The 461,373-nt window shown below is 41.6% G+C and carries 399 protein-coding genes, 17 tRNA genes and 1 pseudogene (1 of these 417 only partly in view); 283 read left to right on the forward strand and 134 right to left on the reverse strand.

Annotation, left to right across the window (positions count from 1 at the left end; all coding sequences use genetic code 11):
- Nucleotides 1-702: 702 nt before the first annotated feature.
- Nucleotides 703-834, forward strand: a complete 132-nt coding sequence (locus HG263_RS22565; protein ID WP_281358252.1) for a hypothetical protein — start codon at nt 703-705, stop codon at nt 832-834.
- A 34-nt stretch (nt 835-868) separates the two neighbouring features.
- Entirely contained in the window at nt 869-1,432 is a 564-nt protein-coding gene (locus tag HG263_RS08400) for a hypothetical protein (RefSeq protein WP_171625650.1), read from the forward strand.
- 144 nt (nt 1,433-1,576) lie between these two features.
- Here the strand turns inward: HG263_RS08400 and HG263_RS08405 are convergent, their stop codons facing one another.
- The 9 genes from HG263_RS08405 to dinG form a co-directional block, all read right to left on the reverse strand.
- Entirely contained in the window at nt 1,577-2,680 is a 1,104-nt protein-coding gene (locus tag HG263_RS08405; protein WP_171625651.1) for an efflux RND transporter periplasmic adaptor subunit, read from the reverse strand.
- Between the two features lie 10 nt (nt 2,681-2,690).
- Nucleotides 2,691-5,810, reverse strand: coding sequence for an efflux RND transporter permease subunit (locus HG263_RS08410; protein ID WP_171625652.1), 3,120 nt, complete (start codon nt 5,808-5,810; stop codon nt 2,691-2,693).
- A 240-nt stretch (nt 5,811-6,050) separates the two neighbouring features.
- A complete protein-coding gene (locus HG263_RS08415; RefSeq protein WP_171625653.1) occupies nt 6,051-6,836 on the reverse strand; it encodes an NPP1 family protein in 786 nt (261 codons plus the stop codon).
- An 87-nt stretch (nt 6,837-6,923) separates the two neighbouring features.
- The gene (locus tag HG263_RS08420) at nt 6,924-7,085 is read right to left on the reverse strand and encodes a DUF2496 domain-containing protein (protein WP_171625654.1); all 162 of its coding nucleotides are present in this window, start codon (nt 7,083-7,085) and stop codon (nt 6,924-6,926) included.
- Complete coding sequence (locus tag HG263_RS08425) at nt 7,082-7,354, reverse strand: late competence development ComFB family protein (protein WP_171625655.1); 273 nt, start codon at nt 7,352-7,354, stop codon at nt 7,082-7,084. Before HG263_RS08425 ends, HG263_RS08420 begins: the two co-directional genes overlap by 4 nt.
- A gap of 33 nt (nt 7,355-7,387) precedes the next feature.
- On the reverse strand, nt 7,388-8,290 hold the full coding sequence (locus HG263_RS08430) for a histone deacetylase family protein (RefSeq protein ID WP_171626088.1): 903 nt from the start codon (nt 8,288-8,290) through the stop codon (nt 7,388-7,390).
- Complete coding sequence (locus HG263_RS08435) at nt 8,290-8,889, reverse strand: primosomal replication protein (protein WP_171625656.1); 600 nt, start codon at nt 8,887-8,889, stop codon at nt 8,290-8,292. The genes HG263_RS08430 and HG263_RS08435 overlap by 1 nt, the downstream gene beginning before the upstream one ends.
- Nucleotides 8,886-9,665, reverse strand: coding sequence for a TSUP family transporter (locus HG263_RS08440; protein ID WP_171625657.1), 780 nt, complete (start codon nt 9,663-9,665; stop codon nt 8,886-8,888). The genes HG263_RS08435 and HG263_RS08440 overlap by 4 nt, the downstream gene beginning before the upstream one ends.
- Nucleotides 9,666-11,738, reverse strand: a complete 2,073-nt coding sequence (gene dinG / locus HG263_RS08445; protein WP_171625658.1) for an ATP-dependent DNA helicase DinG — start codon at nt 11,736-11,738, stop codon at nt 9,666-9,668.
- 267 nt (nt 11,739-12,005) lie between these two features.
- On the opposite strand from dinG, the gene acuR reads away from it, so the two are divergent.
- The 7 genes from acuR (at nt 12,006) to HG263_RS08480 (ending at nt 22,388) form a co-directional block, all read left to right on the forward strand.
- Nucleotides 12,006-12,638 (forward strand): acrylate utilization transcriptional regulator AcuR, encoded by a 633-nt coding sequence (gene acuR / locus HG263_RS08450; RefSeq protein WP_171625659.1) that lies wholly within the window; start codon nt 12,006-12,008, stop codon nt 12,636-12,638.
- Nucleotides 12,639-12,682: 44 nt separating this feature from the next.
- Nucleotides 12,683-13,663 carry an acrylyl-CoA reductase (NADPH) gene (acuI, locus tag HG263_RS08455; protein WP_171625660.1) on the forward strand — a complete coding sequence of 327 codons (981 nt, stop codon included), beginning with the start codon at nt 12,683-12,685 and terminating at the stop codon, nt 13,661-13,663.
- 688 nt (nt 13,664-14,351) lie between these two features.
- The gene (locus tag HG263_RS08460) at nt 14,352-17,045 is read left to right on the forward strand and encodes a TonB-dependent receptor (RefSeq protein ID WP_171625661.1); all 2,694 of its coding nucleotides are present in this window, start codon (nt 14,352-14,354) and stop codon (nt 17,043-17,045) included.
- Between the two features lie 78 nt (nt 17,046-17,123).
- Nucleotides 17,124-17,903, forward strand: coding sequence for a family 16 glycosylhydrolase (locus HG263_RS08465; protein WP_171625662.1), 780 nt, complete (start codon nt 17,124-17,126; stop codon nt 17,901-17,903).
- A 46-nt stretch (nt 17,904-17,949) separates the two neighbouring features.
- A complete protein-coding gene (locus HG263_RS08470) occupies nt 17,950-20,472 on the forward strand; it encodes a glycoside hydrolase family 3 protein (RefSeq protein ID WP_343043970.1) in 2,523 nt (840 codons plus the stop codon).
- 63 nt (nt 20,473-20,535) lie between these two features.
- Nucleotides 20,536-21,591, forward strand: coding sequence for a sensor histidine kinase (locus HG263_RS08475; RefSeq protein ID WP_171625663.1), 1,056 nt, complete (start codon nt 20,536-20,538; stop codon nt 21,589-21,591).
- Nucleotides 21,588-22,388 (forward strand): LytR/AlgR family response regulator transcription factor, encoded by an 801-nt coding sequence (locus HG263_RS08480; protein WP_171625664.1) that lies wholly within the window; start codon nt 21,588-21,590, stop codon nt 22,386-22,388. Before HG263_RS08475 ends, HG263_RS08480 begins: the two co-directional genes overlap by 4 nt.
- Nucleotides 22,389-22,594: 206 nt before the next feature.
- Here HG263_RS08480 and HG263_RS08485 read toward each other — a convergent pair whose 3' ends face one another.
- The gene (locus HG263_RS08485; RefSeq protein WP_171625665.1) at nt 22,595-24,955 is read right to left on the reverse strand and encodes a DNA polymerase II; all 2,361 of its coding nucleotides are present in this window, start codon (nt 24,953-24,955) and stop codon (nt 22,595-22,597) included.
- Nucleotides 24,956-26,088: 1,133 nt separating this feature from the next.
- Between HG263_RS08485 and HG263_RS08490 the strand changes: the two genes are divergently transcribed.
- Complete coding sequence (locus HG263_RS08490; RefSeq protein WP_171625666.1) at nt 26,089-28,905, forward strand: TonB-dependent receptor; 2,817 nt, start codon at nt 26,089-26,091, stop codon at nt 28,903-28,905.
- 407 nt (nt 28,906-29,312) lie between these two features.
- A complete protein-coding gene (locus HG263_RS08495) occupies nt 29,313-32,153 on the forward strand; it encodes a TonB-dependent receptor domain-containing protein (protein ID WP_171625667.1) in 2,841 nt (946 codons plus the stop codon).
- A 65-nt stretch (nt 32,154-32,218) separates the two neighbouring features.
- Here HG263_RS08495 and HG263_RS08500 read toward each other — a convergent pair whose 3' ends face one another.
- Nucleotides 32,219-32,818, reverse strand: a complete 600-nt coding sequence (locus tag HG263_RS08500; protein ID WP_171625668.1) for an outer membrane beta-barrel protein — start codon at nt 32,816-32,818, stop codon at nt 32,219-32,221.
- A 530-nt stretch (nt 32,819-33,348) separates the two neighbouring features.
- Between HG263_RS08500 and HG263_RS08505 the strand changes: the two genes are divergently transcribed.
- Nucleotides 33,349-34,248 (forward strand): DMT family transporter, encoded by a 900-nt coding sequence (locus tag HG263_RS08505; protein WP_171625669.1) that lies wholly within the window; start codon nt 33,349-33,351, stop codon nt 34,246-34,248.
- A 3-nt stretch (nt 34,249-34,251) separates the two neighbouring features.
- On the forward strand, nt 34,252-34,965 hold the full coding sequence (locus HG263_RS08510) for an SIR2 family NAD-dependent protein deacylase (RefSeq protein WP_171625670.1): 714 nt from the start codon (nt 34,252-34,254) through the stop codon (nt 34,963-34,965).
- On the opposite strand, the gene HG263_RS08515 is transcribed toward HG263_RS08510, so the two are convergent.
- A complete protein-coding gene (locus tag HG263_RS08515; RefSeq protein ID WP_171625671.1) occupies nt 34,962-35,657 on the reverse strand; it encodes a hypothetical protein in 696 nt (231 codons plus the stop codon). The genes HG263_RS08510 and HG263_RS08515 overlap by 4 nt on opposite strands.
- Nucleotides 35,658-35,895: 238 nt before the next feature.
- Between HG263_RS08515 and HG263_RS08520 the strand changes: the two genes are divergently transcribed.
- The 5 genes from HG263_RS08520 to HG263_RS08540 all read left to right on the forward strand — a co-directional run bounded on the left by HG263_RS08520 (nt 35,896) and on the right by HG263_RS08540 (nt 42,726).
- Nucleotides 35,896-38,304, forward strand: a complete 2,409-nt coding sequence (locus HG263_RS08520) for a response regulator (protein WP_171625672.1) — start codon at nt 35,896-35,898, stop codon at nt 38,302-38,304.
- Nucleotides 38,297-39,550, forward strand: a complete 1,254-nt coding sequence (locus HG263_RS08525) for a hybrid sensor histidine kinase/response regulator (RefSeq protein WP_171625673.1) — start codon at nt 38,297-38,299, stop codon at nt 39,548-39,550. Before HG263_RS08520 ends, HG263_RS08525 begins: the two co-directional genes overlap by 8 nt.
- 71 nt (nt 39,551-39,621) lie before the next feature.
- The gene (locus HG263_RS08530; RefSeq protein WP_171625674.1) at nt 39,622-40,032 is read left to right on the forward strand and encodes a GNAT family N-acetyltransferase; all 411 of its coding nucleotides are present in this window, start codon (nt 39,622-39,624) and stop codon (nt 40,030-40,032) included.
- Between the two features lie 161 nt (nt 40,033-40,193).
- On the forward strand, nt 40,194-41,624 hold the full coding sequence (locus HG263_RS08535; RefSeq protein WP_171625675.1) for a RimK family ATP-grasp domain-containing protein: 1,431 nt from the start codon (nt 40,194-40,196) through the stop codon (nt 41,622-41,624).
- On the forward strand, nt 41,617-42,726 hold the full coding sequence (locus tag HG263_RS08540) for a GNAT family N-acetyltransferase/peptidase C39 family protein (RefSeq protein WP_171625676.1): 1,110 nt from the start codon (nt 41,617-41,619) through the stop codon (nt 42,724-42,726). Before HG263_RS08535 ends, HG263_RS08540 begins: the two co-directional genes overlap by 8 nt.
- 146 nt (nt 42,727-42,872) lie before the next feature.
- Here the strand turns inward: HG263_RS08540 and HG263_RS08545 are convergent, their stop codons facing one another.
- Nucleotides 42,873-43,304 (reverse strand): hypothetical protein, encoded by a 432-nt coding sequence (locus HG263_RS08545; protein ID WP_171625677.1) that lies wholly within the window; start codon nt 43,302-43,304, stop codon nt 42,873-42,875.
- An 87-nt stretch (nt 43,305-43,391) separates the two neighbouring features.
- Here HG263_RS08545 and HG263_RS08550 point away from each other — a divergent pair, with 87 nt between their 5' ends.
- Nucleotides 43,392-44,231, forward strand: a complete 840-nt coding sequence (locus tag HG263_RS08550) for an SDR family NAD(P)-dependent oxidoreductase (protein ID WP_171625678.1) — start codon at nt 43,392-43,394, stop codon at nt 44,229-44,231.
- Here the strand turns inward: HG263_RS08550 and HG263_RS08555 are convergent.
- Nucleotides 44,228-45,124: a LysR substrate-binding domain-containing protein gene (locus tag HG263_RS08555; RefSeq protein ID WP_171625679.1), complete on the reverse strand. Its 897-nt coding sequence runs from the start codon at nt 45,122-45,124 to the stop codon at nt 44,228-44,230. The two genes, HG263_RS08550 and HG263_RS08555, sit on opposite strands and share 4 nt — an antisense overlap.
- Nucleotides 45,125-45,220: 96 nt before the next feature.
- Between HG263_RS08555 and HG263_RS08560 the strand changes: the two genes are divergently transcribed.
- The 4 genes from HG263_RS08560 to HG263_RS08575 all read left to right on the forward strand — a co-directional run bounded on the left by HG263_RS08560 (nt 45,221) and on the right by HG263_RS08575 (nt 49,260).
- A complete protein-coding gene (locus HG263_RS08560; RefSeq protein ID WP_171625680.1) occupies nt 45,221-45,364 on the forward strand; it encodes a hypothetical protein in 144 nt (47 codons plus the stop codon).
- Between the two features lie 139 nt (nt 45,365-45,503).
- Nucleotides 45,504-47,024, forward strand: a complete 1,521-nt coding sequence (locus HG263_RS08565) for a cytochrome-c peroxidase (RefSeq protein ID WP_171625681.1) — start codon at nt 45,504-45,506, stop codon at nt 47,022-47,024.
- 9 nt (nt 47,025-47,033) lie between these two features.
- Nucleotides 47,034-48,554 carry an ATP-binding protein gene (locus HG263_RS08570; RefSeq protein WP_171625682.1) on the forward strand — a complete coding sequence of 507 codons (1,521 nt, stop codon included), beginning with the start codon at nt 47,034-47,036 and terminating at the stop codon, nt 48,552-48,554.
- Between the two features lie 13 nt (nt 48,555-48,567).
- On the forward strand, nt 48,568-49,260 hold the full coding sequence (locus HG263_RS08575; protein WP_171625683.1) for a response regulator: 693 nt from the start codon (nt 48,568-48,570) through the stop codon (nt 49,258-49,260).
- Between the two features lie 38 nt (nt 49,261-49,298).
- Here the strand turns inward: HG263_RS08575 and HG263_RS08580 are convergent, their stop codons facing one another.
- Nucleotides 49,299-50,162 (reverse strand): LysR family transcriptional regulator, encoded by an 864-nt coding sequence (locus tag HG263_RS08580; RefSeq protein ID WP_171625684.1) that lies wholly within the window; start codon nt 50,160-50,162, stop codon nt 49,299-49,301.
- A gap of 111 nt (nt 50,163-50,273) precedes the next feature.
- Between HG263_RS08580 and HG263_RS08585 the strand changes: the two genes are divergently transcribed.
- From HG263_RS08585 to HG263_RS08595, 3 genes are all read left to right on the forward strand, one after another.
- Nucleotides 50,274-50,936 (forward strand): glutathione S-transferase family protein, encoded by a 663-nt coding sequence (locus tag HG263_RS08585; RefSeq protein ID WP_171625685.1) that lies wholly within the window; start codon nt 50,274-50,276, stop codon nt 50,934-50,936.
- A 2-nt stretch (nt 50,937-50,938) separates the two neighbouring features.
- Nucleotides 50,939-51,634, forward strand: coding sequence for an aspartate/glutamate racemase family protein (locus HG263_RS08590; protein ID WP_171625686.1), 696 nt, complete (start codon nt 50,939-50,941; stop codon nt 51,632-51,634).
- A 126-nt stretch (nt 51,635-51,760) separates the two neighbouring features.
- Nucleotides 51,761-54,022, forward strand: a complete 2,262-nt coding sequence (locus HG263_RS08595; protein ID WP_171625687.1) for a TonB-dependent receptor domain-containing protein — start codon at nt 51,761-51,763, stop codon at nt 54,020-54,022.
- Between the two features lie 75 nt (nt 54,023-54,097).
- Here the strand turns inward: HG263_RS08595 and HG263_RS08600 are convergent, their stop codons facing one another.
- From HG263_RS08600 to HG263_RS08610, 3 genes are read right to left on the reverse strand one after another with little or no spacing between them, the layout of a single operon-like run.
- Nucleotides 54,098-54,289: a hypothetical protein gene (locus HG263_RS08600; protein WP_171625688.1), complete on the reverse strand. Its 192-nt coding sequence runs from the start codon at nt 54,287-54,289 to the stop codon at nt 54,098-54,100.
- Between the two features lie 9 nt (nt 54,290-54,298).
- Nucleotides 54,299-54,469 (reverse strand): DUF1328 family protein, encoded by a 171-nt coding sequence (locus HG263_RS08605; RefSeq protein ID WP_171625689.1) that lies wholly within the window; start codon nt 54,467-54,469, stop codon nt 54,299-54,301.
- A gap of 26 nt (nt 54,470-54,495) precedes the next feature.
- Nucleotides 54,496-54,942 (reverse strand): PA2169 family four-helix-bundle protein, encoded by a 447-nt coding sequence (locus tag HG263_RS08610; protein ID WP_171625690.1) that lies wholly within the window; start codon nt 54,940-54,942, stop codon nt 54,496-54,498.
- A 733-nt stretch (nt 54,943-55,675) separates the two neighbouring features.
- Between HG263_RS08610 and HG263_RS08615 the strand changes: the two genes are divergently transcribed.
- From HG263_RS08615 to HG263_RS08625, 3 genes are all read left to right on the forward strand, one after another.
- On the forward strand, nt 55,676-56,224 hold the full coding sequence (locus HG263_RS08615; RefSeq protein WP_171625691.1) for a BON domain-containing protein: 549 nt from the start codon (nt 55,676-55,678) through the stop codon (nt 56,222-56,224).
- A 495-nt stretch (nt 56,225-56,719) separates the two neighbouring features.
- Entirely contained in the window at nt 56,720-57,067 is a 348-nt protein-coding gene (locus HG263_RS08620; RefSeq protein WP_171625692.1) for a hypothetical protein, read from the forward strand.
- A gap of 1 nt (nt 57,068) precedes the next feature.
- Entirely contained in the window at nt 57,069-57,479 is a 411-nt protein-coding gene (locus HG263_RS08625; RefSeq protein WP_171625693.1) for a hypothetical protein, read from the forward strand.
- A gap of 294 nt (nt 57,480-57,773) precedes the next feature.
- Here HG263_RS08625 and HG263_RS08630 read toward each other — a convergent pair whose 3' ends face one another.
- The 6 genes from HG263_RS08630 to HG263_RS08655 all read right to left on the reverse strand — a co-directional run bounded on the left by HG263_RS08630 (nt 57,774) and on the right by HG263_RS08655 (nt 65,025).
- The gene (locus HG263_RS08630) at nt 57,774-59,738 is read right to left on the reverse strand and encodes an ATP-binding response regulator (RefSeq protein WP_171625694.1); all 1,965 of its coding nucleotides are present in this window, start codon (nt 59,736-59,738) and stop codon (nt 57,774-57,776) included.
- A 13-nt stretch (nt 59,739-59,751) separates the two neighbouring features.
- Nucleotides 59,752-60,198 carry a response regulator gene (locus HG263_RS08635; RefSeq protein ID WP_171625695.1) on the reverse strand — a complete coding sequence of 149 codons (447 nt, stop codon included), beginning with the start codon at nt 60,196-60,198 and terminating at the stop codon, nt 59,752-59,754.
- Nucleotides 60,170-61,651, reverse strand: a complete 1,482-nt coding sequence (locus tag HG263_RS08640) for a sensor histidine kinase (protein WP_171625696.1) — start codon at nt 61,649-61,651, stop codon at nt 60,170-60,172. Before HG263_RS08640 ends, HG263_RS08635 begins: the two co-directional genes overlap by 29 nt.
- Before the next feature lie 70 nt (nt 61,652-61,721).
- Nucleotides 61,722-61,919, reverse strand: a complete 198-nt coding sequence (locus HG263_RS08645) for a histidine kinase dimerization/phospho-acceptor domain-containing protein (RefSeq protein ID WP_171625697.1) — start codon at nt 61,917-61,919, stop codon at nt 61,722-61,724.
- 29 nt (nt 61,920-61,948) lie between these two features.
- Entirely contained in the window at nt 61,949-63,334 is a 1,386-nt protein-coding gene (locus HG263_RS08650) for a sigma 54-interacting transcriptional regulator (protein WP_171625698.1), read from the reverse strand.
- A gap of 53 nt (nt 63,335-63,387) precedes the next feature.
- Nucleotides 63,388-65,025, reverse strand: a complete 1,638-nt coding sequence (locus tag HG263_RS08655; RefSeq protein WP_171625699.1) for a diacylglycerol kinase family protein — start codon at nt 65,023-65,025, stop codon at nt 63,388-63,390.
- A gap of 406 nt (nt 65,026-65,431) precedes the next feature.
- Here HG263_RS08655 and HG263_RS08660 point away from each other — a divergent pair, with 406 nt between their 5' ends.
- Nucleotides 65,432-67,456: a methyl-accepting chemotaxis protein gene (locus HG263_RS08660; RefSeq protein WP_171625700.1), complete on the forward strand. Its 2,025-nt coding sequence runs from the start codon at nt 65,432-65,434 to the stop codon at nt 67,454-67,456.
- On the opposite strand, the gene HG263_RS08665 is transcribed toward HG263_RS08660, so the two are convergent.
- The 7 genes from HG263_RS08665 to olsF all read right to left on the reverse strand — a co-directional run bounded on the left by HG263_RS08665 (nt 67,446) and on the right by olsF (nt 75,999).
- Complete coding sequence (locus HG263_RS08665; RefSeq protein ID WP_171625701.1) at nt 67,446-68,648, reverse strand: iron-containing alcohol dehydrogenase; 1,203 nt, start codon at nt 68,646-68,648, stop codon at nt 67,446-67,448. The genes HG263_RS08660 and HG263_RS08665 overlap by 11 nt on opposite strands.
- A 125-nt stretch (nt 68,649-68,773) precedes the next feature.
- Complete coding sequence (locus tag HG263_RS08670) at nt 68,774-70,606, reverse strand: DEAD/DEAH box helicase (RefSeq protein ID WP_171625702.1); 1,833 nt, start codon at nt 70,604-70,606, stop codon at nt 68,774-68,776.
- 186 nt (nt 70,607-70,792) lie between these two features.
- Entirely contained in the window at nt 70,793-71,056 is a 264-nt protein-coding gene (locus HG263_RS08675) for a GrxA family glutaredoxin (RefSeq protein WP_171625703.1), read from the reverse strand.
- A 101-nt stretch (nt 71,057-71,157) separates the two neighbouring features.
- On the reverse strand, nt 71,158-71,436 hold the full coding sequence (locus HG263_RS08680) for a peptidylprolyl isomerase (RefSeq protein ID WP_171625704.1): 279 nt from the start codon (nt 71,434-71,436) through the stop codon (nt 71,158-71,160).
- Between the two features lie 86 nt (nt 71,437-71,522).
- Nucleotides 71,523-73,598: a TonB-dependent receptor plug domain-containing protein gene (locus HG263_RS08685; RefSeq protein ID WP_171625705.1), complete on the reverse strand. Its 2,076-nt coding sequence runs from the start codon at nt 73,596-73,598 to the stop codon at nt 71,523-71,525.
- Between the two features lie 110 nt (nt 73,599-73,708).
- Complete coding sequence (locus HG263_RS08690; RefSeq protein ID WP_171625706.1) at nt 73,709-74,191, reverse strand: TlpA family protein disulfide reductase; 483 nt, start codon at nt 74,189-74,191, stop codon at nt 73,709-73,711.
- A 101-nt stretch (nt 74,192-74,292) separates the two neighbouring features.
- Entirely contained in the window at nt 74,293-75,999 is a 1,707-nt protein-coding gene (gene olsF, locus HG263_RS08695; protein ID WP_171625707.1) for a bifunctional ornithine lipid synthase OlsF, read from the reverse strand.
- A gap of 175 nt (nt 76,000-76,174) precedes the next feature.
- On the opposite strand from olsF, the gene HG263_RS08700 reads away from it, so the two are divergent.
- The gene (locus tag HG263_RS08700; protein WP_171625708.1) at nt 76,175-77,095 is read left to right on the forward strand and encodes a 2-hydroxyacid dehydrogenase; all 921 of its coding nucleotides are present in this window, start codon (nt 76,175-76,177) and stop codon (nt 77,093-77,095) included.
- 331 nt (nt 77,096-77,426) lie between these two features.
- Here HG263_RS08700 and smrA read toward each other — a convergent pair whose 3' ends face one another.
- From smrA to HG263_RS08710, 3 genes are all read right to left on the reverse strand, one after another.
- Nucleotides 77,427-78,008 (reverse strand): DNA endonuclease SmrA, encoded by a 582-nt coding sequence (gene smrA, locus HG263_RS08705; RefSeq protein WP_171625709.1) that lies wholly within the window; start codon nt 78,006-78,008, stop codon nt 77,427-77,429.
- A gap of 66 nt (nt 78,009-78,074) precedes the next feature.
- On the reverse strand, nt 78,075-78,314 hold the full coding sequence (locus HG263_RS22350; RefSeq protein ID WP_246239927.1) for a hypothetical protein: 240 nt from the start codon (nt 78,312-78,314) through the stop codon (nt 78,075-78,077).
- Between the two features lie 100 nt (nt 78,315-78,414).
- A complete protein-coding gene (locus HG263_RS08710; protein WP_171625710.1) occupies nt 78,415-78,882 on the reverse strand; it encodes a hypothetical protein in 468 nt (155 codons plus the stop codon).
- A 93-nt stretch (nt 78,883-78,975) separates the two neighbouring features.
- Here HG263_RS08710 and HG263_RS08715 point away from each other — a divergent pair, with 93 nt between their 5' ends.
- Nucleotides 78,976-79,359 (forward strand): response regulator, encoded by a 384-nt coding sequence (locus HG263_RS08715; protein ID WP_171625711.1) that lies wholly within the window; start codon nt 78,976-78,978, stop codon nt 79,357-79,359.
- Nucleotides 79,360-79,422: 63 nt separating this feature from the next.
- Here the strand turns inward: HG263_RS08715 and rpsT are convergent, their stop codons facing one another.
- Nucleotides 79,423-79,683: a 30S ribosomal protein S20 gene (gene rpsT, locus HG263_RS08720; RefSeq protein WP_152085335.1), complete on the reverse strand. Its 261-nt coding sequence runs from the start codon at nt 79,681-79,683 to the stop codon at nt 79,423-79,425.
- A 381-nt stretch (nt 79,684-80,064) separates the two neighbouring features.
- On the opposite strand from rpsT, the gene murJ reads away from it, so the two are divergent.
- The 13 genes from murJ (at nt 80,065) to HG263_RS08785 (ending at nt 94,651) form a co-directional block, all read left to right on the forward strand.
- On the forward strand, nt 80,065-81,633 hold the full coding sequence (gene murJ, locus HG263_RS08725; RefSeq protein WP_343043971.1) for a murein biosynthesis integral membrane protein MurJ: 1,569 nt from the start codon (nt 80,065-80,067) through the stop codon (nt 81,631-81,633).
- 80 nt (nt 81,634-81,713) lie between these two features.
- Complete coding sequence (gene ribF / locus HG263_RS08730) at nt 81,714-82,640, forward strand: bifunctional riboflavin kinase/FAD synthetase (RefSeq protein WP_171625712.1); 927 nt, start codon at nt 81,714-81,716, stop codon at nt 82,638-82,640.
- A gap of 21 nt (nt 82,641-82,661) precedes the next feature.
- Complete coding sequence (gene ileS / locus HG263_RS08735) at nt 82,662-85,487, forward strand: isoleucine--tRNA ligase (RefSeq protein WP_171625713.1); 2,826 nt, start codon at nt 82,662-82,664, stop codon at nt 85,485-85,487.
- Between the two features lie 9 nt (nt 85,488-85,496).
- Complete coding sequence (lspA, locus tag HG263_RS08740) at nt 85,497-85,997, forward strand: signal peptidase II (protein WP_171625714.1); 501 nt, start codon at nt 85,497-85,499, stop codon at nt 85,995-85,997.
- Nucleotides 85,994-86,434, forward strand: a complete 441-nt coding sequence (fkpB, locus tag HG263_RS08745) for an FKBP-type peptidyl-prolyl cis-trans isomerase (RefSeq protein WP_171625715.1) — start codon at nt 85,994-85,996, stop codon at nt 86,432-86,434. The genes lspA and fkpB overlap by 4 nt, the downstream gene beginning before the upstream one ends.
- Nucleotides 86,434-87,363 (forward strand): 4-hydroxy-3-methylbut-2-enyl diphosphate reductase, encoded by a 930-nt coding sequence (gene ispH / locus HG263_RS08750; RefSeq protein WP_171625716.1) that lies wholly within the window; start codon nt 86,434-86,436, stop codon nt 87,361-87,363. Before fkpB ends, ispH begins: the two co-directional genes overlap by 1 nt.
- Before the next feature lie 18 nt (nt 87,364-87,381).
- Nucleotides 87,382-88,407, forward strand: coding sequence for a sensor histidine kinase (locus HG263_RS08755; RefSeq protein ID WP_171625717.1), 1,026 nt, complete (start codon nt 87,382-87,384; stop codon nt 88,405-88,407).
- Nucleotides 88,404-89,066: a LytR/AlgR family response regulator transcription factor gene (locus tag HG263_RS08760; protein WP_171625718.1), complete on the forward strand. Its 663-nt coding sequence runs from the start codon at nt 88,404-88,406 to the stop codon at nt 89,064-89,066. The genes HG263_RS08755 and HG263_RS08760 overlap by 4 nt, the downstream gene beginning before the upstream one ends.
- Nucleotides 89,067-89,169: 103 nt before the next feature.
- Nucleotides 89,170-89,727 carry a type IV pilus modification protein PilV gene (gene pilV / locus HG263_RS08765; protein WP_171625719.1) on the forward strand — a complete coding sequence of 186 codons (558 nt, stop codon included), beginning with the start codon at nt 89,170-89,172 and terminating at the stop codon, nt 89,725-89,727.
- A 3-nt stretch (nt 89,728-89,730) separates the two neighbouring features.
- Nucleotides 89,731-90,726 carry a PilW family protein gene (locus HG263_RS08770; RefSeq protein WP_171625720.1) on the forward strand — a complete coding sequence of 332 codons (996 nt, stop codon included), beginning with the start codon at nt 89,731-89,733 and terminating at the stop codon, nt 90,724-90,726.
- Nucleotides 90,714-91,184: a pilus assembly protein PilX gene (locus tag HG263_RS08775; RefSeq protein ID WP_171625721.1), complete on the forward strand. Its 471-nt coding sequence runs from the start codon at nt 90,714-90,716 to the stop codon at nt 91,182-91,184. The genes HG263_RS08770 and HG263_RS08775 overlap by 13 nt, the downstream gene beginning before the upstream one ends.
- Nucleotides 91,185-91,188: 4 nt before the next feature.
- Nucleotides 91,189-94,245 (forward strand): pilus assembly protein, encoded by a 3,057-nt coding sequence (locus HG263_RS08780; RefSeq protein ID WP_171625722.1) that lies wholly within the window; start codon nt 91,189-91,191, stop codon nt 94,243-94,245.
- Nucleotides 94,232-94,651: a type IV pilin protein gene (locus tag HG263_RS08785; protein ID WP_171625723.1), complete on the forward strand. Its 420-nt coding sequence runs from the start codon at nt 94,232-94,234 to the stop codon at nt 94,649-94,651. Before HG263_RS08780 ends, HG263_RS08785 begins: the two co-directional genes overlap by 14 nt.
- Before the next feature lie 4 nt (nt 94,652-94,655).
- On the opposite strand, the gene HG263_RS08790 is transcribed toward HG263_RS08785, so the two are convergent.
- Together HG263_RS08790 and HG263_RS08795 are read right to left on the reverse strand one after the other, a co-directional pair.
- Nucleotides 94,656-95,180 (reverse strand): GspH/FimT family protein, encoded by a 525-nt coding sequence (locus tag HG263_RS08790; RefSeq protein ID WP_171625724.1) that lies wholly within the window; start codon nt 95,178-95,180, stop codon nt 94,656-94,658.
- Between the two features lie 92 nt (nt 95,181-95,272).
- Nucleotides 95,273-95,824 carry a GspH/FimT family pseudopilin gene (locus HG263_RS08795; protein WP_171626091.1) on the reverse strand — a complete coding sequence of 184 codons (552 nt, stop codon included), beginning with the start codon at nt 95,822-95,824 and terminating at the stop codon, nt 95,273-95,275.
- Nucleotides 95,825-95,952: 128 nt separating this feature from the next.
- Between HG263_RS08795 and glnB the strand changes: the two genes are divergently transcribed.
- The gene (glnB, locus tag HG263_RS08800; protein ID WP_152085349.1) at nt 95,953-96,291 is read left to right on the forward strand and encodes a nitrogen regulatory protein P-II; all 339 of its coding nucleotides are present in this window, start codon (nt 95,953-95,955) and stop codon (nt 96,289-96,291) included.
- A gap of 114 nt (nt 96,292-96,405) precedes the next feature.
- Here glnB and HG263_RS08805 read toward each other — a convergent pair whose 3' ends face one another.
- On the reverse strand, nt 96,406-97,164 hold the full coding sequence (locus HG263_RS08805) for an outer membrane protein assembly factor BamD (RefSeq protein ID WP_171625725.1): 759 nt from the start codon (nt 97,162-97,164) through the stop codon (nt 96,406-96,408).
- A gap of 123 nt (nt 97,165-97,287) precedes the next feature.
- Between HG263_RS08805 and rluD the strand changes: the two genes are divergently transcribed.
- The 4 genes from rluD to HG263_RS08825 all read left to right on the forward strand — a co-directional run bounded on the left by rluD (nt 97,288) and on the right by HG263_RS08825 (nt 102,901).
- Nucleotides 97,288-98,265, forward strand: a complete 978-nt coding sequence (gene rluD / locus HG263_RS08810; protein ID WP_171625726.1) for a 23S rRNA pseudouridine(1911/1915/1917) synthase RluD — start codon at nt 97,288-97,290, stop codon at nt 98,263-98,265.
- 11 nt (nt 98,266-98,276) lie between these two features.
- Nucleotides 98,277-99,002 (forward strand): peptidoglycan editing factor PgeF, encoded by a 726-nt coding sequence (pgeF, locus tag HG263_RS08815; RefSeq protein ID WP_171625727.1) that lies wholly within the window; start codon nt 98,277-98,279, stop codon nt 99,000-99,002.
- 89 nt (nt 99,003-99,091) lie between these two features.
- The gene (gene clpB / locus HG263_RS08820; RefSeq protein WP_171625728.1) at nt 99,092-101,665 is read left to right on the forward strand and encodes an ATP-dependent chaperone ClpB; all 2,574 of its coding nucleotides are present in this window, start codon (nt 99,092-99,094) and stop codon (nt 101,663-101,665) included.
- A gap of 468 nt (nt 101,666-102,133) precedes the next feature.
- Nucleotides 102,134-102,901 (forward strand): response regulator, encoded by a 768-nt coding sequence (locus HG263_RS08825; protein ID WP_171625729.1) that lies wholly within the window; start codon nt 102,134-102,136, stop codon nt 102,899-102,901.
- 246 nt (nt 102,902-103,147) lie between these two features.
- Here the strand turns inward: HG263_RS08825 and HG263_RS08830 are convergent, their stop codons facing one another.
- The gene (locus tag HG263_RS08830) at nt 103,148-104,695 is read right to left on the reverse strand and encodes a methyl-accepting chemotaxis protein (protein WP_171625730.1); all 1,548 of its coding nucleotides are present in this window, start codon (nt 104,693-104,695) and stop codon (nt 103,148-103,150) included.
- Between the two features lie 178 nt (nt 104,696-104,873).
- Between HG263_RS08830 and HG263_RS08835 the strand changes: the two genes are divergently transcribed.
- The 5 genes from HG263_RS08835 (at nt 104,874) to HG263_RS08855 (ending at nt 110,217) form a co-directional block, all read left to right on the forward strand.
- The gene (locus tag HG263_RS08835; RefSeq protein WP_171625731.1) at nt 104,874-105,812 is read left to right on the forward strand and encodes an NADP-dependent oxidoreductase; all 939 of its coding nucleotides are present in this window, start codon (nt 104,874-104,876) and stop codon (nt 105,810-105,812) included.
- A 60-nt stretch (nt 105,813-105,872) separates the two neighbouring features.
- A complete protein-coding gene (gene gshA / locus HG263_RS08840; protein WP_171625732.1) occupies nt 105,873-107,450 on the forward strand; it encodes a glutamate--cysteine ligase in 1,578 nt (525 codons plus the stop codon).
- A 123-nt stretch (nt 107,451-107,573) separates the two neighbouring features.
- A complete protein-coding gene (locus HG263_RS08845; RefSeq protein ID WP_171625733.1) occupies nt 107,574-108,182 on the forward strand; it encodes a transglycosylase SLT domain-containing protein in 609 nt (202 codons plus the stop codon).
- A 131-nt stretch (nt 108,183-108,313) separates the two neighbouring features.
- The gene (locus tag HG263_RS08850) at nt 108,314-109,615 is read left to right on the forward strand and encodes an MFS transporter (RefSeq protein ID WP_171625734.1); all 1,302 of its coding nucleotides are present in this window, start codon (nt 108,314-108,316) and stop codon (nt 109,613-109,615) included.
- A gap of 62 nt (nt 109,616-109,677) precedes the next feature.
- On the forward strand, nt 109,678-110,217 hold the full coding sequence (locus tag HG263_RS08855; protein ID WP_171625735.1) for an SRPBCC family protein: 540 nt from the start codon (nt 109,678-109,680) through the stop codon (nt 110,215-110,217).
- A gap of 71 nt (nt 110,218-110,288) precedes the next feature.
- Here HG263_RS08855 and HG263_RS08860 read toward each other — a convergent pair whose 3' ends face one another.
- On the reverse strand, nt 110,289-110,678 hold the full coding sequence (locus tag HG263_RS08860) for a hypothetical protein (protein WP_171625736.1): 390 nt from the start codon (nt 110,676-110,678) through the stop codon (nt 110,289-110,291).
- 164 nt (nt 110,679-110,842) lie between these two features.
- Between HG263_RS08860 and HG263_RS08865 the strand changes: the two genes are divergently transcribed.
- Complete coding sequence (locus HG263_RS08865) at nt 110,843-111,595, forward strand: Nif3-like dinuclear metal center hexameric protein (protein ID WP_171625737.1); 753 nt, start codon at nt 110,843-110,845, stop codon at nt 111,593-111,595.
- Nucleotides 111,596-111,616: 21 nt separating this feature from the next.
- Here the strand turns inward: HG263_RS08865 and HG263_RS08870 are convergent, their stop codons facing one another.
- The 3 genes from HG263_RS08870 to HG263_RS08880 all read right to left on the reverse strand — a co-directional run bounded on the left by HG263_RS08870 (nt 111,617) and on the right by HG263_RS08880 (nt 116,447).
- Nucleotides 111,617-112,366: an ElyC/SanA/YdcF family protein gene (locus HG263_RS08870; RefSeq protein ID WP_171625738.1), complete on the reverse strand. Its 750-nt coding sequence runs from the start codon at nt 112,364-112,366 to the stop codon at nt 111,617-111,619.
- Nucleotides 112,367-112,426: 60 nt separating this feature from the next.
- Nucleotides 112,427-113,314 (reverse strand): LysR substrate-binding domain-containing protein, encoded by an 888-nt coding sequence (locus HG263_RS08875; protein WP_171625739.1) that lies wholly within the window; start codon nt 113,312-113,314, stop codon nt 112,427-112,429.
- Nucleotides 113,315-114,071: 757 nt separating this feature from the next.
- Nucleotides 114,072-116,447 carry an EAL domain-containing protein gene (locus HG263_RS08880; protein WP_171625740.1) on the reverse strand — a complete coding sequence of 792 codons (2,376 nt, stop codon included), beginning with the start codon at nt 116,445-116,447 and terminating at the stop codon, nt 114,072-114,074.
- A gap of 194 nt (nt 116,448-116,641) precedes the next feature.
- Here HG263_RS08880 and pyrC point away from each other — a divergent pair, with 194 nt between their 5' ends.
- The 4 genes from pyrC to radD all read left to right on the forward strand — a co-directional run bounded on the left by pyrC (nt 116,642) and on the right by radD (nt 120,596).
- Nucleotides 116,642-117,685, forward strand: a complete 1,044-nt coding sequence (gene pyrC, locus HG263_RS08885) for a dihydroorotase (RefSeq protein WP_171625741.1) — start codon at nt 116,642-116,644, stop codon at nt 117,683-117,685.
- Between the two features lie 330 nt (nt 117,686-118,015).
- Nucleotides 118,016-118,225 carry a cold-shock protein gene (locus tag HG263_RS08890; RefSeq protein ID WP_171625742.1) on the forward strand — a complete coding sequence of 70 codons (210 nt, stop codon included), beginning with the start codon at nt 118,016-118,018 and terminating at the stop codon, nt 118,223-118,225.
- A gap of 208 nt (nt 118,226-118,433) precedes the next feature.
- Nucleotides 118,434-118,739: an H-NS histone family protein gene (locus tag HG263_RS08895; RefSeq protein WP_171625743.1), complete on the forward strand. Its 306-nt coding sequence runs from the start codon at nt 118,434-118,436 to the stop codon at nt 118,737-118,739.
- A gap of 111 nt (nt 118,740-118,850) precedes the next feature.
- Nucleotides 118,851-120,596, forward strand: coding sequence for a DNA repair helicase RadD (radD, locus tag HG263_RS08900; protein WP_171626092.1), 1,746 nt, complete (start codon nt 118,851-118,853; stop codon nt 120,594-120,596).
- 55 nt (nt 120,597-120,651) lie between these two features.
- Here radD and HG263_RS08905 read toward each other — a convergent pair whose 3' ends face one another.
- The gene (locus tag HG263_RS08905) at nt 120,652-120,981 is read right to left on the reverse strand and encodes a ribonuclease E inhibitor RraB (RefSeq protein ID WP_171625744.1); all 330 of its coding nucleotides are present in this window, start codon (nt 120,979-120,981) and stop codon (nt 120,652-120,654) included.
- 187 nt (nt 120,982-121,168) lie between these two features.
- Here HG263_RS08905 and HG263_RS08910 point away from each other — a divergent pair, with 187 nt between their 5' ends.
- From HG263_RS08910 to HG263_RS08920, 3 genes are read left to right on the forward strand one after another with little or no spacing between them, the layout of a single operon-like run.
- The gene (locus tag HG263_RS08910; RefSeq protein WP_171625745.1) at nt 121,169-122,872 is read left to right on the forward strand and encodes an autotransporter assembly complex protein TamA; all 1,704 of its coding nucleotides are present in this window, start codon (nt 121,169-121,171) and stop codon (nt 122,870-122,872) included.
- Nucleotides 122,872-126,591, forward strand: coding sequence for a translocation/assembly module TamB domain-containing protein (locus HG263_RS08915; RefSeq protein ID WP_171625746.1), 3,720 nt, complete (start codon nt 122,872-122,874; stop codon nt 126,589-126,591). Before HG263_RS08910 ends, HG263_RS08915 begins: the two co-directional genes overlap by 1 nt.
- A 34-nt stretch (nt 126,592-126,625) precedes the next feature.
- Nucleotides 126,626-127,495: a peptidylprolyl isomerase gene (locus HG263_RS08920; RefSeq protein ID WP_171625747.1), complete on the forward strand. Its 870-nt coding sequence runs from the start codon at nt 126,626-126,628 to the stop codon at nt 127,493-127,495.
- On the opposite strand, the gene queF is transcribed toward HG263_RS08920, so the two are convergent.
- Nucleotides 127,482-128,327, reverse strand: coding sequence for an NADPH-dependent 7-cyano-7-deazaguanine reductase QueF (gene queF / locus HG263_RS08925; protein WP_171625748.1), 846 nt, complete (start codon nt 128,325-128,327; stop codon nt 127,482-127,484). The genes HG263_RS08920 and queF overlap by 14 nt on opposite strands.
- A 59-nt stretch (nt 128,328-128,386) precedes the next feature.
- On the opposite strand from queF, the gene syd reads away from it, so the two are divergent.
- Nucleotides 128,387-128,926 (forward strand): SecY-interacting protein, encoded by a 540-nt coding sequence (syd, locus tag HG263_RS08930; RefSeq protein WP_171626093.1) that lies wholly within the window; start codon nt 128,387-128,389, stop codon nt 128,924-128,926.
- A gap of 8 nt (nt 128,927-128,934) precedes the next feature.
- Here syd and HG263_RS08935 read toward each other — a convergent pair whose 3' ends face one another.
- From HG263_RS08935 to HG263_RS08945, 3 genes are read right to left on the reverse strand one after another with little or no spacing between them, the layout of a single operon-like run.
- A complete protein-coding gene (locus HG263_RS08935; protein ID WP_171625749.1) occupies nt 128,935-129,708 on the reverse strand; it encodes a Zn-ribbon-containing protein in 774 nt (257 codons plus the stop codon).
- A gap of 1 nt (nt 129,709) precedes the next feature.
- Nucleotides 129,710-129,973 (reverse strand): hypothetical protein, encoded by a 264-nt coding sequence (locus tag HG263_RS08940; RefSeq protein WP_171625750.1) that lies wholly within the window; start codon nt 129,971-129,973, stop codon nt 129,710-129,712.
- 48 nt (nt 129,974-130,021) lie between these two features.
- On the reverse strand, nt 130,022-130,249 hold the full coding sequence (locus HG263_RS08945; RefSeq protein WP_171625751.1) for a DUF2789 domain-containing protein: 228 nt from the start codon (nt 130,247-130,249) through the stop codon (nt 130,022-130,024).
- 102 nt (nt 130,250-130,351) lie between these two features.
- Here HG263_RS08945 and HG263_RS08950 point away from each other — a divergent pair, with 102 nt between their 5' ends.
- Nucleotides 130,352-130,984 carry an N-acetyltransferase gene (locus HG263_RS08950; protein WP_171625752.1) on the forward strand — a complete coding sequence of 211 codons (633 nt, stop codon included), beginning with the start codon at nt 130,352-130,354 and terminating at the stop codon, nt 130,982-130,984.
- Between the two features lie 661 nt (nt 130,985-131,645).
- Here the strand turns inward: HG263_RS08950 and HG263_RS22355 are convergent.
- Nucleotides 131,646-132,338, reverse strand: coding sequence for an NBR1-Ig-like domain-containing protein (locus HG263_RS22355; RefSeq protein ID WP_246239928.1), 693 nt, complete (start codon nt 132,336-132,338; stop codon nt 131,646-131,648).
- A 262-nt stretch (nt 132,339-132,600) separates the two neighbouring features.
- Here HG263_RS22355 and HG263_RS08960 point away from each other — a divergent pair, with 262 nt between their 5' ends.
- Nucleotides 132,601-133,464, forward strand: coding sequence for a CHAP domain-containing protein (locus tag HG263_RS08960; protein ID WP_171625753.1), 864 nt, complete (start codon nt 132,601-132,603; stop codon nt 133,462-133,464).
- Nucleotides 133,465-133,713: 249 nt separating this feature from the next.
- Here HG263_RS08960 and HG263_RS22360 read toward each other — a convergent pair.
- From HG263_RS22360 to HG263_RS08975, 4 genes and pseudogenes are all read right to left on the reverse strand, one after another.
- A pseudogene (locus HG263_RS22360) lies at nt 133,714-134,091 on the reverse strand (hypothetical protein).
- 78 nt (nt 134,092-134,169) lie between these two features.
- Nucleotides 134,170-134,592, reverse strand: a complete 423-nt coding sequence (locus HG263_RS22365; protein WP_246239929.1) for an LD-carboxypeptidase — start codon at nt 134,590-134,592, stop codon at nt 134,170-134,172.
- A 216-nt stretch (nt 134,593-134,808) separates the two neighbouring features.
- Nucleotides 134,809-135,111 carry a DUF3301 domain-containing protein gene (locus HG263_RS08970; protein ID WP_171625754.1) on the reverse strand — a complete coding sequence of 101 codons (303 nt, stop codon included), beginning with the start codon at nt 135,109-135,111 and terminating at the stop codon, nt 134,809-134,811.
- A complete protein-coding gene (locus HG263_RS08975; protein ID WP_171625755.1) occupies nt 135,112-136,140 on the reverse strand; it encodes a DUF3549 family protein in 1,029 nt (342 codons plus the stop codon).
- Nucleotides 136,141-136,265: 125 nt separating this feature from the next.
- Between HG263_RS08975 and HG263_RS08980 the strand changes: the two genes are divergently transcribed.
- Genes HG263_RS08980 through HG263_RS08990 form a run of 3 tightly spaced genes read left to right on the forward strand, consistent with a single transcriptional unit; the run spans nt 136,266 to nt 137,772 of the window.
- Nucleotides 136,266-136,601: a YqcC family protein gene (locus HG263_RS08980; RefSeq protein WP_439331987.1), complete on the forward strand. Its 336-nt coding sequence runs from the start codon at nt 136,266-136,268 to the stop codon at nt 136,599-136,601.
- A complete protein-coding gene (gene truC / locus HG263_RS08985) occupies nt 136,595-137,329 on the forward strand; it encodes a tRNA pseudouridine(65) synthase TruC (RefSeq protein ID WP_171625756.1) in 735 nt (244 codons plus the stop codon). The genes HG263_RS08980 and truC overlap by 7 nt, the downstream gene beginning before the upstream one ends.
- Nucleotides 137,329-137,772, forward strand: a complete 444-nt coding sequence (locus tag HG263_RS08990) for a flavodoxin (RefSeq protein ID WP_171625757.1) — start codon at nt 137,329-137,331, stop codon at nt 137,770-137,772. The genes truC and HG263_RS08990 overlap by 1 nt, the downstream gene beginning before the upstream one ends.
- Nucleotides 137,773-137,804: 32 nt before the next feature.
- Here the strand turns inward: HG263_RS08990 and HG263_RS08995 are convergent, their stop codons facing one another.
- Together HG263_RS08995 and gloB are read right to left on the reverse strand one after the other, a co-directional pair.
- Nucleotides 137,805-139,373, reverse strand: a complete 1,569-nt coding sequence (locus HG263_RS08995) for a lytic transglycosylase (RefSeq protein WP_171625758.1) — start codon at nt 139,371-139,373, stop codon at nt 137,805-137,807.
- Nucleotides 139,374-139,458: 85 nt separating this feature from the next.
- Entirely contained in the window at nt 139,459-140,226 is a 768-nt protein-coding gene (gloB, locus tag HG263_RS09000) for a hydroxyacylglutathione hydrolase (protein ID WP_171625759.1), read from the reverse strand.
- A 52-nt stretch (nt 140,227-140,278) separates the two neighbouring features.
- On the opposite strand from gloB, the gene HG263_RS09005 reads away from it, so the two are divergent.
- The gene (locus HG263_RS09005) at nt 140,279-141,034 is read left to right on the forward strand and encodes a class I SAM-dependent methyltransferase (RefSeq protein ID WP_171625760.1); all 756 of its coding nucleotides are present in this window, start codon (nt 140,279-140,281) and stop codon (nt 141,032-141,034) included.
- A gap of 4 nt (nt 141,035-141,038) precedes the next feature.
- Here HG263_RS09005 and rnhA read toward each other — a convergent pair whose 3' ends face one another.
- Complete coding sequence (gene rnhA, locus HG263_RS09010; RefSeq protein ID WP_171625761.1) at nt 141,039-141,503, reverse strand: ribonuclease HI; 465 nt, start codon at nt 141,501-141,503, stop codon at nt 141,039-141,041.
- Nucleotides 141,504-141,573: 70 nt separating this feature from the next.
- Here rnhA and dnaQ point away from each other — a divergent pair, with 70 nt between their 5' ends.
- The 11 genes from dnaQ to HG263_RS09065 all read left to right on the forward strand — a co-directional run bounded on the left by dnaQ (nt 141,574) and on the right by HG263_RS09065 (nt 146,321).
- Nucleotides 141,574-142,281, forward strand: a complete 708-nt coding sequence (dnaQ, locus tag HG263_RS09015) for a DNA polymerase III subunit epsilon (RefSeq protein ID WP_171625762.1) — start codon at nt 141,574-141,576, stop codon at nt 142,279-142,281.
- A gap of 14 nt (nt 142,282-142,295) precedes the next feature.
- On the forward strand, nt 142,296-143,642 hold the full coding sequence (locus HG263_RS09020; RefSeq protein ID WP_171625763.1) for a TIGR03503 family protein: 1,347 nt from the start codon (nt 142,296-142,298) through the stop codon (nt 143,640-143,642).
- Between the two features lie 98 nt (nt 143,643-143,740).
- Nucleotides 143,741-143,817, forward strand: a tRNA-Asp gene (locus tag HG263_RS09025).
- A gap of 27 nt (nt 143,818-143,844) precedes the next feature.
- Nucleotides 143,845-143,921, forward strand: a tRNA-Asp gene (locus HG263_RS09030).
- Nucleotides 143,922-143,958: 37 nt separating this feature from the next.
- Nucleotides 143,959-144,035 (forward strand) — tRNA-Asp (locus HG263_RS09035).
- 30 nt (nt 144,036-144,065) lie between these two features.
- Nucleotides 144,066-144,142: transfer RNA gene (locus HG263_RS09040), tRNA-Asp, on the forward strand.
- Nucleotides 144,143-144,170: 28 nt separating this feature from the next.
- A tRNA-Asp gene (locus HG263_RS09045) sits at nt 144,171-144,247 on the forward strand.
- A 30-nt stretch (nt 144,248-144,277) separates the two neighbouring features.
- A tRNA-Asp gene (locus HG263_RS09050) sits at nt 144,278-144,354 on the forward strand.
- A gap of 40 nt (nt 144,355-144,394) precedes the next feature.
- Nucleotides 144,395-144,471 (forward strand) — tRNA-Asp (locus tag HG263_RS09055).
- A gap of 184 nt (nt 144,472-144,655) precedes the next feature.
- Entirely contained in the window at nt 144,656-145,237 is a 582-nt protein-coding gene (locus HG263_RS09060) for an ABC transporter ATP-binding protein (RefSeq protein ID WP_171625764.1), read from the forward strand.
- 13 nt (nt 145,238-145,250) lie between these two features.
- Nucleotides 145,251-146,321 (forward strand): DUF6136 family protein, encoded by a 1,071-nt coding sequence (locus HG263_RS09065; protein WP_171625765.1) that lies wholly within the window; start codon nt 145,251-145,253, stop codon nt 146,319-146,321.
- A gap of 59 nt (nt 146,322-146,380) precedes the next feature.
- Here the strand turns inward: HG263_RS09065 and fadE are convergent, their stop codons facing one another.
- Nucleotides 146,381-148,840, reverse strand: a complete 2,460-nt coding sequence (fadE, locus tag HG263_RS09070) for an acyl-CoA dehydrogenase FadE (protein WP_171625766.1) — start codon at nt 148,838-148,840, stop codon at nt 146,381-146,383.
- A gap of 283 nt (nt 148,841-149,123) precedes the next feature.
- Between fadE and HG263_RS09075 the strand changes: the two genes are divergently transcribed.
- From HG263_RS09075 to HG263_RS09090, 4 genes are all read left to right on the forward strand, one after another.
- The gene (locus tag HG263_RS09075) at nt 149,124-149,432 is read left to right on the forward strand and encodes a DUF6419 family natural product biosynthesis protein (protein WP_171625767.1); all 309 of its coding nucleotides are present in this window, start codon (nt 149,124-149,126) and stop codon (nt 149,430-149,432) included.
- 84 nt (nt 149,433-149,516) lie between these two features.
- Nucleotides 149,517-150,650: a 4-phosphoerythronate dehydrogenase gene (locus HG263_RS09080; protein ID WP_171625768.1), complete on the forward strand. Its 1,134-nt coding sequence runs from the start codon at nt 149,517-149,519 to the stop codon at nt 150,648-150,650.
- 1 nt (nt 150,651) lies between these two features.
- Entirely contained in the window at nt 150,652-151,668 is a 1,017-nt protein-coding gene (locus tag HG263_RS09085; RefSeq protein WP_171625769.1) for an aspartate-semialdehyde dehydrogenase, read from the forward strand.
- 278 nt (nt 151,669-151,946) lie between these two features.
- The gene (locus tag HG263_RS09090; protein ID WP_171625770.1) at nt 151,947-156,968 is read left to right on the forward strand and encodes a FimV/HubP family polar landmark protein; all 5,022 of its coding nucleotides are present in this window, start codon (nt 151,947-151,949) and stop codon (nt 156,966-156,968) included.
- A gap of 205 nt (nt 156,969-157,173) precedes the next feature.
- Here the strand turns inward: HG263_RS09090 and HG263_RS09095 are convergent, their stop codons facing one another.
- Entirely contained in the window at nt 157,174-157,503 is a 330-nt protein-coding gene (locus HG263_RS09095; RefSeq protein ID WP_171625771.1) for an SUI1 family translation initiation factor, read from the reverse strand.
- 203 nt (nt 157,504-157,706) lie between these two features.
- Here HG263_RS09095 and HG263_RS09100 point away from each other — a divergent pair, with 203 nt between their 5' ends.
- The 4 genes from HG263_RS09100 (at nt 157,707) to HG263_RS09115 (ending at nt 161,730) form a co-directional block, all read left to right on the forward strand.
- The gene (locus HG263_RS09100) at nt 157,707-158,012 is read left to right on the forward strand and encodes an STAS domain-containing protein (RefSeq protein WP_171625772.1); all 306 of its coding nucleotides are present in this window, start codon (nt 157,707-157,709) and stop codon (nt 158,010-158,012) included.
- A gap of 27 nt (nt 158,013-158,039) precedes the next feature.
- On the forward strand, nt 158,040-159,686 hold the full coding sequence (locus HG263_RS09105; protein WP_171625773.1) for an ATP-binding SpoIIE family protein phosphatase: 1,647 nt from the start codon (nt 158,040-158,042) through the stop codon (nt 159,684-159,686).
- Between the two features lie 65 nt (nt 159,687-159,751).
- Nucleotides 159,752-160,417, forward strand: a complete 666-nt coding sequence (locus tag HG263_RS09110) for a GAF domain-containing protein (RefSeq protein ID WP_171625774.1) — start codon at nt 159,752-159,754, stop codon at nt 160,415-160,417.
- Between the two features lie 122 nt (nt 160,418-160,539).
- Nucleotides 160,540-161,730: an amino acid aminotransferase gene (locus HG263_RS09115; protein ID WP_171625775.1), complete on the forward strand. Its 1,191-nt coding sequence runs from the start codon at nt 160,540-160,542 to the stop codon at nt 161,728-161,730.
- Nucleotides 161,731-161,788: 58 nt separating this feature from the next.
- On the opposite strand, the gene HG263_RS09120 is transcribed toward HG263_RS09115, so the two are convergent.
- Nucleotides 161,789-162,094 (reverse strand): YebG family protein, encoded by a 306-nt coding sequence (locus tag HG263_RS09120; protein ID WP_171625776.1) that lies wholly within the window; start codon nt 162,092-162,094, stop codon nt 161,789-161,791.
- A 248-nt stretch (nt 162,095-162,342) separates the two neighbouring features.
- On the opposite strand from HG263_RS09120, the gene HG263_RS09125 reads away from it, so the two are divergent.
- Nucleotides 162,343-162,651 (forward strand): ComEA family DNA-binding protein, encoded by a 309-nt coding sequence (locus HG263_RS09125; protein WP_171625777.1) that lies wholly within the window; start codon nt 162,343-162,345, stop codon nt 162,649-162,651.
- 22 nt (nt 162,652-162,673) lie between these two features.
- Here the strand turns inward: HG263_RS09125 and HG263_RS09130 are convergent, their stop codons facing one another.
- From HG263_RS09130 to HG263_RS09140, 3 genes are all read right to left on the reverse strand, one after another.
- Nucleotides 162,674-162,976, reverse strand: coding sequence for a DUF6170 family protein (locus HG263_RS09130; protein ID WP_171625778.1), 303 nt, complete (start codon nt 162,974-162,976; stop codon nt 162,674-162,676).
- Nucleotides 162,973-163,488 carry a disulfide bond formation protein DsbB gene (gene dsbB / locus HG263_RS09135; RefSeq protein WP_171625779.1) on the reverse strand — a complete coding sequence of 172 codons (516 nt, stop codon included), beginning with the start codon at nt 163,486-163,488 and terminating at the stop codon, nt 162,973-162,975. The genes HG263_RS09130 and dsbB overlap by 4 nt, the downstream gene beginning before the upstream one ends.
- Nucleotides 163,489-163,701: 213 nt before the next feature.
- Nucleotides 163,702-164,577 (reverse strand): LysR substrate-binding domain-containing protein, encoded by an 876-nt coding sequence (locus HG263_RS09140; RefSeq protein WP_171625780.1) that lies wholly within the window; start codon nt 164,575-164,577, stop codon nt 163,702-163,704.
- 255 nt (nt 164,578-164,832) lie between these two features.
- Here HG263_RS09140 and HG263_RS22690 point away from each other — a divergent pair, with 255 nt between their 5' ends.
- The 4 genes from HG263_RS22690 (at nt 164,833) to HG263_RS09160 (ending at nt 168,515) form a co-directional block, all read left to right on the forward strand.
- Nucleotides 164,833-166,113 (forward strand): S41 family peptidase, encoded by a 1,281-nt coding sequence (locus HG263_RS22690; RefSeq protein WP_171625781.1) that lies wholly within the window; start codon nt 164,833-164,835, stop codon nt 166,111-166,113.
- A 192-nt stretch (nt 166,114-166,305) separates the two neighbouring features.
- Nucleotides 166,306-166,719, forward strand: coding sequence for a hypothetical protein (locus HG263_RS09150; RefSeq protein WP_171625782.1), 414 nt, complete (start codon nt 166,306-166,308; stop codon nt 166,717-166,719).
- Between the two features lie 231 nt (nt 166,720-166,950).
- Nucleotides 166,951-167,664, forward strand: a complete 714-nt coding sequence (fadR, locus tag HG263_RS09155) for a fatty acid metabolism transcriptional regulator FadR (RefSeq protein WP_171625783.1) — start codon at nt 166,951-166,953, stop codon at nt 167,662-167,664.
- A gap of 245 nt (nt 167,665-167,909) precedes the next feature.
- Nucleotides 167,910-168,515: a peroxiredoxin C gene (locus HG263_RS09160; protein WP_171625784.1), complete on the forward strand. Its 606-nt coding sequence runs from the start codon at nt 167,910-167,912 to the stop codon at nt 168,513-168,515.
- Nucleotides 168,516-168,704: 189 nt separating this feature from the next.
- Here the strand turns inward: HG263_RS09160 and HG263_RS09165 are convergent, their stop codons facing one another.
- The 3 genes from HG263_RS09165 to smrB form a co-directional block, all read right to left on the reverse strand.
- Nucleotides 168,705-168,968, reverse strand: coding sequence for a hypothetical protein (locus HG263_RS09165; protein ID WP_171625785.1), 264 nt, complete (start codon nt 168,966-168,968; stop codon nt 168,705-168,707).
- Nucleotides 168,969-169,141: 173 nt separating this feature from the next.
- Nucleotides 169,142-169,942, reverse strand: a complete 801-nt coding sequence (locus HG263_RS09170) for a response regulator (protein ID WP_171625786.1) — start codon at nt 169,940-169,942, stop codon at nt 169,142-169,144.
- 96 nt (nt 169,943-170,038) lie between these two features.
- A complete protein-coding gene (gene smrB / locus HG263_RS09175; protein WP_171625787.1) occupies nt 170,039-170,596 on the reverse strand; it encodes an endonuclease SmrB in 558 nt (185 codons plus the stop codon).
- An 87-nt stretch (nt 170,597-170,683) separates the two neighbouring features.
- On the opposite strand from smrB, the gene prmB reads away from it, so the two are divergent.
- Entirely contained in the window at nt 170,684-171,619 is a 936-nt protein-coding gene (prmB, locus tag HG263_RS09180) for a 50S ribosomal protein L3 N(5)-glutamine methyltransferase (protein ID WP_171625788.1), read from the forward strand.
- A 59-nt stretch (nt 171,620-171,678) separates the two neighbouring features.
- Complete coding sequence (gene aroC, locus HG263_RS09185) at nt 171,679-172,779, forward strand: chorismate synthase (protein ID WP_171625789.1); 1,101 nt, start codon at nt 171,679-171,681, stop codon at nt 172,777-172,779.
- A 311-nt stretch (nt 172,780-173,090) separates the two neighbouring features.
- On the opposite strand, the gene HG263_RS09190 is transcribed toward aroC, so the two are convergent.
- A complete protein-coding gene (locus tag HG263_RS09190) occupies nt 173,091-175,586 on the reverse strand; it encodes an RICIN domain-containing protein (RefSeq protein WP_171625790.1) in 2,496 nt (831 codons plus the stop codon).
- A 274-nt stretch (nt 175,587-175,860) separates the two neighbouring features.
- Between HG263_RS09190 and HG263_RS09195 the strand changes: the two genes are divergently transcribed.
- The 5 genes from HG263_RS09195 (at nt 175,861) to HG263_RS09215 (ending at nt 181,413) form a co-directional block, all read left to right on the forward strand.
- A complete protein-coding gene (locus HG263_RS09195) occupies nt 175,861-177,318 on the forward strand; it encodes a transporter substrate-binding domain-containing protein (RefSeq protein ID WP_171625791.1) in 1,458 nt (485 codons plus the stop codon).
- Nucleotides 177,319-177,321: 3 nt separating this feature from the next.
- Complete coding sequence (locus HG263_RS09200) at nt 177,322-179,187, forward strand: sensor histidine kinase (RefSeq protein ID WP_171625792.1); 1,866 nt, start codon at nt 177,322-177,324, stop codon at nt 179,185-179,187.
- Nucleotides 179,188-179,192: 5 nt separating this feature from the next.
- A complete protein-coding gene (locus tag HG263_RS09205) occupies nt 179,193-179,828 on the forward strand; it encodes a response regulator (protein ID WP_171625793.1) in 636 nt (211 codons plus the stop codon).
- Between the two features lie 282 nt (nt 179,829-180,110).
- Nucleotides 180,111-180,287, forward strand: a complete 177-nt coding sequence (locus tag HG263_RS09210; RefSeq protein WP_171625794.1) for a hypothetical protein — start codon at nt 180,111-180,113, stop codon at nt 180,285-180,287.
- Between the two features lie 253 nt (nt 180,288-180,540).
- A complete protein-coding gene (locus HG263_RS09215) occupies nt 180,541-181,413 on the forward strand; it encodes an MBL fold metallo-hydrolase (RefSeq protein WP_171625795.1) in 873 nt (290 codons plus the stop codon).
- A 110-nt stretch (nt 181,414-181,523) separates the two neighbouring features.
- Here the strand turns inward: HG263_RS09215 and HG263_RS09220 are convergent, their stop codons facing one another.
- The gene (locus HG263_RS09220) at nt 181,524-182,132 is read right to left on the reverse strand and encodes an EF-hand domain-containing protein (RefSeq protein ID WP_171625796.1); all 609 of its coding nucleotides are present in this window, start codon (nt 182,130-182,132) and stop codon (nt 181,524-181,526) included.
- Nucleotides 182,133-182,543: 411 nt separating this feature from the next.
- Here HG263_RS09220 and HG263_RS09225 point away from each other — a divergent pair, with 411 nt between their 5' ends.
- Both HG263_RS09225 and HG263_RS09230 read left to right on the forward strand, forming a co-directional pair.
- Nucleotides 182,544-182,960: a hypothetical protein gene (locus HG263_RS09225; protein ID WP_171625797.1), complete on the forward strand. Its 417-nt coding sequence runs from the start codon at nt 182,544-182,546 to the stop codon at nt 182,958-182,960.
- An 88-nt stretch (nt 182,961-183,048) separates the two neighbouring features.
- Nucleotides 183,049-184,062: a phytanoyl-CoA dioxygenase family protein gene (locus HG263_RS09230; RefSeq protein WP_171625798.1), complete on the forward strand. Its 1,014-nt coding sequence runs from the start codon at nt 183,049-183,051 to the stop codon at nt 184,060-184,062.
- A 45-nt stretch (nt 184,063-184,107) separates the two neighbouring features.
- Here HG263_RS09230 and folD read toward each other — a convergent pair whose 3' ends face one another.
- Nucleotides 184,108-184,962 carry a bifunctional methylenetetrahydrofolate dehydrogenase/methenyltetrahydrofolate cyclohydrolase FolD gene (folD, locus tag HG263_RS09235; RefSeq protein ID WP_171625799.1) on the reverse strand — a complete coding sequence of 285 codons (855 nt, stop codon included), beginning with the start codon at nt 184,960-184,962 and terminating at the stop codon, nt 184,108-184,110.
- Nucleotides 184,963-185,303: 341 nt separating this feature from the next.
- Between folD and HG263_RS09240 the strand changes: the two genes are divergently transcribed.
- The 11 genes from HG263_RS09240 (at nt 185,304) to ppiD (ending at nt 194,587) form a co-directional block, all read left to right on the forward strand.
- Nucleotides 185,304-185,380, forward strand: a tRNA-Pro gene (locus HG263_RS09240).
- 37 nt (nt 185,381-185,417) lie between these two features.
- Nucleotides 185,418-185,494: transfer RNA gene (locus tag HG263_RS09245), tRNA-Arg, on the forward strand.
- 24 nt (nt 185,495-185,518) lie between these two features.
- A tRNA-His gene (locus HG263_RS09250) sits at nt 185,519-185,594 on the forward strand.
- A gap of 14 nt (nt 185,595-185,608) precedes the next feature.
- A tRNA-Pro gene (locus HG263_RS09255) sits at nt 185,609-185,685 on the forward strand.
- A 22-nt stretch (nt 185,686-185,707) separates the two neighbouring features.
- Nucleotides 185,708-185,784 (forward strand) — tRNA-Pro (locus HG263_RS09260).
- A 277-nt stretch (nt 185,785-186,061) separates the two neighbouring features.
- Entirely contained in the window at nt 186,062-187,366 is a 1,305-nt protein-coding gene (gene tig, locus HG263_RS09265; protein ID WP_171625800.1) for a trigger factor, read from the forward strand.
- Between the two features lie 151 nt (nt 187,367-187,517).
- Nucleotides 187,518-188,135, forward strand: coding sequence for an ATP-dependent Clp endopeptidase proteolytic subunit ClpP (gene clpP, locus HG263_RS09270; protein WP_171625801.1), 618 nt, complete (start codon nt 187,518-187,520; stop codon nt 188,133-188,135).
- A 124-nt stretch (nt 188,136-188,259) separates the two neighbouring features.
- The gene (clpX, locus tag HG263_RS09275; RefSeq protein ID WP_171625802.1) at nt 188,260-189,543 is read left to right on the forward strand and encodes an ATP-dependent protease ATP-binding subunit ClpX; all 1,284 of its coding nucleotides are present in this window, start codon (nt 188,260-188,262) and stop codon (nt 189,541-189,543) included.
- A 122-nt stretch (nt 189,544-189,665) separates the two neighbouring features.
- On the forward strand, nt 189,666-192,035 hold the full coding sequence (lon, locus tag HG263_RS09280; RefSeq protein ID WP_171625803.1) for an endopeptidase La: 2,370 nt from the start codon (nt 189,666-189,668) through the stop codon (nt 192,033-192,035).
- A 201-nt stretch (nt 192,036-192,236) separates the two neighbouring features.
- Nucleotides 192,237-192,509, forward strand: a complete 273-nt coding sequence (gene hupB, locus HG263_RS09285) for a nucleoid-associated protein HU-beta (protein WP_125253533.1) — start codon at nt 192,237-192,239, stop codon at nt 192,507-192,509.
- A 167-nt stretch (nt 192,510-192,676) separates the two neighbouring features.
- Complete coding sequence (ppiD, locus tag HG263_RS09290) at nt 192,677-194,587, forward strand: peptidylprolyl isomerase (protein ID WP_171625804.1); 1,911 nt, start codon at nt 192,677-192,679, stop codon at nt 194,585-194,587.
- Nucleotides 194,588-194,667: 80 nt separating this feature from the next.
- Here ppiD and HG263_RS09295 read toward each other — a convergent pair whose 3' ends face one another.
- The 4 genes from HG263_RS09295 to barA all read right to left on the reverse strand — a co-directional run bounded on the left by HG263_RS09295 (nt 194,668) and on the right by barA (nt 201,382).
- Complete coding sequence (locus HG263_RS09295) at nt 194,668-195,177, reverse strand: YfiR family protein (RefSeq protein WP_171625805.1); 510 nt, start codon at nt 195,175-195,177, stop codon at nt 194,668-194,670.
- Nucleotides 195,170-197,134, reverse strand: a complete 1,965-nt coding sequence (locus HG263_RS09300) for a TonB-dependent receptor plug domain-containing protein (protein ID WP_171625806.1) — start codon at nt 197,132-197,134, stop codon at nt 195,170-195,172. The genes HG263_RS09295 and HG263_RS09300 overlap by 8 nt, the downstream gene beginning before the upstream one ends.
- Nucleotides 197,131-198,333 (reverse strand): sensor domain-containing diguanylate cyclase, encoded by a 1,203-nt coding sequence (locus tag HG263_RS09305; protein ID WP_171625807.1) that lies wholly within the window; start codon nt 198,331-198,333, stop codon nt 197,131-197,133. The genes HG263_RS09300 and HG263_RS09305 overlap by 4 nt, the downstream gene beginning before the upstream one ends.
- A 271-nt stretch (nt 198,334-198,604) precedes the next feature.
- Nucleotides 198,605-201,382 carry a two-component sensor histidine kinase BarA gene (gene barA, locus HG263_RS09310; protein WP_171625808.1) on the reverse strand — a complete coding sequence of 926 codons (2,778 nt, stop codon included), beginning with the start codon at nt 201,380-201,382 and terminating at the stop codon, nt 198,605-198,607.
- An 83-nt stretch (nt 201,383-201,465) separates the two neighbouring features.
- Between barA and rlmD the strand changes: the two genes are divergently transcribed.
- From rlmD to HG263_RS09340, 6 genes are all read left to right on the forward strand, one after another.
- Nucleotides 201,466-202,773, forward strand: coding sequence for a 23S rRNA (uracil(1939)-C(5))-methyltransferase RlmD (gene rlmD, locus HG263_RS09315; protein ID WP_171625809.1), 1,308 nt, complete (start codon nt 201,466-201,468; stop codon nt 202,771-202,773).
- Nucleotides 202,774-202,778: 5 nt separating this feature from the next.
- The gene (relA, locus tag HG263_RS09320; RefSeq protein ID WP_171625810.1) at nt 202,779-204,935 is read left to right on the forward strand and encodes a GTP diphosphokinase; all 2,157 of its coding nucleotides are present in this window, start codon (nt 202,779-202,781) and stop codon (nt 204,933-204,935) included.
- Nucleotides 204,936-204,953: 18 nt separating this feature from the next.
- On the forward strand, nt 204,954-205,748 hold the full coding sequence (mazG, locus tag HG263_RS09325; RefSeq protein ID WP_171625811.1) for a nucleoside triphosphate pyrophosphohydrolase: 795 nt from the start codon (nt 204,954-204,956) through the stop codon (nt 205,746-205,748).
- 118 nt (nt 205,749-205,866) lie between these two features.
- Complete coding sequence (gene pyrG / locus HG263_RS09330) at nt 205,867-207,501, forward strand: CTP synthase (protein ID WP_171625812.1); 1,635 nt, start codon at nt 205,867-205,869, stop codon at nt 207,499-207,501.
- Between the two features lie 142 nt (nt 207,502-207,643).
- Nucleotides 207,644-208,936, forward strand: a complete 1,293-nt coding sequence (gene eno / locus HG263_RS09335; protein ID WP_171625813.1) for a phosphopyruvate hydratase — start codon at nt 207,644-207,646, stop codon at nt 208,934-208,936.
- A gap of 491 nt (nt 208,937-209,427) precedes the next feature.
- Entirely contained in the window at nt 209,428-210,399 is a 972-nt protein-coding gene (locus HG263_RS09340; protein WP_171625814.1) for a prolyl hydroxylase family protein, read from the forward strand.
- An 8-nt stretch (nt 210,400-210,407) separates the two neighbouring features.
- On the opposite strand, the gene mutH is transcribed toward HG263_RS09340, so the two are convergent.
- Nucleotides 210,408-211,082, reverse strand: coding sequence for a DNA mismatch repair endonuclease MutH (mutH, locus tag HG263_RS09345; protein ID WP_171625815.1), 675 nt, complete (start codon nt 211,080-211,082; stop codon nt 210,408-210,410).
- A 161-nt stretch (nt 211,083-211,243) separates the two neighbouring features.
- On the opposite strand from mutH, the gene HG263_RS09350 reads away from it, so the two are divergent.
- From HG263_RS09350 to HG263_RS09435, 18 genes are all read left to right on the forward strand, one after another.
- Nucleotides 211,244-212,362 (forward strand): serine hydrolase domain-containing protein, encoded by a 1,119-nt coding sequence (locus HG263_RS09350; protein ID WP_343043972.1) that lies wholly within the window; start codon nt 211,244-211,246, stop codon nt 212,360-212,362.
- A 607-nt stretch (nt 212,363-212,969) separates the two neighbouring features.
- Nucleotides 212,970-213,497 (forward strand): RNA pyrophosphohydrolase, encoded by a 528-nt coding sequence (gene rppH, locus HG263_RS09355; protein ID WP_171625817.1) that lies wholly within the window; start codon nt 212,970-212,972, stop codon nt 213,495-213,497.
- 11 nt (nt 213,498-213,508) lie between these two features.
- A complete protein-coding gene (gene ptsP / locus HG263_RS09360; RefSeq protein ID WP_171625818.1) occupies nt 213,509-215,779 on the forward strand; it encodes a phosphoenolpyruvate--protein phosphotransferase in 2,271 nt (756 codons plus the stop codon).
- A gap of 75 nt (nt 215,780-215,854) precedes the next feature.
- On the forward strand, nt 215,855-216,664 hold the full coding sequence (locus HG263_RS09365) for a sulfite exporter TauE/SafE family protein (protein WP_171625819.1): 810 nt from the start codon (nt 215,855-215,857) through the stop codon (nt 216,662-216,664).
- Nucleotides 216,665-216,673: 9 nt separating this feature from the next.
- Nucleotides 216,674-217,480 carry a prolipoprotein diacylglyceryl transferase gene (lgt, locus tag HG263_RS09370; protein WP_171625820.1) on the forward strand — a complete coding sequence of 269 codons (807 nt, stop codon included), beginning with the start codon at nt 216,674-216,676 and terminating at the stop codon, nt 217,478-217,480.
- A gap of 10 nt (nt 217,481-217,490) precedes the next feature.
- The gene (locus tag HG263_RS09375; protein WP_171625821.1) at nt 217,491-218,324 is read left to right on the forward strand and encodes a thymidylate synthase; all 834 of its coding nucleotides are present in this window, start codon (nt 217,491-217,493) and stop codon (nt 218,322-218,324) included.
- Nucleotides 218,325-218,332: 8 nt separating this feature from the next.
- Nucleotides 218,333-219,211 carry a UTP--glucose-1-phosphate uridylyltransferase GalU gene (gene galU, locus HG263_RS09380; RefSeq protein WP_171625822.1) on the forward strand — a complete coding sequence of 293 codons (879 nt, stop codon included), beginning with the start codon at nt 218,333-218,335 and terminating at the stop codon, nt 219,209-219,211.
- Nucleotides 219,212-219,249: 38 nt separating this feature from the next.
- Nucleotides 219,250-219,861, forward strand: coding sequence for an SPOR domain-containing protein (locus HG263_RS09385; RefSeq protein ID WP_171625823.1), 612 nt, complete (start codon nt 219,250-219,252; stop codon nt 219,859-219,861).
- Between the two features lie 136 nt (nt 219,862-219,997).
- A complete protein-coding gene (locus HG263_RS09390) occupies nt 219,998-220,594 on the forward strand; it encodes a DUF4402 domain-containing protein (RefSeq protein WP_171625824.1) in 597 nt (198 codons plus the stop codon).
- 18 nt (nt 220,595-220,612) lie between these two features.
- Nucleotides 220,613-221,053, forward strand: coding sequence for a DUF4402 domain-containing protein (locus HG263_RS09395; protein WP_171625825.1), 441 nt, complete (start codon nt 220,613-220,615; stop codon nt 221,051-221,053).
- 6 nt (nt 221,054-221,059) lie between these two features.
- Nucleotides 221,060-221,863, forward strand: coding sequence for a fimbrial biogenesis chaperone (locus HG263_RS09400; protein ID WP_171625826.1), 804 nt, complete (start codon nt 221,060-221,062; stop codon nt 221,861-221,863).
- 15 nt (nt 221,864-221,878) lie between these two features.
- Nucleotides 221,879-224,824 (forward strand): carboxypeptidase regulatory-like domain-containing protein, encoded by a 2,946-nt coding sequence (locus HG263_RS22695; RefSeq protein WP_171625827.1) that lies wholly within the window; start codon nt 221,879-221,881, stop codon nt 224,822-224,824.
- Between the two features lie 17 nt (nt 224,825-224,841).
- On the forward strand, nt 224,842-225,558 hold the full coding sequence (locus tag HG263_RS09410; protein WP_171625828.1) for an SPOR domain-containing protein: 717 nt from the start codon (nt 224,842-224,844) through the stop codon (nt 225,556-225,558).
- 63 nt (nt 225,559-225,621) lie between these two features.
- On the forward strand, nt 225,622-226,218 hold the full coding sequence (locus tag HG263_RS09415) for a FlgO family outer membrane protein (protein WP_171625829.1): 597 nt from the start codon (nt 225,622-225,624) through the stop codon (nt 226,216-226,218).
- A gap of 13 nt (nt 226,219-226,231) precedes the next feature.
- Entirely contained in the window at nt 226,232-226,906 is a 675-nt protein-coding gene (locus tag HG263_RS09420) for a FlgO family outer membrane protein (RefSeq protein ID WP_171625830.1), read from the forward strand.
- Nucleotides 226,907-226,914: 8 nt separating this feature from the next.
- Complete coding sequence (locus HG263_RS09425) at nt 226,915-227,568, forward strand: FlgO family outer membrane protein (protein WP_171625831.1); 654 nt, start codon at nt 226,915-226,917, stop codon at nt 227,566-227,568.
- 72 nt (nt 227,569-227,640) lie between these two features.
- Nucleotides 227,641-227,715 (forward strand) — tRNA-Arg (locus tag HG263_RS09430).
- A gap of 124 nt (nt 227,716-227,839) precedes the next feature.
- Nucleotides 227,840-228,301 (forward strand): DUF1203 domain-containing protein, encoded by a 462-nt coding sequence (locus tag HG263_RS09435; RefSeq protein ID WP_171625832.1) that lies wholly within the window; start codon nt 227,840-227,842, stop codon nt 228,299-228,301.
- Between the two features lie 59 nt (nt 228,302-228,360).
- Here HG263_RS09435 and HG263_RS09440 read toward each other — a convergent pair whose 3' ends face one another.
- Nucleotides 228,361-229,554 (reverse strand): flagellar assembly protein T N-terminal domain-containing protein, encoded by a 1,194-nt coding sequence (locus HG263_RS09440; RefSeq protein ID WP_171625833.1) that lies wholly within the window; start codon nt 229,552-229,554, stop codon nt 228,361-228,363.
- A 110-nt stretch (nt 229,555-229,664) separates the two neighbouring features.
- On the opposite strand from HG263_RS09440, the gene HG263_RS09445 reads away from it, so the two are divergent.
- Complete coding sequence (locus HG263_RS09445; RefSeq protein ID WP_171625834.1) at nt 229,665-230,144, forward strand: LPP20 family lipoprotein; 480 nt, start codon at nt 229,665-229,667, stop codon at nt 230,142-230,144.
- Nucleotides 230,145-230,199: 55 nt separating this feature from the next.
- On the opposite strand, the gene flgN is transcribed toward HG263_RS09445, so the two are convergent.
- The 3 genes from flgN to flgA form a co-directional block, all read right to left on the reverse strand.
- A complete protein-coding gene (flgN, locus tag HG263_RS09450; RefSeq protein ID WP_171625835.1) occupies nt 230,200-230,628 on the reverse strand; it encodes a flagellar export chaperone FlgN in 429 nt (142 codons plus the stop codon).
- On the reverse strand, nt 230,621-230,944 hold the full coding sequence (flgM, locus tag HG263_RS09455; protein WP_171625836.1) for a flagellar biosynthesis anti-sigma factor FlgM: 324 nt from the start codon (nt 230,942-230,944) through the stop codon (nt 230,621-230,623). Before flgM ends, flgN begins: the two co-directional genes overlap by 8 nt.
- A 68-nt stretch (nt 230,945-231,012) precedes the next feature.
- A complete protein-coding gene (flgA, locus tag HG263_RS09460; RefSeq protein ID WP_171625837.1) occupies nt 231,013-231,720 on the reverse strand; it encodes a flagellar basal body P-ring formation chaperone FlgA in 708 nt (235 codons plus the stop codon).
- A 140-nt stretch (nt 231,721-231,860) separates the two neighbouring features.
- On the opposite strand from flgA, the gene HG263_RS09465 reads away from it, so the two are divergent.
- From HG263_RS09465 to HG263_RS09605, 29 genes are all read left to right on the forward strand, one after another.
- On the forward strand, nt 231,861-232,793 hold the full coding sequence (locus HG263_RS09465) for a chemotaxis protein CheV (RefSeq protein WP_171625838.1): 933 nt from the start codon (nt 231,861-231,863) through the stop codon (nt 232,791-232,793).
- 17 nt (nt 232,794-232,810) lie between these two features.
- A complete protein-coding gene (locus tag HG263_RS09470; RefSeq protein WP_171625839.1) occupies nt 232,811-233,644 on the forward strand; it encodes a CheR family methyltransferase in 834 nt (277 codons plus the stop codon).
- Nucleotides 233,645-233,726: 82 nt separating this feature from the next.
- On the forward strand, nt 233,727-234,134 hold the full coding sequence (gene flgB, locus HG263_RS09475) for a flagellar basal body rod protein FlgB (RefSeq protein WP_171625840.1): 408 nt from the start codon (nt 233,727-233,729) through the stop codon (nt 234,132-234,134).
- Nucleotides 234,135-234,139: 5 nt separating this feature from the next.
- Nucleotides 234,140-234,574, forward strand: a complete 435-nt coding sequence (gene flgC, locus HG263_RS09480) for a flagellar basal body rod protein FlgC (RefSeq protein ID WP_171625841.1) — start codon at nt 234,140-234,142, stop codon at nt 234,572-234,574.
- Nucleotides 234,575-234,588: 14 nt separating this feature from the next.
- The gene (locus HG263_RS09485) at nt 234,589-235,266 is read left to right on the forward strand and encodes a flagellar hook assembly protein FlgD (RefSeq protein ID WP_171625842.1); all 678 of its coding nucleotides are present in this window, start codon (nt 234,589-234,591) and stop codon (nt 235,264-235,266) included.
- A gap of 46 nt (nt 235,267-235,312) precedes the next feature.
- Nucleotides 235,313-236,635, forward strand: coding sequence for a flagellar hook protein FlgE (flgE, locus tag HG263_RS09490; protein ID WP_171625843.1), 1,323 nt, complete (start codon nt 235,313-235,315; stop codon nt 236,633-236,635).
- Between the two features lie 134 nt (nt 236,636-236,769).
- Nucleotides 236,770-237,534 carry a flagellar basal body rod protein FlgF gene (locus tag HG263_RS09495; protein ID WP_171625844.1) on the forward strand — a complete coding sequence of 255 codons (765 nt, stop codon included), beginning with the start codon at nt 236,770-236,772 and terminating at the stop codon, nt 237,532-237,534.
- Between the two features lie 18 nt (nt 237,535-237,552).
- The gene (gene flgG / locus HG263_RS09500; RefSeq protein ID WP_171625845.1) at nt 237,553-238,341 is read left to right on the forward strand and encodes a flagellar basal-body rod protein FlgG; all 789 of its coding nucleotides are present in this window, start codon (nt 237,553-237,555) and stop codon (nt 238,339-238,341) included.
- 15 nt (nt 238,342-238,356) lie between these two features.
- Nucleotides 238,357-239,040: a flagellar basal body L-ring protein FlgH gene (gene flgH, locus HG263_RS09505; RefSeq protein ID WP_171625846.1), complete on the forward strand. Its 684-nt coding sequence runs from the start codon at nt 238,357-238,359 to the stop codon at nt 239,038-239,040.
- Between the two features lie 12 nt (nt 239,041-239,052).
- Nucleotides 239,053-240,147 carry a flagellar basal body P-ring protein FlgI gene (locus HG263_RS09510; RefSeq protein ID WP_171625847.1) on the forward strand — a complete coding sequence of 365 codons (1,095 nt, stop codon included), beginning with the start codon at nt 239,053-239,055 and terminating at the stop codon, nt 240,145-240,147.
- A gap of 106 nt (nt 240,148-240,253) precedes the next feature.
- A complete protein-coding gene (flgJ, locus tag HG263_RS09515; RefSeq protein WP_171625848.1) occupies nt 240,254-241,210 on the forward strand; it encodes a flagellar assembly peptidoglycan hydrolase FlgJ in 957 nt (318 codons plus the stop codon).
- A 1-nt stretch (nt 241,211) separates the two neighbouring features.
- On the forward strand, nt 241,212-243,206 hold the full coding sequence (gene flgK / locus HG263_RS09520; RefSeq protein ID WP_171625849.1) for a flagellar hook-associated protein FlgK: 1,995 nt from the start codon (nt 241,212-241,214) through the stop codon (nt 243,204-243,206).
- Nucleotides 243,207-243,211: 5 nt separating this feature from the next.
- Entirely contained in the window at nt 243,212-244,426 is a 1,215-nt protein-coding gene (flgL, locus tag HG263_RS09525; RefSeq protein WP_171625850.1) for a flagellar hook-associated protein FlgL, read from the forward strand.
- A 320-nt stretch (nt 244,427-244,746) separates the two neighbouring features.
- Complete coding sequence (locus HG263_RS09530; RefSeq protein ID WP_171625851.1) at nt 244,747-245,718, forward strand: flagellin N-terminal helical domain-containing protein; 972 nt, start codon at nt 244,747-244,749, stop codon at nt 245,716-245,718.
- Between the two features lie 402 nt (nt 245,719-246,120).
- Nucleotides 246,121-247,095 carry a flagellin N-terminal helical domain-containing protein gene (locus HG263_RS09535; RefSeq protein WP_171625852.1) on the forward strand — a complete coding sequence of 325 codons (975 nt, stop codon included), beginning with the start codon at nt 246,121-246,123 and terminating at the stop codon, nt 247,093-247,095.
- A 163-nt stretch (nt 247,096-247,258) separates the two neighbouring features.
- A complete protein-coding gene (locus HG263_RS09540; protein ID WP_171625853.1) occupies nt 247,259-248,230 on the forward strand; it encodes a flagellin N-terminal helical domain-containing protein in 972 nt (323 codons plus the stop codon).
- 85 nt (nt 248,231-248,315) lie between these two features.
- Entirely contained in the window at nt 248,316-248,726 is a 411-nt protein-coding gene (locus HG263_RS09545; RefSeq protein ID WP_171625854.1) for a flagellar protein FlaG, read from the forward strand.
- Between the two features lie 25 nt (nt 248,727-248,751).
- Nucleotides 248,752-250,170, forward strand: a complete 1,419-nt coding sequence (gene fliD / locus HG263_RS09550; protein ID WP_171625855.1) for a flagellar filament capping protein FliD — start codon at nt 248,752-248,754, stop codon at nt 250,168-250,170.
- A 44-nt stretch (nt 250,171-250,214) separates the two neighbouring features.
- A complete protein-coding gene (gene fliS, locus HG263_RS09555) occupies nt 250,215-250,643 on the forward strand; it encodes a flagellar export chaperone FliS (protein WP_171625856.1) in 429 nt (142 codons plus the stop codon).
- Nucleotides 250,633-250,932: a hypothetical protein gene (locus tag HG263_RS09560; RefSeq protein ID WP_171625857.1), complete on the forward strand. Its 300-nt coding sequence runs from the start codon at nt 250,633-250,635 to the stop codon at nt 250,930-250,932. The genes fliS and HG263_RS09560 overlap by 11 nt, the downstream gene beginning before the upstream one ends.
- A gap of 7 nt (nt 250,933-250,939) precedes the next feature.
- Complete coding sequence (locus tag HG263_RS09565; protein ID WP_171625858.1) at nt 250,940-253,018, forward strand: motility associated factor glycosyltransferase family protein; 2,079 nt, start codon at nt 250,940-250,942, stop codon at nt 253,016-253,018.
- A 272-nt stretch (nt 253,019-253,290) separates the two neighbouring features.
- Nucleotides 253,291-254,610: an aminotransferase class III-fold pyridoxal phosphate-dependent enzyme gene (locus tag HG263_RS09570; RefSeq protein ID WP_171625859.1), complete on the forward strand. Its 1,320-nt coding sequence runs from the start codon at nt 253,291-253,293 to the stop codon at nt 254,608-254,610.
- A 1-nt stretch (nt 254,611) separates the two neighbouring features.
- Entirely contained in the window at nt 254,612-255,100 is a 489-nt protein-coding gene (locus HG263_RS09575; RefSeq protein WP_171625860.1) for a GNAT family N-acetyltransferase, read from the forward strand.
- Nucleotides 255,100-255,873, forward strand: coding sequence for a cytidylyltransferase domain-containing protein (locus tag HG263_RS09580; protein ID WP_246239930.1), 774 nt, complete (start codon nt 255,100-255,102; stop codon nt 255,871-255,873). The genes HG263_RS09575 and HG263_RS09580 overlap by 1 nt, the downstream gene beginning before the upstream one ends.
- A 1-nt stretch (nt 255,874) precedes the next feature.
- Entirely contained in the window at nt 255,875-256,912 is a 1,038-nt protein-coding gene (pseI, locus tag HG263_RS09585) for a pseudaminic acid synthase (RefSeq protein WP_171625861.1), read from the forward strand.
- Entirely contained in the window at nt 256,913-257,155 is a 243-nt protein-coding gene (locus HG263_RS09590; RefSeq protein WP_171625862.1) for an acyl carrier protein, read from the forward strand.
- Nucleotides 257,155-258,738 carry a UDP-2,4-diacetamido-2,4,6-trideoxy-beta-L-altropyranose hydrolase gene (gene pseG / locus HG263_RS09595; protein ID WP_171625863.1) on the forward strand — a complete coding sequence of 528 codons (1,584 nt, stop codon included), beginning with the start codon at nt 257,155-257,157 and terminating at the stop codon, nt 258,736-258,738. Before HG263_RS09590 ends, pseG begins: the two co-directional genes overlap by 1 nt.
- A gap of 1 nt (nt 258,739) precedes the next feature.
- Complete coding sequence (locus tag HG263_RS09600) at nt 258,740-260,251, forward strand: class I adenylate-forming enzyme family protein (protein ID WP_171625864.1); 1,512 nt, start codon at nt 258,740-258,742, stop codon at nt 260,249-260,251.
- A 167-nt stretch (nt 260,252-260,418) separates the two neighbouring features.
- Nucleotides 260,419-261,483, forward strand: a complete 1,065-nt coding sequence (locus tag HG263_RS09605; protein ID WP_171625865.1) for an FkbM family methyltransferase — start codon at nt 260,419-260,421, stop codon at nt 261,481-261,483.
- On the opposite strand, the gene HG263_RS09610 is transcribed toward HG263_RS09605, so the two are convergent.
- The 5 genes from HG263_RS09610 to pseB all read right to left on the reverse strand — a co-directional run bounded on the left by HG263_RS09610 (nt 261,480) and on the right by pseB (nt 266,860).
- Entirely contained in the window at nt 261,480-262,565 is a 1,086-nt protein-coding gene (locus HG263_RS09610; RefSeq protein WP_171625866.1) for an FkbM family methyltransferase, read from the reverse strand. The two genes, HG263_RS09605 and HG263_RS09610, sit on opposite strands and share 4 nt — an antisense overlap.
- Nucleotides 262,566-262,596: 31 nt before the next feature.
- On the reverse strand, nt 262,597-263,748 hold the full coding sequence (locus HG263_RS09615) for a Gfo/Idh/MocA family protein (RefSeq protein ID WP_171625867.1): 1,152 nt from the start codon (nt 263,746-263,748) through the stop codon (nt 262,597-262,599).
- Nucleotides 263,749-263,811: 63 nt separating this feature from the next.
- Complete coding sequence (locus tag HG263_RS09620; RefSeq protein WP_171625868.1) at nt 263,812-264,696, reverse strand: aldo/keto reductase; 885 nt, start codon at nt 264,694-264,696, stop codon at nt 263,812-263,814.
- Nucleotides 264,687-265,844, reverse strand: coding sequence for a UDP-4-amino-4,6-dideoxy-N-acetyl-beta-L-altrosamine transaminase (pseC, locus tag HG263_RS09625; RefSeq protein ID WP_171625869.1), 1,158 nt, complete (start codon nt 265,842-265,844; stop codon nt 264,687-264,689). Before pseC ends, HG263_RS09620 begins: the two co-directional genes overlap by 10 nt.
- 14 nt (nt 265,845-265,858) lie before the next feature.
- Complete coding sequence (gene pseB / locus HG263_RS09630) at nt 265,859-266,860, reverse strand: UDP-N-acetylglucosamine 4,6-dehydratase (inverting) (RefSeq protein ID WP_171625870.1); 1,002 nt, start codon at nt 266,858-266,860, stop codon at nt 265,859-265,861.
- A 221-nt stretch (nt 266,861-267,081) separates the two neighbouring features.
- On the opposite strand from pseB, the gene HG263_RS09635 reads away from it, so the two are divergent.
- The gene (locus tag HG263_RS09635) at nt 267,082-267,864 is read left to right on the forward strand and encodes a flagellin N-terminal helical domain-containing protein (protein WP_171625871.1); all 783 of its coding nucleotides are present in this window, start codon (nt 267,082-267,084) and stop codon (nt 267,862-267,864) included.
- Between the two features lie 146 nt (nt 267,865-268,010).
- Nucleotides 268,011-269,453 carry a sigma-54 interaction domain-containing protein gene (locus HG263_RS09640; RefSeq protein WP_171625872.1) on the forward strand — a complete coding sequence of 481 codons (1,443 nt, stop codon included), beginning with the start codon at nt 268,011-268,013 and terminating at the stop codon, nt 269,451-269,453.
- On the opposite strand, the gene HG263_RS09645 is transcribed toward HG263_RS09640, so the two are convergent.
- Nucleotides 269,440-270,054: a DNA-3-methyladenine glycosylase I gene (locus tag HG263_RS09645; protein ID WP_171625873.1), complete on the reverse strand. Its 615-nt coding sequence runs from the start codon at nt 270,052-270,054 to the stop codon at nt 269,440-269,442. The genes HG263_RS09640 and HG263_RS09645 overlap by 14 nt on opposite strands.
- A gap of 173 nt (nt 270,055-270,227) precedes the next feature.
- On the opposite strand from HG263_RS09645, the gene HG263_RS09650 reads away from it, so the two are divergent.
- The 29 genes from HG263_RS09650 (at nt 270,228) to HG263_RS09790 (ending at nt 298,552) form a co-directional block, all read left to right on the forward strand.
- On the forward strand, nt 270,228-271,331 hold the full coding sequence (locus HG263_RS09650; protein ID WP_171625874.1) for a sensor histidine kinase: 1,104 nt from the start codon (nt 270,228-270,230) through the stop codon (nt 271,329-271,331).
- Nucleotides 271,328-272,713, forward strand: a complete 1,386-nt coding sequence (locus HG263_RS09655) for a sigma-54-dependent transcriptional regulator (RefSeq protein ID WP_171625875.1) — start codon at nt 271,328-271,330, stop codon at nt 272,711-272,713. Before HG263_RS09650 ends, HG263_RS09655 begins: the two co-directional genes overlap by 4 nt.
- A 152-nt stretch (nt 272,714-272,865) precedes the next feature.
- Nucleotides 272,866-273,198, forward strand: coding sequence for a flagellar hook-basal body complex protein FliE (gene fliE / locus HG263_RS09660; RefSeq protein WP_171625876.1), 333 nt, complete (start codon nt 272,866-272,868; stop codon nt 273,196-273,198).
- Nucleotides 273,199-273,220: 22 nt separating this feature from the next.
- On the forward strand, nt 273,221-274,930 hold the full coding sequence (gene fliF, locus HG263_RS09665) for a flagellar basal-body MS-ring/collar protein FliF (protein WP_171625877.1): 1,710 nt from the start codon (nt 273,221-273,223) through the stop codon (nt 274,928-274,930).
- Entirely contained in the window at nt 274,923-275,963 is a 1,041-nt protein-coding gene (fliG, locus tag HG263_RS09670) for a flagellar motor switch protein FliG (protein ID WP_171625878.1), read from the forward strand. The genes fliF and fliG overlap by 8 nt, the downstream gene beginning before the upstream one ends.
- Nucleotides 275,964-275,966: 3 nt before the next feature.
- Nucleotides 275,967-276,785, forward strand: a complete 819-nt coding sequence (fliH, locus tag HG263_RS09675; protein ID WP_171625879.1) for a flagellar assembly protein FliH — start codon at nt 275,967-275,969, stop codon at nt 276,783-276,785.
- A 14-nt stretch (nt 276,786-276,799) separates the two neighbouring features.
- On the forward strand, nt 276,800-278,131 hold the full coding sequence (gene fliI, locus HG263_RS09680) for a flagellar protein export ATPase FliI (RefSeq protein ID WP_171625880.1): 1,332 nt from the start codon (nt 276,800-276,802) through the stop codon (nt 278,129-278,131).
- A complete protein-coding gene (gene fliJ / locus HG263_RS09685; RefSeq protein ID WP_171625881.1) occupies nt 278,131-278,571 on the forward strand; it encodes a flagellar export protein FliJ in 441 nt (146 codons plus the stop codon). Before fliI ends, fliJ begins: the two co-directional genes overlap by 1 nt.
- An 87-nt stretch (nt 278,572-278,658) precedes the next feature.
- Nucleotides 278,659-280,638 (forward strand): flagellar hook-length control protein FliK, encoded by a 1,980-nt coding sequence (locus HG263_RS09690; protein WP_171625882.1) that lies wholly within the window; start codon nt 278,659-278,661, stop codon nt 280,636-280,638.
- Nucleotides 280,639-280,694: 56 nt separating this feature from the next.
- Nucleotides 280,695-281,216, forward strand: coding sequence for a flagellar basal body-associated protein FliL (gene fliL / locus HG263_RS09695; protein WP_171625883.1), 522 nt, complete (start codon nt 280,695-280,697; stop codon nt 281,214-281,216).
- A gap of 8 nt (nt 281,217-281,224) precedes the next feature.
- Nucleotides 281,225-282,316: a flagellar motor switch protein FliM gene (gene fliM, locus HG263_RS09700; RefSeq protein WP_171625884.1), complete on the forward strand. Its 1,092-nt coding sequence runs from the start codon at nt 281,225-281,227 to the stop codon at nt 282,314-282,316.
- 28 nt (nt 282,317-282,344) lie between these two features.
- On the forward strand, nt 282,345-282,746 hold the full coding sequence (gene fliN, locus HG263_RS09705) for a flagellar motor switch protein FliN (RefSeq protein ID WP_171625885.1): 402 nt from the start codon (nt 282,345-282,347) through the stop codon (nt 282,744-282,746).
- 89 nt (nt 282,747-282,835) lie between these two features.
- Nucleotides 282,836-283,144, forward strand: coding sequence for a flagellar biosynthetic protein FliO (gene fliO / locus HG263_RS09710; protein WP_246239943.1), 309 nt, complete (start codon nt 282,836-282,838; stop codon nt 283,142-283,144).
- The gene (gene fliP, locus HG263_RS09715) at nt 283,137-283,877 is read left to right on the forward strand and encodes a flagellar type III secretion system pore protein FliP (protein WP_171625886.1); all 741 of its coding nucleotides are present in this window, start codon (nt 283,137-283,139) and stop codon (nt 283,875-283,877) included. The genes fliO and fliP overlap by 8 nt, the downstream gene beginning before the upstream one ends.
- Nucleotide 283,878: 1 nt before the next feature.
- The gene (gene fliQ / locus HG263_RS09720) at nt 283,879-284,148 is read left to right on the forward strand and encodes a flagellar biosynthesis protein FliQ (protein WP_152085504.1); all 270 of its coding nucleotides are present in this window, start codon (nt 283,879-283,881) and stop codon (nt 284,146-284,148) included.
- 3 nt (nt 284,149-284,151) lie between these two features.
- Nucleotides 284,152-284,931, forward strand: a complete 780-nt coding sequence (gene fliR, locus HG263_RS09725) for a flagellar biosynthetic protein FliR (protein WP_171625887.1) — start codon at nt 284,152-284,154, stop codon at nt 284,929-284,931.
- 3 nt (nt 284,932-284,934) lie between these two features.
- Nucleotides 284,935-286,065 (forward strand): flagellar biosynthesis protein FlhB, encoded by a 1,131-nt coding sequence (gene flhB / locus HG263_RS09730; protein WP_171625888.1) that lies wholly within the window; start codon nt 284,935-284,937, stop codon nt 286,063-286,065.
- A 64-nt stretch (nt 286,066-286,129) separates the two neighbouring features.
- Nucleotides 286,130-288,226 (forward strand): flagellar biosynthesis protein FlhA, encoded by a 2,097-nt coding sequence (gene flhA / locus HG263_RS09735; RefSeq protein WP_171625889.1) that lies wholly within the window; start codon nt 286,130-286,132, stop codon nt 288,224-288,226.
- Between the two features lie 21 nt (nt 288,227-288,247).
- The gene (flhF, locus tag HG263_RS09740; RefSeq protein WP_171625890.1) at nt 288,248-289,744 is read left to right on the forward strand and encodes a flagellar biosynthesis GTPase FlhF; all 1,497 of its coding nucleotides are present in this window, start codon (nt 288,248-288,250) and stop codon (nt 289,742-289,744) included.
- Nucleotides 289,737-290,597, forward strand: a complete 861-nt coding sequence (locus tag HG263_RS09745) for a MinD/ParA family ATP-binding protein (protein WP_171625891.1) — start codon at nt 289,737-289,739, stop codon at nt 290,595-290,597. Before flhF ends, HG263_RS09745 begins: the two co-directional genes overlap by 8 nt.
- Nucleotides 290,598-290,623: 26 nt before the next feature.
- Complete coding sequence (locus tag HG263_RS09750; protein ID WP_171626097.1) at nt 290,624-291,334, forward strand: RNA polymerase sigma factor FliA; 711 nt, start codon at nt 290,624-290,626, stop codon at nt 291,332-291,334.
- A gap of 38 nt (nt 291,335-291,372) precedes the next feature.
- Nucleotides 291,373-291,756, forward strand: coding sequence for a chemotaxis response regulator CheY (gene cheY / locus HG263_RS09755; RefSeq protein ID WP_171625892.1), 384 nt, complete (start codon nt 291,373-291,375; stop codon nt 291,754-291,756).
- Nucleotides 291,757-291,776: 20 nt separating this feature from the next.
- Nucleotides 291,777-292,559 (forward strand): protein phosphatase CheZ, encoded by a 783-nt coding sequence (locus HG263_RS09760; protein WP_171625893.1) that lies wholly within the window; start codon nt 291,777-291,779, stop codon nt 292,557-292,559.
- Nucleotides 292,560-292,572: 13 nt separating this feature from the next.
- Nucleotides 292,573-294,798 (forward strand): chemotaxis protein CheA, encoded by a 2,226-nt coding sequence (locus tag HG263_RS09765; RefSeq protein ID WP_171625894.1) that lies wholly within the window; start codon nt 292,573-292,575, stop codon nt 294,796-294,798.
- 81 nt (nt 294,799-294,879) lie between these two features.
- Nucleotides 294,880-295,989, forward strand: coding sequence for a protein-glutamate methylesterase/protein-glutamine glutaminase (locus HG263_RS09770; protein WP_171625895.1), 1,110 nt, complete (start codon nt 294,880-294,882; stop codon nt 295,987-295,989).
- 65 nt (nt 295,990-296,054) lie between these two features.
- Nucleotides 296,055-296,825, forward strand: a complete 771-nt coding sequence (locus HG263_RS09775; protein ID WP_171625896.1) for an AAA family ATPase — start codon at nt 296,055-296,057, stop codon at nt 296,823-296,825.
- An 8-nt stretch (nt 296,826-296,833) separates the two neighbouring features.
- Nucleotides 296,834-297,604 carry a chemotaxis protein CheW gene (locus tag HG263_RS09780; protein WP_171625897.1) on the forward strand — a complete coding sequence of 257 codons (771 nt, stop codon included), beginning with the start codon at nt 296,834-296,836 and terminating at the stop codon, nt 297,602-297,604.
- A 24-nt stretch (nt 297,605-297,628) separates the two neighbouring features.
- A complete protein-coding gene (locus tag HG263_RS09785; protein WP_171625898.1) occupies nt 297,629-298,126 on the forward strand; it encodes a chemotaxis protein CheW in 498 nt (165 codons plus the stop codon).
- Between the two features lie 3 nt (nt 298,127-298,129).
- On the forward strand, nt 298,130-298,552 hold the full coding sequence (locus HG263_RS09790) for a DUF2802 domain-containing protein (protein ID WP_439331988.1): 423 nt from the start codon (nt 298,130-298,132) through the stop codon (nt 298,550-298,552).
- Here HG263_RS09790 and HG263_RS09795 read toward each other — a convergent pair whose 3' ends face one another.
- Both HG263_RS09795 and HG263_RS09800 read right to left on the reverse strand, forming a co-directional pair.
- On the reverse strand, nt 298,553-298,849 hold the full coding sequence (locus HG263_RS09795; protein ID WP_171625900.1) for an EscU/YscU/HrcU family type III secretion system export apparatus switch protein: 297 nt from the start codon (nt 298,847-298,849) through the stop codon (nt 298,553-298,555).
- An 8-nt stretch (nt 298,850-298,857) separates the two neighbouring features.
- The gene (locus tag HG263_RS09800; protein ID WP_171625901.1) at nt 298,858-301,182 is read right to left on the reverse strand and encodes a hypothetical protein; all 2,325 of its coding nucleotides are present in this window, start codon (nt 301,180-301,182) and stop codon (nt 298,858-298,860) included.
- Nucleotides 301,183-301,270: 88 nt separating this feature from the next.
- Between HG263_RS09800 and ccmA the strand changes: the two genes are divergently transcribed.
- The 10 genes from ccmA to HG263_RS09850 are packed head-to-tail and all read left to right on the forward strand — an operon-like array spanning nt 301,271 to nt 308,994.
- A complete protein-coding gene (gene ccmA / locus HG263_RS09805; protein ID WP_439331989.1) occupies nt 301,271-301,906 on the forward strand; it encodes a cytochrome c biogenesis heme-transporting ATPase CcmA in 636 nt (211 codons plus the stop codon).
- Nucleotides 301,903-302,589 (forward strand): heme exporter protein CcmB, encoded by a 687-nt coding sequence (gene ccmB / locus HG263_RS09810; RefSeq protein ID WP_171625902.1) that lies wholly within the window; start codon nt 301,903-301,905, stop codon nt 302,587-302,589. The genes ccmA and ccmB overlap by 4 nt, the downstream gene beginning before the upstream one ends.
- 1 nt (nt 302,590) lies before the next feature.
- Entirely contained in the window at nt 302,591-303,331 is a 741-nt protein-coding gene (locus HG263_RS09815; RefSeq protein WP_171625903.1) for a heme ABC transporter permease, read from the forward strand.
- A complete protein-coding gene (gene ccmD / locus HG263_RS09820; protein WP_171626099.1) occupies nt 303,331-303,534 on the forward strand; it encodes a heme exporter protein CcmD in 204 nt (67 codons plus the stop codon). The genes HG263_RS09815 and ccmD overlap by 1 nt, the downstream gene beginning before the upstream one ends.
- Nucleotides 303,531-304,010, forward strand: coding sequence for a cytochrome c maturation protein CcmE (ccmE, locus tag HG263_RS09825; RefSeq protein ID WP_171625904.1), 480 nt, complete (start codon nt 303,531-303,533; stop codon nt 304,008-304,010). The genes ccmD and ccmE overlap by 4 nt, the downstream gene beginning before the upstream one ends.
- 1 nt (nt 304,011) lies before the next feature.
- A complete protein-coding gene (locus tag HG263_RS09830; RefSeq protein ID WP_171625905.1) occupies nt 304,012-305,976 on the forward strand; it encodes a heme lyase CcmF/NrfE family subunit in 1,965 nt (654 codons plus the stop codon).
- Nucleotides 305,973-306,545: a redoxin family protein gene (locus HG263_RS09835; RefSeq protein WP_171625906.1), complete on the forward strand. Its 573-nt coding sequence runs from the start codon at nt 305,973-305,975 to the stop codon at nt 306,543-306,545. The genes HG263_RS09830 and HG263_RS09835 overlap by 4 nt, the downstream gene beginning before the upstream one ends.
- On the forward strand, nt 306,542-306,997 hold the full coding sequence (locus HG263_RS09840) for a cytochrome c-type biogenesis protein (protein ID WP_171625907.1): 456 nt from the start codon (nt 306,542-306,544) through the stop codon (nt 306,995-306,997). Before HG263_RS09835 ends, HG263_RS09840 begins: the two co-directional genes overlap by 4 nt.
- A 2-nt stretch (nt 306,998-306,999) precedes the next feature.
- Nucleotides 307,000-308,262, forward strand: coding sequence for a c-type cytochrome biogenesis protein CcmI (ccmI, locus tag HG263_RS09845; RefSeq protein WP_216628408.1), 1,263 nt, complete (start codon nt 307,000-307,002; stop codon nt 308,260-308,262).
- Nucleotides 308,263-308,994: an MlaA family lipoprotein gene (locus HG263_RS09850; RefSeq protein WP_171625908.1), complete on the forward strand. Its 732-nt coding sequence runs from the start codon at nt 308,263-308,265 to the stop codon at nt 308,992-308,994.
- Nucleotides 308,995-309,068: 74 nt separating this feature from the next.
- Here the strand turns inward: HG263_RS09850 and HG263_RS09855 are convergent, their stop codons facing one another.
- Nucleotides 309,069-309,356 carry a hypothetical protein gene (locus HG263_RS09855; RefSeq protein ID WP_171625909.1) on the reverse strand — a complete coding sequence of 96 codons (288 nt, stop codon included), beginning with the start codon at nt 309,354-309,356 and terminating at the stop codon, nt 309,069-309,071.
- 274 nt (nt 309,357-309,630) lie between these two features.
- Entirely contained in the window at nt 309,631-311,202 is a 1,572-nt protein-coding gene (locus tag HG263_RS09860) for a cation:proton antiporter domain-containing protein (protein WP_171625910.1), read from the reverse strand.
- A 201-nt stretch (nt 311,203-311,403) separates the two neighbouring features.
- On the opposite strand from HG263_RS09860, the gene HG263_RS09865 reads away from it, so the two are divergent.
- Both HG263_RS09865 and HG263_RS09870 read left to right on the forward strand, forming a co-directional pair.
- Complete coding sequence (locus HG263_RS09865; RefSeq protein ID WP_171625911.1) at nt 311,404-312,147, forward strand: sporulation protein; 744 nt, start codon at nt 311,404-311,406, stop codon at nt 312,145-312,147.
- Between the two features lie 77 nt (nt 312,148-312,224).
- Entirely contained in the window at nt 312,225-312,677 is a 453-nt protein-coding gene (locus HG263_RS09870) for a GNAT family N-acetyltransferase (protein WP_171625912.1), read from the forward strand.
- A gap of 22 nt (nt 312,678-312,699) precedes the next feature.
- Here HG263_RS09870 and HG263_RS09875 read toward each other — a convergent pair whose 3' ends face one another.
- The 5 genes from HG263_RS09875 to HG263_RS09895 all read right to left on the reverse strand — a co-directional run bounded on the left by HG263_RS09875 (nt 312,700) and on the right by HG263_RS09895 (nt 318,179).
- Nucleotides 312,700-314,046: a sodium-dependent transporter gene (locus tag HG263_RS09875; protein ID WP_171625913.1), complete on the reverse strand. Its 1,347-nt coding sequence runs from the start codon at nt 314,044-314,046 to the stop codon at nt 312,700-312,702.
- A gap of 232 nt (nt 314,047-314,278) precedes the next feature.
- Entirely contained in the window at nt 314,279-315,568 is a 1,290-nt protein-coding gene (locus HG263_RS09880) for an ATP-binding protein (RefSeq protein WP_171625914.1), read from the reverse strand.
- Between the two features lie 10 nt (nt 315,569-315,578).
- Nucleotides 315,579-316,286 carry a response regulator gene (locus tag HG263_RS09885; protein WP_171625915.1) on the reverse strand — a complete coding sequence of 236 codons (708 nt, stop codon included), beginning with the start codon at nt 316,284-316,286 and terminating at the stop codon, nt 315,579-315,581.
- Between the two features lie 174 nt (nt 316,287-316,460).
- Nucleotides 316,461-317,303, reverse strand: a complete 843-nt coding sequence (locus HG263_RS09890) for a MipA/OmpV family protein (protein WP_171625916.1) — start codon at nt 317,301-317,303, stop codon at nt 316,461-316,463.
- Nucleotides 317,304-317,375: 72 nt separating this feature from the next.
- The gene (locus tag HG263_RS09895) at nt 317,376-318,179 is read right to left on the reverse strand and encodes a hypothetical protein (RefSeq protein ID WP_171625917.1); all 804 of its coding nucleotides are present in this window, start codon (nt 318,177-318,179) and stop codon (nt 317,376-317,378) included.
- A 97-nt stretch (nt 318,180-318,276) separates the two neighbouring features.
- On the opposite strand from HG263_RS09895, the gene HG263_RS09900 reads away from it, so the two are divergent.
- Complete coding sequence (locus HG263_RS09900) at nt 318,277-319,443, forward strand: serine hydrolase domain-containing protein (protein ID WP_171625918.1); 1,167 nt, start codon at nt 318,277-318,279, stop codon at nt 319,441-319,443.
- On the opposite strand, the gene yhbY is transcribed toward HG263_RS09900, so the two are convergent.
- Nucleotides 319,440-319,736 carry a ribosome assembly RNA-binding protein YhbY gene (yhbY, locus tag HG263_RS09905; RefSeq protein WP_171625919.1) on the reverse strand — a complete coding sequence of 99 codons (297 nt, stop codon included), beginning with the start codon at nt 319,734-319,736 and terminating at the stop codon, nt 319,440-319,442. The genes HG263_RS09900 and yhbY overlap by 4 nt on opposite strands.
- 83 nt (nt 319,737-319,819) lie before the next feature.
- On the opposite strand from yhbY, the gene rlmE reads away from it, so the two are divergent.
- The 9 genes from rlmE to HG263_RS09950 all read left to right on the forward strand — a co-directional run bounded on the left by rlmE (nt 319,820) and on the right by HG263_RS09950 (nt 329,634).
- Nucleotides 319,820-320,449: a 23S rRNA (uridine(2552)-2'-O)-methyltransferase RlmE gene (rlmE, locus tag HG263_RS09910; RefSeq protein ID WP_171625920.1), complete on the forward strand. Its 630-nt coding sequence runs from the start codon at nt 319,820-319,822 to the stop codon at nt 320,447-320,449.
- Nucleotides 320,450-320,517: 68 nt separating this feature from the next.
- Nucleotides 320,518-322,452: an ATP-dependent zinc metalloprotease FtsH gene (ftsH, locus tag HG263_RS09915; protein WP_171625921.1), complete on the forward strand. Its 1,935-nt coding sequence runs from the start codon at nt 320,518-320,520 to the stop codon at nt 322,450-322,452.
- A 151-nt stretch (nt 322,453-322,603) separates the two neighbouring features.
- Nucleotides 322,604-323,452: a dihydropteroate synthase gene (gene folP, locus HG263_RS09920; protein WP_171625922.1), complete on the forward strand. Its 849-nt coding sequence runs from the start codon at nt 322,604-322,606 to the stop codon at nt 323,450-323,452.
- Nucleotides 323,449-324,789, forward strand: coding sequence for a phosphoglucosamine mutase (gene glmM, locus HG263_RS09925; protein WP_171625923.1), 1,341 nt, complete (start codon nt 323,449-323,451; stop codon nt 324,787-324,789). The genes folP and glmM overlap by 4 nt, the downstream gene beginning before the upstream one ends.
- Nucleotides 324,790-324,867: 78 nt before the next feature.
- The gene (gene tpiA / locus HG263_RS09930; protein WP_171625924.1) at nt 324,868-325,617 is read left to right on the forward strand and encodes a triose-phosphate isomerase; all 750 of its coding nucleotides are present in this window, start codon (nt 324,868-324,870) and stop codon (nt 325,615-325,617) included.
- A gap of 1 nt (nt 325,618) precedes the next feature.
- Nucleotides 325,619-325,969 carry a preprotein translocase subunit SecG gene (gene secG / locus HG263_RS09935; RefSeq protein ID WP_171625925.1) on the forward strand — a complete coding sequence of 117 codons (351 nt, stop codon included), beginning with the start codon at nt 325,619-325,621 and terminating at the stop codon, nt 325,967-325,969.
- 63 nt (nt 325,970-326,032) lie between these two features.
- Nucleotides 326,033-326,117, forward strand: a tRNA-Leu gene (locus HG263_RS09940).
- Nucleotides 326,118-326,287: 170 nt separating this feature from the next.
- The gene (locus tag HG263_RS09945; protein ID WP_171625926.1) at nt 326,288-328,231 is read left to right on the forward strand and encodes a UvrD-helicase domain-containing protein; all 1,944 of its coding nucleotides are present in this window, start codon (nt 326,288-326,290) and stop codon (nt 328,229-328,231) included.
- Nucleotides 328,232-328,344: 113 nt separating this feature from the next.
- Nucleotides 328,345-329,634 (forward strand): Glu/Leu/Phe/Val family dehydrogenase, encoded by a 1,290-nt coding sequence (locus HG263_RS09950; protein WP_171625927.1) that lies wholly within the window; start codon nt 328,345-328,347, stop codon nt 329,632-329,634.
- 16 nt (nt 329,635-329,650) lie between these two features.
- Here the strand turns inward: HG263_RS09950 and HG263_RS09955 are convergent, their stop codons facing one another.
- Nucleotides 329,651-329,875, reverse strand: a complete 225-nt coding sequence (locus HG263_RS09955; protein ID WP_171625928.1) for a hypothetical protein — start codon at nt 329,873-329,875, stop codon at nt 329,651-329,653.
- Nucleotides 329,876-330,022: 147 nt separating this feature from the next.
- On the reverse strand, nt 330,023-330,682 hold the full coding sequence (gene queC, locus HG263_RS09960; protein ID WP_171625929.1) for a 7-cyano-7-deazaguanine synthase QueC: 660 nt from the start codon (nt 330,680-330,682) through the stop codon (nt 330,023-330,025).
- 122 nt (nt 330,683-330,804) lie between these two features.
- Between queC and queE the strand changes: the two genes are divergently transcribed.
- Nucleotides 330,805-331,470 (forward strand): 7-carboxy-7-deazaguanine synthase QueE, encoded by a 666-nt coding sequence (gene queE, locus HG263_RS09965; protein ID WP_171625930.1) that lies wholly within the window; start codon nt 330,805-330,807, stop codon nt 331,468-331,470.
- A 72-nt stretch (nt 331,471-331,542) separates the two neighbouring features.
- On the opposite strand, the gene HG263_RS09970 is transcribed toward queE, so the two are convergent.
- From HG263_RS09970 to HG263_RS09980, 3 genes are all read right to left on the reverse strand, one after another.
- On the reverse strand, nt 331,543-332,472 hold the full coding sequence (locus HG263_RS09970) for an alpha/beta hydrolase family protein (RefSeq protein WP_171625931.1): 930 nt from the start codon (nt 332,470-332,472) through the stop codon (nt 331,543-331,545).
- Nucleotides 332,473-332,670: 198 nt separating this feature from the next.
- Nucleotides 332,671-333,141: a thioredoxin-dependent thiol peroxidase gene (gene bcp, locus HG263_RS09975; RefSeq protein WP_171625932.1), complete on the reverse strand. Its 471-nt coding sequence runs from the start codon at nt 333,139-333,141 to the stop codon at nt 332,671-332,673.
- Nucleotides 333,142-333,149: 8 nt separating this feature from the next.
- Nucleotides 333,150-333,683 (reverse strand): glycine cleavage system transcriptional repressor, encoded by a 534-nt coding sequence (locus HG263_RS09980; RefSeq protein WP_171625933.1) that lies wholly within the window; start codon nt 333,681-333,683, stop codon nt 333,150-333,152.
- Nucleotides 333,684-334,028: 345 nt separating this feature from the next.
- Here HG263_RS09980 and bamC point away from each other — a divergent pair, with 345 nt between their 5' ends.
- Entirely contained in the window at nt 334,029-335,090 is a 1,062-nt protein-coding gene (bamC, locus tag HG263_RS09985; protein ID WP_171625934.1) for an NlpB/DapX family lipoprotein, read from the forward strand.
- A gap of 68 nt (nt 335,091-335,158) precedes the next feature.
- Nucleotides 335,159-336,532, forward strand: a complete 1,374-nt coding sequence (locus HG263_RS09990) for a YjiH family protein (protein ID WP_171625935.1) — start codon at nt 335,159-335,161, stop codon at nt 336,530-336,532.
- A gap of 38 nt (nt 336,533-336,570) precedes the next feature.
- Here the strand turns inward: HG263_RS09990 and HG263_RS09995 are convergent, their stop codons facing one another.
- Complete coding sequence (locus HG263_RS09995; RefSeq protein WP_171625936.1) at nt 336,571-336,750, reverse strand: DUF2897 family protein; 180 nt, start codon at nt 336,748-336,750, stop codon at nt 336,571-336,573.
- 241 nt (nt 336,751-336,991) lie between these two features.
- Between HG263_RS09995 and HG263_RS10000 the strand changes: the two genes are divergently transcribed.
- Nucleotides 336,992-338,326, forward strand: coding sequence for an ankyrin repeat domain-containing protein (locus HG263_RS10000; RefSeq protein WP_171625937.1), 1,335 nt, complete (start codon nt 336,992-336,994; stop codon nt 338,324-338,326).
- Nucleotides 338,327-338,347: 21 nt separating this feature from the next.
- Here the strand turns inward: HG263_RS10000 and HG263_RS10005 are convergent, their stop codons facing one another.
- The 5 genes from HG263_RS10005 to HG263_RS10025 are packed head-to-tail and all read right to left on the reverse strand — an operon-like array spanning nt 338,348 to nt 341,853.
- Nucleotides 338,348-338,788 (reverse strand): DUF2069 domain-containing protein, encoded by a 441-nt coding sequence (locus tag HG263_RS10005; RefSeq protein WP_171625938.1) that lies wholly within the window; start codon nt 338,786-338,788, stop codon nt 338,348-338,350.
- Nucleotides 338,785-339,336: an NAD(P)H:quinone oxidoreductase gene (gene wrbA, locus HG263_RS10010; RefSeq protein ID WP_171625939.1), complete on the reverse strand. Its 552-nt coding sequence runs from the start codon at nt 339,334-339,336 to the stop codon at nt 338,785-338,787. The genes HG263_RS10005 and wrbA overlap by 4 nt, the downstream gene beginning before the upstream one ends.
- Complete coding sequence (arsC, locus tag HG263_RS10015) at nt 339,336-339,683, reverse strand: arsenate reductase (glutaredoxin) (protein WP_171625940.1); 348 nt, start codon at nt 339,681-339,683, stop codon at nt 339,336-339,338. Before arsC ends, wrbA begins: the two co-directional genes overlap by 1 nt.
- A gap of 48 nt (nt 339,684-339,731) precedes the next feature.
- Nucleotides 339,732-341,186: a beta-barrel assembly-enhancing protease gene (bepA, locus tag HG263_RS10020; RefSeq protein WP_171625941.1), complete on the reverse strand. Its 1,455-nt coding sequence runs from the start codon at nt 341,184-341,186 to the stop codon at nt 339,732-339,734.
- A 1-nt stretch (nt 341,187) separates the two neighbouring features.
- Nucleotides 341,188-341,853 carry a hypothetical protein gene (locus HG263_RS10025; protein ID WP_171625942.1) on the reverse strand — a complete coding sequence of 222 codons (666 nt, stop codon included), beginning with the start codon at nt 341,851-341,853 and terminating at the stop codon, nt 341,188-341,190.
- Between the two features lie 144 nt (nt 341,854-341,997).
- On the opposite strand from HG263_RS10025, the gene HG263_RS10030 reads away from it, so the two are divergent.
- Both HG263_RS10030 and HG263_RS10035 read left to right on the forward strand, forming a co-directional pair.
- On the forward strand, nt 341,998-342,231 hold the full coding sequence (locus tag HG263_RS10030) for a hypothetical protein (RefSeq protein WP_171625943.1): 234 nt from the start codon (nt 341,998-342,000) through the stop codon (nt 342,229-342,231).
- Entirely contained in the window at nt 342,224-343,309 is a 1,086-nt protein-coding gene (locus HG263_RS10035) for an AI-2E family transporter (RefSeq protein WP_171625944.1), read from the forward strand. The genes HG263_RS10030 and HG263_RS10035 overlap by 8 nt, the downstream gene beginning before the upstream one ends.
- A gap of 8 nt (nt 343,310-343,317) precedes the next feature.
- On the opposite strand, the gene HG263_RS10040 is transcribed toward HG263_RS10035, so the two are convergent.
- Nucleotides 343,318-344,349, reverse strand: a complete 1,032-nt coding sequence (locus HG263_RS10040) for a LacI family DNA-binding transcriptional regulator (protein WP_171625945.1) — start codon at nt 344,347-344,349, stop codon at nt 343,318-343,320.
- 299 nt (nt 344,350-344,648) lie between these two features.
- On the opposite strand from HG263_RS10040, the gene pgi reads away from it, so the two are divergent.
- The 6 genes from pgi (at nt 344,649) to HG263_RS10070 (ending at nt 355,272) form a co-directional block, all read left to right on the forward strand.
- Nucleotides 344,649-346,286 carry a glucose-6-phosphate isomerase gene (pgi, locus tag HG263_RS10045; RefSeq protein WP_171625946.1) on the forward strand — a complete coding sequence of 546 codons (1,638 nt, stop codon included), beginning with the start codon at nt 344,649-344,651 and terminating at the stop codon, nt 346,284-346,286.
- Between the two features lie 351 nt (nt 346,287-346,637).
- Complete coding sequence (gene zwf, locus HG263_RS10050) at nt 346,638-348,110, forward strand: glucose-6-phosphate dehydrogenase (RefSeq protein WP_171625947.1); 1,473 nt, start codon at nt 346,638-346,640, stop codon at nt 348,108-348,110.
- Nucleotides 348,110-348,817, forward strand: coding sequence for a 6-phosphogluconolactonase (gene pgl, locus HG263_RS10055; RefSeq protein ID WP_171625948.1), 708 nt, complete (start codon nt 348,110-348,112; stop codon nt 348,815-348,817). Before zwf ends, pgl begins: the two co-directional genes overlap by 1 nt.
- A 648-nt stretch (nt 348,818-349,465) precedes the next feature.
- Nucleotides 349,466-352,048, forward strand: coding sequence for a TonB-dependent receptor (locus HG263_RS10060; protein WP_171625949.1), 2,583 nt, complete (start codon nt 349,466-349,468; stop codon nt 352,046-352,048).
- A 108-nt stretch (nt 352,049-352,156) separates the two neighbouring features.
- Nucleotides 352,157-353,710, forward strand: coding sequence for a tryptophan halogenase family protein (locus HG263_RS10065; RefSeq protein WP_171625950.1), 1,554 nt, complete (start codon nt 352,157-352,159; stop codon nt 353,708-353,710).
- Nucleotides 353,711-353,715: 5 nt separating this feature from the next.
- Nucleotides 353,716-355,272, forward strand: coding sequence for a tryptophan halogenase family protein (locus tag HG263_RS10070; RefSeq protein WP_171625951.1), 1,557 nt, complete (start codon nt 353,716-353,718; stop codon nt 355,270-355,272).
- Nucleotides 355,273-355,396: 124 nt separating this feature from the next.
- On the opposite strand, the gene HG263_RS10075 is transcribed toward HG263_RS10070, so the two are convergent.
- Genes HG263_RS10075 through HG263_RS10100 form a run of 6 tightly spaced genes read right to left on the reverse strand, consistent with a single transcriptional unit; the run spans nt 355,397 to nt 370,704 of the window.
- Nucleotides 355,397-356,035, reverse strand: a complete 639-nt coding sequence (locus tag HG263_RS10075) for an acyltransferase (protein ID WP_171625952.1) — start codon at nt 356,033-356,035, stop codon at nt 355,397-355,399.
- The gene (locus tag HG263_RS10080) at nt 356,019-357,344 is read right to left on the reverse strand and encodes an MFS transporter (protein WP_171625953.1); all 1,326 of its coding nucleotides are present in this window, start codon (nt 357,342-357,344) and stop codon (nt 356,019-356,021) included. The genes HG263_RS10075 and HG263_RS10080 overlap by 17 nt, the downstream gene beginning before the upstream one ends.
- A 3-nt stretch (nt 357,345-357,347) precedes the next feature.
- Entirely contained in the window at nt 357,348-358,946 is a 1,599-nt protein-coding gene (locus HG263_RS10085) for a carbohydrate-binding protein (RefSeq protein ID WP_171625954.1), read from the reverse strand.
- Entirely contained in the window at nt 358,946-363,655 is a 4,710-nt protein-coding gene (locus HG263_RS10090) for a non-ribosomal peptide synthetase (protein ID WP_171625955.1), read from the reverse strand. Before HG263_RS10090 ends, HG263_RS10085 begins: the two co-directional genes overlap by 1 nt.
- The gene (locus tag HG263_RS10095; protein ID WP_171625956.1) at nt 363,652-369,759 is read right to left on the reverse strand and encodes a type I polyketide synthase; all 6,108 of its coding nucleotides are present in this window, start codon (nt 369,757-369,759) and stop codon (nt 363,652-363,654) included. Before HG263_RS10095 ends, HG263_RS10090 begins: the two co-directional genes overlap by 4 nt.
- Before the next feature lie 30 nt (nt 369,760-369,789).
- Entirely contained in the window at nt 369,790-370,704 is a 915-nt protein-coding gene (locus HG263_RS10100) for a glycosyltransferase (protein WP_171625957.1), read from the reverse strand.
- A 685-nt stretch (nt 370,705-371,389) separates the two neighbouring features.
- Between HG263_RS10100 and HG263_RS10105 the strand changes: the two genes are divergently transcribed.
- From HG263_RS10105 to HG263_RS22175, 17 genes are all read left to right on the forward strand, one after another.
- The gene (locus HG263_RS10105) at nt 371,390-374,608 is read left to right on the forward strand and encodes a TonB-dependent receptor (protein WP_171625958.1); all 3,219 of its coding nucleotides are present in this window, start codon (nt 371,390-371,392) and stop codon (nt 374,606-374,608) included.
- A gap of 117 nt (nt 374,609-374,725) precedes the next feature.
- Complete coding sequence (locus tag HG263_RS10110; RefSeq protein ID WP_171625959.1) at nt 374,726-375,949, forward strand: amino acid deaminase; 1,224 nt, start codon at nt 374,726-374,728, stop codon at nt 375,947-375,949.
- Between the two features lie 13 nt (nt 375,950-375,962).
- Nucleotides 375,963-376,835: a MurR/RpiR family transcriptional regulator gene (locus HG263_RS10115; RefSeq protein ID WP_171625960.1), complete on the forward strand. Its 873-nt coding sequence runs from the start codon at nt 375,963-375,965 to the stop codon at nt 376,833-376,835.
- A 14-nt stretch (nt 376,836-376,849) separates the two neighbouring features.
- On the forward strand, nt 376,850-378,310 hold the full coding sequence (locus HG263_RS10120) for an N-acyl-D-amino-acid deacylase family protein (protein ID WP_171626101.1): 1,461 nt from the start codon (nt 376,850-376,852) through the stop codon (nt 378,308-378,310).
- A 20-nt stretch (nt 378,311-378,330) separates the two neighbouring features.
- Entirely contained in the window at nt 378,331-378,717 is a 387-nt protein-coding gene (locus HG263_RS10125; protein ID WP_171625961.1) for a RidA family protein, read from the forward strand.
- 31 nt (nt 378,718-378,748) lie between these two features.
- A complete protein-coding gene (locus tag HG263_RS10130; RefSeq protein WP_171625962.1) occupies nt 378,749-380,176 on the forward strand; it encodes a sodium:solute symporter family protein in 1,428 nt (475 codons plus the stop codon).
- Nucleotides 380,173-381,153 carry a sugar kinase gene (locus tag HG263_RS10135; protein ID WP_171625963.1) on the forward strand — a complete coding sequence of 327 codons (981 nt, stop codon included), beginning with the start codon at nt 380,173-380,175 and terminating at the stop codon, nt 381,151-381,153. The genes HG263_RS10130 and HG263_RS10135 overlap by 4 nt, the downstream gene beginning before the upstream one ends.
- Nucleotides 381,146-383,533: a beta-N-acetylhexosaminidase gene (locus HG263_RS10140; RefSeq protein WP_343043979.1), complete on the forward strand. Its 2,388-nt coding sequence runs from the start codon at nt 381,146-381,148 to the stop codon at nt 383,531-383,533. Before HG263_RS10135 ends, HG263_RS10140 begins: the two co-directional genes overlap by 8 nt.
- A gap of 8 nt (nt 383,534-383,541) precedes the next feature.
- Entirely contained in the window at nt 383,542-384,477 is a 936-nt protein-coding gene (locus HG263_RS10145; RefSeq protein ID WP_171625964.1) for an SMP-30/gluconolactonase/LRE family protein, read from the forward strand.
- A 172-nt stretch (nt 384,478-384,649) separates the two neighbouring features.
- Nucleotides 384,650-385,360, forward strand: a complete 711-nt coding sequence (locus HG263_RS10150; protein WP_171625965.1) for a SapC family protein — start codon at nt 384,650-384,652, stop codon at nt 385,358-385,360.
- 129 nt (nt 385,361-385,489) lie between these two features.
- Nucleotides 385,490-386,548 (forward strand): isoaspartyl peptidase/L-asparaginase family protein, encoded by a 1,059-nt coding sequence (locus tag HG263_RS10155; RefSeq protein ID WP_171625966.1) that lies wholly within the window; start codon nt 385,490-385,492, stop codon nt 386,546-386,548.
- A 70-nt stretch (nt 386,549-386,618) separates the two neighbouring features.
- Nucleotides 386,619-387,047 (forward strand): CBS domain-containing protein, encoded by a 429-nt coding sequence (locus tag HG263_RS10160; protein ID WP_171625967.1) that lies wholly within the window; start codon nt 386,619-386,621, stop codon nt 387,045-387,047.
- A gap of 102 nt (nt 387,048-387,149) precedes the next feature.
- Nucleotides 387,150-391,031 (forward strand): ATP-dependent RNA helicase HrpA, encoded by a 3,882-nt coding sequence (hrpA, locus tag HG263_RS10165; protein ID WP_171625968.1) that lies wholly within the window; start codon nt 387,150-387,152, stop codon nt 391,029-391,031.
- 89 nt (nt 391,032-391,120) lie between these two features.
- Nucleotides 391,121-391,504, forward strand: a complete 384-nt coding sequence (locus HG263_RS10170; RefSeq protein WP_171626103.1) for a response regulator — start codon at nt 391,121-391,123, stop codon at nt 391,502-391,504.
- A 9-nt stretch (nt 391,505-391,513) separates the two neighbouring features.
- A complete protein-coding gene (locus HG263_RS10175) occupies nt 391,514-391,804 on the forward strand; it encodes a PilZ domain-containing protein (RefSeq protein WP_171625969.1) in 291 nt (96 codons plus the stop codon).
- A gap of 852 nt (nt 391,805-392,656) precedes the next feature.
- Nucleotides 392,657-392,977, forward strand: coding sequence for a hypothetical protein (locus HG263_RS10180; protein WP_171625970.1), 321 nt, complete (start codon nt 392,657-392,659; stop codon nt 392,975-392,977).
- Nucleotides 392,978-393,661: 684 nt separating this feature from the next.
- Nucleotides 393,662-393,907 (forward strand): hypothetical protein, encoded by a 246-nt coding sequence (locus tag HG263_RS22175; protein WP_216628409.1) that lies wholly within the window; start codon nt 393,662-393,664, stop codon nt 393,905-393,907.
- A 131-nt stretch (nt 393,908-394,038) separates the two neighbouring features.
- Here HG263_RS22175 and HG263_RS10185 read toward each other — a convergent pair whose 3' ends face one another.
- The gene (locus HG263_RS10185) at nt 394,039-395,229 is read right to left on the reverse strand and encodes a class I SAM-dependent methyltransferase (RefSeq protein ID WP_171625971.1); all 1,191 of its coding nucleotides are present in this window, start codon (nt 395,227-395,229) and stop codon (nt 394,039-394,041) included.
- A gap of 181 nt (nt 395,230-395,410) precedes the next feature.
- On the opposite strand from HG263_RS10185, the gene HG263_RS10190 reads away from it, so the two are divergent.
- Nucleotides 395,411-396,037: an HD domain-containing protein gene (locus HG263_RS10190; RefSeq protein WP_171625972.1), complete on the forward strand. Its 627-nt coding sequence runs from the start codon at nt 395,411-395,413 to the stop codon at nt 396,035-396,037.
- An 11-nt stretch (nt 396,038-396,048) separates the two neighbouring features.
- Here HG263_RS10190 and HG263_RS10195 read toward each other — a convergent pair whose 3' ends face one another.
- Nucleotides 396,049-397,029 (reverse strand): ion channel, encoded by a 981-nt coding sequence (locus HG263_RS10195; RefSeq protein ID WP_171625973.1) that lies wholly within the window; start codon nt 397,027-397,029, stop codon nt 396,049-396,051.
- A 91-nt stretch (nt 397,030-397,120) separates the two neighbouring features.
- Between HG263_RS10195 and HG263_RS10200 the strand changes: the two genes are divergently transcribed.
- Nucleotides 397,121-397,798 carry a M48 family metallopeptidase gene (locus tag HG263_RS10200; protein WP_171625974.1) on the forward strand — a complete coding sequence of 226 codons (678 nt, stop codon included), beginning with the start codon at nt 397,121-397,123 and terminating at the stop codon, nt 397,796-397,798.
- A gap of 4 nt (nt 397,799-397,802) precedes the next feature.
- Here the strand turns inward: HG263_RS10200 and HG263_RS10205 are convergent.
- The 3 genes from HG263_RS10205 to HG263_RS10215 form a co-directional block, all read right to left on the reverse strand.
- Nucleotides 397,803-397,887: transfer RNA gene (locus tag HG263_RS10205), tRNA-Tyr, on the reverse strand.
- A gap of 19 nt (nt 397,888-397,906) precedes the next feature.
- A tRNA-Tyr gene (locus tag HG263_RS10210) sits at nt 397,907-397,991 on the reverse strand.
- 21 nt (nt 397,992-398,012) lie between these two features.
- Nucleotides 398,013-398,097 (reverse strand) — tRNA-Tyr (locus HG263_RS10215).
- A gap of 112 nt (nt 398,098-398,209) precedes the next feature.
- On the opposite strand from HG263_RS10215, the gene HG263_RS10220 reads away from it, so the two are divergent.
- Entirely contained in the window at nt 398,210-398,731 is a 522-nt protein-coding gene (locus HG263_RS10220) for a VC2046/SO_2500 family protein (protein WP_171625975.1), read from the forward strand.
- Nucleotides 398,732-398,733: 2 nt separating this feature from the next.
- Here the strand turns inward: HG263_RS10220 and HG263_RS10225 are convergent, their stop codons facing one another.
- The 3 genes from HG263_RS10225 to HG263_RS10235 all read right to left on the reverse strand — a co-directional run bounded on the left by HG263_RS10225 (nt 398,734) and on the right by HG263_RS10235 (nt 400,252).
- A complete protein-coding gene (locus HG263_RS10225; RefSeq protein WP_246239932.1) occupies nt 398,734-399,234 on the reverse strand; it encodes a YchJ family protein in 501 nt (166 codons plus the stop codon).
- On the reverse strand, nt 399,207-399,644 hold the full coding sequence (locus tag HG263_RS10230; RefSeq protein WP_171625976.1) for a SulA-like leucine-rich domain-containing protein: 438 nt from the start codon (nt 399,642-399,644) through the stop codon (nt 399,207-399,209). The genes HG263_RS10225 and HG263_RS10230 overlap by 28 nt, the downstream gene beginning before the upstream one ends.
- Before the next feature lie 158 nt (nt 399,645-399,802).
- Nucleotides 399,803-400,252: a tetratricopeptide repeat protein gene (locus HG263_RS10235; RefSeq protein ID WP_171625977.1), complete on the reverse strand. Its 450-nt coding sequence runs from the start codon at nt 400,250-400,252 to the stop codon at nt 399,803-399,805.
- A 119-nt stretch (nt 400,253-400,371) separates the two neighbouring features.
- Here HG263_RS10235 and HG263_RS10240 point away from each other — a divergent pair, with 119 nt between their 5' ends.
- Nucleotides 400,372-401,661, forward strand: coding sequence for an NCS2 family permease (locus HG263_RS10240; RefSeq protein ID WP_171625978.1), 1,290 nt, complete (start codon nt 400,372-400,374; stop codon nt 401,659-401,661).
- Between the two features lie 26 nt (nt 401,662-401,687).
- On the opposite strand, the gene HG263_RS10245 is transcribed toward HG263_RS10240, so the two are convergent.
- A complete protein-coding gene (locus HG263_RS10245; protein WP_171625979.1) occupies nt 401,688-402,449 on the reverse strand; it encodes a hypothetical protein in 762 nt (253 codons plus the stop codon).
- Nucleotides 402,450-402,735: 286 nt separating this feature from the next.
- Here HG263_RS10245 and cysB point away from each other — a divergent pair, with 286 nt between their 5' ends.
- The 4 genes from cysB (at nt 402,736) to HG263_RS10265 (ending at nt 409,698) form a co-directional block, all read left to right on the forward strand.
- Nucleotides 402,736-403,713 (forward strand): HTH-type transcriptional regulator CysB, encoded by a 978-nt coding sequence (gene cysB, locus HG263_RS10250; RefSeq protein ID WP_171625980.1) that lies wholly within the window; start codon nt 402,736-402,738, stop codon nt 403,711-403,713.
- A gap of 251 nt (nt 403,714-403,964) precedes the next feature.
- Entirely contained in the window at nt 403,965-405,437 is a 1,473-nt protein-coding gene (locus tag HG263_RS10255; protein WP_171625981.1) for an amidohydrolase family protein, read from the forward strand.
- 338 nt (nt 405,438-405,775) lie between these two features.
- Complete coding sequence (locus HG263_RS10260; protein WP_171625982.1) at nt 405,776-407,842, forward strand: ATP-dependent nuclease; 2,067 nt, start codon at nt 405,776-405,778, stop codon at nt 407,840-407,842.
- Nucleotides 407,842-409,698, forward strand: a complete 1,857-nt coding sequence (locus HG263_RS10265) for a UvrD-helicase domain-containing protein (protein WP_171625983.1) — start codon at nt 407,842-407,844, stop codon at nt 409,696-409,698. The genes HG263_RS10260 and HG263_RS10265 overlap by 1 nt, the downstream gene beginning before the upstream one ends.
- A 50-nt stretch (nt 409,699-409,748) precedes the next feature.
- Here HG263_RS10265 and HG263_RS10270 read toward each other — a convergent pair whose 3' ends face one another.
- From HG263_RS10270 to HG263_RS10300, 7 genes are all read right to left on the reverse strand, one after another.
- Entirely contained in the window at nt 409,749-409,952 is a 204-nt protein-coding gene (locus HG263_RS10270) for a hypothetical protein (protein WP_171625984.1), read from the reverse strand.
- A 395-nt stretch (nt 409,953-410,347) separates the two neighbouring features.
- The gene (locus HG263_RS10275; protein ID WP_171625985.1) at nt 410,348-410,704 is read right to left on the reverse strand and encodes a hypothetical protein; all 357 of its coding nucleotides are present in this window, start codon (nt 410,702-410,704) and stop codon (nt 410,348-410,350) included.
- Between the two features lie 423 nt (nt 410,705-411,127).
- Nucleotides 411,128-411,355 (reverse strand): hypothetical protein, encoded by a 228-nt coding sequence (locus tag HG263_RS10280; protein WP_171625986.1) that lies wholly within the window; start codon nt 411,353-411,355, stop codon nt 411,128-411,130.
- A 141-nt stretch (nt 411,356-411,496) separates the two neighbouring features.
- Nucleotides 411,497-412,894 carry a hypothetical protein gene (locus HG263_RS10285; RefSeq protein WP_171625987.1) on the reverse strand — a complete coding sequence of 466 codons (1,398 nt, stop codon included), beginning with the start codon at nt 412,892-412,894 and terminating at the stop codon, nt 411,497-411,499.
- Nucleotides 412,895-413,145: 251 nt separating this feature from the next.
- Nucleotides 413,146-414,234: a hypothetical protein gene (locus HG263_RS10290; protein ID WP_171625988.1), complete on the reverse strand. Its 1,089-nt coding sequence runs from the start codon at nt 414,232-414,234 to the stop codon at nt 413,146-413,148.
- Between the two features lie 10 nt (nt 414,235-414,244).
- Nucleotides 414,245-414,538 (reverse strand): hypothetical protein, encoded by a 294-nt coding sequence (locus tag HG263_RS10295; RefSeq protein ID WP_171625989.1) that lies wholly within the window; start codon nt 414,536-414,538, stop codon nt 414,245-414,247.
- 49 nt (nt 414,539-414,587) lie between these two features.
- Nucleotides 414,588-414,977, reverse strand: coding sequence for a hypothetical protein (locus HG263_RS10300; protein WP_171625990.1), 390 nt, complete (start codon nt 414,975-414,977; stop codon nt 414,588-414,590).
- A gap of 236 nt (nt 414,978-415,213) precedes the next feature.
- Between HG263_RS10300 and HG263_RS10305 the strand changes: the two genes are divergently transcribed.
- The 3 genes from HG263_RS10305 (at nt 415,214) to HG263_RS10315 (ending at nt 421,973) form a co-directional block, all read left to right on the forward strand.
- On the forward strand, nt 415,214-417,580 hold the full coding sequence (locus HG263_RS10305; RefSeq protein ID WP_171625991.1) for a hypothetical protein: 2,367 nt from the start codon (nt 415,214-415,216) through the stop codon (nt 417,578-417,580).
- Nucleotides 417,581-418,247: 667 nt separating this feature from the next.
- A complete protein-coding gene (locus HG263_RS10310) occupies nt 418,248-421,037 on the forward strand; it encodes a collagenase (RefSeq protein ID WP_171625992.1) in 2,790 nt (929 codons plus the stop codon).
- A 144-nt stretch (nt 421,038-421,181) separates the two neighbouring features.
- A complete protein-coding gene (locus HG263_RS10315; protein WP_171625993.1) occupies nt 421,182-421,973 on the forward strand; it encodes a substrate-binding periplasmic protein in 792 nt (263 codons plus the stop codon).
- A 31-nt stretch (nt 421,974-422,004) separates the two neighbouring features.
- Here the strand turns inward: HG263_RS10315 and gloA are convergent, their stop codons facing one another.
- From gloA to HG263_RS10335, 4 genes are all read right to left on the reverse strand, one after another.
- Nucleotides 422,005-422,445, reverse strand: a complete 441-nt coding sequence (gloA, locus tag HG263_RS10320) for a lactoylglutathione lyase (RefSeq protein WP_171625994.1) — start codon at nt 422,443-422,445, stop codon at nt 422,005-422,007.
- Nucleotides 422,446-422,519: 74 nt separating this feature from the next.
- The gene (locus HG263_RS10325; protein WP_171625995.1) at nt 422,520-424,481 is read right to left on the reverse strand and encodes a pre-peptidase C-terminal domain-containing protein; all 1,962 of its coding nucleotides are present in this window, start codon (nt 424,479-424,481) and stop codon (nt 422,520-422,522) included.
- Nucleotides 424,482-424,497: 16 nt separating this feature from the next.
- Nucleotides 424,498-425,172 carry an Lcl C-terminal domain-containing protein gene (locus HG263_RS10330; RefSeq protein WP_343043980.1) on the reverse strand — a complete coding sequence of 225 codons (675 nt, stop codon included), beginning with the start codon at nt 425,170-425,172 and terminating at the stop codon, nt 424,498-424,500.
- Nucleotides 425,169-426,671: an ethylbenzene dehydrogenase-related protein gene (locus HG263_RS10335; protein ID WP_343043981.1), complete on the reverse strand. Its 1,503-nt coding sequence runs from the start codon at nt 426,669-426,671 to the stop codon at nt 425,169-425,171. The genes HG263_RS10330 and HG263_RS10335 overlap by 4 nt, the downstream gene beginning before the upstream one ends.
- A gap of 180 nt (nt 426,672-426,851) precedes the next feature.
- On the opposite strand from HG263_RS10335, the gene HG263_RS10340 reads away from it, so the two are divergent.
- The 7 genes from HG263_RS10340 (at nt 426,852) to HG263_RS10370 (ending at nt 435,500) form a co-directional block, all read left to right on the forward strand.
- The gene (locus HG263_RS10340) at nt 426,852-428,039 is read left to right on the forward strand and encodes a GGDEF domain-containing protein (protein WP_171625996.1); all 1,188 of its coding nucleotides are present in this window, start codon (nt 426,852-426,854) and stop codon (nt 428,037-428,039) included.
- 79 nt (nt 428,040-428,118) lie between these two features.
- Nucleotides 428,119-429,177, forward strand: coding sequence for a DUF2066 domain-containing protein (locus HG263_RS10345; RefSeq protein WP_171625997.1), 1,059 nt, complete (start codon nt 428,119-428,121; stop codon nt 429,175-429,177).
- Entirely contained in the window at nt 429,177-429,884 is a 708-nt protein-coding gene (gene hda, locus HG263_RS10350) for a DnaA regulatory inactivator Hda (RefSeq protein ID WP_216628410.1), read from the forward strand. The genes HG263_RS10345 and hda overlap by 1 nt, the downstream gene beginning before the upstream one ends.
- Nucleotides 429,885-430,063: 179 nt before the next feature.
- Complete coding sequence (gene pheS / locus HG263_RS10355; RefSeq protein ID WP_171625999.1) at nt 430,064-431,044, forward strand: phenylalanine--tRNA ligase subunit alpha; 981 nt, start codon at nt 430,064-430,066, stop codon at nt 431,042-431,044.
- Between the two features lie 13 nt (nt 431,045-431,057).
- A complete protein-coding gene (pheT, locus tag HG263_RS10360; RefSeq protein WP_171626000.1) occupies nt 431,058-433,445 on the forward strand; it encodes a phenylalanine--tRNA ligase subunit beta in 2,388 nt (795 codons plus the stop codon).
- 2 nt (nt 433,446-433,447) lie between these two features.
- Nucleotides 433,448-433,747 carry an integration host factor subunit alpha gene (gene ihfA / locus HG263_RS10365; protein WP_010362644.1) on the forward strand — a complete coding sequence of 100 codons (300 nt, stop codon included), beginning with the start codon at nt 433,448-433,450 and terminating at the stop codon, nt 433,745-433,747.
- Between the two features lie 130 nt (nt 433,748-433,877).
- On the forward strand, nt 433,878-435,500 hold the full coding sequence (locus HG263_RS10370; RefSeq protein WP_171626001.1) for an EAL domain-containing protein: 1,623 nt from the start codon (nt 433,878-433,880) through the stop codon (nt 435,498-435,500).
- A 69-nt stretch (nt 435,501-435,569) separates the two neighbouring features.
- Here the strand turns inward: HG263_RS10370 and HG263_RS10375 are convergent, their stop codons facing one another.
- Entirely contained in the window at nt 435,570-437,189 is a 1,620-nt protein-coding gene (locus HG263_RS10375) for an alpha-glucosidase family protein (protein WP_171626002.1), read from the reverse strand.
- A gap of 647 nt (nt 437,190-437,836) precedes the next feature.
- Here HG263_RS10375 and HG263_RS10380 point away from each other — a divergent pair.
- The 8 genes from HG263_RS10380 to HG263_RS10415 all read left to right on the forward strand — a co-directional run bounded on the left by HG263_RS10380 (nt 437,837) and on the right by HG263_RS10415 (nt 453,108).
- On the forward strand, nt 437,837-440,662 hold the full coding sequence (locus HG263_RS10380) for a TonB-dependent receptor (RefSeq protein WP_171626003.1): 2,826 nt from the start codon (nt 437,837-437,839) through the stop codon (nt 440,660-440,662).
- A gap of 81 nt (nt 440,663-440,743) precedes the next feature.
- Nucleotides 440,744-442,237 (forward strand): tryptophan halogenase family protein, encoded by a 1,494-nt coding sequence (locus HG263_RS10385; protein ID WP_171626004.1) that lies wholly within the window; start codon nt 440,744-440,746, stop codon nt 442,235-442,237.
- Nucleotides 442,238-442,256: 19 nt separating this feature from the next.
- Entirely contained in the window at nt 442,257-444,098 is a 1,842-nt protein-coding gene (locus HG263_RS10390; RefSeq protein ID WP_171626005.1) for a glycoside hydrolase family 13 protein, read from the forward strand.
- A 109-nt stretch (nt 444,099-444,207) separates the two neighbouring features.
- Nucleotides 444,208-446,094 carry an alpha-amylase family glycosyl hydrolase gene (locus HG263_RS10395; RefSeq protein ID WP_171626006.1) on the forward strand — a complete coding sequence of 629 codons (1,887 nt, stop codon included), beginning with the start codon at nt 444,208-444,210 and terminating at the stop codon, nt 446,092-446,094.
- Between the two features lie 2 nt (nt 446,095-446,096).
- Nucleotides 446,097-447,587, forward strand: a complete 1,491-nt coding sequence (locus tag HG263_RS10400) for an MFS transporter (protein WP_171626007.1) — start codon at nt 446,097-446,099, stop codon at nt 447,585-447,587.
- Nucleotides 447,588-447,597: 10 nt separating this feature from the next.
- Nucleotides 447,598-450,033 (forward strand): glycoside hydrolase family 15 protein, encoded by a 2,436-nt coding sequence (locus HG263_RS10405; RefSeq protein WP_171626008.1) that lies wholly within the window; start codon nt 447,598-447,600, stop codon nt 450,031-450,033.
- A 383-nt stretch (nt 450,034-450,416) separates the two neighbouring features.
- Entirely contained in the window at nt 450,417-451,211 is a 795-nt protein-coding gene (locus tag HG263_RS10410) for a trypsin-like serine protease (RefSeq protein ID WP_171626009.1), read from the forward strand.
- Nucleotides 451,212-451,713: 502 nt separating this feature from the next.
- Nucleotides 451,714-453,108 carry a pre-peptidase C-terminal domain-containing protein gene (locus tag HG263_RS10415; RefSeq protein WP_171626010.1) on the forward strand — a complete coding sequence of 465 codons (1,395 nt, stop codon included), beginning with the start codon at nt 451,714-451,716 and terminating at the stop codon, nt 453,106-453,108.
- Between the two features lie 120 nt (nt 453,109-453,228).
- Here HG263_RS10415 and HG263_RS10420 read toward each other — a convergent pair whose 3' ends face one another.
- Nucleotides 453,229-454,248, reverse strand: coding sequence for a LacI family DNA-binding transcriptional regulator (locus tag HG263_RS10420; RefSeq protein WP_171626011.1), 1,020 nt, complete (start codon nt 454,246-454,248; stop codon nt 453,229-453,231).
- A 298-nt stretch (nt 454,249-454,546) separates the two neighbouring features.
- Between HG263_RS10420 and glk the strand changes: the two genes are divergently transcribed.
- From glk to HG263_RS10450, 6 genes are all read left to right on the forward strand, one after another.
- Complete coding sequence (gene glk / locus HG263_RS10425) at nt 454,547-455,545, forward strand: glucokinase (protein ID WP_171626012.1); 999 nt, start codon at nt 454,547-454,549, stop codon at nt 455,543-455,545.
- Between the two features lie 22 nt (nt 455,546-455,567).
- Entirely contained in the window at nt 455,568-456,584 is a 1,017-nt protein-coding gene (locus tag HG263_RS10430) for a LacI family DNA-binding transcriptional regulator (RefSeq protein ID WP_171626013.1), read from the forward strand.
- A 171-nt stretch (nt 456,585-456,755) separates the two neighbouring features.
- Nucleotides 456,756-456,995, forward strand: coding sequence for an HP1242/YdcH family protein (locus HG263_RS10435; protein ID WP_171626014.1), 240 nt, complete (start codon nt 456,756-456,758; stop codon nt 456,993-456,995).
- 309 nt (nt 456,996-457,304) lie between these two features.
- Nucleotides 457,305-457,700: a serine hydrolase domain-containing protein gene (locus HG263_RS22570; RefSeq protein ID WP_171626015.1), complete on the forward strand. Its 396-nt coding sequence runs from the start codon at nt 457,305-457,307 to the stop codon at nt 457,698-457,700.
- 5 nt (nt 457,701-457,705) lie between these two features.
- Complete coding sequence (locus tag HG263_RS22380) at nt 457,706-458,314, forward strand: serine hydrolase domain-containing protein (protein ID WP_343043983.1); 609 nt, start codon at nt 457,706-457,708, stop codon at nt 458,312-458,314.
- A 113-nt stretch (nt 458,315-458,427) separates the two neighbouring features.
- Nucleotides 458,428-460,035, forward strand: a complete 1,608-nt coding sequence (locus HG263_RS10450) for an EAL domain-containing protein (RefSeq protein WP_171626017.1) — start codon at nt 458,428-458,430, stop codon at nt 460,033-460,035.
- Nucleotides 460,036-460,099: 64 nt separating this feature from the next.
- On the opposite strand, the gene HG263_RS10455 is transcribed toward HG263_RS10450, so the two are convergent.
- Nucleotides 460,100-461,071: a LysR family transcriptional regulator gene (locus tag HG263_RS10455; RefSeq protein WP_171626018.1), complete on the reverse strand. Its 972-nt coding sequence runs from the start codon at nt 461,069-461,071 to the stop codon at nt 460,100-460,102.
- A gap of 123 nt (nt 461,072-461,194) precedes the next feature.
- Between HG263_RS10455 and HG263_RS10460 the strand changes: the two genes are divergently transcribed.
- On the forward strand, nt 461,195-461,373 hold the 5' portion of the coding sequence (locus tag HG263_RS10460) for an efflux RND transporter periplasmic adaptor subunit (protein ID WP_171626019.1). The gene runs 1,009 nt beyond the window's last position; 179 of the gene's 1,188 nt are visible here — the first part of the coding sequence; the start codon lies at nt 461,195-461,197; its stop codon lies off the right edge, out of view.

Raw genomic sequence — 461,373 nt, forward strand, 5'->3', positions numbered from 1 at the left:
CTAAACCTGCTCATTTCACCTTGCGCAAATGGAATGACTTCGCTTCGCTCACTGTCATTAAACATTTGCACCTTAGCTTCGCTCATGTCGCTAACCTTTTACACGATATTTCACCTTGCGTAAAGGAAACGTACTCACTGCGTTCGTAGTCGTTAACCCTTTAAACATAAAGCTTCCTTATTAGAGAAAGCCCGATTCGAAAGAGTCAGACTCTTTTGATATGGAAAAATTTTTAAATATATCAGACAAAATCTTCTTATTAATTTCTGGACCGCTTCATATATCATTTTGGTCTGGTGCAAATACCAAGAGCTAGTTTGTTTCTAGAATTAAATGCATATTCTGGTGTTTGTTTATTAAATGTTAAATTTCAACGTAAATGTGTCACTCAGTAAGCTGTTCAAGTGCTGCGCAGTAAGTAATTAATCATTTTACCAACATTTAAAGTCAATAATTATATTTCAGTAGTTGCAATGAAAGGGGGAATTAGCTTAGTCTAAATATTAATAAATTCATATTTGCTGTGACTTAATTTGTTAACAAATATATTTAAAGTTATACGGATATTTTACGTTTCATAAGTTAGGAACTAACCTTAACTATGTAACTGAATGGACGACACTGTGAATTGTTAGTTCTTGACTATTGCAAGTTACGTAAGTTTTTTTGAAGTTGTTAAAAATTGATAAGAGGGGTAAGTTAATGTATAAGGAAAAGAAAACTAAAAGAGAGCTTCCTCAGGAAATATTAGAATACATATTTGGAGGCAGTGGTGGTGGAGGTGCAAATGGGATTGAGCCACCAAGAAAGACTAATAATCCAACACCATCTTAGAGAATACGAAAAGGTAGTTTGAAAAGGATATTGAATGAATGAAGTTTTAATCCATATCGGATGGATATTAATCTTAATGAAAGTCGTTGCGCTGTTGTTATTTGTTTGGCTTGCTAACGACTCGCTTCGGTCGCTCATTTGTGGGCGGCCTAAGAATCTACCTAAGATTGAATTTGAACACTCATTTTTTATCTACATCTGTGTTGCTTTAGCATTCAGTGTGGCAGGTACCTTTATCGGTGATTTAATTTTGGATTTGGGTATGGGGGTTCAAGCAAAAAGACAAGTTTTTTATATTTATTTTAGCATCCACGAAGCGCTATTTATGGTGACAGTGCTGCAGTGGCATAATTTAAAGCGGTGTGAGTTTGCTCGCATAACAACGTACGGTTTTTACATCTCAGTTACCATAATGATGTTGTTTTTATTTAGGTATGTAGACCGAGTTATTTTTGATGCCGACATTCTTAGAGGTATCTATAGTCAAGTTGTAGCTTTATCGAATTTACTTATAACACTAATATTCATCTGCTACCCAGTCCAACGTCTTCATCAGCTTATAGTTGAAAAGTTTATACGTAAAAGAATAAACCAGTAAATATATTTCAGACAGTGCAAATTTATTTTAAACTGTGCTACTTCTGTCAGCCTTGGTACAAATGGTTGTCGTTAGTGATAGAAAAATGAGCGAGGCTCACAGTTGTGAGCCTGCTCATTGGGCTAGTAACTTGATTGGAATTGGTTACGATTGATTAATACCTTGCTGTACTTCAACTTCTTGCCCAGTTGATAACCGTTCAGCACCTCGTACCGCAATAGTATCGCCAATTGATAATGAACCTTCACTTATTGCTTGTATAACGACATATTTACCTTGGCCTTTCCCTACAGTGACAGGAACTTGCTCAGCCTTACTGTCTTTGTTTATACGAACGATATGAACACCCTGTTTTCGTAAAATAAGAGCATCACGATTAACGAGTAGCTCGGCTTTGTTATTGCTCAAAGGAACAACGACATCAACCAGCTGTCCAGCAGCCCAGCTTCTATTGCTTTGTTGTGGTAGTGTTGCTCTGACTTCAAACGATTGAGAGCGAGGATCTGTTGTTGGGATAACAGCTGTAACTGTAGTATCGGTTTTATCTAGGGAACCTAAATTGCCAGATGATATAGGAAGCACCATCCCCTTTTTTATATACTTTAGATATTTGACAGGCACATATAGTCTGGCTTCTAGGTTATTTATGTCAATTAGGCTTAGTAGTTCATCAGCTCTATTTATATCTTTTCCTGAGCGGCTATAGCGTTCGCTTACAACACCAGAAAAAGGGGCTCTAAGTGTTGAACGGTTGAGTTTATCTGCGATAACTTTAAGTTCTATTTCAGCCAAAGCAATATCTGACTGGGCTAAATCATGTTGCTGTTGTACTTTATCTACTTGGCTTGCCGCTGTGCTACTCGTTTTTGCTAATTGCTTGAGTCGCTTCAGTTCTTGCCTTTGAAATTGTAAATTTATCTTTGCTCTATTGAGCATTTCTTGCTGCCTTGCTTGCTCAAGCTCAAGTGGGAGTGTATCTATGCGTGCAAGCACTTCCCCTTTTTTTACTTCTTTACCTGGTTCAGCGACATAGATAAGTAACCCGCCGACACCTGCGGTTAGCTTTACATCTTGCTTGCCATAAAGGGTGCCATGTACAGCTAATTCACTTTTAAGGGGAGCGCTTGTTAGCGTCTCTACCGTAACTGGAGCTTTAGCATATGCCACAGTTGAAATAGCAACGTTTGAAGCAATTAGTAAAGCGCCAATATTTAACGAACAAGAATTGATGAATTTATTTAACAACATAATAATTATCTCACTGATTGGCGACTAAGCCTAACGAAGGCTTGCTATCTTTAGTTGATTTGGCATGTGGTGGTGTTTGCTTACCTAATTGCAGCAAACTAGGCATTAAGAGCAAGGTGAATATCGCGCTGATGGCCATACCTCCAACAATAACGGTGGCGAGTCCTCTGTATATCTCAGAACCCACTCCGGGCATAAGCATCAGAGGCAGCATTCCAAAAAGGCTAGTAAGGGTACTAAGGTACACTGGACGAGCACGCATGAGCACAGCTTGGCGTACTGCCGATGTTCTTGTCATGCCTTGTTGTTCACTATACCTAGTTTGATCTACGAGTAAAATTGCATTGTTTACAACTAGGCCGAGCAAGATAATGAAACCTATCATGGTAAGCAGATCTAGTGACTGGAACGTAAATAGATTTAGGATGAATAGCGCCAGTACACCGCCAGCTACAGCAAGCGGCATAACCAGAAGGACTAAAAAGCTATCTTTGGCTGATTTAAACAAAGCAGTCATTAATAAAAATAGAATGAACAATGCAAGTGCAAAGTTAACTGTCATCTCCTCAATAGCTGAATTCATTTTTTGCGCGTTTCCACCTAAAATGGCACTGGCATTTTGAGGCATGCTTTGGCGAACTTTAGGCATAACATGTTTTGCTAACAGCGCTTGAGCTTCTTGTAGACTCATATTCGCTGGCGGAGTAACAACGACTGAGACTGTACGTTTGCCATTGACGCGGCGAAGTTGCGTAGGCCCAACGGTTCGCTCAACTTCAGCAAGTTCTCCCAATGTTTGAATCCCAGAGTTTGGTGTGACTAATGGCAACGATTTTAGCTCTTCGGGTGTTTGCCAAGATTTAGCTCTCAAAATGACATTCATGCGCTCATTGCCATTGAAATACTCGTTGATAAATAGGCCACCTGTAAATGCCTGAACCGCCTGAGCTACGTCGTTTCTGGTTAAACCAGCTTGCGTGATGCGTCGATCATTTGGATGTAACCTTAATTCAGGCTCTGCCATATCCAAACTCGGTTGAGGTTGCGCAGTCGCTTCTGGCAAGGCGGCTTTTACTTCTTCAAGTGCCACTTTGGCCGCTGCTATTAGGTCATCCATATTAGGGCCTGTTAGGTCAATATTAATTGCTCGTCCATCACCTCCATTTGATACTTGGATCATAGACCCCCTAAAAAGAAACACCTGTGTATCAGGAAGATCTTGGAATATCTCTTCCCTAGCTACTTTCATTAATTCTTCTACACGCTGTGGATCGTCTGAGTATATAAAGCCCCCTGCATTTGCTCCGAAGACATAGAAGTTAAAATCTTTTATCTTTGGCGTTTTTTCACCCGTGTAATAAGGCATCAAACGCTCTTTAACACGCATGGCGATCTCTTCTTCCATATAACCAATATTTCCTCCCGGAGGAGAGTTCAAGCTATAGAAAAAGCCATCTGTCGGAGCCCTTGGCATGAAATCGGTCTGTGGTAGCAAGGTAAGTGTTACAAAAAGAGAGCCGCCTAGTAAAGAGGCTATCCACGTTATTTGCTTGGCACGACTATTAGTGAGTGACATTACAAATTCTGTTAATTTACTCCAATAAGCCTTATACGGGTCGTCTGATTTTTTAGGCTCTGGTAGGTATTGGTTTGCAATCGGAATAATGGTAAGTGCACAAACGAGTGATGCAATAACTGCGATGGAGAGTGTCAGAGCGAGATCGGAGAACAGTTGTCCTTCGATACCAGCCATAAACATGATAGGCAGAAAGATAGCCACGCTTGTTGCCGTGGAGGCAAACAGTGCGCCCGCAACCTGAGTGGCTCCTTTTAGTGCGGCTTTGTTGTTAGTCAGCCCTTCACTTTTCAGCCTAGCAATATTTTCTTGTACAATAATAGCTGCATCAAGTACCAATCCTACTGCAAAAGCAAGCCCTGCTAAGGACACCACATTGAGGCTACGCTCAAAGATATTTAAAGCTAAAAATGCCACCATGAGCGATACGGGGATAGTTGCTGCGATAACTAAGGTCGCGCGCATTCCTCTGAAAAATAGCCATAAAATACCGCAAGCCATAAGTACACCTAGTCCAAGGTTACTCTTGACCAACTGCAAGGCATTTCTAATGTGAACAGACGCATCATAGCTTAATTCTATTGCTAAGCCTGCTTCTTTTAAGATACCGTTATTTAGTTCGTAGATTGCTTCATTGAGTCCATCTAATACTGCAACGGTATTTGAGTCATTGCTGCGTGAGATCGTAATGTAATACGCCGGTTTACCATTGCGTAAAGTCATCGAGCGTCTATCAGTAACTGTATCTGCAACGGTAGCAATATCACCAAGGTAAATAGGCCGGTCTCCAGAGTAGCCGACACGCATTTGCGTTAAGCTATCTACGTCATATTTTCCTGTAAATCGGACGGTGTATTGACGGCGGCCCACATCCGCAAGTCCCCCTGACATATCGGTAGAGGTTGAAATGGTCCTACGTATTTGCCCAAGACTAATACCGAATGCTGCTGCTTTGTGCGGATCAAAAGTAACGCGCAACTCTCTTTGACGCTGACTATTTAAATTTACGCGAGACACACCTGGTATTTTCGCAAGCCGAGGCTCAATAAAATCTTCGATTTGTTTTTGATAGTTAGCCATATCGAGCTTTTCACTATCAAAGTTAAGCGGCACAACTAATAAGCTTGCTGCGGTTGGACCACCAGAACCTGGGCCACCACCACCTCCTGCGGTTACGATTGGATCTGTAGCGTCCAAAGGTAAGGGCGGAGCTTGATTTAAGCTGGTCAGCACATCTAGCATAGCCTGCTGCATGTCGGCATCAACAGCAAATGTAAGGGAAATAAAGCCATTCCCTTGGTTTATTTGTGTATTCACTTCTAATGCGCCAGGTGTATTCTTGACCGCATTTTCTAGTGGCTCAATGATCATGGATTCAATTTCTTCTGGTGCAGCTTGTCGCCATCCAGAAAATATCGTGATTTGGGGTTGCTCAATGTCAGGCGTTAATTGGATCGGGAGCTTAAAAATGCTAATTGAACCAAAGAGCATAATTAAGGTTAGGATCACTAATACACTCGCAGGGTTTTTTAGCGAACTTCGTGTTAGATTCATGTCAGTGTCCAATTCTTTCAATATTGCTTTAGTATTAAGCAAATCAAAATAATCTGCTAGCGCAGAAATGCATGTCCGTTTCCGGTATAACGACAAACCACCTTATTTTCGAGACAAAATGCTTGTTAGCAACAATTTGTAACTAATTAGGATATTTTGTAATACTCTTTGAAGCAGAATTTACAAATTGATCAGCAAAATTTGGAAGCTGGTGCAGCCGATGGCTACACCTTATAGTGATTATGGTTGAGTATCCGTAAATGAAAAAGTAGGGTAATCGGAGGGTTTAAAGCGGTTAATATTAGTCAAAAATCGACTATCTTTAACGGGTAAAGTAGCAGACCCATAATCATATTGATTTAGTCGATCTCGTAGTGCTTGGTTATTTAGGCCATCGCCGTGCATTTCATACCAACTAATAATGTTGGGCGTCACAAATCGGTTGTAACTATTTTCTGCTGCTTCGGCTGTTTTTGCAAAACGCAGTGCATGCGTTAGCAATCCATCCTTGTGATAAACGATTTTTAAATGTCCATTTTCAAAAGAAAGCTGTGACGCCTCCTTGGTATATAAATCACCATGCGCGCTATAACTACCATGAGTGACGATACCATCGTGTGTCCATACTGCCGCATATTCCCAGTCATGCCGATGGCCTCCACCAAAGTACGGAAAAACCTGATCTTTTTTAAAATACAAAGCATAAAAATGCGCACAATATTGGCCTTGAGATGTTTCTTTACATGCGTATCTATGTACTGTGTTAGAAGTATTTAGAAAAGCGTTGTCACGGCAATTACCACCTAGAGAACCTGATGTTTTAAGACCAGAATTTTGCTGACCGGTTCTACTAATGCCAGCACTGGGTAGGCAGCCATCACCATCAAAATCAAACACGGGCTCTGTGCCATTTATCACATAGCCTGCAGGTATTGCTTCATCAAGTGCGGCAAAATCATTTGCTTGGGTAGAAGCACTAAAAGCAGCGACTGCGCAGAAGAATATAAAGGTAGGTTTTGTCGTCATAATGATATTTACTCAATTCCAAATTTAAAAATTACAGTAAACATGTTTTATGACTAAAATGAAACAAAAAAGTTAAATTTTGGTTTTTTACTCTTTTTTAGAATCAACTAACTTTTGTTCTAAATCCTTTCGTACAATCTCTAATGCAGCCAGTGCATCCTCAGTAGGAACCTCGTTTTGCTCTAATAACAGAATGAGGTCAACAGCTAGTTTTACGTGAGTTGGAGCGTTATCAAGCGGGATGTTCACTTTTTAGTTGATCCTTTTTTAGCAACTTGTGCCATGGCTACTTCTATTGCTGTTTCAACACGTTGCTCCATGAGTTCTCTTTCGTGTCCAGGTAAGTAAAAAGCCATATCGACATCATTGCGAATATACCGTGATGGTAGTTGATTAAGTACGGTGCAACAGAAATCAGCCATCACCTCTTCATCATACTTTTTATCTAAATTATGTTCGATAATTTTTTCTAACACAATTTTCTCGTAGTAGTTGTGTACATCATCATGTAATTTCATGTCGCGTGTCCAAAAACTTGTGTGCTGTATACTCTATACAATAATAGCTGGCTTATTTAGCAGAGCAATAAAAAACTGTTCATGCACATCAACAAGTTGAGATAGATCACGCTGATATCCACCGCCCATAGCAGCCATTAAAGGCAATGCGTTTTGCTGGCAATAGTCTATCACTATTTTGTCTCGCATCTGCACACCACTTAGGCTTACATCAAACATACCAAGCTCATCTTTTGTGTAGATATCGGCACCTGCATTGTACAGGAGTAGGTCGGGCTGATGAATACGGCATACAAGATTAAGCGCTTGTGTCACGGTTTCAAGATAGCTTTGGTCCTGCGTTTTACTAGGTAATGCAAAGTCGAAGTCTGAGATGGCTTTGTTGCGCGGGAAGTTTTGCTCGCAGTGAATAGAGCAAGTTACCACATCTTTACGTTTATCAAGTATTGCGGCTGTGCCGTCACCTTGGTGCACATCACAATCAAAAATAACGATTGTTTCTACGCTTCCTTGTCTAATTAGCTCGCATGCTGCGATGGCGAGATCGTTAAATATACAAAAGCCAGTGCCAAAATCATGGTGTGCATGATGATATCCACCGCTTAAGTTTACAGCAACACCATGAGCAAGCGCATAAGTTGCTGCTTCAATGCTGGCACCAACAGAATAAAGGGTTCGATTTACTAATGTACGTGACCATGGAAAGCCAATTCTTTTGACTGCTTTGCTATCTAAAGTGCCATGTATAAAATTATCGACGTAATTTTTATCGTGACACAACATTATAGAATCCAAAGCGGCTTTGTGTGGGTGAACTACATGCTTAACTAAGTGTTTTTGTATAAGCCTAGTATGCAATTGCTTATATTTATCTATTGGAAATCGGTGGTGTGTTGGCAAGTCTAGTTGCGAGTACAGGGGATGATAGAAGAACATTAGCGGTTTTGTTGTTTTTCTACTGCTTGAATCTTTGCTTCTGTTGCCGATATGGCTTTTCGACATCGACCGAGGCGAGCATGTAAGGCCAAAATTTCTTGATTGATTTGACTGGCTTGTTCAGCGGAAGCTTTATCGAGTTGTTGTTTTCGTATATCTATCATTTCCATTAAGCGTCTTTCGAACTCATGATTTTGGGATAGTTCTTGATAAAGCTCGTGAGAGCTTTGCATGATCTTTTGCACCGCTTTTTGATAGATTTTATTTTTTTTCTTGTAATTGCTTTTATTCTCTTTGGCCCAGACAGGTGTCGACTTTAGTACTTTAATTACTGCTTCTACTTGTGTCGCAATACGTTGGATAGCAAAGCCGTAGGCATGGCGGTTTTCCATAGGAGGCAGATGCTTGAGTTGTGCTGATATCTCGTCAATATAGTCACTTAATATCAGGCTTTTAGTTGCAAACACTGTACGGTCAAAAAGGCTTGGTTGGGCTTGTATATATCGATTTTTATCGAACCATTTTGCATTGTCGAATAGTCTTGCCTGTTCGGCTAATTTTGCAACTTGTTGGTGTAAACGTTCAAGCGCCTGACTCATGCAAAATATGCCTCTGCAATTAGTTTTATCGCTAAAATGATCACAACAGTGTTAAATAAGGGTTTGATCAATTTGCTGCCAAACTTTATAGCTGAATGTGCCCCAATCCAAGCACCAAGCATTAAGAAAGCCCCCATAGTTAGGCCTAACAAAAAGTTGACATGCCCTAGTGCTACAAACGTTATCAGTGAAACAAAGTTAGACACAAAGTTCATTGAACGCGCAAGTCCGCAATTTAGCAGTAGACTCATTTTATATAGTAAGCTGTTTGATGCGGTCCAAAAAGTACCTGCGCCGGGGCCTGCCAAACCATCGAAAAACCCCAGAGATAACCCTTGAAACCATTGCTTTGTTTTCAAAGCTGGCTCGCTTTTTGGTAAGTCATGAGACTCTGTTGGACTAAGCTTGCCAAACAAGCTGTAGCAGGCAACACAGATGATAACGATAGGCAGTAGTTTATTTAAAAACTCAACGCTTAAATAATCAACTAATAAAGTGCCAAGTACAGCGCCAATTGCAGTCGCCAAAATCGAAGCTGCCCAAAATGATGGGTCGAAAAGTCGTTTTCTATAGTAGGTGATACTTGCAGTTAATGACCCAAAGCTGGCAGCCAATTTGTTGGTTGCCAATGTCACATGGGGGGGAAGTCCTGCGGTAAGCAGGGCGGGTACCGTCAGCATACCTCCACCGCCAGCGATAGCGTCAATAAAGCCTGCGGCAAGAGCAACTAAACAAAGTAACCCCCAAGTCATTGGGTCGAGCGCAAATTCAAACATTTAATAATCTATTTGTCGTTTAAAGGGCGGTAGAGTATCAAGCATGGCTTTGCCGTAGCGTTTGGTAACTAGGCGCCTGTCTAATATGATTATACGGCCGTGATCTGTTTCTTTACGAAGCAGTCTACCACAGCTTTGAACTAATTTCTTTGCTGCGTCAGGAACCGTGATTGATAAAAATGGATTCCCCCCTTTACTTTGTACAAATTCAGCCTGCGCTTCTTCAATTGGAGAGGTAGGTACAGCAAAAGGAATTTTGGTAATTATAAGGTTTTCAAGGTATTTACCCGGTAAGTCTAATCCTTCAGATAAACTTTGCGTACCGAATAAAATGCTACCCTTGTCATTGTCTATGCTGGCCTTATGTTGTTTGAGCAAGCTATCACGAGATTGCTCACCTTGTACAAGAATTTGCCAGTGCTTTTTTCTGAGCAACTTTACAACATGGTCCATTTGCCAGTAAGAAGCAAATAGCACCAAATTTGCTTTCGTTTTGTCTAAGTAAGAGGGTAATACTTTGGCAAGATGGTCGCTAAATGCTTTGTCAGTCGGGTCTACGTCAGCAGTGGGCAAATGTAAAGTGGCTTGTTTAGGGTAATCGAAAGGGGAGTTGGCTTTGATAAATCTAACTCCAGGCTCATGGGCCAGTCCGCTTTCTTTGGCAAAATGGTCGAACGTACCCAGTGCGCTTAATGTTGCCGAGCACAAGACTGCACCAGCGCATTCTGTCCAGAGCTTGTCTTTCAGATAGTAGCCTACTTCAATGGGGCAGTCGCATAGCAAATGATCATGATGATGCTTGTACTCTAATCGCTTTATCCAACGTGCATGAGGCGAGTGTTCTCCTTTGTTTGCATAGCTATGCCAGAGTTTATGAAGCTGCTCTAATCGATTAATGTATTGCCCACTCTCTGCGAGCAGTGGATCAGCTAAAAACGGTTTAACATCGCCATCACTGACATCAAGGGTAAGAGCATCATGCATTTTATTCAAACAGCGCAGCACATCTTGTGTGGCATCGGCAATATCTTTTGCTTTTGCAGTAAGTGATTCAGGCACCACACCATGCTCAAAGCGAAATGTATCATCTTGGTTGTAGTTAAAATCGGCAGCATCTAATATATCTCTGACGCTTTTAAGATCTTTACTGGCATCATTTGCGGCATCATTGAGTTTAAAGTTTTGGCCTATCGCTTTTTGTGACACGATAGTTGCAGCCATTTTCCCACTGAATTTAAGCAGTTTATCTAACCATTCTATCGTTCCCTTAATGGTCGCTGCAGCAGACGAAAAATCTCGGGTTATGTGTGGTAAATGGTGAGCTTCATCAATAACATAAAATGTATCACTAGGCTCTGGTAGAATTTTACCACCACCCAACTCTAAATCAGCCAACAACAAGGCATGGTTGATAACCAGTACGTCCATTTGCGCTATTTTTTGCCTTGCTAGGTGAAATGGACACAAATGGTGTGATTTCATTTGCCGCTGACACGCATGCTTATCACACGCTATTAGGTTCCATACTTTATCTGGAATGGTATCAGCCCAACTATCTCGATCTCCTTGCCAGCGTTTATTTTGGTATGCGCTATGAAGCTCTATTAAGCACTTTTGCTCCATGTCGGACAAAGGGGAAGACAGAGTCGGCATGATAGATAGTTGTATACTGTCTTCGTTAACTGCTGCATTGAGCTTATGTACACAAATATAACGCTGACGTCCTTTGACAAGATCAAATTTAAAGTCGAAGCCACAATGGCTTTTGAAAAACGGTAACTCTTTATTGATTAGCTGCTCTTGCAGTGCCACTGTTGCGGTTGAAATCACAAGCTTTTTCTTTTTTGCCAGAGCAATAGGTAACGCTCCTAAGCAATAGGCGAGAGATTTTCCGGTACCGGTGCCAGCCTCTATCACGCAAATTCTTTGTGTTTTGTGATATTCCCCAGCAAGGGTTTTGGCAATTTCGGCAACGAGGTAGTTTTGGCTGCTTCGGTGGCGATAACCTTCTAAGCTTTCAGCGATATTTTGGTGTGTCTGTCGTATTGTTTTTTTGAGCGCGTCTGAAAGCATGGGGATCGCCTAATAGAATATTATATGTATATAATTACAGTAACGGTGGCTATTTTAGATGGGTAATCAATTTGGCACAAGCAGTGTATGAGGGCTTTATTATTATCGCGCCAACAAACAAGTCCGCAAGGGAAGCGGGGGACTTTGTTACTGACTTAAAACCGAATCAGCCATTGTCAAGGCGTTGGCAGAAGGTTGAGTCGTTGGCACTGCTATTAGACGTTTGTCCTATTCTCTTTCAATAGACGATTGGTCTATTATCATGACATGACAACATATACTGCTAAACCTCGAAGAGGGAGACCGCCAAAAGCTGATGCTAAAAACCAAGATACCAAAGCAGAGCTAATTAGAAGTGGTCTTGAATATTTAACTGAAATAGGTTTTACCGCGTCAGGCTTAGATAAGATCCTGAAAAACGTTGGTGTACCTAAGGGTTCCTTTTATTATTACTTCTCCAGCAAGGAAGCCTTTGGCCATGCCGTATTGAATAGTTACGCCAACTACTTCGCAAAAAAGTTAGATAGCTGTTTACTGGATACCGCATTTTCGCCACTACAGCGTATTTGTAATTTTGTAGAAGATGCCAAACAAGGCATCGCAAAGCATCAGTTTAAACGGGGTTGCTTGGTTGGCAATCTAGGGCAAGAAGTCGACGCATTACCACAAAGTTTTCGGCCGGTGCTTATAGAGATCTTCGAAACCTGGCAAGTGCGTATTGCAAACTGTTTGCATGAAGCGCAATTGGTTGGTGAGTTATCGGTCGATGCTGACTGCGCCAGTATCGCGGAGTTTTTCTGGATTGGATGGGAAGGCGCAGTAAGCCGTGCACGGCTTGAGAAAAGTACGCGTCCGCTAGATAAGTATTTAGAACTTTTTACTCAGGGCTTACCTAAGTAAATTTTTTAACAGTAACTAGACGATCGGTCTATTTTGGAGGTGATATGTTTAAAGGGTTATTAGTTGAGAAGGATGGGCACAGTTATCAAGCAACAATCCAGAATTTAGATGATAGTGTGTTAATGGAAGGCGATACGGTTATAAGTGTGTCCTACAGCACGCTTAATTACAAAGACGCACTTGCCATTACTGGTAAATCACCGGTTGTTCGAAAGTTTCCTATGATACCTGGCATTGATTTGGCTGGAACCGTAATAAGCTGCAGCTCAGATAAATTTAAAGCAGGTGACGAGGTGGTGCTTAACGGCTTTGGTGTGGGCGAAGTGCACTGCGGTGGATTAGCACAGAAAGCAAAATTACATAGTGATTGGCTAATTCCATTACCAAAATCGTTATCAGTAAAGCAGTCTATGGCAATTGGCACCGCGGGCTATACTGCCATGTTATGCGTAATAGCATTGGAAAAGCATGGTGTCCTCCCAGACTCGGGAGAAATACTTGTTACCGGTGCTAATGGTGGCGTGGGGAGTTATGCTATCGCTTTGCTCGCGAAGCTAGGATATACCATTGTTGCTGCCACCGGCAGAGTTGAAGAATCTGACTATTTGAAATCGCTTGGTGCAAGCGAAATTATTGATCGAAAGTTACTGTCAGAACCAGGACGTCCTTTAGCCAAAGAGCGCTGGGCTGGAGTAATTGACTCCGTGGGTAGTCATACGTTGGTGAACGCCTGTGCTAGCACAAAATATGGCGGTATTGTTGCCGCTTGTGGTTTAGCGCAAGGTATGGACCTGCCGGGTACTGTAGCACCTTTTATATTGCGAGGTATCACATTAGCAGGAATAGATAGTGTTATGCGTCCACTAAAAGATCGCATTGAGGCCTGGGATAGATTGTCTGAATTATTAGACACTAAAACGCTAGAAGACGTGGCAACAGAGATACCTTTATCTCAGGTTTGCGATATCGCACAGCTTTTAATTGAAGGAAAAATACGAGGACGCATTGTCGTCAAAGTCAGTTAACTATGAGGTTAGCTTTCACAAAAGACGGCTATTGAAATTAGAAAGCATAAGCCTCTATGCTTTCGAGTCCACTTCTTACACCGATCGGCGATAGCCACTCTAAGGGGGGGCAGTGAGCTGCAAGTCTGCTTGTTTCCAGCTTGATGGGTGTAAAATACTTTAGTGTGGCGTGTGGATTACCAGCACAAACACTCTCAGCTGGGATGTTTATTGGTCACTTTTTACATTAGATGAAGATATTCCGGGTGAGTGGTCAAACGAAAAAAGTTCCAAAAAGCTTTGGTACCTTTCATTAGGTGGCTTATCTTCGAAGGCTGTAATTTTTTGCTCTACTTGCCGTGGTTTACATTCGATGAGTAAAAAATACCAATAATATATTGAATTTAAATAAAAACTTAACTACTAAAAACTTAACTACTTAATCTAATAATTTGCCCCGAAAAGAGATCCGCATTTTTAACCCACCCTCTGAGTATCGGTAGTCGATGTTATTCATCTATCAGGAACGTGAAGTATTGCAGTCGTCCGTGCTGTTTTGAGTATTGATGTTAGCTTGGCACATAATTTTGCACGGGTTGTAGTGTTTTCCTCTCGTGTTAGCGAAAACGATTATAGTTCCCGGGTTGATGGGTATATTTTGCTCAAAATTAATAAAAATCATAAAACAACAACCGGCGGAATTTGACAAATGCAAAAGTTGAACACCATAACCCTAAGTATTTTGCTTAGTTGCTCGGCTCCTGTTTTTGCACAGGCACAGCAAGCAGCGGATAATGATAAAAAAGCAAGCCAGGTAATAACTGAAAACGAAAATGGGTTGGAAGTAATATCGGTCACAGCGACAAAACGAAAAACCAAACTCATGGAAACGCCTGTCGCAATTTCGGCATTGAGTGACTCTCAGCTTAAACAGAATGGTGTGAATAATGTCAGAGATATTGCAAATCTGGTTCCCGGCTTGGATATCTCCACTGCGACAGATCAAGCCGCCCCCGTTATCTCTATGCGGGGCGTGCGCTCGACAAATATAACCGAACTCGGTGACCCGGCAGTTGGTGTCCATCTGGATGGCATTTATTCACCGCGTATGCAGGGGGCACTCGCGCTCATGTACGACGTTGAGCGAGTCGAAGCGTTGCGCGGGCCACAGGGTACCCTTTTTGGCCGAAACTCCACGGTCGGTAGTATCAACGTTATTTCAGCAAAGCCCGATTTCGGGGGAGCGTTTGGTCGCGTGAGTGGTGAAGTCGGTAAATATAACGCCAGAGTACTTGATGGTTTTATCAACATTCCTGTTAACGATGAATTTGCAGTACGTGTCGCTGCAAAAGGGTTAAAGCGAGATTCCTTTCTGGAAGGTTACTGGGATCCGAATCAGTATGACTCCCGCCGCCTGAATGGCGATGTACTGAATGCACCCGTTATATCAGAAGATTCTTACCAAGGTAACGGTTCGACCATAACACAAAGGGAAAACTGGTGGATTGACGACGCAGGAACCGATCCTCTGGCTCAGCGAGTGCGGGCTTTAACCCGTGCCGATGACGATGACTTCTACAATAATGCCAATGAGTATTCCTTCAGGATAAGCTCGCTGTGGGAACCTCTGGGTGGTAATTTTTCTAACCACACCGTTTTCCAGCACTATGCGAACGACAGTGGTAACAATATCGATTTGGTTAATTGTGAAAAGCTTAGCGGGCGACCAGCTGAATATGGTGGGGATTGCAGTACGTTTTTACCAAGCGACAACACCTATCAAGCAGTCGTCAATGTACCTGGTAAACTGAACCTAGATATTACCTACCTGCGTAATACGTTAAATTACACACTAGACAATGATATGAGTGTCGTCTGGTTGTTGGGATATGAAAATATGGATCGCTCCTCTGCACAGGACAGTGAAATTGGTCTGGATCCCTGGGACGGCGCCACGTATTTCCTTGATGGAACGGGTGCAAAGTCCTATTCCAGCGAGATCCAGTTGCAGTCGGATAATCATGGCGACCTGATTTGGATTGCTGGTTTAAATTATTTCCATGAAAAGACGACGACCCTAGGCTACTACGATAACCCGATGGATGATAAGGCATTTTGGGATCAACCTGACCGTTCTACTGATGCCTATGCACTGTTTGGTCAGGCAACATATAACATCACCAAAGATTTGCATTTAACACTCGGGTATCGTTTCAGTGATGAAACGAAAGAAGACCAAGGCGGACGCACTTACCGATGTTCAAATGCTGGGGGCTGTGCGCCAGGTTGGTTTAACCGAACCGTGTTAAATAAACTGCCGATTGACTACTTTGAAGATCCTGCAAGCTACGAATCCTATTTTGAAAACGACAATAAGGGGAGCTGGACGCACCATGATTTCAGGGTCGGTATTGATTACGATATCAACGCAGACACTATGATTTACAGTTATCTTGCTTCAGGCTTTAAAGCTGGAGGAATTGGCGATGTCTACGAGGTTGTTAACGACCGAACCGGCGAGACCACGCGATTTGAAACCCAATTCGACCCTGAAGAAGTGCTCACTTGGGAGGTTGGTGTAAAATCGAGTTTGCTGAATAACTCTTTAAATTTGCAAGTGGTATTCTTCTACACTGACTACACGGATATGCAATACGCTTCCGTTGGTTCGATAGGTAATATCGAAAGGTTGTCCCCGGTGAAAGATGATGATGGAGCGCCGTTGCTCGACGATAATGGTGAACCTGTACTCGATTTTCAAAACCAGCCCATCATTGCCTATTACACACAAAATGTACCCGGTTCGACAATTAAGGGGATAGAACTTGAGTTTGACTGGAAACCCTACCCCGACGGAAGAGTAACGGGTTATGTGACCTGGACCGATGCGAAAATCACAGAGGATTGGATAAGCAAATGGGATTACGATCCAGAATACTTGTTCGATATTTCCTACGAGGAATCGAAAGATCCGACTAACACATTACTTACAACAAACCTCAAGGGCAACAATCTGGCGATGACGCCTGAGTTGACGGCAAATTTAAGTTACACCCACACTTTCAACTTAGGTGAATACGGTTATGTCCACAGTTTGATGAACGTGAGCTGGAAAGATAAGTCTTATTCAACCATTTGGAATGTAGACAAACATCTTGATGACATGGAGTTTGCAGTATCCGACGACGCTACACGCTATATGGACGATACTCGAGATGCTTTCGCCGTGTTTGATGCGTCACTCAAGTATGAACCACAAAATAAAAAGTGGTTTGCTGAAATCTTTGTCAACAATGCAACAGATGAGATTGTTCAGTACTGGAACAACACTGGTAAAGGCTTCTCGAAAGGAAGCTTTGGCATGCCTCGTTATTACGGACTCAGGGCCGGTATAAACTTCTAAAACATCAATTAACTTAAGTAATTGCGGTCTTACTTTTTAAGACCGTAAGTGCTTACTTATTGTAATAAGGGCGAGCAAATGAAAAAGCTTACAACGTTTATTGCTATAGCTAGTTTATCTTTGGTTAACCACAATGTGAGTGCCGCTGGCTATTTCAAAGATGACTTTTCGTGGGGGAGCAACCCCGCTTTATGGAACATGCGTAGTGGTGATAATGGCACGCCGTTTGGCTGTAAATTTAATCCAGGAATGATTTCGCCAAGTTCACACGGCATTACCCTTTCTGTTAGTAATGGCAGCTGCGCTGAACTTCAAAGCAAAAATACCTATCGCTATGGCATCGTTCAAGGGGCGCTTAGAACAGGCAATACTCCAGGAACTGTGTCATCAATATTTACCTATACCTCTTGGTGGGATAAACCTGGAAGAGCGTGGCAAGAAATTGATATCGAGTTTCTTCCGTCATTAGGTAATGTTGTTCATACCAATGTAATTTATCAGCCCGCTGGTGGGCAGTATCAGAGCTGGGAGCAAGATATAGATCTGGGAGGCTATGGCCTAAATGTAAAAGAAAATTTACTCACTGTCGGTTTTGATTGGACACAGAGTCAAATTCGCTGGTTTGTTTATGATACTCAAGGGAACCAGCAAACTATCAGGGTTGTGCACAGAGATAACGGTGATGGTTTTCTCGCCAGTAACGAAATTCCCGTATGGGCATGGCCCATTGACGATACAAAAATCATGATTAATCACTGGCATGGTGATAATTCCGCAGACGCTCTGTATTTCCCAGGTCAGTATTACAATGACTCTGCATGGGCTTACTATGATTTTATCGAATATATTCCGCACTAAGACACGAGTCACTCCATTAAATAATTTGTTCATAAGGAGAACATTGGTGGGCAGTCGAAAATTAGCATTTATCCCCTTCCTTTTAGCCTGTACCGCGATGAGTCGTGGTGAGGTTGCATTCGCAAAGAACGTTGACTGGTCAGTTAATAATAAGCCTGAACTTCATAGTGACAGTTTGGACAAGGCTGTTGCGGGCCTTCTTTCAAAAATGACATTAGAGCAGAAAGTGGCGCAGATGATACAACCTGAAATTGGTTATCTTAGCGTTGAACAAATGCGTCGATACGGGTTTGGCTCTTACCTCAATGGCGGAAATACTGCGCCATATGGCTTAAAGCGAGCAGATCAAAAAACATGGCTTAAATATGCCGATGAAATGTATGAAGCTTCCGTTGATGGGTCCATAGATGGCAGCAAAATCCCGACTGTGTGGGGCACTGATGCGATGCATGGTCACAGCAATGTGTTTGGTGCGACGCTTTTCCCGCATAATATTGGTTTAGGGGCAACAAGAAACCCTGCATTAATAGCTGAAATAGGCCGAGCAACAGCAAAGGAAGTTGCTGCAACCGGCATTGAGTGGGTCTTTGCGCCAACCGTGGCGGTGGTGAGAGATGATCGCTGGGGCCGAACTTACGAAAGTTACTCAGAAGACCCCGAAATCGTCGCACGTTATGCCGGCAGAATGGTTGCAGGTATCCAAGGTACATACAATCAAGACTACCTAGAAGGCTACCATCGGCTCGCGACTGCCAAACACTTCATCGGTGATGGTGGGACTGAGAATGGCATAGACAGGGGCAACACGGTAATTGATGAGCGTACACTTAGGGATATTCACGGCGCAGGCTACTTTTCTGCTTTGCAAGCCGGGGTACAGTCCGTTATGGCGTCGTTTAATAGTTGGAATGGCGAAAGAGTGCACGGGCATAAATATTTACTGACCGATGTTTTAAAAGGCCAAATGGGGTTTGAGGGCTTTGTGGTGAGTGATTGGAATGCGCATAAATTTGTTGATGGATGTGATTTACAACAGTGCGCAGCCGCAATTAATGCGGGTGTCGATGTTTTAATGGTGCCAGAACATTTTGAGGCATTTTTTCACAATACGGTCAGGCAGGTACAAGAAGGGGTCATTCCGCTATCCAGAATTGATGATGCAGTCGGGCGGTTTCTTAAAGCAAAAATGCGCTGGGGGCTTTTTTCTCGCCCCAAACCCTCAATGCGAGTAGAGTCAAAGCACCCAGAATGGTTTAACGCAAAAGCACATCGAGAACTGGCTGAAAAAGCGGTTCGACAATCATTGGTCTTGCTTAAAAACAACGGGCACGTTTTGCCGATTTCTCCTAAAAGCCGAATACTGGTAGCGGGGAAAGGTGCAGACAATATCGCAATGCAAGCTGGAGGCTGGAGTGTATCCTGGCAGGGCAGCGAGAACACAAATGCAGATTTCCCCCATGCGACATCAATTTACCAAGGGTTGCGTCAACAGGTTGTGGCAGCAAACGGGGCGATTTCATTAAGTGTTGATGGTAGTTACGACATCAAACCCGATGTGGCAATTGTTGTCATCGGAGAGCAACCTTATGCTGAATGGTTTGGTGATATTAAAACGCTTGACTTTGGACAGATTGATAATGAAAGCTTAGCTATTTTAAAGCGCCTTAAAGCGGAGCATATTCCAACAGTAACTGTTTTTCTTAGTGGTAGGCCGCTGTGGGTGAATAAAGAGCTCAATGCTTCCGATGCATTTGTCGCTGCTTGGCTACCTGGCTCTGAAGGGCAAGGCGTTGCCGATGTTATTCTGGCCGATGCCAACGGCAGCGTACAGCATGACTTTAGCGGTAAGCTGAGTTTTTCGTGGCCAAGGTATGACAACCAGTTTACTGTTAACAGGAATGATAAGCAGTATGAGCCCCTATTTCCTTATGGCTATGGATTAACGTATAAAGATTCAATAACTCAGGGAGCTGTGAGTGAAATTGTCAGTAAACAAACAGAGCAAGTAGACACGGATAATATCCCCTTGTTTGTTCGCAACCTTTCACCCGATGTAAAATGGGGAATGTTGGATGGCTCAGCGCCGCTGGCATTAGTTGACGGCCCTTCTGGTATCAGCCCTGACGGCTATTCCCTGTCCATGCAGTCAGTGAATTTAGCGTATCAGGAAGATGCCAGAAAGTTTGTATGGCATTCCAGTGACAAATCGGCGAGTGCCATTTTGCATTTCGTCACTCCAAAAAGCGCTAAAGGTGTGCTGGCAAGTCGATTCCTTGAGTTGAAGATGCGCCCTGACGTTAAGAAGGATAACACTTTTAGGCTACAGGCACTGTGTAGCGGTGACATTTGCTCCAACTCGGTTAATTCCTCGACACTCGCAACACGACTGAAAAAGGGGGTCTGGAATGACGTCAGTATTGAGATTGGATGCCATAAGATCAATTCAGTGAGTAAAACGGGCTTAGATGCACTGCGCATTGTAACGAAAGGGTTGGCAAGTCTCGCCGTGGCAGACGTTGCGCTGGTAAAATCGCCTAAAGAGGGTTCCCAGTTGTTTTCCTGTCCCTGACGAAATTGAAAACGGACAGAGCAACGCTGTCCGTTATTATTTTTGAAAGTATTATAATTAGTTATGGTTAAGTTTATTGCACGTCCTAATTTATTTTGGTTTTGTCAGTATTGCGGATGGACAGTTTACGCAATACTGACAGAAGTTATGATAAAGATCCCCGGTGAGGAACCGTGGGAAATACACCTGCCTCATCTCATTTTAGATACCTTATCCGGGTTTGGAATAACCTTGATGCTTCGGGCTTTCTATTCAAAAACACAGCAGCTTAATTGGCTGACGGTGAGTGTGAACATTGTTGTTTTGGTCGTCGCATCCCTGCTTTGGACGCAGTTCAAATGGTTTTCGTTGCAGGGATTGTATGGCGCTTTGTGGACACCCATGTCATGGTTTGACTTTGGGACATGGACAAGCGCATCACTGACCATGCTCGCTACCTGGACTGCGGGTTACTACGGTTTTAAGAGCTACTTGAATAACGTAGAGCAACGGGAAAAAGCAGAAAAAGCGCTTAATCTTGCCAAAGAGGCACAGTTGAAAATGTTGAGATATCAGCTCAATCCCCATTTTATGTTCAACAGTATCAACGCCATTTGTACTTTGATCCTTAAAAATGAAAATACAAATGCCGTCAACATGCTGGAAAAGCTCTGTGATTTCCTGCGTTATAGTTTATATACCGAACCGTTGGCGAAAATTCCGGTATCAGAGGAAGTGGCAATACTAAAAACCTATTTAGATATTGAGAAAAGCCGATTTCAGTCGAATTTAGATGTAACGATTGTGACAGATGTAAAGTGTGACTCTACACTCATTCCTTCTTTACTCATTCAGCCTTTGGTCGAAAACGTACTGAAGCACGGCATGTTGCCCAACCAGACACTGAAAATGAACATAGAATTTAAATCCACCACAAATGGGATCACCATATCCGTCATCGACAATGGTAAGGGCTTTTTGGAACAGCATGGTTGTAAACGAGGCGTAGGACTGAATAATTGCCAAGACAGGTTGCAGTTAACTTATCAGGGCAGAGCCAATCTAAATATGGGCAATAAAAAAGAGGGGGGCGCCTGGGTAACGCTGTTTATTCCTGCCGAAGCGGGGGGAAGTCAATGAAGCGATTAAAGACATTACTAGTAGATGATGAAACCAGTGCACTGGAGGGGCTTAATATCCGGTTACGCAATGTCGGTGATATTGAAATTATTGGTGAAGCTACGAGTGTTGATGGCGCACTTAAAATTCTTGAGGAAAAAACACCAGACCTTATTTTTCTTGATATAGAAATGCCAGAAAAATCAGGCTTTGAGTTATTAAAGCATTTTCAGCCAGACAATTATCCTGCCATTATATTTGTCACTGCCTATCATCAATATGCCATAAAAGCCTTTGAGGTTAGGGCATTAGATTATTTGCTTAAGCCTATTCGTCAAGAAAGACTTGAAGAGGCAATTCAGCGGGTTAGAGAACATAGCGCACCGACTTCACCTAAAAACAGCGTTCTTGCTGTTGCGGGCGATCTTAAAAGTCTGGATGATTTGGAGTCAAAAGATAACTCAAGCTATTATGTCGAGGACGAAAAGCTTGTTATTGTTGATGGTCGGAGCTCTAGACAATTGGTAGCTTTTGACGAGATATATTGGATAGATGCAGCGGGTGATTATATGTGTATTCATACACAGGTAGAGACGTTTGTTATGAGGGCGAGAATGAAAAATCTGATTAACCATATTCTGCCACCGGAATTTATTCGAATACATAAATCCTCAATTGTGAATTTAAAACATATTCGAAGTCTCGAAGCGCTCAGAAATGCTGAATTCAATGCCTATCTAACAAACAATAATGTACTTAAGGTGAGTCGCACTTACAGCGCAAATCTGAAAGCGAAATTACCTACACGATATTATTGAACTGCCATCGTGGTTATTCGATCGTTGGTGATAGACTAAAAACGAAAACAACAGTTTTACCCAGGGCTCCAGAGATAGATACGCTGCGGGGTAGGGCCTCACTGCACTCGGGCGCTGCTTAAGGGGGTACCCGAAATTCTGTTTATGGTACATATGCGACCACTCGGTTTTATTGAGCCACTTTAATCGGATAAAACATATTAAGCTTAAAAAAGTCCTAATTGAGGTTCGCTCAGTTGCTTAAAATCGTAGCCCACGAAAGGTAAGATAGCTTCGGCAATCGGCTTGAGCTGCCTGTCTATATAGTGCTGATAGTCGATAGGGCTCTCCAAATACTCCTTTGGTTCAGGGCCATTAATGGTTATTAAATACTCGATCTGACCTCGATTTTGGTACTGCAGTGGTCGTCCTAAATTGGCATTTTTCTCATCGGCCATTCGCGCCGCTCGAACATGAGGAGGGATATTTTTTTCGTATTCGTGCAGCCGTCGACGCAATCGTTTTTCATAAGTGAGCATGTGATCAAATTCACCCATTTGAGTGCGTTCAACGATGCTTCTCACATAACTAGATGGATCTTGGTTATGAAATACCATCATATAAAGGTTTTTCTGAAATTCCTGAGCGAGAGGTGTCCAGTCTGATCGTGCACTCTCAAGGCCTTTAAAAATAATCTCATCAGCATTGCCTTTGCTTACTAGTCCTGCGTAGCGCTTTTTTGACCCAGTTTCTGAGCCGCGAATGGTTGGCATCAAAAACTTACGGTAATGTGTTTCATACTCCAGCTCCAAGAATGACTTGATCCCGAAACGTTGTTTTAGCTCTTGTTTCCACCAAGCATTTATTTTATCAATGAGCTTCTTGCCAATCTCATCGGCTTGTTGATCTGAATAGGCACGATTAAGCGCAACAAAAGTCGAGTCAGTATCACCGTAAATGACCACATAGCCTTGCTCTTCTATCAATCGTTTAGTTGTTTTCATGATTTCGTGGCCACGCATTGTAATACTGGAAGCCAAACGGGTATCAAAAAAGCGACACCCAGAAGAACCCAACACACCGTAGAATGAATTCATAATAATTTTTAAGGCTTGAGAAAAGGCTAGATCATTATTTTTCTTCGCTAGATCACGAGCTTGCCAAATATCTTGCACCATCTTAGGTAAAAAGTGCTTTTTCCTATGAAACTGCCCGCCACGGAACCCCTCGATAGCACTATCTTTTGTATTGCCTACTGTCAGTCGAAGTCCTTCTATAAGCCCAATCGGGTCTATAAGAAATGAACGAATGATCGCAGGGTAGAGGCTCTTGTAGTCAAGGACAATAACTGAATCATAAAGGCCTGGAAGTGAATCCATTACATAGCCCCCAGGAGAAGCTACCCAGTCTTCAGGGTGCATGTTGGGTGCTACATAACCCGAACGATGTAACTGTGGTAGGTATAGGTTAGTGAAGGCTGCGACTGAACCACCAACGCGGTCTAGTTCAAGACCGGTCAAGCAGGAACGCTCAATGGCAAAATCTAATAGCTGGGTTTTATCAAAGATTCGATTGACCAAAATACAGTCTTGCAAGTTGTACATAGCCAATGAAGGTTTGTCCGAGCGAAACATTTTATTGATCTCTTCCATTCGATCATTCTTGTTATGAATAATCTTACCTTCACCTAACAACTCTTGTGAGACGGACTCGAGCGACCAAGAACGGAAATGGTAGGTCGCTGTTTTGAGCATATCAATGCCATCGATCACAACACGTCCTGGGATTGAAATAAAGCCTTGCTGGTTATTACCTGAACGAAAAAATGCTTTAGTGTTATTACGGCCAATGGCCAGTGATACGTTATTACATAAAGCTCGCTTGTCTAACAAGCGAAAGTCGAAATCGATAATATTCCAGCCAATGATGACATCAGGGTCGAATACCTGAAACCATTGATTGAGAGCGAGCAAAAGGGACCTCTCATCTGCGACCCATTGAATCGGAGTCGATGCTGGCTCAGGTTGGCCGATCATAATTACTCGGCTATCCCTGTCGCAATCAAGCCCAATAGAATATAACTCCCCTTTTTCAGAGCACTCAATATCAAGTGATACCACGCATAAGTTTGGTTTGAAATGACCAGGGCGGCACTTGAACGCCGAAATATAGTAGTGATTGCGACGTGCGACTTGATGCCCTGTAAACGCGATACTGCCTTTAATGAATCGTTCCATCAAATATCGGTCAGCTAGGCGAATGTCACTTTCATAAGCAACGATGTTGTATTGTTCAAGTATATTGACAGCTTTATTGGCATTCCCAATAGTAGCGAAGTAACACGCTGCGACAGAGTAATCTTGAAGCGTCTTAAGAGGTAAAGGTTTTATTTCAAACTTAAGGCCTTGATGAATGAACAATACCTTAGCTCTTTCGACATTACTTGTTTCGATGAAAAAGGTCGGGCGTTCACCCTCAATATCCAGCTGTGCGGGCCCTTGAGGTGTGGATATCCAAAGTTCGATAACTGTTCTGTTACCTTTGTCTTTGGCTTGCCGAGTTAAAACAAAACCCTGATTTATGTTCAATCGACTTCCTGAATTATGTTTGATACGTCTCACTACTTTGGTGATGATATCAAAAATCTTTGAATGTCAGAGGAATTTTAATTTTTTGTATTGGCCTAATTAAGATTAATCGAAGGGCTCTATAGTCGAAAAAGAGTCGAAAAAGTGCGATAGAAGAGTTTTATGAAGGACACTTATCACGCGATTTATATCACCTCCCTCACATTGTTGCTTAGCATACAGGTGTGCGTCAGCGAGTCAAACATGACGATGACAAATGTTATCTCAAACCACTAAAATCATTATGATTAGCCTACATGGTGTGTTGGGCTCCAAACCACACCGTATGTACGACCCTCGCTTATCCTGCTTATTCACATTGTGCACTCATAAAATTATGCAAAAATTAACCGAAGTAGAGGCTTCGATTTTATCTACGGTTATGCCAATGATTTGGCTCTAAGAAGTGCTATTTAGGTGAGGTTTATGTTAACAAAAAGAGTGGGCGTGTGTTTAAGGGGGTGGCAAGTGTGCGTAGTGATTGAACTGAAATTGCTAAAAAACATCAACAAGATGTTATTGGGGGGCTTTTTGGTGGTATAGACTTGTTTTGTATAATAAAAGGGTACAAAGGGTGTGTTTACGCAGGTGAAACTGATTGCTTGTTGCTATATTTAAAATAGCTAAGGAGGGGGTAGAACACGATGTAAAAAATATTCCTCGGCACGTTAAAGTAGCAAAAGAAAAAGAGCGCAGAGACAAAAACTATCACTGTAAAAAAGGTGACGCAGCTAAGTGTTTTGTAACCAAAACGGGGCCTTGGGGCAACCCACCCCTTGAGAACCTTGGTTGTGTCACTATGTTGAGAAACAAATATATCCCATCCTTATGATGCTCCTTGATTACGAAAATGTTCTTTTTCAGTTAACCGAACAAAAAAAGTTTTCCTTTAAAGATCATTAAATTGTTTACCATTTGTGTATTTCCTGTTGTGCCTTTTATGGGTAATTGATGAAAATTAAATAATTTACGGTTGACGCTAACGTCAATGCTTGTTTAATATTCATGGTGAATGTTGCATCAGTGCAACTTCCCATAAGGGCAAAGCCCATAAAAAATTACAAGCTACTAACAAGTAGTCCAGGGAGATACAAATGTTAAATAGTAAAGTTTCAAAAGCGGTACGCTTAGCGATCGCATTTGGTGCTACATCTACAGCAGCTTTCTCTGCTAGCTCAGCAATCGCAGCAGAAGAAGCAGCAGAAGAGTTTGAAAAAATTCAAGTAACAGGTTCACGCATCAAACGTGCTGATATGGAAGGTGCAAACCCTGTACAACTAATCACTCGTGATGACTTAGTTGCTTCAGGTATCAGCAACGTAGGTGACATTCTTCAAGAAATCCCATCAGTAGCAGGTCAAGGTACAAACGCTGCTGTTAACAACGGTGGTTCTGGTGCGGTACGTGTTTCTTTACGTGGTCTAGGTGCAGAGCGTACTCTTGTACTTCTTAATGGTCGTCGTGTTGTTGCATCAGGTTCTGGTGCTAACGCTTCAGTAGACTTAAGTACAATTCCTACTGCAATTATCAAGCGCGTTGAAGTATTAAAAGACGGTGCATCAGCAATTTACGGTTCAGATGCGGTAGGTGGTGTAGTTAACATCATCACTCGTGATGACTTTGAAGGTTTTGAAGCAAACGCGATGTACGATGCATCAACGCACGGTGCTGATGGCGAAACTAAGAGCTATGACTTCACAGTTGGTTTCTCTGGTGACAAAGGTAATGTTGTAGTCAGTGCATACTACTCACAGTACGGTGAGCAAATGTCTGGCGATCGCGACTGGTCTGAGTTTGAATTAGACCTTGATCCTGATACAGGCGACTTCTCAAAAGGCGGTTCTTCAGCTCCACCTTGGGGTCGTTACAATGGCGTTAACGCAGATGTTGAAGGCGCTTGTAACTCATTTACTCACGGTGCAGGTAGTGGCCCTGGTCAATCAGACCCTACAGATTTCACAAATCCGACCGGCTACGATTGCTGGGATTGGGACAAAGACACGTATAACTATGCGCCAGCTAACTATCACTTAACGCCGTCTGAGCGTTACGGTGTGTTCGCTCAAGCGAGCTATGAGTTCTCTGATAGTCTTCGTTTCTTCTCTGAAATGAACTTTAACCGTCGTGCTTCTGACACTAAACTTGCGCCATTGCCGCTAGCACCACTAGCGTTCTTTGGTCAAAATATTCCGTATTCAAAAGACAACTACTATAACCAACAGTTTGGTCCTAAGAACGTAAACGGTGAGACTGCAGATATCGCTGACTGGCGTCGCCGCGTAGTTGAAACAGGTGGTCGTGACACGACTTTCCGTGTTGAAACAGTGCGTGCTGTATTTGGTTTTGAAGGCGAAATCAATGACACTTGGGGCTATGAAGTTTCATATATCTTTGGCCGCAACGACGGCGCGATTAACCGTGCTGGTGGCGTGAACTTTGAAAAAGTTGCCGACGCAGTAGGTCCATCTTTCTTAGATGCTGAGTCTGGTCAAGTATTGTGTGGTACACCTGACAACGTAATTGAAGGCTGTGTGTCTTTAAATACCTTCGGTATCCCTGGTACAGAGACTCAAATTTCTCAAGAGATGCTTGATTATATCTCATTCGAAGCGCACGACCTTGGTTACAATGAACAGCAAATCATGTCTGCAAGTGTATTCGGTGATGCATTTGAATTACCAGCAGGTACTGTTGGTGTGGCATTTGGTGTTGAACACCGTGAAGAGAAAGGTGGTGACTTACCTGATGCACTTATTGCTCTAGGTATCACATCAGGTTCATCTCGTCAGAAAACAGTTGGTTCATACTCTGTTGATGAAATCTACATGGAAACAAATGTTCCGCTTCTAAGTGGTGCACCAATGGCAGAAGTACTAGAACTTGACTTAGCAGTTCGTTACTCTGACTATGACACATTTGGTGACACAACGAACCACAAAGTGGGTATTCGTTGGTCTCCAATCGATGGCCTAATGTTCCGTGGTACGTCTTCAACTGCGTTCCGTGCACCATCAACGTCTGACCTATTCTTAGGTGCTTCAGATAACAGCCCAGAAGTATCTGACCCTTGTCAAACTAACCCAACTCAGTTCTGTATTGCTGACGGTGTTCCTGCAGGTGGTTTTGAGCCAATCGGTGACCAGTTATCTTCAACTCTAGGTGGTAATATCAACTTACAACCTGAAGAAGCAGATATCACGACTATCGGTATCGTTTACAGCCCTGAATTTGTTGAAGGTTTATCTTTCACAATCGATTACTGGGATATCGAACTTACTAACGCTATCACAACTGTTGGTGAGCAACTTATCCTAGATAAGTGTGCAAGCGAAGGTACATACTGTGACAAGATCACTCGTTACACTGAAGGTCCTCTTGCTGGTAACTCAAGTGATATCGATAACCGTAACGTAAACGTGGGTGGTATTGATTCATCTGGTATCGACTTCAACATGCGTTATGCAACAGACACTGAGTTTGGTGCACTAACGTTTAACCTTGATTCAACGCGTTATGATACATATGATATCACTCAAGCAGATGGTTCTGTTGTTGAAAACGCGGGTTGGTTCCGCCGTAACAGTGGTGACGGTAACTTCCCTGAGTGGAAAACAAACATTGATGTTCGTCTAGCTCAAGACAACTGGTCTGCAGGCTATGCAATCCGCTACATCGGTGAAGTTGAAGAACCGTTTGGTAACGAAGCAGGTCAACGTACGGTTGATTCACAAACTATCCATGATGTTCGTTTTAGTTATTTCTTCGATAACTTCACAACGACTATCGGTGTAGATAACGTATTTGATGAAGATCCTCCGTATGCAGCGACAGGCTTCAACGATAATACTGACCCACGTACTTATAACACGACTGGTCGTCATGTATATCTATCACTAGGTGTTGCATTCTAATTTGATGCTAACCGAAGTAAAAAACCGGCCTTTTTGGCCGGTTTTTTTATTTTGTAAAAATAAAAAATATTTTCGTGCTAAAGCACAACCCTCTCTCATTCAGGTCTAGGTACTTACTCTAAGCTATAATAAAGTAATAAAACCTTTAAAATTCAGCTTTCTATACTCTATTGAACACTCGTCCATTGTGCTCTTCTTCACTTTGTTACTGAGATGATTTTTTGTTACTTAATATACCAAATTTTATGTTGACTTCGTAAAACTGTGTTGACCTCTTGTAATGAGTGAGATTAGTATGTACCCGAAGTACCATTAAAGGTACTAGTGCCTTTAATGGGGATTTTGATATAAAAATCATAAAAAACAGTGGCTTAATTAATTTGATATTAGCCATCAGGGAGAAAAACATGTTAAATAGTAAAGTCTCAAAGGCTGTTCGCTTAGCGATTGCATTTGGTGCTACATCAACAGCTGCATTTTCTGCAAGCTCTGTCGTAGCGGCTGAAGAGTCAGCGGAAAGCTTCGAAAAAATTCAAGTTACAGGTTCACGTATCAAGCGCGCGGATATGGAAGGCGCAAACCCTGTACAGTTAATTACTCGTGATGACTTAGTTGCTTCAGGTATCAGCAACGTGGGTGATATCCTTCAAGAAATTCCATCAGTTGCAGGTGCAGCAACCAACGCTGCGATCAATAATGGTGGTTCGGGTGCAGTCCGTGTTTCTCTACGTGGTTTAGGTTCAGAGCGTACTCTTGTACTTCTTAATGGTCGTCGTGTTGTTGCATCAGGTTCTGGTGCTAACTCTTCAGTAGACTTAAGTACAATTCCTACTGCTATCATCAAGCGCGTTGAAGTATTAAAAGACGGTGCATCAGCAATTTACGGTTCAGATGCGGTAGGTGGTGTAGTTAACATCATCACTCGTGATGACTTTGAAGGTTTTGAAGCAAACGCGATGTACGATGCATCAACGCACGGTGCTGATGGCGAAACTAAGAGCTATGACTTCACAGTTGGCTTCTCTGGTGATAAAGGGAATGCTGTAGTTAGTGCTTACTACTCAGAATATGGCCCGCAAATGTCAAGTGATCGTGACTGGTCAAAGTATAAAAATAACCTAAGCCCTTCAACGGGTGAAATTAGCCGAGGTGGTTCTTCTGCAATCCCTTGGGGTTTCTATAATGGCATTAATAATCATGACAAAGATAATGAAGATCTATGTCAAGCATTTACACACGGTGCAGCGAACGGTCCAGGTCAGTCAGATCCAACTCAATTTAGCAATGAAACAGGTTATGATTGTTTTGATGCCGGTAAGGATTTATACAACTACGCTCCTGCAAACTTCCACCTAACACCATCAAAACGTTATGGTTTATTTGCACAAGCAAATTATGAGTTCTCTGATAATCTTCGTTTCTTCACTGAAATGAATTTTAACCGTCGCTCTTCTGACACGAAACTAGCACCATTGCCTTTAGGTCCACTTGCATTCTTTGGCTGGACCGATGCGACGTATTCAAAAGACAATTATTACAATCAGCAGTTTGGTCCTAAAAACGCAAATGGTGAAACAGTCGATATCGCAGACTGGCGTCGCCGCGTAGTTGAAACTGGCGGCCGTGATACGACTTACCGTGTTGAAACAGTGCGCGCAGTATTCGGGTTTGAAGGTGATATCAGCGACACTTGGGGCTACGAAGTTTCTTACATCTATGGCCGAAATGATGGTGCCATCAATCGTGCAGGTGGCGTAAACTTTGAGAAAGTAAATCAAGCAGTTGGCCCTTCTTTCTTAGATGCTGAGTCTGGTCAAGTGTTGTGTGGTACACCTGATAACGTGATTGAAGGCTGTGTGTCTTTAAACACATTTGGTATTCCTGGAACAGATTCAGAAATATCAAAAGAAATGCTAGATTTCATTTCGTTTGAAGCACATGATTTAGGCTATAATGAGCAACAAATCATCTCTGCAAGCGTATTCGGTGATGCATTTGAGCTACCTGCAGGTACTGTAGGTGTTGCTGTTGGTGTTGAACACCGTGAAGAAAAAGGTGCTGACTTACCAGATGCACTTATCGCACTAGGTATCACTTCAGGTAACCCACGTGAGAAAACAGTAGGTTCATACACTGTTGATGAAATCTACATGGAAACAAATGTTCCACTACTAAGTGGCGTACCATTTGCTGAAGTCTTAGAGTTAGACCTTGCCGTTCGTTACTCTGACTACGATACTTTTGGTGACACAACTAATCACAAAGTAGGTGTTCGTTGGTCTCCAGTTGATGGTTTGATGTTCCGTGGTACGTCTTCAACAGCATTCCGTGCACCTTCAACATCTGATCTATTCCTTGGCGCTTCAGCAAGCAACCCAGAAGTAGAAGACCCATGCGCAACAAATCCGACTCAATATTGTATTGCGGACGGTGTACCTGCAAATGGCTTCACACCAATTGGTGATCAATTATCTTCAACTTTAGGTGGTAATAAAGAATTACAACCAGAAGAAGCAGATATCTTTACTTTCGGTGTAGTTTACAGCCCTGAGTTTGTTGAAGGTCTATCATTCACTGTGGATTACTGGGATATTGAACTGACTAACGCAATTACAGAGATTGGTGAACAGCTTATTCTTAACAAGTGTGCAAGTGAAGGTAAGTACTGTGATAAAATCACGCGTTACACATCAGGCCCACTTTTAGGTAACTCAAGTGATATCGATAACCGTACTGTCAACGTGGGCGGCATCGACTCTTCTGGTATCGACTTTAACGTTCGCTATGCAACTGACACTAGCTTTGGTGCACTTACATTAAACCTAGATTCAACACGTTATGATACATACGATATCACTCAGGCCGACGGCTCTGTAGTAGAAAATGCAGGTTGGTACTATGAGAATGGTGGTGATGGTAACTTCCCTGAGTGGAAAACCAACATTGACATTCGCCTAGCACAAGATGATTGGTCAGCTGGCTATGCAATTCGTTACATTGGTGAGTCAGAAGAACCATTTGGTGATCCGGATGAGGGTGAACCAGCTTCACGTATGGTTGATTCACAAGTGATTCATGATGTTCGTTTCAGTTACTTCTTCGATAACTTCACAACAACGATCGGTGTAGATAACGTATTTGACGAAGATCCTCCGTACGCTGCAACTGGTTTCAATGATAATACAGACCCTCGTACTTATAACACGACAGGTCGTCATGTTTATCTATCTCTAGGCGTTGCATTCTAATTGATTGTTTTGTCTAATTAAAAAACCGGCTGTATAGCCGGTTTTTTTACTTTAACTCATTATTTTTAGAACCGATAGCTCATACCGATACTGAGTGAACGAGTATCTAAATCACCCATATCCATGTATTGAAGGCCAGCATTAAATGCAAGTCCATTGCTCCAATCGTATTGCCAACCAGCCTCTGCAAATAAGCCTAGGCCATATTCTTGTACCATTTTTATATTGTTATTAGCAATTTTATAATCGTAGTATTGTCCACCAAGTTTGCCATAAAAGTGACTGTTATCTGTGAGTTGGTATTGGCCTTTCGCAGCAACGACAAAATTCCCAAAGCTAACTTCATCAGCACCTATACCAAATAGCAGTTCATTATTTCTATCACATTTGAACTTTCGGTTATTAATCTTTTTGCAATCCCAATCAGTAATTTCGGCTCCACCATTGACTCCTAATTCTAATGCCCATGTATCATCAATGTTATAGTTGTAATATAGATATAGTGACATAACACCATCTCCATCCTGCTGAGAGTTTTTATAGCTAGCAGCGCTACTGTTTATTTGTGTCCCAACACGATGTATTTCACCGTTTTGAGCCGCATAACTAGCAAAGCTGTTTGTTGCGAATAAGATGGCAAACACAATGAGTGAGCGAGGTTTCATAGTGAATAGTTCCTGTTTAAGTATCATTGCCTGCAGTGTATGGTGTGGACTTGTGAGAGTCTGTTGCGGCTTTGTGAGTGGATGTACAAGAGTGTCTATCATTGTAAATATTTGTTTTATTAGGCATCTGTTGTTCATTGAAGATATGAATACTCCTAGTTCAAATATCTGATTTAACGTGAAGGTCAATCTACGGGGTAACATATTGCTGTTTGCGTCAATGGGGATGCTCTGTTTTAAAAAAACGGAAGGCTCAGCTAATACAGCGAATTAAGTTATCAAACTTGTACTTTTTAAATTGACTTATTTATTAGGTTTGATACAACTATTAGCAGACAAATTTTCAACGTATTGTATTTATGAATCAATTAACGCAAGTGCTCAATCATTTATCATGGCTGCTGAATATGACAGTCATGTTATGTCGTGTGCGCTGCGGTTAATTACTCTTTCTCTAACCGCGATGATAAGGCGGTTAGTTCTCATTATTTCTTCCCTGTTTTATCATCCTAGCAACAAGGATTTAGATTATGCCCGTTCAGGCATCATATTTGTTTGTGATCATCGTTTGGTCAACAACGCCTTTAGGTATTGTTTGGAGCAGCGAGAGTATGCCACCACTGTTGAGTGTTTTGTTGCGCATGTCGATTGCACTGGTATTGGCAGGATTGATTGTTTCTATTAGTAACACTCGGGTACCTTGGCATCGACGTTCTTGTACGCTCTATTTATATTCAGCGCTTGGTATACTAGGAGGGATGTCATTTAGTTATTTAGCTGCTCAAACGGTACCATCAGGTGTGATTTCGCTTATTTTTGGCTTAGCCCCCATATTATCAGGGCTTCTGGCACAAAAGCTGTTAGGCGAAGCGAAATTTACCCCCATAAAAATATGCGCTTTATTGTTAGCACTGTGTGGACTTTATTTAATTTGTTCTGCGCAAATCCAACAGCTAAATTTAGCCCCCCTTGGCTTAGGTTACGTACTTTTGGCGGTGTGCTGTTTTAGTCTCAGCGGCGTTATGATCAAGCGTGTAAAGGTGGCGATCCACCCGATGGCAACAACGTTTGGTGCACTGTTGTTTGTAACGCCAATGTTTGCTTTTTTATGGTGGGTGTTGGATGGTTCATTTGCAATCAATTCGTGGGCGGCAAAGTCAATATGGGCAACGGTGTATTTGGGCGTAGTTGGCTCTTTGTTAGGTTTTTTGGCTTACTTTCATGTTTTACAAAAGCTTTCTGCCAGTACAGTGGCACTCAGTACATTGATCACACCTGGTTTTGCTATTGCTCTTGGTACTTGGCTGAATAATGAAACGTTGACCAGCAGTCTACTTGTTGGTGCAGTTGTTATTATCTTCAGTTTAGCGTTGTTTCAATTTGGTGAGCACTTAAAATTACCACGAGTAAAACAGGCAATGAAAGAGTAGAGTATGAGTACTTTATACATCACAGGGGCTGGGGTCAGTGCGCAAAGCGGTATTCCTACTTTTAGAGGGGAAGATGGCTTTTGGACTATTGGAAGTCGCAACTACACGCCCCAGCAAATGGCCACAAGGGCAATGTACGAGCATAATCCAGGGGAGTTTTTATGCTGGTACTATAAGCGCTTTGTTACCTATCAGCACCATGGGCCCAATGAAGTCCATCATTGGCTTAGAGATAAAGCGCTTATTACACAAAATATTGATGGCTTGGATGGCAAAGCTGGTAACGAAGATTACCTTTGCATTCATGGTCGTATTGATAAAGTCACTTTGTTTCATCTGCAAGGTCAACCCGTTGAGATAAAATCTGCACCGTGGGACCTAGTAGATGAGAGTAATCTTAAAAAGTCTCTGCTAGAGCTATTTAGAATATCGAGTAGGGGCCCTGAGCTTGACTACTCGCTTAAACCCTATGTTTTACTCTTTGATGAGTTTTACACTCAATTGTATCAGATCGATAGGGCGCAAAGGATGTTCGAAGTGGCAACAAAGATGGTGTTTATTGGCACATCATTCAGCGTTAACATAACACAAATTGCATTAGAAATAGCCAAGAAAAATCAAATAGATGTTGAAGTTGTTGACCCTAATCCTGCACACATTTTATATGATAAGGTGCGCTATCATAAGATGTTAGCTTCAGACTTTATTAACCTTTAATGTAGCAAAGTCATTACATCCTCACTTGGGCATTCAAATGCAGCACCAAGCAAGATGATGCGGTGGCTGCTGCTGGTAAGTTCATCAAAGTGAGCATTATTCTTTAAGTGATTGCAGATAAGTCTTAATGTGTTTATTTCACTGGGCACTTGCTTTATTTGTGCTTCTAGCAGGGCCAGTGCTGCGGTGAGTTCATGCGCAGCCAAAGGTTCAAAGCAAGGGTTGAAGGCCAAGTAGCATTCCATAGGTAGTAACTGTTGATCATTTCTGGTGGCTAGTGCCGTAGCGAGTGATTCATTTCGCTCAAAAAGGAGTAAAGAGCGAATATAATTAAAAGGAGGGGGAGCAGCTTTAGTTTGGCTCAAAAGCGCATGTAAAATGGTGCTGCCCTGATCATTTTTTAGCGAAAACCCTTCACTGGCGCTCAGTGCCGGCGTAAAAAATGTCAACTTTTCAATATCATTAATGCCCCCAATGAGTGCTGTGGGGAGCGGTTTATGTTCTAAAAAAGAGGCAACCAAGTCTTGAAAAAATTGATAATGAGCTTGGTCTTGTATGGCTTGTTGGTATAGATATTTGAGCTGTGCAATATTTTCATTTATATCGCTTTGCTGGTAAAAATCAACAAGTGCTTGAGTGTCTCGTTGTTTAATCATTTCAATTAGCGTTTGTACCGACTCTTTTTCGCTCATAGCTCTACCAAAATTGCTTAGACCTTGTTACGTCCAGTGTAGAACAGTTTGTTTTAAAAAGGGAGTATTATCATAGAGCTAAGATATTTAGCTTAGTAACGTTTTATTTAAATGCTTATTACGAACTAAGGGCGCTGTGTTGCTCTATAAAAAGAAAAGGCGAGCTATTACGCGGATAATCATCAATAAGATATCTAGTTTTTAGATTCTTTCCTACACTTAAGACTTGGATCACAAAATGAGAAGTCCTATGTTTGATGATGATTCAATCTTATTTAGCGCGGAAGATGAACCTGAAGAACTGGTAGTAAAGCCCCCATGGAAAATTCTTATTGTAGATGATGATGAAGACATTCATCAGATATCTGAGTTGGTGCTGACGCAAATGCAATTTGACGAAAGGGGTGTCATGTTTTTGCATGCGTTTAGTGGCCAACAAGCAAGGCAAGTGATTACTGAGCACAAAGATATCGCGCTGATCTTATTAGATGTGGTGATGGAGACGGCTGAAGCAGGTTTAGATTTTGCAAAATACGTGCGAGAGGTTGAGCTAAATAGTAAGGTGCGGATTATCTTGCGCACCGGACAGCCTGGGATGGCACCAGAGTCGGAGATCACGCGAGATTATGATGTAAATGATTATAAAACCAAAACTGAGCTTACCAGTAGTAAATTAAAAGCAGCAGTATTAGTTGCACTACGCACTTATCAACATTTAGAGAAGGTGGAATGTGTTCAAAAAGGGCTAGATAAAATTATCAAATGCACAAACTCTTTGCTTAGCGAGTCTGAGTTAGTTGAATTTGAAATAAGAGCCCTACAGTCTTTAGCGGAGACATTGCCTCTTAGCCAGCAGTTTGAGCCCTGTCCAGTGGCTTCGTTTATTGGTGAACTAAATCTGGAATCTCGCCAATTTGAAGTCAGTTTACCCGAGGGAGGAGAGCTTGAGATCCCCAGTACAATACTAGAGTCCTTTGTGAGTAAATATGACGCGCGGTTTTTCCATAGTGCTGTCATGGATAATTTTGCCATTTTATATATCGGAGAAAGGCCAACTGGTATGCCTTTGTTTGCCATCGCGCAATATGTGAACCATATCGATGAGCAAGAAGAGCTATTGCTTTTAAATTTGGGACAAAATTTTGAAATTGCATGGCGAAACAGTCAACTACAAGCAAGGTTAAGCGAAAACAACATCCAGTTGGAGAACCAAGTCACAGAGCGCACCGCTGAGCTCAATACTGCAAGAGAGCGCGCTGAGCAGGCTAATTTAGCCAAAAGTATGTTTTTGTCTAATATGAGCCATGAAATTCGCACCCCTCTCAATGCGATTTTAGGGTTTGCTCAATTAATGGAGCGTGCCAAAGATCTCTCGCAAAGCCACAAGCAAACTATGAACAAAATAGTACGTGCTGGTAATCACTTACTCGATATTATTAACGATGTTCTCGATATTTCTAAAATTGAAGCTGGTTCAAGTAAGTTAAATTTAACTGACTTTGAGTTAAGTAGTTTGCTAGAGGACTTGGGTAGCATGTTTAAACTCAAATGTGAGCAAAAACAGCTATCTTGGCGTTTACATAATAGTGTTAGTGGTAGCATTGGTGTACATGGCGATCAGGGTAAAATAAGACAAGTATTAATCAACTTGTTGGGAAACGCAGTTAAATTTACCGATAGTGGTGAAGTTACACTAAGCCACTCCAAAATAGATGAAAATACCTATCATTTTGAAGTGCGTGATACCGGGCCCGGTATTTCGCAAGAGGAGTTGAATAGCTTGTTTAGCAGTTTTACTCAGGGGAGCGCAGGGTTGGAAAAAGGTGGCACCGGCTTGGGCTTGTGTATATCGAGTAAGCAGGTTGAAATGATGGGGGGCACGCTTGAAGTCGAATCAACTTTAGGTCAAGGGAGTTGTTTTTCTTTTAGTCTTGTATTACCTCAAGCTGAGCAAGATTTTGCACAAACTAAACAATCTGAGCACACACAACTTATTCTTCGCCAAGGTAAAACGATGCACGCTTTGTGTGTGGATGATGTTGCTTATAACCGAGAAATATTAGGACAAACATTAGCGTCATGCGGTATCAGTGTTGATTACGCCGAGGACGGGCAGCAGGCCATTGATAAAATAAAACACGAGAAATTCGATATTGTATTTTTAGACTTGCTTATGCCGGTAATGCGTGGCGATGAAGCGGTGCAAATCATTCGTGGTGAGCTGAAGCTTAACCAATTAAAATGCGTAGCTATTTCGGCTTTTAGTTTACATCATGAGGTGCAGCATTACTTAAGTATTGGTTTTGACCAATTTATAGGAAAACCTTATACCATAGGGCAAATCTTTGACTCATTAGTGTCTTTCTTCCCTGAACATTTTGAAAGCGAAGAGCTACAACAGGAAATGTCTACAAGTCATGAAGCCAGTGGTATTGATTTATCACTTTTTTCTTTACCCGTTGAGCTGCAAGAGCAGCTAAAGCTATCAGCACAAATCAATGGCACCTCTAAAATAAAGCAAATTTTGCAAAAAATAGAGCAAGAGCAGCCAAACAATAAGCAGCTTGCGCAATATTTGGCTACGTTTATAAGTAAGTTTGACATGGCTGGCTTTATAGCAGCACTAGATGAGGTGCAAGATGAATAATCTGGTATCACTCAATAATTGCAGGATTTTGATAGTTGATGATAAGGCTGAAAATTTAGAGTTACTCACCAGCTTTTTAGAGGCTGAAGGATACGAAGTTGCGTTTGCAACGTCGGGTAAAGAAGCGATAAATATTGCAACTATCTTTTTACCACACTTAATTTTACTCGATGTCATGATGCCAGGTATTGACGGTTTTGAAACGTGTCGGCGTTTAAAATCACTGGATAAGGTTAAAGATGTACCAGTTATATTTGTAACTGGAAAGGCGGAACTCAGCGACATTGTTGAGGCATTTAGTGTCGGGGCAGTGGACTATGTTACCAAGCCCATTCGCCAAGAAGAGCTGTTAGCACGAGTTTCGACTCATTTACAACTACAAGCGTTAATAAATTTGCGCGATGAACTTATTGGTACATTGCGCGATAAAACGCTTGAGCTTGAAAAGCTATCAAAATTGAAAGAGCAACAGTTAGAGACATCTCAGCAATTTAGCCATATTGGTGAGATGGTGGGAGAGTTAACCCATGAGCTTGGCACACCACTTAGCGTTATTAGCACTGCTATTAGTCACCTTGACGACAAACAAAAACAAATCAACCAACACATGCAGCAGCAAACATTAGCTAAAAGTGAATTACAGAGTTTTATAGATAATGCGGCGCAAAGCTACGATATTGTTTTGTCAAACCTCAATAATGCGATGAATTTAGTTAATAGCTTTAAGCATATTGTTGTGGGCGAGTTTAGTGGCGCAGTGACAGAGTGTAATTTGGCTGACTATTTGAATGATATTCAAAGAGTATTGCAACCCAAGTTAAAACGCTCACCTCATAATGTCAACATTACCTGCCCAGATCCTCTACAAATTACATCCGATGTAGGGGCGTTGTCACAGGTTCTTATTAATTTGATCAATAATGCGCTGATTCATGCTTTTGATGATAATCGCAGTGGCAATATTCATATTGATGTGGTTCAAAAGGAGGACAAAGTGGTTTTAAAAGTCTCTGATGATGGCAAAGGCATTGATGGAGATAAGTTAGAGAAGATATTTGATAAATATTACTCAACACGCTTAGGCTCTGGTGGTAGTGGGCTTGGTTTGTACATAGTGAAAAACTTAGTAGAAAATAGCCTACAAGGTAGTGTTAAGGTGTCGAGTCAACTAGGCAAAGGTAGCGAATTTTGTATTACCTTACCTAAACATATCAGTACGAGCTCTACAAACACACGTTCAACGTGAAAATTGATGAAATTTGCTCATTTAAGTATAAAGTAACGAATAACATCATCAAAAGTTAGAGACAGAACTACATGGCTTATCAAATTAGCAACAAGGCTCCCACAGTTAGGGAGTTTTCTCTTCTTAGGCAAAAAGTTGGTTGGGGTGACACCGACGAAATTTTGGCGCAAACAAGTCTTAATAACTCTTTATTTCACGTCACTATACGTTATCAAGATCTGCTTATTGCCATGGGCAGAGTAGTCGGTGATGGCGGTTTATTTTATTACATACAAGATGTAGTCGTTGCACCAGATTACCAAGGCGAAGGGCTTGGTCACGCAGTAATGTATGAAATCGAAAGGTTTATAGCTAAAAATGCTAAGTCTGGCGCAACGGTTGCTTTGTTATCGGCAAAAGGTAAAGAAGCGTTTTACGAGCAGTATGATTACGTTGTTCGGACCGGAGAACCTTTGGGTTTAGGGATGTGTAAATTCATTTAGTGCTTTTGTTTAAATCTCTCATCGTAGAGATAAAAATAACTTGCTAGTCAACTAGGTACTTTCGCTTTATAAATCGCTCAATGCTTCATAGCACAAAGCCGCTATATCGGTGCAAACGTGTTTTTATAGCGATTAATGACCTTTTATGATTAGGAATTTCCATGTTAAAAACTTTGATTGTGGTTGAGTCGGAGCAAACCGCAGCTGAGTTTGGTTTAGCCAACGTACTGAGTTTTGAGCAATACTTACAAGATTATCCAAAACGCGATGAGCCAAAAACCCGAATTATCAACTTGTGTGATACCGGCCAGTACCTGAGTAAAGGCTACTATTGTTCATTATTAGCTGAAGCTCGAAAGCATGTCGTATTGCCCACAGTGAAAACGATAAACGCATTACGGACCGAGCATATTGAGCTTAACTTAAGTAGCGCACAGCGTAAGGCTTTAGAGCAACAACCTCAATGGCTGTTCTTTGGCCAAACAGATGTGGCCGCGTTGAATTCATTGGCAAGCACCTTATACAAGCGTTTTGCAGCACCTTTACTGCGAGTACGTGCCGTTAGTGACAACCGCTTGTTGGTGGAACAAGGCTCGATTGCCCAGTTAGATGAAGTGCAAAATCCTCTGTTTCTCAACGTTGTGACCAAGCTTGGTGAGTCTTCTTGGCACTTTGGTTCAAAACAGCAACATGCTCGTTGGGAAATGGCGATTTTAGTTGACCCGCAAGAACCATCACCACCAAGTGATGAAGATGCAATTGCAAAGTTTGTGAAAGCCGCACGTAAAAATGGTATCCATGCGCAAGTAAAAACCATCAATACGCTTGAAGACATTAATCAATACGACGCGCTGTTCATACGCCAGACGACTGCTATCGACCATCCAACGTACCGATTGGCGAGCAAAGCAGAAGGAGCGGGGGTGGTTGTTATTGACGACGCTACTTCTATTCTTCGTTGTTGCAATAAAGTGTATTTGCATGATGCGTTTAGCTATTCAAAGGTGCCAACATTAAAAACGCATGTGCTCAGTGACGCTTCAGAGCAGACTTTAAGCTTTTTAGAGTCGTTATTTAGTTATCCCATGGTGTTAAAGATGCCAGAAGGGTCATTCTCTCGTGGTGTGTATAAGGTTGCCGACAGAAGTGAACTGTCGGTGCATTTAGATGAGTTATTGGCTGAGAGTGCACTGGTGCTGGTGCAAGAGTACCTGTATACGGATTTTGACTGGCGAATTGGTGTGCTCAACGGCAGGGCTATTTATGCGTGTCGTTACCATATGGCTAGAAATCACTGGCAAATTTATAACCATAACTCCAAGCGTTTCAATTCGGGTGGTTTTGAAACATTACCAACGTTTGAAGTTCCAAGAGCGGTGTTATCTGCTGCGCTAAAAGCCTGTAAAATCATTGGTAATGGCCTTTATGGCGTAGATATCAAAGAGCTCAATGGTAAAGCCTATGTGATTGAAGTTAATGATAATCCAAGTATTGATCATAAAGTTGAAGATGCATATTTGGGTAATGAGCTATACATGCTGATTATGGCTGAGTTTGTAAGGCGTCTCGAAGCCAGAGGCAAAGATGAGTAACAACACCGTTGTGTTGCGTTTGGCTCGGTCAGACGATTTAGCTCAGTTGTCAAAAATTGAGCAAACTTGCTTTAGTAACGACCGTTTAAGCAAACGCAGTTTAAAACATTGGTTAAGTGCAAAGCATGCTTTATTTTTAGTTGCAACTAGCTCTGACGCCATAGTGGGTTACGGATTAGTATGGTGCTTGAAAGGAACGCGGTTAGCCCGATTATACTCGTTAGCCGTATTGCCAGCATATCGAGGTCAGGGAATTGCCCAGGTTCTGTTAAGTGAGCTTGAACAACTTACCCAGAGCAAGGGGCGGGCTTACCTTCGTTTAGAAGTTTCGGCGCTCAATCATGCTGCAATTTCGCTGTACAAGAGTTTAGGTTATCAGGTGTTCGGTGCTTATAGCGATTATTACGGTGATGGCAGTGAAGCATTGCGGATGCAAAAGCGCGTAGCACGCTATGATGGTAAAGGCATTCGTTTGCAGGTGCCTTGGTATAAGCAAACCACTGAATTTACCTGTGGTCCAGCTGCTTTGTTGATGGCAATGTACAGCTTAGATACCAAAGTTGCGCTCAAACAAGTTGATGAACTAGCCATTTGGCGAGAAGCCACCACGATATTTATGACCAGTGGACATGGCGGGTGCCACCCTGTTGGGCTTGCTCTATCTGCCATTAAGCGCGGCTTTACAGCTCAGGTATTCTTAACACAACTTAGCGCACTATTTTTAGATGGCGTCAGAAGTGAAGAGAAAAAGCAGGTAATGTGTACGGTGCACGATGAGTTTATTACTCAAGCTCATAAATTGGGATGTGTATTGTATGAAAAACCACTAGAGTTAGATCAGTTGTATAAGTTACTCAAAGCTGGAGGGAGGGTTTTAATGCTTATTAGTACCTATCGTCTTGACGGCAAAAAGGCACCGCACTGGGTATGTGTAACGGCCATTGATGAGCATTGTGTTTATGTTCATGACCCAGACTTGGATGCGTCGCAACAGGCGATAGACTGTCAACATGTGCCCATTGGCCTTATGGAGTTTTCTAAAATGGCTACCTTTGGTAAAAATCGTTTGCGTGCGGCCATTGCGATTGAAAAGCTACCATAAGTGGCAAACGACACGTGTTTAGGATGATGAGATTCTGAAACAAGTTCAGAATGACGAAATAAGTTCAGAATGACGAGGCAAATTTGCTAGGAAGACGGCAGCGCTCAAATAGCACTTGTCGTCTTCCTGACGAAGGTCAGGATCTCTTAAGCGGCTCGTTTACTGTAGTGCCAGCCCAGAGCATAACCGCAGCCACATAAAAACCAGATAATACTGGCGATAATCGAAAATGCGTTAGTTTGCTGCCAAAAAATTATACTCAGGGGAATGGCTGACAATCCCCTGAATAAGCACATCACAGCTAATAGTGCTAAAGCAAGTCGTTGCAAAGGCAATGTCCGAATGAGGCCTGTCGCAGCTAATGCATATGCGCCACAAATCAAAAATAATAGACTCACCAAGAGTGTAGTTAAAGGCGCAAGCAAAGTACCTGCATTGGCAGAATCAATAACAAATTGTGGAGCAAGTTGTGCTCGGTAGCATTGCTCCCCTAGGGCGATACAGCTGGTATGGGCTACTGCAGTTATAATGGTCATCAGTACACAGAACAATAAAAAGCCTTTAACAACTTTTGGCATGCCTAACTATTCCTTTTAGTTGAGTATGATAAACAACTCCATTTATAGTGTTGCTTATCATACTAATCCCAACACAGAGCAAACACAATGGAGCATAAAATAAACCCTACAATTATCATAACAGGTGCATCTAAAGGCGTTGGGGCAGCCTCTGCACTTGCCTACGCAAAAGCTTATCCAAATGGTGTTAATTTAGTGCTGGTGGCTAGAAACTTGGACCCTCTTGAAAAAATGCAGGCGCAGCTAGCTTGTTACTCGCAATGCCACATTTTATTGGTCCAAGCAGATGTCGCGTCGTTAAGTGATTGTGAGCGAATCATCACTCAGGCAGTTGGGAAATTTGGCTTTATTAACGTGTTAGTCAATAATGCAGGGCTGCACTATCGAGGTGATTTTAGTAAATTATCAGCTCAGCATGTGGCCGCTATGGTGGATGTGAATATGAGAGCACCAATGGTACTAAGCGCTCTAGCAATAAAGCATATGCCCAGTACTGAGCACAATGCGATTGTGATGGTTGGCTCACTAGCAGGGTTAACCCCTCTGCAGGGGGCGGCGACTTATAGCGGGACTAAGTCTGGTTTGCGAGCCTTTACTTATGCGCTCCATGATGAACTTATAACGAGCAAAATAAATGTTGCGGTCGTGTCACCTGGGCCCATTGATACCGGTTTCATTATGGATGAAATCGATCAAGTTGAAGATATTGTGTATTCGCAGCCGATGAGCAGTGCAGAGCAAGTAGCAGATGCAATCGTGCAGCTTAGCCAATCAACGATGACTGAAACTGCCATGCCATGGGCCAGTGGTAAATTGGCAACCTTTAGTTACTTATTCCCGATCTTTCGTCGCGCAGTCAGAGGACTGCTCTATCGCATTGGCGCAAAGAACAAAGAAAAGTATCGTCGTATAAATAATCAACGCTAGCGATCTGGTTGCTGGTTTAGCTGTGACAGCAGCCATTTTTTAAACTCTGCAATCCTAGCTGCGCGTGGCGAGTTAGGATTGTGTAAGAAGCTATAACGTACGCCTGGTCCACAGCTGATATCAAATGGTTGTACCAATAAGCCTTGTTGTAAATAATGTTTAGCTTGAACTGCTGAGCCCAAGCAGATGCCGTGCCCGGTCAAAACGGCGCCAAGTGCAAAGTCCATGTTCGTGACCTCAAGCCATTGGCTGTTGTTATCACTGCGTTGAATACCAGCGGCATCGAACCAATTCTGCCAATAATCGTTATATGAATAGTAAACAAGTCGGCAGTGGGACATGTTTTCAATGTTTTCTAAGTTAGCTTGCTGTGCAAACTTGGGAGAGCACAGTGGCACAAGTTGATCTTCTAAAATCACCTCTTGCTCTAGATCAGGAAAAACAGAATAGCCATAACGAATAGCAACGTCTACATCGCCATGTTTTATGTCTTCTACATTTGGAGATACCAGCACTCGGATTGCGATATCGGGGTAGGCTTCTGAAAAGCGCCACATGTTTGGAATTAAAATCATTGAAGCAAACGACTGTGTGGTAGTAACCGTTAGCGTGCCAGAGAGTGGCTCGCAGATAACTTTACGCACACTTTGTGCAATATCATCAAAACTATGAGATAGCGACTGAGCTAATTGCTCTCCTTGGATAGTCGGTTTCATGCCTCTACCTTGGCGATAAAAAAGCTTACAGCCTAGGTGTGATTCTAACAATCTTATCTGTTGGCTGACTGCCGCTTGCGTTACGAATAGCTCTTGGGCTGCCAAACTGTAGCTTTGGTGGCGCGCAGCGGCTTCTACATAACGTAAAGCGGTAAAATGATTGAGTTCTTTATACATTAGCTGAACTTATAGTATGTGTTAGAAATTATCGTTCGGATTTTGCTCGGTTTTTATCAATAATGGCACAACTTAGTGTTGGATGGAAATATTATTATGAGCAATAAAATAAAAGATAAAACAAATAAAAGCAGTGTTTTAAGTGGTAATGGACAGCCACTTTTCTTTGCAAAAATAATGAAAACTCTTAATGTAATGGGAGGAAAATTGCAGCTTTCTGGCGCTGTGTTCATAAAATGATTATAAGTTTTAGTTTATTTTTAATTGGGGTGCCTAAAATCAAAATGTGCAGTTTTTTGAAATAAGAGATAGCTTTCACATTTGCTGCACTTTTGCTTGCCATTGTTAAATTTCAAAACACAATTGGTTTGGAGTGAATATGAACAACGCACCTCTCAAGCACGCTGCAATATTACTTGCAGTGCTTAGTACAATTCATGTATCAACATTGCATGCAAAACCAAGAACGCAGCCACCACCACGCCAGCCACCCGGTGTACAACCTGCTACTGCACTTGACCAAGAGCTAAGCGTGTTGATTTCACAGCATGGTTTAACTGGTCGCGTGGCAGGTGCTAGGCAACTACCAAAAATTTCAGATCCAATCGCTCGTCTAGGAATGCAGCTGTTTTTTACCAAAGCACTCGGAGGAGAAAAGTCAGTTGCCTGCGCAAGCTGTCATGACCCGCGTTTAGGTGGGGCGGATGCACTGTCTTTGCCGATAGGAACGAATGCAATAGAAGAAAATATCGTTGGCCCAAACCGCCGTGCTATCAATGATGAAATCAACATTCCTCGCAATTCGCCGACTATATTTAATACTGGCTTTGCAACTAACTCATTATTTTGGGATGGGCGTGTAGAGCGTGTCACAGTGACTGATGAGCAAGGTAATGAAACAAGTTTTATTAGTACGCCAGACTCGGGCTTTGGTGTGCCTGACGATAAAGCAGGTGGCACTTTGGTAAGTACTTTGGCACGTTTTCCTGTGACCTCAAAAGAAGAAATGCGCGGCGAGGCATTCCCTGATGTGACGACAAACGAAGCGCTTAGAACACACCTTGCACAGCGTATCGGCGATTACGGTGCAGAGCAAGGATCGCTTGCAACCAATGATTGGCTACAAGTGTTTCGTGAAGCGTTTGATTCACAAGCAGATGCCGAATCGCTTATCACCTTTGATAATATCGCCTTTGCATTGGGGCAATATCAGGCCTCTTTTGTCATGATCAACACAGATTGGCATCGCTATGTACGCGGTGACTTGAGGGCGCTTAGCGAGCAGCAAAAAAATGGCGCAAAGTTATTCTTTACGCAAATTGCTGATGGTGGAGCAGGTTGCGTTAATTGTCACAGCGGAGAGCGTTTCACCAATGATGGCTTTTTTAACTTAGCCTTTCCACAATACGGCATTGGTAAAGATGAAACGCATGCTGACATAGGGCGTGCTGCGATTGACCCTCAAGCGCGAAACCAATTTGCGTTTCGTGTTCCAAGCCTGTTAAACGTATCATTAACAGCACCGTACAGCCATGCTGGTGCCTATGAAAGCTTGGAGCAGGTAGTCAGTCATTATTCTAACCCTGAGCAAGCTGTCGAGCAGTTTTTTCAACGTGGTGGTGCATGTGACTTAAAGCAGTTTGCCACCAGCGCTCAGTGTGAGACACTTAACCTAAATGCACGTCAAAACAGTGAAGCCGCGCTGCAATTATTGCGTCAGTCGCCTTTTGTTGCAGCAAATTTAGATGCCGGGCAACAGCAAGATTTAGTTGCTTTTTTACATGCGCTTACTGACCGCTGTGCTAAAGATCAAAAATGTATTAGAAGGTGGGTACCTAATCGCAGAATGCCAGATCCTGACAATTTGCGCCTGCGTACACCACGCCCTGTAGGTGGATAGCCAAATATTATGAAAATGACCATTCGCGTCAAACTACTGCTCATTATTTTATTGGCCAATACCGCTTTGGTACTGGCCATTTACCTTGCAAATAAGCTGGCATTTGAAAAAAGCTTTTCTCAGTACATAGAAAATACCTCACGTGTTCAGCTGCAAGAAGTTATAGCGAAAGTAGCCCAAACCTACGAGCATCACCAATCACTTGATTGGGTGTATAAAGGCTCAGATGAATGGGAGAGTTTGGTCCGTTTGTATTATGGTATTAGCGATGATGGCGCACCGCGCAGGCGCGTAGCTTCCCGTCCGCCGCCTCCTCGTTATGAACAAAGGTCAGATGGTGAGCCTAGACATCGTCCTCCAAGGAGACGCGCTGAGGACGAAGCGCGCCCGCCAAGAGATAGAAGAGCGCCACCCAGAAGAGCTGAGAATCGCAGGCTTTTACTTAAAGATGCTCATAGTAAATTATTGATGGGAAACGCAAAAAATACTAAAAACACCTTTTGGTTTCCAGTTTACAAAACCGACCATTTGCCTGAACCAAAACAGCAACAAGTGATAGCCTACCTTGGTGTTGAAGGCAGTGGCCTGATCAGAAACGAATTTGATACGCTGTTTGCAAAACAGCAGCAACAGCAGTTTATACTAATCGCAGTGATTGCATTATTGGTGACGGTGATATTAGCTGTGCCATTTAGTAAATACTTAGTAAAACCAATTGTGCTGCTGCGAAAAAATGCCAAGGTGTTGGCACAAGGTAACTATGATGCGCAAGTGGATATTCATAGTAAAGATGAGTTGGGACTGCTTGCTCGTGATATGAATCGCCTGGCAGAAACCTTGGCTCAAAACCAAAGTGCGCGACAACAGTGGATTGCTGATATATCGCATGAACTACGCACACCAATTGCAGTGATCCGTGCTGAGATAGAAGGAATGATAGATGGTGTCATACCCACAGAGACTGAGCAGTTAATGTCGTTAAATGAAGAAATTCAACGTTTAACTCGTTTAGTAGATGATTTACACCAGCTATCGTTATCGGATAAAGGGGCACTAACTTACAATATGGCCCAGCATAATCTGTATGACATCCTGTCGCGTACCTTTGCTAAAAGCCGGCATCTTATCGATGCCAAACATCTGGCTTTTTCGCTACAGTGTAATGAGCTGCTTGAGATTGAGTGTGATGAACAACGTTTGGGGCAGCTGTTTGATAATTTGTTACAAAACACCTTACGTTACACAGATTCATCGAAACAACAGCCCGGTACACTAGATGTTAAGGTGTCACAACGGCAAGGTGTTACGACGATTTGCTGGCAAGATAGTGCACCTAGCGTGCCAACAAGCCTGCTCGAAAAGTTATTTGACAGGCTTTATCGTGTTGAAGGGGCACGAAGCAGAGCTGCTGGCGGTTCAGGGTTAGGCTTAGCAATATGTCAAAGTATTGTTCAGGCACACAACGGAGATATAAAAGCGCGCTTGAGTGAACTGGGCGGTGTCGCTATTATGATTGAACTGAGACATTAAATGGACAGCCTGTGTGTCAAACAAACATATTCTTATCGTAGAAGATGAGCCAAAACTTGCCGAGATTTTAAGTAAGTATTTGGCACAAGCCGAATATACCTCACATATCGTAATGAATGGCGCAGATGCGGAGCCTGCTTTTAAAAGCCAGCAACCAGCACTTATCCTACTCGATTTAATGCTACCAAACGTAGATGGTATAGAAATTTGTAGGCGGATCCGTGCTTACTCAAACGTACCCATCGTGATGATCACAGCCAAGGTCGAAGAAGTTGATAGATTGCTTGGTTTAGAAATTGGTGCCGATGATTATATTTGTAAACCTTATAGCCCTAAAGAAGTGGTTGCCCGAGTTAAAGCTATTTTAAGACGTGTTGCGCTGAATGAGCACGGACAGGTAACTGACGTTGAAAGCAAGCTAAAACTCGATGAAGAAACCTTATTTGCGTCCTTCTTAAGTGCTAGAGTGTCTTTAACCCATGTTGAATTTATGCTGTTAAAAGCCCTGTATGGTCACCCCGGCCGCATCTACAGTAGAGATGCACTGATGGACCATGTTTATGACGACAGTCACATCGTCAGTGATAGAACGATCGACAGTCACATTAAAAAAATTCGCAAGAAGTTACATGGTATTGCACCTGAACATGAGTTTATTCATTCAATTTATGGTGCTGGCTATAAGTTTGAAGCGCAAAGCTGCTAAACAAGGTATGCCGCTATTTAATAACGGCATTTTTATTATCAGCTAGCTATATCGACATGCAGTGTTTGCGCGACGTATTGCTGTGCTAGTGCTGAGCAAAAATTGTCCGATACTGGGTTTTGCTGACTGTTAGAGCGCACTAATACAACATCCGCAACGGGTAGGCTTGGCAAAGTTCTATCATCCAATATAGTTAAATCACCAATACTGAGCTTACCCATAGCACCTACTGCTATACCGCTTCTTACAATACCTCTGAGTGCACTTGCGCTGCCACTGCAGGCGACAATCTTGTAGGCTCGATTTTGTTTATGTAACCCTTCTATAGCGGCTTGATGAAAGCGGCAATCCCGCTGGAAAATGGCAATGGGGAGCAAGGAGGATTGGGCAATCGGCTTATCTGGATGATGAACCCAAACACCAGGAGTTGATTCGAGTAAATAGCCTTCTTCTGAGTCAGAAGAACGAGTGATGATGGCTAAATCTAGATGGCCACTATCAATCATTATTTTAACTCGATTACTGGGCGTACAGATTATTTGTAAATCAAGGTTTGGCCAATGCTGGTGGAGGAGTCGAACTAATATTGGTAACACGGATTCTGCGTAATCATCTGGGCAGCCTAAGCGCAATAACGTACTTGGCTTAGCGGCATTCATTTGCTGCAGAGTATCATCATGAAGCTGCACTAATTGCTTAGCGTAGCGCGCAAAAATTTGTCCATCCAATGATAAGTTAAGTGTTCTACCTTGCTTTATAAATAGGGATTTACCTAAATCTAGCTCTAGTTTTTTCATCTGCATGCTGATGGCAGATTGAGTACGACTCACTTGTTTTGCCGCGCGGGTAAAACTACCTGTTTCAACAAATGCTAAAAAGCTTCGCAATGCATCGATATCCATTTTTCGTCCAAACCTATCAGTAATGCTGATAGGTTATATCAAAATTATCCGTTAGTCATGGCTGATATTATCCGCTTTAATAAGTGCACTTACTTATCAAGGAACAATAAAATGCAGTTATATATAGGCAACAAAAACTATTCAACATGGTCATTAAGAGCTTGGTTAATACTTGAAAAAAATAGCATTCCTTTTGAGGAGATTAAGTTACCACTCGACACTGAGGTCTTTTACGAGCGCTTAAAAGGCATTACACCCAGCTTGAAAGTACCTACTTTGGTTGACCAGAATACAGCTGTGTGGGATTCACTGGCAATTTGTGAATACATCAACGATGCTTATCTATCTGGGAAGGCTTGGCCCGAACAGACTTTAGTAAAGGCTAAAGCGCGTGCGATAGCTTGTGAAATGCACTCAGGGTTTAACGCGTTACGCAATGAAATGCCAATGAATATCCGTGCTAAACGTCGTTTGAACATTTCTGAGGCATGCAAAAAAGACATTGCACGGATAGAGCAGATTTGGACAGAGCAAAAGGCGCAATTCGCTGATAATGGTGGATGGTTATTTGGTCAGTGGTCAATTGCAGATGCGATGTTCGCGCCTGTTGTATTAAGGTTTAAAACGTATGGGATCGAGTTAAACTCACAAGCCAATATATACATGGACAAAGTGTGCAGTTGTCCAGCACTTAAAAAGTGGATTGATGCTGCATTACTTGAGCATGATATTGTTGCGATTGATGAAGCTGGCGAAGAGATTGTAAAGGAGTAAATATGAAAACCATTGGGCTGCTCGGGGGGATGAGTTGGGAGTCAACACTTAGTTATTATCGCTTTATTAATGAAGCGGTTAAATCAAAACTAGGTGGGCTTAACTCAGCAAAAATTATACTTCATAGTGTCAATTTTGCAGATATTGAAGCTTTACAGCGCACTGGTGATTGGCACCAGTGTGGCCAAGTTTTGGGCGAAGCAGCGCAAGGGCTTGAACTTGCTGGTGCTCAGTTTATCGTGATTTGTACCAATACCATGCATAAGGTATTTGAGCAGATCTCGCAGCATACCTCACTGCCTGTTTTACATGTTGCCGATGTGGTTGCGAATGCGCTAAAGGCCCAAAATGTTGAGTGTACTGCGCTTCTAGGCACGCGATTTACTATGCAAGAGTCGTTTTATATTGAACGACTAAAAAGCCATGGATTGTCCGTCATAGTACCTAGTGAAATAGAGCAAGAAGCGGTTGATAGCATTATTTACCAAGAGCTTTGTCTGGGTAAGATAGTCCCAAGTTCAAAAGCTAAGTATGTAGAAATTATCAATGCCTTGGCGCAACGTGGAGCACAAGGTGTGATCCTCGGATGTACCGAAATAGGCCTACTGATTTCGCAGCAAGATAGTGTTTTGCCATTATTTGATACAACGTATTTGCACGCCCAAGCGGTTGTAAATTATGCCATAAAATCATCCTAACTGGCGCTGCGAAACATTGCGATCTAGGCAAATTACACTATACCTATAACTAGCTGATCTTATCTTTGGTTTACGTTCATAATGAAAGCTTTGTTTAGTTTTTGCTGTATGTTGTGCAGTTGTGTAGTGAGCTTTTTTGCCTATTCTCAATCATCAGACGAACTGTTCGACTTGACCTTAGATGATCTTTTGGGTTTATCGGTTACATCGGGGTCTGATCGGGAAGAAAAGCTGCGAGATACACCCGCATCCATTCAAGTTGTCACAGCTGCCCAAATTCGACAGCGTGGTTATACTAATATCAGTGAAGTGCTTGCCGATTTATCTGGGTTTGATATCAACATGGCATATAGTGCTGATCGGGTCACATTTTATCAGCGTGGTTATCGCACCCCCAGTGTTCAGCGTTCTTTGATCATGGTCAATGGCATTATTAATAACCATCTTTGGAGTCATGATTTTCCTGCTAACAGACAAATTCCGCTCACAGGTATTGAACGTATCGAGGTGCTATCGGGGCCTGCCGGTGCGGTATACGGCCCCAATGCTTTCTTAGGCATTGTGAATATTATTACTAAAAAGGGCAAAGATTTAGACAAAGATGGCAGCGATTTTACCATGCAAGCTCAGCTAGCTGACTTTAACGCGAAAGGTTTAGATGTGAGTGCTCAAGGTAAGCAGGACAGATGGAGTTACTGGTTAAGCGGCAAAGTATTTGAAAGCGATGGACCTAAATTAAAGGACTTTGCTAGTTGGGGGTTCGTTAATGAGAAATATTTGTCTGACGAAGGATTTTGGGGGCCCGTACTTCAATATGGTCAGCATGGTCAACCTTATGGTCAATATCTTTCAAGAGACAGGGAAAGTGGTGTGTTTGGTGAGGTGAGTTTAGATAACTTTACGTTAGGGCTAAACCATTGGATAACGCATAACGGTTATGGAGTGCAATATAGCTTTGACAGAGGCCAACCCAATGCGGCATGGAGTAGAAAAACCACCATGTATTATCTAGAGCATCAAGATACACTCCAAAATGGCATTGGCATTAAGAGCTTTTTGAGTTTTCGTAAAGAACGTAGGTATGGAGATTGGGCTGAAGCCAGCCCCGACCAACAAAGTGAGCGTGCAAGTCTATCGTACGTAACCATTTCAGATTGGAACTCTCGAAGCTCATCTTGGAAAGCTCGGCAAGATTATGAATACCAGTATTCAGATATATTACACTTTGCGCTTGGCCTGAAATACGAACGCAAAGAGCTAACAAAAGCCTATGAAATTTGTGGTTATTGGGCATCCGCATTTTGTTCATTAGAGAGTGATGACGAATTGGGTCCATATGGTTTGGGTAAAGGAGTGTATTACTCAACAGATAAAACTATGCCCGTATCGCTTGGTGGGTTAGGTGATATGCCAGACTCTAACCTAATCAACACAACAGACAGGGGCGCTTACTTTAGAGCAACATTAAAAGAAGCATCTTGGTCACTCAGTGGTGCCGTCAGGTGGGATAATAACTCGATATATGGCACTTTTGTCAAGCCGCGACTCGCAGCAACTTATGATTATGATAAAAACAATACCTTGAAAATAATCTACGCAACAGCGTTTCAAGAACCAGCTCCGATTCAGCTGTATGGAGGATGGAATGGTCGAAATGCTAATCCAAATTTGTTGCCAGAAGAAGTGCGCGATCTTTCTTTGATCTGGATGTATCAAAGTGGAGCGTGGTTTAGTGATTTATCTGTTTATTACAGCAAGTACAAGAATGTTATAAAGGAAGAAGCGGATAATGCCGGCAAAAGAGATGTGAAAGGAATAGAGTGGCGAGTGAAATATGAAATGGATAATCATTGGTTTGATGCCGCACAAATAAGCAGTTACTTTAACTACAGTTATACCGATGTTACTAGTTATATTTACTATGACCATCAACGTGGACGCTGGATCGGAAATGGCAGTGCGGCGTGTGAGCAAGACGACACCTTGTGTGATGATTATCGTGTGCCTCTGGGTGATATTGCACCGCATAAGTTAAATGTAGGTTTGAATGTGCCTGTGAGTCGACAGTGGAGCATTAATACCAGATTTAGCTATGTATCTTCTCGGCACTTGTATCTGAGAAACCCTTTAAGATCAGAAGGAACCAAACTTGGTGACTATTTAACAACAAATTTAAGCGTGGTTTGGCAAAGTGATAAGCTCAGTGCTCACTTTAAAATTAACAACCTGTTTGATAGTCAAATATATCACCCTGGGGTAGGTTCTGCCGATTCAGGTGATGCATTTACTGATGCTGATGGTAAACTTTTGCGTTCACAAGGCTTTTATAGTTCCGTATTACCGCAAGTCGGCCGTAATTGGGAGTTGGTGATCACTGCGAGTTTTTGAATATAATGGTGATATATTGACTGTTATAGAAGACCCAAAAGTACTAGAGGTACTTTTGGGTTTAGTTTGGCTTATCTAGCAGTTTTCGTTCTCAGCTTTTGCAGTTTCTTTCACTTTTTCACAGGCATCTTCAATTGCATTTTTTGTGTCTGTGACCATTTCATCGACTTTTTCACCAGCATCTTCTGCGGGGCCGTCTGAGCAACCAGCTAACGCTAATAGCGCAGCTGCAGCAAATAATTGAACGAGTGTTTTTGAATTATTCATGTTTCATCCTTAGCCTTTTGGCTTATTAATTAAAGATGTTATAAATGACAGTGCTAAAAATGCTACAAAGATAAAGAACAGTATTTTAGCAATGCCAGCTGCTGCGCCCGCGATCCCCCCAAAGCCAAATACGGCGGCGACAAGCGCGAGAACAAGAAAAATCATCGTCCAGCGTAACATGGTAACCTCCTTTGAAATTCTAGCTTTTAAGATGTCGCTTCTTGCAGACCTTTCATCTCATCGTGATTTGCCTGCATTGTGATCCGAATCTGTTTTAAAGTCTGTTTGCAATCTGCAGGTAGTGGACTATTCAGCGCCTTATCAATTTTTTCCAATACTTTATCTTCAACTTCTTCGAGTTGAGAAATGTATGTATGCTCTTTATCTATGCTGATTAGAGCGATTACTTTTGTGTAAGATTCGCGAAGTTCAACACTAAAGGCGCTATCACTCTCAATCTTACCTTCATCAGCAACAATGAACTTTTGCAACTCAGATTGCGCTTTTGCTTTGTCGAGCATGTTTTGCTCGAAAATGCGCTCAAGCATTAAATTATCGACTTTCTTTTTTGCTTCGGTGTAAAACTCAACACCGCCATTTAATACTTTGATTAGTTCTTTTACTGCACTGAGGTCAAAGCTTGAATCAGTCATACAAACTCTCCTTAAAAATAAACAACTGTATATGGATACGAATATGACTTTGCATGTTCTACGCCATTATTTTTGTTGTTTACTTTCATGACATTACAATTTTTGTGTCGGGTGGTTATGAAATTTTTACGCATTGCCAGTAATGCCTTCCCGTAATTCTTACATGGCTGTTTGAACATAAAGCTGATGTCTCACTATTTCAGGGGTCACCTGAAGATGTATGTTCTAAAATGCTCACAATGCATATTAATGCCCATCGTTAAAGTGAGATGGTTAGCATAGTCATGACGAGGGTTGCTTTAAAAGCAGTTGTTACTAATAGAGAAGAGGGGGTTATCTGAGATTGTACGCAAAAGGTGATAGTTTGCTCTGTTGACAGAAATTGATTGAATACATGTTTAAGCTTACATGGCACGATATCCAAAAATATGAGTCCATGACACTTTATTAAATAGATAAAAATCCAACAAGTGCATTTGCGTATGTCGTATGCATGAATTACCAGTAATACCTTCAGCTGTTATCAATATAGATTTGGGCATGCTGTGTCAGTCCTAATTTAGCAAAAGCGTTCTAAAACTTACAAAAATCGAGAATATTTTACCTGTAAAAAGTTCATACAAGTCGTTAAAAGTGCACACTAAGAAACGTAACATTTTGATTTTATTATGCTTGTTTTTTGGTATAAGTTCTGCATTATCAAATTCGACTTAATAATTTAAGGAGAATGATTATGAAACGCACTTTAATAACTTTTGCTATCACTTCGGCTTTGGTTGCTACATCAGTGAGCGCGAATGAAAACAAGTGGGAAAAAGAGGCAAGCGACGCCTGGATTGATGGTAAAGCAGAGGCAACCCTTCTATTCAATACGAACTTGAATTCCTTTGACATTAATACAGATGTTCAAGGCGGAGTCGTTGTTTTAACAGGTAAAGTTGAAAATGGTATCGACAAAAAATTAGCTGAAGAACTGGTTGAAGGCATTGATGGTGTGAAAGCTGTTGATAATCGCATTAGCATTGTTGAAAACCATAAACGCAGTGAAAAGGATGAATCAACATTTACAGACGCAAAGATTGCGACTGTAATCAAAACGAGACTGTTGTTTGATAGTGATCTAGATGGGACCGATATTAATGTAGATGTCGAGAACGGCAAAGTAACGCTCAGCGGTGAAGTTGAGTCAACTTCAGAAAAACAGTTAGCAATAGAAATTGCAAAAAATACTGATGATGTGCGAGGCGTTAGCGCACGCTTGAAGATAGTAAAAGGTTCTTAATCTCAAAAGTTAGCAAGCGCTCCATTGGGGCGCTTTCCTCACGAACACACTTTAATTCAAAATGTTTCTATAAACTATCAAGCATCATAATGCCCAGCAGGTGAAAAGACGCTATGGGCTTTTAAATAACACATGTTCATTTAGTGTAATGTATAAAAGCAAGCGGGTAGCGCTTGCTTTTCTCTTTTCATTTTAATATGTTACAAGGTGATCTTGAAGGTGTGAGTCTTTTTTGCAAAGTATTGACCAAATTACCCATCAATTGCAGACACATTTTACCTCTCCTCAACATTGTGTTGATTTTCGCCACGCTCTATTCTTGGCACTTTTTTGCTTTAAGGTATGTGAAAACAGTACTGTGTAAATTCTTCTCAATCAGGGAGGAAAAATTACAATTTCAGTTTTAATGTTTTTTAAGCTATTGATTTGCATGTCATTTATTTTGGCTTATTGATTGCAATAAATAAATGGAATTCATTGTAACAAGGAGAAATCATGACAGCTAAAAATACTGCAACCAGTAAATCGAATAGCAAAACTAACTCAGCAACCAATTCTGCGCACACGATGGATAGTGATGTTGCTCATCCTGTTTCAGATAAACTTGCTGACTCGTTACATCATACTGTAGATGGTTTGCATTCGACCGCAGCACAGGCTGAAGAGGCACTCAGGACCAAAAGTGGTGAATCTACAACGGCTATAAAAGCGCAATCAAGGTTGCTAAGACAAAAGTGGAATAATTCAAGCGTGAAACAATATGCGTCAGAAAACCCTGTGAAAGCGGCTGGGGTAGCATTTACAGCAGGTGCTTTGTTAACGTTATTTTTAAGGAAGAAATGAGATGAAAGAGTCACTTAGTTCTGCACACTCGGAACAAGGCTCAGTAAGTCTGAAAGCGCAATTTGACGCGCTTTCAGATCAAGGCCGTCAGTTAATAGCAAGTTATATCGACTTGTTTTCGAATTACTCCGACTTGCTCAAAGCAAAGCTAAAAGCGAATTTGAAGATACTTATGACTATTTTCTCACTCATTGTCGCTGCGGTTATGCTTTTAACTATGGTGTGGGCAAGTCTGCAAGTGGTATTTGCCTATGCCTTAGTGTCGACGGGATTTAGTTGGTATGCATCAGCTGGCGTGGTAATGACAGTGAATGTTGTACTGGTTTATTACCTAATTGCAACTGCAGTAAAGTTATTTGATAAAGCCAGTGGTGATTTGTTAGATGACTTCTTCAATATTGATAATGAATAGGATCACTATGACGCTCTTAGCAACTCACATTTACAAATTGACTAATGCTGAAGTGAATGAATGTAGGAACCATTACCACAAAGCGCTGTTACGTCATACTCTCATTAAGGCTTGCATATCTACTCAGTTAAAGGAAGCTCTGTGCTCACCGGTGATATTGGCTGGAGTATTCGCAGGAGGAATTGTTGCATGTCGGTCTAAACGATTTAAAACGCTTAGGCGATTGGCTCGGCTTAGACAGATAATATTGCAAATAGGGTGATAGTTTGTGTATCACCCTAAAGGCCAATGCTGTTATCCATATTCGTGTTCTAGCAAAGTTCTTAGATCGGGCAAAGATACAGGCTTGAGTAACACTTTATCAATATTTCCTGCTGATAATCGTTGAGGCTCTGGGTCTGAACCGCTCACAATCACTATTTTTTGGTTAGGATTTATCGCGCGAATTTTCTTTGCAGCATCAAAGCCTGAACCATCGGGCAGCGCCAGATCAAGTAGTACTAAATCGAAGTTTTCAACTTCATGGTACAGGGAAAGGCTACTACTTATGTCGTTTGTTTGACTGACATTCGCGCCAAGCGATGAAAGTAACAAAGTCATCAGCTCTCTGGCATCATCATCATCTTCTACTAGGAGAATTTGCTTTGTGTTAAATGACGGTGTTGACGAAGAGCGTGATGTTACTGCTTTACTTTTAATGGCTCCTAAATGGGAGGACAAGGTACTGTGTATTTGAGCGACATTGATTGGTTTGGTCAAACAATCATTAAAACCAAGCGCTTCTAGCGTCTCTTTATTGCCTTTTTGAGCTGCGGCAGTGAGCGCTACAATGGGGGTTTCAATGCTTTGTTTTCTGATTGCGAGAATTGCTTCTCGGCCATCCATTTGTGGCATATGCAAATCCATGAAGACTAAATCGATATTATTGGTGTGACTTAAAATATCGACCGCTTGCTTACCATTATCTGCCACAGTTACGGTTGCACCTGTATTGGAAATTAAGTCTGTAATTAAAGTTCTAATTTCAGGTACGTCCTCGACCACAAGTACGTGACCACTTAAACATGGAATAGGGGGAGGTACAGTTTCTGCTGTTGTTTGTTGTAAGTTTAATTGCACCATTGGCACTTGATGTGCGTCTACTTCTTTGCTTAGGGTATCGACATAAAATGAAAATAGGCTGCCTTGACCAAGCGTAGATTTGACTGTTAGCCCTCCACCGAGCAACTCTATGAGTGCTGAACTGATCGCCAGACCAAGACCTGCCCCTTCATTTGTTTTAGTGGTGGTGTCTTGAACTTGCTCAAATGGATTGAATATACGTTTGAGCTTTGTTTCGGGAATACCAATTCCTGTATCTTCGATTGAGAAATATAGCCGCGCTTGTTTGAATTCAAGTTTGATGCTAATAGCACCTGAATCAGTGAACTTAATGGCGTTATAAATAATATTAGTGAGCACTTGGCGAAGACGTGTTGTGTCATTAAATATTCTTTCAGGTATTGCTGATTTGGCCGAAATGGAAAAATTCAGATTTTTCTTTTTGGCAGCCATGCGAAATAAGCTTTGTAAGTCAGCAAGAAAATCATTAATTGCAAACCATTCCTTAGACAAAGATATGGTGTTAGCCTTTATTTTTGATAAATCTAATACGTCATTAAGAAGGCTAAGCAAGTGCTGGCTGTTGTTATTGATTATGGATAGCTCTGGTTTGATACTGTCTAGTTCATGGCGAGTGAGTAATAGGTCTGTGTAGCCCATAATGGAGGTTAGTGGAGTTCTAAGCTCGTGACTTAAATGTGCTAAAAATCTATCTTTGGCGCGATTGTCGGCTTCAACTCTAAGCCTTTCTAAGCGTTCGTTGGTTAGTTCTTTGCGAGCAAGGGCATAACGAATTGCGCGGATAAATCGTACGCTATTTATCTCTGACTTTACAAGAAAGTCTTCAGCTCCGAGTTCAAGCGCTCGATTATCTAATATGGGATCTGCTTGTCCTGTGAGCATAATAAAAGGTGTTGAGTTACCCATTTCTTTTGCGGCTTGTAAAACAGACAGGCCTGTGTGAGCACCAAGTTGATAATCTAATAGGCACAGATCAAATGTTGTGTGCTCAAGCTCGGAGGTAATTTCTTCATAATTACTTAGCCAAGTTACTTTAAAGTCAAAGTCGAGCATTTCATTGAGATAATCCGAAGCGAGTATGTAATCATCTTCATCATCTTCAATTAGTAATAGTTTTATCGTTTTATCATTACCCATTTAATGCTCCATTTTAGGGGAGTTCTACAATTTCAATCCAATATTTTCCTAAGTTTTTCATTAACTCCACTAAGCCTTCAAAGTTGACGGGCTTTGAAATATAGGATGCTGCACCAAGGTCATAACCACGAAGCTTGTCTTCTTCTTGCTTGGATGTTGTGAGAATCACCACGGGAATCTGTCGTAGGTTTACGTCAGCTTTCATTTCTTTGAGTGCTTGCCGGCCATCCATTCTTGGCATATTTAAATCTAGCAAGATGAGGCTAGGACGAGGGTACATGGTTACATCTTCAAATTTCCCCTCGTTCCGAAGGTACTCAAGAAGTTCAATGCCGTCATTAACAAAATTAATGGTATTGAGCACACGGCTTTCTTCTAGTGCATCTTGAGTGAGCATACGATCATCTTCATCATCGTCAGCCATTAAAATGTTAATGGCTCTTGGTTGTAAGTAGTTCATTGGTATTATCCTTTACACTGAATGTGTTTGCGTCAGTGGGAAGTAAAATGGTGAAGGTAGCACCACCATCAGGTTGACTAGTAGCATTAATTTGACCGCCATGCCGCTCAACGATACGTCTACACACGGCTAAACCAATACCAGTGCCGGCATACTCTTTACGCGTATGTAAGCGCTGAAATGGCGTAAATATTTTCTCAGCGTATTCTGTAGCGAAGCCAATGCCGTTGTCACTCACTGTTATTTTAAACCAATCTCCCTGATTGTTAAGAGTAATATGATCGGGAGCACTGGTGCTTTCACATGTCACTTCTATAATAAGGGCTCGTTGAGCATGGCGAAATTTAACTGCATTAGAGATTAAATTAGAAAACAGTTGGCTAAGTTGACTGGCGTCAGCAACAACGACAGGAAGTGGGTGGACAACAATGGTACTTTGACTTTCTTCTATGGCAATTTCTAAATCTTCCGTCACTTTTTGTATAAGAATATTTAGGTTGACCTCTTCAAAAGGTTTACCACGGGTTGTGACTCGTGACAATTCTAGTAGGTCAGAAATTAGCGTCGACATACGAACTGCGGCTGAATTCATTCGATTTAGATAGTCTCGGCCTTTGTCACCGAGCTGTTCGCCGCAGCTATTGGTTAACCTATCTGCAAACGCACGTATTTTCCTTAAAGGTTCTTGGAGGTCGTGAGATGCCACAAAGGCAAAATCCTCTAACTCTCTGTTACTGCGGTTTAGCTCCTCTGTATACACTTCCAATGCATGGGTGCGTTCTTTCACTTTTTGTTCCAGCGTTTGGTTATACGCTTCAAGTTGCTGTTTGGCGAGTTTTTGATTTTTTAGATGTTTAGCGAGTAAAACAAGAATGAATATGCACATAGGTATGCTTAAAACGGTAAACCAGACAACGTTATTTCTGGCTTGAGTTCTCGCTTTATCTAAGCGCTGTAGTAACTCTTCCCGGATGAGTGTTTCTTCTTCTATAATCACTCGATATAAATCACGCATGTTACCTTGTGATAGCTGTACATCTTGTAAAATTCTCTCGCTTTGTGATTCATCTGAAGATGTTGCCAGCTCGATACTTGCAGTTAACGAATGCAATTTTATTTGCGCAAGTTTGGCAAAATTTTCAATGCGCTTTTGCTGAGTACTGCTTTGTGATCTAACTTGTTGCAGCCTCTCTACAGTGCTCTTGAATTGTGTAATGTTGTTGTTATAACGGGCTAAAAAATCGTGTTCTTTTGATAGTAGGTAGCCTCGTTGGCCTGATTCAGCATTGAGCATGCTAATATTCATACTATCGATAGCGAGCATGACCTCACCTGCATTCGTTAGCGCTTTTTGAATACCAGCAATATCTTGAATGTTTTTCAATCCAATGACCGCGTTAGTGAGGACTGCACCGATGATTAGCACCGCATTGAGCCAAGTGAATCGAGGCATACTTAGTCTACTAATAAAGCCATTCATGATAGTCGATGTCCTTTGATGCTTGTGCTCGTCCAATACATAGTCATAACTTTGTCATTTTTTGGATAGTGTTACTGCATTCTTTTGTACTGAGAATGATTTGATCTGCTATTTTCTTTATTTCTTCAGGAGAAATAGATTTATCAACCATGATTTTAAGTAACTCTGCATTCATGGAAATGTGATTTAATGGCTTTCTTGCATCATGGGCGATTTCTTCAAGTTCTGATTTATATTGCATGGTGTTGTAAACCTCCAAATTAAATAACCTCAATGTGAATGCTGATAAGTGTTTAATCTGTTATAGAGTGTTTTTGTACTGATCCCAAGGAGCTTAGCTGCGTTGGTTTTATTACCATCTACTGAGTCAAGCGTTTTGTAGATCAGCTCTTTTTCTAATGCTTCGATGGTTGTGCCAACAGCTATATCAGGTTTGTTAATTAGTTGGTCTTGAGCTTGAACAACCTGACAATCGGCTTGAGTTGTTGCACTGCTGCGTCTTGAAAAAGGTGAGTCAAGCGTGTCAGGAAAGACCAAGCATTTATGTCGTAAATCGGCCATGATATATGCTCGGTGAATAGTATGCTTAAGCTCACGGATATTGCCAGGCCAGTCATGCTGTACAAGCCTATCCAAATCGGGCCTGCTCATAGTGATTTGAGTATCATGTTGCTGATTTAATTCATTGAGAAAATACTTGGCGAGTAATGGAATATCATCTTTTCTTTCTCTAAGGGGCGCAATCGTGATGGGGAACACAGCCAGACGAAAATAAATATCTTCTCGCAATACTTTATTTTGAGCAATTTCTTCTACAGAGCGGTTCGTCGCTGATACTACGCGACAGTTTACGGGGGTACTTTTTGTGCCGCCAACCTTTGTAACGGTTTGTGTCTCTAATACGCGCAATAAGTTTGGCTGCATATCAATGGGCATTTCTGTTAGTTCATCCAAAAACAGAGTGCCGTTTTTCGCTAATTCAAATACCCCTTGCTTTTGTGCGTTGGCACCGGTGAAAGCCCCCTTTTCATGACCAAACAATTCACTGCCAATTAAATCTTTGGGGATTGCTCCACAGTTTACCGACACGCGGTCCCCTGTGTTGTTACTTGCATTGTGAATTGCCTGAGCGACCATTTCTTTACCAACGCCACTTTCTCCTAACAGCATTACGTTAGCATCGGTTCTGGCAACTCGTTCGATCATTAGATACATCTCTTTCATAGCTTCAGATTCGCCAATCAGACAGCCAAAATGGCGTGTGTAGTCTTTGCTGTCTCTTTTACCTTCAACCTTTGTTTTGTGAGATGTGGTAAACAGTATTTTTTTTAAATCGTCAGCATCAATTGGCTTGGTTAAGTGGCCAACATTATCATTGCATAATTCAGCAATAGCATTTTTAACACTTGGGTGACCTGTGACCATGGTTACAGATGAAGGAATATTTGCGCTTTGAATATAGTCCAGCAGGTGTAATCCGCTGCCGTCGGGGAGCATAAAATCTAACAAAATGTGATCGAAAGTCTGTGTCGATAGCCATTGCTGTGCCTCTTTAATCGATGCTGCACAATATACGTCACAGTCCAAGTACTCAATTATTCGACATGCAAGTTCAGAGAATTCCAAGTCATCATCAACCAATAATACGCTTTTCACTAGTTCATATCCTTTAATGCTTATTCGAGCATTCTATCTAATATTTAGAGTTTTTACATGTTGTTTGAGTTAGCCCAGATAATCGATAAACTTGCAGGCTGTACGCTTATCGTTAAATCGCATGCAGATTCAATTTCGCCATCTATTGAGTACTGAAACATTGAATCGCAGCTAATTTGAACTGTTTTTGCTTGATAATGTTGTATTTTAAAATTTTTATTATCGGCCTGCTTGATACTGTTTGTTACAAGCTCCGCTAAACTGAGCATGCGTTCTGATGCATTATCGGTGTAGTCTAGTTGCGTTATATCAAGCAATCCATCTTGCCAGTCTGGTGCTCCACCACCTTGGGCAAGTAAGGTACTAAAAGGTGCTGCGTTGGCAACTGCCAAGCTACTGCATTGAACATCTTGTTTGGTCTGCCCGTCTAATGATAGTTTGATAACCATTTTGTGATTTTTTAGCAGTGCGTTAAAAAAGCCTTGGATATAAGCTAGTTGGCCCATGTTATTTTTTTGCTCTCGATTCGCATGATCAATCATGCGTTCTTCATATCCGATAGCAACAACAAGTAAAGCCGTTTGCTCATTACATGTCATGGTATCCATGTTGACAGTTTGGTGGTTTAAGATGGCCTTACTTGCCTCGGTTATTGGGCTGATTTTACTACTAAACCCCAAGAGAACATGTGCAAGGGCATTGGCTGTACCCATTGGTAATATACCAAGTGTGTGCGGTGTGTCTTTTATTGCAGATGCGACTTGAGTAACGGTTCCATCTCCACCACATGCCACAAATGTGCTCGTATCATCACAAGCGTTGACTAGTGAGGAGGTTAATTTGGTCATATCAGTGTCTTTTTCTGTAAAGTGAAAGTGTAATTGGTACTTTTTGGTCAGTTCACCAATGATTTCATTATCGTGCTGATACCATTTTCCTGAGCCTGAAACGGGGTTTATGATCAATTGCAGCTCTTGAGGTGCATGCTCAATGAGTTGTTTACTAACAGATATGAGACTCTTAAGTTGTTTTTTATTTAGCCTTGCTGTGCCGCGAATGTTTTGAACTTGTTGCATTACTTCTCGAACGGATAACTCAGGTTGAGAGACTAGTAAATATGCGCACAAGGTGAAAAACGAGCGGCCTCTACCCAGTGCGCAATGAATAACCACTTTGTTTTGGAGCCGGTGTTGAGATTTTATCCAATTAATCGCGTGCACCAACTGCGCCTGATTTGGTGAGTAATGATCCAGAATTGGAATATTTAGATAATATAACCCTTCTTGTTCGGCAGACCAGTTTAGACCGTCAAATTCTGCGGTTACATCAACGATGGCATTTACACCTTCAGCCTCTAGCATCTCAATATCTGTTGGAAATAATCTACAAGCTAAGAAGAGATTGGAAGAAATCTGCTGTATTGCTGGGACTTTGTCGTTGTGACGTGCAAAGGCGTTATATAGCTGAGCGCCAGCTAGATAGGGTAATAATAACAGTTTAATCCAAATAGGAATTGAACCAGTTTCAGACTTTCTGAATATTTTTGGGTAGTTGGTTACATAGGCAAGTAAAACGCAAAAGAAAGACATTGAGATCCATAAAGAAGGAATTAATAACCAACCTTCTCGACTAACCCAGACTAGTACGAACGACAAGAGCATAGCCGCGGCATAATATTTTATCATTTTCATTAAGTTAGAGCTCCTTGATTACTTAATATGAATAGCAAAATCTACGCCATACATCTTAATTTTAAGACTTTGATTTTAAAGTACTTATATTAAAGGCTGTGCTTGATGTGTCAAATTTACTTGAACAGTTGAACAAAATTGTAACTTTTACAGAGTAATAATTGTAAAAGGTACAAGCTAGCTCGGTATTCTTTTGTAATTTGGGGTACTGTAAGTTTTAAAATAGCACAAAAAGTTGTTGAGTTAGCTTGGTTGTGCCATGTTTAAAAAGGTTTTTTAAGTTTTTACTGTTTTAGAGGTTTGATATAACAAACAATTTTAAAGTTTTTATTCTAATTTCTGATCATGTATGAAATATTAACCTTTTGATTTGTATTAGGAGTGTGCGTTCTGCACGAATAGCCAAATGCTTAAACAACTTTCCATCAAGCAAAAGATAATATTGGGGTTTTCCAGTTTAGGGGCTCTGTTATTAATCTCAAGCGGACTAGCTTATACCGCCCTTAAGCAGATACATCATGCCAATATGGAGGTTAAAAGTGTTGCGTTGCCAATTTTGAAAACGGCGAATGCGCTACAGCTTCAACAAAGTACATTAAGTAAATTGGTTTCAAAAGCATTTAGCGAAAATGATCAAGCAAACCTCAAAAGTATCGCCTCGCGTTTTGCAAAAGGACAACATCACTATCAGCAGAAATTATCTGAGCTGCATGACGTAACCGTAAATAAGCCGCAGTTTTCTGCTTTGTTGAACAACATTGTGTCGGTGAGCAAAGAAATAGATCAACAAGCAAAGTTATTACTATCAGCAAAACAAGAAATTTTTGAAGCGCGTCTTTCCATCAAAAGCGATATGCAAAAGTTTGAGCAGTATCGTGCTGTTGCCAGCGATGCAATGTTAAACCTTGAACTGGTAGAAACTGACAATACACGCCAACGTGCAGAGGTTGCAGGAACTGGCATACGCATCGATGACATGATGTATACCTTGAGTGACAACGTGAAAGTGATAAACCAGCTAGAAGCGGCTAGCTGGCAATCCCAACAAGAGGATGTGCGTTTTTTACTCGGTAATGTTCAAGATAATTTTGAGTTTTTAAAACGCCAGTCTCAAGGATTAGATGTCAGTGAACTATTAAATGAGTTTAGTGAGCAGTTAACTAAAATGACTGTGTTGCTAGATGCGCCAGGCTCGCTATATCAAAGTGTCGAACAAAAGTTAACTGCTATTGCGCAAGCGGATATGGCATATAAACAAGCAGAACTCTCCACTGATAAAGTGCAAGATACACTACAGAAATTGCAAATGGTGTCAGATGAGCAGTTTAGATTTTATGAAAGTATTGCAGAGCAAAAAATACAACAAGCACAGCATACCGCGCTGATAATGGCACTGGTATTTATCGTTTTGGCTGTTTTTATTGCCATATCAACCAGTCGAGCGATGTTAGGTCCGTTGGCTGCGGTGAATAAAATGTTAGGTTATTTAGCGCAAGGAGACTTTTCTCGTGCGATGAAAAAACGCAGTGATGATGAATTTGGCATGCTGATCGATAACATTAATCGCGTAAAGGACAGTTTAAGAGTACTACTAGAGGATATAAACACCAAAGTACATGAGCTTGAGCAAATGTCCGAGTCAACGCAGCAGCGCAGTCAAACGTTGGCGCAGAACTCACAGCAACAATTAACGCGCATTGATAGTGCTGCGAATTTAGCATCTGAAATTGCTAACAGTGCGCAACAAGTCAGTGCAGAGTCAGCAACAACCCTGAACAGTATTCAACAAGCACAAGAGCAAAGTTTAAGTGTTAACCAAATCGCAAATGATAATAAACAACACATGTTGTCGCTCAATACTAAGATGGCTAACGCTGTAGATGTGATGGATAAATTAACCCTTCACAGCGAAAGTATTGAATCGATTTTAGACACCATCGTCTCTATCGCTGAGCAAACTAATTTATTGGCATTGAATGCGGCCATAGAAGCAGCTCGAGCAGGAGAGCAGGGGCGTGGCTTTGCGGTGGTCGCAGATGAAGTGAGAACCTTGGCTGCTCGAACTCAGTCTTCGACCAATGAAATTAGTACCATGATTGAGTCGCTGCAGCAGGACACGAAGCTTGCCAATAACGCCATTGTTGATGGTCAAAGTACAAGTCAAGCATGTGCTCAAAGAAGTGAGTCTTTATCTGAGGCAATTGCACAAATTGAGCAAGTGTTGATACAAGTTCATGGCTTGAGCGCACGTGCCAGTGATGTAGCGAGTGAGCAAGTATCTTATTGCAATAAAATAGAAGGTGTTATGGCCAATGCGCAGCAAACAGCCAAAGATAATGCCAATGAAATGCAGCATATGGCCCAAGCCAGTGAGTCTTTAAGCCGATTTGCTAATTCATTAACTGAGTTAGTGAGTCGCTTTAAGCTATAACGCTGACGGAATGTAGAATATTACGGCACTCATTGAAGTTCATGAAGTAGGGGACAGGATAATCTGGGTGGGCTTCTTTTAAAGCCTCCTTGGCTAGCGTATCAATATCTTCATGACGCAGTTCGCTAAAGTGAGTTTGGATATTCATGTTCTCAAGAAGCAGCTCAATATGTGCCAATAAGTCTTGTGCTTGGCGAGCGGTCGGATAGTCCAAAGAGGTGAGCCGACACTCTCTCGCTATCATAGCAAGCGTTTTGTTAACTCTTTGTCCATACCAGCGTAATACTGGCAATAATAAAACGGCGTTCGATAATCCATGGGCCGTACCATAATTGGCACTTAGTTGGTGTGAAATAGCATGTACATAACCAACCGAAGTTCGAGTAAATGCTTGTCCAGCATAAAATGATGCCAGCAACAACTGCTCTCTAGCATGCACATCATCGCCATTTTCATAGGCTTTGGGGAGATAAGTAAAAATAATATCACAGGCTTCGAGTGCACGCTGTCTGCTAAAGGCTAGGGTGTTGACGCTTAAGAGTGCTTCAATAGCGTGAGTTAAAGCATCTATGGCTGTGGTTGCGGTGAGATGGGGCGGTAGGCTGACAGTTAGCTCAGGTATTAGCACCGCGTGTTGTGGCACCAAAGAAAAGTCGGTTGCCGCATATTTTAATTGTGCTTGGGGGTCATTAACAACCGCCGCTACCGTGGTTTCTGCGCCAGTGCCAGCTGTGGTTGGAATCGCAATGTTAGGAGGAAGCCGCTTTAATACTTTAAAAAGGCCTTTAAAATCTGAGACTGCTTTGTTTGGCCTGACAACTTTTGCACCGATGAGTTTAGCACAATCTATAACCGAGCCACCGCCAATGGCGACGATCCCGCTACAGTTATTTTGCTGATAACAAATAAAGCCTTGTTCTACGTTACTAATACTTGGGTTGGGATGAACGAAATCAAATACAACAGAGTTAAAACCTAATTTTTGAATGAGTGCAAGTTGAGCATTGATTATGGGCAGCTTATGAAGCGTTTTATCTGTAACGATAAGTAGGTTGCTACTTTTATTTAGATGCAGTGCATTAATCGCGTCGGCAAGCGCATTGTGACCACGATGTAGCTGCGGATTGGGCACACCGACAAAAACAACAATACATTTCAAAATAAAGTGATAGCAACGGTAAAGTAGTGCCATGTTTATACTCAATTTTTCTTCTAGAACAAAAATGTAGCATAAAGTAATTTATTCATCTAATGTCGTTTGTAATTATTGGCAGATATAACAAAGCCGCTATAAAGCGGCTTTGTTGAGACTAGCTGTTAGGCTGTAAAGCTAACTGGGCGTCGTTCCTTACGCTCACCGTCGCGGCGAGGAGGACGTTTACCGTCGTTGCGTGGATCTTTGAAGCTACGCTTCTTATCACCACGAGGCTCTGAACTACCAGCTTGATCAGCTGGGTGCGAGCTCTTAGTTAGCTTCATAGGACGCTTACAGATAAATACGTTTTGGAAGTGTGATACTACATCCGCAGGCATATTTTGTGGTAGCTGTACCGTACTGTGCTCATTGAACAGACGGATGTCACCAATAAACTTGCTAGAAATATCAGCTTCGTTCGCAATAGCACCAACAATATTCTTAACTTGAACACCGTGATCACGACCCACTTCGATACGATAGGTATCCATAGGACCTTGAGAGCTGTTACGTGGACCTCTGTCTGCGCCACGGTCTGATGAACGTTCTGCACGTTCGCGACCTTTACGCTCACCACGAGCACGACCTTCACGAGAACCATCACGACGGTCATCTCGTTCACGACGCTCGCGTTGGAACTTGATTTCTTCGACCTTAAGTGGTGATTGTTGCTGAGCTAAACAAAGTAAAGCACCCGCTAAGTCTTCAGCACTTAACTCAAGCTTTGCAGCTAAATCTTTTGCTACATCATTAAAGAATGTGATGTCTTTGTGCTCAAGAGCAGTAGAAAGCTTAGTTTGCAGGCTTGCGATACGCTTTGCTTCAACCACTTTAGCAGAAGGAAGCTCAACTTCAGCGATTTCCGAATTAGTGTGACGCATGATATTGCGTAGCAAATAACGTTCGTTGTGTTTTACGAACAAGATTGCTTTACCGCTGCGACCTGCACGACCTGTACGGCCGATACGGTGAACGTATGCTTCGCTGTCTTGCGGAATATCGTAGTTGATTACTAAACTTAAACGGTCAACGTCTAGACCACGTGCAGCAACGTCTGTTGCGATTACGATGTCTAACAGACCATTTTTCAAACGCTCTACAGTGCGCTCACGTGCTTGCTGGTTCATATCACCATTTAGTGGAGCAGCTGAAAAGCCTTCATGCTCAAGTAACTCAGCAAGTTGCACAGTGTCGTTACGTGTACGAACGAACACAATGGCACCATCGTATTCTTCAGCTTCTAAGAAGCGTACAATAGCCTTATTCTTGTGAACACTAGCTCGCCAAAACACCTGTTCTACAGTAGAAACCGTAGAATTACGTGCAGAGATATGAACTTGCTGTGGATTATCTAAGTACTTTGCACAAATAGATTGGATCTGCTTTGGCATTGTTGCAGAGAATAAACAAGTTTGCTTATTCTTTGGGGTTTTTTCCATGATGCTTTCAACATCATCGATGAATCCCATGCGTAGCATTTCATCTGCTTCATCTAGCACAAGTGCACGTAAGTCAGATAAATCTATTGTTTTACGGTTGATATGGTCAATTAAGCGGCCCGGAGTAGCAACAATAATTTGTGCACCGCGGCGCAATGCGCTCAACTGAATGCCATAGCTCTGTCCACCATAAAGCGCTAGTACTTCAACGCCTTTAGTATACTTAGCATATTGTTCAAATGCTTCTGCCACCTGGATGGCAAGTTCTCGAGTTGGTGTTAACACCAAAATTTGTGGCTGCTTAGTAGCCGGGTCAATATTGTTCAATAGTGGTAAAGCAAATGCTGCTGTTTTACCTGTACCCGTCTGCGCTAGTCCCAGTACGTCCTTTCTTTCTAGCAATAACGGTATACATTGAGCTTGGATCTCAGATGGTGTCTTGTATCCTTGCTCTTCGACTGCTTTTAAAATTGCAGGAGAAAGATCTAAAGATTTAAACGTGACTGGTTCTGACATTAATGCGCCTCAACGAATTTAAAGAGGCGCGCATTGTATAGGAAAAGCGAATCAAATGCTTGTACTAATTAGAACTAATTTATATGTGGTTGAAGTTGTGTGTTTTTTAATCAAACCCAGAATGGGTAATTAACATCACATTTACCAAGTCAGTGCTAACTAACATATTTTGCACATTAATCGCTTTTAGCTATAAAGGCCTAAATTTTCTTTTGCATAGGCTTCAAATTCTGTAAATCCACCAATATGGTTTTCGTCGAGAAATATTTGTGGCACCGTTGGGCAAGGTTTGCCTGCGGACTTTTCCAAGTCGCCTTTGCTTATCCCTTCTTTGATAATATCAACGTAGCGGTAGTTAAAGTCATCACGTTGACTTGCTAAGCGCTCTGCAACTTCTTTTGCACGCACACAGTAGGGGCACCCCTCACGACCAAAAATGACTGTAAACATAAAAAATCCTCTTCTCACTAGTTGGTTAGTTAAAACCAGTGTAGAGGATTTTTTTCGAAGTAAAAGAGACAAAAAGCAATCAACGCAATCGGAATTTCCGATTATGTTCTGTAAACCGTTTTAATTAGGTGATAGCCAAATTTTGTTTTTACAGGGCCATGTACTTCAAATAAAGGTTTTTTAAAAACCACTTCATCAAATGCTTTGACCATGTCGCCTTTATTGAACTCACCTAAATCACCACCACGTTTTTTTGACGGGCAAATTGAGTATTGTTTAGCTAGCTTATTAAAGTCACCACCTTTGGCAAGTTTTGCTTTGATGTCTAAACACTCTTTTTCGGTTTTAACCAAAATATGGTATGCACATGCTTTTGGCATGGTTGCTCCTAAAAATAATCACTCAGGCAAGATCATGAAGGGCTTGGTTTTAAAAAACAAGCCCTGATAGGGGAGAAATTAACAGTTTAGAAAGTGACGCTAAAGCCGATTGAAGGGCGTATTTCAAAATCGTCTTCTTCCTCTTTTATATATAAGTCATCAACCGATTTAACTTTTTTATAGTCCAAATCAATGTAACTGATATTTTTCTGACCATAAGCATTCATTAATTCAAAAATTAATTTGCCATCAAGTCCAAGTAGCTGAGTTTTTCGCTCAAAACGAATATCCAATCTGTGGTACAAGTCATGACGCTTAGAAAACGGTTCACCATAAACTGGTAAATAGTGGTCTACATAGTCAGGGTTTTCTTTTACTCCAACAATCGGCGTGTAAGCTTGTCCACTGCGTGCGGTAAAGTTAAAACCGCCTTCCCACAGCTCGTTTATTTCATAATGGAATACGGCATTGAATACCAACGGTGTATCAGCATAGTAATCGCGTGTAACATGATTGCGCGTATCCGTGCGCTCGCTCTTGGCGTAGCTAAGTGCTATCCAGCCATACCAGTTATCGGTCTTGTTTTTACTGAGCAGCAAATCAACTCCGTAAGCCTTTCCTTCAACTTGATTGCTGTAGAGCAAGTTGGCATCATTAGCACCTGAGTCAATGGCGAGGGGGAGATCTGCCATGGTTTTATAGTAACCTTCAATTGACCATGACCATTCGTTTACAAGCTGTTGCTCGAATCCTAGTGTAAAGTGATCTGAGGTTTGTGACTTTAATTTTGGATTGCCTACTTGCGGGATGATGTAATCCACGTCTTGCATTCGGTTATATTGACCGTATTTGGCGGTGATCGTTTCGTTATCGCTTAAATAGTAGTTAATAGCGACACGTGGCGCTGTAAAGTGCTCGTCGGTGTAGTCATTATGCTGCAGTTGCACACCCAGCTCAGATTGTAACTTGTCAGTGACTTGCCATACATGAGTAACGCCGATGAAGCCTGAGTCGATCCCAACTTGTTGCTGGCCATTGATACGCTCGCCTTTTTTCAGATCGCAATCAGGGTCTAACTCGGTACACACATACTGAAAAGTATCGTATTTGTATGTGGTCTGGTTATCAAAATAGGCAAAGTCAGTAATGACCCTATGAGTTTGATTAATAAGATAATTTAGCTGTGCTTTGTAGCTGTGCCGTTGCTCATTTGCTTGTTCGAAATAGCCCGTAGTGAGCGTTGCTTGTTTACCATACTCGAGCCGCTCTGAGTGCTCCAATACACCTACACCGACTCTAAGATGATAGTTTTTGCTGTAGTGGTCCCACAGTAAATTTTGACTATTAAAGTCGCGAATAAACCGAGCATCACCTTGGAATTCAGGCGTTTTTTTGGCAAGTTCAGCACGCTCATTAAAACCTGCTGCTGCTGAATCTTCCGCGCCAGTAAAATTCAACGTGAGCGTATTGTTGTTGTTGATGTCCCACAACCACTTACCTTGGTAGTCGTGGTCATCGGGGGCATCATTGACGACAATGCCATTTTTTTCTCCATCATCGTCTTCTAACTCCTCACCTTCAGAGAAAAACAAGGGCAGAGTGCTTTTACGAGCAGAAAAATAAAATGCTGTATTTTCGGTAGCTTGACCTTCAAAAAAGATACCAGCGTTAAACATGGTGAAATCAACAGTGGTGGTGATAGGTTGATATTTTGGGTTACGCAGTGTGACATCAAACACTGCACCTGTAGCATCACTATAGGCTGCTCCGTAGCCTGCCGAATATAATTGAAAGTCTTGAATGATATGACGGTTAAAAATAGAACTGCCGAAGTCATGGAAAATATAACCCGCAGGCATATAGTCCACTTCGAAAATATTGTCACTGGGCGAAGAACCTCTTACCGCTGGGGCGCTCATTGAACCACCTGCAGCAACAACGCCGGGCAGAGCATATACGGCGCGCAGAGGATCGCCCATCGCTCCAGGCATTTCAACCAGCTTTTCTGTGTCTTCAGTAATAGAGCTGGTGATGCTGCTGCGTTTATAGTGAACTTCAATATGTTCGATATTGTTCGGTTTGTCTTCAGCATGTGTAGTCAGGACAATACACATCATTATAGGGGATAGTATAAAGATACGTTTTTGAGCGTGGGAGAGCATGGTTTATTTCCTGCAGTAAGTACATTGTTGACGGCAAGAAGTGTACTTTGCTTATGTGTTGAATTGTTTTAGATTTGGGTAATTAAATGTTTACTAAGTCTTACATCTGCTTACATTCTCAAACGTAAACCGAGTTCTGTTGAGTAACCCATGTCTCGCTGGATTATGTTTCCACTCTCGTCAATAACATAGTAGCTTGGGTAAGCGCTGACTCTATAGTTTGCTGCAATATTTTCGTTGCCAAGCAAGATAGGTAACGATAGCTTTAGGTCGGCAACAAACGCACTGATCTGTGCTTTGTTCTCAAAATCCAGTGCTATGGCTACTGCATTCATTTGCTCTTGCTCATAGAGTTTGTTTAGATTTGGCATGCTGTAGCGGCAAATGGTGCACCAGGGTGCAAAAAAGTATACCACGACTTTTTGCCCCCTGAATGTAGTTAAGCTAACACGTTCTGCTGAGTTCAGCTGTGGCAGAGAAAAATAGGGGGCCGGTTGATGTTCACTTGTCGGTAGCATGTATCTTTGCTGATAAGCGTTAAATAACAAGAACACAGTAACGGTGATGACAATTTGTAAAAGTGTTTTGACCATAAAAGCTTATTAACAATTAGAAAGCGTAGCCAAAGCTTACTATGAATTGGACGGTAGGGTAATGTGTGATGTGCTATTCCTACACACATCACACTATGGCTCTAGCCTAAGTAGCGTTTTGCTTTTTGCGGTTTTATTTTTGTTAAATCACAAAGCACCAAGCCATCAATACAATTATTAAAATCGGGATCAATACTGAAACAAAGGAAGTTAGCACCGTCATCGTCACAGACTTCGGTGTATTGCTTAAAGAGTGTGGGTACCTGAGCACCTAAATTTGCTAGCACATGTTTCAGCTCTGCGAAGTCTTCTTTGATATCATTACCATGGAAAAGGTTTTGATATTGCTCAACTTGTTGGCTGGTAAGTTTATACTCATTTTTAGGCTGAGCGTGATCTGGTAAACGCGAAAAGTAGTGTTGATAGTGATAAACCAACATCGCCTTCGCTTCGTCAGGTAAACTGTTGGATAAACTGACCGCGCCAAATAAATACCTATGCTCTGGATAGCGTTTTACAAAGGCGCCAATGCCATACCAAAGGTAATCTAAGCTTTTCCTTCCCCAATACTTTGGTTGCACAAAGCTTCTGCCCAACTCCAAGCCATGTTCAAAGTAAGGTGTCATTTTATCGCTATAATCAAATAAACTATCGGTGTACAAGCCTTGTTGACCATACTCTTCGATGACTTTCTTTGCGCTGGCCATACGATAAGCACCAACAAGTTCCAGTTGGCTTGGATCCCAAAGTACCAAGTGATGATAATGCATGTCGTATTTGTCAATATCTCGACGTTTGCCACTGCCTTCTCCAACAGCACGAAATGCAATTTCCCGTAGGCGGCCAAGCTCTCTGAAAATAACTGAACTACCTTGATAGTGATATAGGTATATCTGCATTCCATCTTGTGTTTGCCCTAGTAGTTCACATTCTTCGAGTGCCTTTTTAAGCTCTTTTTTACACTCAGGAACTGCTATTGGTGTTTGGGTTTTAAGAGGGAGTGTTTTTTTGCTATTGAGTCGATAAAGCTGCTTTCGTATCAAACCGACAACTTCTTTATCTTTTAAGTTTTCGATGATATATGACTCGGGAGGAATACAAGCTCCAATCTCGAACTCTAGAGACTTCTGGCGCTGCTTAAACATTTCTTTGACCAATAATAAACTCGCAAGCGGTTTATAAATCATAGAAGTACCATAAAAAAGCGGACTGTTTTTTGCCTTAATATAGATAGGCAAAATTGGGCAGTTGGCCTTTTTAGCCATGCGCAGAAAACCTGAATTCCATTTACAGTCTTTTATACCGGTAGGGCCAAGGCGTGAAACTTCGCCAGCTGGGAATATTAAAAGTACTCCTTCACTTTTCAGGTGTGCTTGGATGTTTGCTAATTCTTGCTTACGACTTGTACCTGATAAGTTATCGACGGGTAATAATAATGAGTGCATGGGGGTAAGCGACATCAACATGCGGTTTGCGACCACCTTCAGATCGGGACGGACCTTGGCAATAACACGAATTAAGGCGAGCGCATCTAATGAACCAATTGGGTGGTTTGCAACGATTACAACGCTTCCTTCACTGGGGATATGTTCAATCTGTTTTGGTTTGTAGCGCGCGTCAAAATCTAGTTCATCCAAAACCTGCTCAACAAACTCAATGCCTTGTAGATGTGGGTAAGTGTCAGCAAATGCAACAAATTCTTGCTCATGTAACAGGTAGCCAAGTCCTTTTTTAACTAGTCCTTTTACTTTTGGGGAGTGTTCTAACTGTGGCAAGTTAGCTTCGATCACTTTATCGACACTGATCATAAAACTGTCCTATTGGATATCATTAACATTAGATTAAAAATTTCTAGTGACACCCATGTTGCAAAATTCTGTCATTTGTATGACATTGAAATGTTGCATGTCGATTTTTCTGATCTGGGTTTTTAGTTGTGATTTAGTTAGCATTGGGTGTAATTATTATGAAATGGATAAACAGATGTCATTGCTTGTTTGCATAACCCAAAGAGACAACACAAAACTGCTAAATGAATTAAGCGCACAGCTACCTGAGGTAGATATTTTTGAGTGGCCTCATTGCCCCGACTTGGCACAAGTCGAGTTTGTACTTGCTTGGAATGCGCCTGATGAACTGTGGACTCAGCTACCCAATTTAAAGGTTGTGCAATCTTATGGCGCGGGCGTGGATGGTATTGCAATGCATTTGTTGCCCGAGCATGTTACTGTGACGCGTATTGTGGATGTACAGTTAACTAAGGATATGGCTCAGTATGTGCTGACTCATGTCTTAGCTCATAAGTTACGATTAAAGCAGTACTTCGTGCAACAACAACAAGGTGTATGGAAACCAAAGCGAGCACATCAGGGTAATCATGTCGGTATTATGGGGCTAGGTGAGCTTGGCCAGGCAGTTGCACGTAAATTAATTGATAATGGCTTTACAGTGAGCGGCTGGTCAGCATCAGAAAAATGTATTGATCATGTCAATACATACGCTGGGCAAGCGAAGTTAAATCTGTTTTTAGCCAACTTGGATTATCTCGTATGTTTGTTGCCGTTAACAGCACATACAAGAGGCATATTAAATAAAAGCATTTTCTCATTATTACCAAACCACTGTGTTTTGATCAATGTTGCCAGAGGTCGGCATCTTGTAGAAGAAGATCTAATATGGGCGCTGGATAACAATGAGTTGGCTGCTGCAAGTTTAGATGTATTTGCCCAAGAGCCTCTAGATAGTGAGCACCCTTTTTGGTTGCATCCTAGTATTACTATCACACCACACTGCGCGGCACTGACATCTATTACAACAGCTAGTGAGCAAATTGCAGAAAATTATTTATCTTTATTGAATAGTGAGGTTTTGGCAAATACCGTTGATAGAAGTAAAGGGTATTAAATATCCTCATCTTTGACTTGATGGGCCTGCGTTCGTATATCAAAGTAGCGATAGATTTATAATTGCGTATTTTAAGTTAACTTTGTACCTATCAAGTCACAAAAAGTTCACTTTTCATTCATTTTGCTGTATATAAAAACATCTTGTTTGTTCGTGGGATATTCAGTAGATTATTAAAAAATAATAAAAACATGAGGCTATAAAATGAAAGGTAAACAAAGCGGTGTGAAGTTTTCAATTGTCCTTTTTTCGGTCATTTTATTGGGAGTTTCAGCTTGGTTTACAAAGGCTCAAGCAAGTGAGTTACAAGAGCCCATAACAAATATAAGTGTTAACGTTTAGCGTGAAGCTCTCTATTCTCTAACTTTTTCTCATCACTCTTTTTAAGTAGCACATAGGTTGCGGCACTTCCGCCGTGGCAGTTTAGTGCGCTATGAAAAGCTAGGACTTGCGGCATTTCTTGTAGCCATTTATTGATATAGCTTTTTAAAATGGCGGGAAAAGGCTTACTTTTCAGTCCAATGCCGTGCCTAACCAATAGCACTCTAATGTTGCGTTGCTGGCAATCTAAAACAAATTCAAATAGCGCACTGCGAGCTTGATGGAATGTCTTACCATGTAAGTCCAGTGTGGCGTCGATTTGATATTTACCTAAACGCAGGTTTTTATACACACCTTCCTGAACACCGGACTTCTTGTATGCCAATAGATCGTGCGGGTCAACTAAATCGACATATTCGGTAGATAAAAAATTGGCATCAAAATCGATTTCCTGCTGTGCAGCACGACGTTTTTCTAACTGAGCTATGGTAGGAGAGCGCTTGATTTGCGCAAGTTCAATTTGATTGGTTTTTGCCAATGGGGTGACATCCCCCATTGATGCTAAGAATAATTCTTCATCTGTCATAGCCATACTACACCTGAAAAATACAACTGAGAGTATGGCTGAGATTCTAGCTTAGTCGAACAAGGATGACTACTAACTCAGTTCGATTTGTCCAAACGTATACACCTTAAACAAATAAAACGTATTAATTAGAATAAGGCTGAGGTTAGATACCACACTCGTATTGACTAGATCCAAACTGAACGATAGAAACAGCAAGCCACATGCGGCAATTGCAGCTGCACGTAAAAGCGTAATTTGGTTAATAAAAAAGGCACCTAAGCCTAGAGTAAGCAATACAATATTGATGAGCCAGTTGAACTCGTTGAGCATGGTCTGTTTGGTCTTCCATTGTTGATTAAAGGAGCGCCATTATGGTGATCATTTAACCATGCTTCAAGCGAGTATTTTTATATTTTTCAGATTAGTTTTTTTAATCCAAAGCAAGCTTTTTTAGTGCAGAAATAAAGCCTGCTTGTTCGAGTATTTGATATTTTTGACAGGTATTCGGATTTTTCTGATCAGCACATAAATACAAGGTATTACGGTCTAAAGCGGGCCGAGGGTGCAAGTTTGAATCAAATAAAATTGGGTCTATACCTGGCAAGCCATCCCAATAAACACTTTGCGAGACTAAACCAAGTTTCTCATAGGTGATTAACTTTGGTTTAGGAAAAATAAATGCGATCAATGCCAGTACACCCAATGCTACCCATTTGCCAATTGGCTTGTTTTCGCTAGATGATTGATTTAATACCTCGGCGTTTTGAGGGGCGGACTTTTCAATCGTTAAGTTACCTTGATGGGGCGTTCTTTTTATCCGAGCTTTGTGCTTTCCCTGAACCTGACCAAGTAATGCTTGTTTCTTATGCTTTTTTTGTTTATTTAAATTGTTTGACATGCTTAGATGTAGCCTTTTAGTTGCAGCACTCTATAATAGTTCTATCATCTAAATAATAGCGTATTTTTATGTCGCAGCCTATGGGAAAGGATTATGGATCAACAAATCTCAATACTAATCGTCGATGATGTCGGTACGGTACGTAGTTTTTTACACCAAACCTTAATGCACCTAGGTATTGAACGTGTGAAGGAAGCATCAACGGTTCGTCAGTGTATCAGTGCATGCGAAGAGCAGCATTTTGATATTGTGTTTTTAGACATTGAGTTACCAGATGGGGATGGTAAAGAGATAATCTCTCAATTAAATGAAATAAACCCGGATCTGAATGTCGTTATGGTTTCAGCTCATTCAACGGTTGAAAATGTTAAAGATGCGATTGAACTTGGAGCGAAGGGGTTTGTTGTAAAGCCATTTTCACCGAAGAAAATTGCAGCTATGTTGAAAAAGTTTTATCCAGAGCTAGAAATAAGTTAAGTCACTTTCAATATTCAGACATAAAAAAACCGACTTTCGTCGGTTTTTTCAATCAAAAACAAATTATAGCGCTTTGATTTTAGCAGCTAAACGGCTCTTATGACGAGCAGCTTTGTTTTTGTGGATAAGACCTTTAGTTGCGTAACGGTCTAAAATTGGTGTTGCAACAGCAAATGCTTGAGTTGCAGCTTCTTTGTCACCAGCTTCAATTGCAGCGATTACTTTTTTGAAGTAAGTACGCATCATTGAACGACGGCTTGCGTTGTGCTGGCGGCGTTTTTCGCTAGTAATAGCGCGTTTTTTTGCAGACTTGATGTTAGCCAAGGTTTGCTCCTAACAATCTTAAAATAAGCTTAATTTAAAGGCCGAGGAATATGCCCGTTTTAATCGCAAAAGTCAATACAATTTGACAACTGCGGCCTTTGTTTCTTTATCATCGGTGGCCTGTTCACACTAAAACAACAGCAAATCGCTTGCTTCAATCCAGTAATCTCAGGCATTAGAATCACATCAATGCCAAAGAAATTCCTCGGCTGTTGCGATTAATGGCGCGTATTGTAACAAACCTTGCAACGTTCACATAGTGTTAGGGCAAGAAATTTTATTTTGTGCACAGTTTGAGCTCAATTGAGTGGTTATTGCGGTACAATCTTGTGGCATAATTGGCACGTTTTTCACGATGTTTTTGCTGTGTAGGGGAAGAGGGTGGCCAAAGGGTTATTTAAATCGGGTATGATTGTCAGTGCGATGACGATGATTTCACGAGTCATGGGCTTGGTGCGTGATGCTGTTGTAGCAAATTTACTGGGTGCTGGGCTTGCTGCCGATGTATTTTTATTTGCCAATCGCATTCCTAATTTTTTGCGTCGTTTGTTTGCCGAAGGAGCGTTTGCGCAAGCCTTTGTGCCTGTTCTATCTGAAATTAAAGAAAAGCATGGCGATGATGACGTCAGAGTTTTTGTGGCGCAGGCAGCAGGTACTCTAGGGACGATTTTGTTGTTAGTCACATTTGTAGGCGTTGTTGGCTCTCCTATTATCGCAGCGTTGTTTGGGACGGGGTGGTTTATTGATTGGTGGCAAGGTGGTGAAGACGCAGAAAAATTTGTCTTGGCCAGTGGCTTGCTCAAGCTTACATTCCCTTATTTGTTCTTTGTAAGTCTAGTTGCATTAAGTGGTGCTGTATTGAACGTGTACAATCGTTTTGCAGTTGCAGCCTTTACACCGGTTCTTTTGAACGTATCAATAATTAGCTGTGCAATTTTATTGCACGATTCATTTTCTGTCAGTGCTTATGCTTTAGCTGTGGGGGTTTTTGTTGGGGGTATTGTACAACTCGCTTTTCAACTCCCATTTTTGTATCGCTTAAAAATGCTTAGAAGACCGCAATTTGCATGGCGATCTCCGCAGGTGACTAAAGTTCGTAAGCTTATGCTACCCGCTATGTTTGGCGTTTCAGTAAGCCAAATCAATCTGTTGCTAGATACAGTTATCGCCTCTTTATTGGTGACGGGCTCAATTTCTTGGCTCTATTACTCGGACCGATTAATTGAATTTCCACTGGGCTTATTCGGCATAGGGATTGCGACTGTTATTTTACCAGCACTTTCTAAATTACATTCAGGCGATAAGCTTGAAGACTTTCAGAACACGCTGGATTGGGGGGTGCGGTTTGTCCTGTTTTTAGGCTTTCCAGCGATGATGGGGCTTATCGCTATCAGTCCGTTAATTATTTCGGTATTGTTTGATCACGGCGCTTTCTCTGACTCGCAAGTGAATCATGCCCAAGCGGTGAGTTATGGCGTTGCGGCTTATAGTGTTGGCTTGGTTAGCTTTATGCTGATTAAAGTGTTGGCGCCAGGGTTTTACGCGCGCCAAGATACCAAAACACCGGTGCGTATTGGCATAATGACCATGGTACTCAATATGGTGTTTAATATTGCTTTGGCACCATTTATAGGTTACATCGGACTTGCTTTAGCAACTTCATTATCAGCCTCATGTAACGCCTATTTGTTGTATCGACAGCTAAACAAAGAAAGTGTGTATCGCATTTCTAGCTTCACTTTGATGTTTGCTGGCAAGAGTATTTTGGCAGCATTAATTATGTCTGTAAGTGTTTACTACGTAATATCTTTATACAGCTGGCAGACTTGGCCTTTAGTTGAGCAAATTATCTTACTCAGTGGCTTACTCGTGCAAGCGATGGCAGTGTACTTTAGTGTTATGTTTGCGCTTGGTGTAAGACTGTCGACTATCAAGGAGCTAAGGCAGTAGCATATCTGATGTTCGCATTTTTGGGGAACTTGGGTATAATCGCTCACTTTCAACCATTGCGGAAATAAGGCATTGATACTATGCAGCTGATCAGAGGTATTCACAATATTCGAGCGCATCATTTTGGTTGCGTGTTGACTATTGGTAACTTTGACGGTGTGCACCTTGGCCATGTTGAAGTTCTAAAAGGGCTCAAGCAAGATGCGCAACAGTATGGCTTGCCTAGTACGGTTATGCTTTTTGAGCCACAGCCGCAAGAGTTTTTCGCTAAGGCTAATGCGCCAGCTAGGTTAACTCGCTTAAGAGATAAGTTGGCTTTGCTGTCTAAGTTGGGCATTGAACGTGTAATCTGTGTGAGTTTTAATGCTAAATTTGCAGGCCAAGATGCTGAGACTTTCATTAAACACGTGCTTATAGATAAATTAGGTGTAAAAGCGCTAACGGTTGGTGATGACTTTCGTTTTGGTAAAGGCCGTCAGGGTGATTTTAACATGCTCAAGCGTGTTGGCGATGTTCACAATATGCACGTAAAAAGTACAGCAAGCTTTCGTCGAGATGATCATCGAGTGAGCAGCACGCTCATAAGACAAGCACTAGCACAAGGTGAGCTTGACAAAGCACACGAAATGCTAGGCCATACTTATGCTATTTCTGGCCGTGTAATTCATGGTTGGAAAAAGGGGCGAGAACTCGGTTTTCGCACCGCTAATATCGCGCTAAAACGCCAGGTGAATCCCGTAAAAGGGGTATTTGCTGTAACAGTGACGCTTGACGATAATCAATACCAAGGTGTTGCTAACGTAGGAAATAAACCTACGCTAAATGGTACAAAAGCTTTGCTTGAAGTACATTTATTTAATTTTAACCAAGATGTCTATGGACATTTTATGCAAGTGGAGCTGATAAAGAAGCTTCGCGACGAGCAAAAATTCGATACATTGGAACAACTTACAGCGCAAATCGCTCAAGATGTTGCTGCTGCAAAACAATGTTTTAATTTTAAGTAGCCGATACGGAAACTAGGATAAATGAGCGACTACAAACATACTTTAAATCTACCGGAAACTGAGTTTCCAATGCGCGGAAACTTGGCGCAACGCGAACCAAAAATGCTTAATGCTTGGTATGAAAAAGATTTATACGGTCGAATTCGTGACGCGAAAAAGGGTAAGAAGCCATTTATTTTGCACGATGGTCCTCCATACGCGAACGGTGATATTCACCTTGGTCACTCTGTAAACAAGATCCTAAAAGATATTATTATTAAGTCTAAAACCTTGTCTGACTTTGATGCGCCTTATGTGCCAGGGTGGGATTGCCATGGTTTGCCTATTGAACTGCAAGTTGAGAAAAAAGTAGGAAAACCTGGACACAAAGTATCTGCTGCTGAGTTTCGTGAAAAATGCCGTGCTTATGCTGCAAAGCAAGTAGAAGGTCAAAAAACAGACTTCAAACGCTTAGGTGTATTGGGTGATTGGGATAAGCCATACTTGACCATGAACTTTGATTTTGAAGCAAATGCAATCCGAGTGCTGGGGCGTATTATCGAAAATGGCCACCTTCACAAAGGTGCTAAGCCTGTGCATTGGTGTACAGATTGTGGTTCTGCACTTGCTGAGGCGGAAGTTGAGTATCAGGATAAACAATCTCCTGCAATTGATGTGCGCTTTGACTTTGTTGACCAAGAAGCAGTAGTGAAAGCTTTTGATTTGGCGTCAGGTCATGAAGGTAAAGGGTTAGTAAGTACGGTTATTTGGACAACAACGCCTTGGACATTACCTGCAAACCGCGCTGTTGCAGTACACGCACGTTTGGAATATGCACTTGTACAAGTAGAAGACGAAGGCAAAGAACAACGTATTATCCTAGGTTCTGAGCTTGTTAAAGATGCTATGGACCGCTTTGGTTTTAACCACTTCCATGTTCTTGGGTATGTGAAAGGTGAAGCGCTTGAAAACTTACGAGTGGCACACCCGTTCTTAGAAATGGATGTTCCTGTTATTTTGGGCGACCACGTAACTACTGACTCTGGTACTGGTATTGTGCATACTGCGCCAGGCCACGGTCCTGAAGATTTCTCTGCAGGTCTTGCATATGGCCTGGAAGTAGCTAATCCAGTAGGTGCAAATGGTGTATTTTTACCTGATACCCCTATTTTTGCAGGCCAACATGTATTTAAAGCGAATGCGAGCATAGTTGAGTTACTAGCAGAGAAAGGTGTGCTGATGCACCATCATGCGCTGCAGCACAGCTACCCGCATTGTTGGCGTCACAAAACGCCAATTATCTTCCGTGCAACACCACAGTGGTTTGTTAGCATGGATCAAGCTAACCTACGTAAAGACTCATTAGCTGAAATTGGCAAAACACAGTGGATCCCTGAGTGGGGCGAAAACCGTATAGCTAATATGGTTGAAGGCCGTCCAGATTGGTGTATCTCTCGTCAACGTACATGGGGGGTGCCGATTGCGCTATTTGTAGATAAAGACACTGGCGCGCTTCATCCAAATACCAAAGCGCTGATTGAGCAAGTAGCAAAGCTTGTTGAAGAAAAAGGTATTCAAGCATGGTATGACTTGGAGCCAGCAACGTTACTTGGTGACGATGCCGAGCAATTTGTAAAAGTACTCGACACGCTCGATGTGTGGTTTGACTCTGGTGTAACACACGCTTGCGTGGTTGATGCTCGCGAAGAGTTAACAGGTCCTGCAGACCTATACCTTGAAGGCTCTGATCAACACCGTGGTTGGTTTATGTCTTCAATGATGACATCTGTGGCAATTAATGGCCATGCACCTTATCGCCAAGTGTTAACTCATGGTTTTACTGTAGATGAAAACGGCCGCAAGATGTCAAAGTCTTTAGGTAACGTGATCTCACCGCAAAACGTGATGAACAAGCTCGGTGCTGACATCTTACGTTTATGGGTAGCTTCTACAGATTACACTGCGGAGATGACCGTTTCAGATGAAATCTTTAAACGTGCAGCAGACCGCTACCGTCGTATTCGTAACACCAGCCGCTACTTACTGGCTAACCTAAGTGGTTTTAACCCTGCGACTGATTTAGTAGCTGTAGAAGATATGGTTGAGCTAGATCGTTGGATTGTGGCTCGTGCTGCTGTGCTACAGGGCGAAATTATCAATGCGTATGACAACTATCAGATGCTAGTGGTAACACAAAAGCTAATGAACTTCTGTACGGGCGAGTTAGGCTCATTCTATCTTGATGTCATTAAAGACCGTCAGTATACCGCTAAGAGTGATAGCCACGCACGTCGTTCGTGTCAATCTGCGCTTTACCACATTGCTGAAGCTATGACTCGCTGGATGGCGCCAATCATGAGCTTTACAGCGCAAGAGATCTGGGAAGTATTACCGGGTGAACGCGGTGAGTTTGTATTTACTGATGTTTGGTATGAAGGCCTTACAGACGCCTCTGAAGGTGCGTTGAGTAACGAATACTGGCAAAAATTACTAGAAGTTCGTGATGAAGTGAACCGAGTACTTGAAAGTGCACGTAAGGAAGAGTTGATTGGTGCAACACTACAAGCTGAAGTAACTTTATATACTGGCGGTGATCTAGCCGAGTCTCTACAGAAAATCGGTGATGAACTGCGTTTTGTACTGCTTACTTCAAAAGCGGTTGTTGAAGTTGTCAATGCTAAACCTGAAGGCGCGATTTCGACTGAAATTGACGGCTTATACATTGCAATTAAAGCGACACAAGCGGCTAAATGTGAGCGCTGTTGGCACTATTGTGATGATGTAGGACAACATGAAGAACATGCCGACTTGTGTGGACGTTGTGTAAGCAATGTTGATGGTGAAGGCGAAGAGCGTCAGTTCGCATAGGAGCAATACGTGACTAACACAACTCAAAAAAGTGGTTTAGTCTGGTTATGGCTGAGTCTACTGCTGTTTGCAGTAGACTACGTAACCAAAGCGGTCGTAGTTGCAAACATGGAGCTCTATGAGTCAATTGAGATACTGCCATTTTTTAACTTTACCTACATGCATAACTACGGTGCGGCATTTAGTTTTTTAAGTGAAGCTGGTGGCTGGCAACGCTGGTTTTTAAGTCTGATAGCAGTTTCTATTAGCGCGCTTTTACTATATTGGTTAAAAAAACTGTCGGCAAGTAGCTGGGTGTTGTGTAGCGCTTACTCTATGGTGTTAGCAGGGGCACTTGGTAATCTGGTCGATAGGTTGCTCCATGGTTATGTCATCGATTTCTTGCACTTCTACTACCAAAATTGGCATTACCCCGCATTTAATGTGGCAGATATGGCCATCGTTGGTGGCGCAGGTTTGTTAATTTTTGATGCCTTTAAGGGCGATAAAGCGCAGGAGAAAAAAGCATGAGTGAGCAAGTGATTGGTCCACAATCTGAAGTCGTGTTTCACTTTTCAATTAAATTGGAAGATGGCTCTGCCGCAGACTCAACCAAAGTCCATAATAAACCTGCTAAGTTGTTTATGGGTGATGGCAGCCTGACAGAAAACTTTGAAAAGTGCTTGTTGGGGCTTAAAGCAGGCCAAAGCAAATCGTTTGATTTACAGCCTGAAGATGCGTTTGGTCAACCTAATCCAGACAACATCTATTATTTAGACCGCAGCAAGTTTGGTACTGATGCGCCTGCTAAAGTGGGCAATATTATTGCTTTTACACAGCCTGATGGTACAGAGCTTCCAGGGCTTATCCGTGAAGTAGCTGGTGATTCTGTGACCGTAGACTTTAATCACCCTTTAGCTGGTCAGCCGGTTACCTTTGAAGTTGAAATTCTAGAGGTTAAGAACTGATGGATATTTTGCTAGCAAACCCAAGAGGTTTTTGTGCTGGTGTTGACCGTGCTATTAGCATTGTTGAACGAGCCTTAGATATATTTGAAAAGCCTATTTATGTTCGCCATGAAGTTGTACATAACAAATATGTGGTAGATGGTTTGCGCAAACGCGGTGCGGTGTTTGTAGAAGAGCTGCATCAAGTGCCTGACGATAGCATTGTTATTTTCAGTGCTCATGGTGTATCTCAGCAAGTACGTCAAGAGGCTAAGCGCCGTGAACTGAAAGTATTTGATGCAACATGCCCGTTAGTGACTAAAGTACATATGGAAGTCACTCGTGCTAGCCGCAAAGGGACTGAGTGTGTATTAATTGGTCACCATGGTCATCCAGAAGTAGAAGGTACAATGGGGCAGTACGATAATCCCAATGGTGGAATCTACCTGGTTGAAACCCCTGAAGATGTTGCTAATTTACAGGTGAAGAACGCCGAAAACCTATTTTACTGTAGCCAAACTACATTATCGGTTGATGATACCGCTGATGTGATTGATGCGTTACGTGCTAAATTTCCGCATATTCATGGTCCTCGTAAAGATGATATTTGCTATGCAACACAAAATCGCCAAGATGCGGTACGAGACTTGGCTGATAAGGTCGATGTGTTATTGGTTGTTGGCGCAAAAAATAGCTCAAACTCAAATCGTTTGAGAGAGCTTGCAGATAAAATGGGAACTAAGGCCTACCTCATTGATGATGCACAAAGTGTTGATGCTCAATGGTTTAGTGATGTTAACTCGGTTGGTGTGACCGCAGGAGCATCTGCACCTGAGGTTCTTGTTCAACAAGTTATCAGTAAACTCAAAGAGTTAGGCGGCAAAACTGTGACTGAAAATCCAGGTGAAGAAGAAAATGTGGTCTTCGCTGTACCTGTAGAGCTTAGATAAGCCTATTGGCGGCTTAATATGTTTAAGTCGAGTGATTTAACATCTCAGCTGCTTCCTACCATCATTACGCCTAGAGGTGTACTGGCTATGCTTGTCACCTCTCAAATTCTTGCCTTTGTATTAGCTTTTGCGCCAATGAGCTTTGAAAATGTTTGGGTTCGCCTAGGTATGTTTAGCTTATTCATTCATATTGTGAGCGCAGTCGGCTTTAGTACACTTTATTTATTCAGAACATACTGGTGCCAATATGGTCAGTATCAGCAAATCATCTTAATCGTTGCTATCTTTGCAGTGATCACAGGTATGCTCAGCGTAATTATTATTTTTTTATTCCCCGAGCAAGAGCCACAGTTTGATTGGTCATTTTTATTCAAGAATATGACAATTTGCTTATTTGTGTCGTTATTGTTTATTCACACCATGACGATTTTTTTAGATAAACTCCAAACTGTCGAGACATTGTCAAAAGTGGAGCTTGAAGCGCTCAGCGCTCGAATTCGACCGCACTTTTTGTACAATAGCTTAAATACTGTTGCAGAGCTTACTCAACTAGACGCGGATGCAGCCGAGCAAGCGGTGATTACCTTAGCTCAGTTATGCAAAGCAACAATGAATGTACAGCAGCTCAATTCATTAGCCAATGAACTGCAGTTAGCGAGGCGATATCTAGAACTTGAACGGTGGCGATTTGCCGAGCGCTTGGAAGTTAATTGGCAGATACCAGAAGCTATTATTGATGTTCAACTGCCTGTTTTAACGATACAACCTTTACTTGAAAATGCGATAGTTCACGGTGTTGAAGGTCATTCAGGCGCGACGCAAATAAATATCCAATTGACGCAAAGTGACGCACTCATTGAACTTGAGATAAGCAACAGCTATATACCTTCTGAGACATGCGACCAGCAAGGGAATGGTTTGGCACTGGAAAATATCCGGGCTCGGTTAGCGCTACACTTTAGTGGCAAAGCAATTTTACATACTCAGATTACTGATAATCGCTTTATTGCCTGCTTGAAGCTAGTGCTCAGAGGTGCTGCATGAGATATATGGTTGTTGATGATGAGCCGCTTGCCCGTGTCCGGCTCAAAAGGTTACTCACCTTGTTACCAGAGTTTGACTGTATTGCAGATACGGGAAAACCAGATGAAGTGATGGCATTAATTGCGCAGCATCAGCCTCAATTGATATTTTTGGATATCAGTATGCCCGGAATAACTGGACTAGAATTGGCAAAGAAAATTAACTCTTTGCCTGTCGTACCCAAGATTGTTTTTGTGAGTGCGCATCCACAATATGCATTGGATGCTTTTGCTGTATTTGCCAGCGGTTACTTGGTAAAACCAGTAGAGCAAAGCGAATTACAACGGTTGTTACACCACTTATTTCCACCCCAAATTCAATATACTCTGGGCAATCAGACTCGCTGGGTTGAGGTGAGTGACGTACTTGTCGCACGAGCGGACGATAAATATACGCAACTCTATTTTCGAGCAGGACAGGCCATCATAGAGACCAGTCTTAAGCAACTATCAGAGCTTTATCCAGAGCACTTTTTGCAAGTGCATCGAAATACATTGGTGAAGCGCAGTGCGATGAAGGCATTGGTCAGCAATGAATTTGGCTACTTTGTATCCATTGAGGGATATCCTGAGCAAATAGCTGTGAGCCGCCGTGCAGCAAAGGCGATAAAATCCTCGTAATTGACCGTTTATCGGCAATATTTACCACTGATGGGTAAATGACCTTGTGTATTTCCTACTATTTTGTACGCTAAGTTTATATAGCTTTATCTGTAGGTAATACATGCCAATGAAAGTCACCAATAACCTAGGCTTCACACTCATTGAAGTATTGATAGCGTTTATGGTACTTAGTTTTGGATTGCTCGGTGCCGTGGCTTTACAAGCTAAGGCTAAGCAAGCGAGCTTTGATGCGATGCAGCGTGCTGCAGCAATTGCCCTTGCCAACGACATTATTCAACGACTTCGAGTAAATGACACGCAAGCAATCAGTGCTAACTACAAAGTAGTGTTTAATAGTAAAACCGCCTTAAACCCCGTTAGCCGTTGCTTTAGCGACCAGTGTAACGCCGCTGCGATTGCGGCAACGGATATTGAACACTGGCGTCAAGCTATACGTGCGCGGGAAAACACCGGAACACTGGACAATACAACGGTATGTATTACTCCTACCGTTGTAGGAGGCACCCGCAATCGAGGTTTTAATGTTGAAGTTGTGGTTGCGTGGCAAGGTAGACAAGCAATGAAAGCAAGTGAGGATAATCTAACGATAAACTGTGGTATCAAAAATGATAAGCGTCGTTTAGTGGTGCTCAATAGCTACATTCTTTTGAGGGCCTAATATATGTTTAATAAAGGCTTTTCTATCGTTGAGTTACTTATTGCGCTGTTTATAGGCGTGCTCATACTAGGTGGTGTAGGGGCGACTTATGTCAGTATGAAAGTCACCACCCGAGATACGATGGTTATTGGTGAAATGCAAGAAACAGGGCGGCTGGCCTTAGATATTTTGAAACGTGACATTGAGCAAGTGGGTTTTTGGGGGACTTTTTACGAGGAAGGGTTTAGCGAAACAAATGTAACGATGGCAGATGGTATTGCAAATCCAAGAGGAGATTGCTTTGGCGGCATTAATAATGGCAGTTTCCCAAGTATCGACCCTACTAATTTTCGCTCGGTTTTTGCTACGCTAGCCACCAGCAGCGATGTGCTTAACTGTATATCAAATGCTAAGAAGAACACCGATGTAGTGCAATTTAAGTTTTTAGAAGGCAAACAGCTGGCAAAGAGCAGCGATATGGCTAGCAATCGTTATTATTTTATTGCCGATCAAGAGCAAGCTATTTTTACGTCAGGGGTGCAAAAGACAGCCTTACCTACGATTAACTCGACACTTTGGCCCTACAGTCATCATGTTTACTACGTGACTGAACAAGAGGTCACCATTAGAGATCAGAAGCTTATGATCCCCGTGTTATCACGCAAACGTTTGACTGTTGATGGAGGAATGCGTGTTGAGGTGGTTATGGAAGGTGTAGAGGACATTCGTTTTGTGTTTGGTTTAGACACCGATGCGGATTATCGTGTAGATAGCTATCGCAGTACAGAAGATATGAAAGCATCTGATTGGGAGCGATTAAATGGCATTTTAACTGTGCAAATTTTTGTTTTGGTTCGCGCCTTAGAACCTGATCCAGACTTATCGTTAAAAAATCGTACTTACACCCTAGGCTCAGATCCTGACAAACGTGTGCATAACGTAACCGATAATTTTCGTCGCACGGTGTTTTCGACCACAGTGAGGCTAAACAACATGGGAACAATCGCATGGCGTCTATAAATAAGCAACAAGGTATCGTATTAATTAGTGCCATGATCATGATAGTGGCAGTCAGTGCTATTGCTGTGACTTTAATGAGTACCAGCAGTTTGGATTTAAAAATTACTAATGCAGCACAAGAGCGTGAGGAAGCCGATAGTTTACTGATGGGAGAAGTGCAAAGGGCAATTGCGACGCAAACTGCGTTAGGTGCCGAGAGCTTGTTCACTCGTAGTAAAGCACAGCTAGCTACAGGGAATAGCTTTAATGGCTTAAACGGCACAGTCAATACAGTGACGAGTATGAACAATGGGCCGCTTGAACTAAATTGTCCAAGGTCGTACTCATATACATCTGGGGTGATTTGTAATATGACTCAGCTGGAAACCAAAATTACTTATGGCAGTAAGTCACAACATACGATGACGGTTGTTACAGGAATAGGTCAAGAAATGATTAGCATAGAAGAAGGGCGTTAATACAATGAGAAAACTGCTAGTTTACTTTACGCTTCTCATAACTAATGCAGCCTTTGCTGATGATATAGAGCTTTACTTAAAACGTAACGTTAATGCACCTCAAACACCTAAAGTGATGATCATCTTTGACACATCAGGCAGCATGGCATTTTCTAGTATAACGGGTGACTCATGCGGTTATGATTATGGTCGCGATCGCTACATACTGTGTCCTGATAATCGCCTAGGAGTTGCGAAAAATGCTATCGCTAAGCTAATAAATGACAACGCTGATATCGATTTTGGTCTGATGCGTTTTAATGGTAGTAATGGCGGTTACATTTTAGCTGGCCTTGGTGCGAATCGCTCAACTATATTGAACCAAGTAAGCTCGCTTGAAGCCAACGGTGCAACACCATTAAGTGAAACGTTATGGGAGTCCTATTTATACTTAAGCGGGCGCACCCGTTATTATTCATGGTTTTGGCCATCTGCCGACCAAGATACCAGTGTAGAACGTTATGGTCATTATATTTCACCTTTTGAAGCTATCGCCAACGACCCAAATGTCTGTGGTAGTTCCGCCAATGTAATTATCATGACAGATGGCGAACCATCAAATGATAGTGACAGTGATCTGAGCATCATCAGCGAATATCTTGCAACCTTCTCAATACTGCCGACGACGTTGCACAGCAGTTATTTGCCCGCCCTTGCTGAAGTTATCCACCAGCGGGACGACCTTTATACTTTGCGTGGTGGTAGTGTTAAGGACCGAGGCCGAGTGTACACCATTGGCTTTGGTAGAGGAATGGACGCTGGCGGCATTGAAATACTAGAAAAAACGGCAGAGCTAGGTGGTGGTGTTTACACCCAAGCGAACACCGCAAGTGAACTGTCGGAGGCGTTAAAAAATCAGCTAGATAACATCCGCGAGTTAAATGATAGTTTTACCTCTCCATCGATTGCAACCAGTAGCTCAGATCAAACACAAAGTGGTAAAGCCCTTTATTACACCATGTTTTTAGCGTCTCCAAATGCTCGCTGGCAAGGGAACTTAAAAAAACTCGAGTTCTCAAACAACAACGTTGTTGATATGCATGGTGCTGCTGCCTTAGACGAAAATGGCTTAATTAAAGCAGGTGCGACGACATTTTGGTCTGAGTCAGGCTCTCAAGATGGCAACAGCGTTAAGCGCGGTGGCGTGAATGAGAGATTACAAAAGCAGAGTCAGCGCACGATTTATTCAGATTATGGCTCTGGTACGTTACGCGAGTTTTCTGCTGCTGAAGGTAAAAGACAGTATCGAAGATGGAAAGCTTTTGCAGATAAGCTCAAGATAGGGAACATTTCAGGGAGAAAGAAAACAAATGTTGAACAGTTAATAAACTGGGTCTACGGCCAAGATGTTGATGATGAAGATAAAGATGGTAATACAAGCGAACGAAGAGAAAGCATTTTTGGTGATCCGCTACATTCTAAGCCTGTGACCATGGATTATGGCAATGGTGACATCAGGGTCATTGTTGGTACCAACGCAGGCCTTTTACATATGTTTAAAGATGAAGGTAAGACGGTATCTGAAAGCTGGGCTTTTATTCCTGAAGACTTGTTTGACATATTGCATAGTACTCGAGTGAGTAAGGCTGATACTAAACTGTATGGTATGGATGGGCCTTTGACCGTTTACTTTCACGATATTAATCAAGACCAAAAAGTTAATGGTGAAGACAAAGTATGGCTATTTGCGGGGATGCGTCGTGGTGGTAATCGTTATTATGCGTTTGATATAACAACTCCAGATAGTCCGACTTTGTTGTGGGGGGGGCCAATTGTTGGTGGCACTGATGGCGATTTTAAAGAACTCGCACAAACGTGGTCAAAGCCACAGGTTACCTTTATTGAAAAGCAAGGTAATTCGCCCGTTTTGATCTTTGCTGCGGGTTATGACACCAACAAAGACAGTAATGGAAAGTCTTTAGATAGCGTGGGTAGAGGCATATTTATAGTTGATGCTAAAACTGGTTCTTTGGTGTGGTCATTGACGCCTAAAACAGGGTTTAAAGGTAAGCACAGCATCCCAGGAGATGTAGAGATACTCGACTCAAATTATGACGGTTACACCGATAGGCTCTATTTTGCTGATACAGGTGGTGATGTATGGCGAGTTGATATGCCTGGAGCTAACCCAAATGATGCAGACACGAAGTGGACCCATTTTAAATTAGCTGAGTTAGCTGATGTAGGCGCTACAGGTGATAGACGATTTTTTTACAAACCGGCCGTAGCAAATACTTATTTTAGTAAAGTAACGCGCACGACAGTATCAGGAACAACCTTTAAAACGCGCAAAGATACGCCTTATGAGGCGATATTATTGGGCTCAGGTAACCGGTCTCGGCCCACGCTAAATGGCGTGAGGGATTACTTATTTATGATCAGAGATGAAAATACGGTGACACAGTCTTTTCAATCGAATGTTCCTGAGCCGATAAAAATTAATAATTTAATGGACATTAGTAATGACCCTTTTGCTGCAAAACTAAGTGATCTTGAAGGTTTTACCGATGTTGAAGTGACTTTAGGCAGCTTCCATGGTTGGAAATATGCGCTTTCGGCTAATGAAAAGTCCCTTGCAGCACCAACAGTCGTTGGCGGCGTCGCTTACTTTACGTCTTTTACACCTCCTGCCACTGTGAGTCGCTGTGAAGCATCAGCAGGAAAGGGCGGGCTTTATGCATTTCATTTACATTATGGTACGCAAGTGTATGACAAGCTCAAATATGAAACCACGCCTGTAGTACCAGACACCCCTAAGAAGTATGTGAGCTGTGAAAACGGCAATGGTACTGATTGCGAAACGGTTGTTCGCATGGTTGGACCTGCCATTAAGAAAGGTGAAGGTTCGGGGCAAGGAAAAGGACCGGTGGTAGGAACTCCATGGAAGGCGGCTGGGATTGTAACAGAGGCACAACCTGTTGTTATTAATGGTAAAATCAACTTAATACGTGAACAAGTAGACTTTGGTTTGAAGACTAGGCAGATGTTCATTTACAAAAAAGAAGAGAATGATGAAAAGTAATCAGGTAAAGGAAAGAGGATTTACGCTTTTAGAGGCGCTAATCGTTTTAGTTATCTTAGGGATCGTTGCATCAGTTGCTTACCCCAGTTATAAACAATTTCTTGTGAAAGCTGCTCGTTCAGAGGCGATGGTAATGCTGCTTGATGCCGCAAATAAGCAAGAGCAGTATTTTGTAGACAACCGAGTTTTCACCAATAAACTATCAGACATTGGCGTGCCAGAAAAAACAGAAAACGGCTATTATTCAATGTCAGTGACGGTGGATGACACGAGCTTTGAAGTAGTTGCAACACCAATAGCAGGACCTGTACAAGGTGACAAAGAGTGTTCCGCTATGATGATCAATGAGCTAGGTCAAAAGCTTAGCAAAGGTAGTGCAACTAAGGAATATTGCTGGCAGCGCTAAATAGCTATAAGGGACACTTGTCAGTGTCCCTTATACGAGCCCTACCTGCGTTACTTACACTCATTTCTAAACCTGTTGATTCTTCACTTTGACTTGGTAAGCAATAAACGAAGGTACCATTGGTAAATCCTCTGATTGAAGCGTCATAGTTAAATATGATGGCAGGCCTTGGATAGGCTAAAGAATCTTGTTTTGGTATGGCTGGTAATTCATATAAACGTACATCGTCCTTGTCTAATACTCTAAGGTCACCTCTATCTATAAATACTGTGATCTCTTTATGCCATGCGTTGGCTACACAGCGATTATTATCAAGGTGGCAAATTGTGCTCTTACTCCCTGTTGAGGCTGCTTGTGTTTTTGCTAATGCCAATGCACGCTTAAGCTGCTTAAGCGCAAACTCTGGCCTGTGTTCAGAGATAATTTCACCGTAACTAGATAAAGCTAGGCTGAGTAAAGTACCCATCAAAGCTAGGGTTATTAGTGTCTCAAGCAAAGTGAGACCTAAGCTCTTTTTATTAATAGCCATATCCATCCTTGGATCTGTAACTTTAGATAAGTAGCTAAAAAGCTAGCTTATCAGTAAGTAAAATCAAGCTATCGCAAAATTAAAAAGTAAAGTTAATTACAACCTAGTGTGGTTGTGCCATTGAATAGAGCATTGCCAGATAGAGTAACGGTTAACATCTGGTTAGAAGTGCTGCCGGACTCAGGGCAGTAAATGAATTTACCAATATTGCTGGTAACTTGGCCACTGCCATCAAAACGTATAAAGGCGTTAGGAAAACTCAATGAGTCAACCCCTGGTATTGGGTCAATCACTCTTAATATAGACTCACTCGTACTGTCAAAACTACCATTATTATTATGATCTACGAATACCACTTTGGCTGAGCTTGACCAGTTGTTAAGGCAAGTTAAATTGCTGCCACGGTTGAGGTTTCCTTCATCAACAGGGCAAAGTATAACAATTTCATCACTTGAAGTCGCTTTGGCTCTAGCAAAGGTAATATTACGCTTTAATTCAAGCAAGTACGACTCAGCTCGGTTTTTATCTAGAAGAGCATTGTTACCAGACAAAGCAATACTGGCTAAGACAGCCAAGATGGTGAAAGTAATTAATAATTCAACCAGTGTAAAACCTTTGGCTTTCAATAAAGAGGAGTTATACATCTTACAGCATGCCCTACATTAGTTTTATTCATTATGGCGTGCTTTTTGATACTAAGGCAATGACTTTGTTTGCTAACATTTTGAGTATTGATTAAAATCGACGCACCATCATAGGAAAGTGCAGAGCCATGAAAAAAATAGAAGCGATAATTAAACCATTCAAACTAGATGATGTAAGAGAAGCTTTATCAGATGTCGGTATTACTGGTATGACTGTCTGCGAAGTAAAGGGATTTGGACGTCAAAAGGGTCACACAGAGTTATATCGTGGCGCTGAATATATGGTCGACTTCTTACCTAAAGTGAAGCTGGACATAGTGTTAGCTGATGAGGATGTAGATAGAGCCATTGACGTGATATTAAAAACTGCTCAAACAGGTAAAATTGGCGATGGTAAAATATTTGTCACTGAAGTTGAGCGCGTAGTTCGTATACGTACCGGTGAAGAAGACGAAGAAGCAATTTGATAACCTGAAATTTTTGATGTCCTCACAACACTGTGGGGATTTTTTATATCAGTTGTATATGTATAAACAGTGTTCCGATAAAGTTTAAGATGCTTTATCGGAACACTTAATTGATTAACGTTTGTTTAGCTGCATGGTCTGGCGAGCATTTTCTGCTAGTTCACTCAAGCCAAGTTTTTTATAGCTTTTTTCCATTATTTCCAAAGCAGCATTTAGGTAGCTACTTTGAGAATAATGTTCTACAACATATTTACCACGATTTGCTGCAGCAAGGTAGGCTTCACGTTCAAAGTAGTATTGGGCTACTTTCAACTCATAGCGAGCCATTTTATTTAACAACCACACCAACCGCTTTTTAGCCTCTGGTATGTATTCACTATCAGGGTAGCTACTGATCAAGGTCGATAAGTCTTGAAAAGCTACGCGAGTACGATTAGCGTCACGATCAGCTCTGTCAACACCAAAGTAATCTTGGAAGGCATTTTCATCAGCTTTGATATTGACTAAACCACGCATGTAGTACATGTAATCTAAGTTTTTGTGGTTTGGGTTTAAGCGGATAAAACGGTCAATATGCGCGAGTGCTTGTTCAGTGTTACCTGTTTGGTAGTGGGCAAATACCAAGTCCATTTGCACCTGTCGGGAAAACGGTCCAAATGGGTATCGCGAATTAATGGCGCTGAGTAATTCGATTGCTCTTGCATACAGGCCCGAATCTAGAGTTTCTTTGGCATCTTCATACAGAGCTTGAGCTGATTTGTTCGGTACGCGTTCTATTTCATCTTGTTCTGGCGCAGAAGAGCAGGCCGCTAAGCCTAAAAATGAGGCGCTAAGTATGATGGCAAAGGCGCGCTTCCTTAAGTTTTTTATCATTTTATTTTACTACCTTTGTTGTCTTCGGCTAGGCCAAGTGGGTAAAACCGAGTAAACTATGCATTTATGCGATTCTAACCCAGTCGAGCACAGCTTGCACTGGTAAATTAGGTAAAGTTACAGATGTCAGAGCAAATTTCTCTTCAAGCTGAAGTCCCCACAGAGTTAGGCGGTAAACGTCTAGACCAAATTTTGGCGCAATTGTTCCCAGATTTTTCTCGTTCGAGAATAAAAACTTGGATTCTAGACGATAAAGTCACGGTTGACGGGAGCGTATTAAATACTCCTCGTGAAAAATTACTGGGAGGGGAAGTGGTTGCGATAGAAACGCAAATTGAGGCGCCACGAGAGTATGAAGCCCAAGATATTGCCTTAGACATAGTGTACGAAGATGACGATATTTTGGTGATCAATAAGCCTATGGGGCTAGTAGTGCATCCAGGCGCTGGTAATCCAGATGGCACAGTGCTCAATGCCCTGTTATATCATCACCCAGATATCATTAATGTACCGCGTGCCGGTATCGTGCACCGCCTGGATAAAGATACAACGGGTCTTATGGTGGTCGCAAAAACGATTCAGGCACAAACACACTTAGTGAAAAACCTGCAAGCTCGAGAAAACTTTACCCGTGAATACGAAGCAATTTGTAATGGCACAATGACAGCTGGTGGTATGGTCGAGAAACCGATTGGTCGTCATGCAACTAAACGTACACATATGGCGATTCATGAAATGGGTAAACCAGCAATTACTCACTATAGAGTGGCTGAAAAGTTCCGTGCTCATACGCGATTACGTTTACGCTTGGAAACAGGGCGTACTCACCAAATTCGTGTGCATATGGCTTATTTGAACCATCCACTCATTGGTGATCAGTTGTATGGCGGTCGCCCCCGTCCGCCACGTAATGCAACTCCTGAATTATTCGCGCAGTTGCGTGATTTTAAACGCCAAGCTCTGCATGCAATTAAATTAAGTATTGCGCACCCAATTACTGGCGAGATGATGACATGGGAAGCGCCTGTACCTGAAGATATGCAGATTCTTACGCAAGCTCTACGTGAAGACACGAAAGCAAACCCAGATCTAGCGCTGTAGGCGTCAAGCTTATGCTGTTGCCAGATTGGCCTATACAAAATCGTGTCGGAGCGCTCTCTACGACCAGAGTAGGTGGCCAGTCTTGTGTACCCTTTGAGAGTTTTAATTTGGGCTATCATGTAAATGATAAGCCCAATGATGTTAATGCCAATCATAAGCAACTGCTAGAGTACTTACCGAATCCCGCTCATTGGCTCACTCAAGTGCATGGTGCAGATGTGCTGGTTGTTGATAAAAATACACCTGCTACATTTTGGCCAAAGGCAGATGCGCTATATACAAGGTTACGACAGCAGCCGTTAGCAATTATGACTGCTGATTGCTTGCCTATTTTAGTTTGTGATCAGCAAGGCCGCGAAGTTGCAGCCATCCACGGCGGCTGGAAACCACTTGTAAAGGGAATTATCGCTAATACGCTCGCTCTATTTCAAGCAAACCCAAAGCAGTTGTATGTTTGGTTTGGACCCGCGATAGGACCGCAGAAGTTTGTAGTGGGGAGCGACGTAAAGGCCCAGTTTTGTGAACTCAACCGAACCCACGAAGATGATTTTGTTGCACAAAGTGATGGTAAATTCATGGCTAATATTTACGCGATAGCGAAACGTCAGCTGGCCCAACTTGGTGTTACTGAGGTATTTGGTGGTGACTATTGTACTGTAACGCAAAATGAACTGTTTTTTTCATATCGTCGTGATGGTAAAACAGGGCGCATGGCAAGCTTGATCTGGCGCAATTAATCTTATATTCCTATCATTTATTACTTGAACAATCTGCTAGCAATACCCATTAATTAACTAGTTATAGTTTTTTGTAAAGGTAGATACCAATGCGTTTAGATAGATTTACCAGTAAATTTCAAGCTGCACTTTCAGATGCTCAATCATTAGCCTTAGGGCGAGACCATCAATTTATTGAGCCAGTGCATTTAATGTATTCCTTATTGCAGCAAAATGGCTCTAGTGTTCGCGCCTTGCTTGCACAAGCCAGTGTCAGTGCCGATGAACTTAATAGCAAGCTATCACAGGCGATAGAAAAGATTTTTAAAGTTGAAGGTATTGGCGGTGATGTGCAGCTTTCAACCAACTTGGTTTCGTTAATCAACCTCTGTGACAAATACGCACAAAAGCGCAAAGATCAGTATATCTCTAGCGAGCTATTTGTATTTGCTGCCTGTGAAGATAAAGGGCCATTAGGCGATATATTCAAATCGCTCAATATCACTCAACCTAAAATTGAGGCCGCTATTAAGGCCATCAGAGGTGGTCAAAAAGTTGATAGCCCTAATGCGGAAGATACACGCCAGTCACTGGAAAAGTTCACCATAGATTTAACTGAACGCGCAGAGCAGGGTAAATTAGACCCTGTTATCGGTCGCGATGATGAAATTCGTCGTACCATTCAAGTGTTACAACGCCGTACCAAAAATAACCCCGTATTAATAGGTGAACCAGGGGTAGGTAAAACAGCCATCGTTGAAGGTTTGGCACAACGTATTATCAATGGAGAAGTACCTGAAGGTTTAAAAAGTAAACGCGTTTTATCTTTAGACTTAGGCGCGTTAGTCGCAGGCGCTAAATATCGAGGTGAATTTGAGGAAAGGCTCAAGTCGGTACTTAACGAGTTGGCAAAAGAAGAAGGCCAAGTCATTTTATTTATCGACGAAATTCACACTATGGTTGGTGCCGGTAAAACAGATGGTGCAATGGACGCCGGCAATATGCTTAAACCAGCGTTAGCCCGAGGCGAGTTGCACTGTGTGGGTGCGACGACTTTGGATGAATACCGCCAGTATATTGAGAAAGATGCCGCGCTTGAGCGACGCTTTCAAAAAGTGTTTGTTAGTGAGCCAAGTGTAGAAGATACCATTGCTATTTTGCGAGGGCTCAAAGAGCGTTATGAATTGCACCACTCGGTTGATATTACCGATCCGGCAATAGTTGCGGCGGCTAACTTATCACATCGTTATATCAGTGACCGTCAATTACCAGACAAGGCAATTGATTTAATCGACGAAGCGGGCAGCTCGATTCGTTTGCAAATAGACTCCAAACCAGAACAACTAGATAAGCTTGAGCGTCGCATTATTCAGTTAAAGCTAGAAGATAACGCTTTAGCGAAAGAAAAAGACGAAGCAAGTCAAAAGCGTCGTAGCGAAATGCAGTCGCTGATCTCAGAGCTTGAAACTGAATATAAAGAGCTTGATGAAGTTTGGAACGCGGAAAAAGCATCTTTGCAGGGCACACAAGTCATCAAAGCGGAGCTTGAACAAGCCCGTTTGGACTTGGAAGTAGCCCGTCGTGCAAGTGACTTACAACGTATGTCTGAGCTGCAGTACGGTCGTATTCCAGAACTTGAGCGAAAATTAGATTTGGCATCTCAAGCTGAAATGCAAGAAATGAGCTTATTGAAGAATCAAGTTGGAGAGGATGAGATAGCAGAGATCCTGTCTCGCTGGACGGGGATCCCTGTCGCAAAAATGCTGCAGGGCGAACGCGAAAAGCTATTGCAAATGGAAGACGAATTACACAAAAAAGTGATTGGTCAAGATGAAGCGGTTAATGCAGTAGCAAACGCCATTAGGCGTTCTCGAGCAGGGTTGGCTGATCCAAATCGTCCTATCGGTTCTTTCCTATTTTTAGGCCCAACAGGCGTTGGTAAAACAGAGCTTACCAAAGCTCTTGCACACTTTATGTTTGATACTGAAGATGCGATGGTACGCATTGATATGTCTGAATTTATGGAAAAACACTCGGTTGCTCGACTTGTTGGTGCACCTCCTGGCTATGTAGGTTACGAAGAAGGAGGTTACCTGACTGAAGCCGTGCGACGTAGACCATACTCGGTCGTCTTGTTAGATGAAGTGGAAAAGGCGCATCCGGATGTATTTAACATTCTGCTACAAGTGTTGGATGATGGCCGTTTGACCGATGGTCAAGGACGCACCGTAGATTTTAAAAACACAGTAATTATTATGACCTCTAATTTGGGCTCTGATATCATTCAAGAGCAAGCAGGAAATAATGATTACGCTACATTAAAAGAACTGGTGATGGGCGTATTGGCGAGTCAATTTAGGCCTGAGTTTATCAATCGCATTGATGAAACGGTTGTATTCCACCCATTGATAAATGAACATATTAGGCAAATTGCCAGTATCCAACTAGAGAAGCTAGAGTCGCGCTTACTGGAAAAAGGCTATGAGTTTACTCTTACAGAAGGCGCATTAGATAAAATTGCTGCCAGCGGTTTTGATCCGGTATTTGGTGCAAGGCCACTAAAACGTGCTGTACAGCAATATATTGAAAACCCATTGGCACAGCGCTTACTCTCTGGTGAGTTTGTTAGTGGCGACCATATCACCGTTGATGTCAAAGACGATGAAATTGTCTTTGTTAAGTAGCACCGTCCTATGATTTAGTAAGCTTGGCAGATGTTTTGTTGAGCTTACTAAAATTTCTTTTATCTGCCGATAGTTAACCTTCTCTCTAGAAGAGGTAGTCCTTTTTTCTAAACTTTTTGTTTAAATCTCATCCTAATTGGGTATAATGGCGCCCGCAAAATATGGGTAAAAAATGCTCAAACAGCTTGTTTGACGCAATTTCCCTCTACTTACTTTGAAGGATCTTGGTTTAATTGCGCTGAACTACATAAGATAGGATAAAGCGTAAAAAACTGTAGGTCTAAACCTACCAAGTAATAGAATTTTTCTACGAAATATACATGCACCTACCGAGAGTTGGGACTTTTTATTGTGATTAGTGCAAGGTGTGCTAAACCTAATCTATGAGGGAGTCGCTTACTTTGTTGCTATATGTTTGCGTGTACCGGCGGTATATTTCGATTATTCATGTTGTTAACGGGGCATTAAATGCAAGATGTAAGTTTTTTAATTGTGGACGATTGTCAGTTAGTACGTAATTTAGTACGCAATACCATAGAAAACCGTCTGGGTTCAGAAAATGTTTATACTGCAGCTGATGGCAAAGAAGCCTTTGAACTGCTTAATGCTCGGAAAATAGACATCATCATTGCAGATTGGCAAATGCCAAACATGGATGGTGATGAGTTGCTACGTAGAGTGAGAAAGTCAGATAAGCTCAAAGCAACACCCTTTATTATGATGAGCTCTTTGGGTGACAAAGAGCACGTTTTAGCTGCGATTCAAAATGGTGTGTCGCAGTATGTGATGAAACCGTTCAGCGCCGAAAAGTTAGAAGACGCGATTCAAAAATCTTGGAATTCTGCAAATCGCCGTGGTGCAGTTCGATTATCTAGTTTGCCAGAGCACCGAGTGAGAATTCAAACGAATAATCGTAAAATAGCAGGTACGGTAAAAAATATAAGCCATACAGGTATGTTGGTAGAGCTGACTTATAGTCGAGAGCTACATCTATTTAATAACTACGGTATTGAATTGGATATTTTTGATTTAAACCATGAAGGCAATATGCTGATAGAGCCTATATATGGTATACCAGTACGTTTAATTGCACTAGATACGAGCGGTGGTACAAAGGTTTGTCAAATGGGTATACGTTTTAGCAGAGACATGCTGCATGAAACCGTCAAAAGTAAGTTGGATTATTTGCTCAAAACGTTGGGCGAAAACGACTCTGACCTTATTCAAGATAACTAATCTCAGTGCTGGATAAGCGAATTTGCTGAAGATGATTTTTTTTGCTCGCTCTATACGTTGCTGTGATTTTGTAACGCCAAGTATTAGTGCATAAAATAGCTTTTACTTTGAACAGAACATTTTCATTGGCTTGCAAGTAATGTCAGTGGATAGGGTATTCTTTATTTCAAAACGCCTATCTACCCCTGAGGCTAAAAAGCCAAAACCTGAAGCGGTGAGTTGGCCGCGTCAGGTTTTGTTGATTTTTTAAGCTTTAAATGTAAGCAGTAGCCCTGATATTTTATTTGCACTTTCAACCAATTTTGCTGCATCTTCAGCGACTTGGTAACTAAGTTGTAGGTTATCATTACCATGTTCTTTGATGTTACCGATGTTATCGTTTATTTCAACACTCACCACTTGTTGCTGTTCAGCAGCTGCTGAGATTTGTTGAGCCGATTGAGCAATGTCACTTATTTGGGTGAAAATGGTTTCAAGCGCTAGTTGGCTAACTTGGCTTGCTTGAGCGCAAGAGTCGGCTCTGTCTTTGGTGCTTTGCATCACCTTTGACCAACTAAAGAGCGTATCTTGAATTTCTTTTATTGATGCGTAAATGTGGCTAGTTGCATTTTGGGTTCTTGAAGAAAGTGCGCGAACTTCATCGGCAACAACTGCAAATCCGCGACCATGCTCACCCGCTCTTGCTGCTTCAATTGCGGCGTTCAAAGCAAGTAAGTTCGTTTGCTCAGCGATGCCTTCAATTTCGGTCATCACTTTACCAATTTTTTCAGCTTCACTGGCGAGTGAGGTCGCAGTCTGTGCTGCTTCATCAACTTGACTGGCTAAACTGTTGACCATGTCTACATTATCTGACATTGATAACTTGATATCTTGGCAATGCTGTTGTGTGACGTCGACTTTTTGTGCTGTCTCAGCGGTGTTATGAGAAATCTCGCCAATGGTACTGCTCATTTGAGACATCGCTGTGGCAATGGAGCTTAGACGTTGGCTTTGTGCCTGTATGCCTTGCTCCGTTCGGCTGGACTTTTCATCTAGGTCTGTGGCGATGCCTTTGAATGTAATCGTTGAATCTCTCATGCGACCAAGAACCGTGCGTAATTTAGCCTGCAACATGCCTTGATTGTACTTGGCAACGCTAAAAGTGCTATGCCCATCGTAGATGTAGCGAGAAACTGAATCAAACTGCGATTGTTGTGCTAGCAAAGCATTTGGTGTTGCAATCAGCTCTTCATAATTGATAATGACTAAGCAGCTAAACGCGATGAGTAAAAGTAGTGCAGCAGTCAACCCCGCAAGCCACCCTGTAGCGACGATACTCAATGCTACGATTGCAGCACTCATGCCGCGGCGTAAAGCATGCTGTTCGCTCCAATGCCATATAGATTTGCCTTGATTAATTGCATCGTATAACTTTTGAGCGCGTTGCTTAAGTTCATTATTTGGACGAACACGAACAGATTGATAACCTGTAAGTTGTCCATGTTCAAAAATGGGAGTTACAAAGGCATCAACCCAATAATAGCGGCCATCTTTACAACGATTTTTAACTACACCACGCCATGAGTGCCCGTCTTTTAATTTATCCCACAATTCTTTGAATGCGGCTTTAGGCATATCAGGATGACGAACGATATTATGGTTTTTACCGACTAATTCGTCGCGAGAAAAGCCGGAAACGCGACAGAAGGCATCGTTTGCATAGGTTGTTACGCCACGCAGATCAGTTGTTGAAACCAGTTGTTGACTGTCGTCAAACATTACTTCTTCATTTATTGTATGTTGCCCACGACGCATAGTTTTCTCCATAGGGGCACGAATGCATTAGCTGTAAGCATAGTATTCGTTACCTGTTGTTAAAATCATCGTATTCCATGATTCTACTGTAGGTTATTTTTACCTGTACTCGACAGAGTCTGATTTAATTGTGTTAGATTATAGCGAGTTATCAAACATCAAGACAGAGTGTATTTTAATGGCAAACGCAAAGTTAGTTTTTGGTATTGAGCAGTTTGGCGGCCCTGAAAACATTATCTCTAAATACCTTGTAGATAAAAAGCTTGAACAAAATCATGTACGTATAAAAGTGCTCGCTAGCAGTGTTAATCCCATCGACATAAAAACAAGAATGGGGTTGGGATTTGTTGCGGCGCAAAAACAACCTGATAGTTTTATGGGGTTAGGGTATGATCTCTATGGACAAATAGAGGCTGTTGGTGAGCAGGTCACAAGTTTTAGTGTTGGCCAGTATGTGATTGGTATGGTTGGATTTGCCCATCATCCTGGCTGTTATGCGCAACAAGTTGATGCGCATGTTGAGCAAATAATTGCATTAGATGAGAAAGAAAATCCTACAATAGCAGGTCTATGCTTAAGTGGCTTAACGGCATTACAAGCGCTTGCATGTTTGCCCGTTTTGTCTGATGTACCACTTTTTATTAATGCACCAACAGGTGGGGTCGGACATATCGCCGTTCAATTAGCTAAACTGCAAGGGAGGCATGTTGTTGCTCTAAGCACTAGAGCGCAGCATCCGTTATTAGCCATGATGGATGTAAAGACGATGAATTATGAACACTTCTATCAGCAATCTTATCGTGGACAATTACTTGATTTAGTTGGCGCAGAGACAGCGCTAAAGCTTATTGCTAACTTAGGTAAGGGAAGCTCTGTGGTTACAGTGCCAACAATTAGTAAAGATCAAGTGATTGAATTTGCAAAGCACAATGGCATTGATGCGCAAGGGATGGTGGTGAAGGCTAATACTGATGATCTCAATAAATTGTATCAAGCGTATAGAAGTGGCAAACTGAGCATACATATGGATAAACAATTTTCGCTTAATGAAGTGGCTCAAGCGCATGGGTATATGCAAGGTGCTCAGCATTGCGGAAAAATCATTATCGTAACTTGATATTGATTATTGCGCCCCCATAATGTTTTGCACTGCCTTTTGTTGGCCGAGGATATTTTTTTGATAACGACAGATTTACAGACAAGATTAGCGGCATTATCAATGCCCAATCATAAGTACGCCATCAAGGGTATAAAGCGTGGCATTGAGCGAGAAGCTTTACGAATCAACAAAAATGGTACGATTGCTCAAACTCCTCATCCTAAAGAGACAGGCCATCCATTAACGCACAGTAGCATCACAACTGATTTTTCTGAGTCACTACTTGAGTTTATTACACCGGTAAGCGACGACCCTGAGCAAACTTTGTCACAGCTTAGAGACTTGCAAAAGTTTACACTCTCCAAAATGGGTGATGAGTTATTGTGGCCAATGAGTATGCCTTGCTTTATTAACGATCAAGAAGATATTGCATTGGCACAGTTTGGTGACTCCAATATAGGTAAAATGAAAACGCTTTACCGACAAGGGCTTAAAAACCGTTACGGCAGTATGATGCAGGCCATCGCTGGAGTTCATTTTAATATTTCTTTCCCTGATTCTCTTTGGCAAAGCTTGAGTGAATTGGAAAATAATACTCAACCATTACAGCAGTTTATTTCCGACAAATACCTTGGACTTATTCGCAACTTTAAACGAGAGTTATGGCTTGTTAGTTATCTATTTGGCGCATCTCCGGCATTATGCTCTTCATTTTTGCAAGGTAAAGAAAGTCACTTACCATTTAATAAAATAGGTAAGGGGACTTTGTATCTGGAGCATGGCACAGCCCTTAGATTAGGGGATTTAGGGTATACCAATAGTGCTCAGTCTTCATTACGAGTTATGTATAACTCGTTAGATGAATATATTGCAGGTCTTCGACAAGCTATCCGTTGTCATTCTGATTTATATGGCGAATTGGAAGATTATAAGGAGACAGCGCCTAAGCAGTTAAATAAAAATATCTTGCAGATCGAAAATGAGTTTTATTCTCCAATTCGGCCGAAGCGCAATGCGCTCAGTGGTGAGCCACCGACTCATGCTCTAGAGCGAGGAGGTATTGAATATGTTGAGATTAGGGCTCTTGACGTTAACCCATTTGTTGATACTGGTATCAGCATCGAGCAGATTAATTTTCTAGATGTATTTTTAACTTACTGCTTATTAAAGCTTTCCCCACAGATGAGCTGGGAAGAACAAAAGGTAACACAAGAAAACTTAACCGCGGTGGTTAATCAAGGACGCGATCCTCAGGTGAAATTGCTAAAAGGGGATGAGCAGGTATTACTTAGCCAATGGGCTTCAAGTATTTTTTCTGACTTGGTTGATGTTGCTAAGTGGATGGATGAAGCAAATCAAACAACCAAATATACAGATACAATAAGCACCTTAAGTCAGTGGGTGAAATACCCTGAAAAAACGTTTTCAGGCCGTCTTGTTGAGCAACTTAAAGAGTCAAAGCAAGATAGTGGCTTTATTGCGATAGATCTAGCTGCTAAATACAAAGCAACGTATGAAAATATTGATTATCAACAGTACAGCGAGAAAGCTTTGCTAGATGCAGCACTTCAGTCACAGTATGCTGCAACAGCAATAAAAGAAAATGACGATAAAGACTTTGTTGTGTTTCTTGATGAGTACTTTGCTAAAGCGTAGACAAAAAAAAGCGCAGTCTAATAAACTGCGCAAATAAATTTCAGGGATGAAACAATGCTAAACTGCTGCATTCATAGATTAGGACCGGCACTATTTAAAAAAGTTCAATGGGTTTGAAAAAAAATGCAAAAATTTATAGTTTTATTACCCATATTGTTATATTTAACAGGCTGTGCCACAGCTCCTCCCACTCAACCACATGATATATGTGAGATTTTCAAAGAAAAAGAAGATTGGTATTACGATGCCCGTGACGCTCAAGATAAATGGGGCTCACCCAAACATGTGCTTATGGCAATGATGTACCAAGAAAGTTCTTTTAAACATGATGCCGCACCACCAATGGATTATTTTTTATGGGTGATCCCTATTGGACGAGCGAGTTCTGCTTACGGTTATTCTCAGGCTAAAACGCCTACTTGGAGTGATTATGTTCGTGAAACTGGCAACTCTGGCGCGGATAGGGATGACTTTGAAGATGCAATCGATTTTATGGCATGGTTTGTTTATAAAACGCACAAAATAAATGGTGTATCTAAGTGGGATGCGTATGCCCAATACTTGAATTATCACGAAGGTTGGGGAGGCTACAAGCGTGGTACCTATCGTAAGAAAAAATGGCTAATGGCCGTTGCCAACAAAGTGAAGCACAGAGCAAGCCGATATGGCGCGCAATTAAAGCGCTGTGAAGACGACCTAGATAAGAACTGGTTTGAACGTTTGTTTGGCTAATAACAACGATTTTTCAAAGAGATAAACAACAATCACGACGTACGGCCTGATTGATTTTATTTATTATGCGTAACAATACACTACAGTTATGCATAATATGAGTTCATCAAATAATGAAATCGAAGGCTGGTATGGCAAAACTTACCAAAGAAGAGATCTATCAAAGACTGAGTAATATCGAAGATGCCCGAGCATGTGAAGCAATAGGTGATGACGCTTGCAAACAGGTGCCTGGTAACTTCATTTTTATGCTTATTAGTCAGGTGTTTAGTAAATTTTCTGACGCACTTCTTAATCCTAAAGTAACGTTACCTTGGTTAATGCAAGGGCTTGGTGTGTCGAGTGCTTTTATTGCTTGGCTGGTTCCCATTCGCGAGTCAGGCTCTTTACTCCCTCAACTTGCTATTGCAAGTTATATTCGTACTTTGCCAGTCAGAAAGTGGGTCTGGGTGGTTGGAGCACTGATTCAGGCTTTATGCATTGCTGCTATGGTAATTATTGCACTGACATTGACTGGCAGTCAGGCTGGGTGGGCCTTAATCGGCGTATTAAGTGTGTTTAGCTTGGCAAGAGGGTTCAATTCTATCGCCGCAAAAGACGTTTTAGGGAAGGTTATCCCCAAATCGCAGCGAGGTAATATTAGTGGTTTAGCAGCGAGTATGTCAGGGCTGGCAACACTGTTGTTTGCGTTAATTTTGGTCATTATGCCTGAAAACATTCAATACCAAGCTGTACTGATAGCTCTGGTATTAGGTTTTACAATGTGGCTATTTGCAGCTGGGTTTTATAGTCAAATAATCGAATACAAAGGGGCGACCGATGGCGGCAAAAGTGGACTAAAACTGGCGCTGAGTAAACTTAAACTACTATATCAAGACAGGGCCTTTGGACACTTTGTGCTAACACGTGCGTTGTTATTATGTTCTGCATTGAGTGCGCCGTTTTATATCGTGTTGGCATCGCAGCAGGAGCTTAATTTACCGTTGCTAGCGATATTTATGGCGGTGTCTGGAGGCGCAAGTTTAATATCCGCACCAATTTGGGGGAGATTGAGCGACCTGTCGAGTAAGTATGTTTTGATGGTCAGTGCAGTGCTTGTGACGATAAATGGCTTGGTGGTATACCTTGTCGCACAACATGATAACGCATTACTGAAAAGTATCTGGTTCCTGCCTTGTATGTACTTTTTATTAAGCGTTGCACACCAAGGAGTTAGACTAGGGAGAAAAACCTACTTGGTTAATTTAGCTCAAGGTAATCAACGAACTGATTATGTCTCAGTGAGTAACACAGTGATAGGAATCTTGTTGTTGCTTTTAGGAAGTATTGGTTTTTTAGATAGTTGGTTATCTGTATCTGGACTGATTATGACATACAGTTTGTTAGGCTTGGTTGGTGCGGTTAGTGCTGCTTTTTTGGCTGAAGTAGAGTAAGGTTTAGCGGTTGTTTATAAAACAGCAACTTAATGATATAGATATTTTAAAGAGGCAGAAGGATGTTGAAAAAAGTTATTGCTGTATTGTTATTGGTGATTGCATCACCTTTTATTGTTGCACTATTAATTCCCGAAAGTTATCACGTTGAGCGACATATCGTCATAAAACGACCCGTAGAGCCAGTTTTTTCCTATATTAAGTATTTAAAGAATCAAAGTAATTATAGTAAGTGGGAACAAATGGACCCGAATATGGAGAAATCCTATAAAGGCGAAGATGGCACGGTTGGTTTTGTTTCGACTTGGCGCAGTGATGATCCTGATGTGGGTGCTGGTGAACAAGAGATCATTAAAATTGATGAAAATAAGCGTATCGACTTTGAGTTGCGCTTTATCGAGCCATTTCAGTCCACAGATCCTGCATATATGATAACTGAGGGAGTTTCAGGAGGAACCAAAGTGACTTGGGGATTTCGTGGGAATATGGATTACCCTATCAACTTAATGCTACTAGTGATGGATTTTGAACAAGTCTTAGGGAATGATTTGCAAGTGGGATTAGACAACCTAAAAGAAATTTTAGAGTCGCCTACAAACTAGGCGTATGTAAGCAGATATAAAAAAACCGCATCGTAGCGGTTTTTTTATATCTTGTAAAAGTGTGTGGTAGTTTAAACTACACCACGAGGCAAACGACAATCATGGTCTTTGCTTGCCAACTCTACAATCCAAAGCTCTTCAGCTGTGTAGCCTTCAGAATTCTCTTTAATGACTTTGAAAGACGCTTTTTTATCAGCTTTAACCGGCGCTGCCTTGCTTGTTTTTGCTTTTTTAGCAGGAGCCGCTTTTTTAGTTGCTGCCTTTTTTGGTGCTTCGCTAGGTGCCGCTGAACCAGAAGTAAGCTCTTCTGTTAATGCAGCTACTTCCGCAAGGCGCAGATTCTTACCGCCATCAATGCTGTACCAACCTGGTTTGGTGGTAATTTCAGGCTTCTTGCCATGGGCAGCTTCGTAAGCAGCTTCAAAAGCGCTTAGTACTTCAGTTTTATCTAGTTTACTCATCGTAGATCCTAGTCGTTTTATACGCGGATACGCGGGATTTAAGATTAAAGAGTATTTATACCCATATTTTCGCGATTTTTCAATTTTTTAAGGGTTTTGCTTCCAATTTGCCCCTATAAACGCCAAAATTTGCTCATTATCTAATAAAAAATACTGGTTACTTCATGAAACGTTCAGATTTTACACATTTATTAAATTCGTTATTAAAACCTGATGCTGTGAGAGATTTTGCTCCCAATGGATTACAAGTTGAAGGTGCTGAACAGGTAAAAAAAATAGTCACTGGTGTGACGGCCAGCCAAGCATTAATTAATTCAGCGATTGAGCTGCAAGCAGATACAATCTTGGTTCATCATGGCTACTTTTGGAAAGGAGAAGCTCAGGTTATCACCGGGATGAAAAAAAGAAGAATAGCGTCTTTATTAACGCATGATATAAACCTCTATGGTTACCATCTGCCGCTAGATATCCACCCTGAGCTTGGAAATAATGCACAGTTAGCTCAACTGCTAGATATGGAATTACAAGGAGGCCTAGAGGCAACACCAAATAGCGTTCCTGTTTATGGCAAGCTAAAAACCCCTATGACCGCAGAAGCATTTGCAGACAAAATTGCGACTACATTACATAGAAAACCATTGGTTAATAGTGTACGCCACAAACCAATAGAAACCATCGCGTGGTGTACAGGTGGGGGACAAGGCTATATCGATTTGGCTGCTAGTCAAGGTATTGATGCCTACTTAACTGGCGAAGCGTCGGAACAAACAATTCATAGTTCTAACGAGCAAGGAATTGACTTTTTCGCCGCAGGCCATCATGCGACAGAGCGCTATGGAATTAAGGCGCTTGGCGAATATCTAGCAGCGCAAAATGGCTTTGATGTAACCTTTATTGATATCGATAACCCGGTATAAAATAAATAGTGATTGAGGCGTTTATAGCGCCTCTGGGTCTACCCAGCGTCTAATTTGTATCCAAGTTTTACCTAGCAGTTCATAAACATGTGCTGTTACGGCTTGCAGCGCTGTTACTTGTGCGATGAATTGCTTGTGAGGAGGTTGGCTTGCAAAGGTGTAAAACTGTGTAGGTGCTTCGATGATTTCGACCCCCTGCGCAAGAAACAAATCTTTTGCTCGTTCCATATGACTCGCTGATGTGACCAGAGCAACTTCTCTATCAACGAGATACCGCGCAAGTTGTTTCGCTTCGTCCTTTGTATCTTGTGCATTTGGGTTTGTTAAAATGCGTGACGCGTTGATACCCAGCTCTATCGCTGTTAGCTTCATTAAATTTGCGCTGGTTTGCCCTGATACTATCAGTTGAGCGTCTTTGTAGTAATGAGCAAGACGCACACCCTCGGTCAATCGAGACAATGCACATCCACCAAGTTGCGCATTGGCATTTAATCGGCTGTTGGCATACACATCACAACCTAGCACAACAACTTTATCGACTTTATCGTGCTTGTTGGCGTTAAACGTACTCAAACTTGCTTCATTAGGAGAAATAATCATATCTGCAATATAAGGTGTGCTGATAAACCAGGTGCTAAGTGCAATAAACCAAGCAAAAGCATACGACTTTTTATTGGTTTTGCTAACATATAGAAGACAGATAGCAAGAGCGATAAGGGCTAGGGGAAGAGGCATTAGCATACTGCCTAGTACTTTTTTTACAATAAACATATAAAACCCAATCAGTTAGATTGGGCTCTAGTGTAGTTAAAACGACAGTAAAAGAACAGCTTAACGGTTATTGTTCTGCTTACATGTATTTAGGAAATGTCTATAAACTGGGTTGTCTTTCATTGTTTTTTTCATGGCCAAATACATAGGCCTATTTAAGCCAAGTGCACCTAAAGGAATAGACTTAATTAACCCTTGGCTTTCGTATGGTGTGACTAACCAGTCTGGTAGTGCAGCAACACCCATACCAGCACTAACAAGTTGAAAAATTAACAGGCCTTGGTCAACTGTTTTCAAGGTGCCGTCAAAGCGCGCATTTTGAATGAAATGCTTGAAAATATCTTGTCGCTCTTTAGGTATCGGATATGAAATGATGGTCTCGTCTTTAAGATCAAGTGCCGTAACATATGCTTTCTTAGCGAGTTCATGATCAGGTGCGACAATCAGCTTTAGCTTGAAGTCAAAAAGGTGTGCATATTCTAGTTTGTCTTGCTCTCGCATATCAGATGTTAATACGAGGTCTAGGTCATCATCTAGAAGCTCGGGGATAGCGTCGTAACTAAAGCCGCGTTCGTAATCAACTTTTATATCTGGCCAAAAGTTATTAAATTCTTTTATTGTAGGCAATAACCAGTGGAAGCATGCATGGCATTCTACACTTAGCTTTAAGTGTGAGATAGGCTGATTTAGACTTTCTTTTAGTCTACATTTAGTTGCTTCAACGCGAGGCAAAATATCGTTAGCAAGTTCCAGTAAAAGCATACCTTGTGGCGTGAAACGCACAGGTTGAGTCTTTCTCTCAAACAATTGGCAATCTAATTTATTCTCTAAGTCTTTAATTTGATGAGACAAAGCTGATTGCGTCAAAAACAACTCACGGGCCGTATTAACGAGTGAACCAGTGTCTTTAAGGGTTGCGATGGTTTTCAGGTGCTTTATGTCGATCATCTTTAATAAATCTCATTATTAGTGTGAGTTAAACTCAGATTGCTTTCCCTGAACCTCAGTCATTACCTAATAGTAACGTCTAGACGTCTATAAAACCAGCAATCGATGATTAGTTTTCAATAAAATCACTATAACACTATTTTTGACAGCGTTGTCATTGTTTATTTAAATTTTTTACAAAAAAAACAAATTAATTTTATTCATCTTACATGGTAGGTGCTTCAATGGTATCAATTACTCATCTTTTGTGGCTGCTTTGAGATGGGGATGTTTAAGAATGAATCCAATTGCTACAAGTTAGTAACCTTGTTACTTGTTATACCAATTCGCAATAATACTTAATCATTTTTAAGGGGCTAAATCTTACGTTAGCGGCGTAAAAACTAAATAGTGATACTTCTGCCTTGCAAATTAAAAAGGCTTTCTTGTCTCAAAATAGAGCACATAATAAAACGAATTCGTATTAGTAGACACACTGTGTACTTTGGGGTTTGCAATCGTGGTATTGGCTAAAGAGAAGCCAGAGCATTAGAACCTTTTTAAGAATGTGATGCTAGGTTTCAGCTATGTGTTACTTCAACCAGCAAGATACAGAGATCGGGATAGAAAGATATTTTAATAGAGGTATAGGCAAAGAAACGCTAGCTAAGCAAGCCAAAGCAAATGTAATAGCCCACGAGGTGGGCTTTTAATATAACTTGAACAGTAGGTAATGGATATAACAATACGGGTGTATTTCGTTTAGCCTGAATTTAGGTTAAATAGATAACATCATGTCCGTATTACTAATCAAAAACTGCATAGCTTGATCGGCTGGTAGTGGTTTTGAGACCATAAATCCTTGTCCAAATTGACAACCCTTACGTTTAAGTAATGCCCATTGTTTAGGGTTTTCTATTCCCTCCGCAACCACTTTTAAATTTAATGAACGAGCCAGAGATAATATTGTGTCAATTAAAGGATTTTCTTTATGAGTCAACTTATCGACAAAGCTCTTGTCCAGTTTTAAAACGTGAATAGGGAGTTGATGCAAGTAGCCAAGTGCGGAGTAACCAGTACCAAAGTCGTCGAGGTAAAGCTTTACACCGAGAGGTTCTAAGCCGCGAATAATTTGAGTCGCTAGTTTTAAGTTTTCAATTAAACCTGACTCAGTGATCTCTAAACACAGCGCGCCATTTGGCAGTTGGTAGTCAATATAAATCTGCTGCATGTAGGTGACAAAATCTAAACTCGCAAAATGCCTAGATGATACATTTACGGTGATCCGGGTCATAGGTTGCCCAGAACGCCGCCAAGCTTGAAGTTGTTTTGCGGCCAAGCGCAGTAAGTGTAAATCTAAATCAATAATCTGGCCTGTTTGTTCGGCAATAGGAATAAAGTCATTTGGTGGTACTAAACCATTTTTAGGGTGGTGCCACCTAACAAGTGCTTCAAAGCTCACAACATGTGGGTCATTCAAGGCAAAAATTGGTTGGAAATACAGCTCAAACTCATCATTTCGTATACCGTGCTGTAAATCGTTTTCAATATCAGCTTGGCGCTTTAACTTTTTGCGCATTGCATTATTGAAATAGCATACCTGCCCGCGACCACGAGATTTCGCTTCATACATGGCGGCATCAGCCTGTTGTAAGAGTGTTATGGCGTTGTCTGTGGCGCTGTCGGTAAATGCGACTCCAATACTGCTAGATGCTTGCAACCTATGGCCTTCAATTAATAAAGGCTTGGCAATTGCCTCGTTAATTCGCTCTAGAGCTAACGCAACTTGTTCTTTGTCTTTGACATTTTCAATGAAAATCGCAAATTCGTCACCACCAAGACGCGCAAAAGTATCGGTACGACGGATACAGTCTTTAATTATATCGACAATAGCAACTAGAAAGCGATCGCCAACGTCATGACCAAGTGCATCATTAATACTCTTAAATCTGTCAAAGTCTAAATACAGCAAACAATGCAAGTTGTCGTCGTCAACTCGCTCTAATGACAATATCGCGTGCTTTATTCTCTCTAGTAGCAAATAGCGGTTTGCAAGCCCCGTAAGTTCGTCATGCAAAGCTCGGTGTTCAAGTGCTTGGCGTGATAACTGGCGGTCAATGGCCATACTTACTTGGCGACTAATATAGGTCAAAATAGACAAGTGATGGTGATTGAAAGCTTTATCCAGTGTGTAGCTTTGAATCACGATCACTCCCTGGTATTGCTCGTTTACAGCAAAGGGAACTCCTAGCCAAGATTTTGGTGATTGGCCCACCATTTGAAAGTGGCCTAATTCAATATGATGTTCAAACTCTCTGCTGTTACACAGTAAAGGCCTACCAGATGTGAGTGTGAAATAAGAGGCTGTGTGTTTTATTTGAGATTTAGAAACACGCTGGTGTGCATTACATTTGACTTTGTTTTCAATTAGATAATCTATTTCAAGGATGTCGCTATAGCGGTCATATAACCCGATGAAAAAATTTTCGGCAGGTAATTGACTATTGATTATCTGGTACAACTCATCGTAAAACGCTTCCAAATCTAGCGAACGATAAGTGATATTGGCAATTTTCAGTAAACATTGCTCAAGCTGCTGAGCTTGATTCAATTGCTCTATTGTTGTGGTAAGGTTATTAAGCGTTTTGACCTGATTGATTTTTGCGCTTAACAAGTGAGCTACGGTCGAAAGTATTTGCAGGTGGCCTTCGGTAAAGTAATCTCTTTGAGGGTGTTCACAATCAATAACGCCCAGTAGCTTATTTTCATAAACCAATGGCACACAGATCTCGGACAAGGCTGGGCGACTGTCTGCAATATACATTGGCTCTACTGAGACATCACCAGATACAAACGCTTGTCTTGTTCGTGCCACATGCCCGGTGATACCTTGCTGGATAGGGATCTTCGTTTGCGCAACTTTATAGTCAGCACTTTGATGTGCGACCCCCATGCTGGCAACTTCTTCTAAAAACCTTCCTTTTTCGTCAGCAAGATAGATAACACAATCGACAAACCCTAAGCGACTCACTACCTGAGAAGTAACATAATCAAATAGTTCATCCAGTTGAGTGATCTGCAACAAAGACGAAGAGAACTGATTAATGATGCTAAGTTGCTCTGTTTTTGATTCTAATTTGTTATTTGAAAGCATTTACATCGGCCACCGGTACAATTAGGGTCAATTTAACTTACTTGCAAGATAAACGACACATTATTGCGAAAAAAAAAGCATTTTATACACAAATATGCACAAAGGACTAATTTTGTACTTTTGATTGGCTCAAATACTTTACTCTCTTTGCCTAACTGCCTATGATCGGGCAAATTCAGCCGTGGGAAAAAGCAATGACAAGTAAAGTAGAATTCTTAACTATCACTCGACCGGATGACTGGCACGTTCATTTACGAGATGGCGTACAACTTAAAGACACAGTCAGAGATATAAGCCGTTACATGGGGCGTGCGATCATAATGCCAAACCTTGTTCCCCCTGCAACTTGCACGGATACCGCACTTGCATATCGAGATCGTATTTTGGCTGCCAAGCCACAAGGGAATTTTGAACCTTTAATGGTGCTTTACCTAACTGACAAGACGACACCTGAAGAAATCAAAAAGGCAAAAGCGAGCGGTCATATTGTAGCTGCAAAGTTGTATCCAGCAGGGGCAACAACAAACTCTGATTCGGGTGTAACTGATATTGAAAATATATTTCCTGCTTTAGAGGCAATGCAAGAAGTAGGTATGTTGTTACTCGTACACGGTGAAGTAACGGATTCAGCTATTGATATATTCGATAGAGAGAAAGTGTTCATTGAAACTAAATTAGTTAAGATAGTTGAGTCATTTCCTGGGCTAAAAATTGTTCTAGAGCACATTACAACTAAAGATGCTGTGGAGTTTGTAAACAACGCGTCTGATAATGTTGCTGCAACAATTACTGCGCATCACTTGCTTTACAACCGAAATCATATGTTAGCTGGTGGTATACGACCACATTATTATTGCTTACCAATCCTTAAGCGCAATATTCATCAGCAGGCACTAATTGAGGCCGCGACAAGTGGTAGTAAGAAATTCTTTTTAGGTACAGACTCTGCACCTCATGCAAAAGATAAAAAAGAAGCCGCTTGTGGTTGTGCAGGGGCATATACTGCACATGCCCCACTAGAGCTTTATGCTGAAGCGTTTGAAGAGGCTAATGCGTTAGACAAACTTGAAGGTTTTGCTAGCCATTTTGGACCTGACTTTTACGGTTTACCTAGAAATGTCGATACCGTTACTTTAAAAAGACAGAGCTGGGACGTGCCGCAAAGCTATCCTTTGGGAGACAGTCATGTTGTGCCAATCAAAGCGGGCGCACAAATCGATTGGAGTGTTGTAGCGTAACGCTGATTGTTTTAAAAAATAAAATTAAAACGCGCAATTGCGCGTTTTTTTATGCTTTTAAAGCATTATTTTATTATGAAATTTGCCCAATATTTGTACCGTTTGTGATTTTATATGTTAGGCTTAAAGGGCTTTGAGTTTTTGCTGTTCTATGGATGTAAGAGTTGCGGTAAGGAAGCTTCATTGACTGGCGGTTAATATTATTGAACGCGTTAATGGGCACTAGGTGTTTTTTGCTGTATTTATTATTCCGAAAGGTTGCGGCGTAAGCTCAGGGAGGTAGCCATTTAGGCAAGTGTTAAATTGATCTGACTTACAGGAATAATAGGTATGTCTAATTCTAAAACAGGTAAAGTAAAGTTTTTTAATGAATCAAAAGGCTTTGGCTTTATTGAACAAGAGAATGGCCCTGATGTATTTGTACATTTTAGTGCTATTTCAGGTGAAGGTTTTCGTACATTGACTGATGGCCAAGCGGTATCGTTTGACATCAAGCAAGGCAAAAAAGGACCTGAAGCTGAAAACGTTGTGGCTATATAAAAGCTAATTTTACCTGAGGAGTGACCAATAGTTACTCCTATTTTACCCGCCAATACACTTACTCTTCAAAATTCACTTATATTATTTGCTTTATTATATTTATATGTAAAAATATAGTAATCGGAATATACAAAAGTAATTTAATTTATATCTGATTTAGATATACCTATTTTAGGTATTTAGTCCAAATAATATAAGAGTACTATCAATGCGTGAAATTAAGTCTTTTATCAAATCTGCGAGTTTTAATGAGTTAGAGAAAGCTGCTGAGTTAATCAATGAAGCAATTGAGTCTCAACGTGAACAGCAGCAAGTAAAAGAGGAAGTATTAGCACTGATCAAGGAAAAGGGTTTAACTCTTGACGACTTAGTATCTGGCGCTCCAGTTGATAAGCGTGCAAAAGTAAAGCCTAAATATAGAATTGAAAAAGATGGCCAAATATTTGAATGGACTGGCCGCGGTAAAACGCCAAAAGCATTTTCTGGCGTAAATTTAGACGATTACAAAATTTAATTGTTTAAATTATTAGCTTAATATTTCATAAAAGGCTCTGTTTAGGGCCTTTTGTCTCGCAGTGATATTTATTATGTGTATAATGTATTAACCGTATCTCATAAGTTAGAGGTGCATATCTATACACTCAGACCATATCAACAAGAAGCTGTTGATAATACCATCACACATTTTAAACGCTGTAATGATCCTGCCGTAATTGTATTACCTACTGGAGCTGGGAAAAGCTTAGTTATCGCTGAATTAGCTCGTCTTGCTCGCCATAAAATACTTGTACTCGCACATGTTAAAGAGTTGGTGGAGCAAAACGCTCAGAAATACACCAGCTTTGGCCTTACTGCAAGCATATTTTCAGCCGGTTTAGGACAAAAATCCTTATCAGAGCAAGTGACCTTTGCGAGTGTTCAATCTGTTGTTCGTAATTTAGAAAAGCTTAATGAGTTTTACTCTTTAGTTATAATAGATGAATGCCATAGAGTTAGTGGTGAACCTCAAAGCCAATATGAAAAGGTAATTAGTACAATAAAAGTTAATAACCCTAATTTAAAGGTATTGGGCTTAACTGCTACACCTTATAGGCTAGGAATGGGATGGATATATAATCATCACTATCATGGCTTTGTAAGAGGCACTAAAAGCAGCCCTTTTAAGAGGTGTATTTATGAACTCCCGCTTCGGTATATGATACAGAATAAGTATTTAACGCCACCTAAAGAAATAGATCCAGCCGTTGCCCATTACGACTTTTCAGAACTTCACACTGATCAGTTTGGCTCTTATTCGCAAAAAGATATGAATACCTTGTTAAAGTCTCAAACAAGAGCAACTTTAAGTATTGTTTCTCATATTATTGAACAAAGTAAAAACCGCCAAGGTATTATGATTTTTGCTGCAACAGTTGAACATGCAAAAGAAGTGTTGAACTATTTGCCCAAAGATGATTCACAATTGATTATTGGCGATACCGAAAATATACATAGAGATAATATTATTAATGATTTTAAAAATAAAAAGTTAAAATATTTGGTAAATGTATCAGTATTAACAACTGGTTTTGATGCGCCTCATGTTGATCTTATTGCTATTTTAAGGCCAACAGAATCAGTCAGTTTATATCAACAAATTGTGGGGCGGGGGTTACGTTTATCTGAACATAAAACGGACTGTTTGATATTAGATTATGCAGGTAACAATTTTAATTTATTTCATCCTGAGGTTGGCAGTAAGCAACCGAGTCCAGACACCGAACCTGTTCAGGTGTTGTGCCCAGGTTGTGGCTTTGCGAATATTTTTTGGGGCAAAACAAACGAACAGGGCCAAGTTATTGAACACTTTGGGCGACGTTGTAAAGGCCTTTTAGGGGAGGGAGCTGAACAACAACAGTGTGATTACCGATTTCGCTTTAAAGAATGCGAAGCGTGTGGCAGTGAAAACGATATCGCTGCAAGGAAATGCTGGCAGTGCCAGACAATTTTGGTGGACCCCGATGATAAATTGCGTGCTGCGTTAAACCTTAAAAATGCGATGGTCTTAAGGTGTTCTGGTCTGAGCGTTAGTATATTGAAAGAACAGCGTATTAAAGTAACTTATTTTGATGAAGATGGCGCATGTTGCGATGAAATATATGACTTCTCAAACAGCAAAAGTCGTTATGTATTCAATTCTTACTTCAGTAAAAGGGTTAAGCAAAAAAACGCTCTAATAAATTGGGCTAGTGCTGAACAAGTTGCTGAGCTGCAAGGAGAGTTGTCTGCACCTGACTTTGTTATCGCTAAGCAACATAAAAAGTATGGCTGGCAAGTCAGTGACAAGATATTTGATTATCAAGGGCATTATCGAATAGCAGATAAGTCTTAGGGCCCTGTATTGGGCCCTGAAAAATGGCGTAGGTTACTCTTGAGCTACTCTTGAGCTACTCTTGAGCCAATATTCCCCAGCCATCACCATAACCTTCGTGAGCATTTGCGATACTTTCTAAATATTGTTCCGTTTGTCCGAGTAATTGATGGTCGGGCACCATTTTTACAGATGTGATTACTTCCCAAACACCTGTATCTTTGCATTGTTGCAATTGCGTCAGTGGCGCAAGTTCATCTTCTGATATGGCTTTGATAAAAGACTCGGCCTGAGGTTTTTGCTCAAACAGAATGAAAAAGTCGACTAAATGAAATTGCGTTAGGTCAATACCTGCCTCTGCTATTTCTTGAAGAAGCTGACCATTATCGTCGTCAGGGAATTGCATAGTTAAATCCAAGTAAATCAATTAGCGTTATTGTCGGTTATTAAGCCTCAAATAAAAAGAGCTAAATAGAAAATTAGTTACTAATTGCATATGTAATGTTCATAGGGGGTTATGTTTGGATATGATAATATCAACCACTTGAGTTAACTGTAGGAATGAGTCGCAAGTGTTAAGGGTTGTTTTATTTATGCTGCTGACAAGTGCATTGGCTTTCACCGCTAATGTGAATGCGCAAACACCATGGTCGATGCAACATATAAGCGTATCTGGAATAGATGGTGAGACTAAAAGCAATGTAGAGGGATTTATTCAAGGGTACCTCACTCAGCCCTTCGATCAACAACAACAAGCAAATATTCGCTTATCGGTCGCACAAGCTCTGCAAGCAGTGGGCTATTACCATAGTCAAATAGTGATAACGGGTAAGCCAAACGATGAAACCTTGAACATTAACATTGAGCTCAAAGAGCCTCTAAATTGGAGTGAGATTAGCGTTGTAATAACCTCCGCAGCAAAGGATGATAAAGCGGTATCAGAGTTATTGACTAATTTGCCAATCAAAGTCAACAACGTAGTGCGACATGACGTTTATAACCAGTCTAAATCAGCAATTGAAAGTTTATTGCTGGAAAGAGGATACTTTGATTTTAAATGGGTTAAAAGCGAGTTGTTGATCAATAAGAAGGAGCGTCTTGCTAGCGTAAATTGGCAATTGGATTCGGGCCCTCGTTATCACTTTGGTGAACTTAGAGTCAGCAAAAATACCCAAGCAAGCCAGTATATTCAATCATTATCTACATTTGAATATAACTCTCAATTTAACAGTTCACGACTATCTGAGTATACCCTAGCATTGAATGCAACTCCTTACTTTAGCTCGGCTAAAGTCTACCCTTTACTCAAAGATAGAAAAGACGGTTTATTACCGATTAGAGTAGATGTTGTAGATAAGCCTGCAAATAGTTTTGAAGTGGGTGGTGGATATAGTACTGATTTAGGTGCAAAAGCGCGTCTAAAGTGGAGTAAGCCATGGGTCACTGTCGATGGACACTTTTTTGAAGGAAACATGTCACTGTCTGAGCGCAGGCAAGATGTCACAGGTAGCTATACCATTCCAGTTGCCGATCCGAATAACGATGTTTGGAGAGTACTAGGGGGATTGCAAGTAAATGATGATTTGCAGCAAGGGGTCGATAGCAGAATATGGAATGTGCAATTACAAAGACAATGGTTAACAGATGACAATTGGGTCCGCACAGCTTTTATTAAAAGAGAGCATGAAACAACAAACCAAGATGGGGAAGTGTTTAAATCTGAGATGCTCCTGCCTGGTATTAGTTATGCGAAAAAGCAAAATAAAGGAGGCGCGACGCCATATTGGGCAAATGAGCGCCTTATTTCATTGGAAGTTGCAAGTGACTCTTTAATCTCTTCAACATCACTTATCAAGGCTCGTTGGAATAATGCGTGGCTACGCCACTATGAGCACAGACATTTTGTTATTAGTCGAATCAATGTAGGTGCAATTGTGGTGGATGATATTCATTCAGTCCCTTTCAATATGCGATTTTTTGCGGGGGGCGATCAGAGTATTCGAGGGTTTTCTTACCGTTCAGTTGGCCCTAAAGAGGGAAATAAAGAGATTGGTGGTAAATATCTAGTAACGGGGTCTTTGGAGTACAATTATCAGTTTTTACCCAGTTGGCGTGCTGCACTATTTGTTGATGCGGGTACCGCAACCAATGACTTTTCTGAAAAATGGTCTGTGGGAGCGGGATTTGGCTTGCGATATTTAACTCCCGTAGGCCCCATTCGTTTAGACCATGCATGGGGAGTGAGTAAAGACAGTAAAAGCACCCGTTTAAGTATTGTGATAGGACCTGAAATTTGATGTTGTTGTTCGCACGTTTTAAAAAAGTACTGATAAGTATAGCGGCTGTTGTTGTGGTGCTTTTTTGCATATTAGCAACTGCACCCGGCCATCAACTGATTGTTTTTTTTGCAAATAAAAGTGTAGCGGGTCTTAATGTTGAACTGGGTAAGGGACGCCTATTGTCAGGCACGCCCATAGAGCTTGATTATCAAAGTGAGCAGTTATCATTTTCTGCACAAGAGTTAACGGTATCCTTACACTGGTTTAGTTGTGCCACAATATGCTTGGATATTGCTGCGCAAAAATTACATGCAAGAGTGAATACAACGGCAAACCCTGAGCCATCAGAAAAGGAGTTAGAACAGCAAGACTCAATGCTTCAAGCACCTGTTCATATAGGGTTAAATAGTTTTTTTGTTGAAGAAATTGACGCAACAATAAACGCTCAGCAGGTGCTGCTATCTCAATTACAAAGCTCGTTAAGTTGGCGTGAAGAGCACCTTACGATTGATAGCCTAGCGCTAAGCAAGGGCAAGCTGTCGCTGCCTGAACAACCGAAGCAACCCGCTGAATTAATCACATCGATACCCGCTGTTGAATTGAATGTGCCGACAATACCACTTGATATTGTTGCGAAGGACTTATTTGTTAAAAAATTTGAAGTGGTGCAAGGTGTTCAAACTACCGTGCTGGACAATATTTCTGTGCAAACCCAAGTGAACAGTGAAAAAGCCACGTGGCGAGTGTTAGCCTCCACGATGCTCAACAAGGCTATTACTCACACCGATATACAAGAGATTACGCTGAACTCTCAAGGTTCTATTGTGTGGTCGGATATATGGCAGGTTCAAACGAGCAATACACTAGAAGCAGCTCGCAATCAGCTTACACTCAATGCTGTGGGTCCACTGTCTCAGCTGCAAGTTATATTAACAACCACCGGTGGATATGAGAGTGGTTTTGAAGGCTCTTTTAATTTAACCCAAGACAACTGGCCTTTTCAGGCTAAATTAGAGGCTCAACAACTTAAGTTTGCGAACTGGTTTCATCCGCCATTTGAATTTTTAGCTGTCAATCAAGTAGAACTCAACGCAATAGGCACGTTGAACAACTATGCGATACAAATAGGTGTGGAGGGCACTACAGCCCCTGATGGACCATTTGCAATAAGTAGCAAACTACAGGGCTCCCTTGTTGGTGTCTCAATGACTAACACACAGCTTCAGTGGCAAGATACGCTAGCGAATCTCTCGGCGCAATTAGGTTGGGAAAGTGGCTTAAGTGGTAACCTTGATGCGCAAATTAATAAGATTCCTATGTCGTTACTGCCTGCCGATTATGAAAACGCTCAGCTAGGGGCAAAAATAGCCGCTGATTTAGCTCTTAACAACGACTTGTGGCACGCGAATGTGGGTCGTTTAGAGCTTAATGGGCAGTTATTTGGCAAGCCATTGAGTGCAATAGCAAAACTTAGTATTAACCAAGATTTACAGGGAAAGTTATCGCAACTGAGTTTGGATTATGGGGCTAGTAAAGTTGCGATGTCTGGCGAGTTAGGAAAGCAATTGAGTCTCAATGGGCAGATAAAAATAGAGCATACAGCCGATCTCTTGTTGCCAGCCGATATCACGATGCGTGGCGATATTACGATATCTGGTGCGCATCAAACACCAAAAGTAGCCTTAACAACTCATGTTAGCGATATAAAATACGAGAGCCTTTTGCTCAAAGATGCACTTTTAGACTTGACCTTAGACAGTGCCCTTAATTGGGAAACCAATGCGAGCTTAAGGGCCCAGAACATTCAGCACGCTAAGCTAAACGTTCAGGATGTAGACATCTCATTGCAAGGTGATTTATCAAAACATGCTTTGCAAATTACATCAGAAGGAGATGTTGAGGCAGACATCATTGCACAAGGCGCATGGGTAGGTCAGCAGTGGCGAGGGCAATTATCTGAGGCGCGCCTCGGTTATCTAAATAATAAGATAATGTTGATTGAGCCTGCAAAGATGGCTGCATCGCAAGCGAATGCCCAGCTTGATAAACAGTGCTGGAAGTTTCAGGGCAGTAGAGCATGTATATCCGCGAAACATGACTTTAGTACTAACCAAGGCTTGGCTGATATCGAGATCAGTCAATTATTGTTAAAAGACGTTAACCCCTGGCTTGGAGATGTCGCAACATTACAAGGTTTGGCAAAAGGTGCGTTATCGCTTGATTGGCTTTCAGGTCAGCTAAATCACGCTGACGGACAATTGCACCTGCAGCAAGTTAAAGTCGCAACGACTGAAGGCGAACAAACACATGTCCTGCCAATTGAAAATTTGAATACCAAACTGACTAGTACGAGGGAGCTTGCAAGCATAGATTGGCAAGTAAATTCTTCAATGTTGGGACGGCTCAAAGGGTTAATAGAAGTGCCTTTAACCGGGCAAAGCCAGCCTAAAGCTTCACTAGAGATTGTCCATATGTCTTTAGAGCCTTTGTCTGCGGTTTTAAGTAAGAGTTTAAAGCAAGCCATCGCGCTTTCAGGAGACATCATTGGTCAAGTGACCCTAGCTGGTGATTTACGCAGTCCTACAATAAATGGGCAAATTAATGTGCGTGACTTAGCCTTGACCAGTTCGATATCACCTGTAGCCATTGAATCGTCCTCACTGGATATTGAGCTTAATGATAGGCAGGCGATTGTACTTGGCAAGTTACAAGCTCAACAAGGTGGCACTTTGTCTTTAGGTGGCGAGCTTTCTTGGGATGGGATGCCGACTGCAAGTATAACGGCCAAAGGTGATGACTTTTTGATTTCTCCTCAGCCCAACGTGGAGGTGTCTATCTCTCCCGATCTAAAACTAGAATATCGCGAAAAAAGAGCGTCTTTAACGGGCAGCTTGCAAATACCTTTTGGCCGAATTGAAGTTGAAGAAATGCCAGTAGGTGTGGTGCAAGTATCAGAAGATCAGATAATTGTAGATGAAAAATATCGGCAGCAGAGCCGCTCACCCATCGCCTATGATATCGACCTAGATGTGACTGTTGGTGACGACTTCAGAGTCAAAGCTTTTGGTTTAGACAGCTATATTGCAGGTCAGTTAGATGTGACTAAGTTACCTGCAAGTCCTTTATTGGCAAGTGGGGAGCTATCATTACAAGAAGGGCGTTATCGGGCTTTTGGTCAAGACCTGTTAATTAAAACAGGGGTAATTGGCTTTAACGGTGCGCTGGATAGACCTTATTTAAATGTCAGAGCTATTCGCAACCCAGAAGTAACCGCTAACGATGTGGAAGCCGGAGTCGAGTTAGCGGGTAGTATTTCAGCGCCACGTTTTTCTATTTATTCGCAACCCGCTATGGACCAATCACAAGCGCTTGCCTATTTACTTAATGGTGAGCCATTAGGTGAAGGTGAAAATTCAAATAGTACTATATTAACCCAACTCCTATTATCACAAGGGTTGAATCGCAGTGAAGGGCTGGTCTCTAAGACGGGTGAAAAACTAGGCTTTAAAGATGTATCGCTTGGAGCTAGGGGAAGCGGCGAGTCAACAAAGGTTGAAGTATCTGGGTATTTAACGCCAAATGTTCAAGTGAGCTACCGAGTGGGCGTTTTTGATTCCTTAAGCGAAGTCGCGGTGCGTTACCGTGTCTTCTCTAAGCTTTATGTTGAAGCAACAAGTGGTTTGTACGATAGTATTGATTTACTGTACAAATTTGATTGGGACCCTGATAGCCAGTAGTCTGGAAAGTAAAAAATAATATTAAGGAAAACGGATGAAATCATGTCAGCTTTTGTTTGCTAGTATCATAACCGTATGCGCCAGCGGTGTATTGGCAAAGCCGCTTAAAGCGCCACACGAAGTGATAGCCCAAGCTCCAGAACAAGCTTGGCGAGTCGTTGATAGCAATAATGTGTTAAAAATACAATTACCAACAGGGGCAACCTATGTTGAGCTTAATCCACTGCTTGCACCTAGACATGTTAATAACATAAAACTGCTTGCGCGAGATAAGTTTTATGATGGTTTGAGCTTTTACCGCTTTGAGGAAGGGTTTGTTGCACAAGGTGGTGATCAAAGCGGGAAAAAACCAATAAAATACGGGAAAAGACAGCTAAAAGCCGAGCTAATGCTGCAAAGTGATTCGCCAGTGGAAATAACCACAGTCGATAACAATGACGGTTATGCACCGCGTACTGGGTTTGTCAATGGCTTTGCCGTAGGGCAAAGTGCTGATGGCAAACAAACTTGGCAAGTGCATTGTACGGGCGCAGTGGGCATGTCAAGAGACAACGAACTTGACTCTGGTGGTACTGACTTTTACATCACGCTTACGCCGCAACGATATCTAGATAAAAATACCACTGTATTTGGACGAGTGTTGTCAGGCATGGAACATATCCAAAGGCTGAAACGACAAGCAAATGGAACAGCTCCTTTTAATCCTATTGAGTCTGTAAGTGTGCTTTCGGATATTTCTAAACAAGATAAACAGCGCTTTAAAGTGCTAGATACTTCGCATCCATCTTTTATAGAGTTAGTGGCATCTCGAAAAAATAGGCCAGAGGCTTGGTTTGTGGCCAAGCCTAATTATGCAGATGTGTGCGCAATCCAAGTGCCAGTGAAAACATTTACTGTCGATTAGTACGGATTGAATAAGGCGTTTTATCTTGATGGCTTGAGCGATATGGGTTGATATCTAATCCGCCGCGTCTGGTATAGCGAGCATATACCTCTAACTTATCGAAGCCAAAGGTATTCATTAACTCGCAGTAGATGCGTTCCACACATTGTTCGTGGAACTCATTATGACTGCGAAATGAAATCAAGTAGCGAAGTAAAGATTCGTGGCATACTTGCAGCCCCGTATAGGATATAACGATACTCGCCCAGTCTGGTTGTGATGTGATCAGACAGTTTGACTTCAGTAAGTGGCTGTGTAGCGTTTCGCTGACTATCCCTTGGCCTGCGCTTTTCAAGATATTTGCTTGTGGGCTATATATGTTGACCTCAATATCTAACTCATCAATACATTGCCCTGGCATATCGGTAAATGGCAAGCATGCGAAGTCATCGGGCTTATACAGTGTAACGCTGACATGCGTATTAGCAGCTTCAGATAAATCTTTTTGCAGTATTTGCTGCACTGCTGCTGAGCTTTCAAATTGACTTTGATTAAAGCTATTGAGATACAACTTAAACGACTTAGACTCGATAATATGAGAGCTTTGGCATGGAAATACAAACGAAGCCACAGCGACCTGAGGCTTGCCTTTTAAATTCAACCATGAGAGCTCGTAGCCAGTCCAAATATCTTCACCCATAAAAGGTAGTGCTGATTCATCGACTGCTATTTGGTCTCGGTTAAGTTTGCGTGCAATTGGGTGTAACAAAGATGCATCATATTGTGATGCATATTGTGTGGTTTTTCCAAGTACTGAGGCTTTTAACTCGGGCGCATTTGTGTAATCTGTCATGTTTCACCATTTGTGGTTACAATGGCCTCATTATAACGGATCATATGACGGTTAGCAGTATGCCATTAGAGCAGATTTTATCTCAATTACATGATAATTACGCAAAGAATTACCAGCAAGCACATCAAACATTACCTTGTATGTATTACGACCCTCAGTGGCCAAGCCCGTGTGAAATTGGGACGCCTCTCGATGAAGAACAGATACAATGGCAAGCTGTTTCGCAGCCGAAAGAGAATAATCTGCAGGCCTTAGCGCAGGCACTTGAATGTCGCTTTCCTGATGCTCTAGATACTTACTACAGTGCTTTTTATGCTGGTAATATCATCGGACAGATCGAGGGGCACCAAATTGAGTTATTACAAGCGTGGAACCAAGACGATTATGTTCGATTACAGCAAAATATTACGGGCCATGTATTGATGAAACGAAAGTTAAAGCAGCAAGAGTCAGTTTTTATTGGCTTAACAGAGCAAGATGACTTGTTGCTAACGGTGATGTTAAGTACAGGTGAGGTATGTCTTGAATATGTGGGCAAGCCACCACACCATGTACTAGCACCTAATTTAGAAGTATTTTTACAACAAGTGGCTTGCTAACTCGAAGGCTATTGAAAATCCCAAGAGATATTGGATACCAATTCGCACTTATCACACCGAAAGTCAAAAATACCAAACCACGGTTCATCCAGTGCCCAATCGCCATTGCAGCTTGGGCACTTTCTTTGTTTTTCAGACTCCAAGTTCTCTCCACCGACGCGATATAAGTAGTAGAAAACTGGCTTTTGAGTTAAAAATCTTATGCGTTTAGACAAGTCCATACCACGACGAAATAGGTCGCTGCTAGTGCTCGATATTTCGTCAAGCGCCGAAAATTCACACCGTGTTGCGCCGTTGATCTGGATTTGGTCACATGCCTGCCAATCTTCTTGCCACTTAATCAAAGCTTTATAGTCGCCATTAGCAATCGCTGGAATTTTGTATAATGGTACAGGCAAAAAGTGATCCCCGCAGTAAAGTGGACTACATGTGTGTACATAAGTGGTGTAGAGGATATAACTTGAAGGTGCATTACACGTGTCTGCGCCATTGGCATGAATGTCTTGGCCAATTACTTTTACTTTAGGCGCAAGCAACCCTGCTTTTTGTAATCCTTCAATAGCATGCTTTACAAATGGGCTATGGTTTAGTGGGTGAAGTGCATCTTCCAGCGGGCACATAACACGGGTTATAAAATATCCGTCTTTGAGTACCGTTGGGAATTCATCCCCAATAATCTGACCATTAAAACGCAGAGCATTCACCACGCGGTTGATTGCCACTTCAGCCATATCTAAAGTTGTGTCTTGATAACAGTCAAAAGTTAAGTCAGCAACAAACATATTATCTTTTCTCTAATAGGGTTAGTAGGCGATCAAGTTTTTGCTCAATTCTATCAAGCTGACTTTGTTGAGACAGGCTATCTTGCTCTGATTTTTCAGTAACAGGCAACTTAATAATTTCAGGGTTGTTTTTATAGGCACTAAGTCCTGAAATAATAAGCGGCATAGGTACGGGTTCACACAAACGCGCCTTTGTTAAAGCGACAGTTGGGGTTTTGCCACTATTCACCAACTCGACAATGGCTTTTTGCACTGCGGGATGCATGCGCTTTACTCCACACAAATAAAGCGCATCATAGCATAGCTAAAAACCTTAGCGTAGCATGGCATCTAGTTCGTCGATGAGTTCACACCAGTCAGCATCCTCACGCAATGATTCTTCAATAAAATGTCGCTGACCTTCATTCCAAAATGGGGCCTCGCTTAGGAGTACGTCGTCAGCAATACGATGTTTTTTTATGAATTGAGTAATATGCTCAGGTGAATTCTCAAGCCCTAGTTGCGCAAACAAATTTGCTAGGTTGTGCTTGCTAGTATCCATAGTTAAATCCTTAAGTTGCCTAAAAAACACTCTGTAACTATAGTTGACTGTGCACCTATCAACAATCTGTTTGCCCTAATAACAACAACATAAGGGGACTTTATGCATATTTTAGAAGAGCAAGAATTGTCGGTTAGATACCTATCACCAGAAGATATGTCGGTTGCAGCCAGTTTGCTATACCAAGCCTATCATGATGATGACGTTTTACGCAGTGTATTAGCTGCAAAAGATAACAGTAGCTATGAAGCGAAGTTAAGAGCATTTATTAGAGAAGAACTATCCAGTTTTGGTCAAGGCCAACAACCCATGATAGGCCTTTTTAATAAACAACACTTATATGCTGTTGCTTGTGTGCTTGAGTCTGAAACTCAGCTACAGGCTGCAAGATATTGGCACTGGAGGCTAAGACTCATGCTCAGTGCCGGTTATTTGCAAACACAGCAGCTTATCGAAAAAGAAAACACTATCCGCGCTGCGCTGGATGAATATGGGCATTATTACTTTCTAGCGTTTATAGCGGTAGACCCTCATGTTCAAGGGCAGGGGTTAGGTCATTATTTATTAACTGGGTTAGATGACCTTATATCCAGTAATAAAGATATTAGCGGTATGGCCGTATTTGTTACGCAAACGTCTCAAAAAGCGTTTTTTCTATCTCATGACTATGAGGCCGTTAAAACGCTTTCTTTTGAAAAAGTGACAGGCGAAATACTGTTTAAAAAACGCCAATGAGACAGAATGGAAAATAGCATGTGCGACTTTTCTTACATAGCTGTACGTTAAGGTGTTTTGTGATGCCGATATTGGTTATTATTTCTACCTTAAGTTTATGTTATTAAAGGTGTTGTGTTTTTTTGCAATAATATGTCAGCTAGGAGTTTAACTATATTTGCTTTTTGAAAAGCAAAATGCGCGTACACTTAATCATGTCAGGAAGACAAAGCGATAGGATTCGCAAATAGGAAACAATGCAGAGGGAATAAACTGCATAAGAGTAAGGATCACAAAAGGAGCAAGGATTGATCATAGGACCCATAGGATGTGGGAACATGTCAGGATGATATGTACAAGGATGATAGGACAAGCGCTGGATATGCTGCTTAAGGAGCGCTCAGGATGAGTGAAGTGGAGGCCTAGAAGGCGAGAGGATAGTCACAGGACGTGGCAAAGGATGAAAGCAGGGAGTGGTGCAGGGGTGTGGCTGGGATGTATACCCGTTCAGGGGATGAAGAAAAAGGTGGCTTCACGCATAGGATATGGACAACCTATCATGGATGTAGTCAGAACTAGGCGCGACTGATGTTGCGCCTTAGTTTTTTCTGGGCCTTGCACATAATATTAGCTCAGATACTTCATCTTAACTCTCAATGTTCAATCAACCTTTCAGCTATAATCACTTAGTTGTTGTTTTTACTACCTGTATAATACTGTAGAGCCCACTGATCTCTGGGTAAATCAAATTTCCTTTTTTATCTACCATCTTCCAATCTGTCCTGCATGACCCTGGTAATGCTGGTGTTTTGAACGTAACAGATAAATCAATTATCTCGCCGGGTGCCGTTTGTGGAATAGGAATCTTTTGAGGGCTTTGGCATAGCTCTTTTGCCGTTATAGTCGTACGCTGTAAATAGCGATCAGACCATATTATTTGGCCTGTATTTTTAATGCGCCAGGTCTTTAAAAACACCGTGTTTACAGGCACTGCAGTACCATCTGGAATAGTAACATCTTTAATAAAAGTTGAGGAATCTAGTATTAGGTCTGCTATTTGGTTTTGATGTATTTCAACTGGCAAACTAAATTTATAAGTAGCGTAACTAATTGTCGAACAGATCAAAAGCGCTGTAAGTAATAAGAAAATACGTTTGCCAAGTTTGGTGTCTACTCGAATATTACTGCTGGTTTGTATTGGACGTTCTTTTTCTGTTTCAAGTTCAGAATTTATCAGTTGTTCTACTTCTTTTTCACTGATATTTAGGAGTTTAGCGAGAGACTTACTGATTGTTTCATTTAAAGGGCGTTCGCCTGCGAGCACCTTATAAAAGTGAGATTGGCTGCATTGGCAATCGTAAATCACTTGTTTCATTTGCATGTTGCGTGTTTTGGCACACAGTCTTATTTTATCCTTCAAACTCGACATATTTTTACACAAAAATTAAACCAAAAAATAACATTTATAGAGGCTAATGTAACCCTGTTATTTTTAACCTATTGTTTCTAAAGCTTATATAAAGTTATAGCTGTTAATGAAGTCTCCGACAGTCACTCGGATAGTTGTTTTTTCTTACGATACAAAGATTGTTTGCCATGATATTGACGAATTCAAATCAATCTAAGGAATAGCTACCATGAATATTAGGCAGTCATTTATATGGGCATCAGTAGGCCTGTTTGCTTCACATGTGCAGGCAGTCAACTACTGTGGCGGACAAACGTCAATTAACAATCCTTTTGAGTGTTGTACTTCAGCAAAAGGGGTTGAGGGTAATTGCACATGGTTTGCTTGGAAAAAAGCAAAGGATGTGTGGGGCCATGCCTTACAATTAAACGATTACCCAAGACATGCATATCGCTGGGATGTAAATACTTATAAAGCGATTAACAAAACATCTGGCTACATTTATAGAAGCACGCCGACTTTAAACAGTGTGGCTATTCAAGATAGTCGCAATGGGAGCTTAGGACATGTCGCTTGGGTTACAAATATAGATGGAACACAATTAACTGTACAGGAACAAAATTGTGAGTCTGATAATCAATATCCCAACGGGATAGAGCGCAACAGTAACTTTTTTAACAGTTATTTGCTTGGCATCAGAGTGCAGGACTTTTGGGTGAAGGCGCATCAAATCTCCTCGGATCCGAATGCCTCTATCTATAATCCAAACTTTGATGCTCAATTTAAAGTTAAAAATATCACAAACAGTACGCCTTACTATTTTCGAAACCTCGCTTTGGCTGTTCACGATTCACAAGGTAACTATTTATATGATATGAAAAAATTCGAATACTCTAAGCGTGCGTCGGATGCAATTTATACTCTATCGGAGTTGAGTGATGGAAACTATATACTGTCTGGCGGGGAAGCATCATCTGGGGTAAGAGCGGTTTCTTATTTCACTCGTCCGGGGCAATATCGAATTGTAGCCAAAGTAAGGTGGCTTGATAACTCTTGGACTGAAGTGGGTTATCAAGATATCACTGTGCAGTAACTTGGCTATCTAAAAACTAGGAGTAGTGTTTTACTAAGCAATACTCCTTAATAGTTACATAACCTCAGCTCCGCATAAGCGAATTTGCCTAACAAAGTTATGTTGCCCACTATGTGTTTCTTTCATTTGTTATAGCCTGCTTATTATTGCGTAAAAGCGCCTTGTTCTTGACCAAAACCCCTCATTGAATTGTTCGTTTTGTCAGTTTACAAATATGTCCTATTTCAAAACTTTTATCCAAATCTGAGGTTAAATAAATACATGCTCAAGTAATGTTAACTGGCCTGAATGAGTGTCGATTTTACATTCGATACCCAAAGGTAAAATAACCTGTGGATCGGTATGACCAAAATCTAGATTTGCGATGATGGTAAGCTGCTAGTTACCAAACTCTTCTTTAACCACACTGAGTATGGTTTTCTCAAGTTGTATTTGCTCTTCTTCACTATAGTCTCGAGGTCTACCAATGAGTAGGGCACTGAGTTTTTCAAACACACCCATAACGCCATAATTGCGTAACCAGTAACGGACGCAGTCAATAGATGGTTTCTCTTGAGATGTCTCTAAGAAGAGTATTTTGTTTTGCCAAAAACTCGCTGATGGCCAGTACTGGGTGCCTTTTAGCATCTCTAGACTTCATGCATCCACCAAACAACTTCCCCGTTACTGGTTGGTTTCCTTGCAATACTTGAGGTCCTCTGTTGACTAATAGTTTGGCGCGCATTCCTGTGTTCTCACTATTTTTCCAATCGGGATAACCTTGGCTATATAGGTTAAATGTAGGTAGCAGTTGTGTATTTGGGTTGGTTGTAAAAAAGCGACGTAGATAGCTTTGGTAATCACTATCGAAGTTTTGTGTAACGGGGCAAAGCCTGCCATCACAGAAGGACCGTTGAAAGTCACTAATCCAGCTAGGTTTAGTGTAGCTGTTATGTTGGTGGAATCCGGTAAGTCTATGAATAAAATAGGGTTACTCTTTATTGTCTCAATATCAAGGTGCTTAAGTATTCGCACAGAGTCTGATCCGCCAATAGTCGCAATGATGGCATCGACTTTTGGATTTTTAAAAGCTGCGTTAATATCACCTGAGCGCAATCTGGGGCTTTGGAATAACTTTTCATCATCCATTGTTGCGCTGGATATTAAAGAATGTTGAAGCCAGGTGCGTTGAGATTTTGTAACCCTTTTTGGTATATATGCGGAAATGCCGAAGGTCCTCCCCACGAGGGAGAAACGATAGCAAATGTACTGCTTTTACGCAGGAGTTTTGATTTTATCATAACTATATATCCTTTATAGTTAATGACTTAAAGATATCAACCAGTTCCTTTAAAAACAACAGATTTAAGCTATTCGATGAGGGGGAATATCCGCTTTAATAAGTCGGCTATTTTCTAAATGTAGTGTGCCTTGATAAACGCTCTCACCATCAGAGCTAAATTCAAAGGTAAATTGGCTTTTTATTCCTGGCTTGCCGTTTCTGAGAATGCCGAGACGACGTTTTTCACAGGCAACGCTTATAAGCTGTACTTGCAGTTTTTGTGCTTGGTGTTGCGCATGACCTTTGGCTGCTTCAGCCGCTTGTCTACTTGTCCAGAACAGTGCAATGATTACACCGATAATAATAAAAAGCCAAAGTGTTGCCATTTACGAAAATAACCTACCAATTGCGCGTGAGAGCTCATCACTGCGGTTTTCTGCTCTTAGAATAGCTAAAACATGTGGGCGAAGTGTTGGAATTGCAACTAAATCCGCAAAAATACTGGCAAATAGACCATCTACCTGCTGATTGTTTGCAGCACAATCCAAAAATTTGAAGAGTCGCTCTGAGTCAACAAATACTTCCCAACAACGGCCCGCTAAAGTGAGCAGTATGTCGGCTTCAAAGCGATAATCACTGTTTAACACTAAATCTACACTTTGCGCTATCAAACCCTGAGCTTTACTGCCCGAAATTGCTCTTAAGTTACAAATTAGCTCGCTTAGATTTTTTTGTTCAATGCTGGTTTTTATCGCACTTTGCAGCTGCTCAGAAAACACTGTGCTCACTTCTATATGCTCGAGCATGGCACTGAGTGGTTGCTTTACCTCAAGAGGAAGTGAAGGCCAACTTTTTTGCAAGTTTGCATTATTTTGCCCGTGATCTAAGCGAAAGGCAAAATCTGCGATGCCTTGTACAGCCATGCTTTGCCATGCATCCTGTGGCAATTTACCGGCAAAGTACAGTTCGCTATATTCGTAATATTGTGAGGCCGGGCGGTTTAGTTCCCTTTTTAACAATGCATTAAACGCTGCGAGTTTATTTGCATTAGGCGTAAAAACATAAGGATTATTATCAAGCTTTCCATCAGCTTGTTCACCCGTTAGTTCCGTTCCAAGTGCCTCAAGAACCATGCTGGCAAAGTGATCTCTACTGGCAACGATGAGCTTGCTTTGCTCATCTAAAGGAAGCTTTAAAAACCAAACATAAGGGTCAACCGTCGCTTGGTTATCCCAAAATTGAATCGCAATCAGGGCGTGTCCAGCAAGTGGAAATGGATAAGGTACCTGAGCGGCTTCAATTTGCGCAAATTGTTGCTTGTCTATTTTGGTAATTCTTCTGCCAATGTCATACACCCGCCATTGCGTGCCTGCTGCACTCAAAAGTTCGCCTAAAGTAGAAATTTGCGCTGTCATGGTTCACTCACTTGATTATTTTGGGTGATGATTATACCCATAATTATGTGTGCTGATAAGCAAGCTCTATGTAAAGACTGGTAATTTGGGTATAATTGCCGCATATATACGCAAGAGTTTTAGTTGTGCCAGTTACCCTACATCAACATTTACAAATGCAGCTACAAGCCTTAGAGCAAGCATTGGCTAGTGCAAAGTTATGGCAAATCACACCGATAGATCCCCAATTATTACAATCGACGCAGCCTTTTTGTTGTGACACGCTGCAATTTGAGCAGTGGTTACAGTTTGTGTTTATACCTAAAATGTCGGCTTTAATTGCGCAAGATTTACCTCTACCTACAAATATTGCGATCGCGCCTATGGCACAAATGACATTAAGTGACCAAGCAAATTACGATGTCATTCTGAGTATTTTAGAGCAAATCGACAATAGCTTATCGCAAAGTGATGTATGTTAGAGATTGTCTATCAAGATGAGCACTATGTGGCGATTAATAAGCCATCTGGTTTACTAGTGCACCGTTCTTTTTTAGATAAAAGAGAAACCCAATTTGCCATGCAAATGCTCAGAGATCAGCTTGGTCAACACGTGTTTCCTGTGCATCGATTAGATAGACCGACTTCAGGCGTTTTATTATTTGCTTTAAGCTCCGAAGCTGCGCGGGATATGAACCAAGTGTTTATCGATGGCAACATAGAAAAGCGCTATCTTGCTTTGGTCAGAGGCTTTGCACCTGAGTCAGTCTTTTTAGATCGGCCGCTTAAAGAAGAGTTAGATAAAATTGCGGACAAGTTTGCTAATCAAGACAAAGCGCCGCAAGAAGCGCAAACGCAGTTTAATTGTCTATTCCAAGCAAGCTTACCTATCCCTTTTGGTAAGTATCCAAGCATTCGCTACAGCTTAGTCGAGTGCTTTCCAAAAACGGGCCGAAAGCATCAGATCCGCAGGCATTTAAAGCATTTATCTTACCCAATTATTGGTGATGTAAACCATGGTGATAATCAGCATAACCACTTCTTTTTTGAACATTTTTCACTGCAAAGGTTAATGCTGTTTGCAACTTCACTTAAGTTTGCTCATCCTTACACTAAAGAAATAATAACTATTAAAGCCCGCCTTGGAGAGCAAATGTTATCTATTTGCGAACAATTAGGTTGGCCTAAGACTGAGAAGGATTATGAATAATGGCGTCAGTATCGATATTTGTAGGCAGTATGTATGGCAACGCAGATAACTTAGCGGCGGAAGTAAAGAATAAGCTAGTAAGCCTTGGTCATGATGCGACTGTGTTTGAAGGTGGAAGTATTGAACAATTAGAAAGTGCAAAAAACGTGCTCTTTATCACCTCAACAACAGGCTCTGGTGATTTACCTGACAACATTCAGCCATTGTTTCAACAAATGCAAAGTCAATTTCCAATGTTAACCGATAAAAAAGTCGGGGTGATTGGACTCGGTGATAGCAGTTATGGTGAAACATTTTGCGGTGCGGGTCGACAAGTGGATGCGTTAGTAAAAGAGCTAAATGCAACAATACCTGTTGAACGACTAGATATCGATGCCTGTGAGCACTTTGAACCGTGGGAACCGGCCGCGCCTTGGCTGATGCTTTGGGCCGCGCAATTATAAAAACAAAAAAAGCGCCAAGTTGGCGCTTTTTTTTATGAGCTTTTTACATCCACTTTAAGCTTTAATCTCTGCCCAGGATAAAGGTACTTCTGACCTTGTAAGTCATTCCATTTGACTATTTCTTTCACAGTCAGGTTAAACTTTGAGGCAATTCTTGCCAACGAATCACCACGCCTTACTTTATATGTAATAGTGCGGTTACTCGTATTGCTTGCTATCTGCTCATTTTTAGCTTGCTGGTAAATGGTTAACTTTTGTCCCAATCGCAAAATAGAGCTCGGCTTGAGTCGATTCCAGCTTGCTAGCTGCTTGATAGTGACATCATACTCGCGGCTAATATCCCACAATGTATCACCATTGGTCACCACATGAACCTTTTCAGCGCGCTGTGTTTTTGCAATTGAGTTTCTGACACTAGCTGGTAAGTGCTCGCTTTTTAACTCACCATCACTAATAGGTACAAGTAAGTTTTGACCGATTCGGATAATGTGTGAATCTAGTTTATTCAACGACCGAATGGCACTGGCACTGGTTGAAAACTTTGCCGCGATGACCGATAGTGTATCGCCCTTTTTGACAGCGTAATGTTGCCAGCGCAAACGGTCTTTAATGTCAGTGGCAGCAAGTTTTTCTTTAAAAGCGTCTACTTTGTCCGCCGGTAATAGTAGCGAATGAGGACCATTCGGGTCGCTTGCCCAGCGATTAAATGCAGGGTTTAATCTGTAGAGTTCCGTCAGCGAAATATCCGCCATGTCAGCGGCGAGCGCTAAGTCAATTTGAGAGCCTATATCAACAGACTCAACCACCTGCGCATTAATTATCTTTTTCCAGCTGACATTAAATTCTTCTTGTCGTTTTAATAAATCAGACAAGGCTAGTAACTTTGGAACATAGGCAGTGGTTTCTCTTGGTAAATCGAGAGACCAAAAATCGGTTGGTAAATGCTTTTTACGGTTTTTTCTAATTGCTTTGAGTAGCCGCCCTTCACCAGAATTATAAGCTGCTATTGCATTAAGCCAGTCGCCTTCAAGTGTTTTGTGTAGATAGCTAAGATAATCAAGGGCTGCTCGAGTTGATTGTACGATATCTCTACGGCCGTCATACCACCAATTTTGTTTCAGATTGAACCTTTCTCCTGTTTTTGGCATAAATTGCCAAATACCCGATGCACTGCGGTGAGAGTAGCCAAATGGGTCAAATGCGCTTTCAACAATAGGCAAAAGCGCTATTTCGATGGGCATTTGACGCTTTTCAACTTCTTCAACGATGAAGTATAAATAGGGTTCAGCCCGCTTTGAAATGCGGTCTAAATAGGCTTGATGGCGCTGATAATAGTTACGCTCTGCAACCACAGGACGATTCTGTGGAACGTCAATCGAAAGTTGGTAGCGAATGCGCTCCCATACGTCATCAAACACAGGGGGTGGCTCATCTACTTCCATGGGCTCTTGGCTTGCACTGAGTAAGGTGTCACTGATCTCTGCAGGGCTCGCGCTGTTAAGTTGCGATGCAGTCAATTCTGTTGATTTATTAAAATCAGAAACGCTTTGACAACCGCTTAACAAAGCCACCAAAACAAGGGAAATAGACAATTTATTCATAGACAATTTTCTGTTACTCGAGCAAAAACCCGCCAATACTACCTGTTAAGTGTATATATTAAAAGTGATTAGTATAGCCTAATGACTAAAAGCTATCTTTCCAAGCTCTAAGTGCAGCAAACACTTTCCAAGGTTCTGATAGGTCATCACTTAAGTGGTGCGGGATGTTTGCTTTTGCTTGAGTCAAGGTGGCACGCAAAAAGGGATTTACCGCTCTTTCCTTTGCAAACGTACTGGGGAGGGTTGGCGTGCACTTACTTACCTGTTGCTCTGCCCATTTCTTATAGTTTTGAATGTCACTATTATTGGGCTCAACAGCACTGGCGAATGCTAAGTTTGCTAATGTGTACTCATGGGTGCAATACATCAGTGCATCATCGGGTACATCATTAAACTTACACAGAGTCAGCCACATTTGTTCACTACTACCTTCCATCAAGCGTCCACAGCCCGCACTAAAAATAGTGTCTCCTGTAAAGCAAAGCGTGTTACTTAGGTAACAAATGTGGTCAAGAGTATGTCCTGGGGTTTCAATAACGCGAAGTTTAATGCTCAATACATCGAGCTCATCACCTTCTTTTAATGGATGAGTGATCCCATTAAAAGGAGAGTTTGTAGGCCCATACACAGCTATTGACGGTGAAGATTTTAGTAATTCTTGTATACCATTAGTATGATCCCAGTGATGATGGGTGACTAACACACCTTTTAAAGTCGCCTGTTTTTGTGCGAGGTAAGTGTTTACCGGGTCAGCTTGGCCGGGATCAACGACCCACACATGGTTATTTTCAGTATCGCGTATAGCCCAAATATAATTGTCGGTAAAAGCTTTGATAGGCTCGACTTGCACCATAGTTAATTGCTCTATAAAGTGAGTGTTAGCATTAGTATAACGAGCAAACTTGATGAAACCAGCCTTAAGTTTTCAACAGGGTCCAAAGCCTCTTGAATGGCAAGACTTCCCTCATGGGGATTATCTGCGAATCGGTATCGAAAGAAGAGTAGGTAAATGGTTACCGAGAATGTTTGGGTACCATATGCTGAAATTGGGCAGTCTTAGTGGGCAAATTGATACATCTAAAAGTACCATTAAACATCAAGTATGTGTTTCACCTCATGCATTAGGGCATGTTGGCGTAGTAGCTGAAATTGATGAATTACCATTTTCAGAGCACAGTGTTGACGTATGTATATTGAGTCAAAGTCTTGAATACCACTCTGACCCCCACCACATTTTGCGTGAAGCTCATCGTACGTTAATACCCGGGGGATATATCGTTATTAGCGGTTTTAACCCTTTTAGCTTGTGCGGGTTGGCCAGCGCATTACCATTTAGCCGCGAAAAGCTTCCTTGGTCAGGGCGTTTTTTTACCCCGTCTCGGGTTAAGGACTGGTTAGATTTATTGGGCTTTGAAATCCTTGCGGATGAGCGCTTTATCTATTCATCACTTGCAAGGGGCAGTCGGTTATCTCGCTTTGCACCTTGGAGACGATTTTGTCGGCATTATTTAAAACCAATGGGGAGTTGTTATCTATTGGTTGCTCGAAAACGTGTTGCGCCATTGACTCCAATTAAGCCTAAATGGCGTGCCAGACCTAAATGGGCGCCAGCGGTAAAAAGTGCGCGCTTATCACAAACGCGCTCAAGAACTGAAAAATAATAGACTATGCTTGGTAGCCTTCATCAACTTCTAAAGCACTAGATGAAGCCGCTTCACGTGCTAAGTCATCGACTAGCTCATTATATTTATTGCCACTGTGGCCTTTTACCCAGCGCCATTCTATATTGTGGCGCTGACACGCAGCGTCTAGTCTTTTCCATAGGTCTACGTTTTTAACTGGTGCCTTGGATGCGGTCTTCCAGTTGCGTTTCTTCCAGTTTTCTAACCATGACTCAATCCCTTGCTTGACGTATTGGCTATCTGTGTACAAGATGATGTGGCACGGTCTTTTGAGCGTTTCAAGTGCAACGATGGCTGCTAACATTTCCATTCGGTTATTGGTTGTCAAGGTATAGCCTTGAGCTAATTGCTTTTCATGGCCTTGATAACACATATACACGCCATAGCCGCCGGGCCCAGGATTACCAAGACACGAACCATCGGTATAAATCTCTACTGTTTTTTGCACGAATAGACCTGTTTTTATGTAGAATGTAACTATTAATGGTTAACCATAACAAAGTTGGGCGTCAGACGATATGTTAAAAAGGCAAATAGTCCTAGATACAGAAACGACGGGGATTGATCCAAAAGCCGGACATAGGATCATTGAGATAGGCTGTGTAGAATTAATCAACCGCCGCTTAACTGGCAATAACTTCCATGTTTACATCAACCCACAGCGTGAAATAGAAGAAGAGGCGATTGATGTTCACGGTATCACGAATGAGTTTTTGCGTGACAAGCCTTTGTTTAATCAAGTCGCACAAGAGTTTTTTGACTATATAAAAGGCGCAGAATTAGTTATCCATAACGCCCCGTTCGATGTTGGCTTTATGGACAATGAGTTTGCTATGCTAAATCAAGGCTTTCCAGCAACACACGAGTATTGCCAAGTATTAGATACATTAGTGATGGCGCGTAATTTGCATCCAGGACAAAAGAATAACCTAGATGCTCTTTGTCGACGTTACGATATCGATAACTCGAAGCGTACTTTGCACGGCGCTTTGCTGGATTCTGAGATATTGGCTGATGTATACCTAGGTATGACAGGTGGCCAAGTGAAACTTAATTTGGCCTCTGGAAATGAGTCGAATGAGCAGGATGATGGCGGTAATATCCGTCGGTTATCATCAAATAGACCTAAGTTAAGGGTAGTTCGAGCGTCAGCCGAAGAGTTACAGGCCCATGAAGCTAGATTGCAAGTGGTTAATAAAGACGGTGACACGTTGTGGCAAAAATAACGAGGTAGCAAAGTATGAAGCGGTTTTGGCTCGGACTGATGATGATGTTAACCACTTGCTCGATGGCGGCCCCTTTGGTCACTGTTCTTGAGCGTGACGGCGTCTCTAATGAAGTGCCGCTATTAGATAACCGCTTTAGGATAGACCATAAGGTTGACAAAATCTCGTTACTTTTTTTCCGCAAACCAGGCTCTCCGGCCGTTGTTCTCGTACAACCCGATGGAAGTAAAATCTACGCTACGCACGCACTGCGTGATGACACTTTGCAATGGTATGATGAAGTCAGTTTTGACTTAATTGTAATAAGTAACCCCACACCAGGGCCTTGGCAGGTTATCGGCAATATTCAGCCAGATAGCCGAGTTATGGTCGTTGGTGAAATAGAACTCAAGGTAGAACCTTTGCCACCTTTGATCTTTAGAGGTGAGACATTGAAAGTAACCGGCAGAGTGACCAATGATGGCGCCCCAATTGATATCGGCTATTTTCGAGAAGTTGTTACCTTAGTTGTTGACTTTGTAAGTACGAATAATGACGCGTATGACAATTTTGGTGCAGGAACCCAAAGCGTAACCGAGTTTAAAGACGATGGTCGAGAATTTGATGAACGTCCCATGGATGGTATTTTTACGGGGGAGTTTCAATTAACTTTTCCAGCAGGGGAGTGGCGCCCTGAGTTTCACATTGAAACACCGTTAATGAAACGCAAAGTTGTGGCAAAACCAATTATCATTGCAGAGCCGCCATTTGATTATGAATTGACCATTTCTGAAAGTGAAGAATTTGATCACGAATTGATGATCAAAATTGATAATCAAACAGTTAAGCCTGAGTCTGTGATCTTTCAAGGGAAGATTTTTTACCCAAATGGCGAAGAACAGCCATTTACCATTGACCCTAAAACGCGTTTACACAGAACGCTACCAATTAAAAATTATGACTGGGGTAGATATAGTGTAGAAATTTCAGCGTTTGGTGAAAATATCAATGGACGTGAATTTATGGCTACATTGCCCATATATAAATTTGAAATTGAGCGGCCAATTGAAAAAGTGCCAGAATTAGCTGTGCCGATTCAAACGGTGTTAATTCCAGAGCCAGAACCCGAGCCTGAGGTAAACACCACCATGGTGGTGAGTGTTATTGTGCTTGGTAACTTATTTATACTATTAATCGGTTGGCTGGCTTTCAGAGTGATGGTGCAAAATAAACCAATAAAACTGAATATAAAATTGCCTTCGTTCAAAACAAAAGAAAAAGCAACTGAAGAAAAAAAAACTGAACAACAAAAGCCTGATGAAAATGGCTCAAAAAATGACAAATCAGGTGATATTTTGAACCTTTCGATGACAGATGACTAAAAAAGCGGGTTATTTTCAAAAAAACTGTTGACTCTCATGGGGTCGATTCGTATTATTCACGCCGCTGTCAGGGAGCACTCTGGTAGCACGAATAATGTGGAGTGGTAGTTCAGTTGGTTAGAATACCGGCCTGTCACGCCGGGGGTCGCGGGTTCGAGTCCCGTCCACTCCGCCAATTATTCAACAATCTGTAAGTAGTGCTGGAGTGGTAGTTCAGTTGGTTAGAATACCGGCCTGTCACGCCGGGGGTCGCGGGTTCGAGTCCCGTCCACTCCGCCAAATCTTACATCGTGCTAAAAGCACATATTCCTTACGTGGAGTGGTAGTTCAGTTGGTTAGAATACCGGCCTGTCACGCCGGGGGTCGCGGGTTCGAGTCCCGTCCACTCCGCCAATAGGAAAACAATAGATTAAAACACACCGTGGAGTGGTAGTTCAGTTGGTTAGAATACCGGCCTGTCACGCCGGGGGTCGCGGGTTCGAGTCCCGTCCACTCCGCCAATGTTTTAGTCGCCCTTATTTGCTCAGTGGAGTGGTAGTTCAGTTGGTTAGAATACCGGCCTGTCACGCCGGGGGTCGCGGGTTCGAGTCCCGTCCACTCCGCCAATGCAAATAACAAAAAAATGATATCTCTGCGGAGTGGTAGTTCAGTTGGTTAGAATACCGGCCTGTCACGCCGGGGGTCGCGGGTTCGAGTCCCGTCCACTCCGCCATTTGATATCAAGAGGATGCTCTATAAACACATACCACTGCGGAGTGGTAGTTCAGTTGGTTAGAATACCGGCCTGTCACGCCGGGGGTCGCGGGTTCGAGTCCCGTCCACTCCGCCATTTTACGTATAGTATCTAACTCCAAACTTCTTATTCCCTCTTTATATTGTCAATTCATTATTAAGCACTTATTAAAACTATCTAATTCTTTTTATTCGATAAAACTCGACATAGTTTGTAACTAAAAAGCGCTCAAAAGTTGTTCCTAAACTGATAAACTTCCCAAAAAAAACAGGAAGTTGTAATGATAGAAATCAAAGATCTCCATAAACAGTTTGCAAATAAACAGGTGTTTCATCAATACAATAATCAGTTTCCCCATCATAAAACCTGCGTCATGGGCGAAAACGGTTTGGGTAAAACCACCTTATTCACACTCATTGCGGGATTAGACCCTCATTTTTCCGGTGAAATCTTACTATCCGGTCAGCCTGTAAATAGCTTGCAAAAATATGTTGCGCTTGCTTCAGATAAAGTCGCATTTCCTGAATTTTTAACTGCTCAGCAAATTCTATCGATGACAAGTCATGCTTGGCAGTGTGAGTTGCCACTGTCTTTTGCGCAAGGCCTCGGGTTTACGCCTTTTTTGGATACTCGTGTAAGTGATTTATCATCGGGAAATAATAAAAAATTACAGCTTCTCAATGCAATTATGCGCAATACAGAATATCTCATTTTAGATGAGCCAAGCGCTGCACTTGATAAGCATGGTATTGAGGTGATCTGTCAATGGCTCAATGAATTTCAAGGGCATGTTTTGATAAGTAGTCATGAGCCTGAACCATTTTTACAGATAGGCTTTGTTGAACAACCTTTATTTGCTTAGGTGTGGGTCATTTATGAACTATTTTCAGTATCGTGTTAATGCGTATCGATATGCCCTCAAAGAGCTTGGTAGGCAAATACAGCAGTTTGCTTTAATGATTTCTACTTTGTTTTATATATTTCTCCCTGGCCTTGTTGGCGCTTTGTTTTTTGGCCTTGGTCGAATAGTCCAAAATGACTCAGTGCAAGCGACAAACAAAGTGATCTGGGGCTACTTGTTATTGCAAACGCTAATGCTGAGCGTATTAAAACCCATTGTTTTAGACTTATCACACAGGCGTTTCCATCTTTCTTTACTACAAAACATGTTTAAGCAGCGTCTTGCTGATATAACGCTTGTGCTTTGGAGTCACGTTCTTTTATGGATGTCATTAGCTCTGGTCATCAGCATGGGCATGGAAAAGGTTGCAAGAGCGCCACATCTAATCGTATTCATTGCTACACAGGTGTGTTTTGCCATAGCGCTGCTTTATCGTCTGCAGAGCGTCGTATATGCCTTGCTTTTCGCATTAGTGCTACAGACGTTTGAATTGTCCATTACCGCTTATTTAATTAGCATCAATGTGGTGTTATTACTGGCGTGTATTATTAAGCCCGTGAGCTTCGCTTATCAGCCTAAACAAATTAACAGCTGGGGGTTTTGGCTGCTATATGGGGTAAATAAACTGTGGTCTTTAATATGGCGTTTTGCGGTCAGCTTTTTGCTTATTTGGGGGGCTTCTGTTATCGGGCATGAACGGCCTGAGTTATTACACTGGTACACGCCTATGATTGCCTCTATCGCCCTTTTGCTATGGGGGAGTTTATGTTTGAAAACCTCCGAACACCTTAAAGAGTATCGCTTGTTTTGGCAAAGTATTCAGCAATATGATAAGGCAGTCACAACTCAGCATATATTAATTTTTTGCTTTTATCTGCTCAGCTGGCTCATATCTATTAGTTTGCTCAACTTTGACCTGTATGTGTTAATGGCATTATTGTTTGCTCCAGCTATACAGTGGTGTGCTGCGAACAAACCTCAGCACCTAGCGGTATGTTGGGGTGTACTTGTCGTGGCTTTATATTTAATCAAGGTTCTGGTTTAACAATAAAAAAGCCAGCAAATATGCTGGCTTTGACTCATTCAACGAATGTAAGGGAATAATTACGCTGCGCTCGCACCTTTTTTGGTGCTTTGTTTTGTTGCTGCTTGACCTGCCATTAGCTCGCTGGGGTCAAAATCGTCCACATTAATGACTGCAAGACGTTTAGCTTCAACTGCACTTAGTTTTGCTGCTTCATCTTCATTCAGAATGCCAGCTTCTAAGCCCATTTGCGCTACTTTATCAAGTTGCATAAATGGTAACTTTTGACCTTTACTGCGACAAACTTTGTCAAACAGAGGCTCAACTTCTAGAATATCTCGTAATGTTTGTTCTTGCTTACCTAAAATGTTTAACGGTTCATCTTTTAGATAAATATGTGCAGCTAAACGTTCGCGAGATGCGTTTGGTGTTTGCAGTAGGTGAGCAATTTTGTGTTCAAGCTCATCTGTTGGTTTACGAACAGGGCGACCAAATGGGAATAGCAAGACTTTCAGCATGCCTCGTAGTACTGCTGATGGCATGTTATTAATTAAGTCTGCTAGTGCGCGCTGACAAAGGTATAAGTGCTCTTGGCAGCTCCATTGCACGAACGGTAAGTCCTCTTTTTTACGACCTTCGTCGTTGTAACGTTTCAGCGTTGCTGACACCAAATATAGATAACTTAATAAATCACCTAAACGTGCTGAAATTCGCTCTTTACGTTTGAGTGAGCCACCAAATACAGCCATGCAAATGTCAGACATAAACGCTAATGAAGCACTGTAACGGCTTGCATTGCGGTAAAATACCGCTGTTTCATCATTGTAAGGGACTTTGGTAAAACGGGCGCCAGTTAGGGCTAACCATTTAGTTCTAACTAGGTTTGAGATCGTGAAACCGATATGGCCCATCAATGAGGTATCAAAGCTTTCTAATGCAGCTTGCTTATCTTCCATGCTAACAGCATTGAGTTCAGCAAGAACGAATGGATGACAGCGAATGGCACCTTGACCGTAGATGATCATATTACGGGTTAAGATGTTTGCCCCTTCAACCGTAATCGCAATAGGAGCACCTTGATAGCCTCGACCCAGATAGTTATTAGGACCCAAGCATATGCCTTTACCACCGTGAATATCCATAGCATGCATCGTTGACGCACGCATCTGTTCGGTAAGATGGTATTTCAAAATTGCAGATACTACAGATGGCTTTTCACCCGAGTCTACCGCACCGGTAGACATACTGACAGCAGCATCTGTGCTATATGCATAACCGCCAAGCTTTGCTAAAGACTCTTCAATACCTTCCATTTTACCTATAGGAAGTTTGAACTGGCGACGAATGCGGCTATATGCACCACTTGCTAATGCCAGTGACTTTATACCGCCTGTTGAGTTTGAAGGCAGTGTGATCACTCGGCCAACAGATAAGCACTCAACCAGCATGCGCCAGCCTTGGCCAGCCATTTTTGGTCCACCGATAATGTAATCAATGGGTACAAAAATATCGTCACCCTGTGTAGGACCATTTTGGAATGGCACGTTTAACGGGAAGTGGCGACGACCAATCTTAACACCTGGGGTATTAGTAGGGATTAATGCACAGGTGATACCAGGCTCTTTATTATCGCCAAGCAATCCATCTGGGTCGCGTAATTTAAATGCAAGGCCCAGTACAGTCGCAACCGGAGCAAGTGTAATATAACGCTTATTCCAAGTTAGTCGAATACCCAGCGTTTCTTTACCTTCCCATTCACCTTTACAAACAATACCATAATCAGGGATTGCTGATGCGTCAGAACCAGCCTCAGGAGATGTTAATGCAAAACAAGGGATCTCTTGACCTTTTGCAAGTCTGGGCAGGTAATGGTCTTTTTGCTCTTGTGTACCGTAGTGCTGAAGAAGTTCACCTGGGCCTAAAGAATTAGGCACACCAACAATAGAAGAAAGTAAGGTTGATTTACTGGTCAACTTTTGTAACACACAAGACTGGGCGTAAGCAGAAAACTCTAAACCGCCGTATTGCTTTTTAATGATCATGGCAAAGAATTTATTGTCTTTTAAGTATTGCCAAACATCTTCAGGTAGGTCGGTTAGTTCATGAGTCGCTTTCCAGTCATCTAACATGGCACATACTTCTTCAACAGGGCCATCTAGAAATGCTTGTTCTTCAATGGTTAATCGAGATTGAGGATATTGATGTAACTTTTTCCAATCAGGATTACCGCAAAACAGGTCCGCTTCCCACCAAGTTGTTCCCGCATCTATTGCCGATTTTTCGGTTTCAGACATGGTTGGTGTGACTTTTTTAAATGCTTTAAAAAGCGGCGCAACAATATATTGCTGACGAATGTTTGTAAGGGATAAGGGCACTACAATAGCTAAAAATATTAGCCATGAAAATGCGCCAAACGCACCGAAAAAGGTGCCTATAAGTAACGTAATAGCTGCAACACCTACGGAGGCGTTCCAGCTGGCTCTGTGATAGCTGGCTATGCTAAGTAATGCTATCAACGCTAAAGTGAATAAGAGTGTCATGTTGTTCTTCCTTATAAGAGGTCTGACCACCTTGGTTAGACTAGCCTTTAAGGCAATTCATTTCAAGTGAAAAAATGCTCCAATTACTCTAGTAAACAAGGCTTATTTTAGCTCAGTATGTTTAAAAATAGGCACAAGCCAGAAAATGCGTGTTGTAGCGACTAATTGCCAGTATGTTTTTTTGGTGTAAATAAAAAGAAAACTATTCAGTTGCTGGCTGGTTGCAATTTGTATGGCAACGCCTATTGTTTTAGAAGGATTAAACTTAAGGAAGGAACCTTAAATGATCAGTTCAATTGTTATGGTGTCTATTTCTCTATTTTCGACTTGGATGTCAGTAAACGTATACACCCCCGCGATTTTTTTCAATTTGTTTTGCTGCTTGATAAGTGCTTGGTACGGGTACCATGGTCATTTACACATGGCACTGATACTGGCTTTTTTTAATGTTTTGGCTGTATTGATGAGCCCGATTTTAATGCTACCGGAACAAACGAACGCAACGTTCAGCGTTTTATTATTGCTCATGGCTATGTTCTCGGGGATTGCTATTGGAGTGCATAAGCTAAAAACAAAAGTCAATAATAATTAGCGGTGCTTTAATACATGCCTAAACTCGCATTTTTGAGTTGCTTAGGTATACAATATCGGTCCCGAGCACCGTTTGGAATATTAAATGAAGATCCTTGCAGACCAAAATATGCCTTTAGTAGAAGAGTTTTTTTCTGATTTGGGTGAAGTTAGGCGTTTTGATGGTCGCAACTTGCAGGCATCATCATTACATGACGTGGACGCTTTACTCATCCGTTCAGTGACTAAAGTTAATGCGGATCTGCTAGAGCATGCAAAACAACTCCAGTTTGTTGGTACTGCGACAATTGGTATTGACCATGTTGATACTCAACTACTCGCTCAACGAGATATAGCTTTTACCAATGCCCCTGGTTGTAATGCAATTGCTGTGGCTGAATATGTTATTAGCGCACTGTATGCTTATGCACAAGAAACTGATACCTGTTTGCAGGGGAAAACACTTGGCATTGTTGGCGTTGGCAATATTGGCCATTGTTTAAAAGAGAAGTTAGCGGGGACGGGGATCAACATACTGCTGTGTGACCCTCTCAGATATGAGCAAGGTGACTTGCCTGAGCACGTTGATATCGATACCGTATTGAGCACAGCAGACATACTGAGTTTTCACGTTCCACTTATAAAACAAGGGGAGCACAAAACATATCATTTGCTAGATGAAAGTCGTTTAAAAAAGCTAAAAGACAGCACGCTAATAATTAATGCGAGCCGTGGGGATGTTATTGACAACCATGCGTTATTAAAGCTTTTACAAAACGGCCAACGTCTAGAATTAGTGTTAGATGTGTGGGAAAACGAGCCCAATATTTTGACAGACCTGCTGCCATATACCCGATTTTCTAGCGTGCACATTGCCGGTCACAGCTTAGAAGGAAAGGCGCGCGGCACCCAAATGTTATATGATGGACTTTGTGATCTTCTGGGCAAGCCTGCCAACAAACAGCTTGAAACATTTTTGCCAGTCCCTGCATTGACTAAATGTAGGACAGAAAAAACACTCACTGAGCAAGATTTAGGGCGTTTGGTACATCTAGTCTATGATATTCGCAGAGATGACGGTTTAATGCGAACTAATTTAGCCAGTTATGGCTTTGATAACCTACGTAAGAATTATCCTCCAAGACGAGAGTTTAGTACGCTCAATATAGACAATATGAGCGAACATGGGAATGTGCTAGCAATGTTAGGTTTTAACGTAATTGAAAAGAATGAGGATTGATATGTCGCAAAAGTTCAATGTGGCGGTACTAGGTGCTACTGGTTTAGTGGGTCGTCAAATTATCGAAACACTAGAAGATAGAAAATTTCCTGTCGATCAGTTATTTGCATTAGCAAGTAGCCGAAGTGCTGGTGAAGAAGTCGACTTTCGTGGCGAAAAGATTGAAGTGATTGATGTTGAGCTGTTTGATTTCTCTCAAGCGCATATCGGCTTATTTTCTGCAGGCGGTAGCGTGTCGGAAAAATACGCTCCCATTGCAGCTGAAGCGGGATGTATTGTAATCGATAACACATCACACTTTAGATACGATTACGATGTACCTTTAGTTATTCCAGAAGTAAATGCCGCGAGTTTGGCTGATTTTCGTAACCGAAATATCATTGCAAACCCAAATTGCTCAACTATTCAAATGCTTGTTGCATTAAAGCCAATCTATGATGCGTATGGTATTGACCGTATAAATGTGTCTACATACCAAGCTGTATCAGGAGCTGGAAAAGAAGCGGTCGACGAATTAGCTAAGCAAACGGCTAACTTGATGAATGCTCGTCCTGTTGATAGCCAAGTCTTCAGTAAGCAAATCGCGTTTAATGTCATTCCACAAATCGATGCATTTCAAGACAATGGCTACACCAAAGAAGAAATGAAAATGGTATGGGAAACACAAAAGATCCTTGGAGATAGTAGTGTAATGGTAAATCCTACCGCTGTGCGTGTTCCTGTGTTTTTTGGTCATGCAGAAGCGGTGCACCTTGAAACTCGTATGCCATACGATATTGAACATATAAAGCAATTACTTAATGACGCGTCAGGGGTTGAGTTAATTGAAGATGAGCAAGATTATCCTACACCAGTTAGTGATGCTAGCGGTAATGACACGGTGTATGTTGGTCGTTTGCGTCAAGATATTTCCCATCCGCTAGGCCTAAATCTGTGGATTGTATCAGACAACACTCGTAAGGGAGCTGCAACTAATAGCGTACAAATTGCAGAAGAGCTAGTGGCAAATTATCTCTAAAATTGTCTTAACAAAGTACTGTCACGTGGCAGTACTTTGCCCCTATTTGCCACAACAAAGGCAACAATGTCAGACATTTGACTCACTTAATCATCTAAAACAATAGAATAGTCACCATAAGTCATTATAAGCATGTTAATTTTCAATGCGTTGCAATGGATATTCACTGATAACTGGTTTATAGTTTGAAATTGGAATAGAGCTTGCAGTAGCAATCATTAGCAACATTTTGATGTTTAGCAAAAAATAATGTTGAACATAGTACTGAAAGGACCAACATGCGCGGTTTTGTCGTTTTTTGTATCTTTGTCTTCACATTGATCACTTTGCCAGTCAGCAGTCTAGAAGAGCCTCAAATAAAGGGGCCTAAAGGCGTTGATTATGGGCAGCAAGGCCGATCAATTGGACCAATAAAACCTTCCGATACCCTTTGGCGTATCGCCCAAAAAGTCAGGCCTGATGATTCTGTCACGATATATCAGGTGATGAGCGCGCTTTATAAAAAAAATCCTCAGGCATTTTTAGATCAAAACCTTAATCACATGCGGGATGGCGCCTATTTGAAAATCCCCACAATCGGCGAGATCCGTAAAGAAAACCCAACGTTAGCCAGACAGCGTTCGGACCAAGATGACGAGCTGTGGGAGCTCAAAAAAAGTGGGATGCTTGATAACCAAACCATAGAAGAAGCTCAAAAAAAGGTTACACAAGCTCGTAAAATCGATGTGGAAGAAGCGCAAGACGCTCTAACCAAACAGCTTAAATCGATTCAGTTGGAGCAAGATTCTAGGCTGATGGACTTGCAATCGCAGTTTCGTAGTTCGGTAAAAAGCGTAGAAGAAATTTTAGTTGAAAACGACAAGTTGAAAAAGCAGCTGGGTAATATCTCGCAAGAGCTTCAAAGCGTTCGTGAACAACTAGGCAAAGATAGTGAGATTCAGCAACAGCTACAGTCTGTCCTCAACTTACAAACGGCTTTGATAGAACGACAAGAAGCGCAAAAAAAACAAGCTCAAAGCAGCTTTGATGTTGGTTCAGCACTCAGTAACCCGATAGTGTTGGCCTTGCTTGCTACCTTGCCCGCGCTTTTAGCCATCGGCGGTGGAATTTTCTTTTTGCGAAAAAGAAAGCAAGATCAGCAGCAAGGTGACAGTGATGAAGACTTCTTGCCGCAAGCACCTGCTGCTGCAGATCCCCTTGATTTAGGAATGCCTTCCGGCACACCATCTGGTATGCCTACTTCTGTTAGTGAACCTGAAGACGAAGACAGTGTTCAACTAGACGACGATATTTTACCTGAAGATGATGACATCATGTTTGACACTTTAGATGAAGATACGTTTGATGAGGGGAGCAGTGAACTAGATCAAGACGAATTAGATAGTCTTCTAAACGAGGATATTGTTTTTGATGATGAAACTAATGAAACGGATATACCTGAAGACTTAGACGATTTTTTACAGCAAAATTTCGATGAGCAAGACTCGGATGCGGGTGATGAAGTGTCATTGGATTTAGACGGCGATCCTGATGATTTACTAAGTTCTTCAGAAATTGACAGTATGCTTGATGAAGGTTCTGAGCTGAACGAAGAAGAGTTAGACATCAGTGATGATGCACTGGCGGCTTTAAGTGAAGAGCTTGCAGATGATCAGCAAGAAGATGATATAGATATTGATGCGCTTGTAGAGAGCAATAATGGTACTCAGGAATCAGACGACGATTTTGATATTGATGATTTGATTGATGAAGCATCTGTTCAAGAGCCTGAATTAGACCCTACTGATATTGACGATTTACTTGAAGAACAACAGGGTACCAAAGAAGGCTCAGAAGATTTTGACATCGATGATTTGATTGATGAAGTGTCAGAGGAGGAGCCTGACTTAGACCCTGACGATATTGAAAATTTACTTGAAGAACAACAGGGCGTCAAAGAGGACTCAGATGACTTTGACATCGATGATTTGATTGATGAAGTATCAGAGGAAGAGCCTGATTTAGATCCTGATGATATTGAAAATTTACTTGAAGAACAACAAGACATCAAAGAAGACTCAGATGATATTGATGATACTGAGCCTTCAAAAAGTGATGATGTTACGTTAGAGGAAGAGCCTGAAGTCGACTCTGAACTGGATGACATAGACAGCTTATTAGATGAAGCGTCTGCTGATGAGCCAGAGCCTGCGCAAAGTGACGACGATGTTACGTTAGAGCCTGAAGTCGACTCTGAACTGGATGACATCGACAGCTTATTAGATGAAGCGTCTGCTGATGAACCAGAGCCTGCGCAAAGTGATGACGATATTTCGCTCGAGGAAGAACCTGAAGTCGACTCTGAACTGGATGACATAGACAGCTTATTAGATGCGTCTGTTGATGGGCCAGAGCCTGTGCAAAGTGATGATGATGTCGCGCTTGAAGAAGAGCCTGAAGTCGACTCTGAACTGGATGACATCGACAGCTTATTAGATGAAGCGTCTGTTGATGAACCTGAGCTTGCTGCGCAAAGTGATGATGATATTTCGCTTGAGGAAGAGCCTGAAGTCGACTCTGAACTGGATGACATAGACAGCTTATTAGATGAAGCGTCTGTTGATGAACCTGAGCTTGCTGCGCAAAGTGATGATGATATTTCGCTTGAGGAAGAGCCTGAAGTCGACTCTGAACTGGGTGACATCGACAGCTTATTAGATGAAGCGTCTGTTGATGGGCCAGAGCCTGTGCAAAGTGATGACGATGTCGCGCTTGAAGAAGAGCCTGAAGTCGACTCCGAACTGGATGACATCGACAGCTTATTAGATGAAGCGTCTGTTGATGAACCTGAGCTTGCTGCGCAAAGTGATGATGATATTTCGCTTGAGGAAGAGCCTGAAGTCGACTCCGAACTGGATGACATCGACAGCTTATTAGATGAAGCGTCTGTTGATGAACCTGAGCCTGAGCAAAGTGATGACGATGTTACGCCCGAGAAAGAGCCCGAGGCTGACTCTAAACTGGATGACATCGACAGCTTATTAGATGAAGCGTCTGTTGATGAACCTGAGCCTGAGCAAAGTGATGACGATGTTACGCCCGAGAAAGAGCCCGAGGCTGACTCTAAACTGGATGACATCGACAACTTATTAGATGAAGCGTCTGCTGATGAACCAGAGCCTGCGCAAAGTGATGACGATGTTACGCCCGAGGAAGAGCCCGAAAAAGACGTAGGTATTGAGGTCGATGGCCCAGACAGAGCTGATGAGCTTAGCGAAAATCAGTTTGATGTATCACTTGATGATATTGAAGACGGTGAGGAAATACCTGAGCGCAAAGAAGATAGCCATCTTGATATGTCTCAATTGCAAAGTGTGGATGACTTGCTTAATGAGCTAGACGACGAAGAGCTTGATGATTGGGATAATGCGCAAGAACAGCAAGAAGAAATAGCGCTTGGCGATGATCCTCTGGCAGACGAAGTCGATTTGTTGGAGGAAAGTAATGAGGAAGAACTTGAAGATATAGTTGAGCCAAGTGTTGAGCTAGATAGTTATCCAGAACTTGAACTTGATGATGAGACTCCTGTTGTTAGTCAAACAGAGCAAAGCTTAGCTGATGCAATGGCTGAAGATAGTTTGTCTGAACAAGAGCTAGATGAGTTCGATATAGGCTTAGACGACGATGAAATTGACCTTGAATCGTTAGCGGAGTTTGATGAAGAAGCAGCACAAGCATCCATTGACGGTGAACCTGAACTTACGGGTGATATTCAAGATGATTTAGATGAGCCGTTAATTGACGATGCAATTGACGATGGCGGTGAGTCAGACGATGAAATAGACCTTGAGTCGTTAGCGGAGTTTGATGAAGAAGCAGCACAAGCATCTATTGACGGTGAACCTGAACTTACGGGTGATATTCAAGATGATCTCGATGAGCCGTTAATTAACGACGAAATTGATGATGACGTTGAGTCAGACGATGAAATAGACCTTGAGTCGTTAGCGGAGTTTGATGAAGAAGCAGCACAAGCATCCATTGACGGTGAACCTGAACTTACGAGTGATATTCAAGATGATCTCGATGAGCCGTTAATTGACGATGCAATTGATGATGACGTTGAGTCAGACGATGAAATAGGCCTTGAGTCGTTAGCGGAGTTTGATGAAGAAGCAGCGCAAGCATCCATTGACGGTGAACCTGAACTTACGGGTGATATTCAAGATGATCTCGATGAGCCGTTAATTGACGATGCAATTGACGATGGCGGTGAGTCAGACGGTGAAATAGACCTTGAGTCGTTAGCGGAGTTTGATGAAGAAGCGGCACAAGCATCTATTGACAGTGAACCTGAACTTACGGGTGATATTCAAGATGATCTCGATGAGCTGTTAATTGACGACGCAATTGATGATGGCGTTGAGTCAGACGATGAAATAGACCTTGAATCGTTAGCGGAGTTTGATGAAGAAGCAGCACAAGAATCCATTGAGGATGAACCTGAACTTACGGGGGATATTCAAGATGATCTAGATGAGCCGTTAATTAACGACGCAATTGATGATGAGGTTGAGTCAGACGATGAAATAGACCTTGAGTCGTTAGCAGAGTTTGATGAAGAGGCAGTACAAGCAGACGCTCAGACACGAACAGATGAAGGTGCAAAGGGTGAAGAGGCCACATTAGATAACGACGACTTACAGTCACTGCCAGAGTTTGAATTAGAAACTGCAGATGAAGACGGGCCAGATGAATTTTTGTCTGAAATTGACGAGCTTAATAATGAAGAGCCTTTAAGCGATGTAGAAATTGATGAGTCTGCTATTGAAGATGAATTTATGTCTGATCTTACACAATCAGACTTTGATTCATTACTAAATGAACTCGCAGAGCCAGAGCCGATAGAGGCAAATGAGCTAAGTGAGGTAGATGTGGACTTTGCATCGTTGCTATCAGAAGAAGAAGTTGATGAGAGCATTGATAGTAATGAGCTTGAAGACTCTGAAGAGCAGTTCTTAGATATCGATGATCTGCTAGCTCAAAGTGATGACTTTGAGCAAGATGAAGAGCCTTATGCTGAGCCTAATATGGATGTTGGACTAGCAGACTTTAATGACATGTTAGCTGGCGAAGATACAACTGATGTAGACTTAGAAGAGCAAGGGTACTCGGCAAAGTTAGACTTAGCCAGAGCCTACATCGAGATAGAAGATTATGATGCTGCTAATGAAGTGATAGAAGATGTCTTAAATAATGGACCTGATGGTGTTCAGCAAGAAGCAAGCACACTCAAAACACAGATCAAAGGCCATGTTTAGAAAATAGGTTATGTGTGTAGTGAAGCTCGCTTAGCCGCATTAACTCAAACTTGTTCTGGCAGTTATCCACTTTTTAATTGGTGACTGCCAGTTTAGTTTTTTAAATTGTGGCTAATTTTTCATCATGTTGAGCGCTAAAATCTACATTATTTTATAGAGGGTTGATTGCAGAATTCCAGAGATCAGAACTGTTAAACAAAGTCCTCTACCCGCCAGCGATCTTTACTTTAAATTTTAGGGCTTCCAGAATCTGTTTTAGCTTGCCTCTATCATCACCTTGAATCTCAATTATGCCGTCTTTGATAGCGCCACCTTGACCCATTTTGCTTTTTAAAGTTTTCGCCAGCTTCTTTAGGTCGTGTTGCTGTGCATCTACACCTACGACCAACATTACCCCTTTGCCTTTTCGACCTTTAGTTTGTCGCTCAATTCTAATATAGCCATCCTTAAAGGCCTTCGCCTCTACCTCAGGCTTAGGTTCCTTGGTATCGATTCTTCCAACTTCTGTTGAATACACTAAACGATTATCAGACATGTTTCTCACCATCATGTATGTTTAATATGAGGATCATAACACTTTTGCTATTAGTTCTTGTAGTTCTTATACAAAATGACAGGCGTACATTTGAAATAAAATAATTGGTGCATTGTTCGCTTAATTTCTGGCTAAACTTAACAAAGCGGTTATATTTAAAGCAGTATGTTGATAACAAATTCAAACCATATTAGGAGCTTAACATGAGTTTGAGCAAAAATGCTTCTGCTGACGGAAAAACTCTAACTATTCAAATTAGAGGTAAGTTTGATTTTAATCTTGTACAGTCATTTAGGCAGGCTTACGCGGATATAGACCCAGAAACTGAAAAAGTGGTGGTTGATTTAAGAGAAACGGATTATATGGATAGTTCGGCGTTAGGTATGTTACTAAATATGAAGAAAACACTCGCGGAGACTATAGATACTATTCAGATCGCTAACTGTCGCCCCCAGTTGAAAAAGATTCTGCAAATATCTCGATTCGATAAGAAATTTGATATTGACTAATATATTCGACTCTCAGGGGTATTAACTTTGCGTGTATTAGTTGTTGATGATCAGCCTCTTAACTGTATTTTGCTTAAAACAATGCTGGAACAGCAAAAGTATGAGGTTGCTATAGCGAACAATGGGGCACAAGCATTAGATATATTGCGTCAGGAAAGCATAGATATTGTGTTGCTAGATGTAATAATGCCAGTAATGGATGGTTTTGAAACAGCTCCAAAAATTAAAGAGTTAGCGGGCGATGTGTATCTGCCAGTCATATTTATTACCACACTTGAAGATCATAACAGCTTTGAAAAGTGTTTAGCTGTCGGCGGTGATGATTTTATTCATAAGCCGTTTGATAAAGTTATTTTATCGGCGAAGATTAGAGCTCATGCTCGTACCCGAAGGCTAAGCCAAGAGGCGAACCAACAAAAGAAGCAGTTAGAGTATCACTACAATCAAATTGAACGAGAACATGAAATTGTTGAACATATATTCAGCAATGCATTAGATCAGTCTTCTCAGTACCAGCAGTATTGCGATTACCATTTGTCACCCGCTTCGATGTTTAATGGTGATATGTTTTTGATGGCTAAAAGCCCGATGGGGGGTTTTTATTGTTTACTTGGGGACTTTACAGGACATGGGCTTGCTGCAGCCGTGGGTGCATTGCCTGCTTCTCGTATCTTTTATGCAATGGTAAGCAAAGGAATGGCTGTTAATGATATTGCTTATGAGCTTAACCAAGTTCTAAGTTCTTTATTACCAAGCAACATGTTTTGTGCCGCTGCGATAGTTGAACTTAGTGAGTCAGGTAAAAGCCTTTCAGTATGGTTAGGTGGGCTTCCGGATTTGTATTTGATTGATGAAAAGGGGGAGGTAATTAAAACGCTTGAATCTCAGCATATGGCGCTGGGAATTTTAGATAATGATGAATTTGAGCGTAATACAATACATTTAGAAGTTGATGCTGGAAAAAGGCTCGTAATGGCGACTGATGGCATCATTGAAACTGAAAATAGCAAAGGAGAAATGCTCGCCGAGGAGCGGTTTAAGCAAGTTTTGAAAAGCACTTCGCACATTTCTACTGAACAAATAGTCAGCTATACGCAAAGATTTTCGGAACACAGTGCTCAACAAGATGATTTGAGCATCGCAATTATTAATTGTTTACCCAGCAAAGTAATTAGTAAAGCACCAATCGAGTATTCTAGTTTACCTTTCGAGCTTAAGGTTGATATTGACCAAACTAATATAATTAGTGCAGATCCTGTTCTTGAATTGGTTGATGTGCTGAGTCGAATTAAAGGTATAAGCGAGCATAGATCAAACATATTTTTGCTGTTGTCTGAGGCGTACAACAACGCAGTGGATCATGGTGTGTTAGGTTTAGACTCTAACATCAAAAACAAAGAAGAGGGATTTTTGGAGTTTTATCAACTGCGAGCCAATGCTCTTTCAAATCTCCAGCAAGCATTAATTGTGATACATGTGCAATATTGCCCAAGTGAACATTCATTGAGTTTTTCAATTCGTGACTCGGGTAAAGGTTTTCGTCCAAATATAAAATGCGATAGAGACCTAAAACAGGAGCATGGGCGAGGGCTTAGCTTGTTGCATGAAATTGCGCAACAAATCAGCTTTAACAATGAAGGTAACGAAGTCACAATCGTATATTCATTGTTATAATTTATATTTCCAAAGACTTATTCACGTGTTAATCTACCCTTATATTTAGATGTTTGGATGGCTAGATGGTTTCTTTTTATCTTTCTCGAGCTGGATTGACTGTTGATCCACAAAAAATTGAGCTTGCTCTAGGTAAGCTAGAAGAGTTTTTAGACGATGAGCATAACGCTACTGAAGCAGTATGGTCATACCTTATTCCAGAACTTGGTGAAGGCGGCGCATGCAGCTTATTTGGTCATCTTCAAGATGAGCCATTCGAGCTAAGAGCTTTTCTTAAGGCGAACGAAGCATCAGGTGTCGCTTTGAGCCGATTACAATCAATAGTTGATTTTGTAAGACGAGTTACAAACGTCGACTGGTTTGGTATTTATCAAACTAGACAAACCGCTGAAGATAAACAATTGCTTAAACTTGCATATTGTGGAGCGCCTAGTCGGCCATTATTCCCAATTAATGAACAATTCGCAGCAACAAGTAACAACGTACAGGTAGTAATGAGTGGCGAGGCTCGAGTTATTAATGATGTACAAGAGTATGTTGCAAGTGGCGGGGAATACTACACCTGTGATCCAAAAGTTCAGTCAGAAAGTTGTTTACCACTGTTTGATAGTGTCGGCAACTGTATTGGTATTATTGATGCTGAGGCGTTTAGCAAAGATTTTTTTACAGCAAACGTATTAGCTTTACTAATTGCCGTGTGTATTAAAATCCCTCAATATCTACCTGAGTGATTAAGCTCGTTTTGGCAAATATTTATGTTAATATGAGCCGAGTTTAAACCCAATAGTTCGACAATTTATAGTGCATACTCAGCATTGCAATTGTTGATATAACATAAAATAAGAGACGACCCATGTTCAGTGAACTAAAACCACTCCCTACAGATCCTATTCTTGGCTTAATGGCAGCTTATAAGCAAGATACTAACCCGAACAAAATTGATTTAGGTGTTGGTGTTTATAAAGACGAGCAGGGGGATACACCTGTATTACGTGCGGTAAAGCAAGCTGAAGCATTTCGTTTAGAAAATGAGAAAACTAAGTCTTATATAGGTTTGGCTGGTAATTTAGATTTTTGTCAGAAAATGGAATCATTGCTACTGGGTGAGCACAGTGCTTTACTAGCAAATCGAGTCCGTACAGCTCAAACACCTGGTGGTACAGGTGCTTTACGTGTTGCTGCTGAATTCATTAAGCGTTGTAATACTAATGCAACCGTGTGGGTAACTACACCAACATGGGCGAATCATATTAGTTTATTTGAAGCCGCGGGCCTAAACGTTAAAGAATACCCTTATTATGATTATGAAAATAAAGGCTTATTATTTGACGAAATGATCAATACTTTGAAGCAAGTACCTAAGGGTGATGTGGTTTTGCTTCACGCATGCTGTCATAACCCTAGTGGTATGGATTTAAATGAGCAACAGTGGAAAGTTGTTGCTGAGCTGGCGAAAGAAGTTGGCTTTACACCATTAATTGATATTGCATATCAAGGCTTTGGCAGCAGTTTAGATGAAGATGCGAAAGGTCTTCGTATGTTAGCTGATAGCGTTGAAGAAATGCTTATCTGTTCATCATGCTCTAAGAACTTTGGTCTATATCGTGAGCGTGTTGGTGCTTGTTCACTGATCGCAAAAGACGCTGCGGTTGCTGATGTTTCAAATTCTGTATTATTAAGTGTTGTACGTAGTATCTACTCAATGCCACCAGCACACGGTGCGGATATCGTGAGCACAATCCTGAGCAGCGACGAGCTTACACAAATGTGGCATGAAGAGCTTGACGAAATGCGTACTCGTATTAATGGGCTGCGTACGTTGATTAAAGATAGCTTAGCTGCAAAAGGTGTAGCTCAAGATTTCTCTTTCATTGATCGTCAAAATGGTATGTTCTCGTTCTTAGGTATTAACAAAGAACAAATCGAACGCTTACAAAAAGACTATGCTATCTATATCGTTGGTTCATCTCGTGTGAATGTAGCTGGTATAAGCCAAGCAAACATTGATTACTTTGCAGATGCAGTTGCTACAGTGTTAAAATAAGCACTAACCACATAAAAAAAGCCGCTTTTTGCGGCTTTTTTTATGTCAACTTGGAGCACTACGCTTCTTTTAGCTTGGCTACATTTTCTTGAGTTGCAGGTTTTTCTTTTTTCGAACTGACTTGCTTTGTAGGCGGTTTAGCGCCTTTTAGAACAGCTAAAAATTCATCTTTTTGTTTTGCAATCTCTAAAGCTAATGATTCAACTTGTTGTTCACTTAGAGGTACATCCACTTTAGTGAGCATTTGTTCAAGAGATTCTGCCATATCTAACATTTTGTCGTATGCATCAGCCTCTTTTTTACTGGTAAAGGTCATGCGCTCGACTCCATTTCTTTCAACCACATACTTAACAATAACAGCCATGATCACTCCTGCTAAACACTGTTTTTTTATACAGTAAATGTTTACGTTACATTATGCAAGACATTCTTAATTACAATTATGTGAAATAGAAAAATAGCACAGATTTATGACTTAAAAATAACCATGCATTTTCTACGCTTCTTAGCTTGACAAAACTTAGATGCTTTTCTTTATTTAAAGTCCAATGCAATGAAGTGACTACTTAATCGCATTGGTAAATTAAGGACAAAACTAGTTAAGGAACTACTATGATGCAAACTATTTTACTTGTTGTAACCCTAATCATTGGTCTAGGTATTAACGCGAATGTACTCGCTAAAGAAGTCAAAAAAAGCGAACCGTTCGTTACCGTGGTACAAGACGTTCAAGCAATAGATATTAATTCTGCCAGTCTTGAGCAGCTGGTTACGCTGCCAGGTGTTGGCGAAAAAAAAGCCCAAGCTATAATCGATTATCGTCAAACACACGGCAGATTTGACAATATGGAGTCATTGCAACTAGTTAAGGGAATTGGTACGCACATTGCTGCCAAACTTGAAGGGAAAATACGTTTTTAAATATAAGGGGCCAATGGCCCCTTTAAGTTTGTTCAGACTTGAATTGCTCTATAGCTTGTTCAAATGTCTGCTTAGCAAATAAAATTTCTATCGGCGTTGTTAGCAATGGGTAGCTAAGTCCGGCGGCCAGCAAAACCGGCAGTAAAGCCCAACCTTCAAAGTATGCTAAGGCAATGAAAAACGGTGTTAAGACCGCAAGCTTGGCAACACGCAGCATGACCTTTTTTGGAGCCGATAGTGCCTCTAAAGCAAGCGTTAAGATTTGTTGTCTATCTCGCAATTTGTAGCCATCTAGCGCTTTTACAGAACTTAAACGCAAATTCATTTCGATTTAACCAACAGGGTAGATGCCAAAACAATAATGAAGCTTAAACTGTAAAAACCAAATATAATTTCCATCCAACCAGGCATACTGAGTCCGATGAAGGACCAATCTATATTGCCACAATCACCAGTTGCTGCAAAAAACGCAGGAAACCACTCATGCAATGGCATGAAAGATGGAAAGTTGGGAACAATATCGCATGTGAAAGCAAAAGGATCCGTAGTCGTCTGCATGTTAATGTGCTCGCGGGCTATCAACCACCCCCATATACTACTGACACCCCAAGCGGCAAAGCCTACACTTTTATATAGCCAATGAGAGGGGGCTAAAAATCCGATAATGCCTGCGGCCAATAGCCCAAGCATCGCAGTGCGTTGATATATACACATGATGCATGGCTCTAACCCCATTGCGTACTGAAAATAAAGTGCCGTTATTTCAAACAGCGCAGCACTTAAAGCAAGTAAAGCCCATGCCTTTTTTGATGATGATAGGGCGTTTAGCCAATTCATATCAACTCCTAGATGTTATTTTGTCACTATTATGAGCCATAAATTATTTTAACTGCAACTAATCTTCCTTAGATAGCGGGTTTGATCGTACAAACATCACTTGAGGATCTCATAAAGCACTCAATATGAGACTTTCCCTGTCCAAGCTCCTTAATCTTGAGACATCTCCAAAGGAGAGCGAGATCCGCTAATGCGCACTGACCATAATTATTGCTAATCTTTGCAGGTATCTACGAACCAGTTTACAAACGACTCTATGTCCTCATGAGCGTGGCTTCCCAACCTATAGTGAATCGCATAATGTCCCCACGGCAATACATAGCTAAGCTCTTTAAAAGCAAGCAACTTTCCGCTTTCCACTAGTTGATGAACGATAAAGTCCGTACTGAGAGCAATGTATTTTCCGCCAAGCGCGACTTTTGCTGCTAATAATGTGTGGCTTACCTCCATACTTATGGTCAGACTATTTGAATCAACTTGGTTATTTTGAGCCCATAATTCCCAGTCCTTCCCCATTTCTGAGCTGACTAAAGGAAGGTTTAAGATATCTTCAATCGTTAATGTAGATTTATCATCAATGAGTTCAGCAGAGCAAACAGGAAACCACCGCTCGTCTCTGGTTTTTCGAGTAATAAAATTAGGTGGTACGGGCCAGGTTCCGACAATAATATCAAAGTCTGATGGCTCAAAAGTTTCACCATGAGAGGCCATTGATAAAGAGACCTCTATATCGGGATAGCTTTCGTTGAACCCGGATATTTTTGGGGCAAGCCATTCAACGGCAATTGAGCTTTGAGCCATCACTTTTAATTTGTAGGGGCTTTTATTCAATAAATGGTCGGTAATGCTGTGCATTCGCTTAAAGCAGTCTTTTATGACAGTAAAATAGGTGTGGCCATCTAGGGTTAACCTCACATGACTGCTGTTTCTTTCTAAGAGCTTCTTACCTAAAAATTGTTCGAGAGACTTTACTTGATGACTAATCGCACTTTGGCTAACACAAAGCTCAGCAGCAGCTCTGCTGAAGCTCATGTTTCTAGCTGCAGCCTCGAATGCCTGCATTGATTTTAGAGGGGGCAACCTGTTCATAACACTCTTTATTAGTTTTATTCATCAATGCATGGATTGTTATCATTTTATCTCATGCTGTAAAGCCATTATATTTAGTCGTACCTACTTTTGCGATGACGAATCACTGCAAGACAATTTAATACGTTGGACAATATAATCATGATTAGACTTCTACTTTTTGTTCTTTTATACGTTCCCCTGTTGGCTGAAGGCGCGAAATTACTAAATGAGCCAGCAAGCAACCTTCAACCGCCACATGGAGGAACGTTTTCTGTGCAACAAATACAGGCCGATCTGACTCAAATCCCAGAGTTGATCAACGCCATACATCCTGACTCGAGCCACTCAATTGCTCCGCTGGTACTTAGACAAAGAATTGATGAGTTAAGTAAAGGTGTTAAAAGCCCCATGACTGAACTTGAGGCTTGGCGACATCTTTCACAGTTAAACCCTTACTTTCAAGATGCTCATTTCGTCATTACTTACCCAAACATTAAGCAACGTATTAAACAACACTTAAAAAATGGCGGTAAGCTTTTCCCGCTAAAGGTCTATCTTGATGACAAGCAGCGACTTCGTGTTCAACAAACCTATACACAAAATAGGGCGGTTAAAGCCAATGATGAAATAATATCTATAAATGGAGTTAGCAGTATAGAGGTTGTTAATTCAATACTTAGCCGTATGCATGGAGATACAGAGCGCTTTAGGAAGAGCTTAGCCTCAAAACGCTTTTCTCAGATGTTTTGGCTGTTGTACGGAGACAGCGGTTCCTACGCTATCGAGATCTTACACAATAACAAGGTCCTAAACTATTCGTTACAAGGCACTTCGACTTATGCAACTGATGTCGAGCTAGTTAAACTGGTCGACAGAAAAATATTAAAGGGCAATATTGGCTATCTAAAAGTTGATAGATTCATTTTTGTGCCTGAACAGGAAAAGGCGTTTTTTGATTTTATCTCCGAGACTTGGAGCTGGTTTAAACACAAGCATGTAAAAGATGTCATTATTGATGTGCGAGAGAATCAAGGCGGTACCGATCACTACTGGCAACTTGGTATCGCGCCATACATCGCCCAGGAGTCATTTCCGTTTCTCTCTCATTTTAAAATTAGACTAACCGAACGTAACTTAAAGCTAGGACCTGTACAAGGCGAGCAAAATTCAGTTTTGGAAGGCCCTTATAACCAGCGGGTGCCGGTAGATAAACATCGTGGCTTAAAAATTGATGGTAATGCATATCTAATGATAGGCCCCCGCAGTTACTCTAGTACTCTATTATTTTTAACCGCAATTCAGGATGCTAAACAGGGGATCATTGTCGGTGAGTCAAACGGGGCAAGATCATGTACAACGGGTAGAGTTGAGAGTAGAACACTAACTGAAACGGGTTTGCTCCTTACTGTTCCAAGCTTAATTTTTACAAGACCTTCTGGCTCAGAACTCTGCTCACGCCCTATTGTTCCAGATCTCAGAATTGAATATGACGATAGCCAACCAGAAGCCCAATTAAATCAATTGGTCGATTATATTTTGCAGCATACTGATTAGCTCCCCACTCTTTTTGGCTAACACGCCTCTGCAATTTAATTAGAGTTGGGGAAAACTGACCTGTATTTGGATTGTTTGCAGCAGTAAAAGCTGCAAGCAAGCCTTACATTGTGAAGGCGTCATGTCATATTTTTACGTTTACACGGCATATCTAATCACACTAAATACTGCCGTTCAGCCTAGAGGATCGAAATGAAAATATCACCAACCGATAGCTGCTTTAACAAACACTTTATGGTGTCAATGGCGTTGTTTTTACTAATCATTGCCTTACAAACGCTGGCATTTGAATTTTTGCAAATGCCAGTATGGCTTCAGATCTTAGTTGCTTTGGCACCAGTCTTTCCCTTGGCTTGGAGCTTTAAGATCTATTTGGCCAAGTTTAGAGCAATGGATGAATACTTAAAAGCACGGACCGGAGAAGCTTTTTTATGGGTGCTCGGGGCGCTATGCTTTGCAACATTTGCTTTTGGCATGTTATCGATAAAGTTTGATATGCCGGAATTTAACCTAGCGCTTATTCTGCCCCTTGTTTTCGGTGGGCACGGTTTGGTTCTGGAAGCATTAATTTGTAAAGACAATAAAAATAGAATCAAAGCACGCTGAGTGAAGTCGTTATTTGATGTTTCGTAATGTTCTGAAATAGATGATGATTGCTAAATCGCCTTGCTAAACCATCAAAACCGCGCTCGTATCTCACACAGTGTCACAATCTCACCTTTGCTGTGTATGAGCAGGTTTACCTAATCGTCTTCTTTGCTTGTTAGTTGAAAATCATCTGGTACAATCAGTGGATTGCAGAAAATGCGTTCACATATTTTAACAAAGTGGTGCTAAATGAGAATTTTCAAAGCCAAAAGCCCAGCGGGATTTGCTGAGGAGTATATTGTTGAATCTATATGGAATGGAGAATTTCCACCAGGTTCTATTTTACCCGCAGAGCGCGAGCTATCAGAGCTAATTGGCGTAACAAGAACTACTTTGCGTGAAGTACTACAGCGCCTAGCTCGTGATGGGTGGTTGACGATTCAACATGGTAAGCCAACCCGAGTAAACAATTTCTGGGAAACATCAGGGTTAAACATCCTTGAAACATTGGCACGTCTAGATGAAGACAAAATGCCTGAGCTAACAGATCAGCTGTTGTCGGCGCGAACTAATATCAGTGCAATTTACACGCGTGCTGCGATTAAGTTTAATCCAGACTCAGTTATTGAAATTTTATCAAAAAGTGACGAGTTAGAAGATACCGCGGAAGCATTTGCTGAGTATGACTACAGGGTACATCATCAACTCGCTATTGCAGGTAACAACCGCATTTATGTTTTAGTACTGAATGGTTTTAAAGGTTTGTACTCTAAAATTGGCGGTCACTACTTTTCAGATGCTCGTACGAGAGAGCTCGCTCGACAGTTTTATAGAGACTTAACTGCGTTAGCACAAGAAAACAACCATGATGGTGCGATTTCATTGCTGCGTAAATATGGTCATAAAACAGGTGAGATTTGGCAGCAGCTCCGAGGCCAAATGCCCGACAATATAATGGACTAACAAATTCATTCATAGCGCCTCGTTCAACGAGGCGTTTTTATTTACGTGCCAACTAAGCATCATCAAAAAAATAGATTATAGTTATCGCTTTATTCGATTGTTATTTTTAATTGAGGCAGCATAAACTGATGCCACATTTTTTGAGGTTGTTTTTTTATAATTTGCCTCAATATACACAACATCGTTTTAGTGCATGGATATGTGCTAAAAAATTGGACAAAAAACCTAACTATTTGGAGAAAACAATGGGTGTATTAGTTGGCCGTCAGGCACCAGACTTTACAGCAGCAGCAGTACTAGGTAATGGCGAAATCGTAGATAGCTACAATCTACATGAAAACATCAAAGGTAAAAAAGCGGTTATCTTCTTTTATCCACTAGACTTCACGTTTGTTTGTCCTTCAGAGTTGATCGCTTTCGATAAGCGTTTTGAAGAATTCCAAAAGCGTGGTGTTGAAGTAATTGGTGTTTCTATCGACTCACAATTCTCACACAATGCATGGCGTAACACGCCAGTAAACGAAGGCGGTATTGGCCCAGTTAAGTACGCATTAGTTGCTGACGTTAAGCATGAAATCTGTCAAGCGTATGATGTTGAGCATCCAGAAGCTGGCGTTGCATTTCGTGGTTCTTTCTTAATTGACGAAGAAGGTAACGTGCGCCACCAAGTAGTTAACGATCTTCCTTTAGGTCGTAACATCGACGAAATGTTGCGTATGGTTGATGCATTAGCATTCCACTCTGAGCACGGTGAAGTTTGTCCAGCAGGTTGGACTGAAGGTAAAGCAGGTATGGACGCAAGCCCTGAGGGTGTTGCTAAGTTCCTATCTGAAAACGAAGGTGCGTTGTAATTCGCATTGAGTTTTTGAAAACCCGCCGCTAGGCGGGTTTTTATTTGCCTGCGCACTTTAGTTCGTTTAATAGCAACCATTTATTACCCCATACTCAACCGTTGTCCTAGCACTCGCAGTATTTCAATGCTTGCATACGCAATAAACGTGCTGATCACAGGTAGCGCTAGCAAGCTCACTAGCATTAACTCATTCGCCATGGTTCGCTACCTCGTTGGGTGTTTGCTCTTTGGTTACAGTTGCTTGTTCACTGCTAAAGTCCGTAGAAATTTTCATCGACTCAAGGGTCGTTGTTGTAATCTCGTCGATACTACTACTGATGCTGTTAGCGATGGCGTTACTAATAATATTAGATAACTCGCTGGTAATATCGGTGGTTAATTCATTTGCTTGAGTTGAAACGCTTGCGCCGCATAGTAGTGCGATAGCTGTTAGTTTTGTGAAAGTTTTCATAATATTGCTCCAGTTTAATAAGTTAGTCGCAATAGGTATTACAAAGGTTGTGCCATATTATGAAAATTTTTTATCTTATTGATATATTTAGACTTTAATTTTTTGCAGATGTGGTCCGAATTACAGGTTTGTAAAACTGACCACTTGATTTGGTTAGAAATACGATAATTTAGTTAATCTTGTTCAAGCAGTTGATAAATGAGTTTCTTGACTGTATCTGGTTCAAAGGGTTTATCGCAAAGGGCGTTGACGCCTGATTGCATAATATTAGATAAATGAGTGTCATTTGCTTCAGATGTCACCATCAGAATTGGAATATGGGCATGCTCGTCACTGTTTCGTACGGTTTCAGTTAGCTCTTGGCCGTTAACTTGTGGCATGTTGTAGTCTGTCACAATCAAATCAAACATATCATTTTGTAATATTTCAATCGCTTGAGCTCCATCTTCAGCTTCACTAAATCGATGTACTCCAAGATTAGTCAGCACTCGGCGGATATGTTTTCGTGCCAGCCGTGAGTCATCAACAACGAGTACACGTAAATCTTGGACATCGTATAAATCTAACTCTAGCTCCTGTGGTGATAGAATATCTAAGGTGGCATTAATGGCTTTACCTAAATGTAACTTATTAAAAGGCTTGGGTAAAATAGCAATGACACCTGATTGTTTGAATACCTCTAATTGCGCTTTACGAGTTTCGCTAGAAATAAGCATAAATGGAATAGAATACTCACTGAGCTCATGGTTGATATGGTGCTGAAGATCAGCGGCATTGCCATCCGGTAGATGCAAACAAGAGATGATTAAGTCTGGGATATTATTTACTAACTGTGTTTTTGCATCAGCAATTGAATCGGCAAAATCAATATTAAGTATGCCTTCACCTTGAAGCTCTTTAGTAATAATTTTTCTTTGAGTAGGGGATGGCTCAATAAGCATAATCGCTAAATCTGCACTCAGTAATTCGTTCATATAGCCCTGTCAAATGTATAGATGTTTATATTTATTCAGGGCATATTAACGAAACAAACGACACTGAGCCAGATAATTCATTGGGGTACTATGGGACTAGCGCCTAAATTCATTTGTTTGAGGCAAATCAATGAGTATCAGCACAGCGCCTTTGCCACCATATTCGAGCGGCGCTTGGTGCATTGCCAGTACATTGGGATGTTGGACTAAATATTGTGGTACTTTGTGTTTAAGTACATGCTCACCTATACCATGTACCACACAAGCACAGTAATAATGTTGTTTTTTACAAGCATGGATCAAAGCAGCTAATTCTTCTTTGGCCATGTCTTTATTCAGTCCATGCAAGTCTAAAATGAGCTCGGGCGCAAAGTCTCCCCGGCGTAGCTGTTTTGCCAGATACCGATCGGCACCAGGCTTGACATAATTAATAGTGCCACTGGTATCGATGTCAGGAATATACTCATCTGAAAAGTAAAATTCAGATTGGTGCTGCTTTTTTTGTGTCGCAAGCTCGTTTACTTTTGGTTTACTAGGCGCTTTGTCAAAGCGTACAGTATCTTGTTTAAGTTGCTTGGCACCAGCAATCGACTGACGAAATAAATCTAAATCAGCATCATCAATCATAGGAGAAGGAGGAGGTTGTTTTTTCATTGTGACATTCTAATTAAAAAAAGCGTAAAAACCCAGCTTAAAAACCGCTACAATAGCGGCAGTAGCATAATATGACTGAGATAAAATATGAGCGAATTCCAAGTAACAGAAGCCCTAACAGAAGAAACAGTAAACGATTTACTTACAATAAGAGATTGGCTACGTTGGACAACAAGTCAATTTGCAAGCGAAGGGGTGTTTTTTGGACATGGCACGGATAACGCGTGGGATGAGGCAGTAAGTTTAATTTTACCAATTTTGAACTTACCGTTAGACACCCCAACGGAGTTGATGAACTCACGCCTGACACGTTCGGAAAAGGAACGCCTGCTTCGCTATATCGAAACACGTATTGTAGAACGCACACCTGTCGCATACTTAACAAACCAAGCATGGTTTGCAGGTATGCCTTTTTACGTTGATGAGAGAGTACTTGTACCTCGCTCTCCATTTGCTGAACTTATTAATAACAAGTTTGCACCTTGGGTAAGTAGTGAGCAGTCTGTCAGCCGTATTTTAGATATGTGTACGGGTTCTGCGTGTATTGCTATCGCTTTAGCGCAAGCATTCCCAGAGTCTCAGGTAGATGCTGTGGATATTTCATATGATGCGTTAGAAGTGGCGAATATTAATATTGATGATTACATGTTGCAGGATCAAGTGTTTGCAATTCAATCAGATGTGTTCAGTGGTATAGAAGGTCAAAAGTACGATTTAATCGTTGCCAACCCGCCTTACGTGGACGCAGAGGATATGGCAGACTTACCCCATGAATTTCATCACGAGCCAGAGCTTGGCTTAGCCTCTGGTGAAGACGGTCTTGATGTTACAAGAAAAATACTTCAGCAAGCAGCTGAGCATCTTACTGATAACGGGTTGTTATTTGTCGAAGTTGGTAACTCTATGGTACATATGGAAGCACTGTATCCGGGCGCACCGTTTGAATGGGTTGAGTTTGAACACGGTGGTTTAGGTGTATTTGCAATATCAAAACAGCAACTTGTAGATTATTTTAACGATTGAGCTTAGATGCATTAGCAAAGCTCAGTGGTGTTGGGTGTCATTTGGAATGAGGAAAGTTAATGGCAGGTAATAGTATAGGTCAGCTTTTTAAAGTGAGTACCTTTGGTGAGAGTCATGGCCCCGCTCTAGGTGGGGTAGTTGATGGCGTGCCAGCGGGGCTTGAGCTTAGTGAAGCAGACTTGCAAATTGATTTAGATAGAAGAAAGCCGGGGCAAAGCCGTTACACAACGCAGCGCAGAGAGGGTGATGAAATAAAAATTCTCTCAGGCGTATTCGAGGGTAAAACAACAGGCACTAGCATTGGCTTAATGATTGAAAATACCGATCAGCGTTCTAAAGACTATGGCAAGATAGCGGATGTATTTCGTCCGGGCCACGGTGATTATACCTATTGGCATAAATATGGGCATCGTGATTATCGTGGTGGTGGCCGTTCGTCTGCCCGTGAAACGGCCATTCGTGTTGCCGCAGGTGGCATAGCCAAAAAGTATTTGCGACAAATACACGGTATTGAAATCAATGCTTGTTTATCGCAGTTAGGGCCTATCAAGGCAGAGCAGTTTAATTGGTCTGCAGTTGAACAAAACCCCTTCTTTTTCCCTGATGAAAGCAAGCTAGAAGCACTTGATGAATATATGCGTGACTTAAAAAAGTCAGGAGATTCAATAGGCGCTAAAGTCATGGTGGTGGCAAAAAGTGTCCCAGTCGGATTAGGAGAACCTGTATTTGACCGGCTTGATGCAGAACTCGCTCACTCACTAATGAGTATCAACGCTGTTAAAGGTGTTGAAATTGGCGATGGCTTTGCTGTGGTAGAGCAAAAAGGCTCTGAACATAGAGATGAGTTAACCCCTGATGGCTTTACTAGTAACCATGCTGGTGGTGTATTGGCAGGGATCTCCACAGGTCAAGATATCGTTGCATCGATTGCCTTAAAGCCAACGTCCAGCATCACCATTACAGGGCAAAGTATAAACACATCAAATGAGCCGGTAGAGATGATCACTAAAGGCCGTCACGACCCATGTGTAGGTATACGAGCTATTCCAATTGCAGAAGCGATGATGGCAATCACGCTGATGGATCATTTGCTCAGGCAACGAGGGCAAAATCCACATGTGAATTTAGAACATGGTCCAATTAAAGGCTTGGCGGAGTAATTAAGTTAAACTTGTTGATCGACTGAACGCATAGCTTCGGTAGATCAATGAGTTATTGATTGTCAACGAAGCTGTTAACTCTAGAGCTAGGTGTACTGTTTTTAAGGAGGATAGCAGTAGGTGGGTTGTCTCATTGTTACTTGCTAAAGTGTCGCTTTCCTACTTAAGTGATGGTGCATTAATATATAGGCAATATGGTCTGCGCATCTTTAATAGTCAAAATAGCTTCATTAGACAAATTCGCTTATCTGAAGTTGAGGTTTTACAGGCTGCTGCTACTTAACAACAGCCTATCAGATTGAAGTATGCTGTTAGTTTAAAGCTTCTAGCTTGAACATCTGATTATCAGCATTGCTACCCTTACATTGCCTTTGTTCAATACGTTTGTATTGATCTCTAACCAGCACTGTCAAACAATGGTCATTTTGGCTTGCTTTGATTCGGTAGTAGTTACCTCCAAAGTGCTCCAGCAGCCACTTTTGGCGAATCTGGTTCTGGTACTCTCCTGTCACAAGACCACGGCTATTATCCTTTAGCTGCATGGCATGACCGTCAAAATCTGATATGAAACTATATTCTGTTTGGTCCTTTTGTTTAGGGGTCAGTATTAATTGCCATTGTTGCTTTGTATCATCACGATAATCGTTAAATACAACCCATTTTGAATTAGTTTCAGGTAATGAAGTGATCACCTTATTTGAGGCCTTCGATCTCAACACATAATTTTGATTAGGCTCTGGAATTTTTTTACCAGTGGCATAAGTACCATCCATGAAAAATTCCTGCATAAGCTGGTAACTACTTTTGCTTTGCATTGTTGGTACATCTGAGTTGTCAATATTATGGCGAGTAGCAATATAGTGGTTTCGCTGATCGTCTAGTGAGTGTTGATTGACAAAAAAGTACTGATTGTTAGTGAGCGATTTTGTTGCCTTGTATACCATCGCATAAGTGATAAGTTTTTGTTCTTCAGCGTTGAATAATTCATTTTCGCTGGTTGTGCTCACTCGTACCAAACCTGATATTAAAGCGTTCTTAGCTTGAGCGTGAGTATAAGAAACGAGCTCATTAAGTGGCACCCAATCTAAATACGCCAGTACATCGAAGATATCGACTAGTTTGTCGTTAAAGTAAAATACATTTGCTTGGTAGCGAGTGTCCGAAGTGAGCTCTACTAGGCTTTGAAGTAGCTGGTAGGTGCGGTATTCACTATTTTTTGCGTCATAGTATTGTGCTAGAGACTTTTCACTGCTTCTAAGGCTGATGTATTTCACGATGTCATCTAATTTCTCCTGAGTGGTAAAGAATTTTGCGTTATCTTCAGTAAATAAACCCGCTTTCCGGCCTCTTAAATGAATAAAAGCACGTAAAATTAATTCTCGATCGGATGCTGTATTAAGGTCATTGTCATTGCTATGCAACTTTAAAAAAGAAATCAGCTTAGCCCTTTTTCCAGCATAATCTGTTGGGATATCGGCCACATTGTTCCGCTTCAATGCATCTTTAATCTCCAAATGCCGGGGTGAGTATACACTTGCATTAGAGTCGTAAACTATCGCGCTAAAATCTGAGTAAGTAACATTTTCAATCGTGGTGCTGATATCTTCAAAAATTTCTACATAACCATCATTATACTTTTTTACGACAGTGGCAGTCATGGGCACTGACGTTTTGTCATATTTGTAGATGAACTTTGCATTCAGGTTGGCTTCGGCGCCATAGTTATGTCGAACTTGATCGGTGATTGTAAATCCTTTACTCAACGTTTTTGAGTTACCGATGGTCTGCGAGCTGCTCGTAGTACGAGAAATAGAGTGAGTGGTCGATAAACTCTTTTTTGATTTGGCAAGTATCGCATTTGAGGTCCACTCGATAGCGACGGTAATAGCATGGTCATGGGTTATCGAAGACGACTTACTTTGTGATATCTCTGCCGTGGAGCTATCTGATTCGCTGAAGGAAATGCCTGTTACATAAGTGCCACCGCTGTCGGTTTCGTTGCTTATAACCGCCGCAACTTCAGATTTAATATGACTTTCATTGAGAATTGGCTTGTCATACTTCACGTTATAGTATTCAACAGTAAAGTCATTGCCTAGTTTTATTTCTCCCGGTATTTTTTCTTCGAGCTTCCATTTTGCTTCTGGGGGTGCGCTTGGTGCATTAAAACTCCCTAAACGACCTAATCGCACATCATATTTGCTGCCATCAATATCTGCGGCAATCAAGAATAAATTTGTCTGACGGTTTTTAATTGTATATACGCCAGAGTCTCCGAGTTGATTAACTTCCCATTGACTATAGTGCTTATTAATGTCACTAGACTTAACAATATGCTCATACTCATCGTGTACAAAATAACAATAGCCATCGTAGTGGTTGCACATACCAGTACCTGGGTAGCTACCACCACTTACTTTGAGCATTTCTTGAGTTTCACTGTGCTGGATATAGTAGTATTTTGAACGTGGTACACGTTTAAATCTAAATTTAAGTGCTTCACCTCCATTCGTATTTAACCTGAAATAGTGACCATCTTTATCAATTGTTTCACCATGCCATCGGGTGCCCTCAGATGCCATTGTGTAATGAGCAAATTTTCCAGCTGCGTTGTCGTCTGGTCCATATTTTCTATCTGCTGCTGCATAAAATTCATTGTTCAAATTCGGCTGGCCAGGGTTTAATTTTACGTTTTCAGAGTCACTCTGCGCCCATGTATTACCAGCGATTACTAGGAGGGTAAATGTTGAGCACATACCAAATAAATTGGCGATATTTGTAGCCGATTGTCTTCTAAATATATTCATCTTAGTTGTTCTCTGTTGTGGTTTAAGATGGATTCAGTTTGTGGCAATTGGCTAGATCAAAACATAGGGGATTTCCCCTAATTTGCACGATTACTTAAATTAAAAATTGAGGTGTTGTGTATAAATAGAATTAACCGAATCGTTAACCCAATGTAAACAAAATGAAAATTCTCTTGCAACCTTGGGTGGGTTGGTGTACCTTTAATGTAAACCACTTGTAATGCCTTTATTGCATGACTTTTATGATAAAGAGTGCGCTGTTGCTAAGGAATTTATGAAAGCACTATGTCTTTTGGTTGGCTTAGTTTTAGGAGCAAACCTGATCTACTTCTCACTAGCACCGCCAAACGTTAAAGAACAGCCCAAAAGAAATATCTCTTTAGTTACTGGTGCAGAACTAGAATATCTGAAAGAAAGCAAGTCATTTAGTTATTGTGCCGATCCTAGTTGGGCACCGTACGAGTGGATAGGTGTAAATGGCAATCATCATGGTTATGTTAAAGACTATCTTAACCTCATTGAGCATGCTCTAAATGTTAAATTCAAATTAGTTTTGGCTGATAGCTGGAGTGAGGTGCTCGAAAAAGCAAAACGACGAGAGTGCGACTTTATCTCTGCCGCGATGTTCACCCCTGAACGTTCCGCATATTTAAATTTCACACAACCATTTTTCAGTTATTCAATAGTAATTGCCTCTCATAAAGATATTGTTTTTGACCGCAAAGAAAACTATTTCCAAGGAAAAACCTTCGCGTTAGTTAAAGGGTATTCATACGAGGAAAAAATACGCCGAAGCTATCCAAAAGCCAAACTTGTATATGTGAAAAATGCAACGGAAGGATTAATGTTGGCTTCAGCAATGAAAGTAGATGGTTATTTAGATGGGCAAATGGTTATTGCGTATACCATACACAAGGAAGGGTTAATCAATCTCAACATATCCGAACGACTAAATGAGCATATGAATTTGTCATTGGCAGTAAGAAGTGACGATCAGGTGCTTTTATCAATTTTCAATAAAGCCATTGATCAAATAACAGAAAAAGAGCGTCGACAAATACAAGCTAAATGGGAACGTACCTATACGACCACCGAAGAGATAAATACTTCCATCTATTGGAGCTTTTTTTATGTGTCATTTATTGCGTCTTGCTTTCTCATACTTACGTTTATTTTTAGACTAAGAAGCGCAGTTAATAAGAGCAACTCGAAAGTGTCTGGTTTAATAACACAGCTAGAGAAAGAAAAGAGTTACGATGCTTATGACGACGTTTTAAATAGGTATAGTGCAGTCAAAGAGGTTTATAACTCCTTGAAAAGCGAAAACAACGCAAATCTAGGGATCATTATATTTAAGGTAAATAAATTAGAGCAATTATATGACGAGCTTGACATGCTTGCAGTTGAGATGTTGATAGAAAGCATGCTTTCCCATATAAAAAAGATAATACCAAAAAGCTGTCAATTAGGTTGCTGGAGAGGTGGACGCTATATCCTGTTATGTAACAAGGCAACTAGCGAGGAGCTAACCTTGCTAGCAGAAACTGTCAGGTATGAAGTTGCGAAACAGGCATACCATTTCGATATAGGAGTAACGCTTAGTTTAGTGATTGGCCCTTACTCACAAAATTGCTCTATCAATGAACGAATTAAAGAAATAGAGAAGCAACTGTCGATGTGTTTACCAGACAATGTGAGTGGTAAACATATCGACTTTGTAAAAGAACAATAAAGTATGAAACTTGATAAGCATGTGCTCTATTACAATTTATTACTTCTCCTAGTCAGCGTTTCTTTTTTCTATTTACTTTCATGGATAAATAAAAATGAAGAGGCAATTAAAAAGGTAAAGCTTGCAAATCAAGCTGCTGAGGGAGAAGTTTACACATTTGCCCGAAAAGCTTTTAACTCTCTGTATATTGAAAGTGTTGTTGGTGACTATGTTTATGTAGATAAAAATGCGTTAAATGATCCCAAACACTTGCCTGTTAGGGTACAAGTTTTATTAGAACAAAATGTAGTGGACAAGATTGCTATTTATAGCAAAGAAAGATTGCTATTTAGTTGGGGGGGGAGTCACGGTAATCGTTTTTTGCCACGTGCTACACAGCTTAAAGGGGGTAATGATCTCAGATTAATCAATCTAGACAGCTCGCTTTTTATAGAAGCAAAAACCGCATTATACAGGAATGGTAGGGAGCATATTGGCTATATGTTGTTGCGTAAAAGGCTAGATAGTGACGCATTAAATGTAAACTATCATACTCATCAACAGTCGACTGTTATATTGCCCTCAGTAGATGCTACACAAAGCGAAGCGCTTCTATCAAATTTTACCGTCTCTGAAATTCCCTTTAATTACACTACAGCCCTAAATAAGGTAACAACCTGGAATACAATTGGCACAACTCATGTTGCCTTTACTACACCTATTTACTTTTCAAGCAACTATGAAGATGGGGTGAATAAAGCGACGAGTAATATTGCAGCTTATTTGTTGAGTACCGCTAGCTTTGACTGGTTTTCACTCAATTATGATTTAGCTAGTTTAAGCTTAGTCTTGATTTGGGCCTTGTTAATTATCTTTGTAGTGAATCGTTTGATTGCGCAGCTGATGCGACCTGTTAATGGCATTGTAAAGAGGGTAAGGAACAATATGCGATGTATCATCGAGTATAATAAGTTTGAGCCTTTATCACTAGAAGCTGTTAATGAAACTTATCAACAATTAGTCGTGAGTTACAACCAACTTCTGATGCACGTTAAAGATACTCGAGTAGCAAAAAATGAAATGCTACTTGAAATTGGACAAAGGAAGAGGCTACAAGACGAACTGCACAGATATAAAGCTCAATTGGAACATTTAGTAGAACAACGCACTTATGCATTGAAGCAGAAGAATGCTTTGCTAAAGAGCGAAATTTCAGAGAAAAAGAGAATTGAGCAAAAACGGCGAGAATTATCAAACCGGCTTTTGGTGACTCAGGAGGAGGAAAGGAAGCAACTTTCAAGGGAATTACATGATGGCGTTGGGCCGCTATTGATGGTGATTAAAATGAAGATTCAACTATTTAGACAACAATGTGAAAAAAGCAAAGAATTCAGCCTACTCCCTTTGGTAGACATAATAGAAAATACGCAACAGGCAATCAATGACGTACGAAAAATTTCTAAAGGGCTTCGCCCAGTTTACTATGACGATGGCAATATAGACGACCTGTTAACTTGGTATGCGGACGAATTTGAAGAGGTTACAGGCATCAAGGTTGAGATTAATAAAGACGAGAGCATTGTCTTGCCTTCCAAAGTGAAAGATAACCTATTCCGAGTTTTTCAAGAAGCGTTAAACAATGCGCATAAGCACGCAAAAGCCAGCAGAGTAACAATACAGCTATTACGCAGAAAAACGAACTTGCTGATGACCATTGCAGATAATGGCATTGGATTGGATGCTAGCAGCGTGCGCACAGGAATTGGCTTTTATACTATGGAAGAAAGAGTCTCACTTATTAACGGTACAATGGATGTGAATACAGGTTCGGGAAGTGGTGTGCAAATTTCTATTCAGCTCCCATTGACACAATTAATTAAGGAACATTGATCTTTATGAATATCACGGAAAAGAAGCGGATACTGATTGCAGATGATCACCAAATATTTCGTCAAGGTTTACGTACTTTAATAGAGCAGAGCGAAAATTTTGAGGTGATATCAGATGTTGCTGACGGAGAAGCCGCTTGGAGTGCAATAAAGAAAAATACTCCAGATATAGCTGTTTTGGATATTACGATGCCTATTCTTAGTGGCTTTGATGTTGTTACTAGAATTCAAAAGTATAAACTGAGTACCAAAGTCATTTTTTTATCTATGCACAATGATATCAAAATCATTGACCGAGGGTTATCTCTCGGTGCTTTTGCATACCTGCGTAAAGACGAAGCATTTGACTCCCTTATAAAAGCGATGGAAATGGTGCTTCGAGGTAAGTCCTACCTCTCAGCAGAGTTAGAAACACAACTGAGTGAGTACCAACTGTCTCGAGTGAATTTCAACTTGACGAAACGAGAGCAAGAAACACTATCCTTTATTGCTAAAGGACTAACAAACAAAGAGATTGCTGAAGTGATGTGCTTATCGGTAAAAACTATAGATAATCATAGAACGAATTTAATGGGTAAGCTAGATGTGCGCAATACTGCTGGGCTAGTGCGTTATGCACTGTTAGAGACAATGGATGTATGATTACCAATTAGATAGCTCATTTTCTAAACGGTGATGGAATTAAAGTAGTCGTGCTTTTTTATTTTAGGCAAAGGGTTGAGTCACAAAAATTGTTAATGGTCCTTTATTAATGAATACCTTAGCGATTGCTTTCGTTGTGCTGATGAAGATACGCATAACGCAAAGCAAGCTTACGCAACTGTAAGAAGTAGCAGCAATTGTGCACTGGATTATTTATAGCTAAGTGTTAGCCTGATTTTGCGTAAATTAGATACGCTGATAACACTATCTTAAGGAATGAAAATGAAAATCAAGTTAAATAAAAAACAATTAAAAACTTTAAATTCAACCAAGGAAATTAATGAGTTAGCAACCCAGAAAATTGCTGCAGGTCACGCCAATGTGAACCCTGCATCTTGGACATCGGTGATGATTTTTTGTGATGCGCGTACAGGACTTTGCCCCGTAGATCCAAAATGATAATCAGATGATAATAATAGGTCCATTATTCAATATGGACCTATTATTTTATAGCAGGAATTTGTCTGTCTAAGTAACACCATGGCGAAATATCGATATTTTTCACTGTACTTTTTGTTGCTCAATCAACTTGCCAACACTCCATACTAGCAGTCAAAGAATGTTATTTTGATGGGTATTAAATAAACAAAGGTGTTTTTTAATCTAATCGCTGCTAAAGATCGTAGTTATAAAAAACAGATGGAGTTTAGCCATGATTAAAAATACCTCTCTAACCGGCATACTTGTTAGTAGCTTTTTTCTTTCGTCTACCACTTGGGCTCAAGTTGATTTTAAAATACAGCAATTATCTAGCAACCTTCATGTTCTTTATGGACAAGGAGGGAATATAGCAATTAGCACAGGTAAAGATGGTATTTACCTTGTGGACGATCAATTTGCAAAACTCAGTGAAGACATTAAGAAACAGATCAGTACCTTACAACAAGGCGCGCCCGAATTTGTTATAAATACTCATCATCATGGCGACCACACTGGCGGTAACGAAAACTTTGCCCAAGCGGGGAGCCATGTCATTGCCCATCACAATGTTTTTGAAAGATTAAAGGCCAAACATTCTGAGGGGTCAAAGTACTTACCTGTGGTCAGTTTTGGTAAAGATTTAGTGTTACATTTTAATGATGAACATGCGCATTTATGGCATTTCCCTCATGCTCATACTGATGGAGACGCAGTGATTTTTTATAAAAATGCTAATGTCGTTCACATGGGGGATATTTTTTTCAACCTCAATAGTCTCCCTTTTATTGATGTGGATAGTGGTGGCTCATTAGATGGCGTGATAAGCGCGGTTCGAGATACGTTGGAACGCATCGACGACGATACTAAAGTCATTCCAGGGCATGGCCCTGTTACGGACAAATCAAGCTTAGCGCAATACCTTATTTTACTTCAAAAAGCGAAACAGTTGATGCTAGTTGCAATGAAAGAGCATAACACCATTGAGGCGGTCCTAAATGCAAAGCCATTAGCTGCTTTAGAATTAAGTTACTCAGATTGGCTTCCACAAGAACGCGTCACTAAGTTGTTTTATAGAAGTCTAGCCAAGCAGGCTGGGGGGAGTTAATCGCTCGTTCTTGCTTACTTACTATGTTACTAAGAATATATTATCCCAAAGTATATCTGCTGGGTGTAGCCCCTGCCCATTGAAAATGCACAGGGGAGTACACATGGTTTTTAAACGGGATCTGTATCAGGCACAATACTTTCAATACATGCTTTGACGGCGTCTTTGGTAGCACGTTTGCGCTCGCCTTGTTGAATGAACTCTTCAAGTGTTACCTCACCACTGCTATTGGCATCCATTATTGAAAAAATGTCTGTTTGATGTGCTGTTAAAGCCGCGGTAATTTCAGCGAGACTAATCCCACCGCTGTTATCGGTATCAAGTTGGGCAAACTTAGTGGTTGGCGCTGCAAATTTTGTTACGTCAGGCACAATGATATTGTTATTGCCTGTTGCGTCTTTGGTGTCTTGCACGCACTGTACAATCTCAGAGGCAAACTCAGATAGGTCGAAGTTGTGGCGCTTTTTATTTAAATATTCGTCCAGTTCTATTTCAGAGCTAGTATTGGTATCAGCTCGTAGCAGTTTTTTTTGCGCTTTGGTATCGATATTAGCGAGTAACTCATCGAAGGTAATCGTATTACTTTGATCAGCATCTAATTTTGCAAAAACGACTTCAGGTGCTTTATGGTGACCTTTTCTAGCCTCGGCTTGTGCACTGACTGTTAGAGTTGTAAGCGTTGCTGCGATGATTGCGATATTGATAATTGAACGTTTCATAACTTGTCTCTCTTATGTCATGGGTTAAGTTTGATAACCGTGTTCGACCATAAAAAGTAAGGTCGCCGCGGTGTTGACTTATAAGATGGAAGACAATTGTGCAAACAATGTGGCAATTAGTTGCCTTTACATAAATTTACATACAGTGGATTATATCGCTCTTTATGTTGAGGCTTCCTTAACCCCATTACACTTAGTCATTGTGCTTTCTAGCGAGCTTATACTTTTTGTAATGATTATTTCTATTAAAGGCGGATGGCATAGTTTTATATCCTATTGACTCAACTTCTTATGGCTTAAGTGTTTTTTAATTTCACCTACAAATTAGGCTTAAGTTGGGTCTAGAATACCTGATTTAAAGGCATGCTAATTGCTACGTGTTTGACACCAGCTATCATCAAGGAGATAAGCATGCTGCTTTTTAACGGTATTTATGAACCAGTAAAGAGAAATATTAGTGTAACCAACAGCCCAGAGGGACCTGGTATAAACACTGAACAGCAATTTGCAAAAGAAATGGCAAACGCCCAACTTTCCTCTGTGAGCAAACAGCTCCAAAAAAAAGATGTTTCAATCTACTCACGTAATCAAAGTTTTCTGGAAAAGGTTCAAGAAGCTGCACTTTTACAGCGAATGGGTGTGAATAAAGAAAAGTTGGAAGAATTAAAAGAGCAATTAGCGGTGCTCGAGAAGCAATTTGCAGATGGAAACATCTCACAAAAAGACTATCAGGAGCAAAGGGCTATAATAGAGGAGGAAATAGCGAAGGAATATGAGCAAGCTCAAAAGAGACGAGAAGAGCAAGAGCGGGCTCAAGGTAACACTTAGCTGATAAAAAGGCCGCATATGAATGTCTTATATTCAAAACTCTTTTTTAAAAACCCTAAAAACTGACCACTTTGTTTGGAAATAAGTTATGAAAGTATGTCATAGTGCGCAAGCGCTATCTTATGGAAATGGCGCTAACTTAGAGCTATTAGAGGCTATTTGGCAGCGAGTTACAGCGTCGATTATTGGCAATCAGGAGCAAACCGGAGATTTTATCTCAGATGCAGATAAAGCAGTGTTCGACCTAATCGGGTTGAGTTGGCAACACGCAATTTCGACTCTATATCAGTATGCGCATTCCTACAAAGATTTTTTAAAGCATATTCTGCCATATTCCAACATAAATGAGCTTGCAATGGCTCGTGCAACAGCTTACGTATCGGGGCATGCTCAGCCGCAGGAAGCCCTACAATTGTTCGAAGAAATAAAGGGCATGGATAATGTGTTAGATGACTTTCAGATGCAACAGTGGCGAATGGATGGCTACGTTGTATTAGAAAGGGCGCTAGATACACAACAATGCCAAGCAGTTATCGCTGCCATTGCAGATTTTTTGGAAATTGATATAGCAGATCCGACACAGTGGTATAACAGCACTAATCGAAATGGCATCATGGTGGAGCTAACGCATCATGCAGCGTTAATTGCTGCGAGAAATAGCAAGCGCATCCATAAAGCCTTTAGCCAGCTATGGGAAACTGACGATTTGATAGTATCTGCAGATCGCTGTGGTTTTAACCCGCCTCACACAGAGCTGCACCCATTTTCGGGTCCTGATTTGCATTGGGATGTTGATTTTACAAAACCACTTAACTTTGGCACTCAAGGAATTGTGTATTTAACAGATACCGAGGCGCAGCAGGGGGCCTTAACATTGGTTCCGGGGTTTCATCATCAGTTACAAAGCAGAGTTGATGAATTTAAACATCAACAACATGAGGTTGATTTACACAAATTAGGTTCCAAGCCAATCCCTGCAAAAGCAGGAGATATGGTAATTTGGCATCAGTTTTTGCCCCACGGCAGTCGCGCTAACCTGACGGACAAGCCAAGAATTGTACAATATATTAATATGTACCCTTTCCCAAAAGGAATTGAGTAATAAAAAAGGAGCTACATATGAGCTCCTTATAATGAAAACGCTTTTTTAACTGTGGTAGTTTTCACAAGCTTCTAAGGTGTTTTCAATTAGACTAGCGACAGTCATAGGGCCAACTCCACCTGGTACAGGGGTAATGAAGCTCGCTTTTTGCTCAGCAATACTATATTGCACATCACCGACCAATTTACCTGACTCTAAGCGATTGATACCCACATCGATAACAATTGCACCTTCTTTAATCCAATCACCAGGAATAAATTCAGGCTTACCAACGGCAACAACCAACAAATCAGCACGCCTTACGTGGGCTTCTAGATCTTGAGTAAACTTGTGGCATACAGTTGTAGTGCACCCAGCAAGTAATAACTCTAAAGACATTGGACGACCAACAATATTTGATGCGCCTACCACTACAGCATGCATTCCTTTATATCGAACGCCAGTTGAGTCGAGTAAAGTGATGATACCCTTTGGTGTACAAGGTCGAAGTGCTGGCATTCTTTGCGCCAATCTGCCTATATTATACGGGTGGAAGCCATCGACATCTTTATGAGGATGGATGCGCTCAAGGATCTTTTCAGCATCTAACCCAGCAGGTAAAGGTAGCTGTACTAAAATGCCGTCGACCTCTGGGTCGGTATTTAGTGAGTCTACTAGCTCTAGAAGCTGTTGCTCATTCGTGTCACCTGGTAAGTCAAATGATTTAGAAATAAAGCCGACCTCTTCACAAGCTTTGCGTTTAGAACCGACATAAACTTGACTTGCTGGGTCTTGTCCTACTAATACTACTGCAAGTCCAGGAGCACGTAAGCCTTGTTCAACGCGTTCGGCAACACGTTTAGTTACTGTAGTGCGTACTTGTTTGGCGATTGCCTTACCATCAATGATGTTTGCCGTCATGGGTGACCTTTATTGGGATTAAAAACTTGAACGAACATGAGCGTATAGGGGTTATGCTCAAAATGCCACTACATAATCATATAGAAGCGGCGCTATTTTCTCAGAAAACAGCGCATGCGCCAAGCTGATATCTACTTTTTACAGTATTGAAGTTAATAGAACAGTAGATATAGTTGATAAAATTGTATAAATTTCAGCTAAGTGATCTGCTTTTTATACATTTTGTAGCAAAAGTAGCCACTTGAAAGCTTTTTTTGAAAAAGTGTTTGACCTAGTTCGGTCAAATCACTATTATGCACCCCGTTGTCAACGAGCACTGCTCGAAACAACAAATTAAGTATCGGCGATTAGCGCAGTTTGGTAGCGCACTTGGTTTGGGTCCAAGGGGTCGCAGGTTCAAATCCTGCATCGCCGACCACTTTAAAATAAGAATAGCAACATGAAGATGTTCGTATGCGCCCTTAGCTCAGCTGGATAGAGCAACGCCCTTCTAAGGCGTCGGTCGAAGGTTCGAATCCTTCAGGGTGCGCCATTCTTATTTAGTCCTTATGTAGTGGCGGCTGTAGCTCAGTTGGTAGAGCCCTGGATTGTGATTCCGGTTGTCGTGGGTTCAAGTCCCATCAGTCGCCCCATCTACATACTCCGTCGGCGATTAGCGCAGTTTGGTAGCGCACTTGGTTTGGGTCCAAGGGGTCGCAGGTTCAAATCCTGCATCGCCGACCACTTCTAAAATACCGTTCAGTATCGGCGATTAGCGCAGTTTGGTAGCGCACTTGGTTTGGGTCCAAGGGGTCGCAGGTTCAAATCCTGCATCGCCGACCATTATCCTATCTCATAGTAAACTTTAAAATTAACCAACTTTTAACCGTTCAGCCCTTATTTCTTCATAAATTTATCCTGATTGCTCGACTAAACATTTTTATAGGTTATAATGCCGCGTCTATTGTTTAACATAGGGCCCATGAAGGGCAGGCAACAAGAGTGACACATGCAATTGGTGCTCAAAACGGGCTTCCGTGGATACGCTGATTAAGGCATGATGTGCAACTTGTTTGTAAGGAAGGCGCGTTGTCGCCAAAATTGAAGATTGAGGTAAATCATGCAAGTTTCTGTTGAGACGACTCAAGGCCTTGAGCGCCGTCTGACTATCACCGTTCCTGCAGAGAACGTTGAGACTGAAGTTAAAAAACGCTTACAACAACTGTCTAAAACCCAGCGTATCGATGGTTTCCGTCCTGGTAAAGTACCAGTGTCTGTGATCAACAAACGTTTTGGTACAGCAGTTCGTCAAGAAGTAGCAGGCGAATTGATGCAACGTAACTACATTGAAGCTATCGTTGCTGAAAAAATTAACCCTGCTGGAGCGCCATCATTCGCACCTAAATCATTAGAAGCAGGCAAAGATCTTGAGTTTGACGCAACTTTTGAAGTTTACCCTGAAGTTGAACTAAAAGATTTAGACAAAATTGCTGTTGAAAAGCCAGTTGTAGATGTAACTGACGAAGACTTAGCAAACATGTTAGAGACGCTTCGCAAGCAACACGCAACTTGGGTTGAAAGTGATGCGGCTGCTGGCGAAAACGATCGTGTAACTATTGATTTCGTTGGTACTGTTGAAGGCGAAGAGTTCGAAGGTGGCAAGGCTGAAGACTTCCCACTAGAACTTGGTCAAGGTCGAATGATCCCTGGCTTCGAAGAAAACATCGTTGGTAAAAAAGTTGGCGAAGAAGTTGTTGCTGACGTAACTTTCCCTGAAGAATACCATGCAGAAAACCTAAAAGGTAAACCTGCTCAATTCACTATTACTGTGAAGAAAGTTGAAGTTCAGGAGCTTCCAGAGCTAAACGACGAGTTTGCAACTAAGTTTGGTGTTGCAGAAGGCGGTGTTGACGCACTTAAAGAAGAAGTTAAAAAGAACATGACGCGTGAACTTTCACAAGCTGTTAAAGCAAATGTGAAAGATCAAGCGATTAAAGGTCTTTTAGCAAACAACGAAACTGAAGTGCCTAAAGCACTTATTGATCAAGAGATTGATGCACTTCGTCAGCAAGCAGCACAGCGTTTTGGCGGCAACGCACAAAATATGCCTGAGCTACCTGCAGAGCTTTTCCATGAGCAAGCTGTGACTCGTGTTAAAACAGGTCTTTTACTTGGTGAAGTGATCAAAGCACATGACATCAAAGTAGATGAAGCTAAAGTAGATGAATTAATCGAAACGGTTGCTTCAGCTTACGAAGATCCAAGTGAAGTTGTTAGTTACTACAAGAGTAACGAACAAATGATGCAACAAATGCGAAATGTTGCAATGGAAGAGCAAGCTGTAGAAGCTATTTTGGCTGCTGCACAGGTTTCTGAAGTTGAGAAAGCGTTTGATGACATTATGAATCCGCAGCAAGGTGCATAATAAGTCATTGACTTAACGCTAAGCTAACGATTTAATGGCTCGAGATGTTCTACAAAAATTTGTAGTTTGTCCGAGCCATTTTTTATTTGTAGGCAAGAATACCAACCAAAAGCAGCCTGCCTAGAACGCTGCGGATTAAGGAATAAAAAATATGAATGACGGTATGATCGATCCTTTCAATGCATTAGTACCAATGGTTGTTGAGCAGACAGCCAAAGGTGAGCGCTCTTTCGATATTTATTCGCGCCTTTTAAAAGAGCGTATTATTTTCTTAACGGGGCAAGTTGAAGATCAAATGGCAAATTTGATCGTTGCGCAGTTATTGTTTTTAGAATCTGAAAGCCCAGAAAAAGATATCTTTCTTTATATTAATTCACCAGGTGGCTCTGTTACCGCGGGTATGTCAATTTATGACACGATGAATTTTATCAAACCTGACGTAAGCACAGTATGCGTAGGCCAAGCAGCTAGCATGGGCGCGTTCTTGTTATCTGGTGGTGCTAAAGGCAAGCGTTATTGTTTACCGAATTCGCGTGTCATGATTCATCAACCTTTGGGTGGTTTCCAAGGTCAAGCATCTGATTTTGAGATCCATGCAAAAGAAATTTTATCTATCAAAGAAAAGTTAAATAGGCTAATGGCAGAACATACCGGACAGCCATTTGATATTGTATCGCGAGATACCGATCGTGATAATTTTATGAGCGCACAAGAAGCTGTAGAGTACGGCTTAGTGGATGCGGTTCATACACGTAGAGAAATTAAGTAAGTTTTCTGAGAGCGAGCGGTTAAACCTCGCTCTACAACTATGCTAAAGTAAGTTTTATTTGGTATAGTTAAAACAATGTATATGGTTACCGTTATTGGTAACGACGAAAATAAGAGGTAGCTGAATGTCAGACACTCCAACAGACGGCGACAAAAGTAATAAACTCTTGTACTGCTCTTTTTGTGGCAAGAGCCAGCATGAAGTACGCAAATTAATTGCCGGTCCATCGGTGTATATTTGCGATGAGTGCGTCGAACTGTGTAACGACATCATTAGGGAAGAAATAAAGGATATTGCACCTAAGCATGATGCAGGTGACAAACTTCCAGTTCCAAAAGAAATTAGAAATCATCTGGATGATTATGTGATCGGTCAGGAACATGCCAAGAAGGTGTTGTCTGTTGCGGTATACAATCATTACAAGAGATTGCGTAGCCAAGGCTCTAAAAATGATGTAGAGCTGAGTAAGAGCAATATCTTGTTAATTGGTCCAACTGGTAGTGGTAAGACATTATTAGCTGAAACACTTGCTAGGTTGCTTGACGTACCATTTACGATGGCTGATGCAACGACACTAACAGAAGCTGGCTATGTGGGTGAAGATGTTGAAAACATCATCCAAAAGCTACTGCAAAAGTGTGATTACGATGTTGAGAAAGCTCAGCGTGGTATTGTTTACATTGATGAAATCGACAAAATTTCACGTAAGTCTGATAATCCATCTATCACACGAGATGTTTCTGGCGAAGGTGTTCAGCAAGCATTACTAAAGCTGATAGAGGGAACAGTTGCATCTGTACCACCTCAAGGTGGCAGGAAGCATCCACAGCAAGAATTTTTACAAGTTGATACGTCTAAAATCCTGTTCATCTGTGGTGGTGCATTTGCAGGTCTAGATAAAGTGATCGAGCAACGTAGTCATAAAAATACCGGAATCGGTTTTGGTGCAAATGTTAAATCTTCAGATGCGTCTCGTTCTTTGAGTGAAACATTTAAAGATGTAGAACCGGAAGATTTGGTTAAATATGGTTTGATCCCAGAGTTTATTGGTCGTCTACCAGTTGTAGCAACACTTACCGAACTAGATGAAGATGCATTGATTCAAATCTTAAATGAACCTAAAAATGCGTTAACTAAGCAGTTTGCAGCGTTGTTTAAGATGGAAGAGGTTGAGCTTGAGTTTAGAGAAGATGCTTTGAAAGCAATTGCTAAAAAAGCGATGGAACGAAAAACTGGAGCACGCGGTTTACGTTCAATTGTAGAAGGGGTTTTACTCGATACAATGTATGAACTGCCGTCGATTGAAAACGTAAGTAAGGTAGTGGTTGATGAAACTGTTATTAAAGGTGAGTCAGACCCTATTTTAATTTATGAAAATAGCCCTCAGGACAAAGCTGTTTCAGAGTAAGCTATCGAGTCATGTAAAAAGGAGCCAATGGCTCCTTTTTTTATCAATCAGTTGAACTTTATATACGCTATCCCCATATAGATTGGTATTAATAAAAATTAACGAAGTGTAAAGAGAATAAAATGACGCTTGAGAGAACGGATCGAGTTGAAATTCCAGTGTTGGCACTACGCGATGTTGTCGTGTACCCGCACATGGTGATCCCGCTTTTTGTAGGCCGAGAAAAATCGATAAAATGCCTAGAAGCGGCGATGGAAAATGACAAACAAATCTTTTTAGTCGCTCAAAAAGATGCCACAGTTGACGACCCAAAAACTGATGAAATATACGAAGTTGGTACAATTGCGACGGTACTGCAGTTACTAAAACTTCCTGATGGTACTGTTAAAGTACTCGTGGAGGGGACGCAGCGAGCCAAGATAGAAGAGTTTTTAGTATCTGATGATTACTTTTTAGCTCAAGCACAGTTTTTAGAATCTCAAGACATTGAAGAGCAAGAGCAAGATATTTTTATTCGTAGTGCAGTGAGTCAATTTGAAGGCTATGTAAAACTGAATAAAAAGATCCCTCCTGAAGTCTTGACCTCCGTATCAGGTATTGACGAGGCATCTCGGTTAGCTGACACTATGGCAGCTCATATGCCAATTAAAGTGCCAGAAAAACAAAAAGTACTTGAACTAGACAGTGTCACTGAACGCTTAGAGTATTTAATGGCACTGATGGAAGGTGAGATTGACCTACTGCAAGTCGAGAAAAAAATTCGCTCGCGCGTTAAAAAGCAAATGGAAAAATCTCAACGCGAGTACTATTTGAATGAGCAAATGAAAGCGATTCAAAAAGAACTTGGCGAATTAGATGATGTGCCTGATGAGTTTGAGGCGTTGAAAAAACGTATTAGTGAAGCACAGATGCCAAAAGAAGCAGAAGAAAAGGCATTGTCTGAACTTAATAAGTTAAAAATGATGTCTCCTATGTCTGCAGAAGCTACTGTGGTTCGCTCTTACATCGATACAATGATTGGGGTTCCGTGGAAAAAGCGCTCTAAAGTTAAAAAAGATTTGGCGGGCGCACAGAAAATTTTAGATGCTGACCATTATGGCCTTGAGAAAGTTAAAGACCGTATAATTGAGTATCTAGCCGTTCAGCAACGTACGAATAAATTAAAAGGACCCATCTTGTGTCTTGTTGGTCCTCCAGGTGTTGGTAAAACAAGCTTAGGGCAGTCTATCGCTCGCTCTACAGGACGCAAATATGTTCGAATGGCTTTGGGCGGAGTACGTGATGAAGCCGAAATACGTGGCCACCGACGTACTTACATAGGCTCAATGCCTGGTAAGTTAATTCAGAGCATGAGCAAAGTTGGTGTTAAAAATCCATTGTTCTTACTCGATGAAATAGACAAAATGTCTTCTGATATGCGCGGTGATCCTGCTTCGGCATTACTTGAAGTGTTAGATCCTGAGCAAAATAGTACATTCGCAGATCATTACTTAGAAGTAGATTACGATCTATCTGACGTGATGTTTGTTGCAACATCGAACAGCTTCAATATTCCTGGCCCACTGTTAGATCGTATGGAAGTTATTCGTCTTTCAGGCTATACCGAAGATGAAAAGCTCAATATCTCTAAACAGCATTTGATACCCAAACAAATCAAGCGAAATGGCTTAAAAGACTCTGAAGTTGTTATCGAAGATAGCGCAATCATTGGTATTATTCGCTATTACACAAGAGAGGCTGGTGTACGTAATTTAGAACGAGAAATTTCTAAACTATGTCGCAAAGCGGTAAAAAATATCTTGTTAGATAAAGACATTAAGCAAGTTGTGATTAATCAGGAGAACTTGGAAGACTTCCTCGGTGTGCAGCGTTTTGACTACGGGAAAGCGGAAGACGGTGATCGTATTGGCCAGGTAACAGGGCTTGCTTGGACAGAAGTTGGTGGTGATTTACTCACAATAGAGTGTGCTGCAGTGCCAGGTAAAGGGAAACTCACCTATACGGGTTCTCTTGGCGATGTAATGCAGGAGTCAATTCAAGCGGCAATGACCGTTGTACGAAATCGCGCAGAAAAGCTTCGCATTAATAGTGACTTTTATGAAAAACGAGATATCCACGTACACGTACCAGAAGGCGCCACACCGAAAGATGGACCTAGTGCGGGTATTGCCATGGTGACATGTTTGGTTTCTAGCCTAACGGGTAATCCAGTTCGTTCTGATGTTGCAATGACGGGTGAAATTACTTTACGTGGTGAAGTGTTGCCAATTGGTGGTTTAAAAGAAAAGCTACTAGCGGCACATCGTGGTGGAATCAAGACAGTTGTGATCCCAAAAATTAATGAAAGGGACCTAAAAGAGATACCTCAAAATGTACTTGATGGGCTTGATATTCATCCAGTTACTTGGATCGATGAGGTTCTGTCGCTTGCTTTGGCTAACCCTTTGGAGAGTTTTGCTGTCGAAAACGGCAAAAATGCAGAAAAAGTCTAAAAAAAGTGAGTGAAAGGGCTTTTCAAATCCAAAAGGTATGTTAACTTAAGCACTGGTTTTAAGCCTAGCCCTTATCTGGCCTAGGCTTGATAAAGATTTCCGAATTAGAGAGTCGCTGTGATGTCTCTAAATGAACAACAAAAGTGGGCTGTTTTAAATATCGGTTCGCTTTTGATAATAACAATGTAAGAGGATGATATTGTGAATAAATCTCAATTAATCGATCAAATCGCAGCTGATGCTGATATTTCTAAAGCGGCTGCTGGTCGTGCTCTAGATTCATTCATCGAGTCAGTAACTGGTGCGCTAAAAGAAGGCGACTCAGTAGCGCTTGTAGGTTTTGGTACTTTCTCAGTACGTGAGCGTGCGGCACGTTCGGGTCGTAACCCACAAACAGGTGAAACAATCCAGATTGCTGCTGCTAACATCCCTTCTTTCAAAGCGGGTAAAGCATTAAAAGACGCTGTAAACTAATCTTTCATAGATATATAAGCGCGGCTTTACGTAGCTTTACAACTTTTGCTTTACAAAAGCCGTGTACAGCTTCAACAAAAAAAGCGTATCTGATAAGATACGCTTTTTTTACATTAGCGATAAATTCAAAGCGCAGTGGTGCTTTGGCTTAGATAAGAGAAGAACAAATGCTTGAAAAGATCAGAGAAGGCTCACAAGGCCCTGCAGCCAAGATAATACTTGGCGTCGTCATCTTGTCTTTTGCTTTAGCAGGGATTGGTGGTTACCTAGGTCAAACCACAGAGCAACCTGTAGCAGAGGTCAATGGCGTTAAAATCAGTCAAACAGAATTTGCGCGTGCATATCAAAACGAACGTGCACGTTTAGAACAACAGTTTGGTGAGTATTTCACACAAATATCAGCTGATCCTGCTTATATGGCACGAATTCGCCAAGGTGTCGTTGATAGATTAGTACAGCAAGAGTTGCAAAACCAATTAGCAGCTGAGTTGGGTCTACGTGTGAGCGACGAGCAAGTTAAAGACGCGATTTTAGAAATGTCATATTTCCAAGTTGGTGGCCAATTTAGTAACGATCGCTACTTGCAGTTAATTCGCCAGATGAACTTCCAGCCTGATTCGTTCCGCGAGTATTTACGTGAGGAAATGACTCGTAATCAATTAGTATCTGCTATTGCTGGATCGGATTTTGTATTGCCTGCTGAGTTAAAACAAGCAGTTGCATTACAACAGCAAACACGAGATTTAGATTATGTGGTGTTAAGTAAAGACTTATTCAAATCTAAAGTTGACGTGTCAGAGCAAGAGATCAAAGATTATTATCAGTTGAATCAGGGATTATTTCAGTCTCCAGAGCGTGTGGCGCTCGAATATCTTGAATTAAAGGCAGACGAAATAGAACCAGCTACAAAGATCACAGATGAAGACGTATTGGCTTACTATGAAGAGAGTAAAAACCAATATCTTGAGCCTGAAAAACGTCGTGTATCACACATTTTGATCGAAGGCGCATCAGATGATGCGGAGGCTAAAAAAGTTGCTCAGGGCATCTTAGAGCAGCTACAAAACGGAGCTGACTTTGCTCAACTTGCTGAAGAAAAGTCCAATGATATTGTTAGCGCTGAGTTAGGTGGCGATTTAGACTGGATTGAACGTGATATGATGGATCCAGAATTTGAAACTGCTGCGTTTGCTTTGGAAAATGTTGGAGATATTTCAGACGTTGTCACGTCAGAATTTGGTTTTCACATTATCAAGCTAACAGATATTCAGCGCCAGCAAGTTAAAGCATTTGATGATGTTAAAGCTGACCTACGAGCTGAATTAGAAAAAGCTGAAAAAGTCGATGCTTTTTATCAAAAGCAAACAGAGGTTGCTGAACTTGCATTTGAAGTTCCGGACTCTCTACAAGATGCCGCTATTGCAGCTGGCGTAGAGTTGAAAACAACAGAGCTAGTTACAAGAAGCGCTTTACCAGCACCTTTAAACACACCTAGCGTAACAACTGCTATCTTCAGCCCAGAAGTGCTAGAAGATAGAGTAAACTCTGAGGTTTTAGAAGTTGCTAGTGAGCACATTGTTGTTGTTCGAGTTAAAGAGTATCAAGCTGCGTCGACAAAACCTTTGGAAGAAGTGAGTGAGCAAGTAAAAGCAACATTAATCAACGATAAAGCGTCGGCTTTGGCTAAACAGCAGGCCCAAGAAGCATTTACTGATCTACAAGGCGCTAAAACATTAGCGGATATCGCTTCTGAACATTCAGCTGAAGTAAAGTCAGAAGCGCAACTTAAGCGTCAGTCTTATTCGGTTGCACCAGCGATTGTAAAAGAAGCATTCCAATTACCGCATCCGAGTGAAGACAAAGCACAATTCGCGATGGTGGAACTGGCCAATGGTGATGCTGCATTGCTTAAGCTTAAAGCGGTTAATACTCCACAAATTAGTGATGAAATTGACCCTCAGCAAAAGCAAAACATCACGATGACTCAAGTTAATAAAAATTACACTGCTTTCATCGAATCACTAAAAGCACAAGCCGAAGTGATGCGACCACAGCTTAATGTGGCTGAAGAAAACTAGTTTTATCAGACTATTCAAAAGGTGCCAATATTGTGGCGCCTTTTTTATGTATGGCTTGATTTAATCTCAAAGGCTTATTTTTAGCGTACTTCAGAAGCAAGTTTCAGTAGGTGAGCACTAAAGTTAAGTCCTCGTCGTTTTGCGTCAGTTAGATTTATGCGAAAGCTTAGATTATTAGTATCAGCAATCAAGCCTATCATCGCGCCTTGGCGAAACCCTTCACTCGTATCAGCAACAATTAAAATGGGATGCTGCTCTAGTTCCGTAAGCCAATATTGCGTTTGCTGTCTATTTTGTTGGCTCAAAAATAATACATCGCAGAGTTTTACCTGTTCGTTATTAGGCAACTCAATCACTTCAGTATTGTTTTGCATCTTTTGATCCTGCAGTAGGTTTAGAACAGCTTCATAGAGCTCATGGTTTCCTACTACACAAAAGCTTAACTTTTCAGGAGGAGGTGGGGGCCACTTGCTAAATTGACTAAACCGATACAAAAAAGCGGCTTTTAGCTCATTTTCACTAAGCCCTTGTTGTGCTTGGCAGTGGTGATAAGAAAGTAATAAGAATAAAGCAAAGAGTACTTTAATCATTATCCCAGCTCCAATTGACCGACAGATGCACCTGACGACGTCGCTGCACATAGGGAATAAAGCCATCATCCGTAATGTCGAGGATCTCTTCGTTTGTGATATTTCTTACACCTAAAGCAACAGATAACATGTTAGTACTTTGCCAACTTAAACTAGCATCATGACTGGAAAATTTGGGCAACGTGTAACCAAAAGATTTTCGTTCACTGACCGCGTGTGAGTGCAAGCTAAGTAGAAAACCTGACTGGCCAAGAGGTACACTAAAACGCAGCTGGCCAATAAATTTAGGGGAGTTACCAATATCAAACCCTCCTTTAAGCTCAGAGCGCTGAAATGCCATGTTGGCGACCAGAGACATGCCATTGTACCAACGTTTATCAACACCCAATTCAAGCCCCTGACTGGTGATTGGTGGGGTGTTAAAATAAGTAGGGTAGAATATATCTCTATGAATCAAATTTTTGATATTTGATTGGTATATTGTGGCAAAAGATGAAAAAGATGAGGTCCAGCGTTGTACTAGGCTGACTTCGCTATATGTTAAGGTTTCATTATCTGGTGCTGGTACATAAAAAACGCTATTGGTATTACGTTCTAAAAAGTTAGTCACTCTAAAAGCACGGCTGTGGCGAATTAAAAGATTGTGATTGTCTGCAAATTGGTATTTCAGCGTGAAGCTAGGTGACCATCTAGCAGTACTAAAGTCGGAGTTGTCATGTCTTAATGCCCACTGAAATTTTAATTTTGGGCTTAATCGCCAAAGATCTTGAATATATAGTCCATAGCGTGATTCATTACTTTTTAGGTAATTATCCAATTCACTTGGAGTACCTGCATTGTAACTAAACTCTTGTCGGTGATCTTTTTGAAAGTCAAAGCCAACCATAAATTCATGACTATCAAAGCCTAAAAAAACAAGTTGGCCGTCTAAATTACTCCAGCGGCCAGAGTTTAAACTTCGATCAAAAATAACCTCTCTGTTTGGTAAGATTCGTGGTGCACTTCGTTTTAAGTCATTGCCATGAGTGGAGATATGGAAATAGGCCTCAATGTCTCTAGAAACCTTGTCATCAAATGTGAGCGCAAGAAAGTATGCCTCATTTTGTACTTTTTCAATTTCTGGTGTGTTGTTTTGAAAAAGCGTATAAGCATCTGGGAAGCTTCGCGTTCTCTTAGAACCTGCGGCTTGAAATTGTAGGCTACCAGTTTGGTGGCTAAACATTACGCGGGTACTATCTTCTTTATTTAGATGCTGCCATTTAATTACTTCTGCAGGTACCTGTAAAACGGGAAAAGCTATTGAATCTACTTTGGTTTTACTTAACGAAAGCCAACTATCAGAGCCAGAAGAAGAGCGAAACCCCGTTGTTATCCTAGCGTGTTTAGCCCCATCATTGGTGGTGGATGCAGCAATATTTATGTCACCCAGTTTACTAGTCGTCTTGGTGACTATATTGATCACACCGAGTAAAGCATTATTGCCATATAAAGCCGCAGATGCACCAGGGCTATACTCCACTCGCTCGATAAGCCCCACATCAACAAAATTCTCATAGCCTAAAATCCCTGCATCCAGCAAGTTCTCGTTCATTCTTGTGCCATCAAGTAAAAACAAAAATCGAGAATTGAAATCTCCTGGGCGGCCTATACCTCTAGCGCTAAGATAGGTAAAGACGCTGTCGTCTCGTGTTACTATGCCAGCAAAGAGGGCCAAAATATCGCCAAGAGATTGCAGGTTGAACTGCCTAATATCTTTGTCTGTGATCACATGAGTGACAGCCATGCTATCGCTACTGGAGCGTTCGATGCGAGAAGCTGTAGAAACCTGAGTATTCGTTGGTAACTGATTCAGCTGCTGATCCAGAAGTTCTTCTAGATCAGGTAATGGCGCGCAGTGAGTCGACTCACTGGTTAATATTGCGATACATAAAGCAGCTGTAAGATATTGAGCCCTCATGCTGATGCCTGCTTGCTGTAAACCTGATAATTATTTTTCCCTGCTCGTTTAGCAGCATACATGGCATCATCAGCACAATTGAGCAAGTCCATTGGGGAGCTTGCATCTGTAGGCGTATATGCCACACCAATACTGATACCGATTGGCATTATGGTATCTTTGATTACGATAGGGCGGTTAATACTACTGACTATTCTTGCCGCTAATTTTTCAGCATTCTCAGTAGAGTCGATATGAGGAAGTAACAGCGCGAACTCGTCACCACCAAGGCGGCATAACAGATCGTCACTGCGAATAATGGCATTTATCCGTTGACCAACCTCTATCAATGTATCGTCACCGGCATCATGGCCAAAGTTGTCATTGACGTACTTGAAATTATCTAAATCTATAAACATCAAACAGCTTATGGAGTTGGCGTATCTACTTTCAATGGTGATTTCTTTTAGCTTTTGATTAAGTGCCACTCGATTAGGCAGCTTGGTTAATGGGTCGGTGCGAACCATTTGTTTAAGTTGCTGGCCTTGCAGCTGTTCTTGTTCTAGTTGCTGTCTGAGCTCTGATTGGGAAATATCTACGCGCTTGAGTAATTCGTTAAAGCTTCGGGTGAGTATGCCTATTTCATCATCACGAATAACATGAGCTCGCAGTTGAAAGTTATGCTCTTTTGATACCTGTTGTGCCAACGTGGACAAGGATAATAATGGGGTTAGCGCTTTACGCTGAACACGAGACAGCATAAAAGCCGAAACCGTAAATAATACAGTAAGTAACAAAGCTAACATTAATACCAAGCGTAAAAACCAGTACAGCATGCCAGTTAAATCCAGTACCATAATTAGGTCGCCTTCGGTCTTTCCTTTAATAGCAACAGGGTAATACAGGCGCATTCTAACTCCCTCATACACACGTTGCGATTGCTGAACGACTTGTTGATAAAGTTCAGGAGAAGGGATAAAACTCGGCTCAGCGTATTCACTGAAAACCTCACCATTTGTTTTTCGCAAAGAAATAAACAATACGTCTTTTTGGTTACCCACCAATGACAGCTCTTTAGTTGCAGTATCAGCATCGTTAAAAACGAGCATGGGCACCACGTTATGAGCCAACTGGGCGAGGTTAATTTCGGCTGTTTCGGCTTGACGATCTCGTACTACAAACCACAGCAATATAGTTGTAAGTGTAAACACCAATAGCATACTGCTTGCCATAACAGACAAATTTAACCGTGTTAACCTTTTAACAAGTGACATGGAAGGTAATGGCTCGTTCAAGTGCACCTCACAAACCAAATAATTGTATTGTCTTAACAAATATAGATTAGAGATGCAAAAAAGGCAGTAAATAGGATTAAAATAAGAATAGTTTGTTGAGCTTGAAGAAATAATGAATGTGTTGTTTCATAAAGCTCTTTATTTGTTTTATTGCTGTTGTACAAGGACGATGTGAAAACCGTCCTAGCAATTCTGGTTACTGAGTAATTGATTGAGACTCAAAAGTGCAAGCATCTCGCTTTAAATTGGTTAACTCATCAATCAGCTCTAAGAGCTCGGGCTCAATTTCGCTAATAGTGCGATTTTGTTTCAATGCCGTTTCTAATATCTCAGCCAAGCTTTTTAACTTTGGAACGCCGGTATAGCAGCATGCTCCATGGAATTTATGAATAACGCTTAGTAGGGCTTGGGTGTCTTGTTGTTCGTATGCTTTCTCAAGCGTTTCGAGAAGTCCACTTAGTCCATCCAGCAACATGTTTAGCATTTCCAGCGCTAAATCAGGCTTTCCGCCAGCATGTTGAAGTGCTAATTGCCAGTCTAATAAAGGGCTTTCAAACGGCGCAACACTATGCTCATGGGGCGTTTTGTTTTTTTGCTTACTTTTAGGGGCACTGGTACTGTGATCGCAAATTGTCTGTCTAAGCATGTCTTCATCAATAGGTTTGGTGAGGTAGCCTTTAAAGCCATCTTTTAGTAGCTGCTCTTTTTCACCCGCTAAGGCATGTGCTGTCACAGCGATAATTGCGGTATCTTCATTTAACGACGACTCTAAAATGGTTTTACATGCAGTAATACCATCCATAATTGGCATCTGAATATCCATAAAAATTAAGTCGTACTTATGTGTTTTACACAACCCAACCGCTTGGGCGCCGTTGTGTGCCGTATCAATGGCCTCAACTTGTTCTTCAAGTAGAGTAGACAGCAGCTTTAAATTAGCATCATTGTCATCGGCAATGAGTACTTTCATTGGCAATATCTGCATGTCGTTTTCTTCGAGTGCGATACTTGGATGATCTAAACGATAGGGCGCTGCTAGTACTTCACAGAGCTTTCTGTGGTTAAGTGGTTTACTCAAGCATGCGTCTGCTCCGCTACCAATTAATGACTCGCGCATATTATGGGAAATGGTATTCAACATGAGGTATAAGTAGTCGGCGGCACCACGCGCTTTGGCAATGTAGCTTTTAACTAATTGCATGTGTTCAACACTTGCCATATTACCGATCAGACAAATGTCAAAGCTGAACTCTTTTTCAAGTGCATCAAAAAATGACAGTTCATCCTCACAAGAAGTAATTTGCATGTCCCACTCTTCTAATAGCGAAACGACAGCGGCATGAGTGTGGGATTGTGGTTCAAAATACAAAATACGTTTATTTGCCAATGAACTATTGGGTAAGTCATCGTTATAAATACGATTAGGTAACTCAAACACGGCATTAAAAGTAAAGCATGTGCCGTTACCAGGCGCCGAGTTTAGTGTAATACGGCCTTTCATTGCTTCAACAATGTGTTTAGTAATGATCAGGCCAAGTCCAGTTCCACCAAATTTACGGGTGATACTTGAGTCTGCTTGGGCGAAAGGAATAAACAATGCGTCCTGTTTATCCATGGCTATTCCAACGCCGGTATCGCTTACAGACACCAATAATGAAGCATGGGAGTCGTCTAACAAGCGATAAGATACATCAACTTTGACGGACCCTTTTTCAGTGAATTTAATCGCGTTGCTGACTAGGTTTATCAACACTTGCTTAAATCGTGTCGGATCACCCACTAAGTTATCCGGGACCTGGCGATTGATCGCGATTGAAAGCTCCAAATTTTTGTCATGGGCACTTGGTGCAAGTAAGGTCATCACCTCATTAATGGCATCTCGCAGCTGGAATTGAATATTTTCTAAGTCCATTGCTCCAGCTTCTAGCTTTGAGAAATCCAAGATATCACTGATGATGTTCATCAGACTGTTTGCAGAGAGTTCTATCGTATCGAGATAGTCTTTTTGATGTTTATTGAGCGGTGTTTTATACAATTGACGTGTGAAGCCAATTACGCCGTTAAGTGGCGTTCTTAATTCGTGACTCATTTTAGCTAAAAAGTCTGACTTCACTTTGTTGGCATCTTGTGCCTCTCGTTTAGCAATGTTCAGCTGAATGTTTTGCGTCTCGTACTGTTCTAAGGTTTCTTTATAATCACTGGTCGCTTGGTCAATGTGCTTTTGCATTTCGTCACGTTGACTGATCATTTTCTCATTGATGGTATTGAGGCCTTGGCGCAGCAGTTCAAATTCCCCAACCATTTGTTGCTCAATATCTATATCACGTTTGCCCTCTACCAACTTGTCGGTAGCCAGTAGTAATTGAGAAAGTGGTACCGTAAACATTTTGCTGATTCGTAAAGATAAAAAAACCGCCAGCAATAAAGCAAATAATATAATGCTGCTACTCCAGATCAATGCTTGTTGTTGAGAGATCAACGCCTGATTTTGACTTACCTCAATGGCTAATACAGCCAGTGTTTTTGGGTGAGTGGTGTGCCAGCGGTCTAATTGCTTTGAAAAATGTTTAATTGGGGTGAAAAACACAAAAGAGTCGTTCAGTTTAACCAATTCGGTTTTGTGTAATTGCGATACGTCACCAAAAAAATACAGCTGCTCGAACTGTTCGTGATAGTTACTGGTCAATAACAGCTGGTTATCTTGGTCAAACAACGCAATACTTTTTACTAAGGGGGCATGTTTATTATGTGCGGTACTAATGATTCTGTGTAGTGCAGCTCTGTCTTGTTGTAAAACTGCCTGTTCAGCGGCGATCGCCAATGGCTCTGAAATGCTACTGCCTTGTTGATAGAGAATTTCTTCAAGCTCAACATAACGATTTACGGTAAAATACCCACCAAGTATTAAGCCGATCAGTACTGTTGGTATGATAGTGAGTGCAAGAATACTGTCTCGAAGGCTAAGTTTTGTCATGTAGGGGTAAGTGCGCAGAGTCATTTCATTTATCAATAGATTATCTAGTTAGGCGCTGATTAGCAATGTTTAAGGGGTAGAGTATGGCGCAGTTTTTCAAAGCTAAAGCAACATCGTCAAAGGGTAAAAACTTAGAACTAACGATTGAGTCTATAGACCATCAAGGTCGGGGTGTTGCCAAACATCAAGGAAAAGTGTGTTTTGTTGATGGTGCGTTGGCAGGTGAATGCGTTAAAGCGCAAATACAACAAGAAAAAGCCAAACTGATTATTGCTAAAACGGTTAAGGTTATGACGCCAAGTGAACAACGTACTGCGGCATTTTGTCAAGATTACCAACGTTGTGGAGGTTGTCAGCTGCAACATTTAGGGCATGAATATCAACTAGAGCACAAGCACAAAGCATTGGATGCGTTATTTAGCAAATTCAGTAAGGTGACAGACTTGCCATGGCAATTACCAATTGAGAGTGAGCCTACCAACTATCGCCGAGCGGCGCGCATCGCATGCATTTTTGATACAGCTTCGCGACAATTGAAGCTGGGTTTTAGAGGCTCGAAAAGTAAGCAAATTGTAGAGATCCAGCGATGTGAAGTATTAACACAGCCATTTACTGACATATTTAGTCGTCTCACAGAGGCATTGAATAAACACAAAGCTTATTCCTCTATTAGTCATATACAATTGTGTGATGCAGACAATGGTCAATACGTATTGCTAAGACATACAAAAAAAATTGAGCAAAAGTATAAAGATGAACTTGAAAACACCCTACACGGATATCAGCTGTTATGGGATGACGGCTCTGAAAATTTGGTTTATCGCCAGCTGCCAAGTTATCAGGTCGGCAAGTTAAACTTTGAATTTAAACTTGATAACTTTGTGCAGGTTAATCGTGTCGTCAACGAAAACATGTTGTTACAAGCTTTTAATTGGCTTGATTTATCCGCACAAGATAGGGTGCTCGACTTATTCTGTGGAATAGGTAATTTCTCATTGTTGATGGCAAAACAAGCAAATGAAGTAATTGGTGTTGAAGGTTCGCAGTCATCGGTTGCAATGGCTAAGCAAAATGCGCACACTAATCAACTCAATAATGTGCAATTTTATTGTTTTGATTTAACCCAACAGTTGGCACAAGCAAACTGGTTTGAGGCGTCATTAAATGTATTGTTACTTGACCCATCTCGAACAGGGGCATATGACATACTCAAACAGCTGCCATTGACGCAGTTTAAAAAAGTATTATATGTGTCGTGTGATCCAGTCACACTGGCACGTGATAGCGCATTGTTGATTGAAGCCGGTTTTGAATTAGACAAAATAGGGCTAATGAATATGTTTCCGCACACGGGGCATATTGAAACTATGGCGTTGTTCCAAAGGAGGTAACAGGAATGGTTGCAACTCGCCAATCGCATCAACAACAGCTTCCCGCTGATTTTTCAGCGCGACTTTCATTGCTTGCATTGTCAGATGATAAAATGACTCGCCTCAAGCAAGCTCACGGTTTGTGCCCTGCAGAGCCCGATGCGGCTATGCTCAATAATGCGATTGAAATAGTTGAGATCTTAGCTGATCTTAACCTTGACGCAGAGTCGCTAGCGACAGCGTATTTAACGCCTTATTTTTTGGCAGGTTTGATTGATATAGATAAAGTCAAAAGTGACTTGGGTAACAGTATTGCGTTGCTTTTAGATGGTGTTGAGCAAATGGCAACCATCAGTACCCTGGCACATCAGGGAAAGGGGCATGTGCAAATAGATAATATTCGCCGCATGCTACTTGCTATGGTGGAAGATGTTCGAGCTGTGGTGATTAAGTTAGCGGAGCAGATCTGCCATTTGAGGGCTGTCAAAGATGCCGATGAAGATGAGCGTGTTATTGCGGCCAAAGCCACCGCTAATATTTTTGCACCGCTTGCGAATAGACTAGGCATAGGGCAACTTAAGTGGGAACTTGAAGACCTTTCTTTTCGTTACTTACATCCTGATACGTATAAAAAAATAGCAAAACAATTGGCTGATAAGCGCCTCGACCGTGAAGCATATATGGAGAACATGGTCAAATTAGTGGGCGAAAAACTGAGCGCAGCGGGTATTAAAGCGCAAGTGTACGGCCGACCAAAGCACATTTATAGCATCTACAAAAAGATGTCGCAGAAAAATTATGAGTTTGATCAACTGTTTGATATTCGTGCGATGCGCATTGTTGTTGATGAAATTCAAGATTGTTATGCCGCACTGGGGATCGTTCATACTAGCTGGAAGCATTTACCAAAAGAGTTTGATGACTATGTGGCCACTCCCAAACAAAACGGTTATCAATCGATTCATACCGTTGTGTTTGGCCCTGAAGGGAAAACAGTCGAAATCCAGATACGTACTGAAGAAATGCACCAAGATGCGGAACTCGGTGTTGCGGCGCATTGGATGTATAAAGAAGGTGCTTTACCAGGGCGAGGGTCGGGCTATGAGCAAAAAATAAGCTGGTTAAGAAAGCTGTTACAATGGCAAGAAGAAGTGGTGGATGGCAGCGATTTAGCTGATGAATTAAAGAATCAAGTTGTTGAAGACCGGGTATATGTATTTACCCCTAAAGGCGACATATTCGATTTGCCGCTAGGCGCAACGCCACTAGATTTTGCTTATTATATTCACTCAAACGTGGGTCACCGCTGTATCGGTGCCAAAGTGTTTGGCAAAATCGTACCATTTACTTACAAACTTGCAACGGGCGATCAAGTTGAAATCTTAACCCAAAAGAATGCGTCACCTAGCCGAGATTGGTTGAATCCATCTTTAGGGTATATCCATTCTTCGCGTGCACGCAGTAAAATTCATCACTGGTTTAAGCAGCAAGACAGAGATAAAAACTTACAAGCAGGTAAAGAAATATTAGATACTCAACTTGCTAAGCTAGATCTAACCTATAAGCAACTTGATCCGGCTATTGAGCGCTTTAACTTCAAAAGCGTTGACGATTTGATGGCGGCTATAGGGGCAGGAGATATTCGCCTCAATCAGTTTCTAAACTTTGTTCAAGACAAGCCAGAAGAACTCCCTAAGCTTAAAATAGGTGCACCTCGTAAGCAAAAGGGCGATAAAAATGGCATTGTGGTTGACGGTGTTGGTAGTTTAATGAGTCATGTCGCTAAATGTTGTCAGCCTGTTCCCGGTGACGAAATTGTTGGTTACATTACTCAAGGGCGAGGTATTGCAGTGCATAGAACGGACTGTGATGCGTTTGCCCACATTTGTGAGCTTCACCCAGAGCGCGAAATCGCAGTGAGCTGGTCTGAGGAAATTCAAGCAGCATATGCGATCACCGTGCGCATTGAAGCACATGATAGACAAGGCTTGATAAGAGATATAAGTTCAGTACTGGCGAATGAAAAAGTGAATGTATTGAACATGAATGTACAAACCAATGATGAACGTGCTGTTGCGATTTTTGAAATGAAAATAGAAGTGTCGGACCTATCAGCCATGAATCGCTTGTTAACCAAACTACACCAGATTGACGGTGTGTTCGAAGCCAAAAGACAACATTGAAAGTGAGCATTGACTTACATGAGTGAGCAACTAAACCAGCTACTGTCAATTATGGCAACGCTAAGAGACCCTGAAAAGGGCTGTGACTGGGATAAGCAACAGACCTTTAAATCCATTGTACCTCATACGCTTGAAGAGGCGTATGAGGTTGCAGATGCGATTGAAAAAGATGACATGAGTGGACTTAGGAGCGAATTAGGAGATCTACTGTTTCAGGTTGTTTTCTATGCCCAATTGGCGAAAGAGCAGGGGGCTTTTGATTTCAATGATGTTGTTAGTGACCTCAATGACAAATTAATACGCCGACATCCACACGTATTTGAAAAACAACAAAAACTCACCGATAAGGAACTTGAAGCGCAGTGGCAAGCAATAAAAACACAAGAAAGATCGAGTGTTAAAACAACTCGTGAGCAGGCGCTTTGGAATGATATTCCTAATATGCTACCGGCGTTATCGAGAGCACAGAAAATTCAAAAACGTGCTGCTGCATTAGGATTTGATTGGCCCGATTATCTAGGCGCGCTTGATAAAGTGGTAGAAGAAGTCAATGAGGTTAGTGAAGCTTTGGCTGAAGACCCAAATTCTGCTCACAGTGCTGAAGAGCTAGGTGACTTGCTATTTGCTACAGTAAATGTTGCTAGGCATGCAAAACATGACCCTGAACAAATATTGCGTTTAGCATGTAACAAGTTTGTTGGTCGTTTTGAAAAGGTCAGTGATACTTTAAATCTGCAAGGTTTGAGCTTGGAGAGCGCGACACTCGAGCAAATGGACAATGCTTGGGAACAAGTTAAGAAACAACAAGGTTAGAAGACATAGCTGTTGTTTGAGTGATTTTTAGCTGGATTGATTTGTGCGGCTTTGCTATACTATTGCCCCGTCTTGATTCTTATTTAAATTCCATTTTTCCTGATATTCTAGGGTTCGCATGAGTACAAAATTTATCTTCGTAACGGGCGGAGTAGTTTCCTCCTTGGGTAAAGGTATTGCAGCTGCATCTTTAGCCGCTATTTTAGAAGCACGTGGCTTGAATGTAACTATTCTTAAGCTGGATCCTTATATCAATGTTGATCCGGGCACAATGAGCCCAATTCAGCATGGTGAGGTGTTTGTAACAGAAGATGGCGCTGAAACAGACCTAGATTTAGGTCACTATGAGCGCTTTATTCGCACCAAAATGACTAGCCGTAATAACTTCACTCAAGGTCGCGTTTTTGAAGATGTATTACGTCGTGAACGTAAAGGTGAGTACTTAGGTGCCACTATTCAAGTGATCCCTCACATCACTAATGACATTAAGCGTCGTGTTCTTGAAGGTGCCGAAGGGTATGATATTGCCATTGTTGAAGTAGGTGGCACTGTAGGCGATATCGAATCTCAGCCTTTCTTGGAAGCTTTACGCCAGTTAGGTACTGTACTTGGCCGTGAGCACGCGTTATTCATGCATTTAACGTTGGTGCCGTTCCTTGGCACTGCTGGTGAAGTAAAAACGAAGCCAACACAGCACTCAGTTAAAGAGTTACGTTCAATCGGTATTCAGCCAGACATTCTTGTGTGTCGTTCTAGCTGTCGTTTACCTGCAAACGAGCGTGCAAAAATTGCATTGTTCACGAACGTAGAAGAAAAAGCGGTTATCTCTTTACCAGATGTTGATAGTATTTACAAAATTCCAGCGCTGCTTAAGTCGCAAGACTTAGATAATTTAGTGTGTCGTCGTTTCTATTTAGAAGCGCCAGAAGCTGACTTATCTGAGTGGGAACAAGTATTGTACCAAGAGTCAAACCCAACGGGTGAAGTGACGATTGGTATGGTTGGTAAATACATTGAATTACCAGATGCGTATAAGTCTGTAAATGAAGCGCTTAAGCACGCAGGTCTTAAAAATCGTCTAACCGTTAATATTGAGTATGTTGACTCTCAAGATATTGAAAGTAAGGGTGTTGAGCGTTTGTCACACCTTGATGCGATTTTGGTACCAGGTGGGTTTGGTAATCGTGGTGTTGAAGGTAAAATTCTTGCAGCCAAGTATGCACGTGAGAACAAAGTGCCGTACCTTGGTATCTGTTTAGGTATGCAAGTTGCGTTGATTGAGTATGCACGTAATGTGGCTGGGCTTGAAGGTGCAAATTCGACAGAGTTTGACGCAAAATCTGCGCATCCTGTGGTTGGCCTGATTACAGAGTGGCTTGATGCAGAAGGGAACGTAGAAGTACGTGACGAAGAATCTGACTTAGGTGGTACGATGCGTTTAGGCGCACAGAAATGTCATCTTAAGAAAGGGTCTAAAGTTCGCGATGTATACGGCAGTGATGAAATCGTTGAGCGTCACCGTCACCGCTACGAAGTGAATAATCACTATGTAGAGCGTTTGGAAAAGGCGGGCTTACAATTTACAGGCTTGTCTGAAGATAAAAAGCTGGTGGAGATCATTGAAAATAAAGATCACCCTTGGTTTATCGCAGCGCAGTTCCACCCAGAGTTTACCTCTACACCTCGTGATGGACACCCGTTATTTGAAGGTTTTGTCGCGGCAGCTTACACTCACCAAAAAGCTGAATCGTAAATGATTAAGAAAAGCCGTGCTTATGCGCGGCTTTTTTATAACAATAAGTAGCGCTTTGCATTTAGCCTTTAGAATGAAAAGCAGTGCTTATTTAATAAGTATAAACATTACACTCACCACTTTGGGAATAAGAGGAATCAAGATGTCAAAAATCGTAAAAGTGATTGGCCGTGAAGTTATGGACTCACGTGGTAACCCGACGGTTGAAGCAGACGTTCACTTAGCTTCAGGCGCATGGGGCCGTGCATGTGCACCATCGGGTGCGTCAACGGGGACACGTGAAGCGTTAGAGCTACGTGATGGTGATAAGTCTCGCTATTTAGGTAAGGGTGTACTTACCGCAGTGAACTATATCAACGTTGATATTGCACAAGCACTTGAAGGTAAAGATGCACTTGAGCAGCGAAACATCGACCAAATCATGATCGATTTAGATGGCACTGAAAATAAAGAAAAATTTGGTGCAAACGCAATTTTAGCTGTATCTCTAGCAACTGCTAAAGCTGCTGCACAAGAAAAGGGTGTGGCTTTATACGAGCATATTGCTGATATCAACGGCACTGCTGGCCAATACTCAATGCCTGTTCCTATGATGAACATCATCAACGGTGGTGAGCACGCTGATAACAACGTAGACATTCAAGAGTTCATGATCCAACCTGTAGGCGCAAAGAGCTTCCGTGAAGCATTACGTATGGGCGCTGAAATCTTCCATAGCTTGAAAAAAGTACTTAATGCGCGCGGTTTGAATACCGCTGTTGGTGATGAAGGTGGTTTTGCTCCAGACCTCAAGTCAAATGAAGAAGCACTAGAAGTTATCGCACAAGCGGTTGCTGAAGCTGGTTACGAGCTAAATAAAGACATTACCCTAGCGCTAGACTGTGCTGCTTCGGAGTTCTATGTTGACAATAAATACGATCTTAAAGGTGAAGGTAAAGCATTTGACTCTGAAGGTTTTGCAGATTTCTTAGCGGACTTAGCAAACCGTTACCCAATCGTTTCAATTGAAGATGGCTTAGATGAAAGTGATTGGGCTGGCTGGAAAGTGCTAACGGATAAGATTGGCGATAAAGTACAGCTAGTAGGCGATGATTTATTCGTAACGAATACGAAAATCTTAAAACGTGGTATCGATGAAAACATCGGTAACTCAATCTTAATTAAGTTTAACCAAATTGGTTCTCTGTCTGAAACATTAGACGCGATTAAGATGGCACAAGATGCAGGCTTTACAGCGGTTATTTCTCACCGTTCGGGTGAAACTGAAGATGCGACAATTGCAGATTTAGCAGTTGGTACTGCTGCTGGTCAAATTAAGACTGGTTCTCTATGTCGTTCAGACCGTGTTGCTAAATATAACCAGTTACTTCGTATTGAAGAAGCACTTGGTGAAAAAGCAATTTACAAAGGTCGCTCTGAAATTAAAGGTCAATAATCGCTAAGCGCCAATTTGCTTTTACATAAATACCGCTGTGTTAAGACGTAGCGGTATTTTTTTGCCTCATAGATTATGTTTATAGAGTGAATGGGCGGCGCTATTTTATGAACTTATTAAGTAACCCCTGCTTCGAATAAACGAATTTGCCCAATAAAGTTATTTTGCCCACACTGTGTGTTGCTTTTACTTGTAATCGCGCCTTGATATTGAACAAAATCCCTCATTAGATTGCTCGTTTCGTCAGTTAAAAAATATTTCCTATTTCAAAACTCTTATCCAAACCTGAGGTTAAGTATTAATCGTGACTAAATAAATCATCTTTTTAAAAACTGTTTATATAAAACAGCTAGATGCTTTAATTTTGCTTAGCTTATAAGCACCTTTTTTGGTGCCATATGCGTGCTTTTGCTTAAAATAATGGGCGTTACATAAAAAAGGCAAAGTGATAATATTGAACTTGAAAATATTTAACAAATATAAAAAGAACGATGAATAAAAGCCGAATTTTTGAATTGCTAGATGCAAAACATCAACGTCAATTACCTACTCAACAAGCGATTGTTGACGAAGCTCTCTGTGATAATAAGCTGACAACGCAGTGGCTATGCCATGCGGTTTCTAGCTCAATCAATGTGCAAGAGCTGGCTGTAGTATTAGTCATCGCATATAGGCAGAAACTGGATGTTTATACTGAACTCTTACAGATGTGGCCAATTAAAGAGCAAGCTTCAGCTCAAGAACTAAATATTCTGACAAATATGCTTATGCAGTCTCCGCTCGATGCTGAAACAGCTGAAGTAGATGCAATCGCAAATGTTTGGAAAAGCTTAGTGCAACAACAAAGCTATGAATGTTTAATGCAGGGCAAAGTCACTTTGCACTTAAGTCGCTTACATCAGACTCTGGCTGACCGACTTGTTGAGTATGCACAATCTCGCCTAGATCCCGTAGAGCTATACGGTAAAACTACAAGCCGTGAAAAGGTAAGCGATATTAGAGACAATGAACAGTTTATTGGTGATATATTATCCGATAACATGTTGGTTTCGGTGAGTCAGCGGTTAATGTGTATGCATAATTTAGCGCAGCTACCGTTCGCAGAACCTCCTGTGTTCTATCGCTACCGAGATGGTCAACAATATAAGTGGCATTGTGACTTTATAGTTCCGTCCACCGAAGAGATCCGTCAAGAATTAAGTTTTTTTGGGCAACGAATTGCGACAACCGTACTTAATCTGACTGATAACTTTAAAGGAGGGGAAACGAGTTTTAAAAAGTGGCAAATCGACGTGAGTGCTAAAGTTGGCCAGCTAATACAGTTTTTTAGTATTGAAAATGGCCAGTTAGACCCTAATTCAGTGCATGCAGGGTTGCCCGTTCATGAAGGTGAGAAATGGGTGTGTACTTTGTGGTTCAGAGACAAGCCTTATTGGTTAAGAAGCTCTATTTGGGCTTATTAACGGCGTAACTAAGCGCTGAACTCTTGCATTAAAATACTTTGTGTAAAGCTGGTTTTTAAATAAAAGCCCCTTGGTAGAGTTTTTATAAGCTTGCCGTTAGGGCCAATGGCATCAGTAGTGACTTTACTGTTGGCGGCTTTTGGGCGTATTTGCATGACTTGCCCTAAATGACCTGAAATTTCATTCACGCGGCCTAATGCGATTAACTCAATTTGCTCTTCCCAGTCTCTTTTTAGCAAGGCTTCTTGTGTTTGAGTCGGCTGCCATAAAAAACCACTGCCGATAGTGCGATCCACGGGTTGAATATCACGCTCGGCAAGAACAGGCAGCCATAATACATGGTTGAGTTTCTTTTTAACTGTACTATCTTCCCATTTTGCACCAGTCAAATTGGTCAAAGGAACAATCGACACATACGTTGTTTCTAGGGGTTTGCCATTGTAATCAATTGGCAGAGATTTAAGCTCGACTCCTAAGTGCTCAAAATCAGGCACCGGTTTTGAACCCGCACTTGCCCCAAGTACATACTCGAGTAGCTGACCAGGCCAGCCTTTTTCACGTAATAAATGTTCTGGGCTTTTAAATTGATAGCGCTGAGCGAGTTCACCTAAAGTTAATCCGGCAATACACTCTACTCGTTGCATCAGCTCTACAATAGATTTAGGTGGCAGTGGTTTATTCATTTTTGTATGTATGACAGGCGATTGATGAGTGTATTGTAGCGAAGTCACAATCAGATCAAAATGTTTGATAACATAGGTTGTTACAGTTAATGGCTTTTATCAATTAAATCTGATTGTTAGTCTTACGCTAACTAGTCTAATTATGCTTTCAAGGAGTGGATGTGATCATACAGTTGCAAAAGCTATCAACAGGGTTTTTTACAATTTTTATTGTGTTTGCTCTAACTGCCTGTAAGAGTGATAGCAAGTTAGACTTTGACTCTTTTGTCGATAAAAAGCTCACAGAATTGGTAATTGATGAGAATGCCCAAGTTGCTTCGATAGCCATTGTTGGTGGTAATAACCATTATCAAAAGCACTTTGGCAAATTCCCAGATGGTACAAAGCCGAATAGCGATACTGTATATGAAATTGCCTCCATCACAAAAACATATACAGGTTTAGTCCTAGCTCAGGCGGTAGCTGATAAAAAAGTGCAATTAGATGAAGATATTAGAGTGTACTTAGGTGATAGGAGATATCAAAATCTAGCATACTCTGGCACACCCATTACGTTACGCCATTTGGCTACGCATCGAAGCGGTTTGCCTTTAGTCTTTGCTTATAGCGAAGAAGATAAAAACAATGGCAAAGCCCTTGAGTTGCTATCCAAGTATTCGAAAGCAAAATTTTTTGAAGATTTAAGCCAATATCAGCTCACTTCTGAACCGGGAGATGAGTATCTATATTCAAATGTCGGCGCTGATCTTGTCGGCTACATTTTAGAAAAAGTGTATAACCAGCCATTTTCGACACTTATTGCTAAATTTGTAACCGAAAAATCTGGTGAGCAGCAAACAAAATTTCGCCTCAATGCTGATGAGATTAGTAAGATAACAACGGGAACTGATGGGCGAGGAAACGCAGTGCCGTTGCTTAGCCCTCACTCCTTTGCTCGTGGTGGATTAACATCAACAGTAGAGGCAATATCAAGCTATATGCAGTATTTGCTGAGTTCGCCATCCGCAGCAGTTGCCTTGTCGCAGTCGTTACTTTCAGGAAGCAATCGCGCTCATGGGCAAGCATTTTTTTGGAATACCTATAAATACGACTCAAACAAGCCTGTTTTGTATCATAGTGGAGGCTCAATTGGGACCTCTAGCTGGTTGGGGCTTTACCCAAAACAGGGGGTAGGCATTTTTATTGTTACGAATGTTGCTGGAGGTAACACGCAAGAAGAGCTAAATGACATTGCTGATGCCATCATTGAGAAATACGAACAACTTACAGTGTTAAAATAATAAATGAAAAAGGAGATGGGTAAGCCTAGAGATTACTTCATCTTTATTATTCCCCGAAATACATATTGCGTTTTTTAACGTTAAGCCTTTAGAAAGAACACTATGTCTACTTAGCCTTTTGTATTTTATATCTTTTATAAAAACTTGTGTTTGTAAATGAAATAGCGCAATACCTTTCCAATGCTCACTTAGCCAAACTTAAGTTTTCACTTGCTACTAAACTTTACATTGGGAGTGAACTACTGAATTTAAATGGTTGATTTTTGCACTACTTTGTTTTTGTTCAAATAATCCCCGTATAAATATCCAGTGTTATTTGTTATCGCAATGAAATATAAGAGATTTTTTTGTCATTATTAACATGTGCCACCTGTTAATAATGACAGGCTCTGGATAAATACAACAATATGAACATAATTATCCACAGTTTCTGTGGAGAAAGTACTGTATAGACAAGTTAATTGTGGATTTGTTGGTAATTTAATCGTAGTTATAAAACTTTATGCACAAGCTGTGAATAACTTGCGTAAAAGCAGGAATAATATTTGCTGTGGCTTAGAAGTTGTGGAACAATCATTAAAAATCGACTTATAAAAGAGGCACTAAGGTGATTGATGCCGAAGGTTTTCGTGCCAATGTCGGAATTGTGATCTGTAATAATCAAGGTCAGGTATTTTGGGCTCGGCGTTTTGGACAACATTCTTGGCAGTTCCCGCAAGGCGGCGTTGATGAGGGGGAGACTCCTGAGCAAACGATGTATCGAGAACTGCATGAAGAAGTAGGTCTGAAGCCCGAGGATGTAGAGATAGTTGCTAGCTCTAAACATTGGCTGCGCTATAAATTACCAAAGCGCTTGATCAGAAGAGATTCCAGCCCGGTGTGTATTGGCCAAAAACAGAAATGGTTTTTACTAAAACTCAGATGCAAAGATGAAGATGTGGACTTACTCCATACTCATCACCCCGAGTTTGATGATTGGCGATGGGTGAGTTATTGGTATCCTGTGCGTCAAGTGGTATCTTTTAAAAGGGATGTATATAGGCGAGTAATGAAAGAGTTTGCGCCATTTGCAATGCCCTTTAATAGAAAAGAGCCTCAAGCAAAAGATACAGCTAATTGGCGGCACCGCCGGTAAAGGAGTGGATAGTGTTAGCAACGTTGCGGTCAATTGTTGAATCGGTTTCACAACAAGAAAATCTCGAAGATGCACTGACTCAATTTGTAACTTTGGTCAAACAGGCCATGAATACAGAATGTTGCTCCATTTACTTTGCCGATTATAGCAAAGATAACTTTGTACTTATGGCCAGTGACGGCTTAAACCCAAAGGCCATAGGCCAGTTTAGAATCGGTTTTACCGAAGGATTGGTTGGGTTAGTTGCGCAACGTGAAGAACCCATTAACATTGCTCATGCACAGTCTCACCCGCGTTTTAAGTTATCTCCCGAAGTTAATGAAGAAGGCTATAATGCTTTCTTATCTGTGCCCGTTGTACATCAGCGCAAGGTATTGGGCGTAATCGTTGTACAACAAAAAATGGCACGTGTTTTTAGCCACGATGAAGAGTCTTTTTTGATTACTTTATCAGCTCAGTTGGCCTCCCAACTCGCTCATGCTGAAATTCAGAGTGTCTTGAGACAAGAAGCAAGCACCCACCGTACATCGGTATTAAAAGGAGTCTCCGGCGCGCCTGGTATTGCAATAGGGAGCGCTTTTGTGGTGCTTCCTAAACTTGGCTTTGAAAGTATTGAATCGCAAAAATCAGATCATACTGAACAGCAAAGGCAATTGTTCTTACAGGCTGTCGCAGCTACTCGTCAAGAGTTTCATATTTTAGCGAATACTCTAAGTGACAATATCCCCAAAGAAGCGCTGGCTGTGTTTGAGGTATACCAACAGCTCCTAGATGCACAAAGCTTAGGGATGCAGGTTGATGCACAATTAAAGCTAGGCTGGAATGCTAAAAGTGCATTGAAACATGTAATCGAGAGCCTAGTCACTCAATTTGACGCGATGCAGGATCCTTATATCAAGGAACGCGCAGTTGATGTAAAAGACATCGGCTTGCGCGTGTTACATCATTTAGTGAGTACAGAGCATGCGGCAAAATCATACCCTGATAACACCATTCTAGTCACCCATACTCTAACGCCAACTATGTTAGCCGAAATCCCAAAAGACAAGCTAAAAGGGGTGGTGAGTGTACAAGGGGCTGCGAACTCCCATGCGTCGATTTTAACTCGGGCTATGGGGATCCCCGCAATCTGGGGGATCGAAGATATTCCGCTATTACAGCTTGAAGCAAAAGAGGTTATCTTGGATGGCTATGCAGGGCGAGTTTATATCTCTCCTTCGGTGGCACTTAGACACGAATATGAACAAATGCATAGACAAGAAAGCTTGTTGCATGACAAGTTTGAAGCTGAGCATGCGTTACCACCAGTAACTCTAGATGGTGAGCGTATTAGTTTGCTACTAAACGCTGGTCTAGATTTGAGCACTGAATCTCTGACCGCAAAATATTGCGATGGCGTAGGCTTGTACCGTACCGAAGCGTGGTTTATGCAAAAAGGACGGTTTCCATCGCAAAGTGAGCAAGAGCAATGGTACCGTGAGGTATTAACACGTTATCACCCAGAACCTGTGGTCATGCGAACTTTGGATATCGGTGGCGATAAGGTCTTAGACTACTTTGACATAAAAGAAGAAAATCCATTCTTAGGCTGGCGTGGTATTCGTGTGTCTTTAGATCATCCAGAGCTTTTTTTAGACCAACTTAAAGCGATGATCAAAGCTAACACCGGGCTGGGTAATTTGCGCATTATGTTACCAATGGTCAGCCATACAGAAGAGGTCGATGAAGCTTTGGCTTTACTTGAGCAAGCGTACTTTGAATTACAAGAAGAATGGGCTGATCAGTTTCTACAAATAGACAAACCCGAGATTGGGATTATGCTCGAGGTGCCATCAAGTGTATTTTTATTGCCTGAGTGGTCAAAAAAAGTCGACTTTTGTTCTGTAGGAAGCAACGATTTAACCCAATACCTTTTGGCAGTAGATAGAAACAACGCTCAGGTAGCAGAATTATTTGACCCATATCACCCCAGTGTACTTAGAGTTCTTAACAGCATTGCAAAAAGCTGCCAAGATTTTGAACTGCCGTTTAGTTTATGCGGTGAGTTAGGCGGCGAGCCTGAAGGGGCTATTTTGCTGATTGCTATGGGTTATCGTCGATTGAGTATGAATATCTCTTCTTTAAGTAAAGTAAAATGGGTACTTAGGCGATTAAATGTTAGTGATATGGAGCTGTTGCTGCAAGAATGTTTGGCGCAATCTTCGGCAAAGCAAGTTCATCGTCTATTACGAAATTTTATGATTGAACACAATTTCAGCGAACTGTTCTATCAATCAAACTAACCTGAACTACAAAGATGCACCGTAGCACATTATGCGTTACCATTACGCGCTTAAAATAATAAGAGATATTGATTCATGAGCGACGCCATCTTGCTGATAGTCAGTTGTGCATTACTTGGAAGCGTTGTTGGTTTTTTAGCAGGATTGCTAGGTATAGGTGGTGGCCTGGTAATTGTACCGATTTTATCTGCTATTTTGAGATACTTCGACGTAGTGCCAGAGTCGCAAATAGTTTTAGTAGCCATCGCCACTTCTTTAGCTTCGATATTATTTACTTCAACCTCATCTGCTTTGGCGCACCATAGAAATGGTAATGTGCCTTGGAATATTGCGCCGTTTATAATGGGGGGAGTAGGTATAGGTGCGTTAGTGAGTGGCTTTTTAGCGGCACTATTACCTGAGCCTGTTATAAGAGGTATTTTTGCGGTTAGTGTGGTACTGATTGCAACAAGGATGCTATACAGTAGCTCCAAAAAGACAGTGTCTCAAAGAGCGTTGCCAAGTGGGCCTACTCTGTCCGTGATAACAACGTTGATGGGAGGCTTGTCAGCAATGATAGGCATCGGTGGCGGAGCGTTAATTGTTCCTTTGCTAAGCTACTTTTCGTTAGATATCAGAAAAGCAATCGGGTGTGCATCTGCCAGTGGTATTGTCATCGCCTTGTTTGGCTCACTAGGATATATTACTTCTGGCATTGCCCACTATACCGTTGCACAAGGGTTTGCAGGGTTTATTTACTTGCCGGCATTGTTTGGTATTGTGCTAACTTCTTGGTTTATGGCACCAATCGGAGCGAAGTCGACTCAATTTTTGCCAGTTTCAACAATAAAGAAAATTTTCGCGGCGTTGCTCTTTGTCATCGCCACTCATATGATAATTAGTTAAGGGAAAGCGATGGCTTTGCAATTTCCACAAATTGACCCAGTAATTTTTTCTATTGGGCCATTGAGCGTACGTTGGTACGGTGTGATGTATCTCATTGGTTTTTTGTTTGCTATGTGGATGGCTAATAGGCAAGCAGAAAAACCAAATTCAGATTGGACTAAAGAACAAGTAAGTGACTTGCTTTTTTATAGCATGCTGGGTGTGATACTTGGCGGTAGAATTGGATATGTTTTGTTTTACCAATTCTCATATTTTGTAGAAAACCCCATGTACTTATTTAGAATTGACCAAGGTGGTATGTCTTTCCACGGTGGTGCATTGGGTGTGGTCACTGCAATTGTCGTATTTGCCTTACGTAGCAAAAAATCAATTGTGTCGGTGGGCGATTTTGTGGTGCCGCTTGTGCCGGTCGGTTTGATGGCTGGTCGAATAGGCAACTTTATTAATGGCGAACTTTGGGGAAGAACCACAGACGTGCCGTGGGCATTTGTTTTTCCGACCGGTGGCCCATTACCTAGACATCCATCGCAACTGTACGAGGCCTTTTTTGAGGGGCTAGTGCTTTTTGTTATGTTAGTTTTGTTTACCAAAAAACCAAGACCAGCAGGCAGTGTTGCAGGGTTGTTTTTGCTTGGATATGGCGTTTTCCGCTTTTCGATTGAGTATTTCAGAGAGCCCGACGCGCACATTGGCTTGTATGGTGGTGTGATTTCTCAAGGGCAAATTTTGTCTTTACCTATGGTAATTGCAGGCGTAGCTCTGATGGTTTGGGCATACAAAACACAGCCTGTATCGGAACAAATTAAAAGTAAGTAAGATTGCCACTATGAAACAATATTTAGATTTAATGCGCTATGTAAAAGAACATGGCACCAAAAAAGAAGACCGAACAGGCACGGGAACTCTGAGTGTCTTCGGCTATCAAATGCGTTTTAACCTACAAGAAGGCTTTCCTTTGGTGACCACCAAAAAATGCCACCTGCGTTCTATTATCCATGAGCTGTTGTGGTTTCTTAACGGAGAAACCAACATTGCTTACCTGAAAGAAAATGGTGTAAAAATTTGGGACGAATGGGCAACTGATGACGGTGAGTTAGGCCCTGTATACGGTAAGCAATGGCGCTCTTGGACTGGAGAAAATGGCGTTGTAGTCGATCAGATAAAAGAGTTGATTGAACAAATCAAGACGAACCCAGATTCGCGTCGCTTAATAGTCAGTGCCTGGAACCCTGCGCTACTGCCGGATACGCAGTACTCACCAAAAGAAAATGCGGCGATGGGCAAACAAGCGCTGCCGCCTTGTCATACTTTGTTTCAGTTTTATGTTTTAGATGGCAAGTTATCATGCCAGCTGTATCAACGAAGCGGTGATATTTTCTTAGGAGTGCCGTTTAACATTGCCAGTTATGCCTTATTAACTATGATGGTTGCACAAGTGTGTGATTTAGAGCCTGGTGACTTTATCCATACATTTGGCGATGCGCATTTATATTTAAACCATCTAGAGCAAGTGGATGAGCAATTATCGCGCACCCCATTTGCAAAACCTACAATGAAGATAAACCCTGATGTAAAGGATATTTTTTCTTTTACCTATGAAGACTTTAAGCTTGAGGGATATCAAGCACATCCACATATTAAAGCACCCGTGGCCATTTAGGAGATAAAATGAAAGCCGTGATCCCAGTTGCCGGTTTAGGCACTCGTATGTTGCCTGCAACAAAAGCCATTCCCAAAGAAATGTTACCCATTGTTGATAAACCGCTGATCCAATACGTGGTGAGTGAGGCTGTTGCGGCCGGTGTAAAGGAAATAGTATTGGTTACTCATTCTAGTAAAAATTCGATTGAGAACCACTTTGATACCAGTTTCGAACTAGAAGCTACATTAGAAAAACGTGTTAAGCGCCAACTCCTTGAAGAAGTGCAATCTATTTGTCCAAAAGATGTCACCATTATTCATGTGCGTCAAGGTGAAGCAAAGGGACTCGGCCATGCCATTAACTGCGCCGGCCCTATTATTGGTGATGCGCCTTTTGTGGTTATGTTACCCGATGTACTTATTGATGAAGTGGCTAGCGACTTATCAAAGGATAACTTAGCGCAAATGATCCAGCGATTTAAAGAGCATGGACAGAGCCAGATCATGGTAGAGCCAGTTGCACATGAAGACGTTGATAAGTTTGGTATTGCAGATATTGGTGACGTAAAGCTTAAACCAGGTGAAAGTGCCGAGCTGAATACCTTGGTTGAGAAGCCTGCAGTTGAGGAAGCACCTTCAGACTTGGCTGTTGTTGGGCGCTATGTACTTAGTAAAGAGATTTGGCCATTACTTGCGAAAACGCCGTTAGGTGCGGGTGGAGAAATTCAACTCACTGATGCAATAGCGATGTTGATGGAGCAAGAAAAAGTGCAAGCGTATGCAATTAAAGGCAAAAGCCATGACTGCGGCAGCAAGCTTGGCTATTTACAAGCAAATGTTGAGTACGCACTAAGAAGAGCCGAATTTTCAGAGCCTTTAAAAGCCCATATAAAGTCCCTTCTTTAACAAAGTGGTGGTAATTAAATTATAAAAAAGTGCCTTCTATGGCACTTTTTTTGCTACAAGTCGCAAAGGAGTCGTGTCGATTGACGGAAGTGAGTGCGATGTTAGCTAAAAATATGATGATTATTTTCTTTGTGGTTTTAACACCAGCTTGTGCTTTATTAGGTGAAACCACTAACAATACACAACAGCCAGTATATCGTTCTGACATAGAGCCATATATAGCTCAATGGGAAGAGAATAAGCAAAGCATAGAGCGGTTAAAAGAAATGGAGCAAGACCTGACCTTGCTTTTGCAGTTGGTGGCGTCACAAGCTGATCTTGAAGCACTCCCTGAACAATTGCGCAGTGATGTACAAAGAGTGACTCATAAACCCCAGCCGCAACAAACGATGCTGGGTATGCAAAACCAAGTATTGGTTAAGCTGAGTACTTTTTTACAAAAAACACATGCCGAACGTTACATAACCAGGTTTACCAATCAATACCCACAGCTGAGCGCTGTTATGTCTTATAAAGTGGCACCTCAAACTAAGAACGGTAGTGACTTTTATCTGGTTTTAGCGGGGCCTTATAAGACGGACGATGATGCGAATAAAGTCTGCTTTGTTCTGCACCAACTTAATGAAGCTTGTCAATTGTTCAGTCAGTAGTTTCGTGTAAGCATTATATTTACGAGGTGGTCAAATAGAGGTACAAATTATTTAAGTTATACGATAAAGTGTCGATAAAAGTATAACGCCGTTCCACTTTAAGGGAATGCTGGATTACAAAAATAAGGAGTTTTTCATGAATAAAAAGGCCATAATTACCTCTAGTTTATTATCCTTTGCTGTGCTGAGCACAACTGCGCTTGCTGAAAAAGCAAGGTTCACAGCATCAGTGAAAGTGCAAAACACATTTGAGCTACTAAAAGATAAAGACCTGTTATTTGGTACAATCCGTGCTAAAGCAGATACCAGCTCAGGGGATGTTGCGACACTTATCATGCCTGCAGATCCAGATGTTGCACCTACTGCAAAGTCAAATGGTAATGCCGTTATTACGATTATGAGTGGTGAAAGTAATCCCGCTGCGTTCAGTATTAAAGGCTTACCCGCCTATGCAGTGTTAACGCTAACTGATCCCACGGAGACGGACCTTGTTCTACCTGGCACCTCATCAACGGCTGCAAAATTCAGTTTAAACAGTTTTACTTATTATGTAACAAAAGGTGCCAAGACAGGAGATGTGTCGGCTTCTACAATACAGGCTGACGACAAAGGGGATGTTGAGTTTAACCTCGGTGCAACATTAAGCACCAGTAGTAATACTGCTGATGGTACCACTGCTGATTATTCTGATGGAGACTACTCAGGCACATTTAGTGTGCAAGTAAATTACTAAACTGATAATCGCATCTACATGAAATGGTTGCTACTCAGTATTATGATGATAGGCTCAATAACCTGCTCAGCGCAGGTTATTGAATCATTAAACTTTGGCAGCTTAGTTATTCCACGTAATGATCAAGTAGCATCAGTCACCATACATCCTGACAATAGCATTGATATGAACGGGTTGTATGTCTTTGCACCAGGTAACCCTGCATTACTCGTCATAGAATCATTGTCACCGGGCTCGCAGGTTTTTATCTCTGATAGTGCTAATGGCGTTCGTCTAACGTCTGGTACTAACAATCAATATCTAGTCATTGAAAAATTACACTACCGAAAGTCACATATTGTTAACCAGCATGGAGAAGTAGAGCTATCTATCGGGGCTACGCTAAAAACCTCCGCAAATGGAGCGCCGTATTTTGATGGTCATTATTCTTCTATTATTGAAATTAGCTTGGATTACTAATTAAACATGAAAGTAAAAATAAACGCTTATTTAATCGTTGTATTAGCTGTTTTTTTCAGTATTTTTAGTAGCTTTAACGCAACTGCTAACCTATTAATATCTCCGACACGTATTGTATTTGATGAGCGCACGCGAACGGCGAAAGTGCACATCATAAATAATTCAGATGAGCGAAGGACCTATCGCTTAGGTTGGCAAGAAAAAGCAGCAAAGCCATCAGGTGGGTATGAAGATTTACCTGCTCTGACAGATTCGTCTTTGAGCCCTATGGTTAGAATGAGTCCAAGTCAGCTTACGCTTGCGCCAGGAGAGCGGCAAGTGGTGAAGTTGGCAATCAGAAAGCGCAAAGATTTAAAAGCTCAAGAGTACCGCTCACACCTACAGTTTAAAGCGTTACCAAATCAAAAAGCCCTCTCTCAAAAGCAGCTAGGGATAAATATTAATATGGTTTTGAGCTATTCGATCCCGGTATTGTATCGAGCAGAAAAAAATACACCGACGATAAGTATTACCGGTGTACAAGTCCAACAGCTGGATTCATTAAGAGTCAGCCTAGAAAAGTCAGGTAATTATAGTAGTTTTGGCCAATTCGAAGTGTGGTTTACTCCACAAAACAGTGATGAACCTCAACGGGTTGCAGTACAACCCCATACTAGCATCTATGCAGAGCTGCAAAATGCGATGGTTGAACTGAGAGTGATTGAAGGGTTTAAGTTCAATCAAAAAGGAACCATTAAAGTTAATTATATTGGTCAGCAGGAGTATACAGGGCATACTTTTGCTCAATATTCGGTCCCGTTCAGCCTTTAGAATTAGGTGGCAAATGTGCGAGTGCGCGTAAAGGGGTCATTGCTTGCAGCGTTAGCTTTTTTTCCAAATGTTAAAGCTGCTAACGACTATGCCGCTATTTTAGAGGTATTGAAAAGCATAGATAACAAGCTTGTTGAGTCTCAGTTATCTCCTTCACTACAAAATACATCTCACAGTATTCCTGAAGGTGAGATGTTATTTTTATCTTTTTATTTAGATAGCAATTATTTAGGCGAAGTGATTGCAATAAAAAGCAAATCTGGTGCTTGGTTGGAACTGAGTAGCTTTTTTGGCAGTTTTGATTTTGCCATCCAGCGTAGCGTAAGTGGATATGATGGCTGGTTCATTAATATAGATAATAAGTTTACCTTTGATGAAAAGTCCCTAACAGCAGAGATTGCGGGTCAAACGGTAGCAATAAATGAGCAAGAGTTTTATAAAGATCAAGATGATATCTATATAGATATGGCTGTTTTGGCATCTTGGTTTTCCCTCGAATTGACCGCTGATTACGGTGCTCAAGATGTTACGGTGAGCTCCAAACATGTCTTACCGATAGAAGCAAAGCTGGACCGAACTAGGCGTGCTAAAAGACAATTCGTTGTTAATAAGTATGCGACCAAGCCTTGGAAGGCAAGTCCTTATCGATTTTTATCTTCACCTTTGATGGATGTGCAACTGGGTTATCAAAAGAGTGATGCTCGAGAGGGTTTAAATTACTCCGTATTAGGTTCCCATGATTTTGCGTACATGCGCAGTGAATATTACTTTTCAGGCCGACAATCCGATGTGCTTAATCAATCTCGACTCACGCTCAGTCGAGATGATGAGCAGGCTCAACTGCTTGGAACACTACAAGCTTCTCAGTTTGAAATTGGCGATGTGACGGCAACACGAGTAGGGGGACTTCATCAGAATCAGCTGGCAAGGGGGGTAAAAATATCTAACGCACCACTAGATACTTTGCTGGATCAAAATCGTATTTCAATAACAGGCGAAGTACAAAATGGTTGGGACGTAGAACTATATCAAAATGGCGTGCTGGTAGAACAAAAGTTTGATAGCAATGATGGTCGCTACTTATTTGAAAATATCAATTTGCTTGTTGGTTTGAATGAATTTGAAATAATTTTATATGGACCTCAGGGGCAGGTTGAAAAGCGTACACAACAATATTTTATAGACGGTAGTGCATTAGAGTCTGGCCAGGGAGTATATGAGGTTTCTGTCACTCAACAGGGCCATAGGGTATTTGATGATAAGCAGTATCAGATAGGCGCTTTGGGTTGGTTATTGTCAACGCGCTATGAGCAAGGTCTGTCAGACACTCTATCTGTCTACGGCGCGACCTCCGTGCGAGAAGGATTAACAGAGGGGCCTAAAAAAGTTATAGCGGTTGGCAGCAATATGACCTTAGCGGATAGATTCTTGGTTAACGCAAGCTACGAACAAGATGATTTTTCACAATCTAGATTAGAACTTGTAACACGGGCTAAGCTATTGCAGCAAGCGATGCGCCTACATTATAAACGCGTAACAAAAAATACCTCGGTGAACTTTGCAGATAAAAACACCACAACCCAAGCAAATTTGGGGTTGGAGTTTTCCGGTAATATTATGTCCCGTCAATACGGAAGGCTAAATTATCGAAATGCACTTTCTTATACGCAGTATCAGAATCAAAGTGGCAGTAAAACTTTTACTAATTCGCTTAATTATATGACTGGTAGGTACTCACTTGGTAATCAGCTCAGCTGGAGTAAATCGTCAGATGGAATACTCTCAAGTCTAGGTAGTTCACAGGTGCAAGCTCGGTTTGGGCAGATATATAGCCGTTTGTCTGTGAATTATATGCTTAAGCCAGACAGAGATATAACAAGTTACTCTGCTGAGTTTTACACAAATTTAATGGCCAGTCTGCAGGCCCAGCTTACCTACACAAGTTCAGTAGACAGCGATTTAGATACCACTAAGTTAGCGCTGAGTTGGCAAACAGATGACTTCAGCATGAATACATCTATGTCATACAATAGTGATGACCATTGGCAGTTTGGGATATTTGGACGTTTTAGTATTGGCTATAATGCTATGCATAATAGCTATTTTACGTCCCGGCGTAGTTTAACACAAAGTGGTAGTACACTTGTTCGAGTATTCTTGGATGGCAACGATAATGGTCGGCTTGACGAAGGCGAAACACTTGTAGAAGATGTAAAAGTAAAAGCGGTACAAGCTCACCGTCATGGGCTGACGAATATTCAAGGCGTCGCAGAGTTGACGGGCATGCTGGCAAATAGAAAAACAGATATTGAACTGGATGAACAAAGTATCAATGACCCATTTTTAGTCCCCAGAAATTCAGGTATCTCAATTACCCCTCGGGCAGGTTATGTGGAGTATGTCGATTTTCCATTAGTTAATGCCAGTGAAGTTGAAGGGACTATCTATGCTCAAAGAGGCAAAGTTTTGCCGTATGCCAAAGTTAACCTACTGGATGAAGATGGTAAACTGGTGGCTCAGACAGAATCCGCATTTGATGGCTATTATTTATTTACAGGCTTGAAACCAGGTCAGTATGTTGCACAAGTTGACGAAGCTCAACTGCAACAAAAAAACCTTAAGGCGACACAAACGGTCATGGTGGAGCTGCCAAATGAGGGGAGTGTATTGTCTGGTGTTGATCTGTCTTTGCTTGAAATGGACAAATTTAACGGCGTGTTTTCAAGCCTTGGCGAGTTTTCATCCTTATCGATATTAAAAACATACTTTGTACTTATTAATAAGCGTTTAAAGAACTTACCAGGATATAACCCTTTTTACTTTACAGACTCAAATAGTGGTAAATACATACTGGCTGTCAGTTATTCTGTGCAGCCCTCTAAAGAAGTCAACAAGATGTGTGAGTGGGTAGCGCAACGCGGTCTTTCGTGTGAAGTAAAACAAACACTTATAAAATATTGATTATCATGGAATAGCAAATGTTTAGATGTCGGTTTTCGAAAAAGCAATGGGTGTTAGGTGTGGCTACTTTTGTTATGCTAAATGGCTGTGCCGCCACTAAGCCAAACAAAGAAAATGTAGCAACTATTACTAAGTCAGAGCTTGAGCATTTACAACAAGCTGCGCAGCAATGGCAAGAAGCAAAAGACGGGGTAAAAAGGCTACTGAAAATTGAAAAAGATCTCAGCGTATTGATCTCTCAATTAGATGGGTTAGTTAAACAGCAGATAACGCAACAGGCTGCTCAAAACATGTATGCTGTCAGTGATACTAAAATGCCGGACTCTTCTTCAAAGCAGCAGTCATCAGGCAAGAGCGAAGTTATCAATCCAGCTACACCAGTCGTACATTCTAGCGCTCTAGAGGCCACGGCAGTAAAAACAAACCAACGGGCTCCCGCGAATTTAAGTGCAAAGACAAGCGCTTTAAAATATGCGTTGCAGCTAAGTTCAGTCACGCAAAAAAGTCGGCTTGATAACTTGATACCAGATCTCAAAGCCAAGTTGCCAAAAACACTCGGTGAAAATTTAAATATTGAAACAGCTCAGGTCAATAACGTGACATTCTATCGCCTTAAAGCGGGTGGTTATGTGGACAAACAGCAGGCGTTAGATGTATGCACAAACCTTAAGGCTAAATCAATCAACTGCATTGTAAGTCTTTTTGATGAGCAATCAGCAAAAACTAGGCTCTAGATAGTATTTGGGTATAGTTTTTGCATTCTACTAACCAGAATTATTTGTTTAGGTTAGATGATAATGCGTTTAGTCCTATTTTTGTTATGTATTGGCTTAGTTGGCTGTCAAAACGTTGAAGACGTGAGAAAGCGGTATCCTCTTTATATAACACCCGAAAAAACAATGGCACCTTATACTGTACATCAATATGTTAGCGACTTGAGTATCCAGTTAAGTAACATTTCTGGTGTACGCAAACGCAATGCGCGTATCGCTGTGATGAGTTTTTTTAAGGCTGATGGTTTAGGAGAAACTCTTGCAGAACAGCAAGCTTCTGGGCTTAGTCAGCAAATTCAAGAAAGTCTGCTGACTCAATTTACGCAGCTAGGCTATCACACGGTAGAGCACCGCCTAGAGAACCAACTCACATTACTAGACAACGCTGACAGCATGCTAAGCCGTCGGATTGACAACCTGCGTGAGCGCCAGAATATTGACTTTGTGGTTGCTGGCAGTTTAACCCAACAGCAGCATGCGTACATTGTGAATGCTCGTTTGATAGATATGCAAACTGGGCGAGTTGTGTCAGCTGCTACAACAGAAATTCCAGTGAATGTAATGTGGTCGGATGAAAAAGTATTGCAACGCGATGGGTTGCTTTACCGCACAGAATATTAATGAGGAACATACAATGAAGAATTATTTGTATATTTTGCTTTTACCATTGAGTGTTGGCTGTGCAAATATGTTGGACAGTTTTAGTGCCAAGAATCAGCAAGTTCAAGGTAGTAGCGCACAACGCGATGTGATGGCTCCTAATACGTCTAAAGACGCATTTCAGTCACGCAATGCAGTACCAAACATTATGAGTCAAAGGGCTAATGTGAGTCGCAAGAACATTAACCATTATGTGCGTGGGATAATGCAAGACTTAGTCGAGAATCTACAGTATGTGAATGCTAAAACACCTCTAGCGGTATCAAGCTTTGTATATCTTGATGATGATTATGGCCAAGCGACATTATTAGGAAATCAGTTATCAGAAAGCTTTATGCATGAACTACACAAGTTCGGTGTGTCTGTGGTTGATTTCAAGACAACAGATTATATGCGTGTAACTCCGCAGGGGGACTTTGTGTTTAGCCGAGATTATTTAGAGCTAAATGAAACTCAAAACTTTCAATATGTGTTAGCAGGCACGCTAGTTAATCACCAAGGTGGTGTACTGGTTAATGCGCGCATTGTAGGTATTAATAGCAAAGCTGTCGTTGGCTCTGCTCAGGGATTTATTCCTCAGTCGGTAGTGGATGCACTTGGCAACAGTTACCGAACAGACGGCATTTTAATGAAAAAGGCGAGTAATTGAGGTGTAAGATGAAACAGCAATATTATCTATTGGCAGCAGCGTTTATAACGCTGGGCGGCTGTCAGTTAATGAGTGTCAATCAAGTCGCTGTGATAGAGCCAAAGGCACCAACGAGCCAAATTGATGCTCTTTACGATGAGGCGCAACGTCAAAAACAAGAAGACGAATTGGATAATGTGCAGAACTCCCGTCGTTACAGCCCAGTCATACACAATTTACAGTTAGCTAATTATGTTGAACAAATGGCGCTTGAGCTTGTTGATACAATGAACTCTGACCAAGATATTAATATTGCAGTTGCGTCTTTCGTCGACTTCGATAGTAACCTTCGCACAACCAATCAGCTTGGCAATCAAATTGCTGAAACATTTATTCATCAATTGCAAAAGTTTGGCTACGGTGTCGTTGATTTTAAAACGACCAACTCAGTATCCGTCACTCAAAAAGGTGACTTATCTTTTTCCAGAGATGTGAAAGCACTTACCAATAAAAGAGTTGCAAGCCACGTGCTATCGGGAACCATGATATATCGAAGCTCCGGTGTAGAGGTTAATGCACGAGTGACTGATATAGATTCTAAACAAGTGGTAGCGAGTACTCGTAAGCTAGTACCTAGTTACGTTTTGTATAGCGAAGAGCTTGCATTGTTTGATGTTAGATAATTTTCAAGTCGCTGACTTTTATAAAAAAGTCTTGAAATAAAATGGGGCGAACAGCTATACTCAGAACGCTCAGGCCCCTTAGTTAAATGGATATAACAGTCCCCTCCTAAGGGACGGTTGCAGGTTCGATTCCTGCAGGGGCCGCCAGATGCACTCAACCTCTCCTCCACCTTTAGTAATCTGTAACGCAAAGCCAGTTCTATAAATGGCAAGTTCTATTTTTCGGTCGCTTTATACTGTGTTTTTTCAGTTTTAGTATAGAGAGATGGCGATGATGAGTGACTTTATTATTAAACCTATAAACCTTGATTTGTATTTGTCTTTACAGACCACATCTGAGGAGTGTGTGGGGCGGTGGATAACGGCTGACTCGAACCCAGGGTACCCCTGCAGAGTGTCGCTTCGCGAAGCTAAAGTGGGAGAAAGGGTATTGTTGACTCACTATTTGCACCACAATGTACATTCTCCTTATCGCGCGTCAGGGCCAATTTTTATTATAGAAGATGCAAAGCCAGCTGACTTGGGGGTAAACGAAATCCCTGAGGTATTAAAGACTCGGTTGATATCTTTACGTGCATATAGTGCAAAAGGCGATATGCTCAGCGCTAAAATAGCACAAGGAAAATCTGTAAGACAGACTCTATCGGAGTTATTTAACCACAAAGAAGTTGACTATGTTCAGCTTCATAATGCCAATCCAGGTTGTTTTAGCTGTGAGGCTAGACGAGTTTAACAGTATGCGTTATTGCCCGGTTACTATGAGGAGAGTAAACGGGCAGCGTGTGTTTTTTGTTAATCATCTAGATCAAAGTTCGTTTCATTTTTAATTTTTATCTGAACAATATCATTGAGTTGAATATTACTTAAAGGACGTGTATTGAGGTTAACCGCGGTCGCACTTTGCATATTAACATTGATAACTTTTACCTGCTCTATGGTCTGTACCGTAGAATTTACAACGGAACCCCTGCTGGTAATGATATTGCTTTGGTGCATTATAGATAGGGTGGTACCTGGCTCCAGTCCGTGAACTCTACCAAGGTTGATCACAACTTGCTCAGCATCTAAATATAGAATTTTTCCTTTTGTAGGAATGCATGATACGGCAGTATTCAAATCTTGGCTTACTTTATTAAATACTTCTTGGATCTCTTGTCCATAATGGGAGTTCCAAAATCGGTCACTGTAAACATCAATCAGCTTTGTTTTTTCAAACGGCCAAACCCCTTGGGTAGCATAATGTTGTTGCCATACTTTTTCATACGTCATGGCATCATAAAGTGCAAAATCTATTTTAAAGCTTCTTGCGTATTCATCGTTTTGCCAAAACGCATAGTCGTTATTAAGCTTGTCAATATCAGCAATGTCAGTGATCTGACTTAATAGTACATATTGACTATTGCTGTTCATCGCGATGGTTTCTATGAGTATATGGTTATAATCAAATTGCTGAGAAAAGTACTCTTTAACATTGATTGCACTATTTAGGTAGGGGATGGGTTTTACTGCGTTAGTGCGTTCATTTAGCGTATTAAACAAGCGTTGTGAGGCTGCTTTTGCTATGTCAAATATTTGACCCAAGCGAGCTTGATGGGGCTGCATTAGCTGGCTCTGTGTAATCGCGATTTGCTTGTTAAACTGTTGCTCTAAGCATTGGCCTTTCGTTGCGTAAATATCAAGGTGTAGGGTGACGCTATACTGATCGCCTTCTTTGCTCTCACTTACCATATTAACTTGTTGTATTTCACCGTGGGATTTAATTTTTATCTCATCTTGGCTAAGAATCCCATCAGCAACACTTTGCACACTACTTACCGTCGCACCAGAAAATATCAGGGCCTGAGTTATTGCGTCTTTTACAGCGGCTTGTCTGGCTTGTGCTACATCTCGACCTTGCGTACTTGCATAACCCATAACTTCGTACCACTCTGCTTTTACAACAGTACTCATACCTATGAGTATCAGTAAAGTGATCGCCTTAATCATAATTAGCACCTCGAAAAAATCATATCAATTTAGAAAGCAAGTCACGTACCACAATTTATGGCAAGAAATGTGCATAGTAAAACGTTAGTAACTTTATGAGGTGAACAATCATGAATATCAAAAGGCAAGTAAAAATCACAAGCCTTGTAAGTATAGCATTGCTTTTGGGTTCTTTGACTGGATGCAGCAGCTTATTTGATAAGCATATTGAATATGAGTATGTTCTACCGGACAACTATCCCGTTTTAAAGGCGATTGGTTATGCGCCGTTAAGCGCTCAGCCAGGCACAAATCAAGCGCAAAAAATGCTCATGGCAGTGAAAGTATCGAAGCTCGAAGCCTACCGTGAGTTAACAGAGCAAGTTTATGGTCAGAATATATCATCGAGTATGACAGTTAAAGGTGCGATTGCTAAAAATGACGGCCTGCAAAGTCAAGTAAATGGTGTAATACGTGGTGCAAAAGTTGTGAAAAGTTACGCTGCAGGTGATACGTATGTAACCGAGTTGGAGTTGGATATGAAGCGTGTTCATGATCTATATATAACTCAAGCTAAGCCTAGAAAAATTAAGCGCGTAACGTATTACTGATAATTTAAAAAATGCTGAAGTACACTGCTCTGTCTTAGAATATTAAGAAGAGCAGTTAAGCTTTGAGGTTTTTAACTAGTTCACTATTGCGAGATACTACAGCACCGTCTTGGTCATAAGTCACTGACGAAGGCGCCCCAATTAAAATCTCTTTCAATTCTCTGACGCTTAAATTTGCTTGATGGGCAGCTTGGGCATTGACGTCATTTTTTTGTTTGCATTCAATCAAAAGGTTTTCGATGTTAGAAGTGAGGTTGACTGCGTCAGGTTGAGAAAATAGTGCTTTGTCAAAACCCGAGAGCTCTTTATCCAAGCTCTGAATTGAATGTAGTAAGGTAAGTTTCTCTCTTGCAAGCTCTTTCAGGCCATCGCCTTTTTTGGCCGCCAAAAGCTCAAGCTCACTATCTAACAACTGGGTCAAAGTTGTTAAATGAGTGAGCTGTTTTTCTAGCTTGTGTACACAAAGGGCTAGATGATCATCCATACATGTCGAACTCAAATGCTGCGATGTTTTTAGCTAGCTTTTCAGCGTCGATTTGATATTTGCCTTCACTGATTGCCTTTTTTAGCTCAGCAACTTTATCACTGTTGAAAGCGGGCGCTTCTTGCGCTTTTTCCTGCAAGTTTTTAAGTTGACGCGCTTGTGGTGTCAAACTTACAGAATCAGAAGTTGTTTTTTGTGGCGCTTTTGTAGGTGCGCTACTCGCATTTGCATCATTTCTTTGCAACTCAGCTTTTTGTTGCTTAATATTATTAAGCACGCTGTTTGATTGCGACTGACCTTTTACATTATTTACCATGATTGTGACCCAAATAAAGAATCTTGCTTTAAATATCGGCTGTTCTAGCTATAACTTTAGCAAAAATTTTAGATATTCACCTCAATAGAATCAACATCTTTCACTCTTCCTGAGACAATTTTTCCAGACTTTTGATTTTTAACCCGAATTTGCTCACCTATATTTCCATCCTGTAATGCGATCCCCTGCGTTTTTATTGTTAAAGTCTGTGTTTTTGCATAAATACTAACAATATCGCCTTTACAAACCATACAAATTTGATGCATGCCCACAGGCATGCCTTCTCGTAATACACGCTTGCTGCGACTTCCTATGAGCAGATTAATATCATCAATGTAAGATGCTCTAACAAAGTGTTTTGGTCGGTATTCAAGTCTTAGGTGTTGCTCTGTTAGAAGTTCACCTTTGGAAATCATTTCTGTGCTAACTATGACAGGAAACAACTCTTCTATACGTATATGTACATACTGCGTCCATCCAGAGAGATCTTCGCACTTAAGTTGTACCGTTACCTGCCGATTAAAAGGAGCTGACGCGTTTGTTGATATATCTAGTGGCGTCTCACACTGACGAGTTGGTAGCCTAGCATCTAAAGGTATCGCACGAATTTGTAAGTTTGAATCTGGCTTTTGAGTTGCAAGGTTAGATATAAATGAACGAGCAGCTTCCTCGAGTGCTTGATTATTATAATCTTGTGCATAAACCGCATCGCTGAGCAGAATGTAGACCATCGCGAAGAAAAACCCAGCAGATTTGGTTTTTTTTAACAAACTCATGATGTTTCGACTATGCTTATCATGTGAAAAAGGGTATAAAGATTTTGCGTTAATTGTGACACCTCTTCAAGAGTTATTGTTCCTTTATTAACGTCTGCAAGTATCGTTCCGTTAAGCATTATTAAAGTTAGGAGATTGAAATGGCAGGTATTTTAGACTCAGTAAACCAGCGTACACAGTTGGTTGGGCAAAATCGCCTAGAGTTATTGCTATTCAGGCTTAAGGGTCGACAACGTTTTGGCATCAACGTATTTAAAGTGCGTGAAGTGCTACAATGCCCGCCATTGACGAGTATGCCTAAATCTAATGCCTTTGTACGGGGCGTGGCGCATATTCGCGGACAAACAATTTCAGTCATAGATATGTCGTTGGCTGTGGGTGGTCCACCTATTGAAGATATCCATAACTGTTTCATTATAATTGCCGAATATAATCGCTCTGTTCAGGGGTTTTTAGTTGGTGCGGTTGAGCGAATCGTTAATATGAATTGGGAAAAGATCATGCCACCGCCTTCAGGTGCTGGTCGTTATTCATATCTTACTGCGGTTACTGAAATTGAGAATGAACTGGTAGAGATACTGGATGTTGAAAAAATCCTCAATGAAATTTGCCCTGTTAATACAGAAGTGAGTCAAGATATTGTATCTGATGGCGAGATGCAAAAAGACTTAGGTGAGCGAATCGTTTTTATTGCAGATGATTCAGCTGTAGCAAGAAACCAAGTCAAAAGGGCCCTTGAGCCTTTAGGCGTTCAGACTGAATTAGCTAAAAATGGTAAGGAAGCTTTGCTACGTTTGAGGGAAATCGCAGAGATGGATTGCCAAAACAATATTACAGAGCGTGTGGGACTACTTATTTCTGACGTAGAAATGCCAGAAATGGACGGCTACACGCTTACAGCAGAAATAAAGGCTGATCCAAAATTGGCACCATTGCATGTTATCTTACATACTTCTCTTAGCGGAGTATTTAACCAAGCAATGATCCAAAAGGTCGGTGCAGATGACTTTATCGCAAAGTTTAACCCAGATGAATTGGCAGCAGCCGTTAAGAAATGGGTTCACTGTGACTAATGAATGGCGGTAATACATTGGAAAATAAGCATCTTCAACAAAGTGAATATGATCAGTTTCGAACTTTTCTAGAGCAACAGTGTGGCATTGTATTGGGTGACAACAAACTATATCTAGTTAAAAGTCGCCTCGCGCCCTTAATGACAAGGTTTGGCGTTGACACGTTATCAGCATTAGTCAATAAAACGCTTAGTCCACATGAGCGGCAACTACGTGCCGCGGTGGTGGATGCGATGACAACGAATGAAACATTATGGTTTCGTGATGCCTATCCATTTGAATTGTTAAAAACGAAAATATTTCCTGAGTTTAGTGATTTACGCCGACCAGTGAAAATTTGGTCTGCGGCAAGCTCATCAGGGCAAGAGCCTTACTCGATTGCGATGTCGGCAAGTGAATATCAAAGCAAAAACCCAGGCTCGTTAAAGATGGGTGTGCAAATCACAGGCACAGACATATCTAATACTATGCTAGATATGTGCAAAAATGCTGAGTACGATGCATTGGCGTTAGCGCGCGGCCTTTCGGCTGAAAGACGGAAAAAGTTTTTTAAAGATAGCGGCAATGGCATGGCTCAAGTCGTCGATCCAATCAAGAAAATGGTTAACTTTAGACACCTAAACCTACTTGATTCGTATGCTTTAATGGGCAAATTCGACGTTATTTTTTGTCGCAATGTTCTTATATATTTTTCACCACAGGTGAAAGCAAAAATCATTTCTCAATTTGCACAAGCACTAAATCCTAAGGGGTATTTATTTCTTGGCGCATCAGAATCTATGGCTGGGTTAAGCGATTCATTTGATATGATCCGCTGCAATCCAGGTATAATTTACCAGAAAAAACAATAGAATATGGCGGTCTTACCGCCATTCTTATTTTTGGCCCGCCTTTTGCTTTAACTCCTAAGAGTCAAATTTTTGGAGTTGTGTTATGGCAATTAGTTTCGATAAGGCTTTGGGCGTACACCCTCATGCCATGCTTATTCGCTCGCAACGTGCAGAGCTCTTAGCCAGTAATATAGCCAACGCTGACACCCCTGGATATAAAGCCAAAGACATTGACTTTGCACAAGCTTTAAAAGCGGCAAAGTCTGGGCAACAACGCGGCAATAATATGGTCCGTACTGATGAAAATCACATCCGTGGTGGTAGTCAATTAACCGGTGGGGCAGAACTTTTTCGTAATCCAAATCAAGCAGATACAGGTGATGGTAACTCTGTTGATGTACAGGTGGAACGAAACTTGTATGTACAGAACTCATTAGAGTATCAAGCCAGTTTGCAATTTTTGTCTGGTAAGTTTAAAGGCCTTAAAAAGGCACTAGGTGGTCAAGGGTAATAATTATGAGTTTATATAACGTATTTGATATCGCAGGTAGCGGTATGAGTGCTCAGAATATTCGCCTGAACACTACTGCCAGTAATATTTCTAATGCAAACAGCATAAGTTCTAGCCAGGATAAGGTTTATAGAGCAAGGCACCCAGTATTTGCTGCTGAGTTAACAAAAGCGTCTTCAATGCAAGACCCTACACAGTTAAACGCATCAGTCGGGGTAAAGGTTTTAGGCATTGTTGAAAGCGATAAACCGCTTCAGATTGAATATAACCCGAATCACCCAAGTGCCGATAAGGATGGGTACATCTATAAACCCAATGTGAACGTAGTTGAGGAAATGACTAACATGATTTCAGCATCTCGTTCGTATCAAACTAATGTGCAAGTGGCAGATGCTGCTAAGCAGATGCTTAGTAAAACTCTACTACTTGGTCAGCGTTAACGGGAGTATAGCTGATGAGTAATGATATTAATGCGGCGTCGTCTTCTTATTTGGATTCCCTTCGTTGGAATAAGGATAACAAGCCACAAGAGAAAAACGATACGCTAACGCAAGAAGACTTTTTTTCGCTATTAACGCAGCAGCTGTCTTACCAAGATCCAAGCAAGCCAGCTGACAATGATCAGATGATTGCCCAGATGACCAACTTCACTATGGCAGAGGGTATTTCAAACTTAAATTCAAAATTTGAAATGTTGTCGGCATCAATGACGTCTAACTCGGCGCTGCAAGCTTCAACCTTGGTTGGCAAAAAAGCATTACTCGAATCAGACACGATTAATATAGGAAGCGATCAGTTGGCCAAAGGTTCAGTTATTACAACCGAACCGGTTGAGAACTTGACTATTAGTATTTATGACGAAAAAAACCAGCTGGTTAGAACAATGGATATGGGAAGTCGGACTGCTGGCGCACTTCGTTTTGAGTGGGACGGTAAAAACCAAGATGGTACACCTATGCCAGAAGGTGAATACAAAATTAAAGCTGAAGGTAGAGCTGGTGGTGAGTTTACTAGTCTACCGATGGCAACATTTAAAAATATAGATAGTGTCAATGTGAATGGTGCCAACGGCATTATCATAAACACAAGCTCAGGCGCAGTGAAACTCACTGATGTCGCTGAAATAGCTTAACTATCATGAGTTACAGAATTAACCTTACAGTACAAGAGGTGAGAGTATGAGTTTCAATATTGCATTAACAGGTTTAGCTGCCGCGCAAAAAGACTTAGATGTGACGGCAAATAACATCGCAAACGTTAATACCACAGGTTTTAAAGAATCTCGTGCTGAGTTTGCAGATGTATACGCAGCATCCGTTTTTAGTTCGGCCAAAACCAAAGCTGGTGATGGTGCGCAAACGACCATGGTTGCTCAGCAATTTCACCAAGGGTCATTGAAGTTTACAAATAACTCTCTCGATCTTGCGATTACTGGTGATGGTTACTTTGCAATGAGTGAAGAATTTGGTTCGCAAGACTACACTTTTACTCGCGCGGGTGCTTTTAAGCTTAATAAAGACAACTTTATTGTTGATGCACAAGGCAACTTCTTGCAAGGCTTCCCTGTTGACCCTTCTACGGGTGATACAACATCAGTAAGCTTAAGTACGTCTACAGCACTGCAGATCCCTGACGCATCAGGTTCTCCTCGAGCAACTTCTACGATTTACAACTCATTCAACGTGGACTCGCGAGAGCAAGTGCCAACGATACCGTTTGATCCAACACAATCGGCATCATATAACTCGTCAACTTCGACAACAGTATATGATTCATTGGGTGAGCCACATGTTATGCAGCTATTTTTTAGGAAGTCGGCCTCAAATACATGGGAAGTGTTTGGTACTTTAGATGGCACACAATTTGACAATACGGGTACTGCGGGTACTGGTACTCCAATTACAACGTTTGGTTTTGACGCCAGTGGTTTACCTTCTACCACCGACGGTGGTGCGAATGCGGGTACCACGTTTGATCCATTAACGTTAACGGGTACTAACTTAACCGGTATTTTAACCAATGGTGCTACCTTTCCAAACGATGTCACGATGAACTGGCGTGATGAGGCGAATACCACAAACAAGTTACCAACTCAGTATGCTAGCCGGTTTGAGGTAAAAGCACTTGAGCAAGATGGTGCGACTGTTGGCCGTTTATCAAGTATTGATATTGGCTCTGATGGTAAGATTATTGCGGCTTACAGTAACGGTGATTCAACTTATCTGGGCCAAGTTGCTATGGTACGTTTTTCAAATTCGCAAGGCCTATCTCCTGTTGGCAACACTGCTTGGAAGAAGAGTCTTACATCAGGTGAGCCGATTGCAGGTGAACCAGGTTCAGGTACGTTAGGTAGTATTAACTCTTCATCTCTTGAACAGTCTAACGTAAACCTAACCAATGAACTGGTTGATTTGATAAGTGCACAGCGTAACTTCCAAGCAAACTCTCGTGCGCTGGAAGTCAACTCAACACTACAGCAAAATATCCTACAGATCCGATAATTACTTATCAGGTTCCAAGGCCGCATTATGCGGCCTTTTTTATACTCACTTACCCGCCTTGTATACTGTCATTTATTTGTTGGCACTATTATTGCTTTTATTAGTTAGATGAATTTATTAGTAAGGTTAGTGTTATGGATAAAATGCTCTATATCGCAATGTCAGGCGCAAAGCAAAGTTTGCGCGGTGTTGCAATAAAAGCGAATAACTTAGCCAATGCCAATACTACCGGCTTTAAAGCTGACTTTGCGCAAGCGCGCTCAATGCAAGCCTTTGGTGAAGGTTTGCCTACACGGGTGTTTGCTATGCAAGAGCGTCCTGGGACGAACATGACAGCAGGGCCAATAGTTGAAACGGGTAGAGACCTCGATATTTCTGTCTCGCAGAAAACTTGGATAAGCGTTATGGACCAAGGTGGTAATGAGGCATATACCAAGGTCGGTACTTTCAATATTCGTTCTGATGGTGCTTTGGTAACTAGTCACGGCCGTCAAGTTATTGGCGAGGGTGGGCCAATTATTTTGCCTATCCCTGTTGATAAAGTTGTATTTAGTGATGACGGCTCTATTCAAGTTCGACCTCAAGGTGCTCCTGCGAACTTTATGGAAGTGGTCGACAGATTAAAGATTATTGAAGCTGACAATGGCCAGCTAGAAAAAGGCAATGATGGCTTGTTTCGGCCAAGAGAAGAAGAGCTTGTGAATGGCTTATGTGGGTTTTGTGATATTTCTCCAACGGCTCGCATTATGAGTGGTACTTTGGAGCGTTCAAACGTAAACCCTGTGCATGAGATGGTTGACATGATAAATCATCAGCGTCAATTCGAAATGCAAATGAAATTAATGAAGACCGCAGAAGAGATAGACGAACGTCACGTATCTTTACTGCGTATCGTCTAACCGAGTGAGGTAATAGTTATGAACCCAGCATTGTGGATCAGTAAAACAGGCTTAGATGCTCAACAAACAGATATTGCTGTTATTTCCAATAACCTAGCAAACGCCAGTACCGTAGGATACAAAAAGAGTCGGGCGATTTTTGAAGATTTACTTTATCAAAATATCAATCAACCTGGTGGCCGGTCATCGCAAGATACGGAGCTTCCTTCTGGTTTAATGCTCGGTGCAGGTTCTAAGGTTGTAGCAAACCAAAAGAATTTTTCGCAAGGCAACATGCTAAGCACCGAAAACACATTAGATTGGATGATCCAAGGTCCTGGCTTTTTTGAAATTCAGATGCCAGATGGTACAACGGCGTATACTCGTAATGGCCAGTTTACCACCGATGAAGAAGGGCGAGTTGTTACCTCTGGTGCCGGCTTCCCATTGCAGCCACAAATGAATGTGCCTGATGATGCTAAGTCTATTACCATTTCGCAAGACGGTGAAGTGTCAGTGTCGGTATCTGGTCAGGCAGAAAACGTAGTAATTGGCCAATTAGTTATCAGTGACTTTATTAATCCATCAGGTTTAGAGCCAATGGGGCAGAACTTATACACCGAAACCGCTGTAAGTGGTGCACCGGTGCAAGGTAACCCAAGTGTTGACGGATTAGGTTTGATAGTACAAGGCGCGTTAGAAACATCTAACGTGAACGTCACTGAAGAGTTGGTGAATTTGATTGAAACGCAACGCGTTTATGAAATGAACTCGAAAGTGATTTCATCTGTTGATGAAATGCTTAGTTACATTAATCAGCAGTTATAATTTTTAGGGGGCGGTATGCGTGATTTTAGCTTAGCTATTGTGGTAGCCACGATGCTTGCAGGGTGTGTTTCTACTCAAAATAGTGATGTGGTGCGCGATGATCCGTACTATGCGCCAATGTACCCTGAACAAGATGCAGAGCCAATTGTAGCAACGGGTTCTCTGTTTAGTCCGCATTTGTCTAATGATCTGTATTCAGACAAAAAAGCGTTAAGAACAGGTGACATTATTACGGTTATTCTGCGAGAAACGACAGCAGCATCTAAAGCAGCAAATAATCAAACGGATAAAGAAACTGACGCCTCACTCAGTCCAATAACTGGCTTGGGTGGCTCAGCCATTAACATTGGCAAAGAAAGCCTTCAGTTTGGCTTAGAGTCAGAATCATCTTTTAAAGGTGACTCGCAGGCAAATCAGTCAAATAGCCTATTTGGTAATATTTCAGTTAATGTGATGCGAGTGCTACCAAATGGCAATCTGGTGATCCGTGGTGAAAAGTGGCTCACTTTGAATACCGGTGAAGAATTTATTCGTTTAGAGGGGTTAGTGCGGGCGCAAGATGTCAAAGCAGACAACACCGTCGAATCTAACCGAATAGCCAATGCGAGGATCCAATACTCAGGCAAGGGTCAACATCAAGAAACGCAGGGGCCTGGGTGGCTTGCACGTTTCTTTATGAGCACGTTACTTCCATTTTAAAAGGTCAAAATGATGAAAATATTTATTACAGCGTGCATGTTACTTGGGAGCCTCTTCTCGGCGGCTGCCAATGCAGAGCGTATAAAAGACGTCAGTATGATCGAAGGCGTTCGCTCGAATCAGCTAGTTGGCTATGGTTTGGTAGTTGGTTTACCTGGCACTGGAGAACAAAGCCGTTTTACCGAGCAGAGCTTTAAAGCCATGCTGAGTAGTTTTGGTATTACCATGCCAGCTAGTTTAAAGCCAAAGATCAAAAATGTGGCGGCTGTCGCGGTTCATGCTGACCTACCTCCTTTTGTAAAGCCCGGTCAGAAAATTGATATCACAGTGTCTTCTATTGGCAGTGCGGGCAGCTTAAGAGGTGGTACATTATTGCAAACCTTTTTAAAAGGCGTTGATGGGAATGTTTATGCAATAGCGCAAGGTAGCCTAATTGTTGGTGGTCTAGGTGCTGAAGGCCTAGATGGTAGCCGAGTTGTAATTAATACCCCAACAGTTGGTCGAGTACCTAATGGCGCTACAGTAGAGCGTGCGGTTAAAAGCCCGTTTACGCAAGGTGATCATATTACCTTTAATCTTAACAGTCCTGATTTTACAACGGCTAAGCGTCTTGCTGATACAATTAATGCGTTGGTTGGCCCTAACAGTGCAAAACCAATGGACGCCGCGTCAGTGCGCGTTATCGCACCAAGAGATCCATCACAACGTGTCGCCTATTTATCGACACTTGAGAACTTAGAGTTCAAGCCTGCAGATACAAATGCCAAAATCATTGTCAATTCGCGCACAGGCACAATAGTAATTGGTAAGAACGTTAAACTACAGCCTGCAGCGATCACCCATGGTGGTTTGACCGTGACAATAGCTGAGCAACAAAATGTATCTCAGCCGCAAACATTAGGTGAAGGTGAGACGACTGTTACGCAACAAAGTATTATCGATATAGATTCTGACGACTCGCGCGCCTTTGTGTTTGACCCAGGTGTAAGCCTTGACGATTTAGTTCGTGCCATCAACCAAGTTGGTGCGGCACCGGGCGACTTAATGGCTATTTTAGAAGCTTTAAAAGAAGCTGGGGCAATCAATGGTCAATTAGTCGTCATTTAAAGTTTTATTTTTAATCAAACAGTTAGCCCCGAAATCTCGGGGCTTTTTTTTGGCTCGCTTTTTGCATTTATATTGATATGAATTTTTACAATGTGTCGTTGAGCAGATGAATACTAATCCGTTAGACAATCAGAACTTTTTTGACTTAGGAGATCTAAACTCTCTACGTCAAGACGCCTTGAAAAGCGGCACTGATCAGCAAGCTTCCAATGAGGCGCTAAAAAAAGCTGCGCAGCAATTCGAGTCTATTTTTACGCAAATGCTTTTAAAAAGCATGCGCAAAGCCAATGAAGCGATGGAAGATAAAGACAGTCCATTTAATTCAAGTAGCGTGAAGTTCTTTGAAGAAATGCATGACCAGCAATTATCTGTAGAGCTGGCTAGTAAAGGTAACTTGGGCCTAGCAGAGTTGATTGTTCAGCAACTTGCGCCTAACGGAGAGGGTTACACGCCAGCGTCAGTATTACGCACAAATGCTGATTTACAAAGTGATAGGCTGGTTAACGATAAAGCCCCTATTAAAACAAAAGAAGCTGTTGTTAAGCCATCAGAGCAAAGTAGTGGCTTCGAGGATCCTGAGTCATTTGTTGGCGCTTTATGGGATCACGCTAAAGAAGCAGCACAGAAGATTGGTTTGAACCCTGCGGTAATGATAGCGCAAGCGGCTTTAGAAACGGGGTGGGGAAAGCATGTTGTCAGCAAAGCTGATGGTTCAAGCAGTCATAATCTATTCAACATTAAATCAGATAAGTCGTGGCAGGGTGAAAGTGCCAAAAAGCTGACATTAGAATTTGAGCAAGGTCTTCCAGTGAAGAAACAAGCGCATTTTAGAGCCTATGACTCTATTAAAGAAAGCATTAGCGATTATGTGGATTTCTTACAAAGCAATCCAAGGTACGAGCAAGCATTGAAAAAAGTCAAAGAACCAGCTCAATACTTAGAGGCGTTGCAAGAAGCAGGCTATGCGACTGATCCGAATTATGCGCAAAAAATTAAAAGTGTGCTTCAGCGTGGCGAATTTAAGCAAATGTTGACGTCACTCATTCGTCAGGGAGTAAATTAAGATGTCTTTTGATCTTATGCAAATTGGTACCAGCGGTGTTCGAGCAAGCTCTGAATTGCTGCAAACAACCAGTAGAAATATCTCCAACTTGAACACCAAAGGGTACATTCGAGAGCGCACAGAGCATGCTACTACGGTTGGCAATATGGTTGGTCGTTCGGAAACTGTTCGGTTGATCAATGATTTTGCAGCAAAGCAGCTAAATAGAGATATCTCAAACAAGGCCTATTACGATCAGTTTGTTACCGAGTCTTCTCGTATTGATACGCTCTTTGCTGAGGAGTCTAATAGCTTAAGTACCAGCATTAATACCATGTTTAACAGCTTGCAAGAGTCAATGAACCAACCAGGTTCAACTGTATCGCGTTCATTATTTATGAACTCTGCACAGGGTTTAGTTGAACAGATGCATCGTTTATCAAATATTGTATTTGATCAAAAAAGTGTCGTTAATGAACAGCTCAGTCTATACACCGATGAAGCTAATAGCTTGATTGAAAAAATCAGCCAGTTGAATAACAAAGTAGCATCGACCTACACGAGTGATGACCACACAGTTGCGTTGTCGGTTCTCAATGAACGAGATCAAGCAATCCGAGATCTGTCAGAGTTAGTCGATATTGAAACGCTCGATGGTTCTAATGGTGAAAAGTTGGTATTTCTTGGCAGTGGTCAAGCGCTTGTTATGGAAAATGGAACATTCAATGCCTTTGCGTTAGATGGCGATCCAGATCCTAACGTGAAAGACTTAAAGCTAGATGTTCGCAGTGGTAAAGCTGTTGCGCTGGATGTCGATTTGGGCTCACTAAAAGGAAAAATTGGCGGCTTGATGGCGTTTCGTGACGATATCTTACAACCTGCGCAAAACCAGCTAGGTCAAATAGGTATCGCCATTGCAGACGCTTTTAATCAGCAAAATGCATTGGGGATGGACTTAGATGGCAATTTGGGTGGGGATATTTTTAGTATTCCAACTGTTCAAGGTTATGCATTTCAAAATAATGCTGGCACTGGGGTCGTCAATGCGACATTAGAAGCTGGGCTCGGTAGTTCGTTACCAGCCTCAGATTTTCAGGTAACCTTTTTAACCGCAACGACGGTTGAAATTTCAGCAATTGACAGTGAAGGTAATGTGATAGGAACTCCTTCTACAGCGAATGTCACGGCCGGTGCTATTAATTCAAGTACAATTACATCCGGTGAATCATTTGGTTTAGATATGACAGTGGCGGGAGCTCCTGCTGCGGGGGATAGCTTTGTCGTTAAGCTTAACTCGACTGCTGCTGGGTCATTGGAACTTGCAACACAAAGACCAGAACATTTGGCTTTAGCTTCTCCGATTCGAACCGAAGTGAGTGCAAACAATATAAGTACAGCGAGCATTTCGGCCGGGGTTGTGAATAACACCAGCAATATCAACGCAGGTCCCCCAATTGCATTGGCGCAAGGTGATATCACTATCACCAAAACGGCTGTTGCTAATCAATATCAAATTGTGGATGGCAGTGGCACAAATTTAGTCACTATTACACCGCCTGCAAACAGTTTCTTGAATGCTGCCGGCGCACCTTATAATGCTTACGGTTTTGATTTTGATATTGAAGGACAGCCCGCTACGGGTGATGTATTTACAATCAAAGTGAATAAAGACGGTTTTGATGATAACCGTAATGGCTTAGCACTTAGTCAGCTAAAAGATGATGAGCTAGTACGACAAGGCGTTATAGCCAGTGCAGATAACTTAAAAACGTTTAACGAATCATACGCTGGTTTAGTGACAGAAGTTGGGGTGATTGCGAATCAGGCAAAAACCAATGGGGCGGCTTTTGACGCTTTGGCAACACAATCAGAGACATGGTTTGAATCAATTTCTGGTGTAAACTTGGATGAAGAAGCTGCCAATCTATTACGTTTTCAGCAGTCTTACTCTGCATCAGCACAGATCATTTCGGCTGCACGTACTATATTTGACACCTTATTGAGCGCGGCGAGGTAACAGTTATGCGATTATCCAATAATTTAATGTTTAGAAATAACCTAAATACCATTTTGAGTAATCAAGAAGAAGTTAACCGAGCGCAGCAGCAAGTTAATACGCAAAAGCGTGTATTAACGGCTTCCGACGACCCATCAGCGATTGCTAACTCAATGCTTTATACTGACAAGATCCAATCGAATGAACAGTATGCCAAAAGTTCTTCGATGTTAAGTAGCCGCTTAGAGATGGAAGAAAGTGTGCTTGAAAACATTAAAGGCTCTATTTCTAAAGCACAAGTTTTGACAATTCAAGCGGGTAATGGGGCGCTTTCTGATTCAGATAGAGAGGGGTTATCAGCTGAAATAAACTCACTCAAAGAGTCTATTTTTGAACTGATGAACTCAAAGTCAGAGGATGGTGGATACATATTTGCCGGTTACCAAGATAGCAAACAAGCGTTTGTATATGATAGTGGCGCTGGAAAATATGTGTATCAGGGTGACCAAGGCCAGCATAGTATCAAGGTAGCTGAAGGAATAAGTATTAAGTCTAGCGATAATGGCTTTAACGTGTTTGAAAAAGCCAGTAAGCGTTTAGATGTTGATAAAACTACGATAGTACCAGCGACAAGTAATGTTTATGTGCAGCAGCAGGGTGCTTTTGATAACTTTCATAAGGCAAACTACAACGCTGATCCAACTGCACCTGCGAATGCGAATACGGTAACAATTAATTTTACTTCAGCTACTACTTATGATTTACAAGTGGGTGGTACAACCATTCAATCGGGTACTTACCAAGGAAATAAAGTCAGTGTTAATGGTATGGATGTCACATTTACAGGGGCACCGGCGAGTATTGATTTTGACTTAGAAGCGCCTGCAAAACAAAATGTGCTTAATACCTTGGATGATTTAGTTGCGACACTCAACACCCCTAACTTAGACCCAAATGAATATAAGCAGGCACTTGCTGATGCAAATGTTGGTTTAGATAATGCTAAGAACTTAGTGTCGCAAACACAATCGGTGTTGGGTGGTCGGCTTAATACAACTAAGCGGATTGAAGCGGCCAATGCAGACCTTGATATCAACAATAAATTGTCAAAAGCCAATCTGGTTGAATTAGATATGGCAGAGGCCATTACCGAACTCACTAAGCATGAAACGGCCTTGCAAGCCTCACAAGCTACCTTTGGTCGTTTATCTAGCTTGTCCTTATTGGATTATATTAGATAATTGTTTGCTGCCAAAATTCTGGCAGCATTCTCCTTCTTACATCAATTCTCACAACTTTCCAGTGTTAGTAATTGTTTTAATTACTAAAAAATACCTGCTTATTAAAAATAATTACGTTTAGCTATGAATAAAGATGATCATACTATATTTATATTTTTTATATAAAAAACAGTATGTTGATATTTTTTTTAAAAAAATACTAAAGGAATTTTTTTGCCGCCCGATAACTTAAGTAACCAAGCTGGAGAATAAAAAATAATTCGAAGGCTTAAAGTTTTAAGTTTGAGAGTAAACACAAAGTTTACATTGGGAGAACTATCATGGCACTTTATGTAAATACTAACGTAAGTTCATTGAACGCACAAAGACAATTAAATAACTCTGGTAACGCACTAGATACTTCATTTAAACGTTTATCTTCTGGTTTTCGTATCAACAGCGCAGCTGACGATGCGGCAGGCCTACAAATTACTGACCGTTTAAGCTCACAAATCAATGGTCTAAACCAAGGTAACCGCAACGCTAACGACGGTATTTCTCTTGCACAAACTGCTGAAGGTGCGATGGACGAGGTAACGTCAATGTTTCAACGCGTTCGTACACTAGCACAGCAAGCAGCGAACGGCTCTAACACTGATGAAGACCGTTTAGCGATTCAAGAAGAAATTCGCTCTTTGGCTTCTGAAGTTAACCGTGTTGCTGCTGATACAACCTTCGGTGGTCAAAACTTGCTAGACGGTTCTTACGAAGCAAGTTTCCAAGTTGGTGCTGATGCTGTACAAACAATCGGCTTCAGTATGAAAAATGTGGGCGGCACTGCAGCAACCAATGGTATCTCTGCAAACAACGGTTTCACACTATCGGGTATTGCGGGTATCGCCAGTGCGGTAGGTAGTAAAGGTTTAACAACACTAGCGGCGGGTGTATCTGATATTTCAGGCGCAGCGATTGCGGCTACTGATGACTTTGCAACTAAATTCAGAGAAACCAGTATCAGTGTATCATCTCAGGCAAATGCACAATTCGTGCTTGCGGGTATGGATGCGATGATTGCGGTAGTAGATAAAAAACGTGCGGAGCTAGGTGCGGTTCAAAACCGATTCCAGTCTACGATTCGTAACCAAGCTAACGTTTCAGAAAACTTATCAGCAGCGAAATCTCGTATCAAAGATACAGACTTTGCAACAGAAACTGCAAACTTAACTAAAATGCAGATTCTACAACAGGCAAGTCAGACTATCTTAAGTCAGGCTAACCAACGTCCTCAGGCTGCTTTAAGTCTTCTAGGATAAGAATAGGAAAGATGGTGTCCGTACTCGATGGGGTATTAGCACGGACACCGAATTGGATGATAAAGCGGAGGAGCTTACAATCCAATAAGTTCATCAATTCAATGAACATATATTCACTAGCATAGACCGTGCCAATGTCTATGCTAGTTTATTGACACTTACTCTCAAATTTCAAATTACAAAGGGCCGAAAGGCCCTTTTTTTGTATTCCTTTCTTTCTATTTCACCTGAATATTAAATTGGCCCACCTTTTGCATTTACCTCCAATAAGAAAACAAAATATGGTGCAAGTGGCAATTTTTTGCCCCGTCGCAAAGAACATGGCGACAAAAATAGCCGCTTTGTATTGAGTAATTTAGAGCCTAGAAATTTGGCTTTAATTTGAAATAGAGAGAAATAGTTATGGCTTTATTTGTAAACACTAACGTCAGCGCGCTAAACGCTCAGCGTCAATTAACGAATTCAGGTAACGATTTAGATACTTCATTTAAACGTCTATCTTCAGGTTTAAGAATCAATAGTGCGGCAGATGATGCGGCTGGTCTTCAAATTACTGACCGCTTGCAGTCGCAAATATTAGGTTTAGAGCAGGGTAACCGAAACGCGAACGATGGCATCTCTTTAGCCCAAACTGCTGAAGGTGCGATGGATGAAATGACGTCGATGTTTCAGCGTATTAGAACTTTGGCACAGCAGGCGGCAAACGGCTCGAACACTGATGAAGACCGCCTTGCTTTGCAAGAAGAAGTGCGTCAGCTAGCAGCTGAAGTTAACCGTGTCGCAAGTGATACCACATTTGGTGGACAGAACCTACTTAATGGCTCGTACGCCGCGAATTTCCAAGTGGGTGCTGATGCAATACAAACGATTGGTTTCAGCATGAAATATGTTGGGGGCACCGCAGCAGTTAATGGCCTTTCTGCAAATAATGGTTTTACCTTGTCAGGCATCGCCGGTATTGCCAGTGCAGTAGGTAGTAAAGGTTTGACAACATTGGCTGCTGGTATTTCGGATATTTCAGGCGCTGCAATTGCAGCTACTGATGACTTTGCCACTAAATTTAGAGAAACCAGTATTAGTTTATCTTCTCAAGCCAATGCCCAGTTTGTTTTTGCGGGTATGGATGCAATGATTGCCGTGGTAGATAAAAAACGTGCTGAACTCGGTGCGGTGCAAAACCGATTCCAGTCGACAATTCGTAACCAAGCAAACGTGTCTGAAAACTTATCGTCTGCAAAATCGCGAATTAAGGATGCAGATTTCGCTTTAGAAACTGCAAAATTGACTAAAAACCAGATTTTGCAACAAGCGAGTCAAACTATTTTAGGTCAAGCAAATCAAAGACCTCAAGCGGCACTGAGCTTACTTCAGGGCTAATAGTTAAAAAAAATTAAAATTTTTTATAAATAAAGCTAAAGCTTTCGCTTTATCAGACGATAAACGAGTTAGAGAACTATAACTCTAGGACTCTAACCATGAGAGGTTACAGGGTAGGGGTATCCCGTAACCACTCACGATAAATGATAAAGCGGAGGCTATTATGGCTATTTACGTTAATACTAATGTGAGTTCTTTGAACGCACAGCGCCAGTTAGACAGATCTGGTAGTGCTTTGGATACTTCTTTCCAAAGATTATCTTCAGGTTTGCGAATCAACAGCGCAAAAGATGATGCTGCGGGTATGCAGATCACAAACCGTTTGACCGGTCAGGTTAATGGTTTAAACCAGGGTAACCGAAATGCGAATGATGGTATCTCTCTTGCGCAAACTGCTGAAGGTGCACTTGATGAGGTAACCTCAATGTTCCAACGCGTTCGTACGTTGGCACAACAAGCAGCAAACGGCTCTAACACAGATGAAGACCGTTTAGCGCTACAAGAAGAAATTCGTTCACTAGCGTCAGAAGTGAACCGTGTAGCTGAAGATACTACTTTTGGTGGTCAGAACTTGCTAGATGGTTCATATAAAGCAAGTTTCCAAATTGGTGCTGATGCAGTACAAACCATTGGCTTTAGCATGAAAAATGTAGGTGGCACAGCCGCAACCAATGGTATCTCTGCTAATAATGGTTTTACTCTTTCAGGTATTGCCGGTATTGCCAGTGCGGTAGGTAGTAAAGGTCTAACAACACTAGCGGCGGGTGTATCTGATATTTCAGGCGCAGCGATTGCGGCTACTGATGACTTTGCAACTAAATTCAGAGAAACCAGTATCAGTGTATCATCTCAGGCGAATGCACAATTCGTGCTTGCGGGTATGGATGCAATGATAGCTGTGGTTGATAAAAAACGGGCCGAGCTTGGTGCGGTTCAAAACCGATTCCAATCAGCTATCCGTAACCAAGCAAATATCTCAGAGAACCTTGCAGCAGCGCGTTCTCGAATCCAAGATACTGACTTTGCAACAGAAACCGCAAGCTTAACTAAAATGCAGATCTTGCAACAGGCAAGTAGCTCTATCTTGAGTCAGGCTAATCAGCGTCCCCAAGTAGCGTTGTCATTACTAGGTTAAGATGGTGATGCATTACGTTAGGCTCAGATGTTACACGTCTGAGTTTAACGTATGCTATATTTAAGGTAGTATCTGGAGGTCTATTATGAGCGATTTTGACGTTTCAAAAAGTAATGTCGGCATTTTGACGTCTGTCATTACAAAAGACAAAGATGCAAGTTCTGTAGAGTTTCAGCGCCCAGTGGAAGACACGGCTAAGCTGGCTAAGCAGCAGCAAGAGTCATCTGAAAATTTAGCACAGGAGCGCCAAGCGCTTTTGGATGATGTAAAGAAAAACTTAGATAAGTTAAATGAAGTACTGCCAATCACTTCAACTAACTTGTCATTTGAATTTGATGAGACAGGTAGTCCACCATTTATTCGCGTAATTGATCGCGGGAATGATGAGGTTATTCGCGAGATCCCATCAGAAGAGTTTCGTGAAGTAGCTAAAGCTTTAGATGAATTTGCCGATAAATTGGCTAATAAGGGCTTTTTATTTAATGAAACAGCTTAATTTGCAGTAAGTTTGGAGGTAACTCATGCCATTAATCACTCAAGCGGGTATAGGTTCAGGTTTAGACCTTGAAGCAATTATTCAAGCGTCGGTACAGGCCGAAAGTGCACCTAAGCTCCAAGCTTTCCAGAGAAGGCAGGACTCATTAAAGGTTGAGTTATCAGCGATTGGAGAAGTCAAATCTGCAATTTCTAAACTTAAAGATACCATTGAAAAGTTAGCAGATCCTGAAAACTTTGGTAAGCGAGTCGCCAATATAAAGCAACCCACATCTGGTGATATTATCAGTGTTACACCTACCAGTGATATTTCTGTAGGTGAATTTGATATTGCGGTAACTCAATTGGCTAAAGGCAGTCGATTAAACTCTACCGATGGTGCATTTAGTGCTACAACGGATGTGGTTACAGCGTCTGGGGGAACACTCACTTTCGATGCTGGCGCGGGTAATAATTTTACCTTAACGCTCGGTGCGGGAGCAACGCTCGCGGAGTTGCGTGATGCAATTAATAGCTCAGAAACGAACTTTGGTGTGACAGCTAATATCGTAAATACAGGTGATCCACTCGTTGGCTCAAAACTCGTATTAACGTCAAACGTATCAGGTAACGGCAATGGGCTAACAGTAACCTCTGATACTGCAGAGTTAGATTCAGTGAGTACTTCGCCATTTGCGGGCGGCACAGCTGGAATGACCGAAACACAAGCAGCACAAGATGCAATTATTACCGTTGACGGTTTAACGGTAAATAGTAGCACCAATACGTTTAAAGATGCTGTGCAAGACATGACGATTAAAGCGCTGAAAGAGAGTGAAGATGACGGCACTGGCAACCCAGAAACCGCGACATTAAATGTTGAGTACGACAGAGAGTCGGTAACTAAACTAGTTGACCAACTCGTGGAAACGTACAATAACTTAATCGGCAATATTGGTTTTCAAACTCGTATTGGCAAGCCATTAAACGGTGATGCAACAATGCGTGGTTTACGTGATCAGTTAATTAATACGCTTGGTCGAGAAATAACCGGTGCGGGGCCATTCAAATCAATCTTTGATATTGGTTTGACCGTAGATAATGATGGTTATCTAGAAAAGTCTTCGTTGGTTCGCAGCCTAAATGAAGCGATGGATGAAAATTTTGATGATATTGGCAAGGCTTTTGCAGGAGATAATGGTGTAGCCAAAGATTTAGATGCATTACTTGCTAACTATATTGATTCAGGTGGTATTGTTAAACAACGTGAAACTACCTTGAATGGTCAATTAGATGAGTTGGAAGATGATGTAGATAGCTTCCAGTATCGTATGGAGTCGTTTGAAGAAGGCCTTCGTAAAAAGTATGCTGGACTTGATGTGTTGTTAGCACAAATGCAATCGACACAGTCATATTTAGGTGCTCAGTTGGCAAGTTTACCAGGGTTTACTAAATCCAAGTCTTAATGTTTTGGCTCTTGTAAGATAACAGACGAAATTAAAGGTGAGTTATGTATAACGCTAAAGTAAAAAACTACCGCCAAGAAGCGCTAAAAACGCGTGTCGCAGGTGCGGATCGGTTTGAGATAATCCAGATGCTTATGGCGGGTGCCGTTGAGAAAATGGTACTAGCAAAAGTTGCGATTGAGAAAAAACACCTTGAAGCAAAAAGTGAACACTTATCAAAAGCGTCTGCGATTATTTCAGCATTACGTGGTTGCTTGGACTTTGAAGTTGGCGGTGAAGTAACTGAGAACCTTTATGCATTATATAGCTATATGCTAGATAGACTCCTTGATGCCAGCCTAGAGAATAATCCAGAAATCATTGACGAAGTCAGTACCTTGTTAAAAGAAATTAAATCTGCTTGGGATGCTATTCCGCACAATGTTCGAGAGCAAACGCTTCGCGAAAATGGTGCCGATGCACATGTTGGCTAAGCAGCTTTCAGATTTAGAAGAGCAACTTAAGAAGTTGAAGTTGCTTTTGAAAGAAAACGATTTAGATGGTTGCACAAAGGCATATGGCCAACTAGATAAAGATGTTCGCTATGTGTTTGACGGCAAACAAGATCTTTCGGAGTCTGACCTAGAGGCTTGTCAGCGATTTTACGATAATTTCACCCAAGTCACTTCTGCGATCATTGAACAAAAAAAATCCCTAGCTAAAGATATCGGGGCGCATTTGAGCACCCAAAAGAAGTTGAACGTATACAAAAGCATCAAGTAGGTAATTAATGACCAGCAACAACTCTGTCGAAGAGCAGCTTGAATCGCTATCAGCGAAACTAGAAGAGACTGCTCAGCAGCAGCGACGAGAACAAGAATTCGCAGATAAGGCAAATTTAAAATTTGAAGAAAACCTGCTTGCCTTTAAAAAGTATTTTCCCGAAATTTTTGAAAAATATCTGCACTACGTTCCAAGTGATAAATTCCAATTTGTTCTTAATGATAACGGTACGGTTAATATCATCGATTATGATACAGGTGTACCAATGTATTCTGATGATCCAATAAAGCAAGTTAGAGAACAAATAGAACAAAACCTTGAAAAGCCCACCTTAGGCAAAACCGATCATTCGTCAGTTGCAAATTTAGAAAATGAAATCGGCTTTGCGCATGTCGACTTAATGAAAAATATGGGAAAGGTCTTTGCTGATGTCAAAGAACAGTTAGATGAGAATGAGCGCTTAGATGAGACCCTACCAAGTTTTATGCTATTTGGTATTGGCTTAGGCTATCATTTGACAGAAATCTTTGAGAATAGAAAAGTTAGTTTTATAAGTATTTTGGAGCCAAATGAGGACTACTTTTTTGCAAGTTTGTTTGTGGCTGATTGGCAGTCAGTCTTAGAGAAAATTGATGAAAATGGTAGCTTTCTGTATCTGGGAATAGGTAAAACTGAAGAAGAAATTTTTCGAGATATCTATGAACGAAGTCGAAATATTGGCATCGCGTCCGTCAGTTACACTTGGTTCTATCAACACTATCCATCTAGTAAAATGGCAAACTGGGTTGAAGAGTTTAAAACTAACTTCCACCAGTTTTTTACTGGATTTGGTTTTTTTGATGATGCCATCATGGGTATAGCACACACGCTTGGTAATCTTGAGAACAATTTTAACCTTATGGACAATAGACAACCGATGGATAAGTCTGTTGCTAATTTTCCTGTGTTTATTGTTGCAAATGGTCCCTCTCTTGATAAAGAAATAGAGTTTATTAAGAGCGTACAAGATCAGGTTGTTGTTGTGTCTTGCAACTCAGCCTCTACAGCACTTGTAAAGCATGGAATTATTCCAGATTTTCACGTCGCTTTAGAAAGAACCGAGATGACTTATGACTTTTTACGGGACTTTTTGAGTGAAGAAGCCCGTAGCAAGATGAATCTATTGATCACCAATGTTATGCACCCGACTGTACAGAGTTTATTTCCTTGGACGGGGTTTGGGTTGAAAGGAAACGAATCCTCGACTCAGTTGATACATTTGGCTGAGTTTTTAGATGGTAAATCAATTACTGAGGTTTTGTCGTATTGTAATCCTTTAGTAGGTAACACTGCGCTCAGTTATGCATGTCACTTAGGTTTTAAAAACATCTACCTATTTGGTGTAGACAATGGCTATGTAGATGAAGAACACCACCATTCTAAATCGAGTTTTTACTATAAGAGTACAGGTGAAGTTGCTCACAAACCTCTAAAGATAGGAAAGCAAATATCATTACCTGGTAATTTTTCACCATCAGTTCTAACTGACGAGTTCATGTGTGTTGGCAACATACAAATGGGTAAGTTGCTTGCTTCTTTCAAACACAAAGGTGTTCAGGTATTTAACTGTAGTAACGGAGCAAAAATTGAAGGCGCTTTGCCTCTACCTTCCGATCTATTGGTTTTAAATGCTACAAAATTAGCAAAACAACACGTTGTTGAATATGTTAAGAATGAGCGTTTTGTCGCAAGCGATTACAGCGCGAAAGTAGAGCCATTGCTACACTTTGATGAATTTGCTCAGTTTTGCGAAACATTTGCAAATATTTTGCGTGAGCCTGCCAGCGTTCGTTCTGAGGCGTTGGAAAATATGCTAAAAAGTATTCGCTACCTCTATTCATTTAAGAATTCCGTTAACTATTTAAACTTATTTTTACTACTCGAAGGTGAAGCGCTTTACACTACCTCTTTACTCGTCTCACTGCTTTATAATTTTGGGGATGAGAAAGAAATCATGCCGTTTTATAATAAAGCGTTAGAGTATTGGATTGAATTTATTGAAAATGCACCCGACTTCTACCGTGATAATGTGAGAGTCTGCAAGTAACAATGCACTAAAGCGAGATTAAAAACCTTCGTTGCCGCTTTGTATTAGATAGACTGTTTTATAAAAAGGACGGTGAATTACAAAGCGGTCAATTCAACACTATAACTTTTCTACAAAAAATAATTGGCCTGTTTTATAAATTATTATAAAGAGCGGTATGCTATTTGCTGCTAAGTCGTATGGTGTGATTCAGTGATGAGGTTACACAACGTATTACAGCGCGGTTAATAGCTATTTATTTTTATCTAAACTCCTTAAGCGAAGATTTAAGTATGACGTCAAAAAAACATTCGAAGAGCATTTCACTTCAACATCAAGCTAAGTCAATTATTCCTGGTTTGACTCAATTATTGTCTAAAAGACCTGATATGTTTAGCACCGACGTTTGGCCGGGCTACTTTTCAAAAGCAAAAGGTGCAAAAGTCTGGGATTTAGATGGCAAAGAATATCTTGATATGTCAATTTCTGGTATTGGCGCAAATATTTTGGGTTATGCCGTTGATGAGGTTGATAATGAAGTTATTGCCAATATTCGAAATGGCGTAAGTTCGAGCCTAAATTGCCCTGAGGATGTTGCGCTAGCTGACAAGCTATTAGAGCTGCATTCTTGGGCTGAAGAAGTTAGGTATACGCGTTGTGGTGGCGAGGCTATGGCCGTTGCCATTAGAATCGCAAGAGCTGCGACCGGTAAAGATAAAATCGCTTTTAGTGGCTACCATGGTTGGCATGATTGGTATTTGTCGGCAAATGTAACGAGTGACAGCAATTTAAACGACCATTTGATACCAGGTTTATCTCCTAATGGTGTGCCAAAAGCGTTGGCAGGTACAGCATTACCTTTTGCTTTTAACGATATAGATGCGCTTGAAGAATTAGTGCAAAAGCACGGTTCTGAGTTGGGCGCGATCGTGATGGAACCGATGCGTAACTTTCGAGCATCAAGTGAATATTGGCAACAGGTAGAGGCAATCGCAAAACGTTTAAACATCCCTTTAATTATTGATGAGATATCAATGGGTTTTCGGATTAATTGCGGAGGCTCTCATTTAGCTCTAGGGATCAATCCTGATATCGCCGTTTTTTCTAAAGCACTTGCCAATGGCTTCGCAATGGCGGCTATTATCGGCAAATCAAAGTGGATGGATGCGGCGCAAGTGAGTTTTATCTCAAGTACAATGTGGACAGAGAGAGTTGGTCCTACGGCTGCTTTGGCGACAATAAATTACTATCAAAACAATAAAGTGCATGAGCACCTTGCTTATATCGGCAAACAGATAAAGCAAGGGTGGCAACAATTGGCCGATAAGCACGGCCTTAAAATACATATTTCGGGTATAGATGCGCTATGTCACTTTAATTTAGAGTACGACAATTTTCTGACTCTAAAATCCTTTTTTATTGAACAAATGCTCAAGCAAGGTGTATTAGCAACTAATATGTTTTATTGCATGTATGCCCATAAAGATGAGCATGTTGCCCAATATCTTAGTGCCGTTGATAATGCCTTTGCGTCATTGGCAAATGCACTTGAACAGCCAAATGTTATGGCACATATTATTCCATCCACATCAGGCTTTAAAAGGTTAAATTAATATGAAGACTCTCACATCAGAGCGATTCTTAATGCGATTTTTGACCCAAGAAGATGCCACTGAACAATATATTGGCTGGCTCACATCGCCTGTTAGTGAGTTTATTATTAACAAGCCCGTGTCAATTCCTGAGCTTAGACAATACATCCTTGAGCAAGGAGCAGATAACAATGTGTATTTCTACGGAATTTTTACCTTAGAAGATGCTAAACACATAGGTAATATCAAGTTTATTGTTAAAGAAGGTCAGTTACCTAGCTTTGAAATGGGTATATTAATAGGCGAGTCAGACTGGCATGGCAAAGGGGTCGCTAAAGAGGTTATTGAGTGTTTTGCGGCCCATGCCAAAAAACAGCTTGGTATATCTAGAATGACTTTAGGCGTTGATAAGGCCAATAAATCTGCGGTTAGCGCTTATGAGAAAATTGGTTTCACTGCAGTCAATGACGGACGAACAGATAATGGTTTGACAATGAGCTGGGAGTTTTGATGAGCAAAGTGAACGACTCTAATAATCTTGTTAACGCTTTAATGGCAAAAGATTTCTATATAATTATACAAGCTCGAATGACATCTACACGGTTGCCACAGAAGGTCATGTTGCCACTTGGAAAGCGCAGCATACTAGAAGTGATGTTAGACCGTTTAGACGTTTTCAAAGACCGTATCATTATTGCTACGACAAATGATGGTAGTCAAAAACCAATTGTAGATTTGTGTCAGAAACTAAGCATTAAATATGTTGAGGGAGACACTAATAACGTGTTGAGTCGTTACTATTTGGCGGCTCAGTCTGTGAATGCCAAACCTAATACTGTGCTTGTAAGATGCACCAGCGATTGCCCGCTTATCGATAAAATAGAGTCAGCGCGAGTCATTGCTCATTTTTTTGAGGTAATGTCCGAATATGACTATATTTCTGCAGGGCCGCATTGTGGTCTTCCTAATGGGTTTGATACGGAAGTGTTTACTTTTAGCGCTTTACAAAAAGCTTATGAAAATGCAGCCGAAGATTTTGAAAAAGAGCATGTCACCCAATATATCTGCCGTAATCTACGCGTTGCCCCGTATTCTGTAAAGCCAGATTTGAGCCATTGGCGCTTAACACTAGATGAGCCGGCAGATTATCAAATGATAAATGAAATTTATAAATTATTTGGGTATCGGACCGACTTTGGTTTTGATGAATTAAAAGAAATGTTAGCCAAACATCCTGATATACTTAAAATAAATGAACACGTAGAACAAATTCAAGTTGGGTAGCATGTTTAAAAAAGAGTTTAGAATTGATAATACGTGGGTTGGACATGAACACCCCAGTTATATCATAGCTGAAATGTCAGCAAATCATGGGCAGTCTCTAAGCCGAGCAAAGGAGTTGGTGTATGCAGCAAAAGAGGCGGGCGCAAATGCGATAAAGTTGCAAACATACACGGCAGATACTTTAACTATGGACTGCGCTCTAGCGCATTTTGAAGCAACAGGGCCGTGGAAAGGCCAGTATTTATACGATTTATATAAACATGCTTATATGCCTTGGGATTTTCATGCGGAGCTATTTGAATTAGCTGACAAAATAGGTATTACCTGCTTTTCATCTCCTTTCGATAAAAGCGCTGTTGACTTGCTATCTCAGTTAAATGCGCCAGCGTATAAGATTGCATCACCAGAGTTGATAGATCATCAGCTGATCCGCGATGTTGCAGCAACCGGTAAGCCTGTTATTTTATCAACAGGGGGAGCGACACTCGCTGAAATAGCGGAGGCTGTTAAAGTTGCTCAAGATGCAGGTGTTACAGAGCTATGCTTGCTCAAATGTACAAGTACTTACCCAGCTCCCGCCGAGTCAATAAATCTGAAGACTATTCCACACCTCAAAGAGGCGTTTCATGTTCCTGTTGGCTTGTCTGATCATACATTAGGGAATGATGTACCTCTGGCATCGATTGCTGTAGGAGGGTGCATGATAGAAAAGCATTTTGTTATGGATAAAAAAGACAACACTGCAGATAGCTTTTTTTCGATGACTCCGGATGAATTAAAGGCACTCGTGCATGGTGTGAGACAAATTGAGCTGGCATTAGGTACCGTCCACTATCCTAGTGAGCCATCAAAAGCGAGACGTTGTGTTTATGCAGCAAAAGATATTAAAGCTGGTGAAGTGCTAACAGAGTCGCATTTAGTTCAGAAACGTCCAGGAGGAGGAGAGTTAATGCCAAAAGATCTACCTTTGGTGATTGGGCGCACGGCCAGAAATCCACTTCCCAGAGGAACGCAGCTAAGTTGGAAGGATTTACTGTAAATGAGTAACGAAGCGCTCTATTCTTTTTTTCAAGACTTTTTTGAAGCCAGAGGGGTCATTTTGCCCACAGAGATAGAAGATTATAACTTCATTGCCAGTGGTGTTTTAGACTCGTTTGAAGTGCTGTCGTTAATTATGCAGATTGAGTTAGAGTTTTCGGTGTCTTTCTCACCAGAGGAGCTGCTTGATGAAAAAAACGCCTCTATCGGTGGTTTGATCAGTAGTATTCAGGCGAAGCTCTAATGTTTGCATTTCGTATTAACAGCAAGCAAGGCATTGGTCATTTTATGCGATGCAAGTGGCTAGCACTTGCACTGCAGCAACGTGGGCATGAGATATTTTTCTTTTTGGATAAGAATCCAACAATAGAAGTATTAGCAAATCAGCTTTCTTGGCCTGTCGTCTATTTCCCTGCTTTGTCACAACAGCAAGATGCACAACAAGTATTGTCTGCTATGGCATTAAAGGCTGAGCGGTTTAGGATTATTGTCGATAATTATGAACTGGGAGTCGAATGGGAAAGGGTAATAAAAGCGGCCAATGTGGAGTTGATAGTAATTGATGATATGGCACGTGAGCATCTGTGTGATTACTTAATTGATCAAAAGTATACGGCAGATATGCACACTCGCTATCAACATAAAGTGCCTGCTGATTGCCAATTAATACTTGGGCCTAAATATGCGTTGCTCGACCCACAATATCAGAATGTTGAATCTCATCAGGCGTTACCTAAAAAGAATATTATGTTTTCTCTTGGGGGGGGAGGCGACTGGCAGCTACTTAGTGGGTTAATAGAGCAGCTCGCTACGTTTTTGGACAACGCGGTTACAATAACCGTAGTGCTAGGTCCCCAGGCCACCAATAAAAATAGTGTATTAAGTCTTGTTGATAGATTTACGCAAATTAAAGTTGTTGACTCCCCCAATAGCTTGTTGCCATTGTACAAAAAAGCTCACTTGTTTGTGGGTGCATTAGGAACGTCATTGTATGAACTAATGGCAACACATACACCTGCTTTAACTTTTGCAATTGCAAATAATCAACAAAATATGAGCGAAGATTTAGAACAGTTAGGGCACTTTTTTCATATTGAACATTTGCTTAGTTTATCCGTTGAACGCCAAATCAAATTGATTGAGACGTTGTTAAGTAATCATAAACGTATAACAAAGCTAACAAGCTGTGCGCCATATAAAGTTGATGGCTTAGGCGTTGAGCGCGTGGTTGACATATTATTAGGTACTCATAGCTTAAACGAAAGTGAGCGTCATGCAGAAGTTGTCAGCTCAAATCAGCAAATTATCATCACTCACGACTTGTCATATAGGCCAGTGCAAGACAGCGATATGATGGCCTATTTACGTGCTAGAAATAAGCCAAGTAATGCCTCTAAAATGACGATCAGTAATGCCATTAAAATTGATGAGCATATTTGCTGGTGGTTTAATAATCGTCGCCAATCTTTCGTTATTTACAAAGCAGCACAACCAATCGTATTTATTTGGCATCAAGAATTAGAGCTGCAACAGCAGCAATTTATAATCGGTGGCTGGTTTACAATTGATGACGATGTTTCATTTCCTGAAGCCCTAATGATTTTGAAGTGGCAACTCAAGTTCACTCAGAAAGTGGCACCTGAAGCTAGGTGGATTGCCGTGATACATAAAGAAAATAAGTTTGTTAGGTTACTCAACCAATATATGGGCTTTGAAGATGTCTCTGCTCAAAGTTTAAGCCACAAGGCAATTGAGTTTGCTTTTCCTCATGCTACGCCGCAATATTTTTACTACATTGACCGTGCACCTCATAAACAGGTGAAATAATATGAATAATATTTTCCAGTTGGTTTATCAACAAAGTATAGAGCAGCCATTCAAAGCAGCGATCATCTATGAAGAGCAACATATAACCTATCATGAATTGATAGACAAGGTGCTCATCTTAAGTGCTTACTTTAAGTCAAAGGGATTGACAGCGGGGCAGAGAATCGCACTCTTTGCACCAAATGGGCCTGAATATGCAATCGTATTATTAAGTGCTGCAAAGCTAGGTCTAGCGGTAGTGCCTTTACCTATTACATTAAAAGGGCATGCGCTTGAAAACGCAATGAAATCAATACCTGTCGCCGCAACGGTGGCGTGGTCAAGTGTGTCTCAACAATTGTTAGGAACAGGCCTTGCGCAGCCAGAAAATCTTATTACATTAAACCGCTGTGTAAGTAAGGAAACACTGTGGGGTGACGTTTTTGAAAGTGGCTTAAAAGATGACGACAAAACAGTGGATACAACTGAGTTACCTTTCATATTAACCATGACATCAGGCTCTACAGGCACACCAAAGCCAATCATTTTAACGCAAGAGTGCAAAATAAAGCGGGCGTTTGACGCAACAATTAATTATTACGACCTCACACAAGATGAGGTGGTGCTTGTGTCTACACCTCTTTATCATTCTCTAGCACAGCGAGGCTTATTGATGCCACTGATGCTAGGAGCTACGTCGGTAATTTTACCAAAGTTCAATGTTGCGAAGTGGTTTAATGTAATTGAAAAGTATAGAGTTTCTTTTTTGTTTGCGGTTTCTAGCCAGTTGGATATGTTAGTAGATAACATTGAATTAGCGAAAGATATGTCGAGTTTAAATTGTATTGTAAGCTCATCTGCTGTACTTGCGTTAGATACAAAAGAAAAGTTGGTTAAACAGTTTGATTGCCAATTACATGAGTGTTACGGTGCATCTGAAGTTGGCGTAGTAACAGACTTCTGTCTTAACTCACATAGTGATAAGCAAGGAAGTGTTGGTAAAGCACTACCTTTTGTAAAGCTCAAAATAATTAATGAACAGCATCAGCTGGTAGGTGCAGGTGAAGTCGGGCAGATAATGTGTCAATCAAAGACTGAGTTTGCTGGATACCTCAAAATGCCCGAAAAAACAAAGTTAGCCTACGATGAGCAAGGTTATTTTGCGACGGGGGATTTAGGCTACCTAGATGAAGATGGCTTTTTATATTATGTTGGTCGTAATAACGATGTCATCTCATCAGGAGGGATCAATGTTTATCCCCAAGATATTGAAAGCACAATCAAAATGCATCCGGATGTAGCGGATTGCGTGGCATTTGCTTATCCCGATAAGCAGTTTGGTGAGGTTATTAAAGTGGTATATACCACTCAATCTGACTCTTTAGATGTAAACGAGTTGAAAAAGCTTTGTCTTCATGAGCTTACGGATTATCAGCAGCCTCGCTATTTTGAACGCGTAGATTCGTTAGCGAAAAGTAGCCTCGGTAAAATACTACGACAGTCCGTAAAAAGTCTATTTGGTGGTAAAGGGTAACTTTATCACCTTTTTTAATGCAATAACTTCTACTTTGATAACAATAGCTGTACTGCCAGAAAAGGTATCGTATTAATTAAAAAAGAAATAATTAATAAAATATCGAAAATTCCGTATTTTAAACTATACTTAACGTGAAATTAACTTTTGTGTGGGTTAGAGTGGATATGGATGAGAAGTTTTGGCAGCGTTTTAAAGCAGTTGATGCGCAGCGTTATATCTTTGGTACAACTACCGAAGCTCAGGCACTAATAGAGATATTTAAAAATAAAAATATTGCTATAGAAGCGGTTATAGACAACTTCTATCGCTTCGATTCATTCCATGGCCTACCTTGTATCAAACTCATTGATGTGCCAGATAACGCAGTTGTAGTCAGCGCTGTAACTAACAGTCGCCCTCTTGATGTTAATCAACTATTAAAAAGTAAAGGCCTAACCTACTGCGATTATTTTTCTTTTTATAGAAATTCGGGCTTTATCTGCCCAAAAATTGACTTTTGGGAGGGGGCCAACAGTCATTGGGAGTCAAATAAAGAGGACTATGAAGAAGTAAAAAGTTGGTTAGCAGACGATGAGTCTAAGCACACTTTTGATGCCGTTGTCGGTTTTAGAAATAATTACGACTTGGCGTTTATGGATGGGTTTAAGTTTGATATTACCAATATGTATATTGAGCCATTCATTCTGCCTTTTAAAGATAGTGCCATATTTTTTGATTTAGGTGCTTATGACGGCAGTGATTCAGAACGTTTTTTAAGACATGTAAACAAAGGAATTGCTTATCTCTTTGAGCCAATTCCAGAGCAGGTTAATGTGTTACAAAAAAAATATCAAAACTCTAACTCTGTTCAAGTCGTTGCGGCTGCGGTTGGAAGCACAGAGAAAACGGTTTATTTTAATGTCTCTGGCACGTCCTCAAAAGTGGTTGAAAGCGGTGATGACCAAGATGCCGTTGCAGTACAGCAAACTTATTTAGACAAGTTCTGTAAACAAAACGAATTGCAGCCAGATTATATTAAGATGGACGTAGAAGGCTTTGAAGTAGAAGTACTAAAAGGTATGGAGGAGTTGATTCAACAACATAAGCCAAAACTGGCGGTCAGTGTTTATCATCGGGTTGAGCATTTGACCCAAGTACCAATGATGTTAAAAGCGCTGTGCCCTGAGTATAAGTTTTATTTAAGACATTACACTCAGGGGTATAGTGAAACAGTGTTGTTCGCTATTTAGCTAGCAGGGATCGCGTAAAGAATAATTTCTAAACCAAAATCACCATGGCAATGTAATTTAAATTTGTAATTGGGATTAAGCTCATGTATCTGCTTTGCAATTTGCCATAAATGCTCAGGTTCATGATAAACTGAAATTGCGAGTAAAGGGTTTGAGCTTTGAATAATTTGCTTTGCTCCGTCAATAGCTTGTGGCTCAGTGCCCTCAATATCCATTTTTATAAAATTTATCTTTGAACCAATACAAGTTTGATCAAGTGCAACAACGGGCAGTGATTTTCCTAGCTCGAGAACATTATTTGTATCGTCAAACTTCCCCTGTGATTGACGAGCATCGAAGCTTAGTATGGTGTTAGAATGCCATACACCACATGGATATAATTGCGTCAGGAAAGGCTTGTTTCTGAGCGCGTAAGCTTTTTTCTGCAAGTTGCTGTAGTTTGCAGGGTCTGGCTCAAAGCAAATAATAGAATTAAGCTTAATATTGGCGTTCTCTAATGTCTCAACTGCGCTATCGAGTGTATCGCCAATATATGCACCACAATCTACAAAATTAATACCGTTCTGCCACATTGGTAGCTCCAGCAACCAAGGTGGAAAATACTGCACTAACCAGTCATTCTTTACGTAGCTCTTATTGTTTACAGCGCTTCTAAACGAGAGTATGTCATCTAAACAACGCTTACTTTGGTCATCCTCTAAGTTTTCTCTAAACCACGCAAGTTGTTTTGCATCTCGTTCTACACTCATTTTGAGCTTCTGCTGATAGCTTGGAGTGAAAAACTGCTCCAGCACACTAGGAAATTGCGCTATTATCTCATTCATATTCATGCAAGACTTAACACCTTGCTGCTGAAGCGCTTGTTTGATTTGTTCACTTGTGCATGAGACGGATACAAGGGTAAGAACAGATTTATCTGGGATTGCGTTTGGCCTATATATTGGGCATCCGTCAAAGTCGCTAGCTTCACTATATAGATCTATAAAAAACGCAACATTTACATTTTCTTGTTTGAGTGCTTGATAAACTTTCTGCCCGTTACCACCAGCGCCATATATAGCGACTTGTTGATTATTTGTCATGTAGCTCTCCCATTGTTCTAGTTTCTCGATGCTATTGTTGTTTTGAGATTGCTTCCCACTGCTCAGAGTCCACGGACGCTTTTGCAGCACTAAACAAGTTTAATCCATCACTGGATTGGTCGACGCCAAATACATAGCTACTTTTTTCATCAGAGTTCGACAAAAACTGAAGTAGCTCTGTGTGAATATCGCTATACAAATTTGAAAAGGCTTCTACAAAACCAGTAGGATGTCCCGGCTTCATACGGTTATATCTGAATTGATTTGCGTATTGACATTGACCAGCTCGGTCTAAAACTTCACGACGGCCATCATTATAGTTCAGCTCTAGTTCGTCAGGGTTTAACTGTACCCAACAAGCACTGCCTTGGTCGCCATAAACTCTTACCTTAAGGCCATTTCTATGGCCAATTGCGGTTTTGGACATCCACATGCTGCCACGAATATTGTTTGGGTATTTGAGCAGCAGATATGCATCGTCGACTAAATTAGGATATTGCGAGTGATTGGTAAACTGAGCAATTGTATGCGTGGGTTCTAGTTCTAATAAATAACTAGAAAGATGGTGTAAATGTACACCGAGATCCAAGCAAATGGTTGGCACTTCGCAGTCCTTTAAGCGCCAGGCTTGCGGCATAGCGGGTTTCCCAGCAATATCTGGCGGGCGTCTAAACCCTTCTTGCGGCATTTCCAAATGGATTTTTTGGATAACACCTAATGTCCCTTGTTTAATGAGATGCTTAAGCTCTCTGATCATTGCATAGCCACTATAATTATAAGTAACAGCAAGGAAGTGTTTGGAGCGGTCGTAGCTTGATTGGACCCTTTTTATCTCACTTGGGCCTGTTACTAATGCCTTTTCACAAATAATGGGAATATTGGCTTGCAGGAGTGCTTCAAGTACTTCAACATGGTGGGGGGTTGGTGTAAGGACAACGATTGCGTCAATACGCTCCTTTTCAGCTTTTATCAACGCTCGCCAGCAATCATATATACGTTCTGAAGAGATACTCCAGCGTTGGCCTGTTGCTAGATTTTCTTCATGGTCTCTAGAAAATGCACCCGCTACAACTTCAAACTTATTATCTAGTTGGCTAGCTGCAAAGTGAACATAACCAACTGCAGAGTTATTACCCCCTCCTATAAAAGCGAGTTTTAATCTTGTATTTTCTTTTTCTAGCATTGTTAGGGCCTTCTCTAGGTATACAGGTTTTTATCGGCAGCTTGTTTAAAAAAATAAGTATATTTATTTGTTCCAAAGAGCGGGGTTGGTCAACTTCGGGTCATCAACAGCCATATTTATGAGTTCTGTTGGATCTATAGTTGCCACTTTTTGGTATGCTTCAAGTATTTCAGTGAGCTCTCGTTCTGAGTTTACGCCCACTAGGATTTGGTTTATCTCAGGCTCTTTTGCAACATAAGCTAAACATAACGTAAGTAAAGACACGTTATGATGCTTGGCCTGTTTATGAAACATGGTCAGTTGTGTAAACCAAGGGCGAAAGTAAGGTGTGAGTTGCTCAATTGGCATAAGCAACAAGCCCTGTAAAAAGCATGAGCGTGAGTGAATTTCAACTCCATGGCTGGCTAAAGCTTTTAGAACGCCTGTTTTTTTGAAATAGTCATCAAATGCATTAAATGGCAATTGTACTAAATCGATAAAGCTCGACTCACACAATAAGGAGGCTGGCGTATCTGAGTAGACGGATACGCCAAGCTGTTGTATACGATGCGTATTCTTTTGCTCTTTCAGGTAGTCAAGCAATGCCTTAACACCAGGCTTGAAGGCATCAGATGCTTGATGGAAAAGTAGTGCTTTTAAAGAGGTGCATTTTAGGTCTATAAAACACTGTTCAACATAACGGATATATCGCTCAATGTCGGTTTGACTAAATATATCTGCATGCAGAGGTGGCAACTTAGTGACAATACTAAACTGGCTGTGAAGAGGCTCGTACGTTGCGAGTGAGTGATGGCTTTCTCCGTAACCTAATGCAGTGTCTAAAACTTTAATATTCTCAGTATTTGCCAAGTGTAATATGCGCTCAACCTCAGAATAAGACGGTCGACCGTTTTTGTTGCTAATGCCATAGTCCAGACCAAACTGAACTGTTCCTAAAGCTAATCGCATAATGCAGATTTAATGTTTTCGATAACGGTTTGCTGCTCACTCCGTGTTAAGTCGGGGTAAAGCGGAATGGTCATGGCTTGTTGATAGTATTTTTCCGCATTAGGGAAGTCACCAACTTGAAACCCAAGTTTTTGATAATAGGGCTGAAGATGAATAGGGATATAGTGTAAATGACTAGTAATACCTTGCTGTCTTAGCGTTGCTATAAGCTTTGCATGTAGGTGTTTGTCATCAGGTAGCAATCGAACAATAAACAAGTGATAGCTGGAGTAGCAGTCTGAACTTTGCTTAAGGTGCTCTAATGGGAGATGCATTAAAGCTGATATATAGCTTTGTGCCAGTTTATTGCGTTTGGTTATGAACTGTTCAAGTCTAGTAAACTGGCTTATGCCAAGCGCAGCTTGCAGCTCAGTCATCCGATAATTAAAGCCAAGTTCAACTTGCTGATAATACCAAGGACCATGACTTGGCTCTGTCATTTCACTAGGGTCATTGGTTATACCATGGCTTCTAAGGCGTTTCATTCTTTTAGCTAACTGCGCATCATTACAAGTGGCCATGCCGCCTTCTGCTGAGGTAATGATTTTTACAGGGTGAAAGCTAAACACCGTGATATCAGAGTATTGGCAACAACCAACGGGTTTATCTTGATATTTTGCACCAATTGCATGAGAAGCATCTTCAATAATTTTGATTTGATATTGTTGTGCTAGAGCAAAAATAGCTTTCATATCGCACGACTGACCAGCTAAATGTACGGGGATAATGACCTTTGGAAGCGTGTTACTTTGTTTTGCTTGGGCAAGCTTAGTCGCCAACTTTTCAACTGACATATTGCCAGTTTCAATGTCAATATCGACGAAATCCACTTGTGCACCGCAGTACAGAGCACAGTTGGCTGAAGCAACAAACGAGATAGGAGATGTCCAGACAACGTCATCTTTGCCAACATTTAAGGCAAGGCAAGCTAAATGTAATGCCGACGTTGCACTATTGGTGGCACACGCATATTGCGCGCTACAATAATTGGCGATAACCGTCTCAAACTCAGGAACTTTGGGTCCTTGAGTCAACCAATCAGAGCGCAGTACATCCACGACGGCTGAAATGTCTTGTTCTGTTATATTTTGCTTTCCGTAGGGGATCATAGTTGGCAGTCTTTTTACAGTAGTGCTTGGTGATTAAACTTTTTAATTTCTTCAAGGCTTAGAAAATGTGGGTTGGTTAAAGAGTTATATTCAAAGCCTTGCGCCACTTTTTTACCTTTTTCTCCTAATGCATTGACCGTGAAATCATTGCTTCGGCTACTAAACTTTATTCCTGGCGCGATCACGAAGTGATCGTTGTACTCATAAGTTTCAAAACACAAATCTGCAGGGCACATAACCTCATGAAGCTTCTCACCAGGACGGATACCAATAATCTTAACAGGTAAGTTTGGTGCCATCGCCTTTGCTAAATCGGTTATTTTAATTGAAGGAATTTTAGGAACGAAAATTTCGCCACCGAGCATTCTAGCAAAGTTGGTTAATACAAAATCGACACCTTGCTGTAAGCTTATCCAAAATCGAGTCATTTCATCGTGTGTTATTGGAATATGGTCTTTACCTTCATCTATAAACTTTTGAAATACGGGGACTACAGACCCGCGAGAACAAACTACGTTACCATATCTCACAACCGAAAACGTGGTGCGACAGCCGCCTGCCATGTTGTTTGCCGCAACGAATAATTTATCTGACGCGAGTTTGGTTGCACCATATAAGTTTATTGGGTTTGCAGCTTTGTCTGTTGAAAGCGCTATTACCTTTTCGACATTACTATCTAACGCTGCTTCTATGACGTTTTCGGCACCATTAATATTAGTTTTAATACACTCCATTGGGTTGTATTCAGCAGCGGGAACTTGTTTAAGCGCTGCGGCATGAATAACAAAATCAACTCCTTGCATGGCTCTGCGCAGTCTGCTCTTATCCCTTACATCACCAATGAAATAACGCATGCACTTGTCGTTAAAATCTTGCTGCATTTCAAATTGTTTTAGCTCATCTCGAGAAAAAACGATGATTTTTTTGGGTTTATACTTTTCTAATAAAGTTTTGACGTACTTTTTCCCGAAGGAGCCAGTTCCACCTGTTATTAGGATAGTTTTATTGTTGAACATACTTGCCTACCTTGAGGTGCAATTAAATCTTTACAGTTTCTCTTAGAGGAAATTTTCATATCGCTTTGAGAATCTATAAATCGAATACTAGTCAATACTTTATATCAGTTTTCTAGTTTTTGCAGTATTTATGGTGCGCACGGTGGAATTATTGACGTTTAGGTGACTTTTTGTGCAGATAAGAGTATGGTTAAAACTAGTACCACTTGATGGGGGTAGGTATGAAAATCCAACCACAAAGTAGTATTTTTAATAAAATTGAAAATACGACTAACAAACTTAACCAACAGTTGGCGTCGGGCAAGCGTGTTAACTCTGCCGCAGATGACGCAGCTGCATTGCAAATCATAGATCGCTTAACTTCGCAGCAAGATGGCTACAGTCAAGCTATTCGAAACGCAAATGATGGCATATCTTATGCCCAAACTGCGGATTCGGCGTTGTCAGGTGTAAATGATGCGGTCTCTAGAATTAGAGAACTGTCAATTCAATCGGGTAATGGTGCATTGACTGACTCTGACCGTGCAGCACTTCAAGACGAAGTGTCTCAGTTACAAACTCAGATTTCAGAGACTTTTGAAAACTCAACATTTGGTGGCGCGAAGCTTTTCAATGGTGAAGATACTAGTTTTCAAGTAGGGCCAGACGCGCTTACTACGCAAACCTTAACCCAAACAGATGGAAGCTTTGCTAATGCTATTTTAAGCGTCGATATCTCGACTGCGGCGGGGGCTCAAGCTGCAATTGATGTAGCGGATACGGTTGCTGAAGACTTGAATTCTCAGCGCACGCAGTTAGGTGCATTTGAAAATGCCATATCTAGCACAATTAGAAGTGCAGACAACCAAAGAGAGAATATTGCTGCAAGCCAAAGCCGTATTCAAGATACCGATTATGCAAAAGTGGTTTCAGAGCAAACAGCGAACGATATTCTTTCACAAGCATCCATTGCTTTGCGGGGGCAGGCTAATCAGTCGGCATCTGCGGTGCTTGGATTGTTATAAAATTAGTACAAAAGTATTGATTTAAGTCATTCTTGGTGGCATTTTTTTGGCGAAAGTGTCAAAAACTTGCCACCAAGGTATTGCATCCCTTCTCAACTACCTTACAATCATAATATATTCACGCCAAAAGTAGTTGGACTCTTAAGATGATTTTGATCTTAGACAATAATAATAATAGAGCGAGTAGTCTTTGTGGGGCTTTGACATTTGTTGGTCAAAGAACACAGATTATTCGTGAGTCTGACATAGATAAGCAGATCACCTTCTCGAAAGAGTCTATTATCGTTTTAGGCGCTTTGTCTGAGCTTGATCATGAGCAGTTCATCAAGTCTACACCAGCATCGCCATTTTTACTGATTGGTGAAACTTTAAAACCATTATTGAGCTTAGCAAACGTTATTGGGCTTATTTCAGAGCCGTTTAGTCATGATGTGACTATGCAGTTGTTGCATGACTGTCAGCAGTATCAACGCATGTTGCCGGGTAAGGCAAGTAAACAAGATAGCAAAACTTTTGACGGGTTAGTTGGAGAAACCGAGGCAGTCAAACAGGTTCGCTTTTTAATCTCTCAAGTAGCAAGTACTGACGCAAATGTGCTGATCCTAGGTGAGTCAGGAACGGGTAAAGAAGTGGTAGCTCGAAATGTGCACCTATTATCAAAGCGCTGTCAGGGGCCTTTTGTGCCTGTTAACTGTGGGGCAATCCCTGGAGAGTTGCTAGAAAGTGAGCTATTTGGGCATGAAAAGGGGGCATTTACGGGGGCAATTTCTGCTCGTAAAGGTCGCTTTGAGTTGGCTCAAGGTGGAACACTATTTTTAGATGAAATTGGTGACATGCCGCTGCAGATGCAAGTAAAGTTGTTGCGTGTTTTACAAGAGCGTAGCTACGAGAGAGTAGGCGGTACAAAACCTATTCAAGCTGATGTGCGGATAATTGCAGCAACGCACCGGAATTTAGAATCTATGATAGAGTCGGGTAAGTTTCGAGAAGACTTATTCTATCGCTTAAATGTTTTTCCAATCGAGAACCCTTCTTTAAATGAGCGTGCCGATGATATTCCACTTTTATTAAAAGAGCTTATGCGTCGTGTAAATGAACAAAGTGGTAGCACAGCTAAATTTACAGAGCGAGCGATTGAAAGTTTAAAAGCACATGACTGGCCTGGTAATATTCGAGAACTGGCAAACTTAGTGGAACGTATGGTGATAATGTTCCCTGATAAAGTAGTCGACGTCACAGATTTACCAAACAAGTATCGTTATATTGAAGTGGACGCTTACGAGCCTGAATATCCAGAAGAGTTGCTAGAGAAAGACGCATTTAATGAACTGTTTAGCAGTGGCTTTAGTGACTTTGAGGATGAAGAAGAAGACGCGATGGCACAGAGTGTGAACGGTGCGCCTCATTTTGGCTTATTGCCAGATGAAGGGATAGAGCTCAAAGAGTATTTGGCTGATCTAGAAATTAGTTTAATCACGCAAGCTTTAGAGCGTTATGACTATGTGGTGGCACGTGCTGCAGAAGTGCTTGGAGTCAGGCGCACCACGCTTGTTGAAAAGATGAAAAAGTATAATCTTAACCGCGATTAGCCAGTATTGACGCAATATCTAGGCCCTTGTATTGCTCAATGATTTGGGATTTTCTGAAACATTGATTATCGTGGTCATTTACCATTCCACACGCTTGCATATGAGCGTACACCGTGGTCGGGCCTAAAAACTTAAATCCTTTTCTCTTTAAATCTTTAGCAAATGCGACACTTATTTCGCTTTGAGCAGGGTAGTCCGCTTTGCTATTTATTTGATTGATAATTGGCGAGTAATTTACAAACTGCCATTGATAATTAGCAAAACTACCATAGGTTTTTTGTATTTCAATAAATGCCATTGCGTTATTGATAGTGGCCCTTATTTTTTTCTCATTTCTGATAATCCCAGCATTACTCATTAAGAGCTCAACATCTTGTTCGCCCATTGCAGCGACTTTTTGGACATCAAATTGAGCAAATGCCAGTTGATATGCTGCTCGCTTTTTTAAGATAGTGTACCAACTAAGACCTGCTTGCGCTGATTCCAGTGTGATAAACTCGAACAAAGTGTGATCGTCTATAACGGGTACACCCCATTCTTTATCGTGATATAAGACGTAGTCGTCTTTAGTTTGGTCTAGCCATAGGCAACGTGTACACATCGATATTATCCTGTTAAATAGAAGCTTCTCGATTCTACATTAAACTGTATAAAATTACAGTGTCAAAATTGCGTCAGTTAAAATCACCATCTAATATGCTGATATTAATAGAATTTAATGTTGGCCCAAATCCTGCATTTATCACTATAGAGTTTTATTTAGAGAGCTATGTTATGGCATTAGCACATGTTTTGAATCCACAATTCGTGCCAACGGCACCATTTAGTTCTGGTCTCCTACAAGAAGCGTATGTAGGTGAACTGAGTGAGCTGAGACAGCAAGCTAGTTGGTTAAGTCATCTGGTACATACAATGCCGGCAGGGGTAGTTGTACTTGATGGCCAAGGCATGATTGCAAAAGCAAATCAAATAGCCATTGATATGCTAGGGGAGCCACTTGAAGGCGAAAAATGGTTTAATATAATCCAGCGTTCTTTCAATCCTCAGCAAGATGATGGTCATGAGATATCTCTTAAAGACGGTCGTTTAATAAAGTTAGATATCACGGCGCTTGCACCAGAGCCAGGGCAATTGATCCTAATGACAGACTTAACTGAAACGCGACGTTTACAATCGAGGGTTGCACATATGCAACGCTTAAGTGCACTTGGCAAAATGGTGGCATCATTAGCTCATCAAGTGCGTACGCCTTTATCCGCAGCTATGTTGTATGCCGCAAACTTGGGTTGCTCGGGCTTACCTAAAACATCTCATTTGCGTTTTCACGAAAAGCTGATGTCGAGGCTCAAAGATCTCGAATCACAAGTGAATGATATGCTGCTATTTGCAAAAAGTGGTGAGCAACAGGTTGTTGAAACTGTATCAATGCAGCAATTGCTAAATGAAGTAAAAGCGGGTTCAGATGCCATGGTTGCGATGAACGACAGCTCGTTAGAAGTGTTATTACCAGAACCAGATATCGCGGTAATAGGTAATAAAACGGCCCTTGCAAGTGCGATACAAAACTTAATTCATAATAGCATTCAAGTTATTGGTGCTGGTGCAGAAATTACAGTCAGCGCAGAGCGCGAACAAGACAAAGTACGAATTTCAGTGTGTGATAATGGGCCAGGCGTTGACCCTCAAATGATAAACAAGATATTTGAGCCATTTTTTACAACAAAGAGTCAAGGCACTGGTCTTGGGTTGGCTGTTGTTAGTTCTGTGGCGAATTCTCATAAAGGGCAAGCGCAAGTGAAAAATCTGCCAAATGGCGGCGCATGTTTTAGCTTACTTCTGCCTATTTCATTCAATACCGAACAATTGGAGGTTGTATGAGTCATTCTATTTTAGTGGTGGAAGATGATGCAGGGCTAAGAGAAGCTCTGATTGACACCTTACAGTTATCAGGGTTTGATTGTGTCGAGGCATCAAGTGCTGAGCAAGCAGTCGTTTTGTTAAAACAGCAGAGTTTTTCTCTGGTTGTGAGTGACGTACAAATGGGTGCCATGAGTGGGATCGATTTGCTCAAAACGATCAAACTGAACTATCCTGATTTGCCCGTACTAATGATGACGGCTTATGCAACAATCGACGACGCCGTTGAGGCAATGCGACTCGGTGCAATTGACTATATGGCAAAACCTTTCGCGCCAGAAGTGCTGCTGAATATGGTTAGTCGCTACATGCCACCAAAGGATAAAGAAACAGAGGGTCCGGTTGTAAAAGACCCAAAAAGCCTAAAACTACTTGAACTTGCTGCTAAGGTGGCTAAATCAGATGCCAGTGTAATGGTGCTAGGCCCAAGTGGTTCAGGTAAAGAAGTACTAGCAAGATATATTCATGATAAATCAGAGCGTGCAGAGGAAGTCTTCGTTGCTATAAATTGTGCTGCAATCCCAGAAAATATGCTTGAAGCGACATTATTCGGTTACGAAAAAGGCGCATTTACTGGAGCTATTCAAGCTTGTCCAGGTAAATTTGAGCAGGCCCAAAAAGGCACAATTTTACTCGATGAAATAACCGAGATGGATTTGGGGTTGCAAGCTAAGCTTTTGAGGGTTTTACAAGAGCGCGAAGTTGAACGCTTGGGTGGACGCAAAACTATTGAGCTAGATGTAAGAGTTCTTGCAACGAGCAACCGTGACCTCAAAGAAGCTGTTACTGAGGGTAAATTTAGAGAAGACTTGTATTATCGACTCAATGTATTTCCTTTAACATGGCTGCCACTGTGTGAGCGTCCTGGTGATATTGAAGTACTCGCGGAACACTTGATTTCAAGGCACTGTACTAAAGCAGGAAAAACAGTGCCCAAGCTAACAATTGAAGCTAAGCAAAAACTGATGTCACATCAATGGCCTGGTAATGTTAGAGAATTGGATAATGTCGTGCAAAGGGCGCTTATCCTTCAACACGGAGGGCAGGTTACGGCTGACGATATTTATATTGAAAGTTACCAGCCAATGCTGCCAAAAAGTGAAATCAACGCAGATCAGTCTGTTGAGGTTGAACTGACCACTATGTGCGATGTGTCTGATAATGGTGAAAATCAGAGTTATAAGGCAGAGCTTCAAGATAAGGAGCACCAAATGATTTTGGACACCCTATCTCGGTGCCAAGGAAAGCGCAAAGAAGTAGCTGAGGTATTAGGTATGAGTCCAAGAACTCTGCGATATAAATTGGCTAAAATGCGTGATATGGGGATCTCGCTACCAGCTTAACCTTTCAAATCAGATAAGCCAGTTTCATACTGGCTTATCCTTGTCAAAATCATGACAATCAAAATTTAGTTTTAATTCATTGTTTTTAAAGTGTTTTATTTTGGCATGTATTGTGCATTATCTATGTATCTTTAGTTACAAGGGTGAGCACTATGAACATTCAACCCAATGCTTTATACCAAGAAATGCAATCGTTAGCGCTTGAAGCGACGCGCAATAAGCCGCAAGATAGCCTGCCTGTACAGACGTCTGCAAATTCTTCTGCACAATTTGGACAGATGCTTTCAGATGCCATCAATACTGTTAATGGCTTGCAAAAAGAGGCAAAATCAAAAGTAACAGCTTTAGAAATGGGAGATCGCAGCGTGTCACTTGCAGAAGTCATGATAGCCTCGCAAAAATCTTCAGTCGCATTTGAAGCAACGGTACAAGTTAGAAACAAGCTTGTAGAATCTTATAAAGAAATTATGAGCATGCCTGTTTAAGCTTAGGTAGTGGAGAGTAACTGTGGCAACGAATCAATCAACAGAACTAGCTTTATCAGATGGTGTCTCTGGCGGAGAAGCTGATGAGCAGCAAGAGCAAAAATCAGGTTATCTGAGTGCGCTAAGTGGCGTTGATATGCTACGCCAAGTTACTTTAGTAATTGCCTTAGCGATTTGTTTAGCGATAGCGGTGTTCATCATCATTTGGGCTCGTCAGCCAGACATGCGCCCACTTGGGCAATATCCTACAGAGGAGTTAGTGCAAACACTGGACTTTTTGGATGCTCAAAAAATTGACTATGAACTAGATGGTAACACCATCATGGTAGCAGAAGGCGACTATCAAACAATTAAGCTGCAGATGGCCAGAGATGGTTTTACGCAGGCGCCAAGCTCAGGTACAGACATTTTAATGCAAGATATGGGCTTTGGTGTGAGTCAAAGGTTGGAGCGTGAACGTCTCAAGCACAGCCGAGAGCAGCAGTTAGCACGCACTATCGAAGAGTTAGATGATGTTAACCGTGCCAAAGTGTTATTGGCTATTCCTAAAGAAAACGTATTTGCTCGACGCGAGAAAAAACCTTCAGCAACCGTAGTGCTTACGTTAAAGCGTGGCAGAACGCTTGATGGCGAAGAAGTGGACTCTATTGTCGATATCATAGCATCAGCCGTTCAAGGGCTGGAACCTGCAAGAGTAACTGTTACAGATCAGAATGGCCGTTTATTGAATTCAGGCTCACAAGACTCACTGGCGGCTCGCTCTCGCAAAGAGTATGAAATAGAGCGTAAGAGAGAGCAAGAATACTTAGAGAAAATCGACAGTATCCTTATTCCGGTAGTAGGCCTGGGTAAATTCACTGCGCAAGTTGACCTAACCATGGACTTTAGCGCTGTTGAAGAAACTCAGAAGCGTTATAACCCTGACCTACCAGCGGTACGCAGTGAAACAACCTTTGAAGAGAGTAACATCGGTGGATTAGCCGCTGGTATTCCAGGTGCGTTAACAAATCAGCCACCATTAAATTCAAATATTCCTGAAGTGGCTGGTAACGGTAGTGCTGGTAGCGCAACCAACCCAAGTCGTTCGCAAAAAGAAGCAACGCGAAACTATGAATTAGACACTACAATTAGTCATAAGCGTCAACAGACAGGTGTTATTCGTCGTATCAGTGTTTCTGTGGCTGTAGACTACTTACCTAAGGCTGATGCCGAAGGTAATGTAACGTTAGAGCCTCGTACACAAGAAGAGCTGTCAAATATTCGTCGTTTACTGCAAGGTGGTGTTGGCTTTGATATGCAACGTGGTGATGCGTTAGAAGTTGTTACAGTGCCGTTTGTTCGTGAAGATTTAACTGAAGTTGCAGAAATACCGCTTTGGGAGCAAGAGTGGTTTATGAAAACGACTCGATTAGCTTTGGGTGCCTTGGTTATCATTGTACTTATCTTAGCGGTAGTAAGACCAATGTTGAAACGTCTAATCTATCCAGATGATACGTTAGAAGAATTTGATGAAGATTCACTAACAGCTGGTGTTGATTTGGGAGACAGTACATTAGATATGCTAAGTCATGAGTTTGATTCATCAGCTGTTGGCTTCTCATCAGATGGTACTTTACAATTACCAGACTTACATGGTGACGAAGACTTACTCAAAGCAGTGCGTGCACTGGTTGCCAATGAACCTGAATTATCATCACAAGTAGTGAAAGCGTGGTTAACCGAAGATGACTGATGAAGAACAAAAAAAATTACCCGCTGCGTATGACGTAAATAAATTAGATGGCGTCGATAAAGCCGCCATCTTATTATTAAGTTTATCAGAAGAAGATGCCGCGCAAATTTTAAAGCATTTAGAGCCTAAACAAGTTCAGCGTGTAGGTATGGCTATGGCGGCGTTGGACGATTTGTCACAAGCTAAAATTAGCGCGGTTCATAACTTATTTATCGAACAGATCCAAAGCTTTAGTACAATCGGCTTTCAATCTGAAGATTTCATCAAAAAGGCGCTTACCGCTGCACTTGGTGAAGATAAAGCGGCTAGCCTTATCGATCAGATTGTTATGGGCTCAGGCGCGAAAGGTCTGGATTCACTCAAGTGGATGGATTCTAAACAGGTTGCCAATATTATTCGCAACGAGCACCCTCAGATCCAAACCATTGTATTGTCTTATTTAGAGCCTGAACAATCCGCGGAAATTTTATCTCAGTTCCCTGAAAAAGTGAGACTTGATCTGACGATGCGTATTGCTAACCTGGAAGAAGTTCAACCAGCTGCGTTGCAAGAACTTAATGAGATTATGGAGAAACAATTCGCCGGTCAAGCGGGCGCACAAGCCGCGAAGATGGGTGGCTTGAAAGCAGCTGCAGATATTATGAACTACTTAGATACCAATATCGAAGGCCAGCTTATGGATTCAATTCGTGAACATGATGAAGAGATGTCTCAACAAATTCAAGACCTTATGTTTGTGTTTGAGAACCTACTTGATGTTGATGATAGAGGTATTCAAACCATTTTACGTGAGGTTCAACAAGACGTGCTTATGAAAGCTATCAAAGGTACGGATGACGCACTTAAAGAGAAAATCCTCAGCAACATGTCAAAGCGTGCTGCTGAAATGCTGGCAGATGACCTTGAAGCAATGCCGCCCGTACGTATTAGTGAAGTTGAAGCTGCGCAAAAAGAAATCCTATCTACAGCCCGTCGTCTTGCTGATTCAGGAGAGATTATGCTTGGTGGTGGTGGTGGCGAGGAGTTCCTATAATTTATGAGCGATACCAAGTTTTATAAAGGTCGCCCTGTCGAAGGCGAAGCGCTCGACGAGCTTTTAAAAAATTGGCCGATCCCTGATGTGGCGGACGACCCACGCAAATATTCTGGTCGTTCTACCGCTTTTGGTAAGCCATTGGAACAGGTATATCAAAAGCCAGAACAAAAAAAGCAAGCACAAGAAGAGCAAGAGACAGAATTTCCAACGCTGACTTTAGAAGAGCTTGAGCAGATCCGTCAGGATGCTTACGATGAAGGCATAAAGCAAGGCCATGAACAAGGTTATATTGATGGCTTTGATAAAGGGGTTAGCGAAGGTAAGGAGGCAGGTTACAAAGAGGGAGTTGAGATAGGAAAACAGCAAGGACATGATGAAGCCAAACCCCTAGTTGAAGAAAAGCTCCAAGCATTAACTTTAATTATCAATGAATTACATGAGCCTTTGCGTTTAGTTGATGAGCAATGTGAAAAGCAGCTTGTTCAACTTGCCAATTTATTGGCGCAAGCAGTTATTTTTAAAGAAGTAGAGCAAGACCAAAAGCTAGTTTTATTAGCTCTAAAAAAGGCAATGGATGCGCTGCCGATAGCAGAGCAAAAAGTTAATATTCACTTGCATCCTGATGATTTAGAAGTTGTAAAAGATGCCTATGGAGAAGAACAATTGAGTGCGCAACATTGGCACTTATTGCCCGAACCTACCCTAGATAGGGGCAGCGTTGAAGTAAAAACAGCGCAATCCTCCATCGATATGACGCTTAAAACACGTATGAAAGAAATCTTGGACGAATTTTTGCATAACAGTGGTATCGAGTCGTAATTTTTGGCTACACAATGAGTGTTGAAAGTCCGTTAACCGAGCGTTTGTCACAATATAAAAAGCATATAAAAGAGTTCTCTGTGCCTGTTGCTGGTAGTTTAACCCGTGTTGTTGGGTTAACGCTTGAAGCAAAAGGCCTTAGCGCCCCCGTTGGTAGCCAATGTAAAATCGAAACTACCAGAGGGCTGGTGGATGCCGAAGTTGTTGGGTTTAATGATGACACCTTATATCTTATGCCTAACGATCACATTTCGGGAGTATTACCAGGTGCTCGCGTCATTCCTCAATTAAAAGAAACGGGTTTGCCCGTTGGCATGAGTTTGCTGGGTCGCGTGGTGGATGGTCTGGGTAGGCCATTGGATGGGCTTGGGCCTATCAACGCTGAACACAAACTCAAGTTTGCGCAAAACCCCATAAACCCGCTAGCAAGAAGGCCAATTAGTCAACCACTGGATGTGGGAGTGAGAGCGATAAACTCGGTGATCACCGTGGGCCAAGGTCAGCGTATGGGTTTATTTGCTGGTAGTGGTGTTGGTAAGTCGGTGTTACTTGGCATGATGACGCGAGGCAGTGAAGCGGATGTCATCGTTGTTGGTCTGGTGGGAGAGCGTGGTCGTGAGGTTAAAGAGTTTATTGATGAAATTCTTGGTGCCGAGGGGCGAAAGCGCTCAGTTGTAGTAGCTGCGCCTGCTGATGCTTCACCACTGATGCGACTTAAAGGGTGCGAAAGTGCAGTAACGATTGCTGAGTATTTCAGAGATCAAGGACTGAACGTATTATTGCTGTTAGATTCAGTTACGCGATATGCCATGGCGCAGCGTGAAATCGCGCTTGCGGTTGGTGAACCCCCCGCGACGAAAGGTTATCCACCATCAGTATTTGCTAAGTTGCCAGCACTGGTTGAACGAGCGGGTAATGGTGGAGAGGGGCAAGGCTCTATTACGGCATTCTTTACTGTGCTCAGTGAAGGAGATGATATGCAAGACCCGATTGCCGATTCAGCGCGAGCGATACTTGATGGTCACATTGTGCTTTCAAGAGACTTGGCAGACAGTGGTCATTATCCTGCAATCGATATTGAAAAATCAATTAGCCGTGTTATGCCGCAAGTTATTTCTGAGCGGCATCTGCAACAAGCCCGTGTGCTTAAACAAGTGTATTCAATGTATCAACAAAATAAGGATATGATCACTTTGGGTGCATACCAAAAGGGCAGTGATCCTATGTTGGACCAAGCAATTAACATGATGCCTTCGATAAATGCGTTTTTACAGCAAGGGATGAAAGAAGTACTCAACTATGACCAGTGTCTGCAAGAGCTCGCTCAATTACTAGGACAAGAATAATGGCTGGCAACAAACTTGATTTACTTTATAAATTAGAAGCTGACAAAGAAGAATCATTGCGTGTTAATTATATGCAGGCGCAGCATCATCTCAACGACAACCAACAAAAGCTGTCTGGACTAAATGACTTTCGCCTTGAATATAGTCAGCAGCTCCATTTCAAAGCACAGCAAGGTTTATCCAGTAGCGGTTTTACTCAGTATCATGCGTTTATTAAAAAGATTGAAGAAGCTATTCAGCAGCAAGCTCGAACAGTGAATACAGCGAAGCAGGTTGTTGAGCAGCGAAAAAGATTGTGGCTTGCGCAGCAAGTTAAAGCAAAAGCCATTGCCAAACTGATTGAAAAGAAACAGCTTGAGCACCAAAAACGTATGGATAAAGCGGAGCAAAAGATGTTGGATGAATTTGCTACAAACCAATTTATGCGTCGTCGGGCTTAATACTGAACTTAATGTGGCCTGATTTTTGCTGATAAATCCTTAGTGATGTAATTGCGGCTTTAAATTGCCGCTTCGGCAGGTAACTATATGCTAAATGTAACGTTTAATAATACAAAAGTCTCTGGTAGTGACGCGAGCTCTTTTGACTCAATGAATACCCAAAGTGAGGGCGCTTCAAACGAGTCGACCAGCTTTTTATTTGCCTTGAAACAGCTCACAGAGCAAGCTGAAGCTGATGAGCAAAACACTCCTTCTGATACAGACATCACGACCCAAAATGAACAGTTATCAAAAGAGTTGATTGTTCAAGAGCAACAAACGGTATCAGATGATCACGCCACTGCGACTGCTACGTCGGAAGAAGACGCAGAGAGTAGCGCTCAAGCAGATACAGAGTTAAGTGACCAGACTAACCCACCTTCACCTAAAAGTGCGGACGATTTACTGGCGCAAATTAACGCCTCTAATCAACAAAAAGCCACTGTAACCGTTCACGATAGTACCAACTCTAATGAGCAAGGTTCAGTTTATACGAATGCATTGCAAGCGTTAAATAAGTTGAGTGGCAAGAGCACTACCTCAGTGGATGATGCTCAACCGGTGGATTCTTCAAAAGTACAAAATAGCAGCAAACTAAATGCCAGTGAGATATTAGCAGATAGCACTGCCGAGAAAGATGCTAAAAGCGCTGATAAGGAAGAGGTAGCAAAAGCTAAATTAACCGAACAGCCTTTAAATGAAGAAAAGCCCAAGCAAGTGACGCAGACAGCGCAGCAAGATAAAGCAGATGTACTGAAAGGTAAAATCAATCAATTTGCCGATAACAAAGAAGGTAAGGTTGAAACTCCCCAGCCAAAGTCTCCATTAACATCCGAATGGGGGAATTTGAATGAAGAACAAGAAAGTTCGGCAGATGGCACATCTTTACAGAATGACAAAACGAATAAAGCAGCATCAGAGCTTGGCAAGAAAAACGAATTAGCCAAGCAAATAAGTGAGCTGGTTAAGCAAGCAGATTCGCGCCCTTCAAAAGAGCATGTAGGTGTGCCGATTATTGATGAACAAACCGCAGAGCAAGTATTACAACAAAAGTTAACGTCATTAACACCAAGTGAAAGAAGCGCTTTGCAAAAAGGGTTACAGCAGCTAGTGAATGAAGGTAAGGCGACCCCAATGGCTGAACGAGCGTTAGAACAATTGAAGGCGCTAGAGCAAAAGCAAGCATATATAGATAAACCCCAGTCGATTAGTGTTGATAGAGCTACGGCAAGTGCATCAGTTGTTGTAAACAAAACGGCCACTTATAACAGCACTAAAGTTGATAAAGACACATTAAAAAATGATGCAAGGTCAAGTCTTAAAGCTGTGGGTGCAAGCGATGTAGAGAAAGGTCTCGGTGCGCAAACTAAGCAAGACGCTGCTAATTCAGTTGCAAGTTTGGCGCAAAGCATGCCATCCCCTCAGGTTGAACAATTATTTAAGGCGATTGTTACGCCTCAAGCAACTGCAAACTCACCACAGTCTCAAGTAAGTGAATTTGTCCAATATATGCAGCAGTTAGAAGAAGCGCCTCAAAGCATACAGCATCAACAAAGCCATGCTTCAACTCAAAAGGTTCAAGTAGACGCGCAGATGCTTCAAGCGGTAAATATAGCCAGAAATGATGCTGCAAAAATGCTACAAGAAAAAGTATCTATGATGTTGAATCTCAACAACCAAGAAGCAGAGATACGTTTAGACCCAAGAGAACTTGGTATGATGCAAATACGTATCCGCACAGATGCAGAGCAGGCTCAAGTTAATTTCGTCGTGCAGAACCAACAAGCCAAAGACTTGCTCGAACAATCTATGCCTAAGTTAAGAGAAATGCTAGCCGAGCAAGGGATTGAGCTAGGACAGAGCAACATTGAATATGGCGATGGCTCACAAGGTGAGCAGGGTTTTGGTTCCGAGCAGCAGCACGGGTCAAAAACAGGATTGAGTGCCCAAAGCGAAGATGAACAAAATTCTGACAATACGACAGAACGAACTCTAAACGATGGTTCTTCAATAGATTATTACGCCTAACTACTGCTATTATATAGAAATAGGCCCTTAGCTTTGTAGCTTAAACAAGGATTAATATGGCAGAAGAAACCGATTTAGAAATAGAAGAAGCGGGTGGTAATAAAAAGAAAATTATCATCGCAGCAGTGGTAGCAGTTGTGTTAGTGGTCGCTGGCATCTTGTTTTTTAGCTCTTCTGAAGAAGCGCCTGTAGAAACATTGGCTGAGGAAGAAACAGCTTCTGAGACTGTACAATCTAACAGTGCCTCTGCTAAGACTGGGAGTGCACTTTATGTGGCAATGCCAAGGCCATTTGTATTCAATGTGCCTGGCGCAAGCAGAGATCGTATTGTCCAAATCAAGGTCCAGCTACTCGTAAGAGGGGACATAAATGAAGAAATTGCTAAAAAGCATATTCCCCTTATTGAAGGCACCTTGTTAAGTGTATTTTCAACTACAACAGCGGATGAGCTCAGTACCAGTGCTGGTAAGGAAACTTTACGCCTGTCTGCTGTTGACAAAGTTCAAGCAGCAATGGAAGGGGTTGAAGGTAGTAAAGTCATTGAACGTGTGCTATTCACCGGCTTTGTAATGCAGTGAGGTCTTAAGTGAGTGATTTATTATCCCAAGACGAAATCGATGCGCTATTGCATGGCGTTGATGAAGTCGAAGAGGAAGATATCAATGATGGTGATGACGGTGATTCCACCGCGCTGCAATATGATTTTTCTTCACAAGATCGTATTGTACGTGGTCGGATGCCGACCCTGGAAATTGTAAATGAGCGTTTTGCACGACATATGCGAATCAGCTTGTTTAACATGATGCGACGCACAGCAGAGGTCTCGATCAACGGTGTGCAAATGCTGAAATTTGGCGAATATATTCATACCTTATTTGTACCAACAAGTTTAAACATGGTGCGCTTTAGACCATTAAAAGGCACAGGTTTAATCACCATGGAAGCGCGATTGGTATTTATTCTCGTTGATAACTTTTTTGGTGGCGATGGTCGATATCACGCGAAAATCGAAGGGCGCGAATTTACACCAACCGAACGCCGTATTGTGCAAATGCTTCTAAAAATAATTTTCGAAGATTATAAAGAAGCGTGGGCGCCGGTTATGGACGTATCATTCGAGTATTTAGACTCGGAAGTAAACCCTGCTATGGCTAACATTGTTAGCCCCACCGAAGTGGTCGTTATTAGCTCGTTTCATATTGAACTTGATGGAGGCGGAGGTGACTTTCATATCTCGCTGCCATATTCCATGTTGGAACCTATTAGGGAACTGCTCGATGCAGGTGTTCAGTCTGATACTGAAGATACTGATTTGCGTTGGAGTAAAGCCCTACGAGACGAAATAATGGATGTGGAAGTTGAGCTTTCAACTCAGTTGCTAGAAATTGATCTTACTCTGGCGCAAATTATGGAACTCAAAGCTGGCGATGTTATCCCTGTTGAAATGCCAGAATATATTACTGTGTTTGTTGAAGAGCTTCCCACTTTCAGAGCTAAAATGGGCCGTTCTAGAGATAATGTTGCCTTGCAAATTAGTGAGAAAATCAAGCGTCCGGAATCTGTTAAATCAGAACTACACGTTTTTACGAAAGGGGGCAAAAAGCTCGACTCGGACGCAGAGTTAGCAGAATTAGAAGAAGATCTACATCTGTCGGAAGGTGTGGATTTAGACTGGTAAAGATTGATTATATTAAGGTTTTGATAGTATGAGCGATGATCAAGATACAATGGACGAATGGGCTGCGGCACTGGCTGAAGCTGAAGAGTCTGAAGCGCCAAGCAGCGAACCAGAAGTAGCAGAACTCGATGAGCTACAAGATGCCAACGCTAACTTATCTCCTGACGAAAAACGTAAGTTGGATACCATTTTAGATATACCAGTAACCATATCTATGGAAGTTGGTCGCTCTAAAATAAATATCCGTAACTTATTGCAATTAAACCAAGGCTCCGTTGTTGAACTAGACAGAGTTGCGGGTGAGCCGTTGGATGTATTGGTTAATGGCACTTTGATTGCACATGGCGAAGTAGTTGTAGTAAATGATAAATTTGGTATACGTTTGACCGATGTAATTAGCCAAGTTGAACGTATTAAAAAGCTGCGATGAAAAAGATGACTTCAGGGCTGCTGCTAAGCGTAGCCCTGCCTGCGCAAGCGGCACAAAACGTCCCCGGCTTCAGCTCGGAGCTACTGTCGATGGGCTTGTCACTCATGTTGGTTGTGTTGTTGGTGATAGGGCTGGGGTTTTTGGTTAAAAAATTCAATCCTAATATTGGTAATAGTAAAGACTTCAAGGTGATCCGCAGTTTACCACTTGGAACCAAAGAACGGCTGATGGTGGTAGAGATTGATAACAAACAACATCTACTGGGTGTAACACCTAATAGTATCAACTATTTGTATATGCTTGAAAAGCCGCTTGAACAAGCGGATATACCAGTTTTTGCAAAAGAGTTGAGCAAATTTATGGGCAAGCAAAACAATAAGAATAATTCACATGATTAGATTACTGATATTACTCATTGGCCTTGGTTTTTTTCCATATGCTGGCGCGGAAGGGATTGATGCATTAAGCGTAACAACCAACCCCGATGGCTCGCAAGAGTACTCTGTAACGCTACAAGTACTCGCAATCATGACTGCGCTGAGCTTTATTCCAGCAGCCGTTATCATGATGACGAGCTTTACACGAATTATTGTTGTGCTGGCTATTTTACGTCAAGCTATTGGTCTTCAGCAGTCTCCATCAAATCAAATTCTTTTGGGGATGTCTTTGTTTTTAACATTTTTTATTATGGCTCCGATATTTAGCCAAATAAATGACAGAGCTGTACAACCTTATTTAAATGAACAGCTCACCTCAATGCAAGCATTAGAGCAGGCCAAAGAACCACTAAAAGCGTTTATGCTCTCTCAAACGCGAATTAAGGACTTAGAGACCTTTGCAAAAATAGCGGGCTATGACAAGTTAGATAAACCAGAGGATACGCCTTTTGTGGTGATTATCCCTGCTTTTGTAACCAGTGAGCTGCAAACCGCTTTTATCATCGGCTTTATGTTTTTTATCCCTTTCCTAATTGTAGACTTAGTTGTTGCCAGTGTTCTGATGGCAATGGGTATGATGATGCTTTCGCCAATGATAGTTTCGTTGCCATTTAAGATTATGCTCTTTGTTTTGGTTGATGGTTGGGGGTTAGTTATGGGCACCTTAGCTCGCAGTTTTGGGTTAGGAGTCTAATATGGAGCCAGAAGTCTTTGTTGATATACTGAGCGATTCACTATTTATAGTAATCAAGCTGGTTGCAGCAATTGTACTGCCAGGCTTAATGGTCGGTTTAGTGGTGGCGGTGTTTCAGGCTGCAACGTCAATTAACGAACAAACGCTTAGCTTTTTACCAAGGCTGATTATTACTATTTTGGCTCTTATTGTTGGAGGGCATTGGTTTACCCAAGTATTAATGGACTTCTTTACCGGGATAGTTATGCGGATCCCAGAAATAGCAGGCTAGAGTATGGAATTTCCCATCGCAACCATTATGCAGTGGCTTAGTGACTTGCTATTGCCTTTGGTACGTATCAGCTCAATGATAATGGTGATGGCTGGCCTAGGGGCGCAAACGGTGCCAACTCGTATTAAACTTGCTTTGTCTGTGGTGATCACATTCGCTGTGATGCCAGCCCTACCTAAAGCACAATTTGTCGAGCTATTCTCTTTCACTATGCTGTATGTCGTTATTCAACAAATGATAATTGGCATTGCGATAGGTTTTGCTTCTTTGCTACTTTTGAATACATTTATTATTGCGGGTCAAATTCTCGCTATGCAAACGGGTCTTGGATTTGCCTCGGTTGTGGACCCAGCAAATGGCTTGAGTGTGCCAGCGGTTGGTCAGTTTTATTTAATATTGGCGACCTTACTGTTTTTTGTATTCAATGGGCATCTTATGATGCTGCACATGATTATTTTTAGCTTTGATACTTTTCCAATCAACGGCCAATGGTGGGTGGTTGATAATTACTGGCAAATAATCAATTGGGGTGGATGGATGTTTAGCACTGCGCTAGCATTGTCTTTAGCGCCATTAACCGCAATGCTGGTGATCAATATTTCATTTGGTGTTATGACCCGAGCTGCACCACAAATGAATATATTCTCTGTAGGTTTTGCGTTTACCCTAGTTGCAGGATTAACAATTATTTGGGCAACGCTTGGAAACTTTGTTGTGCAATTTGAATTCCAATGGTTAAAAATGACAGAGCTAATGTGTAACTTAATTGGCTGTACGGTGTAGATTATGGCAGAAGATTCCGGTCAAGAACGCACGGAAGAACCCACCGAGAAAAAAATAAGTGAGTCGCGTAAAAAAGGACAGGTTGCACGTTCAAAAGAACTAGGAACAACATTTGTACTTATTTTTTCTGCTATATCGTTACTTTTGTACGGGCCAGCACTGGGTAAAGGGCTTTTTAATATCATGGGAAGGGCTTTGAGCCTAAACCGGAATGAAACCTATGACACAACAAAGATGTTTGCTATTTGGGATATCGCATTTTCGGAGTTACTTTTTCCATTTGCTATGTTTGTGCTAATCATTGCCTTAGCGGGTATTGTAGGGAATACTCTTTTAGGTGGGTTTAACTTTAGTTGGCAAGCAGCGGCGCCTAAGGCAAGTAAAATGTCACCGGCAAAAGGATTAAAGCGTATGCTCGGTCCTCAAGCTGCTGTAGAGCTATTTAAGTCGATCCTTAAGTTTGCTTTGGTGGCGGGGTTTGCCATTTTTTTGATCAGTGCCTTTTTCTACGAAATCCTTCACCTAAGTATTGAATCTATCCCGAACAGCATCATACATGCATTGGAAATTTTGGCTTGGATGTTTCTGGGTATTAGCTGTACTACCATCATTATCTCCGCAATAGATGCGCCTTATCAAAGTTATAATCACCATAAACAACTAAAAATGACGTTGCAGGAAATAAAAGATGAATACAAAAACTCTGAGGGTGATCCGCAAATAAAAGCCCGTATTCGTCGTACGCAAAGAGAAATGTCACAACGTAGAATGATGCAAGATGTGCCGGATGCGGATGTTGTTGTCACAAACCCTACTCACTACTCAGTGGCTTTGAAATACGACACTGAAAAAGCAGGTGCGCCGATTGTGATTGCAAAAGGGGTTGATGAGTTAGCTATGCAAATACGTAAAGTGGCAATTGGTAATGAAGTACCAATTGTCGAGTCTCCCGCGTTAACGCGTTCTTTATATCACACTACCGAAGTGGGTGAGCAAATCCCTGACCAACTATTTACCTCAGTTGCACAAGTGCTAGCGTATGTATTTCAGCTAAAAAGATTTAATAAAGGCCGAGGACGCCGACCTACCTCTTTGAGCAAAGATCTTCCCATACCAGATGATTTAAAACACTAGAGAGAATTTTTGGCTCGTAACTTGCACTTTCTGCTTAGTGTCAATATTTTGCAGTTGTTAAGTTATGGAATTTAAAGCGTTTTTATCGCAGATAAATAGAGATAAGAAAGAATATGCTAAAGGTGTGGGTACGCCACTATTGGTACTTGCAGCATTAGGTATGGTTATTTTGCCATTACCTCCTTTCTTATTGGACATTTTATTTTCTTTTAACATTGCATTGGCTTTAGTGGTGCTATTGGTGACTGTATACACCATGAAACCTCTTGAATTTGGTATGTTTCCAGCTGTTTTGCTGATAGCGACTATCATGCGTTTGGCGTTGAATGTAGCAAGTACGCGAGTTGTGCTTTTAGAAGGTCATAACGGTGGTGATGCCGCTGGTAAAGTTATCGAAGCATTTGGCTCTGTAGTTATTGGTGGTAACTATGCGGTCGGCCTAGTGGTTTTCCTTATCCTCATTATCATCAACTTTGTAGTAATCACCAAAGGTGCAGGCCGCATTTCAGAAGTATCAGCACGTTTTACATTAGATGCAATGCCTGGTAAGCAAATGGCGATTGATGCAGATTTGAACGCAGGTTTTATAAGTGCTGAAGATGCCAGAGCTCGCCGTGAAGAAGTCACTCGTGAAGCAGATTTCTATGGTTCAATGGATGGTGCGAGTAAATTCGTTAAAGGCGATGCAATAGCGGGTATTGTAATTTTGGTTATCAACATTGTTGGTGGTTTATTTGTAGGGATGATCCAGCATGATCTGTCATTTAGCAGAGCGATGGAAGTTTATACTTTGCTAACCATTGGTGATGGCCTTGTCGCGCAGCTGCCTTCTCTGTTGCTATCAATTGGTACGGCAATAGTCGTTACACGTCAAAACGAATCCCATAACATGGGGGACCAGTTCAAAACGCAACTTGGTAATGAAAAATCTCTATTTATAGCTTCAGGTATTCTAATAGTTATGGGGCTTGTGCCAGGCATGCCTCATATTGCGTTTTTAAGCTTAGGCGCTTTACTTGGCTACTTAGCGTATTTTACTCAAAAACAGAAAAAAGAAGCAGCGGAAACAGCCGCGGAGCAAGCAGCGACAGGTGGTGATGTTGCAACCAAACAAGAGCAAAAGGAATTGGGCTGGGATGATGTACAGCCTGTTGATGTGATTGGTTTAGAAGTGGGTTATCGTTTAATCCCATTGGTTGATCAATCTCAAGGTGGTGAATTACTCAGCCGTATTAAAGGGGTGCGTAAAAAGCTTTCTCAAGAACTTGGCTTTTTAATTCCACCTGTACATATTCGCGATAATTTAGAACTAGACCCCAATGCATACAACATTACATTGATGGGCGTCGGTTCAGGTGAAGGTGAGCTTAAGCATGGCGATGAACTTGCTATTAACCCAGGGCAGGTGTTTGGTCCTATTAAAGGCATAGAGACAAAAGACCCTGCATTTGGCTTAGATGCTGTATGGATTAAGCCAGATCAAAAAGATGAAGCTCATTCATTAGGTTATACCGTTGTTGACGCGGCAACGGTAGTTGCTACTCATATTAGTCAATTACTGACGAACAACGCTTCTCTTTTACTAGGCCATGAAGAAGTTCAGAACTTACTAGATATGTTAGCTAAGAGCCACCCTCGTCTAGTGGAAGGCTTAGTACCAGATGTGCTTCCTCTTACTACGGTTGTAAAAGTACTACAGAATTTACTTAATGAAGGCGTTGCAATTCGTGACATGCGCTCTATTGTACAGACGTTGGTAGAGTATGGCCCACGTAGCCAAGACCCCGACGTATTAACGGCTGCAGTGAGAATTTCATTACGTAGATTGATAGTTCAAGACGCTGTTGGTAACGCAGATGAGATCCCTGTCATAACATTGGCACCTGAGTTGGAACAGATGTTGCATCAGTCACTTCAGAACGCAGGTGATGAAGGGGCAGGTATTGAACCAGGCCTTGCGGAACGGCTTCAAAACTCATTGAGAGAAGCTCATCAAACGCAAGAAATGCTAGGTGACCCGTCCATTTTATTAACCTCAGGTATGTTAAGAAGTGTGCTTTCAAGATTTGTTAAACATACGATCCCCGGCCTTCGCGTGATGTCATATCAAGAAGTGCCAGATGAAAGACAAATTAAGATTGTGAGCTCAGTTGGACAGTAATAGGATTTAAGGGGTTGTAACATGAAAATTAAACGTTTTTTTGCCAAAGATATGCGTACTGCACTGAAAGAAGTGAAAGAAGAGTTAGGTGTGGATGCGGTTATTATGTCAAACAAAAAGTTGGCAGATGGCGTGGAGATTGTTGCTGCAATTGACAATGACCGCGCTCCTGCAACACCTAAATCAACTGATCAAGAGCAGGCAATGGAGCAACCTAAACCTCGCTCAGCTGGTCCTCGTTTTGTCCGTCCTGAGCCACAAAGTGCACGTCCTGCACCACAAGCACAGGTTGCTGATAGTTTGGAGGCATTGCTTGAGCGTCAGGCGCCACGTCCGCGTTCGCCGCAACTAGCTTCAATGTTTTCACAATCGGGTATCGACACAGATCAAGTTTTCAAACAGCGTCACCAAGAGTCTGCACCTGAAGGTTTCAAACACCACGAGCAAGCAACACAAAAGTTTGCATCGAATATTGACAGAATGCAGCGAGACCATCGCCAAGCGCAAACAGAAGCTGATTGGCAATTTGATGATGAGTTAGAATCTGGCTTTGGTGATGAGGTGCAACATAGCGCTACTGAGTCTAACGAAATGTCCTCAATGCGTGAAGAAATGAATGCGATTCGTCAGCTATTGGAGCATCAAGTTTCTGGCTTAATGAAGCAAGAAATGGCACGTCGAGACCCTACACGTGCATGTTTGATTGATCGCTTACAAGGCATGGGAATTGATGCAGAAGTTGCACAGCAAATGGCGTGTTTTATTCCCGATGATGTTTCTCGTAAAGAGGCATGGAATGCGTTATTGAATATGGTCATTAATCAAATGCATACAACCAATAACGATATTCTTCGCCAAGGTGGAGTGTACGCATTCGTTGGACCAACAGGTGTTGGTAAAACAACGACAGTCGCAAAGCTTGCAGCATTAGGGGCACAAAAATTCGGCGCGGATAAAGTGGCATTGATCACCACCGATACATACCGAATTGGTGCATACGAACAGCTTTCTACCTACGGTCGTATTATTGGATGCCCAGTAAAACAAGTAAAAGATGCAAACGAACTTGCCGAAGTTTTGTATCACTTACGTAATAAGCGTCTAATATTAATAGATACTGCGGGTATGAGCCAAAGAGATTTGCGTTTGACTGAACAACTAAATACATTGATGAGAAGCACTCGAGTTGATATTCGTAGCTACCTTGTATTAAGTGCAACATCGCAAATGCATGTGTTGCAAGAAACTGTACGCCACTTTCAAAAAGTAAATTTAAGTGGCTGTATCTTTACTAAACTTGATGAATGTCTAAGTTTAGGCGAGATTATTAGCATAGCGATTCAAAATCGCTTGCCAATAGGGTATCTTACTAACGGACAGCGAGTTCCAGAGGATATTCGTGTTGCAAATGCTCAAAAGCTAGTCAAAAAGGCAGAGCAATTGTATTTAAAAAGAATAAAAGCACAACATTCGAGACCTGTAGCAGTAGCGTCTCAGACAGTAGGAATGTATGATTAACACAGTATTAGATCAAGCAAGTGGCCTGCGTAAAATGAGTCAAAATAATAATCACGGTGTTAAAGTTATCGCGGTAACTGGTGGAAAAGGCGGAGTGGGTAAAACCAATGTATCGTTAAATACAGCTATCGCACTAGGCCAACAGGGAAACCGTGTGTTGGTGCTAGATGCCGATTTGGGCTTGGCTAATTGTGATGTTATGTTAGGCCTTCGAGTCGAAAAAAATCTTTCACATGTGCTTTCTGGTGAATGTGAGTTGGACGAGATTTTAGTTGAGGGTCCAGCAGGAATAAAAATTGTACCAGCGACCTCTGGTTCACAAAGCATGGTTGAATTAACCCCTGCGGAACATGCGGGTCTCATCAGAGCATTCAGTGAACTAAATACTGAATTTGATATACTTATTGTCGACACCGCCGCAGGTATTTCAGATATGGTACTGAGCTTTTCTCGTGCTGCTCAGGATGTTGTTGTGGTAGTCTGTGACGAGCCCACCTCTATTACTGACGCTTATGCATTAATTAAGGTACTTAGCCGTGAGCATGGCGTGTATAGATTTAAAATTGTTGCTAATATGGTTCGCAGTTTACGCGAAGGGCAAGAATTATTTGCTAAACTCTCAAAGGTGACGGATAGATTTTTAGATGTAGCACTGGAACTTGTAGCAACGATTCCGTTTGATGAAAATATGCGAAAGTCTTCAAGACGTCAGAAAACGATTGTAGAGTTGTTTCCTAATTCACCAGCTGCTGTGGCATTTAGAGGTCTTGCAAGCAAAGCTGTAAAGTGGCCAATCCCACACCAGCCTTCGGGTCATTTAGAGTTTTTTATTGAACAACTTGTCAATGGTTAACTATGGCATCATCGGTGAGTAAAGCGATGGGGTATCAGACATCTGAAAATTTACATAAAGTGGTGGAACGTCATGCATCACTTGTCAAAAAAGTGGCGTGTCACCTACTGGCACGTTTACCTGCCAATATTCAATTAGATGATCTGGTACAGTCCGGCATGATCGGACTCATCGAAGCGACTAAAAATTTCGACGCCTCAAAGGGGGCGAGTTTCGAAACGTTTGCTGGCATCCGTATACGCGGAGCCATGTTAGACGAAATTCGAAGAGGGGATTGGGCCCCACGCTCAGTTCACCGAAAAAGTAGAATGGTAGCTGAAGCCATTGCTGAACTTGAATCCCTCCTCAATCGAGAGCCAAAAGACACTGAAATTGCTGAAAAACTTGATATTACGTTAGATGAGTACCATCATATTCTAAGTGATGTTAATTGCAGTAAAGTCATAGGTATAGAGGATTTAGGTGTAGATGAGGATGCTATTTCGCCTGCTGACAACGATTTATCGCTAGACAAACCATTTAATAACGTTAAAAATGAACGCTTTAACGAGTCGTTAGTGGCAGCGATACAATCTTTGCCGGAAAGAGACGCCCTTGTGTTGTCGCTTTATTACAACGATGAAATGAATTTAAAAGAAATCGGGCAAATACTAGATGTAAGTGAATCTCGTGTTAGCCAAATTCATGGGCAGGCAATGATAAGGCTAAGAGCCAAAATCAATGACTGGGTCAATTAGAGTAAAAATAATAGGTTCAAACCTCACTGGAGGATGTTTTGGATAAAAACATGAAAATTCTCGTGGTTGATGATTTTTCTACAATGAGGAGAATAATCAAAAACCTGCTTAGAGATTTAGGCTTTACCAATGTTCAAGAAGCTGATGATGGCAGTACTGCGCTTCCAATGCTACAAAACCAAGAGTTTGATTTTGTGGTAACAGATTGGAATATGCCTGGCATGCAAGGAATTGATTTGCTCCGAGCTATTAGAGCAGATGATAACCTTAAGCACATTCCAGTGTTGATGGTAACGGCGGAAGCCAAGAAAGAGCAAATTGTAGCGGCTGCACAAGCTGGGGTTAACGGCTATATCGTTAAACCTTTTACCGCAGGAACACTGAAAACTAAGTTAGAAAAAGTGTTTGAACGTTTAGGCTAAGAACTAAGAAGGAGAGGCTAATGTCAACGCCTTCTGTGCCTCAGATCAGCCTTGAGCAGGCAAAACAGCTTGTTGCATATTTGGAGCAAGGTGAACAAGAAAAAGCAGACCAATTAATTTTGGAAGCTGCCAACAAAGAGCAGTCTGAGTTATTTGCAGAGGTGGGTAAGTTAACTCGCCAATTGCATGAATCACTGAAAAATTTTGAACTCGACACGCGTCTTGCTGATTTGACGACTGAAGCCATTCCTGATGCAAAGCAACGTTTAAATTACGTTATGGAAATGACAGAAAATGCCGCCAACAAAACTATGGATGCTGTAGAGGCTAGTTTGCCTCTAGCGCAACAGTTGGCGGATGATTTGTCTAGCATAAAGCCGACTTGGGATCGCTTAATGCGACGTGACATACAGCTAGGAGAGTTCAAGTCTCTATGTCATGACTTAGACAAGTTTATGCAAGGGTCACAAACGCGCACAGATGAGTTACAAAGTCTGATGACCAATGTGCTAATGGCTCAAGACTATCAAGATTTAACAGGGCAAGTTATTCGTCGAGTTATAGAGCTGGTAAGAGAAGTTGAAGATAGCCTAATTAATCTGTTAACCGTATTTGGTACATCTGACGAGCTGCCGAGCAAGAATAAAGAAGCTCAAAGCACGGTTAGTTCGGACAATACAGTTGACATTGACGTGAATGAAATCTCAGGACCTGAAGGGCCGATTATTGATGCAGACCAACGGGATGATGTGGTGTCTGGCCAAGATGAAGTTGATGATTTGCTGTCAAGTTTAGGCTTCTAATAGGAGAATATGCATGAGCTTTGAAGTCGATGAAGATATCCTACAAGACTTTCTCGTAGAAGCCGGAGAGATCCTAGAACTGCTGTCAGAGCAGCTTGTAGAGTTAGAAAATAACCCAGAAGATAAAGATTTGCTCAACGCTATCTTTAGGGGATTCCATACCGTTAAAGGCGGTGCTGGCTTTTTAAGTATGACAGAGTTGGTTGACGCTTGTCATGGTGCGGAAAACGTGTTTGATGTTTTGCGTCAAGGACAGCGAAAAGTCACTTCAGAGTTGATGGATGTTATTCTCCAATCGTTAGACACTATTAATGAAATGTTCGGCCATATTCAAAATCGCGAACAACCGGAGCCTGCAGACCCAGCCCTTCTTGAAACACTTCACCAGCTTAGCAAACCTCAATCTGAGGATGAGGCTATCGAGTTAGCAGCTGCAGAGGTCTCTGAGGTTGACTCTCAACCGGAAGAAGTTGAGCAACCAAATATGGTTGAGGCAGATGATGTTCTGTTTGATATGGATGCTGGTAGTTCTGAAGGAAATCAAGATGATAGCATCGACGAAATAACTGAAGATGAATTCGAAAGCTTACTTGATGAATTACATGGTGCTGGTAATGCTCCTGCGAAGGTGTCTAAAGAGACCGAACCAAGTGGAGCTGAGAGTGATGGAGACATCACTGATGATGAGTTTGATAGCCTTCTAGATGAGTTACACGGTGTAGGCAGCTTTGGTGCTATCAAAAAAGAAAGTTCACCAGCAGCCTCTAATGTGCAAAATGAAACATCTAATCAGCCTACGACAGGTTCTGACGACGATGAAATCAATGACGATGAATTTGAGGCGTTGTTGGATGAGCTGCACGGTAAGGGGAGTGCACCACGCTCTTTAGAAGGTGTTGCTAATGAGCCAAAAGTAACTCAGCCACCTAGTGAACCTGCGAAACCAGTTGAGCCGGCAAAACCGACTCCGAAACCAGCTCCAAAAGCGCCTGCGCCAGAGCCAAAAGCTGCTGCGCCAGAGCCAAAAGCTGCTGCGGCCCCCGCTGCCGCAAAAAAAGCCCCAGCTCCACAGGCTGAAACGACGGTTAGGGTAGATACTAAACGGTTAGACCAAATCATGAATATGGTTGGTGAGCTTGTGTTGGTACGTAATAGATTGGTGAGCTTAGCTAATAACACCAATAGCGAAGCAATGGGCAAGGCAATTTCAAATCTTGACGTTGTAACGGCAGATTTGCAAGGTGCGGTGATGAAAACCCGCATGCAGCCAATTAAAAAGGTATTTGGTCGCTTCCCTAGAGTGGTGAGAGATTTAGCGAGAAGTCTAAAAAAAGACATCAACCTAATTTTGGAAGGGGAAGAGACTGATTTAGATAAAAACCTCGTCGAAGCCTTGGCAGATCCTCTGGTGCACTTGGTTCGAAATTCAGTGGACCATGGCATAGAGATGCCGGACGTACGTGAAGCTGCAGGAAAAGTGCGTACTGGTACGGTTACACTAGCTGCCTCGCAAGAGGGTGACCACATACTGCTTACCATCCGCGATGATGGTGCAGGTATGGATCCTGAAAAGCTTAAAAAGATTGCGATCGGTAAAGGCGTTATTGATTCTGATCAGGCAAGTCGATTATCAGATACTGAGGCTTATAACCTAATTTTCGCGCCAGGCTTTTCGACAAAAGAAGAAATCTCTGATATTTCTGGTCGCGGTGTTGGTATGGATGTAGTGAAAACTAAAATCACTCAGCTAAACGGCTCAGTCAATATTAAATCAGAGCTGGGCGTTGGTACTATATTAGAGATTAAAGTACCACTTACGCTCGCTATACTACCGACCTTAATGGTTGTGGTAGGTCAACAAACCTTTGCATTGCCATTAGCTGGTGTGAGTGAAATTTTCCACCTAGATTTAACCAAAACCAATATTGTTGATGGACAGCTGACCATCATCGTCAGAGAAAAGGCGATACCGCTATTCTACTTGGAGCATTGGCTGGTTAAAGGTGCTGACAGAAGTAAGCGAAAGGCAGAAGGTCATGTGGTTATTGTACAGATTGGCACCAAACAAGTGGGTTTTGTTGTAGATTCTTTGATTGGCCAAGAGGAAGTAGTTATTAAGCCCCTTGATGCGTTATTACAAGGGACGCCAGGTATGGCGGGAGCAACCATTACATCAGATGGTGGAATCGCCCTAATACTGGACGTACCCAATATGCTTAAGCACTATGCAGGTAAGTAGCGCTATTTATCTTAGCCTGTTAGACACAGTGGTGCCTTGCGCACCACTTTTTAGATCTGAATTTTGAATGAGCGTGCCCCAATGGCAGTTAAAGTATTAGTAGTAGACGATTCAAGTTTTTTCAGACGCCGAGTCAGTGAAATACTTGAATTAGACAGTGAAATAAAAGTAATAGACTTTGCGGTGAATGGTAAAGAAGCTGTAGAAAAAGCAGCTTCGTTACGGCCTGACGTTATTACAATGGATGTTGAAATGCCGGTACTGGATGGCATCAGTGCCGTAAAGCAAATCATGGCTTCCAATCCTACTCCAATATTGATGTTTTCATCTTTGACGAGAGAAGGAGCAAGTGCCACTTTAGACGCCCTTGATGCCGGTGCTTTGGACTTTTTACCGAAAAAGTTTGAAGACATAGCCCGTAATAGCGATGAGGCAATAAAGTCTTTACAGGCTAAAGTCAAAGAAATTGGCCGCCGACGCTTGTCTAGGTTTACCACGAGTACGACGACTGGTCAGCCGACAAGGCCCTCATTAGGGTCTAGCACAGGTATCAGCCAGCCTGATAGAACATTTCAACGCACAGGTGTAGGATCATCAAGCAAAGCGGCTAAGGCTTCAGGCAAGAAATATCAATTGGTTGCTATTGGAACATCGACAGGTGGTCCAGTTGCATTGCAAACCATCTTGACGCAGCTGCCTGCTAACTTCCCGTATCCTATTTTACTTATTCAACATATGCCAGCGGCATTTACACCAGCCTTTGCAAGCCGATTAAATAGCCTTTGTAAAATAAGAGTAAAAGAAGCGCAGCAAGGTGACAGACTTGAACCGGGCGTTGCATATCTTGCTCCTGGTGGGCAACAGATGATGGTCGAATCTCGAGGTACGCTCAAAGTGTTTGAAGACGACAGCCCTCGGATCACGTACAAACCAAGTGTAGATGTTACTTTTGCTAGCGCAGCTAAGGCCTATCAGGGCGACGTATTAGCAGTAGTTTTAACTGGAATGGGCGCGGACGGACGAGATGGTGCCCGTATGCTGAAACAAGCCGGTGCTACGATCTGGGCGCAAGATGAAAAAACTTGTGTTGTATACGGTATGCCACAGGCTGTTGCTAATGCTGGGCTTGCTAGTGAACATTTAGCATTACCAGATGTTGCCACACGTATAGCTAAAGAGGTAGGTTGTTAACTGCTAGCACGAATTAGCCAAAGAACAATAATAACAAACTCATAATTTGGAGAATGCATTAGCTCGTGAAAATCTGGACAGTAGCAAACCAAAAAGGGGGAGTAGGGAAAACGACCACGACCGTGAGTCTTGGGGGGATATTAGCTTTACAAGGCAAGCGAGTGTTGCTGATTGATACCGATCCCCATGCTTCGTTGACTTATTACTTTGGCATTGACTCTGAAGAGCTCGAGATTAGTGTTTATGATATTTTCGCGCGCGGTAGTACCATGCAAAGTGAAGAAATTTTGCAGGCATTATGCCCGTCAACAATAGAAAACCTTGATATTTTGCCTGCTACGATGGCGATTGCGACTCTGGATAGAAGCATGGGAAATCGTGCTGGAATGGGGTTGGTATTAAAAAAAGCACTAGAAAAAGTAAGCGACCATTATGATTATGCAATTTTAGACTGTCCACCAGTGCTGGGTGTCTTGATGGTCAACGCGCTTGCTGCTAGTGAACGAGTATTAATACCGGTTCAAACGGAGTTTCTAGCACTCAAAGGGTTAGATCGAATGATGCGAACGATGGAATTAATGCAAAGTTCGCAATCCAAGCAATATCAATATACCATAATACCGACAATGTACGATAAGCGTACCAAGGCATCGTTGGAAGCATACAAAAGCTTATTGGCTAATTATAAAGATTACGTTTGGCCGGGTGTTATTCCGGTCGATACAAAATTTCGAGATGCCAGCTTGGCGCAAAAAGTGCCTGTTGAGTACTGCCCTAAGTCAAGGGGCGTATTTGCCTATCGCGCACTACTTGATTATTTAATGCAGGTTAAATAGAGGTATAAATGAGTAAACATTTGTTTGCTAATGAAAAAGTGATGAAACAATATCTCGGAGCGCTACTTTCTGAGGAAGAGCCTGAAGATAATTCATTGCTGCCTGTAGCCAAGTTATTAGAGCAAGTATCAGATGTTTCAGAGCCCAAACAAACAGAGCCAACAAAAGAGGTCCAGGCGGATGAAGTTGTAGAGGCTAAAACTCAAACGTTTGTTGCGCAGGAAATCCCTGAAGAACAAACGAAAAATCTTGAGATACCAGAAAATAATACTATTATCAAAGAATCGGCTAAAGCTTTAAATCAAATAGTTAGCGCTAAAGAAGCTTATGGTGAAAATGAATTTCAGGCCTTATTTTTTGAGGTCGCGGGACTGACACTAGCAGTACCTTTAAAGTCCCTTGGTGGTATTCACCAACTTGGTGAAGTCAATCAGCTGTTTGGGAAGCCGAAGTGGTTCAAAGGGGTGATGTTAAATCGAGATGAAAAGTTAAATGTCGTTGATACCGCGTGCTGGGTCATGCCGGAAAAGTATACTCCAGAGTTAGAGGCGGGCCTAGACTACCAGTATTTAATCACTTTGGGTGATAGCCCATGGGGGTTACTGGCAGAAAACTTGGTAAATAACATTACTTTACAGCCCGATGATGTAAAATGGCGTACGGGTGATGGGAAGCGGCCGTGGCTTGCAGGCGTAATAAAAGAAAAAATGTGCGCTTTGATTGATGTAGAAAATTTAAACCGCTTGCTTGAGCAAGGCCTCGATAGTCGAGAGCAGTAAACAAGATCTTTTTGGAGTTAAACCATGAGCCAAGATAGACTACTTTCCGCAGACAAAAATGCCGATAGTAACGATGAAGTTCTTCAATGGGTGACCTATAAACTCGAAGATGAAACATACGGCATCAATGTAATGCAGGTTCAAGAGGTATTGCGTTATACCGAAATTGCTCCTGTGCCTGGTGCACCTGCGTATGTTTTAGGCATTATTAATCTGCGCGGAAACGTTGTGACAGTGATAGACACTCGAGCACGTTTCGGATTGGTCAGTGCTGACGTAACTGACAACTCGCGCATTGTGATCATTGAAGCCGAGAAACAAGTCATAGGTATTTTAGTCGACAGTGTTGCCGAAGTGGTTTATTTACGTAGTTCTGAAATCGACAGTGCGCCAAACATTGGGACTGAAGAAAGTGCCAAGTTTATCCAAGGGGTATCTAACAGAGAAGGTGAACTGTTGATCTTGGTTGATTTAAACAAGCTACTCAATGACGATGAGTGGGACGAGTTGAGTCATCTATAAGCTGTGGAAGTTGTAAACAATAATCTGTTGGTACTGATACTCATCGCCTCAAGCTTACTGACCTTAGTATGCTTGGGGCTAATTTTTATGCTCAGTAAGCGCTTGGGAAACAGTCAGCAAGAGATTCATATGCTTAGGCATAAGATTAAAGATAGCCATGATCAGGCTGCTATTTTGCGCAGTGAAGTAGCTGAAGTTAGAAGTAGTTTGATGAATATCGGCAAGCGTCTTGTTGCTTGTGAAAATTACGCTAAGGATTTAGCGCAACAACAAGCCGCTCAAAGATATGATGATCCGGATGCCAAAATTTACTCTCGAGCAGTAAAAATGATAGAACTCGGTGCTGATTTAGAAGAAATAATGCGCGAATGTGAAATTCCTAGAGCAGAGGCTGAGTTACTTATGTCATTGCACCAAAAGTCTTAATCACGCCTTTATATCTAATTTATTACTAAAACCTTGCCAACCTGGTGGGAATTTACCCCGTAAAACATAAGAAAATGCAATCAGCTCTGCTATGACATAGTAGAGCTCTTTTGGGATCTCTTGATGTAAGTCTAATTGGCTCAGTGTAGTGGCTAATTGAGCATCTTCATGGATCATAATGCCTTTTTCTTTAGCTAGTTCTATTATCTCTTCAGCCAACTCACCAAAACCTTTGCAGGCTACGTGAGGTGAGCTACCAGCTTCATATAGCAATCCGATAGCGGTTTTTTGTTCCATGACTTCTCCTACACTTTTATATTTACGATAGCGTGTTGATCGTAAAACGCATATTGTTGCTCAGCATCTTCTGTCAATACTATTTCATTTACTTGTAGTCCATGTGCGCATAATTTACGCCTTAATGCATCCAAATGAGGCTTAGCTAAGTCGCATACTTGTTCACTGTTTCCGATTATTTCACACTCCAGAGCCTTGTCCATTAGCTCTGCGTGAGCACTAAGCTTACCAATATGTGCATAGTCGAAATTTAGACGCACAAACCATACGGTCTTTTCGGGCATCTTTGCTTTTGCGGGTTTTTTGTAATTGCCAATCTGTAGTTCAGTTTGCTTGCACTCAGGTGGCACCTTCATAGGCATCAATAAATTCAGTAAAAGCTGTGTTTCACTATCGACTTTTTGGGCGCTTGTCTGTGTCAACTGAACGCTAGATGTAAAGCTATTTTGCAGCTGCGCAAGCTCTCCTACTAGGTTGTTATTCAATTGCTGTAAGTGAGGTAATAATTGCTTCGCTGATACGCTTTTTGCATTAGGCAGCAATGTGTCTAGTAAGGCTGTTAGGCGTTGAGTTTGATCATTGCCCTCAACTTTTGATGATGTAGCGATTGCTTTGGGAGCTGCGAGCAAAGTCATGAGCAGTTTATCTAGCGCTTGTGTGAAGCTACTAGCCACTGCGTTGGGCGTAATTGCTGAATTGGCACTTATCAAGCCTGGCACCATGCTATTTAGTTCACTGGCTATTAAATTACCTGACACGTTATTTGCATCGATCATACGACTAAAAGCCTGATGAACTAACTTTGTCATATCAACGGATTGAGGGTGCTTGTATTGACTCAACTGAGTTATTTTTTCGCTGAGGATCTGAGTATTTGATAATTTTGGCGTATTTACAGCCGTTTTGTTCATGAGTTTTAAAAGTGGCTCTAACAAAGCGCGTTCAATAGGTAAGCTAGCTTTAAAACTATTATTTGTTTGTACTAAATTAGGTAACAGCTTATCTGTTGCTGCCAAGTTGTTATTTGCAGCTTGATTTACGACTGCCGCTTGTATTGATTTATCAACTGACTTAACTAGCCCCTGTGCGTTAGCCTGAGGTAAAGAGACTTGAGAGTCGACAACTCCTGATTTGCTTTGCGGATGATTGGTGCTACGGCTAGCGTTGAGGTTGTCTATTCTCGAACTTGGTAAGACACTTTTTAATTGCGCTATGAGTTTTACAATAGGTGGCAGGTTTTGTGTTTCAATGCGTTGCAACATCAAGGGCGTGTCACTATATTTTGATAAGCTTTGTATGGCGTTTGGTGGTGAAGTAATCTGGCTATTATGAGATGAACTTACCTGCTTAAATGGCTTAGAGAGCCATTGATTAATCGCTTGCTCTACCGCTTTTTTTATATCTTGTAATGTTATCGAAAAAGTAGGTTTGGCATAATTTAAAGTGTATGCCGTTTGCAAAGAGTCGGTGGTTTTTTGTGGCGCTACAAACTGAGATACCTGATCAAACTTACCTTTGATTGATTGTTTCAAATCAATCTGAAACTGCTCACTCAATGTTGTTATTTGTACACCTTGAATATTACTTTGTAGTTTTGCACTTTGCCATTGTACTGGGCCGGCCTGAGGTTGACTTGCTAAGTTACCTATAGATACAGACAGTGGTTTTTGAGTGGTTGAAAACTTAATTTGAATGGCATGTTTATCGACTAAAATCAGCGGACTTTTGCCAAGTGAAGCTAATTGTTCTGTGACTTTTTGCTTACTCAGCACGCTGTTAAAAAGTTGGTCAGCAAAACCATTGAATAGCTTCAACTGTACTTTGTTTTCTGAGGCTTGCAATTGTGCAACGAGTTTATGTTCCTCACTTAGGATTTTTGCAAGTGATGGGTCGAGGGCGAGTTTTATACCAATCTTTTCAAGTAATAGTTGAGGGTTGTTTCCTTTGGTAACTTTAGCTTGCGTAGATAAATTTGATTCGGCGGCTCCACCTTTTAATAAGGTGAGTAGTGATAGCAGCTCATTGGCAGCTTTTATATTTATAACTTGATCGGCACTTTTTATGGTTAAAGATTTTCCATTGTCACTGAGTGTAATTTGAGCTTCATTTAATCGCAAGGTGGGATGGTTTGCTTCTTTCGTTGCTAAGCGTATCGTTTGCCAGCGACCATCAATTTCAACCTCCATCTGTAGAGAGCCTGGTTTGACTTGTACGTTACGTGCTGTAAATTGACTCGGTTGTTTACTTAGTTCAATATTTGCGCGGCCTTCGTTTAAAGCTGCGTTTGCATCAGTTGTTGTCGAATATTGAATAGAAATCGGTGGCTTATTCATTATTTTAAATCAAATTTCCGCTAATCGGTCGCAAGGCGTTATTCGTATTACCATACCATTATGGTAGACTAACGCCCAATTTTGGGTAATGAGAATAACCAATTTGCTAGAGATTAAATCTGTTACTTGTACTAAACAAGAGCGTTGTCTGTTTGAATCGCTAAGCTTCTCTTTAGAAGCTGGGCAGATAATGCAAATTGAAGGCCCAAATGGTGCAGGAAAAACCTCATTATTAAGAATTATCGCGGGGTTTGCTCGTCCAGATGAAGGCGAAATCTTTTTTGACAAGAAGTCTATTCGTCAATATTACGACGAATTTGCAGCACAATTGCTTTTCATAGGCCATAAAACCGGTGTAAACGGTCAGCTAAGTGCTTATGAAAATGTTTGTCATTGGCTCTGTGTTCACGGTTGTAAAGTAGATAAACAGGCGTATGACTTACTCGCAGATCTGGGTCTCGTTGGTTTGGAAGATGTGCCGGTTAGAACGCTATCTGCAGGGCAACAACGTAGGGTCGCGCTAGTCAGGTTGTGGCTCAATAACGCGAGGCTTTGGATTTTAGATGAGCCATTTACTGCGTTGGATAAAAAAGGCGTAGCTTTGTTGCAAGCCCAGTTTAAAAAGCACCTTGAGCAAGGTGGGGCGATTTTACTGACCACCCACCAAGATTTAACCACCCATTTTGACGAGCTCAAAACCCTTGTTCTGGAGTATCAATTTTGATGGCCCAACACTCCTATTGGCAACTATTTTCTAGTGTGTATAGTAAAGATGTGACATTGGCTTTTCGCCAGCGTTCCGAGATAGTTAATCCATTATTGTTTTTTTTGATAGTTATCACTTTATTTCCACTGGCTATAGGGCCAGAGCCAGCACTACTGGCTAGAATGGCACCAGGAATAATTTGGGTTGCTGCGCTACTGTCAACTATGCTCGGACTTGATAAGATTTTTAGAGATGATTTTAATGATGGCTCATTAGAGCAATTAATAGCCTCTCCTTACCCTTTGTCTTTATCTGTGCTTGCAAAAGTGTCTGCGCATTGGACAACAACGGGCTTACCCATGGTTATTATGGCACCTGTTTTTGCATTATTAATGAATTTAGAAGCACAAGCGCTCGGTGCTACTGTACTAACGTTACTAATTGGTACGCCATTATTAAGTTTTATTGGCGCCATTGGAGCCGCGCTTACAGTGGGATTACAAAAAGGAGGGATCTTAATGAGCCTGTTGGTTTTACCTCTATATATCCCTGTTCTGATTTTTGCCACGTCTGCCATTGATACAAGTAGTATGGCTTTAGCCTATGGTGGACAATTAGCAATCCTTGGTGCAATGCTGGCGATAGCCTGTGTGTGTGCGCCGATAGCAATATCTTCAGCTTTAAAAGTGAGTGTAAGTTAACATGTGGAAATGGTTACATCCCTATGCAAAAGCAGAGCGTGCATACCAACTATGCAACACGCTATTGCCATATTTTGCAGTTATTACCGTTGTGTGTTTGGCAGTAGGCTGGATTTGGGGGCTTGCGTATGCACCTGCAGATTATCAACAAAAAGATAGCTACCGAATCATATTTATTCATGTTCCATCAGCTATTTTGTCAATGGGCGCTTATTCGTCAATGGCAATAGCGGCAATTATTGCCCTAGTTTGGCAGATTCGAAATGCTGAGTTAGCGGTGATTTCCATTGCACCTGTTGGTGCTGCTATGACCGCAATTGCTTTAATAACAGGTGCTGCATGGGGTAAGCCTATGTGGGGAGCCTGGTGGGTGTGGGATGCCAGATTAACCTCTGAGCTGATTTTATTGTTTTTATACTTCGGGGTCTTGTCCTTATATCACGCCTTTGAAGACAAAAAGTCCGCAGGGCGTGCAGCCTGTATTTTGGCTGTCGTTGGGGTAATTAACCTACCGATCATCCACTTTTCAGTTGAGTGGTGGAACACTCTACATCAAGGGGCAACCATCACTAAATTTGATACTTCAGCAATCGACCCATCGATGCTTTGGCCATTGCTTATTAATATAGCTGCATTTGCCGGTTTTGTTGGGGTGGTGACACTGATCCGATTGAAAAATGAAATCTTACAATGTGAAAAGCACCGCCCGTGGGTGCGCGAACTGATTGGTCGAGGTGAATGATGCAATTTGAGTCATTGAGTGAATTTTTAGCCATGGGTGGCTACGGCTTTTATGTATGGCTATCTTTTGGCAGCTGTAGCGTTATATTGCTTGCAATATTTTTAAGCTCTTTGCGCGATAGCAAGAAGCTACGTAACGAAGTACGCGCTCAGATGCGTCGTGAAGAGCGTATCAAAAAAGCAAAGCAGCAGGAGCAAGTATGAATCCAAGAAGAAAAAAACGTTTACTGACCGTTGTTGCCATCGTGTTTGGTGTAGGCTCTGCAATTGGTTTGATGCTGTATGCTTTGCAAGAAAATATTAATTTATTTTATACCCCAAGTGAGCTTATTGATGGTAAAGGCGAAAATAAAGAGAAGCCAATTATTGGTCAAAAGCTTCGGATCGGTGGAATGGTGGTGCCAGGCTCTGTTGTTCGGGATGAAGATAACTTAGATGTTAGTTTTAAATTAATCGATACAGGCCCAACAGTTACTATTCGTTACCACGGTATTTTGCCTGACCTGTTCAGAGAAGGGCAAGGCATTGTTGCTCAGGGTACGCTAGTTGAGGCAAATGTGATAGAAGCGTTTGAAGTGTTGGCTAAGCATGATGAAGAATATATGCCCCCAGAAGTTGCAGAGGCGATGAAAGGGATTAAACACGAGAAGCCAAAGTATAACTTAAATAACGAGAACTAATATGATCCCAGAGATTGGCTATTTTTCACTTGTTCTGGCAATGGCGTTGAGTTTACTGTTGTGTATATTCCCTTTGTGGGGGGCGCACACAGGTAATTTACGTCTTATGCGTGCAGCACCTTCATTGGCAGTTGGTCAATGCGTTTTTGTTCTCTTAGCCTTCGCTATCCTGATTTATATTACCCTAACCGACGACTTTACTGTGGCTTATGTGGCTCACCATTCAAGTAGTACATTGCCTTGGTACTATAAAGTAACCTCTACTTGGGGAGGGCACGAAGGTGCTATTTTACTTTGGTTGGTGATGCAAACATTGTGGACCGCAGTAGTCGCGTTAATGTCTAATTCACTTCCATGGATATTAAGAGCGCGAGTGTTAGGCGTCCTAGGTTTTTTGGGTGTAGGCTTTATGCTTTACACACTATGGATGTCTAGCCCGTTTGAGCGTTTATTACCTTATTATCCTGTTGAAGGACGTGATCTAAATCCGTTATTACAAGACCCTGGAATGATCATTCACCCACCGCTTCTTTATATGGGTTATGTTGGCTTGTCAGTGTCATTTGCGTTTGCAATCGCAGCACTTTTAACCGGAAAACTTGATAATACTTGGGCAAAGTGGTCACGACCTTGGACCATGGCAGCTTGGGGTTTTTTAACGTTAGGTATTACGATAGGTAGCTGGTGGGCTTATTCAGAGCTTGGCTGGGGCGGCTGGTGGTTCTGGGACCCTGTTGAGAATGCCTCATTGATGCCATGGCTAGTTGCAACGGCGTTACTGCACTCACTCTCAGCCACAGAAAAGCGTGGTGTATTTAAGTCTTGGACGGTATTGCTGGCTATTACAGCGTTTAGCTTGTGTTTGCTTGGTACCTTTATTGTACGCTCAGGCATAATCGTGTCAGTTCATGCATTTGCCACTGACCCAGACCGAGGTTTGTATATTCTGATGTTTTTAGCTGTCGTAGTTGGTGGCAGCTTGGCGTTGTACGCCGCTCGTGTAGCACAAGTAAAAAGTGAAGGGCGCTATCAGTTCTTGTCACGAGAGGTTGCACTTTGGATTAACAACATCTTTTTAGTTGTTGCGATGTTGGTTGTTTTACTTGGTACGTTGTTACCGATGATCCATAAAGAATTAGGGCTAGGCTCAATCTCAATTGGTGTGCCATTTTTCAACCAAATGTTCGCGATATTGATTGTTCCATTCGCTATTTTGCTTGGCTTAGCACCCATGCTGCGTTGGAAGCAAAACAAACTATCGCCTTTAGTTAAAAAGTGGCTATTACTGAGTGTTGTTACGTTAGTCATTACCTCAGCATGGCTGTTTGGAAACTATGAGGTCGTTGCGCCACTCACCTTTATCGGTACTGCCTTAGCCGTTTGGATAGTATTACTTACACTGTTTGATCTTATGCAAAAGGTGACTGTCCAAAACACCATATCTGAAGGTGTGAAACGTTTAGGTGTTAGTTACTGGGCGATGGTATCTGGGCATATTGGTATAGCCTTTGTCATCGCTGGCGTAACTTTAACATCGGCGTACTCGGTAGAGCGTTCAGTGCGTATGCTACCCGGCGAAACGGCCACTTTAAATGAGTATGTATACCGCTTTGAAGGTGTAAAAGAAATTGTAGGGCCTAATTATACAGGCCATGCAGGGGTTGTTAGCGTTTTGAAAAATAACAAATTGGTTATAGAGTTACATGCAGAAAAACGTTTGTATAACATTGGCATGCAATTTATGACCGAGGCGGCGATTGATGATGGATTCTTCAGAGATCTGTATTTAGCCCTTGGAGAGCAATTAACACAAGGTGCTTGGTCGTTGCGTATCTACCATAAACCTTATGTTCGTTGGATGTGGTTAGGGGGCTTACTGATAGCGCTCGCCGGATTTATTGTAATTACAGACAAACGATACAGAAAAACATCAGCACCAAGTGAGCAGCAAGGAGTAGGGGCATGAACCGAAAATTACTCGGGTTAATTCCGTTTCTTATTTTTATTTTACTTTGTGTGTTTTTATATCAAGGCTTGTTTGGTAATCCTAGAGAATTGCAAACAGGTCGTATCGGTCACACAATGCCAAGCTTTACGTTGCCAGATCTAATGGACGAGCAAAAACAATGGCAAGATAAAGACCTTATTGGTGATGTATATTTGCTCAATGTTTGGGGTACTTGGTGTCCAACTTGTATCGCAGAGCTAAGTTATTTGACTGAACTCAAAGAGCAAGGGGTCAAAATTATCGGTTTGTATTATGAACAAGCCTACGACCCTGATTTTGGCGACCAATTCGATATCAATAAACTCCGCGCTGAAGTGCAAGCCATGCTGGCACGAACGGGCAACCCGTATCAGTTCAATATTTTGGACTTAAATAGAACGCTCGCGTTAGATTTAGGTGTATCTGGTGCACCTGAAACCTTTTTAGTTGATAAGAAAGGTACGATATTGCTACATCACACAGGTGATATAAACCAGCGTGTTTGGCGTTCTAAATTTGCACCTAAAATAATGGAGCTTACACAATGAAAATTGTAATGGTCTTGTTGCTCATTTTATGTGGATCAGCAACTGCTACAGAAGATAAATATGTGTTTGCTAGTGAAGAGCGTGCTGCGACTTTTAGAGAGCTTACGCATGAATTGCGTTGTCCAAAGTGTCAGAACCAAAATATCGCAGACTCAGATGCCGTGGTGGCGAAAGATCTTAGAGATAAAGTGTTGAGTCTTGTGAATGACGGTAAAAGTAAGCAAGAAGTCATTGATTATATGATTGATAGGTACGGATACTTTGTTCACTATCAGCCGCCTGTTACGCCAGCAACTATCATATTGTGGGTATTGCCTGTACTGATCGTTGTTATTGGCTTTGGCTTTATTGTCTTTAGGCAAAAAAAGGCATCGCGTAAACAAACGTGGAGCAGCGAAGATGAGCAAAAACTTGCCAAACTAATTCAACAATATCAGCGTAGGGAGCAGTAGCTATGTCAGATATTATGCAAATGTGGGGCATGTTTGCGCTGCTTACACTATTGGCCGTACTTTTTGTTGTTGTGCCGTTTTTACGTCGAGAACGAGTGTTACAAGTTGATAATGAAGCGAATGCACAGCGCATAGATATTTACCAGCAGCGATTAGATGAATTGCAAGTTGATTTAGCAAATCAGCGTGTTGATGCACAAATGTATCAAGAGTCAGTGCTTGAACTAAAGCGTCGTTTACTCAATGAACTTGAGCCCGAAAAGCAGTTAAATAGCCGCGGTAATAATCGCATATTCGCACTAACAGGTTTGCTATTTACTTTGGCTGTCAGTGGCGTGTTTTATTACTATATGGGTAGCCAGCAACAAATAGCCAATTGGTATGACGCAATTGATAAACTACCTGAATACGGAGAAAGGGCGGTATTACAGCAAGGAGAAGCACTTTCACCCAATGAGTTACAGGCGTTTGCTTTAGGCTTGCGGACAAAGCTGGCTAACAGTGGTGATGACGCGGTTGCCTGGATGCTTTTGGGACGAATTGCTATGTCATTAAATGATTTTGAAATGGCTAAGCAAGCTTTTAATAAAGCGCTTAAAATGGAGCCGAATAATCACAATGTGCTGATTAATTATAGCCAAGTATTGCTAGTCGAAGGGTCGGAGTCAGCTATGAACAAAGCTGCTCGACTGCTTGCTAAGGTATTGAAAAGTGACCCAGCAAACGTTGATGCTATTTCTTTATTGGCCTTGATAGCGTATGAGAAACAAGACTGGCTAGAAGCTAAAACTGCCTTTGAAGTGTTACTGGCAAACATGCAGAGCAACGACCCTCGCTATGCAATGATTGAGCAACGTATTGCAGAGATCGCGCAGAAAATATCACCGACTCAATCTGTGGCTCCGGTAAGCCTAACGGCTAATGTCACATTAGATAAAAACCTGTTATCTCAGGTCCCACAGCACGGTACGTTGTTCGTTTTTGCTAAGGCCGCAAGTGGACCAGCCATGCCTTTGGCGGTAGCAAAGCTTACAAATTTTAACTTGCCTTTAACCGTCACGCTAGACGATAGTATGGCGATGATGCCTGAGCTAAAACTATCTAATTATCAAGAGGTCGTTATCACAGCTCGCATTTCAGTTGATAGCAGTGTGATGCCTCAGGCTGGTGAGTTGGAAGGACAAAGCCAAGTCGTTTCTTTAGTACAAGACAACAATGACGTTACTGTCGAAATTAATCGGATTATATCAGACACAGGAAAGTAAATGTTAAAGCCTATATTAGTCGCACTCACTGCCATTATTATGAGTGGTTGTGCAAATGTGCCTGCAGAAAAGCAAGATGAACGTGATCCTCTACAATCGCTGAATCGTCCCATCTATGACTTCAATATGGATGTGTTAGATACCTATATATTACGCCCTGTTACCGTAGGTTATGTGGAAGTAACGCCTCAGAGTGTACGTACCGGGTTAGTTAACTTCACAACAAATTTAACGGCGCCGACGGATGCAATCAATGCAGGTTTACAAGGAAAACCTAGCAGTATGGGAGTGAACGTTGCGCGTTTTTTAGTTAATTCTACGGTAGGTATTTTGGGTCTATTCGATGTAGCGACTAGTTTGGGTCTTGAACATCAAGATGAAGACTTTGGACAAACGTTGGGTGTATGGGGAGTAGGCGATGGTGCCTATCTAATGCTGCCAGGAATGGGCCCTTCAACGGCAAGAAATTTAACGGGTGATATCGTCGATAATTATGCGTTACCTGAGATTGCCTTGAGCACGCCGCAGACGCTAGCACTATTTGCAATTAAAGCGATTGAAGCAAGGGCGTCTTTGATGGCACAAGAGAAGTTGTTAGAGGAGTCTTTAGATCCATATATTTTTGTAAAAGATGTTTATTTTCAACGTCAGTTGTACGAACTATATGATGGAAACCCACCTATAAAAGAAGAGCCTACTGATTTTGATGAAGACTTTTTAGAGAACTTGTAAAGAGTGAGGAGATAGGCTGGCGACGGGCAGTGCCAGCCTATTGAATGGGAGAGTAGGCTCCCACAAATTAGGTTCTAGTGAATTGCACCTGCTTGCTTTCGGTAAAAGCCTAAATCATTTAACTTCTCAATTAGCAATGAAGGGTCATCTAGTCGAGAAGATGCAGACTCGTCACGTAAAAAATGGTCATCAGGCACATTGTGCAAATCTAACATTTTATTGAACAAGATGCTGCGCATTGTCAACGCTGTCATCCCGTTCTTTTGAATTTCATCAAGGCGATTTTGTAGCTCAGAAAATGGCCCAGATTGTACATCATCAACAACTGCAGCGAAGTGATTTACCTGTTTAGTTTTTAGCATTTTGGCCTTCTCCCGGAAAACATCCAATTGTCATAGTTAGCAACATCCGTCATATTTTTGTGTTAAAAATAGATACTTACCTCTTTCAAGATAAAAACAGTGTACTCTGTTTTGGGGGTGGATTACTAACTTCGATGTAAAGCTTTGTAAATCGAACAATGTGCCCATAAGGAATGGTTTATTTGAATGGTTTGGACATCTAGAAGTAAGGTATTGATGAGCAAATAAAAATAATTCTCAGTACCTTTTATGGTACTGAGAATGAGTGTATAAACTAAGAGAATAAATTTTGCTTTACGTGTTCGGCAAAGCCACTACCAGCCTCTAAATAGAAGTTATAGGTAGAATCTACGCCCATTTCTTCAAGCTCTTTTTGCTGATCTGGGTAATTGGCAATAGCTGTCACTTGACCTCTAAAGCCTGACGCTTTGAGCTGCTCCAGCGCATAAATGTTCTGCATGTGTTTTGGCATGGCAAGCATAACCATATCCACACGGGAGTGGTTTACACGTTGCCAAAAATCAGGGTCGGTTGCATCTGCTAGTAACACTCTGCGGCCTCTTTGTACATGCTTGTCAACAACTTCTGGTTTTATGTCAATACCAGCGATAGAGCCTGGATGTGTTGCTTCAATTGTTTCGTAAGCACCGGTGCCGATTCGGCCCATACCAAAGATTACAATACGAGTATCAGTCAAATTAACAGGAAGTTCTTCTTCAAGGCGTTTGCGACTTTCAAATTTAAGCAGCAATGGTTCAAGTTTTACATAGATGCCGTTGGCGCGTTTGTTAAGTGGCGAGGCAAGGACAAATGTGATTGATACGGCAATGGCAACCACCGCTAACCAATCAGCTGCTATAGCACCACTACTTGCTGCAACTGCACACACAATAAGTCCAAACTCGCTGTAGTTGGACAGCGTAAATGCGCTTAGCAATGAGGTCCTAGCACGCAGTCTGAACAAGTTAGTAAGAACATAGTAGAAACCTACTTTAATCGGTAGCACAAGTGTGAGTAGGCAAGCGATAAGCAACGCATCGAAGCTCATATTTGCGTTCAAGCCAATGTTTAAAAAGAACCCAACCAGCAATACATCTTTTAAGTTCATTAAAGACTTAGATAATTCGCCTGCTTTTTTATGTGGGGCAAAGAGCATACCGATAATGAGCGCGCCCAGGTCACCTTTGAGTCCAGCAAACTCAAATGCGTGGTAGCCCACAACAAGAGCGAAGAAAAAGCCAAACAAGGGCAGTAGCTCGCCATGTTTTGAGCGATTAAGTACCCATAGCATTACTGGCCTAAATATAGGCAAAGCCACCAACAATGCAAGTGCCCAAATATTTGGGGTCTTACCTGTGCTAATAGCCAAAAACACAACCGCAAAAATGTCTTGCATAACCAAGATACCAATCGAGATTTTGCCATGCAAACTGGCCATTTCGCCGCGCTCTTCCAATACTTTTACGGCAAATACAGTACTGGAAAAACTAAATGCAAAACCAACTAATAGTGCGCTAGACATGGATAAATCGGTAAACAGGGGGAGGCTCATTGAGCCAAGTAGCAATAATAAGGCTGCAAAAAAGGTACTGCTTAATACAATGTGTAAGGTAGCGGGTGCCCATACCTGCGCCTTTACAAGGTTGCCTATTTTCAGCTTAAGGCCAATGCTGAACAGCAACAAGGTTACACCTAAATCAGCCAGTTGATTTAACAGCTCAGTGCTTCTATAACCCAGCAAATTAAGAATGAACCCTGCCATCAAAAAACCGATTAGGGGTGGCAGTTTGAGTTGGTATACTGAAAAACCACACGCAAATGCGGCTGCAAAAAACAAAAGTTCCATAGCATATATGTATTGATTCTACCTGATTTCAGTGTATCAGAACTATCTGATTTATAAATTGAAAATTTATTCAACAAGCGATGAAAACAGTCAAATTTGAGACAATGCAATAATAATCTCTGCAATAAGCTAAATTTTCGCTGACAAGCATCAAAAAATGTGGTTAAGATGCGCTAAAGGAACATTCTTACAGGAGAAGTAATGTTTAAAAGAATTCTCGCATCTGTTGGTATTGGTGCGGCAAAAGTAGACACGGTATTAGAAACTGAGCATTTATATCCAGGACAAAAATTTCAAGCCAAAATTATCATTCAAGGTGGTGATGTTAGCCAAGAGGTAATGGGCTTAGAAATGGCGTTGATGACTCGTGTGAAGATGGAAAGCGATGACGGTCATTATTTCGTGAACCACGTTATTGAAAAGTGGAAAATAGGCGAGCACTTTGCAATTGAAGCAAATCAGAGCAAAGTTATCCCGTTTGAAGCGAGACTCCATTCAGAGACACCGATTACAGAACTCAATGCAGGTTATAATCACTGCCATGTGTGGCTTGAAACTGGGTTAGATATTGATTTAGCGCTAGATCCTACTGATCGTGATACGATTCACGTTTATCCTAACGATGCGATAAAAACTTGCATGCTAGCGATGGAGAAGCTGGGCTTTGGCTTGGTTAAATCTGATGTAGAAAGGGGGCACTTACGAGCAAGTAACTTTCATACCGTTTCTGGTTGCTACCAAGAACTTGAATACAGGCCGTTGAGTAAATCCCTATTTGGCTTGCAAGAAGTAGAGCTTTCATTTGTTCCTGAAGCGCATCGTACTCACGTTTTGATTGAATTAGATAGGTCGTTCAGAAACGATGGGTATGTTGATTTGACAATTGAGCATGATCAAGTGAACTTGTCACAATTGTGTGATCAGTTAGAACGCTTGTTTGCCTAAACCAAACACATTCTTCATTTGCCCAGTTTACTGGGCATTTTTATTTTTGTATTGAAATACGTATACAGGAGCTCACGATGCAATGGTGGGTAAAAGCATTTTCTGATCTTGATACAAACATGCTATTTGAGTTGCTAAAAGCGCGCGTAGACGTGTTTGTGGTCGAACAACAATGTCCTTATCCTGAATTAGACGAAACGGATAGGCACAGTGATACCAAACACCTAATCTTGATTAAGCATGACAACATCTGTGCTTATGCACGTGTGTATGAAAAATCAGCCAGTGAATGCGCAATTGGTCGGGTGCTAATAGTTAAGAGCGAACGAGGAAAGGGCTTAGCTAAAGCGTTAATGTGTAAAGCGCTGGAAGTGTGTGAAGCGCACTTTCCAGAACGTGATATTGTCCTGTCAGCTCAAGTCTATTTGGTGGCGTTTTACCGCTCACTAGGGTTTATTTGTCAGGGGAATGAATATTTAGAAGATGGAATTCCTCATCAGGATATGAGATTAAAAAGAGCACCTGTATAATCCACAAGTGCTCTTTATTCACCTATTGCGAGTGTATAAATACTAACGCGATAGCGAGTGGACATACAAACTTGATATACCAGGGCCAGATTTTCCAAAACAGACTATGCTCTGCATCTTCATAACCACTTTTTATTTCTGTCAGTAAGTTATTTCTGCTCCAGATCCAACCAACAAATATACAGCACAACATACCTATGAGCGGTTGTCCAAATTGGGTGGTTAAACTAACTATAAAGCCAAATAAGCTATTGAAATTAAAAATAATGATAAAACTGACTAAAGATATTAGTCCACCAATGATCCAAGTTGCTTGTAAACGTGATAAAGCAAATCGTTCAACAGCATATGATACAGGGGCTTCGAGCATTGAAATGGATGAGGTTAATGCGGCAATGCTCATTAGTGCGAAAAATGCGAATCCAACGAATAGTCCAACATCGCCCATGCTCTCAAATAGGGCGGGTAATACCTGAAATACCAGCGTGTCTTCTGAAAGCAACTGGCCGTTGGCACTAAATATTTCAACACCTTGAGCTTGCGCTACATACATTGCAGGGATAATAAGTAAACCAGCAACAAATGCAATAAATACATCTATTAGCGTCACATAGGCGCCCAATGAAACTAGATTTTCTTGTTTACTAATGTAGGAACCATAAATGATCATGACACTGGTACCTAAAGACAACGAGAAAAATGCTTGTCCTAGCGCGCTTACTAGTAATTCCGGATTTAAAATAGATGAAAAATCAGGTACTAAATATGCCTTTAGACCTTCACTGGCACCATCTTGCATCAGCACATAAGCTATCAGCAGAAACAGGATCCCTAAAAGTGCTGGCATTAAACGCTTTGACCACTTTTCGATCCCGTTTTCTACCCCTTTACTAATGATTGAAATGGTCAGAAGGATAAACAAAGCTGTAAATATGAGATCACGTGCAAGCGATTGGTTATTTAGCCACTTAGCGGTGTCAGACAAGCTTGAGAGCTGGGCGATTGGTTCTAAGGTTGCGCTAAACATCCATCCAGCTACAATCGCATAAAAACTCAAAATTAAGCCTGCGCAGATAATGCCACCAAACCCGACAGCAAACGCAAAGCGTTTGTTGAATGGATTTTTGGATAATTTTTGTAATGAGGATACGGCATTAGCCTGACCGTGCCGACCGATAACCAATTCAGCCATAAGTGCAGGGTAAGCCAAGCAAAATGCTAGCACTAAATAAACGAATACAAAAGCTGCTCCGCCATTGCTTGCGGTTTGGGTAGGAAAGCCCCAAATATTGCCTAAGCCTACAGCAGAACCAGCTGCTGCCATTATAAATCCAAAGCGAGAACTAAATTCTCCGCGCACACTGCTCATATTATTTATACTTCTCTATTTTTTTACGGCGGCTGACAATCTACTGTAAATAGTGACAAATAAAAAGCGCTAATTACGATTAGAATGCCATGATTTAGCGCAACTTTTTTGTTGTTAGTTGTTTGTAACTTAAACTCTCCAAAGTAGCTGAGTCGCTCTAAGAAGAACCTTTTGTCTTTTCAGTAGATTAATGGCCGTTCATCAATCAAGTGTGAGTATTACTTTACGCTGCTCACTGTGCTTTACAAGGCAAAATTAAGGTGAATTTAGCACCACCTAAAATCTCAGAGTGAGACACCATTGCTTTTCCGTGGTGCCAATCGACTACTTTGGCTACGATCGCAAGTCCTAAGCCATAACTTTTTTGTGCTCGATTGCGGTGTGATTGCTCTTGGAAAAATGGACTAAAGACTTTGTGCCAGTTTTGCGGTGCAATACCAGGCCCATCATCTTCTATATTAATATGTATATTTTGTCCATCGCCTTTCACTCTTACAAGCACGGTCAGATTTGCAAAATCAGCTGCGTTACTCAATAAGTTGGTGACTGCACGAGCTAGCCAATGTAAATCAGCGTGGATCGATAGTGATGGCTCGATTTCGTGATCGATACGTATTTTGGCACTTTGAAATTTAGGCGCGACCTGTTCAATTAATGCAGGAAAGTATTCGTTAGCCGACGCTTGTTCAAATTTGAGCAGATGAGATTTTTGTTCCAGTGTCGCGAACGATAAATAACTTGCCAGCATATCTTCCATCTGGTCTAGGTCTTTTTCCATTCTTGTCAAAAGGTTGTGAACTTTGGTTATATCTCCCTCATCTAATGCAGCGTCAAGACCAAAGCGCAAACAGGCTACTGGTGTGCGGATATCATGGGAGAGACTCGAAGCCAGTAGTTTATTCTCTGCCAGTAGCTTTTCGATTTGGCTGGCCATGCGATTGAAGGTCAGCTCAACATCCTTGATGTAAGTAAACTTATCTGTCGCGATTCTTGCACTGAAATTGCCGCCAGCAAATTGTTTAGCTGCATCAGAGAGAATAGACAGCCGCTTAGCTAATGGTGACAGGATAAACCACATAAATGTACATACCCCAGCATAGAAAAGCAGTGTTAGCAGGGCATCACTGTCTTTTTGCTCAGGGGGTTTTTCTAAACGTAATTCTAAGTAGTCGGGAAGCAATTCTTGATTGGTTTTTAATAAGTAAAACCCTTGCTGGTCTTCTAATACTAATCCATTGTTAGTGAGCATCTGGGCTTTAAGCTCAGAAGGGACCGCAAGTGTATCCCCTTTTTTATAACTTATTTCCAGCTCATAGTCTGTGCGCAAAGTCTCAATATAGTTTGTCCGTTGCGCTGGAGCCTGCCTTGCTACTTGCTTTGCTGCGCCTCCTGCAAGAGTGCTTTGCCAGCCAAAGTGATTATCGGTTTCTAGCGTTTGCTCGCTGAAAATATCGATTAGCCAACCAAGTACCACGATGGATACTAACGCACTGGTGAGTAAATAAATATAGAGCTTTCTCACAGCAAAGCCTTTACCATGCGCTCGGAACCATTAGGTAACCTTTTCCCCAGATTGTTTTAATCTTTTCTGGGTGTTGAGGGTCATCATTGAATTTCTTTCTAAGGGCTGAGATCAATACGTCTACACTGCGGTCTAAACCATCGTACTCCCTACCTTTAGTTGCTTTAAAAACAGCATCTCGAGACACCACTTCACCTGCATTTGAGGCTAGAAAGTGCAGTAATAAATATTCTGCACTAGAGATATTAACTTCTTCGCCTTGCAAAAGCACTTTGCGCGCTTGAGTATCAATGCTTAAGTTCCCAACCCTAATCGAATTTTCATTGGCATTATTACTCAACATCGCATCATGAGAAGCCCTTAACATTGCTTTGATCCTAGCAAGCAAAGCTCTGGGCCGTACGGGCTTAATTACATAGTCACTTGCGCCTACCTCTAAACCAATGACTTCATCCATTTCTTCATCCTTTGCGGTAAGCATGACGATAGGCTTTTGGTAAAATTGTCGTAACTCACGACAAACGCTGATCCCATCTTGTCCTGGCAACATCACATCCAGTAAGACAATATCAGGGCTGAGAGATTTAACCATTGCGACGACCTGATCGCCTCGCTCGCACACGTGTGTTGTATAACCCTGATTATTTAAATAATCGGCTACCCACTGCGAGAGAGATTCGTCATCTTCTACCAGTAAAATCGTGCCGTAATTGTCCATATTTGCCTCCAGTTTATTGATGATTCTAGTAGCGATGATTGAGACGTTTGATAAAAATCTGCATTTTAATTCTGCCTGAGTAATACATCACTGTCACTTGTTATTAGATAAGCAAATCCCCAGTATTTGGGTTAGCTTATCGACATTATTAGTTTGCACCTGATTGAATATACGTTAAAAAACGTAACGTACACCCAATTTGGCTTTATGCTGGTGATTCTGACGAACGATGGGACTATGATAAATTTCATCAGAAAACCATGTTGACATCCAGCCTGTTAAGAATACCCAGTCTTCGTTGATTGGATACTCAGCATGGAATTCATAAACAACATTGTATGCACCTTGAGGGCTGTAGACTGGGCGATTAGCAGCTTGCTCTTCAGGGGTAATACCAAAATAATAATCCGTAAAGTCATCTGAATAGAGGTTGACTCCAATCGCGCTTCTGAACTCCCAGTTACGCCAAGGAATGATTTTGCTGTAAAAAACGCTTATTACCCAGCCATTATGCGTACTACTGATATCCTGCAACAATTCGAATGAGAATTGACTATTGTGATTGTATCGTTTGCTTAAACGAAGTCCTGCTGTTAAGTCAAACTGACGCTCATTAATCCCTTTGAGTTCAGGAATATTGTTTGAGCTGTATAAATCAAATCCGTTTTCGCTAAAACCATCTTGCGCTTGTGTCAGCACAAGGTCCAAGCCCCAGTTATACTTATCAACTAGGCTGTATCCAATGATAAAGCCACCGGTCAGTTGATTGTGATCAACATCCAAGTACCAACTCTCATAAGTTGCTGATATATTGATATTAAATAAATCCACGCCATCTTGGTAAGCGTCTGAGCCAACAAGATAAGAATCCTCAAAAGCGAGTCCAAATCCTAAGCTGGCATCATAATAAAATTCGTCACTGGGTTGTAAAGCATTGTCTGCGTAAAGGCGATTACTTGCATATGAAGGGACTGACAGAGAAAAATAGAGCAATGCAAGTAATAAGACTCTAGACATAATGTTCACCAACAAGACAGTTGCTGAACATTATATTGAGATTGCTGCTTTGAACTGTAAAAAAGTGTTGTATTAAAGTACGTTGATTTTATCGATTAATATTGAGCTTAGCTTTTGATGCATCGCACTGCTGAGTGCACTCACTTCGGTTGCGCTACAAGCTCCAGCCGATTTTTCTGGGCCACTGATAATATCTTCAACAACATACTGAGGAATTGCTACAGGCTCTTTGGCTCGTGCAATTCTAGCTTGTTCGCTATTTTGTTCAACGATAAAAGCAAGAATATCGTGCTCATTGGTAATTTTCTGCTCTTTAGTATAACTAAACTGTAAAGGAATACCTTGGAAGCTGGCGCTATCTATCGAAGATTTGGCAAACCAAATTACATCAGATGAAGCAACATGCGTTAAACGCATACTGACGCTTGCTATGATATTACGGCATTGATAGCTTGGCGATTTTTGCGTCACTAACGTAAAGAGTGCATGGGATTTTTTTGGTCGATTTAGTACATAGGTTTTGTCTGGACCAAAGGTTAAATCAAGTTGATGTATATTGAGAACGTAATCTGCACTGTATTTTTCAATGACCTTTAAGCCTTGCTTTTGTAACGCTTGCTCGATATAAGATTTCAATGTGTCGGTCATTGCAACTTTGTCAGCAACAATGCGTACGGTATTATTTTTTTCTATGGGGTGAGCTGGCAGTTGAACAGACTTTATCCTCGCCGAATCGAGTTCAGTACTGTAGCTCAGTTGGTAGATTTCTTTACTTAATAAAGGCTTTGATGGCACATTAAGTTTTGGTGCCATCTTTGGTGTTAATGAACAACCAACAGAGAAAGCCATTGTGAGAAAGATAAGCAAAAAACGCATCCAAGTACCTCAAATTGTAATTAAAGTATTAATTGGCAATACAAACGACCCTAAACTTCGTGATAAACTTCAATGAATTCGAGTTTATAGAGTTATTATGAAGTATTTAGTTGTTGTTGTATTTTGGCTATTTACGACAAAAGTCCATGCAGTAGAAGACGCAAAGCAGCAGTGGCACCAATTTTTGAACAGCTATTCTAAGCAAGTCGAGCGAAAACTAAAAGAAAAATCAATTCCAGGTGCGGCTTTAAGTATTGTTCACGGTGATTTTGGTGACTTAGCTAAGGGTTTTGGGAAAACTCAGGTACGTAAAGGGCGAAGCGTAAACCAAAATACTCGGTTTCGTTTAGCCTCAGTATCTAAGACATTCGCAGGTTCGTTGACCGCCAAGTTAGCAAGTCAAGGTTACTTTCATATAGATGATTATGTTGGTAAATATTTGCCATATGTTGATGATACCGATTATAAATCGTTAAAGGTCTATCATTTATTGAGCCACTCAAGTGGTCTCGTTCCAAATGCCTACGACAACCTTATTGAATCTAGAATGCCTTATGATGAAATCATTGAGCGCTTAATTCAGGTTGATCCAATATGCCCGCCAGGGCAATGTTATGGCTATCAAAACGCGATGTTTAGTCTAATTTCTGATGTGATCTTAAATGCCACAGGGATGCCCTACGAACGTTGGTTGGTTGAGTTCATGTTTAAGCCTTTAAACATGCAAGATGGTGGTGTCGGTATAGACAATATGCAAAAAGACGACAATTTTGCTTTTCCGCATGTGTTAGGGCGAAAGCGTTGGCATACCGCTAAACTCAAACCCCATTATTACAAGGTAGCTCCAGCTGCAGGCATTAACGCTAGTGCGGCAGATATGGTGCAATGGTTAAAAGCACAACTTGGCTATTATCCTGATGTGTTGTCACTTGATGCTTTGACGATTCAAGGTCGCCCATATACCCATACAAAGCGAGAGTTGCGTCGCAGGATATGGCGTGAACACATAGATGAAGCATTTTATGGCTTAGGTTGGCGTATCTACGACTATGATGGTGAGCACTTAATGTATCACAGTGGTTGGGTTCAGGGCTATCGAACGGATGTTGTTGTGATCCCAGCGTTAAACGTTGGCTTTAGCTTATTATTGAATGCGGAAAGTGGTGTGATTAATGAATTAACTACAGACTTTATATCTCAGGTTATTGATATGTATAGAGAAGCGCCACCACAAACAAATGATGGCGCAAGCAAAGAAAGTTAAGAGCGTGGCAGTTGAATCTTTTTCTCTTCGCTTTGACGGTACAAAACAATGGTATGGCCGATAGTTTGTACTTTATGAGCGCCAGTTTCGCGTACGATAGCGTCAAAAATAAGTTGCTTTGTTTCACGATCGTTGGTTGGCACTTTTACTTTGATAAGCTCATGAATGTTTAAACACTGTACAATTTCAACCAAAACACCTTCGGTTAAACCATTTGCACCGAGTAAAACTACTGGTTTAAGTGGGTGCGCTAACCCTTTAAGATACTGCTTTTGTTTATTTGATAAAGTCATATTGGTACAATTTACTAAATGTAGGCTTGAATTCTAGTATTCTACCGCCATCTAGACAATATTACTAATGAGTTGCAGTTAATATGGCAAATAAAAAGCACTCAGCGAGCTCAAAACGCTGGTTAAAGGAACATGTAGATGATCCATATGTCCATGAAGCACAAAAACGCGGATTCCGTTCACGGGCAGTTTTTAAGCTGGAAGAAATTCAACAGCGCGATAAGCTAATTAAACCGGGCATGAGCGTGGTTGATTTGGGTGCAGCACCGGGAAGTTGGTCACAGTATTTGGCTGAACAAGTAGGGGATAACGGACAAGTCATCGCGTGTGACATTTTACCTATGGACTCTCTAGCTGGGGTTGATTTTCTACAAGGTGATTTTCGTGAAGAAGCGGTACTTGACGCATTACTTGAACGTATTGGAGGTAAAACAATAGACGTTGTTTTTTCTGATATGGCACCAAATATGAGTGGAAACATGTCTACCGACCAAGCTGGAAGTATGTATCTAGTAGAGTTGGCGTTAGATATGTGCCATCAAGTACTGAGTAAAAATGGTGCATTCGCAGTTAAAGTTTTCCAAGGGGAGGGTTTTGATCAGTTTGCGCAAGAGGTTCGTAAATGTTTTAACGTGGTTAAAATTAGAAAGCCAAAAGCTTCTCGACCACGCTCCCGTGAAGTATATATAGTGGCGACAGGTTACAAACTGTAGTACAGTTGAAAGGCATTAAAGTCGAATTTAAATAATTTTGGATACAAGAGGTTAACTCCTTGAGCGATATGGCGAAGAATTTAATACTCTGGTTAGTTATAGCTGTTGTGCTTATGACTGTTTTTCAGAGCTTCAATAGCGGCGATCTTTCAGATCGTCAGACCAGTTACACGCAGTTTGTAAAAGAGGTGCGCAGTGGGGCGGTGAGAGATGTTAATATCGATCGCTCTTCAGGTACTATTACTGGTATGAAAGGTAACGGTGAGCGTTTTCAAACTATCATGCCCATGTATGATGAAGACCTTATCAATGATTTATTAAAGAATGATGTGAACGTTAAAGGTGTTGCCCCTGAGGAGCAGTCATTCTTAGCGAACATATTTATTTCTTGGTTCCCGATGTTACTGCTAATTGGTGTGTGGATTTTCTTCATGCGTCAAATGCAAGGTGGTGGCGGCAAAGGCGCGATGTCTTTTGGTAAAAGCAAAGCGCGCTTAATGAGCGAAGACCAAGTTAAAACAACATTTGCTGATGTTGCAGGGTGCGATGAAGCCAAAGAAGACGTAACAGAGCTAGTAGACTTTTTACGTGACCCATCTAAGTTCCAAAAACTGGGTGGTAGTATTCCTAAGGGCGTACTTATGGTTGGTCCTCCAGGTACTGGTAAAACGTTGCTAGCAAAAGCGGTTGCAGGTGAAGCTAAAGTACCGTTTTTCACAATATCGGGTTCTGACTTTGTTGAAATGTTTGTTGGTGTGGGTGCGTCGCGAGTTCGTGATATGTTCGAGCAAGCAAAAAAAGCAGCGCCTTGTATCATCTTTATAGATGAAATTGATGCAGTAGGCCGTAAACGTGGTGCCGGAATGGGCGGCGGTCATGATGAACGTGAGCAAACGCTGAACCAAATGCTTGTTGAAATGGACGGCTTTGAAGGTAATGAAGGGATCATTGTGATAGCGGCAACTAACCGCCCTGATGTGTTGGACCCCGCATTACTTCGTCCAGGTCGTTTTGACCGTCAAGTGGTTGTCGGATTGCCTGACATTCGTGGTCGTGAGCAAATTCTAAATGTTCACATGCGCAAGGTACCGCTTGACGACAATGTTGAACCATCAGTTATTGCCCGTGGTACACCTGGCTTTTCTGGAGCTGACTTAGCAAACCTTGTTAACGAAGCTGCACTATTTGCGGCGCGTGGTAACAAGCGTAAAGTAAGCATGGCCGAATTTGACGCGGCAAAAGATAAGATAATGATGGGCGCTGAGCGTAAGTCTATGGTGATGAGTGAGCATGAAAAAGAAATGACTGCTTATCACGAAGCGGGACACGCAATTGTTGGTCGTCTCGTACCTGAACATGACCCTGTATATAAAGTGTCAATCATCCCACGTGGCCGTGCTTTAGGTGTAACAATGTATCTACCAGAGCAAGATCGTGTTAGTCACTCTAAAGAACATTTAGAATCAATGCTCTCGAGCTTGTATGGTGGTCGTATCGCTGAAGCCCTTATTTATGGTGAAGATAAAGTAACAACTGGTGCAAGCAATGACATTGAGCGTGCAACAGACATTGCTAAGAAAATGGTGATGCAGTGGGGCCTAAGTAGTAAGTTGGGACCGCAAATGTATCTTGAAGAGCAAGGCGAGATGTTCATGGGCGGCGGCTCGCACCGTATGGCGGGCATGTCAGACGAAACCGCTAAGCTGATTGACTCTGAAATCAAAGACTTCATTACTCGTAACTATCAACGTGCCGAACAAATATTGAAAGACAATATGGATATTTTGCACAGCATGAAAGACGCATTAATGAAATTTGAAACTATTGATGCAGGTCAAATTGATGACTTAATGGCGCGTACTGAAGTCCGTCCACCTCGTGATGCTCACGATAGAAAGCCGGACAATAAAGAACCAAAACAGGAAAAACCAACACCTGTTGATGAAGAAAAGCCTATAGATAAGCCACAAAGTTCTTCTGAGCTTGATGATAGACCTGAATAACGGTTAAAATAGTCTATAATTCCAAAGCCCCGCTAAGACGGGGCTTTTTCTTATCCTAATTAAGTTGTTGTGAGTGTCTAGCTCATAATATAAGTATGTCAGACAGCTTAGTTTGGCGCAGGCTAGTATTACTCTAAGTTGAGTAAAAACAATGAAAACCACAATTCGTTTACCTCGAGACCGAGAGTTATGTCTCAATAAGCCCCAGATAATGGGGATAGTTAATGTCACTCCTGACTCTTTTTCAGATGGTGGAACTTATTATCAATCTGACAGCGCTATCAATCAGGCCTTATCTTTATTAAAGCAAGGTGCAACGATATTAGACGTGGGTGGTGAGTCAACTCGCCCAGGAGCGCCTGACGTTGCTTGCGAAGAGGAGCTCAAACGCGTTATCCCTGTCATCGAAAAAATTCGACGCAATAGTGACTGCGTGATTTCGGTCGACACCAGCAAGGCTGAAGTTATGCGTCAGGCGATTGAAGCTGGCGCAGATATTATTAATGATGTTAGAGCATTGCAAGAACCCGGTGCCTTGCAAGTCGCTGCAGAACACCCCGACGTGGCGGTATGTTTGATGCACATGCAAGGACAGCCAAGGACGATGCAGGAAAACCCCACTTACAATGATCTAATTTCAGATATTAAGGCATTTTTCACAATGCGACTGCTAGAGTGCGAAAAGCATGGAATAGATACACAGCGTATAATTTTAGATCCAGGCTTTGGTTTTGGTAAAAGCCTAGCGCATAACTACGAATTACTGGGTAATTTCGAGAGTTTTCTCTCGTTTGGTTTACCGCTTTTGGCTGGATTATCGCGTAAGTCGATGTTTGGCAATTTATTAAATAGAGAAACTAATGAACGCCTTGCTGCAAGTCTTGCGGGGGCTTTGATATGCGCACAAAAAGGTGCTCACATCATTCGAGTTCATGACGTACAACAAACTGCTGATGTGCTAGAGGTATGGCATGCAGCGTGTAATGGAGTAACCATATGACAACGAGAAAATATTTTGGCACAGATGGAGTAAGGGGCTTGGTTGGGCAATTTCCAATTACGCCCGAGTTTGCGCTGAAATTGGGTTGGGCTGCCGGTAAAGTTTTATCTAAAACTGGCACCAAAAAGGTAATTATTGGTAAAGATACACGGATATCTGGTTACTTATTAGAAACTTCTTTGGAAGCCGGCTTAATTGCTGCGGGTATCGATGTTGTCCTGCTTGGGCCTATGCCGACTCCAGCTGTAGCGTATTTAACACAAACATTCAGAGCTGAAGCAGGTATTGTGATCAGTGCCTCTCATAACCCATATCATGACAATGGTATCAAGTTTTTTAGTGGCAATGGCCTTAAGCTAGCCGACAGTGTTGAGCTTGAAATTGAAGCCATGATGGATGAAGAGATGACCTGTGTGCCTTCAGAAAAGCTCGGCAAGGCAAGACGTCTTGAAAATGCAGACGGTCGTTATATTGAGTTTTGTAAGAGCCAATTTCCAAAAGAATTGTCACTTGAAGGTTTAAAAATCGTGCTTGATTGTGCCAATGGTGCCACTTACCACATAGCGCCAGCTGTGATGCGTGAACTTGGTGCAACGGTTATTTGCCATGCCTGCGAACCTAACGGTTTTAATATTAATAACGAATGTGGTGCAACACATGTTGATAGTTTAAAGCGTCAGGTGCTTGAGCATAAAGCGGATGTCGGCATCGCTTACGATGGCGATGGAGATCGTGTCATGATGGTTGATCATAATGGTCATGTTTTTGATGGTGATGATATCGTTTACATCATAGCTTGTTTAGCTCATGCCAATGACACACTTAAAGGTGGTGTTGTCGGCACTGTTATGTCAAACATGGGATTAGAAAACGCATTACATGCAAAGGGTATTCAATTTGCTCGTAGTAAGGTAGGCGATCGCTATGTAATTGAGCTACTTAACCAGAAAGGCTGGACGATTGGTGGCGAAAGTTCAGGTCATGTGCTCAACTTAGATCTGATCTGTACTGGAGACGGTATTATTTCAAGTCTACAAGTTCTTGCTGCAATGGTTTCTCAAAACAAAACACTGCAAGACTTAGGAAGTGGCTTTACTAAATATCCAATGAAAATGATCAATGTTCGCTACACGACCAGTAACGACCCAACTGAGCAAGAGATTGTTAAGCAGGCAGTTGCTGAAGTAGAGCAGCAACTAGCTGGTAAAGGCCGTGTGTTATTGAGAAAATCAGGCACTGAACCTGTGATCAGGGTTATGGTTGAAGCAGAGCAAGAGAAGCAAGTGATCGATTTTGCAGCTAAGATTGCTGAAGTTGTTGAATCTGTGAGCAATTAGTCTGTTTTTTTATTTTATTTCTTGTAAATCAGGGTGAGTCAAGTTAGTATCTCACCCGCTTCTAATGCGGAGTATCGTATGGCGCAGCGTAAGCCAATAGTTGCAGGTAATTGGAAAATGAACGGCTCATTAGAGCTGGTTTCTGAGATTTGTAGCGAAGCTAAAAAGTATAATGACCTGAATGTAGATGTAATCATCTTTCCACCAGCCTTATTGCTTAGCGAAGTAGTAAAAAATGGTGTTGCTACAGGTACTCAAACTATTTCTGAGTTTGATTCAGGCGCTTATACAGGTGAAATTCACGCACAACTTGCACATGAATTAGGTGCAAAGTTTACTTTGGTTGGTCACTCTGAAAGACGCAGTATCTTCAAAGAGTCTGACTTACAAGTTGCTGATAAATTCGCAAAAGCACAGCAGTTTGGTCTAACACCAATTTTGTGTGTGGGTGAAACTGAAGCAGAGCGTGAAGCTGGCGAAACTGAACAAGTGGTCGCTAAGCAAATAAATGCTGTTATAAACAAATTAGGTATAGCCGCACTAAATAATTCTGTGATAGCATACGAACCCGTTTGGGCTATCGGGACTGGTAAAACAGCTTCTCCAGAGCAAGCACAGGCGGTACACAAGTTTATTCGTGATATGCTCAAAGGTTATGATGAGCAAGTCGCTAACGCACTACGTATCTTATATGGTGGTAGTGTGAATGAAAAAAATAGTGAATTATTATTTGCACAAGCAGATATCGACGGCGGATTAATCGGCGGCGCAAGTCTTAAAAAAGATGCTTTTATTAGTATCTGCAATAGTGCAATAGGGAACGTATAAAATGTACGAAATATTATTAGTTGTTTACTTAATTGTTGCGCTAGCACTGGTGGGTATGGTGTTAATTCAGCAAGGTAAAGGCGCAGATATGGGCTCGTCGTTTGGTGCAGGTGCATCAGCAACAGTATTTGGCTCATCTGGTGCTGGTAACTTTATGACAAAAACTACCACCATTTTAGCAACGGTATTTTTTGTATTGAGTATTGTGCTTGGTAACCTAACAGCAGGTCAAATTAAAAAGACCGACGAGTGGGAAAACCTAGAAGCGCCAGCAGCGGCAACAGTTGCGCCAGCTGCTTCAGATGTACCAGCATCATCTGAAGACAACAAAAGCTCTGACGTACCAAATTAATAGAGTGGTAACCTTAAGTTACTCGATAGTTTGAGTCCTCATTCAAACATCTTATCGAAAAATGCGGATGTGGTGGAATTGGTAGACACGCCATCTTGAGGGGGTGGTGGCTTCGGCCGTGGGGGTTCAAGTCCCCCCATCCGCACCAAATTTAAAAAACCAGCCTTTTGGCTGGTTTTTTTATGCGTGATGATCATCAATGATAGTTCGCGATTCCCATAGCTTTGAAGCAAGATCTTAATATAGATCATCAAGCTCATATTGCCTTTTACTGAGTGCCACAGTTCATTGAATATTAAAAATCTGTCTATAAAAAATATGTTTGGTAATTACGCAAAACTTACCCTTCAAAATGAGCGTTTACAGCTAGTAACTTCAGGTCAAAGCAGAGCTATATTATGGCGCGACATATTATATCCTCCGACTATCTCAGACGGTTTATTCGGCTTATCAATTAAAATACCACTGTCAAAGAGTAACGAAGTATTGAAAGTCAGGATTGAAAGGTGTGGATATACAAATGAACAATGTCAGGCTTTATGGGTTGCTTCGCATAGTAAGTGTTTAATACACACAATAGATAAAATAGAGCGATTACTTAAAACACAATATTTATCCTCCAAAAACCTTGAGTTAGTCACTGAGATCATCGGGTCTTTAGTCCCTCACTGGTTAAGTTGGCGCCCATGTATCATGTTGCCTGAAAACCTGCGGCAGGCTATTTACACTGTAACTGAGTTCACGCAATGGCAAAGTGACGATATAGAAGCATTTCGCAGTGCATATATAAGTTTTCAGGCAAAACAGCATAAACCATTTTTCGATTGTATAGAAAGTCGGCCGTTAACCGAAGCACAAAGACGCGCATGTATCATTCAAGATAATCGACAATTGCTATTAGCTGGAGCTGGTACGGGAAAGACCAGTGTAATGGCTGCACGAGCAAGGTTTTTGGTTCACAGTACAGGCACAAAAGCAGAACAAATATTGCTGCTTGCATACGGTAACGAAGCGGCAAAAGAGCTTAAACAAAGAATGGGAGAGGAGTTTAACTGCTTCACATTTCATGCATTGGGAATGCATATTATCGAAGCTGTTGAAGGACAAAAGCCTATCTTGAGTGCGTTGCTGTCAGAGCAAGTAAAAATGCAGGCGTTTATGCGCGATACGCTGCAAGTGCTTTGCCTACAACCGAGTTATCAAGCATTATTTATACAGTTCTGCCAACAGGAGTGCCATACTCACATCACTGATGTAACAGCGTTCTTAAACGGTCCAAGTTCAAAATCCGTGCTACAGCATATAGCGACATTAATTAGTCACTATAAAAATGCTAGTTTGTTAAAGCAGCTACCTACAATCGAGTTAGAACATACTCAGTTACTCGAGTGCCTCAAACCGATTGTGGCCGAATATCAGCTTTACTTAAAGAACGAACAAGCTATCGACTTTGAGGATATGATAGGCAAAGCAATTGACTACCTAGAACGGCGAAAGTATTTCGTGCCTTGGCATCATGTTATGGTGGATGAATTCCAAGACCTCTCTCCAGTTAGAGCTAAATTACTTAATGCGCTATTACAGCAATCTAAACAGTCGTTTTTATTTGCGGTGGGTGATGACTGGCAATCTATCTATCGGTTCAGTGGCGCAGATGTTAGGCTAATTACCCATTTTAATGAGCACTTTGGTGAGGCTACGGTAACTGCGCTTGATAAAACGTTTAGATACCCACAACAAATATTGGATGTTTCAAGTCAGTTTGTATGTGCAAATCCTGGTCAATTGGTTAAGCAACTGAGTGCCAGCACCCAGAGCGTTACCCCTGCTTTTAACAAATACAGTGTAGATGATGACAATGAAGCGTTAGACACTGTACTTGAAAAGTTGGCTCAGTATGGTGAGTCTAGTGTGTTGCTATTGGCAAGGTATCATAGAATGTTACCCACTAAGCAACGACTTGAACAGCTGCAAAGAAAGTACCCTTATCTTGAATTAAAAGCGATGACATTTCATGCCTCTAAGGGTAAAGAAGCCCAATTTACTATTCTAATGGGGTTGTATGAAGGTAAGGGAGGCTTTCCTGCACATGCACGCGCTCAGCCGCTGCTAAATAGTATGCTCTCTAAAGAGGGGACTTATCCCTATGCCGAAGAGCGTCGATTATTTTATGTTGCGTTAACACGCGCAAAGCAGCAAATTATTCTGTTTGAGCCAAAAACAAATCCGAGTCCATTTCTACATGAGCTTAATGTTAACTAGGAGTAAAAGCGGTCACATTGCAAAATAGTTTAGTGAATAAGCTCACCAGAATCATTATTAAACTATCCTAGGGAGTGAGTCGTATTGTATCTCAATAACCGTTAGGAGTATTCATGAGCAAGAATATTTTGCAAGATGCATTATCAAGGCTTAGTAGTATTGCCCAAAATCACAGCGAATATAACGCAATTTTGGAGGCATTAAGTCAACCTCACAGCACCCTCACTAGCCACATAGCTATCAGAAAAGATAACGGAACAACGGCTTATTTTAAGGCTTACCGCTGTCGATATAACGATCTGCTTGGTCCCACAAAAGGCGGGGTACGATTTCATCAAGATGCCGATCAAAGTGAAGTAGAGGCGTTAGCTTTATGGATGACACTAAAGTGTGCGGTAGTTGGGGTGCCTTTTGGCGGTGCAAAAGGTGCAGTCACAGTCGATCCTAAAAAGCTTTCGCCCATGGAGTTAGAGCGATTAGCCCGTGCATATATCAGAGCGAATGCAGATTTTATTGGTCCACAGCTCGATATTCCTGCGCCTGATGTTTATACCAACGCGCGCATTATGGGCTGGATGATGGATGAATACGAAAAAATTACTCGAACAAAATGTCCAGCAGTGATAACGGGCAAACCTATCGCATTTGGTGGCAGTCTTGGTAGAGATAGTGCCACTGGGCGGGGGGCATTTTTATGCATTGATGCGTTAGCTAAAAAACTAAGTTGGGATGCGCAAGACAAAACCGTTGCTATTCAAGGCTTTGGTAATGGTGGATATCACTGTGCAAGGCTGTTACAAAAGGCTGGCTACAAAGTAGTTGCGGTCAGTGACTCTAAAGGTGGAATATACAGTGAGCAAGGCTTAGACATAGAGAGTGTATATAGTGAAAAACAACGAAGCAATACGCTCAGAGCTGTTTATTGTCAGCACTCGGTTTGTGAAGACGTGGAGCACACAAGAATAAGTAATGAGGAGCTGTTGGCACTTAACGTGGATATTTTGGTGCCAGCTGCATTAGCTGGTGTGATTCATTCAGCCAATGCCAAGCAAATTCAAGCTAACTATATCGTAGAGATTGCAAACGGGCCTATAACCTCAGATGTTGACCAACAGCTAAGAGAACAGGGGACTCATGTGATCCCAGATATACTTGCTAACGCAGGTGGTGTAATAGTGAGCTTTTTTGAGTGGTGTCAAAATCGTCAAGGAGAAGCGTGGCCTGAGAAAAAAGTACATGAAAAGTTAGGGCAATACATGAATGATGCATTTGAGAGAGCCTGGCAGCGCTACCAAGAGCACGATGACTCAATGCGTGTGGTAGTTTATAAACTTGCATTGCAAAAGCTCTGTGAAGCACTTGAGGCGCACGGCACCGCCGATTATTTCTCTCACTCAGATTAATATTTTAAAAATAGACTCACAGCTTTTTAAATTGCTCTTTTAGTGCGTAGCTTTCGTCTGTCACTATTTTTTCTAACGTTGCTACGCGCTCTTTAAGTGTATCGAGCTCTTTTTGCAGTGTGTCGTTATATTTATTTTGCTGTGACTTTTGCTGTGCTAGATATTGGTTAAACATTTTACTCATTACGCTAAAACCAACGGCAATGAACACAATAAGTACAATCATCGTAGTGCCTGACATAACTTTCTCCATGGTTATTTTATGTCTTACACGTTATGGAACGTGCATCAGTTAGGTACTAATCTAGCATAAAGTGATTTGATGGGAAGTGACATTTGTCAAAGAGGTATAGATTTGTAACAGGAGCCTGAGGCTCCTGCCGGTAAATTAGGCTTCGTAGGTAAGAGGGTCTTGCGCATTATTTAAAGAAAATGCCTCAAGGCGCTCTTGGCAGGCACCACACTTTCCGCATGCTTTCTCGCGCCCATTATAACAAGTCCACGTATCAGAATAATCAAGCCCCATTTTCAGGCCATCAGTAAGAATATCTATTTTGCTACTATTTAGATAAGGGCAGACAATTTCGATTTCTTCATAGTTAGCAATTCTACAAACATCATCCATTTTTTTGACAAACTCAGGACGACAGTCTGGGTATATCGCATGATCACCTGAATGGGCACCATAAAATACTTTATTGGCTTTTAGCGATACTGCGTAACCGACAGCCAAAGAGAGTAAAATCATATTACGGTTTGGCACGACAGTGCTTTTCATACTTTCTTCTTCGTAATGGCCTTCAGGTACGTCAATATCATCGGTCAGTGATGAACCACCGATAAGCTGATTGATAGCTGAAATATCAACTACCTTATGTGCGATATTAAGTTTCTCACATACTTGTGCTGCCACTTGTAGCTCTTTGACGTGACGCTGACCATAATTGAAAGACAGCGCATAGACTTCATAGCCTGCACGAACGGCTTTGTTTAATACGGTGTATGAGTCCATACCACCAGAATAAATGACAACAACTTTTTCGCTCATAGGTGTTTTGCCTCGATTTTGATAGAGGTTTACTTCAGGGCGCGATATACTACACGGCCGCCGAGGAAATAACAATTTCCATTGGTGTTTTTTTGAGTTTGTGAAGTTGTTACGGAGCCGTTTTGTACAAAATAAACGAAATTTTTGAAACCATACAGGGTGAGGCCAGTTACACTGGAGTGCCTTCTATTTTTTTGCGTTTGCAAGGCTGCCCTGTGGGCTGTGCTTGGTGTGATACTAAGCAAACGTGGGATGTAAATCCTACTTATTTGATTTCGTTAGATAAAACGGTTGAAAAAAAAGCTGATTCAGAATGGTGGGCGGAAGCAACTTCAGAACAAATATTGAGTTTATTTAAACAGCGTGAGTATCAAGCAAAGCATGTTGTTATAACCGGTGGTGAACCTTGTATGTTTGATTTAGTTCCGCTGTGTGAACTGTTACACGAAGCAGGCTACAGTACTCAAATAGAAACTAGCGGTACATTTGAAATTAAAGTACCCGAGCAAACTTGGGTCACAGTGTCGCCAAAAATAAATATGCGCGGTGGCTATGAAGTACTGACCAGTGCTATGCAGCGAGCAGATGAGATCAAGCACCCTGTCGCTATGCAAAAGCATGTTGAAGAACTGGAAGCTTTGTTTGAAAAAACCGGAATTACGCCAAAGCTTGTTTACTTACAACCCATAAGTCAAAAGGCTAAAGCAACTAAACTTGCGATAGACACTTGTATGAAGAAAAACTGGCGATTGTCAGTGCAAGTACACAAATATATTGGTATTAATTAAGCAAGTATTGCCAGCAGATAACAGAACGTTTGATTGGATGAACTTATCGCCATCCAATCATTGAATTACAGTTTATAGAACCTTTTTAACCCATTCATTCATATCTTTTATCACTAAAGCTAGGCGACTTTCACCCTTGCTATCATCAAATCCATGATCTAACTCAGGGTAAAATTTAAATTGAATGTTGTGCTTGTGCGATAAAGCAGCTTGCAAGGCTTCGACCTTCACGGGAGAGACATTCAGATCGGCACGTGCTTGTATAATCAGCGTTGGAATATTGATACCTTTAAGCGTGCTTAATTGGTCAATTGACAGCATTTCAAACCACCACTTGTAGCCGTGATCACTGACTATAATATCTTTGGGTGCTTGGTTGAGAATATGCTTAGCAAATCCTTTAAACTCGTTGATGCTTTGTTGAGCATCAGCCTGGTTTTGGTGCTGTGCTGTAATATTATGCACAACATCATCAATAAACCAGCGACTGCCGCCATTAAAAGCGATTACAGCATTCACATGATGTGTTGCTGCTGCTAATAAGTTCGCAACCACTGCGCCTTCACTGCCTCCCACAACTACCACCTTTTTGTAGCCATTCGCCTGTTTGACTTTATTTAACACAATATCGGCATCTGTTACCCGAGTATACGGTGAGTCGTTGTGAAGATATTCCACAGGGCAATCCTCTCGTCCAGGATTTTTATCATAGGCAAGCTTGTTGTTTAATCCATACTTCTCGATAAGTAGTAAGTCAGAATCAGGGAGGACATTTTCATAGTGTTTGCTAATGGAGTCGATATTCAAAGCACTATTACAACTAGAGCCTTGTAAAATGACTAGTAGGGCATCAGTGCTTTTTTCTTTGTTATTTTTTAAAAGGTGATAAGTAATGTTTGAGCCATCAGATCTCTCAGCCAGATATGAACTTTGAAAGCGCTCGCTTGCAGAGGAGTTAGTAGATAAAAAGACGAGTACGGCGATAATAATCCTATAGAGCATAGATTTTTCCTTAATATTTTAATTATTCAAACATCTAAAAAGCTAAGGTGATAGATAATAAACTAAGGCGAGAGTTCATTTGGATATAATGTTTTTTCAGCTTACTTTATCTTTTGGTGGTTATTTTTGCTGATTCAGAAGAGTATTTTTTGATAGCGGGGCACAGGGGTACCCCGCTCAAAAATGATAGGGATTGGCTTAGTTAGCTTGTAAGTAGTCAATTACCACTTGATGGTGGTCTTTGGTCTTAAACTTATTAAACACATGTTTGATTTTGCCATCTTGGCCTATTAAAAAGCTGATACGGTGAATACCATCGTACTCTTTACCCATAAACTTTTTAAGTCCCCACACGCCAAAGGCATCCGCTATGGCATGATCTTCGTCAGACAATAAATCAAAGTTAAGTTCTTTTTTGGTTTCAAAGTTCTTTAATTTTTTTACCGGATCTGGGCTGATCCCCACTGCAACAGTATTAAGCTCAGCAAGCGCTGCCTTATGATCTCTTAGTTGCTCAGCCTGTACCGTACAGCCAGGTGTTAGGGCTTTAGGGTAGAAATACACCAATACTTGGTTTTGCTCAAGCAGCGTAGCCAAAGAGACAGTTTCATCATTTTGATTTTGCAAATTAAAAAGAGGCGCTTGCTCGCCAGCAGTTAATGTTTTCATGTTAATCCTTAGCGAATTCGTCTTAAAATATAATCTACGTTGAGTGTATGAGAAAGATCTTCAAAACGGATTTTAAATTCATCTACGTTTACGTCGGTTGGTATATTAAACTCAATTTCACAGCGCATGTTTAAGTCATCACCTTGTTCAAAAGTATCTGACTTTAAGGAACAAATGCTTATCTGTTGCTCTGCAAAAAAGCGTGTCACTTTACTAAGCGTACCAGGTGTGTCTAAGCCTTCATACACCAGTGTGTAACCGGCGCTAAAATCTCCCTGTTGATGGGAGTTTGTGCGCTTCATCATAGTCAGAAGACCTAGCTCCATCCCTTTGACCGGTAAGCTGTGCTCTACGCGACTAATGGCAGACATGTCACCACTGAGTAACATAATAAAAGTGAATTCGTTGCCTAAAATCGCAATGCGACTGTCAATAATATTACAATGACAATCACTAACAAGCTGTGTAAGTTCACTTACTATCCCAGAACGGTCTTCACCTATTGCGGTTAATACCAGTTGTTGATTGGCAAATGCAGTCATTAATGAAATCTAACCTCTGTAAATGTACTTTTATCCACCCAAGCGATGCGAAGAATACATTGGACAATTGATATTTAACCGAAAATGGTACCACAGAATTTTGAGCTAAACATGTCTGTTTTAGAATTTATTGCCTCAAAGGCGGATAATTTTATGGCTTTCTTGTGTTTATGCCCATTGGAAAGTACCATAGTTGCAAATTTTTAGGTTGATCATAACTAACCCTATAATTTCCATAGAGCTTGTCATCTTTTGGAAAATTTTGAATTGACAGTGAACCAAACCAGCATTCCCCACTCATAGTAATGAAATAACAATTAATGGGTCTGCTAAGGAGAATAATCAGTGCAGTATTGGATCCCAAAAACGTTGGCAATCGGCGTATTACTTGGTTTATCTGGATGTAGTGTTTTTACCAATGATGCGCATCATCAGCGCAACTACCGTGTAAATGAGCCTGTTCAAGTCCCAGCAAACCTACAACAGCCAGCTCAAGATCCTATGTATAAAATGGCAGTGGCGCATTTTGACAACGACCCCAAAGCGAAAGGTTATCGACCCCCGCAACAAATCTTGACTATTGCGAAAGGGAGTTGGGTTGAAGAAAATGATGAAATGGCCCGAGTTTATTTTGATAAAAATGACGGTATTGACAATCTTGTTGACTTTATCTGGCAATCAATAGACGGTGTGATGGCGCGTCATCAAAGTACATTGACAGAGGATAATCGCCAGCAGGGAGTGGTAAGCACCGATTGGTATTCGTTGATCAAGCCAGTTGAAGGGTGGTTTTGGGAAGACGAAGAGGTTATTTCTCAACAACGATTCCGTTTTTTTGTTGAGCAAAAAGAACACCAAAGAACAGCTTCATTGCGCGCTGAATTGTTGGATTATCGAAGCGAAAAAGTACAACTTAGCGACATGTTAAAGCAACAACTCGAGGCGCGAGCGATAAATGAAGTAATCACTGAGTTTGACTATTTATACCGAATATTAGAAGTGCAAGTAAGAAAGCAACAGGGCGTTTTATCTCTTGCGCTTGGTTTTGATAAGCAGGGTAATGGGGCAATGTTGACTGAACAATCAGCAGACATTGTCATCGATAGATTTGCAGGCTTTTTGGAGCGTGTTAATTTTACAATTATCAAAATTGACAATGACAATGGTGAAATATCTACCCGCTATGAGAAACCTGACGATAGTGTTTGGGATTCAATTTGGGGCGATGACGCTGTACAGCTACCTCTGGAAAGTGGTGATTATAAGATCACCGTGGCAACAACCAATGACGGCAGTACATCATTAACTTGGAAAGATGCGCAAGGAAATGTGTTGGATACCGATGTTATGGCGCAATTACAACAAGTACTATTACAAGTATTGCGTGATAAGGGCCTTACTATTTAATCGGTGGGTCGTTTTTTCAATAAGAAAAGAGCTAAGGCTCTTTTCTTTGTTTTTGTAGGCTAAATATAATGACAACACAAACAAGTCGTACTGCGGCGCTAGATTGGCGTACGCTTTTTGCATTTATTGTCCCCTCTTTAATCGGTGTTTTTTTATTCATGACACCCGTTGCTATTGGAGAGGCGATGACCATTCCCATTGCTGTGATGGCAAAAGCGTTGCAAGGGGTTGTTGGTCCATATGTTGATACTTTGATCCTCGCTATCATTTGTACAACAGGAGTAATGAGCCTTTTGGTTACACTGTTTAAGCCTGCACCATTGATGAAAATTGAATTGGTCCGCTATTTGTTTGAAGTCAGCTGGATTTGGCTAGTAACACGCGTCACTGGCATGGTGTTTATTTTAATGACTTATTTTAAAGTTGGTCCTGATATGATCAACTCCAGTCATACCGGTGCGTTGGTTCTAAATGATTTACTCCCTGTGCTTTTTTCGGTATTCATTTTAGCTGGATTGCTGCTACCTCTTTTGCTTAACTTTGGATTACTTGAATTAGTGGGAACCTTGCTGACTAAAGTAATGCGTCCATTATTTGGTGTCCCGGGCCGTAGTGCTGTTAACTGCGTAGCTTCTTGGCTTGGTGATGGCAGCGTGGGAATTTTGATGACAGCAAGACAGTATGAAGATAAATATTACACACAAAAAGAAGCCGCTATTATTGGCACGACCTTCTCCGCTGTATCAATTACTTTCTGCTTAGTGGTCATTGGTCAGGTTAAACTAGAACATTTATTTGCCCCATTCTATTTGACCGTGTGTCTTGCTGGATTCGTTGCTGCGATTATTGTCCCTCGTTTACCTCCTCTGAGATTTAAAAAAGATGTTTATGTTGATGGTACTGAGGTTGATGCTGAGGCAGAAGCTGTACCAGAGGGTAAAACTCTGTTTAAACATGCTTTAGACGTCGCTTTGTTGAAAGCGCAGAAGGCACCAGGAGTAAAAGGAACAGTGCAAGAGGGCGTTCACAATGCGCTGGATATGTTGTTTGCGGTTTTACCTGTTGTTATGGCTGTTGGGACAATGGCGTTGATAGTGGCTGAACATACCTCTATCTTTCAGGTGTTAGGCACACCTTTTGTGCCGTACCTAGAGCTATTGCAAGTACCTGAAGCTGCACAAGCTGCGCAAACCATCGTTGTGGGTTTTGCCGATATGTTTATACCTTCTATCTTGGCAGCCAGTAATATTGAAAGTGACGTAACGCGCTTTATTGTTGCCGCAATGAGTGTGACACAGCTAATATATATGTCTGAGGTTGGCGCTCTGTTACTAGGCAGCAAAATACCAGTCAATTTATTTGAGCTGTTTGTTATTTTTATATTGCGTACACTAGTGACATTGCCGGTGATCGCACTAATGGCGCACTGGCTGGTGGGTTAATTAATACGATTTAATTTATGCGTGGGATGAATTTACGCTCATTCCACGTCTTTATCTTTTCTTTGAACTGTATGCTCAGTTGGCTTAGTTTGTTTATCAATCTTGCCTTTTATATCGAATTTGGCTGAGTATTTGAGTAATGCAATGTTACTCCAAACTACCGCAAGCACGGTGGCAATGATCAAAATGATATGCCAAGTTTCTAATTGCTCCAGCATGATGCCCCTCGTTTCATATTTACAGTGTTTGTATCTTTTTAACTTATAAACAATACAAACTGAAGTGTTGTACTGCATTGTAGAGGTTTTGCTTCTTTACTGACAATTTATCTGTCAATTGTGTGAGATTTAATTAAGCATTTTTAACGCTATATTGGTATCATTCACCCAACAGTCAGGCTTTGGCACTTAGTCTGACAAAGACAGTAAATTTGGTTTTGTAAAAGGTGAAAACTTGCTCATGGAACATGTTTTAATTTGGCCATCTCAGTACCCGTTGTTGCTGCGTGGATTAATAGAGCAAAATGGTGCATTTATATTGGATGCATTAGAGTCTTGGCCAAATTGTAAGACGAGTAAAGATGAACAAGGTGTAGAGACAACCGTTTTGCCACCGTTGTTTTACCTACAATGGCTGAAACCGCTTGAGCCGTTTGAGTCATGTTACTTTCAGCATATTGATGAATATGACGAACAACAGCAGTCCTACACTCAGCAATTATTTGCCCATATTGAACAGTCAGGCATGACGCGAGAAGAACTGACTATTATGTTGTTAAAGCGCGTCTCTCAATACAGTGATCTCATGCTGCAAAAAGACGCTGTTGCGTCCCCCAACTTCTTTGACTTATTAGTATCGTTGAAGTACGACCAAGTGTTTAATTGGTGCCTGGAATCAGGCATGAAATTAACGGCATTAGAAACGTGTAGAATGTGGGAGCAAAAAGATTTTAAGGTTGCGATAGAACAACATATTGCAACCTGTATTAGCGAACCTGACAAGACCGCGCAAATGGCAACCGATAAACTGCTGCAAGACAGCGGTGAATTTTATCATTTATTAGAACTTGTTTATGACGATAAAGCACAGATAGAGCAGTTACTTGAGCAGGCATTATTAAATCAAGTTATGTCAGATGATGTGAAACAACCTAAGTTGATGAATTTGCTAGCTCAGGGAGCTAAAGGCTCTGAGCGAGATGCGCAAGGTAGAACGGCTTTAATGTGGGCGGTAGAAAAAGGATTTGTGAACGTTGTTGAAAAGCTCCTTCCCAATCATGATGTAAACGAAATAGATGAGCAAGGCCAGACGTTGATGCATTTTGCTGTGAAGTCTAACTTGGCCAGTATGATTGACTTGATAATGAATCAGGGTGTTGAGGCTACCAAACCGGATAGTTTAGGGCAAAGCCCGTATCGGTTGGCGATGAAATTGTCTTTGGTCGTTGCAAAAAAAACGCTCGAGCAACATGGTATCAAAGAGTTGTCTGAACAAGGAAAGCTAGTAAAAATCAAGCAGGTGCATTTTTTGTATGCATTGGTTAGTCTGTTATTACCTGTGCAACTTGCGCTGTTTTTTAGTGAGCAAGTTGCAGACAAGTCACTGCTTGTTTGGGGAGCAACAGGGGTAGGGGTACTTCTATTTTGGTTTGCGCGATGGGTTAGGCGTGGACAGCTTTATCCTAATATGAGCCACCCATGGTCTTTAAAAGGTCTCAGTGCTTTGAGTTGGTTTAGTGTTAGCGCTCAAGTATTATTTGCATTATTAATATTGAGTACTTTGCTGCGAGGTTAAATCTCTCGCAGCATAAACATATCAGTCTTTTTTCTCACTATTGTGAGCGGCTTTTTCTTCGGCAAGTTCATCCTTTAACTTACGAATTTTTAATCCCAGTTCCTGTCCCCTATGACGGGCATAATAAGTGCAACCGACGAACATAGCGGTGGCAAAAATGAGCTCCAGCGCCACCCAAATAATTTCCTCAGGTGAGACCCAAAGCAAGCTAAGGCTATGAATGAAATAGATCATAACGATAAAGTTCGCCCAAGCGTATGTATAGGGTTTGTCTTGGATGATCCCTTTTAAGGGGAGCAGTAAAGGCAAAATGTATACGGCGAATACAAAGCCATTACTGTAGCCTTCGCGTGGCGCGAGTATAAATAGCCACGTAGGCATCAGAATTAACAGACCAATATAGCCAAACAACGCGAGTCGTTGGTAGGTTAAAGTTATGGGCTTTTTACTAGGTTTTGTCATTTTAATTTACTTGCAATGTTAAATAGTCGGGTACCAACTGCACGGCAAATCCGTTTTTCGCACTCACTTAATTGGTTTGAGTTGTTTTTTCCGGCTACGTGGCTGGCACCATAAGGTGTTCCACCCGACGTTGTGTTTAGTAACTCAGGCACATCATAAGGAACGCCAAGTAACATCATACCGTGGTGCAACAACGGTAATGATAAGTTCAGTAGTGTTGCTTCATTGCCACCGTGCATACTGCTTGAAGATGAAAAAACGCAGGCAGGTTTATCTATGAGTTGGCCTTTTAACCACAAGTCACTGGTGGTTTCCCAAAACGTTTTAGCTTGCGCTGCCATCATGCCAAAGCGGGTTGGTGTGCCAAACGCTAGCGCATCGCACTCAATAAGGTCTTGTTTACTAATGATTTGATCAAACTCATTTTTTTTCTCGAATGTTCTGAGCTTTACATCTGCACCATGAGATTCAATAGTATCACCAATTTCATGCGCCATGGCTTCGACAGAACCATGGCTTGAGTGATAAAGAACAACAATATTAACCATTAAAGGATGTTCAACACAGATTCAGGTGGACGACCTATTGCAGCTTTTTGTTGATTAACTACGATGGGCCGTTCGATAAGTTTAGGATTAGCAATCATTGCTTGGCGAAGCGTAGACTCTTCGGTTTCTTTACTGAGCCCAAGCTCTTTGTAAAGTGTTTCTTTGCTTCTCACTAACTGATGGGCTGAGTCAAAGCCAAGTTGTTGAATTAATTTATCAAGAGTCTCTAAACTCATCGGGTTTTTTAAGTATTCAACCACTTGAGCATTTACTCCTTGTGCTTCGAGTAAGGCAAGAGTTTCGCGAGATTTTGAGCAGCGCGGATTATGGTAAATTGTAACTGACATATCCATTCCTAAAAATTTTTGCTTATTTTAATAGATGTAACTTGCGACTTAAAGCTTAGCGAGTTCTTTTTGCATCTGCCGGTATTGGCTCAGCAGTGCTTTAAGTCTTGCTTCTTTTACAGATTCTTGTTTATTGGTGTGGTTCAAAGCGCGCTGTATTTCATCTGCAGCTTTGATGTAAGCGCCGTACTGGGCAAGTAAACTTGCATGCATTTCATGATAAGCTGCTTTGTCACCTTGCTCCTTATAAACCTTAGTTAACAAGTCTTTAGCCAGAGCATGTTCTGGTTTCTCTAGTAAAAATAATTTTAATAGTTTTTCCGCTTTATCCAGCTGTTTTGCTTCGATAGCCGCATTTGCTAAATTTAGCGTAATAACCTGATTATTTGGACGAAACTCGTGTTTTAGCTGTAGCAGCTTAGTGGCTTGTTCTGGCTGTTTTTGTGCAATTAACAGATCAGTGTATGCATCTAAATAAAAAAGATTGTTTTCATCTTGCTCTAGCAGTTTATCAAGTAAAGCCTGCGACTGTTCCAATTTGCCTTGGTCCAGCAAGCTAAGTGCTAAACCGTATTCTAAAGCTTGTTTACTCATCTCGGTGGCTTTTAGGCGTAGCTGATTTTCAAAAAAACTCTGCGCATGTTGGCTTTCAAAATGGTAACGCGCTAGCACACGACTCTTTGCTAATTCAAATTTTAAGCTAGCAGGGACGTAGCGTGGTGCAAATTGTTGTGCTCTTAGACGAACATCCGAAATGCGTGACTCCGGTAATGGGTGCGTAAGTAAAAAAGCGGGGGGTTTTGTCTGGTAACGTACTTGTGCTGCGAGCTTTGTCAGAAATTCACTAGATTGCGAGGGGTCAAATCCTGCTTCATACAGTGTTTGCATACCAAAGCGGTCAGCTTCTTGTTCAGCTTTTCTACTATGTGATAATTGGTTTAACTGAGATTGTGTTGAGTTAGCGGAAATAATGGCCATGCCTGCGTCTGGGGCTACAATCGTGGTGAGTATGCCTGCAATCATACCTGCTAACGTAAGGGCACTATTGTCTTTGGCTTGCTGCATACGCCTAGCTAGGTGACGTTGTGTTACGTGTGCTACTTCGTGACCAAGTACAGAGGCAAGCTGAGATTCGTTGTCAGCTTGCGCGATTAATCCTGTATGTACGCCAACATGCCCGCCATAAAAGGCAAATGCATTGATAGCTTGATTATCTATCCAAAAGAATGAAAATCCAAAACGTACATCATTGGCATTGGCTACAAGCTTATTGCCCAAACTTGTTAAATATTCGTCGAGGACAGGGTCTTGCACTAAAGGAAGTTGACTTCTGATCTGCATCATCATCACTTCGCCAATGGCTTGCTCTTTTTCAAGCGGTAAAACTTGCAGTGCGGATGTGCCTAAATCTGGTAGTTTTATAGCACTTTGTCCATGACTGGTATGACTTGCTATAAGCAGAATCGACCCTACAACGGCATGGGCTAGAGTGGTTAATCGCATATTATTCCTTTTTGACATCATCACCGTACTTAAGCCTTGCGAGATCAAGCTCATCACTGCTGGTACGGGCATCTTTTTCACACATTAAATAAAAGTCCTTTATTGTGACCCCATCAATAGAGACAATGTTCAGTTGTGCTTGTAAAAAAGCAATAACTTTGTGGACCGCCTTGTGTGCATGCAAAATAAGTGCTTTGTCTGCAGTGTCGCCACGCTCGAAGTAGAAGCCAATAAACTTATGCAACTGGTTAATTCGGATCAGAGTTTTCATGCTATGAGGGTCCCAAATATTGAACCCGATCAGACTGTTGTCTTTCATGTAGCGGTCAACTTTGACATTTTTTGCGTAGGGGAAAGCCCACAGCTCAAACCCTCTATCGGTGAAAACTTGATGAAGCGCTACTTTTGGTTTTTCTTCGCAATGAATAACACCGTGCTCATCTTCATAACCACCTAATAGTTGTAAATTCCAGTTGGGTTTATGCAGTACTCTTTTAACTGCATTATCAAATCCGTGGTGCAGTATCCCTTCTGTTTCACCAATTGAAGATGCAACCATGTGATAAAAAGGAGGTAGTTCCCCCCAGTTTATCTGCTTTTTATACCAATTGATCTCTTTGAGTGTAGGGTTGGCAGGCAAACTAGCCTTACTATTTGCTTTAGGCATGACAAGCCGTACTCCGAATTTTTCTCTATCTAAAAGGATAAACCATTGCGCGAGTTCAAGCCATAGGATCTGGCTTTTAAGTTACTTTACCTTAATGCTACCATGTGAATATTGCTTGAACATCCGACCAGAGGCTTAAAACGTATGGCGACAGCGCTAAAAATGGACTTATCACTTTATCAGTGTCCGCAGTTTTTCGTTCAATTCAAATGGCAATTAAAACAAGCTCAGCAGCAACAAGCTGAAAAAGTACAATTTTATTATCTTCGAGAGCAAGATATTGGTGATATAGTACGTTACCTTGAGCAGCACAAATTTACCTATTCACACCATCAAGGCACAGAGCCATTTTTAGAGGTAAGCATCGACCATGTTTGATATTGTAAAAGCTTGGTACCAAAATAAGTTTTCTGATCCACACTCTGTTACTTTGCTACTGATGCTTATTGCATCTGTAGCGATGTTGTATTTCTTTGGGCCTTTTGTTGTCCCAGTGCTAATTGCTTTGGTCATTGCTTATTTACTCGATTGGCCAGTAAGTCGACTTCAAAAATTTATACCTAATAGAACACTGGCAACAACGTTAGTGATTTTACTTTTTGTGGGACTATGTCTTGCAATGCTACTGGGTATTGTGCCTGTGCTTTGGCAACAAACAAGTAATTTGTTGCAAGAAAGCCCACATATGATAGAGCAAGGGAAAGCGTTTTTATTACATTTACCTGAGAAATATCCTACTTTGATTTCTGCTGAGCAAGTAAAAGTTTTGGTATCAAGCGTTGAAGCAAAAGTGATTGAGCTTGGTCAGGTGTTGGTATCTATCTCTTTGACATCACTTAAAGATGCAGTGGCATGGTTAATATATTTGATACTTGTACCATTGCTGGTATTTTTCATGCTCAAAGACAAAGTGATCTTAACACGTGGAATAGAGGCAATGATCCCAAAAGAGCGTCGTCTTATCACACAAGTATGGTCAGAGATGGATCATCAAATCATGAACTATATTCGCGGTAAAGTGCTCGAAATAGGGGTTGTTGGTAGTGTTAGTTTTGTTGCCTTTTCTATTCTTGATTTACGCTATTCTGCATTGTTAGGTGCGTTGGTTGGCCTATCGGTTTTAATTCCCTTTGTTGGCGCTGCATTAGTGACTATCCCTGTAGCAGCTGTTGCAATGTTCCAATTTGGAGTAGAAGCTCAGTTTTGGACAGTTGTGATTGTCTATGGTGTTATTCAGGCGCTCGATGGCAACGTGTTAGTACCGTTACTGTTTTCTGAGGCTGTAGATTTAAACCCCGTCTATATCATAGTTGCTGTGTTATTTTTTGGTGGCTTGTGGGGCTTTTGGGGTGTGTTTTTTGCCATTCCATTGGCATCGTTAGTTAAAGCGCTCGTCAATGCTTGGTCAACTCAGCGAGTAGATGACCATAGCGAGGTTGAAAAAGGCACTTTATAGTGCCTTTTTTATTGAGCTGGACCGGTACTTTCTCGTACCACTAGGCTTGGGGTAAATGTCGTAATAATGTCTTTATCGTGTTTTCTTGAGCCTCGCGCTTTACTAAACAATAATCTAGCAGCGTGTTCGGATATAACATCGTTAGCTTGATGTGCAGTGGTTAACTTAGGCCAAGTCTGTCTTGAGAAGGGAGAGTCTTCGAAGCCTGTGATTGATAATTCTGCAGGGATATCAATATTCATTAACCTTGCCGCGAATAGGGCTCCCGCCGCTACCTCATCGTTACCTCCCAAGATGGCAGTAATATTATTTGGGTTGCCATCTTTTAGTAATTCTTTCGCACCATTTACGCCAGATTCAAAAGAGTAGCTACCTTCATAAATGAGTTTATCTGAAGGCTCGATATTATGATCCCTAAGGGCTTGGTGGTAACCAGCCAAACGTTCTGAGGTAGATTTATGTTCTTTGTCGCCCAGCACAAAGGCAATACGCGTATGTCCCAAAGACAGCAAATGCTCGGTAATCTCATAGGCAGCTGCAAAGTCGTTGACTAAGATACAATTGTTACGCTCGGTGATATCCGTGTCTCGGCCTGATAATAGACGTACGTACTGTACGCCCATTTCATCGAGCATTTCTATGATACTTTGCTGCTCGGATAACGGGGGAGTCAAAACAAGGCCAGCTAAACGTGAGCGCTTAATCATTGTTTTGAATTCATCCTGCATATTAGTATCAAGATAACTACAAGGGTGAATGACAAGTTCGTAACCTTCTTCTTTGCATCTAGAGAGAACGCCATTTTGCATATCAATTACGTAATAGGCATTTGGGTTGTCATAAACAAGTCCGATAGCAAAGGAAGAAGTGCCAGCGAGGTTTCGCGCAGCGATATTAGGCTGATAATTCAACTCATTTACTGCACTCATTACCAAGTCATAAGTTTTTTTGCGAACGGAGGGTTCTTTATTGATCACCCGTGAGACGGTTTTCATTGATACACCGGCTAACTTAGCGACATCGTTTATGGTGACTTTCATTTTTTTATTCTTTTATGTGCGTGAGCTTTTGTAACTTGCTCAAAATTCATTAAATGATCATGTGAGTAGCTTAGTCTATCTAATCTAAATCAAAAATAGCAGTATAAATATCACAAATAAATGAATGATACCGGTGTCAAAAGTATAAAATTGCGTTATTATCCACATTGTAAAATTGAAAATAAGAAAATTGACAGCGTTGTCATTGTAGCTTAAGGTAGGCGTTGAAAATAGTCTTTTGCTTGCATAATCAGTACGTAAACTGCATTGCAAGCTTCATGTTATGTTAGGGGATGAGTATGAGTTGCCGTCGTGAGTTGTCGAGTTGGCAGGCGTTAGAGCAATCTGCAGCAAAATTAAAGCAACAACAATTAAAAACCTTGTTTGCACAAGACCCATCGCGTTTTGCGAAGTTTTCTTGCCAAATTCAGGGGGTTTTGTTCGATTACTCGAAGCAATTGATTGATGATGAAAGCTTTTCGCAACTCATATCGCTAGCAGAGCAGGTTGATATCGCATCTTGGCGCAACAAAATGTTCAGTGGAGAAAAGATTAACTTCACTGAAGATAGAGCTGTTCTACATGTTGCGCTTAGAAATAGAAGTAATACACCGATTTTTGTTGACGATTCAGACGTCATGCCATTGGTTAATGACGAGCTTGAGAAAATTAGGCAATTTACCGATCGAGTCCGCAGTGGTAAGTGGCTTGGCTACTCTGGTAAAACTGTTAAAAATGTGGTGGCAATTGGTGTTGGCGGTTCAAACCTTGGGCCACAAATGGTCACTGAGGCATTAGCAAATTATGCTGATGATACATTGAATGTACATTATGTATCCAACGTAGATGGCGTGCAATTAGCGGGTGTTTTAAATGATCTAGACCCACAAACAACGCTTTTTGTTATTTCATCAAAGACCTTCACCACATCAGAGACCATGACCAATGCGCGTTCAGCCGTTAAGTGGTTTTTGGAACACGCAGAAAAAGAAGCTATTGCAAAGCACTTTGTAGCAGTCAGCACAAATTTAGAAAAAACACGCGAGTTCGGTATTGCGGATGAAAATGTATTTACCATGTGGGATTGGGTCGGCGGCCGATTCTCATTATGGAGCGCAATTGGTTTGCCGATTGCTTTGTACTTAGGCTTTGACAAATTTGTTGAAGTGCTTGAGGGGGCATTTGAAGTAGATGAACACTTCAAAAATGCGTCGCCGGAACAAAATATTCCATTGATTATGGCGTTATTGAGTGTATGGAATACCAGCTTTTTGGGGCACACTGCTCAGGCAATTCTACCGTATGATCAAGCGTTACATATGTTGCCTGCATACTTACAACAAGGTGAAATGGAAAGTAACGGAAAGCATGTTACTTTTGATGGTCAAATTGTACCGTACACCACCGTACCGCTAATTTGGGGAATGACGGGGATTAACGGCCAACATGCATTTTATCAGTATCTCCATCAAGGCAATAATATTGTACCAGCAGATTTCATTGCCTCGGTACAACCTCAGGTTAAGGTAGACAAGCATCATGATATTCTGTTGTCAAACTTCTTTGCACAAACAGAAGCTATGATGGCGGGAGTAGATGAACAACAAGTTCGTTCTGACTTACAAGCGAAAGGTAAAACAGAACAAGAAATTGAAAGTTTAGTTGCTCATAAAATTCATCAGGGTAATAGGCCAACAACGTCAATTTTATTAGATGTTGTAGATGCCAAGTCAGTTGGACGCTTGATTGCTTTGTATGAGCATAAGATATTCTGTCAGGGAATTATTTTGCAGATCTGCTCCTTTGATCAATGGGGTGTTGAACTGGGTAAAGGGCTGGCATCCGCGATAGAAGCTGAGCTTACACAGCAAGGGGTTAATCACCCTCATGATAGTTCAACGGCAGGCTTAATTGCTTATTATAAAAATAATCGATAATTGGAAAAAATTCGTCTTTTTTGAAAGACAACCAGTTCACTCAACGTGAAAAAATACCTTTGAACGGGTAGCGCTGGAGTTCTTAGGGCCTGTATTTTTGTGAGAGGAATTACAGTGCCCCTAAGACTCATTTTCTGGCTAGTACATCTTCTTAGAGCCAACCTCGTAAAGGTAATTTGCAAGAAAAAATTACCGTCTCACTTTGTCGTTGAACTGTTACAATCGAATTCAATACTGCTGAAAAGCAGCGTCTGGTAGGCTAGGAATATGGCGTGACCAGACATTAACAATAAATGCACAGTCAGTGAACAGGAACTGTTTAGCTGTGCTTAACCTTGTAGAGAGTAATTTATGCTTAATCCTTTTGATATTGTAATTTTTGGTGGGGGCGGAGATTTAGCATTACGCAAGCTATTGCCTGCGATGTATCGCGCATATCAAGAAGGTAATTTACCTGAAGGCTCTCGAATCTTGCCGACTGTTCGTGAAGAAAGTAAAAAACAAGAATATATCGAAACAGCACAGCAAGCATTAAAGTCTTTTTTAGGTGAAGGTGAGTTTAATAACCGAGATTGGAAAGCGTTTTCAGCTTTCTTAGTGCCTGTGGTAATTAATGTTACTGAGCCGGATGGTCACTGGGATGAATTAAGAACACTTCTAGAGCAAGATGCTTTAGATAAATCTAGAGTATTCTACTTATCATTACCGCCAGCTGTTTATGGTACTTGTTGTGAAATTTTATCTTCGAAAAAGCTCATTACTGATACTTCAAGAGTCGTGGTTGAAAAACCAATTGGCTATTGTGGTGAATCCGCAGAAGAAATTAACGCTAAGATCGCACAGTACTTCACTGAAGAACAAATTTTCCGAATCGACCATTATTTAGGTAAAGAAACGGTTCAAAACCTTATGGCGTTGAGATTTTCAAACGTCTTATTCGAAAACCTGTGGGATGCAAAGTCTATAGACAATATTCAAATCAGCATTTCTGAGACTGTTGGGTTGGAGTCACGCGCAGGATTTTATGACAAAGCTGGTGCACTGCGAGATATGGTACAAAACCATTTACTGCAATTGCTATGCTTAGTGGCAATGGAATCACCGCACAAGCTTAATGCAAATAGAATTCGTGCCGAAAAGCTCAAGGTATTGGAAGCATTGCGACCGTTGATAGATGAGCAAGTAGACGCAAATATTGTTCGTGGTCAATATGTACCAGGCGACTTAAATGGCAAACTCGTTCCTGGGTACTTGGAAGAGTTAGGTGAGGGCTCAAGTACAACTGAGACATTTGTCGCAATTCGCGCTCATATTGATAATTGGCGCTGGGCCGGCGTACCGTTTTACTTGCGAACGGGTAAGCGTATGAAAAAGCGTTGCGCAGAAATTGTCGTGGAATACAAACCGGTATCTCACAATGTGTATGATGAATCTGTAGGTCCCATTCAACCAAACCGTTTGGTCATTCGTCTGCAACCAGAAGAAACTATCCAGCTGACACTTATGTCAAAGCGCATGGATAACTTAAATATGGAATTACAACCAGTTACTTTGAATATCGAACTGAGTGAGCAATATGGCTCAAGTTTTCATTCGGATGCGTATAAACGTTTGATGTTGGATGCTGCTGCAAATAACCCAGCACTCTTTATTCACCGTGATGAAGTGCGTCAAGCATGGCAGTGGATTGACCCAATTATTGAGCGTTGGCAACAAAAGGGTACTCCTGCGTTGTATCGCGCGGGTTCTTGGGGGCCAGCTGATGCTGACGAGCTACTTCAAGAGAACAATCACGTATGGTTTAATGTGGGAGAAAAAGCATAATGGCAAACCTTACAGAGCATTTTTTTGACTCTAAAGAAGAACTGACCGCACAACTATCAGCCCTACTTGAATCTAAGTTAGTGGCAGGAATTGAAGAAAAGGGCAGTGCAGTGTTGTTGGTGTCAGGTGGTTCTTCACCTGCCCCTGCTTATAAGCATTTATCGGGTTTACCACTTGCGTGGGATAAAATATCAGTGGCAATGGTTGATGAACGCTGGGTTGATGCAAACCACGAAAAATCGAACGAAGCCTTCATTAAGAGTACGTTACTGCAAAACCATGCATCAAAAGCACGGTTTGTCACTATGAAAAATTCTGCACAAACAGCCATTGCTGGACAAGTAGAATGTGAGCTGGCCTATAAAGCACTTGGTCAAGCGGATGTGACTATCTTAGGAATGGGACCTGATGGACATACTGCGTCATTGTTTCCTCATGCAGATGGCTTAGAGCATGGGTTAAATACGTCAGACGTTGTTTGTGCAATTAATGCTAAGCAAAGCGAAGTGACGGGAAGCATTACTGAGCGCATGACCTTAACTTTAAGCGGCATTGCCAATTCCAAACAGGTAGTACTTTTGATTAGTGGTGATGAGAAAAAAGCGGTATATGAGCAGGCAAAACAAGCTGGCTCTGAGTATGATATTCCACTTCGCGCTGTTATGAATCACCCTGAAATAGATTTAATCGTATTTTGGTGCCCATAAAACAGTGATAAAGCAAAGCACCCCTAGCTTCGTTCGATAATGGTGTGCTTTGCTGTTTTTTACTAACATCGCTATTCTTGTTTTGACTCTCTCGTAACACCATCTAATTCAATAGTAATACAACCCTAAATAGTACTTAACGTGAGTGTTTGGCTCTAACAAAGCCTATATACCTTAGAGTTTACCAGCTGAATAATGCTTTCCAAAGTCAAAAATAGGCCTAAAAACGACTATATATGTAGACACCGGTTACATGAAATTCTATAATGACAGCGTTGTCATTTTGCGTATTATCTTCCTTGAATACTTCTGCCAAAGTTTTTGTTTTGTACGCATTTATGTATTTTTGTTATAGTTTCTTTGAAAATCCTTTCATTTTATTCTTACAGAACGCATTTTGTCCCCAAAATAAATTTCTGTATGTTATATTTACTAGTAATTTTGTAACAAAGCATATCAAGTCCTCATGCAATATGATTAAAATCAATTGGTTATGTTTATTGTTGAATATTTTTTGATTAATTCAATAAAAAACATGTAGCGAATTTGTAATTTACGGTGTATGGTTTGTTATTAGATGACAGCGTTGTCATCATCACTGGGCAGAAGTGATTTAAAATTCCAACAAAATGATTCAAGGGGAATCCTGTGTTAGCTAATAATTTTAAAAAAAGCTTACTAGCAGTTAACGTCGGTCTTGTACTAAGTGCAGGTATATCAGGCGTAGCAGTTGCTGCTGAAAATAACCAAGTAAAAGAAGATGTTGAAGTAATTGAAGTGCGTGGTATCCGCCGTTCACTTGAAGCAGCATTAAATACAAAGCGCTTTGCCAATGCGGTTGTTGACTCTGTCTCTGCAGAGGATATTGGTAAGTTTCCAGACAAAAACATCGCAGAATCACTACAGCGTGTAGCGGGTGTGTCAATCAACCGTGGCTTCGTCGGTGAAGGTTCAGAAGTTTCTATCCGTGGTGTAGACCCAACGTTAACTCAAGTGCAACTGAATGGTCAGTTTGTAGCGTCTACAGGCTGGTTCTCACAAGCAGCTAACCGCCGTAGCTTTAACATGGATTTAATGCCATCAGAAATGATTGCAGGCTTAGAAGTTTACAAGTCACCTGTTGCCTCAATTGATGAAGGTGGTGTTGGTGGTACGGTTGTAATGAGAACACGCAAACCACTTGAGCTAGATGCAAACACTTTCTTTGGCTCGGTTGAAGCAAATCAAAACTCATTAGCTGATGAAACAGGCTTTGGTGCGACTGGTTTAGCGAGCTGGAAAAACGATTCTGAAACGTTTGGTGTCCTTGTTATGGCATCTCAGCTAGAGCAAATCGGTCGTGCTCGTAAATCAGAGAACTACTGGGAAGAAGGCTGGTCAGCATCTGGTATCGCTGGTTTTGATCAAGACCGTGAACGCACAGCGCTTGACGTAACATTTCAATATGCGCCTAGTGACGAGCTGGAGCTTGGTGCACACTTCCTCCGTACTGAACTTGACGCATTTAATACAAACCAAAACTTCTTAACTATTAATGGTACAAGTTACGTTAATGGGTCAGGTCGTTATACTTTGCTTGACGCTGGTGCGGGTGATGTTGAAGGAAACCGTCGTTACCTTAAAGGTACTGTGACTGAAGCAGGTTGGCTTGCTCAGGATACTAACACACGTAACGCAGTGATGAAGAGCAACGTTGTAGACTTCACCGCTTCTTATATGGGTGAAAACTATAAACTGTCTGGCGCTATCGGTAAAACTTGGGCTGACGGTGGTAATGGTGGTAATGCGAATGGTCTTTGGGGTCAACCTGTAGATGGTACTAACGGCATTACTGTTGATATCGATATGGACTTAGCTAATTCAATGGTTATGGTGCCAAACGGTGTGTCTTTGACTGACACTTCATGGCAAGCAAATCAGGGTGCTTCACTGTCAAAAGTTGAGTTGGAAGATGAAGAAACATATGCTCAAATCGACCTAGATTTAGATGTTGATTGGGGTGCGATTTCTCAGTTTGAAGCAGGTATTAAAGTACGTAACCACGAGTTTACTGCCGAAGCTTATGCGCCAACGTTTAAAGACGGTGCAATCGCCGCTTTGGGTACTATCGCTGACTTCGCTGATGGTAACTTAACTGACTTTAATGAAGTAGTAACGGGTGGTACACCAACTTCTTATACCAAACTAAACGGTAGAAAATACTGGAACTACTTGAACTCAAATGTTCAGTCTTGGGATTTCCAAGAAAAGGACTGGAATACTGTTGAAGAAAAAGTGTTAGCACTGTATGCGCAAGGTAACTTTAGTGGCGACAGCTACCGCGGTAACATTGGTGTTCGTTACGTACAGACTGATACTGAGTCTCAAGCATACAATGGCTTGTTTACAGGTAAAGATGTATTCAAGGGTGACTACTCTGACTGGCTACCAAGCTTTAACTTAGCGCTTGATCTTCAAGAAGATGTTATTCTTCGTATGTCAGCTGCTAAAGTGATGACGCGTGCCGGTTACTCTCAGTTAGCTGGTGGTTATAGCGGTCTACCTGATACGGTTCCGGCAAGTGGTCGTTTACAAGCATCACGTGGTAACCCTGCAATTGAACCGTTCCGTGCAACACAAATGGACATCGGTTTAGAGTGGTACTACGATGGTAACTCGCTTGTTTCATTTGCACTATTTAACAAAGACGTAGCATCATTCATTACGACTATTAAAGTAGATGAGAACCTTACGACAGTACCTGTGCCTGGTAACTACGAAGTAAGTATTCCTGACCAAGGTCGTGGTGGTAAGATTGAAGGTGCAGAATTCCAGTGGCAGACTAACTTTGGTAATGGTTTTGGTGCGTTATTTAACTACACCTACGTTGATGCAACAGGTCAAACTGATGACGGCAAAGACATTCAATTACCAGGTTCATCACGTAATGCGTTTAACCTGACAGGTTACTATGAGAGTGACATGTTTACAGCGCGTTTAGCGTATACATCTCGCGATGAATTTTTCGCTGAAGGTACTGCGTTAGGTAATGGTAATGACTCATTTGATTCGCAATCATTCTTAGATGCGTCATTCACATGGCATGCAACTGAGAACTTTGATGTATCTCTTGAGGGTGTGAACCTAACTAACGAGATCACGTACCAACGTTTCGGTGGTGGTTTAAATACCCTTCGTGTAGTAACGGACAATGGCTCACGTTACTCGTTAAAAGCGTCTTACCGCTTTTAATTGGAATTAAAGATATAAGGAAATAAGTAAAGGGAAGGCTTGCCTTCCCTTTTTAATCTGAGCTAAATAGTAGGGCCATTTTCGAAATAGAAAAATTAAAGGTGTACGATGGAAGTAAATGAAACAATCGGTTCAGTCGTCGTTGTTGGTGGTGGCACTGCTGGGTGGATAACCGCAGCCAAATTGGCAAAACGTTTTAATAGCACGTCTGAAGGTGCTGTATCTGTCACGTTAATCGAGTCTCCTGATATTCCTACCATAGGCGTTGGCGAAGGAACTTGGCCAACAATGAGAAAGACCTTAGCATCGCTTGGTATTGACGAAAGTGAGTTTATCAGAACTTGTAACGCATCTTTCAAACAAGGCAGTAAATTTGTAAATTGGAAAGCCGCACCTACAACCACGAACAACCACTATTATCACCTATTTTCTTCTATTGCAGATCCCGCAGAATTTAATTTATCACCATACTGGCGATTAGGGTATGCAGGGACAAAGTCGTACGCTGAAGCGGTGAGTACGCAAGGCTACTTGTCAGATTTATGTAAAGCCCCAAAAGCAATTACATCAAAAGCTTATGATGGTATTCAAAGCTATGCTTATCACTTAGATGCGGGGAAATTTGCCGAGCTTTTGAAAAAGCATGCTATTGAAAAGTTGGGTGTAAAATTTTTGTCTTGTAATGTGACAGATGTTATGACTGACACTGACGGCATAACTGGCGTTATGACCGACCAATTTGGCGAAGTTGCTGGTGATTTCTTTGTCGATTGCTCAGGCTTTTCATGTTTACTTTTAGGGCAAACACTTGGGGTGCCTTTTAAATCAGTATCGGATGTATTGTTTACTGATTATGCAGTAGCGATTCAAGTGCCTTATAACGATCCTCAATGCGACATAAATAGCTGTACTATCTCTACAGCACAAGAAGCGGGTTGGATATGGGATATTGGTTTACAAAACCGTCGCGGAGTAGGCCATGTTTATAGTTCTGAGTTTATGTCACACGAGCAGGCTGAGAAACTATTACGCGAGTATATCGGTGAAGATGCACACAATTTACCCGCTAAATTAGTTAAGATGAATGTAGGTTACCGAGAAAAGTTTTGGCATAAAAATTGTGTCGCAATCGGCATGTCCGCTGCGTTTGTTGAGCCTCTGGAAGCATCCGCTATTTTTTTAATAGAAGCGGCTTCGAATATGCTTGCTGATCAACTCCCTAAGAAAAAGTCTTTACTAAACATAGTTGCAAATAAATTTAACGAGTCGTTTTTATTCAGATGGAACCGAACAATTGACTTTATTAAATTGCATTATGTGCTTTCGGAACGAGATGAACCTTTTTGGGTAAAAAATAAAAATAAAGACTCTATACCACAATCCTTACAGGATTCTCTTGAGCAGTGGGCTACAGAGCCGGTTAGCCCCTATGATTTTTCGCATGTTTATGATCCATTCCCAATGGAAAGCTATCAATACGTGCTAAACGGTATGAACTTTAACCAAGATTTGTCAGCAGGCGAGACCAAGTACTCAGACATCGACAATGCAAAAAGGGCTTTCGGCCAAATAGAGAAGTACAAGGATATGTTGATTCGAGACCTACCAAGCAACAGAGAGCTCTTAAACAAGTTGTCTTCATTTAGTTTCAGCAAGGTATAAATTCGATGAACCAAATTAATAACATAGTGATTGTAGGTGGTGGCACAGCTGGCTGGATAAGTGCAGCTTTACTGGCCAAAAAGCTAAATGCGTCAAGCCAAGATGGCGTTAGCATTACTTTGGTTGAATCCCCTGATATTCCAATCATTGGTGTTGGGGAAGGGACATGGCCAACAATCAGGAAAACCCTACAAGAAATTGGTATTGCTGAAGATGAGTTTATTAAAGAATGTGACGCAAGCTTTAAGCAAGGAGCGGAATTTGTAAATTGGTATCAAGATCCAGCGAAAATTGGCAAGCATAGCTATTTCCATCCACTTAATGCAACGTTTCATGCTGCGTATGATTTTAACCTAGCGCCTTATTGGCTATTAGATGAGGCAGAAAACAAACAGCCTTATGATTTAGCTTGTGCGACTCAAAGCTATATCTCGTCACAAGGGTTCGCACCCAAAAGTATTACGACCCCTCAATACGACGCGATTTTAAATTATTCTTACCACCTAAATGCCAATAAGTTTGCAAAACTATTAACTAAGCACGCTGTAAAGTTAGGTGTTCACCATATACAAGCGAATATTCATCATGTTCACGTAGATACAGCAGGGTTTGTTAAGTCAGTAGATACTGATACGCATGGCACCGTTGCAGGCGATTTTTTTATTGATTGCTCTGGAAGCAAAGCTATTGTACTTGGCGAAGCACTGGGTATTAAGTGGAAAAGCATCTCTGATATCATATTTAATGATACTGCGCTTGCCGTGCAGGTGCCCTATGAAAAAGCTGATTCACCGATAGCCTCTAATACCATAGCAACGGCTCAAGCGCATGGTTGGACATGGGATATTGGTTTGCAAAATCGTCGAGGTGTTGGTTATGTTTACAGTAGTGCGCATACCAGTGAAGAGCATGCATATTCTACGCTAGTCGATTACTTAGGCATGCCTGAAAGTGATTTGAGCATTCGTAAACTGTCTTTAAATTTAGGATATCGACAAAAATTTTGGCATAAAAACTGTGTTGCGGTCGGTATGTCAGCGGCATTTATAGAGCCGCTAGAGGCATCAGCTATCTTTTTAATTGAAGCGGCTGTGAACATGATTGCAGAGCAATTTCCACGCCATGTGAGTGAGTTAGAGTACGTTGAAAAACAGTTTAACGATACATTCACATTAAGGTGGGAAAAGAGTGTTGACTTTATTAAGCTGCATTATTGTATTTCGCAAAGGCGAGATACGCAGTATTGGGTAGACAATGTTGCCCAAAGTAGTATACCTCAATCGTTACAACAAAAATTACAGCATTGGCGCTACAATGTGCCTTCAAAATATGATTTTGACTATGCCTTTGAACCATTTGTGTTAGACAGTTACTTGTTCGTATTGTACGGCTTGAAATATAACACAGACCTGCAATTGAAGCATTCGTCTTATGTACATGCTCAGCTGGCAAATAAAAAGTTTAACGACGTTGCGCGGTTAAATGAACACTTGTCTAGCCTTTTACCTACCAACAGAGACTTATTAGAAAAGATCTTAAAAAATGGTTTGTCAAAAATATAAGCCATGCTAATGAGAGGTTAAACGATGGGCAACAACGCGCTGTTGCTCATCGATTGATTGTGTGTAGTTATGTAAAAACAAGTATAATTTACTGGCTGAGCGCAATCGTTTACCGACTGTACTTTCAATCAATGTGTTTGATAAATTGCGCTGGATTTCCAGCATAAACGGTATTGCTTGGGACATTTTTGTGTACCACGCTACCGGCGCCAATAACGGCATTATCTCCTATTGATACGCCTTTGGTGATAATTGCGCCATAACCAATCCAAACATTGTTGCCAATGCTTACCGGTTTGGTGATTAGTCGACTGACTTCGTCAGCATCTTTTCTGCCAGTTAGCGTGTGACCATCACAGTCCATGATCACCACATTTGGACCAAACAAAGCATTATCACCTATTGTTACCGACTCGTAGCTGACAATGGCTGTGCCTTGTAAACAGGCATTGTTGCCAATGGTGATTTTCCCAGCATTACAATTGGGACGTTTGACAATAGTCAATTTCACTACATCGTTGGGAAATGCCGCTGCATTGCTAGAGTCTAAAAATGCATCTGTGCCAAAGACTATATTGTGTTGAAACTCTGCTAATGTGATGCGCTTTGGTGGCTGCTCGGTGTGCTCATATATTTCAGCGTAAGCGAATCGAGGCGTTCCTAGCAGTTGAGGCGTACTTTTAAATACCACTCCAGTATCACGAAGTTCATCAATGGGTGATACAGAAACCGTAGGAAAAAAGTGATTAACAAACTTTGCCATTAGAGGTCCTTTCAAATGATAGTGTTTCAGAATTACTTTGGTTATTAACTTGTCCCATATTGCGAACTCTTTTGAAGCTCAAGCCCATGATGCAAGCGGCTACAGCAAGCCCTCCGAGTATTGAAGTTGCTGTTTTGATATCGACAACGTCAAGTAGTGTTCCCAGTGTAATTGACGAAATTGGCACTAATCCGTGCACAGAAAATAGCACGATACCAATGGCGCTTGATAGCTTATTCATTGGTACATGTAACTGATACCAAGTTGTGCCTGCTACTATCGCAAAGCCAGTTGTACAGCCGAGCACCATTAACAGGATACATATCGTTATTTGCGAGCTTTGAAAGCCAAGACAAATAAAAGCGATGGCAGCGAACAGATCTAACCCCAATATATACATGCCTAGATAGCGCATTTTAGGCTTTAGTACACTTACCAGCATTGCACCGATAAAAGTGCCCACGCCCTGACTGGCAAATAAGTAGCTTAGTCCGGCTTCATTGCTTACTAGATGTACTTTGGCTAAATAGGGAATAAAGATGACCAAGGGGCCATATATTAAAATTGAAATAAGCATAAGATAGCTGACAATTAAGCTTAAATTGGGGTGCTCAAAGGTATATCTAAAACTATCTATAATTGATTGGTGTAGTTTGGTTGTTACCTTTATGTCATGGCTGGTTGGCTTTTTTTGAGTTCGCATCAACATGGAGCAGGTAGATGCGAGTAGCACGAGCATAGCGTCAACAAAAAATGCGAATGTCAGGTGATAATGCTCTATTTGGCTCGGTATGGTCGTCGTAATAAAAGACTTCGCCCACAATAAGCATAATCCCACAAGTACCGGAGCAAACGATTGAATGATAAAGTTTCCTCCCATCGTCAGTACGTTAGCTGTCATAATGCTTGTGCTTGGCACTATATGCGGAATAATCGATTGATTAGCCGGAAAGCAAAGTGCCGAAAAGCTGCCAGCTGTGATGGCAAACGTAATAAGCATGAGAATATTTGGTGACCACAACACTAAGGAAGCCGAAAATACCAATGTACATAGCGCAAAACCAAGCCTGCCAATTCGGATAACTGTCAACGGAGTCAATCTGTCGCTAAATACGCCTCCTATAAGAATAAAAACACTATGTGGCACGCCAAAACATGCCATCACAATTGCTAGTAGCATTGGGTCATTGTTAGTCACTTCAAGAGTCAGCCATGGCAACGCAATTAAGGTAAAGTAAGCACCAATTTGGGTTAGCAACATGCCAACCCAATGGAGCCTGAACTCATTATTTTTAACTAGTTCTATCATGAGTTACTGTGAACTTCCTTCATGACAAAAGCCAATAAACTGCCATACGTCGAACTGATTCGATAAATTAGGTTGTTCAGATTTTGTCCACCACTTCGCTTCGTAGAGCGCATGTTGGAATTGGATTCTATCGCTTGCTTGGTAAACAACTTGGCTGTTCCATGTTTCGGTTTTGGTACAGTCAATAAATGCTTGTACACTGGAGGTCCAGCTGGTTGTTACACTTGGCCACTGGCCTATTACGTCTACACTCGATGGTGGATTTTTAGCCTCATCTTCTTGTTCTTTTGTCCAAGTGCGCCCTTGTTGCTGGTGGCACGTTTGGCAGGTCATCGTATCATCTCCCCACTGTCTTTTGGTGGTGGTGATAAAAGCCTCGTCGTCGTCACGGATATCATTGTTCCAACGTTCATGAAGCTCAACCATGTTGTGTTCTCTTTGTGCAAAGGCTGAATGGCCTATGTGCCATTGTGGAAAATGAAAATCAGGCCAGTGTTTAACATTTAGCAAACTGTTGGCGGTATTGAAGTCGCCAGCTTTTATCGCATAGTCAATAAAGCTACTAATAAATACTAAACGGTTAAATGAAAACCGTGGATTGTCAGAGCAACTTCTAAAGGTTAAGTCTTGATTACAGGCATTTAGCCCTTGCATGATATAGCCGAAGCCTGTAACGAAATATTGTGGTTCGTTAAAATATCCCGATGCAAAAGTGATGGAATGGAACCCTGGATTGATATTAAACCAGTGTGTTTGCTCCTGTTCTATGAGCCATTGACTTTGCTTGTCGCCATGAAGCTTTGCGAGCCATCGTCTAGGCAGCGTATTCCAACCACCAAGCAAAGATGCGAGTCGCATCGGCTTGTAGTTGTCAGGATCCGCGAGAAAATGATTTTCAAGCTTATGCGCCATTGTTAGCGCTCTGTTGCTGTAAAAGCTAGTAAGGATAAAGTAATTAAGTGTACTAGGGTCATCGTAACTTGCTTCACCACCAAGCCATAGCCTCGATGCTGTAAGCAAAGTAAGGGTTATTATGTTTCCTGGGTCATCTATGAGACTTGCAACTAAAGCAGTGCCACTTGATACGGCATTGTCAGGGTTTTTATTAAAGGCGTTATGAAAGTTAGCGTGGCTAGTGAGATCTTCTTTAACATTTAAAGAGTCATAACTAAGTGCTTTATTAACTTGTCGAGCGAGCTTACGCTGAGCATCGATAGCCCACTGCGGATCGGGGGCAACTAATGCAAGACGCTCAAGGTAGTAGAGCGCTAGCACACTGTGCTCGAAAGATTCTGGCGTAACATTGTTATTGGCCAGTAATGAAACGCTCAGGTGGCGAACTGCTGACAGCGTAATAATGGGCTGGCTGATCGGGGAGCGCATATATTGAATGCTCAGCAATTTATCCAAAGATTGATTTTGGTTATTTTGTTGAAGCGTTAAATAAAGCGCTTTCACATCATCATACATTGGTTTGTCGATATCCAGCTGTTGGTAGAATAAATCAGACGAATAGTAGTTAGGTAGCTGAAAATTCACGTGCGTTACGTTCGCAAGCACACTGCTACTTAATAGCAAAATTCCGAGGTAGATATACTTCATTACATTGGTCCTTCCAAAAAGTTTAAGTAATTATTTATCAGCGAGGTAATTTGTTGTTGTTCAAATAGAGCATTGCTATAACCGATAAAAATATATTGTTGTTTGTTTTCAAAGTAGGTAGATATGTACAAGCTGTGTGGGCTACTAAAGTCTTCGTCTGCGTATACATGCACAATGGCTTGTTTAAGCGCAGTTTCTTTGTCAGTGAGTGAGGAAGCGAGTAGCTGTGTGTTTAACTCGGTACTGAGTTCGCCTTGATAGTTGTAGTTAAAATCTGGGGTTGCTATTGGCGCTAGTTGCTGTAACAACTTTTCATCTTCATTAAGGTGAATCAATGCGTTATGCCCGATTGCATTATGTGGTGCTTGTTGCATAAATTGAGCAACAAAATTTACTGCGCTGTGTTGTGTTTGCAAAGCATCGGCCGTGATTGATAGGACAAACGGTGACACCAGATATCCAACCGTAGTGTTCGCATTCACGCTGATTTCGCTGTGCGCGCGGTTAAACTGTGAAAGCTCTATGCTGACGTTACCCAAATTGAAGGTTCTTTGTAGTGCGCGTGCAATAGCAGCGGTATGAATATCAGACTCGCGAATAGTGTGTTGTTTGCTTACATCGGCTTTAATACGTTGCGTGATGTCACTAGGGATGGACGCACTTTCGCTTGCGTGATGTGGCTTCATGTTGGCTTTAAATGTTGCTTCTATGCTGAACATCCGTGGTGCTTGGTGCTTTGCACTTTGCTGCCAAAAGGCCAAATCAGCTTGCCAGTTTTGTTGTGTTCCAATTTGTAAAGGCTGGCGAAAGTAATCAGTAAAGGCAAGGATATACTTAATGTAGTTATCTGTACTTAGCGTTACTGATTGTTGTGTATTCATCATAGCTTCGACAATCGTAATGAAATTTCTGGTCAAGACAGCCATGCTAAAGCCATCGAATACAACGTGGTGTAATGAGAGTGTCAAAAACACTCGATCGTTTCGTTTAACGAAGAACAGGCGTATAAGTGGTGTATTTAAACGAATTGATGAGATCTCTCGCTCAATAGCATTGCTTATATCATCGTCACGAGACAACGCGGATAGGTCAAAACAAATCTTTTGAGCTAATATGGATTGCAAATCACAGATATATTCCTGAAATCGATCAAGCTTAAAACCTGTGCGTAGCGCTGGGTGATGTGCAATCAAGCGCAACATAGCTTGGGTAATTAACTCAAAAGAGAGCTTGTTCTGGAGATCATTGAGTACTATCGAATGATTTACCATCCATAGATGGTGCTTGCCCCCACAAGATAAAAAGAACTGCCGATTTGGCAAGCTTGGTATGTAGATAGTCTCATGCTGCCAGCTTGGATGTTGCTCAACTGGCGCTATCAAATCAATGTCGCATGTTTGTGTCTGCTGTTTCATTAATAGGTTGTGCATGTGATCAAGCGTTGGATTAGCAAGTAGCGTTTTAATTACCAACGATTTGCCCGTTGCATGGCTGATTGAGGAAAGTAGGTCAATAAATTGGATTGAGTTTCCACCTTGCTCAAAAAATGACATATGGGGGTATATATCCGTTTTTTGTAATTTTTTCTGCCACAAAACGACGATTTCTGATGGGTAGGATTCTAGCTGTGTTGAGTCGTGTAAATTTAACTGCTCTACAACGGTCATTTGAGCCAACTTGGTTCGATCGGTTTTGTTATTAGGGGTTTTTGGTAGGGCGTCAATTGCGATGATATGTTGAGGACACATATAAGTCGGCAGTAGCGTGTTGAGTTGCGCGTGTAATTGACTAACAAGCTGCTCAGAAAATGATTCAGCTACAATATAGGCAACCAGCTTGTTATGTTCACTAAGCACAACAGCCGCCGCTTGTACAGCAAAGTGTTGCATAAGAACCGATTCAATTTCAGATACTTCAATTCTAAAGCCATTAAGTTTGATCTGCTGGTCAATTCGTCCAAGGCAAAGTAGCTGCCCATGTTGATTAACTTTGACTAAATCACCGGTTCTATAGGCGCGAACTACTTTGCCAGCAGGCAAAGGTAAGTCAATAAATCTTTGCTGTGTTTCTTCATCTCGGTTGAGGTAGCCAATTGCTAACCCGTCACCCGCTATCAATAGCTCTCCTGAAGTACCAGAGGGCACCAGTTGGAGCTGATTGTTTACGATGTAAAACTGCGTATTGGCGATGGGGGTACCGAGGTGAATGTCCTCAGAGGGGCTTAATTCTGTCAAGGCAGACCAAACCGTTGTTTCCGTTGGCCCATACATATTCCAAAGACAAACGGGTTGAGAAAAAAAGTATTCAAGTAGTTCTTTATTGAGCGGCTCTCCACCACTCAGAGCATGGCTATTAGGGTTGAGCTTTACATCGAACTGTTGCAACATTTTCCATGTTGTTGGGGTTGCTTGTACTAAGTTTAGCTGTTGCTCGGTGATGATATTTTGTAATTGTTGCGGATCTTTACTTTGCTCAGAATTTGCTATGTATACATACCCATTACAAAGTAGTGGCGCAAAGAGCTCTAGAATATGAATATCAAATGAGATAGACGTAATTGCCAATGCGCGTGTTTGTTTGTTTAGCTCAAGTGTCTCCACCATAGCAGCAACAAAATTGAGCAGTGATGCATGATTGATTAAAACGCCTTTGGGTTTACCCGTAGAGCCCGAGGTGTAGATGATGTAAGCCGTGTGAGTAGGGGTTATGTCTGTGAGAGTATGTTTGCCGGCTGCCTGCAATGTTTCGCAAGCACGCACGTTTTCATGTAATTCGCAGGCATAGTTGTAATTAGTATTGTCACAAAGTACCAAGGGGGCTTGTGTATCTTCAAGCATGTAACGCAATCTGGCTTTTGGATAGTGTGGATCGAGAGGTAGGTAGGCGTGGCCGCTGCGCCATACTGCTATCATCATTGCCAGCATGTTAATGCTGCGCTTGCAACACACGCCAATGATGCTGTTATCACCTAGCTTCTGCTGCAAAAGTGCGTGTGTATATTGCTCAATTAAATGCGTAAATTGGCGATAATTTAACGACGTATCAGGGTCTTCAACCACTTTGCATTCGGGAAAGTGCGTGAATATATGCAAAAGCGCATCAGGCAGCGTTTTTAAGTGCGAATAGTCGCGTACAGCGCCTTGCCAATCAGCCATTAATTTATCTGCCTGCAAATAGCTGAGTAAATCAAGAGACTGTATGGTGTCATTTGGATGTGAGAGTAGTTGTGTGAGCAAGTGCTCAAATGATTGTGCTAGCTGTTCAATGGATGTTTTTTCAAACAACTCAGCCGCATACTCCCATTCCAGCGATAGGGCATTAGCTTGAGCGTATATATCCAGTGTGATATCAAATTTTGCCAATCTATGCTGATTTTCGGACGGCGTAATGTCTACCCCTTGTAACTCTGGCACGATGGCTTTCATATTGTGCATTGCCAAAAATACATTAATTAAAGGCGGTTGATTGGCATGACGCGGCACATCTAAGCTATCTAACAGCACTTCAAACGGTAACTGCGAATGTGCAAACGCATCTGTCATAATGCTTTTTACTTTGGTAACGCAGTTGCTAAAGCTTTGCGTATAGTCAACTTGATGTCTAAGCAGTACGGTGTTCGCAATAAAGCCAATGAGCTCGCTGGTTTGCTCATGTTCCCTATTGGCAATGGGCGTGCCGATCAGCGTGTCAGTCTCATTACCATGAAATGCCAATAAGATGCTAAACGCACTATAAATGATGGTAAACGGTGTTGTACCGAGTTGTTTTGCCAGATCTTCAATTTTGCCGCAAAGCTCACTGTCAATATGACTGACATGTAACTTTGCGGATATGGCCATGTGTTGTGCCCTTGGGTTGTCAAGAGCAAAAGTTACGTTGGGCTGGCAGTCTTTTAGCCTGTTTTGCCACCATTGAGCAAGTAGTGCCAGATTTTGCTCGTTGAGCATATGTCTTTGCCAACATGCAAAATCGATATATCGCAATTTGTTTGGTTGAACAGGGAGCGTTTTTTGGCTTTGTAGCCCTGCATAATGAACAGCGATGTGTTGACAAAATAGTGCGATTGACCAGCCATCGGCCGCAATATGATGAATGACAATGGTTAGCTCAAAGTGTTCAGAAGAATACTTTTGCAGTAACAATCTTAGTGGTGGTTCACTGCTCAAATTAAACGGCCTATTTATAAACTGCGTGATAATATTGGTGTTATCACGGTTTGGTGTAACGTGCTGTAGCGTGTGGTCGACGATGCTCAGAGGCAGTTCAAAGTCAGGCATCACATGTTGATATAAAGTATCACCATGCTTAGCATACGTTGTTTTTAATACCTCATTTTGGTCAATCACATGAGTGAGCGCTTGTTGGAATGTTGCCAGTTGTAGCGGGCCTTTCATAACAAAGCTACGCGCCAGGTGATATTCAATGGCGCCACTTCTGAGAGTGTCTACTAGCCACATTCTTTGCTGTTGAAATGACACTACGCCACGCGTTGCCGAAGAGGCTGCAATAGGTTGAGCCAGTGCTTTTTCTAGCTGGCTAAGTTTGTGGCGTTGTAAGTACGATATGATCTCGGTTTTGTGTTGTTTAAGCTGTGCCACAAGCTCAGCACTGGGCTGAGCTTTGGCATGTAAGTCGAGCTGGGCATTTTCTTTTAGTGAAAAAGAGATTCCTTGCTGCTGACATTTTGCAATTAATACTTCAATGCTCATAGTGTCACCGTCACTACTTGTTCTTCAGACACTTGATCAATTGACTGTGTTGCCTCGTTGTATAACGCACCGATATACTCGGCAAGCTTACTTACTGAGTCATGTTTCATTACAATTGAGGCGGGCAAAGGGCTGTCGCTAAAGGCTTGTAAGCGCTGCTTTAAATCAATGGCCATCAAAGAGTTCAGACCATAGTCAAACACACTGGTGTTAACTTCTATGTGCTCTGGGTCGCTCAAACCAAGCACGCCCGCAAGCTCAGTTTTAACAGCCGCTACCAGTAAGAGGCTTCTTTGGGATGAAGACGCGTTGGTCAGCTGTGTTTTTATGGTATTTTCAGTGTCAGTTGTTTGCTCTGGGAGTAACTGCGTGTAAACACTGCGCGCGCTTGGTTGGCTGCCAACTAACTTGGCATTTTGCCAATCTACTTTAAATATACCTATTTGGGCTGTGGCACATGACAATGCATGTTCAAGCTCAGTAACCCCCTCTAAAGACGACAGCGCATACATACCTGAACGCTCCATTTGCAAGCGCTCGTGTTCAGCGAGTTGTGCTGCCATACCAGCTTCTAGCCATGGGCCCCAGTTAAGGCTTGTGGCATTGAGCCCTTGTTGCTTACGGGCGGCACACAAGCCATCCATAAATGCATTGGCGGTTGCATAGTTGGCTTGTCCTGCCCAGCCAACCATCGCAGCAATAGAAGAGAAGCAAACAAAGTAATCAAGTTCGCTATCCAGTGTAGCTTGGTGAAGATACCATGCACCATTGACTTTTGGTGCCAGCACTGCGCTCATGTGTTCTGGGCTTTGTTGGCTAAAGGTGGCATCTTTGAGCACACCCGCGGCATGAAATATACCCTTCAATGGAGAAGAAGCGTGTTGAATATCCGACATGAGTCGAGTGACGTCCTCACGTTGACTAATGTCAGCCTGAATATACTCAATCGTACAGTGGTGCTCGCGGGCGCGGTTTATCACGCTAGCAAGTTGCTCATTTAGCGCACTTCTGCCTGTTACAAACACTTGGCTAGCACCTTGTTTTATTAGCCATTGCACCACTTCAAGGCCAATCCCTCCTTGCCCTCCTGTTACCAAGTAGCTGGCCTCTTTGAAAGGGGTAGAGGTGTTTTGGCGCTGATACAATTTTTTTGGCGCTTGCGCCATCGAAATGGTGACAGCGTCACTTAGCTCCTGTGAGGGTATATTAGGCATTTCAATTGTTTGGGTACCCGATGGCGTGTCAAAGTTTGTCAGCGTATCGACGATATTGCTTAACTTGTTGGTCAACTCAGCTTTGCTTAACTGGGCAGCAAGCGTTAAGGTTGGCCTTATGAAGGAGCAGTTGTCAGGTAAATGGGTGACACTTATCGAGGATTTTAGGCTGATCACGTGTGCGCCATATTGCAGTTTGTGTGCTAACGATGATGAGGGAATTGTGTCACTGCACCAGATAAGTGTTTCAATCAAACCATCAAACTGCTCAAGCTGTTCTTCTTCAATAATATGAACGGTATGTCCTGATGATTTTAATAGCCTAACCGTTGCCAGGTCAGCCAGATGGGATGGGGCATAAAAGGCAATGGCAGAGCGAGGGTTAAGGGCTTCTATACCCAGCTGCAACGCAAGTGTATTGTGTACCGCAGCGATGTTGTTTGTTAGCCAATCAAGTTTGCCATTGGCAAGTGAGATAAGTGGGATATCAGTATCTAAATAACTGGTTAGCCCTTCAAATGCCACGCTAAGTAGTGGGTTATCATGATTATCCGTTAATAAGTAAAGGGCAGGTGTTAGCTGCCCGGTGAGCGCGTGCGGCGATGTTGCAATTAAGTGGACTTGTGCCAAGTCATGCTCTTGAGATAGCGGCTGTTTTATCGCAAGCCATTGTTCATCAACAAACTGCCATTGATAGTGGTTTGGCTCTGAAGGCAATACAGGATACAACGTATCATTTAGGCAAGCAAAGGTAGTTAATGCTTGTAATTGATGCGAATAGGCTGCCCCTTGGTGTATCGCTATTTCAGCATCGCGTAACTGCGACTGCTGCAGCAGGTGTTGTAGTACTTGCTGTGAGCTTTGATTGTCATCTAAATCTAGTAACACAGTATTAAATTGCTGGTTTTCAGATGCAAACACTCGGCCTAATCCCCACAATGCAGTTTGTGTCGGCTCTACAGTGCATTGAGATGGTGCGTAAGCCCCTTGAGTAATAAGTACAATTTCAAGCGCTTTTTGCCATTGCTGGGCTTGCAGTGCCTGTAATACTTGTAGTGGTTGTACAAATGCTTGTTGCTGGTCAATCTCTGCAGATAAGTTGCTTAGAGTAACATGACTGAGCGAACGCAAATCGATAATAACCCGCTGAATATGAGCTGTTTGTTGGCTAAGCTCAGTTTCCAAACTTGCTACAGATAAAGGGGTGGATGAAATGATACCTGGCAAGTCACTTAGTTGCTGAGGGTGCTCTGAGCTGAGCAGTAAGGTGGCTGGATGGCTTTGAACTTCAGGCAGCCCCTCAGCAATGCTCAAATTTGCCCATGTATAGTGATATTTTAATTCTGTGTTTGGGTCATGACGCTCAGCAGTGTTGCTGCGCAGTTCAATGCCTTGGACCTGTACACACAGACGACCATCAATATCGAATATGTCTATGTCACCTTTACTAGATACTGGATTAATGTATGCCACTGTTAACTTGGCAAAACAGCGGGGTGAAGGTGTTTTATGTACACGCACAGTGGCAATTTTAACGGGTAAATATGAATGCTCGACAAGTTGGAAGAAGCTTTGAAAAGCACCATCCAACAGTGTTGGGTCTAAGATGTAGTCAGTGTTTTCTTGCCCATTTAACTCAACTAACACCGTTCGCTCATCTTTGTAGCACTGAGTGACACTTTGGAATTGGTTTTGATAGTTCATGCCAAGCTGGTGGCATTGCTGGTAAAACGCCGCCTGATCAAGCTGTGTTGCAAACGCCAGTTTTGCTTGTTGCAAAGGCATGCCAGCAACAGCAAGATTTGGCTTTTGATTTAATTGGCATTGTGCTTGTAAATGCCAGTCATCATTTTTAAAGGAGTGGATAGTCAGTTGCGCAGTTTGACTGTTAAGACGTGTTTCTAAAATATTGGCGGTTGGCTCAACAAAAAGTGGTCTTAGAAATTCAATATCTTTGAGTTCTATGCTGCCATCTGGCCATTGCAAACGGGCAAGTTGCAATGCTGATTCAATGTAACCCGCACCTGGGTAAATGATATCTTCGCCCACTTGGTGACCGGACAGAAATGCTTGTTCAGCTAAGTCAAATTTACTTTGCCAAACGGGCTGTTGGCTGATCAGCTGTTGGCCAAGTAGCGGCAATACGGTATCAAAATAAGCGTCTTTTTTTTGTTTATTTTCAATGCGAGTTAACTGTACATCCGGGTTTTCAAGCCAATATGATTCATGCTGCCAAGGGTAGTTAGGCAAAGTAATACTGTGGTTTGGCTTGCAGTTATTTACAGCAAGGGCTGTTGCCACATCCATCAATCCTGCCGTGGCGAGCGATGCAACACAAGCTGCCAATTGGAGACGGTCATCTTGGGCGCGAGATAGAGTGGGCGTTGCAAACGTTGTTGGATTGGTTGAAATTTGCTTTATTGAATGACTAAGCACCGCATGTGGCGCTACCTCAATAAAGCATTCGATTCCATCAGCAAGTATCTGTTGTATCGCTTGATAAAAATAAACTGGGTCGCGCACGTTATCGGCCCAATACTCGCCAGTCCAACTTTGCCATTGTGCCGCCAGTCCCGTCACGGTGGAATACATTGGCACAATTGGGGGTTGAGGTTGAATGTCTGCTAATGCTGCAATCAGTGGTTGCTTTAGCTTTTCCATCGCGGGGCTATGATAAGGAACGTCAACATTCAAAAACTTAGCAAACTGGCCTGCTTCATCCAATTGCTGAGCAATATGTTCGAGGCTTTGACTATCACCAGAGAGCGTAATGGCGGTTTCGCTGTTAATTGCCGCGATTGATACTAATCCTTGATATTGCTCACAAAGTGCTTTGGCTGTCGCCTCATCAACACCAACAGCAAGCATTTTACCTTCACCGCTGGTGGTTTGCTGCAGCTGGCTTCTGTAATAAACAATCTTTACTGCGTCGACAAAATTGTACACTCCCGCACAGTAACTTGCTGCCACTTCTCCTGCACTGTGACCAACAATGGCATTGACACGCACGCCTTGTGCGATGAGCGCTTCGTACAAGGCCACTTGAATAGCAAAAATGCTAGGCTGCGCATACTGAGTGTCGTGGATCTGCTCTGACTGTTGTGCAATGACATCTACTAAAGACCAAGATACGTACTTTTTAAGCTCATGATCTATCTTATCGATTTGTGCTTTAAAGATTGGATTGTTTTTATAAAGTTCCATGCCCATTTGCGGCCAAGTCGTGCCCATCCCTGAAAAAACAAAGGCAATGGGGGTGGTTTTATCGTGTTGCGCTTGGCCATACCTGATGGCTTTATTCGACAGTTCCCCAATGTAGTCTTCTAGTTGCTGTATTAGCTGTGAGCGGGCAGTAGCCGAAAAGACAAGACGATGCCTATGTGCCGTGCGCAATAATACTGAATTAATGCAAAGGTCTCTAAGTTGCGACTCATCCAGTTGCTTAGCTGTATTTAAATATAAGCGAGCTGACTCTTTGAGCGCGTTTTCAGATTTTGCGCTGATGAATAGCTGTAAAACATCTGTTTTAGGATTAGATGTGGCATAGCTGGTAGGCGCTTGCTCTATTACCACATTGGCATTGGTGCCGCCAAAACCGAATGAATTCACAATCGCTCTGCGTGGTTTGCCCGGCTTGTCAGGCCATGGTGTATTTTTTGTGACTATTTTGATATTGAGTTCAGATTCATCAATGGCGGGATTAAGCGTGTGGCAATGAATATTTTTTGGGATCATGCCACTGTTTATCGCGTTAATTGTTTTAATTAATCCAGCGAGTCCCGCAGTGGGTTCTGTATGGCCAATATTACTTTTTACCGAGCCAATCAAACATGGGTTGTCTTTGGCGCGTTCAAGGTCTTTACCTAAGGCTTTGCCCAGCGCATTTACCTCAATAGGATCGCCTACTGCAGTACCCGTACCATGGGCTTCTGCATAGTCGATGTCTGAGCCGTTTAATCCCGCAATGGCAAGCGTTTTTTTAAGTAATTGTTGTTGAGCTTGACCATTTGGCACGGTGATCCCGCTGGTATGCCCGTCTTGGTTTGTACCACTGGCCTTGATCACGGCTAAGATTGGGTCATTATCTGTGATTGCTTGAGAAAGTGACTTAAGCACAGCAACTGCCACACCCTCACTTCTAACATATCCGTTGGCACTGCTATCGAAACTTTTACATAGACCATCAGGCGAAAGCATTGATGCTTTACAAATCGACATCGTCATTTCGGGACGTAGTAGCAAATTAACGCCTCCAGCGAGTGCAATTTGGCTATCACCGTTTTGAATCGCCTTGCACGCGAGATCCAGAGCCACTAAAGAAGACGAACAAGCGGTGTCGAGCGTAAGGCTAGGACCGTGAAAATCATAGCAATATGAGAGCCTATTTGCGGTTAAGGTCATTGAAGACCCGGTTGCTGAGTGATTGCTGATTTGAGCATGTGCATTTGAGTCGGTTTGGAGTTGCTCAAAGTCATGCATAAATTGTCCAATAAATACGCCCGTATCACTGCCTTTGAGCTGTTTTGTATCTAGTCCAGCGTTCTCCATCGCTTCGTAACTGACTTCCAATAGCCAGCGGTGTTGAGGGTCAATATAGGGGGCTTCCTTTGGTGAAATGCCAAAAAAGGTGGCATCAAACTGACTCAAACCAGATAAGAAGCCGCCTTTTTTTACGTACATTTTCCCTTGCGCTGTTTTATCACTATCGTAATAGGCATCTACACTCCAGCGGTCTTCGGGAATTGTTGAAATACCATTGCCGCCATTGAGTAAGAATTCATGGAATGTAGTTGGATGGTTGTTATCACCTGGAAGTCTGCACGCAACACCAATGACAGCGATGTCATTTTTATTTGAAAATACGCTTTTGTTTAAATCTGTTTTATTCATGTTAATTTTCCAAAAATTAGTTCAACTGGGTTATTGCGCTTGAAGCGTATCGAGCGGGTTTTGCAGTAATGACGTAGGGTTGTATGTAATAGGCTGAGTATGTGAGGCTAAAATATCTTTCCAGCAAAGACCCTGCTTGAGAAGCAATGTCGCGACCGTGCAATGTTTATTGTGAATGTATTCAATATTTGTTTTAGCACTGCGCTTAATGGCGTTTTGATCTTTGTGATGAGGGTAGTGAATGGCTTGTGCCGAGGCATTAATTGCAAACTTATATCCTAAATTTTGCAGTCTTAGTGCGAGTTCTACGTCTTCTCCTCCCCAACTAGTAAAGGTTTCGTCAAAGCCATCTATGGCATATAAAGCAGCTGTTTTACATGATGCATGGCAAGTCCAAAAAATTAACCAAGGCTCGCGGGTTTGTTTCAGGGAGTAGTGCTGTTTGGCTAAGAACGCGTCGCGGCAATCTTTATATTGTGCCAAAAACTCACTATCAGAAAAAATATCAGGCTCACCAAGCCTTTGCTTGCACTGAGCCACATCAGATATTTTATGTTCCTCAAAGCCATAGCATAGGCCTATCTGTACATCCACTTCACAGATTTCAAAATTGCGAAGGTGGCTTTGCAAGCAATTTGGTGCCACGAGGACGCCTGAGTCGATAAACAAGATATGCTCAAAAGAGGCACAAGCAATACCCAAATTTCTGGCTCTGGCTACTCGAAATCCCAAGTCTTCTTGGAACAAATACTTTATCTTTAAACGGTTTGCGAATGACTGGACAATCTCAGAGGTATTATCACTAGAGCCATCATCGACAACGATGACTTCAAATAGGTCATTGTTAAGTGTTTGCCTCACTAAGCTGTTTAGAGTGAGATTAAGCAGTTGACTACGATTGTATGTTGGAATAACAACGCTAATCCCTGACCGCCATTTTTTCATACTACTTTCCTTAATCTGGCTGAGAGTTATTTCTTGCCCCTAAATTGGACACTTTATGTATAAAATGTAAACAAAAACAAATCAAGGCATGATTCATATTATTCAAGATGAAAATAGCTAGAAACTCCTTAAAAAATATTAACTTTATGAATTTATTAATAATGAAATTTATTTAAGTTTATGGGTGGTTGAATTTTATTCAACAGGTGGGCGGTGAGCTGGCGTGGATGTTTTTTAAACTGTTTTGATGTTCAGCACAAAATAAGAACAAAGGAAAATGACAATTCAATCACGTTTAGGTGAACTTTAGTACTTTATGCATCCCCACATCTTAAGGTTTTTTCTCTACTAGCTTAAAAATTTTATAAGTGGGTATGAATTAACAAAGGGGACATAAAAGTTTTTATTTTCAATGTGTAACAAGTATACAAAGATGCTAAATAGGGCCGCGTAAACAGCAAAATGAGGACAAGGGAAGTCATTTTAGTATAAAAAAACGTTTACTTTTTATTCTCCTGTGTTAAAAAGTAACAAAACAAGATGCTTCTTGCGGTTAATAAGTAACATTAAAGGTTGCTTTATAAGTTTATACAACTTCTCATTTTGTAACTGCAGAAGTTATTTACGCATTTGTACTTTTGGGTAATACATCAACTGGGTTGAATATAATAATAAGGGAACAAACATGTCTAATAAAGTGACCGATAATGCTTTACAAAAATCAAAGCGAACAAAGTTAAGTTTAGCTGTTGCTTCAGCAATTGTGGGGCTGAGTCCTTTCATGCTCACCGCTCAAGAACTGGCTCAAAATGACAGCGATGTCAAGTTGGTCGATCGTAATGATACAGTCGAAGTAATAGAAGTGACAGGCATTCGTGGCAGCATCAACAGTGCGCAAAATATTAAGCGCTATGCCGATACTGTCAAAGATGTGATCACGGCGTCAGATATTGGTGCATTACCAGACAAATCGGTCACAGAAGCGCTCCAGCGTGTACCCGGTGTAACCATTGAACGCTTTGCTTCTTCAGATGATCCAAAGCACTATGCCGATGAGGGGACTGGCGTATTAGTGCGAGGTTTAGACCGAGTGCGTTCGGAAGTAAATGGTCGTGATGCTTTTAGTGCTAACCCATCGGGTGGCTTAAGTTATGAAGACTTTCCTGCGGAGCTATTGGGGGCGGTTGAGGTGGTTAAAAACCAAACAGCTGATTTGATCTCCGGTGGTATATCGGGCACCGTTAATTTGATCACGCGTAAACCGTTTGATTCGGATGAGCGTTTAATTTCATTCAATGCAAAAGCCAATTATGGTGACTTTAGAGAAGAAACAACGCCGTCATTTTCGGCTTTATTTGCAGATAATTGGCAAACAAGTGCGGGTAAGTTTGGTTTTTTAATTGCGGCGTCTCAATCAGAATATCAAACTCGAGGAGATGGAGTTGGCCTAGGTAACTTCCATGCTCGAGGTGATTCATTTGTTCCTACCTTGGATCAATGGGGTGGCATTACTGGTGTCGATCCGTCGTCACCAGTAGATGGCCCCGCTTTACCAGGGCAGCCAGAGGGCAGTGTGTGGCATGTGCCTGTGGCTATTCATATGAGTACGGCAACGAACGATCGTAAGCGTACTGGTTTAACATCATCATTGCAGTGGGCGAATAATGATGAAACGATAGTGGCAACACTTGAACATATTCATTCAAAAGCATCTTTAGAGTGGAATGAGCGTCAAATTGGTCAAGCAGCTCAGGGCTTTAAAAGTTTTATGGGGTCTTCACAAAACTGGATGGATGACGCTGCAAATGGTTACCCGTTAACGACTGAGAATGGTTTTGTCACTTCTGGTGTTGCATTGGGTGTATCCCCCGAAACACCATTTTTCTATCGAAGCCGTTGGAACAGCAATGAAAACACGGTAGACGATACGTCCTTTAAGCTCACTCTTAAGCCAATTGACCGGCTCACGGTTGATTTTGACTATCAACATATAAGTGCCGACAAAGAAGTTGAAAACTATAGTATGTCGGGTCAAACCCGAGGCAACCATGTGCATGTGGTTTCGCCATATTATCTCGATATGCGTGGTGAGCGTCCAACGGTTAAGTTTTTAAGTGACAATATTCTCACAGCGGGTTGGTCGCCAAATGAAGACTGGAATGGCCCTGTGCCGAATGTGTTCTTAGGCAGTGGTATGGAGCAAGTCGAACGTAACAGCGCTGAGTCCGATAGTTTTAAACTCGATTTTAAATATGAGCTAGATGGTAGCTTCACGAGTGTAAGTGCTGGTGCCTATATGTCGGATAAAGAGTTAACGGTGCGTGATACAGCCTATGAGGGTTGGTCTGCCATAGGAACACCTTGGAATCAAGATGACCGAAATGCAGCCGCGGCAGTCAATAGGCCTGAGTTGTTTGAGCGCGTGGACTTTTCAGACTATTACCATGGTGATGTACTGCAAGGTAATGTAAATAACTTTTTATTCCCTAAAATGGAGTTAGTCAGAAACTATGCTCAGTCTTTGCGTCAAGGTTGTAAAGAGGGCTGGCACAATGCCACGTTAAGCGCAGAAAATAATGGTGTTTGTACCGGCACATATGTTCCATATGAGGATAAACCAAATCGAGTCGATGGGCCATTTGCAGCGCATAATATCAGTTCAACCAATGAAAAACGCACTGAGTTTTATGTCCGAGGCGACTTTGATTTTGAACTGCAAGGTATCCCAGTGGTCGGTAATGTTGGTTTGCGTTATGTGAACTACCAACTTAAATCGACTGGGGCGCTCGTGCAACCGCCAGAAAGAAAGCGTGGTGATGTGGGCACATCATTGAATAGTGTGCTGCAACAACCTGAATATAAGCGTTACTATGATATCGCGGGCGGAAAGTCTGAACTAAGTACGGTAGATGGCACTGATTATTCAACGGTATTGCCAAGTCTTAATGTGAGCTTTGGCGTGGCTGAGGATGTGGTGGTGCGCTTTGGCGCATCAAAAGCGGTGTATTATCCAAGTTTGGTTGATGCGAGAAATATCAATATTATTAGCTTGGATTACACCAGACGTTTACAGACGCCGGGCGCTGATTATGATGAAGTAACCAACCCTGTTGTAGGTTTAGAAGATATAGAATTAACAGCGTTATCGGGCAATCCATACATTGAACCTGAAGAATCCGTTAACCTTGATTTGAGCACAGAGTGGTATTTTGCCGATGCAGGCTATATTACGGTTGGCTTATTCAATAAAAAGCTCGATAACATTATACGTAATAGAGCTTTTGACTTGGATGTGACATATGGTGATGAAACCTATGATATTTCAGCGTATGGCCCAGCCAATACTGGTTCAGGTACATTGCGTGGTGCGGAGTTTTCTTACTCACAGTTTTACGACATGCTGCCAGGCGCGTGGCGTGGTTTAGGTTTACAGTTTAACTTTACTTACATCGACCAAGATGGTCTTGAAGACCCGAATGAAGTATCTGCAGGCACACTTGGGTTTGATGAAAATGGTAACCCATTGAATGACAACCGCAATACGTTCCGTGTATTTAGTGGCTTGCCGTTGCAAGGCTATTCAGATAAAAATTTCAACATTATTGGTATGTATGAGCACGAGGCAATCTCGTTTCGCTTAGCTTATACATGGCGTTCAGAATACTTATTGACATTACGAGAGTCTGAAGAGTATGTGCCTGCCTATGCAAAAGCATCAGGCATGATGGATGCGAGCGTTTACTACACGATTAACGAGAATTGGAAAGTCGGTTTTGAAGCAAGTAACTTGCTTGATACGGAAACACAAACCGAGTATCAAATGAACCAAGCAGGTACTCGAACGCAAGCACTGAACTTTACTACTGATAGGCGGTTTGCTTTGAGTGTTCGCGCCACATTCTAGTGTTAAAAAGCCAGCGTATTGACAACTCAATACGCTGGTGGTCAGGCTTATTTAAAGTCTTTGTTTATATGCGCTTATTTAGTTATTTCTACGTAACAGACAAGGAATGAATTGGTTATGCCAGATTTTTTTAAAGGCTCAGGTGATCCCCAGCAGTTGCAGCAAGGTTGGGATATTTTGGCTGAGCAAGTGAGTTTACCTGTTGCTGTATTACGCCAAGATGCACTGCAGCAAAATGCACACTGGATGGCGCAGTTTGCACAGCAAAATAATGTATTACTTGCACCACACGGCAAAACCACCATGTCGCCAGAGTTATTTAAATATCAACAAGGTATGGGCGCGTGGGCAATTACGGTGGCAACGGTACCGCAATTGATTTGTGCAGTTGAAGCTGGCATTAAGCGGGTGATTTTGGCAAACCAATTAGTGGGTCGTTATCACTTCGAGTTAGTTGCAAATTTACTTAAAAGCGCACCGCTGGAGCTATTTTGTTTTGTTGATTCAATCGATAACGTTCACGCGTTGGGGGATTTTTTTAACCAACAAGAAGTGAAGGTCAACTTACTGCTAGAGATAGGTGTGGTAGGTGGCCGTTGTGGGGTGCGCAACTTTGCTGAGTTAACAAGCTTAATCAAGGCTTGTCATGCATACCCAAGCCTTCAAATCGTCGGATTAGGGTTTTACGAAGGGATCATTGGCGGCGAACATGCCGAGCAAGATGTAGAACGCTTTGTTGAAAGTGTAATAATGTACGCTGAGCAGTTACATCAACAAGGTATGTTTGCCTGTTCTGAACCTATTGTTAGCGGTGCTGGATCTGCTTGGTACGATGTTGTAACCAAGGTGATGAAACACAGCGCACACACTTGTGAGTTTAAATTTGTTATTCGTCCTGGATGCTATTTAATTCATGATACAGGCATATATCACAATGCACAGCAAGCCATACTAAAGCGCAGCGAAGCGGCGTGCGGCATTGAAGGCGAGCTTGTATCGAGTTTATTTATTTGGGCTTATGTAACGTCATTACCAGAGCCGGGATTTGCAATCGTAGGTATGGGCAAACGTGATGTTGCTTTTGATGCGGGACTACCCAAGCCGGAATATCATTATGGTACTTACTGCAAGCGGTTACAAAGCCTAAATAGTGATTTTTATACTGAAAAAATCATGGACCAACACGCGATGTTACGTTTGCCGCCCAATCACTTACTCAAAGTTGGCGATATGATATGTTTTTCTACTTCACACCCGTGCTTAACATTTGATAAATGGAAACACATTGGCATAGTTGAGCGCGACTGGGTGATCACCAAAACTATTACTACACATTTTTAATTGAGATAACGCTTTGGATATTATAAGTAAAATAAAGGAAGGGCTGGGTCATTTCAGTCCATCTGAGGAAAAGGTTGCGCGACTGATCATTGCCCAGTTGAACTTTGCAGCCAGTGCTTCGATTAGTGAGTTAGCCGAAAAAGCGCAAGTAAGTCACGCCAGTATCACGCGCCTTGCCCGTACTTTAGGCTGTGAAAATGTGCGTGATTTAAAATTTCAGCTTACTCAGTCAGCGGCAATTGGCGAGCGCTTCAACAACCCTGAGTTGGTTGATAAAGAAAAAATTTCTCATGTGTATGCATCAATCCAAGAGATCTTAGCACTTAATGCCGGACTCATTGAGGAACATATCGTAGAGCAAGCCGGTGCTGCGATTTGCGCTACTCGGCATTGTTTGATTTTTGGCGTAGGTGGTGGAAGCAGCATGATGGCACAAGAGTGTCAAAATCGCTTTTTTCGCTTAGACGTACTAAGTAATGCGTATTCAGATCCTATGATGATGCGTATGGCCGCAGCCACGGTTAACAAAAATGATGTTGTGATTTGCTTATCACTCAGCGGTGTTTCTCCTGATGTGATGGAAGCTGCCCATATCGCAAAAGAGTATGGCGCACAGCTCGTTGCTATTTGCCCAGACAGTGAACTTGCACACATGGCAGATTTTCATCTGCCCATTAAAACTCAAGAGAGCGACTATATTTTCAAACCCAGTGCGGCGCGTTACGCAATGATGGCTGCGGTAGATATTCTTTCCAGTGAAGTGGCTATACGCAACCAAAAACGTTCAAAAGAAAAGCTGAGGCGTTTAAAAATTCAGTTGGACCAGCATCGTGATAAGAGCGCCAACGCTCCACCTGCAGATAAACGCTTCCCGCTGGGAGACTAGCTGACGTGAAGACAATGTATGTTGATAGCATTATTAGAAATGCGGCCGTGTATCAATGGCCGAGTGAACAACCAAAAATCATGGATGTTGCTATTAATAAGGATACAATTGTGGCTGTTGGTGATTGCACTCAATGCCAAGCACAGCAAAGCTATGATGCAACAGGGCTGGTGCTAGCGCCTGGGTTTATTGATGTGCATACTCATGATGATTTGGAAGTGCTTCGCAGTCCTCACATGATCAGCAAAATCAGTCAAGGTGTCACCACCGTGATCGCAGGTAATTGTGGTATAAGTGCAGCGCCATATTTCCAAGCACATTCACCTGTTGATCCTATTAATTTACTCGGCACAAAAGAGCAGCTGAACTATCCCGAGCTCGCCGATTATCAGCGTGCATTTGAACTGGCAGCACCTAGTGTCAATTTAGCAATGTTAGTGGGGCACACGAGCTTGCGCGCGCAGGTTGTTGAAGATTTGTCGCAACCTGCAAGTGTCGGCGAAATAGCACAAATGAAAGCGTTGCTAATGCAGGCAATGGAACAAGGCGCTTTGGGTTTAAGTTCGGGGCTTGCCTATCACAACGCCAAAGGGGCAAGCGCCGATGAAGTGAACGCGTTGGCTAAAGTTATTGCGCCTTTTGATGGTATATATACCACCCATTTACGCACGGAATTTCGCGGCATTCTAGGTGCTATGGATGAGGCATTTGCAACGGCGCAACACGCAGGTGTGCCGTTAGTTATCTCGCATATAAAATGTGCCGGCAAAGAAAATTGGGGAAGAGCATCACAGGTGCTCGCACACCTCGAAAAGCAACGCCAGCAGCAATGCATTGGCTGCGATTGCTACCCTTATGCAGCCAGCTCTAGTACCTTAGACTTAAACCAAGTGACGCCTGAGACAGAGATCTTTATTACATGGTCAGAGCCTCACCCAGAAATGGCGCAAAAAAATTTACACGAGATTGCCTCGCTATGGCATGTGTCATTAGTGGATGCGGCGCAAAAACTGCAACCTGCAGGCGCTGTGTATCACTGCATGTTAGAAGACGATGTAAAGCAATTTCTTAGTTATGAGCATAGTATGATTGGCTCTGATGGACTGCCTTGCGACCCTCATCCTCATCCAAGGCTGTGGGGAACCTTTCCAAGAGTGCTAGGGCATTACAGCCAAGGCGAGCAAACACTGTCATTGGCTTTAGCGATACATAAAATGACAGCGTTGCCAGCAGGGCAATTTAAACTTGAAAAGCGTGGGCAAATAAAGGTTGGGCACTTTGCCGATCTGGTGCTATTTGACCCTCAAACAGTGCGCGACCAAGCCACCTATAGCCAACCTCATTTACCTGCATTAGGCATCGAGCGAGTGTGGGTTAACGGTAAGCTCAGCTATGTTGGCGGCGCAGACCCTGCGTCAGAGGTGGATTACGGTCGAGCGGGTCGATTTTTAAATCGAATATCTAAAAATAATTAAATATAAAGTGTGAGGTTAACATGACAATAAGGCGAATTGGCGCTCAAGGTGGCACGGGCACGGGTGGTCAACATTTACCTTTTGCAAGAGCGGTGGAAGCGGGTGGTTGGCTTAAAGTGTCAGGACAAACACCAATGCGAGATGGTGAGGTTGTGGAAGGGGGGATTGTTGAGCAGTCACGATTAGCGATAAACAACTGTATTGCCATTATGGAAGAGGCGGGTTACGCCCTTGAACATGTAACACATGTGTCGGTGATATTAACCGATGCACGATACTTTCAATCATTTAATAAGGTATTTGCCGAGTTTTTTGGCGCTCATCCTCCTGCGCGCATATGCATGGTGGCAGACTTGGTTGTGCAGTGCAAAGTTGAAGTCGATGTGACGTGTTATAAGGGTGAATAACGCTCACCAGTGAGCGTGTAGTGGAGGAAGTATGTCACAGAGCCAATTCATTTATTTGTTTGCGTTTGTTGCCTATTTGTTCGCGATGGTTGTGGTAAGTTGGGTGGTGTCTCGCTGGCAACGCTCCAGCGACGATTTTTTATTAGCCGGACGTCAGGTACCGCTGTTACTTACGTTAGGTACTACGGTAGCAACCATGGTTGGTACTGGATCGTCAATGGGGGCGGTTGGATTTGCCTATCAACATGCGTGGGCCGGCGCGCTTTACGGTATTGGTGGCGCGCTTGGGATCTTATTGCTGGCATGGCTGTTTGCCCCCGCGCGCGCGCAGGCATTCGCTACCATGAGTGAGGAGCTTGCAAGCTATGTTGGCAACAAAGCAATTGTGAAAAAACTCCTAGCTGTTTTGATCTATGCTGCCAGCATTGGTTGGCTGGGGGCGCACTTGATAGGTGGTGGCATGTATTTGTCATGGCTAACAGGCCTTGATGAAAGCAGTGCCAAGTTACTGATTGGTATCGGTTTGGCAATTTATGTGTCATTAGGCGGGTACTCAGCGGTAGTTTGGACGGATTCCATCCAAGCCATTATTTTATTTGTCGGTTTTTTGCTGATGGCTTACTTTGCCCTTGATGTTATCGGAGGGTGGCAAGCATTGGATAACAATCACATAGCGTACAATAACGGTTTTTTATCGTATCAAAGCATAGGGCTGCTCCCTGCGCTGTCAATGTCCTTGGCTATTTTAGTGGGGGTACTGGCGACTCCGTCATTTCGACAGCGCATATATTCAGCACATAGCGTCAAGAGTATTCGTGTCTCGTTTGCGATATCAGGGGTTCTTTATCTAGGGTTTTCTTTGATCCCTGCGATAATTGGGATCTGCGCTTATGAACTTAATGATCAATTAGATAACCCCGCTTTTGCTTTTCCATATATTGCGTTGAATACCCTACCTGCAGCAATGGGCGGTTTTATTTTGCTGGCGGGCATTTCTGCTACGCTTTCGAGCGCAAGTTCAGATGCCATCGCTGGGGTCAGTGTACTAGTCAGTGATATCTACAAATGGCTGATGCAAACAGAGATAGCACCAGAAAAACAATTGTTAACCTCTCGGCTTGCGATGTTAGCCACGGTATTTACAGCGCTGGGATTGGCGCTGCTCTCCAGCGATATCGTAGGTTACATTACAAAAATGGTATCGGTTGTATTAGCCGGTTTGTGCATCATGGGGTTGCTTGGACGATTTTGGCCAGGCTATACGTGGCAGGGGAGCTTGGCAACACTGGCTGGTGGCAGTTTGGCTGCGGTAGTTGTAAGCACCAACAGCGCTTGGCTTGCTTACTTTGGTAACCCCATTATTCCTGCACTTTTGAGTGCCTTGCTACTTGGTGTGGTGGTGAGTTTACTTAGCAAAAATAAGGTGGACGACACAGCACAACCACAGGTGGTGTCATGAATAGACCTATCAAGGTAATTGCATTCTTCGGCGAGTGTATGGTGGAACATCGTGCGAATGGAGCCTGCCATTTTGGTGGTGATACCTTTAACAGCGCTTGGTACCTCGCCTCTTTACTAAAAGTGGAGCACTGTCCAACACCTCAAGTGAAATATGCGACAGCTATTGGCCTTGAACAATACAGTCAACGATTTCAAAAGTTATTAGAAGACATGGCTATTAGCCGTGATTTTGTTGTAACGCATCAAAGTAAAACGATGGGCAAGTATTGGATAAAGTTAGATCAACATGGTGAGAGAAGTTTTGAGTTTGAGCGCGAGCAAAGCGCAGCAAAAGATTACTTTAAAATCAATGAGCCTTTGAGTGAAGCGCTCAACACTAAAAATATCGATGCTATTTATCTATCAGGGATAAGTTTGGCGATTTTGTGTGACGAACAACTTACCTACTTGCTAGAGCGACTGACAAGGTTTAAACAACAAGGCGGCACTGTTTTATTCGACAACAATTATCGCCCGTCTCTTTGGTATGGCAGAAAGCCGTACTGTGCTTATCTGGCGGTGATGGCATTGGCTGATATCGGATTTTTAACACTTGAGGATGAATTTGCGATTCACGGGATGCACTCCCTAGATGAAGTAATAACGTCCTATAAAAATAACAGCAACCAATTATTGCTTATACGCCAAGGCGCATTGCCTTGTGTTATCAAAAGCCCAAATAGCAATGAACTGACTTATGTTGCAGCTGAGCCTTTGAGCGAACAATGCATTGTCGATACCAGCGGCGCAGGAGATGCGTTTGCTGCTGGGTTTTTAGCATCATGGCTGATGAGTGACCAACAGACAAATGATACGATTAGGCGCGCAGTTCAATTTGCGCATAAAGTTGCGGCTGAGGTTATTCAACACCATGGTGCCCTGATTGCGCCTCACTTATTGCCTACGTTTAAGAATGAGGAGGTGATAAGTGCGTAATTTGCTAACCAAGTGCTGCCATTTTAAATGCTTAACATTACTGACCGGCTTGTTATTTAGCGCCAGTGTATTTAGTCAATTGGCGCTTATGCCAATGCCAAAGTCTATTCAGCTAGGCCAAGGGACACTAGAACTTACCAATAGTTTGAGTGTGTCGGTGGTGGGTTTTAATAAACACAGAGCTCAGTTTCAGCTAGATAGGCTAACAGGTCACTTTACTCGCCTATCAGGCCATCAAACATCTTGGTTTTTATCAAATGATGAACAACCAGTGAATTTGTCAATTGTTGTGAATACTGTTGAGCAGTCTTTGCAGATCCCGCAATTTGGAGAGGATGAAAGTTATCAACTGAAAATTAATGCTAATGGAGTCACCATTCAAGCGGCATCTGTTTTTGGTGCGCAACACGCTTTATCAACCCTGTCTCAGTTGGCGTCGAGCAGCAAAGAACATCACATAACGTTGCCGTTTGTGAAGATTGAAGATAGCCCGCGCTTTGCATGGCGTGGATTGTTATTAGACAGTGTTCGTCATTTTATGCCAGTAGAAACGGTTAAGCGTCAACTTGATGGGATGGCTTCGGCCAAACTTAATGTGCTGCATTGGCACTTGACGGACGATCAAGGTTGGCGAATGCAAAGTAAGGTATTTCCTAAACTAACAAGCCAAGCGTCTGATGGGCTTTTTTATACTCAAACTCAGGTACTGGGTGTGATCCGGTATGCGGCGTTACTTGGGATAAGAGTAGTGCCAGAATTTGGTATGCCAGGTCATGCCAGTGCGATAGCGGTTGCATATCCGGAGCTGATCACCCTTAACCAAGGCTATAAAATGCAGCGCCACTGGGGAGTTTTTAAGCCACTACTGAATATTGCTGATGCTAAAGTGTATACGTTTATTGATAAGTTATTTGCTGAAATGACAGCGATTTTTCCAGATAATTACCTTCACATTGGCGGTGATGAAGTAGACCCTGAGCAATGGCTAAATAGCAAAGAAGTTCAAAAACTCATGGTAGCGAATCAGCTTTCCAGTGGGCAAGACGTGCAAAGCTATTTTAATGCTCGGCTGCAAAAAATCGTCACTAAGTACAACCGTATCATGATGGGGTGGGATGAAATTTTGCATCCCCGGTTATCAAAAAGTGTGGTGGTACAGTCTTGGCGTGGGCATGATTCATTATATAGCGCGGCTAAAAGTGGCTATCAAGGTATTTTGTCGACGGGTTTTTATATTGATCAACCTCAGTACACAAGTTATCACTACCGCAATGATCCACACAAAGTGCAAGATAAAGTTGCGTTAACCAAGCCAAAGCTGAGCCGAACTTTTGTTATCAAACGGCTCAAGGGCAGTTATGTAAAGGGGGAGTTGCTCGTACTTGGACAGCAGGTACTCATCAAATTAAACAATCAACATCACCAAGCTGCACAAGTAATAAGTTTACCTACAGGGAAAAGTAACCGCTTAGTTACAACTTTGGATAGCTGGATGGGGCCGCTGATATTTGAGCTTGATTTAACAAAAGAACTCGGCTTTGTGATGATAGGTAACAGTCGCTACCCGCTTGAGATAAAAGCATTACAAAAAGCCCAAGCAGTAAGCTTTTCTCCTTCACTTAGCAAAGCACAAGAAACGCTGATTTTAGGTGCTGAGGCCACTATTTGGAGTGAGCTGGTGACTAAAGACAATATCGACTTGCGTATCTGGCCAAGGCTCTATGCCATTGCTGAACGTTTATGGTCTAGCAAAGAAACCACAGACACTAATAATATGTATGAGCGCTTAGAAATAATAAGTGCATATGCGGATAAAGTGGTTGGTTTAGCGCATCTTTCACAACAGCAAAACGGCTTTACTGATTTAGTGAATAAAAACCTCAGTGGCACAGAACAAGCCGCCTCACGGCATTTGCTTAATACCATGGCACAGATGCTAGAGCCGAGTCACTATTACACTCGCCATCATATTAAATACCGTAATAATGAGTACCATCAAGAGGCTTCTTTAACGTCGTTTGTAGATTACTTAGCGGTTGAAAGTCAGGTTGTACGAGCTATCCGAACGAGCGTAGTGCAATATTTGGCTGGTAATAAAGCCGAGCTTGAAGTGATAGCTACACAGCTTAACCATTGGCAAATCACGCTACGTGAAAATAAATATCTATTGGCGAAAAGCCAGTTATTAAAAGATGTGCAACGTATAGCTGACAAACTACAGCAATTTGTTTTGCTCGCTAATAAGGTGTTGGCGGTGTGCAAGAATCACTCTGATGAACTTAAGTTAGATCGAAAATTACTGAGTTTACAGCAGTTGCATGACGAAACAGTCATCGCCGCTATCTACCCTTTACGAGAGTTATATTTAGCATGCAAATAAGGACGACAATGAAACTGACATTAATTGGTTTACTGTTCGCAGTGAGCAATGTGGCTGCGAAAAATGCCACTGTTGAAACGCAAGATTGGATAAAAGATGGTGTGTTTACCCAAGGTGTCGAAGGGCCAGCAGTGGATGCCAACGGCAGGTTATTTGCTGTTAATTATGGCCAAGAAGGCACCATTGGGATGGTAACTAGACAGGGGCATGCCCAAATGTTGTTAAAGTTACCGAATGGATCAGTGGGAAATGGTATTCGCTTTGATAAACAAGGTAATATGTTCATCGCCGATTATGTTAATCACAACGTATTGCGTATATCTGCAGCAGCCCTTAGAAAAGATTTAGATATTTCGAAACATCTTAGCGTATATGCACATAACAGTAACATGAATCAGCCCAATGATTTGGCAATGATGGACAATGGTATTGTGTTTGCCAGCGATCCTAACTGGCAAAATAATACCGGTAATTTGTGGCGTATTGACACCGACGGCAGTACTCACTTAGTTGAAACCAATATGGGAACTACCAATGGTGTAGCGGTAAGCCCAGATAATAAAACGCTTTATGTTAACGAAAGTGTGCAACGTAAGGTTTGGCGCTATAACCTTGATGCAGATGGCAACGTTGCAAACAAACAGCTTCATATAGCATTTTCTGATTTTGGCTTAGATGGTATGAGGACTGATGCCCAAGGCAATCTATATATTGCCCGTTACGGTGCAGGAATGGTTGTAGTAGTGTCGCCACGTGGTGAGTTGATTGAGCAAATAAACCTCAAAGGCCAGTACCCTACAAACGTTGCATTTGGAGGGGACGATGGCAAAAGCGTGTTTGTTACCATGCAAAAACGTGGTGCCATTGAAATGTTCAAGGCAAACTTCGCTGGCCGTAACTTTGCCATGAGTGTTGCAGATCAAGGCGCTAAGTCGCCGCTATAAAAGTATTACTTTTAATTAATCCAGAGTAATGGTGATCGGGAAAGGTTAATTTTTTAAATGGACAGTTACGTACACAAAGGCTGCTATAAATATTTAACTTCCAATTTGTGCCCAAAACCTTTAGCCTTAAGCCCACAAAAGTGATAATTACGTAAATGAATGGAGTAGTATTATGGCGGAGCAACAAGTGCAGCCTTTACACAACGAAAAACATGCCAACACTAAAGTACAAAATGGCATTAACGTTGATTTCTTAAAATCACAGCACTTAATTCCAGTAGTAGCACATGAGTTTGCTCGTGTAGCAACAGAATTCCCAATGGCATTCGTAAAGAACAATGAAACAGGTCAGTTCCAAGCTGTCGCTATGTTTGGCTTAGAGCCAGGTGAAAACCTATTTGTTCAAGATGGTAAGTGGACTGCAGGTTTTGCACCTTTGGCTGTGACTCGTTACCCATTTGGTCTTGTTAAGCACCCTGAAGAAGACCAGTTTGGTATTGTGATTGATGAAGCAAGCCCGTTGGTAGGTGAAGAAGAAGGTAACGCGTTATTTGAAGACGGCAAAGAGACTGAATATCTTACACGTCGTAAAGAAGCGCTGGTTAACTTCATTGAGTTTTCACGTGTAACTGAAGCGTTCACAAAGCATTTAGCAGACAAAGAGCTACTTGTTCAGCAAACACTGACTGTTGAAATCAAGGGCGAGAAAAAAGACATCAACGGCATCTATCTTGTTGATGAGCGCAAGCTTAATGAGCTGAGCGATGAAGATTATCTAGAACTACGTAAACGTGGTTACCTAGCGCCAATCTTTGCTTTCTTAACGTCAACGCACCAAGTTGCACGTTTAGCACGCTTAAAAGCACAACGTGCTGAAGCTTAATAGCAGCGATACAAAATAATTTAAAAAAGGCACCCTAGGGTGCCTTTTTTATTGCCGTAGTGTTTAGTCGCGTTTTTGTTGCAAGTTGTTATATTGGGAAGCATGGTGGTACTTTAAGGGGAGAAAAGAATGAAAAACAAATATCCGTTGCTATCTACCTTGGGGTTATGTGTTGTCATTTCAAATAGTGTTGTAGCGCAGACCAAGGCAGTCGCCAAGCCTATCGCCAAGCCAGTCGCAATTGCCATTCATGGCGGTGCGGGAACCATAGATAAAAGTCGTTTTAGTGAAGAACAAGAAGCGGCATATCGGGCAAAGTTAAAAGAAGCGGTAGAAGCAGGTTATGCTGTTTTAGCATCTGGTGGTGAGAGTTTGGATGCTGTAACTACTGCGATAAATGTACTCGAAGACTCACCATTTTTTAATGCTGGTAAAGGTGCTGTTTATACCTATGATGAAGAGCATGAGCTTGATGCTTCAATTATGGATGGTCGAGACCGACAAGCAGGCGCTATAGCAGGTGTAAAGCATATTAAAAACCCAATCAATCTTGCCAGAAAAGTGATGACAGACTCTGTACACGTGTTGCTCAGTGGTGAGGGGGCGGAAGATTTTGCAAAACGCCAAGGGTTCGATTTAATTGATAACCATTATTTTGATACACCACATCGCTTTGAAGCATTAAAAGAGGCAAAGCAAAAGTTAGATGCAAAAAAAGCTGGCACAAAGTCATATCAAGCGGCGCATCAAACATTACCTAGCCAATATAAAATGGGTACAGTGGGGGCTGTGGCTTTGGATCAAAATGGCAATCTAGCGGCGGGCACTTCAACCGGAGGTATGACCGCAAAGCGTTTTGGCAGAATTGGCGACTCACCGGTAATTGGGGCGGGGACGTTTGCTGACAACCGTTCATGTGCTGTTTCAGCAACAGGTCATGGTGAATTTTTCATTCGCTATAGCGTTGCCAGTGATATTTGTGCGCGAGTACAGTACCAAAATAAATCAATTACTCAGGCTGGTAACGAAGTGATACATGATGTTCTTGCGCCCATTGGTGGTACTGGTGGAGTGATCATTGTTGATACAAAAGGGAATATTAGTATGCCTTTTAATACTAAAGGCATGTATAGGGCGAGTAAATCTAGCCGCCAAGAAAGTTATGTAGGAATCTTTAAAAACGATTGAAAAAACAGGCAATTCCATACACGCCAGCTATAGTTAAATTGCTGGCGTTTTTTATATGGAGCAAAGAATTATGCAATCGATTAAAGTCGCTGATTACTTAAATCATCGCCCTGTTACCTTTACTGTTGAAATGCGTATCGAGTCTGCGGTAGAAAAACTATTACAAAGCGCACAATCGGGTGGGCCTGTTGTTGATAGCAATAAGCGAGTCGTAGGTTTTTTATCTGAGCAAGACTGTTTAAGAAAAATGTTAGAAGCTACTTATCAAAACGAATCACACAGTGTAGTGGGTGACGTTATGAGTGCCAATCCTGTATGTGTCAGCCCAAATGACAGTATTGTGCAAATAGCAGATAAAATGACGGTTAATAAACCTAAGGTGTACCCCGTTGTGGATGACGAAGGCTGTTTAATGGGGGTGATAAGTCGAGCTAATGTCCTTTTGGCCATTGATAAACATTTGCATGATGCTTATACATCTGGCCATAGGTACGTTTAACACAAAAATGCGCAGAGATATTCTGCGTTAGAGCATAGGCTCAGTGAACGGTTTTTGATACACTACGCGCTCTTAAATTTTACGTTAAATAGGTAATGTGTAGTGAGTGTAGGACCACTGTTTGCTGAGCTAAATTCTTGTTTGAAAAAAGACCAGTTTATTCTTAAAAAGCGTTTGCATGGCGCAAATAAAATTGCAGATGCAAACAAACAAGGTAAGGTGGTTGCCACAATCAAAGCGGCAATAGAAAAAAGCCAAGCACTTAAAGTACAACGTACCGAACACTTACCTAAGGTTTCTTACCCTGAGCAATTGCCCGTCAGCCAAAAAAAAGATGACATAAAAAAGGCTATCGAAAACCATCAGGTCGTTATTGTCGCGGGGGAAACCGGCTCAGGTAAAACCACTCAGTTACCTAAAATTTGCTTGGAGTTGGGTCGAGGTGTAGATGGCTACATCGGTCATACTCAGCCAAGAAGGCTTGCCGCGCGCAGCGTGGCAAACCGAATCGCAGAAGAGCTAAACAGCGAGCTTGGCCAGCAAGTCGGTTTTAAAATTCGTTTTAGCGACCAAGTGTCTGACAATACCTACGTAAAGTTGATGACTGATGGTATTTTACTTGCTGAAATTCAGCAAGATAGGTATTTAAATCAGTATGACACCATTATTATTGATGAGGCGCACGAGCGCAGCCTAAACATTGATTTTATTCTTGGCTACCTTAAAAACCTGTTACCCAAGCGCCCTGATCTAAAAGTGATCATTACCTCGGCTACCATTGACCCTGAGCGTTTTTCAAAACACTTTAATAATGCGCCAATCATTGAGGTGTCAGGTCGTACTTATCCTGTAGAAGTCAGATACAGGCCAGTTTTGGATACAGCCAGTAATGACAGCGAGGCGCAAAGCGATCAACTGCAAGGTATTTTCGATGCAGTCGATGAGTTGTGTGCTGAAGGCCCTGGCGACATTCTGATTTTTATGAATGGCGAGCGGGAAATTCGTGATACGGCAGAAGCACTAGAAAAGCGTAACCTAAAAGGCGTTGAAGTTTTACCTTTGTATGCGCGCTTATCTAATGCCGAACAAAACCGTATTTTTGCCCCACATAGTCAACGGCGCATTGTATTATCAACAAATGTGGCTGAAACATCTTTAACAGTGCCAGGTATTCGTTATGTCATAGACCCTGGTACGGCCCGAATCAGTCGTTATAGTTACCGTACGAAAGTACAACGCTTGCCTATCGAGCCAGTCTCTCAAGCCAGCGCCAACCAACGTAAGGGGCGATGTGGTCGTGTAGAGGCGGGGATTTGTATTCGCTTGTATTCAGAAGATGACTTTTTATCTCGCCCTGAATTTACCGATCCAGAAATACTCAGAACTAACCTCGCTTCGGTTATTTTACAAATGCTAGGTCTGGGGCTGGGAGATATCAGCGAGTTTCCGTTTGTACAAGCACCTGACAGCCGTAACATTAATGATGGTATTGCCCTATTAGAAGAGCTTGAGGCGGTACATCCAAGTAAGCGACGTCACAGCACTAAATTAACGCAATCGGGTCGCACCTTAAGCCGTTTACCTATTGACCCGCGTTTAGCAAAAATGGTCTTTACCGCTGATAAGCTAGGTGCGCTTCGAGAAGTGATCGTGATAGTGGCAGCTTTGTCAATTCAAGATCCAAGAGAGCGTCCACAAGAAAAACGTGGCGCAGCAGATGAAAAACACGCCCGATTTGAGCACCCAGATTCAGATTTTGTGGCGTTTTTGAACTTATGGTATTACATCGAACAACAACAGCAAGAATTGTCGCGCGCACAGTTTAGAAAGTTATGCCAAAAGGACTTTTTGGCGTATATGCGTATTCGTGAATGGCAAGACATTGTTTATCAGCTGAGCACCATCTGCGGGGAAATGAATATGCAATTGAGTGACAATCAAGCGAACCTAGATAATGTTCATCAGGCGTTACTTAGCGGCATGTTAAGCCACATTGGTGCTAAAGATGAAAAACAACATTATAAGGGCGCTCGTAATAGCCAATTTCATATTTTCCCGGGTTCTAGCCTGTTCAAAAAGAGCCCGAAATGGTTGATGTCAGCAGAGCTGGTTGAAACCAGTAAACTCTATGCGCGTATCAATGCCAAAATTGATGTGAATTGGATTGCACCTTTGGCTCAACATGTGGTTAAGCGCAGTTTTAGTGAACCTCATTGGGAGAAAAAGCCCGGCTGTATCATTGCTTTTGAACAGCAAACTTTGTTTGGACTCATTATTGTTGCGCGTAAGCGAACTGTTTATAGCCAAATAGAGCCTAAACTATGTCGTGAGTTATTCATAAAAGAGGCGTTGATTGCGCAGCAATTAGGGCAAAATGAAAGCTTTTTACAACATAACCAAGCGCTAATAGACGACATACATGTGCTTGAGCAAAAAGCACGTCGTCGCGATATTTTGGTTGATGAACAAACGTTGTTTGAATTTTATGAGCAGCGCATACCGCAAGATGTTTGCACGCGTGCAGGTTTTAATCACTGGTGGAAAAAGCAAAAACAGACCGATAAACGCTTTTTGCATATGAGCAAAGAGTTTTTGATGCAGCACGACGCACAACAAATCACCGAATTTGATTATCCAGATGTATGGCAGCAAGGGAATTTAATGTTGCCGCTAGAATATCACTTTGAACCTGGGCAAGCCATAGATGGGGTGTTAGTGAACATTCCCTTAGCACTATTAAATCAGGTTGATCAGCAAGGCTTTGATTGGCATGTTCCCGCATTTCGCCATGAGTTGATCTGTGGTTTGATTAAAAGCTTACCCAAAAACCTACGCCGTAACTTTGTGCCAGCACCGAATTATGCAGATGCGGTATTAGCATCGATTGAACCGATGCAGGGGGCTTTACTTGAAGTCTTAGCTAATCGTCTATTGCGTATGACTGGCGTGAAAGTGGACGTTGAAGATTGGGATTTAAGTGCGCTTGATCCCCATCTAAAAATTCAGTTTCAAGTCATAGGCGATGACAATCAGGTTATTGCTCATGGTTTTGAATTACAAACGCTCAAAGATAAGTTACAAGGTAGGGTATCAGACACGTTGTCTCAAGTTGCTGAAAAAGGAATAGAGCGTACTGATTTAACGCAATGGGAATTTGGTCAACTGCCAACAGAGTACACTAAAAAACAAGGAAACTACGAAATCAAAGCGTTTCCTGCACTTGTTGATAAAAAGTCTTCTGCGGCGATAGAGTTATTCGACAACCCAGTTAAGGCCATGGCTGCGCATCAAAAGGGCTTGCGTCGTTTAGTTCTCTTAAACGTGCCGTCACCAATAAAATACTTACAACAACATTTACCGAATAAAGCCAAGTTGGGCTTGTATTTTAACCCGTTTGGTAAAGTACAAGATTTGATCGACGACTGTATTGCGGCAGGCGTTGATTTATTGCTCGCCAATAACGACATTCGTGATGAGCAAGCGTTTGAGCAAGCAAAAGAGCGCATTCGTGGTGAACTAGGTGACACCGTTGTGCGTATTGCTACTGGGGTTGAACAAGTGCTGAGTATTGCGCATGCAATTAACAAACGCATGAAGGGAAGGGTAGACTTGACCATGATAACGGCCCACGGCGATATTAAATCTCAACTTGAGTCGCTTATTTTTAAAGGCTTTGTAAGTGGCCATGGTGCCGCAAAACTGCCAGACTTGTTGCGCTATATGAAAGCGATAGAAAAACGCTTAGAAAAGCTCCCAGTAGACCCAAATAGAGATAGGCTATGTGTGTTAGAGCTAGAAAAAGTCGCTGAAGCTTATCAAAAAGTGATTGGCCGTATTCCAAAAGGGCATCCTTTACCTGATAATGTAGCGGATATTTTTTGGATGCAGCAAGAGCTGCGCGTATCACTCTTTGCACAAACACTTGGCACGCCATATCCCATATCAGCTAAACGGGTAATGAATGCTTTGAAGGAATGTGAATAATTGCTTTTATTAACTTGCAATTTACTCCAAGCCAATTACCTTATTAATAGGAACTATTTTTGGATTTTGAAAAGGAAGTGACATCAACTATGTCCACTCAAGAACAAAGGAATAACACGCCACATGTGTTGGTGGTAGATGATGAATATTTTAACTATGAAATGCTCAGTATGGCTTTGTCTGATGCGTTTACGCTAAGTTATGCCGATTCGGGTAAGAGTTGTTTATCCAATGCGATAGCGCACAAGCCCGACGCCATTTTACTAGATGTATGTATGCCAGGGCTTGATGGGTATGACACATGTCGTATGTTAAAAAACACACCGGAAACCAAAGATATTCCCGTTGTAATGGTGTCAGGTTTAGAATCAAAGCAAGAACAACAAGCCGGTTATGAGGCGGGTTGTGATGCCTACGTGATAAAACCATTCACCATTCAGTCCTTATTAGAACAACTAAAATCAATGGTTTAAGGGGGAAGTATGTTGCACGAAGACAAACGGCGGTTTATGCGCATGATGGTCAATACAAAAGCCAGATTGACGATATTAGAGTCGGGTATAACATTTGAAGGTAAATGTCATGATTTGAGTGCAACAGGCTTGTCGATAGAAGTAACGGAACCCGTTGAAGCAAATACGCTGATAGAAGTACATATTAACTCTACCAGTGCAGCTATACCGCCTTTAAATGCGCATGCCAATGTGGTGCGCTGCTCACAAGAGCAAGATGGTCAGTACATACTAGGGCTTGAAATAAAGCAGTTTAATTAAATGCTTTTATGCTTCGCGTAGCCCTTGAGCGCTATGCGAAGCGCTATCTAAACAGTACTGTGCGAAAGGTCTAAATGTTAATCGCGTTTATTTTGTTCACCTGCTTTAGCAAGCAGATGAAGAATCAACTTTCTACCAAGCATTACAAACTTCCTTCCATCACTAGAGATAAGTAAAAAGACGCTGCTATTCGATTGTGGAGCAAACACTTATTCGCTGCCTAACCCGTCTAAATCTCTGCCATGTCAATAAACGGCCCTAGTTCAGGTGTTGTTGAAATATGCCATAGCCGTAGTTCAGTACATCATATAAAGCCGTTGTGTGATGAAAGTAAAAGGGCTAACCGACTCACTCTTGGTTTGGTTGCTATAGACTTCAGGGCCGTCAGTAATTGAGTTACGCTATAACCACCTTTCATAGCATCACCATCATTCTTGTGGCATTGATTGCTAGGGTAATTTGGCAAATCAGAACGGTGGCTCAGTAGCGTATCTATTAACCAGCTTATCAGGGGAAAGTTGTTACAGAATGGATTATTCAGCATCAATTACGCATGAAAAGTTAAGCTTAGTTATAATAAAAGCAGACTAGGTACAAGTACGTACCTAGTAACGCTCAATTACTTAGTAAACCTTACAAATAAGCCCTTTTAGGTAAAAACCTTCTGGATAGTTACCAGAGATAGGGTGATCTGCGGCTTGATTTAAGCGCTCCAGAATTAACTCCTCTTTATGATGGTGTGTATATATTGTTAGTGCTTGTTACTTAATTAAACAATTAACAATATGTCATGCTACTCTTTGCTTTAGATATTTAATTAAATTGCTGTATTGCAATCGATGAGAGGGCTTAATGAAAAATTATATATTAGCCTGTATTACGGTATGTGCTTTTTTTGTATGCGGCGTTTTGATTGGTATGTATGGCGGCATTTATTATGGTCAAGCATCTCTTTACAGTGAGAGCTTTAGCAATGCGGCTAACGTGCTCATGATAAAGAAGAAGTTAGATAGTGGAGAGATTAGCGAAGCAAAAGCTATCGCTAAGCGTGCGATCCAGTCAAACATTGATCTGATGTCATTCTTAGTTGAGAACCGTGCAGGTTTATCTCCTAGGCAGCAAAGTGAACTAGACCATTTACTAAGTGAAATTGAGCGAAATTCTAGTAATTAATTAGGACTGAAATTGGAAAGGAATCAAGATGAGTAAATACGTGCATATATTAATCATGTTTTGTTTATTTAGTTGTGGTGTTAGGGCTGGTAATAAGGCTATACCTTGCTTGGAGTGTACTTATGTAAGCTAAAAGTGTGGCTATTTCCCAAGCTCGAAAAGATAAAGAAACGTTTTATTTCGAACAACGTTACTTTACCTATGATCCAATAACATTAACACATCGCACTTTTTTGGTTCAGATAGAGTATGATTGAGAGCTTAGTGTTATTTTTGAACAAAATAATCTAGTAGTATCAAAGCAAGATTATATCGACGCTATGCGAGCATATCGAAGTGTAATAGATGAGTTTTATAATCATGCCCTAAGTGTCAAGCCAGTGGAGCAGAATGTTCAGTTGTTTGGTTACTACTCAAAGCCAAACTCTTCAAAGGATATGACACTCAATATAAATGAATATCTATTTAAATAGTACAAGGAAATATGATTTATGATGTTCCTCACGCCTCATATGATTGGATGAAGCAAGGAGCAAATTGGTTCGAAGTTAATCAAACGTTAACTCAAATGTTTCAGTTAAATCTGGCTTCTCAATTGTTTACGGCCGGTCTTAAGCAAGCGTTTTCGGAGTTAGTTATGGGTTGCCACTGCAATATTCGATAAAGCTTGAAAATGGCGATACGATGACTTGGTTTATGGACTGTTTTAGTTGCTCAATTGTGTTTTTACCGCTTCATGAAACAGCAAAAGATGCTCAGGGTAATAGAATTGGTGGTATTTCAAAGACAAAGGGTAATAGTGGAGTAGACAACCCGAGCTACGAGGCGTTTTATAATAGATTAGAGCAACAATCTATGGCGTTGAGACAGATTTGTACGAAGGTATATACTAATTCTGGTGGAGGTGATGTTCCTCAGTTTGTTTGTTAGCTCGTATTTCTTTAAATACTAGTGTTATCTGCTAGTCGGGCCTAAGTTAATTTGGCCCGACTAAACTGAATTGGTCTGGTGGAAAATAACTCAATCTAAAAGTATGGGAAGTTTTCCATGTGCTTAACGTACTAGTAAACCTTACAAATAAGCCCTTTTAGGTAAAAACCTTCTGGATAGTTACCAGAGATAGGGTGATCTGCGGCTTGATTTAAGCGCTCCATGATCAACAAATCTTTACCTGCATCAAGGGCGGCATCGGCAACCACTTTTTGAAATAAGTTTTGCTCCATCAGTCCTGAACACGAGAAGGTGAGTAGGGTACCACCGGGTCTTAAAATTTGCATGGCTATCATATTGATGTCTTTGTAACCACGACAAGCGCCATTAAGCTGCGCTTTGCTTTCTGCAAACTTAGGTGGGTCCATCACTATTGTGTCGAACAACTTGCCTTCATCACGATATTGGCGCAGTAGTTTAAACACGTCTTGTTTAACAAACTCGACTTTTGATAGGTCAAGGTTATTGTGTTCAACGTTACGCTTTGCTGTATCTAAAGCAGGTTGCGAAACATCTACGTTGATGACTTTTTCACAACCACCACGCAGTGCATACAATCCAAATGTACCCGTGTAGCAAAAGCAGTTTAAAACTTCTTTGCCTTTTACAAAACGCTCAAGAGCTGCGCGACTGTCTCTTTGATCGAGATAAAAGCCAGTTTTATGGCCATTGATAATATCTACTTCGAGTTTTAGGCCGTTCTCTTGTATGACAACAGGCTCGCTCGGTGCGTCACCCCATAATGCGCCGGTGGTTTTTTCAAGACCTTCTTTTTTACGCACATCAACGTCAGAGCGCTCGTAAATATGGCAATCAGGAAACAGCTCACGCAATGCCATTAGTAGGTCGCCTTTGTGGCGCTCGGCACCTGCACTGAGTAACTGACATACTAGGTAATTATCAAATTTATCAATGGTAATACCGGGTAGGCCGTCTGACTCTGCTGCGCTTAAGCGATAGCCTGTTAATCCACCTTCTTCAATTACTTGCTGACGAGCATCTAGAGCTCGACGTAAGCGTTTGACAAAAAACTGGGTATCAATTTGCTCTTCTTTATCAAAACTCCATACTCTTGCGCGAATTTGAGAGTCGGGGCTATACGCGGCAGTTGCTAAATACTGACCATCGTGGCTATATACAGTTACTGTGTCGCCTAAGGCAGGTTTGCCCTTTATTTTTTTTATTGCTTTAGAGAAAATCCATGGGTGCTTACGTTTTAGAGACTTTTCTCGACCGGGCTGTAAATACAGGGCACAAGACATAAAAATTCCTTACAAAATTGAATGCTTGCCATTTTAGTGAAGGCCATGCCAACATACAATCGAAACAAAGGAATAATATGGTTAAGATGCTTGGTAGTAACTACTTACATTAAGTAATCTTTTGATAGTAACCTAAATAATGCGCTCCACTACCGAGTTTGCAAAATGATAAGAGAAAGTGATGCAACATATTGAACAGGCATGTAAGAATTTTATGGTCAACAGCGTATTTGCTGATACCGCACATGACCTTACCCATATTGAAAGAGTAGTGAAAACAGCAAAAGAGCTGGCACAGAAAGAGCAAGCAGACTTGGCAGTTGTTATACCAGCTGCATGGTTGCATGATTGTGTGGCCGTCGCAAAAAATCATCCTGATCGGGCGCGAGCGTCAAAATTGGCTGCTGATAAAGCTATTATATTCTTAAAATCAATTCACTATGACAAGTCTAAACTTGATGCTATTCATCATGCCATTGTTGCCCATAGTTTTAGCGCTAATGTCGCACCACAGACGCTGGAAGCTAAGATTGTTCAAGATGCAGATAGAATGGATGCACTTGGCGCAATAGGTGTGAGTCGTTGTATGAAAGTAGGCGGGGCAATTGCTAGGCATTTATATCATCCCGATGACCCTTTTTGCGAAAGTCGTGAAGCGGATGATATGCGATATACGCTTGATCACTTTTTTATCAAGCTGTTACATATTGCACAGCACATGCATACTGAATCTGCTAAACAAGAAGCGCGTAAGCGAACAGACTTTATGCATACCTTTTTAGAGCAACTTAAGCAAGAAATTGCATAGTAAACTCAGTGTTATCGAGTCATACGTTTTACAAATACGACGACGAACAGTGCTAATGAGAAGCTGCCAGTAAAAGCCTCGATGGCGGCGATAAATCGAGATACGCCAATTGGGGTGATGTCGCCATATCCCAATGTGGTAAATGTGACAACGCTGAAATAAAAACTGTTAAGTAATGCACTGATATTCTCGCCTAAAGAATTTGCGCTATCGAGTTGTAAAATTTGCTCCTCGTAGGTGACGCCAAATAGAAAGTACAATATGGCGCACACGATAATCATAGTTAAGCTAAAGCGAATAACATTTTCGGGTTTTTCACCATAACCACATAGTAAGTTAATAAAGCTGGAGACTAACCTGCGCTGAGAGTTTTTTGGGTATTGTTGGTGGCGCATACGCAGTTCTTGATAGGTATACTTGCCCGCCATTTCAAACAGCCCCTGCTGCTCAGCACCTTTGCGCAGTGAGCGGTATATTTCCTCTGATTGCAAGAATAAATCGTTTGCGTCATCTATGCGTTTTTCTTTCAACGCAACTGAAGCTTGTTGTTCTTGCAAGAGCTTATCACCAAGATATAAGTTATCAATTCGGGTATTATCTAACTTGATACCAAGTAGATTTGCCTTTTCTAAGTGACAGCAGTGTAAGTTAGCTTCTCTGAGATCGGCTTTCATTAAAGACGCTTCACTAAAGGTATTATTAAATAAATGCGCGCCTTTTAAGTTGGCTCGATAAAAGTTGCTATATGAAAGGTCATAGCCATTATGATCACCAAATTTAACTAGATTCAGCCCCTCTAGGTTCGCTCGCTTAAGTTCTAGACCTTGTAATAAGCCACCTCGCTTGGCGTAGCGTTCTAGTTTATGTGTTAACTCTAAACCACTTTTGTCGAACTTTGCATCATGCCAAAAACATAGCCCAGAACCCATATCAATTTCTTGGCATTGGTGGCCATCGGGTGATTTATATTGACAACATGGTTTATCACTCATAGATACCTGATCCTTTTGCCGATTTATTTTATTAGATTAGCAGCTAATTTGCGCGGTAGAATGGATGCAATGAAATTTTTTTAAAATCAAGATGTTTGAATACCAACTAAAACTTAGCAAAAAACGAAAAACGATTGCCCTAAAAGTGACCGATAACGGCGTGTTAGTATATGCCCCCCAAGGCGCTTGCATTAAGGGAGTAGAGCGTTGGCTTGAAACAAAAACGCTCTGGGTTGCAAAGCAGCAGCAACGGCTCGCAAAGAGCGTACAGCAACAAATACCTTGGAATAGCGGTAAATTACTTGTTTTTGGCAATGAATACGCATTTACGTGTGACCGTGTTCTGCCCTCACATATTGATCATTTACAACAAAAAGTCGTTGTGCATATAACAGCAAAGTCGAGTACTAAGTCAATTCGCTTAGCGTTAGTAAAGTTGTTAGCAGCTGAGCTTGAGCAATATATAGATAGTCGCTTACACACTCTAAGTGTACAAATGAACTCGCCAGTTGAAAGTGTTAAATTTAGGGAATATAAAAGTCGCTGGGGAAGTTGTTCGAGCCATTATGCACTCACATTTAATGTGTTACTTGCAGGAGCTCCTAAACGAATGATTGATTATGTAATGGTTCATGAATTGGCTCATTGCCACGTAATGGCTCACAATCGTGCGTTTTGGTCGTTGGTTGCAATGTACGACAGTAACTACAAAGAAGCGGTTAGCTGGTTTAAAACTAATGGTAAGCAGTTATTTATTGCGAAAGACTAAAAAATGGTGGAGGGGGCTGGATTCGAACCAGCGAAGGCAGTGCCGTCAGATTTACAGTCTGATCCCTTTGGCCGCTCGGGAACCCCTCCGCAATGGGAGTATACAATTTGGTGGAGGGGGCTGGATTCGAACCAGCGAAGGCAGTGCCGTCAGATTTACAGTCTGATCCCTTTGGCCGCTCGGGAACCCCTCCAAATTGTATTTGTGTTGTTTGTGGTGGAGGGGGCTGGATTCGAACCAGCGAAGGCAGTGCCGTCAGATTTACAGTCTGATCCCTTTGGCCGCTCGGGAACCCCTCCTAAACAACGGCGCTGATAATAACAAAGTTTCTTATTAAGTAAAGAAAACTGCTAAAGAAATTTTAAAAAATGCCGATAAAAGCATAGATTCGTAATTAATTGGTGAAACTCTATGCAACTTGATGCAGTCTTGACCAGAGAAGATCAGCTCGGTAGTGCTTTGTCAGTCAGTGTGGCTGAACATCGCAGAGCCGATTTTGCTATGCTGTTGGCGATGCTTTCTCAAGACGCATTAGATTTTAGTCAATTTCACTTACCTGAAGCTCAGGATAGCGAAGCCGATTTATCAGAGCAGGCATTAAAAAAGGAATTACAAATAGGTCCGCAGCGTGCATTGGCACCAGAACAATTTGATATGCTGATAGGGCAAGATAATGCAAAGATACTTGCACAAAGCACTTTAGCGTCGCTGAAATTACAAGACTACTTAAACCCAGAACCTCTAGTGATTCGTGATGACAAAACCCATATCCCATTAGTTGTTGTAGACAACTGTGATATCGCGGTAAGAAAGCGCCTAGAAGCGATTAAAGAAGGGCATGCAAAGGATGAAAAACCCGCCATGAATGCAGCGGGGTTTTATGATCAAATCGCAACTGGTCAAATGCAAAGTGCTTTGCAGCTAAGTGCTTAAGCTCAATGACTATGGCATTTTTTATACTTTTTCCCGCTACCACATGGGCACTCGTCGTTTCTACCCACTTTAACTTCTGGCGTTGAATAAATCGTACCATTTGCATATTTCCAACGATCCGACTCTTTTACAAATAAAGACTTTTCATGTAACAAGCACACTTTGTTATCTGCAATATAGGATGCCTTAAATTCTACGTAGCTGCCGTCGGGGGTATCGCCAGTATCAATTATTTCTAACTTAATAAATTGTGCTAGGTCGGCAAACGCCAAAATATCTTCAACGCTGTGATTATGTTGCTCACTTTGAACGTAAGTTGCTCTTATATATTCAGCATTTTTGACGCAATAGGCGCTGTAGCGCGAACGCATTAGTTGTTCTGCGGTAGTTGGCTGCTTTGAGCCTGTAATAAAAGGCTCGCAGCATTCATTAAATGGGGCATTATTAGGGCAGTAGCACATAGCTTTGTACAAAATTAAGAAATCAGTGCGGGTATTGTACATGCTTCTTGATTGGTAGCCTTAGAAAAGCAGTAAATTTCTGTACTTGAATTAGGCAAGCTCATTGTTTTTAGCTCACTCGGTAAGAGAATATCAGTCCAAGTGATCACCGCCGCAAAGTTGCCATTATTTAGGGCTGACGTTAGCACATAATTAAGATCTACAATGTGCTTTTTTCTGATAACTAACAGCTTGCTAGCATCAATAGAGCAACTATCCATCATTGCTTTATTGGGAATATTGTCTGGCGCAATCAACAACGTCCAACCCTTCTTTTGATTGCATTGATGAATAATTTTCAACAACTCTAAGCTGGCACATATGTCATCGGCTGTGTGAACTAAGTGTTGGTTAGTAACTGAAGCCTGTGGTAACTCAGACGATATTCTTAAAACTGAACTTGCGTGTAACATAATCAACTCACTGGTATTATATACAGTATTTGTATACAGTAGTTTATACAGTAATTAGATGCAAGAAAAAGTTGTTAGTTTTTTATACAAATTTGCACGAACGGGCACACTGCACCCTCATAACATTAATATGCATTTGAAATATAAAACTTTAAATTTTAAGGTTTGATAAATGTGAGCTGATGAATTTGTTCGTATAATGTAGCCGCGTAGCAATGCGCATCTTTAATACGTTTGGTTGAAAGGTGAGGCTTAAGCTGCTCTATCATTGCATCTGCGGCTTCCATTCCTTGGCTTTGCGCAAGCGTGAGCCAGGCCATCGCATGGAATGGGCTTTGTGGAACGCCTTGACCTTTTACAAATAGAAGGCCTAGGTAGAACTGCGCTTTATTATTGCCAGACATTGCCGCCATTCTGAACCATTTAGCAGCAAGAGGATAAGCCTGCTCTTTAAGATAATATAGGCCTTTTTTAAATGCGGCTTGTGGGTCGTTGTCTTCAGGTAGCTGTGCATCGCTATTTATTGGCGCAGTGACAAAGTCAAGCACATTAAGTAGTTGTTGTTCTAAATCTTGGCTGGCCGAATTTTCAAACTGTTCTCGTTCCATAGTCTAACCGCAATTATAAACCTATTAGAAAGTGTAGCTGAATTCTAACGAAATTGTCCGAATAAACCAGTGATTTATGTTAAAATCCAAGCACTTGTTTCCAATTTTATACAATCCTTATGTTAGAACGCATTTTTGCCATTCGCCAGCAAGGCTCTACGATTAAAACCGAAGTACTGGCAGGTTTTACTACCTTTGTTACTATGGTGTATATCATTTTTGTAAATCCCCTGATGTTAGCCCAAGCTGGCATGGATATGGGAGCAGCCTTTGTTGCAACGTGTATAGCGGCAGCAATAGGGTGTTTTATTATGGGGTTTTGGGCTAATTATCCGCTGGCACTAGCTCCGGGAATGGGACTGAACGCATTTTTCACTTATGGTGTTGTGTTGGGAATGGGGCATTCTTGGCAATCAGCATTAGGTGCGGTGTTCTTATCAGGGTGTTTGTTTTTTATTTTGAGTATTTTTAAGATCAGAGAATGGGTAATTCAAGCTATACCTCTGGTGTTAAAACAGGCAATTGCCACGGGGATAGGGGCGTTTCTCGCATTAATTGCACTTAAAAATGCAGGGATCATAGTTGCCAGTCCAGCTACGTTGGTACAACTTGGTGACATTACTCAAGCGGGGCCACTGTTGGCTATTTTCAGCTTCTTTATCATTGCGGCGTTAATGTTTCGCGACATAAAAAGTGGTGTGCTGATCAGCATTTTGGTTGTAACTGGGGCTGCTTGGGGCTTGGACTTAATAACCTATCAGGGGCTTGTATCGGCACCGCCCAGCATCTTACCAACACTTATGGAGCTCGATATCGCCAGTGCGTTGGAGGTGTCAATGTTGAGTGTTGTATTCGCATTTTTATTTGTTGACCTATTTGATACTTCAGGCACTTTGGTGGCTGTAACGCAAAAAGCTGGGTTGGCAGATGCTCATGGAAAAATGCCAAGATTAGGCCGCGCATTATCGGCAGATAGCACAGCAACAATTGCAGGCTCTATGCTCGGCACGTCGACGACAACATCTTACATTGAGTCTGTATCTGGTGTGTCGGTGGGGGGGAAAACCGGTTTAACGGCAGTGGTTGTTGGAATATGCTTTTTGCTCATGATATTTTTTGCGCCTTTAGCCAAAATGGTACCGGCTTATGCAACTGCTGGTGCGATATTATACGTAGCAGTATTAATGTTGCAGAACCTTAAGCTGGTTAATTGGGATGATATGAGCGATGCAATTCCTGTTAGTGTGGTGTTGTTGATGACGCCGCTGACATTTTCAATTGCACACGGTATTGCACTTGGTTTTATCGCCTATACAACGGTAAAGGTAGTGTGTAATAAAGCGCATGAAGTATCTGTGAGTGTATGGTTATTAACAGGTTTGTTTGTGCTTAAGTTTGCATTTGAATAAAAACATTAAGTGGAGAAGTGGTATAATTACCACTTCTTTTTTGGTGCAAATAATACATCCAAATCGTCTTGTTCTTGCTCTTTTTTCTTCTTTACCGCTGAGGCATTGGAAGCTTTTAGCTCAGTGCTAATTTCTTCTAAATAGGCTTGTACCTGCGCTTTCTTTTCGGCTACATATTCGTCAGTGTATGTAACTGCATTAAGTGTAGCGAACGCTTTTTCAAAATATTGACGAGCAGAGCCAACCATGTTGGCAGCACGTGCGGATACACCACGCTTAATTTGGCTTTCAACATTGATGCGCAGCTGGAGTTTTTCTAGCCTGCGATCTTCTGCGACAAAAAGCTGTGTATCTACTTTTCCTTTTGAGTGTTCAGAGCGAATAACATGTCGTAGGCGCTTGATCCCTTGTACTAACGCGATAAGTTGCTTGTCAGCATCGGGCAAGCTCAATGTGTCTGCTTGAGATTCAGGGTCAAGCTGCGAGTTTAATCTTTCTTTCGCTTCATTAAGGCGGTTTTTTAGTTCTTTATTGGAGGGGGATAATTCAACCATAATGCACAGCGCATCATACACTCGACGCTGCAAAACGCGCAGTATCAATTCAGACATCGGGATATTACAGCTATTTACAATGATGTCTTCGGACTCTTCAATGATTTTTTTCTGCTTGGCGAGCTCTTTTCTACGTTCTGCTTCTTGCTTCTCTCTGTGTTGCTGAACTGCACTGACCCACACAGCGATAACGATCAATGCAACAATCAACATAATAATGATAGAAACAAACATAAATGACTTCTCTTAGACCACGACTCAAAAGATGAATTTTTATCTTACATCAATTAATTGCATTCTGAACAGTTTTCCGTTCATATGGGTGAAATTTTTTTAAAAAATCACCATTTATCATTATAGACCAAAGAAAATAGTTTTACGTGTTGCACAATCATCTTACTTGAGAGCTATCTCGTGAGAAGTAAGTATGCTAGCCTAAGATAGATTGGCTTTATCCCTAGCTGGAACTTGTAGCGCGCCGTGATCATTGCCTTGTAAAAACTAATAAGAAAAATAAGCTATGAAATTACAACAACTTAGATATATCGTAGAAGTTTTAAATCACAACTTAAATGTGTCAGCGACAGCTGAAAGCCTATATACATCTCAACCTGGCATATCCAAGCAAGTAAGAATGCTTGAAGATGAATTAGGCGTACAAATTTTTGGCCGCAGTGGTAAACACCTTACCCATGTTACTAATGCTGGTAATGAAATCATTAATATTGCGCGTGAAATTCTATCTAAAGTAGAAGGGATCAAAGCGGTTGCCAATGAACATACCTTACCCGATCAAGGTAAACTCAATATTGCCACAACACATACTCAGGCTCGTTACGCACTACCAGAGGTAATTCAGGGCTTTATGAAAAAATACCCAGCGGTGTCTTTGCATATGCATCAAGGCACACCGCAACAAATATCGGATGCAGCGGCTCGTGGTGACGCAGATTTTGCAATTGCAACTGAAGCACTTCATTTGTATTCGGATCTGGTAATGCTACCGTGCTATCACTGGAATCGCAGTATTGTGGTAGCCAGAGATCATCCCTTAGCTCAAAAAGCGCACAACCTCACTGTGCAAGATATTGCTAAGTATCCGTTGATCACCTATGTATTTGGTTTTACTGGCCGCTCTGAGCTTGATAAAGCATTTAATGCACATGGCCTTGAACCGCATATTGTGTTTACTGCCACTGACGCAGATGTAATTAAAACCTACGTTCGTTTAGGTTTAGGTGTTGGGGTGCTAGCGTCAATGGCGATAGATAAAGTTACAGATCAAGATCTTGTTTGTATTGATGCTAGCCACTTATTTGAAGCCAGTACAACCAAGATAGGCTTCAGAAAAGGTAGCTTTTTACGCGGTTACATGTACGACTTTATTGAGAGATTTGCACCTCACTTGAGTAAAGATCTTGTTGAAAAAGCAAGCTTATTGCGCAATCAAGATGATGTGGATGCGTTATTTGCAGATATTACATTACCTATCAAGTAGTTGTTGCTTGTAAAAAGTCGCTTATTGATGAGGATAAGCGACCAAATAAGCATATGAAATACGATGGTGTATACAATACTGATATGCCATCACTCCCGCCAAGTTTGCTCACCTTTAACTCTCCGCTGTAATTATATTCATTTAATTATCATGAATTAAGCTATGCAAATGCTTGTGCTGTAATGTGCTGTAATGGCAGATTTTGAAATTTCATCTAACGTTTACATGGTGTGTTTTGTTGGGTATATAAAATGGCAGGGATACCGCAGGCAAGTGCCTGTTTTTCGCTCAATCATATTTTCTTTGATGGATTACTGGATAAGCTATCGGAGCTGTCGTTTTGCAGTGCTTATGCAAGTCACCAATATCCTGCCAATGATTTTGATAGTATTGTTTTTTATGGAAAAATCTATTGCCAATTTGAGCCTCTTATAGAGGTTGTTGATGCTATGGTGGTACGAGAGGGTAAAATTGAGCTCCTTGGTAGCGTGCAAGACGCTAACGACTATATAGCTAAATATGATCTAAAAGTGCGGGTTCAGTATTTAGACGAGCGTCAATCAATTTGCCCAGGCTTTGTTGAGCCAAGTATTCATTTAGTGATGAGCGCAGTGCTACAACAATGGAACCATTTAGGCCCATTTGGGTTTGATTGCAGTTGGCAAAAAATAATGCCTAATTATAGCGTCAGCTATATTGCACGCGCCATACAGTATTTAGACAAAGGGCTAGATCCTCACTATTGGTTACTAGGTTATGGCTTATATAGTGGTTTGCTAGGCTATAGCAGTAATGAAAACCGACGCGAAGTTTATGCTCTGATTAAGCAACTAAATGTACAAAGGCCCATTGCAATACTCGATGCAAGCAGTGCCATAGCTTACGTGAACGATGCCACTTTAGATTTAGTTTATGACTACTTATTAAGCAGTGGCGCATGTCCATTTTCTTGTAAAACAGCGCTAAAAGAGAGGGTGGATAATCAATATGGCTTGCAAGACGAGCAATTGTTATGGCTTGTTGGAGCGCTGCCAACATCGCAACTACAAAGCTATTTAGATAACATATTTAGCAATATCGATAAAATAATAGATACGGCCATAAGGCAGGGGATAACCCATCTAGGTGTGATTGATACGCACCCTTTTGCCCGTAAAGTGTTATCAGAATACCAGCGGGCAGTACGAAATATAAACTTGATTGAACCAAAAAATAGTTGGCTACGAGAGATCAATAGCCTTACATGTTTAAACCAAGAGTCGAGCATGACCTCACACGCACCCGAACGTTCACTCGTTATCAATATTGGCGATGTTGGCTACTGTGGTTATGAGTGGGTACAGAGCTATCATGGTCAGTCTTTATTACAACCCTGCCAGCAACTTATTAGTGAAGGTTACAATGTTTGTTTGCAATCGGGGTTTCCTGCACAACCAATCAATCCAATGCGCGCGGCAGAGCAAGCCAGTACTAGAGTGATGGAATACGCGCCGGGCTGTTATACACGACATGAGCGAGTGCTTCTACCTGAGCAATGTTTATCTAAATCGCAATCGCTGCATGCCATCACTCATGCGGGGGCAATGCACTTAGGAGTTGAGGCAGGGCGCTTAGAGGTTGGCAACCAAGCCAACTTTGTACACTTGTCTGACGACCCGTTAGATACCAATAATAGCCTAAGAGATGTTGCCGTAATCAACTGCTACAGTAACGCAGTTTCTTAAAAACAAAATTTATAAATCAATCAGTTCATATGAACGGTCGGGTGTACGAAAAGATGTGGTTCATTTAATGGTTGGTTGAGCTGTGTGACCAACCGATGGACAAACTCACTTTTGGACAGAAATGCTTTAGTGTCAGTACTAAAAGTGATCTATTTGGTATAAGTTACGCTTGGGCGATCTCTTATCAGGTGGCCAAAAAGTATTGACCACTGCACTCCCATCAAATTAATGGATTGAGTAAGCTATCAGATATTTACAAAATGAACTTTCTACTTCTAGATATTTATGTAACTCTTAACTTACAATTTTAGTATGAAGCACATGCTCATGGAAGGTATATGAAGCTTAATAAGGTTTGCCTCAAAAACTTTCGTAGACTTGAAAAAGTAGAAATTGATTTTGAAGCTAAGGAAACACTGTTTGTTGGCCCAAATAACAGTGGTAAAACATCTGCAACGGCCGCCTTTAAACTTTTCTTAAGAACACGAAGTTTTAAAATTCATGACTATTCATCCTCTCAAATCTCCGTGATAAATAGGTTTGGGCATGGAGAAGATGTGAGCTTACCAAGTATTCAAATGGATATGTGGTTCACTATAGATCCTGATACTGAATATGGACGTGCAATTACTCTAATCCCACAACTTACTACACTTGTTTCTGAAGTTGGGATCAGAATACAGTTGAGTGCGCTTGATATAGACAAGCTAAGAGATGAGTACCAAGCCACTTTTCCTGTTGATGATTGTGGTAGAAGGAAAAAAGGCCTATCTGAGTTTCTTGCAATATCGAACAATATGTCTCGCCATTTTAAATTGAACTATTTTGTTTTGGAAAATGTTGCCGGCGATTACAAGCTTCATCATTTAGACGGAGAAGAAGCTAAAAAAACGCTTGCGTCTATTATGCGCGTTGACTTTGTTGAAGCTCAGAGAAATATTGATGATCAAGAGCTAGCTAGAAGCAATAAACTTTCTAAGGCGTTTGGCGCATATTATAAAAATAATCTTCAACACCCTGATGTTAATGAAGAGGCAATGAAGGTTATTGATGAAAACAATAACAATTTAAATAAACACTATAAATCCAGTTTTAGTGGTTTGATGGATACTCTAGGAAGTCTTGGAGTGCCATCAGTTAATGATAGAAGCTTGCGTTTAATTTCATCGCTTAGCCCTGAGGTAGCCCTACAAGGCAATACTGAATTGCTTTATGTCGATGGGGAAAGCCAACATGAACTTCCCGAGGCATATAATGGTCTGGGATTTAAAAATCTAGTTTATATAGCTATTCAGATAAGTCATTTCTATCTCCAATGGATAACAACTGAGAGTAGCCGCCCGCTTTGTCAGCTTATTTTTATTGAAGAACCTGAGGTGCATCTACACTCACAAGTTCAACAGGCTTTTATTGCAAACGTATGGGCTATCATTTCGGATGTTGCAGAAAAGCAAAATGAGAACACAAAAGAACCTCAGCTATGCATAACAACACACTCTTCTCATATTCTCGATAAAGTAGAATTTGAAAAGGTTAGATACTTCAAAAGATGTTTATCTAAAGTGCAGGAAGAAAGCACTGCACGTATATTGAACGCTTCAAAAGTACTGAGTATGAGAAGTTTCATGCCTGACGGGCTATCTTTATCAGAAAAGGAGGTTGATAAAAATGAGGTGCTCAAGTTTCTCAAAAAATATATACGTATCACACATTGCGACCTGTTTTTTGCAGATGCGGCTATTTTGATTGAGGGGGCTGCGGAAAAGCTACTCCTGCCAAATATGATAAAAAAATCTTCGCCTACCTTAGAGAGCAATTATATCACTACCCTTGAAGTTGGCGGAGCTTATGCAAGCCGTTTTGCTGGGTTACTAGAGTTTTTAGGCATTCCATACCTTGTAATCACCGATATTGATTCAGTCGATCCTAATAACAATAGAAAAGCTTGTATTGCTAACTTTGAGGGGGCTATCACTTCTAATTCCTCTTTAAAGTATTTTCTCAATACCGAGACAGTTAAAGGCTTAAACCAACTAGAACAAGCAAAAGTGATTATTGCTGACAACAGTGCTTATATTGCTTATCAAAAATCGATATTTACGCCAACATATGGTAAAGATATACAAATGCATGGTCGGACTCTTGAAGAAGCGATTATATATGAAAACATTGAGGCTTTTAAAAGTAAAAGTTTAGTTAGTGAAATAGTATTTACGGGTGATGCAAAGCAAGATCACGAAACTGTATTTAAAACAGTTAAATCTTCAACTTTTAAAAAGACTGAATTTGCCATCGATCTTATAGTATCTGAGCACCCATGGGAAACTCCATCTTACATAGCAAACGGCCTTAAATGGTTAGAGCAAAGGCTTAATTTGGGATTGCTGAATGAGGAGAAAGAATAATGTCTACTCCACAACGAAGAACTATAGAGCCCACAGAAGCTGACCTCAATATTCGTTCATGTATAGATGAATTTGAAAGTTTTACAGTCATTGCGGGCGCGGGCTCAGGGAAAACTACTTCTCTCGTACTGACACTTGGCTACGTAAGAGAAAAATATGGTTCAGCTTTAAGAAGAGAAGGACAACAAATCGCTTGTATAACTTTTACAAATCGAGGCGTTGGCGTCATATCTGAACGATTAGGCTGGGATGACCTCTATGAAATATCTACCTTGCATAGCTTTTTATGGTCTCAAATAAAACGCTTTAGTACTGATATACGAAATTGCCTAGCCGACGTGATAATACCCACAGAGCTAAAAAAGCAAAGAGAAAAAGACACTGGTAAAGATACGAAGTCTGCGAGAGACGCTCGTGCAAAGGTTGAAAAGTATGAAGATATCCTTGCGAAGATTGACTCAGTAGATGAATTTAAATATGACAGCCTTTCGAGCTTTAGTAACTACCTGAAAGGTGAGTTGAGCCATGATGATGTAATCAGCATCTCTGGACATTTAATTTCAAATAATCGACTGTTGCAGAAAGTCATTGGGCAAAGATACCCATATATGTTTATCGATGAAGCACAGGATACTTTTGGGGAAATTGTTGAAGCGTTAAATACGGTGTGCTCTTCAAAAGGTCTGCCTCTTATTGGATACTTTGGTGACCCAATGCAACAAATCTACGATCGTGGTATGGGAAACTTTGCTGGGCCCAAAGGTTCTTTTGTCATAAGAAAACGAGAAAATTACAGGTGTTGCCCAGAGGTAATTAATCTGCTGAATCGATATCGAAAAGATATTGAACAAATACCTAGTGGTGAGAATGCGAAGGTTAAAGGAAGCGTTCGATTATCCCTTGTTCAGGCTGAAAAACCTGAAGCTCCCAGAAACAAATATAGTGATGAGCAACTTGACCGAGTTGCAATCAAATATGACAAAGTCATTAAGGACATTGGCTGGCACGATAGGAAAGATGTTAAGCACCTATTTCTAGTCAGGCAAATGATCGCGAGACGCTTAGGGTTTGAAAATCTGCACAGGCTTTTTACTGGCGAATTTTCATCCACATATTCACAGGATACCTATGAGTCTGGAGAACATTACCTCCTTCGTCCCTTCACACAAATTATAATCCCGCTAATTGAAGCCCATACTGCAAGAAACACTACACAAGCACTATCTATCTTGAAGCAAAATAGTCCAGCATTCGATCCCGATGGAAAAAATAGTTCTAAGTCTATAAAGAAAATGATTGAGTTGGCCAAGACTTCTATGGAAACTTTATATGAGCTTTGGGAAGGAAAAACATTAAAGGAAGTTTTGAAATTTGCTTTAGATAACAAGTTGATTGGGTTATCTGAGAGGCTATTAGAAGATATTGAAAGAGAGCCTATCAATATTGAATTTAGTAAAGAGGTGCACCAAAGCGAAAAAGGCAAATGGCTCGCGGAAAGCTTTTTTAGTATGAATACATCAGAGCTTCCTAACTACTACCATTTTATAAACGACAATACTCCTTTTAGCACACAGCACGGTGTAAAGGGTGAAGAGTATCCTAATGTGGTAGCTGTCTTCGATGATATTGAGGCTGCATGGAATCAATATAGCTTTACAAAAACGTTATCACCCCAAGTATATGGTCAAGGTACTGATGGGCAGCTCTCAAGAACTTCTAAACTTGCATATGTATGTTTTTCTAGGGCTGAAGTAAATCTGAATGTAATCTTATTTACGAGGTCACCAGAACTTACCAAGCAAGAAGTCGTTAATTCAGGGTTGTTTTTGGAGGACCAAATAAGTGTTGTTCAATAATTTAGTACATATTACACACTAACGTAAAAGGGAGCTAAGCTCCCTTAAATTTATCGACTATGGTCTATTAAAAGGCCACCAGTGATTAAGCAAGTACCAAATGAAACTAATTTTATGATGGTCGCTTTAACATCTGGTAACTTCCCATCAAACGGGTTTAAACCTATGGTGTTGTAAAATAGGTCATATAATATAAACAATGCAGTTGCAAAAAGCACAAAAGCAACTAGCATCGTCCACGCTTTATAAGACATAACTATCTCCTGAGTATGTAAATATAACTTTATGTGATTTTTTCAGTGCACACTGAGCGCTTGTAGGCAGCCAGTTAAGAACTAGCGCCTGTCTTTTTGAAGTGAACGATGACTGTAGTCTCGTTATCATTGAATTTAAGCCTATAGCTACTGCTACGTTGCAACCCACAACAATTAAGTCGATTGGCTTTCGGTTGCAGCTTTAAGCTATCAGTTGGTTTTAGCTTGGTCAACAGGTATTTTTAATGTTTCAACTTTGGGTTTTTCTTGTTTCGGATTATGTTGCAAAAACGGAATACTTTTAGAATCCTTTGAGCGTAAGCTTGTAACGCTGTTGCGGTAAATGCCAAGAGTAAACGGCGCAAGCTAACGTTTTGTAGCCTTACTAGTTATTGTTACATCTTTTCTGTGTCATACCTGCATATTTGACATTTAAAATCGTCTTCCAAATAACTTTGATAAAGAGATTCATCATCAACGATGCCGCCATTAACACAACTTGAAACCCAATTTCCCTCTTCATCCTCAATTGCTCCAATGGGCCCTTCACATTGCACGTTCTGAAGCAATGGTTTGATCACATTGTCGTAATGATAAACTTGCTTACCCTTGAGCACACTGATATCACCTTTATTTGCAATAAGTAACTTTAGAATTCCAAAACTAGCATTAGAATCAAGACCACTTGAAGAAGCCATGTCTTCGATGTAGCTTTCGTTATTAAGCAAAAAATCTAAAACTTCCAAATTCATTAAAAGCACCTCTTGGTTTGTAAAAATGCTAACAGGTAATGAGTAGGAAATCAGTTAAAGCAATCTACAAAGAGCAGAAAACAAATTAACATCACTTATTATAGCCTTACCAAATCGCTAAATTGCTTTTCCAACCGAATATCAGGCTGTTATATTTTCACATAATCAAGCTGTTTTTATCTAATATATAGCGTGACAAAGCCGTCGCGATTTAAAAACTTTTACTTATCTATGTGGGGTAGGAAGGCATGTTTGTTTCTTACAGCCTCTCGTAAAAAGCTCATACCACTTCTTCCAAACTAACACCCCAAACCAATCAGTTCATATGAACGGTCGGGTGTAGGGCAAGAGGCTGTCTGCATAACAGTGGTCGCTCACCTATTGTTAAAGGAAAGCAACGCTGGGAAATTAATAACAATGTGGCTAAAAATTATTGACCACTACATTCTCTTTTATATCCTCATTGATTAAGTTTGCAGAGAGTTCCTCAACTATCTCTAGGTCACAGACTTCTTCAAGTTCTTGATTGGTTACGAATCTAAGTTGGTTTTTAGAAGCGAGATATCTTCTAATTTCGTCTAATCCATAAGGTTCGTCGGGTAAAGAATCGTATGTTACGAATTGCCCAACATTCTGTTCCAATAAAGTCATTTTTTCTCTTCTCGAGCATAAAAATAAACTCTGGACTTTTGTGGCTTTCTTCTGTGGCTTTATACCAGGCGACTGTTTGTCGCCTGGTATTATTGCCCAAGCACTAAAAGCCCATATTCATGCGCTAACTTTTTGATTAAGCTAGAGTGCTTCGTCAGGTCTAGAGGCACTAAGAATCACAGATTTATCATTTGTATTGTCTAGGCGTCTAACTATGCTAACTAAACCACTATTAGTTGTTTGAGAGCCGACCATGTCAACTTTGTCACCCGTAATTAGCTTCCCTTTAATGAATGTTTCTATAGTCGTTTTAGGTATTCTAACCTCAGTTGTTTCGTCAAAGGTTAGCGCTGCCGTAACCGAAGTATCTTTCTCTTCAATAACACCATACTCTTCAATTTTAGCCGTCAATCTATACGTCTGAGATTGAGTCCTGAAGCGGATCCGACATTTTGCGGTGGATTTATCTTGTGACACACTGGTTCCTTCGTCTACGCTATAACCCGAAGTACCTGCAATGCGCTTACATTTAGCACTTGTAATTCTTTTTTGGCCTATTTGAGGCTGTGAGGAGTTACCAGCAACAGATATTTTAACTTCATGGGTCGTCCCATGGTGACCTTTGCAATTCTTAGAGCAGTGGTCTGAGTGAGTCATATCTCTTTCAATCGCTTGTGAGGCTTTCCAACCCAATATTTGATGTCTAGCTATGACTTCTACATCACCGGCATAAGTTGGGTATAGGTTGATATTCATGTTTGCTTCATAGCTTTTTTTATTATCTACATGCCATAAAAAGCCAAACAGGGGCTCTTTGAAGGTTTGACTGATCTTGAGTGTTAGCGGGATCCTTGCTGGTTTATCTTTCAACAAGTATTTTTCTATGCTCGCCGAGGGAATAGAAATTTCTACTAGATGTATTTCTTTCGGATCAACTTCAACGCCTTCTACAAGATTTCCATCAATTAAAACGTCAATGCGCGAACTATGGCTCTCGCCCGGTAAACCTAAATAAGAACCAATAATTCTTAATTTGTAGCGATCTTCTCCTGCAATGGCAGATAAGCCAGTAATACGTTGTAAAACGAGGCTTTCTTTAACAAATGGTATATCACCTAAAATAGATCTTATGTCTAAAGAAACGGTGTCCTTTAGTGTATAAGCTTTATCACTGAGCTTCGTAGCAACTTTTGTAGCGGACGCGAGCCCTATTAACAGATCTCGTTTATCTTCGTCTATTTCATCGTAAACGGTGTTCAATTGACTAGACAGCATGCGCTCAACATTGTCAGCTGTTAGGTTAAGCTCATCAGCGGCTCTTGTCATCAGGACATTACCTGAGCTTTCTGCTTCCGCCAGTAAAGCTTTAGCTTCTCTTCTTGCTTTTTCAATTAGGTTTTGTACAGTTTCTCCTGTTATGGCTGCCGAGGCTACTTTTCCTGAGGCTGCGATGCTCGTCCCTAAAATGTCGGCTTTAGCACTTATAGGCAGTGTAATCAGAGATATTATAAAAATTAACTTTATATATAATGTATTCATATCTTGTCCTTGTATTTTTATATTCAGAGCTAATATGTTTGTACGGTGTAAATCACGAGTTTTAAAAGTTATATACTAGTACAAACTGTACAGGGCACTATCTAAACTAGGCTTTATTATCCATTGAGTGAGTTTTGCACCAGATTTAGATGAGAAATATGCAGCTAGGTGTACTTAGTTGCTTATCCCAAGCTTTTTAAGGTTACAAAGCCTGAGGATGCACGATTTGTTTACGGTTAGTGAAACGGCAACTAGCCGTATAAGTTTTTTCTGAACTTACTCTTACTAAAAGAGCGTAGCTCTCCGACAGCAGAGCAGCTTAGAGTGCCTTTGTGTTCTTGGCAGGAAACATCAACGTTAGCTTCATCATTGAAGGCATTACGAAATGCTTCTTCAACATACACTATTATGTCTCGGTTAAGTCTATGCTTGAATTTAAATTGGCAGTGATAGTTTTTGCGCAAACTACACTCCAATGTAGTACGATACTGCCTAGGAAAATAAAAGCGTTTACTTTGCTTTGGCACATCCGTATGGTGATAGCGAACCTCTATCGCTTCAATATCTTCATTATACGCACGCGTGTGTTTTGTTTTATTGCATTTGAGATTTAGCCCCGTTATCTTTTCTAAAAATATTAGTGCAGCCTGACTGCTGATTACTTTTTGCGCTAACGTGATACTCTCTCCAACATCATCCGACCATGAAAAGTAAAAGCCACTGTTTTTATCAGATATTTCGCTGTCAGTACTGTTATCTAGGTATTCGAGGATCATTGCCATTGACGCGGTGGATTCTACTATCCCTTGTTTGTTAGTCAGTAAAAAGTCCATTAGCAGCAAGCTTTGACTAGATAAATCAGCGATACCAAGACCAAAGTACTTGCTGAATAGTCCCCCTGTGCGGCCCTTTCCCGCGATGCCTTTATCAAAGCCTGAGGTTTGGCCTGTTACAACATGATCCCAGATTTTTTTGTCATATGCTGGGGTTGTTTGATAATGTAAAGATTGATTTAGATGAAATCCCGCGGTCATGACTTGTATCGCACTATCTTGGGTTATTTCGGCCAATGCGATCAAAAATAGATTCGTCAACCCGTTGGGTACTGCATCATTGCTAGAAGTGTTTAGCATGTGTCCAACGGTAATGATCTGTTTAGTAAGGTAAGTTGAGCGTGTTAGCACTTTATTCGCACAAGCTACCTGTTTATTCGTTGAATTAATTAAATGAACATATGACTTAGGAATATAATGTCTAATGTTTCTCTCATTAGCATTGCTTGAGAAAACACTAAAAGTGACTAAAAGACAGAATAATAAAGCAAAAAGGTTAGCTCTCATACACCACCTACTATTTTTCACAAATTACGATGACATCTTTAGCAACCATATTGATTTGAGTATTAACAGCAACGCCATTATTCTCTTGGCTACCAACATTTACGTTACAACTGCCGTCCTTTGCTTTATTCCCTTTTATAACTTTATCCCTTCTGGTGTCTCTTGAGCGTACGCTCATCTTTGCTTTAATTCGCGCGAGTTTTGCGTCAATTTTGGATTGTTGTTTAACAACCTCCTTTGCTTCGAGTTGGTTATTAAAAAGCATTGGAGTGATTAAAATAATCAATAATAAATGCTTCGGCATTTTTCTCTCCTCAGTAAAGTGGCGCTTGTATAACAAGCGCCTTAATAAATTAGTCGATGCTAGAAATTTTTACTTTTGAGCGAATGCCAGTTCCTATATTTGATATAACTAAGTTACCATCAATATTAGCTGTTGCACTGGTGTTACCCTTTATTTTACTCCCAGAGATGGTAGCGAGTGATACATCACTCATTATTCCAGTGCCGATATTAGAGTGAATATAGTTGCCGTTAATATTGGTACTAAGCTGAGTGTTTCCTTTTATATTGCTAGAGCTGATGGTAGATAAAGAATTGCTCGACTTAATACCGGTACCAATATTCGAAGTGACGAAGTTGCCGTCAATGTTTGTTTTCAGCTCAGTATTACCCTTAATTTCAGAAGCGAAAGAACTAGAAATGCCAACCATAGTTAAAGTTAATGCTAGTAAAGTCTTCATAGTTAATACCTTCTATATGCACAGCAAAATCGCTGCTGATTCAAGTTAATAATAAAAATTAGAGTATTTCCATATAATATTGACAATTACATTTTATGAGGACAAAATGATTTTTGTTGGTATAAAGTCGGACATTTACATACATGGGAAAATTGTCAGGACAAAATCAATCTTTTAGGTCGCTGCTTGGTTGTTTTAATAAAACAATATTAATTTCATAAGGTTATGGTGTGTCTGTGTCAAAAATAACGGGAAAATATGACTATCTTGAGCTGAAAAGACGTGTGGATTTGGTTATGTCCTCATTTATCCAAGAATTTTTCCTAAGAAGAGAGAATCAATGTATTCATCCTGTGGAGCTCTTGAATAAATTAATGATCTTATGCCAACACCCATTAACTTTCGCGATTTACAATAAAGGGAAAGGTAAGGTTAGAACCTATATTGATAACGATGAATATGGAAAAAAGTTAGAAGTAAAGAGTGAAGCACTGGCTAAAGAGCAAGAGTCATATTTTCCAATTTTTGCTATTGACAATAAAGAGTGCCAATATGGCCTGCTAGCTTTTCAGATATATAGAGATGATAATTCAAGTCGGTTGAAATTTATTCATGTAAATCCACGCGAAGAAGAAAATGTGCGAGAGAGCACGAAAATAATTCAAAAACTACTGGCAATATTTTTTGCATACTTCACTGAGCATAATCCGCAAATAATAGGTATATCTGAAGAATTTAGTAACTCAATTCACGACGGACTTGAGCAGCACTTTAATTCGATAATTAATAGCTATCCATCTCATAGTGGTTTAGATGTTGACTTTTTAAATACAGATCAAATTTTTGAAATCAATAAACAGATATTAGAGTCTGCATATTCTGAAAAGGTCAGGTACTTTTCAAAAACAGTTAAAAAGTTAAATGAAAGCAAGTCAATTTCTAACTTGCCAAATATTGTTTTTTATCAAAAGCAGGTTAGGGCCCCCAATTTAGCCCCTAGAGTTTCAATCAATCAAGCAAATGAGGGGTTTCACGGCTATCCCTTTGATACAAGAATAGTAATTAGTGAAAGACAATATCAGGATCTGTCTGATTACCTGACTCATTTTAGGCGAGAATTTAAAAACAAAGGGGAGTCTTTCTTTCCACTCAACAAGATAAAAAGCTACTCGAGCTTAAGTTGCGGCAAAACAAAAATATTTGTAGAAAAATATGACAAACTTTTTTTGGATATTTTATGTGATATTCGCGCTGTAAATAGCGAAACGGGTGAAGTTATTAACGGTACCCCAGATATGGGAATAAGAAATTTACTGGATATTTATTTACAGGATACCAGTGACGATGCTCGCAGTTTTGCAGATCCGGTGTTGTCTACGGGTTTGATCCATATTCGTTACCCATTTGCCAATGCCTCTCCATTTCTTGGTTATCAGCAGAAGCACGCTGAAAAGTGTTGCATAAGATTGTTACAGCTAGTTATTCAACATTATATTTTTGAAGGGCTTTCGCCGGGCACAATTGATCGAGAGAAAACATCCTTGGCACTTGTAACATTTCCAATTTACATTTCTGGACGTGTGCCTATGACTGTTAGTCATATTTTACATGTAGAAAATGGTAATGAATCTGGGCTAGACTCAGGGGTTTGGGATCATGCATTTTATTTAACACAATTCTTATCTAGGGAAATTAAGTCTAATTTACGGAAAAGCTATTGGGAAACGTACTTACATCAGGTTGGAGATATTCTTGAACAAGAAATCCTAGCCCTTTTTAGCTCGGAATTAGAAGAGCAAAGCTGGGAGCTCATTGTACAAGCAATCAATGGAATTAATCAAAAGCTTGATGGGCTTCGTTACTTATTTCCTTTCTTTAAAATTGTTTTTACTCCAACAGAAGATTTAAAACATGCAAAGATAAAGTTTGCAAATATTGGATTTAATATGACCACTGAAGTGAACCAAGTTTATTACTATTCTTCGGTTGGTAACCCATATCACCCTGATACTGAAAAAGCAGAAAAGACAGTTATCAATGCAATCGAACAGCGACTTGGTGCATTAAGTGACAAGGTCATGCGAGCCCTGTTTTTTGATGTTGATATAAATGTGAGCATTAATCCAGTTGCCTTTGTAACAACGGCTCTAATTGACTCGCTTGAGCTGGGCTTAACTCAAAAGTTAGTTTATGAAAAGCTTAAAGAAAAATGGTCTTTTCAACACGGTCTAAGCTATGTATATGAACCCGAAGCTGAGCTTAGGGAGTTTGCACTTAAACTTACATTTAATAAACGGTTAGCAGTACTGGATTTTATAAACAGGGCTCAACACAACGAAGTCGTATTCCCTAAATATAAAAAGTCAGATGAATTAAAGGACCCGCTAGACTATTTGAAAAAATATTATGGTCCTTATCTTAGTTATTTTAACGACGAAAAAGAAGACTACATCTTCTGGGATGAACTTGGGAAAATCGATAATCAATTTAAGGAAGCATTGCGTAAACACCTTGAGAGGAAAAAAATTGATCAACAGAGCATAGTCAGAAGGAAAAATGCGACGAGTACGTATCGGCCTGTGGTTCAAGAACAGCTAGACTAATACTCTGACTACTCTGGGACGAATTTGTACTCTGGACAGTCCATATAGCGATAACTAATGATGGTAAAGTGCATGAAATGCAATGCGAAGGAAAGCGTAATAACTGATTAACTAAAGTGTAAGTCAAATGGACAGGCACTTAAGTTTGAAACCTTGAGTGTTTTGTCTAAGCTTTAGTTTCTTCAAAATCATTTCAATTCTAAGTTCAAGGAGTGAACAATGGGATTAGAGAAGCTCATGGGATCAGGTCTTGCCTTTTGCCTGTGGTGAACATCTGATGTAACTTTTTCTTTATGTTTTGGGTCGGGATGCTTCGTATCTAATCGAACCCTGCAGTTAAACCTAGTGGCATACCCATCACAAAAATGTGGCACTTTTTAAAACGAGTGTCGACGCTTTATGTCTAGACCTTCAATTCTGAAATGATCTACCTACGTCTTTTTTCTACTAATTCAGTAAACCATAGCGCTCTCAGGCCCTATTTTTAATACTCATGCAGAGTGTTTTTTTCTTGTTATGAGCAATTTTTTATCTCAGTTATGCCATTCTCGGTATGTTTATATTCATTAATGTTATATAAAATATATTGTATACACTGTTTATTTAATGTTAATTATAACGTGTCCACAATAGGTGGACTTGGATACGCAACATACAAAGGTACATTATGAAACTGAATAACATTATTTTATCTCTGCCATTTTTGGGGTTGAGCGTCAGTCACAGCATTATGGCATCTCAGCAGATAGAACCTGCACTTATGCAGCCTTACTCGGCGCAGGTTGTTGAACACACAGAGCACGGTCATGAGCATACTAAAAAGAACGAACGCGCGCCTACAGCACAATCAACTCTAAATAGAGTTGTAAGCCTAAATCCGCAGCTTAGAGTGCATCAAGCAGCGTCTGTAGATGCAATGCAAGTGTGCGACCTTGATGCGCTGGCAAATGCATCTGCTGAGCAGCTTGTCGGGCTGGTTCAATCACAAGGGACGAGCTGTGTTAATGATCTATTTTCTGCAAGTAGCAATGTGCAAGTCGCGGTATTTACAAATGCAAAAATGAACGCGGTGGCAGAACATGCTAAGACTCTTGCTAGCAACTATGCAGGCACTGGCAGCAATGACTTAACTGCGCTGTTTTTGTTTATTCGTGCAGGCTTTTACGTCGAGTTTTATAACGATGCGGTCACTTTTGATAGCAGCATCAGCGCTAATGTTAAGCTTGCAATAGATGCTTTTGTGAATAATAGCCATTTTTATGACAACAATAACGACCATGGCAAAGTGCTTCAAGAAGTCATCACAACGATGGATAGTGCAGAGCTACAACACGAGTATTTGCAGGTTGTGCGTCAGTGGTTAACTCGCTTTGACGAAAACTACGCAAGCAGTCGCAATATGCGCAACGCCGTCAATGGTATTTTTACGATTTTATTCCGTGGTCAGTGGAATGATGCCTACGTTACTCAAATCAAAAAAGATACTGACTTAGTTAATAAGCTCGTTGCCTTTACACAAAAATCTTGGATGGTTAATTCAGACGCAGAGTTTTTGATTGTGAATGCATCTGGTGAGCTTGCAAGGTTAAAGCAATATGGCGCAAATGATATTGACGCTATCGTAACTGATGGTTTGAAGCAGCTTTTCTCTACTTATAAAAGCTACGGCTTTGGTGATGCTTTGTGGCTAAATGCAGCGGATGTGGCGTCATATTATACAGATTGTTCAGAGTTTGGGATCTGTAACTTTGAAGACACTTTAACGCAGCAAGTGCTTTCACAAACGCATCAATGTAGTAGCACAATTCGTATTCGTTCACAGGAGATGACGCCACAGCAGCTATCTTCTGCATGTGACACGATGGCTGCCGAAGAAACGCGCTTCCACACGCGCTTAGCAACCAATCAAACGCCAGTGGCGGATGACAATAACTCGTTCTTACAAGTGAATATTTTCAACAGTAGTAACGATTATAAGAAGTACGCAAAAGCGATATTTAAAATTGATACTAACAATGGTGGTATGTATTTAGAAGGGGATCCAAGCAAAACAGACAATCAGGCTAACTTTGTTGCGTATGAGGCAAGTTATGCCAAAGCGGATCACTTTGTTTGGAACTTAGAGCATGAATACGTGCATTATTTAGATGGGAGATTCGATCTTTACGGTGGTTTTAATGCACCTACCGAAGCCATTGTTTGGTGGAGCGAAGGTGTTGCTGAATACATTGCTAATCTCAATGACAACCAAAAAGCCATTGATACCATCAAAGATGGTTCTGTTTACAATTTACAGCAGGTGTTTGCCACTACCTATGATGGTTTTGACCAAGACAGAATATATCGTTGGGGCTATCTTGCGGTGCGCTATATGTTTGAGCGTCACAACGATGAGCTTAATAAAATGCTTGCTAAAACCCGAGTTGGCGATTGGGCAGGTTATCAAGCACTCATCAACGACTGGCAGGTACGCTTAGATAGCGACTTTACCCAATGGACGCAAGAGCTAGCGATGGGAGAGAACACAGCTCCTGTTGCCAAAGTAAACGGTCCATACAGTGGTAATGCGGGCGAAGCAATTGCTTTCTCAAGTGAAGGAAGTAGTGATGCAGAAGGCGAAATTGCCAGTTACCAGTGGGATTTTGGCGATGGAAACCAAAGCGCGCAAGCTAACCCGTCTCATATTTATGACAATGCGGGTGAATATACCGTCACATTAACAGTTACAGACTCACAAGGACTGTCAAACACTGCAAGTACCGAAGCAACCGTGGCTCAAGGACAAGGGGCTACGCCGCTTAAACGTGGGCAAGCCGTTAATATTTCGGGGCAGCAGAATGAAGAGTTATTATTTGTATTGGATGTGCCACAACAAGCAAGTAACTTAAATATTAGCTTATCTGGAGGCTCTGGAGATGCAGATTTATATGTGCGTTACAACAGTGAGCCTACGCGAACCAGTTATGATTGTCGCCCGTATGTGGGTGGTAACAGTGAGCAATGTGATTTTGCACAGCCTCAATCGGGTAAGTATTTTGTGATGGTAAGGGGTTACAATGCGTTTAGTAATGTGAAACTTGTTGCTAATTTTGATGCGCCAATTGCGTCATTACCTGATGCATGTGAAACCCAAGCTGCTAGAACAGGCGGGCGAGCAAAAGACGGCGAGCTGATATGTTTGGGTAATGAATCGGTTATGTGGTTTAGTTTAGAAAGTGTCGATGAGCAAAGCTCGGTACGCATCGAAACGGCAAACGGCAGTGGCGATTTAACTCTAGAGTACAGCAATTCAGGTTGGCCAAATGGCACTAATGTTGATGCGCGTTCTGACAATCAAGGCAACGCAGAATGTATCAGTGTAAGTGGTCAATCCCAGTTTTGGGGTTACTTAAAAGTGTCGGGCGACTCACAAGCGGCGTCACTCAAAGTTACATATAATGACGGTGGTTGTATCTAATATCTATCGGTACATAGGCTTAATTTTGCCTATGTACCTTTTTATTCGTTGTGAATAAATATATAAATTGTTTGCATTGTATTAGTGACTGGTTAACACTATTTAGAACAATAAAGTTAAACGAGATAGAGCTACTAATCAGCCATGACGTTTATGCCATATCGAGCTTTACTACAAGTCGCAGTGATCAGTTTGCTGTTCATTATTTTGCCTTCTTATGCAACGCAGCAAGTAAAAGTTTATGCCTACCACCTAAAACCTCCTTACCTTATCGATGTTGAAGAAGAAAAAGGCCTGTATTTTGATGTAACCGAGTTACTAAATCGATTTCAGCCAATGATCAGGTTTAAGTTAGAATACATGCCGCGTAAGCGCCTAAATAGAGACATTGAGCAAAACACATTAGACGGATTAATAATGGGGGTAAGTCCGGTTTGGTTTAGAGATCGAGAGCAAACGAAGCTAGCTTGGTCTAATGCGTTTATGAATGACAGGGATGAGTTTGTTTCGCATGTAAAAACCCCTTTTGAATTTGCAGGTCCTTCGTCATTGTATTCAAAAACAATAGGTGGAATAAGAGGCTACTATTATTTTCAAGTTGCGCCCGTAGTAACACTTGAAAAAGCGACGTTAGTTGAAACGGGTACTGAATTACAATTGTTGGAGATGGTGGTCAAACAGCGTTTAGACGTAGCGGTGATTAGTAGAGCAACTGTGAACTATTTGGTGGCGCAAAAAAAACACTGGCAAAATGATATTCATTTCTCACAGCGGCCACATGAGTTTTACTCGCGGGCAATAGTGGCAACCAAATCTATGCAGGCAGTAATAGACACTATCAATAACTTAATGCGAGACCCGTTATTTGATAAGGCGTTGAACAAACTGTTGGCCGACTACCACATTACCGACAAAGATCTGGAAATAGTGCGCTAAACACCCTTGTTTTGGGTGTTTAGCATATCAATTACCAAGTACCAGTGTTTTCCATAGAAAGCCAAGGTTCTTGTGGTGCCAGTGCCTCACCTTTTTGTAAAAGCTCGATAGAAATACCATCCGGTGATTTAACAAATGCCATATGACCACAGCGAGGTGGGCGATTAATGGTTACGCCTGATTGGCGAAGCTTGTCACAAATGGCGTAAATATCATCGACTGAAAATGCCAGATGACCAAAGTTGCGTCCGCCCGTATAGTCTTCGGGATCCCAGTTGTAAGTTAGCTCAATGGTTGGTTTAAAGCTCTCTTTGGCCTCATCTAATTGCCCTGGAGCAGCCAGATAAATCAAAGAAAAACGACCCTGTTCACTGTCATATCTTTTAACTTCGATAAGACCCAGTAGGTCGCAATAAAAATGTAGTGATGCGTCTAAATCCTTAACACGCACCATGGTATGTAAAAAATCCATAGCATGCCCCTTGTAAAGTATTAGCCTAAGACTTATGGCCTATTACGTAAATAACAAGGGGCGAATAGGTTTCTTTATTGTGCTTGTGCTTCAAGCAATACGCCAGAGAAGCTGCTGTAAGCTTTTAGACCTAAATGCCAAGTACCAGTTTGTGGATTAGTGATACTGCATTGCTCCAAATTTCCTTCTTTATAAGGTCGGCACTCATAACTGGAGCTGGTAGGCCTTTGCCCAAACCTGACATAAAGATCCGCATCTCCTGTGCCTTGGCTGGTGTTTACTAGCAACTCACTGACCCCTGCGGGCACGTCAAAGGTGTAGTAAAGCCAACTGCCTTTACTTGCGCTCAAATCTGACCATTGTTGCTGTTTGCCAGGTATGGTACCAACGTTATAGTTTGCAACTAAGTTCATGCCTGAGTAGGCGTCATAAGCATGCAACATAACATAGTATTTACCTGCTTGCGGATTGCTAATTGGGCAATTTTCATTATTGCCATTTTCGTAGGGGCGACAATCATAGCTTTGTAACGTGGCTAACTGCGCAAACTTAACATACAAGTCAGCATCGCCTGAGCCATCAGATGTGCTAAATGTTAGGTTGTTTGCGTTGTCAGGTACTTCAAGCACGTAATGCACTTCGCTATTTTTAACCGCACTAAGGTTTGCAACGACTTCGCCGTTTTGTAGTGTCGTGGCGATTGGTGGATCAACAGGCCCACTGTCATTATCTATCACACTGAGTTTATTGCTTGCTTGTTTAAGTGTGAGTATGTCGCCAATCTCACTGGCTTGCCACCAGTTGATATTGGCAGGCAGTGCTAGGGGGTCGGCCGCTCTTTGTTCAAGGCTTAATGTATCAGCCGTTGCATCAAATTGTGCGGTGCGTACCAATAAGTTGTCAGCACTCACAGAGAGTACTTTAAATTGTTGAATGCTGGCCAAATCAATGGTCCAACTTTTTGGATCGTTAGCGGAGCGTGCTGGTGCGCCCCAGCTGCCTTCCCCAACATAAACTGTGCCGCCGGAAGTCGTAGCGTTGAAGCCACTTGATGTGGGCTTTAAAGCCTGAGTTACTTTATTGATGTGTGTGTCTGACTCAACCACTAGGTTCATTGCCTTGTTGTAAAACTCATCAGCCCACCAAGTGTGCAAAATGGTGTTATCAGATTTTCCTGAGTAATGCGGGTACATAGGTTTGTGGTATTGTGCACTGCGCCAAGTTGCATTATTGCCATGCGAGCTTAAATCTTGCGCTAACCAGTTATTCATAGCCGTTGCGTAGCTTGACCAACCGCTGTTTTTATATTGGCTGTTGAGCGTATAAACGCGCAGCAAAGTACCGACATTGAAGGCACCATATGTATCAGAGCTGGTACATTGGCCGTCTTGGTTATAGTCAACGCCAAACACTTGGCATAACGTTTTATAGTTATCATCTTCATGATTACCATGTGTAGCAACAAACGGATAAATGCGTTTGTAACTGAGTCCATCAATGGTATCGCTTGAAAAAGTAAGCTGCCAATCTTTGAGATATTCTGCCATTTCCGACGCAGAGTTTGCATTGGTATAGTCCCCACCATGCATGATGAATAAAGGGCGAATTTTTGCAATCAGCTGATTGCCTTGGCGACGTGTTGTCCATCCTGTTCGGGTATCACCGCCTGCAATAGCGGTAAAAGGCTGTGCATCTGTGGGTGCTGTTTTAAACCAAAATCGTTCTGAACAACCTTGGCTATCACATACGCGGTAATACACATTTGAGTTGGGGTTAAGGTTTTTTAAGGTCGCAAAACTGCTATTTAAACTGCCATCAAATGTATGAGTTACATCAATATTGTGAGTGAGCCACGCTTGCTCATCTGTTGAAGTACCATATTTGACATGGTGATTGCTACCGCCAGATGGTGTAAAACCAATGGTCGCTTGAGATGCTGGGTTATGGTCCCAAATGAGTCTGTGATACTCACTACCTGCATGGGCGCTGAGCGCAAAGCTTAAACCGACAGCGAGACTCACGATATGTGTCTTCATTTCCTTGGTCCTGTATTCATTTTTGTTTAATGGAGTTATCACGACTGCTGAACTGTGACAGTGGATGTGTTTTGGTCAAAGAGCTCACCAAGATCACAAAAGCGGCATTTCTATACGGCAAGGCATTGACAGTTCCACTATGGAAGTTGATTGCTTTTGCCCCGAGTTTAAGGTGCTTAAATTGACGCGATAGTCTGCTATCTGATTGACTGGTCCAATAGTCACCTTGATTAATATAGCTAAAATAGTCATCGGCGATATGTGCACGGCCAGGTCGAGAAGGCGATTGTATAAGGCTTGCTAGTTCTTGCTCTGTGGGTAGTCGCCAGTTATTTTGCCCACATAGGGTCTGGATGTTGGTGCGTTCAATCAGATCCTGCGTATCACAACGTTGTGACTCAAAATAGCAATCGCCGAAATTTTCTTGCCCTTTTTCGTGTAGAAACCAAGAGTATGTCCAATAGCCATCATGAATCGACTCATTATCGGTTTTTACTTCCCAAAGTACGTTAAGTTTACGGTCTAATACGCAGGCCCAAGGGCCTTGCCAAGGTGTTAATGGCACACCATTAGCCGCTATTTTTGTATACCTAGCATGGGGAGTTGGTTGCATTGATGGAGCTGGGTAAAAATGAACAATGCCATAGAGGACTGTTGCTACGAGTAAAGAGATTAACAAGCGCTTAATCACAATGCATACCTCAACTTGATTGCTCGCTGGTGTCGGGTATGCGCAATTTGACTGCGATCAAAAGCAGACACCCACATGCAAGTGTGGTTACTAAGCGCAATGTCATGGGCCGAATCAGTTTTGTTCTTTCTAACAAGCTCTAGTGTCCAATAGCCATCATGCCAACGACCTTTCGCTCTGACATCAGCTCGGTCCCCTTCAAAGCGATTTGAGCGATAAAGTACAGAGCTCAATTGTGTTCCAATTGGGTAAGTATCGTGTGCTTTTTGGTAAGGGTGACTACCAAACCATGGCAGCACAGGGTGTGAGATATCTATATTTTGATTTGGTAATCGTTTTGGCGTTATCTGGTTTTTTGAATACCACTGCCAATTCATGACATACGATCCGCTTTCTTTGCCATCCGTTTGATAACCCGCTTTGTATCGGCGCTCTGCGTTAAGTGGTTTAACCAAAGGGCCAATAAAGTTATCATCAGCCAGTACCATATCGTTGGTACGTACTGCTTTCCAATGCCAGAGATCTCGTATTTTGCCATCTAGACTGGCGTGATAGCCTTTGCTATGCCAGTTAGCTGGGGATGAGTTAAAAGGCTGTTTGCCAAGGTAGCTTGTGCCATCCGCGCCAAATGAGCAGCTATTAGATAACATCACGGCAAATTTATCTTCATAGTAACTTTGTTCATCAAAGTGATAAAAGCCATTTTCTTGTACTTTCCAACCTGATTCGGTTTTAACCAGAGGTAAATGGTTTAAGCTTTGAGTGGGGTCGGCCCAACGAAACAAAAAGAATGTCTCTTGGCCGTTACTCAGTGCTTTGATAGCTACTTGCGCGTAGCCATCAACAAAGTTTGCCCCATGGTTAGTATCAACGAAAAATAGGGTGGCATCCTGCCATTGGGGTTCATCGTCATACCCATCAATCTCCATCAGTACATCTGCGGAAATTGCTGATACAGATAGCGTGTGAGTTGAAGATTGCACGTAATAGTACAAGACACAGATACACAAGATTAAAACTCCCGTTAAGCGAAGCGGAAAACGCTTAAGCGGTATAAACAGTATTTTTTTAAAGGCATTTCGTCCCAGCTGTAGGGCATAGACCCAGCTATGTAGCAATAAATATAGAAGGAGGGCTAAAGCACTAAAATAATGAAGTGGCAATAAAGGTTGTGGTAGCCAATCCAGCCGCAATAAAACCCCACTTAGCAAGCTTGTTAGTATTATCACATAGCCAAACCACGTAACGAGTTTGTGGTAGCGCGTTTGAGTCGTCACTGTACGGTGGGAGAGTTTGAAGTAACCGTAATAACAACTTAGCACCAGCAACGATATACCACTTATTAAGTGCAGTGAGTGCACCTGACCTTCAGGCAAAAGCGTGGTAATGCTTAGCAAATAAGATTTATCTAAAGACGCAATGCGCAGCCCTGAAAGTAAACTAAAAGAAATAGCGACAATAGACAGTGTGTGTAATACAGCAAAAATAGAACGGCGCACGACAACTCAAAGGTAAAATATTGGTAAACCTATGTTACATTGTATTTACTTTTAATTAAGAGAATATGACAGTTTTTTTGTCATGCAGTTATTTTGTAGGCATGTTTTAGCGAACCTATAATCCTATCCTATACTCATTATTATAATTTCTCAGCGCGAGTTTATAAACTAAGGTGAGCGATGACTGTACAAAAAATAGCGAAAGATAACGTTATTGACAGTGTGACAGATATCGTCGCTTGTCTTAACACCAGTGATTCTATTCAACGATTCCTGCTTGATATCCATTGTATTTTGCAAAAGGTCACCTATGCCGATAACTTTTATGTGGTACTTTTTGGTAGAGATGATGGGGTGCTTAGTTTTCCTTATTTTCATGATGTAATGGACGATGTTCGCGTAGAAGATTTAGAAGATATCGACGTCAACGTCATTGAGAATACACTGACAGGCTATGCAATTAATCAACGTAAAATTTGTAACTTCACAGAACAAGATATTAAGCAACTGATAGACAGGGGCGATGTTCAAGTGCTTGGCACTATGCCTAAGCAGTGGTTGTGTTTTCCACTGCTCAATCGTAGCTCTTTTTTGGGCGCATTCATTATTCAATCTTATCGCAATGAACAAGAGTACTCAGGCGTTATCGTTGATGTGCTGTATACAATAAGCCATGTGATTTCTTCAGCGTTAGACGCATTTAACAATCAAAGGGCGCTGGTGGAAGCAAATGAGGCTTTGCAAATTTATCAACGAGAATTGGAAGAGCGGGTGCAAGAGCGCACCCGAGAGTTACAAAAAAGTTTAGAAGAAATTCGTTTGGAAGTCACCAAGCGTGAGCAGTTACAACATCAACTAGAATACGAATCGCTGCATGATAACTTAACGGGTTTGGCAAACAGAAAGTACCTGTTCAAAGAGCTGGTACGTTTATCTTCTAAATCTAAACGTGCTGTGCTAGAGGTATATGTACTTTACATAGATTTGGATGATTTCAAACCAATCAATGATACTTATGGTCATCAAGCCGGAGACACTGTGCTTAAAGTCGTAGCACAAAGACTATCAGAGGAAGTAAGAAGCTATGATTTAGTTGCGCGTTTAGGTGGCGACGAGTTTGTGGTGCTGATGACCGAACCTCTACATTTTGGTGTATTAAAGCAAGTTTGCGAAAGGCTTTTAGAAACGATATGTTCGCCAATCAATATTGAAGCGAGTAAGTCAGTACAGTGTGGTTGCAGCATTGGTGTTACCGGCAATTATGCACAAGCGTTTAGTGCTGAAGGTATATTACATCAGGCTGATGATGCTTTGTATCAAGCAAAAAATAACGGAAAAGGTCAAATTTCTTTTTCAGTCTCAAAATAATTTTAAGTTTGTTAAGGGCTTTGCAATGGCGGCGCTTTGCTTTAGGATCGAGCTATAAAGGTTTCCTGTAGCTTAAGTTATGGCATTGAGAATATTGTTTATTTTTTGTTGGGTATGGTCGTTGCAATGTGCTGCAGTCGAGGTGACCGATCTATATCAAAGTGAGCTTTACGTCACTGATAAAAGCCGAGATACTCGTGTAACGGCAAGTAAGCAAGCATTGTATAACGTTATTAAAAAGCTTACTGGACGTCATGATGGGGCCGATTCAGCATTGATCAAACAAGCGATGCGTTCAATTTCGGATTACATGCTCAAGTATGAATATCTTGAAACACCTGAAGGGTTAACCAAAATACGTGTTCGGTTTGAACCTAGCAGAGTTGAAGAGCTTGTGCGAGATGCGCAGTTACCTCTTTGGGGAAACAGAAGACCGCTTATCGCCATTTGGTTGGCAATCGAGGACAACCTTCGTAGGGAGTTTGTCACCCAAGATAGCTATCCACAATTAGAAAGGCTTATTTACGATACCGCTGCTGAGTGGGGGGTGCCTGTAATTGTCCCATTGTTAGATTTAGACGACTTGACCAAAGTAAGCATTGCGGAAGTGTGGGGTAACTTCTCTAAGCCTGTTGAGTTTGCTTCACAACGATACAATGCTGAGCGGGTGATCACCGCAAGAATGTTTCAGCAACCGAATAGCAGCAGCTGGCAATTAGAATGGCGTTACACTGATGCCCAATCGTTTGAAGTGAATAAATTAGTGGGTGATAAGCAGCAAATTTTAAGCGAGATGGTGAATAACTTTTCTGAAGCATTAGCGCAAAGTTATGCCATAGACCCAACACAATCAGTAACACTGCAAACCACCTCGTTATTGGTTGACAATTTAAACACATTTACCTCGATAGAGCTTGCCAAAAGACAACTAGAGAGTATGAGTACCGTGGTAGATGTGGATGTGACTTATCGTTCAGCGGATAAAATCCGTTTTGTCATTAAGCACAGTTCTACGTTGGATGACTTGATAAAGTCTCTCAATTTGGAACAGGCATTTAGCGTTTACATTGACCCACATGCTTTCTATCAGGTTGCAAACGTTGGTAACCTCAGATACAGCTGGGTAGGCGAGCAGTGATGAGCAACGAACCTTTACAAATGGCTTTGCCAGTCACTCTGCCAGATGACGAAACATTTGAATCATATTTTGGCGGCGCAAAATCTTTAGAAGTGAACCATCTTAAAACTTCTTTATTAAACATTACCAAAGGGTTTCAGTACACTTATTTGTGTGGATTAGCTGATTCTGGTAAGTCACATTTACTGTATGCAACGTGTATTCATGCTCAAGAAATGGGACTTTCGACTATTTTATTGAGTTTACGTGAAGTAATAGACTTTGGTCCTGCGGTGTTAGATGGACTAGAAACACTAGATGTCGTGTGTATTGACGATGTGCACTTGGTTGCAGGTGTTGAGGCTTGGGAAAAGGCGTTGTTCAACTTCTTTAATCGTTTTAATGAACCCAATAAGTGCCTAGTCGTAACCGCCGATCTTCTGCCCAATATGCTCAATATCAACTTGCCAGATCTAGAGTCTCGTCTAGCCTGGGGAACCACTTTTCAGATCCGTTCTATGAGTGATGATGATAAAGCTGAGGCGCTGGTAAAGCGCGCCAATATGAGAGGGCTTGAGCTATCTGACGAATGTGCGCGTTTTTTATTAACCAGACTGAGTCGAGACATGCGCGCGTTACTTGATGTATTAGACAAACTCGATCATGCGTCAATGGCTGCACAGCGTAAACTCACCATTCCATTTATTAAAAGTACGCTTAATTTATGAACAAATAATGGATAATGCCGTTCTTTATCATGTAATTTGCCATTAAAGCGATAACTTTTTACAAATATTCACTGCCAAAGGCAAACTGAGTTAAGTTAGGGCTAGAATCTAGTCCTTGCTTTCAGTTATCATAAGCGATTAATACACAGCAAATTACCTCCATAAAGATCAGGTATAGAATGAACTTAGAGAATATTTTAGCGCAGGCGCTAGAAGCCGTCGCAGGCGCAAGCGAAATCGCGCACCTTGAGGATGTCCGAGTTAATTACCTTGGTAAAAAAGGTGAGATCACTGGATTACTAAAAACCTTAGGCACTTTGGCGCCAGAAGAGCGTAAAGAAGCTGGGGCTGTGATCAACCAAGCCAAAACACAAGTACAAGATGCGATTAATGACAAGCGTGAGTTTTTAACGCAACAAGCGCTTGAAAAAAAGCTCGCCCAAGAGACGATAGATGTAACGTTACCGGGTCGCACTATGCCGGTAGGTGGCATACACCCAGTTACTCGTACTATTGAGCGTATAGAGTCATTTTTTGGTGAGCTAGGGTTTGCTGTTAAGTCTGGTCCAGAAGTGGAAGATGATTTCCATAACTTTGATGCCTTAAATATTCCTGAGCACCATCCAGCACGCGCGGATCACGATACGTTCTATTTCAATCCTAAGTTGGTACTGCGTACACAAACCAGTGGCGTACAAATTCGTACGATGGAAGCCGAGCAGCCGCCGTTACGTATTATTTCTCCTGGTCGAGTATATCGTAACGATTACGACCAAACGCACACACCAATGTTCCATCAGGTTGAAGGCTTGATGGTCGATACGGATGTGAGCTTTACTGAGCTTAAGGGTATTTTGCACGATTTCTTACGTAACTTTTTTGAAGAAGATATGGAAATACGTTTCCGTCCTTCTTACTTTCCGTTTACGGAACCTTCAGCGGAAGTTGACGTAAAGGGTAAGAACGGTAAATGGTTAGAAGTACTAGGATGCGGGATGGTACACCCTAATGTACTTCGTTCAGTGGGTATTGACCCTGAGAAATACACGGGCTTTGCCTTTGGTATGGGGGTGGAGCGTTTAACCATGTTGCGATATGGCGTAAACGACTTACGTGCATTTTTCGAAAACGATTTAAAATTCCTAAACCAATTCAGATAAGAGCGAAGTAAATATGAAATTTAGTGAAAAGTGGTTACGCGAATGGGTTAATCCAGCCATTGATACTGAGGCTCTATCTGAACAGCTTTCAATGGCAGGTTTGGAAGTTGATGGCGTAGATGCAATTGCTGGCAGTTTTTCTGGTGTGGTAGTTGGCGAAGTTGTTGAATGTGGACAACACCCTGATGCTGATAAACTGCGTGTAACTAAGGTAAATGTAGGCGAAGACGAATTATTAGATATCGTTTGTGGTGCAGCAAACTGCCGAGCTGGTTTAAAAGTAGCCGTTGCTAAAGTTGGCGCAGTATTACCAGGCGACTTTAAGATTAAAAAAGCCAAGCTACGTGGTCAGCCTTCTCACGGTATGTTGTGTGCCTTTGAAGAGTTAGGTATGGCTGAAAGTTCAGATGGCATTCTTGAGTTACCCAGTGATGCACCGATTGGTCAATGTATCCGTGAATATTTCGCGTTAGATGACGTCACAATTGATGTTGATCTGACGGCCAACCGTAGTGACTGTTTAGGTATTAAAGGTCTTGCGCGTGAAGTAGGTGTACTAAATTCACTCGACGTTACAGAAGTAGCAATTGAAGCAGTACAACCAACAATTGATGATAAAATTTCTATCGAGTTGGTAAACAGCAAAGCGTGTCCACGTTATTTAGGTCGTATTATTAAAGGCATTAACTTGGACGCTACCACACCGCTTTGGATGGTTGAGAAACTACGTCGTTCAGGTGTACGCTCAATTGACCCAGTGGTTGATGTTACTAACTATGTATTGCTTGAGCTTGGTCATCCGATGCATGCGTTTGATTTGAATGCCATTGAAGGTGGTATTAAAGTGCGCAATGCTAATGAAGGTGAGGAGTTGGTGTTGCTAGATGGCAACACGGCTAAGCTAAACCCTTCAACGCTATTAATTGCAGATGATAATAAAGCATTAGCTATGGCGGGTATTTTTGGTGGTGAAGCATCGGGTGTCAAAGAAGGCACCCAAGATATTTTACTAGAAAGCGCATTTTTCGCGCCGTTGGCAATTGCAGGTCAAGCTCGTAGCTACGGATTACACACCGATGCTTCTCACCGTTATGAGCGTGGTGTTGATTATAAGCTACAACGTGATGCAATGGAGCGCGCCACAGCCTTACTATTAGACATAGTAGGTGGTGAAGCAGGCCCTGTAGTCGAAGCTGTGTCTGAAGCTGATTTACCAAAAGAGAAGTCTGTAACTCTGCGTCGCACTCGTTTAGACAAAGTAATTGGCTACCATATTGAAGATGAGAAAGTAACTGACATTCTTACCCGTTTGGGTCTTGGTGTGAGCTTTGCTGAAGATACATGGCAGGCACAAGTACCGAGTTATCGTTTTGATATCAGTATTGAAGAAGATCTAATTGAAGAAGTTGCACGCGTTTTTGGCTACAACAACATTCCAAATGTTGCGCCTACAGCTGCACTTAAGATGACTACGCATTCAGAAGTAAATGTACCAGTGTCTCGTATGCGTAACGAGTTAGTATCTCGTGGTTATCAAGAAGCTATCACGTACAGCTTTGTTGACCCTAAAGCACAAAAACTATTGCACCCTGAGTCAGATGCCCTTGTTTTACCGCATCCTATCTCGGTAGAAATGTCAGCGATGCGTGTCAGCCTGATGACAGGCTTGATTAATGCTGTGGTTTACAACCAAAACCGTCAACAGTCGCGCATTCGCTTATTCGAACAAGGCTTAAAGTTCTTAAAAGATGAGTCTGCTGAAAACGGTGTAGCACAAGTTGCTGTTTTAGGTGGTATTGTCTATGGTAACACGCACAACGAACATTGGTCTATCGCGTCTCGTCCAAGTGACTTTTTTGATGTTAAAGGTGACGTAGAAGCGTTGCTTTCGCTTACTAACGACAGCGCTCGTTTTAGCTTTAAAGCACAAGTTAATGACGGCTTGCATCCTGGCCAATCTGCGGCTATATATTTTGATGATGTAAAAGTTGGCTTTATTGGCGCTGTTCATCCACAATTACAAAAGTCTCTAGGTTTGAATAGTACTGCCTATGTGTTTGAAGTTGAAGTAGATGCTTTAAGTGCTCGTAAACTTCCAGAAGCAGTCAATGTGTCTAAATTTCCATCAAATCGAAGAGATATTGCTATTTTAGTTGCAGATGACGTAAAAATAGGCGATATTTTAGAAAGCATTGAGAAAGTTGGCGGAAATCAATTAGTTGACCTAAACTTATTCGATGTGTATAAGGGCAAAGGTATTGAGCCAGATTTTAAGAGTTTGGCGATTGCTCTTACATTACAAGCGGTTGATAGAACTCTCGAAGAGAAAGACATCAATCAAGTTGTAGACAACGTGGTGGCCGAATTGGCCAAACAATTTAATGCATCGTTGAGGGACTAGATATGGCGCTTACTAAAGCCGACATAGCTGAACACCTATTTGAAAAATTGGGGATAAATAAAAAGGATGCCAAAGACTTAGTTGAAGCGTTTTTTGAAGAAATCCGCTCAGCGCTTGAAAAAGGGGAGCAAGTAAAGCTCTCTGGATTTGGTAACTTTGATCTCCGTGACAAAAAAGAGAGACCGGGTCGGAACCCTAAAACAGGTGAAGACATTCCTATCTCTGCGCGTCGCGTAGTAACTTTCCGTCCAGGTCAAAAACTGAAGACTCGCGTCGAAGTTGGGACCAGTAAAGAAAGTTAAAATTTTCTATAAGTGAACGCTATTCTTAAGGCCTTGGGTTTATGCCCAGGGCCTTTTGTTTTGTCATAAAAAAGTCATGTTTGTTATTTAAAATTAGGACTTCTTAAAATGGCAGGCTGGGGTTTAGATCATGCCAAGTGCATTTATGTTTGCAAAGCAATTGAGAAGTATTGCTTTGGCTTGGCTGGCTTGCAGCTTAATTTTTGGCATTTTACTGGCCTTGCTATTTATACAACACCGTGATGCAGAGCAGCTGCATATCAAAAATATCGCCGAAAAAGTGCATTTTGAACTCAATTCTCAGCTGAAAGAAATTGATGCCTTTTTAAACCAAGCCCAATCTTTAGATGTAAATTGCCCTCCTGAAACCATCTTTAAATTACGCCAGCAAGTATTTAAAAACCCAGCAATGAGTGAAATTGGTATTGTTAACCAAAAAGGGCAGTTAACGTGTAACTCGTATGGTCAATTAAATCCACCGATCCAAAAAACGGCTCCAATCAAAGCTGATGGACTGAGATATCACGGGCCGATTATTAGTGAATATATGGAAGTATCGGCTTTTGTGTTAGCTAGAACACGTCGTGACGGCTACGAAGTCAATGTGTTACTGCCTAGTGATTGGCTTCGCCATACTTTGGATCTTGAGCAATACTCAGCGTTGGATTTTATTGCTTTGGTTGATAGCGAGACCGGTGTGCCCATCATATTACAAGGTGGATATAGCTTGCCGTTGAATATGCCGTTATTTCCGATTCGTAGCTCGCTGTATGCACAAGGTCAATTTGATGACGGTGAAGATAAGTTTTTATATGCAAAACCAATAGCCTCTCTTCCTAAACTAGCAATTGTTGCCAGCAGCAACAGCGCATCTATTTTTGCCGTAGCCTCAGATTCTTTGACTGTGTTGGGGTTGCTGTATGTGTTTGTATGGGCTGCCTTGAGCTTTTTACATCATTATTATGAACTCAGACAGTTAAGCTTAAAATCTCAGTTGAAGCAGGCAATTGCTAAGCAACAATTGTTTAATGTATATCAGCCTTTAATTGATGCAAGGACCCAGCAAATCGTTGGTGTAGAAGTACTGATCCGATGGCAACACCCTACAGAAGGAGAACTGGGACCTGCTTACTTTATTCCAGAGGCAGAAAGAAGTGGGGCGATTATTGAAATATCTATTGCTCAGGTAAACACGGCAGTTGAAGAGTTACAACCGCTTTTAGCACAAAATCCAGACTTTAAAGTGTCTTTTAATGTGAATGGTCAACTATTGACTTGTAACGACTACTTAAGTTCACTTTATCGTGCTCATCGGCAGATCAATGCTTTAACAGTCGAGTTAACAGAGCGTGATGTACTGTCTCAAAACCAAGTGAAGCAAACTTTAGAGCAACTGGTACACCAAGGTATTGAAGTTGCTGTCGATGACTTTGGCACGGGATACAGCGGCCTACAGTATTTACAAAGTTTTCCGATAGATTTATTAAAAATCGACCAAAGCTTTGTCGCATCAATTGGCCTTGATAACTTGCAGTCTCCGGTTCTCAATGCGGTAATAGAAATGGCTAACAAGCTGGATAAAAAGCTGATAGCGGAGGGGGTTGAAACACCACATCAAGCGGCTTATTTGTTAAGTAAAGGGGTGACTGTTCATCAAGGTTGGTGTTATTACAAGGCTCTGAGAATCGGCGCGTTAACAAGGATTGCACAAAGCGGTGAGCAGCTCTGCACAATGAACGTATCTGCTGCGTAAGAATCTCAGTCCAAAAAAACAAAAGCCCCAGAGAAGGGGCTTTATAATAATATGCGGATAATTTAAAAATTATAGGTAGGCAAAATAGCAGGCGTAACTTGGCAAGCTAAGCTGTCCTTCATGGTAGTGTGCGGTGTTATGACGCAATTCACATGTGGTTGCTTGCGCTAATTCTATAGGCAGTTCTGCCGGTGTTTGCGCCAAGTTAAATACACACAGTAGCGTTTTACCTTGATGCTTTCTGTAAAATGCCAAGACTGGTTCGGCCGTTTCGAGAAACTCTATATCCCCATACAGTAGTTCTGGGATTTGTTTTCTCCACGCCATAAATTCTTGGAAATACTTAAGTACAGAGTCATCTTGTTGAAGCTGAGAGTTCACAGCACGTGATTGATGTTCAGTATATACCGGTAACCAAGGTTTGCCTGAACTAAAGCCTGAGTTATCAAGCTGCTGCTCCCAAGGCATAGGTGTACGACAACCGTCACGGCCTTTGAAGTTTGGCCAGAAGGTAATACCGTAAGGGTCTTGCAAGTCTTCAAAAGCAACACTTGCTTCTCCTAAACCAAGCTCCTCCCCTTGGTACATACAAACGCTACCTCGCAAAGAACCCAGTAATGCGGTGAGCATTTTTGCTTGTTGGTCATTAACCGTTTTACCATCTTTGCTCCAGCGGCTCGCCACACGCTCTACGTCATGGTTACTAAATGCCCAGCAAGGCCAGCCTTCGGTCATAACGGACTCTAATGTGCTGACTGTCTGACGAATATACTGTGCGCTGTAATCCTTCGTTAAAAGCTCAAAGCTATATCCCATATGCAGTTTATTGCCATCGGCTGTGTATTCAGCCATGGTTTTAAGTGAGTCTTCCGATGAGATTTCACCTAAACTGACTGTACCGGGGTAACGGTCTAGCAGTGCGCGGATCTCCTGCATAAATGCAAGGTTTTCAGGTTGCGTGTTGTTGTAATAGTGATATTGAAAAGCATAAGGGTTGTCTTCACTAAACCCACGACCTTGGCGCAGCTCTTTTGGTTTTGCAGGGTTGTCGCGAAGTTGCGCATCGTGATAGCAAAAGTTAATTGCATCTAAGCGAAAACCATCAACGCCTTTTTGAAGCCAAAACTCAACGTTATCCAACACCGCTTTACGTACGTCTGGATTGTGAAAGTTTAAATCAGGTTGTTCGGTTAAAAAGTTATGTAAATAATATTGGCAGCGTCTTGGTTCCCACTGCCAAGCCGTTCCACCAAAAATAGATAACCAGTTATTTGGTGCACTGCCGTCGGGCTTTGCATCAGCCCAGACATACCAGTCAGCTTTGTTGTTATCACAGCTTTCACGACTTTCAACAAACCACTGATGTTGGTTTGATGTGTGGCTTAAAACTTGGTCAATAATGATCTTAATATCACGTTGATGTGCTTGTTCTATTAAAGCATCAAAATCGTCTAAATTGCCAAACATTGGGTCGATATCTCGGTAATCGCTAATATCGTAACCAAAATCTTTCATAGGAGATTTAAAAAACGGCGAGATCCAAATAGCATCAACGCCTAATGACTTGATGTAATCTAATCGATTTATGATCCCCGGCAGATCACCAATGCCATCACCATTTGTATCTTGAAAGCTGCGTGGGTAGATCTGATAGATCACTGCACCTTTCCACCACTGCTGTTGAGCCATGTATATTCTCCAAATCTTTGCTCAGTACCACGACCATTTAAGCTGTTATGCAAAGTAGGTGCGGGGCAATATTGGGCAAAAGCATACGTTATCCCCTAAATACTGTAAAAAAGTTGCATACGTATGCAGCTTAAATACCTGAATTGGAGTCATTCAAAAGTTAAAACGAGAGCGATAAATTCATGTGTAATAAAAGTTTACCAATTTATATTCGTTGAAAAGCAATGTCTTTATAAGGGTTGTATTTTAAGATATTTCAACTGCATATTTGGTAAGACCAATTTAACTGTTGTTTAAGGGAGGCATTGATTTGCAGGAGACTATAGCGATCATCTATGACAAAAATAAGAAACTAAGTTAAGCGAAAAGCAAAGAGTCGCTATATATTTGTGACAAGGTAGGTAAAATTGCTTCTATTAAAATTGTTTAATAATCAACTATTTGGAATTTTTATTGTGAAGCAAATGTAAAAATAAATCTGTTGACTATAGTTTGAATACGTATGCATAAAGTTGTTTATAAAATTGGCTGAGGGCTAATATGCATCCTGACAACAAAAGTAGCTGGGCACTCATAGCTTTTTATATAAACAAAGCGGCCAATAATAAGGTGACCAGTAATAAATTGGGTAATTGGGATAAAACACTATGTCTATGTTCAAACCAAGTATGTTAACGCTTGCACTGATTGGTGCGGGAGTTGTATCACACACAGCTTATGCAGCTGAAGAAACAGCTAAAAACGAAGCAGATAAAAAAGTAGAAGTAATAGAAGTGAAAGGCTTTCGTGCCAGTGTTGTTGAGTCTATCAACACTAAACGTTTCTCTTCTGAAGTTGTGGAGTCAATTTCTGCCGAAGACATAGGTAAATTACCTGACTCTTCAATTGCTGAGTCAATCGCGCGTTTACCAGGTCTTGCGGCACAGCGCTTAGATGGTCGCGCAAGTAAAGTAAGTGTGCGTGGTTTCAGTGAAGATGAAAGTGCAACGACATTTAATGGTCGTGAGCAAGTGTCTATTTCTGATAACCGTGGTGTAGAGTTTGACTTATATCCGTCAGAAATCATGAGCGGTGTTACCGTTTATAAAACACCGAGCGCCAACCTTGAAGCAGAAGGTATAGCGGGCGTGATTGATATGCAAACAATCAAACCGTTAAGTACCGATGAACGTATCGTACAGCTTAATACTATGTATGAGAAAACCAGCTTTGATAAGTTAAATCCAGATGGTGACGATGCTGGATTACGTGGCACTTTCTCTTATGTTGATAAGTTTAATGATGACACAATTGGTGTTGCATTAGCGCTGACAACCATGACCTCGCCGAACCAAGAAAAACGCTGGAATGCTTGGGGTTACCCTGAGTTTGAAGCAGGTGGTAAGCAATACTCAATTTTAGGTGGTGCTAAGCCTTTTGTACGCTCATCAACACTTGAGCGTGACTCAGTGATGTTTGTGTTAGAAGCGGCACCGAGTGACGACCTTTCAATGGTGTTTGATGCGCTCTATGTTGACTTTAAAGATAAGAAGATATTACGAGGTATTGAAATACCATTTGCGTGGGGTCAGGGTTCAATTGCACCAGAAAATGCAACTGTCGACGCAGCAACTGGTTTTATCACCAGTGCAATCACTGAAGGCCAGCGTGTTGTTGTACGTAATGATTACGAAGAGCGTTCAGCAGAGCTTAGTGCATTTGGCTTTAACACTAAATATAATGTAGATGATTCACTAACACTTGAGCTTGATGTGAGCCACTCAAGCGTAGACAAAAAAGTGTGGAGCCTTGAGAGCTACTCAGGTACAGGGCGTGGAAACGATCGCGGTATTGCAGATACGATTGGTTACGCGCTAAATGGCGGAAACACCGGGGCTCAATTTTCACACCAGTTGGATTATAGCGATTATGATTTAATTAAACTGGGTGGTCCTCTTTCTTGGGGGGGGAGTGCTGCATTGAATGAAAAATATGGTGTGGTAGGTGAAGACAATGCCGATGGTGAATACGTACCTCACCCGTATGAAAACCAATTACAAGATGGCTTTTTAAATACGCCTACAGTTGAAGATGAGCTTAACACATTGAAACTTGCTGCCAAGCAAGTACTAGATAATGAGTTTATCTCAAGTGTTGAAGGTGGTATTTCTTATCGCAAGCGTGAGAAAAATAAGGTCTCAGAAGGTTACTTCCTAACATTAAGTGATTTTTCTTACCCAGATAATGCTGGTTTGATGGTTGTGCCTGAGCAATATCGACTTGGCACTGCAAGCTTAGATTTTATTGGCATGGGCGATATGATCGCGTATGACTCAAAAGCAATGGTTGCAGATGGTCAGTTTAGTATGTTGGCAGAGAGCTTAACAAAACCAGATCACGCAACAAAATCGTGGAAAGTTGAAGAACAAGTGACGGCTGCGTTTGTACAAGCAAATATTAATGCTGAGCTAGCTGGTTTACCTTTAACCGGCAATGTGGGGGTTCGTTATGTTAGAACGGAGATTAGTACCGAAGGTGTAGTTGCTGACAATGGTGCTAATGGCCAATTGGTGCTTACATCAAGCTTGGTTGAGAATGATTATTCACATGTTCTGCCTAGCTTAAATTTATCGCTAGCAATTGACGAGACTCAAACTGTACGTTTTGGTGCAGCGAAAACGATTTCTCGCCCACGCATGGATGAAATGAATTCGTCTTTGGCTCGAAACTATAACAATCAACAAGATGATAATGGTAACAACTGGGAAATAAAGGGCGGAAATCCACACTTAGCACCAAAAGAGGCAACAGGCATTGACCTGACCTATGAGAACTATTTTAGTGCTGAAGGCTACTTCTCTGTGGCTGCATTTTATAAAGACTTAAATGAGTGGATCTTTGATGGCTCTGTTGAGCAAGACCTAACAGGTGTTGTTAACCCTGCAACAGGTGAAGTTCCTGCAAATCCAATTGCGACACGTAAGTACAAAGAAAATGGCGGCGGAGGTGATCTTTGGGGTTACGAGCTTGCAGTTACCTTGCCATTTAATTTGTTCCATGAAAGTCTAGAAGGTTTTGGTGTGATAGCCAGCCATACTGGCGTAGAACAAGATGTAAAAGATCAATATGGTAATGAATATAAGCTTCCTGGTTTATCGGAAAAAATTCAAAGCCTAACCGTTTATTATGAAAACTACGGCTTCCAAGCGCGTACCAGTATGCGTAAGCGTAGTGACTTTAAAGGTGAAGTTAATGGCGTTGGTTTTACAGGCGTGCAAGTAGATATCTTAGGTGAAACAATCTGGGATGCTCAGTTAGGCTATGACTTCGGTGAAGGTGGCTTCAAAGAGCTAGAGGGGCTATCAGTATCTTTGCAAGTGCAAAATATTACCGAAGAGCCGTTCACTGCCTTATCGGGTGATAACGCATTACAAGTTCGTGACTACCAAGATTATGGTCGCACCTACATGCTAGGATTAAGCTATAAGTTTTAATCGCTGACACGCGATTGAGTTAAAGCCCTTGTCGTTAAAAACAAGGGCTTTTTTGTATCACACTATGGTGAGGCTTTTATTATGTCTGCTGAGCAAATAAAGAATGTTGTCATTGTTGGAGGGGGCACAGCTGGTTGGTTAAGTGCGTCGTTTCTAGCCAAAATGATGGGTAAGCTCCTTAATATTACGGTACTTGAGTCAGTCGATATCGGCACAGTTGGTGTTGGTGAAGCCACTATTCCACCTCTACAACATTTTAATAGCGCGATGGGAATTGATGAAGCGGCATTTATAAAAGCCACCAAAGCAACCATCAAGCTGGGCATACAGTTTGAAGGATGGGGCACGCAAACTAGCTGTTATATGCATGCTTTTGGTGCGATAGGTAAAGACTTTCCATTTTGTGAGTTTCATAACCATTGGTTACATGCAAAACAGCAAGGGAATAAGTCAGACTTCTGGGATTTTTCATTAAACTATCAAGCTGCAAAACACCACAAATTCGCAAAACTCAATGCCATTCCAGGCACCAAGCTACCGGGTATTTCTTATGCGTATCATTTTGATGCGGGCTTATATGCCCAGTTTTTGGCCGAGCATGCCAAAAGTATGGGTGCTAAGCACATAACGGGCACGGTTAAAAACGTTCATAAAGATAAAATATCAGGTAATGTTGTTTCGCTAGAATTAGACAGCGGTCAACAAGTGCAGGGCGACTTATTTATCGATTGTACCGGCATGCACGGGTTACTTATTGATAAAGCGCTTAACACAGGATTTGAAGATTGGTCTCATTGGCTGCCGTGTGACAGCGCGTTGGCAGTGCCCAGTGAGCACTGTGATGAACAACGTGCACCGTATACTCGCTCAATTGCTCATAGTTGTGGTTGGCAGTGGCAAATTCCATTGCAACACCGTATTGGAAATGGTTTGGTGTATGCAAGCAAGCACTTGTCTGATGAACAAGCCAAGCAATTGCTACTGAATAGCTTACCTGCAAAGCCATTGGCAGAGCCAAAACTTATCCGCTTTAGAACTGGGCGCAGACTCAAGCAATGGCACAAAAATGTGGTTTCTATCGGCTTATCGAGCGGTTTTTTAGAGCCTCTGGAGTCAACCAGTATTCACCTAATCCAAACGGCCATAGTGCGACTGGTTAAGTTGTTTCCTTATCAAGGTATAGAACCGACTCAAGTCGCGCTCTATAACCAGCAGTCTAAGATTGAATTTGAACGGATCCGCGACTTTATTATTTTGCATTACAAGTTGAATCAACGAGACGATTCGGACTTTTGGCGTCAGTGCCAAAATATGGAAATACCACAAAGCCTTGCCAATAAAATAAGCCTTTTTGAGCGAACAGGTAAGCTGTTAAGAGAAGATGATGAATTGTTTGCAGAGGTTGCTTGGCAGCAAGTGTTTATTGGTCAGGGGCTAAGACCAAAGCAACTACACCCTCTTGTGCATGCACTGAGCGAACAACAAAGAGCTGAGCTACTGACGAGTCTTAACACGCTTATTCAGCAAAGTGTAGAGCGAATGCCAAGCCATGAGCAGTTTTTAGCTCAACTATAACAATGGAGTGAAGTACTAAATGCGGATATCTTTAGTCATCATTATGAGTTTTTTTGGCTTTATTAGCGCTGCCAAAGCATATCAGCTGGAACCTAAAAACTGGTGGGTTGGCATGAAGCACCCAGAAGTACAGATTATGGTGCGCAAGTCCAATATTGTCGGCGCAGATATCAGTTTAAAACCCTACAAGGGCGTGAGTATTAGCAGTGTTCAGTATGGCGACAGCCCTAACTATGCATTTATCAATGTGCGCATTGAGCCTGATGCAAAAGCCGGAGAGTTATTTTTTGAAGTTAATACTCACGGTGAGCAAGAACAAATCAGCTATCCTTTGTTAGCACGTCAAACGGGCAGTGCGCAGCGTCAAGGATTTTCAAGCAAAGATGTTATTTACTTAATAAACCCAGATAGATTTGCCAATGGTAACGCTCAGAACGACAGCGTTGAAGGTATGTTAGAAAAAGCCAACCCTACTTATCGCGGCGGACGCCATGGCGGTGATCTTGCAGGCATCATAGCGCACCTAGATTACTTTAAAGATATGGGGTATACACAACTTTGGTTGACGCCAGTGCGTGAAAACAATATGGCGGACTATTCTTATCATGGTTATGCGCTCACGGATTTTTATAAAGTAGACCCGCGCATGGGAAGTAACGAAGAATATCCACAGTTGACTCGAGAGGCTGCAAAAAGAGGCATCGGGATCATAATGGATATGGTGCTCAATCACAGTGGTTTAAATCATTGGTGGGTTGCTGATAAGCCGACGCGAGATTGGCTAAACTTTGAGGGTCAATTTAGCGGTACCAGCCATGCAAGACAAACCATTCAAGACCCGCACGCCAGTGAGTTTGATAAAAAGCAGTTCAATGATGGCTGGTTTGTTCCGACTATGCCCGATTTAAATCAACGCCAACCTTTGCTTGCTACCTACCTTATCCAAAATGCGATTTGGTGGATTGAATATGCCAACCTCAGTGGCATTAGGGTAGATACTTACTCTTATTCAGACAAGGCATTTTTAGCAAACTGGACGCAGCGAATTATGGCTGAATACCCTAACTTTAACATCGTTGGGGAAGAGTGGAGTAGCAACCCTGCAATTACGTCATACTGGCAGCGTGGCAAAGTCAATCAAGATGGTTATCGCTCAAGCTTGCCCAGCGTGATGGATTTTTCACTGCAAGAAGCCCTTGTCAAAGCACTCAACGAAGAAGAAAGTTGGAACACAGGGTGGATAAGAGTGTATCAGTCGATAGCCAACGATTTTTTGTACGCTGATACAAATAACTTGCTGATATTTTTGGATAACCACGATATGAGCCGAGTGTTCACTGAACTCCAGCAATCGTTAGATAAAACCCAATTGGCGATGACGTTATTGCTCACCACTCGCGGTATTCCACAAATTTACTATGGTACAGAGGTGCTTTTAGACAACACACCATCCAATGATCATGGCGATATTCGCATTGATTTTCCCGGTGGTTTTAAAGGCCAAGCGCAAGATGCTACCACCGCGAGGGGATTGAGCAAGTCGCAGCGCCTGATGCAAAACCACGTACGAAAACTGACACATCTACGTCAAGCTTACCCTGCGTTGAGCCAAGGGGCGTTAACACACTTTGCTCCGTATTCAGGTATTTATAGCTATGTGCGCAGCACTGCAACGCAGCATATTTTAGTGCTGTTAAACAAGAACCAACAGGCAATGAAGGTAGATATGAATCGCTATAAAGAGACATTGGCTGATGCGACAACGGCGGTAGACGTTTTGACAAATGAGGTGGTCGACGTATCTCAAACTGTCGAAATACCTAAAATGGGTGCGAGATTGCTAGTGCTAAAGCATGACTAGAGTATGAATCAAAGCGGTGAATACGTATGCAGGCGGTTCAACCTGTGGGATAAGCCAAGGTAGACTGCCATAAGCCACATTATGACAACAACAAGTGACTACAAGTTTAATGATAAATAATAAATCAAACGTCGCACTGAGCCGCTATAAACGCTCAATAATAGGCCTACTATGTGCAACCGCGCTAATGAGTTGCTCACAGCCCAGTGAACAGAGTGTGTCTAACACGGAGACTGACATCTCAACAACTGGGGTGAAAATAAGTAAGCCTGTTGTTTACCAAGTATTTACTCGACTATTTGGCAACAAAGAAACGGCCAATGTGCCGTGGGGAACGCTTGAGCAAAACGGGGTAGGTAAGTTTGCTGACTTTACACCAAAAGCACTCCAAGAAATAAAAGCATTAGGGACCACGCATATCTGGTATACGGGCGTGTTACACCACGCACTGGTGACTGAATATAGTAAGTTTGGTATTGCTAGCGATGACCCTGATGTGGTGAAAGGTCGCGCGGGTTCACCTTATGCAGTAAAAGACTACTATAACGTTAACCCTGACTTGGCGGTTGACCCCAGTCAAAGACTTGCTGAGTTTGACGCTTTAATAGCGCGCACTCATCAAGCAGGAATGAAAGTGGTTATCGATATAGTGCCCAATCATGTTGCAAGAAACTATCAGTCATCATCGGCACCTGATGGGGTGGTTGATTTTGGCGCTCACGACGATACAACAAAAGCTTACGCCAGAGACAACAACTTTTACTATGTTGTTGGAGAGGATTTCCAAGTACCACAAAGTGACGATTATCAGCCTCTGGGCGGTCAGGCTCATCCACAAAGTGATGGGCAGTTTGCCGAGTCCCCTGCGAAATGGACCGGAAACGGCTCAAGAGCTGCCCAGCCAGATATCAATGATTGGTATGAAACCGTCAAAGTAAATTATGGCGTAAAACCTGATGGCAGTTATGATTTCCCTCGACTACCTGTCGGCTTTGATAAAAAATCCATTGCTGAGCACTATGCATTTTGGCAGCAGCATGATTTACCCGATAGCTGGTACAAGTTTAGAGATATTACCCATTACTGGCTTAACCGTGGTGTTGATGGATTTCGCTACGATATGGCAGAGATGGTGCCTGTGGAGTTTTGGAGCTTTTTAAATTCGTCAATAAAGATGCAAAACCCAGATGCATTTTTGTTGGCAGAAGTATACAACCCCACGCTTTATCGTGATTATATCCATAAAGGCAAAATGGATTATCTGTACGATAAAGTTGGCTTTTACGATAGTTTAAAAGCACTAATGCAGCAAACGGGTAGCGCCAAAGACGTACTTGAACAACAGTACAAAGTACAAGATATCGCCAAGCACATGCTGCACTTTTTAGAAAACCATGATGAACAACGAATTGCCAGCGATGAATTTGCAGGCGATGCTCAAATGGGTAAACCTGCCATGGTGGTATCTCACTTGATCAGCAAGTCGCCGAGTATGTTGTATTTTGGTCAAACTGTGGGTGAAGACGGCTCTGAAGATGCAGGGTTTGGTAAACCAAGTAGAACCAGTATCTTTGACTATATTGGCGTGCCGGCTCATCAAGCGTGGATGAACAATGGTAAGTTTGATGGTGGCAAGCTTAGTGAGCAGCAACGAGGCTTACGCGCCTATTACGTTAAGCTGATGTCGTTAAGCACATTACCTGCTGTTGTTGCAGGTGACTTACATTCTGTTGAGGTGGATGCCCAAAATACGATAGCGCAACAGCGGGTAATGGCATTTGCACGAGCCTTTTCCAATCAAAAGCTAGTTGTAGTGAGTAATTTTGATGCAAAAGAGTCACACACTATCACCTTGCACCTGCCAACTGAGTGGCAAAACACACGTTATCTTGCCAAAGACATGTTAGAGCATCATGCCAGCGTGCGCGTAAAGGATAACCAAATTAAGATTACTTTAGCCCCACGTGCCAGTGCGGTTTATTTACTAGAGGATTAGCCATGCAACAAAAACCAAACCTGAGCTTTTGGCAAATATGGAATATGTGTTTTGGCTTTTTAGGTATTCAATTTGGCTTTGCACTACAAAACGGTAACGTGAGCCGCATTTTTCAAACCCTAGGTGCATCGGTTGATGATATTCCCATTCTTTGGGTAGCCGCCCCCTTAACGGATTTAATTGTTCAGCCAATTATTGGTTATTGGAGTGATAAAACGTGGGGTCGCTTGGGACGTCGTAGGCCGTTCTTTTTGTATGGCGCTATTTTGACCACCTTAGCGCTGTTCATCATGCCAAACTCGCCAACTCTTTGGATAGCAGCGGGTGTGTTATGGATTATGGATGCCTCAATTAACGTGACTATGGAGCCGTTTAGAGCATTAGTGGGGGATAACCTAAATGAAAAGCAACGTGCGACAGGTTATTCAATGCAGAGCTTTTTTATCGGTGTAGGCGCCATTGTAGCCTCAGCGTTGCCTTGGATGATGACCAATTGGTTTGGGGTTAGTAACACCGCTGAGAATGGGCAAATTCCAGAATCTGTAAAATATGCCTTTTATTTCGGTGGTGCGATTTTGTTTTTAGCGGTGATGTGGACCATTGTCAAAACTAAAGAATATAGTCCAGAGCAACTTGCAAAATTTGACGGCCATGTTGACAGTAAGGACGAAGCACAAAAGCCCTTAAAAACCATTAATTTTGCCAAAGGGGCACTGATATTTTTGGTACTAGGTGGTGGACTGCTGGCGAGTGTATTTGTCTTAGAGCTAGAAAAGGAGCTGTATTTATTATCTGCTTTATTACTTAGCTTTGCGGTTGTACAGCTTCTTGCTGGCTTTTTACAAAACCAGCAACGTGTTAGCGGTGGTTTCTATCAAGTGATTTATGATGTGTTTAGCATGCCGACGACGATGAGACAGCTTGCAGTTGTGCAGTTTTTTAGCTGGTTTGCATTGTTTGCTATGTGGATTTATACCACCTCTGCGGTTACTAGCTTTCACTACGGTAGCTCAGATGTCACCAGCAAAGCCTATAATGATGGTGCTGATTGGGTCGGTGTGTTGTTTGCTGCATATAATGGCTTTGCAGCATTGGCGGCCATTATTATCCCACTTATGGTTAAACGCATTGGGCTGGCTAAAGCTCATTGCGTGAATTTACTGCTCGGCGCGGGTGCGTTAATCAGCTTTATCTTAATTCCACAGCCGCAATTGCTATGGCTTCCGATGATTGGTGTCGGGTTTGCTTGGGCATCAATTTTGTCGCTGCCGTATGCGATGCTGAGTAACTCGCTACCAAGTCATAAAATGGGCGTGTTTATGGGGATCTTTAACTTTTTCATCGTGATCCCTCAGTTACTTGCAGCCAGCATTTTAGGATTAATTTTGAGACACCTGTTTGAAAACCAGCCTATCTATGCGCTAGTAATTGGTGGCGTATCTTTTATTTTTGCAGCCGTGTCGGTTTTACGTGTAAACACGACCTCAGCTTAGGAAAGTTATTATGAAAAACAAAATCAATACATTAACTATAGCACTTATTGCTGCAAGCCTTGTGGGGTGTGGTAGTGCACAAAATAATAGCCAAGTCACTGCAGACGTAGCACCAGGCGCGCCGGGTGATAAACCTTATTGGGCCTATTCAGGTAAAACGGGTATAGGTACTTCTTACGAAGCATACGCAGATGGTCAATACAGTGATAATGCACAAACGGGCACTGTATCAAAAGTGTGGTTTTCGCTAGCGCAAGGCATGATCACTGAAACCATGTTCGGACTTATCCATCAAGCTCAGCTAAAAGATATGCAATTGGTTATCACAGGTGTAGATGCAAACGGCCAAGCGTTTAGCGTGGCAGAGAGTAATTCAAGTGACTTTGAGATCTCGGTTGACTACTTGTACAAAGATGCACAAGGTCGTCCTCTGTCACTTGCCTACAAAGTGCTAAGTAAAGATAAGTTAGGGCGCTTTGAGCTTGGAAAACATATTTTTACAGACCCCGATGGGCAAAGCCTATTTGTTCGAAGCCAAATAAAGACTGACCTAGATACACCTATCCAAGTGTATGTATCTGCAAATCCCTACATTAACAACAATGGCGTGAATGATTTTGCCAAAGTCACCAAGCAAGGTCTAGTCGCTTACGAAGGCGACAACTATCTTACCTTACAAGCCGCGGGCGGTTTTGAAAAAGCGTCGGTGGGTTTTACCGGACAAAGTGATAATCTCGCTGCCCTTATGAGCACTCAGCAGCTTAAACAAACATATGCATCAACAGGTGAAGAGTCTGGCAATGTGAGCTTACTGGGTAAGCTGGGGGATGTGAGGGGGAGTGGGCAGTTTGATATGGTGCTCAGCTTTGGCAGGTCTCAAAAAAGAAGTGCTGAACAAGCAAGCAAAACACTCTCTAAAGGGTATCAAGCCGTCCTTGATAACTACAACGGCAAAGGGGAGGCTATAGGCTGGGAAGACTACCTTACGTCATTAAAGCCAATGTCTCGTTTAACTCAATATAGTGCTGATCAAGGTAAGCTTTTATATACCAGCGCTATGGTTTTAAAAGCGCAAGAAGATAAAAGCTATGCGGGTGCATTAATCGCGTCATTATCTAACCCATGGGGCGACACCGTGCCTGCAATCGAAGGGTCGACAGGCTACAAAGCTGTATGGGTGAGAGACTTCTATCAAGTGGCCATGGCCTTTATGGCGATGGGGGATACACAAACCGCTAAAACGGCATTTGAGTATTTAGAAAAAGTGCAAGTTACAGACGTGACACCAGGGAATAATGGTGATACGGGCTGGTTTTTACAAAAAACGCACGTTGACGGGGAGCTTGAGTGGGTTGGCGTGCAGTTAGACCAAACAGCCATGCCAATTATGCTAGCTTGGAAACTACATCAAGCAAAAGTGCTCGATGATGAAGAATTAAGCCATTGGTACACTAAAATGCTAAAGCCAGCAGCTGACTTTTTAGTACAAGGTGGTAAAGCGAAGATCCTGTGGAATGACACACAAGTTACCCCGCCGGCAACGCAGCAAGAGCGTTGGGAAGAGCAAAATGGCTACTCTCCGTCAACCACTGCTGCTGTCATAGCTGGATTAGTGACAGCCTCCGATATTGCTAAGCGCAGTGGAGATATGGCTGCTTCAGCACGTTATCTTGAAGTGGCGCAGCAATATGACAAGCAAGTTGAAGCGTTGATGTTCACACACGAAGGGATACTAAAAGAGCGAGCTCAAAGTAAAGTAACTGATGAGCAATATTTCTTTAGAATTGGTCAAGATTCTAACCCTAATAGCAATGACAAAATCAACAGTAACAATGGTCGTGAAGGGATGAACAAAAAGGCCATTATTGACGGCGGCTTTTTAGAATTGGTGCGTTATGGTGTGCGCTTAGCAGATGCACCGAGTATTTTGGCCACCTTGCCAGAGTATGAAGATGAAAGCATGATTGATAACTTACGAGTTAAATATAGCTTCACTTTTGATGGGCACAGCGGTACTTACCCAGGGTATAGACGCTATGGTAATGACGGTTACGGTGAAGATGAAGTAACTGGTAACAACTATGCGCAAGGGGGCGAAAATACCTCTGGTCAGCGCGGTCGTGTTTGGCCGTTTTTCACCGGTGAACGAGGTCATTATGAAATCGCATCAGCGGCGCAAAATAATCAGCTATCTAGTGACAAAGTGCAGCAAATAAAACTAACGTATGTAAAAGGTATGGAGCTATTTGCCAATGAAGGCATGATGTTACCTGAGCAAGTTTGGGATAATGTGGGTGCTAACCCAAGGGGTTACGAGTTTGGTGAAGGCACTAACTCTGCAACACCACTGGCTTGGACACATGCCGAATATGTTAAGTTGGTAAGGTCTTTGGCGGATAAACAAGTTTGGGATCACTATCCAATCGTTGAACAAAAGCTTAAGTAGCACGTTAATTTCAACAGCAGGCGATATCGTCTGCTGTTTTTTATAACTCACTCACATACCCGCACATTTACCCAAAACGCATTTTTTATTGTTACGCATCAGTTTGCCTGATAACTTTGCTATATAACCTCAGCTGCACATAAGCGAATTTGCCCAATAAAGCTATTTCGCGCACTCTCTTCGTTATTTTCACTTGTAATAGCACGCTATTATTTCGCGAAAATGCCTTGATATTGAGCGAAATATCATCATTGGATATTGAAAAGGTTACAACGTCTCCATTGTGAGCCATCAAAATTCTTGTCCGCAGCTGAGGTTATATATGAAGCTTTTTATTAATTGAAAGGTTAGGCTAGGAGCTTAAGTCACATCTAAGGAAAAGTATGAGTAAGATATTGCCGATAGTTTTGTTAATGATGTCATGGTCTAGTTGGCCAATTGTGCAAAGACATGATGTACCAAAAGATCAGTATATAGCTCAATCTACTCCCGAGTATCTTATTGATATGCCTGGTGAAGGGCACGGTGTTTTATTTAAGCCAAACTGGATTGTCACAGTTGCACATCTTATTTTTGCGGATTATAGCGGGCGTCAAATCACCATTGCGAATGAGCAATTTACCATTGAAAAAGTGGTAGTTCACCCGAATGCTAAAAAGCCAAGTGAAGCTTTATTTAAAGGCGACGCAAAACCTCTGATGGACTTTATGAAAACTACCAGTGATATCGCACTTATTAAGTTAACTAAGGATGTTACGCATGTTAAGCCTATTGAACTCTATACCGGTTCTGATGAGAAAGGCAAAGCTATCACGGCATTTGGTCGAGGCTCAACTGGCGATGGCCTAAATGGCTCAGTATTTGAGACAAAGAGGCAAAAAACACTACGGCGGATGCAAAACATCATAGATAGAGTTAATGGCAATTGGCTATCGATTCAATTTGATAAAGCTGAGAAGGGCTTGCAATACGAAGGTATTGACGGTTCAGGCGATAGTGGCGGCCCACTAATATACTCCGATAATGACAAGCAGTACCTCGTTGGTATGTTTAGTTGGGATTTTGTTGAAGGAGATTTAAAGGCCTTTAAACATGGCCTGTATGGCGGAAGATCGTATCAGTTGCGCATTTCTTCATACATCGATTGGATAACTACCCAGATAGATGCTAATCCCTAATCTTTGCAGGGTGTTAGCGTTAAGAATAGAAAAATAAAGATTTAACTTTACAATTGCTTGCTTAAAGCCCTAAAAGCAGCGCTCTTACGTCTCAACGCGCAAAAAATTATTGTTAAAAATGCAGAGGTTTGTTCGTTTAAGGTTATAAAGTAAGCAATATAATCAACTGGTTAAATATTATCTCTCGACTATCCAAAATCGTCGACATGTAATTTCTGTAAGCTTTATAAAAATAAAATGTTGAATAGTTGAGCTGAGCGTGCCATATTTTTTGAGCAATTTACAAAATTGCAATGTATTCATTTTATCAACAATCATTTAGGAGACGTATATGTTTAATGTAATCGTATTACGCCCTAGTGATCTGCATGAATGTTCCGTTGACTATCACTTGAGTGAGTGGTTCGACGAATAGCCCCACCTGAATTTTAACACCTACCTATGCCCAAATTGTATTTGCGGCAGGGATAACTATAACTATTAAAATTCAGGTAAATTTCTTATGAAAAACAACACTAACATTCTATCTGTATCACTAGCAGCTTTGTTGCTTGCCAGCGCCAATAGCCATGCATGCTTAACCAATGAAATTGAGTCGAATAATATTGAAGCCAATGCCAATACAGGCATTTGCAGTAATACCTTGGTCAGTGGAGAGCTGTCGCGCAATGACGTCGACTGGTTTAGCTTCGACATAACACAACCGGTTGCGATTGATATTTCTTTAGACCATAGCAGTGGTGACGACTTTGACTGGTTTTTGTATGAACAGACGGGCCCTGCGGTAGCCAGCAAAGAGACAAGTCAAACCCCAGAGGCTGGGAGCTATCAGGCAAGTGCAGCAGGCACTTATTTTATCAAGCTTACCCGTTACAGTGGTACTGGATGGTACGATTTAAATGTCAGTTTTGACCAAGATAGCGGTCCCACACCACCAACGGGAAGCTGTAATTATGGACCCAGACCTTCCAAGCCAGGCGCGCTAAAAGCGTATGTTGTGGGTAACAGTACCGACACGTGTAATACGCTAACATCTGGAGAAGGTGCTTCGCTGTTAATGGGAGGCGGTACTGATGTTGATAATGCGTTCAGTCAACGTGTCGTCACTCATGTTGGCACTGGTGCAGATGTGGTGGTGCTGCGCACATCGGGTACTGATGCATACAATGATTATTTATTGGCGTTAATGAATGCAGACTCTGTGGAAACATTAATTGTTGATTCGGTTAATAAAGCCAATGATCCCTATGTAGATTGGGCTATTCGCAGTGCTGAATTTGTGTGGTTTGCAGGTGGTGACCAATCAGATTACTTGAACCAATGGCAAGGAACACAGTTGCAGTCGGCCGTCCAACATGTTTTTGATAAAGGAGGTGTAGTAGGTGGCACTTCTGCTGGTATGGCGTTAATGGCAAACAGTATTTACGATCCAGATGGAGTATCGGGTGCGGTTTCCAATGAGGTGGTTACGGATTTCTGTCATCAAACTTTAAATTTCAGTAGTCGTTTTATCTCAATTCCAATGCTAGATAACGCGTTGACTGATACACATTTCGCACAACGAGATAGAATGGGTCGCGCAGCAGTGTCTTTGGCCCACCATAGCAGCAACCACTTCAATATTGCAGCCAGTGAAGCGACTTCTATTTTTATCACTCATGATGGTCACTCCGTGGTGGATGGTAATGGTGAAGTCTATGTGTTGCGAGAGTCCGCACAAACTCAGCGCACAACATTGGCGTGCGGACAAGCGGTTCAATATCAAGATATATCGCGAGTGAAACTGCTGCCTGGTCAATATTATAATGTGTATAGCCATACACATTCAGGTAGTGAGTTAGCAATCTCTATAGATGGAACGCAAAGTAACTTTTACCTCCCTAACGACCCATATTAAGGTACTGCTTGAATTGTCGTAACTATTAAATTGATAAAAGAAAAATCCGATATGAGTGAGTATTGGATTTTTCTATGTCAACAAACAGTATAGTTCGAGCTGGTTTGCTTGGCATTACTATTAAGTGTTTCTGACAATTAAATTAGGGGGTAACAGGGTTGATTCAACTTTTTCTCCGCGTATTAAATTGAGCAGATTGCTGACCAGCATTTGGCCCGCCAAAGTGGTATTTTGCTGAATTGTTGTAAGCGCTGGAGAGACATAACTGGCCGCGGGTATGTTGTCAAAACCCACCACTCGAACATCATTTGGTACTTTAATGTTTGCTTCTTGTAATGCGCGAATAGCGCCAATCGCAATTAAATCACTGGCTGCAAATAGGGCGTTAAATCTGATGTTGTTAGCAATTAATGATTTGGTTGCATGATAGCCGGAGTCTTCCGTTGATATCGCATTGGCCATTTTGCGCTCACTCAGGGTAATATTATGTTTTTCAAAAGTATCTTTGAAACCTTGGTAACGAGCAAAAAATTCAGGACAATGATGCGAAGCATCACCAATAAACGCGCAATCAGTTCGTTTGTGTTCAATTAAATGCGCAGCGGCAAGCTGGCCACCACCATAATTATCACAACTGACGGTTAAGTCTGGTCGGCCATCAACTTTGGCTCCCCAGCAGACAAACTTGGTATCTTGCTCTAACAGCTTTTGCAGACGAGATTGGTAATCTAAGTAGTCACCATATCCAAGCAAAATGATACCATCTGCACGATGACTGTCTTCATAATCTGCGCGCCAATCTTGGCTACTTGATTGAAAGGAAACCAGTAAGTCATAACCCTCTTTGGCACATGCTCGCGTAATGCTACCCAGCATACTTAAGAAAAATGGGTTGATCTTTGATTCATCAGTTGTAGGGTCTTCAAATAGTAACAGTGCCAAAGTGCTGCTTTGTTGAGTGCGCAGGTTACTGGCATTTTTGTCTACTTTGTAATTTAGCTTTGCTGCCACTTCATGGACTTTGCGTCGAGTTTCTTCATTGACTAAAGGGCTGTTTCTTAAGGCTCGAGATACCGTTGACTGGGATACTCCAGCGTAGTGGGCAATATCAAAAGAGGTCGCTTTACCTTTGTGTTTCATTTTTTTGCTCGTATGAAGTTGACTCCGTCATTGTCATGGTTTGAATAATTTTTTCAACCAATTTCGCCATAATCATTAATTTTTTATTGCCACACTCTGACACCGGTGTCATAATGTGGCTGTTTTATCATTTTGTTGTCAAAACGTATTGGCTGCCCAACTTTTGTGGGCAGCATTTTTTTACGTCAGTTAGCGTGCAAAATTAACTGAGTGACCAATAGAAATAATTGCATGGGCAAATTGAGCTTAGCGCAAAAAAATAGGTGCAAAATAGCGCCATGACAAAAGAGAAAACAACATGACCCAGACAACAAGTTACCAACATCAAGATTTTGACCCGATTGTCGTTGCAGATATCGGTGGAACGAACGCACGGTTTGCGGTCGTGACCAATTATTGTCAGCAAACTCGCCAATTTGAAATACAACACCAAATGACTTACCCAAGTGCTGAGTTTCAATCCTTTGAAAGTGCATTAAGTCGTTATATCGAGCAGTTACCTATTGCTAAACCATCAAGAGCAAGCCTCGCCGTTGCGGGCCCGATTAAGTCTCAGCAAGTTTACTTAACTAACTTAGGATGGCACTTTAGTATTCCCGAGTTAAAAGCACATATGGGCTTTGATGACCTTGCCGTGATCAATGATTTTGCCGCGTTTGCTTACGCGGCTCCATATTTAGACTCTGAACAGAATATACTTATTAAATCAGGACAGCCGGAGCCCGATGCTAATATTGCTGTAATGGGCCCTGGAACCGGCTTTGGTGCAGCATGCTTGGCACGAGATATCAACGGTAGTGCAGTGATGAGCTGCGAAGCTGGGCACATTAATCTTGCCCCAGTGACTGCTCTTGATAGGCAGTTGCTGCATGCTTTGCGGGCAAATTTACAACATGTTTCAATCGAAAGCGTGTTTTCAGGCCCTGGTATCGCACGATTATATCGAGCGATGGCTGAGGTAAAAGGCCATACCGCGATGGACTTAAACGCTTCACAAATAAGCCAACTTGCCGCAGAGTGTGAAATATGTGATGCAACCTTAACGCACTTTTGCGATTGGATGGGGAGTGTTGCTGGCGACTTAGCGCTAACGTTTGGTGCTTTAGGTGGCGTTAACATTGGCGGTGGTATTTTGCCAAGAATGACAGAGCGTTTGTTATCGAGTCGTTTTATTGAAAGATTTACTGAAAAAGGGTTAATGTCACAGTATGTAGGGCAAATTCCTGTGACTTTAGTAGTACAAGACAATATTCCTTTGATTGGTGCCGCGGCATGTTTGCATGAGCGACGTAACTAATTAAGAGGCTTGGAATAATTGCATGAAAAAAGTAACCATTAATAGTGTTGCAACTTACGCTGGGGTATCTAAAAAAACGGTATCTCGGGTGCTTAACAACGAGCCAAATGTGAGTCCTGCGACACGCGAGAAAGTACTTAAAGTATTCAAAGAGCTAGATTATACGCCTAACCCAATCGCGCGAGGCTTAGCCAGAAATAGAAGCTTTATTATTGGTTGCTTGTACGATAACCCCAGTAAAAGCTATATAACGCGTGTTCAGAGCGGTGCGCTTGAGGCATGCCACAAGCATAACTATAATTTGCTTATTCACCCGTGTGAGCTTAGAGGCGAAGCCTTAATAGAAAATATTGAGCACCTACTAACCACCTCACGTTTAGATGGGATGGTATTAACCCCCCCGTTTTCAGACTCTGAAGAGCTGATCGCATTTTTAAAGAAAAAGAATATTCATTTTGCCCGTGTCGCGTCAGCGATCGACGATGCTGAGTCAATCTCGGTGCGTAGTAATGACGAACAAGGTGCCTATGAGATCACAGAGCACCTGATTAACTTGGGCCACACCAGCATTGCATTCATTAAAGGTCACCCTGATCATAGTGCAACAGAACAACGTTTTACTGGTTATCAACGGGCGTTGGCGGAGCATAATATTGCTTTTAAGTCGCACTTGGTTGCTGAAGGTAACTTTAGCTATCACTCGGGAGCCGATAGCGCAAAAGCAATTTTGGATTTGAATCCAAGACCGAGCGCGGTGTTTGCATCAAACGATTACATGGCTGCGGCCGTGCTTAAGTTGGCTACACAAAGGCAATTAAAAGTGCCCGAAGATATTTCGATTGCTGGATTCGATAACGCACCAATTGCACGTCATATCTGGCCAGGGTTAACAACCATCGCACAGCCTGTTGAAGAGATGACTCGCCAAGCTGTAGAGCAATTAATTTTGCAGATAAGTGATGAACAAACACCTGTTTATCAAGCAACTTTGGAAGCCAAACTGATCACACGCGAGTCGACTGCTAAACCGAGTTGTTAAAAAGTCCAATTTCAATTTTTATACTTGCCCAAAAGCCTCACTTTTAGTGAGGCTTTTTTTATGCTCTTTAGGTCGCGCTATTGTGCTAGATCAAGATTTAAAAAGCAGATCAAGCGTACTGTAACCACATCGGAAATAAATTTGTAGACAACCAACAACAGGAATAAAACGATGACTATTGAACGCCATAGCCTTGCAAAAGAACTACCTGAATTTAAAGATAAGATCCATGAATTGAAAATGAAAGACCGCCATTTTGCGCGATTATTTGACGATTATCATAATTTAGATCATGAAGTTATCCGTATTGAAGAAGGGGTAGAAAATACCTCCGACGAGTATTTGGAATCACTCAAAAAACAACGCTTACACTTAAAAGATCAGCTGTATGCAATTTTGAAATGCGCTTAGCATTTTGCTAATAAGGCACACTACCCATTTCAGCGTACTCTCATCACTGTCTATTTTATCAAGACAAATATGAGAGTACCTTCTGAAACGCCGTTTTAGAGTCCTACTAACGCATTCATAAATGTGTATATAACACGTCTGGCTTTAGACTTTTAAAGCCTCTTATACATCGATATTAGCGCCACTGGCTGGGGTTTTAATTTATTAGTACCCGTTAGCGCTTTGCATAAGCCAATGCTTGTATCATCATAGGGCAGGAGTGTGAGAGTTGTACTCAAACTAGGCAAAGCTCAAGGAATGACGTGTATCATGAAGCATCTTGTTGAACAAAAAGTCGAAGCATTTATAAAGAAAACTAAGCGACCTCAAGTAAACATCGCTGTTTGGCGGGATGGGGAGTTATATCAGTCTAACTTTGGCATTGCAAAGCAGCAAACTGTAGGTGTATTTGAAGTTGGTTCTATCGGTAAAACTTTTACCGCCACGCTACTGGCAATACTCATTGAAAAAGGCGTTGTGGGTATTGAAGATAAAATCGGCAAATACTATCCGCAACTGCCAATTTTAAAAGACGTTACTTTTAAGCAGCTTATTACACACTCTTCGGGCTTACCTGCGGACCCGATTAAAACTATCTGTTTTACTCACGCATCACTTATTTCCAATTTACAGAAGTTAAAAAAGAAGATATTGCCAATTATCTAGGCGACATTAAGGCTCCTTTAAAATCAGGCAAATTTAGGTACTCTAACTTGGCAATGGCGCTACTGGGAAATACCTTGGCTGAGTGTCTACAAATGACATACGAAAGTGCCATTCAATCATATGTGCTTGAACCACTGGGTATGGCACAAACTCATATTAGTGAAACTGAATATGAGCCTGAACGCGTTGCGTTAGGTCACAGCGCCAGTGGTCAGGTTGTCCCCTATTTCAAGTGGCAGGGGATGGAGCCGGCGGGAGTGCGGCGTTCAACCACTAACGATATGATTCAGTTCTTAAAAGCGCACCTTGGCTACTTAGATGCACAATGGCAAACGTTATTAAAAACAACAACATCTCCAGTGTTTGATACACCTAAGCTCAGTCACATGGGATTTGCTTGGGTTTTAGAGCTGCGAGATGGTTTAGGCGATATTGCATGGCACAACGGCGGAACTTTTGGCCAACACTCGGTAGTGATGCTGTGTAAAGAGAGAAATATGGGAATTGTTATCCTCAGCAATCAATCTCCACGCTTTTGGCATGGTTTGGTTTCTTCTTATAGTCTTGAATATTTGGCTGTGAGTATCTTGAAGTCACTCGCAGTTGAACGCTAGGGGCATCTATCAACAACGATGCGTGTAAAGGCAGGCGCTGTTGTGGGTAATAAATTCGTTTACAGGATTTTCCACTATACTTTTAATCACTTTATTTTTATTGGTGAAGCCATGTGGGTTCGTTAGCATTTGTTCTTGTATGTATAGGTATTGTAGGACTGTGTCTATCACTTTTCTCTGCTTATGAGACTTGTAAAATATCCCCTCACGTTGGCTGGCGTGTATTATTAGGTTTAGTCATTTTCTTTGTTTTAGGTTATGGCGCGTTTGCTGCCTATTTGTTTGAGCAAGAACACACTGATTTATTAAACATTGGATTAGCGAGTATTTTATTCTTAGGGTCTATTTTTGTGTTGCTCGTCAATTATCTTGCTAGACAAAGTTTGCAATCACTTGCAAAGCTGGTTGAATATGAGCGCTTTCATGCACAAACCGACTTTCTCACTAAACTCAATAACCGAGAGCATTGTATTAACACCATAGATGCAAAAATTGCACTGCAAAAGCCATTTTCAGTAATGTTAATTGATCTAAATAACTTTAAACAAATCAACGACTCTGTAGGACATTTGTTTGGTGATAAGGTACTTATCGCACTATCTGAGCGCCTGTTAAGTTCGTTATTAAGCGGTAGCGAGTTGTTTCGTATCGGTGGTGATGAGTTTGTTTTGGTTATAGATAGTGCAACAGAACCCCAAATATATGAGCAAAATAATGCGCTGCTAAAAGCACTAGAGCAACCTTTGCAAGTTGAAGGGGTAGCTGTTGATGTTCAATATAGTGCTGGTGCAAGTATTTATAGCACGCAACAACTCAGTGATAGCGTAGAGTTACTAAAAGCTGCAGACATTGCTATGTACAAGGCAAAAAATTCAAAACAGTCTTTAGTCATCTTTGATGACTCTTTACACCTAGAGAATGAGCAAGACTTTCATATATCTGTAGGTTTAAAAGAAGCATTTATGCAACAAGCGCTAAAAGTGTATTACCAGCCAATTGTTAAGGCAAAAACGGGTACAGTGCATGGCGTTGAGGCACTGTGTCGTTGGCCACAATCAAATGGAAATATGATGCTGCCAGAGCGGTTTGTGAATGTAGCAGAAAGCAGTAACTTAATCAGACAGCTCAGCTTATTTGTTATTAAGCAGGTATTTACTGACCTTCCTAAGCTTCTACAATGTGATAACGACTTGGTTGTGCATATTAACCTGTCTAGTCACGATGTGTTAAACAAGGAGTTAGTTAGCTTACTCGCCAGCTTACTCAATGAAAGCAACGTAGATGCTAAGCATGTTATGTTTGAGTTAACAGAAACAATGATGTTTAGTGACTTGCAGCAAGCTCAAGCGTTAATAGAAGTGCTTATTGACATGGGTTTTGCAGTGAGCATTGATGATTTTGGTAGTGGTTTTTCATCTTTCAAAGTTTTAAAGAATTTACCGGTTTCACAAATTAAAGTAGAGCCCTCGTTTATCGAATCGTGCTTGAAGGATGAAAAAGCGCAGATCATTGTAGAAACCACTATTTTTATGGCGCAACGTTTGAAGTGTAGTATTACCGCTGTCGGTGTAAATGATGACCGTGTAGCGCAATTCTTGTGCGACCTAAAGTGTGATTATCTTCAAGGTTTTAATATCAGTGAAGCCCTACCTTTAGATGACTGTGTTAAGTGGATAAAGTCCAATGGATTGGTGAAAAAGGCACTGCGGAAATATGAGTAACAATCCTTGTCGCTAATATATTCAGCTTCTATAAACTAACTCATCGCCGTATCTATAGGTTTTACTAAAATAGCGGTGCCTTAATGGTCGGTTTAAAGCCGTAAAGATTATCAAAGTTAGGAATATTCTTTTCCCAAATAGGCGTATCTTTGCCAATATACTCTTTCATGGCGTCAAAAAATAAGCGTGTTCTTACTGGCAAATCTCGGTGAGGGTAGACTGCGTAAAGTGCTGAATAATCGGGAAGTGTTACATTTGTGAGTAATGGGATTAGTTGACCATTGATAACTTCCTGTTCGATCAAAAAAGCAGGTACGGTACAAAATGCCGTGTCAGAGAGCACTTTCATCATCAGTAGTTCACCGTCATTACTACGAAAGATGCTTTTTATGGTGACTTCCTGTGGTTCGTTATGCTCATCTAAATAATTAATCCCAGTAAAGCGAAGCCCTTCGTTAGCATATGATGCTGCAGGTAAAGCGCTTAAGTCAGCCATGGATTTTGGCTCGCCAAAAGTCGCTAAGAACTGTGATGTTGCTAATATGACTAGCCTATTGCGGGCAATCCTACGTGCGATGAGCGATGAGTCTTTGGGCTCGCCAATACGAAAAGCTAAGTCGTACCCTTCACCAACGATGTCAACTAGGCGGTCTTCTAAACGTAATTCAATTTCAACTTGCGGAAAACGTTTTTGAAATTCATTCACTACGGGTTGTACGTAGCGCCGACCGATAATGGTTGAGCTGGTAATTCTGAGCAGTCCTTTAGGTTCGGTATGGTAGTTCTCAGCTAAAAGTTGTGTTTCACTGAGCAGCTTTCGCAGTTGCTGGGCTTTTTTTACCATTTCAGCACCGGCAGCCGTTAATGAAAAGGAGCGGGTAGTACGGTTGAGTAATCTAACACTAAGCTCTTCCTCTAGCTTATTGATTTGTTTTGAAATAACGGACCTATCAATGTTGCGGTGCTGAGCTGCTTTAGCAAAAGAACCTCGTTCAACAACATCCAAAAACATCAATAATCGTGTACTTGTATCCATAACCATCACTCAAAAATACCTATTGGTGCTATTTTGGCATTAAATAATTTAAAAATCGATGCTTATTTAGCTTCTTTTGATTCTGTAGACTATCTGCTATTCGAGGAAGAGGAGATAAAGTCAATGAAGAAGTCACTAGTGACAATCGCAATACTAGGTTGTCTTGCATATTTAACAGGATGTAGCGAATCTCACGCTGAAGCGCCCCAGGCGCAGCAAACAAAAGTTTTTAAACAACCCATTGATGTGGCATCGGTGAAAGCTTATCCGGTGCAGGCATGGTTTACCTATACCAGTCGTTT

The sequence above is a fragment of the Pseudoalteromonas caenipelagi genome, from assembly GCF_013140855.1.
Lineage (GTDB): Bacteria > Pseudomonadota > Gammaproteobacteria > Enterobacterales > Alteromonadaceae > Pseudoalteromonas > Pseudoalteromonas caenipelagi.

Bases quoted from the DNA above. Each gene is read 5' to 3' on its own strand.
- HG263_RS10085 (WP_171625954.1), bottom strand. From the start codon at position 358,946: ATGAAGTATATCTACCTCGGAATTTTGCTATTAAGTAGCAGTGTGCTT.
- ccmD (WP_171626099.1), top strand. From the start codon at position 303,331: ATGCAATTTGAGTCATTGAGTGAATTTTTAGCCATGGGTGGCTACGGC.
- HG263_RS09990 (WP_171625935.1), top strand. From the start codon at position 335,159: ATGACAACACAAACAAGTCGTACTGCGGCGCTAGATTGGCGTACGCTT.
- HG263_RS08680 (WP_171625704.1), bottom strand. From the start codon at position 71,436: ATGCCAAAAGCATGTGCATACCATATTTTGGTTAAAACCGAAAAAGAG.
- HG263_RS09765 (WP_171625894.1), top strand. From the start codon at position 292,573: ATGAGCTTTGAAGTCGATGAAGATATCCTACAAGACTTTCTCGTAGAA.
- HG263_RS08905 (WP_171625744.1), bottom strand. From the start codon at position 120,981: ATGCAATTCCCTGACGACGATAATGGTCAGCTTCTTCAAGAAATAGCA.
- flgK (WP_171625849.1), top strand. From the start codon at position 241,212: ATGTCTTTTGATCTTATGCAAATTGGTACCAGCGGTGTTCGAGCAAGC.
- HG263_RS10080 (WP_171625953.1), bottom strand. From the start codon at position 357,344: ATGATAGAACTAGTTAAAAATAATGAGTTCAGGCTCCATTGGGTTGGC.
- HG263_RS09080 (WP_171625768.1), top strand. From the start codon at position 149,517: ATGAAGATCCTTGCAGACCAAAATATGCCTTTAGTAGAAGAGTTTTTT.
- HG263_RS10220 (WP_171625975.1), top strand. From the start codon at position 398,210: ATGCAACTTGATGCAGTCTTGACCAGAGAAGATCAGCTCGGTAGTGCT.
- HG263_RS09005 (WP_171625760.1), top strand. From the start codon at position 140,279: ATGAAACCAGCCTTAAGTTTTCAACAGGGTCCAAAGCCTCTTGAATGG.
- HG263_RS09885 (WP_171625915.1), bottom strand. From the start codon at position 316,286: ATGGACAATTACGGCACGATTTTACTGGTAGAAGATGACGAATCTCTC.
- HG263_RS09420 (WP_171625830.1), top strand. From the start codon at position 226,232: ATGAAGAATTATTTGTATATTTTGCTTTTACCATTGAGTGTTGGCTGT.
- HG263_RS08920 (WP_171625747.1), top strand. From the start codon at position 126,626: ATGAAATCATGTCAGCTTTTGTTTGCTAGTATCATAACCGTATGCGCC.
- olsF (WP_171625707.1), bottom strand. From the start codon at position 75,999: ATGATCAGTGTCGATAAAGTGATCGAAGCTAACTTGCCACAGTTAGAA.
- ccmI (WP_216628408.1), top strand. From the start codon at position 307,000: ATGTCAGATATTATGCAAATGTGGGGCATGTTTGCGCTGCTTACACTA.
- HG263_RS09690 (WP_171625882.1), top strand. From the start codon at position 278,659: ATGCTAAATGTAACGTTTAATAATACAAAAGTCTCTGGTAGTGACGCG.
- pgi (WP_171625946.1), top strand. From the start codon at position 344,649: ATGAGTTGCCGTCGTGAGTTGTCGAGTTGGCAGGCGTTAGAGCAATCT.
- HG263_RS10185 (WP_171625971.1), bottom strand. From the start codon at position 395,229: ATGTCTTGTGCCCTGTATTTACAGCCCGGTCGAGAAAAGTCTCTAAAA.
- barA (WP_171625808.1), bottom strand. From the start codon at position 201,382: ATGACAAAACTTAGCCTTCGAGACAGTATTCTTGCACTCACTATCATA.
- ribF (WP_171625712.1), top strand. From the start codon at position 81,714: ATGCAGCTGATCAGAGGTATTCACAATATTCGAGCGCATCATTTTGGT.
- fliG (WP_171625878.1), top strand. From the start codon at position 274,923: ATGACTGATGAAGAACAAAAAAAATTACCCGCTGCGTATGACGTAAAT.
- HG263_RS09410 (WP_171625828.1), top strand. From the start codon at position 224,842: ATGTTTAGATGTCGGTTTTCGAAAAAGCAATGGGTGTTAGGTGTGGCT.
- fadR (WP_171625783.1), top strand. From the start codon at position 166,951: ATGAGAATTTTCAAAGCCAAAAGCCCAGCGGGATTTGCTGAGGAGTAT.
- fliN (WP_171625885.1), top strand. From the start codon at position 282,345: ATGAGCGATGATCAAGATACAATGGACGAATGGGCTGCGGCACTGGCT.
- HG263_RS08835 (WP_171625731.1), top strand. From the start codon at position 104,874: ATGGCAAACGCAAAGTTAGTTTTTGGTATTGAGCAGTTTGGCGGCCCT.
- HG263_RS22175 (WP_216628409.1), top strand. From the start codon at position 393,662: ATGACTTGGTTTATGGACTGTTTTAGTTGCTCAATTGTGTTTTTACCG.
- clpX (WP_171625802.1), top strand. From the start codon at position 188,260: ATGTCAGACACTCCAACAGACGGCGACAAAAGTAATAAACTCTTGTAC.
- HG263_RS10430 (WP_171626013.1), top strand. From the start codon at position 455,568: ATGAAAAAAGTAACCATTAATAGTGTTGCAACTTACGCTGGGGTATCT.
- flgE (WP_171625843.1), top strand. From the start codon at position 235,313: ATGAGTTTCAATATTGCATTAACAGGTTTAGCTGCCGCGCAAAAAGAC.
- pyrG (WP_171625812.1), top strand. From the start codon at position 205,867: ATGAGTACAAAATTTATCTTCGTAACGGGCGGAGTAGTTTCCTCCTTG.
- HG263_RS08400 (WP_171625650.1), top strand. From the start codon at position 869: ATGAATGAAGTTTTAATCCATATCGGATGGATATTAATCTTAATGAAA.
- HG263_RS08760 (WP_171625718.1), top strand. From the start codon at position 88,404: ATGAGATATATGGTTGTTGATGATGAGCCGCTTGCCCGTGTCCGGCTC.
- fliE (WP_171625876.1), top strand. From the start codon at position 272,866: ATGAACATTCAACCCAATGCTTTATACCAAGAAATGCAATCGTTAGCG.
- HG263_RS10370 (WP_171626001.1), top strand. From the start codon at position 433,878: ATGCCAAGTGCATTTATGTTTGCAAAGCAATTGAGAAGTATTGCTTTG.
- tig (WP_171625800.1), top strand. From the start codon at position 186,062: ATGCAAGTTTCTGTTGAGACGACTCAAGGCCTTGAGCGCCGTCTGACT.
- HG263_RS10380 (WP_171626003.1), top strand. From the start codon at position 437,837: ATGTCTATGTTCAAACCAAGTATGTTAACGCTTGCACTGATTGGTGCG.
- HG263_RS22365 (WP_246239929.1), bottom strand. From the start codon at position 134,592: ATGGATGATGAAAAGTTATTCCAAAGCCCCAGATTGCGCTCAGGTGAT.
- fkpB (WP_171625715.1), top strand. From the start codon at position 85,994: ATGAGTGAGCAAGTGATTGGTCCACAATCTGAAGTCGTGTTTCACTTT.
- HG263_RS08520 (WP_171625672.1), top strand. From the start codon at position 35,896: ATGAGAAGTCCTATGTTTGATGATGATTCAATCTTATTTAGCGCGGAA.
- HG263_RS08460 (WP_171625661.1), top strand. From the start codon at position 14,352: ATGCAAAAGTTGAACACCATAACCCTAAGTATTTTGCTTAGTTGCTCG.
- HG263_RS10390 (WP_171626005.1), top strand. From the start codon at position 442,257: ATGCGGATATCTTTAGTCATCATTATGAGTTTTTTTGGCTTTATTAGC.
- HG263_RS09465 (WP_171625838.1), top strand. From the start codon at position 231,861: ATGGCAGGTATTTTAGACTCAGTAAACCAGCGTACACAGTTGGTTGGG.
- gloA (WP_171625994.1), bottom strand. From the start codon at position 422,445: ATGGATTTTTTACATACCATGGTGCGTGTTAAGGATTTAGACGCATCA.
- HG263_RS09785 (WP_171625898.1), top strand. From the start codon at position 297,629: ATGAGCCAAGATAGACTACTTTCCGCAGACAAAAATGCCGATAGTAAC.
- HG263_RS08770 (WP_171625720.1), top strand. From the start codon at position 89,731: ATGTTTAATAAAGGCTTTTCTATCGTTGAGTTACTTATTGCGCTGTTT.
- ccmA (WP_439331989.1), top strand. From the start codon at position 301,271: ATGAGAATAACCAATTTGCTAGAGATTAAATCTGTTACTTGTACTAAA.
- HG263_RS10040 (WP_171625945.1), bottom strand. From the start codon at position 344,349: ATGAAAGTCACCATAAACGATGTCGCTAAGTTAGCCGGTGTATCAATG.
- HG263_RS08990 (WP_171625757.1), top strand. From the start codon at position 137,329: ATGGCGTCAGTATCGATATTTGTAGGCAGTATGTATGGCAACGCAGAT.
- zwf (WP_171625947.1), top strand. From the start codon at position 346,638: ATGCTTAATCCTTTTGATATTGTAATTTTTGGTGGGGGCGGAGATTTA.
- HG263_RS09650 (WP_171625874.1), top strand. From the start codon at position 270,228: ATGGCATTAGCACATGTTTTGAATCCACAATTCGTGCCAACGGCACCA.
- HG263_RS08915 (WP_171625746.1), top strand. From the start codon at position 122,872: ATGTTGTTGTTCGCACGTTTTAAAAAAGTACTGATAAGTATAGCGGCT.
- pseI (WP_171625861.1), top strand. From the start codon at position 255,875: ATGTTTAAAAAAGAGTTTAGAATTGATAATACGTGGGTTGGACATGAA.
- eno (WP_171625813.1), top strand. From the start codon at position 207,644: ATGTCAAAAATCGTAAAAGTGATTGGCCGTGAAGTTATGGACTCACGT.
- HG263_RS10285 (WP_171625987.1), bottom strand. From the start codon at position 412,894: ATGAATACATTATATATAAAGTTAATTTTTATAATATCTCTGATTACA.
- HG263_RS10190 (WP_171625972.1), top strand. From the start codon at position 395,411: ATGCAACATATTGAACAGGCATGTAAGAATTTTATGGTCAACAGCGTA.
- HG263_RS22355 (WP_246239928.1), bottom strand. From the start codon at position 132,338: ATGAAACAAGTGATTTACGATTGCCAATGCAGCCAATCTCACTTTTAT.
- ihfA (WP_010362644.1), top strand. From the start codon at position 433,448: ATGGCGCTTACTAAAGCCGACATAGCTGAACACCTATTTGAAAAATTG.
- HG263_RS10315 (WP_171625993.1), top strand. From the start codon at position 421,182: ATGACGTTTATGCCATATCGAGCTTTACTACAAGTCGCAGTGATCAGT.
- flhF (WP_171625890.1), top strand. From the start codon at position 288,248: ATGAAAATTAAACGTTTTTTTGCCAAAGATATGCGTACTGCACTGAAA.
- HG263_RS10265 (WP_171625983.1), top strand. From the start codon at position 407,842: ATGTCTACTCCACAACGAAGAACTATAGAGCCCACAGAAGCTGACCTC.
- HG263_RS10400 (WP_171626007.1), top strand. From the start codon at position 446,097: ATGCAACAAAAACCAAACCTGAGCTTTTGGCAAATATGGAATATGTGT.
- HG263_RS10260 (WP_171625982.1), top strand. From the start codon at position 405,776: ATGAAGCTTAATAAGGTTTGCCTCAAAAACTTTCGTAGACTTGAAAAA.
- HG263_RS10275 (WP_171625985.1), bottom strand. From the start codon at position 410,704: ATGAATTTGGAAGTTTTAGATTTTTTGCTTAATAACGAAAGCTACATC.
- ftsH (WP_171625921.1), top strand. From the start codon at position 320,518: ATGGCGAAGAATTTAATACTCTGGTTAGTTATAGCTGTTGTGCTTATG.
- HG263_RS10030 (WP_171625943.1), top strand. From the start codon at position 341,998: ATGGCGACAGCGCTAAAAATGGACTTATCACTTTATCAGTGTCCGCAG.
- HG263_RS09530 (WP_171625851.1), top strand. From the start codon at position 244,747: ATGGCACTTTATGTAAATACTAACGTAAGTTCATTGAACGCACAAAGA.
- fliS (WP_171625856.1), top strand. From the start codon at position 250,215: ATGTATAACGCTAAAGTAAAAAACTACCGCCAAGAAGCGCTAAAAACG.
- acuR (WP_171625659.1), top strand. From the start codon at position 12,006: ATGACAACATATACTGCTAAACCTCGAAGAGGGAGACCGCCAAAAGCT.
- fliR (WP_171625887.1), top strand. From the start codon at position 284,152: ATGGAATTTCCCATCGCAACCATTATGCAGTGGCTTAGTGACTTGCTA.
- pgeF (WP_171625727.1), top strand. From the start codon at position 98,277: ATGCTGTTGCCAGATTGGCCTATACAAAATCGTGTCGGAGCGCTCTCT.
- HG263_RS08805 (WP_171625725.1), bottom strand. From the start codon at position 97,164: ATGATAAAAAACTTAAGGAAGCGCGCCTTTGCCATCATACTTAGCGCC.
- queC (WP_171625929.1), bottom strand. From the start codon at position 330,682: ATGAGCGAAAAAGTTGTTGTCATTTATTCTGGTGGTATGGACTCATAC.
- HG263_RS09540 (WP_171625853.1), top strand. From the start codon at position 247,259: ATGGCTATTTACGTTAATACTAATGTGAGTTCTTTGAACGCACAGCGC.
- HG263_RS10325 (WP_171625995.1), bottom strand. From the start codon at position 424,481: ATGAAGACACATATCGTGAGTCTCGCTGTCGGTTTAAGCTTTGCGCTC.
- HG263_RS08715 (WP_171625711.1), top strand. From the start codon at position 78,976: ATGGATCAACAAATCTCAATACTAATCGTCGATGATGTCGGTACGGTA.
- tpiA (WP_171625924.1), top strand. From the start codon at position 324,868: ATGGCGCAGCGTAAGCCAATAGTTGCAGGTAATTGGAAAATGAACGGC.
- HG263_RS09600 (WP_171625864.1), top strand. From the start codon at position 258,740: ATGAATAATATTTTCCAGTTGGTTTATCAACAAAGTATAGAGCAGCCA.
- HG263_RS08945 (WP_171625751.1), bottom strand. From the start codon at position 130,249: ATGGATACTAGCAAGCACAACCTAGCAAATTTGTTTGCGCAACTAGGG.
- HG263_RS10345 (WP_171625997.1), top strand. From the start codon at position 428,119: ATGGCATTGAGAATATTGTTTATTTTTTGTTGGGTATGGTCGTTGCAA.
- HG263_RS08825 (WP_171625729.1), top strand. From the start codon at position 102,134: ATGCAAGATGTAAGTTTTTTAATTGTGGACGATTGTCAGTTAGTACGT.
- HG263_RS10340 (WP_171625996.1), top strand. From the start codon at position 426,852: ATGACTGTACAAAAAATAGCGAAAGATAACGTTATTGACAGTGTGACA.
- HG263_RS08490 (WP_171625666.1), top strand. From the start codon at position 26,089: ATGTTAAATAGTAAAGTTTCAAAAGCGGTACGCTTAGCGATCGCATTT.
- ppiD (WP_171625804.1), top strand. From the start codon at position 192,677: ATGCTTGAAAAGATCAGAGAAGGCTCACAAGGCCCTGCAGCCAAGATA.
- HG263_RS09780 (WP_171625897.1), top strand. From the start codon at position 296,834: ATGAGTAAACATTTGTTTGCTAATGAAAAAGTGATGAAACAATATCTC.
- HG263_RS08655 (WP_171625699.1), bottom strand. From the start codon at position 65,025: ATGAAAATGATAAAATATTATGCCGCGGCTATGCTCTTGTCGTTCGTA.
- HG263_RS10375 (WP_171626002.1), bottom strand. From the start codon at position 437,189: ATGGCTCAACAGCAGTGGTGGAAAGGTGCAGTGATCTATCAGATCTAC.
- HG263_RS09060 (WP_171625764.1), top strand. From the start codon at position 144,656: ATGATAGAAATCAAAGATCTCCATAAACAGTTTGCAAATAAACAGGTG.
- HG263_RS08775 (WP_171625721.1), top strand. From the start codon at position 90,714: ATGGCGTCTATAAATAAGCAACAAGGTATCGTATTAATTAGTGCCATG.
- HG263_RS08620 (WP_171625692.1), top strand. From the start codon at position 56,720: ATGACAGCTAAAAATACTGCAACCAGTAAATCGAATAGCAAAACTAAC.
- HG263_RS10090 (WP_171625955.1), bottom strand. From the start codon at position 363,655: ATGAGCATTGAAGTATTAATTGCAAAATGTCAGCAGCAAGGAATCTCT.
- HG263_RS08440 (WP_171625657.1), bottom strand. From the start codon at position 9,665: ATGTTTGAATTTGCGCTCGACCCAATGACTTGGGGGTTACTTTGTTTA.
- HG263_RS08525 (WP_171625673.1), top strand. From the start codon at position 38,297: ATGAATAATCTGGTATCACTCAATAATTGCAGGATTTTGATAGTTGAT.
- HG263_RS09375 (WP_171625821.1), top strand. From the start codon at position 217,491: ATGAAACAATATTTAGATTTAATGCGCTATGTAAAAGAACATGGCACC.
- HG263_RS08605 (WP_171625689.1), bottom strand. From the start codon at position 54,469: ATGTTACGCTGGACGATGATTTTTCTTGTTCTCGCGCTTGTCGCCGCC.
- pseG (WP_171625863.1), top strand. From the start codon at position 257,155: ATGTTTGCATTTCGTATTAACAGCAAGCAAGGCATTGGTCATTTTATG.
- HG263_RS10245 (WP_171625979.1), bottom strand. From the start codon at position 402,449: ATGTTTGTTTCTATCATTATTATGTTGATTGTTGCATTGATCGTTATC.
- HG263_RS09120 (WP_171625776.1), bottom strand. From the start codon at position 162,094: ATGGCTGTTATTGTTAAGTATGTGGTTGAAAGAAATGGAGTCGAGCGC.
- HG263_RS08670 (WP_171625702.1), bottom strand. From the start codon at position 70,606: ATGTCAGAACCAGTCACGTTTAAATCTTTAGATCTTTCTCCTGCAATT.
- HG263_RS22570 (WP_171626015.1), top strand. From the start codon at position 457,305: ATGAAGCATCTTGTTGAACAAAAAGTCGAAGCATTTATAAAGAAAACT.
- HG263_RS08755 (WP_171625717.1), top strand. From the start codon at position 87,382: ATGTTTAAGTCGAGTGATTTAACATCTCAGCTGCTTCCTACCATCATT.
- flgJ (WP_171625848.1), top strand. From the start codon at position 240,254: ATGAATACTAATCCGTTAGACAATCAGAACTTTTTTGACTTAGGAGAT.
- HG263_RS10235 (WP_171625977.1), bottom strand. From the start codon at position 400,252: ATGGAACGAGAACAGTTTGAAAATTCGGCCAGCCAAGATTTAGAACAA.
- acuI (WP_171625660.1), top strand. From the start codon at position 12,683: ATGTTTAAAGGGTTATTAGTTGAGAAGGATGGGCACAGTTATCAAGCA.
- HG263_RS08580 (WP_171625684.1), bottom strand. From the start codon at position 50,162: ATGGATATCGATGCATTGCGAAGCTTTTTAGCATTTGTTGAAACAGGT.
- HG263_RS09815 (WP_171625903.1), top strand. From the start codon at position 302,591: ATGTGGAAATGGTTACATCCCTATGCAAAAGCAGAGCGTGCATACCAA.
- aroC (WP_171625789.1), top strand. From the start codon at position 171,679: ATGGCAGGTAATAGTATAGGTCAGCTTTTTAAAGTGAGTACCTTTGGT.
- HG263_RS10110 (WP_171625959.1), top strand. From the start codon at position 374,726: ATGCCAGATTTTTTTAAAGGCTCAGGTGATCCCCAGCAGTTGCAGCAA.
- glk (WP_171626012.1), top strand. From the start codon at position 454,547: ATGACCCAGACAACAAGTTACCAACATCAAGATTTTGACCCGATTGTC.
- pheS (WP_171625999.1), top strand. From the start codon at position 430,064: ATGAACTTAGAGAATATTTTAGCGCAGGCGCTAGAAGCCGTCGCAGGC.
- fliI (WP_171625880.1), top strand. From the start codon at position 276,800: ATGAGTGTTGAAAGTCCGTTAACCGAGCGTTTGTCACAATATAAAAAG.
- HG263_RS09365 (WP_171625819.1), top strand. From the start codon at position 215,855: ATGAGCGACGCCATCTTGCTGATAGTCAGTTGTGCATTACTTGGAAGC.
- queF (WP_171625748.1), bottom strand. From the start codon at position 128,327: ATGACAGATTACACAAATGCGCCCGAGTTAAAAGCCTCAGTACTTGGA.
- HG263_RS10100 (WP_171625957.1), bottom strand. From the start codon at position 370,704: ATGAAAAAATGGCGGTCAGGGATTAGCGTTGTTATTCCAACATACAAT.
- HG263_RS09385 (WP_171625823.1), top strand. From the start codon at position 219,250: ATGGCACTTTTTTTGCTACAAGTCGCAAAGGAGTCGTGTCGATTGACG.
- HG263_RS09615 (WP_171625867.1), bottom strand. From the start codon at position 263,748: ATGCTAGAAAAAGAAAATACAAGATTAAAACTCGCTTTTATAGGAGGG.
- fliO (WP_246239943.1), top strand. From the start codon at position 282,836: ATGGGCTTGTCACTCATGTTGGTTGTGTTGTTGGTGATAGGGCTGGGG.
- dinG (WP_171625658.1), bottom strand. From the start codon at position 11,738: ATGCTTTCAGACGCGCTCAAAAAAACAATACGACAGACACACCAAAAT.
- HG263_RS09795 (WP_171625900.1), bottom strand. From the start codon at position 298,849: ATGGAACAAAAAACCGCTATCGGATTGCTATATGAAGCTGGTAGCTCA.
- HG263_RS08465 (WP_171625662.1), top strand. From the start codon at position 17,124: ATGAAAAAGCTTACAACGTTTATTGCTATAGCTAGTTTATCTTTGGTT.
- bepA (WP_171625941.1), bottom strand. From the start codon at position 341,186: ATGCGATTAACCACTCTAGCCCATGCCGTTGTAGGGTCGATTCTGCTT.
- bcp (WP_171625932.1), bottom strand. From the start codon at position 333,141: ATGAAAACATTAACTGCTGGCGAGCAAGCGCCTCTTTTTAATTTGCAA.
- HG263_RS09125 (WP_171625777.1), top strand. From the start codon at position 162,343: ATGATGCAAACTATTTTACTTGTTGTAACCCTAATCATTGGTCTAGGT.
- HG263_RS09590 (WP_171625862.1), top strand. From the start codon at position 256,913: ATGAGTAACGAAGCGCTCTATTCTTTTTTTCAAGACTTTTTTGAAGCC.
- HG263_RS10065 (WP_171625950.1), top strand. From the start codon at position 352,157: ATGGAAGTAAATGAAACAATCGGTTCAGTCGTCGTTGTTGGTGGTGGC.
- HG263_RS09840 (WP_171625907.1), top strand. From the start codon at position 306,542: ATGAAAATTGTAATGGTCTTGTTGCTCATTTTATGTGGATCAGCAACT.
- HG263_RS10405 (WP_171626008.1), top strand. From the start codon at position 447,598: ATGAAAAACAAAATCAATACATTAACTATAGCACTTATTGCTGCAAGC.
- HG263_RS08855 (WP_171625735.1), top strand. From the start codon at position 109,678: ATGTTGAAAAAAGTTATTGCTGTATTGTTATTGGTGATTGCATCACCT.
- HG263_RS09835 (WP_171625906.1), top strand. From the start codon at position 305,973: ATGAACCGAAAATTACTCGGGTTAATTCCGTTTCTTATTTTTATTTTA.
- flgB (WP_171625840.1), top strand. From the start codon at position 233,727: ATGGCAATTAGTTTCGATAAGGCTTTGGGCGTACACCCTCATGCCATG.
- HG263_RS09875 (WP_171625913.1), bottom strand. From the start codon at position 314,046: ATGAGCAGTGTGCGCGGAGAATTTAGTTCTCGCTTTGGATTTATAATG.
- HG263_RS22565 (WP_281358252.1), top strand. From the start codon at position 703: ATGTATAAGGAAAAGAAAACTAAAAGAGAGCTTCCTCAGGAAATATTA.
- HG263_RS10435 (WP_171626014.1), top strand. From the start codon at position 456,756: ATGACTATTGAACGCCATAGCCTTGCAAAAGAACTACCTGAATTTAAA.
- HG263_RS08570 (WP_171625682.1), top strand. From the start codon at position 47,034: ATGAAAATGACCATTCGCGTCAAACTACTGCTCATTATTTTATTGGCC.
- HG263_RS10160 (WP_171625967.1), top strand. From the start codon at position 386,619: ATGCAATCGATTAAAGTCGCTGATTACTTAAATCATCGCCCTGTTACC.
- pilV (WP_171625719.1), top strand. From the start codon at position 89,170: ATGCCAATGAAAGTCACCAATAACCTAGGCTTCACACTCATTGAAGTA.
- HG263_RS08405 (WP_171625651.1), bottom strand. From the start codon at position 2,680: ATGTTGTTAAATAAATTCATCAATTCTTGTTCGTTAAATATTGGCGCT.
- HG263_RS08635 (WP_171625695.1), bottom strand. From the start codon at position 60,198: ATGAACTACTTACAACCAAGAGCCATTAACATTTTAATGGCTGACGAT.
- HG263_RS09160 (WP_171625784.1), top strand. From the start codon at position 167,910: ATGGGTGTATTAGTTGGCCGTCAGGCACCAGACTTTACAGCAGCAGCA.
- HG263_RS08850 (WP_171625734.1), top strand. From the start codon at position 108,314: ATGGCAAAACTTACCAAAGAAGAGATCTATCAAAGACTGAGTAATATC.
- secG (WP_171625925.1), top strand. From the start codon at position 325,619: ATGTACGAAATATTATTAGTTGTTTACTTAATTGTTGCGCTAGCACTG.
- HG263_RS09995 (WP_171625936.1), bottom strand. From the start codon at position 336,750: ATGCTGGAGCAATTAGAAACTTGGCATATCATTTTGATCATTGCCACC.
- HG263_RS08600 (WP_171625688.1), bottom strand. From the start codon at position 54,289: ATGAATAATTCAAAAACACTCGTTCAATTATTTGCTGCAGCTGCGCTA.
- HG263_RS08780 (WP_171625722.1), top strand. From the start codon at position 91,189: ATGAGAAAACTGCTAGTTTACTTTACGCTTCTCATAACTAATGCAGCC.
- HG263_RS09605 (WP_171625865.1), top strand. From the start codon at position 260,419: ATGGATGAGAAGTTTTGGCAGCGTTTTAAAGCAGTTGATGCGCAGCGT.
- HG263_RS10270 (WP_171625984.1), bottom strand. From the start codon at position 409,952: ATGTCTTATAAAGCGTGGACGATGCTAGTTGCTTTTGTGCTTTTTGCA.
- HG263_RS09210 (WP_171625794.1), top strand. From the start codon at position 180,111: ATGAAAATCAAGTTAAATAAAAAACAATTAAAAACTTTAAATTCAACC.
- HG263_RS09220 (WP_171625796.1), bottom strand. From the start codon at position 182,132: ATGAAACGTTCAATTATCAATATCGCAATCATCGCAGCAACGCTTACA.
- HG263_RS08870 (WP_171625738.1), bottom strand. From the start codon at position 112,366: ATGTTTATTGTAAAAAAAGTACTAGGCAGTATGCTAATGCCTCTTCCC.
- pyrC (WP_171625741.1), top strand. From the start codon at position 116,642: ATGACAAGTAAAGTAGAATTCTTAACTATCACTCGACCGGATGACTGG.
- HG263_RS09100 (WP_171625772.1), top strand. From the start codon at position 157,707: ATGAGTTTGAGCAAAAATGCTTCTGCTGACGGAAAAACTCTAACTATT.
- HG263_RS08795 (WP_171626091.1), bottom strand. From the start codon at position 95,824: ATGTATAACTCCTCTTTATTGAAAGCCAAAGGTTTTACACTGGTTGAA.
- yhbY (WP_171625919.1), bottom strand. From the start codon at position 319,736: ATGACTTTATCAAATAAACAAAAGCAGTATCTTAAAGGGTTAGCGCAC.
- HG263_RS08610 (WP_171625690.1), bottom strand. From the start codon at position 54,942: ATGACTGATTCAAGCTTTGACCTCAGTGCAGTAAAAGAACTAATCAAA.
- rlmD (WP_171625809.1), top strand. From the start codon at position 201,466: ATGGCGCAGTTTTTCAAAGCTAAAGCAACATCGTCAAAGGGTAAAAAC.
- HG263_RS10385 (WP_171626004.1), top strand. From the start codon at position 440,744: ATGTCTGCTGAGCAAATAAAGAATGTTGTCATTGTTGGAGGGGGCACA.
- HG263_RS09115 (WP_171625775.1), top strand. From the start codon at position 160,540: ATGTTCAGTGAACTAAAACCACTCCCTACAGATCCTATTCTTGGCTTA.
- HG263_RS10200 (WP_171625974.1), top strand. From the start codon at position 397,121: ATGTTTGAATACCAACTAAAACTTAGCAAAAAACGAAAAACGATTGCC.
- HG263_RS08410 (WP_171625652.1), bottom strand. From the start codon at position 5,810: ATGAATCTAACACGAAGTTCGCTAAAAAACCCTGCGAGTGTATTAGTG.
- HG263_RS10135 (WP_171625963.1), top strand. From the start codon at position 380,173: ATGAATAGACCTATCAAGGTAATTGCATTCTTCGGCGAGTGTATGGTG.
- HG263_RS09150 (WP_171625782.1), top strand. From the start codon at position 166,306: ATGAAAATATCACCAACCGATAGCTGCTTTAACAAACACTTTATGGTG.
- HG263_RS09565 (WP_171625858.1), top strand. From the start codon at position 250,940: ATGACCAGCAACAACTCTGTCGAAGAGCAGCTTGAATCGCTATCAGCG.
- HG263_RS09655 (WP_171625875.1), top strand. From the start codon at position 271,328: ATGAGTCATTCTATTTTAGTGGTGGAAGATGATGCAGGGCTAAGAGAA.
- prmB (WP_171625788.1), top strand. From the start codon at position 170,684: ATGAGCGAATTCCAAGTAACAGAAGCCCTAACAGAAGAAACAGTAAAC.
- HG263_RS09065 (WP_171625765.1), top strand. From the start codon at position 145,251: ATGAACTATTTTCAGTATCGTGTTAATGCGTATCGATATGCCCTCAAA.
- gloB (WP_171625759.1), bottom strand. From the start codon at position 140,226: ATGGTGCAAGTCGAGCCTATCAAAGCTTTTACCGACAATTATATTTGG.
- HG263_RS08540 (WP_171625676.1), top strand. From the start codon at position 41,617: ATGAGTAACAACACCGTTGTGTTGCGTTTGGCTCGGTCAGACGATTTA.
- HG263_RS09570 (WP_171625859.1), top strand. From the start codon at position 253,291: ATGACGTCAAAAAAACATTCGAAGAGCATTTCACTTCAACATCAAGCT.
- fliP (WP_171625886.1), top strand. From the start codon at position 283,137: ATGATTAGATTACTGATATTACTCATTGGCCTTGGTTTTTTTCCATAT.
- syd (WP_171626093.1), top strand. From the start codon at position 128,387: ATGCCATTAGAGCAGATTTTATCTCAATTACATGATAATTACGCAAAG.
- ccmE (WP_171625904.1), top strand. From the start codon at position 303,531: ATGAATCCAAGAAGAAAAAAACGTTTACTGACCGTTGTTGCCATCGTG.
- HG263_RS10170 (WP_171626103.1), top strand. From the start codon at position 391,121: ATGTCCACTCAAGAACAAAGGAATAACACGCCACATGTGTTGGTGGTA.
- HG263_RS10180 (WP_171625970.1), top strand. From the start codon at position 392,657: ATGAAAAATTATATATTAGCCTGTATTACGGTATGTGCTTTTTTTGTA.
- HG263_RS08880 (WP_171625740.1), bottom strand. From the start codon at position 116,447: ATGCTTTCAAATAACAAATTAGAATCAAAAACAGAGCAACTTAGCATC.
- HG263_RS09190 (WP_171625790.1), bottom strand. From the start codon at position 175,586: ATGAATATATTTAGAAGACAATCGGCTACAAATATCGCCAATTTATTT.
- HG263_RS10105 (WP_171625958.1), top strand. From the start codon at position 371,390: ATGTCTAATAAAGTGACCGATAATGCTTTACAAAAATCAAAGCGAACA.
- HG263_RS10005 (WP_171625938.1), bottom strand. From the start codon at position 338,788: ATGACAAAACCTAGTAAAAAGCCCATAACTTTAACCTACCAACGACTC.
- HG263_RS08830 (WP_171625730.1), bottom strand. From the start codon at position 104,695: ATGCGTCGTGGGCAACATACAATAAATGAAGAAGTAATGTTTGACGAC.
- HG263_RS09200 (WP_171625792.1), top strand. From the start codon at position 177,322: ATGAAACTTGATAAGCATGTGCTCTATTACAATTTATTACTTCTCCTA.
- HG263_RS10290 (WP_171625988.1), bottom strand. From the start codon at position 414,234: ATGAGAGCTAACCTTTTTGCTTTATTATTCTGTCTTTTAGTCACTTTT.
- HG263_RS09955 (WP_171625928.1), bottom strand. From the start codon at position 329,875: ATGTCAGGCACTACGATGATTGTACTTATTGTGTTCATTGCCGTTGGT.
- ispH (WP_171625716.1), top strand. From the start codon at position 86,434: ATGGATATTTTGCTAGCAAACCCAAGAGGTTTTTGTGCTGGTGTTGAC.
- HG263_RS09645 (WP_171625873.1), bottom strand. From the start codon at position 270,054: ATGTGTACACGTTGCCTATGGCTAGACCAAACTAAAGACGACTACGTC.
- HG263_RS09085 (WP_171625769.1), top strand. From the start codon at position 150,652: ATGTCGCAAAAGTTCAATGTGGCGGTACTAGGTGCTACTGGTTTAGTG.
- glnB (WP_152085349.1), top strand. From the start codon at position 95,953: ATGAAAAAAATAGAAGCGATAATTAAACCATTCAAACTAGATGATGTA.
- wrbA (WP_171625939.1), bottom strand. From the start codon at position 339,336: ATGGTTAATATTGTTGTTCTTTATCACTCAAGCCATGGTTCTGTCGAA.
- HG263_RS10420 (WP_171626011.1), bottom strand. From the start codon at position 454,248: ATGAAACACAAAGGTAAAGCGACCTCTTTTGATATTGCCCACTACGCT.
- HG263_RS10125 (WP_171625961.1), top strand. From the start codon at position 378,331: ATGACAATAAGGCGAATTGGCGCTCAAGGTGGCACGGGCACGGGTGGT.
- HG263_RS10075 (WP_171625952.1), bottom strand. From the start codon at position 356,035: ATGGCAAAGTTTGTTAATCACTTTTTTCCTACGGTTTCTGTATCACCC.
- HG263_RS08530 (WP_171625674.1), top strand. From the start codon at position 39,622: ATGGCTTATCAAATTAGCAACAAGGCTCCCACAGTTAGGGAGTTTTCT.
- HG263_RS09485 (WP_171625842.1), top strand. From the start codon at position 234,589: ATGAGTAATGATATTAATGCGGCGTCGTCTTCTTATTTGGATTCCCTT.
- HG263_RS10195 (WP_171625973.1), bottom strand. From the start codon at position 397,029: ATGAGTGATAAACCATGTTGTCAATATAAATCACCCGATGGCCACCAA.
- HG263_RS09390 (WP_171625824.1), top strand. From the start codon at position 219,998: ATGAATAAAAAGGCCATAATTACCTCTAGTTTATTATCCTTTGCTGTG.
- HG263_RS09640 (WP_171625872.1), top strand. From the start codon at position 268,011: ATGATTTTGATCTTAGACAATAATAATAATAGAGCGAGTAGTCTTTGT.
- HG263_RS10095 (WP_171625956.1), bottom strand. From the start codon at position 369,759: ATGAATAAAACAGATTTAAACAAAAGCGTATTTTCAAATAAAAATGAC.
- HG263_RS09870 (WP_171625912.1), top strand. From the start codon at position 312,225: ATGCAATGGTGGGTAAAAGCATTTTCTGATCTTGATACAAACATGCTA.
- pgl (WP_171625948.1), top strand. From the start codon at position 348,110: ATGGCAAACCTTACAGAGCATTTTTTTGACTCTAAAGAAGAACTGACC.
- dnaQ (WP_171625762.1), top strand. From the start codon at position 141,574: ATGTTAAAAAGGCAAATAGTCCTAGATACAGAAACGACGGGGATTGAT.
- HG263_RS08560 (WP_171625680.1), top strand. From the start codon at position 45,221: ATGAGCAATAAAATAAAAGATAAAACAAATAAAAGCAGTGTTTTAAGT.
- HG263_RS08565 (WP_171625681.1), top strand. From the start codon at position 45,504: ATGAACAACGCACCTCTCAAGCACGCTGCAATATTACTTGCAGTGCTT.
- HG263_RS08435 (WP_171625656.1), bottom strand. From the start codon at position 8,889: ATGAGTCAGGCGCTTGAACGTTTACACCAACAAGTTGCAAAATTAGCC.
- HG263_RS08660 (WP_171625700.1), top strand. From the start codon at position 65,432: ATGCTTAAACAACTTTCCATCAAGCAAAAGATAATATTGGGGTTTTCC.
- lgt (WP_171625820.1), top strand. From the start codon at position 216,674: ATGGCTTTGCAATTTCCACAAATTGACCCAGTAATTTTTTCTATTGGG.
- HG263_RS08895 (WP_171625743.1), top strand. From the start codon at position 118,434: ATGCGTGAAATTAAGTCTTTTATCAAATCTGCGAGTTTTAATGAGTTA.
- pheT (WP_171626000.1), top strand. From the start codon at position 431,058: ATGAAATTTAGTGAAAAGTGGTTACGCGAATGGGTTAATCCAGCCATT.
- HG263_RS09560 (WP_171625857.1), top strand. From the start codon at position 250,633: ATGTTGGCTAAGCAGCTTTCAGATTTAGAAGAGCAACTTAAGAAGTTG.
- HG263_RS09850 (WP_171625908.1), top strand. From the start codon at position 308,263: ATGTTAAAGCCTATATTAGTCGCACTCACTGCCATTATTATGAGTGGT.
- HG263_RS10310 (WP_171625992.1), top strand. From the start codon at position 418,248: ATGAAACTGAATAACATTATTTTATCTCTGCCATTTTTGGGGTTGAGC.
- HG263_RS10000 (WP_171625937.1), top strand. From the start codon at position 336,992: ATGGAACATGTTTTAATTTGGCCATCTCAGTACCCGTTGTTGCTGCGT.
- HG263_RS08545 (WP_171625677.1), bottom strand. From the start codon at position 43,304: ATGCCAAAAGTTGTTAAAGGCTTTTTATTGTTCTGTGTACTGATGACC.
- HG263_RS10295 (WP_171625989.1), bottom strand. From the start codon at position 414,538: ATGCCGAAGCATTTATTATTGATTATTTTAATCACTCCAATGCTTTTT.
- HG263_RS08910 (WP_171625745.1), top strand. From the start codon at position 121,169: ATGCTGCTGACAAGTGCATTGGCTTTCACCGCTAATGTGAATGCGCAA.
- clpP (WP_171625801.1), top strand. From the start codon at position 187,518: ATGAATGACGGTATGATCGATCCTTTCAATGCATTAGTACCAATGGTT.
- flhA (WP_171625889.1), top strand. From the start codon at position 286,130: ATGGAATTTAAAGCGTTTTTATCGCAGATAAATAGAGATAAGAAAGAA.
- HG263_RS10300 (WP_171625990.1), bottom strand. From the start codon at position 414,977: ATGAAGACTTTACTAGCATTAACTTTAACTATGGTTGGCATTTCTAGT.
- HG263_RS08625 (WP_171625693.1), top strand. From the start codon at position 57,069: ATGAAAGAGTCACTTAGTTCTGCACACTCGGAACAAGGCTCAGTAAGT.
- HG263_RS09295 (WP_171625805.1), bottom strand. From the start codon at position 195,177: ATGATTAAAGTACTCTTTGCTTTATTCTTATTACTTTCTTATCACCAC.
- HG263_RS10225 (WP_246239932.1), bottom strand. From the start codon at position 399,234: ATGTACAATACCCGCACTGATTTCTTAATTTTGTACAAAGCTATGTGC.
- HG263_RS10395 (WP_171626006.1), top strand. From the start codon at position 444,208: ATGATAAATAATAAATCAAACGTCGCACTGAGCCGCTATAAACGCTCA.
- HG263_RS09300 (WP_171625806.1), bottom strand. From the start codon at position 197,134: ATGAGGGCTCAATATCTTACAGCTGCTTTATGTATCGCAATATTAACC.
- HG263_RS08590 (WP_171625686.1), top strand. From the start codon at position 50,939: ATGAAAACCATTGGGCTGCTCGGGGGGATGAGTTGGGAGTCAACACTT.
- HG263_RS10280 (WP_171625986.1), bottom strand. From the start codon at position 411,355: ATGACTTTATTGGAACAGAATGTTGGGCAATTCGTAACATACGATTCT.
- HG263_RS09945 (WP_171625926.1), top strand. From the start codon at position 326,288: ATGTTTGGTAATTACGCAAAACTTACCCTTCAAAATGAGCGTTTACAG.
- HG263_RS08690 (WP_171625706.1), bottom strand. From the start codon at position 74,191: ATGGTCAAAACACTTTTACAAATTGTCATCACCGTTACTGTGTTCTTG.
- HG263_RS09195 (WP_171625791.1), top strand. From the start codon at position 175,861: ATGAAAGCACTATGTCTTTTGGTTGGCTTAGTTTTAGGAGCAAACCTG.
- mutH (WP_171625815.1), bottom strand. From the start codon at position 211,082: ATGAATAAACCACTGCCACCTAAATCTATTGTAGAGCTGATGCAACGA.
- HG263_RS08675 (WP_171625703.1), bottom strand. From the start codon at position 71,056: ATGTTTACAGTCATTTTTGGTCGTGAGGGGTGCCCCTACTGTGTGCGT.
- HG263_RS09510 (WP_171625847.1), top strand. From the start codon at position 239,053: ATGAAAATATTTATTACAGCGTGCATGTTACTTGGGAGCCTCTTCTCG.
- HG263_RS09890 (WP_171625916.1), bottom strand. From the start codon at position 317,303: ATGTCTAGAGTCTTATTACTTGCATTGCTCTATTTTTCTCTGTCAGTC.
- HG263_RS08875 (WP_171625739.1), bottom strand. From the start codon at position 113,314: ATGATCGACATAAAGCACCTGAAAACCATCGCAACCCTTAAAGACACT.
- flgL (WP_171625850.1), top strand. From the start codon at position 243,212: ATGCGATTATCCAATAATTTAATGTTTAGAAATAACCTAAATACCATT.
- HG263_RS09770 (WP_171625895.1), top strand. From the start codon at position 294,880: ATGGCAGTTAAAGTATTAGTAGTAGACGATTCAAGTTTTTTCAGACGC.
- HG263_RS08790 (WP_171625724.1), bottom strand. From the start codon at position 95,180: ATGGCTATTAATAAAAAGAGCTTAGGTCTCACTTTGCTTGAGACACTA.
- HG263_RS08640 (WP_171625696.1), bottom strand. From the start codon at position 61,651: ATGCCTCGATTCACTTGGCTCAATGCGGTGCTAATCATCGGTGCAGTC.
- flgG (WP_171625845.1), top strand. From the start codon at position 237,553: ATGAACCCAGCATTGTGGATCAGTAAAACAGGCTTAGATGCTCAACAA.
- HG263_RS08475 (WP_171625663.1), top strand. From the start codon at position 20,536: ATGGTTAAGTTTATTGCACGTCCTAATTTATTTTGGTTTTGTCAGTAT.
- HG263_RS09415 (WP_171625829.1), top strand. From the start codon at position 225,622: ATGCGTTTAGTCCTATTTTTGTTATGTATTGGCTTAGTTGGCTGTCAA.
- HG263_RS09170 (WP_171625786.1), bottom strand. From the start codon at position 169,942: ATGAACGAATTACTGAGTGCAGATTTAGCGATTATGCTTATTGAGCCA.
- flgC (WP_171625841.1), top strand. From the start codon at position 234,140: ATGAGTTTATATAACGTATTTGATATCGCAGGTAGCGGTATGAGTGCT.
- fliL (WP_171625883.1), top strand. From the start codon at position 280,695: ATGGCAGAAGAAACCGATTTAGAAATAGAAGAAGCGGGTGGTAATAAA.
- HG263_RS09635 (WP_171625871.1), top strand. From the start codon at position 267,082: ATGAAAATCCAACCACAAAGTAGTATTTTTAATAAAATTGAAAATACG.
- HG263_RS10230 (WP_171625976.1), bottom strand. From the start codon at position 399,644: ATGTTACACGCAAGTTCAGTTTTAAGAATATCGTCTGAGTTACCACAG.
- HG263_RS08685 (WP_171625705.1), bottom strand. From the start codon at position 73,598: ATGCTCTCCCACGCTCAAAAACGTATCTTTATACTATCCCCTATAATG.
- HG263_RS08865 (WP_171625737.1), top strand. From the start codon at position 110,843: ATGAAACGTTCAGATTTTACACATTTATTAAATTCGTTATTAAAACCT.
- HG263_RS10255 (WP_171625981.1), top strand. From the start codon at position 403,965: ATGGCAGGGATACCGCAGGCAAGTGCCTGTTTTTCGCTCAATCATATT.
- HG263_RS09860 (WP_171625910.1), bottom strand. From the start codon at position 311,202: ATGGAACTTTTGTTTTTTGCAGCCGCATTTGCGTGTGGTTTTTCAGTA.
- HG263_RS09445 (WP_171625834.1), top strand. From the start codon at position 229,665: ATGAATATCAAAAGGCAAGTAAAAATCACAAGCCTTGTAAGTATAGCA.
- HG263_RS09020 (WP_171625763.1), top strand. From the start codon at position 142,296: ATGAAGCGGTTTTGGCTCGGACTGATGATGATGTTAACCACTTGCTCG.
- HG263_RS08665 (WP_171625701.1), bottom strand. From the start codon at position 68,648: ATGGCACTACTTTACCGTTGCTATCACTTTATTTTGAAATGTATTGTT.
- HG263_RS09435 (WP_171625832.1), top strand. From the start codon at position 227,840: ATGATGAGTGACTTTATTATTAAACCTATAAACCTTGATTTGTATTTG.
- HG263_RS09305 (WP_171625807.1), bottom strand. From the start codon at position 198,333: ATGCTATTGGTGTTTACACTTACAACTATATTGCTGTGGTTTGTAGTA.
- HG263_RS09165 (WP_171625785.1), bottom strand. From the start codon at position 168,968: ATGAAAACTTTCACAAAACTAACAGCTATCGCACTACTATGCGGCGCA.
- HG263_RS09970 (WP_171625931.1), bottom strand. From the start codon at position 332,472: ATGCTCTATAGGATTATTATCGCCGTACTCGTCTTTTTATCTACTAAC.
- smrB (WP_171625787.1), bottom strand. From the start codon at position 170,596: ATGAAAAAACAACCTCCTCCTTCTCCTATGATTGATGATGCTGATTTA.
- dsbB (WP_171625779.1), bottom strand. From the start codon at position 163,488: ATGAATTGGCTAAACGCCCTATCATCATCAAAAAAGGCATGGGCTTTA.
- HG263_RS08860 (WP_171625736.1), bottom strand. From the start codon at position 110,678: ATGAGTAAACTAGATAAAACTGAAGTACTAAGCGCTTTTGAAGCTGCT.
- HG263_RS10455 (WP_171626018.1), bottom strand. From the start codon at position 461,071: ATGGATACAAGTACACGATTATTGATGTTTTTGGATGTTGTTGAACGA.
- fliQ (WP_152085504.1), top strand. From the start codon at position 283,879: ATGGAGCCAGAAGTCTTTGTTGATATACTGAGCGATTCACTATTTATA.
- HG263_RS08785 (WP_171625723.1), top strand. From the start codon at position 94,232: ATGATGAAAAGTAATCAGGTAAAGGAAAGAGGATTTACGCTTTTAGAG.
- fliH (WP_171625879.1), top strand. From the start codon at position 275,967: ATGAGCGATACCAAGTTTTATAAAGGTCGCCCTGTCGAAGGCGAAGCG.
- HG263_RS09400 (WP_171625826.1), top strand. From the start codon at position 221,060: ATGAAAGTAAAAATAAACGCTTATTTAATCGTTGTATTAGCTGTTTTT.
- glmM (WP_171625923.1), top strand. From the start codon at position 323,449: ATGACAACGAGAAAATATTTTGGCACAGATGGAGTAAGGGGCTTGGTT.
- HG263_RS08975 (WP_171625755.1), bottom strand. From the start codon at position 136,140: ATGACAGCGCAAATTTCTACTTTAGGCGAACTTTTGAGTGCAGCAGGC.
- HG263_RS10120 (WP_171626101.1), top strand. From the start codon at position 376,850: ATGTATGTTGATAGCATTATTAGAAATGCGGCCGTGTATCAATGGCCG.
- HG263_RS08430 (WP_171626088.1), bottom strand. From the start codon at position 8,290: ATGTTCTTCTATCATCCCCTGTACTCGCAACTAGACTTGCCAACACAC.
- flgH (WP_171625846.1), top strand. From the start codon at position 238,357: ATGCGTGATTTTAGCTTAGCTATTGTGGTAGCCACGATGCTTGCAGGG.
- ileS (WP_171625713.1), top strand. From the start codon at position 82,662: ATGAGCGACTACAAACATACTTTAAATCTACCGGAAACTGAGTTTCCA.
- HG263_RS10130 (WP_171625962.1), top strand. From the start codon at position 378,749: ATGTCACAGAGCCAATTCATTTATTTGTTTGCGTTTGTTGCCTATTTG.
- fliJ (WP_171625881.1), top strand. From the start codon at position 278,131: ATGGCTGGCAACAAACTTGATTTACTTTATAAATTAGAAGCTGACAAA.
- HG263_RS09225 (WP_171625797.1), top strand. From the start codon at position 182,544: ATGCTGCTTTTTAACGGTATTTATGAACCAGTAAAGAGAAATATTAGT.
- HG263_RS09895 (WP_171625917.1), bottom strand. From the start codon at position 318,179: ATGCGTTTTTTGCTTATCTTTCTCACAATGGCTTTCTCTGTTGGTTGT.
- HG263_RS08515 (WP_171625671.1), bottom strand. From the start codon at position 35,657: ATGAGCGAAAAAGAGTCGGTACAAACGCTAATTGAAATGATTAAACAA.
- arsC (WP_171625940.1), bottom strand. From the start codon at position 339,683: ATGTCAGTTACAATTTACCATAATCCGCGCTGCTCAAAATCTCGCGAA.
- rlmE (WP_171625920.1), top strand. From the start codon at position 319,820: ATGGCAAATAAAAAGCACTCAGCGAGCTCAAAACGCTGGTTAAAGGAA.
- HG263_RS08415 (WP_171625653.1), bottom strand. From the start codon at position 6,836: ATGACGACAAAACCTACCTTTATATTCTTCTGCGCAGTCGCTGCTTTT.
- fliD (WP_171625855.1), top strand. From the start codon at position 248,752: ATGCCATTAATCACTCAAGCGGGTATAGGTTCAGGTTTAGACCTTGAA.
- HG263_RS09980 (WP_171625933.1), bottom strand. From the start codon at position 333,683: ATGACTGCATTTGCCAATCAACAACTGGTATTAACCGCAATAGGTGAA.
- HG263_RS08710 (WP_171625710.1), bottom strand. From the start codon at position 78,882: ATGTCAAACAATTTAAATAAACAAAAAAAGCATAAGAAACAAGCATTA.
- HG263_RS09425 (WP_171625831.1), top strand. From the start codon at position 226,915: ATGAAACAGCAATATTATCTATTGGCAGCAGCGTTTATAACGCTGGGC.
- HG263_RS08555 (WP_171625679.1), bottom strand. From the start codon at position 45,124: ATGTATAAAGAACTCAATCATTTTACCGCTTTACGTTATGTAGAAGCC.
- HG263_RS08510 (WP_171625670.1), top strand. From the start codon at position 34,252: ATGAGTACTTTATACATCACAGGGGCTGGGGTCAGTGCGCAAAGCGGT.
- HG263_RS08970 (WP_171625754.1), bottom strand. From the start codon at position 135,111: ATGGCAACACTTTGGCTTTTTATTATTATCGGTGTAATCATTGCACTG.
- folD (WP_171625799.1), bottom strand. From the start codon at position 184,962: ATGACGGCAAACATCATTGATGGTAAGGCAATCGCCAAACAAGTACGC.
- HG263_RS10240 (WP_171625978.1), top strand. From the start codon at position 400,372: ATGTTAGAACGCATTTTTGCCATTCGCCAGCAAGGCTCTACGATTAAA.
- HG263_RS08615 (WP_171625691.1), top strand. From the start codon at position 55,676: ATGAAACGCACTTTAATAACTTTTGCTATCACTTCGGCTTTGGTTGCT.
- HG263_RS10035 (WP_171625944.1), top strand. From the start codon at position 342,224: ATGTTTGATATTGTAAAAGCTTGGTACCAAAATAAGTTTTCTGATCCA.
- HG263_RS09760 (WP_171625893.1), top strand. From the start codon at position 291,777: ATGTCAACGCCTTCTGTGCCTCAGATCAGCCTTGAGCAGGCAAAACAG.
- HG263_RS10025 (WP_171625942.1), bottom strand. From the start codon at position 341,853: ATGCCTAAAGCAAATAGTAAGGCTAGTTTGCCTGCCAACCCTACACTC.
- mazG (WP_171625811.1), top strand. From the start codon at position 204,954: ATGAGTGAGCAACTAAACCAGCTACTGTCAATTATGGCAACGCTAAGA.
- HG263_RS08940 (WP_171625750.1), bottom strand. From the start codon at position 129,973: ATGCATCCCGCAGTGCAAAAAGCCATTGTCGAGTTGGTGAATAGTGGC.
- HG263_RS08495 (WP_171625667.1), top strand. From the start codon at position 29,313: ATGTTAAATAGTAAAGTCTCAAAGGCTGTTCGCTTAGCGATTGCATTT.
- HG263_RS08890 (WP_171625742.1), top strand. From the start codon at position 118,016: ATGTCTAATTCTAAAACAGGTAAAGTAAAGTTTTTTAATGAATCAAAA.
- HG263_RS09090 (WP_171625770.1), top strand. From the start codon at position 151,947: ATGCGCGGTTTTGTCGTTTTTTGTATCTTTGTCTTCACATTGATCACT.
- HG263_RS09855 (WP_171625909.1), bottom strand. From the start codon at position 309,356: ATGCTAAAAACTAAACAGGTAAATCACTTCGCTGCAGTTGTTGATGAT.
- flgA (WP_171625837.1), bottom strand. From the start codon at position 231,720: ATGAGTTTGTTAAAAAAAACCAAATCTGCTGGGTTTTTCTTCGCGATG.
- lon (WP_171625803.1), top strand. From the start codon at position 189,666: ATGACGCTTGAGAGAACGGATCGAGTTGAAATTCCAGTGTTGGCACTA.
- HG263_RS09095 (WP_171625771.1), bottom strand. From the start codon at position 157,503: ATGTCTGATAATCGTTTAGTGTATTCAACAGAAGTTGGAAGAATCGAT.
- HG263_RS08480 (WP_171625664.1), top strand. From the start codon at position 21,588: ATGAAGCGATTAAAGACATTACTAGTAGATGATGAAACCAGTGCACTG.
- HG263_RS09750 (WP_171626097.1), top strand. From the start codon at position 290,624: ATGGGGTATCAGACATCTGAAAATTTACATAAAGTGGTGGAACGTCAT.
- HG263_RS08425 (WP_171625655.1), bottom strand. From the start codon at position 7,354: ATGAAATTACATGATGATGTACACAACTACTACGAGAAAATTGTGTTA.
- pseC (WP_171625869.1), bottom strand. From the start codon at position 265,844: ATGATCCCCTACGGAAAGCAAAATATAACAGAACAAGACATTTCAGCC.
- HG263_RS09745 (WP_171625891.1), top strand. From the start codon at position 289,737: ATGATTAACACAGTATTAGATCAAGCAAGTGGCCTGCGTAAAATGAGT.
- HG263_RS08505 (WP_171625669.1), top strand. From the start codon at position 33,349: ATGCCCGTTCAGGCATCATATTTGTTTGTGATCATCGTTTGGTCAACA.
- HG263_RS08585 (WP_171625685.1), top strand. From the start codon at position 50,274: ATGCAGTTATATATAGGCAACAAAAACTATTCAACATGGTCATTAAGA.
- HG263_RS08935 (WP_171625749.1), bottom strand. From the start codon at position 129,708: ATGTTTGTTGCTGACTTAACTTTTGACTGTTATCAAGACACAACTTTA.
- HG263_RS10410 (WP_171626009.1), top strand. From the start codon at position 450,417: ATGAGTAAGATATTGCCGATAGTTTTGTTAATGATGTCATGGTCTAGT.
- HG263_RS22350 (WP_246239927.1), bottom strand. From the start codon at position 78,314: ATGCTCAACGAGTTCAACTGGCTCATCAATATTGTATTGCTTACTCTA.
- HG263_RS09575 (WP_171625860.1), top strand. From the start codon at position 254,612: ATGAAGACTCTCACATCAGAGCGATTCTTAATGCGATTTTTGACCCAA.
- HG263_RS09140 (WP_171625780.1), bottom strand. From the start codon at position 164,577: ATGAACAGGTTGCCCCCTCTAAAATCAATGCAGGCATTCGAGGCTGCA.
- HG263_RS08645 (WP_171625697.1), bottom strand. From the start codon at position 61,919: ATGCAATATAAATCAGAACTTGAAGAAATCGCCCATGATGCAAGAAAG.
- HG263_RS09075 (WP_171625767.1), top strand. From the start codon at position 149,124: ATGATCAGTTCAATTGTTATGGTGTCTATTTCTCTATTTTCGACTTGG.
- HG263_RS10145 (WP_171625964.1), top strand. From the start codon at position 383,542: ATGAAACTGACATTAATTGGTTTACTGTTCGCAGTGAGCAATGTGGCT.
- hda (WP_216628410.1), top strand. From the start codon at position 429,177: ATGAGCAACGAACCTTTACAAATGGCTTTGCCAGTCACTCTGCCAGAT.
- clpB (WP_171625728.1), top strand. From the start codon at position 99,092: ATGCGTTTAGATAGATTTACCAGTAAATTTCAAGCTGCACTTTCAGAT.
- HG263_RS09395 (WP_171625825.1), top strand. From the start codon at position 220,613: ATGAAATGGTTGCTACTCAGTATTATGATGATAGGCTCAATAACCTGC.
- folP (WP_171625922.1), top strand. From the start codon at position 322,604: ATGAAAACCACAATTCGTTTACCTCGAGACCGAGAGTTATGTCTCAAT.
- HG263_RS09440 (WP_171625833.1), bottom strand. From the start codon at position 229,554: ATGATTAAGGCGATCACTTTACTGATACTCATAGGTATGAGTACTGTT.
- HG263_RS09610 (WP_171625866.1), bottom strand. From the start codon at position 262,565: ATGACAAATAATCAACAAGTCGCTATATATGGCGCTGGTGGTAACGGG.
- HG263_RS08960 (WP_171625753.1), top strand. From the start codon at position 132,601: ATGAATATTAGGCAGTCATTTATATGGGCATCAGTAGGCCTGTTTGCT.
- HG263_RS09110 (WP_171625774.1), top strand. From the start codon at position 159,752: ATGGTTTCTTTTTATCTTTCTCGAGCTGGATTGACTGTTGATCCACAA.
- flgN (WP_171625835.1), bottom strand. From the start codon at position 230,628: ATGGATGATCATCTAGCCCTTTGTGTACACAAGCTAGAAAAACAGCTC.
- HG263_RS09580 (WP_246239930.1), top strand. From the start codon at position 255,100: ATGAGCAAAGTGAACGACTCTAATAATCTTGTTAACGCTTTAATGGCA.
- HG263_RS08995 (WP_171625758.1), bottom strand. From the start codon at position 139,373: ATGAATAAATTGTCTATTTCCCTTGTTTTGGTGGCTTTGTTAAGCGGT.
- HG263_RS10415 (WP_171626010.1), top strand. From the start codon at position 451,714: ATGAAAAACAACACTAACATTCTATCTGTATCACTAGCAGCTTTGTTG.
- HG263_RS10155 (WP_171625966.1), top strand. From the start codon at position 385,490: ATGAAAAACAAATATCCGTTGCTATCTACCTTGGGGTTATGTGTTGTC.
- HG263_RS08845 (WP_171625733.1), top strand. From the start codon at position 107,574: ATGCAAAAATTTATAGTTTTATTACCCATATTGTTATATTTAACAGGC.
- HG263_RS08950 (WP_171625752.1), top strand. From the start codon at position 130,352: ATGCATATTTTAGAAGAGCAAGAATTGTCGGTTAGATACCTATCACCA.
- HG263_RS09495 (WP_171625844.1), top strand. From the start codon at position 236,770: ATGGATAAAATGCTCTATATCGCAATGTCAGGCGCAAAGCAAAGTTTG.
- rluD (WP_171625726.1), top strand. From the start codon at position 97,288: ATGTCAGAGCAAATTTCTCTTCAAGCTGAAGTCCCCACAGAGTTAGGC.
- flhB (WP_171625888.1), top strand. From the start codon at position 284,935: ATGGCAGAAGATTCCGGTCAAGAACGCACGGAAGAACCCACCGAGAAA.
- HG263_RS08550 (WP_171625678.1), top strand. From the start codon at position 43,392: ATGGAGCATAAAATAAACCCTACAATTATCATAACAGGTGCATCTAAA.
- HG263_RS09205 (WP_171625793.1), top strand. From the start codon at position 179,193: ATGAATATCACGGAAAAGAAGCGGATACTGATTGCAGATGATCACCAA.
- pseB (WP_171625870.1), bottom strand. From the start codon at position 266,860: ATGTTCAACAATAAAACTATCCTAATAACAGGTGGAACTGGCTCCTTC.
- flgM (WP_171625836.1), bottom strand. From the start codon at position 230,944: ATGGTAAATAATGTAAAAGGTCAGTCGCAATCAAACAGCGTGCTTAAT.
- smrA (WP_171625709.1), bottom strand. From the start codon at position 78,008: ATGGCTATGACAGATGAAGAATTATTCTTAGCATCAATGGGGGATGTC.
- HG263_RS09950 (WP_171625927.1), top strand. From the start codon at position 328,345: ATGAGCAAGAATATTTTGCAAGATGCATTATCAAGGCTTAGTAGTATT.
- relA (WP_171625810.1), top strand. From the start codon at position 202,779: ATGGTTGCAACTCGCCAATCGCATCAACAACAGCTTCCCGCTGATTTT.
- HG263_RS09230 (WP_171625798.1), top strand. From the start codon at position 183,049: ATGAAAGTATGTCATAGTGCGCAAGCGCTATCTTATGGAAATGGCGCT.
- HG263_RS09865 (WP_171625911.1), top strand. From the start codon at position 311,404: ATGTTTAAAAGAATTCTCGCATCTGTTGGTATTGGTGCGGCAAAAGTA.
- HG263_RS08500 (WP_171625668.1), bottom strand. From the start codon at position 32,818: ATGAAACCTCGCTCACTCATTGTGTTTGCCATCTTATTCGCAACAAAC.
- HG263_RS09340 (WP_171625814.1), top strand. From the start codon at position 209,428: ATGAATAAAAGCCGAATTTTTGAATTGCTAGATGCAAAACATCAACGT.
- HG263_RS09620 (WP_171625868.1), bottom strand. From the start codon at position 264,696: ATGCGATTAGCTTTAGGAACAGTTCAGTTTGGTCTGGACTATGGCATT.
- fadE (WP_171625766.1), bottom strand. From the start codon at position 148,840: ATGACACTCTTATTCACTTTAGCGTTGATAGCATTACTTAGCATAGCC.
- HG263_RS10175 (WP_171625969.1), top strand. From the start codon at position 391,514: ATGTTGCACGAAGACAAACGGCGGTTTATGCGCATGATGGTCAATACA.
- HG263_RS10070 (WP_171625951.1), top strand. From the start codon at position 353,716: ATGAACCAAATTAATAACATAGTGATTGTAGGTGGTGGCACAGCTGGC.
- cysB (WP_171625980.1), top strand. From the start codon at position 402,736: ATGAAATTACAACAACTTAGATATATCGTAGAAGTTTTAAATCACAAC.
- HG263_RS08630 (WP_171625694.1), bottom strand. From the start codon at position 59,738: ATGGGTAATGATAAAACGATAAAACTATTACTAATTGAAGATGATGAA.
- HG263_RS09800 (WP_171625901.1), bottom strand. From the start codon at position 301,182: ATGAATAAGCCACCGATTTCTATTCAATATTCGACAACAACTGATGCA.
- HG263_RS10150 (WP_171625965.1), top strand. From the start codon at position 384,650: ATGGCGGAGCAACAAGTGCAGCCTTTACACAACGAAAAACATGCCAAC.
- HG263_RS08700 (WP_171625708.1), top strand. From the start codon at position 76,175: ATGTCATTGCTTGTTTGCATAACCCAAAGAGACAACACAAAACTGCTA.
- HG263_RS09130 (WP_171625778.1), bottom strand. From the start codon at position 162,976: ATGAATTTGCGTTTAAGTTCTGTAAAAGCGCTAGATGGCTACAAATTG.
- HG263_RS09900 (WP_171625918.1), top strand. From the start codon at position 318,277: ATGAAGTATTTAGTTGTTGTTGTATTTTGGCTATTTACGACAAAAGTC.
- HG263_RS09215 (WP_171625795.1), top strand. From the start codon at position 180,541: ATGATTAAAAATACCTCTCTAACCGGCATACTTGTTAGTAGCTTTTTT.
- HG263_RS08535 (WP_171625675.1), top strand. From the start codon at position 40,194: ATGTTAAAAACTTTGATTGTGGTTGAGTCGGAGCAAACCGCAGCTGAG.
- HG263_RS09830 (WP_171625905.1), top strand. From the start codon at position 304,012: ATGATCCCAGAGATTGGCTATTTTTCACTTGTTCTGGCAATGGCGTTG.
- HG263_RS09545 (WP_171625854.1), top strand. From the start codon at position 248,316: ATGAGCGATTTTGACGTTTCAAAAAGTAATGTCGGCATTTTGACGTCT.
- truC (WP_171625756.1), top strand. From the start codon at position 136,595: ATGTTAGAGATTGTCTATCAAGATGAGCACTATGTGGCGATTAATAAG.
- HG263_RS09535 (WP_171625852.1), top strand. From the start codon at position 246,121: ATGGCTTTATTTGTAAACACTAACGTCAGCGCGCTAAACGCTCAGCGT.
- galU (WP_171625822.1), top strand. From the start codon at position 218,333: ATGAAAGCCGTGATCCCAGTTGCCGGTTTAGGCACTCGTATGTTGCCT.